Below are 399,689 nucleotides of genomic sequence, written 5' to 3'. Positions count from 1 at the left end.
GCCAAAGCCAAAGCCAAGGCCGCAGCGCCCGCTAACCGATAAACCCACCGCCATTGATGTGGATGAACTGACCGGTGACGTAACTGCTGTCGTCGCAGGCCAGATACACATAGGCCGGCGCGACCTCACTGGGCTGGCCCGGACGCTTCATCGGCGTATCGCGGCCGAACTTCTGCTGCATCTCTTTATCCATGCTCGAAGTGATCAGCGGCGTCCAGATTGGGCCGGGCGCGACGCCATTCACGCGAATGCCGCGGTCGATCAGATTCTGCGCCAGCGAATAAGTGAAGGTCTCGATCGCCCCCTTGGTCGACGCGTAATCGATCAGATGCTTGCTGCCGCGGAACGAAGTCACCGAGCCGGTGTTGATGATGATGCCGCCGTCTTCCAGATGCTCCAGTGCGTGCTTGACCAGGTAGAAGTAGGGATAGAAGTTGTTCTCGAAGGTCAGGCGTAGCTGCTCGCTGCTGATCTCCTCCGGCTTGTCCTTGCTGACCTGGTCGGCGGCGTTGTTGACCAGGATGCGCAGTTGGCCGAGGGTCCGCACGGTTTCATCGATCGCGGACTGACAGAACCCCTCGTCGCGCAAATTGCCGCGGATGAGCAGGCAGCGGCGGCCTTCCTTCTCGATCATGGCCTTCGTCTGCGCGGCGTCCGCGTCCTCGCTCAGATAGATGATCGCGACGTCCGCGCCCTCGCGCGCGAAGTGCACGGCCACCGCGCGGCCGATGCCGCTGTCGCCACCGCTGATCAACGCGACCTTGCCTGCGAGTTTGCCGCTGCCGCGATAGCCCTCGCGGATGGTTTCCGGCTGCGGCCGCATCGGCCCCTGTTTGCCCGGGATGTTGATTTCGCGTGCGGACATGATCGAACTCCGTGCGGGGATCGCATCCATGCTCGCGCAGGCAACGTCGCTGCGGCATGAAGCACTACACTGCGCTCATGCATAACGATCTATTCGGTGCGGCGCCCGCGCGCGAGGCGATTACCCACAATGTCTTCTTCGGTCTCGTGCCCGATGCGGACGCCTGCGCGCGGACAGCACGAGCGGTCGAGCGACTGAAGGCCGTGCACGGCGCACAAGGGCGCTGGCTCAAGCCGGAGCGCTACCACATGACCCTGCATTTCCTCGGCGCGTTTTCCGAACTACCGCAGGAACGCATCGATGCCGCGCGCAGAGCCGCGCAGAACGTCGCGGCCGCGGCGTTCGACCTGACGCTGGATCGTGCCGGTCACTTCCCCAAGGGCATCGGCTGGCTGGGTTGCGAGCAGGTGGCTGCACCGCTGCAGTTGCTCTGGTCGGAACTGCACAAGGCGCTGGCACGGGAACGCGTAGCGACGCAGGGCCACGCCCGCTTCGTCCCGCACGTCACCGTGCTGCGCGATGCGCGCGAGCCATTGCCCGCGCAGCCGATCGCGCCGGTCGCATGGCCGGTGCGCGAATTCGTGCTGATCGACAGCGTGCTGGGCGCGCGCAGCGAATACCGCCCGCTGGGGCGGTGGACTTTGTCCTGAGGCAACGAAGCCCGGGAACTCAGGCGCGAATCTTGATCCTGGGTTGTGCTTCCAGCGAGCCGTCCGGCATCAGCACCGAGAACGACTTGCGGTCGCCGTCGGCCACGATCGGGATTGCCTCCTGGAACAGCGGGCGGCGGATGAAGCGGAGCTCCCAGCCGAAGCGCTCCAGCTCGCCCAGCGCCATTTTCTGATCTTCGTTGAGCTGGGCGCGCAGCGCCGAGATCGAGCCCGGCATGGGGCGGCGGCGTTCGTTATCGCACATGGTCTTTCCCTCCCTGTCTTCCCAGAACGCGAGGCGAGGGCAGAATAGGCCGCGAGCCACCGCCGTCTGCAGAAGGGAACCCATGGTCCAGCGCGACCCCCGCATCGACGCCTATATCGCCAACTCGGCCGAATTCGCCCGACCGATCCTCACGCACCTGCGCGAGGTGGTGCACGCGGCCTGTCCGGACTGCGAGGAAACGCTGAAGTGGAGCGCGCCCAGCTTCACCTACCGCGGCAAGATCCTCTGCGGCATGGCCGCCTTCAAGCAGCATGCGGCCTTCGGCCTGTGGCAGGGCTCGATGATCGTGGGCAGCGACGGCCGCAAGCTCGACGACGCCATGGGGCAGTTCGGCCGCCTCACCCGCGTCGCGGATTTGCCGGGCAAGCGCGAGCTCGGCGGGCACCTCAAGCAGGCGATGAAGCTGATCGACGACGGCGCGAAGCGCGCGCCAGCCAAGACCAGCAAGCCCAAGCCGCCGGTCGAGGCCCCCGAAGACCTGCTGGCCGCCTTGCGCAAGAACGCAAAGGCGCGCGCCACGTTCGAGGCGTTCCCGCAAAGCTGCAGGCGCGAATACGTCGAGTGGATCACCGAGGCCAAGCGCGATCAGACGCGGGCGAAACGGCTGGCGCAGACGGTGGAGTGGCTGGCCGAGGGCAAGCGGCGCAATTGGAAGTACGAGGCCTGCTGATTTGCTGTGGGCGATCAGCCGAAGCGTTCGTCCAACACCCGCTTGATCTCCGACTCGATCGGCCCTTTGAACGCCGACATCAGAAAGCCGAGGTTGGCCGTGACCCGCAGGCTCTTCGGCGCCAGGTCGATCTTGCCGTCCACGCCCGCACGCGCGAAGTTGAGGGTGTCGCCGTCCCAGTCGTAGTCGATGCCGAAACGTTCGGCGAGCTTTTCCGCGACCTCCTGCACTGCCTTGCGCGCCTTCTCGTGCGGCAGGGAATGATCGTGGCGGATGTCGATGCTGGGCATGTTCGGTTTCTCCTGTGTGCGGCGCATTGTGCGGCCGCAACCGGCGGCATCCAAGCCCGCATGCAGTTGGGGGGCATGGCGCGGCATGCAAGGTGTGGCGTGCTAGATTGCGGCCGCGCCACTATCGCCGACACATGACTGCTCTGAGACTGAGGTTTCCCCACCGCCAACAGCCGGACCTGGTCCTTGGACCCGGCGTCCACGCCATTGGCCGCGATGCCACGGACCGGCCGGTCATCGTCGATGATCCCGCGCAGGCGATCGCGCAGTTCTGCGTGGATCGGCGCGGCGTCTGGTTGCAGGTGCATCAGGGTGCGCGCGGCCTGCATGTCAACGGCCGTCCCGTACGGCGCATGGCGCTGCTGCGCGCGGGCGACGCGGTCTTCGTCGACGGCAACGAATGGCTTTTGCTGGGCGATACGCCACCGAGCGCGCCGGTCGAAGCGACGGCGACGGCCGATGCCGATTCGCGCATGGTGTTGCGCGGCCTGGGCGGCCCGCATCACGGACGCAGTTTCACCCTGGATCAGCCGCGCCTGGTCGGCCGCTTGCCCGAATCCGATATCCGCATCGACGACGCGGCCTTCGCCGATCGCCACGCACGGCTCGAGCCGCACGCCGATGGCATCGTGCTGCGCGACCTCGGTTCGCATGAGGGCAGCCTGGTGAACGGTTGGCCGGTACGCAATGCGATGTTGCGGCCGGGGGATCAGGTCGTTTTCGACACGCAGCGCTTCGTCGTCGAAGCCCCCAACCGTTCCGGCAAGCAGGAACCTAAGCAGCCTCCCGCGGCGAAAGCTCCGGTGGAGGAGGCCGTCGCAGCGAACGATGCGCCCAAGCGGTCGTCGTCCGTGCGGCGCGTACCCTGGCTGCTGCTGGCCGCGCTCTTTATTGCGATCGCGCTGAGCTTGCTGTTGCTGTACGGCGCACGTTAGCCCGGCGATCCCGCAGCACTTTCACCGCGCGCCAACCCAACAGCACGGCGAGGATGGCGGCATACAGCGCCGGTTCGCGCACGTCGGATTTCACCAGCCACCAGAAATGCAGCACGGCCAGCACGCCGACGGCGTAGACGAGCCGGTGCAGCCGTGCCCAGTTGCGCCCCAGGCGCCGGATCGCCGCTTGGGTCGAGGTGATCGCCAGCGGCACCAGCAGCAGCCACGCGGTGAAGCCCACGGTGATGTAGGGGCGCTTGGCGATGTCCTCGAAGATCTGCGTCCAGTAGCCGCGCAGGTCGAGGATCAGATACGCGCTGAAGTGCACGGTGGCGTAGAAGAATGCGTACAGCCCGAGCAGGCGCCGGAAGCGGATCAGCACCGGCTGGTGCGTGATCTGCCGCAGCGGCGTGATCGCCAGCGTGATCATCAGCAGCCGCAGCGCCCACAGGCCCAGACGGTGCTCGATCTCCGCCACCGGATCGGCACCAAGGCCGCCGCTACCGGTCAGTGCTTCGGCGCGGATCTGCCAGCCCAGGATCGCGGCGGGCGTCAGCGCGAACAGATGGACGAGGGTCTTGGCTGCGATGACGCCGCGTGAGGTGCGCGCCATCTTTCAGAACCACTTCCGCAGGTTCATGCCCGCATAGAGGCTGGCGACTTGATCCCCATAGCCGTTGAACAGACGCGTGGGGATGCGCTCGGCGAAGAGCTTGCTCTGGGTGCCGGAGATGCGCCGTTCGGTCTTCTGCGACCAGCGCGGGTGGTCCACGGCCGGATTGACGTTGCTGAAGAATCCGTATTCGCTGGACTGCGCATCGTTCCAGCTGGTGAAGGGCATCGTCTCGACGAAGGTGATCGCCACGATCGACTTGATGCCCTTGAAGCCGTACTTCCACGGCACTACCAGCCGCAGCGGCGCGCCGTTCTGCTGCGGCAGCGGCTTGCCGTACAGGCCGGTGACGAGGAAGGCGAGGGGATGCATGGCCTCGTCGATGCGCAGGCCTTCGCGGTACGGCCAGTCCAGCGCGGCGTACTTCAGTCCTGGCATCTGCTTGGGGTCGTTGAGCGTAGTGAACGCCACGTACTTGGCTTTCGATGTCGGCTCGAAGCGCTTGAGCACGTTGGCGAGCGGAACGCCGAGCCAGGGTATGACCATCGACCAGCCTTCCACGCAGCGCAGGCGGTAGATGCGTTCTTCCGGCGTGTTGCCCTTCAGCAGGTCGTCCAGCGACAGCACGCCCGGCTTGGCGCAGTGGCCGCCCACCGCCACGCTCCAAGGCTTGAGCCGCAGGGTGAAGTCGGCATGCGAGGGGTCGCCCTTGCCGGTGCCGAACTCGTAGAAGTTGTTGTAGGTGGTGACGTCTTCGTAGCGGGTGAGCGTTTCGGTGGTCCGGAAGCCCGAACGCGCCTGCTCGGGCGTCACCACGACCTGGGAGGGCGGGGGCGCCGCCTCGCCGCATCCGGCTAGCCCGAGGCCCGGCACCGCCGCGAACGCGGCGAGCAGCCGGCGGCGGTCGCGATAGACCGCTTCGTCGGTGACCTGGGAGGAGGGAATACGCAAAACGTCGCGCAAGGACATGGCCGGCTCCGGCGTGTTGATTCGACTATATGTCTAGAGGCCATAAGGGGGCGAAAAGTTGCGCGTGCAACCCTTGATCCATGCGTGTTGCGCTGCGGCATACTAGCCCGGCTGCACACCGCTACCCGCCTGGCCTGCCATCCCTCGCCTTGTCGACCTTCGGCTTGTACACCAAGCCCCTGTGCCGCAAGAAGATCATTTCCGCCAAGTCGAGGATATCCATGTCGCGCGTATTCAATTTCAGTGCCGGTCCCGCCGCCCTCCCCGAATCCGTCCTGCGCCAGGCGCAGGAGGAAATGCTCGATTGGCACGGCGTGGGCGCCTCCATCGTCGAGCTGAGCCACCGCGGCCCCGAGTTCATCCAGGTCGCCACCGAGGCCGAGGCGGACCTGCGCAAGCTGATGTCGATCCCCGACGACTACGCCGTTTTGTTCCTGGGCGGCGGCGCGACGACGGTGCAGGCCCTGCTGCCGCTGAACTTCGCCACCCCCGGCCAGGCCGCCGACTACGTGCTCAGCGGGCACTGGGGCAAGACCGCGATCAAGCAGGCCAAGCCGTATGTGGACGCCCGCGTCGCGGCGACCAGCGAAGGCGATGGTTTCCGCACGATTCCGGCGCGCGACTCCTGGCAGCTGTCGCAGGACGCCGCTTACGTGCACATCACCGCGAACGAGACCATCCACGGCATCGAGTTCCGCGACACGCCGGACATCGGCAACGTGCCGCTGTTCGCCGACTTCAGTTCGAGCATCGCTTCGGAGCCGGTCGACATCTCCAAGTACGGCGTGATCTACGCCGGCGCGCAGAAGAATCTGGGTCCCGTCGGCATCACCGTCGTCATCATCCGTCGCGATCTGCTCGAACGCGCCGGCCAGCCGCGCGCCGACATCCTCGACTACCGCGCGCACGTGAAGGGCGAGTCGATGCTCAACACGCCGCCGAGCTGGAACTGGTACCTGCTCGGCCTGACCGTGAAGTGGATGCTGGCCGAAGGCGGCGTCGAGGAATTCGCTCGGCGCAGTGCGCGCAAGTCGGCGTTGCTGTACGCCACCATCGACAACTCCGGCGGCTTCTATCGCAACGAAGTCGACAAGGCGGTGCGCTCGCGCATGAACGTGCCGTTCTTCCTGCACGACGAAGCGCTGGACAAGCCGTTCCTGAAGGAAGCCGATGCCGCGGGCCTGATTTCGCTCAAGGGGCACCGCGCGCTCGGCGGCATGCGTGCGTCCATCTACAACGCGATGTCGGAGGCGGGCGTGCAGGCGCTGGCGGACTTCATGCGCGACTTCAAACAAAGGCACGGGTAATGGCTGACGGAAAGTCCAAGGGCAAGGCAGGCACGAAGACAGGCGCGAAGAAGGCGGATGCGAAGCCGGCGGCCAAGCCGTTGGAGCTGGGCGAGCTGCGCGAACGCATCGACGGCATCGACCTCCACATCCAGCAACTGATCGCCGAACGCGCGCAGTTCGCCAATCAGGTCGGCAAGGCCAAGGGCAAGCTCGCCGCCGCCGTGGACTACTACCGCCCCGAGCGCGAGGCGCAGGTCCTGCGGCGCGTGGTCGACCGCAACGACGGCCCGCTCAACGACGAAGTACTGGTGCGGCTGTTCCGCGAAATCATGTCGGCCTGCCTGGCGCAGCAAGAGCCGTTGAAGATCGGCTTCCTCGGGCCGGAAGGCACCCATTCGCAGCAGGCGGTCTACAAGCATTTCGGCCATTCGATCCACGGCCTGCCGCTGGCGAGCATCGAAGAGGTGTTCCAGGAGGTCGAGGCCGGCCATGCCGATTTCGGCGTGGTGCCGGTGGAGAACTCGACCCAGGGCACGATCCAGTCGACCCTCGACATGTTCCTCACCTCGCAGCTGCGGATCTGTGGCGAAGTCGAACTGCGCGTGCACCAGCATCTGCTGTCGCGGGCCGGCCGCCTGGAGGACATCGAGCGCGTCTACTCCCACCCGCAGTCGTTCGCGCAGTGCAAGGCCTGGCTGCGCCAGTACCTGCCCAAGGCGGAGAAGATCGCAGTCAGCAGCAACGCCGACGCCGCCCGCCGCGCCCGCAACGCCGACGACGCCGCGGCCATCGCGGGCATCAGCGCGGCCACGGTCTACGGCCTGAAATCGCTGGCCGGGCCGATCGAGGACCGGCCGGACAACACCACCCGCTTCCTGGTGCTGGGGCGGGAGCTGTTCCCCCCGTCTGGCAACGACCGGACCTCGCTGCTGGTCTTCATCAAGGATCAACCGGGCGCGCTGTATCACGTGCTGGCCCCGTTCGCGAAGCACGGCCTGAGCATGAACCGTATCGAGTCGCGCCCCGGTCACACCGGCCTGTGGCAATACGCCTTCTTCATCGACATCGCAGGCCACGCGCAGGAGGAAGCGATGCATCGCGCCTTGGACGAAGTCGCCGAGTTCGCGCAGGAAGTGAAGGTCCTGGGGTCCTACCCGGTGGCGATTTCCTGATGAGCACGGTCGAAGCCCCCGTGGTCCGGGACGAAGCCTGGTTCGCGTCGCGCGCCTCGCGTGGCATCCAGGGCTTGCGTGCATACGACCCAGGGCATGACCTGGTCGCGTTCCGGCGCAAGTTCGGCGTCGACAACCTGGTCGAACTGGGCTCCAACGAAAATCCCTACGGCCCGTCGCCGGCCGCGCGCATGGCGGTCCTGGACCAACTGCATTCGCTGCACCGCTATCCGGATCCGCTGGGGCTGGATTTGAAGCGTGCGCTGGCGGCAAAGCATGGCGTCGGCGTCGATCAGCTCCTGCTCGGAAACGGTTCGCATGAACTGTTAATGCAGCTGGCGCAGGTCTTCGCGGGCGAGGGCGAGGACGTGGTGTACTCGCGCTATGGCTTTGCCGTCTTCGCGCTCGCGACGCAATGTGCAGGTGCTCGTGCGCGAGTGGTTGACGCCTTTCCGCGCGACCACGCGACAATGCCGCTGGGCCACGATCTGGACGCCATCGCCGCGGCGATCACGCCGGCGACCAAACTGGTGTACGTCGCCAATCCCAACAATCCCACGGGGTCCTGGTTCGGGCGCGATGCCTTGGAGGCGTTCGTCGAACGCATTCCCGACGACGTCATCGTCGTATTCGACGAAGCCTACGCGGAGATGGCGGACGCGCCCGATTACGCCAGCGCTTTACCGCTGCTGTCGCGACACCCGAACCTGGTTGTCACCCGCACCTTCAGTAAGGCCTACGGGCTCGCGGGCCTGCGCGTCGGTTACCTGCTGGGCGCACCGGGACTGGTCGCGGTGATGGAGCGCGTGCGCGAGAGCTTCAACGTCAACGGCCCGGCGCTCGCCGCCTGCGAGGCGGTGCTGGACGACACCGTGCATCTGCAGTGGTCGCTGGACGGCAATCGCGCCGAGCGCGCGTGGCTGAGCGAGGCGCTGCAGCAACGCGGCCTGAAGGTATTCCCGTCGCAGACCAATTTCGTCCTGGTCGAGTTCGGCCCCAACACGCCGCTCATCGAAGCCGCGTTGATCGCGCAAGGCGTGGTGCTGCGTCCGATGGGCGGCTATGGGCTCGGCGACTGTTTGCGTATCACCGTCGGTACCCACGACGAGAACCTGCGCCTGGTCGCGGCGCTGGACAAGGTGCTCGCATGAACTTCGAAGCCCACTCCAAATGGATCGCCGCGCCAGGGACGTCGCTGTACGGGACGATCCGGGTGCCGGGCGACAAGTCGGTGTCGCACCGTGCGGTGATGCTCGGTGCGATCGCTGAGGGCACGACGCGCATTCGCGGTTTTCTCGAAGGCGAGGACACGCGCGCCACCGCGCGCGTGTTCGCGCAGCTGGGCGTGCGCATCGAAACCCCTTCGGCGGGCGAGCGCATCGTGTATGGCGTCGGGCTGCACGGCCTGCGTGCCAGCGACGCCGCGCTCGACTGCGGCAACGCCGGCACCGGCATGCGGCTGCTCGCCGGGTTGCTGGCAGGGCAGGCGTTCGACAGCACGCTCATCGGCGACGAATCGCTGTCCAAGCGTCCGATGCGGCGGGTGATCGACCCGCTCGCGGCGATGGGCGCGCACATCGACAGCGAACCCGGCGGCCTGCCGCCGTTGCGCATCCACGGCGGCGCGCGCCTGCGCGGTACGGACATCGCCACGCCGGTGGCGAGCGCGCAGGTCAAGTCGGCGTTGCTGCTGGCGGGGCTTTACGCCGAGGGCGAAACGCTTGTGCGTGAAGCGCATCCCACCCGCGACTACACCGAGCGCATGCTCACCGCCTTCGGCTGGCCGATCGAGTTCGCGCCGGGTGTTGCGCGCTTGCGCGGCGGCCATCGACTCACGGCGATCGATGTGGACGTGCCGGCGGATTTCTCTTCGGCGGCCTTCTTCATTGTCGCGGCGACCCTGATCCCGGAATCGGAACTGCGCATCGAAGCGGTGGGCATGAACCCGCGCCGCACCGGTTTGCTGCAGGCACTGCGCGCGATGGGCGCCGACATCCGCGAGGAAAATCCGCGCGTGCAGGGCGGCGAACCCGTGGCCGACCTGGTCGTGGTGCACGCGCCGTTGCACGGCATCGAAGTGCCGGAGGCGTTGGTGCCGGACATGATCGACGAATTCCCGGTGTTGTTCGTCGCGGCCGCCTGCGCGCGCGGCCGCACGCATATCCGCGGTGCGGCGGAGCTACGGGTCAAGGAGTCGGACCGGATCGCGAGCATGGCCAAGGGCCTGCGCCGGCTCGGTATCGTGGTCGAGGAAACGCCCGACGGTGCGGTGATCCACGGCGGACGCCTCAAGGGCGGCGTCGTCGACAGCCATGGCGATCATCGCATCGCCATGAGTTTCGCGGTCGCCGCGCAACTGGCCGAGGGTGAGGTGCGCATCGACGACGTCGTCAATGTCGCGACTTCGTTCCCCGGTTTCACCGCACTGGCTCGCGAAGCCGGAATGAACCTGCGCGGCTGAATTTTCTTCTCCCCGCTTGCGGGGAGAAGATGCCCGAAGGGCAGATGAGGGGAGCGAGCGAAGCGAGCTGCCTTGCGCTTGCTAGTTCTTGAAACTGATCGGCACCTGCACGCGCCCCGGCGTAGCGCGCCCATCGGCCATCGCCGGCCTGAACCGCCAATGCTTCACCGCGTCGACCGCAGCGCGATCGAGATCGCGCGAGCCGCTGCTACGCGCGACTGCGACGGCCGAGGGCATGCCCTCGGCATCGATGTCCGCGCTGACCATCACCGTGCCTTCCTCGCCGTTGCGCAGTGCCCGCGCGGGATATTTCGGCGCCGGCACGGAAATCGGCTGCGGCTGCGAAAGCGCGGTGGCGGGCGCCGTCGGCCGCGGTGCCGGCGCGGCAGCGGTCGGCGGCGGGGGTGGGGCGGTTTCGACCAGCCGGGGTTGTTCTTCCTCGTCGGTGGGCTGCGCGGGGGTGGGCACGTCGCTCACTTGGTCGGCCTGGCCCGCGACAGGCGCGGGCAAAGGCGCGTAGTCCGGCGTCGCGGCGGTAGGTGCCGCGGGACCGGCGCGATAGAAATCGTCGCGGCCGCCGCGCCAGACCAGCAGGAACAGGACCAGGCCCAGGGCGAACGCGCCCAGGATCCACAACAGCGCCCGCCGCGACGGAAGCCAGGCGGAAAAATCGACGGCACGATGGGGCGGTTGCGACACGGTCGGGCTCTGGGTCATGGGGGGAATGCTTCGGGGGATGGGCCGATGGTGACCGGCCGCCCGTTAACAATGCGGCAATCGTGGGACCAAGCCTGCGATAATCGCGAGCTTCGTCATCTTTACCCACCACGCCGACGCCATGCTCGACCCGACCCTGCTGCGCCAGAACCCCGCCGACCTCGCCGCACGCCTGCGCGAAACCCGCGGCTTCGCACTCGACGCCGCCGCGCTGGAATCGCTGGAGAGCGAGCGCAAGCAGATCCAGATCCGTACGCAGGAACTGCAGAATCTGCGCAACACCCGCAGCAAGGCGATCGGCCAGGCCAAGGCCAAGGGCGAGGACGTTTCCGCGCTGATGGCTGAAGTCGCCGGCTTCGGCGAGGAGCTGAAGGCATCCGAGCAGCGCCTGGAAGCCATCCGTGCGCAGATCGAAGCGATCGCCCTGGGCATCCCCAACATCCCGCACGAGTCCGTGCCGCTGGGCCAGGATGAGGCGCACAACGCCGAGCAGCATCGCTGGGGCACGCCGCGCGCGTTCGACTTCGCGGTCAAGGACCACGTCGAGCTGGGCGCGCGCAACGGCTGGCTGGACGGCGACACCGCGGCCAAGCTCAGCGGCGCGCGCTTCACCGTGCTGCGCGGATCGCTGGCGCGCCTGCATCGTGCGCTGGCGCAGTTCATGCTCGATCTGCACACGGGCGAGCACGGCTACCAGGAAACCAACGTGCCGCTGCTGGTCAACGCCGATTCGATGCGTGGCACCGGCCAGTTGCCCAAGTTCGAGGAAGACCTGTTCGCCACGACGGTGGGCGAGGGCGAGCATGCGCACAAGCGCTATCTGATTCCGACTTCGGAAGTGCCGCTGACGAACATCGTGCGCGACGAGATCGTCGAAGCCGACGCGCTGCCGCTGCGCATGACCGCGCATTCGATGTGCTTCCGCGCCGAAGCCGGCAGCCATGGCCGCGACACGCGCGGCATGATCCGCCAGCACCAGTTCGAAAAGGTGGAGCTGGTATCGATCACCGCGCCGGAAGACAGCTACGCCGAGCACGAGCGCATGACTCGTTGTGCGGAAGTGGTGCTGGAGAAGCTCGGCCTGCCGTACCGCCGCGTGCTGCTGTGCACGGGCGACATGGGCTTCGCCGCCACCAAGACCTACGACCTCGAGGTGTGGCTGCCGTCGCAGGACACCTATCGCGAGATTTCCTCGTGCTCCAACTGCGAGGGCTTCCAGGCGCGCCGCATGCAGGCCCGCTGGCGCAACCCGGCGACGGGCAAGCCGGAGCTGGTGCACACGCTCAACGGTTCGGGCGTAGCCGTCGGCCGCGCGCTGATCGCGGTGATGGAGAACTATCAGAACGCGGATGGTTCCATCGGCGTACCCGAGGCGCTGCGCCCGTATATGGGCGGCGTCGACCGCATCGCCTGAGTTAGGTTTTTCATCAGGCTCTTGCCTTTGCTCGTCATCCCCGCGAAGGCGGGGATCCAGCGACGGGACGGGGGTGCTACGCCCCTCCGGACGGCATCCGTGCCTTTAGTCGGGGCCGCGGACCATCCTGGTCCGCTCTCCGCACCCCCATCCCATCGGGCAGCGCTTACCGCGAGCGTGAAGATCGCCACTTCGATCACACGCACTTCTTCTCCCTGCGTGCGGGGAGAAGATGCCCGAAGGGCAGATGAGGGGGAGCGAGCGCAGCGAGTTGCTTTCGCTTTTTTGCCAACGCGCCCGAGATGTTGGGAGGGCAGGCGGTGCCGGTGGGCAGGCGTGACTGTCAGCGGCATGGATGCCGCTGACAAGCCTCCATGGACGGATTCACGGCGTGTCACGACTGCCCACCGGCATCGCCTGCCGGCCCGTACACGCACACACGCACCCGTAAATCAGCAACAGAAAAAGAACGGGCCCGCAAAGCGGGCCCGTGTGCGTTTCCACAGCAGGGGAGAGACGAGGAAACGCAGGGGACAACGTTCGCCTTAAGCCGCTTCGCGCAACGGCTCGCGGATACCGGCCTTGGCGCCTTCCAGCGCATCGCTGCGATGCTGCGGCGAATACGCCACACCTTCAGCACGCACGAACTCGATATCGGTCACGCCAAGGAAGCCGAACACCTGACGCAGATAAGCCTCCTGGAAATCCGCCGGGCTGTTCTCGCCATAGATGCCGCCACGACCACTGGCGATCACCAGACGCTTGCCCTTGGCCAGGCCTTCCGGACCGCTCTCGGTGTAGCGGAAGGTACGACCCGCGACCGCAACGCGATCGATCCAGGCCTTCAACGTGGAGGGCACGCTGAAGTTGTACATCGGCGCACCGATCACGATCACGTCGCTGTCCAGGAACTGCAGCAGCGCCTGTTCGCTGGCCTCGGCGGCGGCCGCATCGGCCTTGGTGAGCACCGGGCCGGTCAGGTGGGGCAGGGGCTCAGCGTCGAAGTCGCGGTAGCTGACCTGCACGCCCGGCACGGCGTCCTTCCAGCGTGCGACTATGGCGGACGTGAGTTCGCGGGTGACAGAACCGGCGCCGGTGGCGGCGGTATCGATATGCAACAGTTTCATGGACCTCTCCCGTTAGAAAGGCGGCCGGAGCCGCGTTGGGCGCCACTTTCCGCTGTTGCGGCAGTAGGATAAAGCTGGTCTAATATCACTGACTGTTCTGATTTCAGGATAATTGTCATGCAAGACCTCAACGACCTCTATTACTTCGCGGCCGTAGTCGACCACCAGGGATTCGCCGCCGCCGAGCGCGCGTTGGGCATCCCGAAGTCGCGCCTGAGCCGTCGCATCAGCCAACTCGAAACCGACCTGGGCGTACGCCTGCTGCAGCGTTCGACGCGCCGCTTTGCCGTGACCGAAGTCGGCCACAGCGTGTACCGCCACGCGCAATCGATGCTCGCCGAAGCGCAAGCCGCACGCGAAGTCGTCGACCGCCTCAGCGTCGAACCGCGCGGCGTCATCCGCGTCAGCGTGCCCGTCGGCATGGCGCAACAGCAGATGCCGAAGCTGCTGCCCGAATTCCTCGCCAAATACCCGCAGGTGCGCGTGCAACTGCACGTCAGCAACCGCCGCGTCGACATCATCAACGAAGGCGTCGACGTCGCCCTGCGCGTGCGCACGCGGCTGGACGACGACGGCAGCCTGGTGATGCGCAACTTCGGCCAGATCCAGGAACTGCTCGTCGCCAGCCCCGGTTACCTCAAGCGCATGGGCCGCCCGACCAATCCCGACGACCTGGCCCAGCACGTCACGCTGAGCATGAACGAAGACGAAGCCCACCAGCGCTGGGAGCTGCATGGTCCCAACGGCGAAGTGCGTCGCGTCGAACTCAAGCCGCGCGTCGCCGGCTTCGACTTCCCCATGCTGATGTCTCTCGCCGTCCAAGGCGTCGGCATCACCATGCTGCCCGAAACCGTCTGCGCCGAAGCCGTGCGCACCGGCGAACTCGAAGTCGTGCTGCCGCAATGGCGCCTGCCGCAAGGCATCTTCCATGCGGTATTCGCGTCACGTCGCGGATTGCTGCCCGCCGTGCGCGTCTTCATCGACTTCCTCGCCGAACGCGTGCCTGCCTTGGTTGAATCCGCACGCTTGCAGTGCGGTGACATCAAGGGCCCGTGCCCTGAAGGCGTCAAGAAGGGCGAGCGGCATGCCGAGCCTGCAGCAGACGCGAAGGCAAAGCCCGCACGGAAGCGCGAGCACAGTATCGAGCCGGCGTGAGAGAATGCGCGGCCCGCTGAGGCGGGCCCCATGCGCACCTAGCGATGGTGTGCATGCAAGCCTGCGCTAATCGCAGCGCGACAAATAAACGGAAGTGTGGCCGAGCGGTTTAAGGCACCGGTCTTGAAAACCGGCGTGGTAGCGATACCACCGTGGGTTCGAATCCCACCGCTTCCGCCAGAATCAATGACTTAGGCACTTGCGAAGCTCGACAATTGGGTGCAGGGTGGTCCCCGTTGGGACACTTTGGGGCAGCAAGTGGCAACCTTCGAGAAGCGAGTCGGGAAGACCGGCAAGGCGACGTGGCGTGTACGCGTGCGTCGTGCGGTTGGGCCGCATCTCACCAAGTCCTTTAAGACGAAGCAGGCGGCCCAGGAATGGGCGCGCAGCGTCGAGAGCAAGTTGGACGTGGGCGAGCATGTCCCGTCGTCTGAGGCCCGTAAGCGCACGCTAGCGGACGCCATCGACCGCTACCTGACGGTCACACTTCCCCAGAGCAAGCACCAGAAGAACGCCAGCGAGCAGACACGCCTGCTGACGTGGTGGAAGAAAGAGCTTGGCAACCGTCCTTTGGTGGGCATCACTGCGGCCACCGTCGCAGAGGTCCGGGATCGCCTAGTAAGCGAGCCGAACAAGCACGGCAAGGTGCCGAGCGGAGCCACGATCAATCGCCGCATTACGGCGCTCTCGGCCGTCCTGACCGTCACGGTCAAGGAATACGGCTGGCTCACCAAGAACCCGATTCCCAACGTCACCCGCATGCCCGACAGCAAGGGCAGGGAGCGATTCCTGAGCGATGCCGAGCGGACCCAGCTGCTAGACGCCTGCAGGGCCTCAGAGCTCGACGCGCTGCACCCGCTGGTAACCCTCGCGCTCGCCACTGGAGCACGTAAGAGCGAGCTTCTGGGTCTACTTTGGAGCCAAGTAGATATGGGGCGGGGCACGGTTCGTTTTTTAGACACCAAGAACGGCGAGAGCCGCACTGTCCCGCTAGCCCCACCGGCCGTGGAGGCTCTCAAGGCATGGGGCAAAGGTCGCCTGAGGACGGGGCCCGTCTTCCCCTACACGAAAGACCAGGTGGACAAGCCCTGGCGCGATGCGCGCGAGGCAGCCGGCCTGCAGGACTTCCGGTTTCACGATCTGAGACACAGTGCGGCTAGTTATCTCGCCATGAGCGGGGCAAGCCTCATGGATATCGCTGCCATCCTCGGCCACAAGACGCTGGCGATGGTGAAGCGCTATTCCCACCTTAGCGAGCAGCACACCAAGGCTGCCGTTGACCGAATGGCCGAGAAATTCCTCGGCTCATAAGCGGCGCGGCCGGGGTGTAGCGGCACCCCGGCAGCGCCTTCCACAAACGTTCAAAAGAGGAACGATCATGGATATGGAAAGCATACAGGGGGCGGAGATCACGGTAGGGGATGAGCCGGACTTCTATCAACAGGCTTGGAGGGGAGCTCAACTTCCGATGCCTGTTTGGTCGCGTCTAGAACAGATCGATCGGCGGACGAACGCGGCAATGGTGTTGTCGGAGATGCTGGGCGCGCACGTTCGCGGGAAGAGCGACGAAGCCGTGAACCAGGGAGTCAAGTATCAATGGCTGACCGATCGACAGGCATATGCACTTTGTGACGCGCTTAGAGACCTCACCGTTGCAGCGGTTGAGGACTTGGAGTGGATCAGGGAAGAGGCAGGGAAGGAGGGAGCAAAGCCATGAGCAGTCGGGCCGGAAATGCTGAGGGATACGATCGCTGCAATGGGCTGCTTGCCAAAGCCGAGTCGATGGCGCTGTGTGCGATGGCTGGCGGTCTGCAAGCCATGAATGATGAGGACCGTTCGAACTACATGTGGGCACTTTCAGACATGCTCACCGAGGCGCGGGCCGCACTAAAGTCCTATGCCGGGGGCCAGTCATGAACGCCGAAGCTACTACCGCGCAGAGGGCAGTTGTCAGCAATCGCACGCACGATCTTTGGTTGGGGGACAGGGTCCTGACGATCACGATTCCGGGTGATAGCAAGGGATTTGGCCCAGACGCTGAAGGGCTGGCTGCGCTGGCGGGGATGATTCGTGATCTTTCGCGAGCTACCAAGGCCGTCGTCTATCGAGTCGAAAACGATGGCGACGGTAGCAACGCAGAGTTTCATACCTATCCGATCGATGGCATTTCAGACGCCATCATCCTGCTGTCGCAGCTGGCAGAAGCTGTGAACGCAGAGCTTCATAGCGAGACTAAGTAACCGACTAACCCGCGCCTAGCTCGACGGAGCGAAAACGCCGTTACCCTGCGGCGCTGGCGCGGGCCCTTTCAGGGGCGCGGAGGGTCGCGCGATGGAAGAACTACTAGATTTCGCATCTAAGGCAAGAGAGCTGGGTATCACGGAAGGCCTTCTGAGGGCCCGGGTTCTCAATCGATCTGTACGGCCATTCGCTTATGTGAGCAGTGAGAACGCTGAGGGGACACACGAAGAGTTTCTGCCCGTATGGTCTAGAGATAGGTTCCCTTGGGTCCGCTGGAGCGACCATGGAAGTGCACTCGAAGGTTCACGTAGTGGCAGGCTCAGCTTGGACCCCGAACATGGTTTGCCTAGATACACCATCTCAGGATGGGTAGTTCTTAGTTCCGGAACGGTCGGGGAATTGCTCGCGGATAAGCGTGAAGTGAATTTGCATGGGCACTGGATCGGAATCTACGACGCAGAGGCCGATGATGTGATTCCGCTCTCCATCCACGGGAAGAGCGTGTGGGTTCAAGAATCGGAAGGTGGCTATTACGACAGCAGAGCAACGCAACTAACGGCGGCCGATATCTATTTCTTGCCTGAGCCCGATGACACGAGAATTGACGAGCAAGGCTTGGACCCAAGACGCGAAAAGAGTCTGCTCAGGGTGATCCGCGCTCTCGACGTTATGGCCCGTTTGCCAGAACGAGGGGCTGCAACTTCCGTTCAATTGCAACTTCAGAAGCTTGGGTTTAAGGGCCCAAACGACGACACCACGCGAAAGATATTGGAAGAGGCTAGGGCGCTCCCGTCCGATAAAACCTAATAGGGAATTTGGTCGTCTTACTAGGCTTATCAGGCGTACGCATGCCTACTATCTGTGACCGCCACGGCCAACCCCGAGCCGTGCGGAGCAATAACGGTGGCACGCGATCTAAAGACGGTTTCACAGTTCGCTAGCGGCTCAGTTTGGAGCGAGGCTAGCTTGAGATGGATGATTTTCCAGGCGGCCCGCAACGGGCTGGCAGATGTTGGCGCGATTGTGCGGTGCGGCCGGCGGGTGTTCATCGACCCTGCGGCGTTCGATCGCTGGCTAGTCGCCCAGAACCCAAACTTGCAGTCCGATGAGCGAAACGCTCAGGTGGGTGCGCGATGAGCCAGGCCCACGATCTTCGCCAAGGTCTGAAACTGCCCCAAAACGGGCCCGTTTCCGGACACACAGAGCTAGGCCGCTACGACCCTACCGGGTCGCCCCCTCAGGCCGGAGAAAATGGCCTTCGCGCAGCCATCGACGCCCACTGCAAGTGGTGCTGCTACGACCCCTGCGACTCCGGCAACTGGCGCCAGCAAGTCGGGCGCTGCACGGTGTCCGAATGCGCGCTCTGGCCATATCGCCCGGTGTCGAAGGGAAGTGCGCGATGAACCCACACGCACACCACATGGCAGCAGCCCTGCCCAGGCTGGCCGACATGCTGTCTGACCAGCTGTACGAACTCTACAAGGACCTGTCGCCCGACAGGTGCGATCGGATGGCCGTGGAATTGGCCGGTGCCCAGGCGCATATCCGCAGACTCTGTAGCGAATTACTACGCGGCGATCCGCCCACGGTCTGAGTAACCGCCGGGGGGCGAATGCAAATCGACACTGCTATGGCAGCGCGGTTTCTGACCGCGCTAACGGGCGACTGCATCCACACGTTTCAGACCTTCGACGACACGGGAAAGAGTCGTCGCGGAATGAACCGCGTGCTGCATGGCTCGTTGGCCAGCCAAGCCCAGCGCTTGGCGACGCTCAACGACAAGGGCGCGGGCGTCTTCGTCATGGTCAACCGTGGCGATGGCAATGGCCGCAAGGCGATCAACGTCACCGCCTGCCGCGCGCTGTTCGTCGATCTCGATGGCGCGCCGATTGAGCCGCTTCTCTCGTGCCAGTTGCCGCCGCGCATCGTCGCGGAGTCGTCGCCTGGCAAGTGGCATGCCTACTGGCCCGTTTCGGACATGCCCCTGGACCAGTTCACGCCCGCTCAGAAGACGCTGGCGGCGCTGTTTGCTGGAGACCCCAAGGTCAATGACCGATCGCGCGTAATGCGCCTGCCGGGCTTCCTGCATCGCAAGGGAGAGCCCTTCCAGACGCGCCTGGATCGCTGCGAGCCGGGCCCGCTCCCGTGGCGCGAGGTATCGGAAGCTTTCGGGCTGGCGCAGCGCATGGTGCTGCCTAACTCGATTCCCGAGGGGGCGCGAAACGACACCCTCTACAAGCTGGCGCGATCTGCGGCGGGGAAGGGCGTTCCCCAGCCGGAGCAGTTCAACCGACTCCTGCAGGTCAACGACAAACGCTGCGTGCCTCCGCTCGATCCGAGGGAGGTCCAGGCCATCGTCGCAAGCGCATACAACGCCCCCCAACGCGGGGTGGTGCCGTTTCCGCTCGCGGTTATGGATTCGGATGCCTACAAGCGACTCAGCGGCGATGGCCAAACACTCGCACTCCTGGCCTACCGCAAGGCAGACAACTTCAACAGCGAGCGTCTGAGTTTGGCTTGGTCCGAATGCGTGGACTGGTTCCCCAACAAGAAGTCCTTCTACCGCGTTCGCCAAGAGCTGCTGGGGTCCGGACTCATTCGCGAGACCGTTGCCGCCAAAAAGCCACGTCCAGGCCAGCCGCCAGAAGCAGCACTCTATGGATTAGCAATAGGGGTCAAATTCGCCCCCTATGTAGCAGAGCCGATAGGGGTCAAAAACGACTCCCTTGAAGCTTTACAGGCTCTTGCTTCTGACGGCTCTAAGGATCTTGATTTAGACGGCGGCGAAATTCGCGCAAGCGAAAGCGAGCGTGCCGCATGAGGGCGCAGACTAAGGACCTGCTCACCGCTCTCCTGGACGCCTGCCGGCGCGGTCTGGTGACCCACCAGGACGCCGCGAAGGTGCTGGGTATTCGCAAGTCGGATCTGTCCGACCTGGTTGCTTGGCGCATGCTGGAGGTGGCCGCCTGGCGGACGTGCGAAGCGGCGTTCTACCACGCGTTTCCCGAGTGCAATCCGCGACTGTGGCGGCTACCTACGGTGGTGCTGAAAGAAGACAACCTGCTGCGCGGCGGGCGCGCCTCCCAATGCCGGCAATACTCGCCAACAGAAGCCGAGACGCTCCAACCGTCGCAACCGCACATCACCACGCCGGAACTGGAAAACGGCGATGCGTGGGAAAATGGTTTCTGTGATGAACGCTCCCCGGCACACCGTCACCGCGAGCCACCCCGCGATATAGGGTGGCTGTCTGATTTTGACTGGGCGGCCTAATAAGCCGATGCGGGTCTACCCATGCCGATTGCCGCGGCATATTGCGTTACCCTCAGAGTCGGGGCCGCCCCTGGGGCGGTTGGCAGGAGTGCCAAGGGGGAAGCATGCACGCGGATTTGCGGCCGTATTTTCAGTTTACGTCTCGTGCTCGCCTGGAGAAGTCAGTCAACTCGCTCTTGGGCTTGATCGAGGGAATAGCCATCGACGGTCGCATCAATGACGTCGAGGTGAGCTTCATGCGGGATTGGCTTGCGGAACATGAGGAGCTGAAGTCGCTTCATCCGTTTAACGAGTTGGTCCCGGTTGTCGCGGAAGCAGTTTCGGACGGGGTGCTCACACAAGACGAGCGGGAAGACATTGTCTGGCTGTGCGAGCGCCTGAGGTCGACCGAGTATTTCGACCGAATTACTGCCGACCTGCAACGTCTGCACGCCATATTGGGCGGTGTTATCGCAGACATGCAGATAACGGAGGAGGAACTACGAGGTCTCTCGGCGTGGCTCGCCGAACATGAACACCTGAGGACCTGTTGGCCCTACGACGAAATCGGAAGCTTGGTTACATCCGTTTTGAAGGACAGGCGTATTGATGAGGAAGAGCACCGGACGCTGCATCGATTTTTCTCAGAGTTCATTGCTTTTTTTGACGGCCGCACGATAACGAGCGCCCCGATTCTTGAGGGCGGCAGCGTGGTTGGTCTGTGCGCCGTGTGCCCAGATATCAAGTTTCAGGGCCAGACGTTCTGCTTTACCGGGCTCTCGATGCGCTATCCCAGAAAGGACTTAGCCGATGTTGTGGTGAAACTCGGTGGGGAGTTTCTCGGAGGAGTGTCCAAGAAGGTCAATTACCTAGTCATCGGCGCTAGCGGCAACCCGTGCTGGGCTTACTCCTGCTACGGCAGGAAGGTCGAGAAGGCAGTAGAGCTCCGAAAGGCTGGGGCGCGAATCGTGCTAGTTCACGAGAATGACTTTCACGACGCTGTGTTGGACCTAAAGGCGTGACTAGCAAGAACCAAAAGGGGGCCGCTCGGAGCGGCCCCCTTGTCCATCAACGGCTCTGTTGAAGCTGTTGCCAAGCGCGCTTTATTCGCCCCTTGGCATCGTCCCACGGTTCGTCCGTCGCTAGCTGCTTCCAGGCATCTGCTGCGCAGTCCTCGATGTCGGACCAAGATTCGCCAATGAAGACCTCGCGCAATACAGCCGCGAACTTCGTGGCGTCGACACGTTCGCCGTTAGTAGGAATCACGCACGGCCCTCCCTAGGGGCTTGGAAGTTGAATCTACTCCTATGGGTGGTTCTGCGCCTCGCCCGAGCAGGGGTGCGACTAGCTGAACCATTTACCGACCCGAAAGGCCGCCCATGTGTGGCCTTTTTAATTTCTAGGACCCCATGAACAACTGCAAATCCTGCGGCCGACTGTGCCGCCTGGGAGAGCTGTGCTCGTCCGTAATTTGCCTCGCGATCGATGCGCCACGCGCTAGACGCGAATGGGCGAACAACTGGGATGAGCCCAGCTATCCGTGGCTGACCCGAAAGGCCAGCAAGAACCAAACCACTTTCCCCCCACGAGGTACACAGAAGTGAAGCAAGAAGCCTTAGCAATCAATTCCGATGCAGAGTTCAGTGCGGCCCAAGACCTTCTGGTCGAGCTGACGGCCAAGAAGGAGCAAGTTGACAGGCAGCTAGATGCTGCCTGGCAGGAGCGGCACGACGGCAATTCGCCTAATCAGGATGCCGAGCGCCGCGGGGTCATTGAGTCCGCCATCCAAATGAAACCCGGCGTGGAGGAGGAAGCGCGCACCGACCACCAAGAGTGGATGCGTCGCCCTTCGATTCTGCAGGCGCAAAGCTACAAGCTGCAGCTCGCGATAACGGCGCAGGCAGCTAAGGTGGAACTGGAGCGACAGCGCGCAAGTTTGCGTCTATTGGCTACGGTGGGTGCCGATTACCAGAAGTGCGCAGCCAATGTGCTTAGCGCTGCGGACGCCTTGATTGAAGCGAACGCGGCTGCTCTCGATGAGTACCGCAACCTGCAGCGAAAGGGCTTGTCGGGCATCCCTGAGGTGCAGTTTCCAGACGGCGGGATGGCTCAGAGCGTCGTCTACTGGCGCGATCAGCTAGCTCAGGTCGTGGCGGGCATCAACCAACTGGCTAAGGCGGGTGAGGCGCCATGAAACCCAGCGAGGCCACCATCCGCCAGCTCCACGGCTCGCACGTGAAGAACAAGCCCTGCTGTGAGTCCTGCGCCAGACGCCGGTCAGTTCGGCCCAGCGCAGGTATGCGACTTCGCGGTTGATGTTGAAGGCGTCTTTCAGAGCTACTGCCGGCGCTGTCACAACGACGCTAAGCCGCGAATCGAACGACGCATGTGGGGCGGCTCACGCCCCACGTTCTACCCCTAGCAGGGGGCGGCATTCTTTGGAGAGGTCGGAGCTACAGACCGGCCCTTCGCGCGCGCGTCCGCAATTGGCGGGATGGGGGTAGGGGGGTGAAAAGTCTGGCGCTTTTGCCCCTATGACCGCGTGTCCAATGTTCCTCCCATAAACCGTAACAATTTTCCACTTCTGCCAACAATTTTCGATGGCCTAAGGAGGCCACAGACATGCTCAAGACAGATCCAAGAGTGCTTGCAGCCAGGGCGCGGGTATTAGGCGCGCTGGGGCGCGTACTGTCCTCCCAAGCGGCAGTTGCCGACCCGGACGGATTCATGCCTCCGGTGTTTGCGCCCGCGTTAGCAGCCGATAGGCGATTCGTTGCGGGGGACGTAACGTGGGAGGACAACGAGGTGCCTGCCGATGACTAACGTAATCGAGGTCAGGCGCCACTGGCAGCGCAGGGGTACTGCCGCAGATTGGATATCTGTCAACCCTGTCTTGGCATCGGGCGAGTTCGGCTACGAGACGGACACGGGTTTCCTAAAGATCGGCGACGGCATCGCGGCATGGAACTCGCTCGCCTACATATTCGCCGGTGGCGGAGGTGGCGGAGGTGGGGGCGGAGCGCTAGAACTAATAACGACATCCACCGTGTCGGGGGCGGCTGCCACCCTCATCACAATCTCGGGGCTCGACCTGGCAACGGACGGGTGCTACTTGGGCCTGCTCTCAGCCAAGAACAACAACGCGTCTGCTCTCACGGTGAACTTGTTCTACAACGGCGACACCACGGCCACTAACTATTGGCGGCAGTACCTAGTGGCGGATGGATCGGCAGTGAGTGCGGCTAGGTCCAATAATGCCAACCTGCTCGACGTGAAAGCATCCGCTGGGTTCACAGCGGAGTTCACCATTCAACAGGATGTAGATGGCAGGCCGCGCGCACGGGCAAGAGACAACCGAGACGCGCCGAGTTCGCTCGTGCTCCAGATAGCGGACCACGTTCGCGATAATACGGCCAACGTGACGAGCTTGACGCTAAGCGCGTCTAGTGCCAACGGCTTTGCCATCGGCACGAAGCTGAGTCTCTATAAGTTAATGCAGTGATCGACGAGACGGCAGTCGCTGTCGGTCACGACTTGAAATGCATTGTTAGGCGTCAACACGGAAGCTGTAGGCCTTTGCCGCGGAATATACGGCAAAGGCTTTAAGAACGATTGCGATGACAATGAACCGATCTCTGGCGGAGAGGTCCCTGAACTGTTTAGCCGCGGCGTCACCTCGATTCACCATTGCAGCATACGAGCCCAGGGTTGCTGCTCTTGCTTGATCCGGGAGCTTGGCAAATAGGTTGTTGACGGCTTGATCGGTCAACTTGGCGTCGAGGTTGTGGCCAAAGCTGTTGCGGATGTCTCCAAGACTTTTGAGGGCCTCAAAGTGATCTTGATCGAGGCCGAGTGCGCAAGCGAGCCGAAGGCGCAACTCATATGTGAGTCGCGGAAGCAAGTCAGGTTGGGGGACTGACCAGCGTATGAACTCGATGAGGCTCGCCTCGACATGGATATGCGCACGAATAACTGCGCCGAGCTCATCCTCAGAAATGAGGTGCTCATAGAAGGATGGATCAATTGGAAGAGGAGTTTGCATTTCCCTATGCCTCAACTAAGCCGAGCCGCGAATATTTTAGTGAGTTATTAGCTGTGCCGGGCTGCTTCCAAGATGCCAAGAATATGCTTGCTGCCATACGCGACTAGGAAGCCCGTGTTGTACGCGACTGTCATGCCGGTATCGTTGCCAGACGAGTCCACGACTTGCTCAAATTCGATCTTGAACTTTGAGACGACTCCGGCTAAATGAACTTTGGTCGGCTGTCCGTGAGGATAGAAAAACAGCGGGCCGCCGGAAAAGCCCTCGTTGTTGATCGCGTCGACGTGCAGGATCTGCGGGTCGCCCCAGCCTAGCGATGAGATCGTGCCCTTTTTTGCATATGCGCAAGGCATGCCGCCCATGAATTCTCCTACATCGCCCCACATCTTGTACGGAAAACCAAGGAAGTAGATATCCTGACCCAGCGCTAGGTGCGCAATGGTTGGAAATACCTCAAGCTCTCCGGCTTTGGTTAGCTGAAAGGGCAGCTTTAAGACCGTTATGTCAATCTCGCCTCTTCCGTGCCCCACAACCTGGACTGGTATGTCATGCCATCTCTCGTGAAGAAATAGCCGCAGGTCAAAACTTCTTTTGGAAGTGTCCACTAGATGACGGGCTGTGATCAGGTACTCAGAGCCATCTATCTCCAAGGTGAATGCAGTCCCGTACTGCTCAGCCTTGATGAAGAATGTCCGGAAAAGGATGTTTGAGAGAACCATTCGCTGCCGACAGTCTCAATTAGTTAGAGCCGCGAGGCCGGCTCGTTCGATCGGTTGCTAGCCGCTCGCTAGGACGGCAACTAAGCCGGTGACCGTGCCAATGATGCCAGTAATGGCCGTCAACCATGGAAGCAAGAGCGCGAGATTCTCATGCCGAGCCTTCTGTTCCTGCCTGATTTCGCGGCGGAGTGAGTTGACTCCAAGAGTCGTTAGGTACCATCCGCCGGTTTGGTTCCCTTGATACCAATGATCTGATTCAGCCCCATCGCTGTTGTGGACGTAGGGAATCGGAACCCTTAGACGCCTAGCGCGCCTAAGTAGGGATGAAGTCAAATGGTCATCTTCAAGTTCGCCCTGGAGTTGCAGCTCCCATCGCTCAGTGTCCTCAAGAAGCGCGACCTCACTCAAGTTCTTAGCGAATCTGGCAGCAGCGATCTTCTTGCCATACCCCCTTTGGATGGCGGATCGCGACCACGCTAGGCGCGTGGAGGTTGGAACAACCATTAGCGCTATGCGACGAATTGGGCTCATCAGTCGGTGGTCACTTGGATCAGATTTGTAACTACCGAAGTTCCGAGCCGCACGTCGTGCATCGCCATGGAGAGCGCGATGTTGACGCAGAAAGAGCGAGCCAAATGATGCCCCATAGGAAGCACGTAAAGATCGTCAGAATGGCATGCAGAACGTGGTTCGGCCTTGAGGTCGCGGACCTGAAAAGGCGGTTCTGCCCGCACGATTTGCAAAAGGCTCCCCACTCGGAATATTCGATCGGCATCTGGCGTTCCCCACCCCTAGAAATCCCTCTATCAAGAGCGTATGCAAGGTAGGCGCGGTTAACAAGGACGCAATGCCGGACTCGACTCTCTGCCGACGCAGCGCCTGAGATTTAGTCGGCCTACCATCCGCCCCATGACCCGTCGCAAGAACCCTCGCTATCGCCCGATGCCACCTGGCTGGGTACCCGACCGAGAAGGGGCCACGGCGGGTCACGTAGCCTCGAAGGCGGGCCCGCCGGTCGTGCTGGAGCGCCCGAGCTACCCCAAGCCCTGGATAGAGCGTCCACTGTCGCGTCCCCAGGCCGACTTGCTCCGAGCAGCAGCCGCAGGGACTGCCTTAGCCCGTGCCGGCCGCGTATCGATAGCTGGGCGCTACGCTTCCATCGTGACGCTGCGGCACCTCAGAGAACGCGGTCTGATAACCGGGGCAGGCGTACACCTCACCGACAGTGGCCGCGAGGCAATCTCTTTCCATCGGCTCCAGGACTGACCCCATGTGCTACTCCGCCCAGGTCGAACAGGAATACAACACATACGTGCGCAAGTACGGGGCGCAGATCAGCATCCATGAGTTCGTGAAGCTGTACGTGGAACGCCGCAATGGGGCGAAGATCCGCACGGCGAAGGCAATGGACGATGCATTCCGCGATCCGCAGACACCGGAAGAGCGGGAGATTCACTCGCTGGTGGTCGCCTACAACGCACAGGAGATCGCAAAGGCAGAACAGGAGCTGTTCAAGCAGGTTAAGCGGCTGAGCGATGCAGAACGCGCCCTGCAGGCCAAGGTGACCAAGAAGGCCCAGGAAGATCAGCGCATCGCGACCAACAAGATCGGCCTCATGAAGGAGCGCATAGCCAACCTCAAGCGGTCCGAGTGGGACCCTGAGGATTCCAGGATCTTCCCCGGCTGGTATGCGCCCGTAATGGTCATGGAGCAGGGCAGGCGAGTGGTGAAGCCCATGCGCTACCAGTGCCGGCCAGAAGGCAAGCCGTCGCTAAATGACGTGAAGTTCCCCGGCACCTACAACGCACGCCGGGATAGCCTGGGCAGCTACTGGAAAGAGCTATTCGGCTATCAGCATGGTCTCGTAGTGGCGCACCGGTTCTATGAGAACGTCGAAGTAGATGGAAAGACCCAGGTGTTGGAGTTCGTGCCAAGGACCGGCGAGCCGATGCTGATTGCCTGTCTCTGGTCGCACTGGACTGACCCGACCGGCAAGGAGCCGGACCTGCTGTCGTTCGCGGCGATCACCGATGACCCGGAGCCCGAGGTAGCAGCCGCCGGCCATGACCGGACCATCATCAATATCAAGCCCGAGCATATCGATGCTTGGTTGAATCCGGACCCCAAGAACCTCCAGGCCCTCTACGCGATCTTCGACGACAAGCGTCATCCGTTCTACGAGCATCGGTTGGCGGCCTGAACGGCGCCGAGAAATCTGAGAGAGTCGTCGCGGTTTTAGTGGGCTTGGACATCTGCCACATTTTGCGGGTATAAAAACGGTTACATAACCAGGGAATTCGGCCCGCAAGAGGCTGGAATGGAAGGGGAAATGATCGGGTGTCTAGGACGCCGCGTGACGGCGTCTTTGCGGCTGTGCGCTGCTTTTATGCTTTTGCTGTCGGTCGCCCCGGTCGTCGCGCAAACCACCCAGCCTCAGGTTTGGACCACGAATGTGGTCACTGGCGAGTTCCCTTCCCAACAGGCGGCAATCACCGCAGTCAGGGCTCAGGGAGGCGTCTATGCCCTTGCGGAGCAAGTCGAGCGGTTCTTCCAGACTGGAACGGGTGATACCAACGTCACCTCGTTCGTCTATGGCGCGAAGAAGGGCCCATCTCTAGGAGCTTGGACTTATGGCATGTCCAGCACTACGTATTCCTCCGAGGATGCTTACGTAGAAGCAATTGAGCAGGACTGGGCAACCAGTTGCCCGCAGCAGCCTGTAGTTACGCCGACCGAAGACTGGTATGCGTGGCTCATATGGTACAGCGGCGACAACTATCGGGAGGCCCGCTACTACAACGTCAAGCATTTCGCTCCACCCGAATGCGTTGCCAGCAATACTCCGGTTCAAGGATGGCGAAATCGCGCCGTCGATTGCCCAGTCAACACGGCGTGGAGCAGTGCAGAAGGCGCGTGCGTCAGGCACGACGTGGCGATCGTCAAGACTAAGCCACCGGGATGCGCGTGCGATCCGCTACATAACCCGGTAAGCGCCAGTACCGGCGACAAGATCCAGACGGAGGCCGATTTCGCACTGCCGTGGCTGACTTTCTCCAGAAGTTACCACTCCGCCTATTCGGTGCCGGAGGCCCGCATGGGGCCGGGTTGGACTCACGATTTCAACGTGCGCATGTACCGCCTGCAGCAAGGCGACGTTGCAGTGCTTCTGCCGACGGGAAAGATTCTGCCATTCAAATGGATAACGGACAGATACGAGGCGATCGACGGTTCGGGATGGCGCGTACTCATCGTCGACTCCTGGAACCAGATCTATAGCCTGGAGAAGCCTGACCAGAGCGTTACGTTCGACGGCTCGGGCAAGCCGACCAAGATCTCCAACCTCGCCGGCGATAGCTTCACGTTGCAGTACGACAACGTGAACCGTCTGGCGACGGTCATCCATTCCAGCGGTCGCCGCCTGACATTCGACTACCAGAGCATCAGTCCGGGCGCTGCGCAGATAACAGGAATCAAACAGGACGGCATTGTTCTCGTGAGCTACGAGTACGACAGCTCCGGCCGGCTTGAGTACGCCCGCTATCCTGACGGCACCGCAAAGCGCTACCACTACGAGAATGCATCGTTCCCCAATCATCTAACCGGCATTTCGGACGAGAACAACGCACGCTTTGCTACCTATGGCTACAACGCCGACGGCTTGGCGACATTGTCGGAACACGCCGGCGGGCTCTACCACGGCACGTTCAATTACCTGGCGGATGGCACCACAAGCTATACGGACGCCAACGGTCGGGTGCAGGTATTCGCGTTCACTGCAGACAACCCCTACCGCAAGATTGCAACGTCGGCTGATAGCGAGGGCGTAGTCACCACGACGTTTGCCACGGCGAGCAATGACTTCCGTCGCCGCCCGCTCAGCCGCATCGACAAGCGCGGCGTGCAGACCACATATGCCTACTCGGATTACACCGATGCCACGCTAGGCGACGTGCGCAAGACCACGACGACGGAAGCGGTCGGAACGCCGCAGTCGCGTGTCACCGAGGAATGGCGCGACCGCGTGGCGGGACGTGTGCTCAAGGCAACCCAGCCTGGGACAGTCGCGCTCTACCAGCGCAACAGCCGCGGCCAGGCTGCGTCCCTGACTACCACGGACACGGCCACGAGCCTGTCGCGCTCCAGCACCTCCACCTACTGCGAACAGGCCGACGTCACGGCCGGCACCTGCCCCTTGGTCGGCCTGGTCACCTCGCTCAACGGTCCGCGCACCGATGTCAGCGACATCACGACCGTCACCTACTACGCCAGCGACGACGCCACTTGCGCCTCGGCACCCGCGACGTGTCCGCACCGCAAGGGCGACCTATGGAAGATGACCGATGCGTTAGGGCATATCACCGAGACACTGAAGTACGACGGCGCTGGCCGCGTGCTCTCGGTCAAGGACGCCAACAACGTCGTCACCGACTTCGAGTACCACGCCCGGGGATGGCTCACCGCCCGCAAGGTCCGCGGCACCGATAACGCAGTCGAGACCGACGACCAAATCACCCGCATCGAGTACTACCCGACGGGCCTGGTGAAGAAGACCACGCTGCCCGATGGCAGCTACACGTCCTACACCTACGACGCCGCGCATCGCCTCACCGACATCACCGACGGCGCCGGTAACACCATCCACTACACGCTGGACAACGCCGGCAACCGCACCAAGGAAGACACCAAGGACAGCGCTAATGCGGTGGTGCGCACGCTCTCGCGGGTCTACAACCAGCTGGGCCAGTTGCAGACGCACAAGGACGCCTACAACCACGCCACCGACTACGTGTACGACGCCAACGGCAACGCCGACACGGTCACCGATGCGCTGAGCCGGGTGAGCGACAACACCTACGATCCGCTCAACCGCCTCACCCAGACCATCCAGGACCTGGGCGGGCTCAACGTCACCACCCAGTTCCAGTACGACGCCCGCGACAACCTGACCGCGGTCGTCGATCCCAAGGGGTTGACCACCGGCTACACCTACAACAGCCTGGGCGATCTGACCCAGCTCAGCAGTCCGGATACCGGCGTCACGGCGTACACCTACGACAGTGCCGGCAATCGCGCGAGCCAGACCGATGCGCGCAACGTCACGGCCAGCTACGGCTACGACGTGCTCAACCGCATCACCTCGGTCAGCTACCCCGACACCAGCCTCAACGTCGGCTACAGCTACGACACCGTAGCCAGCGCCTGCACCAGCGGCGAAACCTTCGCTGTCGGCCGTCTGAGCCAGATCACCGACGGTAGCGGCAGCACGCAGTACTGCTACGACCGCTTCGGCAACATGGTGCGCAAGGTGCAGACGACGGCGGGGCAGAGCCTGACCGTGCGCTATGCCTACACCCAGGCCGGTCAAATCAGCAGCGTTACCTATCCGGACGGCACCGTCGCCGACTACGTGCGCGATGCACAGGGCCGCACCACCGAAATCGGCGTCACCCGGCCCGGTCAGGCCCGCCAAATCCTACTGACCTCGGCGAGCTACCACCCGTTCGGCCCGGTGGCCGAGTGGGTGTTCGGCAATGGTCGCTTGTTCCAGCGCACGCTCAATCAGAACTACCAGCCGGGTGTCGTCCAAGATCAAAGCGCGGGCGGCCTGTCGGTCGGTTATGAGTTCGACGCGGTCGGCAACCTGAGCAAGCTGCGCAATGGTGATCAGAACGATCCGCCGCTGCGGATCTATGGCTACGATGCACTTAACCGTCTGACTTCGGCGCAGGACGGCACGACGCAGGCGTTTACTGAAGGCTATGCGTACGACGCCACCGGTAACCGCACCAGCGCGACGGTCGGTAGTACGACGACGGCGTACACCTATCCGACTACAAGCCATCGACTGACCGATGTCGGCGGCACGGCACGCAGTTACGACAACGTCGGTAACACCACGGCCATCGGCGGCACGGCCCGGGAGTTCGTCTACAACGACGCCAACCGCATGAGTGCGGTCAAGCAGAACGGCGTCACTGCGATGAGCTATGCCTACAACGGTAAGGGCGAGCAGGTGCGGCGTAACGGCGCTAGCACGGACACCGTAACGGTGTATGACGAGGCGGGCCATTGGCTCGGCGAGTACGACAACAGCGGGGCTCCTGAACAACAGGTGATTTGGGTGGATGATCTGCCGGTCGGACTGGTCACCGGAAGTACAGTTACGAACCAGCCGTTGAACTATATCGAGGCCGATGCCTTGGGTACTCCACGTACGATCATCGAATCGCAGCGCAATGTGGTGGTGTGGAGTTGGCCGCTAAATGGGGAGGCATTCGGTGCTGATCTGCCAGTTGAGGATGCAGACGGAGACGGCATGGGTTTGGTATTCAACTTGCGCTTCCCGGGCCAACGTTACGATGCGGTTAGCGGGCTCAATCAGAACTACTTCCGCGATTACGACGTGGGCGGAGGGAGGTACGTGGAGAGTGATCCCATTGGATTGTCGGGCGGGATAAGCGGGTATGCCTATGTTGGCGGGAACCCGCTGAGCTTTGCGGACGAGTATGGATTAGCCAGATTCGGCGGAAAGACTGGTCAGTGGTGGCAATTTTCAAATAGGGATTTCCAGCGTTGGTATCATCTCTGCATAAAGGTGGAAGGTGACCCAGACGCTACTAGAGAGCAACTGACCGAAGCTTATGAGGAGTGGGTGCGAAATGGTAAGCCAGATGGGAAGAATGGTTGTGGCGGACCGCCGCCTCCGCCAGTTGAATGTCCGACTGAGGAGAGTAGTTTCTGGAGAGCTCCCTCGTCAGACGAACAGTCTTCGGCCGTAAAGACGATTGTTATTGGAGCTGGTGTGCTGATTCTCTTTGTATTGGGCGCGTTGACCGGCGTCGGTGCGTAATTCATTCGCAAGAAAATGGCTCTTGGCGTTACCTTTGAATCTGCATTATTCGGTTGACCTCTTCCGCTAGTGTTTTTCAACGATACCGCCCGCAGCAGAGAAAGTTATGACTCAAGGCGAAAAAACAATAGCTCATACATACACGGTGGAGCTGAGATTCTCGGGTGACCTGTTAGAGCCATCTGAAATCTCGGCTCAATTGAATTTGCAGCCCAGCAATATGTTGAGTCTGCAAAATCAAGCGGCCGGAAGGAGGAAGCCATTCTGGGCGTATAACGGGCATGGACAGCTTGGCTTTCAAGCCGAATGGGGAAGTCTAGAAGATGGCCTTGAATTTCTTCTTGGGTGTTTGAATGCAAGGAAGGCGGAGATAAATGCTCTTGCCAGCCAATACAATGGGTTTTGGTGGTGTGGTCACTTTCAGGCTAGCTTTGATGGTGGCCCTACTTTGTCTCCTACATTGCTGGCCGAGATCGGCAGCTATGGCGTTCCGCTTACTATCGACAATTATTTTTCCGAGGCTTGAGCGGCTTGGAATTGAACGCCTGTTGCCGTAGCGCCTCTCTTGGTCTCCCTAGCCCATACGCGCGGGACAAATCTGGGACAGCGTCACCAATAACTGCCAGCAATGGCGGTTGTTGGTGAGTCCGTAAATCCCTGATTCTTCTGCTGTTGATTGTTGGCAGAAGTTGCTGATTATTAAGAGTTCTCGCACTTGAAAACCGGCGTGGTAGCGATACCACCGTGGGTTCGAATCCCACCGCTTCCGCCACGTACACAACGCGTGACGCGCGCCGAACGCGCTCAGGAATGCTTCCGCCGCGCCTCCCAGTCCAGCTCGATCGCCTCATAGTCGGCCGGCGTCACGAAGGTGTGGACGAAGCTGGCTTCTATGACCTCGCCGTCGGCGCTGATGCTCCCCTTGTACGAATAACCCGGCTGTTTGACGTACGACACCACGTCCGCCTCCGTGGCCAGGTCCTCGCGCTTGTCGACGCGGCCGTGCAATGGGCCGCCGATATAGGAAATAAGCATTTTCTGCTCCCGACGGTGACTCTCTCACCTGCCGTTACGGGAAACGGCGCCGGTCTCGGACGGGCCGGCGCCAAAGGCGGCCTCAGGCGACGCTGACGGCGCTCTGCAACAGCTTCACGTAGCCCTGCACATCCTGCGATCCGCTGGCCAGCAGCTTGCCATTCACCAGATAGCTTGGAACCCCACTCAAACCGAGCGATTTGATCCGCTCGTCGAGCGATCGGATTTCGTCATGCAACGCCAGCGACCGCGCCACGGCACCGGGTGCCATTCCCACGTCGTCGGCGATGCGCTCAAGTACCGCATGGTCGCCAATGTCCTGGCCGTCGCGGAAGTACGCGGTAAACAGGGCATCGACGGCACGCTCCTGCAACGCGGCGCCGCCTTCGTTGCGGGCCAGTCGGGCGAGGGCATGCGCGGCCACGCTGTTGGGAGTGCGGCTTTGCTTTGCGTAGTCGAACTCGGCGCCGAAGCGGCGACCGGCTTCGACCGCGCGGGCGTCCATCGCCAGCGAGTTCTCCCAGCCGAAGCGCTGGGTGCGAAATGCCTTGCGGTCCATGCCGGCGGACGGCATCGTCGGATTGAGCTGGTAGGGGAGCCATTCGATGTCGACATCGAGGCCTTGTCCGGCCAGGATCTTCAGCGCCTGATCGAGACTGCGCTTGCCGATGTAGCACCACGGGCAGATCAGGTCGATCACTACCTGCAGGCGCAAGGTTTGGTTTTGCTGCGTGTTCAAGAACGTTTCCTTTGTTGATGCGTTGATGGCGAGGCGGCAGCGCGGTACCGGCATGGCCGGCACCGCGTTCCACGATTACTTCGACGGCTCGCCCAGCGTGCCGGTGTAATGGTTCAAACGTGCTTCCAGATCAGGGTTCTTCTGCAGGCCCAGCTTCATCAGCTTGGTGATCCGTTGCTGCGCGGCCGGGCGCTGCACCGAGGTGAGGAAGGAATCCCACTCTCCGCCGAGTTCCGCATCCGGCGGCAGGCTGGCGACGTCGACGCGCTTCTTGATGTCGGCGAGCGTCTGCTTGTCGAACGTGGCGATGCGGCGGGCCATGGTGTCGACGAACGCATCCAACTCGGCGTCGGGCAGGGCGCGATTGACGTAGCCGTAGCGCTCGGCCAGTTCGCCGTCGAAGGTGTTGCCGGTGAACAGCACTTCCAGTGCACGGCCGCGGCCGATCATGCGCGGCAGACGCGCCATCGGGCCGCCGCCGGGGGTGAAGCCGGCGCCGACTTCGAATTGCGACAGCAACGCCTTCTCGCGGCTGGCGAAGCGCATGTCGCTGGCCAGGGCGAGCTCGCTGCCGACGCCGGTGGCGCGGCCGCGGATCGAGGCGATCGTCACCACCGGCGCCTTGCTGATGCGTACCAGCATGTCGGGCAGTTGCGGCAGGCCGGTCGGGCCGGGCGGCAGCGTGGTCGTGTCGGTGAGCGGCGGGATGAAGTTGTAGTGGGTAAGGAAGAAGCCGGGCACGTCGCTGTCGAACACCACGACCTTGACCTTCGGATCGGTTTCGATCGCGGTCACGATTTCGTTCAACTGCGGCATCGTTTCCGGGCCGTAGATGTTGTACGGCGGGTTGTGGAAGGTGACGCGCCAGTATTCGGGCGTGATGCGCGTCAGCGCGATCTGCTTGGCGGTGTTGGTTGTTTGGGTCTTGCCGGAAGGCGAAGCAACGGACGGCTTGGCCGCGAGCGCGGGAGTCGTGGTGGCGATGCCGGCAACGATCAGCGCAGCGGTGAGAAGATGCATTTTCATGACTGCCTCAAGAGAAGGATGGAATGCCTTGGGGGCGTCGGCTGCTTTCCCTCGAAGCGGCAGTCGAACGTTGGGGATCGCGGATCGAAGCGCCATCCGCGCGTGGCGGATGGCGCTCGCTATTGCGAGTCGCGTCAGTGGCCGGCGCTCTGGCCGCCGTCGACGTGCAGGATCTCGCCGGTCACGTAGCCGGCCGATTCCAGGTACAGCACCGCCTGGGTGATGTCGCTGACTTCACCCATGCGCGCCACCGGGGTCAGCTTGGCCAGGAAGTCGTGCGTCGCCGCCGGATGCATCGGGGTCTTGATGAGGCCGGGCGAGACGACGTTGGCGCGGATGCCGCGCTGGGCGTATTCGATCGCCAGCGACTTGGTCGCCGCGTTGAGGCTGCCCTTGGTGAGCGAGGCCAGCACCGACGGCACGCCTTGCACCGCATGGTCGACCAGGGCGGTGCTGATCGTGACGATGTGGCCGCTACCTTGCTTTTCCATCGCGGCGACGGCGGCCTGGGTGACGTAGAAGAAGCCGTTGACGTTGATGGCCAGCGTGTTGGCGTAGTCCTCGGCGGTGTACTCGGTGAACGGCTTGGCGAGGAAGATGCCGGCGTTGTTCACCAGGGTGTCGATGCGGCCGAACTTTTCCAGCGCGCCATCGACGATGCGCTTGGCGACCGCGGGGTCGGCGATGTCGCCGGCGATGGTCAGGACGTCGGGATCGTTCGAGGGCTTGATCGAACGCGAGTTGGCGACGACGGCGTAACCGCGATCGCGGAAGGCCTGGACCAGGCCGGCGCCGATACCCTGAGATGCGCCGGTGATGGCGACGACTTTGCGTGAGGTGCTCATGATGTTTGACTCCAAATTGAGGGGGAGACGGGACGTCTTGCTTGCGACATTCCGACGCCGCTCAATCTAGGAGTGCCAGGGGTCTGTGCGAATCCACCGGTTCCGGCAGACATTCTTCCGCTGCGCGAACGAATCGCCCTTGAGGCCGGTATCGCTGGCTCGCGCGCCGTCGCGGCGGTTCGACGAAGGCGCGCGGCCTGGGCGCCGCTCAGTCGATCCGCAGCGTCTGTTCCATCGAATAGCACTGATCCCAGATGTAGACGTCGAACGCCGCGAGCTTGTGCTCCCATTTGGGCGTCAGGGTGTTGACGCATTGGAGGGCGACCCGGTCGATGAAATTGTCGAAGCCCGCCCACGGATTGCTCTGGTCGAGTGGATTGAGACCTTCACCCAGCTTGGTGCTGCCTAGCGCATCGCCTGCGGCCTTCTTCAGGTCGTTGTAGAACTCGACCTGGGTATCTACGTCCGCGTGCGTGCCGGTGCGCGCAACGTGCCCGCCGACGAAGGTTTCCCACGGCATCTTCTGGATCTCTTCCACCTGGGCCATGCTCCCGCGCACGTCCTGCGCGACTGCGAAGCGGCGCCATGGCATCCAGCCGGGGAAGACCACGTCGACGACCATCAGCACCTTCTGTGCCGGGGCGCGGATGAAGATATTTCCGGGTTCGTGCCCGTTGCCGTGATAGGAAAGCTCCAGCACTTTGCCGCCGACACGAAGCGTGTACGTGTCATGGAACGTGACGGTCGGGAGCGGACGTTTGGGGTCGGCATCGCGCTTGAGCAGCTTGAGCGTCTCGTCATGCGCAATGATGATCGGCTTCCCGCCTAGGTCGTTCGCTCCGGCGATGTGATCGGTGTGCGAGTGGCTGTAGACCAGATGCGTGATGGGCTTGTCGCTCACCTCGGCGATCGCCTTCGGAATCTTGGAGGAATAGCTCGGCGGCGCATCGATCACGACGACACCCTTGTCGTACACCAGGAACATCGACTGGTACACATTGTCCGTGACCATGTAGAGGCCATCGCCCAGGTCCTGAAGGCGATATCCCTTTGCCGGATCGATCGTCGGGCCCTGTGCCTGCGCGGGCACGTCCAAGTATTTGCCGATTCGCACGCCGATCGGCGCGATCTGCGGCATGTTCGGGTAGGGGTCTCCTGCCGCTCCGGGCGCGTCCGCCGCCCGGGCTGGTGCGCCCAGCAGGGCGGCGGAACAGGCGAATGCCAAGCCAAAGCCGACGGCGCGTGCGTCGGATATTCGAGTGCTGCGATTCATGAGAGGTCTCCTGGTATAGGGCTGCTCGTTCCCCTCTTTTGACTATCGGCGCTCGGCGATTGCGATGACATCACCCGTGAGGGGCGGGGCGCTTCCACGCCTGATTGGAACGAACGCAAGGCGTCATTGCTGCAGTTTTCGGAAGAATGTCTGCCGTGAAATCGGTATTCGCATGGCGGTGTCGCGCGCCTACATTGGTTGGCGTCGAAGTGGCGACCCCGTTCGCCGCTGAAACGAATCCCTGTTTCATTTGCCGCATCCGCGGCGCAACCCCGCGGCGTTGCCGCACCATCCCCCGGAGTAACTGTAATGTCCCGTAACACCATTCGTAACACCGCCGGCATGCTCGCCATCGCCCTTGCCGGTCTCACCCTCGCTGGTTCTGCCTTTGCGGTGCAGCCGCTGTCGCAGGGCTACAAAGTCGCCGAATCGAAGAGCACCCAAGGCAAGGCTCCGGCCAAGGCCGCCGCGGTGAAGAAGACCGCCGAAGGCAAGTGCGGCGAAGGCAAGTGTGGCGATGCTTCGTTCGCCAAGAACGACACCAACCGCGATACTTTCGTGTCCCGTGCGGAGTTCGAAGTTGCCGCGCCGGGCCACGAAGATCTGTTCAAGCAGTTCGATGCCAATGGCGACCGCAAGATCTCGGAAAAGGAAGCCTACGACTACCTGAAGAAGACCTACGCCGCCAACGGCAAGCGTATGCCGACCGGCTTGTTCGCGGTGATTCCGAAGTAAGTAATAAGTAAAAAGCGATGGCGCCTCGCCCTGTAAGCGAGGCGCCAATTCGCATGCGTCTGTTCGCTATTGCGCAACCTTGGGTTGCAAGATTTGTAGCCATAGTCCGCCATCATCCTCCTGTAAGGTCCGATGGCCTCGATATGGGCATTGATGTCGCGCCATTGGTCAGTCGAACGGAGTGCGGGCACTTCCGCCACGCGATGACTCGAAGCGCCGCATCACATGTGTCAGCGAGGTCGTATGACTTTCCACACACATGGGGTGCATCGATGGCAGGTTGGTTCGAACTCAAGAAGACGATAAATGACCAGTTTCATTTCACGCTGAAGGCCGGCAACGGCGAAGTCATTCTCTCCGGCGAGACCTATACGACGCGGGCCGCGGCGAACAACGGCATCGCGTCCGTGCAAGTCAACGCCGGCAACGTGGATCGATATTTCCGGGCGACGGCCAGCAACGGCAAGCGCTACTTCGCGCTGAAGGCCGGGAATGGGCAGATCATCGGCAACGGCCAGATGTATGGGTCCGAAGCCACGCTCGAAGATGGCATTCAGTCGGTGATGGCCAACGGCGCCACGACCGACGTTCGCGACAACAGCTGACGGCTTTTCCGTTTGCCTCAGTCGCGCCTGATCATCGTCAGGTAAACGACATTGCCATCGATGCGCAGCACATCCAGATGGTAGATCCCGTGTGGCGCCGGCACGACCAGCCGGCTGCCCGCGGCGGCCTTGTCGAAGCGATAGATGTCGCCGTTCTTTGCCGACACGATCACTCGGGCGCTGGCTCCGCTTGCTCGCTCTACACGGATCGAGAAGGCGTCGTCGGGTGTGCTCACGGAGGCGCCGGCTCTGACGCCGGTTTCCGGCAAGAGGACTGACGTTCCCGCGGTTGCGATCGCGGGCGACTCCGCGGAATCGGGCGACCAATGCTTCGACGCGGCCCAGGCACCCACAGCCAGGATGAGGCAAATGCCCAGCAGCCTTAGCGGACGGTCGATCATCCTTGTTGGACCCTCGGGTTAATGGCCATGGCTTTGATCGCGGCTTCTTCGGAGTCGTAGATGTGGGGCTTTGTTGGGCCGATGCTAGGGCGGGGCAGGTGAAGCGGCCGTGCGTCGTGTCGGCGATTCCCCGGCTGCCGCCGGCTTCGGGTTGGGCCATACTTGGCCGTAGGTTTCCGCCCCTTATCCGAATGGTCCGCATGGACATCGCCGCCGCTACGCCCGTCGAAGAACTCGCTCCCACACTGCAGCGCCTGCGCCAGGCCTGGCTGAAGCGGCGCCCGGATTACGCGCAGCGGCGCGACGATCTGCGGCGCCTGCGCAAGGCCTTCCATGCGCGGCTGGACGACATGGCGGCGGCGGTGAGTGCGGACTTCGGGCACCGCTCCACGCACGAGAGCCTGTTGGCCGACGGCATGACGGTGCTGACCGAACTCGATCATATGCTGGCGAATCTGCGCCGCTGGATGAAGCCGCAGCGCCGCGGCGTCGGCTGGCGCCTGTGGCCGGCGAGTGCGCAGGTGCGGCACGTGCCGTTGGGTGTGGTGGGTGTGATCGGGCCTTGGAATTATCCGGTCAATATTTCGCTGGTGCCGCTCGCTACGGCCATCGCCGCCGGCAATCACGTCTATCTGAAACCATCCGAGTACAACCCGCGCACCAATCAGTTCCTGCGCGAGTTGCTGGCCGATGTGTTTCCGGACGATCGCGTCGCGGTTGCACTGGGCGGCGCGGATGTCGCGTCGGCGTTCGCGGCCTTGCCGTTCGACCACATCATGTTCACCGGTTCGACGGCGGTGGGTCGCAAGATCATGGCGGCGGCGGCGCCGAATCTGACGCCGGTGACGCTCGAACTGGGCGGCAAGTCGCCGGCCGTGATCGGCAGCGACGCGCCGATGGACACGACGGCGGCGCGACTTGCCACCGGCAAGCTGTTCAACGGCGGCCAGACCTGTATCGCGCCGGACTATGTGCTGGTGCCGGAATCGCGCCGCGACGAGTTGGTGCAGGCGCTGCGCCGCGAAGTGGCGTCACGCTATCCGGATCTGGAAAACAGCGCCGACTACACGACGATCATCAACGAGAACAACTATCGCCGTCTGCGTGGTTATCTCGATGATGCGCGCGGGCGTGGAGTTGACGTTGTGCCGCTCGTAGCTCTGAAGGACGAGCAGGGTGCGCAAGCCAAGCGATTATTGCCGCCGACGCTGGTAATCGAACCAGGCGACGATGCAAAGGTGATGCAGGACGAGATATTCGGTCCGATCCTGCCGATCAAGACGTATCGCCGCTTCGACGAAGTGATCGACTACATCAACGCGCACGACCGCCCACTGGCGCTGTATCACTTCGGCCACGATCAGGCCGAGATCGAACGCCTGCTCGGCAACACCGTGGCCGGCGGCGTATGCATCAACGAGACGCTGCTGCAGTATGCGTGCAGCAATCTGCCCTTCGGCGGCGTCGGTGCCAGCGGCATGGGGCAATACCACGGCCACGATGGCTTCGTGACGTTCAGCAAGGCGATGCCGGTATTGCGGCAATCGCGCTGGACCTTGTCCGACCGGTTGAAGCCGCCTTACAGCGGCTTCCCGGCGAAGATCATCAAGCTGCTCTTGCGCTGACCGATTACTTCGACGCAGTAGCAGGCGCAGCGGTTTCCGCATCCCAGCGACGCAGCGCGGCTTCCACCGCATCCACGCCGCGCACGGCGGCATTGGGATCGATCTGTGCGAGCGTGTCGTGGTTGGTGTGGATCACCTGCATCACCTTCGGCATCGCCGCGGGCGTCTTGCCGGCATAGGCGTCGAGAATGCCGGTGATTTCCTCGCCGCCGATCAGCGAGTACGACACCGCCGGCCAGCCGGACTTGAGGAAGGCGAGGTGATCGGTCGGCGGGTAGTGTTCGCCGGCGGAGAGCTTCAGACCGTTCGCGTTCGTCGCGTCTTGCGTGGCATGCGCCAACGTGCCGTCTGCGTCGGGCGTCATCATCCACACCGTGTCGCCCCAGGCGAAGACGTCGAAATTGACGTACAGCGCCGGCTTACCCGCGCCGGCGGCGACGTAGGCCTTGGAGCCGAGCAGGCCTTTTTCCTCCAGGTCCCAGAACGCCACCGCGACGCGATGATGCGCGAGCGGTTTGGCCTTCAGCCGTTGCGCCAGCGCCAGGACGGTGGCGCTGCCCGATGCGTTGTCGGTCGCGCCTTCGCCCTTGCTCACCTGGTCCGAGTGCGCGCCCAGCAGCAGGAGCGGAGCAGCGTTGTCGCCGCTGACGTCGGCGAGGATGTTGGTGCCGTGTTGTCCTTCCACGTCGAAGCCGCTATGGCGCCAGTGCAGGCCCAGGCCGTCGAGGCGTCGTTCGATCGCGGTGCGACGGCCTTGTTGCGCGTCCGCATTGGCGATGGCAGCGACATCGCCGAGCCACGCTTTGGCGGCGGCGGATTCGGCGGGCACAGCGGTCTCGGCGGCCGGTCGCGCACAGGCGGGCAGGGCGAGCAGGCAGGCGAGGACGGAGAGATGGAGATTCCAGCGCATTGGTAATTCCGTAGTCGGTGGCACCGTGATGGCGCAGTGTGCGGATGTTAGGGGTTCTTGTCTTGTGCCGCTCCTGGGGGAGGACTAGCCTCGGGCGCAGGAGTGTTGCTTGCAAGGAGCTCGAGTTATGGCGATTCGTGTGTTGATCGTCGACGACCATGCGCTGGTGCGTGCCGGTGTGCGCATGACGCTGTCGGAGCAGACCGACATCGAAGTGATCGGCGAGGCCGAAACGGGAGAGGCGGCGCTGCCGCTGATTCGCCGGCTCAAGCCCGATATCGTGCTGTGCGATCTGCATTTGCCGGGGCTGACCGGACTGGATATCACCGAGCGAATCGCGCAGGGCGGAGAGGGCCCGCGCGTGATCGTGGTGTCGGTGCTCGAGGACGGGCCGATGCCGCGGCGTCTGCTCGAAGCCGGTGCCTCCGGCTATGTCGGCAAGGGCGGCGATGCGCGCGAACTGCTCAACGCGATTCGCGAAGTCGCGCAGGGCCGGCGCTATCTGGCCAATTCGATTGCGCAGAGCATGGCGCTGTCGGGAATAGGCGGCAGTCCGACGCCGATCGATGCTTTGACCACGCGCGAGTTGGAAGTCGGACTGTTGCTCGCGCAGGGCATGCGGCAGCACGACATCGCCAAGCGGCTAAGCCTCAGTGCGAAGACGATCAATACCCACAAGTCGCGTCTGTTCGGCAAGCTGGGGATTGTGGATACCGTCGCGCTGGTAAGGACGCTGCGGCAGTACGGGATGGTGGAGGCGACATAACTGCCGCTAGAAGCAGCTCGCTGCGCTCGCCCCCTCATCCGCCCTTCGGGCACCTTCTCCCCGCAAGCGGGGAGAAGGGAATGCAAGCCCAGCCACCTGCAGCCTCAAAAAGAAAACGGCCGCATCAGCGGCCGTTCTCGTTTATCGAAGCGGTGACGCGTCAGACGCGTTGCTCGCCGTTGTCTTCCTGGCCGGCGACCTTGGCCGCGGCATCGGCGGGCGCCGGGGCCATCGGCTGCGGCACGTCGTCGAAGAGTCCCGCGGTGCGCGGCAGTTCTTCGGTCGGAAGCTGAGAGGTAGCCGCGCTGGCGGGCTCCTCGTCGATGCCGACGGCGGCGGTGGAGGCGGGCTCCACTTCCGCGCTGACGACGGCCGAGCCGTGGTGGCTCTCGCCGTGCAGCGTGTTGGTGTCGTCCGGCGATTCGTCGATGTCGATGACGATGTCGTTGAGCGACTCGGGTTCGACCGGTTCCGGCTCGGGGACGAGCGATGCTTCGATCTTCTCTTCGTTCACGACGACCGCGGGTTCGACGTATCCGGTCGGTGTGACCACGCTGTCGGTGGCTTCGCTGGTGGCCGGATTCGGCTGGACATCGCTGATCACTTCCGCAGCGATGTCCGCCGGCGTCTTCTGCGCCGGTGCTGCCGTCATCGCCGGCGACGTTTCGCTGGCATGAGTCGCGGGGACACTGTGCGACGCGGCCGCAACCGCCGGAGCGGAGACGGGCGGGGCGATGTCGTCGAACTCGAACTCAGGCTGCGTGCGCGGCGGAGCGGTGCGTTCGGGCTCGGCCGTTTCCAGCAGGATGTCTTCGCCTTCGTCGGTGTCGAAGTCCTCACCGGCGGTTTCGTCGAATGCGCCTTCCTCGCCGTGTTCGGCGCCGGCCAGCGCAGCGGCTTCGCCCGCTGCACCACCGCGACGGCGGCGACGACCACCGCGGCGACCGCGGCGGCGACGTCCCGTGCCTTCGCCAGCCGCATCATTGCCGGCGGCAGCGCCTTCCGTCGTGGCGGGAGTTGCCTCGGCTTCAACGGTGGGAAGCTGATCGGCGGCCTCGGCGGCTGCACTGGCGATCGCGATCGCGACCGGTGCGGCGATCAACTCGGGCGCGATCACGGCTGTGGGCGTTTCGAGCTTCGCCGGCTCCTGCTTGGCTTCCTGCTTGGGCTGCTGCGGCTTGGCTGGTTGCTGCTCGCGCGGCGGACGCTGCGTCTGCTGCGCGCGCTCTTCGCCCTGCGGACGCTGAGCGTTCTGCTTCTGCTGCTGTTGTTGCTTCTGCTCTTGCTTGTCCTGCTTCTGCGGCTGCTCCTGCTTCTGCTGGGGCTGCTGCTTCTGCTGCTGTTGCTGCTTGGGCTGCTGTTGGCCACGATCGCGACGCTGTTCGTCGCGACGATCGCGGCCCTGCTTGCCGTTGCGGCGTTCCTGCTGTCCTCGTTCTTCGCGACGCTGGCGATCGCCGCGTCCGTCCTGCCCACGACCCTGCTGCGGGCGTTCGGCGGGCGCCGGCGCGATCGTGATCGGCTTACTGCCGCGGAAGAAACCCAGGATGCGATCGACGATGCCGACCGAAGGCGGCGCGACCACGACCGGTGCAGGCGCGGCCACGATCGGGGCGACCTGCGCTTCGCGCGCTTCGCGCGGCTCGCGAATCGGCGCGGGCGAAGCCGGCTTGACGTTGGTGACGGCCGGCAGATCCGGAATGTTGAGGTGGGCCTTGGTCAGCGCATGCGTCGGCAGCTTGCGCGGCGTGCCGCGCTGGTAGCTGGGCTTACTCGACTCTTCGCCCAGTTCGTTTTCGCGGATGCGCGTGACTTCGAAATGCGGCGTGTGCAGCTGGTCGTCGGCGACGATCACGATCGGCGCGTCGTGACGCTTTTCGATCTCGCTGAGCGCGCGGCGCTTTTCGTTGAGCAGGTAGTTGGCGATCTCGGTCGGCGCCTGCACCAGCACCTGGCCGGTGTTTTCCTTCATCGCATGCTCTTCGGCGAGGCGCAGGATCGACAGCGACAGCGATTCGACGCTGCGCATGCGGCCATGGCCTTCGCAACGCGGGCACACGAGCTGGCTGGATTCGCCCAGCGACGGGCGCAGACGCTGGCGCGACATCTCCATCAGGCCGAAGCGTGAGATGCGGCCCAGCTGCACGCGTGCGCGATCGTGGCGCAGGGCGCTCTGCAGTCGGTTCTCGACTTCGCGCTGGTGCTTGTTCGACGCCATGTCGATGAAGTCGATCACCACCAGGCCGCCCAGGTCGCGCAGGCGCAGCTGGCGGGCCGCTTCCTCGGCCGCTTCCAGGTTGGTATGGAACGCGGTTTCCTCGATGTCGCCGCCCTTGGTGGCGCGGGCCGAGTTCACGTCGATCGCGGTGAGGGCTTCGGTCTGGTCGATGACCAGGGCGCCGCCGGAGGGCAGGCGCACTTCACGCTCGTAGGCGCCTTCGATCTGCGATTCGATCTGGAAGCGGTTGAATAGCGGCGTGTCGTCGGTGTAGTGCTTGAGCTTGCGCTGGTTGTGCGGCATCACCTGCTCGACGAACTCGCGCGCTTCCTTGTACATCTCCGGGGTGTCGACGAGGATCTCGCCGATGTCCGGGCGCATGTAGTCGCGCAGGGCGCGGATGATCAGGCGCGACTCGGCGTAGATCAGGAACGGCGAGGGCTTGCTCAGCGCCGCTTCGGCGACCGACTTCCACACCTGCAGCAGGTAGTCCAGGTCCCACTGCAGCTCTTCCGCATCGCGGCCGACGCCGGCGGTGCGGATGATCACGCCCATGTCGTCGGGGATGTTGAGCTTGTCCATCGCCTCCTTGAGGGCGGCGCGGTCGTCGCCTTCGATGCGGCGCGAAACGCCACCCGCGGTCGGCGAGTTGGGCATCAGCACCATGTAGCGGCCGGCCAGCGAGATGAACGTGGTCAGGGCTGCGCCCTTGTTGCCGCGTTCTTCCTTGTCGACCTGGACGACGATTTCCTGGCCTTCGCGCAGCAGTTCCTTCAGGCCGGCCTTGTTGTGGTCGACGCCGGGCTGGAAATAGTCGCGGGAGATTTCCTTCAGCGGCAGGAAGCCGTGCCGTTCCGCGCCGTAGTCGACGAAGGCGGCTTCGAGGGAGGGCTCAAGACGGGTGATCTTGCCCTTGTAGATGTTCGACTTCTTCTGTTCCTTCGACGGCTGTTCGATGTCGATGTCGTACAGGGTCTGGCCGTCGACGATGGCGACGCGGAGTTCTTCCGCCTGCGTCGCGTTGATCAGCATTCGCTTCATTGTTGCGTCCTCGCGCGCTTCTCCCGCTCTAAGGCAGGCCGCGCGGAACGCCGTGGGCGTTTCGCCTCTGGATACCGCAAGCCGACCGGCGCAGGGCGGCATCTCATCGATGCCCGCGGCTGCCGAGGTGGCTGACCGCGCGTGGCACGCGCCGTCGGCTTCAATTTCCAGCGCTACGACACCACGGCAAACCGCGGGAGCGCTCTTCTTTTTTACTTTCGTTCCGTAAGGCCGGCGACCTTGAAGCCGGAACCGAGCGGCAGGCGAGCCGGCCATTGCCGTCGCTCGCTCCTGCGCGCTTGTTCCCGCTCCCGTCGCACGGGGCGTTGTTCATCTCGCGGCGGTATGACCCGCCGGGCGGGAATCGGTTCCGCCGGGCCGTCGCTGCTAACATGGCTGCCCCCAGGGCAGTGGTCAGGCGCGGACCGGAATCTCTGGAGTGGGGCTTTCGGCCCCCGATCTCGGGGTAACTGTCTCAGGGAAGCAGCACAACCGCTCGTCCTGAGTCCGTCGAAGGACTCCAGCGAAATCAAAACCTTATCTCGCGCCGTCAGTGTAGCAGATCACTCATCCGATGACCCGTTCAGACACCCCCGCGCCGGCGACCGGCGCCCGTACCGTTCGCGTGCCCGACGACCGCGACGGCCAGCGGCTCGACAACTTCCTGCTGGGCCAGCTGAAGGGGGCGCCCCGGTCGCTGGTCTACAAGCTGGTGCGCTCGGGGCAGGTCCGCGTGAACGGCGGGCGGGCGAAGGCGGAGCGCAAGCTGGCGGCCGGCGACGAGGTGCGGATCCCGCCGGTTCGCCTGGGCGAACCCAGCGAAAAGGGCGCCCCGCCGACCGGCTTCCTGAAGGCCATGGAGGCGGCGATCGTCTTCGAGGACGCGCGCCTGCTCGCCCTGAACAAGCCCTCCGGCGTCGCGAGCCACGGCGGCAGCGGCATTTCCTTCGGTGCGATCGAAACCATGCGGGCGCTACGGCCCGAGCAGTCGCTGGAGTTGGTGCATCGCCTCGACCGCGATACCTCCGGCCTGCTGATCATGGCCAAGAAGCGTTCGGCGCTGACCGAGCTGCAGGCCTTGATGCGGGAGGAGGGGGGCATCACCAAGCGCTATCTGGCGCTGCTCACCGGGCGCATGCCCGATGGCGTGATGAGTGTGGATGCGCCGCTGCACGTCGGCCTGAGGCAGGGCGGCGAACGCCACGTGCAGGTCAACGCCGCAGGCAAGCCCTCACTCAGTCACTTCAAGGCCCTGGAGCGACGCGGCGGCCAGTCCTACTGCGAAGTGCGGATCGAAACCGGGCGCACCCACCAGATTCGCGTGCACGCACAGCACATCGGTCATCCGATCGCGGGTGACGACAAGTACGGCGATCCCGATGCGAACCGCCGCCTGCGCGAGCAGGTGGGGCTGAAGCGCTTGTTCCTGCACGCCTCGACGCTGGAATTCGCGCTCGACGGCGGCAAGGCGCCGTATCTGCTCAACGCGCCGCTGCTGCCGGAGCTGATCGACGTGCTGGACAGGCTGGCCTGAAGCAAGAGCGCGCTCGCTGCGCTCGCTTCCCCTCACCCGCCCTTCGGGCACCCTCTCCCCGCAAGCGGGGAGAGGGGAAGGTGCCTATAGGTATTGGTTGCACTCATCCGGCGGCGGATTCGGCGGCGAGAACGTCACCGGCACCTGGATCTTGCTCGTCGTCGGCTTGCCGCGCACGGTGGCCGGGCGGAACTTCCAATCGTGCACGGCCTTTACCGCTGAATCGTCGAGGGTCTTGTTGCCGCTGCTGGTCACGATGTCGATCTTGACCGGATAGCCGTTCGCGGCCAGTGCCACGTTGAGCACGGTCGTACCGCCGACCTGCTTGCAGGCGAGTTCGGGCGGGTAGTCGGGCGGCGGTGTGTCCTGCGCCATGGGCTGCGTCGGCGCCGGCGGGGCGGGTTCCTGCGGCTGCGCACTCTGCTCGCACGCGGACGACAGTGCGGCGAAGAGTACGAGCGCCAGCCAGGCGCCGCTGCGAACGAACAGACGAGGCATCGCGGAGTACGCAGACATCGGATGTCTCCTCAGGCCTTCAGCGCTTCGGCCTTGGCGGCACAGATGAAGTCGTTCTCGCTGAGCCCGCCGACGTCATGGGTCGAGAACCGCACCACGCAGCGGTTGTAGTGCACGCCCAGGTCCGGGTGATGGTCTTCGCGATGGGCCGTGTAGGCCAGCGCATTCACGAAGGCCATCGTTTCGTAATAGTTGCCGAAGCTGAATGTCTTGCTGATCGCATGGCCGTCCTCGACCACCTCCCAGCCGGGGATCTGCGGCAGCAGCTCGCGCACGCGCGCTTCGCTGAGCTTGTGTTCGCTGCCACGGCGCGGCAGGCAATGGGCCTGGGCAAGGGGGACGAGGTCGCTCATGGTTACCTTCCTGGGCGGTGACGACGGGACGCGTCGCATCTGAACGAAGCGCCGCCGGAGATGTCTTAGGGTAGGCACGCGGCGGCTTAAGGCCGCGTGGACCCTATTAGAATAGCCCGTCGAAAAGCCCGACGCTCCGGCGTCCTCCAAAGACCGCAATGATCAACATCTCCGAGTCCGCCCAGACCCATTTCCGCAAGCTGATCGAGCGCGAAGCGCTGCCGGGCTTGGGCGTGCGGCTGTCCGCCATCCATCCCGGCACCGCGCGCGCGGATGTGCGGCTCGAATTCGCCGAACCCGCCGACCTGCAGGGCGACGAGTGGGCGATCGATTGCGAGGGCTTCACCCTCTGGCTCGATGCCGCGAGCGTGAGCTATCTGGACGGTGCGGAGATCGATTACGAAACCCACACCACCGGCGGGCAGTTGCAGATCCGCGCGCCGAAGATCAAGGGCCAGGCGCCCGCCGATTCGGCGTCGCTGGTCGAGCGCGTGCACTGGATCGTCGAGAACGAAATCAACCCGCAGCTCGCCGCGCATCGCGGCAACGTCGCGGTGCAGGAAGTCACCGCGCAGGGCGTGGTGGTGCTGCGTTTTGGCGGCGGCTGCCACGGCTGCGGCATGGCCGATGTCACGCTGAAGCAGGGCATCGAGAAGACGCTGTTGGAGAAGGTGCCCGGCGTGACCGCGGTGCGTGACGCGACCGATCACGACACCGGCGCCGCGCCTTACATCCCGCGCGACGCGGCCTGAGAGGAACGCGGCGCTTGTTCACCGCCGCTGACCTGATCCTCGCCCTGCAGCGCAAGCTGCAGCTCGTCAATCCTCATCTGCGGCGTGCGCCCGGCGAGTTTCCGCCGGGATGGAAGCAATGGTTCGAATCCATGCCCGCGCGCGTGGACGCGATCACTGGTGCCACCGCACAGGCCATCGTTGAAATCCTCGCGCAGCGGCCGCTCGCGGAGCGTCCGCGGCGCATGGGCGAACTCACGCGCTGGCAGGCATTCAACACGCTGTGGCGGCAGGAATGGCACGCGCCGGAGCCCGAAGACCGCAAGGTGCGCTGGTTCGCCGGCACGTTCAGTGCGCTGTGGCATATCGTCTTCGGCCTGCTGTTGCTGTGGTTCTGGTACACGCAGTCGCTCTACGTCGAGGAGGCGACCAAGCGTCGCGGCGAAGAGGTGGTGCAGATCGAGTTCATCGGTCGCGGCACGCCGGAAGAAGCAGGCGGTGGGCAGACCCAAGAGCAACCGCAGGAACAGCCGGAGGAAGCTGCAGCCGTTCCCGAACAGGCGGTGGCACAGGCGCAGCCCGAGCCGGCGCCGAGCGTGCCGCAGCCGCCGGCGCCCGCACTCGCGCAGCCGCAAGTCGAAGTGCAGCAGCGCGAAGTGCCGGAGCCGCAGGTGCCGACGCCGCCGCCCGTGCAGCAGAACGTCGCGGTCAGCGCGCCGACGCCGGATACGTCCACCTTCGTGCTGACAGCACCGACGCCGCATATCGCGCAGCCGCAGATCCAAATGCCTCGGGTCGAAGCGCCGACGGCGCCGCTGCAAGCGGTGGAAGTGCCCGAGCCGGTGCAGCCGATTCGTCGCGAAGTGACGCAGCCCAAGGCGATCGCAACGCCGCAGGTGCAGGCGCGCATTCGCGACGTGACGCAGCGCGAAGTCACCGCACCCGTGGCACGGCCGCAATTGCCCACGGTCGCGGTGGCCGCACCCGCGCAGCCCAGCGTCCGCACGCCCGAGGCGACGGTCCGCACGCGTGATATTCCGGCGCGCGCCGCCGCGCCGGCCGCGTCGCCTGCGTCGTCGGCGACGGCCGCCACGTCATCGGCTCCGGCCACTGCGACAAGCAGTGCGAAGTCCACCGCGAGCACTGCGAAGTCCACAGCAAGCAGCACCGCCCCGGCCGCGGCGAAACCCAGCGGAACCAGCCCGGCCACGGCAGCCGCAGGGCAGGGACCGAAACCCATCGCCGCGCCCGGCAGCTTCCCGACACCGGCCAAGGCGGACGACTGGGGCGCCTCAACGCGCAACGTGCCCGGTGGCCAGCGCGGCGAGCCGCAAGGCCTGTACAACTCGGAAGGCGGTCCACGCCTCGCCGAGAAGCCGATCAACACCGGCCAACCGCCCGGCACTCTCGACGATCGCATCGTGGATCTGGACCGCTCTGGCACCTGGCTGAAGCGCAAGCCGAACGACTACGAACCCACCACCTTCGACAAGTACTGGCTGCCGAACGAAACGCTGCTGGCCGAGTGGGTGCGCAAGGGCATCAAGAAGATGGCGATTCCGATCCCGGGCACGACCAAGAAGATCGAGTGCATCGTCTCGCTCCTGCAGCTGGGCGGCGGTTGCGGCATTTCCGATCCCAATCTCAACGACCAGCCGGCCGAAGCGCGACCGCCGCCGGACATTCCGTTCAAGCCGCAACTGCAGGAAGACAACGGCAGCGTGAAGCCGAAGCAGAGCGGCTGATCGCCACGCGTTGAAGCAGCGGATGCTGCGCAGATGCTGCGCAAAAGAAAAAGGCCCGCGATGCGGGCCTTTTTCCAACTTGCGATCCGTTACGCGCTTACTGCACGCCGTGCAGATCGCGCAGGTTGCTGGTGCGCGCGCCGAAGTAGGCGGCGAGGTCGGCGATCTGCTGGTCGGTCAGCTCGGCGGCCTGGCTCGACATCAGCGCGTGTTCGCGCTTGCCGTCGCGGTAGCCCTGCAGCGAGTGGGCGATGTAATCGTCGTACTGGCCGGCGAGCTTCGGGTAGGTCACGTCGATCGGGGCATTGCCTTCGGCGCCGTGGCAGTCGACGCAAGCCTGGCCGGTCTTGGCGTTCTTCGTGCTGGCGAGCTTTTCGCCGGCGGCGAGGTCGCCCGGCGGCAGGCCGGCGGAGGACGACTTGGCTGCGTAGTCGCCTTCTTCGGCGGCGGCGCCTTCACCGGCGGCTTCTTCGGCCTTGCTGCAGCCGACCAGGGCGACGGCGGCGGTGAGCAGGGCGATGGCGAGAATCTTCTTCGTCATGGGGAGGCTGCTCACTTCAGGGTCGACAGGTAGGCGGCGATGTTGGCGATGTCCTGGTCAGAGAAGCTCTGCGCCTGGGCCTGCATCGTGGGGTGCTTGCGGGTGCCCTTCTTGTATTCGGTCAGGGCGTTGAGCAGGTACTGCTCCGACTGCCCGCCGATGCGCGGCACGTGGTAACTCGGATACGCATTCTTGTAGCCGGTGATGCCGTGGCAGCCCTGGCAGGTGTAGGTCAGCGGCTTGCCGGCGGCGGCATCGCCCTTGATCGCGGGAGCGGCGGCCGGAGCGGCAGCGGCAGGAGCTGCCGCGGTGGGAGCGGGCGCAGCCGCGGTGGTGGGGGCCGACGCCTGCTTCGGTTCGTCGGCAAAGGCGACGGCCGTGGTCAGGGCGAGGCAAGCGGCGATCATCAGCGGTCGCATCATGTAGTCCGCACTCTCGGAAGCTGTTGTTGATGTTGTGAAATCGGGTCGTGCGGCCGCGCAGTGGTTGCGGGGGCGCACAAGTCGGCAAGTATAGCGGGGCGCGCCGATCCGACGAAACGTCGCGTCAGTTCGCAGCGACGAAGCTGCAACCCGGCGCCGCCATTCTGCATCCGATATCGATGTCGCCACCCGCAAGGCGGAGGCCCTCGCGCGTCCGACCGGCGGACACGCGCAATCCGTGGCGGCAGTCACCATGACCTTCGGCGGATGCTGCTGGAGGGGCGGGTGATATACCTTCATACAACACCGGCATACGGCCAGGCACACGGCCGGTCATGCCGTTACAAGAAGTCTTTCAGACACGCCTTTCAGAACACCCTTCAACCGTTGCTCCAGGGACCGACCCCCATGCGCCAGACCCCCCATCGCTCGACCTTTTCCAAGGTGCCCGTCGTACTGACCAGCCTGCTGGTGACCGGGGTGCTGGCCCTGAGTGCCTGTGGCAAGGGCGGTGGCGACGCCGCCGCCGACGCCAAGGACCCGAAGAAGAAGGGCCCCGAAGCGATCCCCGTGGAAGTCGCCCAGGCCTCGCGCCGGGCCGTGGCCGCCAGCTACAGCGGTACCGCCCCGCTGGAAGCCCGCGCCGAGGCGCAGGTGATCGCCAAGGTGTCCGGCGTCGCCCTGCAGGTGCTGGTCGAGGAAGGCCAGTACGTCCACGCCGGCCAGACCCTGGTCCGCCTGGATTCGGCCCGCACCGCCCTGATCGCCGCCCAGAGCGCCGCCCAGCTGCGCAAGCTCGAAGCCAACTACGCCCGTTCCAAGCAGCTGGGCGACCAGAAGCTGATGAGCGCCAACGACATCGACCTGCTGCGCTACGACCTCGAGAATGCCCGCGCGGCCAACAACGCCGCCAATCTCGAACTGGCCTACGCCAACGTGACCGCGCCGATGTCGGGCGTGATCGCCTCGCGCTCGATCAAGACCGGCAACTTCGTGCAGATCAACACGCCGATCATGCGCATCGTCGACGTGTCGCGACTGGAAGCCGTGCTCAACGTGCCCGAGCGCGAACTGGCCACGCTGAAGGCCGGCCTGCCGGTGCAGCTCGCCGTCGATGCGTTGCCGGGCAAGAGCTTCACCGGCAAGGTCGATCGCGTTGCGCCGGTAGTGGATTCCGGTAGCGGCACGTTCCGCGTGGTCTGTGCCTTCACCGACGGCAGCGCGCTGCGCCCGGGCATGTTCGGGCGCATCAAGATCGACTACGACCAGCGCGCCGATGCGCTGGTCGTGCCGCGCGCCGCGCTGCTGGAAGATGAAGCCGATCCGGCCGTGTTCGTCGTGCGCAACAAGAAGAGCACGCGCGTGCCGGTCAAGCTGGGCTACATGGACGGCGAATGGGCCGAAGTCCGCAGCGGCATCAAGCAGGGCGAGCAGGTCGTGATCGCCGGCAAGGCCGCATTGCGCGACGGCACCGAAGTCCAGGTGATCGGCCAGCCCGGCGCCAAAGCCGAAGCGGCTGCTCCGGCCACCGCGACCGCACAGCGCTGATCGGAGGCGTCCCTCGTGAGCCATACCTCGCAAGCTTCATCGGGGTTGATCGAGTTCGCCACCCGCCGCCGCGTCACGGTGGCGATGGTGACTCTCACCTTCGTGATCTTCGGCTTCATTGCCCTGTTCAATCTCAAGGTCAACCTGCTACCTGACCTGAGCTATCCCACCTTGACCGTGCGCACCGAATACACCGGTGCCGCGCCGACCGAAATCGAAACCCTGATCACCGAGCCGGTGGAAGAAGCCGTCGGCGTGGTGAAGGGCCTGCGCAAGCTCAAGTCGGTGTCGCGCACCGGCCAGAGCGATGTCGTGCTCGAGTTCGCCTGGGGCACCGACATGGACCAGGCCAGCCTGGAAGTGCGCGACAAGATGGAAGTCGTGCAACTGCCGCTGGAAGCGAAGAAGCCGGTGCTGCTGCGCTTCAATCCTTCGACCGAGCCGATTCTTCGCCTCGCTCTGACTTCGAAGACGGATGGCGATTCCGTGCGTGCGCTCGGCGGGCTGCGCCGCTACGCCGAAGAAGACCTGAAGAAGAAGCTGGAGCCGGTCGACGGCGTCGCCGCGGTCAAGGTCGGCGGCGGTCTCGAAGACGAGATCCAGGTCGACATCGACCAGCAGAAACTCGCCCTGCTGAACCTGCCCATCGATACCGTCATCCAGCGCCTGCAGCAGGAGAACATCAACATCTCCGGCGGACGCCTGGAAGAAGGTTCGCAGCGTTATCTCGTGCGCACCGTCAACCAGTTCGCGACGGTGGAGGAGATCCGCGAGATGCTCGTCACCACGCAGGCGGCGGGTGGCGGCGCGGCGGCCAATGCGGCGGCGGAAATGGCGCGCGTGGCGGCGGCGACCGGCAATGCGGCGGCGATGGCCGCGGCACAGTCGGTGCAGAGCGCCAGTTCCGGCGGTTCCTCGACGGTGGCCGGCGGCATGCCCGTGCGCCTGAAGGACATCGCTGAAGTGCGCCGGGGCTACAAGGAGCGTGAGGCCATCATCCGCCTGGGCGGCAAGGAAGCGGTCGAGCTGGCGATCTACAAGGAAGGCGACGCCAATACCGTCGCCACCGCCGATGCCATCCAGAAGCGGCTGCAGGAGCTCAAGGAGCAGATTCCTCCCGACGTCGAGCTCACCACCATCGACGACCAGTCGCAGTTCATCCGTCACGCCATCAGCGACGTGAAGCTCGATGCGGTCATCGGCGGCGCGCTCGCGATCCTGATCATCTTCCTGTTCCTGCGCGATGGATGGAGCACGTTCGTCATCGGCCTCTCGTTGCCGGTGTCGATCATCGCGACATTCTTCTTCATGGATCAGCTCGGCCTGAGCCTCAACGTGATGTCGTTGGGCGGCCTCGCATTGGCGACGGGCCTGGTGGTCGACGATTCGATCGTGGTGCTCGAGTCCATCGCCAAGGCGCGAGAACGTGGCTTGGGCATCCTCGACGCGGCCATCCAGGGCACGCGCGAAGTGAGCATGGCCGTGGTGGCCTCGACGCTGACGACGATCGCGGTGTTCCTGCCGCTGGTGTTCGTCCAGGGCATCGCCGGGCAGTTGTTCCGTGACCAGGCATTGACCGTCGCTCTGGCGATCGCGATCTCCCTGATCGTGGCGATGACGCTGATCCCGATGCTGAGCGCGCTCAAGGGGCGCGCGCCGATGGCGTTCCCGGAGGAAGAACCGCATCCGAAGTGGCAGCCGGCCTCGCGCGTGCTCAAGCCCGTCGCGGCCGTCGAGCACGGCATCGGCGCCGCCTCGCGCGGCGGCTTCTTCGGCTTCGCCTGGGTGATCGTGCGGATCTGGCGCGGCATCGGCCACATCGTCGGCCCGGTCATGCGCAAGGCCAGCGATCTGTCGATGGCGCCGTATCACCGCGCGGAGAAGGGGTATCTGAAGCTGCTGCCCGCCGCGCTGGGCAAGCCGTGGCTCGTGCTGGGTGCGGCCGCCGTCGCGTTCGCACTGACGCTCGCCGCGGTGCCGATGCTGGGCGCGGATCTGATTCCGCAGCTGGCCCAGGACCGTTTCGAAATGACGGTGAAGCTGCCGCCCGGCACGCCGCTGCGCGAAACCGACGAACTGGTACGCGAACTGCAGCGCCAGCACGTCAAGGACGAGGGCATCTCCGTGCTCTACGGCGTCAGCGGCACCGGCACGCGTCTGGATGCCAACCCGACCGAGAGCGGCGAAAACATCGGCAAGCTCACGGTCGTGATGGCCGATGGCGGCAGCAAGGAAATCGAAGCCGCGGAGACCGAACGCCTGCGCGAAACCATGGCCGGCCATACCAATGCCCAGGTCAACTTCGCTCGTCCGGCGCTCTTCAGCTTCTCCACGCCGCTGGAAATCGAACTGCAAGGCAACGATCTGGGCACGATCGAACGTGCCGGCCAGCAGATGGCGGCGATGCTGCGCAAGAACGCGCACTACGCCGACGTGAAGTCGACCGTGGAGCAGGGCTTCCCGGAGATCCAGATCCGCTTCGATCAGGATCGCGCCGCGGCGCTGGGCCTGACCACGCGCCAGATCGCCGACGTGGTGGTGAAGAAAGTGCGCGGCGACGTCGCCACGCGCTACAGCTTCCGCGATCGCAAGATCGACGTGCTGGTGCGCGCGCAGGAATCCGATCGCGCCTCGGTGGAAAACATCCGTCGCCTGATCGTGAACCCCGGCAGCACCCGTCCGGTCACGCTCGACTCCGTCGCCGACGTGGTTGCCACGACCGGCCCAAGCGAGATCCATCGCGCCGATCAGGTACGGGTGGCGATCGTGTCCGCCAACCTGCGCGATATCGACCTGGGCGGTGCGGTGCAGGAAGTGCAGAAGATGGTCGACGATCAGCCGCTCGGCGCCGACGTGCGCATGCACATCGGCGGGCAGGGCGAGGAACTGGCCGAGTCGGTGAAGTCGCTGCTGTTCGCCTTCGGCCTGGCGGTGTTCTTGGTCTACCTGGTGATGGCGTCGCAGTTCGAATCGCTGCTGCATCCGTTCGTCATCCTCTTCACCATCCCGCTGGCCCTGGTCGGCGCCGTGCTGGCGCTGCTGGTGACGCGCTCGCCGGTGTCGGTGGTGGTGTTCATCGGCCTGATCCTGCTGGTGGGCCTGGTGGTGAAGAACGCGATCATCCTGATCGACAAGGTCAACCAGTTGCGCGAAGACGGTATCGCCAAGCGCGATGCACTGGTCGAAGGCGCACGCTCGCGACTGCGCCCGATCATCATGACCACTACCTGCACGCTGTTCGGCTTCCTGCCGCTGGCGCTCGCCTTTGGCGAAGGCGCGGAAGTGCGTTCGCCCATGGCGATCACCGTGATCGGCGGCCTGCTGGTGTCGACCATGCTGACCCTGGTGGTGATCCCGGTGGTGTACGACCTACTGGATCGCCGTGCGGATGCCTTCTACCGCGAACGCGGACTGCGCATCCGGCGCGAGAAGGCCGAGACCGCGGCGGCCATCGATGCGGATCCGGAGGCGGCAGGATGAGCGCCTCCTTCCACGCCAACCCATCGCAAGCGTTCAACCGGAGACCATCCGCATGAGCGTCGCCGAGCTGAGCATCAAGCGTCCCGTCACGGCGATCATGTTCTTCGTGTCGCTGTTCGTGGTCGGCCTCATCGCGGCGGTGCGCCTGCCGCTGGAGGCCTTCCCGGAAGTGTCGCCGCCCTTCATCTTCGTCCAGCTCCCGTACGCGGGGTCGACGCCGGAGGAGGTCGAGCGCACCGTGCTGCGTCCGGTCGAGGAAGCGCTGTCGACCATGAGCGGCATCAAGCGCATGGACTCGGAAGCGAAGGCGGACAACGCCCAGGTCTTCCTGCAGTTCAAGGACTGGAACCGCGATGTCGCCATCGCGGCTTCCGAGGCGCGCGAGCGCATCGACGCGATCCGCGAAGATCTGCCGGACGATCTGCAGCGCTACTTCGTCTTCAAGTTCTCCACGACCGACCAGCCCGTGCTTCGCGTACGCCTGGCCAGCCAGTCGCAGAACCTGGTCAACGGCTACGATCTGATCGATCGCGAGTTCAAGCGCCGCCTGGAGCGTATCCCCGGCGTGGCCCGCGTGGAGATCTCCGGCGCGCCGCCGAACGAGGTCGAAGTCGCGATCGAGCCGGACCGTCTTACCGCGCACAACATCGGTCTGAACGATCTCACCAAGAGCCTGCAGGCATTGAACTTCTCGGTGTCCGCCGGCGAGATCGAGGACGGCGGACGTCGCCTGCGCGTGCAGCCGGTGGGCGAGCTCACCGACCTGCAACAGCTGCGCGACCTGCCGATCGCCAACGGCGTACGCCTGGGCGACGTCGCCGACGTGCATCTGAAGCCGTCGCGCATGGACATGGGCCGTCGCCTCGACGGGCATCCGGCCGTGGGCCTGGACATCTTCAAGGAGCGCAACGCCAACCTCGTCGAGGTGTCGAAGAACGCGCTCAATGAAGTCAAGGCGATCCAGAACGAGCCGGAACTGCAGGGCGTCCAGGTCAAGATCATCGAAGACCAGGGCGAGAACGTCACCAAGTCGCTGCTGGAACTGGCCGAGGCCGGCGGCATCGGCCTGCTGCTGTCGATCGCGGTGCTGTTCTTCTTCCTGCGCCACTGGCCGTCGACGCTGATGGTGACCCTGGCGATTCCGATCTGCTTCGTGATGACCCTGGGCTTCATGTACTTCGCCGGCGTCACCCTCAACATCCTGTCGATGATGGGGCTGCTGCTCGCGGTGGGCATGCTGGTCGACAACGCGGTCGTGGTGGTGGAAAGCATCTACCAGGAACGCGAGAAGATGCCGGACCAGCCGCGCCTGGCCTCGATCCTGGGCACGCGCCACGTCGCCATCGCGCTGTCGGCGGGCACGTTGTGCCACTGCATCGTGTTCGTGCCGAACCTGTTCGGCGAGCGCAACTTCATCAGCATCTACATGTCGCAGATCGCGATCACCATTTCGGTGTCGCTGCTGGCGTCGTGGCTGGTGGCGGTGAGCCTGATCCCGATGATCTCGGCGCGGCTGAAGACGCCGCCGGCCGTGAACAACGAGCGTGGGTTGATCCCGCGCATGCAGCGCCGCTACGCCGGCCTGCTGCGCTGGACGCTGGAGCACCGCGGCAAGAGCATCCTCGGCATCCTACTGATCATCTTCGTCAGCTTCATACCGATGAAGATGACCAAGGTGAACATGTTCGGCGGCGAGGAAGGCAAGGAAACCGAGTTCTACTACCAGTGGAACGGCAGCTATACCAAGGAGCAGATGTCGGATGAGGTGGCGCGCGTCGAGGGGTTCTTCGACGCCAACCGCAAGCGCTTCCACATCAAGCAGATCTACTCGTGGTACAGCGAGCAGGGTTTCGCCGGCACGCGCGTGACCTTCGACGACGACGTCGGTGCGGTCAAACCGCTGGTCGACACGATCAGCAAGGAACTGCCCAAGTCCGCGCGCGCCACGGTAGGCGCGGGCGACCAGGGCGGACCGGGCGGCGGTGGCGGCCCTGGGCAGAAGGCACAGGTCTTCCTGGTCGGCGACTCGACCCAGACGCTGGCCGACCTGGGCCGTGACATCGTGCCGATCCTGTCCAAGCGCAAGGAACTGCGCGACGTCCGCGTCGACATCGGCGACACTAACAGCGAGCTCAACGTGCGCGTCGATCGCGAGCGTGCCGCGGCCTTCGGCTTCAGCGCGCAGCAGGTGTCGCAGTTCGTCGGTCTGGCCCTGCGCGGCGCGCCGCTGCGCGAGTTCCGCAAGGACGACAGCGAGGTGCCGGTGTGGGTGCGTTTCGCCGGCGCCGACAAGTACGGCACCGAGGACATCGCTTCGTTCACGGTGCGCGCGCCGGATGGCCGCACCGTGCCGTTGCTGGCCATGGTGGACGTCCAGGTCCGCCCGGCGGCGACGTCGATCAAGCGCGCCAATCGCCAGACCACGCTGACGATCACCGCCGGCCTGCCGGACAAGGTGACCATGCCGGATGCGCGCAAGGCGATCGAGGAGACCTTGAAGTCGGTGTCGTTCCCGGCCGGCTACAGCTACACCTTCGAGGGCGGCGGCTTCGGCGACGACGACGAGGCGATGGGGCAGATGTTCTTCAACCTCGCCCTCGCGCTGGTGTTCATCTACATGGTGATGGCGGCGGTGTTTGAATCGCTGCTGTTCCCCTCGGCGATCATGAGCGGCGTGCTGTTCTCGGTGTTCGGCGTGTTCTGGCTGTTCTGGCTCACCGGTACCGAGTTCAACATCATGGCCTTCATCGGCATCCTGGTGCTGATGGGCGTGGTGGTGAACAACGGCATCGTGATGCTCGAGCACATCAACAACCTGCGGCGCCGCGGGATGACGCGGACCGAGGCCTTGGTGGAAGGCAGCAAGGAACGCCTGCGCCCGATCCTGATGACGATGGGCACGGCCATCCTGGCGATGGTGCCGATCGCGATCGGCGGCACGCAGATGGGCGGCAACGGTCCGGCCTACTTCCCGATGGCCCGCGCCATCGCCGGCGGCCTGGCGTTCTCCACGATCGTCAGCCTGCTGTTCCTGCCGACGATCTACGCGATCCTGGACGACCTGCGTGCCGGCACGGCACGCATCGTCAAGCGTGCGCGCGGCAAGCGTGATGTGGCTGTGCCGGGTGCTTCGGTGACGGCGATCCTGCCGGAGTAAGCGACGCAAACAAAACGGGCCCGCGAGGGCCCGGATGAAATGATGAATCGGCCTCACTCCTGCAAGAGTGAGGCCGATTTGGTTTTAGCTGACGAACTTACCGACAATACGTGCCAAGCCGATCCACTCGCCCGCGATCGTGCCGAAGCAGGTCAGCATGAAATTGAGCAAGACGCGCGAGACGCGATTGCGATACCAGCCGCGCAACGTCTGTGCATCTGCGCGCAGCGCCAGAAAGTCGGCGTAGGTCGGCTTGCGCAGGCGCGCTTCGACCAGCGCACTGAATGCGCCCGACGGCATCGCCGGTCGGAACGGCTTGAACGGCGCGGCGGCCGCGCCGGCGAGGATGCTCAAGGGATGGCCGCCCGCAATGGCACAACCGATAGCCGTCAGACCGGCGGTGATCGCGATCCACTGCAGCAATACATCCGTGCCGACCTTCAGACCGCCATGACTGAAACCCCATCCCAGGCCCGCCACCAGGATCGCCGATAGCACCAGCGTGAACCAAGGCACCTTGCTCTTCTGATGCACGACTTCCAGTTCTTCGCGGATAGCCACCGGATCGCGGGTTTCTTCACGCAAATGCTTGGCCAGTCCCTGCAGGTGGCCTGCGCCGACCACCGCCAGGACTTCACGCGCTTCGCCGTGCGTTTCGCGCAGGCGCGCCGCCATGTAGCGGTCGCGTTCGGCGATCACGCCTTCGTACAGTTCGGGACTGCTGCTGGCGAACTCGCTGAAGCTCGACTCGAGCATGTCGCCTTGCTTGAGCTTTTCGATGTCGTCCGCACCGACTTCGTCGTTGGCGAACAAACCCGCCACCAAGCCGCTGCCAAGTTTCATTCGCCCCCAGAAACCGAGCTTGGCCGCAGCGCGCTTGAAGGTGAGGCCGACTTCGCGGTCGATCAGATGCACGGGGATATTGCGTTCGCGTGCGTCGAGGACCGCCTGCTTCAGCTCGGCACCGGGTTCGATGCCCAATTGCTCGGCGAGGCGGCGTTGATACGCGGAGAGCGCCAGATTGGCGGCGAACATCGCCACGCGTCCGGTGCGGATCACCTGGATCAGGTCGAGCTTCGCCAGCGCATCGGGATCGGTCAGCGCCTGCAGGCGCGGCGGGTCGAGTTCCACCGCCACCGCGTCGAAGCGGCCGGTGCCGACGGCTTCCTTCACCGCCTCGATGCTCGCGCGCGACACGTGCGCGGTGCCCAGCAGGGTGTAGCGGACGCCGTCGCGTTCGACGATGGCGTGCGGTTGCGTGGCGAGGAAGTGGTCGGGCGTTGCGGCGGTTTCGGCGGTCATCGAGAAAAAGGCATCGGGCGGAACGCCGGGAATTGTCCCGGCGGCCGCGCAGCATAGTCGTTCCTACCTCACGTTGGGGACGGCGCGGGGCTCAAGCAAGCGCCTGGGTTCACGTATCGCGGTCACGCGAAGCCGTAGGGCAGGTTGGGGCTGGAAACGACGCGTTCGCCCACGGTTTCTCCGCGCAGGAAGCGCAGGGCCGCGGCGATCACCGCCGGATCGTCGGCGATGCGGTTATGGCCGAGGCCGCGGGTGCTGAGCAGGCGGGAGTCGTGCCAGAAACGGGCATAGCGTTCGCCTTCCGACCACGGCACTTCCCGGTCTTCCACGTCGTGCACGATCAGCGCGGGGCGGCCGATCTTCGGCGCGTTGACGTGCGCCTGCAGTTCGGTGGCGTCGAAGCGCATCGCCTGTTCGAAGCTGGCGAACATGCGCCGGCCCAGATAACCGGCCAGCCACAGGAAGCGCGAGAAACGTTCGACCGCGGCCAGCGGATCGGCGGCCGGGGCGATGAGGATGGCCCGTTGCGCATCCAGCCCACGCGCCAGGGCAATGGCGCTCGCGGCGCCGCCGAGCGAATGCCCGATCACGGCCGCGGCCGGGCCGAAGTGGCAGCCGACGCCCATCAGATGGCGGGTGAAGTCCGGCAGGGTCGTATGGGTCCCGCTGCTGCGGCCATGCGCGGCCTGGTCGAAGGCGACGACGGCGTAGCCGGCATCCCGCAGCGGCTTCAGCCACGAGCTAACGCGGGTCCCGTAGCTGGACCAGCCATGAGCGAACAACACGTACGGCTGCCGATGCGGATCACCCCAGACATAGGTCTGGATGCGGGTTCCGTTGATGTCCAATTCCAGTTCCGCCGCGCCCAGCGTTGGCGCAGCGAGGGCGCGACGGCGCGCCGAGGCGAAGGGTTGGGTGAACAGGCTCGCGGCCTTGTGCACGACGGCCTGCGGCGCCAGCCATGCGCCCAGGGCGAATTCGAGGCGCGTCGCATACAAAGGCAAAACATTACGAACGATCGTGCTAATCGGCGGCGAGCGGCGGGAAGTGACGGCGGCCATGGCAGGACCTCGTGGTTTGGATCAGGGGGAGGGGGCGTTCGCGGCGAACCAGCGCTCTACCGCGCGTTCGCCCAGGGTGCGGGCATGGTCGTAACCGAACAGGCCCGACTGGTGGTGCACGGTGAGCGGGATCGCATACAGCTCGAAGGCGTACTGCTCGCTATCGCCAGGGCGCAGCTGTCCGCATTCGATCGCCAGGTCGATGGCCCGGCGCAGCACGTCGCGCCAGCGCAGTTCGTTGCGCGCGACCTGATCGTGGAGGACGCCGGGTCGGTCGTCGTATTCGGTGACCGAACTCATCAGCACGCAGCCGCCACGGTTGGTCGAGCGGACCCATTCGAACCAGTTGTGCATGATCGCCCGCAAACGCGGTAGCCCACGCGGCTGCGACAGGGCGGGGACCAGTACGGCCTCGCCGAAGCGCGTCGCGGCGGCTTCGATCACGGCGAGCTGCAGGTCTTCGCGGGAGCCGAAATGGGCGAACACACCGCTCTTGGACATGCCGACCGCCTGCGCCAGGGGCCCGATGGACAGGCCTTCGACACCGGAAACCCGGGCGATCTCGTAGGCCCGGTCGATGATGGCTTCGCGGGTCGCGGCGCCTTTGCTGGTGGCGGTCAGTGCGTTCACGGCCGGCACAATAGCACGATCGTTCGATTTATTTTGACCGCCCGTCGGTTGCCAGGCCAACGGCCCGACGATCAGTCGCGGTAGCGCTTCAGCAGGTCGCCATAGGCGTCGATGCGGCGATCACGCAGGAACGGCCAGATCCGGCGGACGTGCTCGCTGCGCTCCATGTCGACTTCGCACATGAGGATTTCTGGCTCGTTCTGATTGGCTTCGGCGAGGAATTCGCCTTGCGGTCCGAGCACGTGGCTGGAGCCCCAGAACTGGATGCCGGAAGTGCCCAGCGGCGAGGCCTCATGGCCGACACGGTTGCACGACAGCACCGGCAGGCCGTTGGCGACGGCATGGCCGCGATGGCTCAGGATCCAGGCGTTGCGCTGGCGATCCTTCTCGTGCTGCTCGTCGTCCGGATCCCAGCCGATCGCGGTCGGGTACAGCAGCAGTTCCGCACCGGCCAGCGCCATCAGGCGCGCGCCTTCCGGATACCACTGATCCCAGCAGACCATGACGCCCAGACGTCCCACCGAGGTGTCGATCGGCTCGAAGCCGATGTCGCCCGGGGTGAAGTAGAACTTCTCGTAGAAGCCCGGGTCGTCGGGGATGTGCATCTTGCGGTACTTGCCAGCGGTCGAGCCGTCCCTTTCGAAGACCACGGCGGTGTTGTGATACAGGCCGGTGGCGCGCTTCTCGAACAGCGAGCTGACCAGCACCACGCCGTGCTGTTTGGCCAGGCGGCCAAGCCGCTCGGTGCTCGGACCGGGGATGGTTTCGGCCAGGTCGAACTCACCCACGCTCTCGTGCTGGCAGAAGTAGGGACCGTTGTGCAGTTCCTGCAGGAGTACCAGCCGCGCGCCACGCTTGGCGGCCTCGGCGACGCGAGCCTCGATCACCGTGAGATTGGCATCGGCATCGCCATGGTTGCGCTCCTGGATCAGGGCGACGGGCAGGGTGGTCTTCTTCATGGCCGATGCGGCTCCGTAAGGGCTGGGGCGATTCTAGTTATGGCGATGCTGGAGTCAGCTCACCAGGCCCGCCGGCAATTGCATGGTGATGCAGTGCAGGCTGCCGTTCTGCCAGATCAGCGAGCGGCAGGGAACCGCGATGATTTCCCGATCCGGGAACGCTTGCGCGAGCACGGCCTGCGCCTTCGTATCGGCCTCGTCGCCGTAGGCGGGCATGAGCACGGCGCCGTTGATGATCAGGAAATTCGCGTAGCTCGCGGCGAGGCGACGGCCCTCGTCCATGACGGGCTTGGCCCACGGCAGAGGAAACAGCCGATACGGCGCGCCGTCGCGGGTGCGCAGCGCGGCGATGTCGTCGGCCATGGCCTTCAGTGCGGGGTAGTGCGAATCGCTGCGGTCATCGCAGGCCTGGAACACGATTGCATCAAGTGCGGCGAAGCGGGCGAGGGTGTCGATGTGGGCGTCGGTGTCATCGCCTTCCAGGTAGCCATGGTCCAGCCACAGGACGCGGTCCTGGTGCAGCCAGCCGGCCAGCTTGCGGGTGGTGTCCTCGCGGCTCGCGGCGGGGTGGCGCTCGTGCAGGCATTGCCAGGTGCTGAGCAGCGTGCCCTCGCCGTCGGTCTCGATCGCGCCACCTTCCAGTGCAAAATCAATGGATTGGCGGTTACTGTTAATGAAGGTTCCGAGCTGCTCGAGGTGCTCGACCAGCTGATCGTCGCGACTGGCCTCGAACTTCCCGCCCCAGCCGGTGAAGCGGAAATCCAACAGGCGGAAGCCGCCGCCGTCGCGCAGCGAAATCGGGCCGGTGTCGCGCAGCCAGGTGTCGTCGTACTCGGCCGGCAGGAAGCGCACACGCGCCAGATCCACCCGCGCCGAACGCAGGCGTGCCTCGGCGTAGGTCTGCAGGTCGTCGTCGGCCACGCAGATCAGTACCGGCTGGAAGCGGGTGATCGCCGCGACCAGCGCGATATAGGTCTCCTCGACATCGCCCAGGCGATCGGCCCAGTCGGTTTCGGCGTGAGGCCAGGCGATCAGGACGGCGGACTGAGGTTCCCATTCCGCGGGAAAGCGGGGCGGTGCTGGATTCATGGGTATGGGGAAAAGAAAAACGGCGGGAATGATACCCGCCGTTTAGTGCTTCATTGCGATTTTAAGGCTGGATCCCCGCCTTCGCGGGGATGACGCTCTGACAAAGCCGTGCGCGGCGCGCACGGGTCAGAGCGTCACTTGATCGGTGGCTTCGGTCCTACTTCGTTCGCGTCGGCCTTGTTGGCGACGACGTCGATCACGCGGCTCTTCTCGAAGTAGACGGTGAAAGCGGGATAGACCCAACGGTTGATCGTCGGCCACTGGCGCTTCTGCCCGCCGCGCGGGTCGAGCTTGTCGCCAGGAGCGCCGTACTTCGCTTCGACCTGGGCCATGGTCTGGCCACGCACCGGCATGGTGGCCTTGTTCTCTTCCTGCACGCGCTCGATCAACAGCGTGCTGGTCTGGGTTTCGGTCTCGGTCTCGGTCGTGGCGGGCTGCATCTCGGCCGGGGCCGGCTGCGTCTCGGTCTGGGCCGAAGCGGCGCCGGCGAGGGCCAGCAGGGCGAACATCGGAATGGCGGCGATACGTGCATTCATGGCGTGGCACTCCCCAGTGGACGGGCGATTGTACGCATAAGGCAGCGAAAGCCGGCAGCAAGACGCCGTCACGCTTTTGCCAAGCCGGGCGCATTCTCGTGGCGCTGCTTGTTCCGGTTGAGTACCGCGGAAACGCAAAAAGGCCGCCTTTCGGCGGCCTTTTTGTCGAACTTCGCCGGGCAGGCCCGGCGAACAGCGGATCAGCGCTGGCGCGCCTTGAAACGCGGGTTCGACTTGCAGATCACGAAGACCTTGCCACGGCGGCGAACGACCTTGCAGTCGCGGTGACGGGCCTTCGCCGACTTCAGGGAGGACAGGACCTTCATGACAGACCTCGGACGAAATGTTGGAAAAGACGGTTGAAAGGACGGATGAACCGAACGAAGCCCGCGATTCTAACGGACAAATTGTCGGAGGATCAAGTGGTTGCGTGATCGAGTCTCGCGGCCCCGCCTGGGCCGGCTCTTGACGCGCCCGCATAATGGGCCAATGACCGACATCATTCCCGTACTCACCATCGACGGCCCGTCCGGCTCCGGCAAGGGCACCATCAGCCGTCTCATCGCCCAGCGCCTGGGCTGGCATTACCTGGATTCCGGCGCCCTGTACCGGGCGGTTGGCGTCGCCGCGGGTTGGGAAGGCATCGATCTGGACGACCATGCCGCCCTGGTCCGCTGCACCTTCGACACGCGGATCGAGTTTCGGGAAACGGAGAGCGAACTCCGGGTCCTGGTCAACGGCATGGATGCGACCGACGAACTGCGTACCGAGACCGCCGGTGCCGCCGCCTCCGCCATCGCCGCCATTCCCGAGGTCCGGGCTGCGCTGAAGGACCGCCAGCGAGTGTTCCGCCAGGCTCCCGGCCTGGTCGCCGATGGGCGCGACATGGGGACGGTCATCTTCCCCGACGCCGCCTACAAGGTATTTCTGACCGCCAGTGCCGAGGAAAGGGCAGAAAGACGCTATAAGCAGTTGATGGAAAAAGGAGTTTCCGTTACATTGAGCGGTCTGCTGCGGGAGATCCTTGCCCGTGACGCCCGTGACGCCCAGCGTGCCGTGGCGCCGTTGCGACCGGCCGATGACGCCGTCCGCATCGACACCACCGGGCTGGGGATCGAAACGGTCGTCGAACAGGTGCTGGCCTTGCTGCCGAAGCACTGAGCGAATCGTCTTTCGCGGCAGATACAACTCCCATCGCAATGGTGCGGTGGGTTTCCATCCACTGGTACGAATCCTCGTACCGCACAACGGGTGGGTCGCCGGATCAGTGTCATGTCCCCCGTCTGCGACCCGTGTGTTCAACCGAGTAATTTTCAATGACCGAATCATTTGCCGAACTGTTTGAACAGAGCCAGACCAATCTGGCCAAGCTGAAGCCGGGCTCGATCGTCATCGGCACCGTCGTGGAAGTCCGCGGCGACGTCGTGGTGATCAACGCCGGCCTCAAGTCCGAAGGCATCGTGCCGATCGAACAGTTCCGTAACGATGCAGGCGAAATCGACGTTGCCGAAGGCGACGAGGTCAAGGTCGCCCTCGACTCGATCGAGAACGGCTTCGGCGAGACCATCCTGTCGCGCGAGAAGGCCAAGCGCTCGATGGTGTGGGACGAGCTGGAAGAGGCCCTGCAGGCCAACGCCACCATCACCGGCCGCATCAGCGGCAAGGTCAAGGGCGGCTTCACCGTCGACATCAAGGACGTCCGTGGCTTCCTGCCCGGTTCGCTGGTCGACGTGCGCCCGGTGCGCGACTCGTCCTACCTGGAAGGCAAGGAACTCGAGTTCAAGCTCATCAAGCTGGACCGCAAGCGCAACAATATCGTCGTCTCCCGCCGTGCGGTGGTCGAGAGCGAACATTCGGAAGAGCGCGAGCAGCTGCTTGAGAAGCTGGTCGAGGGCGCCGTGCTGAAGGGTGTGGTGAAGAACCTCACCGACTACGGCGCGTTCGTCGACCTCGGCGGCATCGACGGCCTGCTGCACATCACCGACATGGCGTGGAAGCGCGTGCGTCATCCGTCCGAAGTCGTGGAAGTCGGCGCCGAGCTCGACGTCCGCGTGCTCAAGTACGACCGCGAGCGCAACCGTGTTTCGCTGGGCCTCAAGCAGCTGGGCGAGGATCCGTGGGACAACATCGCGCGCCGCTACCCGGCCAACACCCGCGTGTTCGGCAAGGTCTCCAACGTCACCGATTACGGCGCGTTCGTCGAGATCGAGCCGGGCGTCGAAGGCCTGGTGCACGTCTCCGAAATGGATTGGACCAACAAGAACGTCAACCCGGGCAAGATCGTCCAGGTCGGCGACGAAGTGCAGGTCATGGTCCTCGACGTGGATGAAGAGCGCCGCCGCATCTCGCTGGGCATGAAGCAGGTCACCTCGAATCCGTGGGAAACCTTCTCCGTGCTGCACAAGAAGGGCGACAAGGTGTCCGGCCAGATCAAATCGATCACCGACTTCGGCATCTTCATCGGCCTGGATGGCGGCATCGATGGCCTGGTCCACCTGTCCGACATCAGCTGGAACACCACCGGCGAAGACATCGTGCGCAACTTCAAGAAGGGCGACACGCTGGAAGCCGTTGTGCTGGCCGTTGATCCGGAGCGCGAGCGCATCTCGCTGGGCGTCAAGCAGCTGGAACAGGACCCGATGGGTACGTTCGTGGCGACCAACGCCAAGGGCTCGATCGTCAAGGGCATCGTGAAGGAAGTCGACGCCAAGGGCGCGACCGTGGAACTGGAAGGCGGCATCGAGGGTTACGTCTCGGCCCGCGACATCTCCCACGACCGCGTGGACGACGCCAGCAAGGTGCTGAAGGTCGGCGACGAGATCGAAGCCAAGATCGTTGGCACGGACCGCAAGGGCCGCAGCATGCAGCTGTCGATCAAGGCGAAGGACCAGGCCGAACAGGCCGAAGCCCTGGCCGACTACAACCGTGCAGCGGCGGAAGCCTCGAGCGGTACCACCAAGCTGGGTGCGCTGCTGCGCGAACAGCTGGGCAACAAGGGCGAGTAATCGCGCCTGTTGATATAAGTTGTTGAAACAACGAGGGCGGCCCGGCATGCCGGGTCGCCTTCGGTCTGTAAGCGATCCGCTACATGGATCGAGCAGGAGGGCGCAGGGGTGCGTCCGCCGGTAAGTCAGGGGAGCGAAGCCACATCATGACCAAGTCCGAACTGATCGAGATCCTGTCGCAGCGTCAGGGGCACCTGAAGGGCGACGACGTGGACCTGGCAGTGAAGGCCCTGCTCGAGATGATGGGCAGCGCGCTCTCGTCCGGAGAGCGGATCGAGATCCGCGGCTTCGGCAGCTTTTCCCTCCATTTCCGTCCGCCGCGGCTGGGCCGCAATCCGAAGACCGGCGAGTCGGTGGCGCTTCCGGGCAAGCACGTCCCGCACTTCAAGCCCGGCAAGGAATTGCGCGAACGCGTCAGCGGCGTGACTCCGGTCGAAGAAAACGACTGAGCCACAGCGCGCTGTCGAGTCGATGCTGCATGCGACGCGCAGTCGCCTGATCACAGTGACATTAGTCGCGTCGCGCCAAAGCGTCGCGTCCGTTAAGCTAAGTCGACGACGAATGGGCCGTATGGAGGCCGTATGCGCGTGTTTCGTCTGCTGATCGCGTTCGCCTGCATAGCACTGGGCGCGATCGTCGGCGCACTCAACCGCCAGGCGACCCTCGTCGATCTGGGCCCTGCGCAAATTCCAACCACCTTGGGCGTGGCCTTGCTCGTTGCGCTGCTGCTGGGCGTGCTGCTCGGCGGTCTGGCCATCGCGGCGAGCGTCGTCCTGCCGCTGCGGCGCCGTATCGCCCGTATCGAGCGCCAGTCGATGGCGTCCACTACCTCCGGGACCTGAGCGATGGAATTCATCAACGAGTGGTTCTGGTTCTTCCTGTTGCTGCCCATTGCCGCGGTGAGCGGTTGGGTGATCGGGCGTCGGGGCGGCGAACGCCATAGCGATAGCCAGGTCAGCAAGCTGTCGATGACCTACTTCCGCGGCCTGAATTACCTGCTCAACGAGCAGCCCGACAAGGCCATCGAGTTATTCCTGCACATCGCCGAACTCGACAAGGAAACGTTCGAGACGCAAGTGGCGCTGGGCCATCTGTTCCGCCGCCGCGGCGAAGTCGACCGCGCCATCCGCTTGCACCAGGCGCTGGTGCAGCGGCCCGGGCTCAGCGATCAGCAGAAGGTCCAGGCCTTGCTGGCCTTGGGCGAGGACTACATGCGTTCGGGCCTGTTGGATCGCGCCGAAACCGTGTTTAGCGATCTGGTGGCTTTGGACATGGCGCCGCTCGCGCTGAAGCACCTGATCGGCATCTACCAGTCCGAGCGCGACTGGGACAAGGCGATCGAAAACGCACGCCGCTACGAAGCGGCGACTGGCGAGCCCATGGGCAAGCTGATCGCGCAATTCGAATGCGAAGTCGCGGACAGGCAGCGCGCCGCCGGCGACGTCGAATCCTCGCGTGCCGCCGTCGCCCGCGCGTACGAAGCCGACACCAATTCCGTCCGCGCCGGCATGATCGAAGGCCGTATCGAAATCGACGCCGGCAACGATGCGGGCGCCATCCGCTCCTTCGAGCGCGTGGCCCGCGCCGATCCGGACTACCTGCCAGAGATCCTGCCGCTGCTGCTGTCCGCTTACGAGCGCGTCGGCGACCATCCGGGCGCGCGCGCCTTCCTCGCGGAAATGTGCGAACACTACCGCGGCATCGCACCGGTACTGGCGCTGACCCAGATGGTCGAAGCCGACGAAGGCGTGCCGGCCGCGCGTGCCTATCTGGCGCGCCAGCTCAAGGATCGCCCTTCGGTACGCGGCGAGGCCGCTCTGATCGATCTGACCCTGGCCGAGCAGGCCGATCCGCTCGCGACCCTGCACGATCTCAAGCACATCACCGATCAGCTGCTGGTGCGCAACCCGAGCTATCGCTGCACGCGCTGCGGTTTCGGTGCGCGCAGCCACCATTGGCAATGCCCGAGCTGCAAAGAGTGGGGCACCGTCAAACCGCTGTTGAATTACGCCGTGGTCTGAGTCGAATGGTTTTCTGGCTGCTTCTGCATTTCGCCATCGGCTTGGCGGGTACCTGGATCGCACGCATGTACGCGGTGCGGCGCGAACTGATCGATCATCCCGGCGAGCGCCGCAGCCATCAGGTGCCGACCCCGCGCGGAGGCGGCATCGCCATCGTCATCGCGATCCTGGTCGCGGCCTGCGTACTGGGCTGGCAGCAGCCGCGGCAGATCGTACTGGTCGCCGGCTTCGTCGTGGGCCTCCTGCTGATCGCAGGCATCGGGCTGGTCGACGACCATCGGCCGCTTTCGCCCTGGCTGCGATTGGGCGTGCAGGCGATCGCCGGCGCCGTGTTCGGGCTGGCCGTGGCGGCGACCTGGGGCAGTCTGCCGCTCGCCCTGTTCGCCCTGGTCGCGACGCTGGCCCTGACCAATGTCTGGAACTTCATGGACGGCATCAACGGCCTGGCGGCCAGCCAGGCCGCGCTGGTCGCCATCGGCCTGGCGTTCTTTATCGGGGGAAGCTGGGCCTGGATCGCCCTCGCGGTGGCGGCGGCCTGCCTGGGCTTTCTGCCGTTCAATTTCCCCAAGTCGCGCATCTTTCTGGGCGACGTGGGAAGCGGCGCCTTGGGCTTCGTCCTGGCGGCGCTGCTGGTCGTGGCGGTCGCGGAGAGAGGCCGCAGCAGCGTGCTGCTTGTGTTGCCCCTGTCCGCCTTCCTGATCGACAGCGGACTCACCCTGGCCAGGCGCGTGGTCCGGGGCGAACGCTGGTGGACATCCCACGTTCAGCACGCATATCAACGATGGGCAGCTGGCGTAGAAACTCACACGCCGGTGACAATGATGTATGCAGCCTGGACCGTCTGCGGATGGCTGCTCGCCTGGGTGCTGGCCGCCGGCAGCCAAGCGCAGATGCGGACGGGGGCGTTACTGTGGATTGCCGCATCGGTGGCGATCTGGAGTGGGTTGCAACGCAGGTTTTCCAGAGCGGACGGCCCGTAGTCGAGAAGCAAAAGGGACAAGGAATGAGTGCTTGGTTTGAACGATGGAAGAGCCTTTTGCCGAGGCTGGCCGTGGTCGCGCACGACCTGGCCATGGTCTGGCTGGTGTGGCAGAGCCTGCATCGCCTGCGCTGGGGGATGGAAGCCCATCCGCCGGAAACCGCGCTGTGGAGCACCGAGATCGCCCTGGTGCTGGCCGCGCAGGGGCTAGTGTTCTGGCAGATCGGCCTGTATCGCGGGCTGTGGCGCTTCGCCAGCGTCCCGGACCTTTGGAACATCGTCAAAGCCAGCGTGCTGGGCCTGTTCGCCATCCTGCTGGGCCTATTCCTTTACAACCGCCTCGACATGGTGCCGCGCACCGTGCTGGTGCTTTATCCGCTCGCGCTCATCGCCTTGCTCGGCGCGCCGCGCCTGCTGTACCGCGCATGGAAGGACAGCCGTGCCGAAGGCAGGAACAAGCAGGGCAATGTCCGCACCCTCATCCTCGGTGCGGGACGCGCCGGCGAGGCGCTCGTACGCGATCTGCGCCGCGTAGGCACCTATCAGCCGGTCGGTTTCCTGGATGACGCCAGCATCCTGCGCGGCAGCAAGGTGCAGGGCGTGCCGGTGCTGGGCACCGTGCAGGAAGTCGCGGAAATCGCGCGCGAAACCGCGGCCAAGCTACTGGTGATCGCGATGCCCTCCGCCGACGCCGCGGCGATGCAGCGGGTCCTGGCGGCGTGCGAGCGCACCGGATTGCCATTCCGCATGGTGCCGCGCCTGCAGGATGTGCTGGAAGGACGCTCGCTGCCCGGCGAATTGAAGGAAGTCGCGATCGAAGACCTGCTCGGCCGCAAGCCCGTCCTGCCCGACTGGAAATCGATCCGCGGCTGGCTGGGCGCACGCACGGTCCTGGTGACGGGCGCGGGCGGTTCGATCGGTTCCGAACTGTGCCGGCAATGCGCGCGGCACGGTGCACGCCGGATCGTGCTGATCGAGATGGACGAAATCGCCCTGACGACCACCGAAGCCACGCTGCGTCGCGATTTCCCCGACATCGAATGCGTTCCGCTGCTCGGCGACTGCGGCGACCCCGCGCTCATCCAGCACGCACTGGCGACGACCGAGCCGGACGCGGTCTTCCACGCCGCGGCCTACAAGCAGGTGCCGTTGCTCGAGGCCCAGTTGCGCGAAGCGATCCGCAACAACGTGTTGACCACCAGCACCGTCGCGCATGCGTGCCGCGAGCACGGCGTCGGCACGTTCGTGCTCATCTCGACGGACAAGGCCGTCGATCCGGTCAACGTGCTGGGCGCCACCAAGCGCCTGGCCGAAATGACCTGCCAGTCGCTGGCCGACCATCGCTCGACGCGCTTCGTGACCGTGCGCTTCGGCAACGTGCTCGATTCGGCCGGCAGCGTCGTTCCTCTGTTCCGCGAACAGATCCGCAAGGGCGGTCCGGTGACCGTGACCGACCCGGAGGTCACCCGTTTCTTCATGACGATTCCGGAAGCGTGCCAGCTGATCCTGCAGGCGTCCGCGATCGGCACGCACGAAGCGATCTATACGCTGGACATGGGCGAGCCCGTGCCGATCCGCCTGCTGGCCGAACAGATGATCCGTCTCGCCGGCAAGCAGCCGGGCCGGGATATCGCCGTCGTGTACACCGGGCTACGGCCGGGCGAGAAGCTGCACGAGACGCTGTTCCACGCGGACGAGCGCTATCGCGCCACGGCCCATCCCAAGATTCTCCAGGCCGAGCCGCGGCAGGTTTCCGCGCAGACGATCGAGCACGCGCTGCTGCAGTTGCGCGAGGCGTGCGCGCGCTACGACGTCGAGGCCTTGAAGACGCAGTTGCGTGCCGCCGTGCCGGAGTTCGTGCCGGTCGGATCACATGGCATGCAACCGAACTCGTCTACCGTCGTTGCATTCCCCACTCGTAGCATCAGGAAAATTTGATGTCTTCTGCTCCAAGCTCGTCACGGATTCGCACCGCCGTATTCCCCGTCGCGGGACTCGGTACCCGATTCCTGCCTGCCACCAAGACCGTGCCCAAGGAGATGCTGCCGATCGTCGACAAGCCGCTGATCCAGTACGCGGTCGATGAAGCGGTGGAGGCGGGCTGCGACACCCTGGTGTTCATCACCAACCGCTACAAGCACGCCGTCGCCGATTATTTCGACAAGGCCTACGAGCTGGAACAGAAGCTCGAGCGCTCGGGCAAATCCGAGCAGCTGGACCTGATCCGCAACGTGTTGCCGCCGCACGTACGCGCGGTGTTCGTCACCCAGGCCGAAGCGCTGGGGCTCGGGCATGCGGTGCTGTGCGCGAAGGCCATCGTCGGCGATCAGCCGTTCGCCGTGCTGCTGCCGGACGATCTGATCTGGAATCGCGGCGGCCTTGGCGCGCTGAAGCAGATGGCCGACGCCGCCCAAGAAACCGGTGCGAGCATGATCGCCGTGCAGGATGTGCCCCGCGAACAGACCGGCAGTTACGGCATCGTGGCCACCGAGTCTTTTGCCGATCGGCAGGGTCGTATCACCGCCATTGTCGAGAAGCCCAAGCCGGAGGTTGCCCCGAGCAACCTGGCGGTGGTCGGACGTTACGTGCTCAGCCCGCGCATTTTCGAACTGCTCGAATCCACGCGTCCGGGCGCGGGTGGCGAGATCCAGCTGACCGACGCCATCGCGGCACTGCTCACTGAAGAGCCCGTCAACGCCTACCGCTTCAAGGGCACGCGCTTCGATTGCGGTACGCATATCGGCCTGATCGAAGCGACCATCCGCTACGCGCTGGATCACGAGAAGCTGAGCGAATCGGCCAGCAAGATGATGCAGAACGCGCTCGACGAACTCGGCGTCGAGGACCTGCAGTAGGCCTCAGCGTGGCACCTCGGGCCGTCAGCCCTGATAGTGCCACCACGCCCAGAGAGCCCATCCGATCAGCAGCCCGGCCAGCACCAGCATGGCCGTGCTGGCGATTTCCACGCGCCGCGCCCAGTGCAGGGCGTCGGCGTCGCGCAGGATCCTGACGTCGCGCAGCGTCCGCCAACGCGCGGGCGGGAAACGGCCTTCCACGCGCGACGCGCTTGCCATCTGCCGCAACGTCAAGCCGAGACCGACCGCAGGCGTCGCCAGGGCAAGGCCCAAGCCGGCCAGCAACCAGCGCAGCCAGGTGCGGACGGTTTGCGGATTGCTGCTGCCCAATTCGTAGGTGACGTGGTTGAGCCAGACCTGCAGTTGCCAGAGCAGCGCGCCGCATAGCACGAGCATGGCGGCGAGCACCCACACGGCTCGCTTGCGATAGGCTTTGTCGGCGACGTGGATTTCCATGGGCCCTCCTCGATGCCGACATCTCAACCGCAGCGACCCCGTATGTCCAGACCACCCGTCAGCGTGCGCTTGGCGGTCGTCACAGATTTGTGCGTGTCTGCAGGTTGGGCGCCTCATCGTCGGCCGCATGCGAATCGGAATCCGCTGTCATGAATGCCCTGGAGAATGTGCCGCCGATCGAGTGGAAGGACTTCGAAAAGGTCCTGCTGTGCGCCGGCACCGTGCTGAAGGTCGAAGCGTTTCCCGAAGCGCGCAAGCCCGCATGGAAACTGTGGGTGGATTTCGGACCGTACGGCGTGCGCAAGACCAGCGCGCAGGTGAAGGCGCTCTACGAAGCGGAGGATCTGGTCGGAAGACAGATCGTCGGCGTGATCAATTTCCCGCCGAAGCAGGTGGGGCCGTTTGTTTCGGAGTTCCTGCTGACCGGGTTTCCCACCGAGCAGGGCGTGGTGATCACCACGATCGAGCGCGTGGTGCCCAACGGGACGCGATTGGCCTGATCGCATCGATGGCGCTTCACATCGATGGCGTTCGCCACTTGGACGCTTGGCCTCCACCGCGCGGGTAGGCAAGAATGCGTATAGGCCGTCGGGGGACGGCCGGAGAAGCCTGCGGGCCGATCCTTAGCACCAGCGCCAACCAGGGGAGTCCAATGCAATCGATCTATCCTGCCGGACCAGCGGCGGTACCCGAGCGTCTGACCGAACCCAGCAGCCGATACCGGCGCCACGCGTGGCTGGCGATGACGGGCTTGCTGCTGTTCATCGCGGCCTATTTTGGTTTGCTGGGCTGGTTCGCATGGAAAGCGTATCGCCTCATGCAGAAGGCGGCCGACGGAGTGGGTGGCGACGGCTTCTGGTGTTTCGTCGGCGCGGTTTGCGCGGCCTTCCTGGCGATCTTCATGGTGAAGGCGCTGGTGTTCGTGAAACGGCGCAAGGCGGAGAAGCAGGATCTGGAGCTCAAGGCTGCCGATCAACCCGAATTGTTCGCTTTCCTGTACCGGCTCGCCGACGACGCAGGCGCGCCGCGTCCTCACCGGGTGTATCTCTCTCCCCGCGTCAACGCCGCGGTCTTCTACGACCTGTCGATCGTCAATCTGATCCTGCCTTCGCGGAAGAACCTCGAGATCGGCCTCGGGTTGATGAACGTTCTGAACCTGGGCGAATTCAAGGCCGTGCTCGCCCACGAGTTCGGGCATTTCGCGCAGCGAAGCATGGCCGTCGGGCGCTGGGTCTACATCGCTCAGCAGATCGCGGCTCACATCGTCGGCCGGCGCGATGCGCTCGACAGCTTCCTGCAGGCGGTTTCCCGCTTCGACCTGCGCATTGCCTGGGTAGGTTGGTTGCTGCAATTGGTGATCTGGTCGATCCGTTCGCTGGTCGAACTGCTGTTCCGCGTCGTTGTGCTGGCGCAACGTGCCTTGTCGCGGGAAATGGAATACCAGGCCGATCTCGTCGCAGCGTCCCTGGCCGGCAGCGATGCGATCGTGCACTCGCTGCACCGCCTGGGCGGTGCGGACGACGCCTGGGATCGCGCGATTGGCTTCGCGAGCAACGAGGCGAACAATGGGCGGCCGGTGAAGGACCTCTTCGCCGTGCAGACGCGCATCCTGGAACACATGCGGACGGTGCTGGCCGATGCGGCCTACGGCGAGTCGCCGATCGTTCCGGAAGGCCAGGCCGAACAGCACCGCGTCTTCGGCAAAGAGCTCGCGCGTCCGCCGCAGATGTGGTCCACCCATCCGGCGAATGCCGATCGCGAGGAGAACGTAAAGCGACGCTATGTGGCCGCCTCGATCGATCCGCGCCCGGCCTTGCTTCTGCTTCGGAATGCCGAGGAACTCAGGCAGCGCCTCTCGCGGGATTTGTTCCAGGGCGAACTCTCGCCCGCCGTGCCGATCGAGGAATCGCTGGAACGTCTTGATCAGGACTTCGCCGGCCTTTCGCTGGATCGGCGCTACCGCGGCACCTATCTCGGTCGCGCGCCATTTCGCGAACACGAAAATGTCGACGACATCTATGCGGCCCCCGGTATCGTGGCGGATCTGCATACCGAACTGGCGGCGCTGTATTCGCAGGAGCATGGCGAGCGCCTGGACCAACTGCGCGATCTCGAACAACAACGCACGACGCTCGAAGCTGTGCGCGATGGATACCTAGCGGCATCGGGCGGCGTCGTCCATTGGCGCGGGAGCGATGTGTCCAAGAGCGAGCTGCCGAGGCTCATCGCCGAATTGAACGACGAAATCGCGGCGTTGAAGCGGACCGTGCTTGAGCACGACTGCCGTTGCCGCTACCTGCATACGCTTGCCGCCGGACGCGTGGATGCGGGCTGGGAGGCTTATCTGCGCGGATTGGCCGCGCTGCTGCACTACGCCGAACACGCGCAGGCCAATCTCCGCGATGCCCATGGCTTGCTAATCAACACCTATGAAGTGGTAACGGCGGACCGGAACGTCAGCGCCAAGGAGCTGCGTCGCCTGATCAGCGCAGCGGACGAGGTGAGCACGGCGCTCGCTTCGATCTACACGCTCAGCGGCGGAATCACCTACGACGAGCGCGTGGCGAAACGGCTGGGCGCGGCGCGGTGGACGGAATTGCTCGGCGACTACCGGCTTCCTCATCCGACGCAGGCGAACATCGGCGAGTGGCTCGGTGCCGTGGATAGCTGGGTGAGGGCCGCCGGGGCGGCGCTGTCGAACTTGCGCAGCAGCGCCCTCGAAGCGCTGCTGGAGAGCGAGGACGAAGTGGCCCGCGCGTTGCGCGATCCGTCCGCTGCACTCGGTCCGGCGCCGGAAGCAGCGCAAGTGCCCACGCACTACCCGCGCCTGCGTCCGGGAACGGAACGCAAACGGCAGAACAAGCTGGGCTGGTGGGATCGGTTCCAGACCGCGGAGGGTATCGGTCCTACGCTCGCGCGCGTCGCGGCGGCAGGCGGCGTCGTCGGCGCCGTTCTGTTGGGCGGCGCCGCGATCGGTACGACCGAGCTGTCCATTTATAACGGGCTGGCGACGCCCGTTCGGGTATCGGTCGACGGCGATTCCGTCGAGGTAGGCCCGGACAACTACGCCAGCCTGCAGCTGAGCGATGACGGGCAGCATCAGGTCGAAACGCACTCCTTGCAGGGCGGGCTGATCGAACGCTTCCAGAGCGAGAGCGCGTCCGGCGCGCGCCAGATCTACAACGTGGCGGGCGCGGCCGCTCTGGCGGAATGGACCGCCGTTTACGGCCATGTCGAAGGTCGCTCGGAAAAGGTGCTGGGCACTCCGCGCTGGAGCGGCACGAGCGCGGAGTTTGTCTTCACCGAACCGCCGCAACAAATCCAGAGCTCGGGGCAGGGCGGTACGCGTACGGTCCTCAGTGCCTTCAGCAATCCGCAGCAGTTGCTGGGCATGCTCGGCTCGGATGCCGAGCGCGCCACGGCCATCGCAGCGCATGCGCGTTGGGATGCCGAAGACTCCCGCTTTGCCGCCGTCTGGTTGTGGCACGCAGGCGCAATGCCGGACTTCGCGGCGATCACCGCCGATCGGCTGAAGCGGCGTCCAAACGAGACGCTGACGCTGCGAACGCAGCAGGACCGTTCCGAAGGCGAGGCGCACAAGACTGTCTGCGCGCAGCAGACGGCGCTTGCGGACGCCGCGCCGCAGGCCGTGGATCTGCAGTACCTGGCGATTCGCTGCATGGAGGAGGGCGTTGCCCAGGACGAGCGCTTCATGGCCGCCCATGAAAAATGGCCGGAGAACGGCTGGCTGCAGATGGCGGCCGGCTACGTGCAGGCGCAGCGGATGAACTGGTCGCAGGCGACCGCGTTGATGGAATCCGCGGCGACGAAACTGCCGGTGACCGAGGAGTGGACTGCGCTGGATACGGCCCGCATCAGGCGCATGATGCAAGGCGAAGAAGCTTCGCTCGCCGATCTGGGCGGACGGTCCTCGTTCCTGCAACAGTTGCTCGCATTGCAGGGCGGTGTCGGCACCGAAGGAACGCCGTACGCTGCATATGCCTCTCTCGCCAAAGGTGAGCTTGCGGCCGGTCTTTCACAGGCTTCGCACACCGATATCGAGAACGAGATCCTGCAACTGGCCGCTGCTTCGGACGGTGCCTCTACGCAGATCGTCCAGCAGGCGCTGCGAACGCCGGTGAACGAGAAGGCGGACGATGCGCTGGCTTGGTTCATGCTGGCGCTCGCGTCACGGGAGCATGCCGATCTGACCCGGCTCACGTCGCGCCTGGGCAAGGCCGAAGTCAGGGACAAGGCCGCGCTGACGCGATTCTTCGAGCAGGTGCGCAATGGCGCCGATGTCGCCGCGGCCGAGTCGGCATTGGGCAGCGTCGACCCGCGCAATCGAGGCATCGCCTACGCAATGGCGGTCGTGATGCGAGGCGATCGCGCACCCGCCGCGTGGCGTGACGGCGCGAAGCGACTGCTGTTCGCGGCAGAACGGCCGTACTTCCGTTAGCGAGCTTCTGTTAGGGGCGTCCTGGATGAAACGGATTTAATCTTCGTGTCATCGTCGCGAAAGTCCGGCGCCCCTAGCCTCGAAGCTCCACAAGAGGAGGGTTCGCCGATGCGCCGTTTTCTACTCTCAGCCGCGGCGGTACTGGCGTTTTTCAGCCTGAATGTCATGGCGGCCACTGCCACGCCCGCCGCCAAGGCCGCTCCGGCGGCCGCTGCCGCCCCCGCGGCGAAGACCGTGGCATCGGTCCGATGCCGGGATGCGAAGGGCCACTTCATCGCCTGTGCGAAGAAGGCCGCGCCACAGCAGTGTCGTGATGCCAAGGGCAAGTTCGTGGCTTGCCCGAAGTAGGTTTCCAGCGGGTGCGGTAAAGACGAAGGGCGGCCATGAGCCGCCCTTCGTCTTGCTGCCTTCGGTAGCCGCCTGCTTACAGGGCTTCGAAGATACCTGCGGCACCCATGCCCGTGCCGATGCACATCGTCACCATGCCGTACTTCTGCTGGCGACGGCGCAGGCCGTGCACGATCGTCGCGGTGCGGATCGCACCCGTCGCGCCGAGCGGATGACCCAGCGCGATCGCGCCGCCGAGCGGATTGACCTTGGCCGGATCCAATTCCGAATCGCGGATGACGGCCAGTGCCTGGGCAGCGAAGGCTTCGTTGAGTTCGATCCAGTCGAGCTGGTCCTTGGTCAGTCCCGCCTGCTTGAGCGCCTTGGGAATCGCCGCGATCGGGCCGATGCCCATCACTTCCGGGCGCACGCCGGCGACCGAGAAGCTGACGAAGCGGGCCAGCGGGGTCAGCCCGTAGTCCTTGATCGCCTGTTCCGAAGCGACCAACACCGCGGCTGCGCCGTCGGACATCTGCGAGCTGTTGCCGGCCGTGACCGTGCCGCCGAATTGGGCGTTGCGGAAGACCGGCTTGAGCTTGGCGAGGCCGTCGAGCGAGGTGTCCAGACGCGGACCTTCGTCGGTTTCGACCAGGGTCTTCTTCAGGCGGATCGTGTTGCCGGCCAGGTCGGGCAGGTGGGCGACGACTTCATAGGGCGTGATTTCGCTCTTGAACTCGCCGGCCTGGATGGCGGCGATGGCCTTCTGGTGCGAGGCGAGGGCGAACGCGTCCTGGTCTTCGCGCGAAACCTTCCACTCCTCGGCGACCTTCTCGGCGGTGATGCCCATGCCGTAGGCGATGGCGACGTTCTCGTTGTTGGCGAACACGCTCGGGCTGAGCGCGACCTTGTTGCCCATCATCGGCACCATCGACATCGATTCGGTGCCGCCGGCGAGCATCAGGTCGGCATGGCCCAGGCGGATCTGGTCCGCGGCCAGCGCCACGGCCTGCAGGCCGGAGGAGCAGAAACGATTGATGGTCTGCGCGGCAATGGTATTGGGCAGGCCGGCCAGCAGCGCGCCGATGCGCGCCACGTTCATGCCTTGCTCGCCCTCGGGCATGGCGCAGCCGATGATTGCGTCGTCGATGCGATTGAGGTCGATGCCCGGCGCCTGTGCGACCACGCTGCGCAGCACGTGCGCGAGCATGTCGTCGGGGCGGGTGTTGCGGAACACGCCACGCGGGGCCTTGCCGACCGGAGTGCGGGTGGCGGCGACGATGTAGGCGTCTTGTACTTGCTTGATCATGTCAGTGTGTCCTGTGTCGTCGTCGCTTAGTTGCGCAGCGGCTTGCCGGTCTTGAGCATGTGCGCGATGCGTTCCTGCGTCTTGGGCATCTGCGCCAGGGCGACGAAGTGTTCGCGTTCGAGCTTGATCAGCCATTCCTCGTCGACCAGCGTGCCGCGGTCGACTTCGCCGCCGCACATGACGGTCGCTATGCGGGTCGCGATCTCGTAGTCGTGCGGTGAGATGAAGCGGCCTTCCAGCATGTTCACCAGCATCATCTTGAAGGTGGCGATGCCGACGTTGCCGGCCACCGGGATACGGCGGGCGGGCAGGGGCGGGCGATAGCCGGACTCGGCCAACGCACGCGCCTGCTGCCTGGCGACGTGCAGCAGTTCGAAGGCGTTGAACACGACCGCGTCGGTGTCGCGCGCGACCTTCAGTGCCTTGGCTTCGAAGGCCGACGTCGACACCTTGCCCATCGCCACGCTTTCGAACGCCGTCTTGAGCTGGGCGAACACGTCGCCGCCCGGGCCGGCGGCCTCGGAAGCGCGCACGGCGAATTCCTTCAGGCCACCACCGGCCGGCAACAGGCCGACACCGGCTTCGACCAGTCCGACATAGCTCTCGAGCGCGAACACGGTCTTGGCCGCATGCATCTGGAATTCGCAGCCGCCGCCCAGGGCGAGACCGCGCACGGCGGCAACGACCGGCACCTGTGCGTACTTGATGCGCTGGCTGGTGGCCTGGAAGTTGGCGACCATGGCTTCGAAGCCCTTGAGGTCGCCGGCCTGCAGCAGGCCCAGCGCGCCTTGTAGGTCGGCACCGGCCGAGAAGGGCTCCTTAGGCTGCCAGATCACCAGGCCGCTGAAGTCGCGTTCGGCAATCGCGATGGCTTCCTGCAGGCCGTTGAGCACATGGTCGTTGACCGTGTGCAGCTTGGTCTTGAAGCCGACCACGGCGATGTCGTCGCCCTCGTCGACCCACATGCGCACGCCTTCGTTCTCATAGACGGTACGGCCCTGCGAGAACTTCTCGCCGATAAGCGCATCCGGGAAGCGCTGGCGCGCGTACACCGGGTGGGTCGAGCGCGGCACCATCGCGTTGCGGCCCGGGCTGTAGCTGCCCGCGGTGCCGTGCACGCCGTCGCGGCCGTCGAAGACCCAGTCGGGCAGCGGCGCATTGCTCATCGCCAGGCCCTTCACGATGTCGTCGGCGATCCACTCGGCGACCTGTTTCCAGCCCGCGGCCTGCCAGGTTTCGAACGGACCCAGCGACCAGCCGTAGCCCCAGCGGATCGCGAAGTCGACGTCGCGTGCGGTGTCGGCGATCGATTCCAGGTGATACGCGGTGTAGTGGAAGGTGTCGCGGAAGCAGGCCCACAGGAACTTCGCCTGCGGGTTGTCGCTGGCGCGCAGGGCGGCGAACTTCTTCGCGGGATCCTTTTCCTTCAGCAATGCGGCGACGTCGGCGTCGAGCTCGCCGGCCGAGACGCGGAAGTCCTGCGCCTTCAGGTCGAGAACGAGGATGTCCTTGCCCTTCTTGGTGTAGAAGCCGGCACCGGTCTTCTGGCCCAGCGCCCCCTTTTCGATCAGCGCCGTGAGCCACTTGGGCGCCTGGAAGTACTGGTGCCAGGGATCGTCGGGCAGGGTGTCGGCCATCGTCTTGATGACGTGGGCCATGGTGTCCAGGCCGACCACGTCCGCGGTGCGATACGTCGCCGACTTCGGGCGGCCGATCGCCGGGCCGGTCAGCGCATCGACGGTGTCGAAGCCGAGGCCCGACTGCTCGGTGTGATGCATCGCGGCCAGCATCGAGAACACGCCGATGCGGTTGCCGATGAAGTTCGGAGTGTCCTTGGCGTAGATCACGCCCTTGCCGAGCGTGGTGGTCAGGAAGGCTTCCAGGCCCTCGAGCACCGAGGCATCGGTGGTGCGCGCCGGGATCAGTTCGGCCAGGTGCATGTAGCGCGGCGGATTGAAGAAGTGCACGCCGCAGAAGCGGTGGCGCAGCTCTTCCGGCAGGACTTCGGACAGCTTGTTGATGCCCAGGCCCGAGGTGTTGGAGGCCAGCACCGTGTGCGCGGGCACGAACGGGGCGATCTTCTTGTACAGGTCCTGCTTCCAGTCCATCCGCTCGGCGATGGCCTCGATGATCAGGTCGCAGCCCTTCAGCAATTCCAGGCCAGTTTCGTAGTTGGCGGCGACGATGCGCTCGGCCAGGGCCTTGTCCGCCAGAGGAGCAGGGCTGAGCTTGACGAGGTTGGCGATCGCCTTGGTCACGACGCCGTTAGGGTCGCCTTCCTTTGCGGGCAGGTCGAACAGCACCGTGTCGACGCCGGCATTGGTGAGGTGGGCGGCGATCTGCGCGCCCATCACGCCCGCGCCGAGTACCGCCGCACGCCGGACGAGTAGTTTCTTAGACATGTTTTGCAAGTCCTTGATGTAACGCGGGTCTAAGCCCGCGGTAGGGGGTTGAACTCAGAGACGAAAGAGGGCGATCAGGCGCTGCGAAAACCGGCAGCGGCGAACGTGATCAGCTCGCGCGCCGCGCGCTCACGGTGCGCCGCTTCGGTGACACCGGCGGGTCGCTTGATCAGGCCGAAGTCGGCCATGGCGTAGGTCAGCGCGCCAACGACGATGTCCAGGCGCCAGTACAGGGATTCCTTGCTCAGGCCGGGCAGGCAATCGGCGATGGCCTTGGCGAATTCGCGCAGCACATGGCCGTAGTGCTCGGACAGGAACTTGCGCAGCGCATCGTTCTTTTCGGCGTAGGCGCGGGCGATCATGCGGGCGAACGCGCCGTTGTGGCGGTCCTGGGCCATCGCCAGGGCCGGTCCCACGAATGCGGCGAGGATCGGCTCGAGCTCGCCCGGATGATCCTTCTGGGCCGTCTTCAGCGCAGTCAGGCGCTGCTGGCTCATCTCGTCCATGCGGCGGCGGAAGACCTCGTTGACCAGGTTTTCCTTGCTGCCGAAGTGGTAGTTGACCGCGGCGATGTTGACGTCGGCACGGCTGGTGACCTGCCGCAGCGAGGTGCCGGCGAATCCGAACTGGGCAAACAGCTCCTCGGCGGCGCCGAGGATGCGGTCCTTGGTGGAAAACGGGTGAGGTGTGGCCATGGCAAGCGGTCGCTTTCAACGGACGATTCAAACGATTGTTTCAGGCTAGAACCATACGGCACCGCACGTCAACCGTCCCAAGGCTGAAGCGGTGGCGAAAAAGTCTCCAAACCGTTCCGTACTTCGGCTAGAATTTGCCCCAGCCATATCGGCTAAACCCGCGATTCGACGCGGGTTTTTCTGTTATTCTCGGGCGCGAACATGGACTGTCACGCGGCCCGCCTATCCGGAGATCTGTCCCATGGCGCTGGAGCGCACCCTTTCGATCATCAAGCCCGACGCCGTCGCCAAGAACGTCATCGGCGAAATCTATGCGCGCTTCGAAAAGAACGGCCTGAAGGTCGTCGCCTCGAAGATGACGCAGCTCTCGCGCGCCGAAGCCGAAGGCTTCTACGCCGTGCATCGCGAGCGTCCGTTCTTCAACGCGCTGGTGGAATTCATGATCAGCGGTCCGGTGATGATCCAGGTGCTGCAGGGCGAAGGCGCCGTGCTGAAGAACCGCGATCTGATGGGCGCGACCAATCCGAAGGACGCAGCGCCGGGCACCATCCGCGCCGACTTCGCCGACAGCATCGACGCCAATGCCGTGCACGGCTCGGACTCGCTGGAGAACGCCGCGATCGAAGTCTCGTACTTCTTCCCGGCAACCGACGTGTTCGCTCGTTGATTTGAAGAAGTAGAGCAATGAACCAGACCCGCGACATCGCTATCGACCTCGTTCCCGCCGGCGCGGCTGCCGACGAGGCGACGCAGGCTGCTTTGCGCGAGTCTGTGAGCAAGACCGCGCCGTCGGAGTCGAGGACCAACATCTTCGACTTCGACCGCGCTTCGCTTGAGCGCTTCTTCGAAGAAGAACTCGGCGAGAAGAAGTTCCGCGCGCACCAGGTGATGAAGTGGATCCATCACCGCTACGTCACCGACTTTGCCGGGATGACCGATCTGGGCAAGGTGCTGCGCGCCAAGCTCGAGGAGCGTGCCGTCGTGCACGCTCCTGAGCTCATCTTCGACAAGGAATCCAGCGACGGCACCCACAAGTGGCTGCTCGGCATGGATCCCAAGAACGCAATCGAGACCGTCTACATCCCGGACAAGGGCCGCGGCACGCTGTGCGTGTCCTCGCAGGTGGGCTGCGCGCTCAACTGCCAGTTCTGCTCGACCGCGACCCAGGGCTTCAACCGCAATCTGTCGACCGCCGAGATCATTGGCCAGGTCTGGATCGCGGCGCGCCATCTGGGCAACGTCCCGCACCAGCAGCGCAAGCTCACCAACGTGGTGATGATGGGCATGGGCGAACCGCTGGCGAATTTCGACAACGTCGTGCGCGCTATGAGCATCATGCGCGACGACCTGGGCTACGGCCTGGCCAACAAGCGCGTCACGCTGTCGACCGCCGGCATGGTGCCGATGATCGACCGGCTCGCGGCCGAGAGCGACGTGTCGCTGGCCGTGTCGCTGCATGCGCCCAACGACGCGCTGCGCAGCGAGCTGGTCCCGCTCAACAAGAAGTACCCGATCGCCGAGCTCATGGATTCCTGCGTGCGCTACGCGCTGCGCAAGAAGGGCGAGTCGGTGACGTTCGAATACACCCTGATGAAGGGCGTCAACGACCAGCCGCAGCATGCGCGCGAACTCATCCGCCTGCTGCGCGAGTTCGACCGCCGCGTGCAGATGAAGGACGCGGCCAAGGTCAACCTGATTCCGTTCAACCCGTTCCCGGGCACGCGCTTCGAGCGCCCGGACGACGAAGCCATCCGCGGCTTCCAGAAACTGCTCAACAACGCCGGCATGATCGCGCCGGTGCGGCGTACGCGCGGCGACGACATCGACGCCGCCTGCGGCCAGTTGAAGGGGCAGGTGATGGACCGCACCCGCCGCCAGGCCGAGTTCCGCAAGCGGCTCGCGCAGGGAGCAGGTGATGCTGCCGCGTAAGGCCCTCGCTGCCGCTGTCGTGACCCTTGCCGTCGCGATCGGCGGCTGCGGTGCCGACGGCCCTTACGTGCGCACCAGCCTGGGCAAAGCGCATCACGTCGAACCGGCGGTCAATCGCATCAGCGAGCCCAAGGACCACAAGTCCAAAGGCGGCGACGCCGAAATGCAGCGCGATCTGGCCGAGATGCAGCGCTTCGTCGCGGAAGGCAATTTCGGCGCGGTCAAACAGGTCGCTTCGGCTGCGTTGAAGCGGGCGCCGGCTTCGGTCGAGGCACACACCTATCTGGCGGTTGCGCTGGACCACAGCGGCGACAGCCCCGATGCGGGAAGCCATTACCAGCGCGCGGCCGAGCTCGCGCCCGGCAACGGCGCCGTGGTCGGCAATTACGGCATCTGGTTGTGCGAGCAAGGGCGTGCGGCCGAAGGACTGGGCTGGCTCGATCGTGCCGTCGGGCTGCCCGGTGGCGGCGACTCGGCTCTGATCCTGGCGAATGCGGGCACCTGCGCCGGCAAGGCCGGACAGACCCAGCGGGCCGAACGTGATCTGCGTCGCGCCATCCAGCTCGATCCGGAAAGCCCGATCGCGCTGGGCGCGTTGGCGGAGCAGGAGTTCGCGGCCGGAAATGCGCTCGAGGCCCGCGCATTTTCGGAACGGCGTCTCGCTACTGCACCAGCAGACGCCAAGGCGTTGTTGCTTGCGTCACAAATTGAACAAAAACTCGGCGACAGCTCTGCGGCTGCGCGCTACGTTTCACGACTGAGAGCGGAGTTCCCCGATGCACCGGAAGCACGGAGCTCCGCTATGGGGGATGGTGGCAGGCAATGATGCATTCCGAGACTACGGGCATTGGCGCCGGATGCGGCGCCGTCCTGAAACAGGCGCGCGAAGCGGCGGGCATGTCCATCGAACAGGTGGCGTCCCAGCTGCGCATGACTATTCGCGCAGTCGCCAATCTTGAAGCCGACGAGTGGAGCTCGCTGGGTGCGCCGGTGTTCGCGCGCGGCCAGCTGAGAAGCTATGCACGTCTGCTGGGCGTGGATATCGAGCCGTATATCGAACAGGCGCCGGTCGCCTCGACGGCGCCGTCCACGCTGGTCAGCCATACGCATACCCCGGCTTATCAGCGTTTCGCCGAACAGATCGGTCGACGCGCCATCTACGTCGCCATTACCGCGGCGATTGCCGTGCCGGTGTGGCTGGGCACGCGCTCGCATTTCGGCAACAGCGAGCTTGCCGTGCAGTCGCTGGACGTGCCGGCAACGACCCAGGCCGAGCAGAGCGCGCCCGCGCAGCCGGGCGCGCAACGCACCCCGCTGGTGGCATCGATCGCATCGCTGCCGGCCGCACCGCAATCCGCTGCCGCGCTGACGATCACCTTCAACGGCGACAGCTGGGTCGAAATCCTCGGACCCGACAATCAGCAGGTGCTCGAACGCGGCCTGCTCACCGCAGGCCAGCAGCGCAGCTACAAGGTCGGTGAAGTCGGAAGCATCAAGCTCGGCAACGTCAACGCCGTGGAAGTGAAGCGCGCGGGCGTCGCGGTCGACCTGGAACCGTTCAGCCGCGCGAACGTGGCGCGCTTTACGCTATCCTCTGACGGTTCCCTCGCGCCGGTCGCTAACTGACCCGCGTCGCGGGTCGACCTCTTCTGCCGGCTGATGCCGGCTTTTGCCGGCTGGCGCCGGCTTTTCCTGATGAACCCCGCCTGCGAAGGCGGGGCGAGACTCCATGGCGATCGACGAACTTCTAGACGAACACGAACAAAGCGAACGCGTGCGCGAATGGCTGCGCCGCAACGGCAGCGCCCTTGTCTTCGGTGTTGCCCTGGGCCTCGCCGCCATCGGCGGCTGGCAGTGGTGGCAGCGCCATCAAGACGGCAAGCAGGCCCAGGCCGCGACCGACTACCAGGCCGCCATCGACGCCGTCCAGGCGAACGACAAGGCGGCGGCCGGCAAGATCCAGACGGTGCCTGAAGGGACGTTCCGCGCCCTGGCACAGCTCGAACTGGCCAAGTCGCAGGTGCAGGGCGGTCAGGTCGAAGCCGCGATTGCCACCTTGCGCGCGATCAAGGCCGCTGACCCGGCGATCGCCGCGATCGTCAACCAGCGTCTGGCCCGTCTGCTGATCGATCACAAGCAGGCCGATGCCGCGCTCAAGCTCGTCGCCACTGCCGATTCGCTGACCGCGCTGGAAATCCGCGGCGACGCGCAACTGGCCCTGGGCCAGCGCGACCAAGCCCGCGACAGCTACGGCAAGGCCCTGCTCAAGGCCGAAGTCGGTACGCCGCAACGGCGCGTGCTCGAACTGAAATTGACCGAAGCCGGCGGTACGCCCCCCAAGACCGAGAGCCAGTCCTGATGACGTCCAACACGAGTTCGACCTTTCGTACGTCGGTTTCGCCGACGCTGCTGCGTTCTTCCGCGCTGCTGATGTGCGCGATCGCCCTGGGCGGGTGCTCGACGGTCAAGGGCTGGTTCACCAGCAAGAAGGAAAAGCCGAACGAACCCGCTGAACTGACCAAGTTCACTCCCTCGGTCCAGGTCACCAAGCTCTGGTCGGAACACGCAGGCAAGGGCGAAGGCCGTGTCGGCGTGCGCCAGGGGCCCGTCGTCGCCGACGGCCGCGTCTACGCTGCCGCCGTCGAAGGCGGCGTGCGCGCGATCGACCTGCAGACCGGCAAGGAAGTGTGGCATTACGAAAGCAAGCTGCGCCTGTCCGGCGGTCCCGGCGTGGGCGAAGGGCTGGTGGTCGTCGGTAGCCTCGATGGCGAAGTCATCGCGCTCGATGCCGCGACCGGCGCCGAGAAGTGGCAGGCCAAGCTCAATGCGGAAGTGATCGCCGCACCCGCGATCGGCCTGGGCAGCGTCTTCGTCCGCTCCGACGACGGCCATGTCACCGCGTTCGATGCCGCCACCGGCGAGCGTCGCTGGTTCTGGGTGCACGATGTGCCGGCGCTGAGCCTGCGCGGCAACGACGCCGTAGTGCTGGGCCCGGGATTCGTTTTCTCCGGCAACGACGACGGTAGCGTCAGCGCGCTGTCGGCGACCGATGGCCGCACGCTGTGGAATCTGCCGGTCGGTCAGCAGGACGGCCGTAGCGAACTGGACCGCCTCGCCGATGTCGACGGCACGCCGGTGCTGGAAGCCAGCGTCCTGTACGCCACCAGCTTCAAGAAGCAGACCGTCGCGATCGATGCACCCAGCGGCCGCGCGATCTGGGCCAGTCAGTTCGGTGGCGCCGGCCGCCTGGGCATCGCCAGCGACCGCGTGGTCGTTGCCGATCCCGCCGGCAGCGTCTACGCGCTGGACAAGAGCAGCGGCGCCTCGCTGTGGCAGCAGCCCGCGCTGGCGCGCCGCCTGCTGACCTCGGCGGTGGTGCAGGGCGACTACGCCGTGGTCGGCGACTACGAGGGTTACCTGCATTGGATGAAGCTGGACACCGGCGAGCTGGCGGCACGTGCCCGCGTCAGCCACGATGCCCTGCGCGGTTCGCCGGTCGTGGCCGACGGCATCCTCGTGGCCCAGGACGTCGACGGCGAACTGGCCGCGTTCCGTCTCGGCCAGTAAGCGGCCTTTTGGGCCACCCCATGACCCCGGCCCGTGGCCGGGGTTATTGTTTGCGCGGTTCGCGGGTCTTCTGGACCGGCGAACCGCCTCGATTCGAATGATCGGCAGGTTCGCATGCTTCCCCTCGTCGCCCTGGTGGGCCGCCCCAACGTCGGCAAGTCGACGCTGTTCAACGCACTGACGCGTACTCGTGACGCGCTGGTGCACGATCAGCCTGGCGTGACCCGCGATCGCAACTACGGCGTGTGCCGGCCGGAAGGGCAGCGTCCCTTTGCCGTGGTCGATACCGGCGGCATCGCCGGTGTGGATGAAGGCCTCGCCGGCGCCACTGCGCGCCAGGCCCGGGCGGCAGCGGAAGAAGCCGATCTCGTCCTGTTCGTGGTCGATGGCCGCGAAGGCGCGTCGTCGTTGGACGACGACATCCTGCAATGGCTGCGCAAGGCCGCACGGCCGACGGTGCTCGTGGTCAACAAGACAGATGGCCTCGATGCGCGCGCCGCGATGGCCGAATTCGCCCGCTACGGCTTCAGCGATGTCATTGCGATTTCGTCCGCGCACCGGGTCGGACTGGACGAGTTGCTGGCCGACATCCACAAGCGCCTGCCGGAAGCGGGCAGCGCAGTCGAACTGGACAACGACCCCAACCGCATCCGCGTCGCCTTCATCGGCCGCCCCAATGTCGGCAAGTCGACGCTGGTGAACCGCCTGCTCGGCGAGGAGCGCATGATCGCGTCCGAGGTCCCGGGCACGACGCGCGATTCGGTCTCGATCGACATGGAGCGCGACGGCCGCCTGTATCGCCTGATCGACACCGCCGGCCTGCGCCGCAAGTCGAAGGTGGAGGAGGTGGTCGAGAAGTTCTCGATCGTGAAGACGCTCGCCGCGATCGAGGAATGCCAGGTCGCCGTGGTCATGCTCGATGCGGGCGAAGGCGTGACCGATCAGGATGCCAGCGTGCTCGGCTACGCGCTCGACGCGGGCCGCGCGCTGGTCGTTGCGGTCAACAAGTGGGATGGCCAGACCGACTACCAGCGCCAGCAGACCGAAAACCTGCTGGTACGCAAGCTCGCGTTCGTCGAATGGGCCGAAGCGGTGCGCATCAGCGCCAAGCACGGGTCGGGCCTGCGTGAGCTGTTCAACGCCATCCATCGCGCGCACAAGTCCGCGACCACCGAGCTGGGTACCAGCGAAGTGACCAAGGCGATGGAAATCGCCTACGAAACCAATCCGCCGCCGGTGGTGCGCGGACACGTGGCGAAGATGCGCTTCGCGCACCCGGGCGGCGTCAATCCGCCGACCTTCATCATCCATGGCACGCGCCTGCGCACGCTGGCCGACAGCTACAAGCGCTACCTGGAAAACTTCTTCCGCAAGCGCTTCAAGTTGGTCGGCACGCCGGTGCGCTTCGTGTTCAAGGAAGGCACCAATCCTTACGAGGGCAAGAAGAACGTCCTCACCGAGCGTCAGGTCGCGAAGAAGCGCCGCATGATCCGCCATGTGAAGCGAGGCAAGTGAGGTTTGGACCAGTCACCCTAGGCATCCTCGCCGGCGGCCGCGCCACGCGGCTCGGCGGCCTGGACAAGGCGTGGCTGGAGCGCGATGGCGTCGCGCAGGTGCTGCGCTGGCAGCGTCGCTTCGCTGCGGAAACCACGACGGTGATCGTGAGCGCCAATCGCGGGCTGGAACGCTACGCCGCCGCGGGTCTGCGTACCGTGTGCGATCGGGTCATGGGCGACATCGGTCCGCTCGCGGGGCTGGAGGCTTTGTTCGCGCACTGCGACACGCCCTGGTTGCTGACGCTTCCCGTCGATCTGGTCGGCGTCAACGACTGTCTGCTGCCCAGCCTCGTGGCGGGGTGTGCGCAGAACGGTGCGTTCGCGATCGACGACGACGGCCCGCAACCGCTGGTGGCCTTATGGCGCGTCGCGGCGGCCGCGGTTTGCGCCCACGACATGCTCGAACGCGGCCAAACCGCCGTGCACGCGCTGGAAACACAATTGGGCCTGCCGGGCGTTCGCTTCGCTGGCGTGCGTTTCGGCAACCTCAACACTCCCGACGACCTGCGCGCAGCCGGTATCCGCCATGACTGATTTTCCAACGGGGCTGCTGTTCGACGAAGCCATGACCGTGCTGGGCCAGGTGGCCGCGCGACGCCGGCTCGAGACCGAGACCTTGGCGCTTTCGCGCTGCCACGGTCGCGTGCTGGCGCAGGACATCGATGCTCCCATCGCCTTGCCTCCGTTCGACAACAGCGCGATGGACGGGTTTGCATTTCGCCACGCGGACCTGCAAGGCGACGAGACCTCGCTGCATCTTGCCGGGGAGCAATTCGCCGGACTGGCCCAGGACGTAGCGCTGGCCCATGGCGAATGCGTGCGCATCACAACCGGCGCGCCGATCCCGCCGGGTGCCGACACGGTGGCGATCAAAGAGAACTGCCGCGTCGACGGCGACGCCGTCGTCGTCCCGGGCGCGACGGTGAAAGGCGCCAACGTGCGCTACGCCGGCGAAGATGTGCGCGAAGGCGATCGCGTCCTCCAGGCGGGACAGGTGCTGACGCCTGCGCGCGTGTCCCTGGCGGCTTCGTTGGGCATCGCCTCCCTGCAGGTCTCGCGCAAACCGACCGTTGCGGTCTTCAGCACCGGCGACGAACTGGTGGAGCCCGGCATGCCGCTGCGCCCCGGCCAGATCTACGACAGCAATCGCGAGCTGCTGATGGGACTGCTGCGCGCGGAGGGCCTGGAACCCACGGCCTGGCCCCGTCTGCCGGACGATCCCAAACAAGTGGAGATCGCGCTGCGCGACGCCGGCTGCGCCTTCGACCTGATCATCACCGCGGGCGGCGTTTCGGCCGGCGAGAAGGATTATCTGCCGGGTGTGCTCGCGCAGTTCGGACAGACCCATTTCTGGAAGGTGAAGATGAAGCCGGGCATGCCCCTGCTGCTCGGCACGCTTGACCAGGCGCAGGTGCTCGGGTTGCCCGGCAACCCGGTGTCCGTGCTCGCGACCTACCTCACCTTCGGCCGCGCCCTGATCGACGCTTTGCAGGGCCGCAGCGAACCGCGTGCCACCTGGCGGGCGCAATTGGTTGCGCCCCTGGACAAGCCGCACCCGCGCCGCGAATTCCTCCGTGCCTGGCTGCAGGCGGGCGACAACGGCGTCTTGCACGTCGAGCCGAACCCCGCGACCGGATCGCATCGGCTGCATGCGGCGGCCCACGCGAACGCGCTCATCGTGGTTCCCGAAGGCCCGCAGCGCTATGCCGCCGGAGCCGTAGTGGAGGTCATTCCGCTGTAATCGGCGGAGTCGGTGGCGTTGCGCGTGAGCGACGCCGATAATCTGCCCATGGCCATTGCAGTGATTACGCCGGCAGACGCACTCGACCGCCAACGCAGCGGCGCAGTGCTGGTGGATGTGCGGGAGGCGCATGAACGCGCGACCGGTTTCGCGGCGGGCGCACTGGGCATCGCACGCGCCGAACTGGAGGCGGATCCGGCCGCAGTGCTGCCCGAAATCGGCGCCGAGATCCTGTTGATCTGCCAGTCCGGTGCGCGCTCGCTGAAAGCCGCGCAAGCCCTGCAGGACGCCGGTTACCGCTGTCTCGCCTCGGTGGAGGGCGGCACGACGCGCTGGATCGCCGAAGGGCTGCCGGTTACGCGTCCGCAGGTCGACACCGATTTCTACGATCGCTATTCGCGCCATCTGCGCCTGCCCGAAGTGGGTGAAGCCGGGCAGCGCAAGCTGGAAGCGGCACGCGTCGCGATGGTCGGCGCCGGCGGGCTGGGTTCGCCGGCGGCCTATTACCTCGCCGCCGCGGGCGTCGGCACGATCGTGTTGGCCGACGACGATGTGGTCGATCGCAGCAACCTGCAGCGGCAGATCCTGCACACCGAGGACCGCATCGGCCTCGCCAAGGTCGAATCGGCGCGCATTGCGCTGTCTGCCTTGAATCCGCGTCTGAAGGTCGAAGCATTCCCCGAACGCATCACCTCCGACAATGTCGAACGTCTGATCGCGGACGCCGACGTGGTCGTCGATGGCGCCGACAACTTTCCCGTGCGCTATCTGCTCAACGATGCCTGCGTGAAGCTGCGCAAGCCGCTGGTGTACGCCGCGGTGCATCGCTTCGAAGGGCAGGTGAGCGTGTTCGACGCCGGCCGCCATCGCGGGCAGGCGCCGTGCTACCGCTGCCTGTTTCCCGAGCCGCCGCCGCCCGAGGCCGCGCCCAACTGCGCCGAGGCCGGCGTACTCGGCGTCCTGCCAGGCGTGATGGGTCTGCTGCAGGCCACCGAAGCGGTGAAGCTGATCCTCGGCATCGGCGAGCCGCTCACCGGTCGCCTGCTGAACTTCGATGCATTGGCCATGCGTTTTCGCGAGACCCGCTTGCGCCCGGATCGTGACTGCCCCGTGTGTGCGGCGGAACGTGAATTCCCCGGCTACATCGACTATGCGAGGTTTTGCGCGGGACAGTAGAGGAACCAAGCCGATGGACAGCGTTCGCGTCGTGGCCAACCGGTTCGTTCGCTTCGCCGTCGTGCTCGTCTTGCTGGCGTTCGGCCCACTCTGCGCCGCGCAGGACACTGCGCCCGCCGTGGCGTCGCCCTCGTTGTGCAGCCGCATTCCGCAATCGCCGCCGTCCTACGGCGCGCGCATCGCCTTGATCGCCTGTGCCGAGAACGCGTTGTGGTTCGGGCCCTTCATCGATGCGCAGGGACGACTGGCCAGCCTGACGGTCTCGGAAGGCGAGCGCCTGCGTCTGCAGGACGGCACCACACCGGCATGGCAACGCGTCGCCGATTATTGGAAAGGCAGCGGCTTGCTGACGCAGATGGCGAATTTCCCTGGTGCGCTGGATTGCGGTCTGGCCGGCGACAGTCATCTGCAGACGTCGTCGTGCCGCGCGTTTCTGAGCGACACGCCGTGGTCGGCCGTGTTCGTTTCCTACGTCATGAACCGCGCGGGCGTGCCGGGATTCAATCCGTCCGCGAGCCACATCGATTACATCCGCGATGCCTATCGCTATCCGCAGGCTTCGCCTTATGTGCTGGCCGATCCGGATACCACCAGTCCCGCCGCCGGCGATCTGCTCTGCTTCTCGCGCGGTCGCAACGACGTCGGCGCACAGGGCTTCCGCGCCTTCCTCGCCAGCGGTTCGGGCGACGGCATGAACATGCATTGCGACATCGTCGTCGCCGCCAATCCCGACGGCGACGGCAAGCTTTATCTCGTCGGCGGCAACGTGCTGCAGGGCGTCACGCTGCGGGTGCTCGCGCTCAACCGCAGCAACGCCATCTGGGGGTTGCCGCGACGCATCGGCGATCCGGCCGCGTGCCAGCCCGGTAGCGAGGGCACGTGCAGTTTCAACCGACAGGACTGGGTCGCGCTGATGAAGCTCAAACCCTTGCCCGTGCCCAGTGGATTGGCGCCCGTGCCGAGCGCGCCACCGCGCTGCTGTACGCAGTGTCCACTGCCGATACCGGCCGAACTGAAGCGCTGCCCGCCCTTGCAGCGTCCGGTGGACGCGCAGCAGGGCGGGCAGGGAGGTTAGGGACTGTTCGCTTTGGACGACGCCGTTGGCGGGACGCGCTCAGACGACGCGTTCGACGACTGCACCGGCGCTGGCCGACCGGCGCCGCGGTTTGGCGCGCGGATCCAATTGCACGTTGAGCACCATGTTGCAGTGAATGCAGCTGTAGCTCAGGCAGCGGATGTCGTCATTGCCATTGTTCTGGCCGAAAACGCTCTCGATGCGCACATGCAGCAAACGCTTGCCGCATTTGGGGCATTCGCCTTGGTTGATCATGTCGACGTTCTCCGGAACGGATACGGATTCGGGTGAGCCGGACTCGAGTGAGCCAAGTTCGGGCGGCGCAGGTCGGAGTGGCGCCCCTTACGAGTATTGGGCGTGTAGGTGAGAGTCTGCGCCGTGAAGAAGACCCTGAGCGCCTTGGAAAAGCCGCGCGCGCTGGCCACGTTGCCGTGCTCGGCCGCCGGTAGTTCGAGCACGTGCGGTGGCCGCGGCAGCGAGTCGATCAGCCGTTGCGTATTCGCGGCCGGGATCACCGCATCGCGTCCGGCACGGACCACCAGGATCGGACCGCGGTGGCGCGCCAGGTTCGACACCGAGTCGTAGCGCTCGCGCGCCAGCAGGCGTACGGGCAGCCACCGGTAATGGAACTGGCCGATGTCGGTGAGCGTGTCATAGGGGGTGATCAGTGCCAGGCGCCGCACCCGGCGCCGCGCCGCCACGTGGGCGGCGACACCCGAGCCCAGGCTGTAACCGATCACGTCAACGCCGGTCCGCGGGTGCTGCCGGCGTACGTGATCGAACAATGCCAGGGCATCGCCGGCCAGCGATTCCTCGCTGGGTTCGCCTTCGCTGGCACCGAACCCGCGATAGGCGACCAGGTAGCACGTGTGGTGCGGGAACCAGCGGGCGAAGTTGACCCGGTGCTGCTGGATCGGTTCCGAGTTCCCGCCGAAGTAGACCAGCGCGCGTTTCTGTCCCGGGTTGACGATCCAGCCACGCAGCGTGATGTCGCCGTTCACCAGCGCGAAATTGGTCTGCTCCACTTCGACCCGCGTAGGCGCCGGGCAATACACCAGGTCGCGCTGGCGCACGTACATGAGGCCACATAAGCCCACGTACGCCATCGTCAATGGCAGTGCGATCCAGAACATGGCCCTGTGCCGTGTGGCGTTCGACCCTTTCGCTAGGAACCTGAGAGAAGCCTAGGGTTCACGACGTGATCCGGATGCATGCGCGGTTTCGTCGTACTTCATTCGGTATTGACGAACCCGTACCGTTCCCCTACGTCGCGGCCGGAGGCTTGCTCTTATGCAAACGCTGCGCAGCCTCGAACGCGGCCAGTTGCTCCGGCGTCGCCTCGCGCTGGTGCTTGGCCTTCCACTGCGGGAAGGCTTCGCCGTAGACCGTTTCGCGCGCCTCGTCCTTGGTCATGGTGATGCCGCGGTGCTCGGCGGCCTCCCGGTACCAGTCGGCCAGGCAGTTGCGGCAGAAGCCGGCCAGGATCATCAGGTCGATGTTCTGGACGTCGGGCCGTTCCTGCAGCAGATGGTCGCGCAGGCGACGGAACACGGCGGCTTCGATCTGGGTGGTTTCGAAATCGGTGTCGGACATGGCGAGAGGCCTGTGAAAGCAGACCGGAGCAGGGGAGGGATGGGCGATAATGTGCGCCTTCATCCCCCAACACCACCCAAGTCGGCCCGCCTACGCATGACCGCCCGCATCCTTGACGGCAAACGCATCGCCGAAGACCTGCTCGACAACCTCAAGGCGCGGGTCGATGCGCGGGTCAAGGCGGGCCAGGCCGCCCCGGGCCTGGCCGTGGTGCTGGTGGGCAACGATCCGGCCTCGGCGGTCTACGTCAAGAACAAGCGCCGCGCGGCGCAGAAGGTCGGCATCCGGGCGATCGACTACGACCTGCCCGCCGACACCAGCGACGAGCAACTGCTGGCCCTGGTCGACCAGCTCAATGCCGATCCGCAGGTGCACGGCATCCTCGTGCAACTGCCGCTGCCGGGCCATCGCGATGCCACCCATCTGATCCATCGCATCGACCCGCGCAAAGACGTGGACGGTTTCCATCCGGAAAACGTGGGCCATCTGGCGTTGCGCCAGTTCGGCCTACGTCCCTGCACGCCGCGCGGGATCACCACGCTGCTGGCCTATACCGACCGGCCGGTGCGCGGGCAGAGTGCAACGATCGTTGGCGTTTCCAACCATGTCGGCCGGCCGATGGCGCTGGAACTGCTGATCGCCGGCTGCACGGTGACCAGCTGCCACAAGTTCACCCCGCCGGACGTGCTCGAACGCGCCGTGCGCGACGCCGACATCCTGGTGGTGGCCGTGGGCAGGCCGCAGCTGATTCCGGGCGAATGGGTCAAGCCCGGCGCCGTGGTGATCGATGTGGGCATCAATCGCCTGGACGACGGCCGCCTGGTCGGCGACGTGGGGTTCGCGGCCGCCTCGCAGCGCGCCAGCTGGATCACGCCGGTGCCGGGCGGCGTCGGGCCGATGACCGTGGCGACCCTGATGCAGAACACGCTGGAAGCCGCCGAGGCCGCGGACGCCTGAGCGGGGATTAAGCACAGTCCGTGACCACAGTTTCCCACGCGCTGCGGCGCGTTTTGGCCCAAACGCATGCCAATTGGGGCCGCGGCGCGTTACAATGACTCGCTTCATCCACCCGGGACCGCCCATGCTGCGTATCCAGGCTGAAGCGCTGACCTACGACGACGTTTCCCTCGTCCCCGCGCATTCGATCGTCCTGCCTAAGGACGTCTCGCTCGCCACGCGACTGACCCGCGACCTGACCATTCGCCTGCCGATCCTGTCGGCGGCCATGGACACGGTCAGCGAAGCCCGCCTCGCCATCGCGATGGCGCAACTGGGCGGCATCAGCATCGTCCACAAGAACATGAGCCTCGAGGCGCAGGCGGCGCAGGTCGCCCACGTCAAGAAGTTCGAAGCGGGCGTGATCAAGGAGCCGTTTACCGTCGGCCCCGAAACCACGATCGCCGAAGTGCTCAAGCTCACCCGCGCCCGCAACATCTCGGGCGTGCCGGTGGTGGAGAGCGGGCAACTGGTCGGCATCGTCACCAGCCGCGACATGCGCTTCGAGAAGAAGCTCGACGATCCGGTCCGCCACATCATGACCAAGAAGGATCGCCTGATAACGGTGCGCGAAGGCGCATCGGACGAGGAAGTCCTGCAGCTCCTGCACAAGCACCGCATCGAGAAGGTGCTGGTGGTCAACGACGGCTTCGAGCTGCGCGGCCTGATCACGGTGAAGGACATCCAGAAGAAGTCCGACAACCCCAACGCCGCCTACGACAGCAGCGAACGCCTGCTGGTCGGCGCCGCAGTGGGCGTCGGTGGCGATACCGAGGCGCGCATCGAAGCACTCGCTGCCGCCGGCGTGGACGTCGTGGTGGTCGACACCGCGCACGGCCACTCGCAAGGCGTGCTGGACCGCGTGAAGTGGGTCAAGAAGCGCTTCCCGCAGCTGCAGGTCATCGGCGGCAACATCGTTACCGGCGATGCCGCGCTCGCGTTGATGGATCACGGCGCGGACGCGGTGAAGGTCGGCGTCGGCCCCGGTTCGATCTGCACCACGCGCATCGTGGCCGGTGTGGGCGTGCCCCAGGTCACCGCGATCGACATGGTCGCCGAGGCGCTGCAGGACCGCATTCCGCTGATCGCCGACGGCGGCATCCGTTACTCCGGCGACATCGGCAAGGCGCTGGTCGCCGGCGCTTCCTCGGTGATGATCGGCGGCCTGTTCGCCGGTACCGAAGAAGCCCCGGGCGAAGTCGAACTCTTCCAGGGCCGCAGCTACAAGAGCTACCGCGGCATGGGTTCGCTGGGCGCGATGGAGCAGGGCTCCAAGGACCGCTATTTCCAGGACGCGAGCGACGCCGACAAGCTGGTGCCCGAAGGCATCGAAGGCCGCGTGCCGTACCGCGGCCCGCTGCGCGGCGTGGTGCATCAGCTCGCCGGTGGCCTGCGCGCGACGATGGGTTATGTCGGCTGCTCGACGATAGAAGAAATGCGCAAGAAGCCGTCGTTCGTGAAGGTCACCAGCGCGGGTACGCGCGAGAGTCACGTGCACGACGTGCAAATCACCAAAGAACCGCCGAACTATCGCGCTGGATGAGTTTGATCGCAGAAGGGAGACGGCAGTTTCCCTTCTTCGTTTTTGAGTCCGGTTTTTTCAATTCGTACTTCGCACCGCCGACCCCATGACGACGAATATCCATAGCGACAAGATCCTCATCCTCGATTTCGGTGCGCAGTACACGCAGCTGATCGCACGCCGCATCCGCGAGATCGGCGTCTACTGCGAAGTCTGGGCCTGGGACCACGATCCGGCCGAGATCGCGAAGTTCGGCGCCAAGGGCATCATCCTGTCAGGCGGCCCGGAGTCGACCACGCAGCACGGCGCGCCCAAGGCGCCGCAGGAAGTCTTCGACAGCGGCCTGCCGATCCTCGGCATCTGCTACGGCATGCAGACCCTGGCCGCGCAGCTGGGTGGCGCGACGGAAGCCGCGGATGCGCGCGAATTCGGCCATGCCGAAGTCGAACTGGTCGCCAAGGACGCCTTGCTCGGCGGCCTGAGCGATCACGACGGCGAATCGCGCATCGACGTGTGGATGAGCCACGGCGATCACGTCGCCAAGGCGCCGCCGGGCTGGACGATCACCGCCGTCACCGACCGCATCCCGGTCGCCGCGATGGCATTGGAAGCCAAGCGCTGGTACGGCGTGCAGTTCCATCCGGAAGTCACGCACACCAAGCAGGGCCAGACCTTGCTGCGCCGCTTCGTCGCCGACATCTGCGGCTGCCAGACGCTGTGGACCGCCGCCAACATCATCGAAGACCAGATCGCGCGCGTACGCGAGCAGGTCGGCGACGACGAGGTGATCCTCGGCCTGTCGGGCGGCGTGGACTCCTCGGTCGTCGCGGCGCTGCTGCACAAGGCGATCGGCAAGCAGCTGACCTGCGTGTTCGTCGACACCGGCCTGCTGCGCTGGAACGAGGGCGACCAGGTGATGGCGATGTTCGCCGAGCACATGGGCGTCAAGGTGGTCCGCGTCAACGCGGCCGACCGCTATTTCGAGAAGCTCAAGGGCGTCGACGATCCGGAAGCCAAGCGCAAGATCATCGGCAACCTCTTCATCGAGATCTTCGACGAAGAATCCGCCAAGCTCAGCAACGCGAAGTGGCTGGCGCAGGGCACGATCTATCCGGACGTGATCGAGTCCGCCGGCAGCAAGACCGGCAAGGCGCACGTCATCAAGAGCCACCACAACGTCGGCGGCCTGCCCGAGGACATGAAGCTCAAGCTGGTGGAGCCGCTCCGCGAGCTGTTCAAGGACGAAGTGCGTCGCCTCGGCGTCGAACTCGGCCTGCCGCGCGCGATGGTCTATCGCCATCCGTTCCCGGGCCCGGGCCTGGGCGTGCGCATCCTCGGCGAGGTCAAGCGCGAGCATGCCGAACTGCTGGCCAAGGCCGACCACATCTTCATCGACGAGCTGCGCAAGTCCGGCTGGTACGACAAGGTCAGCCAGGCCTTCGCGGTGTTCCTGCCGGTGAAGTCGGTCGGCGTGGTCGGCGACGCGCGCGCCTACGAGTGGGTGATCGCGCTGCGTGCGGTGGAGACCATCGACTTCATGACCGCGCACTGGGCGCACCTGCCGTACGAGCTGCTGGGCACGGTGTCCAACCGCATCATCAACGAACTGCGTGGCGTGTCGCGCGTCGTCTACGACATCAGCGGCAAGCCGCCGGCGACGATCGAGTGGGAGTAAGGTTGGGATGTATGGCGGGTTTTGCTGACAGCCAACCATCCCGCTCATCCTGAGCTTGTCGAAGGATGCCCCGAGATCTAACCGTGACATTCTGGACCTACATCCTCAAGTGTGCGGACGGCTCGTATTACACGGGCCACACGGACGATCTCGAGTTTCGGTTGGCGCAGCACGATCAAGGCGCGATTCCCTCGTGCCACACCTTTTCGCGTAGGCCGGTTGAGCTTGTTTATTCACAGGCCTTCGAGGATCGGGACGATGCTTTTCGCGCAGAGCGCCAGATCAAGGGGTGGCGGCGGGAGAAGAAGGAGGCGCTGATTGCGGGGCGCTTCGATCTTTTGCCGTCACTTGCTAGAACAGCACGAGTGGGTAGCGGACACGATGCGAGCGTCCTTCGACAGGCTCAGGACGAGCGGGTATCCGGGATGGCTCAGGTGCTTCGACATGCTGCGGACACGCAGATAAGTGAGTCGGATATGCACTGGATGCATCACGCGCTCGCCTTGGCCGAGCGCGCGCAGCACGAGGACGACGAGATTCCGGTAGGCGCCGTGCTCGTTTCCGCGGAAGGCGAAATCCTCGGCGAGGGCTGGAACCGCAACATCACCGAGAGCGACCCCACCGCGCATGCGGAAGTCGTCGCGATGCGTGCCGCGGGGGCCAAGCTCGCCAATCACCGCCTGCTGGGCACGACGCTCTACGTGACGCTGGAGCCTTGTGCCATGTGCGCGATGGCGATGATCCATGCCCGCGTCGGACGGGTGGTGTTCGGCGCGAGCGATCCCAAGACCGGCGCCGCCGGCAGCGTCTTCGACCTGCTCGCCGATCCACGACACAATCATCGCATCGACGTGCAGGGCGGCGTGCTGGCGGAAGAAGCCAGCCGGCGGCTCACCAATTACTTCCGCGCCAAGCGCGGCAAGACGCCGTTGTAGATTCGAGTCGCGGGCTTCAGCGGCTCTTGCGGCCGAGTTCGTGGTCCAGTTCGAGGTCGAAGCTCTGCACGGCCAGGCTGACCTCCCGCCACAGGAAGAAACTGGCCACGAGCAGGAACGACACGCCGAACACCGCCAGCACTGTCGGCAGCGCGCCCATGCGGAATCCCAATACCGCATCCACCGCCAGCGTCAGGCTGGTGCCAACGAAGCTGGCCAGCGCCGCATAGAGCATCTGGCACGCGCGCAGGACCAGGTGCGCGCGCTGGCGATGGCGAGTGATCTGCATGTCGCGTTCGGCGCGGTCGGGCGCTTCGGCTTCCCACGCCACGATCAGCGACCTCAAACGATCGACCACGCGCGCCAGCCGCGTATTCGCGGCCGTGAGCAGCGCGGCCGTGGCGGTCAGGAAGAACGCCGGTGCCAGCATCGCGGTGAGGATGGCGTAATGGACGTACGTCGGGTTGGAGAACATGGGGTTCGATTCGACGGAGGCTGAGCTATGATGCGACGTCCCGGACGGCAGTGCGAGCGAATGGTGAACCCGCAGAAGGAACAGCGACTGATCTGGATCGACCTGGAAATGACCGGGCTCGATACCGACAACGATTCGATCCTGGAGATCGCCACCGTCGTCACCGATGCACAGTTGCAGGTGCTCGCGGAAGGTCCCGAACTCGCCATCGCGCATCCGCTGGAACGGCTCCAGGCGATGGACGAGTGGAACCGCAATCAGCACGGCAAATCCGGTTTATGGCAGCGCGTTCTGGAGCAGGGCGTGTCGATGGCGGAAGCCGAAAAGCGCACGCTGGATTTTCTCGCCCAGTGGGTGCCGGCCAATTGTTCGCCCATGAGCGGCAATTCAATCTGCCAGGACCGCCGCTTCCTGCACCGCTGCATGCCGCAGCTGGAAAAGTACTTCCATTACCGCAACCTCGACGTCAGCACGATCAAGGAACTAGCGCGGCGCTGGGCCCCAAGCGTGCTCAATGGCGTGCGCAAGGAATCCAAGCACACGGCGCTGAGCGACATCCACGATTCGATCGCCGAACTCGCGCACTACCGCGTGGTGATGGGCAAGCTGGGCGGCCTCGACTGAGGCGTCAGCCTCTGGGCTGATTCGATCCCGGCGCGTCGGTCGCCGGAGCGTTCAAGACCGCACTGCTCAGCGCGTCCGTCAGCGCACGGCCGTCGGCACCGTGATGGAAGACGCGAACATCGCGCACCGTCGCCGGCAGGCCGATGCCCATCTCGATCAGCGCATTGCGGACGGCTTCGGTCAGATCGCTGCGCAACTGCATGACATCGCCGGTGCGTGCCCAGACCCGCAATTCGATGCTGAGGCGATTGTCGGCCGCCAGGCCGGTGGCGAGTACGGCCGGCTCGGGTTCCTGCATGACGCGCGCGTCCTGCTTTGCGATCTCGATCAGGCGTGCCCGCGCGGCCTGCAGATCGTCGCCGTGCGCGAGGCTGGAAGCGATATCGATCCGGCGCTTCATCGTCGCGGTGAAGTTGGTGATCGCCGCCGCGGTGATCAGGCCGTTGGGCACGATCACGACGCGGTTGTCGGGCGTGCGCAGACGCGTCTGGAAAACACGCACCTGCTCGACCGTTCCTTCGAGACTCGCGACGTTGACGTAGTCGCCCGCACGGAAGGGCCGTTGCACGATCAGCTGGAAGCCGGCGACGAGATTCGACAGCGAGTCCTTCAAGGCCAGGCCGATACCCAGGCCGGCCGCACCGAGCACCGCAAACAGCGAAGCGGGCGCGAAGCCCATGTATTGCAGCGCCGCCAGGATGACTATTACGACCATCGCCGCATACGCGATGTTGCGCAGGAAGCCACGCAGCGTGGCTTCCGTGTGCGTGCGTTCCAGGACGCGGTCGAGCGTGCGCGAGAGCCGCTTCGCCAGCCACAACCCGATCAGCAGGATGAGTGCCGCACCCAGCAGGCGCAGGCCGTAAACCTCGGCCAGCGCCCGCCAGTGTTCCAGCGAGTGCAGTTCCTTCAGCGTGGTCCCGGCGACGACTTCTTCCATGGCGCGGCGATCAGGCGGCGGCCGCGGCGGCCTTCACCTTGGCCAGACGCAGCCAGGTGTCGACGACGGTGTCGGGATTGAGCGACACCGACTCGATGCCTTGCTCCATCAGCCACACGGCAAGATCCGGATGATCGCTCGGGCCCTGACCGCAGATGCCGACGTACTTGCCCTTGGCGCGTGCGGCCTGGATGGCCATCGACAGCATCTTCTTGACCGCCGGATTGCGTTCGTCGAACAGGCTGGCGACGATCGCGGAGTCGCGGTCCAGGCCCAGCGTCAGCTGGGTTAGGTCGTTCGAGCCGATCGAGAAGCCGTCGAAGATGTCGAGGAATTCATCGGCGAGCAGTGCGTTCGACGGCACTTCGCACATCATGATGACCTTCAAACCGTCCTTGCCCTGTTCCAGACCGTTGGCCTTGAGCACTTCGATGACCTTGCGGCCTTCTTCCAGCGTGCGCACGAACGGGATCATGACCCAGCAATTGGTCAGACCCATCTGTTCGCGCACCTTCTTCACCGCGCGGCATTCAAGCGCGAAGCAGTCGGCGAAGCTCGGATCGACATAGCGGCTCGCGCCGCGGAAGCCGATCATCGGGTTTTCTTCGTGCGGCTCGTAACGCGCGCCGCCGATCAGGTTGGCGTATTCGTTCGACTTGAAGTCGGACAGGCGCACGATCACCGGATGCGGCGCGACCGACGCGGTGATGGTGGCGATGCCTTCGGCCAGACGATCCACGTAGAAATCGACCGGATGGCCGTAGCCGGCGATCTTGGCGTCGATCTTCTTCTTGGTTTCCGCGTCCTGCGAGGAATACTCGAGCAGCGCCTTCGGATGGATGCCGATGTGGCTGGCGATGATCATTTCCAGGCGCGCCAGGCCGATGCCGGCATTGGGCAGCATGGCGAAATCGAAGGCGCGCTCCGGGTTGGCGACGTTCATCATCACCTTGAGCGGCGCTTCCGGCATCTTGTCGAGGTCGGCGACGTTGCGCTCGAAGGGCAGGGCGCCCGCGTAGATGTAGCCGGTGTCGCCTTCGGCGCAGGAGATGGTGACTTCCTGGCCGTCCTGGATCGTGTCCAGCGCATTGCCGGTACCGACGACAGCCGGCACGCCCAGTTCGCGCGCGATGATCGCCGCGTGGCAGGTACGGCCGCCGCGGTTGGTGACGATCGCCGCCGAACGCTTCATCACCGGTTCCCAATCCGGGTCGGTCATGTCGGCGACGAGCACGTCGCCCGGCTGCACGCGGCTCATGTCGTCGAGCGAACGCACCACACGGGCGACGCCACTGCCGATCTTGTTGCCGATGGCGCGTCCTTCCGCGATCACTTCACCGCGCTTGATGAGCGCATAGCGTTCGATCTGCGTGGCGTGCGCACGCGACTTCACCGTTTCCGGACGCGCCTGGACGATGAAGAGCTTGCCGCTGATACCGTCCTTCGCCCATTCGATATCCATCGGGCGGCCGTAGTGCTTTTCGATCACCAGCGCCTGCTTGGCCAGTTCGTGCACGTCGGCGTCGTTGATGGAGAAGGTGTTGCGCAGGTCGGCAGGGGTTTCTTCGATCCTGACGCGCTCGCCCGGCTGGTCCGAATACACCATGCGCTGCTGCTTGGCGCCGATCGAACGACGCAGGATCGCCGGCTTGCCCTGTTGCAACGTGGGCTTGTAGACGTAGAACTCGTCGGGGTTCACCGCGCCCTGCACGACCATCTCGCCCAGGCCGAAGCTGGAAGTGATGAAGACCACCTCGCGGAAGCCGGATTCGGTGTCCAGCGTGAACAGCACGCCCGAAGCGCCGACGTTCGAGCGCACCATCAGCTGCACGCCGGCGGACAGGAACACGTCCTCGTGCTTGAAGCCATGGTGCACGCGATAGGCGATGGCGCGGTCGTTATAAAGCGAAGCGAAGACTTCCTTGACCTTGTGCACCACGTCGTCGGCACCGGTCACGTTGAGGAAGGTTTCCTGCTGGCCGGCGAACGAAGCGTCGGGCAGGTCTTCAGCGGTAGCCGACGAACGCACGGCGACGGCCACGTCCGAACCACCGTTCTCATCGCACAATTGCTTATACGCCTTGCGGATGTCGGCATCGAGGTCCGCCTGCAGCGGCGCGTCGATCACCCAGCCGCGGATTTCCTTGCCGGCCGCGGTGAGGGCGGGGACGTCTTCCACGTCCAGCGTCGCCAGCTTGTCGTAGATGCGCTGATGCAGATCGTTGTGGGCGATGAAGGCCTTGAAGGCTTCCGCCGTGGTCGCGAAACCGCCGGGAACGGAAACGCCGAGGTTCGCCAGATTGCCGATCATCTCGCCGAGCGAGGAGTTCTTGCCGCCCACGCGGGCCAGGTCGGACAGGCGAAGCGCGTGCAGCCAGAGGATGTTCTCGTTCAAGACGGGGCTCCGTAAGGGGGGAGGGGCCGGAGGGCCTGGATGGCGAAACCGCTATTATCGCCGCTGCTCCGGGCCCAGACAAACGCGGCTCGCAGCGGTTTTTCGATAACTCAGACGCTTGCGAGGTGGGTGATGCCCGGAATTCGGCCGGTCTTCTACGTTTCCGACGGTACCGGCATCACCGCCGAGACGATCGGGCACAGTCTGCTCACGCAGTTCACCCAGACGCGCTTCGTCACCGACCGCTATTCCTTCGTCGACAGCGTGGAGCGGGCGGCGGAGATCGCCGCGAAGGTCCGGGCGGCCGCCGAGCAATACAGCGCCCGTCCGATCGTGGTGAATTCCTGCGTCGACGGCACCGTAAGCGCCGCCCTGGCCGAGAGCGGGGCGCTGATGCTGGATATCTTCGCGCCGTTCATCGAGCCGCTGGAACGCGAGCTGGGCGAGGCCCGCGAGCGCCGCATCGGCCAGGCCCACGGCCTGGTCGACTTCGACACCTATCACCGTCGCATCAACGCGATGAATTTCGCGTTGACCCACGACGACGGCGCGGCGACCGACTACGCGGGCGCGGACGTGATCCTGGTGGCGGTGTCGCGCGCCGGCAAGACGCCTACCTGCGTCTATCTGGCGCTGCACTACGGGATTCGCGCGGCCAATTACCCGCTGACCGAAGAGGATCTGGAGCACGATCGTCTGCCGGCGCGGCTGCGGCCTTATCGCAACAAGCTGTTCGGGCTGACCATCGACCCGGTACGTCTACAGCAGATCCGGCAGGAACGCCGGCCTAATTCGCGCTACGCGCAGTACGAGACGTGCAGGCGGGAGGTCGCGGCGGCGGAGGCGATGTTCCGCGGAGAGCGGATTTCGACGCTGAGCACCACGCACACCTCGATCGAGGAAATCGCCAGCAAGGTGCTGAGCACGCTGGGCATCCATCGCGAAATGTTCTGAGCTGATGTCCGGCCGCTGAAGCGGCTGCGGAACGCCACAAAACGCGAGGGAAGAACTGTGACATTAGGCGCGTTCATCCGGCGCGTCAACGCTGCGCCTTGCTGTCCGCACGTGTAGGATCGGGCCCATGCAGCAGCTAGTTCACCGCAACGCGCACGCCGATCTGCTGGGCCGTCTCCGGCTCGGCAAGTTCGGCTGGCTGATGGGGCTGTACGCGGAAAATCACGTCCGCCTGCAGCGATTGTTCGAACCCGCCGATCTGGCGCCGGGACGCTACCGATCCGATATCGGCGACGGCGTGCCGCTGCTCCTGGATGTCATCGAGCAGCATCGCTACACCACCGAATTGCGCCTGACCTACGACATGCTCGATCCGGTGACCGGCGAGCCCGATCCGTCGGCGTATCTGCGCGTCTACCACGACGCGCGCCAGGTCGAAGCCACGCATTGCTACGTCGGACGGCGCTGGCAGGACGTCATCGGCATGTATCCGCCGCCCGCCGCCGTCATCGGCCATCGCCTGCGCATGAACACGTTTCTCGGCAAGTGGGTGCAGTACCTGGCGGAGAGTGGCCACGGTGTCGCGACGCTGCGTCGTCTTGGCGACACCGACGTGAAAAAAATCGAAAAGGTGGCTTGACGCTCCTGAATCAGCCCCCTAAGATAGCGGTCTTTCCAGCGCCGTGGGGCCATAGCTCAGCTGGGAGAGCGCCTGCATGGCATGCAGGAGGTCGCCGGTTCGATCCCGGCTGGCTCCACCACTGGTTACAAAAAACAGGCCGGCTTTCAACGAAGAACATCTCGATGAAAGCAAAAGTTTTACAGCGTCCCCATCGTCTAGAGGCCTAGGACATTACCCTTTCACGGTAGCGACCGGGGTTCGAATCCCCGTGGGGACGCCAACTAAGCAAACACTCAGGGCTCGGGAAACCGGGCCCTGAGTGTTTTTGGCATTCGTTCGGTAATTCCTGCGAGCGCGTGTGTCAGATCGATGCTGACCTTCGAGATTCAGGCTGATCGCTCAGCTTTGAGCTCGAACGCTTGCAGGCGCTCAGGCTCTTGCCGAGGTCGCTCGTCGACTGACCCGCATCGGGTACGAATGCCGCAACATAGACTAGCGCAGCGACTTGTCGTTCGTCCCTGTCTGCGTAATGACCATCCCGCCCCTCGAATTACTAGACGACGGTGGGATCCTGAGTCTTCCGCTATTGGCTGGGGCAGCGTATTTCAAGCTTGCGCGGGCCCGAACGGCGGTGCAGCATGCCAAGACTAGGGGCGTTGGGGGACGGCCATGGGATCGGTTGAGCTGGTACTAGATGGACTTTTTTCGGCAGATGCAGTTGCGCGCACCGCACAGCGATACACAAACGAGTTCTATGTAGAGATCGCGACAGTACCTTCGGGACATCAGGTTCGTCTGACCCCGATTCATGACGGGGCGTTGCTGGATCACCTTACCCAACGTTTCAGAAATGATGCCCTGGATGAGCGGTTGCGCGAACGGGTGCGCGCAGAGACAGCTGAGCTGCAAATCGCCCTGATAGAGGCGGCCCTGCAAGGGGCGCAAGGCATCGGGCGAGCCCGGTGACACGTTTCGTTGGCCAACAGGCTTTCGAAGGTGCTCCGGGCTACCGGTTGCTACCTCTAAGGTTTCGACGTTTACCCTGGGACCAGAAGCGCGTTTTTGTGAGCTCCATGGCGGGGGATTGGTTGCTCATGGCGCGAACCGATCTGGATCGGGTCATTGACGGCACTTTGGACGCGCACGAGCCACTATTTGCCGACTTGCAGGCGCGGCATCTGATCGCGGCCGATCCGGAGCGGATTACGCTCGCTCCATTACTGTCTCAGTATCGAACGCGCAAGAGCTATCTGCAGGACGGCCCGGCCCTGCATATTTTTGTCGTTTCCCTGCGCTGCCATCATACGTGCGCTTACTGTCAGGTCTCGCGTCAACCGACTTCGGAATCCCTTTTCGATATGTCTGGCGATGCCGCGCGCCATGCGATTGATCGCCTATTCGAGTGGCCGGCGAAGACGTTGACGGTAGAGTTCCAGGGAGGAGAACCCCTGCTGCACTTCGATCGCGTACGGTCGATCACGGAGATGATCGAACATCGAAATCGCAGCGAGGGCCGAACACTACGCTTTGTTATTGCCTCGACCCTTCATGATCTCACTGATGATCAGCTGGCGTTCCTGAAGGATCACCAGTTTCAACTCTCAACCTCATTGGATGGGCCGGAATGGTTGCATAACGAGAATCGGCCGCGGCCCGGACGCGATAGCTATCGACGGACCGTGGATGGGATCGAACGCGGAAGACGCGCGTTGGGTGATGACGCGGTCTCCGCACTTACGACGCTCACCAACCGGAGCTTGGCGGTACCCCGGGAGATCATTGACGAGTACCGGAAACTAGGTTTCCACTCGATATTTCTGCGCCCGCTGAGTCCATATGGCTTTGCCAGAAGGACCCAGGCGCGCCATGGCTACCAAATTACGGATTTCCTTCGGTTCTACGCCGTTGCGCTGGAGCACATCCTCGCGATCAATCGAGAGGGCTATGCCTTGGAGGAGGCGTACGCCAGCCTCCTGCTGTCTCAATTGATGACGCCCTTTGCACACGGTTACGTGGATCTGCGCTCCCCAACTGGCGCTGGGTTCGGGGCCGTGGTTTACGACTACGACGGCCGCGTATATCCCTCCGATGAAGCTCGCATGCTAGCCGCGATGGGCGACCACACCTTTTGCATGGGGCGCGTCGACGAAACCATTCCCACTTGGCTGGCCTCGTCCGCGATGGCACGTGTAATACAGGCAGGCGTCGCCGAAGCGCTGCCAACTTGCGCCGATTGCGCGTATGTCCCGTTGTGCGGCGCTGACCCCATCGATCATTACGCACGCCAAGGTGACCCGATAGGACATCGACCTACCAGCGACTTCTGTCGCAAGCAAATGGGCATGTTCGATCTTCTATTGGAGCGGTGGGAAAACGCTCCATCTGTGGAGCGCTCCATTCTCGAAAGCTGGACCCAGCGATCCGCGGTGGCGTCGATGCCGCAAGAGGTAGCTGCCTAATGTTGGCGCTCGACTCCAAGGTGCAGCTAACAGGGTGGGGCGGCCCTGCGTTGCTGAAGGTGGCAGGGCTGGCCGAGTTTGCACGTGGTGAGTTTCCGATTGAGCGGATGATCTTGGATCTGCGAGACAGTCAGATAGGGTTGGAATCCGAGCAACTGCTGTCGTTGCCATGGGCGGGCTTCTTGGCCGGCCCGACCGGCTCGTTGCCAACGGGGCGTCCGGCGGTGACCTTGCTGGAGACCCCTGAGATCGTGCGTCCAGGCGATGTGATTGAGCTCAGGCCCACGCAATCCAAGCTAGCAGTTCGCTATCGACGCGGGGATAACGGCAACGTCCTGTTCGCTACAGAGCGCTGCAACAGCTTCTGCCTTATGTGCTCGCAGCCTCCGCGTCAAATCGAAGACGATTGGCGCGTCGAGCAGTTGTGTGCGCTAGTGGATCTGATCGACAAGGACGAACCTTCAGTTGCCATCAGCGGCGGTGAGCCCACGCTACTGAAGGCTGGCCTCCCTCGAATTATCGAACGCTGCGCGAAGGCATTACCGCGGACGCATGTGCACGTTTTGTCGAATGGCCGTCTCTTCGGTGAGGGCGCCTATGCCCAGTCATTCGCTGGGTTGCACCCATCTTTGACCTGGGGCATCCCGTTGTACGGCGATCACTACCAGCTGCACGACTATGTGGTGCAAAGCCCCGGGGCGTTTGCCCAGACCATGCGCGGCCTGTACGCCCTGCAGGCGGCCGGGCAACGCATTGAAGTCCGTGTGGTGCTGGTGAGGCCCACAGTTTCTCGGTTACAGGAGCTGGTTCGCTACCTCTACCGCAACCTGCCTTTCGTCGAGCACGTTGCGTTGATGGGGATCGAGCCAATTGGATTTGCAAAGGCGAATCATGATGCCTTATGGATCGACCCGGCCGATATGGCGGAGGTTCTTTCGGAGACTGTTGAGTATTTGACGCAGAGAGGGATGCCTATCTCTCTGTATAACTTGCCCTTGTGCACGTTGCCATCCTCTCTTTGGCCGTTCGCAAGGCGCAGTATTTCAAACTGGAAGCAAGATTATCTGGCGGAATGCGAAGCATGTGACGTAAGAAGTCAGTGTGGCGGGTTTTTTGGCTGGGTGACACCTGAGTGGACGAGCCGCACCATCGGACCTATTCGAAGGGGAAGCTGAGATGCGTAAGACGTTGACCATTGCTGGCGGTGCACTGTCAGCCCTACAGGGTTCAATCCACGATCCGGAGATGCATGGCCGGAACGCGAGCCTAGTGTCGCTTGCAGCACAGGACGCCGATTACACCGTAACCCTTACCGCGCCGTTGAATGTTGGCGTGCAGAATATGTATGCAGGGCACCGCTCGCACAGCAGCCATAGTTCTCATAGCTCCCACAGCTCCCACTATTCAGGTAGCGGTGGCACTTATCGCGCACCAATAACACCCGCGCCTTACTCGGCGCCGCAGCCAGGCCCGACCCCTAGTCCCTATCAACCGTCGACGTCACCCAGTACATATCAGCCCCGAACGTCGCCTTCATCTGGTGCCCATGCAGCGCCTGTGCAGCCTCTTTCGCCCTCGCGTCCTACTGCAGATCAGCTTCAGTTGATGATCATGCGCGTGCAAGCGGCGCTCTACGCCAAGGGCTACGACCCAGGTGCCATCGATGGGACGTTGAGCGATGCCACAAAAATAGCATTGCGTCGCTTCCAAGCAACGCATGGCCTGTCAGTGACAGGAACATTGACCACCGATACCTTGAACGCTCTCGGAGTGGCTCTCACTCCATAGATTGAGTAGATCGCACAAAAGACTCGGAGAGGCGACTGGGTTTTGAAAGGGGGTGGGGCGAATGAGGATTCGCTGGCTGAGTACAGTGCTTGTCACGCTACTTGTGGGCTGCGGCGGCGGTGAACGCTACGACGAATATGACTATTCCGCCGGTGCTGCTGATGCTGCCGAGGAAGCAAGGCAAGCGACATACGAAGAACGCGGTGCCGATAGCGATGGCACAGGCGCCGACGTGAGCAACGTGAATTCCTACGACGTAGAGAACAGAGGGAGCTACGTCTGCACGGACGACTGCTCAGGCCACGAAGCGGGCTTCGAATGGGCGCAGGAAAACGACATTGGTGATGCTTCTGACTGTGGAGGCAACTCGCAGTCCTTCATCGAAGGCTGTGAGGCCTTCGCCGAGGAGCGCCAGGAGCAGGCCGATCGCGAAGCGCAAGATGCGGCAGAAGAAGCTGCGGCCGAAGCGGAAGCAGACGCCGAATACGAAAGAGGCGCCGAGGAGTACTAGTCGCGCAGCACAATTTGCCAATGGCACTAGCGGCATTTTGCAGCGCGCCCGTATTCCTGCTGCTTAGGGCGGTGCGCCCTCAAGCTGTTGCTGCGATAGGACATCCGCTATGCGAGCCCCGATCGGCAGCGTGCCGATTCGCCTAACTCTCGGCGTTGTGACGCGCTACAGCTGTGTCGCCATTTCCCTTGCAGCTTTGATGTCATTCGCCTGCGCAGATTTGTTGCCGCTGCAGAGCAAGATGATCAGCCTCGCCCCTTTCCAGGTGAAATGCGCGACCAGCACCGCTATAAGCGCTGAGGCCGGCGGGCGGCGCTGGCGTGCCGCCCGCCGTGCGCGCACATCACCTGCCGGCGCGTGCATCCAGACTATAGCGACCGGCGCCATTAGCGGCGAGCATCAAGAACGCACCCGCGATGGAGATGTTCTTCAAGAACATGATCATCTGGATCTGATCAGCGAAGTTGTTGTGGAACAGCACGGCGCTCAGGATCGAAAAACCAGCGAGCAGGAGCGCCACGATGCGCGTCCTCCAACCGGCGATGATGGCGATGGCGCCACCCGCCTCAGTGAGAATGACCAACGGCAGGAGGAAGCCTGGGACACCTTGGGATTCCATGTAGCCAGCCGTGCCGGCATACGCCGTGATCTTGCCGATACCGGACATCAGAAACAGGCTCGAAAGCAGGAAGCGGCCGAGCAGTTCGGTGGTGTTGCGAAGGGTGGTCGCTTTGTTGGCGGCGGCCAGGGTTTGGGAGCTTGCGGACATGTCAGTACTCCTTAGTTAGGGATTAGTGGGTGTTCAAGACAACTTGTCGAAGAAGAGATAGATGGCCGCGATGCGGCCTTCCCGGGCAATGATGAAATCCGTTCCTGCGTAAGCAGGGGCTTGCCCAGGGGCACCCGATACCCACTGGATTCGCCCGCCATCGCCCGAAACATCCGGCTCGGCGATGGGGTGGTACTTGAAGTCGGGATGCGTGGCTTTTATCGCGTCCGCGATTCGATCTATCGCATCACGGCCGCGGTGCACCCCTGCGTTGGGGTCATAGAACACGCAATCCTCCGCATAGAATTCGTCTATGAGCGCGCGACGGCGCGCGGGATCGTTCTCGGCGAAGACGTCGAGATTGACCCGGAGCAGGTCCTGAATGCTGTGAGTCACTGGATGCCTCCTGGTTCGGATGCCATCACTGGTTGAGGCCGAGTATTACGCGGCCACCGGGATCGCGAAACTCGTTTCCGCCCAGGAAGCGAAGCTTGTGGGCTGGCGCCCGGCGACCTTGTTGGCCAGCGCGATCGCGTCACGCGAATCGGTGCCGAGGTAGGTGTGGGCTTCGAAGTAGGACAGCATCGCTGCGACGCTGTCGGCGCCCGGGAACCAGCCAGCAAACACATCACGCGGGACCCGTGCGAATGAGATGTTGTGACCCTGTTGCTTCAGGGTGGCGAGAATCTCGTTGAAGCTCAGGAAGTCGCCAACCAGCGGCAAATGTTCACCGTTCCCGGCGAGTTCGGGCTGGGCGAAAGCACCCGCAACGAGCCGACCGATTTCAGTGATGTCGCCCATGTGGATGACACGCCGTTCGGGATCGAGCGGCAGCGCCCAGCCCGAGGAACCATCCGCCTGCGCCTGCGGCGCCATCGCGCCGAGCAGGTTCTGGTAATAGAACGGGGCGATCACGAACGTGTGGTAGGCGAATCCGGCGCCTTTGACGACGCGTTCGACTCTCGCCTTGTCGGTGAAATGCGGCACATCGATCGCGCCGCCGCTGATCGTCTCCACGTTCGGAAGCGTCGACCAGATCAAATGCTGGACGCCGGCTTCCTTCGCGGCGTTGACCGCGGCAACGGCCTGCTTGAACTCGTTGTGGTGGGCCTCCCAGGCGTTGGTAACCAGGAATACACCGTGGGCGCCGGCAAACGCGGCTTTCAGTGTTTCGGGGCGATCGAGATCGGCCGCAATGACTTCATCGGCCAGCGTCGAATGCTTGGCCGGATCGCGCGTCAGCGCGCGCACCTTGAATTGACCGCTCGCCTGCAGTGCGCGCACGACGGCGCCGCCCTGCTGACCGGTTGCGCCAACGACGGCGATAAGTTTTTGGGGGTTTGACATGGGGGTGCTCTCAAGTGACTGGGTTTGTCGGTGAGCGCAACATAGGTTCCCATGACCTATCTTTTAAGCCTATATTATTCGATACGATCCATCGTCTACGGAGATAGGTCATGCTGGACGGTGTAACCCTGGATCAGCTTCGCACTTTCATCGCTGCCGCCGAACAGGGCAGTTTCTCGGCCGCCGGCCGCAAACTCCGGCGCGCCCAGTCCGTGGTCAGCCAGACATTGGCCAACCTCGAAGGGCAGCTCGGCGTGACGCTGTTTGATCGCAGCGCACGCTATCCGACGCTCACCGAGGACGGGCGTGCGTTGCTGGAGAACGCTCGCGCCGTCGCCGATCAGATGGACGGATTCAAGGCCCGGGCCAAGACCCTGCGCGAGGGGCTCGAGCCGGAGCTCTCGCTCTCGATCGATGTGATGTATCCCATGAGCGAGCTGACCGAAGCCGTGGCCGACTTCAGAGAGACGTTTCCGCACACGCCGCTGCGGCTCGTTGTTGAAGTACTCGGAGCGGTCGTCGAGCCAGTGCTGCAGGGAAGCTGCCAGATCGGCATCGTCGGCTCGCTGCCGGTACTGCCCGAAGCGATGCGCGGCGAGTTCCTGCTCGACGTTCCGCTAGTCACCGTGGTTGCACCCTCGCATCCGCTGGCTTCGTACAAGGGCATCATTCCCCAGTCGGAACTCCAGCGGCACGTGCAGCTGCTGTTGACCGACCGGTCGACGTTGTCCAAGGGCCAGAACTACGGTGTGTTTTCCAAGAACCTCTGGCGGCTCGCGGACATGGGGGCACGGCACGCCTTTCTTCGCGCAGGCTTCGGTTTCGGCAACATGCCGCACTTCATGGTCGAGGACGACATCGTCAGCGGGAAGTTGTGCGCCATCCGGATCGAACTTCCCAGCATGGTGAAGCCGGTGATGCCGATGCGGGCGGTCTATCGCACGGAGGCGCCGCCAGGACCGGCGGGCCGCTGGTTCATTGACCGCCTCAAACGCAAGCGGTCAAGCACGCACGAGTCGGCGATACACGCTCACCATGTTTCGTCAGCCCGCTCGGCTGCCCGAAAGAAGCCCCGAGGCCGTTGAAGTCGCCAACTCCGTCCGGCCCAGGTTCATCCTAGGGCGGAGATGCACCCTTGAACCTCCAATGTCATCCGAAATACTCGATCAGCAATTCGGTGAGGACCCGGATCTTCCGCGGAGGGTGCTGCTGCCCTGGCGGCCGGACGACGTAGACGCCGGCTTCGGGAATCGGATAACGCGTCATCACGGAGACCAGGGCGCCCGAGGCCAGATGGTCCGCAACAAGAAAATCCGGAAGCGATGCGATGCCCAGTCCCGCTATTGCAGCAGGCACCAGGGCGCTGCCGTTGTCGGCCTTGAACCGGCCCTGCGGATGGACATTGATCGTCCTGTCGCCGTCGATGAACCGCCAGGTTTCCGTTCCTTGCATCAGTGCTTGGTGAGTGAGCAGCTCGTCGGGTGTCTCGGGTGCCCCATGCTCGCGGATGTAGTCCGGGCTCGCCACGAGCAGCCCATGGAATGGAACGATGCGGCGCGCTATCAGGTTTGAATCGGTGAGATGGCCGACACGTACCGCGCAGTCGAATCCCTCTCCCACGATGTCGACGAAACGATCGCTGTAGTACGCGTGGACATGAAGGAGCGGATGCCGGCGCGCCAGCTCCGCGAACACGGGCGCCAGATGCGTTGGGCCGAACGACAGCGGCGCAGCGATCCGCAGCAGGCCGCGTAGATCGCCAGCGGGCAGGATCGTCTCCCGCGCTAGATCCATCTCGGCACAGACGCGCGCGGCGTGCTCGCGGAAGGTGACGCCTGCTTCGGTGAGCGCAGCGCCACGGGTGGTCCTCGCCAACAGTTGGATGCCGAGCTCCGTTTCCAGCCGGAACAGTCGCCGACTGACGATGGACTTCGATACACCCAGGCGGCGAGCGGCCGGCGATACGCCACCGGCATTGGCCACTTCGACAAAGGTCTGGAGGTCCTCGAGTTCCATCGTTGGCGTTCCACTTTCTGCGACACAGATGGTCGCAATGCGCGGCTACCTTACCGCAAGGAGAACGGCAATCTTCTGTCAGGAGACGCCACCCACCCTCTGGAGTGCCAAACATGAAGTCGAATTACACCGGTCTGGACGCGTTGCTTTCCCCGGACAACTGCGTGGTGGTGCTGATCGACCATCAGCCCTTCCAGTTCGCCAACCTGCACAGCCATGAACCCACCATGGTGGTGAACAACGTCGTCGGGCTGGCCAAGGCCGCCAAGGTGTTCTCGGTCCCGACCATCCTGACCACCGTGCTGGAGGAGCGCGGCGGGTTGTTGATCAAGGCACTGCAGGACGTGTTCCCGGAGCAGAAGCCGATCAACCGCACCTTCATCAACACCTGGGAAGACCAGCGTGTAGTCGACGCGGTCAAGGCGACGGGACGCAAGAAGGTGGTGATGGCCGCGCTATGGACCGAGATTTGCCTTGCCATGCCGGCGATACAGGCGCTGGGCGAAGGCTGGGAGGTCTATATCGTCACCGATGCCTCGGGCGGCGTATCAGCCGAAGCCCACGACATGGCCGTACGACGCATGGTGCAGGCCGGCGCCATACCGATCACCTGGATGGCCGTCATGGCCGAGCTCCAACGCGATTGGGCGCGCGAAGCCACCGCGGCTGCGCTTGCCGAAGTGCTGGGTCCGCATGGCGGAGGCACAGGCGTGGCGTTCGCATGGGAAATGCAGCTACTCGCTAGCCATCCCGGCGCAGGCGCCTGAGGTGGATTTCTTATGAGCACGACCATCCGCTTCCACCAATACGGTTCTCCCGATGTGCTGACCCCCGAGGAGGAAGAGGTCGGCGCGCCTGGCCCGGCGCAGGTTCGCCTGCGGCAGGAAGCCATCGGTGTGAACTTCATCGACACCGCATTCCGACAAGGCGTTTTCCCGATGCCGCTTCCCGGGGTCACCGGCGTCGAGGGCGCCGGCATCGTGGAGGCGGTCGGCTCCGATGTTCAAGGAATCCGTGCAGGCGATCGCATGGCCTACTTTCTCGCACCGGGTAGCTACGCCGAGGTGCGCTTGATCAATGCCGCCGACCTGATCCGGTCGCCGGGTGATCTGTCGTCGGCGGAAGTCGCCACGGTACTGACCAAGGGATTGACCGCGTGGGCTGCACTGAACGGTTTCTATCCACTCAAGGCCGGCGAGACGGTGCTGGTGCAAGGCGCTTCCAGCAATGTCGGATGGCTGGTTTCGCGCTGGGCCAAGGCGCGCGGAGCGCGGGTCATCGGAACCGCCGGCTCAGCCGCCAAGCAGGCGGCCATCGCGGGCTCCGTCGACTATGTGCTTGCGTCCGGCAGCGACGACCTCGCCGAGCAGGTTCGTGCGATCGCGCCGGCGGGAGTGGATGTCGTGTACGAATTCGTCGGTAAAGCCACGTTCGCCGCTTCGGCGGCGGCGGTTCGCGACGGCGGAACAATCGTCACGATCGGCGCTGCGTCGGGCTCACCCGAGATCGACCAGGCGACTTTGACCCGCCGTAACGTTCGAGTGGAGGGCGGCCCCATGGCGCAACACCTGCAAGGCAGAGTGGCCCAGGCCAGCGACGAGGTGTTCGATGCGTATCGCCAAGGCGTCTTCGGCGACTTCAAGGCCACCGTCTATCCGCTGGTGAAAGCCGCCGCGGCTCACGAAGACATCGCGGCACGCCGCAAATCCGGCCCGATGATCCTGGTCCCTTAAGTCTTGAGCATCGGTAAGCGGGCGGTACTGATGTGCCGCCCGCCCATCTCGGTTCTGCTGCAACTTATTTGTTGAGGAACGCCACAAGCGCCGGAATAGTCTGCTCAGGCGCTTCTTCCATCAGCCAATGCCCCGAGCCCTTGACGATGAGGCCTTCGACATTGGTGTCCACCAGCTTGCCCTGGTCGATCAGGAACTGGCCCGAAGCCTTCTCGCCGGCGATCACCAGCATCGGCATCGTCAGCTTGGTCTTGGCGAAGCCTTCGAAATCCTTCGCGTCCTGCTCGAAGTTGCGGAAGTACTCGAAGCCGGCGCGCATGCCGCCGGGCCTGGCGTATTCGGACGCATAGAACTGGCGATCCGCCTCCGGGATGGAGTGGTTGCGGTCGGCGGCGAAGTCGTTCCAGAAGTGCTCGAAGTAGATGCGCTCGCGGCCATCGACCAGCTTCAACGGCACTTCGCCGTAGAAGTGGAAATGCCACAGATCGCGCAGCAGCCACACCTTGGTCCAGTCGCCCACGCCCGGTAGGAAAGCATCCATCAGCACGATGCTCTCCACTTCGTTCGGGTATTGCGCGGCATACGCGTAAGCGACCATCAGGCCGATGTCGTGGCCGACGATCTTGACCTTGCGATAGCCGAGCTTCTGCACCAGCGCGTGGATGTCCTGGGCCAGGGTCTTCTTGTCGTAGCCGCCATCGGGTTTGGACGACGAGCCGGCGCCGCGAAGATCCGGCGCGATCACCACGTGCCGATCGCTCAGCTTCGGCATCAGCGGAATCCACATGTGGCTGGTCTCGGCGTAGCCGTGCACCAGCACGATCGGCGTTTCCTTGCCTTTGCCCGCTTGCAGGTAGTGCAGGGTGACGCCGTTGACGTCGGCAGTGTGGCTTTGGATGGAATCGGTGCCCGCCGCGTGGGCGGGCGACTGCATCGCCAAGGCCATCAGCAGGGCGGCTCCAGCAAGCTGGAAAGGTCGCAACAGGGTGTTCATGACGTTCTCCTGGGGGAAGGTGCCGCACAGCCGAGGGCCCAACTGAAGGAATTACGCGATCAGGGGCGAACCTCGGCCGGCGGCTGGGTTGGGAAGCGCCGTTAGAGCTGGCTCATGCCGCCGTCGGCGATGATTTCGGTGCCGACGATGTAGGCGGACTCGGCCGCGGACAGGTGCAGCACCGTGGCCGCGATCTCTTCCGACGTGCCGAAGCGGCCCAGCGGGATCTGGCTCTGGATCTGCGCCGCGGTGGATTCGAGCGTGGCGGCATCCAGCCCGAGCTTGCCGTAGATCGGTGTCGCCACCGGGCCCGGGCTCAGCACGTTGACGCGGACGCCGCGCGGCAGCAGTTCCGCCGACAGCGTCTTCGCCAGCGAAATGATCGCGGCCTTGCTGGCGGCGTAGACCGACGTGTTGGGCATGCCGATGCGGGCGTTGATGGAGCCGTTGATGACGATCGACGCGCCGCTATTGAGCAGCGGCAATAAAGCCTGGATCTGGAAATACGGGCCCTTGATGTTGGTGTCGAAGATCTGGTCCCACAGCGCCTCGTCGACGTCGGGGAAGGGTGCGAACTTCGCGGCGCCGGCGTTGATGAAGAGAGCATCCAGGCGCAGGTTCTGGGCGGCCAGGCTGGCCGCGAGCGCCTTGGCGTCGGCGAGGTTGCCGGCGTCGCTGCGCAGGGCGACGACGTTGCTGCCGAGAACGGTCTTGGCCTGCTCCAGTGCGGCGGCGTCGCGGCCGGTAATGACGACGCGCGCGCCTTCGTCGGCAAAGGCCTTGGCGGCGGCCAGGCCGATGCCGCTGCTGCCGCCGGTGACGAGAACGGTCTTGTTGGTGAAGCGGTACATGGTGAATTCCTTCGATGCCAGCGGATCGCTGTGAGTGCATGCTGGCGCGCCCCCTGGGATTTGCCGTGCCATAATTCCGGCGAACTCGTTCGAGAGCATCGAACATGTTGTCCGAGGACGAACTGGCCCTACTGGAAGCCATTCGCGAGGCAGGCAGCCTCTCGCGCGCCGCCGCGCGCCTGGGCAAGGCACCGTCCACGATCTCGCACGCGGCGCGGCAGTTGGAGGCGCGTTTCGATGCGCTGTTGTTCGACCGGCGCCGGTATCGATTGCAACTCACGCCGGCCGGGCATCTGCTCGCGCAGGAAGCCGCGCGCCTGGCGCAGGACGTATCGCGCCTGACCCAGCGGGTGAAGCAGGTGGCCGGCGGCTGGGAAGACCGGTTGTGGATCGTCACCGACGAGGTTCTCGAATTCGAGACGTTGCTGCCGGTGGTGCGCGCCTTCGACGCGCTGCAGTCTGGCGTCGCGCTGCGCATCACGCATGAAGTGCTCGGCGGCACCTGGGAAGCGCTGCGCGACGGCCGCGCGGACCTGGTGATCGGCGCGACCAACGAGCCGCCGGTCATTCCGAAACTGCGCTGGCACGAGCTCGGCGTGATGGAGTGGGTATTCGCCGTGTCGCCGCGGCATCCGCTTGCCAAGGCGAAGGAGCCGCTGGAGCGCGAGACGATCACGCAGCACCGCGCCATCGTCGTCGCCGACACGTCACGGCGGCCCGACGTGCGCGGTTACGGCGTCCAGGGCGGGCAGCCCATCCTCGCGGTGCCGAGCATGCGCGCCAAGATCCAGGCGCAACGCGAAGGGTTGGGCGTCGGCTGGCTGCCGCGCGAACGCGTAGCGTCGCTGCTCAAAAAGCGTGAACTCATAGAAAAGCGCACGGCCGATCCGCGCGAACCCAACACGCTTTACATCGCCTGGCGCGGCGACCACCAAGGGCGCGCGCTCGCCTGGTGGCTCGATCAACTCCAGCAGACGCGCTTGGCGGCGTTGCTGACCAAGGGCCTGGATACCGTCTAGCGCCCCGCTCGGGACGAAACGTGCAATGCTTTTAGGCCGACACTCCGTTTCCGGCGCCGATGCCTGAGCTTGTGGTCAACGAACTGCTCAAGACCTCACTAATCGAGGTCCTGGACGTCGTCCATTCGGGATCAGGTGAGGGCGAGTGGGAGTGTGCGCCACGAACGCAACTGGTCTTCCTCTACCGCGGGAGCTTCCTGCGCCATGTCGACGGCGAGGAAGTGGTCGCCGACGCGAGCCAGGTGCTGTTCTTCAATGCCGGCGAGCCGTATCGGATCAGTCGTCCTCATCCCGGTGGCGATGCCAGTCTGGTGCTCATCGTGGATGAAGCCATGCTGCGCGAAATCGCGCCGCCGGAAGCGCTCCAAGAGGGCGATCCGTTGCGGTTTCGCGCGCAACGCCTGCGCATCGATCCGCGAGCGCAGGTGCTGGTCGCGCTGCTGCGCCACAGCTTGCGCGAAGGCGTAGCCGACCCACTTGAAGGCGAAAGCCTGGCACTGACTCTGGTGCAGCGTTCGATGGGGCCACGCACGGCGCACGCCGCCGGCGCCAGCCACGGCCGCCAGCGCCTCGTCGATCGCGCGAAGCTCGTGCTCTCGCGGGACCTAGCCCGCCGCTGGACCTTGGCCGAGGTCGCGGCTGAAGTCGGCGTATCGGCCGTCTATCTCACCCAGAGCTTTCGCGATGTCGAAGGCGTTCCGTTGTATCGCTACCAGTTGCGCCTGCGCCTCGCACGGGCGCTCGACCTGCTGGGCGAATACGAGGACCTGAGCGCCCTCAGCCAGGAACTGGGCTTCTCCAGCCACAGCCACTTCAGCGCCGCGTTCCAGCAGGCCTACGGGCGTACGCCCACGGAATTCCGCCAGCTCGTGCTGCAACGGCGCTTGCCCTCAGGTCGCTAAAGATTTCGACAGCGGGCAGGGGCGCGGGCGTTGTCTACTTCGCTCACGGGCAATCCTGCCCCATCGGAGAGACGACATGAGCGAGAAGACCTGCGCTGCCTGCGACTGCGTGCTGGACGAGAACGCGATCCAGGTGAAGATCGGCGGCAAGACCGTGGAAGTGTGCTGCGACGAATGCGCCGCCAAGCTCAAGGAATCGTACGCGTCCGCGTCGAATCCCTGAGCTGACGCCGGCCTGATCGAGGCCGCGGTGCAAACCTGAAACCGACCGGCGTCTTCGGCACGTCCGGCGGTCCATGCCGAGGCACGCGGTGCCTTGGCGTTTCGACTCAATCGTTATGAGGCTGTTGCTTCACGCAACGGCATGGACGAGTACTGCCTCGGGAATACGGGGCCACAGCCTTTGAGGGACATCATGGTCAGTCGCAGACAATTTCTTGCAGGAGCCGCCTGTTTCGGTGGCGCGTTGATGCTCCCCGGCGGAGTGTTTGGTGCAGCCCAGGCGGGAACAGGTGAGCCGCTGGATGCAGCCGCTTTTCATCGTCTGCGGCGCTTCGCCAATACCCCGTTCGGCGAGATCGCGTATGTAGAACGCGGCACGGGCGATGCGGCACTGTTCCTGCATGGCTTCCCGCTCAACAGCTTCCAGTGGCGAGGTGCGCTGGAACGCCTGTCCCCCTATCGACGTTGCATTGCGCCCGACTTTCTCGGCATGGGCTTTACCCGCGTCGCCGAAGGCCAGAGCGTCGGACCCGACGATCAGGTGGCCATGCTCGTCGCCTTGTTGGACAAGCTGGGCGTCGCGACCGTGGATGTCGTCGCCAACGACAGCGGCGGCGCGGTGGCGCAGTTGTTGATGCTGCGGCACCCGCAGCGCGTGCGCTCCGTGCTTCTCAGCAATTGCGATACCGAGATCGAAAGCCCGCCGCCGGCGATGCTGCCGGTAATCGCACTGGCGAAGCAGGGCAAGTACGTGAACGCATGGCTCGCGCCGTGGCTGAAGGACAAGGCGCTCGCGCGTTCGGCCGAAGGTATCGGGGCGATGTGTTTCGCCGATCCGCAGCATCCGACCAACGAGGCCATCGACATGTATTTCGCTCCGCTGTTGTCCAGCGATCGACGCATCGCGCTGGCCAATGCGTATGCGGTCGCGCTCGAACGCAACGCATTGAGCGGCACCGAAGAGGGGCTGCAGCGCAGCCGCACGCCGGTGCGCGTGGTGTGGGGCAGGGCGGACACGATCTTCGCGTCCAAGAACGCCGATTACCTCGACTACGCCTGCGGCGGATCGCGCGGTATCCGCTGGCTGGAAGGCAGCAAGTTGTTCTGGCCCGAAGAGCGGCCGGACGTCATCGCCGAAGAAGCGCTTGCCTTGTGGAAAGCCTGAACGCCTGGATCGGAGTCACGCCATGAACAAACACAGTTGCCTGCTTGCGATCGCTGTTGCGGCGACATGCCTTTCTCCGTCGGCGCACGCCTCGGACCATCTCGACACGCCCACCGTGATCGCCGATCCCGCGGCCGACATCGGCGATCTCTATGCCTGGATGTCGCCCGACGGCCGGCGCCTGAATCTGGTCATGGATGTCGTCGGCAAACGCTTTTCCGACCAGATCGCCTATGTCTTCCACATCGACAGCGGCCGCCGCTTCGGCCACCCCCGGGCGACGGCGACGATCGATTGCCGTTTCGACATCCAGGGACTCGCGCACTGCGAAGCGGCCGGCGACCACGCTGCCGGTAACGCCGACCAGCCGACAGGACTCGAAAGCGACGGACACGCGTTTCGTGTATTCGCAGGTCTGCGTGACGACCCCTTCGCCAATAACGTCCGCGGCACACGGCAGGCGTACGAGGTGGTTCAGCGGGCGCTGAAGGCGGGAGTGGTCAAGGACCCCGCCGGCTGCCCGGCGTTCGATGCCGCCGTATCCAGCGAGATGTTGGACCACTGGCGCCACACCGACGGCGGTCCCGCGAAGAATTTCCTGGCGGGCTGGAAGACTGGCGCGCTGGTGGTGTCGATCGATGTCGCGGCGGTCAACCGCGGCGGCGCTTTGTTGGCGGTGTGGGCAGGCACCTACGCGCTCGACGCGTCATCCGGTTGGGGACCGCGCCTGGATCGAATGGGCCGGACGCTGACGGGCAACGCGTTGCTCGGCCTGTTCGATGCCGAAGAGTATGCCGATCGACGCAAGGAGGAGTACAACCGCGCCGCGCAGAAAGACTGGGAAAGCTTCGTCCCCGATATCCAAAAGTCCCTGGCCATGTACGACGCCTTCGACGGCGTCTGCGGTAACCAATGGCTCGCATCACGTCGGGCGACACCGGATCGCTATCTCGCCCTGGCTCGTCTGCTGGCCGACGATCGACTGTGGGTCGATACGCGTCGCAAGGCGTGCACGCGCTACATGGCCGTGGAGCAAAGTCAGGGCGCGCGAACTACCGATTGCGGTGGCCGGACGCCTGTCGGCGATGCGGTCGACGTGTATCGCTCCTTGTTGGTCAACGGCGCCGAGACGGGAGTGGAAGACGGCGTCGTGCAGGACGACAAGGTGCATTCGACCGTCGACTTCCCGTTCCTGGCGGCGCCGTGATCACCGGCATTCGTATGTGGCGTGGCGTTCTAATGGTGCTTGCGGGCATCTGTGCCACGCTCGCCGCCGAAGCGCGCCCGGCCACGACGTCCGGCGCGATCGCCATGGCGAACCTGGATTACCAGCTCAGCCAACCGAATGATGCGGCGCGACGGATCGAATTGCTGCTCGCCAAGTCCCGCTTCGTAGGCGACTACGATGCGCTCGACGAGGCGGCCACGCTGGCCGAGGCGTTGCCGACGGATGCAATGGGCCTGTTGCTGCGGGCACGTGCGCGCGCAGCAGCGCATCGCTTCGAAGAGGCGCTGGCGGATTTGCACGCGGCCGCGCAGTCGGGAGCCGATGAGCACCAGATCGATAGCCAACGCGCTGTGATCCTGATCGCGACCGGACATGCTAACCAGGCCGTCGCCGCGCTGGATTCGGATGTCGCAGCCCATCCTGGCTATGCCTCCCATAGCGCATTGGCGAGCGCCTATGCCGAGCTCGGTCGCTACGAGGATGCAGATCGCGAGTATCGCCTCGCGCTTGCGCGTCTGACGACGACGTCGCCGTTTCCGTATGCCTGGATTCATTTCGCGCTAGGCCTGATGTGGTCGGAGCAAGCTGGCGACACTGGTCGCGGCGAGATCGAATATGAGCAGGCACTGGCCTATCTGCCGCAATTCGCCGCGGCCAATATTCACCAGGCAGAAATCGAATTCCGTCGTGGTGATTTTCAGTCGGCACAGACCCGGCTGATGGCCGTCATAGAAGCGAGACAGGAGCCCGAAGCGCTTGCCCTGCTCGGCGACATTCGGCGACGAATCGGTCAGGAAGCGCAGGCGCAGCGGGATATCGCGAAGGCGGAGCAGCGCTATCTGTCGCTGCTCGAACGTCAGCCGCTCGCCTTCGTCGACCATGCCGCCGAGTTCTATCTGGGGCCCGGAGCTAACGCCGAACGCGCGAGCGCCTTGGCAATGCGCAATTTGGACAACCGCGAAACCCCACGCGCCTTCGCCATCGCATTCCGTGCCTTCGCCGCCAGCGATCGCGACGCGTGCGAGCTGATCGAGCGTATGAGAACGGCATTCGATGCCGCGGATCTGCCTGCGGTTACACGAGCCGAATGGGAGAGACGAGCGGTTGGTGGCACGCTAATCGCATGCACGACGGCGCGTCACTAGTGCATAACGTTTGCTTCGCAACAATTTCGATCCCACTGGATCCAGTTTCCGCGAGAGCCAACATGAAAAAGATTCTGATGGTCCTGACGTCGCACGATAAGTTGGGCGACACCGGCGAGAAGACGGGCTTCTGGCTGGAGGAGTTCGCCTCCCCGTACTACGTCTTCACGGATGCAGGCGCCGATGTGACCGTGGCTTCGCCCAAAGGCGGGCAGCCGCCGATCGATCCGAAGAGCAACGACCCCAGCAACCAGACAGCGGCCCAGAACCGGTTCAAGGCCGACAAGCAGGCCCAGGAAATCCTGGCCAACACGCGCCGCCTGGATTCGGTATCGGCGGCGGATTACGACACCGTGTTCTACCCGGGCGGGCATGGTCCGATGTGGGACCTTGCCGATGATCCGGCATCGATCAAGTTGATCGAGACGTTCTACGACAGCGGCAAACCCGTCGCCGCCGTCTGTCATGCCCCCGCTGTGCTGCATCGCGTGCAGTTCAACGGCGAGCCGATCGTGAAAGGAAAGCGCGTGACCGGTTTCACCAACACGGAGGAACAGGCAGTCGGCTTGACCAAGGTCGTTCCATTCCTGGTTGAAGACGAACTGAAACGCCAGGGCGGTCGTTACGAGAAGGCCGACGATTGGCAGAGCTTCGCAATAGTGGATGGCAGGCTGATCACCGGCCAGAACCCCGCTTCTTCGGAAGCCACTGCGAAGGCATTGCTGGGCATCCTGAATTAATGGGTTCAGTGGAAATCGCGGGAAGTCGTATTCAGCCCCGACAGCAGCGGCGTCAGGTTCTGCAGGCGTGTGGCGATCAGATGCTGCACGCCGTCGGCGTGTTCGATGCGGCCTTCGATGGCCATCAATTGGGATTCGAGGAATTCGCGACGTTGCCGTTCGGCGACGTGTTGCCAGATCACGGCGTTGACCAGACCGTCTTCGTCTTCGAGGGTGACGAAGGTGACGCCGCTCGCGGTCTGCGGCCGTTGGCGCATGGTGACCAGGCCGGCGAAGCTGACGCGCTGTCCGTGTTTCATCTCGCGAAACTCCGAGGATCGCTTGAAGCGCCGTGCGCGCAGCTGTGCACGCAGCAAGCTCAGGGGATGCCGCCCCAGGGTGAGGCCGACCATGGCGTAATCGGCACGCATGTCTTCGGCCGCGTTCGGTAGCGGCAGGGAAATCGCGGTCTCGGCCGTGGCCCCGATCGGATCGAACAGCGGCCTTTGCGCCTCGACGCCGGCGGCGGCCCAGCGCGCTTTGTGCCGATGGCCGGCCAGTCCGCGTAGTGCAGCCGCATCGGCGAGGATGCCGCGCAGACGCTGGTCGAGATCTGCGCGCAGGCACAGATCGCTCACGTCGTGGAAAGGCTGGCGGGCACGCGCGACCTCGATGCGCTGTGCGGCGTCTTCGCGGAAGCCGTTCACCATGCGCAATCCCAGACGTAGGGCAGGCTGCGCGTCGTCGGACAAACGCGATTCTCGAGAGCGCGGCTCCAACGTGCAGTCCCAATCGCTGTAGCGCACGTCGACCGGCCGCACTTCGATGCCGTGGCGCCGCGCGTCCTGCACGATCTGGCTGGGCGAGTAGAACCCCATCGGTTGCGAATTGATCAGCGCCGCCGCGAACGCCGTCGGCTCGTGCCGCTTGAGCCAACTGCTGGCATAGGCGAGCAGGGCGAAGCTGGCGGCGTGCGATTCGGGAAAGCCGTAGCTGCCGAAGCCCTTGATCTGCTCGAAGATGCGCTCGGCGAACTCCAGCGCATAGCCGTTCTTCAGCATGCCGCCGATGATCCGTTCGCGATGGCCCTGCATGTCGCCGTAGCGTTTCCATGCGGCCATCGAACGCCGCAGCTGATCGGCTTCGCCCGGCGTGTAACCAGCGGCGTCGACCGCCAGCTGCATCACCTGTTCCTGGAACAGCGGCACGCCCAGGGTGCGCTCGAAGATGTGCCGCAGTTTTTCCGAAGGGTAGGTCACCGGTTCCTCGCCGTTGCGGCGGCGCAGGTAGGGATGGACCATGTCGCCCTGGATCGGCCCGGGGCGCACGATCGCCACCTGGATCACCAAGTCGTAGAACCGTTTCGGCTTCAGCCGCGGCAGCATCGCCATCTGCGCACGCGATTCGATCTGGAACACGCCGACGGTGTCGGCGGCGCGGATCATCGCGTAAGTCTGCTCGTCTTCGCGCGGGATGCGGTCCAGATCCAGATCGCGGCGCCCGCTGTCGCGCAGCAGATCGAAAGTCTTGCGGATGCAGGTCAGCATGCCCAGGGCCAGGCAATCGACCTTGAGCAACTTCAGGATGTCCAGATCGTCCTTGTCCCATTGCAGCACCGTGCGGTTGTCCATCGCCGCGTTCTCGATCGGGCCGATGGCCGACAACGGCTGCTCGGAAATCACGAAGCCGCCCGGATGCTGCGAAAGATGCCGCGGGAATCCCAGCAATTGCCCGGTCAACGCGAGGACCCGCTGCATCACCGGGGTCTCCGGATCGAAGCCGTGTTCGCGCAGGAATTCCGCCGGCGGCACGGACTCGCCCCAGTGGTCCATGGTCTTGGCCAGTTCCTCGATCTGGTCGGCCGGCAGCCCCAGCGCCTTGGCCACGTCGCGCACCGCGCTGCGTCCGCGGTAGCGGGTCGCGATCGCGGTCAGAGCGGCGCGCTCGCGTCCGTAGCGGTTGAAGACGTACTGCATGACTTCTTCGCGGCGCTCGTGCTCGAAGTCGACGTCGATGTCAGGCGGTTCGTCGCGTTCCTCGGAGACGAAGCGCTCGAACAGCAGCTCCATTTCGCCCGGCTGCAGTTCGGTGATGCCCAGTGCATAGCAGACCGCGGAATTGGCGGCCGAACCGCGGCCCTGGCACAGGATCTCCTGGCTGCGCGCGAAGCGCACGATGTCGTGCACGGTGAGGAAATAGGATTCGTATTGTTTCCTGGCGATGATCCGCAGCTCCTTGCGGATCAGTTCGATGGCTTTCACCTTCTGCTCACCGGTGGACCCATTCTTGCGCCAGCGTTCGCGGATGCCCTGCATGGAGAGGCGGCGCAGCCAGCTGCGCGCGGTATGCCCGGCGGGCACCAGTTCGTGCGGATACTGGTACTTCAAATCGCGTAGCTTGAAGTGGCAGCGGCTCGCGATGCGTACCGATTCCGCCAGCAATTCCTCGGGATAGATCGCGGCTAATGCCTGTCTCGTACGCAAATGGCGTTCGCCATTGGGGAACAGCGCGTGGCCCGCTTCGGCCAAGGTCGTGTGCTGGCGGATGGCCGTCATCGTGTCCTGCAGGGCACGGCGGCCGCGCACATGCATGTGCACGTCGCCGCAGGCGACCGCGGGGATCTGCAGTTGCCTGGCCAACTGCTGCAGAGCATGGAGGCGATGAGTGTCGTCGGGGCCGCGGTGCAACTCGATGGCGAGCCAGGTGCGTTGCGGGAATCGCGCTTGCAGCCAAGCGGCGTCATCGGCTTGCGGATCTTCTGCGGGAAGCCACAGCGCCAGCAGCCCTTCGTGCTCGCCTTCGAAATCCTCGCGCAACGATCGATAGCGGCCTTTCTCGGCACGCCTGCGCGCACGCGTGATCAGCTGGCACAGCCGCTGATAGCCCGCCAGCGTTTCGGCCAGCAGTACCAGCTTGGGGCCGGCCTCGATCTGGAATTCGCTGCCCACGATCAGCTTCAGGTCGGATTCCTCGGACGCTTCCAGTGCGCGCACGATCCCGGCCAGGCTGCATTCGTCGGTGATGGCGAGCGCGGTGTAACCCTGTTGTTTGGCGCGCTCGAACAATTCGCGGGCGTTGGAGGCGCCGCGCTGGAAACTGAAGTTCGACAGGCAGTGCAATTCGGCGTAGGCGGGCAGCGGCTTCATGCGAACCATCCGTGCAGCATGAAGGGGCCGGCCTGTTCGCCCGCGATGCGGAAGACCCAGGCGCGCTGGCCTTGCGTGGTTTCGACCAGGTAGTAGTCGCGTCTCACATCCTCGTCGTCCCACCAGCCCGACTCGATGCGCTCGGGACCGGCGAGCACGTGTTGCACGCGTTCACGGAAGGGCAGGGGTTGGTGCAGCAACCACCCGGGCCGAGGCAGCGTGGGGAGTTCGGCGGTCTTGCGTGGCATCGCTTCGCCGGTCACGACGCGTTCGGGGCGATGATCCTGCGACCAGCCGACGCTGCGCACGGCCTCATCGCCCAATCGTGCGCGCAGTCGCTCGCGCAACTGCGGCCAGGGCACCGCCTGCTGCGGGCGGGGGTCGAACAGATCGCGCTCGGCCGGCACGAAAGGCGGCAGTTCGCGCGCCAGCAGGCGCATGGCGCGCACCGGCGCCGGCACCTGCGTCTGCTCGATGCGGCCGCGGGCGAGGTCGAACAACATCGCCGCCTCGCGTTCCGCCGCGAGCAATCCGACTTCGACGGTGCTGTGCTCGGAGGCTTCGTGGTCGCCGGCGGCGATGCGGTCGTGTTCGAGCACCACGGTGAAGCGCTGCACGCCGCCGTCGCGTCCGGCCAGGAAGGCCGCCAGGTCCGCGGTCAGCCGGCGCAGCGGGAACAGCAGGGCCTGGCTGGATTCGACTTCGTGTTCGAATTCGATGCGGCCTTCGAAAACATCCGGCGGCCGGTACCAGGTCAGCGGCGCATCCGCGCCGCGGATGATGTCCAGGTGCTGCAGGACCTGGTGCGGAAAGCGTCGGTTGAGGGCATCGCGCGGCAGCGCGAACACCTGCCGCAACTTGCGCAGCCCCATCCGCGACAAGGCATGCGCCACGTCCTGCGGCAGGCCGGAACGCTCGATCGGCAATTGCCCCAAGGCATTGGCCAGCGTGTTGTCGCCCACGGCCAGCCCGTCGTGCACGTTGGCGAGCACGCGCGCCGCATGCGGATTGGGCGCGACCACCAGGCGATGGCGGAATCCCAGCGCCAGCAGCTCTTCACGCATCCGCGCTTCCAGGCGTGGCCAGGGACCGAACAACTGCAGGCTGTGGCCAATCTCGAGCACGAGCGCATGCGCAAGATCGGTGCTGACCTGCGAGCTGAAACGATAGGCCCAGGCGGCGAGCAGTTGCCGCCAGCGTTCTTCGTCGCGCGGATCGTGCTCGGCCGTGGCGAAGCGGCCGCCCAATGCCTGCGCGGCCGCGAGCGGCATGCCGGGACGCAGGCCCAGAGCGCGCGCCGACGGATTTACCGCGTGCAGCACGCGGCGTTGCGCCGGACCGCTGATCAGCGCCAGGGGCGCGTCGGGATCCGGATGGCGTCGCAGCACGCCATCGATCGCGATCTGTGGCAGGAACAGGCAGGCCCATTGCATGGTTCACGCCTCGATGCAGGGGGCCGGCTGCTCGTCCTTGCGGGTCTCATCCTTGCGAAGCGGGATAAACGAAATAACCGGTGCGCTTCGTGTTGCCGATTCCGCTGCTGCATGCGCTGCTGGCTCCGGATATCTGTTTCGCACAGCGTGCGGAAACGGAATCGCGCGAGCAGGCGGATTGCCGCCGCGACACTTGAGGACGCGCAGCTGTCGGGGCGAGGCCTCGATGGCGATGCGCAAGGCCGCCGGCGAAGGATTCAGCGCCGCCTTCAGCGGACGGAAGGCGAAGCCCAGGGCCTGTCCGGTTTCCGCGGCCACCTGCAATCGCCGCAAGGCGCGATCGTCCGCCTGTTGCGGCCAGCACAGCACGGCTTCGCAGGCGCCCGACCGCAGACATTGTTCGGCGGCCCACAGCGCATCGCGTGGCGTTTTCGTGCGGATCACCTGCAGTGCGCCGAGTCGCACGCCGGCGATGTGCCAAGCCTGCGGGTAGGGCAGGTAAGGCGGAGCGATCAGCGCGATGGCGGCGTCCTTCGCAAGACTGAGCCGGGCGAGGGTGGGCCAGAGCAATTGCAGCTCGCCCACGCCATCGGCGGGCAACAGCAACTCGCTCAAGGCCGCGTTGGGCCAGCCGCCCGCAGGTAGGGCCGCATCGAGTGCCGGCCAGCCCGTGGGTTGTTCGAAGACGCCGGTTGCCGGCATCGGCTGCCCGCGCCAGACCCGGCGCTGGGAAATCAGGCCATCGAGCGAGGGCGGAGGGAGCGACTGCATGTTAGTAATAATACTAACTTTGCAGTCTCAAAAACTAAGACTGATAGCTCAATAAGTTACAGCGCATAGTTGATGCCACTTCGCCGCCAGGCGCAGGAATTTGTCCGCTCCTCCGCGAGCGCCTCGTTACTTCCGAGACAGCTGACGAAGCGCCCGCGTGGCGTGCCATGAGCGGGGCACATGCTGCAGATCGACGTCAATCCGGGAGGTGCAGGTCCGCAATGGCCTCGCATTCCCTTGCGCGATGCATTCGAGGACGCGTTGCCGGCGCTGTGGCATAAGGCGCCGCTGCAAAGCGTGCGCATCGGACTGTTCGATCTTCACGAGTGGTGGCCCTGGCTCGCCGAGGCCTACGGCATGCTGGATGCGGCCGAGCTCAGGCGTGTGCAGAGCCGGCGCGTGCCGACGGACCGGCACCAGTTGGCGCTGAGTTATTCGCTGCATCGCCTGCTGCTGGGCGCGGCGATGGACTGCGATCCCTTCGATGTGCCGATCGGCCGCGATGCCAAGGGCTGCCCGTGCCTGGCGCACACGGACCTGACCACCAGTCTCAGTCACGCCGATCACAGCGTTGCCGTGGCCATAGCCGCCCACGGCCCGGTGGGCGTGGACATCGAGCTGGCAGCGCGTGCCCCCGTGGTGCCGGAGATCGCCGAACGCGTGTGCCATCCCGCCGATATCGTCGATCTCGATGCGGGCATGGCGGGATTGCCGGGCTTGTCGCGAAGCGAGGCCCTGTTGGCGCTGTGGGTGCGCAAGGAAGCCTTCCTGAAGGCGGCTGGGATCGGCCTGCAACGGGAAATGCAGACCTTCGCTGCTCCCGACGGCGCCTTGCTTGCCTTGCCCGAAGGCAGCGCCGCGCTGGCGGTGCGGCTACGGATGCTCGATGCCGGCCCGCACTGGATGGCGGCCGTCGCGCACGCGCCGGAGTTGACGGTGACGAGCGCGCAACTGTGCCCGCGCATCGCGGAAAGCGACTGAGCCCAGACCGCAGCAAGGCCGGGATTGCAGGCTCAGCGCGTTATCTCGTAAGAGCCGGTTCGCGCGGGCATGGATGCCTCGTCCCTTGCGGCAGCGGATTAGCGACTTCGAGAGAGAGCACATGCCTGGCAGTCCGTGTATTGCGTGGGATGCGACACCCCGATCGCCCGTAGCCCTGGCCGCCCGACGAATCCGGGGGCGCCGATGAGCATCGCACTGGCCAGTCGCAAGAGCCGTGCGTTGTTTCTGCTCTGGCTGGGCGAGCTGGCCATGTTGATGCTGGCTGTGCTGGCGGCGGCATGGCTGCGCTTCTTCCGCGATCCGGAAGGCTTCTCCGTCTTCTTCGAGTCGGCGCCGTCGCGCGCGTTCGTCTTCGCGGCCTTCATCACCGTGGCGATGGTCGCGTTCGGTCTCTATCAGGTGCACGTGCGGCATAACCGGCAGGAGTTCCTGATCCGCCTGTTGCTGTCCTTCGCTCTGGCCGGTGTGGCGCTGCTGGTGCTGTATTACCTGATCCCGTTGACGTACATCGGCCGCGGTGTGCTGGCGCTGGCGCTCGCCTTCGGACTGCTCGGCGTGGGCTTGCTGCGCCTGATCATCGATCGGGTGTTCAAGACCGACGTGTTCCGGCGCCGCGTGCTGGTGCTGGGTGCGGGCAGGAACGCCGATCTCATCAACAGTCGCCTGCGCAGGCGCGCCGACCGGCAGTCCTTCGTCGTGGTCGGATTCCTCGCCATTCCCGGGCAGGCGAAGCAGGTGCCGGAAAAGCTGCTGCTCAACACCGACTTCTCTTTGTCCGAAATCGCCGAGTGGCTGCAGGTCTACGAAATAGTGGTGGCCCCCGACGAGCGCCGCGGTGCATTGCCGATGGAGGAGATGCTCAAGTGCGCGCAGCGCGGCATCACCATCACCGACTTGTCGACGTTCTTCGAGCGCGAGGCCGGGATGGTCAAGCTCAATGTGGCCGATCCGTCGTGGCTGGCGTTCTCCGGCGGCTTCGACCATTCGATTCCGCGCCGGCTCAACAAGCGTTTCTTCGATCTGGTGGCGGCGGGCGCGCTGTTGTTGGCGGCCTGGCCGTTCATGCTGGTGGTGGCGATATGCGTCGCGCTGGAGTCGCGTGGACCGATCTTCTATCGGCAGACGCGCATCGGTGAGAACGGGGGCACGTTCGAGCTGATCAAGTTCCGCAGCATGCGGGTGGATGCCGAAGCCGATGGCGTGGCGCGCTGGGCGAGCCAGAACGACGACCGCACGACCCGTATCGGACGCATCATTCGTCTCTCGCGGCTGGATGAGTTGCCGCAGTTGTTCAACATCCTGCGCGGCGACATGAGTTTCGTCGGCCCGCGCCCGGAGCGCCCGCAGTTCGTCGAGATGCTCAGCAAGGAAGTGCGCTACTACAACGTCCGCCACTGCGTGAAGCCGGGTCTGACCGGCTGGGCGCAATTGCGCTATCCGTACGGGGCGTCGGTACAGGATGCCGAGGAGAAGCTGACGTTCGACCTGTTCTACGTGAAGAATCACGGCCTCGTGTTCGATCTGCTCATCCTGCTGCAGACGGTGGAGGTCGTGCTCTTCCATCGCGGTTCTCGCTGATACCGCGCTTGCTCGTCATCCCCGCGTAGGCGGGGATCCAGCGACTTTGCTTCGCTCTTGCTCGTCATCCCCGCGAAGGCGGGGATCCAGGGACTTTGGCTTTTGTTGGTGCTGGTGCGTAAAGCGTCGGCTTCGGTGGGACGCGCTACCCGACGGGACGGGGGTGCTCCGCCCCTCCGGACGGCATCCCTGCCTTTAGTCGGGGCCGCGGACCATCCTGGTCCGCTCTCCGCACCCCCATCCCGCCGGGCCGCGCTTACCGCGAGCGTTGTGATCGCCGCTTCGGTCGCGCGCGCTACTTGCTCCTTCTTCTCCCCGCTTGCGGGGAGAAGATGCCCGAAGGGCAGATGAGGGGGAGCGAGCGCAGCGAGTTGCCTTTAGCTCTTAATCAAAGCGCCCGCGATGTGTGGAGGGCAGGCGGTGCCGGTAGGCAGGCGCGACTGTCAGCGGCATGGATGCCGCTGACAAGCCTCCATGGACGGATTCACGGCGTGTCGCGACTGCCTACCGGCGCCGCCTGCCTGCCCGCACTGCCACATGCTTTGCAATGCAAAGGCAAAGCAACAGCTGGATCCCGGCTTTCGCCGGGATGACGAGCAAGGGCAAGGGCAAGGCCCAAGAGTAAGCGCAATAGCTCGAGCTAAGGCGCGCTCGGAGTGGGTTGCCCCACCGTTACAGGACGCGGCGTCGAACTCTGCAATTCTGCCGTCACAGCGACACCCTCGAACCCAATCCGCAGCTCGCCGAAGCGCTGAGCGATATAGCCCAGCAGGGCCTGGATGAAGAAGATGACGCCGACCATTTCCATGCCTTCTTCCAGACTGACCAACAGGTGATACACGATCGACCGATACGTATGGTCCTCGCGCCACCAACCCTCGATCAGCTCCACGCCTACCGCACCGCCCAGATAGATCGCCGCACACGCCACGAACGCCAGCATCGACCGCCGCGGCAGCCGCAGCAGGAACGGCAGGAAATACAGCCCCAGCGCCGCGACCAGCACCAGCGCCGGCACCAGCCAGGCGTAGTAGAAGATGCCCAGATGCCCTCCGCCGAGCAGATGCCGCATCGGTTCGATTAGCCGCTCGTGCAGCGCCAGATTCTCGTCGAACCCCATCACGGTGAACCCGAAGGCGAGCAGAAACCATTTGCCCGCGTCGCGACCCTCGTGCAGGCGTTCAAGCGCTGCGATCGCTAGCAGCACAGCGGCAGCGCCCAGCAACAGGAACGTCGAAAACAGCGCCGGCACGTTGGATTCGCCGTCGAGGTTCATCAACGCCAGCCCCGTGGCGTACTGGCCCGTGTAGATGCGGTAGAGCTGCATGGCCAGGTTTATGGCGATCAGCAGCAGGACCACGAGAAGAAGAGGACGCGTGAGGAAGCTCGTAGAGAGCCTGATGGTGCGGTTGTGCATTGCCCGTTCGCTCCAGCGGCTGTTCGGCAGCCTGTCTAGTCACAGAAACGTCAATGACAGGCAAATGACGGTCATCCGGAGCGCATGACCGTTGGGTGACACCCGAAGGCAGAGCGAGGAGCTTGCGGCGCGCCTACCTCAACCATTCGCCCGAGGCGAGCGCGATCAGCACGAACAGCAGCACCAGCAGGATCACCGCCGCCCAGAACGCAAGGCGTGGCGAGGCCGTATCGGCGGTCTCCACGGGGCGCGAAGGGCGCTGGACCCCGAGCGGCATGGGCGTACGCACGGACGCACTCAGCTTGCCGGACCGATGCGGCGCCGCCCCCGGCAGCCGCCCATAGCGGCGATGGAAACGCGTGGCCGTCGTATACAGCCCGATCAGATCCCGCAGGACAGCGTTCGATTCAGGCGACTGCACGCCCCCGGTCCGATTGGGCTGCAACTCGGAGATCCGACGGCGATACGCGAGCTGCAGCTCTGCGAGGCTGCAGTTCGGTTCCAGGTCGAGTTCCGAATAGAGCAGGGTGAGATCGGGCTTCATGGTCCTCCCTTCGCTGCGCCTATCGTATCGCGCGATTGGGCCGTGAAAACCGCGTTTACGCAGCGCGCTTACAAGGCCGCTGATGGCCGCATGGCCCGGCCCACGACGTTTGAGACGACATCAGCGCGATCTTCATGGCGGCCGCCTGGACACGCCGGGAGACGCGATTCGGTGCATCGCGAAAGGCCTTGGGATGCCTGGGGGGTGCAAGCGCAGGGGATGGAGTGGCATGAATCAGCGATCCGACAGTCCGTCACCGCGTCGCCTCTCCTCCGAACAGGCGTGCATCACGCAGCAGATCGAACAGCAAGCCGCCGCGCGGCCGGACGCGATCGCCGTCACCTGCGACGGTGCAAGCCTCAGTTACCGCGAACTCAACCAGCGCGCCAACCAGCTCGCCCATCGCCTGCGTGCGCTCGGCGTCGGGCCGGAAGTCCTGGTCGCCATCGGCCTGGATCGGTCGCTGGAGATGGTGGTCGGCCTGCTGGGCATCCTCAAAGCCGGCGGCGCCTATCTGCCCGTCGATCTGGCGTATCCGCGCGACCGCGTCCAGTTCATGTTCGACGACGCCCGCCCGGCCGTGCTGTTGACCTCGTCGTCGCAGCAGGACGCATGGCCCGACGTCGGTCTGCCGATACTGCTCCTCGACGAGTGGTCGCCGCTTGCCGGCGAACCCACGCACGATCCCGAGCCGCTGGCCGATCTGCAGAATCTCGCCTACGTCATCTACACCTCGGGCTCGACCGGCAAACCCAAAGGCTGCCAGGTCACGCACTTCAACGTGTCGCGGTTGTTTACTTCGACCCAGCCCTGGTACGGCTTCGGCGCCGATGACGTCTGGACGTTCTTCCATTCCCACGCCTTCGATTTCTCGGTGTGGGAGATCTGGGGCGCGCTGATCTACGGCGGGCGTGTCGTGGTCGTGCCGTACCTGGTGAGCCGCTCGCCTGAGGCCTTCCATGCGCTGCTGGTGCGAGAAGGCGTCACCGTGCTCAACCAGACGCCCTCGGCCTTCCGCAATCTCATCCATGCCGATCTTGCTTCGGGCACCCCAACGTCCGCGCTATCGCTGCGTTACGTGATCTTCGGCGGGGAAGCGCTCGAACTGCAGATGCTTCGCCCCTGGTTCGAACGCCACGGCGACCGCTCGCCGCGCCTGATCAACATGTACGGCATCACCGAAACCACGGTGCATGTCACTTATCGGCCGGTCGGCATGACCGAGGTCGATCGCAATGCCGGTAGCGTGATCGGCGAACCCATTCCGGACCTGCGCCTGTTCGTGCTGGATGAGCAGCTCGTGCCGGTCGCGGTCGGCGAGGTCGGCGAAATCTACGTCGCCGGCGCGGGCGTGTCGCGCGGCTATCTTAATCGCCCCGAACTCACCGCCGAACGCTTCTTCGACTGGCACTCGCCCGAAGGCGAAAGCGTGCGCCTCTACAAGACCGGCGATCTTGCGCGTCCGCTCGTCGACGGCGATCTGGAATATCTCGGCCGCAGCGACCACCAGGTCAAGATCCGCGGCTTCCGCATCGAAACCGGCGAGATCGAAAGCGTGCTCGCCCGCCATGACGCCGTGCGCGCCTGTGCGGTGATCGCGCGCAACGATCGCGCCGACGGCGAGGCGTACCTGGTCGCCTATGTGGTGCCGGTGCAGCGCGGCGTGCACACCTCGCAGGCCGAGCTGCGCGCGCATCTGGCGGGATCGCTGCCGGATTACATGATTCCCAGCGCCTTCGTGGACCTCGACGCGCTGCCGCTGACCGAGAACGGCAAGCTCGACCGCCGCGCACTGCCGGCACCCGCGCGCCAGCGCCCCGATCTGGCGTCTGCCTACGAGCCTGCGGCAGGCGCGCTGGAAAGCATCCTGTGCGAAGCCTTCGGCGACCTGCTAGCCATCGACAGCGTCGGGCGCCACGACAATTTCTTCGAGTTGGGCGGCGATTCGATGTCGGCGACCCGCCTGTTGCAGCGGATCGCCAAGGCGCGAGGCGATGGTGGCGTGATTCCTACGGCCACGCTGTTCCACAACCCGACCCCCGCCGCGTTGGCGGCAGCGTTGGAAGGGCGCAGCCAAACGGGTATCGACGCGAGCCGGTTTGCCGCCGCGCATCGCAAGGGCACCGATGCTTCCGAGCCGATCGCGATCGTTGCGATGGCCGGACGCTTCCCCGGCGCAAGCGATGTCGAAGCGTTCTGGCGCAACCTGTGCGACGGACGCGACACGATCACCTTCTTCGGTGCCGAGGATCTGGATCCTGCCGTCAGTGCACAGGAGCGCGGCGATCCGTCCTACGTGCCCGCCCGCGGCGTGATCGACGGCGTCGAACAGTTCGATGCGGCGTTCTTCGGGATCAGCCCGAAGGAAGCGGAGCTGATGGACCCGCAGCAGCGCATCTTCCTCGAGCTGTGCTGGGAGTGCCTGGAACGTGGCGGCCATGTGCCCGATGCCTCGGGCTCCGTCGGCGTGTTCGCTGGCATGTTCAACGCCAGCTACCACCAGCGCCACGTCGCCGCGCACCCGGAACTGGTCGAGCGCGTCGGCGCCTTCCAGGTGATGCTCGACAACGAGAAGGACTTCATCGCGACCCGCGTCGCGCACAAGCTCAACCTGACCGGTCCGGCGATCAGCGTGCACACCGCCTGTTCGACCTCGCTGGTCGCCATCTGCCAGGCGATGGACAGCCTGCGCCTGGGTCATTGCGACATGGCGCTGGCCGGCGGCATCACCGTGACCTGTCCGCCGCGCAGCGGTTATTTCCACCAGGAAGGCGCGATGCTGTCGCCCGACGGCCACACCCGTACCTTCGACGTGGAGGCGGGCGGCACGGTGTTCAGCGACGGCGGTGCCGTGCTGTTGCTCAAGCGCTTGTCCGACGCGATCGCCGACGGCAACCGTGTCTTCGCGGTGATCCGCGGCGGCGCGGTCAACAACGACGGCAGCGGCAAGGCCAGCTTCACCGCGCCCAGCAGCGAAGGCCAGGCCGCCGTGATCGCCATGGCCCACGCGCGCGCGCAAGTCGACGCGCGCACGATCGGTTACGTGGAAGCGCACGGCACCGCGACGCCGGTGGGCGACCCCATCGAGATCGAAGGCCTGACGCGTGCATTCCGGTGCAGTACGCAAGAGGTGGGCTTCTGCCGGATCGGTTCGGTGAAGAGCAACATCGGGCACCTGGTGATCGCCGCGGGCGCCACCGGCGTGATCAAGACCGCGCTGGCGCTGGATGAAGGACGCATCCCGGCGACCGCACATTTCAAGGCGCCCAATCCCGCCATCGATTTCGCGGGCTCGCCCTTCGTGGTCAATGCGACGCTGGCCGACTGGCCTGCCACCGATGCGCCGCGTCGCGCCGGCGTGAGTTCCTTCGGCGTAGGCGGCACCAACGCGCACGTCGTTTTGGAGGAAGCCCCCGAGCTTCCCGTTTCGGAGCCGGCGCACGGCCCGCAGTTGCTTGTGCTCTCCGCACGCACGCCGGCCGCGTTGTCGCAGGCGGCTTCGCGCCTGGCCGACCATCTCGATGCCGCAGCGGACATCAACCTGGCCGACGTCGCCTGGACGCTGACGGTCGGTCGCAAAGCCTTCGCACACCGCATCGCGCTCGCGGCCGACGACGTAGCCGGCGCAATCGCACAATTGCGCAGTCCCGAAACCGCAGCGGCGATCGCGCGCACGCGTCCGGCGCGGCAGAGCGACGTGGTCTTCCTGTTCCCGGGGCAGGGCGCGACGTATCCCGGTATGGGCCGTGCGCTGTACGCCGCCGAGCCCGCTTTCCGCATCGCCTTCGACGACTGCGTGGATGCCTTGGGCGACGAGGCGGGCTTCGACCTGCGCGAGCGCGTGCTCTCCGACGATCCCGAGGCGCTGCTGCCGACGGCGATCATGCAACCGGCGACCTTCGCGATCGAATACTCGCTGGCACGGTTCTGGATGAGCCATGGCCTGGTGCCTGCGGCAATGATCGGGCATAGCGTCGGCGAATTCGTCGCCGCCACGCTCGCCGGTGTCTTCAGCCTGGCGGATGCGATGAAGCTGGTCGCCCGCCGCGGCGCGCTGATGCAGGCGCAACCCGCGGGCGGCATGTTGTCGGTGCGGATGCCGTTGGACACGCTGCTGGCTCGCATGCCCGACGATCTGTCGCTGGCGGCGGAAAACGCACCGGGCAGCTGCGTCGTTTCCGGCACGCTCGAGGCGATCGCGCGATTCCAGGCGCAGCTGGAAGCCGAGGGGGTCGCCTGTCGTGCGCTGCGCACCTCGCATGCCTTCCACTCGCAGATGATGGAACCGGTGGTGACGCCATTCCGTGCAGAAGTGGCGACACTGTCGCTGGCTGCACCGCGCATTCCGATCGTCTCCACGGCCAGCGGCGATTGGCTCGATGCGGCCAACGCGACTTCGCCCGACTACTGGGCTGCGCATCTACGCGAGCCGGTACGATTCGCCGCCGCGCTCGGCCGTGTGCTGGACACGCCGGCGCGCGTGCTCCTCGAAGTCGGGCCGCGCGCCACGCTGGCCGCGCTCTCGCGCCAGCATCCGGGCCTGCAGCAGCATCATCTCGCCGCGGTCGCCACGCTCGCGGACACCCCGGTCGCGGAGCCTGCGAGCCTGCGCTCGGCGGCCGGCCAACTATGGGCGAGGGGCGTGACGATCGATCCGGCGCTGTTCGATCGCCGCGTTGTGCGTGGCCGCGTGCGGCTTCCGACTTATCCGTTCGAACGCCAGCGCTATTGGGTGGAAGCGTCGGTCGCGAGCTCCAACGTCGTTCCTCATCCGGCCATGGCCGCGGTGGCGACGGAAACGGAGGTCGTAGCGTTGCCGCAGGCAGGAGAGACAGCGGGTGAGGCGGGCGGCGTATCGGCGGCCGTCACCAGGTTGAAGGAGCTCTTTTACGAGACGACCGGCTTCGATATGTCCGACGCGGACACGGACGCCAACTTCATGGAACTGGGCCTCGACAGCCTGATGCTCACCCAGGTCTCGCTGCAGTTGCAGAAGGCGTTCGGCGTGAAGATCACCTTCCGCCAGTTGATGGGCGAGGGCAACAGCATCGATCGGCTGGCCGGCATGCTCGAAGCGCAGATGCCCGAAGCCAGTGCGCCGCCTGCGCGCGAGACGCGGGCCCTGGCGCGGGTCATTCCGATCGGCCCGCAAGCCGTGCCCACGGCGGCGGGCGACGAAAACGCGCCCGCGCGCTACGACGTGAAGAAGGCCTTCGGCGCCATCGCCCGCATCGACACCGGCGGCGGCATCGACCTGAGCCCGCACCAGCGCAGCCGGCTGGAGGATTACATCCAGCGCTATGTCGCGCGTACCCGCAAATCGAAGGCCTACACCGCCGCGCATCGCGCGCATCTGGCCGATCCGCGCGTGGTCAACGGCTTCCGTCCCCTGACCAAGGAAATCACCTATCCGATCGTCGTCGATCGCTCGAAGGGCTCGCGGTTGTGGGATCTCGACGGCAACGACTACGTGGACGCCATCAACGGCTTCGGCATGAGCCTGTTCGGCTGGCAGCCCGATTTCGTGCTGAAGGCGGTGAAGCAGCAACTGGATATGGGCTACGAGATCGGCCCGCAGCATCCCCTGGCGGGTGAAGTCGCCAACCTGATCTGCGAGTTGACCGGACACGAGCGTGTGGCGCTGTGCAACACCGGATCGGAAGCCGTGCTCGGTGCGTTGCGGATCGCGCGGACCGTCACCGGCCGCGAGACGGTGGTGCTGTTCACCGGCTCGTATCACGGCATCAATGACGAAGTGATCGTGCGTGCCACCCGCGCGCTCAAGGCGATGCCGGCGGCGCCAGGCATCCTGCGCAATACCGCCGAGCACGTGCTGGTGCTCGACTACGGCACGCCCGAATCGATGCGGATCATCCGCGAACGCGCGCACGAGATCGCGGCCGTGCTGGTGGAACCGGTGCAGAGCCGCCGCCCGGATTTCCAGCCGGTCGATTTCCTGCGCGAGCTGCGCGAGGTCACCCGCGACGCGGGTGCGTTGCTGATCTTGGACGAGGTCGTCACCGGTTTCCGCTCGCATCCGGGCGGCGTGCAGGCACTTTTCGATATCCGTGCCGACCTATGCACCTACGGCAAGGTGATGGGCGGGGGCTATCCGATCGGCGTCATCGCCGGCAGCCGCGCGTGCATGGACGCGCTTGACGGCGGCGACTGGCGCTTCGGCGACGACTCCGTTCCGAGCGTCGGCGTGACGTACTTCGCCGGCACCTTCGTGCGCCATCCGCTGGCGCTGGCGGCGGCCAAGGCCGTGCTCGAGCATCTGCGCGCGGAAGGATCGCCTCTGCAGGAGCGGCTCAGCGCCAACGTCGCCGCGATGTGCGCGCAGATGAACGATTTCTGCGCGCAGGCCGCTGCGCCGATCCAGGTCAGGCATTTCGCGTCCGTCTGGAAGATCTTCTTCCTCGAAGAGCATCCGTTGCAGGACTTGCTGTTCGGCATGATGCGCAGCCGCGGCGTGCACATCCTCGAAAACTTCCCCTGCTTCCTGACCACGGCGCATAGCGCGGCCGACATCCGCATGATCGTCGATGCGTTCCGCGATTCGGTGCACGAACTGCAGGATGCTGGGCTCCTCCCGGGCGGTGTCCTCGCAGAACCCGCTCCGGAGATGCTGCAGGTCGTCGTCGCAACGGCTCCCATCGTGGCGACGATGGACGCGCGTTGCCCGCTGGTGCCCGGTGCACGCCTGGGCCGTGCGCCGGATGGCCGGCCGGCCTGGTTCGTTCCCGACCCGGATCGTGCGGGCAAATTCCTCAAGGTGGGCACATGAACACCGCAGCGCCCCTGCCGTCGCTGGCGTTCGAGCCGGTCGATTACGATCCTTTCGAGGCCGGCGAACTCGCGCTGGTCGTACCGACCACCGAATCGCAACGCGAGATCTGGCTGGCCGACCAGCTCAGTCCCGAGGCTTCGCTGGCGTTCAATCTGTCGGTGTCGCTGCGGTTCTCGGGCGGGCTCGACGTGGATGCGCTGAGCCGTGCGCTGCAGGCGCTGATCGACCGTCATGATGCGCTGCGCGCCTGTGTCGGTCCCGACGGCCAGACCTTGGCGATCTTGCAGGACCATGCGTTGCCGCTCCCGATTACGGACCTGCGTGGCAGCGATACCTCGCTGCGCGATCATACCGTCAGCCAGCGCCTGCGCGCCTCGGTGGAAACGCCTTTCTCGCTCGCAGAGCCGATGTTCCGCGCTGAACTGCTGCGATTAGGCGGCAGCGAAGACCTGTTGCTGCTTTCCACCCATCACGTCGTGTGCGATGGCTGGTCGTGGTGGGTGCTGGTGCGCGAACTGGGTGCGCTGTACGCGCAACATGCGGGCGTGTCGACGGATGCCGAGGCCCACAGCCTGCCGGCGGTTGCTGCCTCGTTCGCCGAGTACGCAATGAACGAAGCGGCGGCCCAAGAGGACCCCGCGCACGAAGCCGACGGCGCCTACTGGCTGTCGCGCTTCGCCGGCGAGGCGCCGGTGCTGGAACTTCCGACCGATCGCCCGCGTCCGGCGCTGCGCACTTTTTCTTCGGCGCGCGAAGACTATGTGCTGGACGAAGAATTGTTCGCGGGCTTGCGTCGTCTCGGCGGGCGGCACGGTGTCAGCTTGTTCGCCACACTGCTCGCCGGTTTTTCGGGCCTCCTATCGCGCATCACTGGACAAGCCGATGTCGTCGTCGGAATTCCCGCTGCCGGCCAGCCAGTGGCCGGCGCCGACGACCTGGTCGGACATTGCGTCAATACGCTGCCGCTGCGCTTCGCGATCGAACCCGGCACGCCGTTCACGGCGATGCTCGATACCGCCCAGGCCATCTTGCTGGACGCGTTGGAGCATCAGCGCCACACCTTCGGTACGCTGCTGAAGAAGCTGCGCATCCGCCGCGATCCGGCGCGCATGCCGCTGGTCGGCGTGCTGTTCAATCTCGATCAGGCGCTGGAGCACGAAAGCACCGCGTTCCCGGGCGTGGCGATGGACTTCGACAGCAATCCGCGCAGCTTCGAAACCTTCGAGCTGTTCGTGAACGCCGTGCAGAGCAAGGGCCGGTTGCGGCTGGAGTGCCAGTACAACACCGAGCTGTTCGATGCGGCGACGATCCGTCGCTGGCTGCTGGCCTACGAGACTTTGCTACGGGCCGCGGTGGAACGCGAGTCCACACCGTTCGCCCAGTTGCCGCTGGTCGATGCGGCGGCGCGGGCCGAACTGGATGCGTTGCAGCCGCAGCCGATCGCCTTCGACCGCGAATGCAGGATGCACCAGTTCTTCGAGCGGCAATGCGACCGCACGCCCGCACGCATCGCGCTGCGCGCCGGCCGTGCCGCGGTGAGTTATACGGACCTGGAGGCGCAGGCCAATCGCATCGCGCATGTCCTGCGTGGCCACGGCATCCGCCGTGGCGCATTGGTCGGACTGGCGCTGGATCGCGGCGTGGACATGCTGGCGGCGCTGCTGGGCATTCTCAAGGCCGGAGCGGGATACGTGCCGCTGGATCCGCAATTCCCCGCGGAGCGGCTCGCCTACATGGCCGCCGATGCCGGCCTGGCGATGCTGGTGACCACGAGCGAGTACGCGCCGCGCTTCGACCTGCGCGGCCGGCCGATGCTGCTCGTCGACGAACACGCGACACAGCTGTCCGATGCTGCTGCGCAGCGCCTGTCCGACGATGCCGAAGCCGCACGCCCCGACGATCCGGCCTACGTCATCTATACCTCCGGCTCCACCGGGCGGCCGAAGGGTGTGATCGTGCCGCATCGTGCGGTGTCCAACTTCATCACCAGCATGCAGCGCGAGCCGGGCTTGAGCGAGCGCGACCGTCTGCTCGCGATCACCACGCTGTCGTTCGACATCGCCGTGCTGGAGTTGCTGTTGCCGCTGTCGGTCGGCGCGCAGATCGTCATGGCCGATCGCGAGACGGCCGGCGACGGAGCGGCGCTGCGCTCGCTGCTGGAGAACAGCGAGGCGACGATCATGCAGGGCACGCCGTCGAGCTGGCGACTGCTGATCGACGCGGGCTGGAACGGTCAGGCAGGCTTCAAGGCGCTGTGCGGTGGCGAGGCGATGTCGCCGGATCTCGCGTCCGCGCTGCTGGAGCGTTGCGGGTCGGTGTGGAACGTTTACGGTCCCACCGAAACCACCGTGTGGTCCACCTGCGCGCGCATCGATGCGCCGGATGCAGGCATGGCGCCCGATGTGCACATCGGCCGTCCGATCGCCAACACCACGGTGTGGGTACTCGATGCGCAGGGCGAACTGTGTCCGTTGGGCGTGCCGGGCGAGATTTGCATCGGCGGCGACGGCGTCACCAAGGGGTATCTCGATCGTCCGGAGCTGACTTCGGAGCGCTTCGTCCCCGATCGCTACTCCCGAGTCGCTTCGGCATCGGCTGAACAACATCCGCTCCTGTACCGCACCGGCGACCGCGGACGCTGGCGCGCGGATGGAAATATCGAGCATCAGGGACGCCTCGATCACCAGGTCAAGGTGCGCGGCTATCGCATCGAGCTTGGCGAGATCGAGGCGAATCTGGCCGCCCGTGCCGAAATCGCCCGTGCCCTGGTCATCGTGCGCGAAGACCGCGCCAACGATCAGCGCCTGGTCGCCTACCTGGTGGCCACGCCGGGCATGACGATCGACGAGACCGCGCTGCGCGCCCATCTGCGCGATCTGCTGCCGGCCTACATGCTGCCGCAGCACTTCCTGGTGCTCGACGAACTGCCTCTGCTGCCCAATGGCAAGATCGACCGGCATGCGCTGCCATCGCCTACGCATGAAGAGAGCCACGCGGCGACGGCGGTGGCGCAGGACGACGCGAGCATCGACCCGCGTATCCGCTATCTGGCGCAGGTGTGGTCCGAACTGCTCGGCCTGCCTGCCGGAATGGACGACAACTTCTTCGAACTTGGCGGCCATTCGATGTTGGCGGTGCAGATGGCCAGCCGCGTGGAACGCGACACGGGCCATCGCATCAAGCTGATCCGGCTGGGCGCGGAAACCCTGGCGCAGGTCGCCGCCGGCTTGCCGGCTCCTGCCGAAGCGGAAGCGCCAGCCGTGCGTGAGAACCGTGGGCGCATCAGCAGCGGATTAAGGCGTTTGTTCGGATTGGCTGGAGCCGATTCGCACAACTCCGACTCGGGAGCATTGCGATCATGAGCGTAGCGAGGAGCCAGGCGGCATGAGTATCGGAGCGTGGGAACCCTTCTGGCTTGGCGCTGCGCCACGTCAGCTGTATGCGGCATTGCACGGCGCGCCTGGCGCGACCGGCGTGCTGTTGGTTCCCCCGTTGCTGCATGAATTGCCGCGAAGCCGGCGTTTCCTGGTGGAAGTGGCGAACGAGTTCGCCGCCATGGGTTTCCCGTGCCTGCGCTTCGATTTCCATGGCACCGGCGATTCGAGCGGGGATGGCGAGGCGCTCGACTTCGCCTCGATGCAACACGATCTGGACCTGGCGAGCGAAGCACTGCGCGCGCGCACCGGCGTCGCCCGCGTCGCCGTCGTGGCCTGGCGCGGCAGCGCGCTGGCCGTGCAGGAGTGGATGGAGCGGGGTGGCGACGCGCAGGCGGTCGTGCTGTGGGAGCCGATCTGGAACGGCGAGGACTGGTTGCGCGAGCTGGTCGAAGCCGACGCCGGCGAGCGCGCGCAGCGCCCACCGCCGCGCGCGGGCATTGCGCGCATCACCGATCCCGCCGATGGGCAACTCATGGGCTTTCCCGCTTCGCCGCGCTTGCGCAGCGATCTGCAACGCACGCGCCTGTCGATGACGCGCCTGACGACAGATGCGGCAGCGACGCTACCGGTGTGGGCCATCGTGCGTGCCGACCTGCAGCAGCTGCCGGTCGAAGTCGCGCGGGTCATGCGGCTGCCTGCCAACGCGCCGAGTTTCAATGCCGGTGCGGCGATGGATGCCACCTTCTTCCTCACGCCCGCCGTGCGCGATCTGATCGTCGAACTCGGTCAGGCGTTGCGCCGCGAGGCGGTCGCATGAGCGCGGTGATGGACACCGAGCGTCCCGTCAGCACCGCGGCAGCCGAAACGTTCGTGCGCTTCGGGCCAGGCGGACAACTCGTAGGCGTGCTTAGCGGACCGCGCGAGTCGAGTCGCGTGTTGCTGCTGCCCAGCGCAGGACTGCAGCCGCGCAGCGGCCCGTTCCGCCTGCATTGGGCGTTGGCGCAGCGTCTGGCGGAGCAGGGCATCCGCAGCTTCCGCTACGACATCCCGGGCGTCGGCGAGGCAGCGCGGATGCCCGATTGCGACGGCACGCGGGCGACGCTCGCGGCCATCGACCGGCTCGAGTCCCAGCACGGTGGCCGCACGTTCGCCATCGGCGGCATCTGCAGCGCGGCCGACATCGGTTGGGACGTGGCCCATGTCGATCCGCGGGTCACGGCCTTGCTGTTGCTCGATGGAATCTGTTTCCGTGGTCCCTGGCATCGCTACGCGCGCCTCGCCGGGCTGCTGCAACGGCTGCCGAGCGAATGGCGCCACTTCCTGCGCAAGCTGCCGCGGAAAGTACGCGGCAACGGCGGGCTGGACTCGAACGACTTCCGCACCTGGCCCAGCCACGCGCAGGCGCGCGAGCAGTTCGCGAGCATGGTGGCGCGCGATCTGCGCTTGCTGTGCATCTTCAGTGGCGGCTATGCCGATCGCTTCCTGCATCCGCGCCAGTTCGAATGGTCGTTCGGCGCACCCGCGCGCGACCCGCGAGTACTGATGCACTACTGGCCCGATTGCGACCATACCTATTTCGGCCGGGCGCAGCGCGAGCGCTTGCTGGCGGCCGTGGTGCAGTGGATGCGTGATCTTCCGGAGCGCGCCCCGACATGACGGCCGGCCGCTCGCCCGCGACGCCGCTGTATCCCGCGCCGGAGGGACTGGAGCGTCCGCTGCGTGTGGCCCTGGTGGCCCCCGCGGCCGTGCCCGGATGGCTGGATGCATTCACCCGCATGGTGGCCGGTTACGACTGGATCGATCTGCGTACCGTTGCGGTAGCGGGCGCGGCTTCGCCGAAGGTCGATCGCGTACGGGCGGATCTGCGCGCCCTGATCGCTATCGAACGACGGCTGCTCGGCGCCACCGCCAGCCTCAAAGACGTTCCTCTGCAGGCGAGCGAAACCGTCGCACAAGCAAGCGCACTCGCCGATCGCGTAGCGGCGCTACAGCCGGATCTGGTGATTCTGCTGGGCCCGCGCGCGTTGGCCGATGAACTCGCGACGCTGGCGCCACTGGGTAGCTGGCATATCGACCCGAGTCTCGCCGACGCGGACTACGCGGGACTCTCGCTGTTGTCGCCGCTGTTGCACGGAGAAACCGCCACGCAGATGGCGCTGATCCTGCGCGATGCGAGCGGGCGCCAGACCGATCTGGCCGCGAGCTGGGGCAGAACGCATTCGACCTGGTTCCACAAGCAGCGCGAGGAGGCCTTCCGCAAATTGCCGGGCCTGCTGCTGCGCGGACTGCGGCGCCTGGCCGCGGGCTATCTCCCAGCGTCGACGCATGCGGTGGCGACGCTGCAGTTGCAGGCGCAGCCGCCTGTCGGCAGGGAAGCGGGTCTGCGCGCACTGCAGCTGATCGCGCGCTCCTCGCTGCGTTGGCTCACCGGGCAGCGCCGAAATCGCCGCGTCGGCTGGACGCTGGTGTTGCGCCTGGGCGGAACGGCGCTCGACCCGGGCGCGCCTGCCTTCGGTTCGCACGTTTTGTTGAGCGCCGCGCGCGGATGGTGGGCGGATCCCTTCGTCGTCGCGGCGCAGGGGCGCAAATTCCTGTTCCTGGAAGAGATGCTCGAGCCCAAGCGCAACAATGCCAACATCGCCTGCGTCGAACTCATCCCCGGCGGCGCGAGCCGGCTCGGCATCGCCCTGGATGAGCCAGGGCACTTGTCGTTCCCGCAGGTCTTCGAGTGGGAAGGGCAGTGGTACCTCACCGTTGAGTCGAGTTACGACCGCCGCGTTAGTCTCTACCGCGCCGAGGACTTTCCGCTGCGATGGACGCGGGTAGTCGACTTGGTGACGGGACGGGTCTGCGTCGATCCCACGCTGCTGCATCACGAAGGCCGCTGGTACCTGTTCGCGAATGTCGCCGAGAACGGCAACAGCACCAGCGACGAACTGTTCCTGTTCGTGGCGGACGATCTGCACGGCCCGTTCGCGCCACACCCGGCGTCGCCGATCGTATGCGACGTGCGTCGCGCGCGGATGGCGGGTCGCCTGTTCCGCCACAACGGCCGCCTTATCCGGCCGGCGCAGGACTGCGGTCCGGGTTACGGCAATGCCGTCGTCTTCAACGAAGTGCTGGAACTGGGGCCGTCGGTCTATCGCGAGCGGCAGCTTTCGCGGCTCGCGCCCTTCCTCAAGCGCCGCGTCGCCGGATGCCATACCTACAACGCCGACGGCGGCGTCGAAGTGCTCGACGTGCTTGGACGCCAACCAGGCCGCGCCGCCCGCCTGCAGGTGTTCGAAGGCGGGGAGGGTGCCGATGCGGAGAGCATCGAAGCGGATAAGCGTGACAGCAAAGTGGTGCCGGAGGAGATCGGCGCCTTGGACCCAACCCGCCGGGCGTACCCCGGCCTTCCGCAGCAGCGACCCCACGGATGAATAGTCAGGCCGACATCGCCTCAAGCCGCGACCGCGACGCCAGCGAGGTACAACGACCGCAAACGGACATCGGGACGCACTACCTGCGCTACTCGATATCCAACGGCGCGGTGATGCTGCTGGGCTTCATATCGTTCCCGATCCTCACCCGCTTCCTCGACAACACCCAGTTCGGCATCCTGCGGTACTACGACACGCTGATGCTGCTCGGGGTGGCGTTGTGCAAGTTCGGCACGCCGCACGCGATCGTGCGCTTCTATCCCTACGACGGGGATCCGCAGCGGATGCGCGATTTCGGCACCAATCAGGTGCTGCTGCCGCTGTTGCTGTCGCTGAGCATGTGGGCGCTGTGTGGGACCGGACTGGTGTTGTGGTCCTGGCTGGACCATGCCCCGCTGTCGCCGCTGTTCTGGTGCGCGGCGGTGATGGTGCCCATGCTCGCGTCGACCAACATCGTGCAGATGGTGATCCGGGCCAGCGAGCGCTCCGACATCCTCATGGCGACGCGCGTCATCGCGCGCATGCTCGAACTGATGCTGGTCCTGGGTGCGGTGATCCTGGTGCAGCACAGTGCTCTGGCCGTGTACGGGGGCAAGCTGATCGCCGCCGCGTTGCTGGTGGGGTGGCTGGTGCACTGGATGTACCGCAACGTGCATGTGTCGCGCGATTCCGTCGATTGGGATGCCTTCCGCAGCGGCATGCTCTACGGCTTCCCGTTGATGGCGAACGAACTGTCCTACAGCGTCCTCGCCAACCTGGACCGCGTTCTGCTCAAGCACATCACCGGCGACTTCGCCGTGGTCGGCATCTATTCCATCGGCTACTCGCTGGCCATACAGCTGAACGTCTTCATCACCGCGACGCTCTCCGAAGCCTTCACCCCGGTGGTCATGCGCGCCTACGAGACCGGCGGCAGCGAAGCGGTGCGCGCTTTGAAGGACCGCGTGCTGATGCCGATGACGTACGCCGTGGTGGCGCTAGTCGCCATGTTGCTGATCGCCGGCGAAGACCTGCTGGTGGCGTTGAGCGGGCCGGACAAGGCCGCGTCGGGCGAGGTCTTCATCGTCGTCGGCATCACCATGTCGACCTTCGCGCTGTTCGCCATCGCCAACTACGGCCTGCAACTTAAGAAGCGGACGATGCAGGTGCTGGGCATCACCCTGGTGGCGGCGCTGATGAACGTGACCATGAACTTCCTGCTGATTCCGCGCATGGGCTACATGGGCGCGGCCTGGGCCACGGCGATCGCGTATGCGGCGCTGAGCGCGGCGCAGTTCCTGATCTGCCCGAAGGGCCTGGCGCGGCTGCCAGATGCGCGTGCTTCGATCATCTCGCTCGGCAGTGCGGCCTTGCTGGTCGCGGTGGCCATGGGCACCGACCTGTTCGGTTTGCATGGCACCTGGGCCCGGCTGCTGGCCGCCGGCGGGCTGTTCGTGCTGCTTTACGCCGTGCCGGTGCTGGCGCTCGATTCCAGGCTGCGCGCCATCGTGATGGTGCTGGTGAAGCGGTTCACGTAAGGGCATGAGCTGGCTGCTATCGCCGCTCGCGTGGCTGTTGCTATCGGGCTTGCTGATGCCGTGGGCGTGGCTGCGTCGGCGGCGCTTGCTTTTGGCGCTGTGCGGCATCGTGGCCACGCTGGCGCTCGCGATGATGACCGCCTTGGGGGCGAATCTGCTGGCGTGGCCGTTGGAGCGTCCTTTCCTGCATTCCGATGGCTGCGCGGATGCCGCGCGTGCGGATGCGCCGGCAACCGCAATCGTGCTCGGCGGCGGTCTCGATGGCTGGCCGCGTGACGCCGGCGATTTCGCCGTGCTCAACCTCGCCAGCCGTCGTCGCGTCGATCGCGCCGTCGTCTGGTGGCAGGAACGCCCCGGACGCACGCTGGTGCTGCAGGGAGGGGCGCCGTATCCGGGCACCCCTGCACTGGCGGAATTGATGGCGTCCTATGCGCGGATACAGGGCGTGCCGTCTACCGCGTTACGGCTGGAGATGGGCTCCGGCGATACCTGGGAGAACGCAGCGCATGCCGCGGCCATCGTCCCGGCGTTGCCGCGACGCGTGGTGTTGGTGACCTCGTTCGTGCATATGCGCCGCGCGAAGGAAGCCTTCGAGAAGAACAGTTTCGAGATCTGTCCGCTCGGCACCGATCGCCGCCGCCTGCCTTCGCGGATTCCCTGGGCGCTGATCCCGCGTACCCGCGCGTTGGCGAACACGGAAGTGACGCTGCACGAGTGGTTTGGGTTGGCCTACTACCGTTGGCGCGCCCGCAGCGAGACGAAGGAATGACGACTCGCGTCGCATGAAACGAAAAAGCCCCGGAAGTCCGGGGCTTTTCCTGTCGCGATACGATCTGCAGGTGCTTACTTGTAGACCGAGAAGCCACCCGTCGCCTTGGCGGTGAGGCTGCCGCTCGTCGCGGTGGCCGTCAGTGCGTACGTACCGGGGGCATTGCGAGTGGTCTTGTAGGAAGCGCTCGCGTAGCCGTTGCTGTCGGTGGTCGCGGTCACGGCGGTCTGGCCATTGTTCGGCTTGACCACGGTGAAGGTCACGCTGGCGCCCGACACGGCCACGCCGTTGACCAGCACACGCGCCGTCATGGCAACCGACTCACCGGCCTTGTAGGACGACTTGTCGGTGACGACGGTTTCCGACAGCACCGGTGCCGGCGCAGCCACGGAGTAGGTCGCCGAAGCGCTGCCCGTATGCGTGCTACCCACGCTGCTGCTGGTGCCCACGCCGATGCCATAGCTGCCAGCCGCGGCGGTGGTGGCCGAGGTGACCGTCAGCGTGGCGCTGGACGATGCACCCGGAGCCAGAGCGATGCTCGTGCTCGACAGCGCACCGGTCCAACCGCTCGGAACCGTGCCGGCCAGAGCGAAGGTGGTGGTGGTGCACTCGACGCTGTCGTTGTTCTTCAGGCTGATCGCATAGCTCTTAGCAGTACCTGCATTCACGGCACCGGCTGCGGTCGAGACGCTCAGCGTCGGTGCCGCATGCGTGCAAACCGGAGTCGGCGGAGCCGGCGCCGGCGGCGGCGGAACCGGAGCGGGTTCCGGCGGCAGCGGCGAGGACACCGGCGGCGCGGCGGCAGCGCCGTACTCGTAGGCACCCACGTCGTTGGCAGCGCCGGTCGGGCGGTTGCCCATCACGAAGTCGGTCGTCACCGCGCTGATCAGCGGCGCCTTGTCGATCACCGGGCTGCCCGACAGCGGTTCGGCGTCGAACGAAGCCAGCGTCATGTTCTTCAGCTGCGGATTCTGCGTGCAGGTGCTGCCGGAGGGGCAGCTGCGTGCGTTCCAGCCCATGTTGCCGGAGAAGCTCTTCACGGCCGGCGCGCTGCCGCCCGCGAACAGGGTGTTGCTGGCCGTATTCGCGTAGTACGGGAAGCCGACCACCAGGTTGTTCTGCACGTAGACCTTGTCGGTCGAAGCGCCTTCGCCATAGGCGATCTGCGCGTCGCCTTCACCGGCGATGGTGTTGTGACGCACGGTAGCGACGTCGTTGCCGGTCAGGATCAGCAGCAGCGAGCTGCCGTAGGCGCGGCACAGATCGCCTTCGGTCATGTAGTACTTGCCGCGGAAGTAGGTGCACTGGCCGACGAGGACGGAGTTCTCGATCAGCGAGTTGCCCTTGATCTTGACCTGGTTGCCGGCGTTGGCGACCGAGTAGACGCGGCGCATGGTGACGGTCGTGGTGTCGGCGCCGTCCATGTAACGGAAGTCGAGGCCGTCGGAGGTGTTGTGATGCACGAAGGCGTCTTCGACCAGCCACTGGCCGCCGGTGTCGACCGTGCCGAAGCCGTCGCCATAGCCGCCGGTCTGCTGCGCCCAGCATGCCCACGGCTCGCCCGTGGCGACGCGCTCACCGCAGCCGTTCCAGGCGATTTCGATGTCGCGCATGACCATCGCGCCCGAGTTGGAAGCGCCGGTGCCGATATTGCCGTCCCAGCCTGCCGCGCCGTTCTTGTTGATCTTGACGCGCTCCATGGTCCAGTTGCTCAGGCCGCCGGCGTTGAAGCCGTTCTTGGCCATGCCATGGATGTTGAGGTCGTGCAGCCACACGTTGTTCGAAGCGCGGGCGTAGACGCCGACGCGCGCCCACGGCATTGCGCTGGTGCACAGCGCATCGGCCTGCGAGTGGTTGTAGACGCAGTCGCTGTTGTCGGTGACTTCGAGGTTGCCGACTTCGACGTTGGAGCTGCCATCGAGATTGAGCACGCGATGGATGCCGCCGATGCCGACCAGCTTCGGCGCGGTGCTGCCGTTGCCGAGGATGCGGGTCTTCGCGCTCGTGGTGCCGCTCGGGATCGGCTGCATGTAGCCGCCGCTGCCGATCTGATAGGTACCGGCGCCGATCAGCAGGGTGTCGCCACCCGCGATGCGCGCGGTGCCGGAATTGGGCAGGGCGATGTTGGGATTCTTCCAGGCGCAGTTCTGAGCGCTGCCGCTGCCCGGGTACGCCGCATCGGCGCGGCCGTTGCACTGCGCAGCGTCGCCACCGTCGGCACGCACGTAATACGTTGCCGCTTGCGCGGAACCGATCGCGGCCAAGCCGAGGGAAAGCGAAACAAAGAGCTTGGACAGTGCACGGCTCTGAGTGAGGGACGCGGACATCGGAAACGCTCCATAGAAATCGATGGGGGATGGCCAACGACTCCCTCAAACCGTTGACCGCGGCGGACTCTACGGAGGGGGTTTCAGGGGGTTTGTGCGAACGGCCACACTTCGATTTCGCGTGGGTCGCAAGGCGCGTATGAAGCGGTTAAGAACCTGACGCGCGTCTTTCTGTTCAGCGACGGTTATGGAACGTCAAAATCGCACCCGAAAATTTCCCAATTCAGATTTTTTCGCCTCGATCGATGCGCAGAGGCGCGGCGCTTAATCCGCCAAAATCGCGGCTCGCCGGAATGAGGCGTGGGTCACAGATCGAAAATCGATGGCGGAAACCGTGCCAACTTTTTCCGGCATTTCGTGCTGCCGGAACGCCGGAAAAGAGGAGCCCGGGATCGCTCCCGGGCTCCTCGACTTGCCGCTGCGGTGACGCTTGCGTCAGCGAGCGCCGTACTCGTATGCGCCTACGTCGTTCGCCGCACCCGTGGGGCGCTTGCCCATCAGGAAGTCGGTCGTGACCGCACTGATCATCGGCGCCTTGTCGATCACCGGGCTGCCCGAGAGCGGTTCGGCATCGAAACCCGAGAGCGTCATGTTGGTCAGCTTCGGGTTCAACGTGCACTTCGTACCGCTCGGGCACTTGCTCACGTTCCAGGCCATGTTGCCGGAGAACGACTTCACCGCCGGTGCGCTGCCGCCCGCCATCGCCGTCTTGTTGGACGTGTTGGCGTAGTACGGGAAGCCGACCACCACGTTGTTCTGCACGTACACCTTGTCGGTCGACGTACCTTCGCCGTAGGCGATCTGCGCGTCGCCTTCGCCGGCGATGGTGTTGTGGCGCACCGTCGCGGTGTCGCCACCGGTCAGGATCAGCAGCAGCGAACTGCCGTAGGCACGGCACAGATCGCCCTCGGTCATGTAGTACTTGCCGCGGAAATACGTGCAGCGACCGACCAGCACCGAGTTCTCGATCAGCGAGTTGCCGCGGATCTTGACCTGGTTGCCGGCATTGGCGACCGAGTACACGCGACGCATCGTCACCTTGGTGCCGCTGGCGCCGTCCATGTAGCGGAAGTCGAGGCCATCGGAGGTGTTGTGATGCACGAAGGCATCTTCGACCAGCCACTGGCCGCCGGTATCGGTGGTGCCGAAGCCGTCACCGTAGCCGCCGGTCTTCTGCGCCCAGCAGGCCCAGACTTCGCCGGTCGAACGCTCGCCGCAACCGTTCCAGGCGATTTCGATATCGCTCAACACCATCTTGCCGGAGTTGGAACCGTTGTCGCCGACGTTGCCGTCCCAGCCGGCGACCCCGTTCTTGTTGATCTTGACGCGCTGCAGGGTCCAGTTGCTCAGATCGCCGGCGTTGATGCCGTTCTTGGCCATGCCGTGGATGTTCACGTCATGCATCCATACGTTGTTCGAAGCGCGGGCGTACACGCCCACACGCGCCCAGGGCTTGCTGCTGGTGCAGGTCGCGACGGACTGCGAGTGGTTGTAGACGCAATCGCTGCCGTCGGTGATCTCGAGATTGCCGATCTCGATGTAGGAGCTGCCTTCCAGATTGAGCACGCGGTGGATGCCACCGATGCCCACCAGCTTGGGCTTGGTGCCCGACTTGCCGATGATCCGCGTCTTCGCGGTGGAGGTGCCGGTGGGAACCGATTGCATGTAGCCGCTGCTGCCGATCTTGTAGGTGCCGGCGCCGATCACCAGCGTGTCGCTGCCCTTGAGGAGGCGCGTGCCGGAGTGGGGCAGGGCGACTTCGGGATTCTTCCAGGCGCATGCGCGGGCGGTGCCGCTGCCGGGATAGGCCGCATCAGAGCGACCGGTGCATTGAGAGGCGGAGCCGCCGTCCGTACGGACGTAATAGGTCGTGGCGTGAGCGGAGCCGATTGCGGCGAAACCAAGGGAAAGGGCGAGAAGAAGCTTGGATGCAGTCATCAGTACTCGTTGGTAGCGAAGGGGGATAAAGCCATGAGTTCCCTCCCAAGGCCGGCGCGGACTCTACGAATGCGATTCCGTGCGATATGTGCGATGCGACACACTTCGGTCCCGCACGACGTCGCGATGAATTTCGAATGCGCGTCTCGTACGCTTGCGCGCACTGCGCATGGCAAAAAATTCAGCAGCGATTTGGAATTGCGTTGGGAATGAACGCGATCGGATGCGTTGGACGCGCGTGACCGATGTCACAGTTCAGTTGCGGTGGCGAGCGCGCCTTTGCTTTTCTTCACCGCACCCGAGATGTCTGGAGGGCAGGCGGTGCCGGTGGGTAGGCGTGACTGTCGGCGGCATGGATGCCGCCGAGAAGCCTCCATGGACGGATTCACGGCGTGTCACGACTGCCCACCGGTGCCGACTGCCCGTGCCGAGATTGCGCTATCGCCGACAAACACGTCCCCTCACCCTGCGTCGCTGCGCGACGCTGTCCCTCTCCCCGCAAGCGGGGCGAGGGAAAAAAGCAAAGAGAAAAAAGAAAGAGCCCCGGATCCCCGGGGCTCTTTGCTGGTACAGCTTTGCGCTGGATTACTGCGCGACCGAGAACGTCATCTTCGCCTGCGTGCTGAGACTGCCGCTGCTCGCGGCCGAGGTCAGCTCATAGGTGCCGATGGAGCTGGAACCGGTGCCCGACACGAAGGACACACGAGCGTAGCCGTTGGCGTCGGTGGTGCCGTGCAGCTCGATGGTGTTGATCTTGTTCGGCTTGAGGGCCGTGAAGTTCACCGTCGCACCCGAGACCGCCACACCGCCCTTGGTCACGCGAGCCGTGATCGAGACCGTTTCACCGGCCGTGTAGGTCGCCTTGCTGGTGCTCAGCGCTTCGACCAGACCCGCCGGAGCGGCCACCGAGTAAGTAGCGGACGCGCTCTTGGTGTGCGTGCTGCCAACGCTGCTGCTGGCGCCGACGCCGAGGCCGTAGCTGCCCGCGGCGGCCGAAGCAGGCGAGGTCACCGCAAGGGTGGCATTGCCCGTGGCACCCGGAGCCAGCGCGACCGAAGCGGCCGACAGCGTGCCCGTCCAACCCGTGGGAACCGTGCGGGCCAGAGCGAACGAGGTGGTGGTGCAACCGGCGCTGTCGTTGTTCTTCAGGCTGATCGCGTAGCTGTTGGTCGCACCGGCGGCCACAGCGGCAGTCGGACCCGACATCGTCAGGGTCGGTGCAGCGTGCGTGCAGGTCGGCGTCGGGGTGGGAGTCGGCGTCGGAGTCGGCGTGGAAGCGCCCGCACCGAATTCGTAAGCACCCACGTCATTGGCAGCGCCGGTCGGACGCTTGCCCATCACGAAGTCGGTTGTCACCGCGCTGATCATCGGCGCCTTGTCGATCACCGGGCTGCCGGAGTTGGGCTCGGCGTCGAACGAGGCCAGGGTCATGTTCTTCAGCTGCGGATTCTGCGTGCAGGTGCTGCCCGAGGCGCAGCTGCGAACGTTCCAGCCCATGTTGCCCGAGAACGACTTCACGGCCGGCGCACTGCCAGCGGCCATCGAAGTGTTGCTGGACGTGTTGGCGTAGTACGGGAAGCCGACCACGAGGTTGTTCTGCACGTAGACCTTGTCGGTCGAAGCGCCTTCGCCGTAGGCGATCTGCGCGTCGCCTTCACCGGCGATGGTGTTGTGGCGCACGGTGGCGACGTCGTTGCCGGTCAGGATCAACAGCAGCGAGCTGCCGTAGGCGCGGCACAGATCGCCTTCGGTCATGTAGTACTTGCCGCGGAAGTAGGTGCACTGGCCGACCAGCACCGAGTTCTCGATCAGCGAGTTGCCCTTGATCTTGACCTGGTTGCCGGCGTTGGCGACCGAGTAGATGCGACGCAGGGTCACCTTGGTGGTGTCCGCGCCGTCCATGTAGCGCAGGTCGAGGCCGTCGGAGGTGTTGTGGTGGATGAAGGCGTCTTCGATCAGCCAGTCGCCGGCGGTGTCGGTGGTGCCGAAGCCGTCGCCGTAGCCGCCGGTCTGCTGCGCCCAGCATGCCCACGGCTCGCCGGTCGACACGCGCTCACCGCAGCCGTTCCAAGCGATTTCGATGTCGCGCATGACCATCTTGCCGGAGTTGGAAGCGCCGGTGCCGATGTTGCCATCCCAGCCCGCGGCGCCGTTCTTGTTGATCTTGACGCGCTCCATGGTCCAGTTGCTCAGGCCGCCGGCGTTGAAGCCGTTCTTGGCCATGCCATGGACGTTGATGTCGTGCAGCCACACGTTGTTCGAAGCACGCGCATAGATACCCACGCGGGCCCACGGCATGCTGCTGGTGCACGCGGCCGAAGCCTGCGAGTGGTTGTAGACGCAGTCGCTGTTGTCGGTGATTTCGAGGTTGCCGACTTCGACGTTGGAGCTGCCGTCGAGGTTGAGCACGCGGTGGATGCCGCCGATGCCGACCAGCTTGGTGCCGGTCTTGCCGATGATGCGGGTCTTCGCGGTCGTGGTGCCGCTGGGCACCTTCTGCATGTAGCCGCCGCTGCCGATCTGGTAGGTGCCGGCGCCGATCATCAGCGTGTCGCCGCCGACGATGCGCGCAGAGCCAGAATTGGGCAGCGCGATATTGGGATTCTTCCACGCGCAGTTCTGCGCGGTACCGCTGCCCGGGTACGCCGCATCGGCGCGACCATTGCATTGCGAAGCGTCACCACCGTCGGCGCGCACGTAGTACGTCGCGGCCTGAGCGGAACCGATGGCGGCCAGGCCGAAAGAAAGCGAAACGAAAAGCTTGGACAGCTTGCGGCTGTGGGCGAGAGACAAAGACATCGGCGAACTGCTCCGTAGGACCAAATGGGGGATGGCCAAGAGCTCCCTCCCATGGCCGGGGGCGGACTCTACGGAGGGGGGTAAGGGGCAGATGTGCGACCGGCCACAGTTCGGTCCCGGTCCGCTCGCGATGTGCGAATGCGGCGCTTCAGCCGCTTGCGAATACCGTTTTATTCAGCGTGCTTTTGGCTACGTGAATATGATGAATAGGGAAAGCCCCATTCATGTGTCCTCGTGCGCGTGCGGGCGCGCGGGATGCTAGCGCTGAACCGCGCGAATCGAGGCTCGAGAAAGTGCGGCCCGCGTCACATAACGAATTTCGCGACTAAAACCATGCCAACGCTTATGGCATGCGGTTTGCCGTAGTGCGCCGTTGTTGGCTATCGCGACCGGTGGCAGGCGGGCGCTCCGGCCTTGCCCGTGCTTGCTTTGCCGGGCCGTGCATCGAAGGCCGCCAGCGTCAAGTTAGCGAGCTGCGGATTGGCATCGCAACGCGTATCCGCAGGACACTTCGCCACACGCCAGGCGGCATTGCCGGCGAAGCGCTTCGACGCGGGACTCTTGCCGCCGTTAAAGGCGGACTGCAATGCGGGATCGCGAAATCGTGGAAAGCCGATCACCAGGTTGTCCAGCATCACCACCTGGTCCGATTCGTCGCCTTCGCTGTGGCCGATCTGCACGGCGCCTTCGCCGGCGATGGTGTTGCGACGCACCGTCACGACATCGTGTCCGGTTAGCACCAACTGCAAGGTGCTGCCGTCGGCGCGGCACAGATCCTTGTCGGTCATGAAGAAGCGGTTCTTGAAGAAGCTGCAGTAGCCCACCAGCACCGAATCCTCGATCAGCGCATTGCCTTTGACCTTCACCTGATTGCCGGCGTTGGCCTCGGCGCGAATACGCCGCAGGGTGACGCTCGTGCTGTCGGCGCCATCCATGTAGCGCAGATCGAGGCCGTCCGAGGTGTTGTGATGGAAGTGGCCGTCCTCGATCAGCCATTGGCCACCGGTATCTGCGGTGCCGAAGCCGTCGCCGTAGCCGCCGGTCTTCTGCGCCCAGCAGGCCCAGGGCTCGCGCGTCGCCACGCGTTCGCCGCAACCGTTCCATGCCACTTCGATGTTGCGGATCACGATGCGGCCGGAGTTCGAATTCCCCGGACCGTCGTGATCGACATTGCCATCCCAGCCGGCGGTGCCGTTGCGGTTGAGCTTGATGCGTTCCATCGTCCAGTTGCGCAGGCCGCCGGCATTGATGCCGCGCGCCGCCATGCCATGGATGTCGAGGTCGTGCAGCCACACATCGCGCGACGCCCGCGCATACAACCCGATGCGCGCCCACGCCATCGCATTGGTGCAGGCGACCTGCGGGCTGGTGTGCTTGTACACGCAGTCGCTGTTGTCGGTGATTTCGAGATTGCCCAGTTCGACGTTGTCGCTTCCTTCCAGGCTGAGCACGCTGTAGATGCCATCGATGCCGACGAGCTTCGGCGGCTTGCCCGGCTTGCCGATGACACGCGTCGGAAACGCGGGACTAAGCCCGCTCGGAACGGGCGATAGCTGCTTTGCGATCGGATAGGTGCCGGCGGCGATCAGCAGTACGTCGCCAGCGGCGATCCGCGGTGCGTCCTGGGGCAGGGCGATGGCGGGACTCTTCCAGGCGCAGGCACGCGCCGAGCCTTTGCCGGGATACGCAGCATCGGCGCGGCCGGTGCATTCCTTTGCATCGCCGCCGTCGGTGCGGACGTAATAGACGACCGCCTTCGCAGAGGCCTGGGTAGCGATGGGGATGGAAGCGGTCGGCAGCCGGCCGCCAGGACACGCGTCGGCATCAGGTGCGGCATCGGCACCGGCGGCACAACTGGCGAGCACGCAGGCGATGGCTATGGCGTGGCGCATGCTGGCTCAATGGCGCGCATCCGTGAACCTCGCCAGGCCCGGCAATGCGCGTGCCGCGAGCGGGAAGCGCAGTCCCAGCGAAGGCGTGCGGCGCTGCTTGTCCTGCGCCACGACGTTGGCGGCGTGCGCGCGCATGTTGCCGTAGCGCTCCATCAGGCCGCACAGGATCCAGAAGTTCGCCATGATGACGCTGTCGAAGAACGGGCTGCCGTACAGATTGCCGAGCGCCATCGCGACGATGGCCAAAGTGAATCCGCGCTCGAGAGCGAGGTCGCCCGGCATGGCAATGGCGGCAGAGCGCCGCAGCCAGCGCGCAAGCCGCCACAGCCGCCAGAACACCCACAGCAGCGCCAGCAGTCCCAGCGGTCCGCATTCGGCGAGCGTCAGCAGGAAGCCGTTGTGCGCATCCTTGCCGGCGTAGGTCGTGTAGTTGCCGATGTAGTCGTTGAATCGCCCCAGGCCGACGCCGGCCGGATGATCGCGCAGCATGTCCAGCGTGCCGCCCCAGATGGTGAAACGGCTCGCCGTGCTGTCGTCCACGCTGAGTCCGCCGCCGGCGTCGACCTGTTCGGTCTGTTGCACGCGTTCCACCACGCTGCGCGGAATGAAGGCGATCGCCACCACCGCCAACAGCACGCCGGCGAGCACGGCGGCGGGAATGCTGCGCCACACCAGCAGGATCATGATGACGAACAGCCCGATCAGGTACGACTGCCGCGAATAGGTGAACAGGATCGCCGCCGCGAGGATGAAGCTTCCGCCGATCGCGGCCCAGCGTATTAACTGTCCCTGGCGCGGCTGCATCACCACCGCCGCCAGCATGGGCAGGAACATCGCGAAGAACACGCCGGCGCGATTGGCCATCTTCAATTCGCCGAAGGGGCCGGTCGCCCGCTGCGTCTCCGAGAACGCGCCCAGATCGAAGCTCAGCCCCTGCAATACCGCTTCGAATCCCGCCAGCACCGCGACCAGCAACACCACCACGATCAGTTGGCGGGTGCGCTTCAAATCCAGGCCGCAGTGCAGATAGGCGAGATAGAGGAAGGGGAAGAGCACCGCGCCCTTGGCCTCGCGAAGATCCCTGGCCGCACGCGATACGTCGTGCCACTGCGCGGCGATGAAGCCGATCAGCATCGCCAGGAACAGCGCCGCCAACGGCAGGAAAAGATAGCCCTGGCGCGCCAGGTGCGACGGCTCCCGCCGCCCCATCAACATCGCCAACGCCAGCAGCGCGAACGATGCCCCGACGCTGACGTTGGTCGGCAGGTGCGCCGTATACGGCAGCAGGAGGATCGGGAGGGCGTAGATCAGGCGCATCGGATCGCTCACTTCGGCGTGCTGGCGGCAACGGATGCGCTCGCCGCATGCGGCGGGTGCATCGGAACTGCGCGCAAGCAACGTTCATAGACAAGTGCGGTAGCGGCGGCGAGTGCCGCCTGACTGTGGTTCTGCTCGACATGGCGGCGTGCCGCCTGCGCCAGAGCGGTGCGGAATTCGGTGTCGAACAGGCGCTTGATCGCCGCTGCGAACGCCTGCGCGTCGTCGCTGGGAAACAGCAGGCCCGTGTATCCGTGGTCGATCAGTTCGGCGCTACCGCCCACGGCAGACGCGACTACCGGGCACCCGCCGGCCATGGCCTCCAGCAGCGCGTTGGACGTGCCTTCGAACAGCGACGGCAACACCAGGAAATCCGCCGCCTGCATCAGCCGCGTGGCGTCGCGTCGTTCGCCGAGGAAGTGGATGTCCGCCGAGACGCCGAGCTCATGCGCCAGTTCCGCGAGCGATGCACGCAGTGGACCGTCGCCCACCAGCGCGATCCAGGGACGTTGCGCGGGTTCGAGCAGGGCCAGCGCACGGACCAGGCAGGCCAGGTTCTTGACCGGTACGAGCCTGCCGACGAACAGCCCGAACAACCGTCCCTGCGGCACGTCGAGATCCTTGCGGATGCGTGCGCGCGTGTCGGCATCGATCGGGTCGGGCAAGCCCACATCGTTGGCGATCGTCGTGAACAAGGCTCCGGGCGTGCGGGTTCGCCGCGCGGTGGCCTGCGCACCGGCACGCGAGTTGGCGATCACGGCGGCGCTGCGCGCCAGTACGAAGCGCTTGAGCCACCAGTACCAGGTCGGGCGATCGTCGCGCTGCGCGCTGCGTTCGGAGGCGATGAGCGCGGGGCGCCGCCGTGACAGCAGGCGGGCAGGGAGCGTCCACAGCTCCGCCGTCAGGGAGTAGGCGTGGATCAGCGCGTAGTTCCGGTCGCGCAACAGCCGCGCGTAGTCGCGCAGGAAGCGCAGGTCCACACGAGCGCGCTTCTCGATGAAATGCACGGGAATGCCGTCGTGGCGAATCGCATCGACCAGGAAGGAATCCGTGCGGAAAAAAAGCAGCTCGGGTTCCCAGCGCTGCCGGTCCAGGCCCGCGAGCAAGTGCTGGATCTGGCGCTGGCTACCGCCGACTTCCATGCTGTCGATCACGACGAGCACGCGCTGGCGGCCTTGCGTGGCGAGCGCTGCATCACGCATGTGCCTAGCGGTTACATTGCCGAAGAGGTCGAACAATCGCCTGGCTTCGATGCGGACATCGAACTCGCGCTCGACCTTGCGTCGCCCGGCCTGTGCATAGGACTCGCGTCGGTCCGGATCGTGCAACAGGGTCTCGATCGCCTCGGCCAGGCCCGCGGCGTCGCCCGCTTCGACCAGACTGCCGCTTACGCCGTCCTCGATCAGCTCGGGAATCCCGGAGATGCGCGTACTCACGACCGGCAATCCCGTGGCCATCGACTCCATGAGCACGTTCGGAATGCCATCCGACTGTCCGTTCTTCGCGACCACGCACGGCAGCACCATCAGCGTGGCATCGGTCATATGCCGGACGACGTCGCCCTGCGGCATCGCGCCGGGTAGAGCGACGACCGATTCCAGGCCCAGCGTCGAGCGCAAGTGCTCCAATCGCCCGCGTTCCGGTCCCTCGCCAATGATCGTGCAGCTGACTTCGATGCCGCGCTCGCGCAGTTGCGCAAGCGCCGTAATGAGAATGTCGAAGCCCTTCATGGGCACGAGCCGGCCGACCGAAAGCAGCTTCAGCGGCTGGCGCCCGGTGCGAACGAAGGGCAGGTCGGGCAGGTTGAGCGCGGAGTGGATCACGTGCACCGGAACGGAACCCGGCGCGCGCATCCAACGTGCCATGAAACGCTGGTTGAATTGCGTGATGGTGACGGCCAGCGCGGCGCTTTCGAGCTTGCGCGCCATCATGTGATCTTCGATGAAGATGTCGTGCGCGCGGCTGGTGAAGCTGAAAGGCAGGTCGAGCTGACGCGACAGCAGCCAGGCGACGGTGGCCGGATACGTGGCCCAGGGCGCATGGATCAGCTGCGGTGCGAAACCTCGAATCTCGTCGAGGCGGCCGAGCGCGCGGAAGACCGCGACCAGGCTCTTGCCCAGCGCCACCGGACGCCGCCACAGCTCCAGCAGCATGGTGAGCACGAACGAAGCCGTGACCACTGGCCTGCGCAGGAACGCCAGCAGCGCGGCGAAAGTGGTACGTGCGCGTCCAGCCGGATACATCACGCGATGGGCGAGTGCGGCGGCCTGCGGCTGAGTGAGTTTCTCGCGATGGAACTTCAGCGACAGGATGCGCACATCCACGCCGAGGTCGACCAGCGCCTGGATCTCGCGCGCGATGAAGGTCTCGGACAGGCTGGGGAACTGCGAAACCACATACAGCACACGTTGCGGCCCCGTGGCGGCCGCCTGCGCGGCGAGACGATCGGCACTCGCCGAGAGCGCGCCGGCTTCGAGGCTTGCCACGGTCGCATCGCCCGGCCGCAGCGTCCGGGTTTCGGACACGGCATTGGGCGAAGGCGAAAGGGTGGCGTGGGCAGCCATCGGAGCTCCTAGCGCAACGGCGTCCAGGTCATGATCCGTTCCCCGCGCAGGAACCGGAACAGACTGACCGCGGACGCGAGATTGGTGAGCAGGAAGTAGTACGGCTGTGCCAGCCACCGCGAGTTGCCGCGCGCATGCAGCGGCGTGAACCCGATCGCGCCCAGCACTAGCAGCGCCAGCTGCGGCGCCAGCAACCATACATAGCGTCCCTGCAGGGCCAGCGCGGTGTTGGCGATCAGCGCCGCCAACCAGAACACCGGGGACAGATATCGCAGCAGCTTGTGCGACCACAGCTGCCAGGCGAAGGCGCCGTAGCGGAATACGTTGAGGAACCGCTTCTGGCTGGCGAGCGCCGCCAGGCTGCGCATGCCCACGCGCACCCGCATCGACAGTTCGCGGTCGGGCCGGTCGAGGGTTTCCTCGTAGCAGATGGCGTCGGCTTCTAGCACCGTGCGCATTCCTTGCGCACGCACGACCATGGCGATGACGAAGTCGCTGATGAGCTCCGGCGCGATCGGACGGTAGGCTTCGCGACGCACCGCGTAGAGGCAGCCGGAAACGCCGATCAGCGAACCCAATGCGCTCTCCGCCATGCGCAGCATGATTTCGTAGTTCCAGTACGAGGTGCCGCCGTGCCCGGTAGCATCCTTGCGCTGCGCGACGTACGACAGGCGGCCGGCGACGCAGCCCACGCCAGGATCGTGGAAATTGCTCGCCATCGCCCGCAGAGCGCCAATATCTATCTGCGTCGTGGCGTCGGTGAACGCGATCAGTTCGCCCGTCGCGGCTTCGGCGGCGAAATTCTGGCAGGCCGTCTTGCCTAGGCGTCCTTCGATACGCAGCAGCCGGACGTTGGGCGCCTTGAAGTCGTGCACCAACCGATCCGTCGCATCGCTGGAGGCGTCCGACGCCACGAGGACGTCGATCCGGTCCCGCGGATAATCCAGCTCAAGAACGTTCCGGATCTTCTGCTCGATGTGCTTTTCTTCGTTGTACGCCGTGATGATCACGGTGATCGCGGGCGTGATCGCCTGCTTGTCGACGCCGCGCGGCATCAGCCGCGCGAGGGCGATCGCGAGGAGCGGATAGCCGACATACACATAGGCGAGCAGGACCAGCGTACTCCAGAGCAATACCTCCCACATGCGCAGGTTCCCTCAACGTTTCCACCAGACAGTTACCTGGACTGCCTTCTCCTGATACACCGGATCGGGCTGATTGGAATCGCGGTTGTTGTGGTAGATCTGGGCGCTCCAGCCCCAATGCCGCGTGCGTTGCTGTTCGACGCCCAGCGTATACACGTGATCGCGGTCTTCCCGGTCGGTGTTCTGGAAGTCGCGCTTGCGGAAAGACGCGTTGAGGTAGACGCGGGTAAGCGGCGTCAGCCGATAGCTGACCTGGGAGACGACGCCGCTCTCGTTGCGGTCGTCGAGCAGGCCTTCGATGTAGCGCAGCCGGCGATAGTACGGCCGCACGCGGAATCCGAATCGATCCCCCGTGTGCCGGAAGTCCGCCTCGCCATCGCGCTGGCGGTAGACGCCGGCGGTCACGCGCGAAGAAGACGGATCCACCAGGTCGGGTACCAGCGTTTCGTCCGGATCGCTCAAGCGCACGACCAGATCCTGGACGTCGTCGGCGAACTGTTTCCGTATCCGGAGCCCAAGCCGGTTCTGCTGGTTGATTCGCCACATCGCGGTGGCCCGAACCAGTGGGCTCGTCACGTCGTCCGCGCCGTTGCGGTTCAGGCGCGAATGCCCCAGGTCGATCTCGTATTCGATATTGCGCAGGTTGCCGTCGTAACGGAAATAGCCGTCCTGCCGCGTGTAGTCGACCGTTTCGGTGTTGTCGTCCAGATCGATGCGGGTCGACGCGACATGCACGGAGACCTGTGCCGTCGGACTCAGGTCGTGTTCCAGTGCCGCCGCGACGCTATAGCGCCGGCTGTCGAACCCGCGCGAGACTTCCGCGTAGGTGTCGGCGCCACGCAGGTCCACCTGCAGGCGCGTGGCGTCGCTGAAGCGGGCGAAGAAACTCGGGCCGACCAGGAATACGTTGACGCGTTGCAGGTTGCCCGGATAGCGGCCGTCGCGGAAATTGATCGGCTCGTCGCTGAGGTAGTCCTCGGCGACCAGGTTCATGCGTTGCGGAAAGATCGACCAGTTGAGCTGGCCGGCGAACGCGGCACGCGTCTCGTCGTCGTATCGGTTGCCGGTGTAATGGCGCCGCTCCATGTCGCCGCGGGCCTGCACTTCCACCGTGGAGCCTTCCTCCTTGAAATCGAAGATCAGGCGCGGGTAGAAGACCGACTCCTTGGCCTGGTTGTCTTCGCTCAGGTTGAGGTTGTCGCTGTGCAGCGCCGACAGCTCGACCCGGTAGTTCAGGCGCGCCGCCGACGCATGCTGGACCGGAAGCGCAGCCAACAGGCCGATCGCGAGGGCAGCGGGCCGCATCAGGCGCACGCGGGCGGGATGACGTCCAGGTTCACGCGTTTTCATTGAAGACGACGCCGGCGAACTTCCGGGGGTCGAAATTGCCCGCGGCCGCCGCGATGTCGGCGGCCGTGTTGCGGCCGTAGCCGGCGACCAGCACGACCACGTCGGCGAGCTCCGACAACATGCGCGCATCGGGAGCGCCCAGCACAGGCGGGCTGTCCAGGAAGATGTAGCGGTCGGAGTAGCTGCTGCGCAGCGAATCCAGCAGCAGGCGCATGCGGAACGAGGAAAAATGCTCGGCCTCGATGTCGCCGTAATTGGAGCGGCCGGCGGGAATGAGCTTGAGCCGTGGAATACCCGTGGCGTACAGCATCGACTCCACTTCGGCTTCCGGATCTTCGAGATAATTGATCAGGCCGCCGTGCGCACTCACGTCGACCTTCATGGCGACGTGCTGCGACGGGCGACTCAGGTTGCAGTCGATCAGCAGGGCGGTCTTGGACTGGTCGAAGGTGACCGAGAGGGCGAGGTTACGCGCGACGAATCCGCCACCGCAGCCTTCGCTCACGGGCGCGATCAGGGTGATGAAGTTCTCGTTGGCGATCGACAGCAGCCGGGTGCGCAGATCGCGGAAGGAATCCACCAGCGGGCGATTGGCGCCGTCCAGATAGGGAATGATCGAGCGCTCGGCCAACTGCGCCGGCGTCAGCGCGGTCGCTTCGCTACGGCGGACCACGCTGCGATGCTCCATCGCGGCCATCTTGGCCAGCGCCTCGGCCGCGGTTTGGTTGAAGTCGTTCATAGGACATCCACCATTTTCAGCACGAGGACCAAGCCATAGATCAGCATCACACCGCAGAGCAGGGCGGTGCCGAGTCGGAATTGCCGCGCCCGCTGTTCCGCTTGTCCGCGGCTCATGTGCATGGGGATCGTCCCCAGCACCGGCAGTCCGGCTTCGCGTTCGATCTGCAGTGGCATGCGGACCCGCGGATCGTGCTTGACCAGCAGCGAGAGCAACAGCAGCGGGACGAAGACGGCCACGGCCAGCCCGGTCGCGGCGAAGTGCATGAGGCGCAGGCCGACCGGCAGTATCGGCAGCGAGGCGGGTTCCTGGATCTGGAAGCCGAGGCTGCGGCCATCCGCATCGAGGTTCATCGACACACGGGCGTTCTCGCGACGCTTCAACAGGTCTTCGTACATTTCCTTGTTGACGTCGTGCGCGCGGGTGAGTGCCGAGACCTCGCCACCGGACTCCGTGATCTTGCGGCTGCGTTCGTATTCCTCTCGCAGCAGGGCCTGTGCGGTCGCCACGCGCGAGGCCGCGGCGGCGCCTTGGCGCCGTACTTCGGCGAGTTGGGTGCGCAGTTGCTCGTAGACGGGATTCATCGTCGGCGTCGAACCGGGCAGCACCGAACCACCGGTGGCGCGACCGCTGCGCACCTGGCCTTGCAGTTCGCGGATCTGGTTGCGCACGCGGACCACGTCCGGATGCTGATCCGTGTAGCTCAGCAGCAGGCGGTCGTACTCCGACTGCAACCCGGCGAGCTGGGCATTGGTCTGGCTCGAACGCGAGATCGTGGTGATCTGGCTTTCGTGCGATAGCGCGCCCATCAGCTGGTGTTCCTGCGCGCCCACATCGGCCAGGTCCATGCTGGCGTTGTCGGCCGCACGGCGTAGTTCGCCGATGCGCGAGGCGACGTCGCCGTCGACGCCGGGCACGGCGTCGGGATTGGCGACGCGGTACTGCTCCAGCTTGCTGTCCGCTTCGGAGAGCGCCTTCTGGTACTGGTCCACCTGCGCATCGATGAACTGGTAGGCGGATTTGCTGGCGCGCGCACGCGACTGCAGCACCTGTTCGATCAACGCTTCCGAATAGCGCCGGGCGACGGCGTAGGCACGCTTCGGATCGGAATCGGTATAGGTGATCTTCACCAGGCTCAGCTTCGGATCCGAGGAGCGGACCGGGGTGCGTTCGGTCACCGTCACTTCGGTGCGATCGATGATGTTGTTTTCCAGCTTTACCTTTTCGGTCGGGCTCAGCGTGTCGCGCTCCCAGCCGCCGGCGCGCAGCACTTCGTCCATCACGCTGTGGCCGAACAGCACGTCGCGCGAAATGACGGCGCGCGAGGCGTCGTTGGGCGCGGCCGTGCGGCCTTCCATCAGTGGCGTGATGACCGCGTTGTCCTGCACGAGCACGGTCGCCGAAGACTGGTAGGTCGGCGGATTGAGCAGTCCCCAGGCCAGGAACAACAGTGCAATGCCCGCGAAGATGGTGGCGAGCGGCAACAGGTAACGCAGGAATTCCTTGCGCGCGAGCGACAGCAGAGCGATAGTCGGCAAGCGCTCGGACGAGGGTCCGGGCAGGGTCAGTTGCCTGTAGCTGGTATTCACAGGATCCGCTCCGGCACCGTGATCACGTCGCCGGGGGCGACCTTGTAGTTGGTGCTGAGATCGCCGCTCTTGAGGATGTGATCGAGCTGGACTTCGAACGCCTGCGCGCTGCTGCCGTTCACGCGATGCAGGCTGGAGCGGTCCGGCGCGGCGAACTCGGTGACGCCGCCCGCGGCGAGCACCGCGTCGAGCACCGTCATGCCCTGCCGATAGGGAATCGAAACCGGCGTACGCACCGCACCGGTCACGCGGACGCGCGACAGATATTCGTGGCTGCGCAGCTCGGTGAGGATGACCGTCACCTGGGGTTCACGCACGTACGTCGCGAGCTTGTCCTGCACGTCCTTGGCGACGGCGTCGGGCGTGCGGCCGCCGGCCACCACGTCGCCGACCAGCGGCACGGAAATCTTTCCGTCCGGACGCACGGGCGCGGTGATGCTGAGTTCGGGATTACGCCAGACCGATACCTGGACCATGTCGTCGACGCCGATCTGATAGTCGTCGGCGGGCGCCGGCGCGGGGGGCGCACCGGACGTGAGATTCGCGGTGCTGGCGCATCCGGCGAGCAGCAAAGACAGGCCGATGGCCCGAAGGGCAGACACGACGCGCATGACGGTTCTCCTAATGACCCCTCTTGAACAACGCCGAGTGCAAAAACACCCGGCCAAATACCCCTGGAATCACCCGGCGAAACCGGCCATCGGGCCGGGTTTTCCGCCTCAGACCCGGTGGTACTCCCGGTACCAGTCGACGAATCGCGCCACACCGGTTTCGACCGGTGTGGTCGGCGAGTAGCCGACATCGCGTCGCAGTGCGTCCACGTCCGCCCAGGTGTCGGGCACATCGCCCGGCTGCATGGGCAGGAGTCGCCGTTCAGCCTTGCGGCCCAGGCACTCCTCCAGCACTTCGATGTAGCGCAGCAGCTCCACCGGCTGGTGGTTGCCGATGTTGTAGAGGCGGTAGGGCGCGTTCGAACGGCCGGGCGAAGCGCCGGCGTCGACGCTCGGATCCGCCTGTGGAACACGGTCGAGCGCGCGCACCACGCCCTCGACGATGTCGTCGATATAGGTGAAGTCGCGGCTATGGCGGCCGTGATTGAAGACATCGATCGGCTCGCCGGCCAGGATCTTCCGCGTGAAGAGGAACAGCGCCATGTCCGGCCGGCCCCAGGGCCCGTATACGGTGAAGAACCGCAGCCCGGTGGTCGGCAGACCGAACAGGTGGCTGTAGGTATGCGCCATCAGCTCGTTGGCCTTCTTCGTCGCGGCGTACATGCTCACCGGATGGTCGACGTTGTCGTCGACGGAGAAGGGCAGCTTGCGGTTCGCGCCGTAGACCGAACTGGACGAGGCGTAGACCAGGTGCTCGACGCCGCGGTGGCGGCAGGCTTCCAGTACGTTCAGGAAACCGACGATGTTGCTGTCGACGTAGGAGCGAGGGTTCTCCAGCGAATAGCGCACGCCGGCTTGCGCGGCGAGATTGACCACGCGCTGCGGCGCGAAGTCGGCGAAGGCTTCGCCGATCGCCACGCTGTCCTCGAGCGCGCCGCGCATGAAGCGGAAGTTCGGATGCGGCAGCAGCCGATCCAGGCGCGCCTGTTTCAGGCGGGGATCGTAATAAGCATTGAGATTGTCGAATCCGAGCACTTCATCGCCGCGCGCGAGCAGCACTTCGCTCAGCTTCGCACCGATGAAACCCGCCGCGCCGGTGACCAGGACGCGCATCGCGGTCACAGACAACCGTCGACCGCGGTGCGCGGCAGCGCCCGCTTGACGTCGAATACGATGGCACCGGGCGTGCCGAACGCACGAATGCGCTCAGGGCCCATCGCGACGAATTCGCCGTGCGCGACCGCCAGGACCACGGCGCTATAGCGGCCCATCTGCGGTTCGGGAATCAGGTGCACGCCGTACTCGGCGTGCGCGTGTTCGGCATTCACCCACGGATCGTGGACATCGACCTCGGCGTTGTAGCAGCGCAGTTCGCGGACGATGTCGATGACCTTGGTATTGCGCAGATCCGGGCAGTTTTCCTTGAAAGCCAGGCCCAGGATCAGTACGCGCGCCTGGGTCATGTCCTGGTTGCGTTGGCGCATGAGCTTCACCACGCGACGCGCGACATGGCTGCCCATGCTGTCGTTGATCCGGCGTCCGGCCAGGATCATGTCGGCGTGGTAGCCGATCTGCTGCGCCTTGTGGGTCAGGTAATACGGATCGACGCCGATGCAATGGCCGCCGACCAGGCCGGGGCGGAACGGCAGGAAGTTCCACTTCGTTCCCGCGGCTTCCAGCACTTCATGCGTGTCGATCTCCAGGCGGTGGAAGATCAGCGCGAGTTCGTTGATCAACGCGATGTTCACATCGCGCTGGATGTTTTCGATGACCTTGGCGGCCTCCGCCACGCGGATGCTCGACGCCTTGTGCGTGCCGGCCGAAATGATCCGGCCATAGAGGCCGTCCACGAAATCGGCCACTTCCGGCGTGGAACCGGAGGTGACCTTCTTGATCGTTTCCAGGCGGTGCTGCGGGTCGCCGGGATTGATGCGCTCCGGGCTGTAGCCGGCGTAGAAGTCCTGGTTGAACGCCAGGCCGGACTCGCGCTCGACGATCGGGATGCAGATTTCCTCGGTCGCGCCCGGGTAGACGGTGGACTCGTACACGACGACGCCACCGGGCTGGATGGCACGACCCACGGTGCGGCTCGCCGACTCGAGCGGACGCAGGTCCGGCCGCTTGTACTCGTCGATCGGCGTCGGAACGGTGACGATGAAGACGTCGCAGCCCGCCAGCGCGGCGGGATCGCTGCTGAATTCAAGCCGCTGCGCGTCGCGCAGTTCGTCGCTGCTGACTTCGCGCGTGTGGTCGTGATGGTTCCTCAGTTCCGCGACGCGAGCGGCATCGATGTCGAAACCGACGGTCGAAAACTTCCGGCCGAACGCAACGGCAAGCGGAAGACCGACATAGCCAAGGCCGATGATGGCGATGCGCACCTTGTCGAGCGCGGCCAAGGATGCAGTGGTTGCCAAGCAGGACCTCCCCAAGGTCGACGTCCGGGTCGGATGCGCGCGTTGGCGGCATCGGTTCCCTGGGTAACGCCAATTGCGTGCCAACGCGGACAGGGAGAGCAGGGCGGGCGTGTGAAGGAAATGTGTCGCCGGCCGGGTGGACGCTAGCGCGGCCGTTACGCGTTGTCCTAAGAATCCGGGACAGCAATGGCAGGCTGGGCATGGTGGGCAAGGGACCGATCAGCATCCTCGTTTGCGGCGGGGCCGGCTACATCGGCAGCCACACCTGCGTCGCCCTGGCGGAGCAGGGATTCCGCATCGTCATCGCGGACAACTTCGCCAACAGCTCGCCGCGCGTGCTGCTGCGCCTGCAGCGCATCATCGGCGCGCCGGTGGAATGCGAACGCGTGGATCTGCGCAGCAAGGCGGCGCTGAAGCGGCTCTTCACGCGCCATCGTTTCGATGCGGTCATGCACTTCGCCGCACTCAAGGCGGTGGGCGAATCCTGCGCGGATCCGCTGTCCTACTTCGACAACAACATCAGCGGCACGGTGAATCTGCTGCAGACGATGCGCGACGCAGGTGTGGACCGCCTGGTGTTCAGTTCCTCCGCGACGGTCTACGGCGATCCCGAACACGTCCCGGTTACCGAGAGCGCACGGCTGGACGTCACCAATCCCTATGGCCGCACCAAGCTCGTCATGGAGCAATTGATCGGCGACCTGTGCCAGGCCCATGGACATTTCCGCGCGGCCAATCTGCGCTACTTCAATCCGGTGGGGGCGCATCCGTCCGGCCTGATCGGCGAACATCCTTCGGGAACTCCCAACAACCTGATGCCTTACATCTGCCAGGTGGCCGCGGGGCGGCGCAGCAAGTTGAACGTCTTCGGCGGCGATTACCCGACGCCGGACGGCACCGGTATCCGCGATTACATCCACGTCACCGATCTGGCCGAGGCGCATGTCGATGCGCTGAACTACCTCATGCGCGAGGACCAGAACATCACCCTCAATCTTGGTACGGGGCAGGGCGTGAGCGTGCTGGAACTGGTGCGCAGCTTCGAGAAAGCATCCGGCTGCACGATCCCCTACGAGATCGTCGCTCGGCGCCCGGGCGACGTCGCCCAGGTCTACGCCGATCCTTCACTGGCCCGCAGCCTGCTGGGTTGGCGCGCCCGGCTCGATGTCGACGCCATGTGCCGCGACGCCTGGCGTTGGCAGTCGATGAACCCCGGCGGTTACGACCGCGGCCTGGAGGCAGAGCCGCGCGTACGGGTCAGCCGGGGGCAACGGCCTCGTACGTCGGGTGAACCGGATGGGGCTGGCGCCTTCACCTGAGGGGAGGTTCTAAGCCGCTCTGGGGCGCTTCTTGAACATGTTGTAGTTCCACTGATACTGGGTGATGCAGTGGCAGGCACAGCTTTCGATGGCTTGGTTTAACGCCGCGCAATCGCTGTCCGTGTCACTCGATGACAGGGTGATCGGAGCGATGTGTATCCGGAAGCCCTTGCCGTTCGGCAATCGCTGCGCGAAGACCGACAGAACCCGGCAATTGAAGCGCTCTGCGAGCCTGGGCAGGAGTGTTCCCGTCTCCTTCGGCACACCAAAGAAATCGACGGTCGTGGCGCCCATATTCAGTTCGGGCACGTGATCGGGCGTCAGCCACAGCACCCCGCCAGCCTTGAGATGCTTGGATGCCGCGAGAATTCCGCGCGTTCCGATCGGGATGTGGATAGCACCTGCGTCCGCGCGCGACCTGCAATAAGCGAGAATCCGCGCTCCGAACTTCGGAGACCGGTAAAGGATCGCCAATCGCCTGCGCCGCGAGAATGAGGCGAGCCAAGAGGCCATGACTTCCAGGCTGCCCAAGTGCGGGGCGCAGCAAATCACCGCCGATTGCGAATCCAATGCGTCTACAAGACAACTCAGTCCTCGCACCTCGACAACTTTGCCCAGCACTCGTCGTGGCGAGCACCAAACCACGAACACTTCGAGCTGGAGCTTGAATGTCTCCTTGATGGAGGCAATGGCGATGCTGGTTCTGCTTTGCGTGGGAAGTTCCGGCAGTACGAGCGCAAGATTGCTTTCTATGCGGTGCCGCTTCCTCGACCGCGTCATCCAAGAAAGGCAACCGAGGATGCTTCCGGCTTTGTGCAAGGCGCTAAGCGGCAGTCGGCCGATCGCTTGCACAAGAAGCCAAGCGGGAATCTTCTGCCACAAAGGAACTTTCGCCATGCTGGGAAGCGTTAGCCGAACGTCTTCGCAGCTTTGTCGGGATGATCCCGCGCAGATTGATCGCTACTCGCAACCGCGTGTTGCTTCATTAGCAACAGCTTTGGATCCGCAGCGGGTAAATGCTCTCCTAGGCGCTAAGGAGAGTCAGCGATGAGGAAGATGATGGTGATGGTGATGCTGCTGTTGATCAGTGGCGTAGCGCATGCGGACACGATGTACCGCTGCGTCGATAAAAGCGGCGGGGTTGCCTATCAGGATCACCCATGCGGGTCCGAGGCCACGCAGACAAGGACCGTAGAATTCACTCCTGAGCGCGTTCCTGTTTATCGGCCGCCCAAGCAGTCCGCATCCACAAGGGTTTCGCACCGCGGTGCGGCCAGCGGTGCGCATGTTCCGATCGAGCCAAGCAGTACCGCATGCGAGTCGGCGAAGGCTCGTCGGGAGAAGGCGTTGCGCAAAGCTGGACTGAAGCGCACGTACCGGCTTCTGCAGCAGTTGGATGAGGATGTGCGATCGGCATGCAGGTAGGACGGCCGAGGTCCGGGGCTAGGACCTCGTCGCTTTAGTCCTCATGCCTTCTGTTTAAGTGCCGCCAATACCGCCTCCGGTCGTATCGGCAGGTGGCGCAGGCGCACACCCACCGCATTGAAGATGGCATTGCCAATGGCTGGACCGACCACGGTGGTAGCGGGCTCGCCCAGACCGACAGCGGCTTGGGTGCTGGGCATGAACTCGATCTGCGTTTCCACGGCATCGCTCATGCGCAGGGGGGTGTAGGTGTTGAGGTTGGTGTCGCGGACCTGGCCCTTTTCGAACTGCGTGCCCTCGTGCAGCGCCAGGCTCAGCCCCCATAGTGCGGCACCTTCCATCTGTGCCATGGCGCCACTGGGGTGCACGATAGTGCCGGCATCGGCGACGAGGTAGAGCTTTTCCACATGCACCTGCCCGGTGCTGCGGTCGACCTTCACGCGTGCCGCGCAGGCCATCCAGCTGGGCATGTCGCGTTCCTGCCCGAAACTCGTGGCCAAGCCAATACCGGTGTCGGCAGGTAGTTTTGCGCCCCAGCCCGCCAGTTGCGCAACGCGTTGCAGCACTGCGGCCTGGCGTTTGGCGCCACCAACCGAATTGGGCTCTGTGCCTGCGTTCCCGCCGCTGGCGTCGAACAGTCGCAGCCGGAACTGCAATGGATCCATACGCAGGTGGTGCGCGGCTTCGTCCATGAAGCTCTCCACTGCCCAATTGGTCCAGCCCGGGCCGACCGAGCGCAGCCAACCCGGCCGGAACGCGCGGTTGGCGAGGTCGTTGGACAATGCACGCACGCGATGCGCACCGACGTTGTACCAATGATCGGCACCCGCGATCGCGAACGGATCGTAGGGCTTGCCGTTCTTACCTTTGGGCATGAAGACCGGAACCATCACCTCGGTGGGCCATCCGGCCGCGGCATCGTGCTGCATCGCCAGCACCTTGCCCGTCTTGTCGAAGGCCATGCGCAAGCGCTGCACCGATGGCGAGCGGAACGAGTCGAAGCGCACGTCGTCCTCGCGTGTGCAGATCATCTTCACGGGACGACCCAAGGCTTTCGATGCGAGCGCCGCGGGCACGGCGTAGTCGCCGTTGAGGCGTCGGCCGAAGCCGCCACCAATCAGGTAGGTGCGCATCACCACTTTGGTTTCCGGTACGCCCAGCGCTTTTGCCAGCGTCGGGAGGATCAGGGACTGCCACTGGTTCCCGGTGTGGATTTCCCAGACGCCGTCCTTTTCGAAGGCGAGTGCGTTGATAGGCTCCAGTTGGAAATGCAGCGCGCTGGCCGTGGTATAGGTCTGTTCGAGGGTCGTGGCGGCCTGGGCGAAGGCCTGCTCGACGCCGGGATCATCGACCACGAAGGCGCCGGCCTTGGGGTCGGCAATAAGCGCATTGGCGCGGTCCTGCACGTCCTGTTCGGACACGCCAGCGGTGTCGTCGTTCTGCCAGGTCACCTGCACTTTGTCGGCCGCACGCATCGCGGCATGCGTGGAGTCGGCGATCACCATCACCCAGCCAGGCACGGTGTTGGAGGGATCGTTCAGGACGGCGCTGCGCTGATAGCCCTTGATCGATTTCGCGGCAGAATCGTCCACGGACACCACCTTGGAGCCGTTGCGCGTCGGCGGGATCTTCGGCCGCGCATGCAGCATCCCGGGCACCTGTGCGTCGATGCCGTAGATGGCCTTGCCATTGGTCTTGTCGGGAATGTCCATCGCCGACGTGTCCACGCCGACCAGACGGCGCTCGGCCGGCGCCTTGATCGGCATCGCCTTGAGTTCGTCGGCGGAGTAGGTGCGGGAGAGGTCGCCACGCTGCACGATCTGCGCATAAGTGAGCGAACCGCCACCACCACTGACCACACCGTTGCGCGCAGTGCAGGCGTCGGGAGAAACACCGAGCAGCTTGGCGCCTTCCTCGATCAACGCCATGCGTCCGGCGGCGCCGGCCTGGCTCAGCAGTGGGAAGCTTTGCCACACGGACCAGCTGCCGCCAGTGACCATCAGGCCCCACTTGGGATCGGTATCGACGTGCTCGATGCGCACGTTGGCCCAGTCGACCTCCAACTCGTCGGCGAGGATGCGCGCCAGCGCAGTGCCGACATGCTGGCCCATCTCGGCGCGTATGACATGCACGGTCACGATGCCGTCGTTGTCGATGCGAAACCACAGGTTGGGCTCGAACATGCGCGAGGCAACGACCTGTTTCGGCGCGGCGCCCGAAAGGATCAACGAAGCGTTGGCGAAGGCCATCACGAATCCGGTGCCGGCGGCGCCGATGAGGAAGGCGCGGCGCCCGGGCGACGCAGGGGCATCGTCGCCGTGTCCGGCGGCCAGCTTGGCGGTGAGCTGATCGACGAGCTTATTCATGGCCAACCTCCGCCGGTGCGGCGGGCTGCGGCGGCGCGCCCTGCATTTCGGCAGCGGCGAGCCGGATTGCCTTGCGGATGCGTGTGTACGTCATGCAGCGGCACAGGTTGCCGCCCATCACGGCGTCGATGTCGGCATCGCTGGGGTCGGGGAAGTCCTGCAGCAGCGTGGCCGCCTGCATGATCTGGCCGGATTGGCAGTAACCGCACTGTGGCGTCTGCGTGGCAATCCAGGCCTTCTGCAACGGGTGCTGGCCATCGGGCGAAAGACCCTCGATGGTGGTGATGCGCTGTCCGGCGATCGCGCCTACCGGCGTGATGCACGAGCGAATCGCGCGACCGTTGAGGTGCACGGTACACGCCCCGCACATGCCGATGCCGCAGCCGAACTTGGTGCCGGTAAGTTGCAGTTGTTCGCGGATCGCCCAGAGCAGGGGCATCTCATCGTCATCGACGGTGACGGGGCGATCATTGAGTTGGAATTGGCTCATGAAACGGGCTCCACACTGGGATGACGCTTTTCAGGCCTGGGCTGGGCGCCGTCAGGGCGAGGGGAGGGCGGTTTCGCCGGCGGTTTTCTTGCGCAACGCGGCCACCTGCGATTGCAGATCCGGCCACGGCGGCTGATCGGTGCGGGTGCTGCGCAGCCAGGTCGCCAAGGCCACGACATCGGCGTCGCTGAACGAATGAGCGAAGCCCGGCATCATCGTGTCGGGCAAGCCGTCCGGGACGCTGACGCCATGCAGGATCACCTGGATGAGCGTGGAGGGATCGGACGCCGTCAGCGCGCTGTTGAGCCCCAGTTCCGGCCTTGCCATCAATGGCATCGTCCCGCGGTTGTAGTGGCACGAGGCGCAGGCGGCGGCGTACAGCTGCGCACCGTGGTCGACCTGCCGGTTCGCGAGTGGGGAAGTGGCCATCACGCGGGCGAGGGTGGCTTCGGTGTTCGCCATGCGCGGCCCGGCAGCGCCGAAGCGGTCTGCAAAGTAGGTCGCGATCGCACGCAGGTCGCTATCGGGCAGCTTCGCGAGTCCGTCATGCACCACGTGCGACATCGAACCGGCCGCTACGCCATGCAGAGGCGTGGCGCCGGTGCGCAGATAGGCATATAGCTCTTCGGCACTCCATGGCACCGGCGCCTTGTTGTCGGGTCCCAGCGGTGGCGCATACCAATGGTCGATCACCGCGCCGGTGTAGCGTTGCGCGCCGGTCTTCTCCGCTCCCAAGCCGTTGCGTGGACTGTGGCAGGCCGAGCAATGGCCCAGCCCTTCGGCGAGATAGGCGCCGCGGTTCCATTCGGGCGTCTTGCCGGTGATCGGTTTGTAGTCATCCGCATCCACGAACAGCAGCTTCCAGCCGGCCTGCAGGGCTCGCACGTTGAGTGGGAAGGGCAGGTCCGGCTTGCGCGCGGGAGCCTTCACCGGAGGCCGGGTTATCAAGTACGCATACAGCGCATGGAGATCCTCGTCGGTGACGAGGTTGAAATGCTGATAGGGAAACGCCGGGAACAGGTGCGAGCCGTCGCGCGCCACGCCTTCGCGCATGGCGCGGCGAAACGCCTGTTCCGACCAGCGACCGATACCGGTGTCCGGGTCGGAGGTGATGTTGGTGGAGTAGATGGTGCCGAAGTCCGTTTCCATGGCATAGCCGCCGGCAAACGGAGCACCGCCCTTGGCGGTGTGGCAGGTCGAACAGTAGCCGGCCCCCGCAAGCACTTCCCCCTTGGCAACAAGGTCTTTAGGGAACGTACCGGCAGCAACAGGTGCGATCGGATCGATGGCCGGCCGATAAGCGAGCACCCACAGCACAACCAACGCCAACACGAGGAACGCCACCAAACCCAGCAGGATGCGCTTGAACACATCGACCTCCGCCTGGCTGCAACTCCACAGGCCGCCAAGTTCCAGTGGGCTCGCCCACGTCTTGATCTGCGGCTGGCGGCAGCTCCCGCAGCAAGCGTTTCGATATCGCAGTCAGATAATACGGCGTTGTGGCTTGCGGATATTCGTGAGCGGCGTAAAGCCCCCGAGCGGGGGCCTTAGGTCAGAAGCGAGTGCGGGTGTTGCGGGGCTGAATCCCAGTCGGGCCAGTCACTTCCGTATATTTACATAATATACATTATGCGAAGTTGCTTAGGCACAAAGAGACGCCTCCCTCTCGGGCTGAGTGTGATCGACAGAATCCCCGGCTGGCAAATCTTGCCTTCCAGGGCCAGAAAAAGCCGGGTCCGCGTGAGCGGTCTGCGGAGCGACGGCAGAGACTTCGAGCGCGGATCCAACCGCTGATAAAGGAGCGGCGCATCCATGCGCCATAGACGGGCGCACCGCGCCTCGCGTGCCGCGCCTCGCGTGCCGCGACAACCACCGATGCGCGACCAAGATCGCGTCCTCTACCTCCTGGCACAGACACGCCATGATCAGGCGGTCGCGCAACGGCTCGCCTTCGGCGAGCATCCGCGCACGTAGATCACGCCCCACATCACGCAAGCGATAGAACGCGTCCAGCGAATCGCGCACCTCGAACGGCGACGACTTTGAGGAAAACGCCACAAGGGAGCCGCGCTCACCACCATCGGCCCGCAAATCCGCAAGGAACTGAGCGAGCTGCCGAACCGACCCAGGCACAACGGCGGCCGCGCTCATGACGACACCCCCGCGTCACGCAGCGCGACCGACAGCATTTCGCGCAGACCGATTACCCGCTCTGTAAGCAGATCGCAACGGCTACGCGCACGGACGTCCCCGTTCTCTTGCGCTCGACCGCCCTGAGAACTGGCGGCCTCGACCAGGCGCGACAGAGCCCCAACCGCGTCTTTCGCGGCATCGCTAAGCGCGCTCATGCGACACCGCCGCGAATCATCCCCGTATTACTGCACGGGGCGCTGTTCCACAGGTGCGCATGCCGAGCAAGCACCAAGGAGTAATCATCCCCTACAGGGAGGGGGGGATATTGGCGATGGACTGTCACATTAGGCGGTTTGATGTTCCAAGAATGGAACGACGCCTGGGAACCGAGCGGCAACACTTCACGCTCTGCAACCGATGCTGCCACGGCAACCGATGCAGCCGCAACAGGCCGGACGCCCGAACGCGCCTCACGCGCGTTCTCGGGCTTACCGGCCTCACGCTCCCGCAGCAGATGCCCGAACGCCTCCGCTCGACGCACGAGAAGCGACAGCCAGCTCATATCCCACGGCGCGAAGCTATGCCCCTCGGGTGTGACAAGCCGGCCACGAATCAACGCATAGCCCGACCACGCGGGATCGATCAGATCGCCATGGCGAAGAACACGCAGCAATTTGAAAGCCGCGAACGACGGACGCGCCCTACCCGTCTCCCAATGACCGATCGTGCGACGACTCACGCCGAGCATGTCGGCAGCATCCTCACGAGTCAGCCCGGCAAAGACCCGAGCATCGCGAAACTGCTCCGCGGTGACCCGAACATAATCTCGCCGACGACGCAAAACTGAGCGTTTTGCCCCGCTATACATTATGCGAAGTTAAAGAGTGCCCAGTCACTGACCGCTTCGGTTGAATTTGACGTTTGTTATTGGGTAACGCCTGGAAGCAAGGTGCCAGGCACAGGGACGTCCTGACCACCACTGCCCCCCCCCAGGAGAATTTGCCATGGCCGCTTCCGTCTCGAAGTCCAACGCGGCCGTGTCGATCACCGCCTATCGCGGGGACGCCAAGGTGCTGCTGGCGTTCAACTTGCCCAGCAAGCGGGCTGCCAAGGGCTTCGCCGGCTTCACCGTTGAGGTCAAGCCCAAGGGCAAGCCGTCCTATTTCCTCTACAACACGTTGCAGTTCGAAGACCCGAGCCGGCATGCGCAAGATGCCAAGGAATCGGTCAACTCTAGCCTCAACGCGCCATTGCACAAATTCCGCTGGGTTCACGTGCCGGGGTCGATTCATCAGGGCATCGAGCCTTACTACGGCGAGTACCAATACACGGTCACGCCGCGGTACTTCGATGCTGATGCTTCGCTCCTTCCCATGGATTCGGATACGAGCCTGACCATCACCGTGGATGTGGCGCCGTTCAAGCGCCCAGGGGTCGAACTGGGCTTCTCCCGCGGCTTTGTCCAATCGCAGGCGTTCTCGCAGCGGTTCGGCCCGAAGGCGCTGATTCGGCCAAAAGGCAAGGAATTGCGCTTCGACACCTCACAAGTGTCGGGAAGCGACGCCCAAGGCAACGAATATACCTACGAGCAGCAATACCAATGGCTCGGATTAACGGCCCGGGCGCGCATCTTCGATGTGCTGAATGAAGTGTTGGCCGACCGGTCATTGCGATTGGACGTGTTTGCCTACGACCTCAACGAGCCGGACATCGTCGAAGCGTTCCTCACCCTGGCCAAGCAAGGCCGTATCCGAGTAATCCTGGACAACGCCTCCTTGCACCACTCCACGTCCGAAACAAAACCAGAGGACGAGTTCGAAGAGCTTTTCGTCAAAGCCGCCAAAGGCGATGCACAGATCCTGCGCGGCAAATTCAAGCGCTATTCGCATGACAAGGTGCTGCTTGTTTCAAAGGGAACGCGTGCGCTCAAGGTGCTGACGGGTTCGACGAACTTCTCGGTGACCGGGCTCTACGTCAATTCCAACCACGTCCTGGTCTTCACCGACAAGAAAGTCGTCGACAAGTATGCGGAACTGTTCGAGGCCTGCTGGGACGGCGACGCCAAGGCCCCCGCGTATCTCAAGCTACCGATCGCAAGCGAGACCTTCTCGGCGTCATCGAGCAAGATGCCCGACACCGAGATCACCTTCGCGCCCCATTCTGAAGAGTTTGCGACTGAGATCCTCGAGGGCATCGTGGATCGAATCGGCAAGGAATCGCGGCGTGGCAAGCGGACCGGCAGCCTGCTTTTTGCCGTGATGGCGATCGACAACGGCGTGAGTCCGGTCTATCAGGCGCTGACGTCCGCTCATGCGGATGAATCCATCTTCAGCTACGGGATTTCCGATTCGCGGGCGGGTATCGCGCTATACAAACCCGGGCGAAAATCCGGCGTGCTGGTCACTGGCAAACCAGGTAAGGCCCAGCTGCCCTGGCCCTTTAGCGAAGTGGCCAGCGTTGCGGGGCACCAAGTGCACCACAAGTTTGTCGTCTGCGGGTTCAACACGCCAGACGCGGTCGTCTACTGCGGCTCATCCAATTTGGCGGTCGGCGGAGAGATCTCCAACGGCGACAACCTGCTTGCCATTCACGACACCGAGATCGCGACGGTGTTCGCGATCGAGGCCCTGGCGATGGTTGACCACTTCCATTATCTCAACAAGCTTGAATCGAAGACGCCCGGCAAAAGCAAGAAAACGCCCGCCTCGAAAAGGCAGGCGGCGGTGGAAGCCAAGTGGTTCTTGTCGACCAGCGATCACTGGGTGCAACCCTACTTCGATCCGAAGGATTTGCACTGCGTGGATCGCCTGCTGTTTGCCTAAGCTGATGGACTTGAGTCCTTTAGCCCCCTGCCCTGGCCCGCTACGCCATCCTGGCTTGGTGGTAGTTGATCGGCGCTATGCCGCGCATGCGCTTGAACGCGCGGCTAAAAGCGAACTCGGACTGGCGACCAACTGCCCCAGCCGCTGCGACTGCGACCTGCAGCTACAGCGCCGCAGCAATCAACTCGCGCGCATGCACCAGCGAATCCACGATGCGGTGCCCCAGTGCACGCGACGCAGCATCGGGCGCGACCAGGTCCGGGATCTGGATCGGGGTCATGCCCGCTGCCAGGGCGGCGCGCACGCCGGGCACGGAGTCCTCCAGCACCACGCAGTGCGCCGGCGCCACGTCCAACCGCTGCGCCGCGAGGAGATAGATGTCCGGCGCCGGCTTGGCATGCACCACATCGCTGCCGGTCACCACGGCATCGAAATGAGCCAGCAACCCGCATCGCGTGAGCTTCTGCAGCGCACGCTCGCGCCGGGTCGAGGTCACGACCGCGCGCGGAACGCGACGGCTTTCGAGGAGCGCGAGCAACTCCAGCACGCCGGCCTTGAGCGGTAATCCCGCTTCCACGTGGGCGTCGTAGCGCACCTGCAGTTCCTGCAGCAGCGCCTGCACCTGCGAATCGTCCAGGCGCTCGCGCAACAGGTCGTGGCAGACGCGATCGGACAAGCCGACGAACGACAGCCATAACGCATCATCCAACTGCCGCAACCCGAGCGTGTGCGATGCCTCCCGCCAGCATTGCAGCAATGCGCGTTCGCTTTCGATCAGCAGGCCGTCCATGTCGAACAGGACGGCGGCGGGAGTGAAATGGACGTGGGACATCGGCAACCCTGGAGTGACGCCAAGCTGGAGCACTACTTCGCGAAATGTACCCTGCCCTGCGCCCTGACGCCTCGCCTGGCACGCATTGCTGCCAGGCGCCCACGCAGCAGCCTGAGGTGCAGTATCGGGTACACGTTGAACAGCACCTGGATCAACAGAAAGAACGCGGCGACGCCTCCCCGCCCCTGTGTCCACACGAACGCGATGTAGGGCATGAACAGCAACGCGGCCCAGAAATGCGTGGCTTCCGACGACGCCGCGTGCCGGTAAAGCGAGGATAGGTCCCGCTGTCCGTTTGCCAGATGTACCGAGGCATTGAGGAAGCGGAGCGGAGGCAACCGCAGCACCCAGCCGAATCGCTCGACGCCCCACCGTCGATACACGGTCCCGGTCGCCTCCCAGGCACGAACCTCGCGGAGGAACTGCGGCATCCGCAGAACGAAGAGCGGTTCGCCCACCTTCGCCAGCCCCATGAAATAGAACATCAGCAGCAGCCCGAGCCACGGCGAATCGCCGCCAATCACGCTCCCAAGCATCAGGAAGCAGATGGCGAACACGATGGCCGTTACGCAAAAGACCACGGCGCTACGCAGGATTGGAGGGGGAGGAATCATGCGATGGCTTCATGCGATCGCCGGTTGCGCCTGGCGTTCGTATTCATTTGCTTGCCGCTACCGTGGAAGCTGCGCTAGGCACTTTCTCCAGCAGATCAACGCCGAGCGGCTCCAGGCGCAACGTGCCCGTCCAGCGCTTTCCGGAAAGCATGCCGCGCATGACGCCATCGATCGCCACGTCCCTACCCTCCTCCGCGGTGTTGACGTAAAGCACCCTGCCATCGACCTCGCGCGCGTACACGCCGGCGGGCGTCGTCGGTCCCGGCTTGATGCCCAGGCTTGCGTACAGCCGCCGATATAGCGGCCGCATGATCTGCGGCTGCGCTGGAGCGGCGACGTAGATCGCGCTCCCCTTGCCGAACCGGTTCACCGAGATCGCCGGCGGTGCGCCGTCCACGTTCGAAAAGCGCGCCATCGTTTCCGCCGTGGACGGTTCCAGTACTTCGTAGTATGCGACCTTGCTCTCTATGTCCTTCGTATCCAGCCCGGACACTATCGTGGGGGTCCGGTAGAACTCGCTGGTGCGCAGCCCGAAGACGTCGGAGAGACGCCCCGGCAACGGCGTGTCGTACCACTGGTTGTGCTCATTCACCTTGGCGGAAAATGCTGTCATGACCACCGTGCCGCCCTCGGCGACGAACTTGCGCAGCGCGTCTGCACCGCTTTCGTCCAGCAGGTAAAGCCCCGGCACGACGACAAGGCGATAGCGCGAGAGATCTTCGTGGGCGATGTTGACGACAGCGACGTCGATGTTGTCCTTGAGCAGCGGTTCGAAGGCGTTGTGCGCCTGCTCAAGAAAGGGCGTGGTGACATATAGACGCACGCCATCCCCGGGTGGATTCGATGCGATGCGGTTGTCGAAGGAGTACGCGATCGCGATCTTCGGCCGCGTCTCGCGCGGAAAGCCCAATGTCTGCAGTCGGGCGAACTCCCGACCGATGGTCGCCCACTCGGCCAGCTTCCAGGAAGGCCGGTCGTCGTGGTCGATGAGGCCGAAGAGCGTCTGCTCCTCGCCGCCGAGGTGGGTGTTGAAGGTCCACGCCAGCGCCGACTGTGCACCAAGCAGCAGTCCGAAATGCGCCCACATCCGTGACCGCCCCTTGGTCCCGTAGACGCCAGGGCTGCCAGTGGTGAATTCGTTGAACCAGATCGGCGTAGGCAGGCCGCCCTTGATCATCAGCGCGTCGAAGGCGGTGCCCACCGGCGGATCCGCGTAGTACTCCGGGTAGAAGCCCATCGCGCCGTAGCTCGCATACTCGCGCTGGGTGGCCAGGTAATCGAAGCCCTTGCGACCCGCGCCGTCGAACAGGTTCGAAATTGCCGGCTTGTCCGGAACGTTCTTCTTCCTGATCGCCTCCAGTTCCCGGAGTACGTCGATGGTCGTGTCGGACCAGTAGCGTCGCAGATCGAGATAGCGTTCGAACGGGCCGGGGCCTTCGGCATACGGCAGTTGCACTGCGTCCCAATCGTTGAGGCGCCGCGACCAGCGTTGCGTGGCCCACGCCTTGTTCAGCGCGCCGATGCTGCCGTACTTCTTCTTCAGCCATTCGACGAAGCGATCGCGGTCGGCCGGTGAGTACGAGAGATAACTGTTGCCGATCTCGTTGTTGTAGCCGATCGCGAACAGGGCCGGATGCCTTGCGTAGCGTCGGGTCAGCGTGTCGGCCATGCGCGCGAGCAGGCGCCGGTAATCTGGGTCGCCGATGTTGTCCATGTAGCGTTCCGCCGCATGCAGGCGCGCACCCTGCGGGTTCACGATGTCCACACCCGGATATCGGTGATGCAGCCAGATCGGCGCCGGCTGCCCCGGAATGTCGAGGATCACTTTGATGCCGGCGGCGTGCATCCGATCCATGATCCAGTCGAAGGTCGCGAAATCGAACCGACCCTCGGCGGGCTCGAAGTAGTCCCATGACAGGTCGCCCATGCGGACGACCTTGAAACCTGCCTGGCTCATCAACGCGATGTCGCGCTGGATCTGTTCACGGCTGCGGTCCACCGGCTGATAGCAGGTGCCAACGAACAGCTGGCCGGGGCCGGGCCAGTCGGGATGGCCCTCTGCGCTCTGTGCGAGAACCGCGCCGCTACAGAACGGCGCGAGGGCCAGCATCGCGGCGGCGATCGCCTTGCGGATCGTCGCGTTCATCGGTCCGAAGGCTCGAGGACCACGGCAGCACCGCCGGCTGGCGACAGGCGCAGCACGAGCACGTCGCGCTTGCTCACGATGCGCTCGCTGCGCCGCACGCGATCGGGTGCTTCACCGTCTTCCCAAACGGTCGCGCGGTAGCGGCCCGCAGACAGGAACTCCAGGGGCACCCGGGCGGTGCGTCCCTCGTCGGCGGTCATCGCGCCGATGTACCAGTCCGCACCGGAGCGACGCGCCAGCACGATGTCGCGCCCGGGTTCGCCGGAAAGGAAACGCGTTTCGTCCCAGGCGGTGGGCACACGGCGGATGAACTCGAGGCCATCGGCACTCCGATACGTTTCGGGGCTATCGGACACCATCTGCAAGGGACTGTCGTAGACGACGTACATCGCCAGCGCTTGGCCGCGCGTGGTCTGGGTCAGCGGCATCTCGCCGCGCACCTCGAACGCAGCCGGCGTGACGTTGCGAAAGCCGCCCGGGGTGTAGTCCATCGGTCCGGCCAGCATGCGCGTGTACGGCAGCATCAGGTTGTGCTGCGGTGTGACGCGCTTGTCCATCTTGTTCCATTCGGCGCCCAGCACGCCTTCCTGGGTGATGTAGTTGGGGTAAGTGCGCTGCAGGCCGGCGGGCACGTAGGCGCCGTGCATGTCTAGCAGAAGGTGATGGCTGGCGGTCGCGGCCGCCAGGCGCTGGTAGAACGCGACCATGTCCTGGTCGTCGCGGTTCATGAAATCGACCTTGACGCCCCTGATGCCCCACCGCGCGTAGGTGTCGAGCACCTCGTCCATGCGCGGCGCCAGATGCTCCCAATGGACCCACAACAACAGACCGACGGCCTTGTCGGCGGCGTAGCGCACCAGCGCGGGCATGTCGATGCCCTCGGCGGCGCGAGTGATGTCGGTAGTGGGCCGCGCCTCGCAACAGGGACCGGCTCCCCAGGACCAGCCGGCGTCAATCAGGTAGTAGGGAAACCCCGACTCCGCGGCGAAGTCGATGAAGCGGCGGTACGTCGCCATGTCCGGCTTCACCCCTGCCAGCGGACCGGACCACCAGTCCCACGCCGTCTTGCCCGGCACGACCCAGGCGAAGTCGCCAGCCGGTGGCGGATTGAGGTTGCCGATCAACGACGACGCGATCATGTCGCCGGGCCGGTCGCCCAGCATCACGACGCGCCATGCGGTGCGCAGGCCGCTCCCGGAAACATAGGCCGGCCCTGCCCTGCCCGGCACTGCTGACAGCTGTACCTGCAGTGCATGGCCTTCGCGCCGCAGTGATGCGCCGGCGTAGCCCTCCAGATGCGACTGTGTGATCGCGAGGGCCGCGTGGCCCGAGCGGCTCATGCAGACCAGCGGCACGTCGTAGCGCACGCCTTCGGGCAGTTCCGAGAACTTCAGGCGCTCGAACGGCATCTCGTGCGCCGGCTCGGCCTTGCTCACCAGGCACTCGGAATCACCAGGCAATACGAAGGCCGTTTTCTCACCACCCAGGCGCACCGGGGCCGCATCGTCGATGCGGTAGCGGAATGCGACGCCGTCATCGTAGGCGCGCACGTCGAGGACGAGCCTGCGCGTGCCCGTATCTGTTTCGCGGAAGGTCAATGTCGCGCCGCGATAGCGGTCGTGCGCCACCGATGCCTTGGTTGCGACCAGCGGAATGTCGCGATCCACGTCGGCATCCTCGCGGCTTTCGAGCGTCAGCGCGCCCAACGCGGGTGTGCCGTCCAATTCCAGTCCCAGCGGGGAAGCGGCGACGACGGTTTTCCCGCGCCACCGCACCGAGAACCGGCTGGCATCGTCCTCGATGCGGATCTCCGCTTGGCCGGCCGGCGACGGGATCGCCACCTCACCAGCGAAGGCCGAACCTGCCGCTACCGCCCAGGCCGCGGCGGCGATTGTCGCGAATGCTTTCATCAGCGCTCCCTCTTATGAAGGTTGGGCAGGCCGCGCGACCACAGCCGCTGCGATGCGCTGCTGGGCCCTGTCTGCACGCGCACCGTGGCGGGCTCCCGCGACATCTGCGGCGCGGTCACGTACCGCGCCAGCAGCCGGATATAAGCGGTCTGGTAGCCGTTGGAGTTCTCGGTGATCGGCCATGAATTCAGCGGCCAGCCGTCGTTGAAATCCTTGTACGCCTTCTGCCCCGGTTGGCCATACGGCGGCGAGGGTCGGGCCGCGCCGCACCTCACCGATATAGCGGGACAGCGCTCGTCCCAGTCGTATTGCGTACTGTTGGGGCCACCCACCAGGAAGCCGGGCGCGGGGCCGTACTGCGAGTCGCGCACGCTGTCCCACGGGGTGCCGTCGAAGAACCACGAGTGGAAAAATTGATCCACCGAGTTCTCGGCGCCGTAAGCCCCCATGTTCGACAGGTACGCCTTGCCCAGCGGGTTGACGCCGTGCAGGTAGTGCAAATAGGCCGCGCCGGCGTCGGCGATCTCCGCGGAGCTGTGCTGGCTCAGACCGTACAGCCCTTCGTCGGCGAACATGCCGCCCATGAGCGCCTTTATTCCGTTGCTGCCCCAATGGTAGGAGTCGATGTGGGCGCGGTAGGGATCGCGTTGATCGGCGACAGCGCCCCAGCCGGCATAGTCCGGGCGCTCCCACAGCTCCGTGTAGCGGCTGCGGATACTTTGCGCCACGCCGGCCGTCGCACTAGGTAGCGATGCGTAATACAACAGCGGACGGTTCACGCCGGCATCGTAGGGCGACAGCCACCACGACTTCATCATAGGCACTTCGGTGTAGTTGTTATCGACGTAGTTGCGGTAGGTCGTGTCGCCGGTCAATGCGTACAGATAGATCGCCGCCGCCAGACGCAAGTGGGCGCGACCCTCGTCGTTGGTTTCCTGTTGACCTGCACCCAGCCCCTGGGTGCCGCGGGAAGCATCGTTGTTGTAGAAGAGCACGTTGGGGTTGGCGATGGCCCAATCCCAGGCCCGCTTTGCGCGCTGCCCGAGATCGGCGGCGTAGGCATCGTAAGTGGGCTTGTTCAGTGATGCGTACACCTGGGCGCCATAGGCGTAGGCCATCGCGGACGCCAATGTCGCCGAGGTGCTCGCATCGCCGTACAGGCTCTGCCCAATGGCGGCAGAAGGTCGGCCGCCGCCGTCGACCGACGCGAGCCCCACGATGGATAGCACGGACCCATCGTCCTTCTGCATTCGCACCAGCCAGTCCAGGCCCCACTTCACTTCGTCCAGGATATCGGGTGTGCCGTTGCCGGATTCGGGAAGGTTGAAGTCGTCGGTCCACACCGACTTGTTCTCGGTGTAGGCATGCAGCAAGTCGACGACGTAGGCCGCCCCCCAACTGGTGTATTTGTTGAAGTCGCCGGCGTCGTACCAGCCGCCATGCAAATCGCGCTGGGTCGATGCATCGCCGGGCGCGTTGTAGCGGCGCGCCTGGGTGTCCTGCAAAGGACCCATGTGGCTCGCGTTGTCGGCCCAGTTGGTGCCTGCGTACTGCGCAAGCTTGGCGTGGCCGGCGCGCTGGTAGAAGAAAGTGCGCATCGCCTGCACCAGCACCGGCCGGTACACGTCGGCGCTGATCTTGAACCGCGCTGAGTGCACGTTGCGCACCTGGTCGACCACCTCGTAGGTGCCGGGCGTGGTGACGGCGCTGAAGTCGAAATGCCAGGCGCGGTCGCCGGACGAGGCATCGACGGCGCCGTTCTTCCAGGGCGTGGGCGAACCGCTGAACACCACGGCATTGGTCGCCGTATCGACCACCTGCAACGTCGCACCCGGCACGTACTGATCCGAGCCGTCGAAGCCGTTGGCCGGGTCGCGCAGCACCGCCACCTTCTTCAGGCCGGGCAGATAGCCGAACTGGTCGACGACGATGAACGGGCCGTTGCCGACAACGCCGGCCAGCTCCGCCGGAAGGGGGCCTCCCGTTCGAGGCTGCGTGGAGGCGGGTTCCATAGCGGGTGCGGCAACGGCCAGTGCTACGGGTACCGGTGCGGATGCGGCTGCGGTCGGTGACGAGGTTCTGCCGCCACCTCCGCAGGCCGTCAGCCCGGCCGCCATGCCGAACAGAACGGACAGGGCCACCATGCCCCGCTGTTTTCTTCCGCACTCTCTTCTCATGTCAGGCCATTGCCACGAATCTTCAGGACGATGGCGCTCGCGCCGGCGAGCCCTTCGGGCAAGCGCACTTCGAGTCCCCTGCGGCTGCGCTCGAACGGCAGACTTTCGGCCGAGCCCAGTGTCTCGATGCGGTCGATGGAGCCTGGTGCCAGCGCAGAGTCCTCGGCCAGCGTCTGGATGCGCAGCACGCCGTCCCTGGGCCAGCCAAGCGCGATGGCATAGAGGGCGCCACCTTTGGTCGTGAAGCGGATGTCCTCGGCGGTGAGAGGCTTGGACGTGCCCTCGCTGAACATGCCGGCGCCCACCCGCGTCGGCCCTTCGCCGAAAGTGCGCCATGGGCGGGTGCCATAGATGGCCTCGCCGTTGCGCGCCATCCACGCGGCGATGTCCTCCAGGATCTTGCGCTCGTCGGCGTCGATGGTGCCGTCGCCGCGCATCGGAACCGACAGCAGCAGGTTGCCGTTCTTGGAAACGATGTCGCACAAGCGATGGATCACCATGCTCGCCGGTTTGTACTGGTGGTTGTCGAAGAGGGAGCGGGCGTAGTGCCAGTCGCCCAGGCAGGTGTCGGTCTGCCAGGGCAGCGGCTCGATGCCTTCGCGGAAGCCCCGCTCCACGTCCTCGACGACGCCGGCGCGCCATTCCGTCGGCAGCACCTTGGCATTGACGACGGCCTCCAGCTTGCCGCCATTCCAGGCCATGTTGGCGTTGTAGTAGTGAGCGGTCATGTCCAGCCCGGCCTGGCCGAGCGGCAGGCCGTGGTTGTCGAAATAGACGAGGTCGGGGCGGTAGCTGTCGATCAGGTCGCGGCAGCGCAGGAACCATTGGCGCGTGAATGCAGGGTTATGCATCGGCGGCTTCTCGTCCCAGTAGTACGTGTTCTCCTCGTGCCAGGCTTCGACGGAACGGATGGTCTTGAAGCCGTCGGGCATGACGATGTTGCGGCCGGTGTAGAGCTCCTGCGGATCCAGGCCTTCCCACCACTTGCCTTTGCCGTCGGCCTTGGTCAGGCGGAAGGCGTCGTAGCGCTGGCCGGCGTAGGGGCCTTCGGGGTCGTAGCCGTAGGCAGGCTGGTACCAGTGCCAGGCGTGTGCGCCATGGTTGCTGACGCCGAAGCGCAGCCCGCGCGCGCGCGCCGCCTTGGCCCAGATGCCGATGATGTCCTTCTTGGGACCCACGCGCAGGGTGTTCCAGCCGTGGTACTTGGAGTTGAACGTGTCCTGGTTATCGTGGTGGTTGGCCAAGGCCACGAAGTACTTGGCGCCGGCCCTCACGTACAGATCCAGCAGTGCGTCGGGATCCCAATTCTCGGCCTTCCAGCGGTTCTGGATTTCCATGAACCCGACCTTGGTCGGATGGCCATAGGTCTTGACGTGGTGGTCGTACTGCCAGTTCCCCTGGATATACATGCGCCGCGCGTACCAGTCGCCCATCTCGGGCACGCATTGCGCGCTCCAGTGCGCCCAGATGCCGAACTTGGCATCGCGGAACCAGTCGGGCGTGCGGTAGCCATCCACCAGCGAATCCCAGGTCGGCGAGAAGGTGGGCGCAAGCGCCTGGGCACTTGCCCCCAACAAGGGAAGCGCGGCCGCCGCAGCCGTGGATTGGATAAATGTTCGACGAGATAGTTTCACGGGCATGCATCCGCCCCGCCGGAGGCAGCAACGCGCCTGATTCTGCGGACTGCATGCATACGCCACAAATATCTAAAACATCATCATCGATATACGAATCGATATAGAAAACACGACGACGCTCACAGCGCCGGGAGCACTAAACAGCCGCAGTCGGAGGACTCCAAGACGCTCAAAGGAATCCATATCCGAATGGATATAGGAATTAGAGATATCGCTATTTTTCGAAGCATCAAACTGCCCTGTAGCATCTCGGCGTAAAGCCATGAGAACGATTATTCCGGCCACAAAACGACGCCTCGCGGCAACACTGCTTATGGCGCTCGCCGCATCCCCTGTGTGGGCGGAAGTCCGTAGCCTGTCGCAGGAGTGGCTCTTCCACGCCGGAGCGGCCGCAGGCGCAGAGCGGACCGCGTTCGACGACCGGTCCTGGCATCGGGTGGTCGTGCCGCACGACTTCTCGATCATGGACAGACCTGATGGGAGCAGGCCCGACGGAAGCCCGCCGTTCGACCCAGCTACCGTCAGCGGCCAGGATTCGGGCTATCTGCCGGGCGGCAACGGCTGGTATCGCCGGCATCTGGTCCTCACGCCTACCGAGGCTTCCCGCATCGTCCGGCTGAACTTCGAAGCCGTGTACATGGACGCCGACATCTGGGTGAATGGCGAACACCTGAGGAAGCACCGCTACGGCTACACCGCCTTTTCCGTCGATCTGACCGGCAAGGTCCGCGCCGGCGAGAACGTCATCGCCGTGCGCATCAATCATGCCGACCCATCTTCGCGCTGGTATGCCGGCTCGGGGCTGATCAGGCCGGTCGCCCTGGAGCTGCTCGATCCGGTCCACATCGAGCCTGAGAGCGTCTTCGTCACCACGCCGGTGGCGAACGAGGAGCGAGGCGTGGTTTCGGTGAGCGCCGCCATCGTCAACCGATCAGGCAAGGCGCAGACCGCCGAGTGGGTGACCAAGGTGGTTTCGGCAAATGGCGAGACCGTTGCCAACGCGGAACAGACGCATGCGATACCCGCTGGCGCAAGCATCGAACAGTCGCAGGAACTCGCCGTGCCCAGGCCGCGCCTGTGGTCTCCGGATTCCCCAAATCTCTACACGCTGGTCCAGGAAATCCGCATCGGCGGCGCGACCGTCGACGAGAGGCGGACCCGTTTCGGCATACGCACGATTTCCCTCGATGCTACGAACGGCCTGCGCGTCAACGGCCGGCGCGTGTTACTGCGCGGCGGCAACATCCACCACGACAACTACATGCTCGGCGCCGCCGGCGCGGACGCCCGCAAGGTCGCCTTGATGAAGGCCGCCGGATACAACGCCATCCGCAACGCACACAATCCGGCCAGCCAGGCCACGCTCGACGCGGCAGACGAACTGGGCATGCTCGTCATCGACGAAGCGTTCGACAGCTGGAACAAGAGCAAGAGGCCGCAGGACTATTCGCGGTTCTTCGCCGAAGACTGGCCGCAGGACATCGACAGTCTGGTCGTCAGTGGTCGCAACCATCCCAGCGTGCTGTTCTGGAGCATCGGCAACGAGATCCCCGAAGACGGCACGCCCGAGGGCATCGAGACCGGCCGCAAGCTCGCCGAGCGCGTGCGCAAGCTCGACCCGACGCGGCCCGTCACCCAGGGCATCAACGCCGACCCACCGAAGAGCACGAACCAGGCAGCGGTACTCGACGTGGTCGGCTACAACTATCACGCCCACATCTTCGCCGAGGAGCACGAGCGGCTTCCCGGGCTGACGATGTACACCTCCGAATCCACGCCGAAGGATCTGTTTTCCTACTGGCGCGCCGTCGAAAGCATGCCGTGGGTGATCGGCGACTTCGTGTGGACCGCGATGGACTACCTGGGTGAATCCAGCATCGGCTGGATGGGATACAGCCAGGACTGGCAGAAGCTCGGCCCCTACCCTTGGCATCTGGCGTACTGCGGCGAGATCGACGCGACCGGGCGCATGCGCCCGGCGGCCTATTACCGCCAGGTCGTCTGGAAGACAGGCGCGGCGCCCATCTCCGCGTTCGTCAGGCAGCCCAAGGGCACCGAGGACCTACCCGACCGTCACCTGTACCCGATCGTGCCGCCCCACCTCGACTGGTCGCTGGACGACGTGCATCCCAGTTGGACCTGGCCGGGACAGGAAGGCCGGCGCCAGGAAGTGCTGGTCTATTCCGAATTGCCGGAAGTGGAACTGTTCCTCAACGGAAAGAGCCTCGGCCGCAGATCGGTGGGCGTGGACAGCCAATACACGGCTGTCTACCAAGTGTCCTACGCGCCGGGCCGCCTGCTCGCCGTGGGCTATCGCGATGGGCGTGAGGCCGGACGCTGGGAACTGCGCACGGCAGGCACGCCAGCCGTTGTCGGAGTGTCGGTGGACCGGCTGCAGCTCAGGGCCAATGGTGAGGACCTGGCCTATGTCGCCGTGGAACTGCACGACGCCGACGGCACCCCCGTCTATTCTCGCAACGACGACAGGCAGATACGCGTGCGCGTACGCGGCGCAGGAACCCTGGCCGGCATCGGCAACGGCAATCCAATAGACGTTTCCAGCTTCCAGTCCGGCGAACGCAAGACGTTCCACGGGAGGGTGGTCGCCATCGTTCGCGCCGGCACTCACGCCGGCCCCATCGTCGTCGATATCGATGCGGACGGTCTGCCCTCCCGCCAAGTGCAGCTGCACACGGTCGCGCCCCGGCTGCTCTGAAAGTCAGCGACTCCTGCCCTGGCGGTTCGTCTGGACAGCGCTAGGGTCGCGCGCCAACCGTTTGCCGATCTCCGCGACGAATTCATCAAGGTCGGTCGTGCCGGTGTTGGACAGGAGGATGACGGTCATGTCCTCGCCCAGGAAATGATAGAGCTGCGTTTGGGCGCCCATGATCTGGCCCGGCCGCTTCACTATCCGGTGCTTGCGACCATCGATGTTGGCGTCGTAAATCCACGCGCCGTAGCCGTAGTCGTCCAGGCCCGGTTCGAGCATGAGTGCGAGCGTTTTCTGATCTATCAGTTTCGCCCCGAACAAGGCATCGGAAAACGCCATGAGGTCCGTCACGGTCGAATACATCGCTCCGGCGGCGTACCAGTTTTCCGGATAGGCCGGCAGATCGTTCACGAGTGACTTGAGGTCGTCTCGATAGAAGTAGGTGCTCGCCAGTCCGGGAACGATATCGCTCTGTTTCAGCATGCCCGTATCGGCCATGCCCAGCGGCTTGAGGATCCTGGCCTGGAGCACCTCGTCGAACGGTTGGCCATACATGCGCTCGATGATCTTTCCAAGAATGATGTAGTCCCCGTTGTTGTAATCGAAGACCGTCCCTGGCGGGTGCTCCAGGGGCCCGCTGCAGAACCGCGCCAACAGTTGGTCCGACGTGTACGGCGACTGGTAGGTCGGAAGCCCGTTCGCCAGAGCGTCCTCCATGCTCTTGACCTGGTCGAAGTTCCTGATTCCGGAGGTGTGATTCAACAGTTGGCGGATCGAGACGCTTCTGGCGCCTTCGCCGGCATAGTTCGGCAGGTAATCCGCGATCTTCGCGTTCAAGTCGATTCTGCCCTGCTCGCGCAGCTGCAGGATCAGGACCGAAGTGAACAGCTTCGTGATCGAGGCAATGCGGTATTTCGTGCGTGAGGTGTTGGGAACACCCCACGAAACGTTCGCCAACCCGAAGCTGTGTTGATAGGCCACCTTGCCTTGCTTGCGGACCAGCACCGTGCCGTTGAAATCGTGCTGCTTCGCATAGGCCTCGATGAAGGGCCCGACTTCGGTCGACTGCGCGCGGGACTGTTGGGGCAATAGCGCAATAACCAGGGCCAAGATGACGGCCAGGCGGAATGGACTGGAACGGGTTTTCATGACGGGCTCCCGGTGCGTTTCGGGGAGTATCCAGACGGCAACGCGCCTGTGGTGCGCGATTCCGACGAAACCCGGGGAATCGGGAGCAAGCCCTAGCCAGGAGCGACGAGGCGTTCCAGGAGCGCCTCTCCCCCACCCTCCGCCCACCTATTCGGGGCACCCGGCCGGTGTCCCCTGCCTGTTGTCCGCGCCGTTTCATTCCACGAGGGAACAGCTGTTACTCAACATGATGGAGCATTTGCCATGTGGATCGGCGCAATCAAACTGACGGTAAAGACCAAGGACGCAAAGGACGCGGGAACTGACAGCCTCGTCAGGGCTGGGGTGCTCAGGGACGGCAATGAAATCGCCCGACTGAATCTCGACTATGCGGACGAGAACGATCTGGAGCGGGGCGCGCTCAGAAACTACTTCTACTCAAATCTTCCACGTAAAAACGACCACACCCCGGAGCTGCCTGATGGGATTGGCCAAATTCCGATGCCCTACCCCGACCACGGCTTCGAGTTCTCGGACGGGGTGAATGGCCACATGAAACTGCGCCTGAGAATTCACGGCGATGACATGTGGATCAAGGACAACGTTGATCTCTACGTCAAAGAAATCCGCAATGTCGCGACGAGCTTCGACACTCTGGCCTGGCAGGAAGATCCGAACTGGACCTACTTGGGAAGCTGGCCCATGGACGTGGCGATGAGCACGGATTCTGACGAAGGCAAGGCCACGTGGACGCTCAACCTGCAGTAGTAAGAAATACCTGAGGCAGATGCTCCGGCCAGCGGCCGGAGCATCACCACAAGCTCACCAAAACACGGCATAGAGCGCGACAAGAATCAGCATCACGCCAATGCTGCCCGCTCGGAAACTCATGGGTGTGTGGTAGTCCACGCCTGCGGTCGTAATCGGTTCGCTCGTCGTCTTGGCAGGCGTGATCAGGGAAACCAGCACGGCCAACGCCAGCGACATCAGGAACACCATCCCGACGCGGTCCATGAACGGCAGATCGGGCCACGTCAGCTTGAAGACGACCGACAGCAGGAAAGAGCCGACGGCGGCGACGAGCGCCCCGGCCTCGTTGGCGCGCGGCCAGAACAATCCAAGCAGGAAGATCACCACGATGCCCGGGGTGAAGAAGCCGGTGTATTCCTGGATGTACTGGAAGGCCTGGTCGAAGCTGCCCAGCAGCGGTTTTGCGGTGAGGATCGCCAGCACGATCGCCACGGCCGCGGCGATCCGCCCCACGCGCACGAGGTGCTTCTGGTGCGCATGCTCGTCGTCGCGGGAATCACGCCTGCCGTGCCGCTCCCACTTCGCATAGAAATCCATGGTGAAGATCGTGGCGACCGAATTGATCTTGGAGGCCAGCGACGCGACGATCGCCGCGACCAGCGCCGCGAACACGAGTCCCAGTATTCCGGAAGGCAACAGCCGCATCATCGCGGGATAAGCGCCGTCGGGTGTCTGCAAGCCGGGCGTGAGCATCACCGCGGCGATGCCGGGCAACACGACCACGACCGGCATCAGCAACTTGAGGAAGGCGGCGAACAGTACGCCCTTCTGCGCTTCGCCGATGTTCTTCGCCGCCAAGGCGCGCTGGATGATGTACTGGTTGAAGCCCCAGTAGCTCAGATTCATGATCCACATGCCGCCCAGCAGCACGCTCAGGCCAGGCAGGTCCTTGTAGAACGGATTGTCGGGCTGCAGGATCATCTGGAAGTGTTCCGGATGCGTTTCCCAGAGACGTTTGAAGCCGACGACTATCCCGGCGCCCTCGCCTATCTGGCCAAGCGTCAGCACCACCACCAGTAATCCGCCGAGCACCAATAGCGATACCTGGACGATGTCGGTCAGCGCGACGGCCTTCAATCCGCCGTAAAGCTGGTAGGCCAGTGCGAACATGCCGAGCAGCGACAGCGCCAGCATGCGGTCCATGCCCGTCACGCCGCTGACCGCGATGGCGCCGAGCCACAGGATCGAGGTCAGGTTCACGAACACGTACAGGCCCAGCCAGAACACCGCCATCAGCGTGCGGATGCGATGGCCGTACCGGCGTTCGAGGTACTGCGGCATCGTGTAGATGTTGTTCTTCAGGAAAATCGGCAGGAAGAACTTGCCGACGATGAGCAGTGTCAGCCCACCCATCCATTCGTACGATGCGATCGCCAGGCCGATCGCATAGCCGGAACCGGACATGCCGATGATCTGCTCGGCCGAAATGTTGGCGGCGATCAGCGATGCGCCGATCGCCCACCATGGCAGCGCCTTGCTGGCCAGGAAGTAATCGCTGGCCGATTTGCGGTGCCCGTCCTTTTCGCGGGAAACGAGTTGCGCCAGTACGAAGATGCCGACCAGGTAAGCCAGCACGATCACGATATCTAACGTCGACAAACCCACTGCGCTCTCCCCTGCCGCACTCGCTCATCATGCCGCATGCATCCGATCCGGAAATGCATGCGGCGCCACATTCTGCAGGCTTGGCCTGCCCTGCCCCTGGGTTCAGCCTTCCATCTGCTCGAGTTCCTTGCCCTTGGTTTCGTGGACGTACTTGAGCACGAAGAACACCGAGATCAGTGCGGCCACGGTGTACAGGCCATAGGCGCCCGCCAGACCGATGCTACCGAGCAGGATCGGGAAAGTAACCGTGATGCCGAAGTTGGACGTCCACTGGGCAGCGCCAGCGACGGCCAGGCCCGAGCCGCGGATCTGGTTGGGGAACATCTCGCCCAGCATCACCCACATCACCGGACCCCACGACATGTTGAAGAAGATGACGTAGACGTTGGCGGCCACCAGGGCGAGCACGCCCATCGAATCGGACAGGGCCAGCTTGCCCGCCGCATCCAGCGACGCACTGGCGAAGGCCCAGGTCACCAGCGCCAGCGATACGGCCATGCCCGCCGAGCCGATCCAAAGCAGCGGCTTGCGACCGATGCGATCGATCAGCACCACGGTCACCAGGCATGCGCCGATGCTGAGTGCACCCGACAGCACGTTGATGAGCAGCGCGTCGTTCTCGGAGAAGCCCACCGCCTGCCACAGCACCGCACCGTAGTAGAAGACGACGTTGATGCCGACGAGCTGCTGGAACGTCGCCAGGCCGATGCCCACCCAGACGATGGGACGCAGCTTGCCCGTGGTCTTGTTGATGAGGTCCGACAGGCGCGGACGATGGTGATCCTGCGACAGCGATGCATCGATCTCGCCGAGCTTCGCCTTCGCCTCGTCGGCGCCATAGAGCCGGGTCAGCACGGTCAACGCGTCGTGCTTGCGGCCCTTGACCACCAGGTAGCGCGGGCTTTCGGGAATGAACAGCAGCAGCAACAGGAATGCGGCAGATGGAATGGACATCATCCAGAACATCCAGCGCCATGCGGCGTGGCCTAGCCACAGCGTTTCGGTCGAAGCACCGGCTGCCTTGGCCAGCAGAAAGTTGCTCAGAAACGCGCAGAACAAGCCGCTGATGATCGCGATCTGCTGCACCGTTGCCAGACGTCCACGGTAACGGGCAGACGCGACTTCGGCGATGTAGGCCGGCGACATCACACTCGCCGCGCCGACCGCGAAGCCACCCAGTACGCGCGCGATGATGAAAGTCAACGACGTACCCGCCGCACCGGCGCCCAGCGCAGACAGAAGGAACAGCACTGCCGAAATGATCAGCACGGCACGGCGCCCCCAGCGATCGGCCAGGCGACCGGCGAAGAACGCACCGAAGGCGCAGCCCAGCAGCATCGAGGCGACCTCGAACCCGGTGCCCGCGGAACTGGAGTGGAACGTCTGCTTCAACCCGTCGACGGTGCCGTTGATGACACCGCTATCGAACCCGAACAGGAATCCGCCGATGGTGGCGACGCAGCTGATCAGGATGATGAGGCGGGTGTTCTCGCCCTTGGCCGCGAAGTCTTGCGGGATGGATACGGTCGTCATGGTCACACCTTGGTCATGAGAGTGGGCGGATCGAGCGCTGGGCGACCGGACCGCATTAGCGGATCAGATATTGGTTGAAGAGGTTTTCGTACATTTCCAAATGGCCGCTGATGTTCGCCGCCTCACCGGCGTTCGCAGCCAGGTCGCGTAGGCTGGACAGGCTGGCCTTGCCCAGCGCGAATTCGCGTCCGGCGCCCTCGTCGAAGCTGGCGTAACGCTCCTTGCGCAAGGCTTCGATCGGCGATTCGTGCAGCAGTGCGTGCGCCACCTCCAGCCCGCGCGCGAATGCGTCCATGCCGCCGATGTGTCCAAGGAAAAGATCGGTATGGGCGGTGGACTCGCGCCGCACCTTGGCGTCGAAGTTCAGGCCACCCGGCTGCAGGCCGCCCTGGCGCAGTACCACCAGCATCGCGCCGACGGTGTCGTACAGATCGAGCGGGAACTGGTCGGTGTCCCAGCCGTTCTGCGGATCGCCGCGGTTAGCGTCGATGCTGCCCAACAGGCCCGCGTCGGACGCCACCTGCAGGTCGTGGGCGAAGCTGTGGCCGGCGAGCGTGGCGTGGTTGGCCTCGATGTTGAGCTTGAAGTCGCCATCCAGACCGTGCTGGCGCAGGAAGCCGACCACCGTCGCCGCATCGAAGTCGTACTGATGCTTCATCGGCTCCATCGGCTTGGGTTCGATCAGGAAATTGCCTTTGAAGCCGATGCTGCGGCCGTAGTCGCGTGCCAGGGTGAGGAAACGCGCGAGATGCTCCTGCTCGCGCTTCATGTCGGTGTTGAGCAGCGAGGAATAGCCTTCGCGCCCGCCCCAGAACACGTAGTTTTCGCCGCCCAGTTCGACGGTGGCATCGAGCGCAGCCTTGACCTGCGCCGCGGCGCGCGCGACGACGGCGAAGTCCGGATTGGTCGCCGCACCGTTCATATAGCGCGGATGGCTGAAGAGATTGGCCGTGCCCCACAGCAGCTTGACGCCGGTGGCCTGTTGGCGCTCCTTGGCCAATGCCACCATGTGCTGCAGATTGCTCTCGGACTCGGCCACGTTGCTGCCTTCAGGCGCCAGGTCGAAGTCGTGGAAGCAGTAGTACGGCACGCCGAGCTTGCTGAAGAACTCGAACGAGGCATCGACGCGGGCTTCGGCTTTGGCCATGGCCGTGCCCGGCGCGTCCCAGCCGTGCACGCGCGTGCCGGGGCCGAACGGGTCGCTGCCCACGCCGCAGAAGCTGTGCCAGTAGCACACCGCGAAACGCAGGTGTTCGCGCATGGTCTTGCCGCCGATCTTGCGGTTCTCGTCGTAGACCTTGAACGCGAAGGGACTGTTCGAATCCTTGCCTTCGAAGGGAATTCGGCCGATGCCCGGGAAGTATTCCTTCGCGCCGATGAAGATCGTCTGGCTCATGTCTTTCTCTTTCGGTATGTGCTGCGAGTGAAGTGCTGCCGGTCAGTTCGCGTAGAGCGGACCGACGGCCTGGAGGTGTTGCAGGAAGCGCTCGTAATGCGCGCGGTATGCGTCGACGTGATGAGCGCTGGGTTCGGCCGCATGCGCGTCCTGCATGTGCACGTGCTCCAGGACGAGATCGGCGAGACTGCCCTCGCCGCCCAGGTCGTGCCGGTACGACCACAGGGCCTGCAGCGCGGCACCGAACGCAGCGCCTTCGGCCTGCTCCGGCACGCTGACCGGCAACGCGAACACGTCCGCGACCATCTGCCGCCACGCGGCGCTCTTGCTACCGCCACCGGTGAGGCAGATTCGGTCGAACCGCAGGCCGGCACCCACGAACGCGTCGTAGCCATTGCGCAGGCTGTAGGTGGCGCCTTCCATCGCTGCGCGATAGGCGTTGGCTGGCGTGGTGTTGAGCAGGTCCATGCCGAGCAGGCAGCCGCGACCGTTGGGCAGGTTCGGCGTGCGCTCGCCGTTGAAGAACGGCAACAGCGTCAGTCCGCTGGCGCCTGGCTGAGTCGACGCCATCAGGCTGTCGCCTTCGCCCGGCTGCAGCTTGAACAATCGCGCCATCGATTCGGTGGCGACGGTGCAGTTCATGGTGCAGATCAGCGGTAGCCAGCCGCCGGACGAAGCGCAGAACGCCGCCCAGCCGGCGTTGTCGTCCACCACCGGATGGTCGGCGAACGCGAACAGCGTGCCCGACGTGCCCAGACTCATGGTCAGGCGGCCGGGAACCACATTGCCGGTGCCGATCGCCGCCATCATGTTGTCGCCGCCACCGACCGAGATCCGCACGTCGTATGGCAGATCGAGTTCGTCCGCGATAGCGGCGGAGATCGCGAACGTCGTACCCAGCTCGGCGAGGGGCGGCAGGCACTCGCTCAAATCGCGCTGCGGGTCGATGGCCGCCAGCAGTTCCGGCGACCACTGGCGACGGCGCACATCCAGCCAGCCGGTTCCGGATGCGTCGCCGTACTCGGTGTAGCGCTCGCCGGTCAGATAGAAGTTGATGTAGTCGTGCGGCAGCAGCACCGTCGCCAGGCGGCGGTACGCGTCGCCGCGGTGCTTGCGCGTCCACGGCAGTTTGGATGCGGTGTAGCCGGCAAGCACCGGATTGCCGGCCAGCGCGATGCAGCGCTGCGCGCCGCCAACGGCGTCCATGATCTCGTCGCACTCCAGGCTGGTGCTGGTGTCGCACCACAGCTTCACCGGCGCCAGCACCTGCCCTGCCCGATCGAGCGGAACGAAGCCGTGCTGTTGGCCGGAAACGCCGATCGCACTGACCCGCGCGCGCACGGCCGGGCCGAGTTGCGCAAAGCAGTCGCGCACGCCGTCGATCCACCAGCTGGCCAGTTGCTCGCGCGTGCCGTCTTCGGCGCTGATGATGTCCAACGGGGCGCTGGCGGTGGCCGCGATGTGGCGGCGTTCCGCATCGTAGGCAACCAGCTTGACGCTCTGGGTGCCGATATCGAGGCCGAGGAAGAGACTCATAGCTGCACCAACTTCCCGCCACGCAGTCCGAATTCGGCCGCTTGTCCTGCTCCCAACGTCGCCTCCACTGTGTGTTTCCCATAGGCCAGCGAATAGGTGCCGCCCCGATCGCTGATCAGGTGCGCCCGCGTCAGCTGGCCGTGTTGCCAATGCAGATCGATGCCCGCCGCGCCGCGCACGCGCAGGCCGCTCACGGAGCCGTCCGGCCACTGCTCCGGCGGCGCCGGGAGCAGGAAGATCGAACCGCCCCAGCTTTGCAGCAGCATCTCGGTGATGCCGGAGGTGCCGCCGAAGTTGCCGTCGATCTGGAACGGCGGGTGCGCATCGAACAGGTTCGGATACGTGCGCTCGGGAGCGAGCAGCATGCGCAGGATCTTGTGCGCGTGTTCGCCCTCGCCCAGCCGCGCCCACAGGTTCAAACGCCAGCCCAGGCCCCAGCCGGTGGCGTCGTCGCCGCGGATCTGCAGCGAGCGTTTGGCCGCGGCTGCCAATTCCGTTGTGTCGCGCACGTTGATTTGGCTGCTGGGATGCAGCGCATACAGATGCGACACATGGCGATGGTGGATCTCCGGTGCCTGCATGTCCCAATCGGAGCGCCACTCCTGCAACTGGCCGGCCTGGCCGATGCGATCGGCCGGCAGCTGTGCGCGCAGCGTCTGCAGCGTGCGGGCGAATTCCGCGTCGACATCCAGGAGCGCGGACGCTTCGATGCACTGGCGGAACAAGTCGCGCAGCAGCTGCGAATCCATCGCCGGCCCGGCGCAGAGCGCGGCACCATGCGGATGCACGTTCTCGGGCGACATCGACGGATTGGTGACCATCTCGCCGGTTGCGGGATCGCGCGCCAGCACCGCGGCATAGAACTCAGCCGCGCCCTTGAACAACGGATAGATCTTCCGCAGATACGCCTGATCGCGGCCGTAGTCCCAGCGGTCCCACAACTGCTGCAGCAACCAGGCGCCGCCCATCGGCCACAATCCCCACTGCGCGCCATCGACCGGGCTGGTCTGCCGCCACAGGTCGGTGTTGTGGTGCAGCACCCAACCCGGCGCGCCGTACATCGTCTTCGCGGTGCGCGCGCCGGTCTGCGCGAGGTCGAACAGCATGCGTTCGAGCGGCTCCACGCACTCGGACAAGGCGTTGGCCTCGCTCGGCCAGTAGTTCATCTCGGTGTTGATGTTGACCGTGTACTTGCTCTCCCACGGCGGGTCCATCAGGTCGTTCCAGATGCCCTGCAGGTTCGCGGGTTGGGTGCCGGGACGCGAACTGGAGATCAGCAGGTAGCGACCGAACTGGTGGTACAGCGCCGCCAGCGCGGGATCGTTGCCGCTGGCGAAATGTTCGATGCGTTCATCGGTGGGCAGCCGCTCGGCCTCGCTGTGGCCCAGGTCGATCGCGACGCGATGGAACAGGCGCCGGTGCTCGTCGACATGCGCCGTACGCAAGGCCTCGAAGGTGCGCTTCGAAGCCGCGGAAAGCTGCTGGTGCGTGATCGCTTCAGGATCGCCGCCCACGTCGTCGTAGCGACGGTAGCTGGTGGCGGCGGTCAGCAGCAGCACGACTTCGTCCGCAGCTTCGATCTCGATGCGGCCGGCCCCGGTGCGCGTGGAACCGCCACGGGCGATCGCGCGTACACGAGCTGCGAAACTCAGACGGCCTTCGATGCCATGCCGCGATGGATTGCGACCACGCAGCAACAGCGTGTCTCGCTCGGCTGAAACCTCACTCTGCTGGTCGCTGTCCAGCCAGACGCGCAGGTCGATGGCGCCAGGGCGGTCCGCAGCCACCCGCACCACGACGCACTGGTCGACCGGCGATACGAAGACTTCCCGGGTATGCCGTGTCTGCCAGGTTTCGAATTGCGTAAGCGCGATGCCCGTGTCGAGATCGAGTTCGCGGCGGTAAGCGGTGACATCGGGGATATCGCGGAAGTCCAGTACCAGATCCGCCAGCGGCTGGTAAGGCATCTGCTTGATCGGCTTGGCCATCAGCCGCGCGTTCGCGAGCGCTTCGGCCTGCGCGTACTCGCCGGCGAAGATCAGCCGGCGCACTTCCGCCAGCGCAGCGTGCGCATCCGGATTGTCGGCGTCGTAGGGCCCGCCCGCGTACAGCGTGTCTTCGTTGAGCTGCAGGCGCTCGTGGCCGATGCCGCCCCAGACCATCGCACCGAGGCGGCCATTGCCCAGCGGCAAGGCCTCCACCCAGCGCGTGGCCGGGCGGCGATACCACAACTTGAGCGCCTCACTGACGGCGGCGCCGCCAGCACCAGAGACGTTCGATCCCGCATGCGCGGACAACGGCAGGCCGGCAAGCGCAAGTCCTGCGCCCGCCGCCTTGAACAATGCCCGCCGTGCCGTATCGATGCTCATGCGCTATCGCTCAGCGCCCTGCTGCTTGCGCACCGGGCCGGCGCACGGTGAGCGCCTTGCCCGCGTAGTTCACTTCGGCATCGCTGGACGGCTCCAGCGTTCCCGCATCGGGGCGCGGACCGGACACCCAGCGCACCTTGATCGTTCGCGTTGCCGGCATCCCCGCGTACTGGCCTTTGCGCGCGCCAATTCGCAGCTCGCCCTTCGCCTCATCCCAGACCATGGGAATGCGACTGAACTCGCCACGCTCGTAGCCGTAGCTGCGACCGTCGTCCTCGTACAGCGAGAACGCGCCGTCTGCACCGGTGTAGACGACGACCGTCAGCGGCGCGTCGGGCTGCTCGTCGACGTACTGCAGCACCGGACCGGTCGGCACGATCGAACCCGCGCGCACGAACAGCGGCATGCGCGCGAGCGGCGCATCGGCTACGACGGTCTGACCACCGTCGTAGCGCTTGCCGGTATTGAAGTCGATCCAGGACGTGCCGGCCGGCAGGTAGACGTCACGGCGGGTGGCCTTGTACTGCGTCACCGGCGCGACCAGGAAGGCCGTACCGAACAGGTACTCGTCGTCGATGTCGCAGACCTTGGCATCAGCCGGGAAGTCCATCGCCAGGCCGCGCATCATGATCCCGTCGCGATGATAGACATCGCCGGCCAGCGTGTAGATGTACGGCAGCAGCGTGTAGCGCAGCTTGTCGTAGTAGACGAGGCTGTCGTAGACCGGCGTGCCTTCCGGCGAGATGTTCCAGATCTCGCGGTACGGGAACTGCCCGTGCGAGCGGAAGATCGGAACGAAGGCGCCGAACTGGAACCAGCGCAGGTTGAGTTCGCGCCATTCGTCCAGGTGCGCCGGATCCTGGCTCTCGTAGCGCCTTTCGAGCGCGAAGCCGCCGATGTCGAAGGTCCAGTTCGCCAGGCCCGACATCGACAGGTTCACCCCGGCCGAGACCTGCGCGTGCAGGTCGGCCCAACGCGAAGCGACGTCGCCGCTCCACACCGCGACCGCATTGCGCTGGGTGCCGGCATAGCCCTTGCGCGACAGGATGAACACGCGCTTGTCCGGAGCGATCTTGCGCGAGCCTTCGTACACGCTCTGCGTGTGCGGCAGTGGATACGAGTTGAAGAACTCGGCCGAGGGACCCAGCGCGGTGGGCGTGGTGCGCGCCTTGCGTTCATCGATGTCGAGGTTGGAATGCAGGTCCGGCTCGTCCGAATCCATCCACCACGCATCCATGCCGAGCACGTTCAACTTTTCGTTGATCTGGCGCCAATAGATGTCGCGCGCTTCCTTCGCATACGGATCGTAGAAGGACGAGGTGTAGCCCGGGCCGATCCAATCCCTCTCACCGACCTCGATGTTGCGCTTGTACATGTAGCCCTTGGCATCGAGCTCCTTGAAGTTGGCCGTGCTCGGGTAGAACTTCGGCCACACCGAAATCATCATCTGCGCGTGGTTGGCATGGATGTGGTCGACCATGCCCTTCGGATCGGGGAAACGGGCCTTGTCGAAATCGTGCGAGCCCCAGGCGTTTTCGGGCCAGTACGACCAGTCCATAACGACGTTGTCGAGCGGCAGCTTGCGCTTGCGGTATTCGTCCAGCGCACCGGTGATCTCGGCCTGGGTCTTGTAGCGCTCGCGGCTCTGCCAGAAGCCGTAGGCCCACTTCGGCAGCAGCACCGACTTGCCGGTCAGCTGGCGGTAGCCGGCCACGACCTGGTCGGAGGTATCCCCGGCGACGAAGTAGTAGTCGACCATCTGGCCGGCTTCCGACCACAGCGACAGATCCTTCGCCTCGCCTGCGGGCAGCGGGTCGCGATGCAGCAACGCGAGGTAGCTGGGATCGATCAGGTCCCATTCGATGCGCAGCTTGTGGCGCTCGCCGGCCTTCATGTCCAGCGCGAACTCGTGGTGCCACGGATTCCAGTTCTGGCGCCAGCGGTCCTGCATCAGCTTGCCGTCGATCCACAGCTTGGCGTACTCGCTCGAATACAGCGAGAAGGTGTGGTGGCCGCTGGTGCGCGCGGCGATGTCGCCTTCCCAGGTCACCTGCATGCGCTGGGTCGGTTGTCCTGGTTTCGGCGGCGGCATCTTGGCTGCGGCCGGCCAGTTCTTCAGGTCCTTGATGTACTGGTAGTTGATCTCGGACTCGCGACGCTCGACCTTCTGCTCGCCGCCGATCGCGTAACGCGCGGTCAGCGCGCCAGGCTTGCCGCTGGCATCAAACAAGTCGAGCGACTGCGGCAACGGCTGCAGGCCGCGCGGGTCGCCCATGCGCGTGATCGAATTGTTGTCCCACAGCAGGCCGTAATTGCGGCTGGACACGAGGAAAGGCACTGCCATGTCGATGTTGTGCTGGAGCAGCTCGACGTCGTGGCCCTTCTGGTTCATCCAGCCCTGCTGGTGCTGGCCGAAGCCGTAGATCGCCTCGCCATCCGGCGATTCGAAGCGTTGCCGGACGCTGAGGTACGGCTTGCCCTCGACCTGCAGCGGCTTGAACGTGCGGCCGCCGGCGACCTCCGCCAGGATCGGTTTGCCAGCTTTGTCGAAGAAGCTGACGCGGCCACTATCCAGCGCGACCTTGGCGGTGACGCGCGTCGTGGACAGACGCACGGCATTTCCATCCGCGGCGACGTCGAACGACGGCGCCGGTGCGCTCTCGGGCGTCCGCATCAGGCTGGGCGTGCGGGCGAAGTCGCCATCCGGATCGGCACTGACGCGGATGATGGCGTCGCTGACCGCTTCCAGTCGCACGTCTGCAGCACCCGCATCCGCCGGATGCACGACGACGCCGCGATCGGTCTTGTTCCATTGGCCCGTCGCCGAGTCGGCGGTCGCCGCAGAGCATGCCGCCAGGGTCATGGTCAGAGCAGCGGTCCAGCATTTACCAAGATGCATCAGTCGTGTCCCTCTCAGTACGTCGCCAGCTTCACGCGCAGCAGTTGCGCGGCACTGGAAAAATTGAGTCCGTAGTCGGTCTGGTCGCCGTTCCAGATGCGCAGGAACTTCCATTGCCCGTTCTGGTAGGTGCCTTCCTCGACGCGGTCGTAGATCATTCGTGTGTCGTCGCGCGCCGGATGCAGGGTCACCCGCGCGTGGTAGCCGGTGACGAGGAACTCATCGGGCCCGAGTTCGACGATCAGCGCCGCGCCGCTCGGTTCCGGATTGCCCGGCGGCGGCCCCTGGAACCAGAACTGCGGCACGCCGTAAGTGACCGTGGCGTTCCAGCGCTCGTTCAACTGCAGGTGCTGTTCGGGTTCGCCTGCCCGCTCCGCCGTGCCATGCACCTTGCCGGCGAAGCTCTGCTTCGCGATCACGCGTGCCGCCGGCTTCACCAGCCTGTAGTTCAGGGCGAACGGCGCCAGCGTTTCGGCGTCCATGCGCTTGGCGCCCAGCGGCCAGTTGGAGTAGCCGGTGTAGTCGATGCCGAACGGCGACCAGCCGATCGCCTGATGGCCAAGTGCCGAGAAGAAGTAGCGTGCGAATGGCGTGTCGTTGCCGGTCTCGGCGACGAACAACGCGTTGTCCGCGCGCGAGTAGCGATCCACCACGGTGGTGTGCTTCTCGTAATCACGGATGTAGATGTCGGGCGCCAGCAGATCGATGTGCGGCGCGGCCAGCTTGTAGACGTCCAGCACGTTATCGGTCGCGCCGCCGCTTTCGTACTCCCCGGCGAGCGCCGGAGTGAAGGGGTCGCGCAATGCCGCGTTGACGTACATCGGCAGCGGGTAAACCGTTTTGCCCGCGGCGGCTACCTGATCGATGAACGTCGCGACATGCCAGGCGTGGAAGTATTCGTCCGCATCCTGGGCGAAGACCTGTTTCCAGGTGCCAGGCTGCTTGTTCATTCCTTTCACCAGGGCTTCGGGAACCGCGCTGTCGAACGCCTGTTGCGCCAGCGGCGAGAAATCGCGTGGCGGCCCGTAGGTGCCCGGCTCGTTCTCCACCTGCACCATGATCACGGTGCGTTGCGGATCGGCTTGCTTCAGGTGCTGCATCAGCTGCACGAAGGCTTTCGTGTCGGCCTCGAGCGTCGACTTCGCCAGCGGCGACAGCGAGTTCAGCGCCTTGCCGTCGGCGGTGACGACGCGCGGGAAACGCTTGTTGTCCAGTTTGACCCATGCCGGCGCGTAGTTGGGGCTGTTGTTCTTCCAAGTGGCAAACCACAGCAGCACCAGGCGCTTGTCGTGCTCGCGGGCCTGCGCCAGCAGCGTGTCGAGGAACGAGAAATCGAAGGCGCCCTCCTTCGGCTCGATCTGTTCCCAGGCGATCGGCACCATCACCGTGTTGGGATCGATGGCCTCGATCGCCGGCCAGACCTGCGGCAGTGTCGCCGGCCAGGCGCTGGAGTTGTTGATCTGCGCGCCGAGGATCAGGAAGGGTTCGCCATCGACCAGCAGGGCATGGCGCCCTTCACGGGTGACGAGCTGGGGGATCGGCGCTTGCGCCGTGCGCTTGGCTTGCGATGGCGGACCGGTATCGTCGCCCTGCCCCGCCGAAGGCAGGCGACCGCAGGCAGCGGCGACGAAGAACAGGATCAGCAGGCCGGCGTTGCGCAGCAACATGCCTGACGCTCGCCAGATCCGCCCTGCGCGAAGTGGGGTCTCAGTGTGCATTGACGATGCTCCCGGAATCATGCGCGTTACTGCCCCTCATCCGAACGGAACGGCGATGCCGGCAACCCGTCACGATTGATCAGGTTGGCCTGCTCGGGATTCTCGCTCCATGCATAGCGCACGGAGCGCGGTTGTTTGACCGCATCGCTGGTCACGATCACGGAATCGCCTTCGATCGTCGCCTGCGCTGGATGGAAGCGGTGGTCGTCGCCCGCCAGTTCGAAGCCCTGGATCGCGCGACCGCCGCCGCGCACTGCCAGTCCGCTGCCCTGCAGGTCGAACGCGATGCGCGCCCGGCCACTTTCCATCTTCATCTCGCGGAAAACCGGGCCCGAAAACACCAGCGACTCGCCGTAAGCCACATGACGCGCGGCCAATGCCAGGCGGCGCCCCACTTCCTGCTTGTTGGTCGGATGGATGTCGGCAGGGTTGCCGATGTCGATGGTCACGACCTGTGCCGTGGCGGGTAGCTGCAAGGTGTGCGATTGCGATTCGCGCAACACGGCCCAGGGGCTTTGCATTGCGGTATCGCCACCGGCGCGGAAATTGGCCAGCTGCACCCACAGGAACGGCAGCTCCGGCTGTGCCCAGTCCTTGCGCCAGAGATGGATGAGCGCGGCGAACTGGTCGCGATAGCGATAGGCCAGCTCGTTGCTGGCGTTCGCTTCACCCTGGTACCAGAGGACTCCGCGCAGCGGATACGGCTGCAATGGACGGATCATCTGGTTGAACAGCAGGGTTTCGACCTGGTTCTTGTCGTCCTGCATGGAGACAGTGACCTTGGCCGGACGAAACTTCCACGTGCCGCCGAAGGGGCGCGCTTCGGCGCCCTGCGGCTGGACATAGACCAGGGCCGCAGCGCCATGGATGCCGCCACCGCCGCCCGTATCGGTGACACGGATCGCGACCTGGTTGCTGCCTGCCTTCAACGCCTGCGCGGCGACGCTGTACTGACGCGGCGCATTCCAGCGGTTGACGAGACCACCGACACGCTGGCCGTTGACCCAGACCTCGTCCGAGTCGTCGATCATGCCCAGGCCCAGCGTCACTCCGGCCGCCGCTTCCTTCGCGCTCAGCTCGAAGGTGGTGCGATACCAGGCTACGCCGTCCATGCCGGGGTAACCGGCGTCTTCCCACAGCGACGGTACCGGGATCGTGTTCCAGGTGCGGTCGTCGAGATCGGCGCCATTCCAAGATGCATCGTCGATATCGCCCGCCAGGCGCTGCCGCGTCTGTGCCAGGGCACGCTCATCGCGCTCGCGCACTTCACGCATCCGGTCGGCCATGGCGGCGGCGTCGACGCCGAGCGAAGGCGCATCCATCCAGGCTTCGATGCGGCTGCCGCCCCAGGTGCTGTCGATGATGCCGATCGGCACATCGTTGTGGGCGCGCAATTCGCGCGCGAAGTAGTACGCGACCGCGGAGAACTGGCCGACGTTCTGCGGTGATGCCGCCTTCCATTGCCCACCCGTCAGCCGTGCTTCCGGCTGTCCCGACCAGGACTTGGGCACTTTGAAATGGCGGATGCGCGAATCGTTGGCGCGCGCGATTTCCATCGCCGCGTCCTTGGCCTGGGCGACGGGCCATTCCATGTTCGACTGCCCGGAGGCCAGCCACACGTCGCCGACCAGCACGTCTTTGACGGCAACGGTGTCGCTGTTTCCTTCGCGGACGTTCAACACATAAGGCCCGCCCGCCGCGTGCGCAGGCAGCTCGACGCGCCAAGCACCATCGGCCGCAGCCGTCGTCGTAGCGCGCCGGCCATCGAACACGACCTCGACCTTGGCCCCTGGCTTCGCCCAGCCCCATACGGGCAATGCACGATCGCGTTGCAGGACTGCGCCATCGGAAAACATCAGCGGCAGCTGCAGTTTCGCCTGTGCCGCCGGCACGGACAGCAGCAGCGCAACCAAGAGCAGGACACGAGTCAAAGTGCAGTCTCCACGTAGTAATCGCGAATCGTCAGTGCGGATCGCCATACAAGATCCCTCGCCCGCTACCGGCGAAATACACACGGCCGTAGCGACGCGGGTCGCCGGTCACGTGCCAGATGCGACCGAACCGGTGCGCGTCGTCGTCGATGCGCTGCCAGCTGCGCCCGTCGTCGTCGGAACGGAACAGTCCTTCGCCGCCATCGACCTGTCCATACACGAACAGCGTCGGCGCGCCGCCGTCCTCCTTCGGCTTGCCCAGGCCGAGCGAATACGCGTTCTGCACGCCCGGCAGGCGTTCGATCTTGCCTGGCGACCAGCGCAACAGACCGCGCGACAAGGCAGTGAAATAGACCACCGCGCTGCGCTGCGGATCGGGGCGCAGCTCCGGCTGGAACCAGTCGCCGATGTCGCCCACGCCGGCCGCGACTTCCTTGAAATCCACCCCGCCATTGCCACTGACGTAGAGCTTCCCGTCGACGGCATCGAAGGCGTAGTACAGCCCTTCGTCGACCTGGTCGGCCGCGATCACCGCGCGCGCCGGCACGCCGCGAACCTTCTGCCAGCGCTTGCCGAAATCGGCGCTGATCCACGCGTCCGCGGCCTTGCGCGGCGTCCAGATCACACGCTTGCCGTCGGCCGCAATAACTATCCGGCCGGCGCCCTCGCCCTGCGGCGGTTCGCTGGCGAACGCATTCCAGCTTCTGCCGCCATCCAGCGAATACGCCGCGCGCACTTCGTTGTTGCGGCGGTCGCGGACCGTGCCGCTGCGCACGATGATCTGCGGTGCCTGTCCCGCGTACGCCATGCTTTCGGTGTTGGTGAGACGCGGGCCGGCGTATTGCAGCGTCGGCGCGTCCGGGTCGTCGTGGCGGAAGCCGTCGATATCGCCCAGGCCACTCAGAAGTGGCGCGCCCTGCGGCGGGCTGAGCAGGGCCAGCGGCACGGTTTCTTCGAGTCCCGCGTTCTGGAACCACCAGTCCACGTCTTGGCCGCGCTCGAAGGCGCTCAGGTTGCGCGACGCCCACAGCCCATAGCCGGTGACGAAGATCGCGTGATCGGCGTCGAACGGATCGATCTCGACGTCCGCCATCCAGTGCGGAAACGCGTCGCGTGTCCATTCCGCGGCGGAATGGTCGAAGCGCGATCGCGCGAACACAGGCGCCCAATGCCGGCCGCCATCGGAGCTGCGATAAATGTCGTCGTGCGGCCCGTAGCGGCAGAACGTCGTCGCGAGCAGCACCTGCGGATTGCGCGGATCGACCGTCACCGCACCCCAACCGAAGCCATCGCCCTGGGTGTCGGTGGATTGCGGAGCGGGCGTGATGTCTTCCCATTGGCCCGACGCCGGTGCGTATTTCCAAACCGCGCCGTTGTTCATCGTGTTCGGGCCCGGCTCGTCGCCGTAGCTCAGGTAGAACTTGTCGTCGCTTGCCCGCACCATGTGGTTGGGGCGCAGGCCTTTGGGCTGTCCCTTCACCGCGGTCCAGGTGACGCCGCCATCGGCGGATTCGTACAGGCTGGTATCGCGCGTCGACACGCCGGCGTAGAGCTTCGGCGTCGGTGCTCCCGGCTTGCCGCTGGCCGGATCGAACACGACGAAGACGATGCCGACCGGCTGCAGTCCCGCCCATGATGTCTGCACGGCCGCCGATTCGGACGTGGCGATGGCAGGGAAGGACTTCACGTTGTTCCAGCTCGCGCCGCCATCTCCACTGCGCCACAGGCCCGCGCCGCGCGAACCGAAGAACAGCACGCGTCCATCATTCGGGTCGACGGCGAGGCGTTCGCCATTGCCGCGCCCCATTTCGTTGCCACCGAGCTTGAACGGCAGGTCGACGCGCTGGAAGCTGCGGCCGCGATCCGCCGAGCGCAGGATGGCGCCATTGCCGACTTTCGCGTTGAGATAGGTGCCCGCCGCGAGATAGACGCGCTCAGGATCGGACGGATCGATCGCGAGACTCTCGATGCCCATCAGGTTGTTGTCCTGCGAGCCGAGCCAGTCGGTCAGCGCAATCCAGCGCTGCGCCGCATGGTCCCAGCGATAGGCGCCGCCGACATCGGTACGTGCATAGGCCAGGCCCTTCTCGCGCGGATGGAACGTCACGCCGGTGACGAAGCCGCCGCCGCCGATGGCGACGCTCTTCCAGGCGTAAGGTCCGTCGGTGTCGCGTGCATGCGCCGGCCCGATGAGCAAGCCCAGCAACAGGACCAGCCAGCCGGCGCGCGCGAAATTCATGGAGCCGGACACACCGCGCCGGTGGGATCGGCGACTAGACGCACTTCGGCAATCGACAACGTCAACGGCGAGGCCGTCGTCAGCACGAAGGGTTCGACCACATGACCGACCTTCGCACCGGCCTTGCGGAAGCAATCGAGGCGGATGCGCATCGTGGTCCACTGCCCCGCCGATGCCTTCGCCAGCAGCGAGGTGACGTCGATGGCGCCCTGGCAACCTGCGCCGCAGCCCAGGGCGAGTTTCACCGGTCCTTTCGGTGCGCTGTCGGCGCGGTACTGCAGCTGCAGCACCATCTCGGCGTTGGTCTGGCGTTCGAGATCGAGCGGCTCTACCCCGGCGTTGCCGAGAATCGCGAACGCCGCTTCGCTGCCGCCCTTCCATTGCAGGCGGCGTCCGCCTTCCTGGAGTCCGGCGGCATCGGTGGCGCGCAGCTGCAATGCGCCACTATCGGCATCCGCACTGTTGCCGGTGACCGGCGTGGCCTTGCCGTTCGCACGCAGCTCGAATCGCCATGGCGGCGGCACGCGTCCGTTGCTGAAGTAGTTGCCGACATTGCTGGCCGCGGCACTGACGCCGGATTCCTCGGACAGCGCCGGAACGTCGCGGGACGCGGCGTAACCCAGGCCATAGCCGAGCGGGAACAGCGGATCGTAGTTCGCCTGGCCCTTGTTCAATTCGAGTTGCGCGGCGGTGCGCGGCCACGAGAATGCCAATCGCCCCTGGAAATCGTGACGCGGCTTGCCATCCGCGGCGGCGACCAGTACATCGGCGATGCCGCCGCCTTCGGTGCCCGGCAACCACGCGGCGACGAAGGCATCGGATGCATTGAGTTCCGGGTTCACCCACAGCGGCCGGCCCGACAGGAACACCGACACCACCGGAATGCCCTGCGCCTTGAGCTTCTTCAACAGCGCCAGATCGCGTTTGTCGCCGGCCTGGTATTCGAGGGTCTGCACGTCGCCCGCCATCTCGGCGTACGGCATCTCGCCGTACACCACGATGGCCACGTCGGGACGTTGCGAGAACGCGCCATCGACGTTCAATTCCGCATGTCCGCCGCCCGCCTCGATGGCCTCGCGCAGGCCTTGGTAGATGCTTTGCGCATTGGGGAAATCGCTGCGCTGGTTGCCGTTGCCCTGCCACGACAGGCTCCAGCCGCCCGACTGCCGACCGACATCGTCAGCACCCGAACCCGCCACCAGCACCTTCGCCGACGGCTTCAAGGGCAGCACGCCACCGTTGTTCTTCAGCAGCACCAGCGACTTGCGCACGGCCTCGCGCGCCAACGCACGGTGCTCGTCCGCGCCGATCACGCCGGCCTTGCCTTCCCACGGACGCGCCGTGTCGAACAAGCCCAGCCGGTACTTCACGCGCAAGATGCGGCGCACCGCGTCGTCGATGCGTGCCGCCGGGATCTCGCCCGAGCGTGCCTGAGCGAGGGTGTTTTCGTACAACCCTTTCCAGCTGTCGGGCGCCATCGCCATGTCGAGACCGGCGTTGAACGCGGCGGCGCAGCTCTCGTTGCTGCAGCCCGGTACCTGTCCGTGCCCGTTCCAGTCGCCGACGATGAAACCGTCGAAGCCCATGCGCTGCTTCAGCACATCGGTGAGCAGGCTGCGGTTGCCGTGCATCTTGGCGCCCTGCCAGCTGGAGAACGAAGCCATCACCGTCATCGCACCCGCTTCGATCGCGGGCGGATAACCCGCTGCGTGGATGCGGATCAAATCGGCTTCGCTGGAGCGGTTGTCGCCCTGGTCGATGCCGTTGTGGGTGCCGCCGTCGCCGAGGAAATGCTTGGGCGAGGAAGCGACATGCCCATGCTGCAAGGGAAGCGCAGAACCTTGCTCGCCTTGCAGGCCGCGGACCATTTCGCCGGCGTAGCGGCGGACCAGGTCGGGGCTCTCCGAATAGCCTTCGTAGGTGCGACCCCAGCCATCGTTCTGTGGTACGGCAAGCGTGGGACCGAAAGCCCAGTCGATGCCGGCTGCGGCGGTTTCCGCAGCAGTGGCCGCGCCGATGCGGCGGATGAGCGCGGGATCGTTCGCCGCACCCAATGCGATGTTGTGCGGATAGATCACCGCACCGACGACGTTGTTGTTGCCGTGCACCGCATCGATGCCGAACATCACCGGAATCGGCAGGTGCCCTGCGCGTTTTTCGAGCGAGACGACGCGGTAGGCACGCGCGGTTTCAATCCACGGCCCCGCCGGCGAGCGATCGGGCGCTCCAAGCGGCGGCGAATTGCCGCCGGCCAGGATCGAACCGAGCGGATACTTGCGCAGATCCTCGGGCCGGACACTGGAAATGTCACCCTGGATCATCTGCCCGACTTTTTCTTCCAGACTCATCTTCGCCAGCAGTGCGTCGACGAACGTTTCGGCCTGCGGGTCTTTCAATCCGGCGCTGGCGGCTTGCGGCCAGCCTTCGGCATGCGCCACTCCCGCCGGTGCGGCTTGCGAATCCTGCTTCGTCTGGGCACCTTGCGACGAACCTGGATTGCAGGCGCTGAGCACGATGGCCGCCAGGCCCACGGCGATAGTGGTGGCGAGGAACCTGGCTTGCGGAGTGGCTGAGGCGGCTCGAAGGGAAAGCGTCATGTGCATGCGGTCGTTCAAATCCGGTTCGTCGTTCGGTACGTACGCCATAAGCTCCATCTTCAGCACGACGACGTCGTGCGGCGCTTGCGCGGAAGCGCAGCGTGAACGCCGCTCACGAGCGGCCTGCAGCGAGACACCGACCAACCGGTGAGGAGAGAAACCCCTCCCCTCACCGGCCGCATCGCGCTTAGAAGCTCACGCGGAGGGTGGCGGCGTAACGCGTGTCGTTCACGTACCAGGAGGTGACGCGCTTGCCGGCTTCGTTCTGATCCATGATCGTGCGCTGTTCGGCGTTGTTGAGATTGTTCATCTCCAGGCCGAGCTGGATGTGGTCGTTGAACTTGTAGAAGATCGAACCATCCAGCTGACCATACGCGTCGCTGTAGACCGGAAGTTTCCAGGCCACGGCTTCGCCGGCGAGGTTGTTGTTGGTGCCGTTGTAGCCATTGGCTCCGACCGACAACAGATACTCGCTACGCCAGTTGTAGGCCAGACGGATCTGCCAGGGCCCTTTCTCGTAGAAGGCGGCCACGTTGTAGGAGTTCTTGGACAGACCGTCGGCCGGCACGTCGCCGTACGTCGAGCCGTCGGTATCGACCGGCTGTGCATCCACTTCGTTCGGTATTTCGGTGGAGCTGTCGATGTACGTGTAGTTCGCCGAGATGCCCAGACCGTCGAAAGGCGCCGGCAGGAAGTCGAAGAACTGGGTCCAGCCGAGCTCCGCACCCTGGATGCGCGCCTTGCCCGTGTTGATGGTGCGGGTAACCAGGTAGTCGTAGTCGTTGCCGTCGGTACCCGGATAGGCCACAAGTTGCGACTGATTGCGGAAATAGTCCTTGATGTCCTTGTGGAAGAAGTTGATCCAGGCCATGCCACCCTTGTCCGGATCGAAGTACCACTCCAGCGACAGATCGAGCTGGTTGGCCTTCATCGGCTTCAGGTAGGGGTTGTCGGTGGACCCGCCCGTGAGATTCAGATCCTCGATCGGCACGACCTGATTGGGATTGTTCGGATCCAGCGTGATGCCATCCTTGAGGCTGGCGCTCAGGACCTGGTAGGCCTGCATGTCGCTGAAAGCCGGTCGCGCGATGGCCTTGGAAGCGGCGAAACGCACGATCACATTGTCGATGGGTTCCCAGCGGACGTTCAGGCTGGGCAGCACGTCGGTGTAGGAATTCTTGGCGGTGATCGGCTCCGATTGGCCCGCGCCCAGATACGGCGCATAGGGGACGTCCGGGTAGACCAGGTACCCGTGAGCGGAATTCTCCGTGCGCACCGCGCGCACCCCTACGTTGCCGTCAAGACGTGCGTTGTCCAGCGAGAAATCCAGCATCGCGTAGGCGCCGGTGGTGTGTTCGCTCTGCGCGTTGTTCCACTGCGGATCCTCAAGGTTCCGCGGTGTGATCTGTCCATAACAGCAGCTGTAGTATGGGGTGGCGGCCCCGTGGATCGCCTGATAGCTGCCCGGAAAACCGAGTGCAGTTCCCCGTACCGGCGCAAGGAAGGTGCCTGGCGTACCGGCATCGCCGCGGAAGAAGTTGTTGAAGGTGTTTTGGTGCACCAGGCTGGAGTTCACCATGTCGTTCAGATCCAGTCCCGGCAGCGGCTGGCCGCCCGGCAGAGCCCACCCTTGCATCCAGGTCTGGAATACCGGTTGCCAGTCGTACCCCGAATCGATGGTGGTGGCGCTGCGATCGGTCAGACGCACGCCGGCCTTGAATGCCCTGACGAAGCCGCTCTCGAAGCTGTGCCTGAGGTCCGCGCGCCAGGCCACCTGCTTGGCCTCGTTGTCGTCCCGATGGTCCATGGTGAAGCCCCAGTAGTAATTGGCGGGGTTTCCCGTGAACTGCTCATCGATACCGATGGACGGACGGCTACCGGTGAGGTCGACGTCGATATAGGGCACATTGATGCCCAATGCCACGGTGGAATCCAGGCCATTGGTGGTGGCCTTGATGTATTGGAAATCGGTTGTAAGTTCGGTGCTCTCGCTGAGCGTCCACTTCAGTCCGTAGGAGAAGTCGGTGGTCTTGGACTCACGGTGGGAAGCACGGATGTCCGTGCCCATGGGGATATCGCCAGGCTGGACGAGCCGTCCCGAGCGGAATACGTTGCCGTCCAGCTCGTAAGGCTGGCTGGTGTCCAGCGAAACCGCAGTGGGATCATTCCCGACAAAGATGGCATCCTCGGACCAAAGCTCGTCGTATTTGCTCTGGAAAGCGGTTGCGTAAAGTTCGAGCGCGTCGCTGGGGCGCCACTGCAGGGCGAGATAGGCGCCATCGCGCTTGCGTTCGTACTCCAGCGTGCGCCAGTCGGCGCCGCGCGGCAGCCACAGTTCCTCGTTGGTGCCGTCACCGTTCACATCGGTGTTGTCGTTCTTAAAGAACGGACGGACGAACATGCCGTCAGTACGCGTGGACAGTTCCGAATGGGCAACGTCGACCAGGATGCCGAATTCGCCGTCGCTGGTATCCCAGGTGTTGCTGTACAGCGCGGAGCCGGAAGGCTTGTATTTATCGACGAAGTCGCCGTAGTTCTCGCTCAGAGTGAAGCCGATCTTCTGGCCGTCGAAGTCGAATGGCCTGAAGGTGCGCAGATCCACGGTGCCGCCAAGGCCGCCCTCGATCATGTCGGCCTTCTGGTTCTTATATACGTCTACGCCGGCCATCAATTCGGAAGGCACGTCCTGGAAACTCAGGCTGCGGCCGCCGGATGCGGAAAAGCTGTCACGGCCGTTGAGTTCGGAACGCACCTGGGTCAAGCCACGGACCTGCACGCCGCTGCCTTCGGCCGAGAAGTGTTCCGGATCGCCTACCGACAGGAAGTGGTCGATGGTTACGCCGGGAATACGCGACAAGGTTTCGGTGACGCTGCGGTCGGGTAGCGCGCCGATATCCAGCGCGGTAACCGAGTCGACGAAGGTGTCTGCGCTACGCTTGATGTCCTGGGCTCTGTAGACCGAACCGCGGATGCCGGTGACGACGACGGTGTCGAGATTGGTCGCGTCTTCCTTCTTGGTTTCCTTTGCATCCTGCGCGTCGGTCGTGGACGCCGCTTCCTGTGCGTAGACGTTGGCGCTTAGAAGCGCGGTAGCGATGCTGAGGGCGATGGCGGAGCGCTGCAGTGCACAGATGGACGAGCGACCCACCATCCGTACGGACGGATGACGGCGTTGACGCGTTGACATGAATCGATCCCTCCCAGGACACATCACAAACAATTGGGTTGTGTTTTTCAGGTCCGCACGCGTCGTCGCGCGTTTGTGGCCTGTCTCTGCCGTTCCGAAGGCGGGCACTGGGTCCGATTGGCGGTCCCGCCGGCGCTGGTTTGCTGGGCCCCCGAAGCAGTCGGTTCCGGCATCCCCTCCGATTCCGCCACGCCGTCGCCGGCGTTCCAGGGCTTTGTTGTCGGCTGCTCCTGACTTGTCATCAATTGGTCAGAAGCAACTTCGGGGCGAGCATAGGCAGGCACGACATGCCATACCAATGAAATGTTTTGCGCGAGCTATATCGTTTTTGAATGCGGCAGTGCATCAAAAACGAATACCGGAACCGAGTTATCCGGCTGGACCGTTCGCGCCGTGCGGCGCCCCATTGGACCCGGGCATGTCGGGCGCTGGATAAATGCGACGTGCGGTTTCGCGCAGGGCTTCCAGCACGCGTTCGGCGCCGGGAGAAAGCAGTTGGTCGCGGCGGCGCACGATGCCGAAGAATTCCATGCGCACGCCCAGCTCGATCGGCAACACGGTGAGCTGGTTGGATTCGAGGTACGGCGCGACCGATTCCACCGGCAATGCGGTCAGCAGATCGCTGTCGCGCAGCAGATTGGTGATCACCGGCAGGGCCGAAGTCTCGATGATGTTCTGCGGCGGTTGCAGGCCGCGCTCGAGAAACACCGCATCCAGCCGGGCGCGCAGCACGCTGGCCGCCGGCGGCAAGACCCAGCCGTAGTCGGTCAGGTCGGCGTGTTCCAGCCGGTCGCGCTGCGCCAGGGCATGTCCGGCCCGGGCGATGACGGAATGCGGCTCGTCCGCCAAGGGTTCGAATTCCAGATCGCCCGCGCCTTCGGGCCCCATGATCCGGCCGATCACGATGTCCAACTGCCCATCCAGCAGCTTGGCCACCAGCGGCCGGCTGTAATCCATCTCCACGCGGATGAGGATGTCCGGGAAGTCGCGTTTCACCGCGGCGATAGCCAAGGGCACCAGGTTGGTACCGGGATTGACCACCGTGCCGATGGACGCCTGCCCCATCCGCCCGCTGCGCAGGGCTTCGATCTCGTCGTGGGCACGGCCGATCTCCGACAACGCCGAGCGGGCACGCCGGATCAGCACCTGGCCGTACCAGGTGGGGTCGACGCCGCGGGCATGCCGTTCGAACAGCGGCACGCCGAGCATGCTCTCCATTTCGGCCAGCAGCTTGGACGCCGCCGGCTGGGTCATGTTGGCGGCCTCCGCGGCCCGCAGCACGGATCGCTGCTCGTGCAGATGCAGCAAAAGCAGCAGCTGACGGGTCTTCAGCCGTGAGGCGTTGAACCAGCTTGGTTGGACCATGACGGAAATCCGTGGGACGGGCAGTCGCACCTATTCAATCACGGAATAGAAGCCGGGAAAAATTTCATTTGTCGTACATACGTACGGCAAGCAAGGCTATGCCCCACGCCCGACTGCGATCCGCCGCGATCAGGGCCTGAGAAAGGGTTCCACTGTTGGAACCGCCGCCGCGCACGACGCTGGACTGCCCCATAAGAAAGCAGCCAGAACGCGCCGGAAACGTCGCTGCGAGCCGGGAGGAGGTCCATGGCGCAATCTGACGACCGCAGCGCAAGCTGCCATCCGTCGCTTCGGCTTGGTCATCCATGGAACTCCATATGAGTGCTCGTCTTCAGAACAAGATCGCCATCGTCACCGGCGCCGCCAGCGGCATCGGCGCGGCAACCGCCCGGCTGTTTGCCGAACACGGCGCGAAGGTGATCGGCCTGGATCGCAATCCATCGACGGTCGCCGGCACGCAACACCTGCTCGTGGACGTCACCGATGCGGACGGCATCGCCGCCGCCGCGCGGCAGGTGCTGGACGAACACGGGCGCATCGACGTGCTGGTCAACAATGCCGGCGCCGACGTCTTTTCCGAACCGCTGGCGCTGAGCGATGCCGATTGGGAGCGCTGCCTCGCACTGAACCTCAAGGGCGCATGGAATACGGCGCGCGCAGTGCTGCCGGCCATGCTGGCGCAAGGCGCGGGCTCCATCGTCAACATCGCCTCGGTGCACGGGCACAAGATCATCCCCGGCGCCTTCCCCTACCCGGTCGCCAAGCACGGCCTGATCGGGCTGACGCGTTCGCTAGGCATCGAATACGCCGCGCGCGGCATCCGCGTGAATTCCATTTCGCCGGGCCTGATTCTGGTGCCGCGCATCGAAGCCTGGTTCGCCGCGCAGCCCGATCCGGAAGCCAAGCGTCGCCAGCAGACCGAGCTGCTGCCGTGCAAGCGCATCGGCACGCCTGAAGAAGTCGCCTATACCGCGCTATTCCTCGCCAGCGACGAAGCGCGATTCATCAACGCCGCCGACATCCTGATCGATGGCGGACGCTCGCAGCTGTATCACGAATGAAAGGCGGGCGAATGACATCGGCGAGCGATCCACGCATGAGTCCTGCCGCGATCGCTCACGCCTCGCCGTTCCGCCTGCCGTTGATCGCGATCCTGCGCGGCATCCGCCCGGATGAAGCATCCACGCATGTGCAGGCCCTGGTCGAAGAAGGCTTCGACGCCATCGAAATCCCACTCAATTCCCCGGACTGGGCGACCAGCATCGGTTCGGTGGCACGCGAGTTCGGCGATCGCGCCTGGATCGGCGGCGGCACCGTGCTGCGCGAGCAGGACGTGGACACGCTGCGGGATCTTGGCGCGCGTTTCATCGTCACGCCCAACACCAATCCGGATCTGATCCGCCATGCCGTCGCGCGCGGGCTGCTGGTCGCGGCGGGCTTCGCCACGGCCAGCGAAGCCTTCGCTGCCATCGATGCAGGCGCGCAGATGCTCAAGCTGTTTCCCGCATCGGTGTACGGCCCCACGTTCGTACGCGCGCTGCGCACCGTCCTGCCTCCCCTCCCCCTCTTCGCCGTCGGCGGCATCACCGCACCGCTGCTGTCCGCCTACCTCTCCGCGGGCAGCAGCGGCGCCGCCGTCGGCGGAGAACTTTACAAACCGGGCCAGCCCGTGGATACCACGCGCCACCACGCGCGCGTATTCCGGCTGGCCTATCTGGAGCACAACACCGCATGAAGATCGTGCGCTTGAGCACCTACCACGCCGCGCCACGCTGGTTGTTCCTGAAGATGGAAACCGACGAAGGCATCGTCGGCTGGGGCGAACCGGTCGTCGAAGGCCGCGCGCACACCGTGGAAGCGGCGGTGCATGAGCTCTCCGACTACCTGATCGGCAAAGATCCTTCCCGGATCAACGACCTGTGGCAAACGCTCTATCGCGGCGGCTTCTATCGCGGCGGGCCGATTCTGATGAGCGCGATCGCCGGCATCGACCAGGCTCTGTGGGACATCAAGGGCAAGGCGCTGGGCGTTCCTGTTTACGAACTTCTCGGCGGCCGCGTGCGCGACCGCATGAAGACCTATCGCTGGGTGGGCGGCGATCGTCCCGCGGATATCATCGCGCAGATACGCCAGTACCAGGCAGCGGGCTTCGATACCTTCAAGTTCAACGGCACCGAGGAACTCGGCCTCATCGACAACGCGGCAGCCATAGACGCCGCGGTCGCCAAGGTCGCCGAAATCCGTGCCGCGTTCGGCCACACCATCAGCTTCGGCATCGACTTCCATGGTCGGGTCAGCGTACCGATGGCGCGCGTCCTGTTGCGCGAACTGGAGCCGTATCGCCCGCTGTTCGTCGAAGAGCCCGTGCTTGCGGAGCAGTGCGAGCACTACCGCTCGCTCGCCGAATCGACGTCGATCCCCTTGGCGGCCGGCGAACGCATGTACTCGCGCTTCGACTTCAAGCGCGTCTTCGAACGCGGCGGCCTGGCCATCGCACAGCCGGACTTGTCGCACGCCGGCGGCATCACCGAATGCGTCAGAATCGCGGCCATGGCCGAGGCCCACGACATCGCGCTCGCCCCTCACTGCCCACTCGGGCCGGTGGCGTTGGCGGCCTGCCTGCAGGTGGACTTCGTCTCGTGGAACGCCGTCCTGCAGGAACAGAGCATCGGGATCCACTACAACCACGGTACGGCGGACCTGCTCGACTACGTCGTCAACAAGCAGGATTTCGCCTGCGTCAACGGGGATATCGCTGCGTTGCCGCGCCCTGGCCTCGGCGTTGAAATCGACGAGGAACGACTGTTCGCGGCGGCCGCACAACCGCCTCGCTGGCGCAACCCGGTGTGGCGTCACGCCGACGGCAGCGTGGCCGAATGGTGATGCCGTGACGGTGCACGCAACGGCGCATATCGAACCGGCGCTCGTCGTCGACAGCCGTTGCGAGCTGGGCGAATGCGTATTGTGGTGCGACCGGCGTGAAGCACTGTTTTGGACCGACATCACTACGGCACGGCTTTGGATGTACGTGCCGGACAGCGGCGTCACTCGGCATTGGGATCTGTCCGAGCGGCTGGGCTGCTTCGCTCTCTGCGACGACGGCCGTTTGCTGCTCGGCATGGCGAAGGGCCTCTACCTGGCCGATCCGGGCCTTGCCCAGGACGCGCTGTTGGTAGTGCGGCATGTGGTCGATGTGGAATGGGAACGCCCCGACACCCGCCTCAACGACGGCCGTTGCGACCGTCACGGCAACTTCGTGTTCGGGACGAAGCTGGAGGGCGCCGGCCGAGTTCCTGGCAGCTTCTATCAGTTCTCGTTCCGGCGCGGCCTGCGCCGGCTGGCATTGCCTGGCGCGGCGATTCCCAACTCCCTCTGCTTCAGTCTCGACGGCCGCACGCTGTATTTCTGCGATTCGCGTTATCCCGAAATCCATTGCTGCGACTATGAGCCCGAGTCGGCTACGGTGTCGCGCATTCGCCGGTTCACGGCGATCGCGGCCACTGGCGCCTCGCCGGACGGCTCGATCATCGACGCCGAAGGCCACCTGTGGAACGCGCAATGGGGCGCCGCACGCGTCGTGCGTTACCGCCCCGATGGCAGCATCGACAGGATCGTGCAGATGCCAGTCCCCAATCCATCTTGCTGCACGCTTGGCGGCCCGGACTTCAATCGGCTTTACGTGAGCACGGCACGCGAAGACATGGAGGCGGAGGCATTGATCCGCATGCCGCACGCAGGCGGCATCTATTCCGTGTTGCAGGATGTACGCGGCCTTCCCGAAAGTCGCGTGGTGACGAGGTCATGATTGCCGTCGATTGGGGCAGCAGCCGCCTGCGCGCGTACCGTCTGGACGATCATGGGCACATAATCGATCAGCGCCGAAGCGATCGCGGTGTGTTGTCCAGCGATGGGCGGTTCGCGGATGAACTCGCCAGACAGATCGAAGGCTGGGACGATGAGCTCATCCTTCTGTGCGGCATGATCGGCAGCCGCAGCGGCTGGCTGGAAGCGCCTTACGTCGAATGCCCGGGCGACGAGCGGGAAATCGCAAAGGCTATTGTCAGGCTCAAGTGCGACCAGCCCGGCCTTGCGGGGCGCGATCTGCGCATCGTCCCCGGCATGATCGATCGCAACTCCTCCGCGGTGAGCGACGTGATGCGGGGAGAGGAAACCCAGGTGCTTGGCCTGCTCGGCATGCTCGGCCCAGGTACCCACACCCTTTGCCTGCCGGGTACGCACAGCAAATGGGTACAGGTAAGCGATGACGCCATCGCTTCGATCCACACCATGATGACGGGTGAGACATACGCCCTTTTCCGCACCCACAGCGTGCTTGCCCGGTTGATGGCGGCGGACGATGTGCCACTGGATACCGAATCGTTCGATGCGGGCCTTGCCCGCAGCAGCCATTCCGGCGGGTTGCTGCATCACCTGTTCGGCGTGCGCACATTGGGGCTACTCGGCAACTTGTCGGATACGCAATCCCCTTCCTATCTGTCCGGCCTACTCATCGGACATGAAGTCCGCGAGCAGGCCGCCCGCGCATCGCAGGTCCATCTGATCGGCAACGACCGCCTGCAGCTTGCGTATGCGCGTGCTTTGAAAGCATTGGGTGTCCATGTCCACTGCCATTCCGAAGAGCTCGCGGCAGCAGGCCTGCATCGGCTGTCGCGTGCGCTCAGCTGAACCTCCGCGAATACAAATGCGGATCCAGCCATGTGTTTCCTGAAATCGTCGGCTACCGCCTGAATCGGCGAGCCACCAAGCGCTCTCCAAGGAGAAGAATTTGAAGCGACTTTATTTGATCTTTGCGCTGGCAATTCAGACGGCTCACGCCGGCAGCGCCGTCGTCACGAAGATCGACTACAGCGGCGATGATGGTGGCCCCGCCCCGACGGAGTCGCAGTACCGCAATCCCGTGATCGCTGGCTTCTACCCCGATCCTTCGGCCATCCGCGTCGGCGACGACTTCTATCTGGTCAACTCGTCGTTCGGCTATTTCCCCGGCCTGCCCGTGTTCCATAGCCGCGATCTGGTGCAGTGGACCCAGATCGGCAATGCGATCGACCGCCCCAGCCAGATCGACTACGGCCGTAACGAACTGACGCGCGGGCTGTTTGCCGCCAGCATCAGCCACCACGACGGCACCTTCTACATCACCAACACGTGCTTCTACTGCGATGGCGGCAACTTCGTCATCACTGCTCGGAACCCGGCCGGTCCGTGGTCGGATCCTGTCTGGCTGGGCTTCGAAGGCATCGATCCGTCCCTGTTCTTCGACGAGAATGGAACCGCTTGGCTGGTAAACAACGGTCTGCCCGAAGGCAAGCTGCGCTACGACGGACATCGTGCGATCTGGATCCAACAGTTCGACACGACTGCGATGAAGCTCGTGGGTCCGCGCAAGGTGATCGTCGACGGAGGGGTGGATCCTGCGGCCAAGCCCGAACACGTCGAAGGCCCGCATCTTTTCCGTCGCGGCAAGTACTACCACCTCACCGCAGCCGAGGGCGGCACCGGCGAGCAGCATGCGCAGATGATCTACCGCAGCACGAAGGTCACGGGCCCGTACCAGGCCTGGTCCGGCAATCCGGTGCTTACGCAGCGCGATCTCGATCCAGCTCGGCCGGCGCCGATCACTTCGGCTGGACACGCTCAGTTCGTAGAACTGAAGGATGGGTCGTGGTGGGCCGTGTTTCTTGCCACCAGGCCCTATCACGGCAACCAGTACAACCTGGGGCGTGAAACGTTTCTGCTGCCGATGCGCTGGCATAACGGCTGGCCAACGGTGCTCTCGCACGGTGAGCGTGTGCCCGTCGTGGCCTCGCGGCCTGCCCTGCCACGCGATCGCCACGCGGCGCCTACCACTGGGCCATTTGACTGGAGCGAACGCTTCAACGCATCGACGCTGCCGCTGCAATGGATGACGATAAACGTACCGACGCAGGCGTGGTACGCGACCGGCGAACATGGACTGCGCATCACACCCTCGCCAACGCCGCTGGGCGACTACGCCAGCGGTCAGCCGGCCTACGTCGCTCATCGATTGCAGCATCACAAAGCCACCATTGATGCCACGGTCGACGGGCGTGACCTCGCCGTCGGCGAGCAAACCGGACTGGCGCTATTCCAGAACGAAACGCACTTCTACGCGACGATGCTGGCGCGCGATGCGAAGGACGCCGCCGTGGTGCTGTATCGCCGCGCGGGCAAGGCCGATCCGGCCATGGGCGTGCCGCTGGCGCGCATAGCGCTCCCCGATACGTCGCATCCGCTCAGGCTGCGATTCCAGCTCGATGGACCGCGAATGCAAGCGCTGTACGCTGCAGGCGACGAGGACTGGCAACCGCTATCGACAGACCTCGATGCGAGCGTGCTCAGCACGGACACGGCCGGTGGCTTCACCGGCGTGACGTTTGGTCCCTACGCCTATGCGCTGGGAGTGAGCCCTTAACTCTACTTCCAGCAGCAGGATCATCGGTCGAGCGCGCGGTATTGGACATCGCGCAGCACCACGTGGCCGTTCTCGGCGCTGTAAATCCCGACCTTTAGGCTCAGGAAGCCGCCAAAGACGTTGTGGTTCAGGCCCGACACCTCCATGCGTGTCGGGTGCAGCCTCCATGAGCGGCCATCGTCGTGGGAGTATTCGTAAGTGACGATGTGTTTGTCATTGGTGAGTCGCACGCGCACTTGCCGAGTCGCGATCGGAACCCGCGCCCAGCCCTGTTCTTCTGCGTACTGGAAGGTCTTGACCGCTTCGCGTGTGAACCCCACCCCCACGAAAGCCTTGTGGCTGTAGAACAACAGCAAGCCACCTTCGGCGTCGCCGGCCAGCTCGAGCGCTGCCTCTACCTGATAGGCGCGATCCGGCACGATAAACGTCAATGGCGAGCTATCGGCCGGCGAGGTGCCGGCCCCGGCCAGCTTTAGCGCCTTGCCCGCGCGCTCGACACGCTTCATCTCCTGCGGACTGGGATCGTGGAACGCCCACTGCAGACCGAACCGATCGGTGGAAAAGTCATCGGATAGCGCGAATCCAGCGGGGCCGGACTTGCCCTTCGCCGGTTTGCGGATCGGCTTGGACAGATCTCCACCTTTGGCTCGGAACCAGCCGTCAGCGGTCCACTCAATCGGCTCAATCAAGGTCTGGCGGCCCAAGGTCCTGAAGCCGTTCTCGTACCCGTGGTAGACCATCCACCAATCACCCGCGGGCCCTTCCACGAGCGTGGCGTGTCCTCTCGACCACCAAGGCTCCGACGCCGACGTGGTGCGAACCAACGGATTGTGCGGGCAATGCTCCCAAGGCCCGTGCACGGATCTGGAACGCGCGGCGATAACCATGTGGCCGGTGGGCGGCCCAGCCGTGCCGCCCACCGCGGTGATCAAGTAGAACCAACCACCATGGCGGAGCAGTTTCGGCCCCTCGGGTGCGAAGTTCTCGACGATCCAGTCGTCGGGATAGCGCCACGGACTGTAGGCGGGTTCGACCGCGCCATCAGTCGCGAGCCCGTCGTCGGTGAGCCGGATCTTGCGGATGCCGTTGACGAACAGATAGCGCTTGCCGTCTTCGCCGACGACGTGTCCTGGGTCGATGCATCCGGAGATCCCCAGATCGATGGGGTCGCTCCAGGGCCCGCGGATGTCGTCGGCCCAGATCGCAAAGATCGACCAGCCTTTGTCGTCAGGATTGGCCGGGAGGTAGATGTAGTAGCGGTCGCCGTGCTTGCACAGATCCACCGCCCAGATCGTCCCGAGTTGCTTGCGCAATGCGGCGGCGACGGGCGTCCAGTTGACCAGGTCGGTCGAATGCCAGATCACGAGGCCCGGGTAGGAATAGAACGACGAGAACGTCATGTAGTAGTCGTCGCCATCCTTGAGGATGGTCGGATCCGGATGATCGCCGGCGACGATCGGATTGAGGTAAGTACCGTCTCCGAGGTCCGCCTTGCGTTGTCCCTCTATTCCCTTCTGCCATTTTGGTGAGATCGGGCTACACGCCGCCGCTGGCGGCCGCGCCTCCGACCGTCCGGCCAATGGCGAGGCGATGGCTCCCGCCGCCAAGGTCTTGACGAGATCTCTCCGGGTGATCTTCGGCATGATGGGCTCGCTGCTCCCTATTCTGTTGTCGATTCCACTGTCGCAATGCTCGCGCTGACGCACCAGCGCGTCCTTCACTTTCCGTTTGAGCTATTCGCGGGCTTCGCGTGCCCGTTGGATCAGATCGTTCTCATTGTGCCGAAAGTTCTGCGCATTGCGCGGAATTTGGAAAAGTCCTAGTCGCTCCAAGGATCGCGGCCGGTGCATGCCCCCGAGTGATGAGCTCACCGATCCTTGTATAGTTGCGAACAGGCAAGCTGTCGCAAGGAACGCAATGCAGCACTTCCGGCATCACATTCCGCTCCGGCCGTTGGGTGCGCTCGTGCTCGCCGGGCTGCTGTCGGCCAGCGGCGGGGTCGCCGGATCGACTTGTCCGCTGGCGGCCGCTGCTCGGCCAAGCGCGACGGCAACGGCGCCCCAGATCAACGAGGATCGCACCTGTTTGGTGGACGCCCGGTCGGTGGGAGATAGCCAGGACGTGTTCGATCTGCGCTCGCGCGGGGAATATCTCGACTATCACCTGCCCCAAGCCAAGCACGCGAGCGTGTCGGCCCTATCCGCGTTGCGCCGCGGCAACGACGCTGCCTTCGTGGCTTACGACAACGGAAAATCTCGATCGGCGACATTCCTGCTGTGTGAGCAATTGCGCCGTGCCGGGCTGAATCAGGTCAAGCTGATCGACGGCGGCATCGCGAGTTGGACGCAAGCTCACGACAGGCCCGAGCGATTGGCCACCAGCCGCCTGGCCGACAACGAAGTCATGGCGGCTTTGGCGGATCGACATACGGCCATCGTCGCGTTGACGGCGCCATTGAAGGCCGCGCTCACCGAACATCGATTAGGGGCCGGCAGCGGAACGCGCTTGACGGTCCTCGCCGACCCCTCGACTCCCATGACGGACATCGAGGCCCAGCTGAAGGGCAAAGGGATCGCTTTCTACTGGGTCGGAACCGCGCCGCAACTGCGCGACCTGATTCATGCCCATCTGCTGCAGGACCGGAAGCGCCTTGCCGGTCCGGCGCAATCGGCGACTTGCAGCGCGCTATAACCTGCGGTCGGTGTCGCGCTTGCCAGGCGATGCGCGGAACACCCACTCGGCGTAGCTCTGCGCGCCTTCGAAATCGGCGTTCTCGGGATCGAAACCGGCGATCTTGAGCGGCATGCGCTGCGACATCGAATGCACGCCGACAATGCGTCCGTCTTCGATCACCAGTCCCCATTCCTGGGTATTCGTGAACGGATCGAAGTACAGCTTGCGCAAGTGCCGCCGAACGGCGCCGTTGCGGCGATCGAGCAGCAACTCGTCGATCGACATGGGATAGGCGCGTGCGGCGTTGGCATCGCGATAGCTGGCCAGGGCGCGGCGGAATTCGGAGCCGATCCGGAGCAGTTCAGCCTCGTTCGAGCGTACGCGTTCGTAGTATTGCAGGCTGCCTAAAGCCAAGGCGGAAATCGCCAGCACGGCGAGCGCGAACAGCAGGAACAGGTAGGCGAAACCGGATTGCCTTTTCATGGCTAGAGATCCGAATAGGCTACGCCCTGCGGCGTCAGGCCACGCGCTCCGCTGGCGATATCCGCGACGCCTTCCAACTTTCCTTCCGGATCGCCCTTCAGCATCCAGGTCTGCGCACTGTCGGTCAGAGGATCGACGGGCACGTTCTTGATGTACTTCGCCTCCACCAGCTCCTGCAACGATTCAGGCAACCTGCCCTTGTCTTCGTAAAAATGGTCGATGCCTTCGCGCATGACCCGCAGACTGCTGGTGAGCGCGGTCAGCTTCGCGTTCTGCACCGAGCCCTGGTAGCGCGGCAGCGCGATCATGATCAGCGCCGCGATGATGGCCATGACGACCATCAACTCGATGAGGCTGAACCCGCATACGCGGCGTCTATGCATCGTCATCGCTACCAGTCCCGGTAAGGCACGCCATTGAGGCCGGTGTCGGACGAAAGGCTGTACACATCGAACACATCGTCGCCTTCTGCCGGCGCATCGGGTGGGCTGGCATAACTGCGTAAGCCCCATGTCGCTTCGGCGGGAATCGCCTGATCCGAGTGGAACGGATCGCGCGGCAGACGGCGCAGGAAATACATGCGATCGCGATCGGGCGATGTCGCGTCTTCCACGCCCTCGACTAGGACAGCTAGGTTGGGGGGATAGCCGCTGTCGCCGCTGCGGACGGGAATCTTGCCCTGCTCGGTGGCCTTCTTGTAGCGATCGATCGCCGTGCGGATCTGTGCCAAGCCTGTGCGCAACTCGGCTTCGCGGTGGCGTTGCACCGCCAGCCGCGCGGTGGGCACCGCGATCGACAGCAGCACCGCCATGATCGCCAGCGAGGCCATCAGTTCGATGAAGCTGAAGCCGCTGGCTTTTGCGGTTCTCATCGGATGCGGATGCTCGCGTCGGCCAATCGTGCCGGTGACTTCACCTCGGGACCGGGTGTCGCCGACAGCAAGCGGACCTGGGTCTTGTCCGTGGCCACCAAAGCCTTGAAGGTGATCTGCAGCAGCGATCCCTGCCCGGATACCGCGGTCCCCTGCCGGACGACGGTGGCGGAAATCTTGCCGTCGCTGAGATTGATCTGTTTGGCGAGCGTCGATTGCCCACCGCCCTGCGACATGAAGGTCCCCTCCTCCACGCTCACGACCTGCAGCACCTGCGGGTCGAAGCCGAGCATCATGGGAATCTGGTCCACGGCCTGCAATGCGCTGACGTTCAAGACCGCAGTGAACTGTTCGCCGACCTTGACCTCGTTCGGCGCGGACCAATCGAACAGCACGTTACTCGCGGGAGCGATCGGCTGCGCTTGCGCCGGTTCGGACGCGGGCACCGCGACCGGCGTCGCCGCCGAAGACGGCTCCGCCACAGATGCGGCGGCTTCGGCCTGAGTCGTAGCCGGAATTGACCGGCTACCGCCCAGATGCGTCGCCGTGCCGCTTTCGAACTCGAGCTCATCCAGATCGGCATTTCGAACACCGCGCACCAGGCGAGGCCGAATCGACAAAACGATCTCGGTATCCTGGCGATCGCTCTTCTGCGAGCCGAAGATGCGGCTGAGGATGGGGAATCGCGATATTCCAGGCCATCCGTTGGCTACGCGGCGGTCTTCCTTGTTGATCAGGCCGGCGAGGATCTGGGTCTCGCCATCCTTCAGCCGCAGGATCGTCTGCGCATTGCGGGTACCGATCTGGTACGAGAGCGTCCCCGAACGAGTCACGATCTCGCGGACCAGATTGCTGACCTCCAGATTGATCTTGATCGACACTTCGTCGCCGACGAATACCGCCGGTTCCACTTCAAGCTTGAGACCAACATCGACGTAGTTCACCGTCTCGGAAACGAAGCCGGTCGATGTCGACGTCGACGTGATCACCGGCACGCGGTCGCCAATGAGCACGCTCGCCTTCTCGCGGCTCTTCACCCGGATCTTGGGGTTGGCCAGGATGCGCGCATCGGAACGCTCGTCGTGCAGCTTGATCGTGGCGTTTGGAATGCTCGCGTAGATGTTGTTCGAATTTAGGCCGCGAAGGTTCGAGAGCGGAATGGAATTGCTCGTCTGTCCCGGCGCGTTCAAGGAAACGCCGATCTCGTTGGGGAGGCTGACGCCGAGGTCGAGCAGCTTGGATCGCTTGATCTCCAGCACCTCCACGTCGAGCATGACTTCGGGCTCGCCGATGTCCTGCAGCGCCACGATCTTTTCGGCCAGGCGGATGGCTTCCGGGCTGTCGCGCATCACCAGCAGGTTGAGCTTCTCGTCGACCACTATGCTTTCTGTCTTCAGCAGGGTCTTGAGTGTCTCGGCCACCTTCCTCGCGTCGGCGTTGGCCAGATAGAAGCTGCGCACATTGAGCTGACGGTAATCGTTGATCTTCTGCGGCGTGCTGGGGAACACGAGTACGGAATTGGCATTCAGTACGCGCGTTTCCAATTGCGTGGACAGACCGATCAGGCGGATCGCCTCATCGAGCGGGGTCTTGCGCAGGAAGACAGTGACCTTGAGGTCGGGACGGATGTCCTGGTCGTAGACGAAATTGATTCCGGACGCCTGCGACAGCACTTCGAAAGCGGCCTTGACCGGTACGTCGCGGAACTCGAGGGTCACCGGCTTCTTGAAGCGATCGTCCAGGCTGCCGCCTTCCTGGCGTTGCTGCGCCGTGCTGGCGCTGCGGATGCGGTCAAGGCTGTTCTGTGCACGCAGATTGTCGGGCGCTTCGGCGAGGACATTGCGCACCAGCCGTTCGGCGGCTGCGAGATCGCCGGCGCCGATTAGCTCGTCGATCTTCACCAGTTCTTCGTTCTGGCGCCGCATGTCGGCGATACGCCGCAGCCATTCCAAGGCGGCCGCATTGCCGGGCTCCACCTGCAATGCCTGCTGATACAAACCCTCGGCGCGACTCAGGTCGTTGTCGGCGCGCGCACGCGCCGCGTCCTTGAAGATCGCTTCCATTGCGGCCTGCTTCTTCAGCAGGTATTGCTGACGGTAGCGGACGTCCTTCGGCCGCTTCGCCAGCGCCTGCTCGTACTCCTGCAGGGCCTCGACGTAGTGGCCATCCGCAAACAGGTCGTTCGCATCGCGGTAGTGGCCGGCAGATCCGCAGGCGCAAAGCTGCGCCAGCAGCAGCGATGCCACCAGTGCGCGGACTACGTTGCGAAACGAACGAGAGACAGACATTTCAACCTCGGGTCATTCAATCAAGGCGGGGTCGCGGACCGGATAGCGGCGCGAATCGCCCGTCGGTACATAGGTGAAGTAGGCAAAACCGGCTTCGACGCGGTCCAGGCGGTACGCGTTGTCCAGCGATTCGGCAGGCTTGAGCGAATAGTTCTCGCCGTTGAATTCGACGAAGACCGAGGGCCCCGTCTCCGACTGCATCCATCCCAACACCTTGATCTCGGGCACGGGCGGCGCAACCGGGGCCGTGGCCTGTGCAGGCGGTGGCAAGGACACCGTAGGCGCGGGTGTCGCGAAAAGCTCGGCGGAAAGGTGCTGATGACGCCGCTCGCGGAGCGCGGCCTGCTGCGTTGCCGGCGCTTGCGTGTGGCGAGCGCTGGAGCGCGGCCGGACCGCTTCGACCAGCGTCGCGTCCGCCGGCGCCTTGCCACCGAAGATCGCCAGCAGCGCGAGCACCGCGATGCAGGAATACGCCAGCGGCCGGAACCAGCGCTTCATCGCCCGCCTCCCGCCGCCACGCTATCGTCGACCATCGCCACCGCGAGCTGCACTTCGGCGGACACCAGTTCGGCGCTCGGAGCGTCCCGCGACACGCGCAGGCGCGATAGATACAGCGAACGATCGGCGGCTTGCAGGCGTTCGAGCGCCGACGCGATCTCAGCCCAACGTGCCTTCAAGGTGAATACCGCGACCTGGCGCGTCAGGCCTGCATCCTGGACGGGCTCGAACTTGAAACGGATCCGCTCCGGTTCCAGCCCGGCCGTCTTGAGCGCCGCAATGATCCGGCGGTTCAGTTCGAACCGCTCGGCGATGGCCGGAAGCGGCAGCGCCGCCACTTTTTCCCGGTGGGCCTGCGGGCGCGAGAGCGCGTGAAGCGTATCCATGCGCGCGGACAACTCGCGCTCCGCGCGGGTCAGGCGCAGGTGCGACCATGCGGTGGCCGCCGACAGCGCCACGAGCAATGCGAAGCCCGTGGCCGCGACGATCGAGGCCATGCCGTATCGCAAGTAGTGGCGCTGCGCCCACCACGCGAGGCGCCGGACGGTCATTCGTTCCATTGCGCGGTGACCTCGAACTTGATGGTCCCTGCTTCCCGCTCAAGCAGGAGCAGACGGACGTTCGTCAATTGCCGTGAGCGCTTCTGCAAGGATTCGGCATAGGCGTTGGCCCCTGCGGCACTGTCGGCACTGCCGTCGACGCGTATCGCCCCCGTCGTGGGGTTGACGTCGGTGGCGAGCAGTCTCACGCGATCGTTCTTGGGCGCGAGCATCTGCAGCAGTTGCGCCCAATCGCGGTTGAGCAGGGCGATCTGCGCATTGATCTGGCGCATGCCGGCGGCACTCAGCGACGTCGTCGGCTCGATCGGTCGCCCCGCGCTTCGCGAGGCGAGCCTGGCCGCCCGTTCTGCGCGAAGTTCCTGATCTATCCGACGCGCATCCAGATCCTGTTTCCAGTCCAGCAAGGCCAGCACGCCGGCGGCCAGCAACGCCGCGATGACCAGTGCGCGCACACCACCGCGCGACCTCCGCGGCTGCCATTCCAGTTCCTGCAGATGCTTCACCGACATGCCGCCACCACTGCGTGCGCGGCCGACACCGGCTTGTCGGTTCCCTGCAGCGCCAGGCCGACGAAGGCTCCGGGCGGCGGGGACGTCGCCAGCCAATGCAGCGAGCCGTCATTGGCGAACGCCATCCGTTTGCGCGAGGCCCAGACCGTCAGGTCGTCCAAGCCATGGCCATCCGGTGCCAGCGTCTCCACGTACGCGACACGTCCCTCCTCGAGCGTGATCGCGGTGAAGCCGTCGTCCTCGGCATAGGCGAGCAGTCGTGGACCTTGGCCCAATGTGCTCGCGTATCGGGCCAGGATGGGCATGGCGCTGGTCGCGATGCCACTCAACTTATATCCGGCTGCGGACAATGCGGACTGCAAGGTTTCTCCGAGCGCGCGTGGATACGCAATCGCAAAAATCGGAGCGCCGTAATCGGGCCAAAGAATCTGGACCTGATGGCTATCCGGCGAAACGCCCTGCCCCACGGCAAACGCGTCGGCGACGTAGCGCCGGATCGCCGCGCCGCTATCGCACTGCGGTGTCCAGGGCAGTACGACGAAATGGCAAAGCCGCGCGGAGAGGATGATCGAGACCGCGTTGACCTTGCCCAACTGCTTGCCGATTTGCTGAAGCACGACGTCCCACTTCTGCTGGAGGGGATCGGCATGCGCGCCGTGCAACGGCGTCAGCGGGGATTTCCCCAGCGCGAGCCAGGTGGAACCGGAGACATAGAGACGAAGCGACTGACTGCCCACGCGCTACTCCGCGAAAGTGACGCGGTTGACTTCGGCGAGCGTGGTTTCGCCGCGATAGAACAGTTCCAATGCTGCCAGGCGCAGGCTCTTGCTGCCCTGTTGTGCCGCGTTCGCCCGCAACGCGCTTATCGGTGCCTTGGTGGCGACCAGTTCGCGCAGCGTGTCGTTCATGACCAGGTATTCGGCGACGGCGCGCCGGCCCCGGTAGCCGGTACCGCGGCAGTGCCCGCAACCGCGGCCGCAGCGCAGATCGCGCCCAGCGAGCTCCTCCGGCCGCAGTCCGGAAAGCGCGACTGTGTCCGGGTCGGGCTGATAAGGCTGCGAACATTGCGGGCAGTTCACCCGCATCAGGCGCTGCGCCCATACCCCCACCAGCGCCGACGCCAGGCTGTACGCATCGACGCCCATGTGCAGCAAGCGTCCGACCACGTCGAATACGTTGTTCGCGTGCACGGTGGTCAGCACCAGGTGGCCGGTGAGAGCCGCCTGCACGGCGATCTGCGCGGTTTCCTCGTCGCGGATCTCGCCGACCATGATCTTGTCGGGGTCGTGGCGGAGTATGGAGCGCAGACCTCGCGCGAAGGTCAGCCCCTTCTTCTCGTTGACGGGAATCTGCAGCACGCCCGGCAGCTGGTACTCGACCGGATCTTCGATGGTGATGATGTTTTCCTGGCCGCTGTTTATCTCGTCGATGGCGGCGTATAGCGTCGTGGTCTTGCCCGAACCGGTCGGGCCGGTGACCAGCACCATGCCGTATGGCTGCGCTATGAGCTTGCGTAACGCGTTCAACGCCGCCAGATCCATGGCGAGATCCGCCAACTGCAACCGGTGATCGTGATTGCCTGTCAGTGCACTGCGGTCGAGCAGGCGCAGCACCGCGTCCTCGCCGTGAATGCTGGGCATGATGGAGACGCGGAAATCGACGTGCCCGCCGCGTGCGTGCACACGGAAGCGGCCGTCCTGCGGAATGCGTCGCTCGGCGATGTCCAGGTCCGACATCACCTTGATGCGCGAGATGATGCGCTGCGCCGTATCGGCGCCGGCGACCTCTGAAACCGGCATCAGCACGCCGTCGACACGGAACTTGACCGTCATGCCGCCGGGCACGGATTTCAGGTGGATGTCCGATGCTTCCTGTTTCAGGGCGTCGTAGAGGATGGAGCTGACGACGCGCACGACCGGACTGGCGTCGGCTTCGATCTTTTCCAGCGACAGGATTTCGCCATCGCCGGCCGTGGAGACGTCCTGCGCGAGCGCATCGACGTTCTGTTCCGTGGCGCGAACCGCCTGTTCCGCCTGCGCGAGCAAGGTGCGGATGTCGTCGGCATGGGCCAGCCGCACCGCATGCGGTTGCGCGATGGTCGCCTGCGCCCACTGCGCCAGTTCGTCCGCGAACGGATCGGCCAGCACCAGCGTAAGAGCATCGTCCGCGCCGCGCAGGAGGATGCAGTCGCGCCGCGCGAACTCGGTGTACGGCGCCAGGCTGAAATCCGGGGTCGACGCGTACAGTTCCAGCGAGGGTATCGGTTCGACATGCGCCAGGACCGCAAGCGCGGCGAGGAAGGAGGCGCCATCCAGGCCCAGCTCCTCCTGCAGCACTCGTAGCCACGAACTGCCTTGCAGCACCGCGCGTGCGCGGATCGCCCGCACGTGTGCAACATCCAGGGCCGGCACCGCCGCGACTTCCAGGTTCATTGGCCGATGCTCCCGACCAGGTCGAATATCGGGGAATACATCATCAGCACGATCGCACCGATCACGAGGCCTATCGCGGACATCAGCAGCGGCTCGAATAGGCGGGAGAAGGTATCGACCTTGCGGTCGAGGGCGATGTCCAGGAACTCGGCGAGCTTGTCGCACATCTCCGCCAATGCACCGCTGCGCTCGCCTACGCGCAACAGGCTCTCCGCGATCGGGGGAATCAGGCTGGTTCCGGATAGCGCTTCGCTCAGCATCTGGCCCGAGCGCAGGCGATCGGTCGCTTGCAGCAGTTCGCCGGACTGCGTGGGAGTGACGATGCCTCGTGCCATCTCCAGCGATTGCACCAGTGGAATGCCGCTATCGAGCAGCAGTGCCAGGGTCCGATACAGACGCGACAAGCCGAGTGTCTGGAAGATTCCCGACAGCACCGGGAGTCGCGTCGCCCGCTCCAACAGCATGCGTCGGCCCGTGGCACTGGTGCAGATCCAGGCAATGGCGCTCACCGCGCCGGCCAGCAGCATCGCGAACCCCAACCAGTGCGACTGAATCCACTGCCCGCATGCGAGCAGCAAAGCGGTCGCACCGCCAACCCCTCGTCCGCTGCCGTCGAGGATGACACTGAATTTGGGCAACACGTACGAGATCAGGAACAGGATCACCGCGCCGCCTACCACCATCAGCAGCATCGGGTAGATGGTGCTGGCGGCGACCTTGCGTCGTATCTGGTTGATCTTCGCGTCGTAGGCCAAATAGCGTTCGAGCGTGTTGGCCAGGCCGCCGGAAGTTTCGCTGGCGGCGACGCCGGCGATGAGCACCGGCGGGAACAAATCGGTTTCGTGCGCCAACGCCTGCGAGAACGACGCGCCTTCGCGAAGACGGACGAGCACGCGCGCCAGCACCTGCCGGAAGCCGGCGTTCGCCTCCTTGCGGTCGAGCGCCTCGATCACCTCCACGATCGTGAGGCCCGCACGCAGGAGGGTCAGCGCTTCCTGGAGAAAGACCGTTTGCGAATAGGCGACCCGCGCCGGCCGGCTGGGCGGGTTCTCGATCTCCACGCGCAACACGCGCACGCCCGAACGCTGCGCCTTCGCCGTGGCCGCCGCGACCGAATCCGCTTCGATGTCCATCCATTGGGATTGGCCACCGAGCGACACCAACAACCGATGCTTCACCTGCCGGCCCCTACTCCCAGATCGGCGTCCTCTCCTTCGCCACCTGTCTTGCCGTCCTTGCCGTACGAAAACAAGTCGTAGTCGCCGGCGGCGCCGGGGACCCGGTACACATACGCATTGCCCCAGGGGTCGTGCGGCGCCTGGCTTTGCAGGTAGGGGCCGTTCCACTTCGACTCGCCATCGGGACGCACTGTCAGCGCGTCGAGCCCCTGCTCCGTAGGCGGGAAGTGACCGGTGTCGAGCCAGTACGCGTCGAGCGCCTTGCGCAACGAATCGATCTGCCCCAGTGCCGCGGTCCGCTCCGACTTGCCGATCTGCTGGAAGTAGCGCGGCGCCACGTAGGCGACCAGCACCCCGATGATCACGACTACTACCAGCAGTTCCAGCAGGGTGAAACCACCCTGCTCCCCACGTGCCTGCTTCATCACTGCGCCCTTAGCTGCCAATAGATGACCGGCGATTCCGTACCGATATCGTTGGCGCGCGTCAGGACGATGTCCTTGTCGCTGATCACCGATTCGTCCTGATCGACCGTTCCGTACCGCAAACGCCCCTGCACGACCTGGAAGCCTGGCGCGTCGACGATGTCCGCCAACACGCCCTTCACCCGCGCGCCATTGTTGGTCAGCACGGCCTTGTAGCGATACTCCCAAAGTCCCGTTTTGCGATCCAGTTGCTTGCTGGTGAGCACATAGCTGGCGATGGTCAGCCCGGCGTTGGCGTCGAGGTTCTGGTCGAGGCTGGTGCCCGCCAACGGCGTTGCCGATAGCCCGATGTAGTGCGGATCGCGGCTGACTACCTCGCCCACCGATACGGTGAACGGTTGATCGCCGTCGCGGACGCCATCGGCGACGGCGATGACCGTCGCGGCCTGCGGCGTAGACCAGTTGGCCGGCGTGAAGACCAGTTGCGTGGGCTGCACGTTGGCTTCGGTCGGATCGCTGGAGGTCAGCGGCACCACCACATCCTGCTGCGGGGCGCGCGTCAGGCTCACGTTGATCCGGCCGGAGTCGCGTCCCTCGCGCAGTTGGAGGCCGGTGACCGCCGTCGCCTGAACGCCACCCAGTTGCGGCGCATACGGAACCACCACGGTGCCCGGAGCATAGGCGCGACCCATGCCGCGGTCGTCGTAGATCAGGCCGTACACGTAGTAGGCACCCGGTGCCAGCCCGGCGGTGTTCCAGACGTACGAACCGCTGTGGTCGCCCGCGTCCTGGCGCAAGCCATCGACGATCTTCGTACCGGCGAAACCGCTGCCGCTTTGATCGTAGTAAAGGGCGATGGTGGGCTCGATATTGGGATCCGTGCCCGACCAGGCGATGTCCGGCAGGCCATCGCGCACATCCATGATCGTGGAAGGCGCGCTCAGTGCGATGCTCGGGGCCACGTAGGAGCCGGTGCTGACGAACAACGTCGTCAGCGGCGACCACGCGCTGACCGCACCCGCATTGTCTTCGGCACGGACGCGCCAGTAGTGCGTGGCCTTGTCCGCGAGCGCACTGCCGACCTGCCAGAGCACCGTATCGGCCGAGCCGCTGGCGATCAGGTTCTGCATCGGGAGGTCGCGGTACACCTCGAAGCGGTAACGCAGCGGATCGTTTTCCGGATCCACGGCGGGATGCGCTTCCAGCGTGGGATGCAGCGTGGCCACCCACGCGCGATCGCCCGGATTGGCGACCACCGGTACGGACGGCGCTTCGTTCTGCGCATCCATGAGGAACTCGCCGTTGCTCCACTCGCTTTCGGCACGTCCGTCGTTGGCCTTCACGCGCCAGTAGTAGCGCTGGTTCTCGACCAGTTGGTCGACCGCCCAGCTCGTGGTGCCGCTGCCGGCCGGGATCGGATCGGAAACACGCCGGTTGGACGAGTCGAACGTGTTGACCGTGTCGATTTCGAACAGGTAAGTCAGCGTGTCGTGATCGGCGTCGCTCGCATTCTGGGCGATCAACGTCGCCTGACCGGCGCTGGTCACATCCACGCCGTTGATCGGACTGGAGGCCACAGGCGCTGTCGGCGCGGCATTGCCCGTAAACGCCGTGAACCAGCGTGCCGGCGTGGCGGTACGGGCGCCGTGTTCGTCGGTCGCCACCGCACGCCAGTAGTACGTGGCGTGGTTGGTCAGCGATACCGTCATCGTCCAGCTGGTCGTACCGCTGGCATCCGGCGCGATGCCGCTCACCGAGTCATGGAGCTGCGACAAGGTGGCGTCCGGATACACCTCGAAGCTGTAGGTGACGGCATCGCCGTCGCGATCCTGTGCATTGGTCAGCGACAGCGTCGGTGTGAGCGTATCGACTTCCGTACCGGTGCTCGGCGAGGTCAGATTGAAGCTGTCGGGTGCGTCGTTGAACAGGTTGGTGAAGAACGAACCATCGACCCAGGCGCTCTGGATGTCGTCCGCGGCCAACGCACGCGCACGCCAGTAGTAACGATGGTTGTCGTTGAGGTCGTCGGCCGGACGCCACACGGTCAGTTGGCCGGCCGTGGGATTCTTCGGCACCGTGGCCTCGCCGAGTTTCTGCGTCAGGCCTTCGTCGTCATAGAGTTCGAACAGAACCGAGCGAGTCGGATCGTTGCTCGCCTGGCCGGTAAGCACCTGCAGTTCCGGGCGCAGACTGGGCACTTCGGCGCCGACGAGCGGACCGACCAGTTGCGGAATCGACGGGCCCGGCGGCGGTTCGGCAGACTCGACGAGAATCCGCGCCGAACGTGTGGCCGACAGGCTGCCATCGGTCGCCAGGTAATTGATGACGTATTCACCCGCCTGGCCCATAGCCGGCACCCAGTCGAAGATACCGGTGCCATCGCCTTGATCGATGAAGGTCGCGCCGGTCGGCAACGGTTCGGCCGACAAGGTGACGTGCCGCCCCATCGGGCTGGAGGCCTCGACCAGGAAGCCGAGCTGCTGCTTCTCCTTGATCACGCGATCCGGAACGAACTGAAGCACCGGCGGACGTGGTTCCGTGGACAGATCACGGAACGCGACGTTGTACTCACCTGGCGAGTTCACGTCGAAGACGTTGAACCAGTATTCCCACTGCTTGGTGTCCGGATTCTTGGTCTTGGACAACCAGACGTTTTCGGTAGCCATCGACTTAGCGTCCGCGCGCAGGACCGGACCCAGCAGCTTCTGGCCCTGGTACGGATCGGGCTTGCGCACGTAGAGGAAGCCGATGGACGGAGGCAGCGTCAAGCGATAGCCGCCGTTGGCGGCGGCCAGCGTGGCTTCCGCCGAACGATCGGTGACGTCGTTGTCCGGACCGGCGGACTCGTAGACCTTCAGCAACGTGCCGTCGATGGCCAGGAAGTCGCGCACCATGTCGCGTCCCGGCAGGTCCACTCGGACGTCGCGCAGCAACAGATGCGCGTTCGTCGCCTGCAGGAGCGACGTCAGCGCGCCGCCGAGCTCGTCGGCATGGGTGAAGGTGGCCGTGAAGTCGACGAAACGTCCCGCCAGATTGCTCTCCATCAGCCAGCGGCCCATCTTGCTGGAGCTGGACGGGATGTCGCCGAAGTTGACCAGCAGCGAGTTGCCGGCGGGCAGATCCTGCACGTAGCTGCCCGTAATGACGAAGCTGATGGGCAGGCCCTGTGCGTTCTCGACGATCTTCGGCTGCGCCGATTCGATCTTCAGCGACTTGGCCGCGGCCATGCCGGTGTTCTTGACGCGAACACCCAGGGTGTAGGGCTCCGGCGCTTCGATCTCCGCGGTGAAGGGATCGTCCGCGATCACGTCGCGGGTGAGGAAGTAATCGAGCGTCAGCTGCGGCAGCGGCTTGACCGTGATCGCATCCGGATTGAGCTCCATCACGTGCGTCTCGCTGCCGAAGCGATAGCGCAGCGTCGCACCGACCAGATAGCGCTTGCCGAGCGGTGAGTTCTGGGCAGCGCCGGGCGCGGGGATCAACAGCCAGTTGATCGTGGCGGTCGAACCGCCCGCGACCTGGCCGGCGCCATCGACGTCGTCGATGCCCTGCTTGCTGCTGACGCGGATGAAGAACTTCGCGTTGAGATTATTGGGGTCGGTGGTGATCTCGACCGGCGTGCCGATCTCGTCGGTCACCTTCACGTCGACATCTACTTCGGTCAACGCCGTGGTGGGCAACGAGTTGGTGATGCGCATTTCCGCATCGAACGCCTGGCGCTCGAGCGTGAGCTCCTGCTTGATCTCGATCTTGACGCGCGCGCAGACGGATTCCTGGGCGTGGGCCGGAGCCGCGATTGCGCTCAGTGCCAACGCTGTAGCCAGTCCGGCCCGAAGCCAGCTCTCAATACCCCATTTCATCCTTTAGCCCCCAAAACGCGCTCCATACATCGACGAGTAACGCAGCCATCCACTGCTAGATCCCCTGCAACCTATATCGGCCACTTCTGAAGCAGACTTTGCGTTACCAGTTCGCGCTCATCGAATTGACTCAAGTAGTTTTTCAAATGCGCCAGGACCTTCCGGTCTTCTTTTATTCCTCTGACTTTTTCCCGAAGCTCGCCAACCGTTATTTTTTGCGGCGGACTTACGCGGTACTCGCTTAAGGTGAATCTCCAAAGAAAACTGAGCGGACGTGCCCAGGCGCGCCGCTTTCCTGTCGGCACGAACTCCCGGAAGGATCCATTCAGTTCGACGATCCATCCGGGAATCTCGGAACGGAAATACTCTTTGCACACCATGATTTCCTCGGAGAGGAAATTAAGGCCGGCTGCCCTGAGTCCCACTTCTTGATCGGCACTGAAGTAGCCGTTGAGACAGACCAGCGCAGGCAGGTCGAGGCTCACCGCACCAAAACTAGTTGCAGTCACAGCTGCCCTCCTCGCCATCGCCTTCGTCATCCCCGCCCTTGGGCTGGGGAAGCAGACCCAACAGGTACGATCCGATGCCGGCTATCGCAGCCTTACGCCACGACTCCATATAGCCCATGCGTTCGAGCAACCCCATGCGCTCGAACTGGTTGTTCAGGCGCCCGGTCACCGGGTACTGCAGGTTCAACGGGAAATTGGTGATCCAATGCGGCCAGTCCCAGGCCTGCTTGACGAAAATATGATCGGTCGTAAGCCACTGGGAGGTTGATACCGCTCGCGAGTTTCTTGCGACTTCGCCCATCTTTTGCAGCATATTCCGCATGTTGTTCCAGTTGCTGGTCTTGGAAAATGCCTTGAAGAAATTCTTGGCAGTCTTGAAACCGCCCTTGGCGAGCGCCTTCACGCCATAGCCGATGCCGGTGGCGTCGGTAATGGCAAGCACGGTATTGATGGTGCCCCAGATGTAGCGCCCGCACTGGAAGTCATTGACCGCTTCGCGTGCGGAACCCCACACAGGGATAAAGCTTTCGAAGAAACCGGGCGCTCCGACGTTGAGGCCGTAGATGTCTATGAAGTTGGTGGGTGAAGCATCCGCATAAGCGTACCGATTCAGGCCGCCGCTCAGTCCTAAGGGATCTTCCGACGTATAGCGACCGACGACCGGGTCGTAATACCGATGCACGTTGTAGTGCAGACCGGTTTCGGCATCGAAATATTGCCCAGGGAATCGCCACGGCTGTTCTACGCTGGATCCGGCGGCCAACGAAGCGAAGCCGAATGCGCCGACCTCGCTGGCCGCCCAAACCACGTTCCCCGCCTTGTCCGTCAACATCCGCGGCATACCCAGCGGATCGTTGTGGTAGTAGAAGTAGTCCGCGCCGCGGTGCAGGAACAAGGGGTCGGTGCTGTACGTGTTGCCCGGCTGCCAACCGTAGCTCTGCAGCACGGTGCCGTCGGCCGCTACTTCTGCCAGCAGACCTTCTTCGCCCTGCAGGAACACGCGCTTGCCGGCCGTAGCACCGCTATTGGCCGCACCGATGCTCGTGACTTCCTTGCTCAGGCGATAGCCGAAGGGATCGTAGGCGTAGCGTGCGACAACCTCGCCAGCACCATCGCGCACTTCCACCAATCGGTTGTAGCCGTCGTAGGCGTAGTGCGTGGTGCGCAGCGGTTCGGCCCGGCCAGCGTCGATCTTCTGGATCAGGTTGCCTGCCGGGTCGTAGCGATACTCGACAGAGCCGCGCCTGATCAGTCGGTTGGCGTCGTCATATTCCCATTGGCTGGATACGACGCTATCGCTCAGTCGATTATTGGCGTGATCGAGTTCGAAGGTTTCGGTGCCGCCCCAGCCGGACGGATTCGCCTCCTTGAGGCGCATCGCGTCGTCGTAGACATAGTCGATACGCTTGGCCTGCGTCGTGCGGCTAGTCACTTCGCCCAGCTTGCCGTAGACGCTGGACTGTTCGAACAGCGGCGACTGCGAGGGACCGCTGACGCGCAGGCGTGTCGGCGTCAGGTAGCCGTTACGCTCGATCTCCTGGGTGGTGCCACCTGGCAACGTGATCTTGCTGGGCTCGGTCCATTGCCGCTCGGCGACGGCGATCGATCCCTCGTTAGGGAGATCCACGCGCTCCAAGTTCCCATTGCCGTCGTAGGCGTAGGTGATCGCTGTGCCGTCGGGGCCCGTGTAAGTGTGAACCTGTCCGTTGGGATAGTAGGTGTACGTGCGGGTCAGCGTCGTCCCGTCGATGGTGACCGACTCGCTCAGACGTCGGTTGGCATCGTCATAGGTCGACGTGCTGCTCGCATTTCCGGAATTCCATCCGGTCAAGCGATTGCCATTGTCCCAGGTGAAGCTGTCCGCCAGCTCCAGGCTGCCATCAGGTCGATACGACTTGCGCTCGCGCAGGCGGCCACCGGCATCGTAGTCGAAGGTCAGCTTGAAACCGTTGGGCCGCTGGACCTCCGACGGACGTCCGGCATCGTCGTAGACGTAGACAGTGGCCTGGTTCTCGGCATTGATCTCGCGGACCACCTGGTTACGGCGGTCGTATTCGAGTCGCGTCGTGTGGCCCAACTGGTCGGTAATGCTGATCAGGTTGCTGCGGTGGTCGTACCCGAGCGTCACTACGCGGCCGAGCTCGTCCTTCCCCACCTTCGGCCGCTCCAGGGCATCGTATTCGGTGGAGACGACCTTGCTGTAGGCATTGACGACGGACTTGGGCTCCCCGCGGAACTCGTAGTCCACGGCGGCGGTACGCGTTTCCCCGTCCGAGATCTCCGCGACCTGGGTCAACTGCTGTTTGGCGTTGTAGCGCAGCAGATTCTGCAGCGCAGGGTAGTTCACCTTGGATACCAAGTCGCTGCCGCGGTCGAGGCCGTCGACATCGCTGTAATCGAAGGTCGTGACGGTGCCTTCTCCATCGGTTCTGGAGACGACGCGATCCTGACTGTCGTACGCGAGCGAAATGCGTTGATTCAACGAATCGGAGCCCGCCGTCACCCGGCCTGCCTTGTCGTACTCCAAGGTCACCGTCGCGCCGGTCGGATCCTCCGACTGCCGAGGACGCCCCGCCTCGTCATAGCGGAGCTGATACTGCTTGGACCTGGGGTCCGTCAGCGAAACCAGGCGATCGGCCTTGTCGTAGCTGAAATGCGTGGTCAGCTGATTCGGATCGGTCGCGGTGAGGCGATTTCCATGCGCGTCGTACGTGTATACCCATTCGTGCGCGAGCGGATCGATCTCCTTGAGCATATTGCCCATGGCGTCGTATTCGTACTTCCAGGTCTTGCCCTCGCCGTCCACCATTTCACGGACATTGCCGCTGGCGTCGTAGCGAAGACTGATCTCCACGTCCGGATCGCTCGTGCCACCGGCATTGATACCGCCCTTTCTACGGATCAGCTGGGGCAGTCCCTGAGCATCAGGCTGGTATTCGGTGATCTGTTCTTCTGGTTTCCCGGCAGCCGCCGTCAGCTTCAGAAGATTGCCCTTGCCGTCGTAGGCCAGGCGCGATGCCACGCCCGCCTCATCGACCACTTCGCGCGGGTCGGCTGAAGCGTTGTCGTAGGTGATGTTGACCGACGTGCCATCTTCGGCGATGCGGCGTGTCACCTGATCGAAGTTGTTGCGCTCGACCTGGACGACGCCGCTCCGTTCATCGGTGTAACGCATCGACTGACGGCTGCCCTGCGCCGTCATCAACGTCTTGCCATTGACCTCGCGGTAAACGACGCGGCCTTCCTGGTCGTAATGGCGCGTCTCGATCTTCCGGCCACTGGTCGTCTGCGGATACTTGATGGTGGTGCTGAATTCCTTCTTCAGCTTGTCGTAGCCGTACTCGAACTCGGTGACACCCTGGTCCGGCGCGGTGATGCGGGTGACGCGGGCAGTGACGCCATAGTCGATCGCGGTCGCTCGGCCCTCGGCGTCGATGACCTTGGTGATCTTGACCGTCGTGTTGACGGTGAACGCGAGGCTGGCCGAGCCGGAGCTGCCTCCGGTGCTCGCTCCGAATCCTCCGGGCCCATCGTAGGACGTGGTATTGACCGCGCCGTATTCGAAGGAGGTCGTATTGTTGCGCGCGTCCACGACGTGGCGCAGCCGGCCCTTGTCGTCGTACTGATATTGGACGCGACGGATGGAGCCGTCGATCGGCGTGTGGTCGCGGATCTCGCGGATGAAGTTGGCGCTGCCATCGGTATAGAGCAGCGTGAATACGGTGCGGCCGTTATCGTCCAGCACGCGTTCGATCTGGCCGTGCGAGCCGTACTGGAACCACACGCGCAGGTCGTTGCGATCGCCGTAGCTGCTGATGCGGCCCAGGTTGTCGTACTCGATCCATTGACCGGTGCGATCGGTCCAGCGGAAGCCGCTCACTTGCGTGACCGCTACGCCACCCTGCCCCGGCTTGCCTGCCGCCGGATGGGCATCGGGCCCGGCGCTCACCGGCAATACCGGCACCGGCTGCGGCCGCACGACGAACCGCGGGAACTTGCTGCTGACGTACGACGTGCCGTCGGTACTGCGCGAGAACCCGACGCCCTTGCGGGCGAGGAACTGCATCGTGCTCAGGTCCTGCAACGGATGGCCTTCGGCGTCGCGGCCGAAGTACGGGTCGTTGGGAACGCGTGCCTGTTCGACGTTGCTGGCCGGCGGCTCATACATCAGCGCCTGCGTGCCGCTGCTGGCCGTCGTGTCGCAGCTGTTGACGCCATCGATGATAGTGCAGCTGAAGAACGCACCGATCGAGGCGTAGTGCGCCTTGTTGTACGCCGGCGTACCCAGTCCGGACCACTGCCGGTTGAACACCCAGCGCGTGCCGTCGTAGTCGCGGTTGATGCGAACATAGCCGCCGGGAACCTTGACCTGCAGATCGTCCTGGGCAACGGTGAAGTCGCCATTGGCGCTACCCAGGCCCATGGTGCCGTTGCCGTTCAGCGGATAGGTCACCTGCGCATTGGCCGCCAGCGCCATCAGGGACAGGCCGAACGCCGCGACGGCGCGAACCCAGTACCGGACGGCTCGGGGACGGTCGAAGACGATCGATGCGACGCGAATCATGCTGCTCCTTGCGTTCATTTATTGACCGCCCTCGTTGCCGCTGCTGGACTGCTTGTTCTTCGGTTCGAAGCAATCACCGCTGCCCTTGGTGCACAGCGGTAGGCCCGGCATCGGCGAGTAGCCGCCGCCGCTTCCGCCACCCCAGCCACCGCCGCCCGCGCCACCCGATCCGCCTATCGGCGTGCCGCCCACCGGGCAGCCCCAGCTCTCGACGTAGAACCAGTTCGCGCTGGAGCCGCAGTTCGTACTCTCCTGGCCATTGGCGCAGGTGTACTGGCAGGTCTGGCGCAGCCGATTGCTGTAGGTGAAGCAGCCGGGCGTGCCGCCGCTGGATGCCGTGGCGTTGGCCGTGGCGGGCGCGGACACGTCACTGGAAGCCTTTTGCATCGACGGGCCGCTCGCGCTCGTTTCTTCCGCGGCTGCGGCGGATGCCGACATCGCCAGTGTTTGTGGCGCCGTCTCGGCCGAGCCGAACGAGCGCAGCGCGATCACCCGGTACGGCAGGCGAACACGCTGCTTGGCCTGCAGACTCGTCGGCGGCTGCGCGAGGAACTCGAACTTGAAGAATTCGTCGCTGGTCGGGAACTGCGTCTGCAGGTTGTCGGCGCGCAACAGGCCGTAGTTGGTGAGGATCAACTCGCCTTGGAAGACCTGGCCGGCGGTCATTTTCGGCAGGTTGATGCTGGTTGGTTGCAGGACCACCACCGGCGCGGGCACGTCGGTCTCGAAGGTCGCATTGAGGGTGATCTCGTAGCGGTCTTCGATCGTGATCTCGCGCACCGACCACTCCACCGAGATCAGCGTGTACTCGAGGAACACCGATTGATGGCCGACCACACCGGGCTTGATCGACAGACGACCGGTGGCCTCCTGGTGCGTCTGCGCGCTGGCCTTGAAGCGGTAGGTACCTGCCGGGATGTTGAGGAACAGGGCCTGGCCCAACTCGTCCGTGACGAACTCGTAGGTCTGGCTGATGACTGCTTCGTTCTGCAGGTAGATCCGCGCGCCCTTCAGACCGGGGATCGGGTTGGAGTTGGCATCGAACGTGCCGGTGTAGATGTCGGACACGTGGAACTCGACGCTGCCCTGCCCGGATTCGGTGACCGAGACGGCGATACCCAGATCGGCGGCCGGAACGTTGCTGCCGGCGAAGCGCAGGTTGAGCTGGTAGATGCCTTCCGCCGTGCCGGCCGGCGGCGCGATGTTGAGATCGATCGTGCGCTTTTCGCCGATGCCGATGGCGCCGATTGCCGGATTCGAGGCGATGGTCACCCAGCTCGGCAGCGGACTGCCATCCTTCGCGACCAGTTGCACCGCCACATCGGACGCCGCAGTGAAGCCCTTGTTTTCCAGGACCACCTGCTCGATCACCGTGTTGCCGCGCGCCAGGCCGGTCTCCACGAAGTCGCGGCTCGGATAGAGCGCCGGCTTGGCTTCGGTCAATTCGTAGTTGACCTGCAACAAGGCCAATGGCGTTGCCCCCGAACCGTCGGCGACCACCGCCAGCACCAGCTGGCCGAACCGCGCCGCGGAGTTGTCGCCGGAAATGCTGACCGGCAACGCCAGGTTCTGTCGCGGCGCAATGTTGATCGGCGCGCCGGGTTCGACCTTGATGCCGGGAAGCAGCGAACCGCTGGGCTGGTATTCGGGCAGATACGCAACACGGACATTGTTCAGTTGCGAGCCCGTACCGGTCGTAGCGCGGTAGTCGATGCGGTACGGATAGTTGCGCGGCACCGTCAACTTGAACGTGGCCGGGCTGAGGTTGACGCGGTTGACCGTGAAGCGGCCCTGGTCCGGGCGATCGGTCATGTCCGGATGGACGGCGCCCACGCGGTACTGGCCGGAGTCGGTCACCGTGGGTTTGAAGACGTAGCGGAAGCTGCCGTCCGCGTTGGTCGTGACGTCCGCCAGGCGTTCGAAGCCTTCCTGATTGAACGCGATCTTCAAGGGCGCATTGGCGACGCCGCCGCCGCTGGAGCGGTCGACCGCGCGGCCGAGAATCACCACGTCGCTGGTGCCGTACGACACCACCGGATCGATGCTCGCGATCTCACCGTAGTACGGCGTTTCGATCAGCGCGACGGCACGCTCGCTGCCCATGCCGGGAATGGCGATTTCCTCCGGCTGGCCGGTGCTGTAGCGCAACTTGTCGGCTTCGAGCTTGAGTTTGACCTGGTCCGGCGCACCGACCGGCACGGGCATCCGGAATACGTCGGAGACATAACGCTGGCCAGGCGCGATGCGCGCCACGGTCTGGCCATTGGCCAGCGTGATCACGCCGGCACCCGTCGCCTGCAGATAAGGCGTCGCGCTCAGCAGATTGCCGTCGTTGTCGAGCAGCTTCAGACGCAGCTCGTTGGAAGCCTCGCGACCGAAGTTGCGGGCCGTCAGCAGTTCGACTTCGACGTCGGAGGTGTTCTCCACCGTCAGGCGCACGTTACCGCTGGCGCCGCGAGTGAAATTCTCTGCCTCCATGCCGACGACCAGCGCGCTGTCGACGACTTCGACGTCCTGCGCCCAGCCGAGGCGAGCCAGCTCGCCCTCGCTGGCCGAGTTCTCCAGCATGACCGTCAGTCGCGCCGGGTTGGGAATGTCGGGATAGCCACCGATCACGACCGGCACCAGGCGCGTACCGTTAGCGCCCAGCTCGAAGCTCTCGGAGCGGAACTCGCGATCGGCGATCCGCACGACCACTTGCGCCGCGCTCAGCGGGTCCGCGGACGGGTTGGACACCTGTACGTTCAAGCGATTCATGACATTGCGCTTGAGCGGCGTGCCGCTGACCAGCTGCATCGATGCGTTGGGAAGCACGATGCTGCGTGGCATGCGCACGTCGTTGGCGTCGACGGTCTCCACCGTGTAGCGGCGCTCGCCGCCGGTGAAGCCGGTGTCGGTCAGCGTCTTCGCGGTGGTCGGGGACGGGGTCAGCTTGACTCGGTTGTCGCCGCTGCCGACGAACACGTCGTAACCCACGGTGCCGGTGCCGTTCGGCGCCCAGGTCAGTACCGGCAGGGCTTCGCCGATCTGCTCGACCTGCAGCACCTTCACCGGCAGCAGGCTGAAGTTGAGGTACGCGGAGTTCGAGATAGCCGACTCGTTGCCCGCCGTGTCGAGCGCGGTTACCACGTACGCGTGCTCGGACTGCGACGGAACGGCGTCCATGGCCTGCGCCAGCTTGATGTTTTGCTTGAGCGGCGTGAGCCCTTCCACCGTGGTGATGGATCCGGCCGCGGAACGATAGAGGCGATAGCTGGCCGGTGCCGCACCCACCGGCGGCTGCCAGCGCGCGAGCACGCCTTGCGGCGTAAGTTCCAGTGAGAGGTTTTGCGGCGCGCCCGGTGCAACGCGGCTGGCACGGACCTCGGCGACCGGAGACTGACCGCTCACCGACTCCTGGCCGTTGAACGCGCGCACGGAGGCGACGCTGTAGCGGTAGATGCCATCCACCGGCGTGCTGTCGGTGACATTCGCTTCGGTGCTGCGCGTCAGTGCGACCAGCGCCGTCTCACCGGGGGCTTGGCGATAGATCTGATAGGCCGAGACATCCGGGACGCCCTGCCACTCCAGCAACACCTTGCCACCCGGGAGTGCCGTGCCCTTGATGCCCATCGGCACCTCCAGCGCAGGCAGTTCGCCCTGATAGACCTGGAAGGTATTCCCGGCGGCGATACGCGTGGACACGTTGCCAAGCGCGTCGCGCGTCGCATGGATGAAGACCAGCTGTTCGGGCGATGTCAGCCCGGCGTCCGCGGGAAGGTCAAAACGTGCCTGCCAGGTGCGATCGTCGATACGGCTGACGTCGGCGATCGGCACCGCCATGCGGCCGCTGCCGGACAGCTGATAACTCAACGCGGGCGCAATGCCTGTTGCGCTGGGCTCGTCATAGCCGAGCGTCGCAGTTACCTGTCGGTTCGCATCCACCTTGATCGGCGCCTGCGGGGCCACGGCGAGGGTCTTCACCACCGGGCCCTGCGTGTCGATGCGCAAGGTGGCGCCGTCGCGGACTTCAGTGCCGCGGTTGTTGATCAGGTCGCGTGCGGAGAAGAGCGTAGTGACCAGGCCCGCGCCTGCATCGGCTCCCAGGTTGACCGAGCCCTCGTAGTGCAAGTCATCGCGCTTGATCAGGTCGACCGGAATGGGCATGCCGCCCTCCGGGACCAGACTTAGATAGGGCGCTCCCATCAGCGCTTCGCTGACGGTGACGCTGATGTCCATTCGGCCCTGGCCGAACGTACCGGTATCGGCATCGAACGCGCCCTGCGGGGTGTACGCGATGCGTTCGGCGACGGGCAGCGTGCGGTCGGACACCGCCATGACCTGATTGCTCGGCACGCTGGTGGTGCCCAGTGCGTTCACGGTGACGAGGCGATAGAACGTTTGGCCTTCGGCCGGCGGCACTTCTTCGTAGGTGCGCGTCGACAACGGCAGTCGAGCCACCTTCCGCGCCTGGCTGATCGCAGTGAATTCCGTCGTTGCGCTGTACAACTCGAACGCCGTCGCCGCCGGATCGCTGGCGACGCCCCACGACAGGCGGATCTTGCCGGCGGGAAGCGCGGTGGCAGCCAATGCTTGCGGGGCGGCGGGTTTCGACGTGTCCAGCGTCACCTGCCTGGCTGCGCTGGCCTGGCTGGATCCGCGCACATTGCGCACCACCGCGGCGATGGTGTTCGCGCCCTCGACCAGCGCAGCCGGCGCGGTGAAGTGCTTGTTGAGCACGGCAACCCATTCGCCCTGCGGCACGCCGTTGACCAGCAACTGCACCTCTTTGCCCAGCTCGGTGGTGCCGGTCACATCGATCGATGTCTGGTTGGTCTTGAACCCGGCCGCGGGCGCGGTGATCGTCGGCGGCACCGGCGGCGGCAGTTCGATCTTCAGCGCCTGTTGCCGGGAGGACTCGTTGCCGAAGATGTCCTTGGCCAGAATCGCCAGCGTGTAATCCCCGTTGGGATAGGCCAAAGGATCCAACGCGATGCGGAAGTGACCGCCGCCCAGGTCGAGCAGCGCGATCGCTTCTCCGGCCAGGGTGGCAACGATGGATTCCAAGCCGCTGGCGTCCCCGACGTTGACGTCGAACTGCTTCTCGCCAGGCACGTTGTAGGAGTCGATCAGCTCGATGCCATCGACGCTGAAGGACGAAATCGCCGGAAGCGTGATGTCGGGCGTGACGGTGACCACGGTGGAGGCATCGGTCGCGCCGCCGATACCGGAGGTGCGAAGCGCAATCGTGTACGTGCCCGGCTGGGTGTAGCGCGCCGTGGGAGTCGCGGCATTGCTCGTCTGGCCGTTGCCGAACTCCCACAAATAGCCGCTGATGTTGCCGGTGGACGTGTTGTTCAGCGCAACGTTCAACGGCGCCTCACCGCTCGTCGGGCTGGCTTCGAAGGCGGCAGTCGGCGCCGGGAAGACCTCAACGTCCGCGACTGCGGTGTAATCGGAGAGGTTGCTCGCGCGATCGGTGACCTGCATGCGCGCATACAAGTGCTGGCCGGGCGCAGCCTGTGTGTAGCGGTAGCTGGTGGAGGTTCCCGCGATGGTCGTGTCCAGGACCGGGGTAGCGAAATCCGGATCGTTCGCCAGTACCACGCGGATCGTGTTCGGCCCGCTCGTCGCGTCGGTTGCGCGGAAGCTGTAATCGACGGTCTGCGGCCCCGATTGCCGGGAGCTCAACAGCTCCATCGTCGGGCGGATCTGGTCGATCGTGACCGGGTCGCTGAGACCGGACCACAGCTCCCAAGTGGCGCCGCCGTTGATGCTGCCCCGCACTCTCAACAAGTAGGTTTCCGCTTCGGCAAATCCGCTGTCCAAACGGAAGCTCGAGACATTGCCGAGCGTCTGGGTGTGGACGACCTGACCAGCCAGCGTCTGCACTTCGACCTGGTAGGCATTCAGATCCTGGATCGGGTACCACGACCACGTCGGCGCCTGATTCATGTAACGCGCCGTAGGCCGCGGCGGTTCGGGCGTCAATCCCGATATGTCGATGAAGTTGTAGTTGGCTGCGGGATCGACGGCGTAGGTGCTGCGCGTCGCATCGGGCACGAAAGTGATCGCCTGCCCTTCATGCAATACCGTCTGGTTGCAGCCGACCGGGGCGGTCGTGCTGGCGCCCTGCAGGCCGATCGTTGCCGAGTTGCCCAGGCTGCGCGCGCCGATGAGGTTGCGGTATTGGTATTTGATCTCGTCGGAACCTTCGGACAGGATCGCCTCGAACGTTCCCATCGGCAGGTTTTCGCCGTAGAAATACTGGTTGGTCCACTGGACGATCAGCTTTCTGTTCGGCGCTTCGCCGATCGTCTGATACTTGATCGTGCCTGTCGGTTGGCCGGCGACGTCGGTACGCAGATCGTCCCAGAAGACGTACAGCGTGTTGCCGTAGGCGGGAAGACAGGAATTCGAGTACGCCGTCGTAGGCCCGGAAAACTGCACCAGGCCGTTGGTCGTCACGTAGAACTGCGTAAACGTCTGGCCGTAGTAGTTGAATGAAAACCCCACCGGGAACGGACCCGCGGCGCGGTCGTCGCCGAACAATCCCGTATCGATACCTGCGTGCGAGATCGCGGGTGTCACGAGCAGCAACAAGAACACCATGAGACCCATGGCGCGTCGCGCGAGCGAGTGCCACAGCGACGGCTTCGGCACAGCGTTTTCATTTCGCTCCGCGCCCGGATCGGCAAGTGGCCCAGCGTGCGGTGCAAGCGCGGAGGCGCGGTAGGAAGTCGCAGAACGAAGCAGCATGGATACAGTTCCTGGCATGTGTTGCCCGCATGCCCGGACTGCCTCGCGGCGAGGTCTCGAGCCAAACGGATACGACCGACCGGAATCCCGGCCGGCGTCAGGGATGCAGATGTCTCAGGGTTGGATCACGCGCAGTCGTAGCGCGCGACAAGCTGGCTGCATCGATGGGCGCGGATGGCCCTGCCAAGCCCGCTGGTCCTTCTGAAAGGTGCGGGTACTGCGACTCGCGGGCGCGCTGCGCGCCCGAATCCCTAAACGATCCATGCTTTCCCCTAGTAAATCCCTGTGTTCCATGAGCGTGAGGGAAGCCCCCTTCCCACACGCCAAATTCAGCATAGCCAAGATTTGTGACGGATCGCAACTACGGGGCAGATCTTCAGCCGCGGGAGCACCGCGCGGACCGAAGCATTCACGTGGCGGTGCACCGTCGTACCCTATCGGCGCGAGCGGTTACCCTGCATGGCAATGAACACGCTTTACGACCAGCACAGCGGCATTCCCGTCGATCCGACGACCTCGCTCTACCGGCTGGGTGCCGGTGGACCGAGCCTGCCGGCCGGCCTGGCCGCGGCCGGCGCCACCGGGCGGCGAGTGGCGTTGCTGCACATCGACATCGATCGCTTCGGCGCGATCAACGACAGCATGGGGCAGATGATGGGCGACCAGGTGCTCGCCGCCATCGCCCGGCGCTTGAGCAAGGCGATGCCCGCGGGCGGTTGGCTGTGGCGCCTGGGCAGCGACGAGTTTCTGGCGGGCGTCGGCTATCGCCCCGACGAGCCCGACGGCGTCTCCCTGGCCGAGCGGCTGCGGGACGCTTTCGATGCGCCGTTGTCGATTCCGCCGTATGCGCTGCGGGTGAATTTCGCCATCGGTATCGCGGTCTATCCCGACGATGCGCAGGACGCCGCCGGCCTGCTCGCCCAGGCTGAACACGCGGTGCGGCTGGCCAAGCGCGAAGGCAAAAACGGCCAGGGCTTGTCGCTGCTGGCCGACAGCGCCGTGCAGAACCAGGAGAACCTGTCGCGCACCATCGTCGATGCGATGACGAACAACGAGTTCCAGTTGTTCTACCAGCCGACCGCCAATGCGCAGGACGGCAGCATCGACTCGGTGAGCGTATTGCTGCGCTGGCAGACGCCGATGCATGGACTGCTGCGGCCGGGCAGCTTCCTCGATTTGATCGACCGCAGCGGCCTGTCGGCGCGCGTCGGCTACTGGGTCGTCAACCGTGCGATGGCGCAGCTCGCGCGATGGCGCGCGGAAGGCGTCGACTACCTCAACATCGCCGTGCACCTGGCCAACCCAATGCTGCTGCGGCCCGATTGCGCGGATCTGATCGGGCAGATGTTGCACAAGTTCGGCATTCCGCCGCAGAACGTCGAGTTCGAGATCTCCGAAAGCGTGCTCGCGATGGATTCGCTGAACGTCGCCGACACGCTGGCGAACCTGCGCAGGCTCGGCGCGACGCTGACGGTGCAGGATTTCGGCATGGGCGGCCTGGGCATGGCGGCGCTGGCGCAGTACCCGCTGGATCGCCTCAAGATCGACCGCAGCCTGATCCACGGCGTCGCGAGCGACCCACGCGCGGCTGCGATCGTGCGAGGGATCATCGCGCTCGGCCATCGTCTGGACATGAAGGTGACGGCCAAGGGCGTGGAGACCGAGGCCGAGCTCAACTTCCTGCGCCGCAACCACTGCGACTTCTTCCTCGGTCACCTGTTCAGCCCGCCCCGTCCCGCCGAGGACCTGGGCGAACTGATCCGCCGCCGCTTCCTGTTGCCGCAGGCGTTCGCCGCGACGCGGCCCGAGCGCACGCTGCTGCTGCTCGACGACGAAAGCAATGTCCTCAATTCGCTCGTGCGCCTGTTCCGCCGCGACGGCTACCGCCTGCTCACCGCGGGCAGCGTGCGCGAGGCCTTCGACCTGCTCGCCAGCAATCCGGTGCAGGTCATCGTGTCGGACCAGCGCATGCCGGACATGAACGGCACCGAGTTCCTGGAGCGGGTCCGCGATCTGTATCCCGACACCATCCGCATGGTGCTGTCCGGCTACACCGACCTGGCCACGATCACGGATGCGATCAACCGCGGCGCGATCTATCGCTTCCTGACCAAACCCTGGAACGACGAAGAACTGCGCGCGCACATCCACGATGCGTTTCGCGCGCACGAGCGGGCATCCACCTACGAAGAAAACTTCTGAGCCGCAACCGTCTCCGCTTATGCGCGGATGCGGCATTTGTCCGCTAGGACGTCAACCCGGAGCGGAGGTCTCCGATGTCGGCTGCCGGATCGGCAATACCAGGCGGAATACGCTGCCACTGCCGACTGTGCTGCTGACTTCGATGCGGCCGTGATGCTTGGCGACGATGTTGTACGCGACCGCCAGGCCCAGGCCGGTGCCGCGCCCGATCGGCTTGGTGGTGAAGAACGGTTCGAAGATGCGCGGCAATACGTCCGCCGGGATGCCGCAGCCGGTATCGGCCACGCTGATCCAGGCCTCACCGTTCTCTGCGCCGGTCGTGATGGCGATGCTGCCGCGGTTCTCGATCGACTGGCCGGCGTTGATGAGCAGCGTCATCAGCACCTGGTTGATTTCGGAGCCGTGGCATTCGACCAGAGGCATCTTGCCGTAGTGCTTCTCCAGGTGAACCTTGTACTTGAGCTCGTTCCAGACGATGTTGATCGTGGATTCCAGGCCCTTGTGCAGATCCACGGGGCGCATCGGCTCGCTGCTGCTGCGCGAGAAATCCTTGAGGTCCTGCACGATCTTGGTGACGCGCTCGATGCCTTCGCGCGATTCCTCGAGCAGTTTGGGTAGATCGCCGGTGATGAAATCGATGTCGAGGCGATCGCGCTTGGCCTGTACTTCGTGACGGCGGGCGGCGGGATCGTCGGATTGCAGTGCGTAGTCGTAGCACTCGACCAGCGCGAGCAAGGCGCTGACGTATTCCTGCAGCGTGCCCAGGTTCGAATGCACGTAGCCGATCGGATTGTTGATCTCGTGCGCGACGCCGGCGGCGAGCTGGCCGATCGAGGCCATCTTCTCCGACTGCAGCAGTTGTTCCTGCGTGCCGGCCAGGCGCCTGTAGGTGTGCTCCAGTTCGCTACGCTGCGCCTTCAATGCGCTGAGCTGCAGGTCGGCGATCAGGCTCGCCTCGCCGATGGTGAGCAGGCTGCGCGCCACTCCGCCCTGCATGCCGGTGTACAGGCGCAGGCCCAGCACCGTGCCTTCGACGCTCAGCTCTCCACACCAGCGGCCCTTGGCCCATGCCTCCGCCCATTCGCGCGACGACAGCAGGCCAAGCAGAAACTCCGGACCTGCACCGGGGCACAACTTGTCCGCGAGCATCTGGCTCGACGGATTGGCGTGAAGGATCCGGCCGTTCGCATCGACCAGCATGACGGCTGTGCCGGCGACATCGACGGCCCAGCGCAGGTCGTCGCCCGTGGATTCGGGCGACGGATTCGTTTCGTGTTCGCTCATCCCACTCCGAGGCAGCGCGCCGTAGGACTGGCGCCGGGCTGCCCGGTGGAATCGTACACGCCGGTGGATTCGACGCGGCCAAGATGACGCAGGGCCCAGCTCACTTCGCGGCGCCGCCGCGCCAGCAGGATGCCGTTGGCCTGGTTGAAGTCGCGCAGCTCCCGCAGGCGGTCGGCGTCGGCCGGCTGCGTGGGCAGGCTCTCGGCCTGGCGCAGCGCCGCCAGCTTGGCGGCGGTCGAGCTCAACAGTGCGTCCGCGTCGTGTTCGAGCAGCGCCCGGCGCTCTGCCGTGAGCGCGCGTTCCAGCGCTTCGAGCGGATGTAGCACGGGCGCGGCGTCGACGGTTGAAGACATCACTCTGGGAATGCCGGTGACGTGGCGGGCTTTACTTCGTCAGTGCGCGGTCGAGATCGAGCATGCGGCTGGCGATCTGCTCGGCATCGACACGGTAGCTGCCATCCGCGATCGCGGCCCGCAGCGCATTGACGCGCGCCATGTCGAGGCCGGCGGGTGCGGCGCCCAGTTCGCGTTCCAGGGCCTGCAGGCTTTCGGCTTCGCCGGTGAAGCGCACGCTCTCGGCCGCGCCGGTGGCGGCGACCGGTTGGGCTCGTTCGTTGCCTGCACGTTGGGCAGCCGAGGTCGTGGCGGTCTCGGCCGGGCGGACAGCGGGCAGCGATCCTTCGATCTTGTGGGTCATGACACGCTCCTGATAGCTCGGTCGAACACTGTAACGGCACCCCCGCCGGTAACTTGAGGGCCGCAGAATCGATGGCGGATGCAGCGGCTCACGGGAGTATCTCCACTTCCCCGTCCCCGATGATCCGGCCGCGAAGGATACGGCCGGACGAGGCGTTTTCCACCGCGATCCGCCCGCCCGGCTGGGCCGCCCCCAGGGCTCGCCCCTGCATGCGTACTTCCACGCCGCCGGAGCGCGCCACCAGGGTCACAGGGTCGCCGCGGCGCAGATTGGCGATCGCCCCGAAATCGGCTTCGGTCGGCACGCTGCCCGCCGCCAGCAGGCGGCTCGGGATACGGCCGATCAGAACGGCGGGATCGTTGAAGGGCGTGCCGGCCAACGCAGCCACTTCGCGGTGCTGCACGACCAGATGGCCCGCCGTGATCGGCACGCCGGGCGATGCCGGCATGGCCAGGACGACGACGTCCGCTTCGCGATGCGCCTGCACCTGTACATAGACGCGCCAGCCGGGAGCATCAGGGCAGCGGACCAGCGCCGTACGCGGTCCGGAAGCCACGGCCTGCAACGGCTGCACACAGCGGGTAAGGCGCAGGGCGGGATCGAGCGTCGTCTCCGCATCGGCGGGAGCACCCAATGCCGTGATCGCCGCGTTGCGCACGTCCTGCAACGGATGCACCTCAGCACCGGCCAGCGCCCTGCCCGCGCATGCGAGCATGGCGGCCAGGATGAGCGGCGACACGGCGGCGGAACGTCGAAGGAATGGCATGCCCGCCCTCGTGCAAGCCGCGTGCCCGGCGCCCGAGTCGGCCATCGCGAGAGGGCTCGCTCAAGAAACGCCCATCGCGGCCGTCAAAGCGCCCATGAGCCAGGACCTGCTTGACCGCATCGACCAACGCACCCGGCTGGCCGGCCACAACCGGCTGGCGTTGCTGCTGTTCCGGCTCGCCTCGCGTCAGCTTTTTGGCGTGAACGTCTTCAAGGTGCAGGAAGTGCTCCCGCGCCCGGCCTTGTTCACCCTGCCCTCGCTGCCCGCGGCGTTCGCCGGCGCCGCCGACGTGCGCGGACGCAGCGTGCCGGTGCTCGATCTGGCGCGTGCCATCGGCCATCCGAGCGAGCCGGGCTTCGAACCCAAGTACCTGGTCGTCACCGAATTCAACCGTTCCGTGCAGGGCTTCCTGGTCGGCGGCGTGGACCGCATCGTCAACATCGCGGTCGAGCAGATCCAGCCGCCGCCGGAACTGGGCGGCGACTGCCACTACCTCACCGGCGTGACGCGCCACCAGGGCGAGCTGATCCAGCTGATCGACGTGGAAAGCGTGCTCGCCGAATCCGCGCCGCGCAGCAGCGATGCCAGCCAGATCACGCAGCTGGCGGCCTCCACCGGTCCGCGCGAAGTGCTGGTCGTCGACGATTCACGCGTGGCGCGCAACCAGATCCGCGCCGTGCTGCATCAGCTGGGCCTGGAGGCGACGCTGCTCTCGGACGGCCGCCAGGCCCTCGACCATCTGCGCCAGCTGGCCCAGTCCGGCCAGTCGCCGCACGAGCGCTACGCCATGGTCATCTCCGACATCGAGATGCCGGCGATGGACGGCTACACGCTCACGACGGAAATCCGTCACGACCCGGCGCTGCGCGGCCTGTTCGTGCTGCTGCACACCTCGCTGTCGGGCGTGTTCAACCAAGCGATGGTGGAGCGCGTGGGCGCCGATGATTTCGTGCCGAAGTACTCCGAGAAGGACCTCGCGGACCGGATCGCGGCGCGCATCCGCTCTCTCTAGAGCCGCGTTGACCCGCCATCGGGTTCCAAAACGCGGCGGGCCTTGACCCGCCGCGCGCGTCTCTGGCACGCCGCTTGCCTCGCCCGGGAAGACGCAGCACCGGCTGCATCGCTCCCGGAGGGGCCCATGTCCGACTTCCTTGGTATTCACGGCACCGCGCTGGCGTTGCGTGAGCAGCGCTTGCAGCTGCTCGCCGCCAACATCGCCAACGCCGACACGCCGCACTACCAGGCGCAGGACCTGGACTTCACCGCTGCCCTGCGCGGCGCCCTGCAACCGGGCGCGCAAGTAACTGCCGCAGGCGGCGACGCGATCCAGCAGGCCGTCGCGGGCGCGCGTTACCTGCGCCCTGCCAGCCAGCCGAGTCTGGACGGCAACACCGTCGATGGCGATCGCGAAAACGCCGCCTATGCGCAGGCCGCGGTCGAGTACCGCGCCTCGCTCTCCTTCATCGAATCGAAGGTCCGCTCGATGCTGACCGCGATCACCGGCCAATAAGCAAGGAGCGTGCGATGAGCAACCTGCCCATTTTCGACGTAGCCGGCTCGGCGATGAATGCGCAGTCGGTGCGGCTGAGCACCGTCGCGTCGAATCTCGCCAATGCCGATTCGGTCTCCGGCGATCCCAACACGGTCTTCCGCGCCAAGCAGCCGGTGTTCTCGGCCGAACCGGTCGCGGGCAATCCCGCGCTGGCGGGCGTGCAGGTCACCCAGGTCACCGAAAGCGCCGCTGCGCCACTCAAACGCTATGAACCCGGCCATCCACTCGCGGATGCGCAGGGCTACGTATATGCGCCCGACGTCGACCCGGTCGCGCAGATGGTCGATCTGATCTCGGCCTCGCGCAGCTACCAGGCCAACGTCGAAGTCTTCAACAGCGCGAAAGAACTCGCGATGGCCACGCTGAACATGGGCCGCTGACCTTAATCGGCGATCGCAGAGACTACGGGAACCTTCATGACCACGGTCAGCAACAGCACCACCGACAGCAGCCTCGCCTCGCTGGGCCTTTCGGTACAGCAGAACCAGCGGAGCACTTCGCTCGGCCAGGCCGATTTCCTGCGCCTGATGACCGAGCAGCTCAAGAACCAGGACCCGCTCAAACCGCTCGACAACGCGCAGTTCCTGGGCCAGCTCGCGCAGTTCTCCACCGTGCAGGGCATCGACAAGATGCAGAGCGCGATGCAGGCCGTGGCGAGTGTCATGGAGTCCGATCAGACCTTGCGCGCAGCCGCACTGGTCGGCCGCGACGCCTTGGTCGAAACCGACACGCTAGACGTACAGGCCGGGACCACGGTGCGCGGCGAAATCGCCGCGACGTCCGCCGGCCCGGTCACCGTCGAAATCGTCGACTCAGCGGGCACCCGCGTGCGCACGATGACCGTGCAGGCCAACGCCGCAGGCAGCGTGCCTTTCGAATGGGACGGCAAGAACGACGCCGGCCAGGCGATGGCGGGCGGCCGCTACACCATCCGCGCGGCTTCCGGCGCCGGCAAGGATTCCGAAGCTCTCGCGGTCGGCGTCGCCGCGCACATCGACAGCGTTTCCATCGAGCCCAGCGGGCTCGTCCTCAACCTCAAAGGCCTCGGCAGTCATCCGCTGTCGGCCATACGTCGCATCGGCTGATCGGGCGACGCCACCGCTACGGCACAGGAGCATCTAATGGGTTTCCGCATCTCGCTCAGTGGCATGAACGCGGCTTCGGCCGATCTCAACGTCACCTCGCACAACATCGCCAACGCCAACACCACCGGCTTCAAGCAGTCGCGCGCCGAATTCGCCGACGTGTTCCCGGTGTCGGCCTCGGGCCTGTCGCGCAACGCCATCGGCGCGGGCGTCCGGCTGGAGAAAGTGGCCCAACAGTTCGCCCAGGGCAACGTCGATTTCACCGGGCGCTCGCTCGATCTGGCGCTGTCCGGCCAAGGCTTTTTCACCCTCTCCGCCAATGGCTCCATGGTGTATTCGCGCGCCGGCAACTTCGGCACCGATCGCGACGGCTATGTGGTCAATCCGGCGGGCCAGCGCCTGCAGGTGTTTGCGCCCAATGCCAGCGGCAACGGCTTCGACACCGGCCGCATGAACGATCTGCGCCTGGCCACCGGCGACTCGCCGCCGCAGGCCACCGCATCGGTCGAAGTGGGCACCAATCTGCCCGGCAACGCGACGCCGCCGCTGATCTCACCGTTCGACGCCAACGATCCGACGACGTACAACCACACCACCTCGGTAACCGTGTACGACTCGCTCGGCGCCACGCACACGCAGTCGATGTACTTCATCAAGACCGCCAATCCGAACGAGTGGCAGGTGCAGACGCAGATCGACGGCACCAATGTGGGCGCGCCGCAGACGCTGCAGTACTCGGCCACCGGCCAGCTGACCACCCCGGCGACCGGCCGCATCGCCCTGCCCGCCTTCGCGCCCACCACCGGTGCGGCGCCGATGCCGATCACGCTGGACGTGGGCGGATCCACGCAGTACGGCAGCGCCTTCGGCGTGTCGTCGCTGAACCAGGACGGTTACCCGACCGGCCGCCTCATCAATATCGAAGTCTCGAGCGAAGGCATCGTCAATGCGCGCTACACCAACGGCGTATCCACGCCGCTGGGCCAAGTGGCGCTGACGACTTTCACCAATCCGCAGGGCCTGCAGCCGCTGGGCGACAACGGCTGGGCGGAGACCTTCGAGTCCGGCCAGGCGCGTCGCGGCGCGGCCGGCACCTCCGAATTCGGCCTGGTCCAGGGCGGTGCGCTCGAAGCCTCCAACGTCGATCTCACCGAGCAGTTGGTGAACATGATCACCGCGCAGCGCAACTTCCAGGCGAACGCGCAAATGATCTCGACGCAGGACCAGATCACGCAGACGGTGATCAACATCCGCTGATCCTGATGTCATCCCCGCCTGTGCGGGGATGACTGGAAAAGAGGCACTTCGAGACATCCCATGACCGACCGCTCGCTCTACATCGCCATGACCGGCGCCAGCGCCAATCTGCGCGCACAGGCGTCGGTCGCGCACAACCTGGCCAACACCGACACCGTCGGTTTCCAGGCGACGCTGGACGGAACCCTCGCCGCACCGGTGGCGGGCGCGGGCCTGCCTTCGCGCGTGGCCACCATTTCGCAGACGGTGGGCGTGAGCGCGGCAGCCGGTTCGCTGACGACGACTGGCAATGCCCTGGACGTCGCACTGCAACCGGAACACTGGCTCGCCGTGCAGGATCGCATCGGTGGCGTCGCCTACACGCGTGCCGGCGATCTGCGTATCAACGCGAACGGCCTGCTCACCACGGCCAGCGGCCTGTCGGTCCTCGACCAGGGCGGCGCACCGATGACGGTGCCGCCCAACGATTCACTCCACATCGGCGGCGACGGCACGATTTCGATCGTGCCGCAGGGCCAGCCGGCATCGACGATGTCGAATGTCGGTCGCCTGCAGGTCGTCGCCGCGAACACACGCGACCTGGTGCGCGGCGAAGACGGCCTGATGCGCATGCCGCCCGGCAAGGAAGCACCGCCGCCGGCCGCCGGCAATGTCCTTGCCGCCGGCGTGCTGGAGAACAGCAACGTCGACGGCACCGCGATGCTGGTGTCGATGATCCAGCTCGCGCGGCAGTTCGAGACCCAGGTACGGGTCTTGCACAGTGCCGATGAGAGCGCGCGTGCAGCCAATTCCCTGCTGTCCTCGCGCTGAGTTCGCCCTTCCCTATTTCCGAGAGTAGTCCGCCATGACCCAGGCTCTGTGGATCGCCAAGACCGGCCTCGACGCGCAACAGACGCGCATGGCGGTCATCTCCAACAATCTCGCCAATACCAACACCACCGGCTTCAAGCGCGATCGCGCCAGCTTCGAGGATCTGCTGTATCAAACCGTGCGCCAGCCCGGCGGCGCGTCCTCCGAGCAGACGCAATTGCCCACCGGCCTGTCGACCGGCACCGGTGTGCGCGTGGCCGCCACGGCCAAGCAGTTCGCGCAGGGCAATCTCTCGCAAACCGGCAACGCGCTCGATGTCGCGATAAATGGCCGCGGCTTCTTCGAGGTGCTGATGCCCGACGGCAGCACCGCCTACACGCGCGACGGCAGCTTCCAGCTCAATTCGCAGGGCGAACTGGTGACCAATTCCGGCTACCCGGTGCAGCCTGGCCTGCAGTTCCCCGAAGGCACGCAGAGCGTGACCGTCGGCAGCGATGGCACCGTCAGCGCGCAGATCGCCGGTCAGGCCGCATCCGTGCAGGTCGGCCAGCTGACACTGGCGGACTTCGTCAATCCCGCCGGCCTGCAGGCCAAGGGCGAGAACCTCTTCGTCGAAACCAGCGCGAGCGGTCCCGCGCAGAGCGGCGCGCCTGGACAGGGCGGCGTCGGCGTGCTGGTCCAGGGGGCACTGGAAGGTTCCAACGTGAACGTGGTCGAGGAGCTGGTGTCGATGATCGAAACCCAGCGCGCGTACGAGACCAACGCCAAGGCGATCTCGACCACCGACCAGATGCTGGGCTACCTCAACAACAACCTGTGATCACGGCGATGAAAGCACTGCTCGCCTGCACCGCCCTGCTCGCCCTGTCCGGCTGCGCCACCGTCGTCGGCGACGTGAAACCGTTCGCGGCCGAGACCGGTTCGCAAGCCGGACGCCCCGCGCCGGTTCAGACCTACGCGTCCGCCGCTCCGACGACGGGCGATGGCGGCGGCTCGATCTACGCTGGCGCCGGCAACGGCAATGGCCACAACGGCCCGCGCATGCGCCTGTTCGAAGACAACAAGGCGCGCGACGTCGGCGACCTGCTGACCCTTGTCCTGGTCGAGAACACCAGCGCCAAGACCAACGCCAAGACCGCGGTGAAGAAGGACTCGGGTGTCGACATTTCGGCGCCGACGATCTTCGGCCAGGAAGTCACCTACAAGGGCAAGCCGCTGCTGCAGGCCGGGATCGAGGGCTCGCGCGACTTCTCCGGTACCGGCGACAGCGCGCAAAGCAACCGGCTGGACGGGAACATCACCGTCTCCGTGGTCGAGAACCTCGGCAACGGCAACCTGCGCATCGCCGGCGAGAAGCGCCTGCGCCTGAACCAGGGCGATGAGCTGGTGCAGATTCAAGGAATCGTCCGCATCGCCGATATCGGCCCCGACAACCGGATCTCTTCGGATCGCGTCGGCGACGCGCGGATCGTCTACGGCGGCCGCGGCACCCTCGCACGATCCAACGCGATGGGTTGGCTCGGACGCTTCTTCAATTCCGCGGCGTTCCCGTACTGAGGTCGACATGCGACTGCTGAAAAACATCGTCGATTCACGCTTTTTCCCCGGCGCCGCGCTGGCGGCGCTCTCTTTGCTTTGCATCGCGCCGGCCCATGCCGAACGCATCAAGGATCTCGCCCAGGTCGCCGGCGTGCGCGGCAATCCGCTGGTGGGTTACGGCCTGGTCGTCGGCCTGGACGGCAGCGGCGACCGCACCAGCCAGACGCCTTTCACCGTGCAGAGCCTCAAGACGATGCTCGACCAGCTCGGCGTGACGATCCCGCCGGGTGTGAATCCGCAGCTGAAGAACGTGGCCGCGGTTGCGATCCAGGCCGAGCTGCCCGCCTTCGCCAAACCCGGACAGACCATCGACATCACCGTGTCCTCGATCGGCAACGCTGGTTCGTTGCGCGGCGGCACGCTGCTGATGGCGCCGCTGCGTGGCGCCGATGGACAGATCTACGCGATCGCGCAAGGCGCTCTGATCGTCAGCGGGTTCGGTGCGGCCGGCAAGGACGGCTCGAAGATTTCGGTCAACGCGCCCAACGGCGGCAGCATTCCCAATGGCGCCATCGTCGAGCGCTCCGTACCCAATGCAGCACGCGGCAGCAGCGTGGTGACGCTGAATCTCAACGACGCCGACTTCACCACCGCTTCGCGAGTCGTGTCGGCGATCGATGCGAGCTTCGGTGCAGGCCGCGCCCAGGCGCTGGACGGCGTGACGATCGAAGTGACGCCCCCAGCCGGCGACCGCATCGCCTTCCTCGCCCAACTCGAATCCCTGGAAATCAATCCCGGCGCCGCCGCAGCCAAAGTGATCGTGAGCGCACGCACCGGCACCGTGGTCATGGGCGGCCAGGTGACCGTGCTGCCCGCCGCCGTGTCGCACGGCTCGCTCACGGTGTCGATCACGGAGAGCCTCGACGTCAGCCAGCCCGAGGCCCTGGGCCGCGGCAACACCGTCGTCACGCCGCAGTCGAACGTCGAGGTGCGCCAGGACGGCGGCCGCATGTTCCTGTTCGCCGGCGGCACTTCGCTGGAATCGATCGTGCGCGCCGTGAACGCCGTGGGCGCCGCCCCGGGCGACATCGTCGCGATCCTGGAAGCGCTCAAGCGCGCCGGCGCGCTGCGGGCGGAACTCGAGGTGATCTGACGCAGCAGGCACGCCGCTTGCAAGCCCATGACATGCGCCTGACACCCGCCACCGGCATCACCCTGGAGCCCGCATCGACGGGCTCTTCGCATGCGCGCATCGAGGAAGCGGCACACAGCCTGGAAACTCAGTTCGCGCACATGCTGATCAAGTCGATGCGCAGCGCGTCGATGGGCGATCCGATGCTGGGCAACGACACCACCTATCGCGACATGTACGACCAGCAGCTCGCGAAGGAATTGAGCAAGGGCCGCGGCCTGGGTCTGGCGCCGATGATCGTGCGGCAACTGGAACGCAACCAGCCGCAGGCGCCCACCGGCGTCGCGCCGTTCTCGCAACCGGGAAATCAGCAGGCGCCTCTCCCGCTGTCCGCCCCCACCGCGCCGATGGCCTTGCCGACGGCAAGCGGCATGCTGCCGCTGACGCCTACTAGCGCCGGCATATCCATGCAGGCAGTCGACTTGCCGCCGGTCATGGCGACCGTTCCCGATATGGCTACCTGCGAATCCTCGGCGACGAAGCTGGACTGCAGCAGTCCTGAAGCCTTCGTGCGTTCGATCTGGCCGATGGCGCAGAAGACCGCGTCCGAATTGGGCGTGCCCGCGCGCGCACTCGTCGCCCAGGCCGCACTGGAAACCGGCTGGGGCCGGCGGCTGGTGCAGAACAACGGCGGGACCTCGCACAACCTGTTCGGGATCAAGGCCGGCGGCCGCTGGAGCGGCGCACGCATGAGCGCCACCACACACGAATATGCCAATGGCCAGCGCCACGGCGAACGCGCCGATTTCCGCGCCTACGGCTCGGTCGCCGACAGCTTCGCCGACTACGCCCGCCTGCTCGGCAAGGACCGTTACGCCGCCGCACGCGGTGCCGGCGAAGACGTGCATCGCTTCGCCAGCGCGCTGCAGCAAGCCGGCTACGCGACGGACCCGTCGTATGCCAAGAAAATTTCCGCGATTGCCAACGGCGCAACGCTCAACCGTGCCCTGGCGATGCTGCCGGGCCAGAACGTCGGTGTCGATCAGCGCTGGGTCGCGAGCGCCGACGTTGCTGCAACGCCAAAGGGTTAATTCATGAGCGGCATTCTTTCCACCGGCACCTCCGCCCTGCTCGCCTTCCAGCGCGCATTGGGCACCGTCGGCCACAACGTCGCCAATGCGGCGACGCCGGGTTACAGCCGCCAGCGTGTGGAACTCACTGCGCGTCCCGGTCAGGGCAGCAGCGCGACCTACATCGGCCAGGGTGTGGATGTGGGCAGCCTGCGCCGCCTCGCCGACGGACTGGTGTTCGCGCGCCAGATCGACAGCAGCAGCGAACTGGGCCGCCTGGAACAGGTGTCCTCGCTGTCCACGCGCGTGGATGCGCTCTTGTCGGGCGAATCCACGAGCCTGTCGCAGCCGTGGTCGGCGTTCTTCGGCGCGGCGCGGGGCGTGGTGTCGGATCCGACCTCGCAAGTCGCGCGTAGTCAGCTGATCACTTCGGGCCAGCAGCTCGCCACGCGCTGGCGTTCGCTCGATAGCCAGCTGGCCACGGTCGAAAAGGATACTGACCAGAAGATCGTCACCTCCGTCGCCGACGCCAATCGCCTCGCCAGCGAAATCGCTTCGCTCAATCGCGATATCGCCGGCGCCGGCAGCAACGCATCGCCGGATTTGCTCGACGCGCGCGCCCTGCGCATCGATCAGCTTTCCAAACTCGTCGGCGCCGAAACCGTCCAACAGGACGATGGCGCGCTCAACGTCTTCACCACCGGCGGACAGGCGTTGGTCTTGGGCGGCCGCGCCATGCAGCTGACGACCGTCGCCGACCCGTATCGCCCCGATCGTCTGCAGATCGCGCTCGAAGGCGCTAACGGACCGATGCGCCTGCCGACCTCGGCGATCGGCGGCGAGATCGCCGGCCAACTGGAGTTCCGCGGCCGCGTGCTCGATCCGGCGCGCGCCGAACTCGGTCGCGCCGCTACCGCCTTCGCCCTCGCCTTCAACGACGCGCAGCGCGCCGGCGTCGATTACAACGGCGCGGCAGGCACTGATTTCTTCTCGATTGCACCGCCGCGCGTCGATGCGCATGGATCGAACACTGGCACGGCCAGCGTCACCGCAAGCGTCAGCGACGTGGGCGCGCTCACCGGCCAGGATTTCGTCCTGCGCTATGACACCGGCGCCTGGAGTGCGACGCGCGCCGATAGCGGCGAACCGATCGCGCTAACCGGCACCGGCACCGCGGCCGATCCATTGCGCATCGGCGGACTGTCGCTGGTCGTGGGCGGTGCACCGGCGAATGGCGATCGCTTCGCCGTATCGCCGACGGCGGGCGCTTCGGCCAGCGTCAAGGTGGTGTTGCAGGATCCTGCCGCTATCGCGGTCGCGTCGCCGCTGCAGGGGGCGGCCGATACCGGCAACCTCGGCACCGCGCGCGTCGGCGCGACGCAGATCACCGATCCGGCGACGTTCGCCGGTTTCGCCGGCGCCACCGTCGACTTCATCGACGCCGATCAATACACGATCGATGGCGCCGGCCCATACCCCTATAACGCTGGCGCGCCCATCGCCGGCAGCGGTTGGTCGCTGACGTTGGAAGGCGCGCCTGCCGCAGGCGATCGCTTCACGCTGTCGCGCACGCCGCCGCGCTCGGCCGACAATGGCAATGCGCGCGCGTTCGCCAACCTCGACAGTAAGGCACTGCTCGACGGCGGCACTACCAGTCTCACCAATGGCCTGAGCCAGCTCACCGCACGTGTGGGCAGCGCCGCGCGCCATGCCGATCTGACCCTGGAGGCACAGCAGGCCATCCACGCGCAGGTCGAAGCCGAGCGCGAATCGGTGTCCGGCGTGAATCTCGATGAAGAGGCCGCCGACATGCTGCGCTTCCAGCAGGCCTACCAGGCCGCCGCGCAGGTGATCGCCACGGCCGACAACGTATTCCAGTCGCTGCTCGGAGCCATCCGCCGATGACCTTGCGAATTTCCACCGCCGGCCTGCACGCCCAGGGTTTGGCGGCGCTGTTGCGCCACCAGAGCGAAATCGCGCGCACCCAGCAGCAGATCACGACCGGCACCCGCATCACCCAGGCCAAGGACGATCCGGTCGCCGCGTCGAATGCGCAGCGGCTCGATCACGTGCTGGCGATGCTGGGCGAATACAAGCGCGGCGCCGAACAGGTCGACAACCGCCTGCGCCTGCAAGAGGAAGCACTGGCCGATGCCGGCAGCATGCTCTCACGAGCGCGCGAACTCGCCATCCAGGGCAACAACGCGCCGCTGTCGGACAACGACCGCAAGGCGATCGCCGCGGAAGTACGCCAATTGCGTTCCGCGTTGGTATCCGTCGCCAATCGCGATGACGGCAATGGCCGTCGCCTGTTCGCGGGAACGCGCGATGGCGTCGTGCCTTTCGTCGACAACGCCGGCAGCGTCGCCTACCTGGGCGATGACGGCCAGAACGACGTCGACATCGCGCCTGAAATCGCAGTGGCCGATACCGATCCGGGCAGCGCGGTGTTCCTGCGCGTGCGCACCGGCGATGGCTATTCGCGCGCCACCGCCGCGACTACGAACACCGGTACCGGTGTTGTGGATGCGGCGAACGTCAGCGACCCGGCCGCATGGAACGGTCGAGCGCTGTCGCTGCGCTTCACCTCCGCGACCAACTACGAAGTCCTCGATGGCACAGGGACTGCGCTGGTGCCACCGGTGACGGGCACGTGGGCGCCGGGTCAGGCGATCCCAGATCCCGCCGCCGGTCTGGGCGTGCAGTTCCGCATTTCCGGAACACCGGCGGCCGGCGATTCGTTCTCGATCGAACCTGCGCCGACACGCGACATCTTCGCCACGCTGGAAACACTCGCGGACACGCTGGAAGCGCCCACCGCCACCCCGGCGGACGCGGCGCGGCGCGCCAACGCGATGGCGTCCGCGATCGGCGACATCGCCACCGCGGAAGACCACATGCTCACGGTGCGCGCGAGTACGGGCATGCGCCTGCAGGAACTGGATCGCACCGCGGAGCGGCGCAGCAGCGAGGAAGTCACGCTGAGCGGAACGCTATCGGAACTGCGCGACACCGATCTGGCCGAAGCAGTCAGCCGGCTCAGCACGGAGATGACCGCATTGGAGGCCGCACAGAAGTCGATGCTGCGGATCCAGGGGCTGTCGCTGTTCGACAAGTTGTAAGCGGGGACGAGGGGAACGGGCTTCCAGCCCGACTTCCACGACGAAGGTCACAAAAACGGCACATTTCAGGCTAAAGACGATCCGGACGGTGCCGTTACCTACACCAGCAGAGGACAGGGCCGGTGGAAACGGCAAGCCCCTGCGAGACCACCACCCTACATCGTCGCTTCGTCGGCACCGTTACCCCGGAGACAACCCATGTCCATCATCAATACCAACGTGATGTCGCTGAACTCGCAGCGCAACCTCGCGACCAACAGCGCCAGCCTCGCCACCACCATTCAGCGCCTGTCGTCGGGCCTGCGCATCAACAGCGCGAAGGACGACGCCGCCGGCCTGGCGATTTCCGAACGCTTCTCCACCCAGATCCGCGGCATGAACCAGGCCGCCCGCAATGCCAACGACGGCATCTCGCTGGCGCAGACCGCTGAAGGCGCGCTGGGCGAAATCGGCAACAACCTGCAGCGCATCCGCGAACTGGCCGTGCAGTCGCGCAACGCCACCAACTCGGCCGACGATCGCGCCGCCCTGCAGAAGGAAGTCTCGCAGCTGAAGTCGGAAATCGACCGCGTCGCCGACCAGACCAGCTTCAACGGCACCAAGCTGCTCGATGGCTCGTTCACCGCGCAGACCTTCCAGGTTGGCGCCAACCAGGGCCAGACCATCTCCGTCGACTCCATCGCCGACGCCAACATCGCCGCGCTGGGTTCGTGGAACGAACCGTCCACGACCACCTACACGCAGACCACCGCTGCCGCCACCGCCACCGCTTTCGCCACCGGCGTCTCGATGGACATCAATGGCGTGACGATCTCGACGGCCGCCGGCGCCGCCGACGCCGCCGCCGCCACTGCCGCGATCAAGTCCGCGTTCGACACCGCGAAGGCCAACCCGGCCAACACCGCGCTGGCCAACGTGAGCATGGACGCCGCCGGTGCCATCACCTCGACCGACGCGTCGCTGACCATCGCCAACCTGACCAACGTCAGCGGCGTCACCGCCGGCACCACGGCCGGTACGGCTTCGCAGGTGACGGGTGCCGCTCACACCGGTTTCGCCGGCCTCGACATCTCCACCGCCGCCGGCGCCGACAACGCGATCCTGGCGATGGATGCCGCGCTGACCGCCGTCAACAGCGCCCGCGCCGACCTGGGCGCCGTGCAGAACCGCTTCACCTCGGTGATCGCGAACCTCAACACGACCTCCGAAAACCTGACCGCGTCGCGCAGCCGCATCCGCGACACCGACTTCGCGAAGGAAACGGCGGAACTGACCCGTACGCAGATCCTGAACCAGGCCGGCACCGCGATGCTGGCCCAGGCCAATCAGGCGCCGCAGGGCGTGCTGAGCCTGCTGCGCTGATGAACGACGCGGGACGCGGCTCCGGCCGCGTCCCGCTGCTTCCTGATACTTCGCTTCACCGCTTTATTCGCTTCAGAACTTTCGCTTCACCTTCTCTCCCGCGAGGCGTTCCATGGCCACCGACCGACTCCATACGACAAGCAGGTCCGTGGTCCGGCGGAGCGCCTCGCGCTACTTTCCGCGGTGGGCGCGATGAGCATCTCGTCCACCGGCATCGGCAGCGGTCTGGACGTCGCCACCCTGGTGCAACAGCTGGTGGCCGCCGATCGCACGCCCACGGCCAACCGCATCGACGCCAGCGAGCGTAAGACCAAGGCGGAGATTTCCGCTTTCGGCACCCTGCGCAGCGCGTTCGACAGCCTGCGTAACGCGATCGGCAAACTGAGCTCCGGCGATACGGTGGCGGCCCGCAAGGCCAGCGTGGAAGCCGAAGCCGGCTTCACCGCCAGCGCCACCGCCAAGGCGGCGATCGGCAGCTACGACGTCGAAGTCCTTGCGCGCGCCAGCGCGCACAAACTCGCGTCGAAGGCCTATGCCACTGCCGGCACGACCGTCGGCACCGGCCATCTCACCCTCACCAGCGGCGACACCACGCTCGAAGTCGACATCGACGCCGAGCACGCCACGCTCCAGGGCGTGCGCGACGCCATCAACAAGGCAGCACAGGGCAAGGGCGTTACCGCAACGATCGTCACCGCGGACGACGGCGCTCGCCTTGTGCTGAGCGCGACCGCGACCGGCGCGAGCAACGCGCTGCACATCACCGCCAGCGGCGGCGACGGCGGCCTGTCCGCCCTCGCCTACGCTCCGCCGGCGGCGAGCCAAATGCAGCAACTGCAAGCCGCGACCGACGCCAAGGTCAAAATCGACGGCTTCGTGCGCAGCAGCGCCAGCGACACCATCACGGACATGATCGAAGGCGTCACCCTGACGTTGACCTCGGCCGCCCCCGGCACGATCAAACGCCTCACCGTCGCGGCCGATCCCTCGGTCCTGCGCGGCGCGGCCAAGAGCTTCGTCACGTCCTGGAATGCCGCCATCAACGCCATGGCGACCACGACCAAGTACGACGCCGCGACCAAGGTCGCCGCTGCGCTCAACGGCGATGCACTGGTGCGCGGCGTCAACCGCGACCTGCGCGGGCAGTTGGGCGATGCCGTGACCGATCTGAAGGCACTGGGCATCACCATCGATACCAACGGCACCTTGAAGCTGGACGAGGCCGCTTTCGATGCGGGCATGGCCAAGGATCCGACCGCGGCGAAGCGCCTGTTCAGCGACGACGACGGCCTGGCCGCCGGACTCGACAAGAGCCTGGACCGCCTGCTCGACGCAAATGGCCTGCTCAAGGGCCGCGACGAAGATCTGGCCAAGCGCACCAAATCCATCGCCGATCAGCGCACCGCGCTGGACGAGCGCATGAGCCAGCTGGAAGCGCGTTACCGCGCGCAGTTCGTCGCTCTCGACGAACTCATGACGCGCATGCAGTCCACCAGCAGCTACCTCACCCAGCAGCTCCAGAACCTCTGACAGCCCCCGCCTTTCACGAGTCTCAGCCATGTACAGCGCCCGCAACTACGCCAACCAGTACCGGCAGACCGGCGTCTCCAGCGCCGTGCTGGAAGCGTCCCCGCATGAACTCGTCGCGCTGATGCTGGCCGGTGCCCGCGAGCGCGCGCGCCTGGCAATCGCCTGTCTCGAACGCGGCGATCTGCCGCGCAAGGCGCAGGCGATCAGCGAAGCCGGCGCGATTATTGCGGGCCTGGACGGTGCGCTGAACCTCGAAGCCGGCGGCGAAATCGCCGACGGCCTGCAAGCCCTATACGACTACGCGCAGCGCCGCCTGCTCGTCGCCAACGCGCACAACGATCCCGAACCCTTGCGCGAAGTCGACAAGCTGCTCGGCGAGATCGAATCGGCCTGGCGCGCGATCACACCCGCGGCCGCGAAATGAGCGTTCCGCAGCTGCCCGCCGAACACATCCGCGACGCCATCGCGACGGGCGACTGGACGCTCGCCAACGAGTTGCTCTCCCTGCATCAACGCGAACTGGCCAACGCGCTGGAAACCAGCGATCGCTCCGCCGCGGCGCGCGAATCCTGGACCGCACTCCAGCTTGCACATCAGTCGTTTCTGGCCGAGTTGCGGATCGCCCGCGATCAGGCGGCCGACGCGCTGGCGCGCGTGGCCGAGGACCAGCGCCGCGCCCGCGCCTGGCTGCGCGAATTGGCCTAACGTTCCTGGCCGTCCTCATGGAAGCCGCCTTCATGAAAGCCCCCTTCGCGAGTGCCGCCATGACGCCTGCCGTGGCCGCCGCCCACGAACAATTGTTCGGCGACGTGCTGGCCTGTGACGAAGTCCTTCCCGCCGCCTTTCTCCCGGGACCGACCGAAGCTCAAGTGCAACGCCTGCACCTCGCCCAGGCCGAAGGGCTGCTGCGCGCGCTCGCGGTGGTCGAAGACAGCGGGCGCAACGAGGAGGCGGATCCGCACATCGACGCCGCGTTCCGCCGGCTCGAAGCCAAGATCGACCTGCTTACCGCCCTGGTAGCCGGGTTCGCGGCGAGCCACAGCGTGGACGCGGTGCGCAGCCTGCATTGGTCCGCGCGCGGCGCCCGGCTCGTCACCGACGCCGCCCACCCGCCGGGCACACGCGGTCTGTTTCGCGTGCAGCCCGCCGAATGGCTGCCGTCCCCGCTGGTCCTGCCCGCGAGCGTGGCCGCCGTGGAATCTGCGGCCGGCGGCACCGTCCCGCAGGCCCTGTGGCTGCGCTTCGACGCCCTCGGCCCGGCCCTGGAGGCCGCGCTCGAACGCCATCTTTTTCGCGTCCACCGACGCGCCGTGGCAGAAAGCCGACGCAGCGGGTAAACAAACTGACCAACGCGGTGATTTCGCGAACACGCCGCCGCCCGTAAGCTGTGCCCGTCACGGATGCGGCGAGGGGAACAGGTGTGGTTCGAGTCCTGATTTGCGACGACCACACCCTGGTGCGTGCCGGCCTGCGTCGGCTCGTGGACGCGTTCGACGGCGTCGAAGTCGTCGGCGAAGCCAGCAGTGCCGACGAGGTCGTGCAACGGGCGAAGCAGATGCTCCCCGACGTGATCCTGCTCGATGTGTCGATGCCCGGCCGCAGCGGTTTCGAGGCGCTCGACGAACTGCGCCGCACCCAACCCGAGACCGCGGTTGTCATCATGTCGATGCACGACGACTCGCTGCACGTGCGCGAAGCGATGCAGCGCGGCGCCAGCGGCTTCGTGGTCAAGGAAGCGGCTCCGGCCGAACTCGAAGTCGCGATTCGCGCCGCCGCCGCCGGCCGCACCTTCCTCAGTCCGCAGGTATTCGCCTCGCAGCTGCAGCCGCCGGGCATGCGCAAGCCGCAGGGCGATATCGACAAACTATCGCGCCGGCAGCGGGAAATCCTCGATGCACTGGGCGCTGGCCGCACCACCAAACAGATCGCGGCGGATTTGGGCCTGAGCGTCAAGACGGTGGAAACGCACCGCTCGCGCCTGATGGAAACCCTCGGCTGCCGCAACGCGGTCGAACTGCTGCGCGTGGCGATGCGCCTGCACGACAAGCGCTGAGCTGTCGAAAAATCGGCTGCAGGCCGCGATGGAAATCCGCCGCGCCTTTCGCCCCGCTGCGTCCCCCTGCGACAGCTCGCGTCAGTAATGCGACGCAATGTAGGGGATTCCCTTACAAGCACAGGGGATTTCCCCTAGTGCCACCCGGGTTTGCCCCGATTCGAAGACCGTCACGCTCCCTTCACTCTCTGTTCCGGGGATCAGCGACTTGCTGAATTTTGGGGACAAGGGATGAAAGCGGGCATCCGCGCGAATCTGGTGCAGGGCGTCAACCTGACACCGCAACTGCTGCAGTCGATCCGGCTGCTGCAACTGACTTCGCAGCAGCTGGAACAGGAGCTGCAGCAGGCGCTGGAACGCAATCCGCTGCTCGAGCAGGAGGATCCTGCCGACGAAGCCGATACCGTCTCCGACGCCGAGGCCGCCGCGCTCGAAGCCGCCGCCTGGGACGAACTGCCCGAACCCTCGTTCCTCGCCGGCATCGCCGCCGGCGGCAGCGCGGACGACGATGGCATGGCCCGCATCGCCGACTCCGCTTCCAGCGACCCGCGCCTGTGCCTGCTGCAGGAACTGGCGCTGCACTGGAAGGCCAGCGATCTCGAACTCGCCGCCTGGTGGCTGGATCGCTGCAACGATCACGGCTATCTCGAACAGCCCCTGGCCGATCTCCTGGCCGAGGGCCGCGCCGCCTTTCCGCAGCGTGCGCACGAACTCGAATTCATCCGCCAGCGCCTGCTGCACGGCGACTGGCCGGGCATGGCCGCCTGCGACGCCGGCGAATGCCTGCAGGCCCAGCTCGCCGTGCAGGCGGAGAGCCCCGTACGCGATCTGGCCGTGCGCATTCTCGGCGAGCACATGGCGTTGCTCGCGGCGCATGACGAAGCGGGCCTGGTGCAAACCCTCGGTGCCGATCCGACCAGCGTGCGCGCCGCGATCGCACTGATCCTGACGCTGCGCCCGCATCCGGTCGAAACGGCCACGGCCGAGGATTCGCACCTCGTGCCCGAAGTCGTCGCCTGGTTCGCCGGCGGCGCCTGGCGGGTCGCGCTCAACCCGCGTACTACGCCGCGCGTGCGCGTCGCACCGCACTGCGAGCGCGCCCTGGCCGGCGGCAGCAGTGCCGACCATGCGGTGCTCAAGGGATTGCTCGACGAGGCGCGCTGGCTGGTGCGCGGACTGGGCATGCGCAACGACACGCTGCTGCGCACCGCGCAGGTGCTGGTAGAGCGCCAGCGCGGCTTCCTCGAACACGGCGACGAAGCCCTCGCCCCGCTCACCCTGCGCGAAGTGGCCGACGCTATCGGCATGCACGAATCCACCGTCTCGCGGATCGTGGCAGGCAAGTACATCCAGACCCCGCGCGGCACGCTGGAACTCAAGCGCCTGTTCGCGGTGCGCCTGGAAGGCGCGGAAATCGGCGGCACTGCGGTGCGCGCGATGGTCAAGCGCCTGATCGACGCCGAGCCGGCCAACGCACCGCTCGCCGACGACGTGATCGCCGGCCTGCTCGCCCGCCAGGGCGTGCGCATCGCCCGTCGTACGGTCGCCAAGTACCGCGACCAGTTGTCCATCGGTCCCGTCCGTGCGCGTCAGCGCCTCCTCGCCCGCGCCTGAGAAACGTCATGCCCCCCCTCAAAGTTCTTCTGGTCGACGACCACCCCGGCTTCATCAACGCGGCCGTACGCCATCTGCGTCGCCTGGAGTGGATCGAAGTCGTCGGCTCCGCCGGCAACGGCATCGAAGCGATCGCGCAGTGCGAAGTCCTGCGTCCCGACGTGGTGCTGATGGATCTGGCCATGCCGGAAATGGGCGGGCTGCAGGCCACGCGCCTGATCAAGGCCCAGGACGCGCCGCCCTACATCGTCATCGCCAGCCATTTCGACGACAGCGAGCACCGCTCGCACGCGTTGCGCGCCGGCGCGGACGCCTTCGTCAGCAAGTTGAGCTATCTCCACGACGTCATGCCGCTGCTGGAAAAGCTGGCCGCGGATCGAGGCAACAACGTATGAGCGAGTCGCGCATCCTCATCATCGACCAGGACATGAAGCGTGCCGAGCACGTGGCCAACCTGCTCGAATTCATGGACTTCACCCCGCGCATCGCGGCCGAGGCCGACGACCTCGACCTGGCCCGCGCACGCGGCAGCGACTGGGTTGCGGTGATCGTGGGCGACATCGGCGACGGCCGCGGCTTCGAAGCGTTCGCGCGCTGGCTGGCTCGCGAATCGCTGCATCCGCCGGTGCTCGAACTGCCCGGCCAGGCCGAAGACGCCGCCTGGCGCACGTATCTGCATCCGCAAACGGTCTGGCCGCTGGCCTACCCGATCCGCCGCGCGCAACTGCAGGAAGCCCTGCGTCGCGCCAGCCTCAAGCGCCTCGACGACGACGCCCGCCGCGAACTGCCGCGGATCGGCCCCACCGGGCGCAGCCCGGCGGTGCTGCAGCTCAACCGCATGATCGACCAGGTCGCGCCGCACGACACCACCGTGCTGGTACTGGGCGAATCGGGCACCGGCAAGGAAGTCGTCGCGCGTGCGATCCACGATCGTTCCACCCGTCGCGACAAGCCTTTCGTCGCGATCAACTGCGGCGCCATTCCGCCGGACCTGCTGGAAAGCGAACTGTTCGGCCACGAAAAGGGCGCCTTCACCGGCGCACTCACCCAGCGCAAGGGCCGCTTCGAAATGGCCGAAGGCGGCACCCTGCTGCTGGACGAAATCGGCGACATGAGCCTGCCGATGCAGGTCAAACTGCTGCGCGTCCTGCAGGAACGCTGCTTCGAGCGCGTCGGCGGCAACCAGACGATGAAGTGCGACGTGCGCGTCATCGCCGCCACGCACCGCAACCTCGAGGCGCGCATCGCCGACGGGCACTTCCGCGAAGACCTGTTCTACCGCCTCAACGTCTTCCCGATCGACATGCCGGCGCTGCGCGAGCGCAGCGACGACCTCCCCGACCTGATTGCCTCCATCACCCGGCAATTGTCGGATGGCGGCCGCGGCCAGGTGTCGCTCGCTACCGACGCGGTCCGCGCCCTGCAGCACTACGCCTGGCCGGGCAACGTGCGCGAGCTGAGCAATCTGCTGGAACGCCTGGCGGTGCTGCACCCGGGCAGCACCGTGCGCGCAGTGGATCTGCCCGCCCGCTATCGTGCGGCGCTGCCGGCTGCCGACACCCAGGTCGCCGTTGCGTCTGCTGTCGAGGCTTCCACCGATGTCCCGCCCATCGCGGGTTCCGCTGGCCTATCGGGTAATCGCTTTCATCCGGCCCCGGAACCCGCGCAAATCGCCCTGCCGCAGACCCATGCCGGAGCGGCTCCGCTCACGGCCGACGCAAAGGCAACCGCCGCCACCTTCGATCCGTCCAAGTACTCGCCCAACGCCACGCTGCCGCCCCAGGGCATCGATCTGCGCGGCCACATGGCCGGCATCGAGCTGGAGCTGATCCGCGCCGCGCTCAACCAGTCCGGCGGCGTCGTCGCTCACGCCGCACCGCTGCTGGGGCTGCGCCGCACCACGCTGGTGGAGAAGCTGCGCAAGTACGGGATCTTCCGTGAGCAGGCCGACGAGGCGCAGTCGGACGACGCCGCATGACGCATGGGGCCGTGACGGAGAACCGTCGCGGCTCTGGCACAGGCCTTGCCTAGTCGCTGCTAGTCCGTTTCAGAACGACGACCGCAATGACCGACGCCATCTCTTCCATCCTGTCGCAGATCCGCGCCCACGAGATGCGCACGCGCGGCGCGATGGCCGATGCGCCCGCCAGCAATGCGATCGGACCGCTGGGCACCGGGACGGCCGCCGGCGGCGTCAATGGAACGGCATCGGCTCCCGGCTTCCAGCAATCGCTAAGCAACGCTCTCGACCAGGTCAACCAGACCCAGGCCAATGCCAGCAGCTTGCAACAGGCGTTCGAAATGGGCGATCCGCGCGCCGACCTCGCCCGCGTGATGGTGGCGATGCAGCAGTCGCAGGTCGCCTTCCGCGCCACGGTCGAGGTGCGCAATCGCGTCGTCCAGGCGTACCAGGACGTGATGAACATGCCGGTGTAACCGTAGTTCCGCGCTCTTACGAACCACTAATCACGAATCACGAACCCCGGTCCTTCCATGAGCGTCGTCGCCCTTCCCAAATCCGCTTCCGGTCTGAAGGACCTCGGATACCTGCAGGACATTCCGGCGGTGCGCCAGCTCGGTTTGCTGGTGGTGGTCGCCGGCGCCATCGCGCTCGGACTATGGTTGTTCTTCTGGACGCAGAAGCCCGATTACGTGCCGTTCGGCGCCGGCATGGACGCCAAGTCGGTCGACGAAGCCTCCGAGTTGCTGCGCGGCGCGCAGATCCCGTTCCGCATCGAACCCGGCAGCGGCATGTTGTCGGTGCCCACCGATCAGGTCGGCGCCGCGCGCATGGCGCTGGCGTCGGCCGGCCTGCCCTCGAGCGACGGGCGTGGCTTCGAATCCATCGAAGGCGACCAGGGCTTCGGCACCAGCCAGTTCATCGAGAACGCGCGCTATCAGCAGGCGCTGCAGACCGAACTGGCACGCACCATCGCCAACCTGCGTCCCGTACGCGAAGCACGCGTGCATCTCGCGCTGCCCAAGCCCAGCGCCTTCACCCGCCAGGCCGAACCGGCCAGCGCCTCGGTCGTCCTTGAATTGCGCAGCGGCAGCACGCTGGAACAGGGCCAGGTCAACGCGATCGTGCATCTCGTCGCGTCGAGCATTCCCGGCCTGGCGCCGGAGCACGTGACCGTCGTCGACCAGTTCGGCCGCATGCTCACCAATAGCGATCCCGACGGCGAAGAAGCGATCGGCGCGCGCCAGTTCGACCAGCAGCGCCGGCAGGAAGCGGTCTACGTGCAGCGCATCCAGGAGCTGCTCGAACCCATGACCGGCCGTGGCCGTGTTAGCGCACAGGTCAGCGTCGACATGGACTTCGCACAGACCGAAGAAGCCAGCGAGCGCTACGGGCCGCAGACCGCGCTGGTGCGCAGCGAGCAATTGTCCGAATCCGGCAACCTCGGTCCCGCCGCCGCGCCGGCGCAGGGCATTCCCGGCAGCGCCAGCAACACGCCGACCGCAGCGAATACGACTGCGGCGGCAGCGCCTGCTCCCGCCGCCGCTGCGCAGGCCAACGCTAGCGAATCGTCGGTCTCCGGCCCCGGCAGCCGCACCGCCGTGCGCAACTACGAACTCGACCGCACCCTCACCCACACCCGTCAGGCGCCGGGCCGCATCCGCCGCGTCACCGCCGCCGTGCTCGTGGACAACGTGCCGCAGGGCGCGTCGGAAACCGGCAAGGCGCCGAAGGAACGCCCGCTCACCGCAGCCGAACTGCAACGCATCGAAACGCTGGTGCAGCAGGCCATCGGTTTCGATTCGCAGCGCGGCGACGTGGTGTCGGTGGTCAATGCGCCCTTCGCCCGCGGCACCTCCGAAACGCCGGAGGAAGCCGCGCCGATGTGGCAGAACCCGCGCGCGCGCGATCTGCTGCGCACGGTGCTGGGCGGACTGGCGGTGCTGGTGCTGATCTTCGCCGTGCTGCGCCCGGCCTTCCGCCAACTCATCGCGCCGAAGGCGCGCCAGGCGTCGCCCGTGCTGGTCGAAGCCGACGATGAGATTCCAGTGACCCTGTCATCGCCCAGCCCGAAGGCAAGTCACGCGTCGGCGGCGCTGATGAACTTCGACGAGAAGCTCGAAGTCGCCCGTTCGGCGGTCAACACCGACGCCAAGAAGGTCGCCCAAGTCGTGCGCAACTGGGTGGAAACCGATGGCTGATCAAGCGGCTCTCTCCGGCGTACAGCGCGCCGCGATCGTCCTGCTCTCGCTGGGCGAGCAGCAGGCAGCGGAAGTGCTCAAGCACATGGGCGCCAAGGAAGTGCAGAAGCTCGGCCTGGCCATGACCTCCGTCGGCGGCGTGTCGCGCGAAACCGTCGCGCACGTGTTCGACGACTTCGTCGATACGCTGGCGCAGCCGGGCGTGCTCGGCTCGGCCGCCGACGAATACGTGCGCGCGGTGCTCACCCAGGCACTGGGCGAGGAACGCGCGGGCAGCCTGATCGACCGCATCCTGATGGGCCGCAACACTTCCGGCCTGGATTCGCTCAAGTGGATGGAGCCGCGCGCGATCGCCGAGCTCATCCGCAACGAACATCCGCAGATCATCGCGATAGTGATGGCGCACCTGGACAGCGACCAGGCCGCCGAAGTGCTCAAGTGCCTGCCCGACCGCGTGCGCGTGGACGTGCTGCTGCGCCTGGCCACGCTCGACGGCATTCCGCCGCATGCTCTGAACGAGCTCAACGACGTGATGCAGCGGCAGTTCGCCGGCAGCCAGAACCTGAAGTCGTCCTCGGTAGGCGGCATCAAGGTCGCCGCCAACATCCTCAACTTCATGGATTCGGGCCAGGACGAGACGATCCTCGGCGCGATCGGCGAGGTCGACGAAGAGCTGGGCGGCAGGATCCGCGACCTGATGTTCGTGTTCGACAACCTGGCCGAGCTCGACGACCGCGCGATCCAGACGGTCCTGCGCGAGGTCGCCAGCGAACGCCTCGCGATCGCCCTGCGCGGCGCCGACAGCAAGGTGCGCGAAAAGATCACCGCCAACATGTCGCAACGCGCCGCCGAGATCCTGGTGGAGGACATGGAGGCGCGCGGTCCCGTGCGCCTGGCCGAGGTAGAAGCCGCGCAGAAGGAAATTCTCGCCATCGTGCGCAAGATGGCGGACAGCGGTGAGATCCAGCTGTCGGCCAAGACGGAGGCCTTCGTATGAGCGTCGCCGCCCTGTCCGATGCCGTGCGCTGGAATGCGCCTGGCCTGTCGCTGGGAAAGACCCGCGAACCCGCCCTGCCCGCGCCGCCCTCCGTGGAGGAACTGCAGGCGCTGGAACAGGCCGCGCACGCCGAAGGCTATGCCCGCGGCCACGCCGAAGGCCTGGCCGCCGGCCAGGGCGAAGTGCGGCGCATGGTCGCGCAGATCGAAGGCATCCTCGACAGCTTCACCCGTCCGCTCGCCCGCCTCGACGGCGAAGTGACGGATGCACTCGCCGATCTCGCCGTGCGCATCGCCGGTTCGTTGCTTGCGCGCGAATACATCGCCGATCCGACCCTGCTCGCCGACCTGGTGCGCGAAGCCCTCGACGCCGTCGGCAGCGGCAGCCGCGAAATGGAACTGCGCCTGCATCCGGACGACTTCGGCGTGCTCGCCCCGCACCTGGCCGGCCTGGACGGCGTGCGTCTGACCATCGACGCCAGCCTCGGCCGCGGCGAGCTGCGCCTGCACAGCGAAAGCGTGCGTATCGACGGCACCATCGCCGCACGCCTGCACTCGGTGCTGGAATCGGTGCTGTCCGGCAAGGCGGGCGAACGATGATCGACCTCCACGGAGTCCGCGCATGAGCGTCCCCGCCTCGCACTGGCGCGATGCACGCAACCTGCGCCTGGCCACGCAGCTGCAGGGCTGCGATCCGCACACGCCGCTGCTCGGCCTGGCCCGTGAAGGCGTGCTGCGCCGTGCGGTAGGCCTGACCCTCGAAGCTTCCGGTTGCAGCGCGCCGCTGGGTTCGCGCTGCCGTGTGGAAACCGCGGGCGGCCGCTGGGTGGATGCGGAAGTCGTCGGCTTTTCCGGCGACCGCACCTTCCTCATGCCCTCCTCCGACCTGGTCGGCCTGCTGCCGAATGCGCGCGTGGTGCCGACCCGCCGCCGCGGCGAAGTCGCGGTGGGCGAAGGCCTGCTCGGCCGCGTGATCGACAGCGACGGCGTACCGCTCGACGGCCGCGGCCCGATCCGCGAGGAACACTGGGTCGGCCTCACCGGCGCCGCGATCAATCCGCTGACCCGCGAACCGATCACCCGTTCGCTCGACGTGGGCGTGCGTGCGATCAATGCGCTGCTGCCGATCGGCCGCGGCCAGCGCGTCGGCCTGTTCGCCGGTTCGGGCGTAGGTAAATCGACGCTGCTGGGCATGATGACCCGCTTCACCGCCGCCGACGTGATCGTGGTGGGACTGATCGGCGAACGCGGCCGCGAAGTACGCGACTTCGTCGAAGCCACGCTCGGCGAGGAAGGCCTGCGCCGTTCCGTCGTCGTCGCCGCGCCGGCGGATCGTCCGCCGCTGGCCCGCCTGCATGGCGCGCTGCGCGCCACCGCGATCGCCGAGTGGTATCGCGATCAGGGCCTGCACGTGCTGCTGCTGATGGATTCGCTGACCCGCTACGCGCAGGCGCAGCGCGAGATCGGCCTGTCGGTGGGCGAGCCGCCGACCACGCGCGGCTATCCGCCGTCGGTGTTCGCCAAGTTGCCGGCCCTGGTCGAGCGTGCCGGCAACGGCGCCGAGGGCCGTGGTTCGATCACCGCCTTCTACACCGTGCTGACCGAAGGCGACGACCAGCAGGAGCCCATCGCCGACGCCGCCCGCGCGATCCTCGACGGCCACATCGTGCTCACCCGCCGCATCGCCGACGCGGGCCAGTACCCGGCCATCGACGTCGAAGTGTCGGTGAGCCGCGTAATGCAGGACATCACCGACGCGCCCTGGCGCGAGCGCATCCGCAAGCTGAAGCGGCTGATGTCCGCTTACAGCGCGCAGCGCGACCTGATCGCCATCGGCGCCTACCAGCGCGGCAGCGATCCGGCCGTCGACGAGGCCATGGCGCGCTGGCCCGCGATCCTCCAGTTCCTCGGACAGGACGTTTCCGAGGCCGCCGATGTCGAAGCCAGCCGCGCGGCGCTCGCGCGGCTGCTCGATGAAACATCTGTCTGACGAACGTCCCTTCGACGTCTTGCGGAGATCTGAAACCCCATGCGTTCGCACCGTCTCGATCCGCTGCTCAAGGTCATGCAGCAACGCCAGGACAACGCCGCCCGCGACGTCGCCGAGCGCGACCGCGCGCTGGCCGAACAAGAGGAGCGCCTGGAGGCCTTGCGCCGCTACGCCGAGGAATATGCGACTCCGCCCGCCGACGCCAGCATGGCCCCCGCGCTGTTGGTGAACCGCATGGCGTTCCGCGAGCGCCTCAACGCCGCCGTGGTGCAACAGGCCGGCATCGTCGATCACAACCGCCAGCTCAGCGACGTGGAACGCGCGCGCCTGCTGCTGGCCAGCCGCGAGAACAAGGTGCTGGAGAAACTCGCCGACAGCTACCGAGCACAGGAAACCCGCGTCGCCGAGCAACGCGTGCAGCGCGAACTCGATGACCTGGGCGGGCGCCGTGCGCTGGCGGCCAAGGCCGAAAACGCGGGCAACGGCGAAACGGAGTCCTCGGCGTGATCGGCGCGACAGGCGCAGCGGCGCTACTGCCGTCCGCTTCTTCACCTGCTCCGCCGTCGCCGGTCGGCATGGCGACGGAAACAGGCGTTGCCGAAGCGCCATCTTCATCCGATGCGGCCTCCGCACCAGCGGACACTGCAAGCGCGTCGGGCACCTCGGCCTCTGCCAATCGCCCACAATCCGTCGATGCGAAGCGGGACGGTGCCGCGGTACCGGCGAAAACGGCGGCCAAGCCATCCGATTTCGCCGCATTGCTCGCCAGCACGAGCGAGGTCACGACCGTCACGACAACGACTGCGAGCGCTCCCGCACCATCGGCCGACAAAACCGATGGCGACGCGCCGGCTCCCGTCACTTCGAGCCTGCCCGACCAGTTGTTGGCGCTGCTGGGCGGTGCCTGGGCGATGGCCGCACCCGCGGAATCCACCGCTGTGCCGCCAGCACCGCAAAGTGCGGCGGGAATGCAGGCCGCCTGTGCGACACCGACCACCGGTGGAGGCAGGGCGGGCATGGCAGGCCCGGTGCAACTTCCGGCCATCGCCGCGGCGCCGACGAACGCCATGGCCTCGCAGCCCGACGCGCCGGGCGCGGTTATCGCCATCGATTCCAACGCAAAGGCCGGCACGTCCGCCGATACGGCGGTAGCGGCGGCAGCGCCGGATACGAATGCGGCGATTCCCGCATTCCCGAGCCTCGCGCCAACGGCGGCGAGCGCAACCGAAACGCGCAGCGCCGTCGCCGCGCCGCCCATCAGCGTTCCGACCGATCCGCAGCAGGGCTTCGACGACGGCTTCGGCGCGCGCCTGGTGTGGATGGCCGAACAACGTTTGGGCCACGCCGAGATCCGCCTGAATCCCGAACACCTGGGCCCGATCGACGTGCGCGTGCAGGTCGACGGCACCCAGGTCAACGCCGAATTCCACAGCGCGCACGCGGCCGTGCGCCAGACGATCGAAGCCAGCCTGCCGCGGCTGCGCGAACTGCTGGGGCAGCAGGGACTGCAGCTCAATCAGGCGGATGTGGGACAGCGCCATGCGGGCTCCGGACAACAGCCGCGCGGGAGTGCGGACAGCGCGCCGGCTACCGATGCGCCGGCTAGCGACGCGGCCGTCATACGGCCGTTGCGGAGCCGCGGACTGGTGGACGAGTACGCGTAAGCGCTGACGGCGGTACGTCAAACCCCCGTCGCCCCCGCATTCAGTCTTCCGCCAAAACCCCGACGCCGCTCAGGCACAGCGCTTGCAGCGTTACGGCATCACCGACTTCGGAGTGCCGTTCGTGCCAGCCCCCGCCGATTCCAGCACCAACCCCAACCGCAAGGCCAAGTCCCCGGGCAAGTCGCGCGGCAAGTGGCTGTGGATCGTTGTGTCGGTCGTCGTGCTCGGCTCGGGCTGCGGCGGATTCTGGTGGTGGCAGGGCCAGCAGGCCGCGGCCCACGCCGCCGTCAAGGCCCCGCGTCCGCAGCGTGCGCCGGCGCAGTACTTCGCGCTGGAGCCAGCCTTCGTAGTCAATCTCGTCGACGCCGAAGCCGTGCGCTACCTGCAGGCCGATGTGCAGTTGGTCACGCGTGACGCCGACACGCGCCTCGCCGTGGAGACCCACGCGCCCGCGATCCGTAACCGCTTGTTGCTGCTGTTCGGGCAGCAGTCCTCGGCGCAGCTGTCCCAGCGCAGCGGCAAGGAACGCCTGCAGGCCGCCGCCCTCGCCGAAGTGCGGCAGGTGCTCAAGCAGGAGGGCGCCGCGGACAAGGTCGAAGCGGTCATCTTCACCAGCCTGGTGACGCAATGATGAGCGCCGACCTGCTTTCGCAAGACGAGATCGATGCCCTGCTCCACGGCGTCGACAGTGGCGTGGTCGAAACCGAAACGCCGCCCGCCGCACCGGGCGAGGCGCGCTCGTACGATTTCGCCAGCCAGGACCGCATCGTTCGCGGCAAGCTGCCGACGCTGGAGATGATCAACGAGCGCTTTGCGCGCACCTGGCGCATCGGCCTGTTCAACCTGCTGCGCCGTTCGGCCGACCTGTCCGTGCGCGGCATCGAGCTGATCCGCTTCGGCGAATACATGCACTCGCTGCAGGTGCCTACCAACCTCAACCTGGTGAAGATGAAGCCGCTGCGCGGCACCGGCCTGGTCGTCTACGAACCACGCCTGGTCTACACCGTCGTCGACAACTTCTTCGGCGGCAACGGCAAGTTCCACACCCGCATCGAAGGCCGCGAATTCACGCCCACCGAGATGCGCGTGATCCAGCTGCTGCTGAAGCAGACCTTCGCCGACCTGGTCGACGCCTGGGCGCCGGTGATGCCGGTGGAGTTCGAGTACCTCAACTCCGAGGTCAACCCGCATTTCGCCAACATCATCAGCCCGCGCGACTACATCGTGGTCAGCCGTTTCCATTGCGAACTGGAAGGCGGCGGCGGCGAAGTGCATGTGGCCCTGCCCTATTCGATGCTCGAGCCGATCCGCGAGCAGCTCGATGCCGGCGTGCAGAGCGACCGCATCGAGAAGGACGAGGGCTGGACGCGCGCCATGCGCGCGCAGTTGCAGGAAGCCCTGGTCGAGCTGAGCTCCACGGTCGCGCGCCGGCAGATCAGCCTGCGCGAACTGTCGCGCATGAAAGTGGGCGACATCATTCCGATCGACATGCTGCCGGTGGTGCCGCTGCACGTCGAGCAGATGCCCTTGTTCTCCGGCGAATTCGGCGTCCACAACGGCCGCAACGCCATCAAGGTCACGCAGGTGCAAGCCGCGCGGACCACTTCTTCCTTCGATTCCAAGACGGCCATGCCATGAACAATTCCGATTCCGCCGCTGCCCGCGCCGCCTTCGATCCGCTGACCGCCGATGCCGGTGCCGGCGGTACCGACCTGAATCTCGACGTCATCCTCGACGTGCCGGTTTCGCTGTCGCTGGAAGTCGGCCGCACGCGCATCCCGATCCGCAACCTGCTGCAGCTCAACCAAGGCTCGGTGGTGGAACTTGACCGTGCCGCGGGCGAGCCGCTGGACGTTTACGTCAACGGCACGCTGATCGCACAGGGCGAGGTCGTGGTCGTCAACGATCGCTTCGGCGTGCGCCTGACCGACGTGGTCAGCCCGGCCGAGCGCATCAAGAGGCTGCGATGAGCCCGACCGCGACTGTCGCGCAGATCGGCAAGCCCGCCGCGGTGCCGCATGCGCCCAGCGCCGCCGGCAGCATCGGCAGCACGTTCTTCGCCTTGATCATGGTGATCGGGCTGATCCTCGCGCTGGCGTGGCTGGCCAAGCGCATGCCCGGCTTCCGCGGCGGCGCAGGCAATTCCGCGCTGCGTGTCGTCGGCTCGCTGGCGTTGAGCCCGCGCGAGCGGCTCGTGGTGGTGGCCGTCGGCGATACCCAGCTCGTGCTCGGCGTCGGCGCGGGCGGCACTCGCACCCTGCATACCTTGAGCGAACCGCTGCCCGTCGCCGAACCGGCCGGCATGCCGGTGTTCGCGCAGGTGCTCTCGCAACACTTTGGAAAGAAAGCATGACCCGCGTGACGCGTTTCTCTCAGCGGCTTCTCCCGCTGTATTCGGCAATGCGCAGCATGGCGCTGGTGATGCTCGTACTGGGCATGCTGCTGATGAGCGGCACCGCGGTGGCGCAAGCGCGTGCGGCGGCTCCGGCCGCGCAAACGGCGACTGCGGCTCCTGCTCCTGCAGCAACTGCCGCGCCTGCAGCCTCCAAGCCGCTGCCGTCGGTCACTGTCGGCCAGATCGGCAACCAGCCGGTGAGCATGCCGCTGCAAGTGTTGGCATTGATGACCGGCATCACCCTGCTGCCGGCGGCGTTGATGGGGCTGACCGCGTTCACCCGCATCATCATCGTGCTGGGCCTGCTGCGGCAGGCGCTGGGCACGGGGCAGACGCCGGGCAACCAGGTGCTGCTCGCGTTGGCCTTGTTCCTCACCGCGATGGTGATGACGCCGGTGTTCGACCAGGCATGGGCGAACGGCATCTCGCCGTATCTCGATCATCAGATCGATTTCAAGACCGCGTGGACCGCGTCCTCCGAACCCTTCCGCGCCTTCATGCTGGCGCAGGTGCGGCAGAACGATCTGATGACGTTCGCCGGCCTGTCCCATAGCGGGCCCTACGCGACGCCGCAGGACGTACCGTTCGGCGTGCTCGCCGCATCGTTCCTGACCAGCGAGCTCAAGACGGCGTTCGAGATCGCGTTTCTGATCTACATCCCCTTCGTGATCATCGACCTGGTCGTCGCCAGCGTGCTGATGTCGATGGGCATGATGATGCTCTCGCCGATGCTCATCTCCACGCCGTTCAAGATCCTGCTGTTCGTGCTGGTCGACGGCTGGGTCCTGGTCGTGGGTTCGCTCGCCTCCAGCTTCAACCCGATCTAGGGAGCGCGAATCAATGAGCCCCGAAACCGCATTGGACGAAATCGCCCGTGGCCTGCAGCTGGCGCTGATGCTGGGCGCGCCGCCGCTGCTGGCGGTGCTGGCGATCGGCGTGCTGGTCGGCATCGTCCAAGCCGCCACGCAGATCAATGAGCCCACTATCGCGTTCGTCTTCAAGGCCCTCACCCTGGTGGCGACGCTGGGCCTGACCGGGCATTTCCTGATGGGCCGGCTCGTGTCGTTCACCACCGATCTGTTCCAGCGGATTCCGCAGCTGATCGGCTGACGGGCTAGCGGTCGAGATGGACTCCGTCACCCTTGCCAGCGCCACCGGCGTCGACCTGCTCGCCCTGCTCGGCACGGTGCTCTGGTACGCGCTGCGCATCGGCGCGGCGGTGCAGGTGCTGCCGGTGCTCGGCGGACGCGGCATGCCGGTGCGCGCGCGGCTGCTGGTGACGCTAGCGATGGCCGGCGCGATCTCCACCGTGCTGCCGACACCGCCGCCGATGGGCGTCGATGCGGCGACGGTGCTGGGCGTATTCCGCGAGGTCACCGTGGGCCTCGTCATCGGCCTGTTGTTGCGGCTGGCATTCGAAGCCGGACAGCTGGCGGGCGAATTCGTCTCGCAAGGCATGGGCCTGTCGTTCGCGACGATGGCCGACCCGCTCAGCGGCGCGTCTTCGCCGGTGCTGTCGCAGTGGTTCTATCTGGTGTTCGCGCTGCTGTTCTTCACCCTCGACGGGCATCTCGCGCTGGTGCGCCTGCTGGCCGGCAGCTACGAAGGCCTGCCGATCGGCGCCGTCCTGCCCGATCGCCAGGCGCTGCTCGCCGCGGTGCCGATGTTCTTCTCCACCACCCTGCGTGCCGGCGTGCTGCTCGCGCTGCCGGTGACCATGGCGCTGCTGGCGGTGAACATCGCCTTCGGCGTGCTGGCGCGCGCGGCTTCGCAGCTCAATCCGATGGCGATCGGCCTGCCGGTGTCGCTGCTGGTGGGCCTGGCGCTGCTGATGCTGCTGTCGCGGGAATTGCAGGCGCCGGTACAGCAACTGTTCGACAATGCTTTCGCCGTTGCCCGCGGTCTCACCTAGGAGACCGTGATGAGCGAAGCCGCCGACCACGAAGACCGCACCGAACAGCCAACAGAAAAACGGCTGCGCGAGGCCCGCGAACGCGGCGACGTTCCGCGCTCGCGCGAACTGGCCAACGTCGCCGTGCTCGGCTGCGCGGTACTCGCCTTGAAGGTGACGGCTGGAAGCCTGGGCAGCGCCTCGCGCGACTGGATGCGCGATGCGCTCAGCCTCGACCCGGCCCTGATCGACGCGCCCGACCGCCTGCTGCCGCACGCCGCCTCCCTGCTGGTCGGGCTGGTGGTGCCGATGCTGCCGCTGTTCGCCGCCGCGCTCGTCGCCTGCCTGGCCGCGCCGGCGATCATGGGCAATCTGCGCTTTGCCGGCGCCGCGCTGCAGCCGGACATCAACCGGCTCAATCCCTTGAATGGCTTGAAGCGCATGTATGGGCGCGACAGCGTCGCCGAAGTGGTCCGCTCGCTGTTGCGGGTGCTGCTGATCGGCGGCATTGGCGGCTGGATGGTGTATCGCGCCTTCGACACCCTGATCGCCCTGCCGCAGGCTTCGCTCGAAGTGGCGGTTTCCGAAGGCGTCGGACTGGCCTCGTCTGCCTTGCTGGCGATGGTGGGGGCACTCGGCGTGCTCGCCGCCATCGACGTGCCCTGGCAGCACTTCCAACATCGCAGCCGCTTGAAGATGACCAAGCAGGAGCTGCGCGACGAGCTGAAGGAATCGGAAGGCAATCCGGAAGTGAAGGCGCGCGTGCGCCAGGTCGCCCGCGAGATGTCGCGCCGCCGGATGATGGAAGCGGTGCCCACCGCCGACGTGATCATCACCAACCCGACCCACTACGCGGTCGCGCTCAAGTACACCGCCGGCGCCATGCGCGCGCCCAAGGTCATCGCCAAGGGTGTCGACGAAATGGCGCTGGCGATCCGCGACGTCGCCGGCAAGCACCGCATCGCCATAGTCGAAGCGCCGCCGCTGGCACGCGCCTTGTATCGCCTGGCCAAGGTCGACCAGGAGATCCCGGTGAAGCTCTACGCCGCCGTCGCACAAGTCCTGTCTTACGTGTACCAGCTGCGGGCCTGGGTGCCGGGCCGTGGCCCGATGCCGACGCTGACCGAGTTCGACGTCGGCGCCGACGGGGCCGCCGACCCTGACGTCAAGGATTCGACACCGTGAGCGCGGCGCCCGTGAACGCCGGCGGCCTGTCCGCCGGCCTGCGCAATGGCGTGGCCGCGCCGCTGGTGGTGCTGGCCATGCTGGCGATGGTGGTGGTGCCGCTGCCACCGATGCTGCTGGACGCCCTGTTCACCATCAACATCGCGCTGTCGCTGGTGGTGATGCTGGCGGTGGTCTATGTGAAGCGGCCACTGGAATTCTCGATCTTCCCCAGCGTGCTGCTGCTGGTCACGCTGCTGCGGCTGGCGCTCAACGTCGCCTCCACCCGCGTGGTGCTGCTGCACGGCCACGAGGGTGCGGGCGCCGCGGGCCACGTCATCGAATCCTTCGGCCAGTTCGTCATCGGCGGCAGTTACGCGGTGGGCATCGTGGTGTTCGCGATCCTCACCATCGTCAACTTCGTCGTGGTCACCAAGGGCGCCGGCCGCATATCCGAAGTGTCGGCGCGCTTCATCCTCGACGCCCTGCCCGGCAAGCAGATGGCGATCGACGCCGACCTCAACGCCGGCCTGCTCACCCGCGAAGACGCCAAGCTGCGTCGCCAGGAAGTCCGCGACGAAGCGGACTTCTACGGTTCGATGGACGGTGCCAGCAAGTTCGTTCGCGGCGACGCGATCGCCGGCATCCTGATCCTCGCGATCAATCTCGTCGGCGGCCTGCTGATCGGCATGCTGCAGCACGGCCTGGGCTTCGGCGCGGCCGCGCAGACCTACACCACGCTGGCGATCGGCGACGGCCTGGTCGCGCAGCTGCCGGCGCTCCTGATCGCCACCGCGACCGCGATGCTGGTCACGCGTTCCACCGGCGAGCAGGAAATGGGCTCGGCGGTGTCGCACCAGCTGTTCGGCCACCAACGCGCAATGACGGTCGCCGCCGCCCTACTAGGGCTGATCGGCGTAGTGCCGGGCATGCCGAACATTCCGTTCCTGCTGCTTGCCGGCGTGCTCGGCTTCGCCGCGTGGAAGCTGCGTCAGCGCTCGTTGCGCGAGGCGCAGGCGCCGGAAGCCGACGCCGCCGCACAGCCCAGCGACCCGGGTGCCACGGAGTTGAGCTGGGACGAAATCCGTCCGGTCGAACCCCTCGCCCTGGAAGTCGGTTACCGCTTGATCGCATTGGTCGACAAGGCGCAGGGCGGACAACTGCTCGCGCGGCTCAAGGGCGTGCGCCGCAAGCTCACGCAGGACGTCGGTTTTCTGATCCCGGCTGTGCACGTGCGCGACAACCTGGAACTGGCGCCCAACCAATACCGCGTTCTGGTGCACGGCGTGCCCATCGCCAGCGGCGACCTGCATCCCGACCGGGAACTCGCGCTGGATCCCGGCCGCGTCTTCGGGCCGATCGAAGGGATTCCGGGCAAGGACCCCGCGTTCGGACTGGAAGCCGTCTGGATCAACCCGAACCAGCGCGCTCATGCCGAGTCGCTGGGCTACACCGTCGTCGATGCGGCGACCGTGGTCGCCACCCATCTGTCGCACCTGGTGCGCGAGCGCGCGGCTGAACTGCTCGGCCACGAGGAAGTCCAGCACCTGCTGACGGCTCTCGGACGCGGCGCGCCCAAGCTCGTCGAGGATTTGACGCCCAAGCTGCTGCCGCTGTCGGTGGTGGTGAAGGTGCTGCAATCGCTGCTGGCCGAACGCGTGCCGGTGAGGCAATTGCGGCAGATTGTCGAAGCGTTGCTGGAACACGGCGCGCACACGCAGGATCCGGCCCTGCTCACCGCCGCGGTACGTACCGCGCTGGGCCGATTCATCGTCCAGGAACTCAACGGCCTGGCGGCGGAACTGCCCGTCTACACCTTGGCGCCGGCGCTGGAACGGGTGTTGCAGGAGTCGGTCAGCGGCCAGGGCGCCGCGTTGGAACCCGGACTCGCCGAGCGGCTGCACCAGAACCTCAGCGATTGCGTGACCCGGCAGGAGAGCCGCGGCGAACCCGCGGTGCTGCTGGTCCCCGGCGGGATCCGCGCGGCGATCGCCCGGCTGGTACGCCACAGCATCCCGTCGCTGTCGGTGCTGGCCTACGGCGAGGTGCCGGAGGACAAGCGGCTGCGGTTGGTGGGAGCGATCGGTTGAAACAAGAAGCACGAACTAGACATCACGGCCCGTAACCATGCGAATCAAACGCTTCACCGCTCCTGACATGCGCACCGCGTTGCGCATGGTGCGCGACGAACAGGGCCCGGATGCGGTCATCCTGTCCAATCGCGCCACGGCCGACGGCATCGAGGTCGTCGCCGCCACCGACTACGACGAGGCGCTGGTAGCGCAGGCGCTGCGCGCCGCGGCACCGGCATTGGAAACCGCTGCGCCTGCTGCGGTGGTGAAGCTGAGCCCGCAGGCGGCGGCAATGGCCACGGGCGCGGCCGCCGATGCACCGGTGGCAGACGCCGTCATTGCGCCCAAGGCGGCAGCGGCCGCTGCGGTGTTCAAGCCCGAATGCATCGCCACCACCGCAACCACACCGGTGTTCGCTTCCGCGACGCCATCGCTGATGTCGCGCGCTCGCGCGATGTTTCGCATCGGTGATGCAGCGGATGCGGACGAAGGCCCGACCTTGGCTGAACTCACCGCGGGCTCCGCTCCGGCGCCGAGCGCGCCCGCCGAAGCCGCACCGAAGCCGAGCGACCCGGCGACGCGCTTCGAAGAGATGATGGCGGCCTTCAATCCGCCTGCACCCGCGCAACCCGCTGAACTGGCCGCACCGCAGGCTGCAACCCTCGTCGCTGCGGATACCGCCGCGTCCGACGTCATCGAGACGCCCCAGGTATCGGACAGCGTGAGTGCCCGCGCCGAGCCCAAGGAAAGCGACGCCGACTATCTGATTTCGCTCGCGACCGGCCAGGCGCCCGTCGCGGCCTGCGATGCCGGCGAAGCCATCGCGCCGACGGCCTCCCTCGTTTCCGCGCCGCGCCTGCTGCACGCCGTCGCGGTGGACAGCAACGAAGCCGATCCCGCCATCTTCGCCATGCGTCGCGAACTGGCGACCATGCGCCAGTTGATGGAACGGCAGATGGAACAGCTCTCGCTGGAACGTCTGCGCGGTTCGCCGGCGCGTGCGGAGGCGTTCGAAACCCTGCTCGGCCTGGGCTGCGATACCGCGATCGCACAGGCGGTGGCCGCCGATCTGGATCCGCGCATCGCCCCGGCCGATGTGCACGAGCCGATGCTCGCCGGGCTGGTACGCACGCTGCGCCTGACTCACAGCGAACCGATCGACGAGGGCGGCGTGATCGCCCTGGTCGGTCCGACCGGCGCGGGCAAGACCACCACCGCGGCCAAGCTGGCCGCGCGCTTCGCCGCCCGCCATCGCGCCCGCGACGTGGCGCTGGTGAGCATCGATGGCGAACGCACCGGTGCGCGCGAACAACTGCATGCGCTCGGCCGTCGCCTGGGCGTGACCGTGTGCGACGCGGACAGCAGCGACACGCTCGGCCGCGCGCTCGATCAACTGGCCGACTACCCGCTCGTGCTGGTCGACACCGCCGGCTACGGCGTGCGCGACCGTGCCCTGCTGCGGCAGATCCTGTGGCTGCGTTCGTCCAGCCGCCTGCGCAGCCTGTTGGTGCTACCGGCCAACGCCCATCCGCACGACCTGGCGGAAATCGTCCGCCGTTACCGCCCCGCCGCTCCCGACGGCGCCGTGCTCACCAAGCTGGACGAATCCGGCCGCCTGGGTTCCGCGCTCTCGGTGCTGGTACAGAACGAGCTCCCGCTCGCCTACCTGTGCAGCGGCCAGCAGGTGCCCGACGACCTGGACGCCGCCAGCGCCGACGCGCTCACCGACGCGCTGCGGCGGCAGGTGCAGGAGCGGCACGCCAACCAGCGCTCCAGCGAAGAGCGCGCCCCAAAACTGGCACTGGAGAAATCCCCGGGTGCTGCCGATAACCCTTTGGCCATAGAGGATCGCCATGCATTTGCCTGACTCCCAACCGACCAACGCGCAGACCGCCGCACCCCGTGTGATCGCGGTCGCCAGCGGCAAGGGCGGCGTGGGCAAGACGTCGGTGTCGATCAATCTCGCGGCGGCCCTGGTCAACGCCGGCCAGCGCACCTTGCTGTTGGATACCGACCTGGGCCTGGCCAACGTCGATGTCATGCTCGGGCTGTCGCCGCGCTTCACCCTTGCCGACGTCATCGCCGGCCGCTGCGAGCTGCGCGACACCGTGCTCGAAGGCCCCAACGGCCTGATGATCGTCCCGGCCGCCTCGGGCAAGCGCCATATGACCGAGCTGACGCCGCAACAGCACGTCGGCCTGGTCCATGCCTTCTGCGAACTCGACGTGGCGATCGACACCATGGTGGTCGACAACGCGGCGGGAATCGCCGACGGCGTGCTGACGTTCTGCCAGGCCGCGCAGGATGTGGTCGTCGTGGTCTGCGACGAGCCGGCCTCGGTCACCGATGCCTACGCGCTGATCAAAGTGCTCAGTCGCGAACGCGGCGTCTCCCGCGTGCAGGTGCTGGCCAACCAGGTGCAGCATCCGATCGAAGGCCGCCAGCTGTTCGAGAAACTGGAACGCGTCACCTCACGCTTCCTCGATGTGACCCTCAGCTATCTCGGTGCGATTCCGCGCGATGAGTGGCTGCGCCGCGCCGTGCAGCGCCAGGAATCCGTCGTCGACGCCTTCCCGTCCAGCCCGTCCGCGCTCGCCTTCCGCGACATCGCACGCCGCTCGCGGCAGTGGCAGTCGCCGCTTGCGCCGCGCGGCCACGTCGAATTCTTCCTCGAGCGCCTGCTCGGCCAGACCCCGGCGAACAGCGCCACCCGGAGCGCCGCCGCATGAACGCCAGCGCCGCCGCCCAGTACCGCGCCAACCAACAAGGCTCCGTACACGACATCGTCGAGCGGCACAGCGAGCTGGTGCGCCGCATCGCGCATCACCTCGCCGCGCGCCTGCCGGCCAGCGTGGAAATCGATGATCTGGTCCAGGCCGGCATGCTCGGCCTGATCGACGCCGCGCGCAATTTCCAGTCCGACCAGGGCGCCACCTTCGAGACCTACGCGTCCATCCGCATCCGCGGCGCGATGATCGACGAGATCCGCCGCGGCGACTGGGTGCCGCGTTCCGTGCATCGCCGCTATCGCGATCTGGTGGCAGCGACCCGCGACATCGAGCAGCGCACCGGCAACGCGGCCTCCGCGCAGCAGGTCGCCGATGCGCTGGGCGTGAGCCTGGACGAATACCACCACATGGTCGAGGACGCCGCACGCGGCCAGCTGGTGAGCCTGGATGCGCACATGGAAGAGCACGACGGCGAGCCGCGCCTGTCCGTGGCGTCCACCGCGACTCCGGCCCGCGCATTCGAGAACGACGCCTTCCGCCAGGCGCTTTCCGACGCCATCGGCAAGCTGCCCGAGCGCGAACGCCTGGTGCTGTCGCTGTACTACGAACAGGAACTCAACCTGCGCGAGATCGGCGCGGTGCTGTCGGTCAGCGAATCGCGCGTGTGCCAGATCCACGGCCAGGCCATGGTGCGCCTGCGCGCACGCCTGGGCGATTGGCACGGCAGCCATGACGAGGACGACGGCCTTCCGGTCTGAGCTCTCGCTTCCATCCACATTCCCACCCAGTTTCAGCCGCTACACGAGACCCCGCATGGACAAGAACATCCGCATCCTGATCGTCGACGACTTCTCGACCATGCGGCGCATCGTCAAGAACCTGCTCAACGACCTGGGCTTCTTCAATACCGCCGAAGCGGACGACGGCAACACCGCGCTGGTCGAGCTGCGCAAGGGACCGTTCGATCTGGTGATCACCGACTGGAACATGCCCGGCATGGCCGGCATCGACCTGCTCAAGGCGATCCGCTCCGACTCGCAACTGTCGAAGATCCCCGTGCTGATGGTCACCGCCGAAGCCAAGCGCGAACAGATCATCGAAGCCGCGCAGTCCGGCGTGAATGGCTACGTCATCAAACCGTTCACCGCGGCGACGCTCGGCGACAAGCTCGGCAAGATCTTCGAGCGCCTGGGAGCCGCGGCGTGAATGCGGTGCCGGCACTGGATGGACGCCAGGAAGATCGCATAGGCGACCGCCAGGCCGTGATCGCGTGCCTGCACGCGGCGCTCGACGCGTTGGAAGCCGACGACAGCACTGGCTGGCGCGCGCATGTCGACGAACTCATCCAGTGGCGCACGCAGCCGCTGGTGCAGGGACTGGCGCGGCTCGCGCGCGAACTCGACCAGGCGCTCGGCGGCCAGGGTGTCGGCACGGCCGAGGGCGGTGCCCTACCGGAAGCCTGCGCGCGCCTGGAGCACGTCGTGCAGATGAGCGAAGTGGCCAGCCACCAGACCCTCGATCTCATCCAGGAATGCGGCGTGCTGCTCGGCACCGTGCCCGCCACGTCGATCGACGAGGACGTGGAGGCCACCATCGCCGGCATCCGCGCCCGCTTCTCGGAAATGACCGCGGCGCAGGGCTATCAGGATCTCACCGGCCAGATCATCCGCCGCGTCGTGCAGCTTGTGCGCACGGTGCACGCAGGCCTGGGCGAAGCCGCGTCCGCGAGCATCGCGGCCGAGCCGCTGCATTTGTCCTCGCACGGATTCGGTCCGTCGCAATCCGGCATCGATGCGCCGGCGACGACGCAGGACGACGCCAACCAGTTGCTCTCCTCGCTGGGGTTGTGATCAGGTGTCCGCTCTGGCTTCCGACATCTGCGCCGATTTCCTGATCGAGGCGCGCGAAATTCTCGACCAGCTCGGCGAGCAGATGGTCGTGCTCGAACAGGTACCGACCGATCGCGACTGTCTCAACGCGGTGTTCCGCGGCTTCCACACGATCAAGGGCGGCGCAGGCTTCCTCGACCTGGTGCCGATGGTGCAGATCTGCCATGCGGCCGAGGATCGTTTGGACGCGGCGCGCAGCGGCGTGGTGCCGCTTGATGCGCCGGCCTTCGACGGCGCGCAACAGGCTCTGGACCTGCTGAGCGACATGTTGCAGGCGGTGGCCTCGGGCGCTCCGCTGGATCTGGCGCCGCCGGAATTGATCGCGGCGTTGCGCTCCGGCATGCGTCCTTCGTCTGTGCCGGCGATGCCGACTGCAAACATGAATGCCGCCGCGGAAGACGCCATCGCCAGGTTCGCCGCAGGCGGCGAAACCATCGACGACCTCGAATTCGAAGCATTGCTCGATGGTTTGCAAGCCGCAGCGGCACCCGCCCCCGCAGCTGCGACGGCAATGCCCGTGCAAGCGCCCCACAGCGACCACCCCGCCACACCAAAAGCCGCGCCTGCCGCCACGCCGCACGACGCGGACGCCACCGTGCGCGTCGACGTGCGCCGCCTGGATGCGATGGTGAATCTCGTGGGCGAACTCGTCCTCGCCCGCAATCGCCTCAAGACGATCCGCCCGCGGCTGCGCGACGACGATCTGGATCGTGCCGTCGCCGCGCTGGACGTGGCGACTTCACGCTTGCAATCGGCGGTGATGACCGCACGCATGCAACCGGTCGGCCGCGTGTTCGCGCGTTTCCCCAAGCTCGCGCGCGATGTCGCCCGGCAACTGAAGAAGAATGTCGAACTGGAAGTCGTCGGCGCCGACACCGAGCTCGACCGCAACCTGGTCGAAGCCCTGGCCGATCCGCTGGTGCACCTGGTGCGCAATGCGATCGATCACGGCATCGAAATGCCCGACGTGCGCCGCCGCGCCTGCAAGCCCGAACAGGGCCGCGTGCGCCTGAGCGCGCAGCAGGAAGGCGACCACGTCAACATCGAAGTGCGCGACGACGGCGCCGGCATCGATCCGGACAAGATCCGCCGCAGCGCCGTCGACAAGGGCCTGATCACCGTCGAGGCCGCCGCGCGCCTGACCGGCGAGGAGTGCCTGCAGCTCATCTTCCTGCCCGGCTTCTCGACCCGCAACGAAGTCAGCGACTTGTCCGGACGCGGCGTCGGCATGGACGTCGTGCAATCCAAGATCCGCGAACTCAGCGGCCAGGTGCAAATCCATTCCGAAGTTGGCGCAGGCAGTCGCTTCTGCATCCGCGTGCCGCTGACGCTCGCGATCCTGCCGACCTTGCTGGTGGAGATCGAAGGCGACGTCTACGCCCTGCCGCTGGTGCGGGTGGTGGAAGTGCTCACGCACGATCCGGCTGCCGCGCTATCGATCGACGGCCAGCCGATGCTCGACCTGCGCCAGGAGCCGACGCCCCTGCTCGGCCTGCGCGAGTGGCTGGGCCTGCCGCCTGCCGCCCTGCCGCTGGTTACGGCCGTGGTGTTGCAATCGGGCGAGCAACGCTATTGCCTCGCCGTCGATCGCGTGCGTGGCCGCGAGGAAGTCGTGATCAAGGCGCTGCCGCCGACCTTGCGCGGATTGCCCGGCTACGCCGGCGCGAGCCTGGTCGGCGACGGCCGCATGGCACTGATCCTCGACGTCGACGCGCTGCTGCGCACGGGATTGCGCGAGAACACACAGTCTTCTCGCCGTGCCGCCTGGGCATCCGGCCCAGACGCATCAAGTTCACCACTGACGGGCCGATAACGCGCTCATATGGACAGACTCAGTGTAATCGGACTCGTGCTCGCGATTGCCGCACTTTGCGGCGGCAGCGTACTGAAGGGCGCAGGATTGTCGGGCCTGTGGTCGCCGGCCGCGTTCGTCATCGTCATCCTGGGCACCACCGCATCGATCCTGCTGCAGACCCCGATCCACACCTTCAAGCGCGCGATGGCGATGTTCCGCTGGGTGTTCCGGCCGCCGGCGCACGATCGCCGCGCGATGATCGCGCAACTGGTGGAATGGTCGACGACCGCGCGCAAGCAGGGCCTGCTCGGCCTGGAAGCGCAGGTGCAGGCGCAACAGGATCCGTTCCTGCGCAAGGGCCTGCAGATGGTGGTCGATGGCCTGGAGCCCGAATCCATCCGGCAGATGCTGGAGATCGAGTTGCACGGCCAGAGTTCGCGCGATCTCGCCGCGGCCAAGGTCTTCGAAGGCATGGGCATTTATGCACCGACGCTCGGCATCATCGGCGCGGTGCTGGGCCTGATGGCGGTGATGAAGAACCTCGCCGACCCCAGCAAGCTCGGCCACGGCATCGCCGCCGCGTTCACGGCGACCATCTACGGCATCGGTTCGGCCAATCTGGCCCTGCTCCCGATCGCCAGCAAGCTCAAGGGCTTGGTCAACGCGCAGACCGAAGAACGCGAGATGATCGTGGAAGGTCTCATCGCCATTGCCCAGGGCGAAAACCCGCGCAATATCGAAGCGCGCCTCAGCGGTTACCTCTAGGTCCACCGCCATGGCGCGCAAGCATCACCACGAAGAACACGCGAACCACGAAGCCTGGGCCATTCCCTATGGCGACCTGGTCACGCTGCTGCTCGCCTTCTTCGTGGTGATGTACGCGATCTCGTCGGTCAACGAGGGCAAGTACCGCGTGCTGGCCGATGCGCTGTCGTCCGCTTTCGGCGGGCCGCCGCATACGATTTCGCCGATCCAATTGGGGGAGACGCAGCTGCGCGGCTCCTCCTTCGACCGGCCTTCGATGCAGACCGCCGCGGCCAAGAACGGGCCGGCTTCGGCGAGTCCGGTCAACTTCGTGCGCATCAAGCAGTCGCTTGAAATGCCGACCTTCGGCCAGTCGCAGCAGCAAGCCGCAGCGCGGGCGAAGGAGAAGGAAGTGGCGATGGCGCGCGAACACCAGCTCAACTCGCTCGGCCGCCAGATCCACGATGCGCTGTCCGAGTTGGTCCGGCAGAACCTGGTCACCGTGCGTCGCGGCAACAACTACCTGGAAGTCGAGATCCAAAGCGACATCCTCTTCGCCAGCGGCGCGGCCGAACCCAGTCCGGTCGCGATGGCGACACTGCGCAAGCTCTCCGGCGTACTGCGCAGCGAACCCAACGCCCTGCGCGTGGAGGGCTACACCGACGACCAGCCGATCAGCACGCCGCTGTTCCGCTCCAACTGGGAACTGTCGTCCGCGCGCGCCTCCAGCGTGGTGCACGCGATGATCGACGAAGGCATCCAGCCGCGGCGGCTCGCCGTCGTGGGCTATGGCGAATACCAGCCGATCGCCGACAACGCCACCGAGTCGGGCCGCAACGCCAATCGCCGCGTGCTGCTGGTGATCCTGGCGGCACCGGCCGGACCGGATGCGATCACCGACTCCGGCCCGACCATCGCCTTCGAGGCGCCCGCGCCGCAGCCCGCTGCACCGACCGGCGCAGCCGACATCTCAGGCACACAGGCGCGCGCACCTTATGGCGCCCACACCACGACTTCCACGTCCACCGTCATCGCCTTGCCGGCGCAGCGCGGTGCACTTCACAACGTGCGCGCAGCGGTTGCGACCGACGCCACGACGCAACCCGGAGCCGGCTGACATGCAGGTTTGGGCGATCGCCAATCAGAAGGGCGGCGTGGGCAAGACCACGACCACCCTGTTTCTCGGCCGCGGCCTGGCGCAGGCCGGCCATCGCGTGTTGCTGATCGATCTGGATCCGCATGCGTCGCTGACGCGTGCCTTCGACGTGCCGGCCAATCCGCCGCCCGCGGGCACGCACGACCTGTTCGGCAACAGCGGTGCGACGCTGGCTTCGCTGGCGCGCAGTACCGACATCGAAGGACTCAAGCTGGTCGCCGCGCAACCCGCGCTGGCGACCTTGGAACGGCGCGGCGCCACGCAGCCAGGACTCGGTCTGGCGCTCGGCCGTGCCCTGCATGGCGTCCACAGTCTCTTCGACTACGCGTTGCTCGACTGTCCGCCGACGCTGGGGTTGCTGATGATCAACGCGCTGGCCGCGGCCGATCGCCTGGTCGTGCCCACGCAGACCGACCAGCTCGCACTGCACGGATTGGCCGACATGCTGCGCACGGCCGAGATGGTCGAGCGTTCGCGCCGCCGCCCCCTGCCCGGATTCGTGATACCGACGCTGTACGACCGACGCACCCGCGCGGGCATCCACAACCTGGATCTGCTGCACGACCGTTACGAAGGCCGCGTCTGGCCGCACGCGGTGCCGGTGGACACGCGCCTGCGTGATGTCCATGCGCTGACCGCCGCCACGCCACCCGCCGGACGCGGCGCCGATGCCTACCGTCGTGCCCTTACCTGGCTGCTGGCGCAGTCTGACGCATCGCAAAGGCAGGCGGCATGAGTACGCAAGCGGTACTCGACGAGGTTCACGACTATGTCGACGCCCTGCTGGGAAGCGCGATCGAACCCGTCGCCGTCGTCGCGCCGCCTGCCGCCCCGTCGGTGACAGCGGAAGTCAAACCGCCCGCAGCGCCTGCGGCCAGAGTTACCGCTGCGCCTACCGAAGTAGCCGCTTCGCCGCGGGCGAGCACTATCCCGCAGACCACGCATCGCTGGCTGCGCGTTGCCATCGGCAGCGACAGCTACGCGCTGGAATTGCTATGCGTGCAGGAAGTGGTCCGCGTCGCACCGATCGTCGCCATGCGCGGCGCCAACCACGCCGTACTCGGCGTGATGAATCTGCGCGGCCGCATCGTGCCGGTGTTCGACCTCGGCCTGTGGCTGGGCACGGCCTGCGTGCAGCCGGACGAGCGCAGCCGGATCGTGGTCGTGGAACGCGAAGACGAATTGATCGGCGTGCTGGTCACGCTGGTCGAAGACGTGGTGACGCTCGCCCAGCACCGTATCGAACCGCCGCTGCCCGGTAGCGCCCGCGGCCCCATCGTCGGCGTGGCGCGCGTCGGCGCGACGCCGACGGTGCTGCTGGATGCGGGGGCGTTGTTTGGCGGGTGAGGTTCCTCAAGTCCCTCCCGTCACTGCCGTTAACCCATACGACTCCTCCCGCTGCACCTTCGCCATGACCCAGCTCACGCTGCAAACCGACCTAGGCATCGAGTGCGTCGCCGACCTGCAGGCCGCATTGCAGCCGCATCTGGGAGACGAAGAACCGCTCGCGCTCGACGGCGAATACGTTCAGCGCGTGCATGCGGCCGGCCTGCAGCTGTTGCACGCCTTCGTTCGCGATCGTGCGGCCCGCGGCCACCAGACCACCATCACCCTGCCCTCGCCGACCCTCGCGGCGGCTGCGCGCCAACTCGGACTCGCGGTCAGCCTCGGCGTCGATGCACCCACCGGAGAGCCCGCTTGAGCGCGCAACTGCTGATCGTCGATGACTCCACCTCCATGCGGCAGATGGTCGCTTTCGCGCTGACATCGGGCGGTTATTCCGTCCAGGAAGCCGAAGACGGCCAGGCCGCGCTGGACCTGGCCCGCACGCGGAAATTCGATGCCGTCGTCACCGACGTCAACATGCCCCGCATGGACGGCATCACCCTCATCCGCGAACTGCGCCAGCTGCCGGCCTACAAGTTCACGCCCCTGCTTATGCTCACCACCGAATCGGGCGGCGACAAGAAGCAGGAAGGCAAAGCGGCCGGCGCGACCGGTTGGCTGGTCAAGCCGTTCGACCCCGAACAGCTGGTCGCCACCTTGCGCAAAGTGCTCGGCTGAGTCGCAGCCGCCTTTCCCGCTCCTAACTCCTTAGCCATTCCGCATCCATGGATATCACCCGCTTTCATGCCGCGTTCTTCGAAGAAAGCCGTGAAGGCCTGGACGCCATGGAGAGCGGCCTGCTGGCGATGGAATCCGGACGCAGCGACGCGGAAACCATCAACGTCATCTTCCGCGCGGCGCATTCGATCAAAGGGGGCGCAGCGACGTTCGGCTTCACCGCTGTCACCGACCTGACCCATCTGCTGGAAACGCTGCTCGATGAAGCGCGCAGCGGCCGCCGCGTACTGGACGGCGACGCGACCGGTGCGCTGCTGCAGTCGGTCGACGTGCTGCGTGGGCTGCTCGCCGGTTGCGAACACGGCGACGCGATCGACCAGGCCGCGCTCGCCCGCGTCCGCAGCGACCTGGAACGCCTGCTCTCCGGCGAAGCCAAGCCCGTCGCAGCAAAGTCGGAAATCATTGCCGCGCCGGCAACGGGCGACTGGCGCATCAGCTTCGCGCCCGCGCCTTCGCTCTTCATGAGCGGCAACGATCCGCTGCGCATCCTGCGCGAACTGTCCAGCCATGGCGAATTGGGCGTCACCTGTCTCGATCAGCGTCTGCCGAACTTCGAGCAGATGGATCCGTACGAGGCCTACCTGGCCTGGGATCTCACCCTGCCCGGCAGCGTGCCGCGCAGTGCGATCGACGAGACCTTCGCCTGGGTCGAGGACGAGTGCGAACTGTCGATCCAGACTTCGAGCGTCGCGGCCGTCGCCACCGCTCCGACACCGGAGATGCTGCCGGAGACACCATCAGGCGCCGCCGCTGAAGCCGACTCGGCGGCGCTCCGCCGCACCTCCGATCACGACAACTCGATCCGCGTCGCCGTCGGCAAGGTCGATGCGCTGATCAACCTGGTCGGCGAGTTGGTCATCACGCAGGCGATGCTGCGCCAGCGTTCCGAGCATCTGGACCCGGTCGCCAACGAGGCGCTGCTGTCGGGCCTTGTGCAGTTGGAGCGCAACACCCGCGACCTGCAGGAGTCGGTCATGGGCGTGCGCATGCTGCCGGTCGAATTCGCCTTCAGCCGCTTCCCACGGATGGTCCGCGATCTCGCCGGGCGTCTGGGCAAGAAAGTGCATCTGCGCACGTCGGGCGAAGCGACCGAACTGGACAAGGGCGTCATCGAAAAGATCGTCGATCCGCTGGTGCATCTGGTGCGCAACGCGATCGACCACGGCCTGGAACTGCCGGAAGAACGCCACGCCACCGGCAAGGACGAAACCGGAACCATCACGCTGACGGCCGCGCATCAGGGCGGCCATATCATCATCGAAATCGGCGACGACGGCCGCGGCCTGGATCGCGAACGCATCCTGCGCAAGGCCGCCGAGCGCAACCTGTTCGTGCCGGAGAATCCGTCCGACGCGCAGGTGTGGGACCTGGTTTTCGCGCCGGGCTTCTCCACCGCCGAAAAGCTGACCGACCTGTCCGGCCGCGGCGTCGGCATGGACGTGGTCCGCAAGAACATCACCGCACTGGGCGGCCAGGTCGAGATCCGCAGCCAGCAGGGCGCGGGTTCCACCATCTCGATCCGCCTGCCGCTGACCCTCGCCATCGTCGACGGCATGTCCGTCGCGGTAGGCGACGAGGTGTTCATCGTGCCGCTCAACGTTGTGGTCGAATCGCTCCAGCCCGTGGCATCCGACGTGCGCACCATCGCCGGCGAAGCCCGTGTGCTGCGCGTGCGCGAGGATTACCTGCCCTTGATCAACCTGGCCGAACAGTACGGCCTGTCTACCGCACGTCGCGAGGGCGAGAACGGGCATCCAATCGCCGTCGTGGTAGAGAGCGACGGCCGCCGCTTGGCGCTGGAAGTCGACGAGCTGCTCGGTCAGCACCAGGTCGTGGTGAAGAACCTCGAATCGAACTATCGACGGGTCCGTGGCGTGTCCGGTGCGACCATTCTCGGCGACGGCCGCGTCGCCCTGATCGTCGACGCGGCAGGGCTCGCGCAGATCCCGCGCCTGGCGGCCGCCGCCTGACGCCCACCCTCATTTCAACCATCACGCACCGCACGTCCGAGGAACCACCCATGTCCCACCCGCACTCCAGTTCACGCGGCTCTGCAGCAGAGGAAAGCAACAACGAGTTCCTCACCTTCGCCCTGGGTAGCGAGGAATACGGCGTCGACATCCTCAAGGTGAAGGAAATCCGCGGCTACGACGCGGTGACCCGCCTGCCCGACGCCCCCGACTACATCAAGGGCGTGATCAATCTGCGCGGCACCATCGTGCCGGTGATCGACATGCGCCTGAAGTTCCGCCTCGAGCGCGCCGAATACACCACGCTGACGGTGATGATCGTGCTCAACGTCGCCGACCGCGTCGTGGGCATGGTGGTCGACAGTGTCTCCGATGTGGTCCGTCTGCCCGACGAACAGATCCGCGCGGTGCCGGAAATCGGTGCGACCATCGATCGCCAGTTTCTCACCGGTATTGGCACGCTGGACGAACGTATGTTGATCCTGCTCGATATCGAGCGGTTGATGAGCAGCACCGAGATGGGGCTGGTGGTGGCGGAAGCGGCTTAGTCGGAAGCAAAGGCAGCTCGCTGCGCTCGCTCCCCCTCATCTGCCCTTCGGGCATCTTCTCCCCGCACGCGGGGAGAAGAAGGAGAAAAACACTTAATCGGCCGCCCAACGCGGCCGATTGCATTTTTTGTTGCAACGACCTGTTCAGAATCGCTGTCGGCCGCCGATCTACTAGACGCTCGGCACCTTGCAGGACGCAGTTGGTGTGCCATCCCCACTGATTCCGGAGCAAGTAATGCTGCAGAACCTCACCATCGGCCGGCGGCTCACGCTGGGCTTCGCCGCGCTCGCCGTACTCATCCTCGTCATGGGCGCCTTCGCGGCGCAGCGCATGGGCACCGCCCAGAACACCGTACGAACGCTGACGCAGGTGTCGGTGCCCTCGATTCGCGACCTCGGTCGATTGGCGACGCTGTTGGCGGAATACCGTGTGAGCGAACGTGGCCTGGTCGCCAGCTACCAGGACCCGGAGAAGGCCGCCGAGTACACCGGCGAACTCAAGGCCGGTGCGGAAGAGTTCGAGACGCTCGCCAGCAAGTACGCGGCCGAGATCGTCGATGCGCACGAGCGTGAGCTGTACACCGACGTGGAAGCCAAGGCCGCTCGCTATTTCGACAACAGCCGCCGCCTCGTCGAAGGATTGAAGGCCGGCGACATGGCACCGGCGAAACAGGCGGGCGATCTGCGCCAGGCGACCGCCGATGCCGTCGCGAAACTGCTGGACTACAACATCGTCCTGCTTAACCGCGGAGTGGCGGCGCAGGAGGCGGGCTATCGCTTCAACCTCTGGGCGATCGGCGCGATGCTGGCGATCGCCCTGGCCCTGGCGATCGCGTCGGCCGTCGTCATCACCCGCTCGATCGTGCGGCCGCTCGCCCAGGTCGTCGCCGTTGCGCAATCGGTCGCCCAAGGCCAGTTGGAGGTACGTATTCCGACTTCGGACCATAGCGAAATCGGGCATTTGGCCGGTGCCATGCGCGGGATGGTCGGCGTACTGCGCGACTACGCGGACGCGCAACGCGAGATGTTCGAGCAGCATGAGCTGGGCGAGATCGACCAGTGCATTCCGGTCGATCGCTTCCCCGGCGCCTATGCGCGCATGGCCGAGCAGACCAACGCGCTGGTGAGGTCGCACATCGATGCCATTCTGCACATCCTCGATGTGGTCGCCTCCTACGGACGCGGCGACCTGTCGCGCGACGTTGACCGCATGCCAGGCCGTAAGGCCGAGGCCACGGCGGCGGTGGACGCGGTCAAGGCCGGCATGCAGTCGATCAATGCCGAGATCAAGCATCTGGTCGACGCCGCCGTCGCCGGCGACTTCTCCCTGCGCGGCGATGCGACGCGGTTCGATTTCTTCTATCGCGAGCTGATCGAAAGCCTCAACACGCTCATGGCGACCGCGGACGAGGGTGTGACGGAAGTCGGCTCGCTGCTGTCGGCGCTGGCGGCGGGCGATCTGTCGCAGCGGATCGACACTGCCCTGCCCGGCCGCTTCGGCCAGTTGGCCGGCGACGCGAACCGGACAGTGGCGCAGCTCACCGGCATCGTGGAACGCATCCGCACCGGCAGCGATGCGATCAGCACCGCTGCGGGCGAGATCGCGTCGGGCAACAATGACCTGTCGCAGCGCACCGAGCAGCAGGCGGCCTCGCTGGAGGAAACCGCCAGCTCCATGGAGGAACTCACCTCCACCGTGAAGCAGAACGCCGACAACGCGCGCCAGGCCAGCCAGCTGGCAAGCGGCGCGGCCGACGTCGCGCGCCAGGGCGGCGCTGTGGTCGGCCAGGTCGTGACCACGATGACTGCGATCCGCGAGTCTTCGCACAAGGTCGCCGACATCATCGGCGTGATCGACGGGATCGCCTTCCAAACCAACATTCTGGCGCTGAATGCCGCCGTGGAAGCCGCGCGCGCCGGGGAACAGGGCCGCGGCTTCGCCGTGGTCGCCGCCGAAGTGCGTTCGCTGGCGCAGCGTTCGGCCGGTGCCGCGAAGGAGATCAAACAGCTCATCACCGATTCGGTGAATCAGATCGGCGAAGGCTCCGCCTTGGCGGAGCGTGCAGGCCAGACCATGCACCAGGTCGTGACCGGTGTGCAGCGGATGACCGACATCATCGCCGACATTTCCGCGGCGTCGCAGGAGCAAAGCGCGGGAATCGAGCAGATCAACCACGCCATCACGCAGATGGACGAGGGCACGCAACAGAACGCCGCACTGGTGGAGGAAGCCTCGGCCGCGGCACGCAGCCTGGAACAACAGGCGACTCAGCTAGTGGCGACAGTCGCGGCCTTCTCGCTGCGCCAGGATGCTGCTACGGCTCGTCGTCCCCGCTTCGCATCGGCTGTCGCAGCGCGGGCGGCCAACGATTGAGAGTTCACTCGGTTTTCGTAGCCCCTTCACCTGCTCTTATCCGTCGGCCTCCTAAGTTCGGACCGCCTTCGATCGGATGAGCAGGTGCAACATGAACACGACAAGACATACGGTCATCGCCGCGGCATTCGCGATCTCGATGTGCGCGCTGCCGGCTTATGCGCAGGGACAGGAACGCGAAGAACGGGATACGCCCGTCGAAAAGACGACCGCTGACGCGGCTGAACACGTCGGCGACGCCTGGATCACCACCAAGGTGAAGGCCGACCTGATGGCCACCAAAGGCGTTTCGGGTACCGCGATCGACGTCGACACGAAGGATGGCGTCGTAACCTTGAACGGCACGGTCGCTTCGCGCGCCGAGGCGGACAAGGCGGTCGCCGTGGCCAAGAGCATCCACGGCGTGACCACGGTGAAGTCCAAGCTGAAGATTGCGCCTTAGCCGAAAATGGCCAGGCGGATGCGATGAAGGCGACGCAGTTGCGTCGCCTTCTGCGTTCACGATATGGCTGGCGTCACAGCTTGAAGTCGAGCCGCACCTTGCCGCGGCTCTCGCCGCCGGGCGCGAACTGCCACTGCTTGAGCGCCTTGACCGCGGCGCCTTCGAACGTACGCGCCGGCCTCGCATTCACGACGGAGACCGAAGCGACCTTGCCGGCAGGATCGACGGTGAATTCGAGTTCGACGAAGCCGACCGTGCCGGCCCTAACCGCCTCAGGCGGATACGTGGGATCGACGCGCTTGATCGGATTGAGCTCGGCGTGGGCCGGTGCGGCAAGCACCAGCGCCAGTGCCGCAGCAGCGGCGAGAAGCGGATGACGCATGGCTGAGGTCTCCTGGGCAAAGGGACGCGCGATTAGCGCGCGTCATTACCGGCATCGGCCTCTTGCGCAGAATCTTTAACTGGCGCCCAAAACGAAACAGGCGCGCCGTCGCCGGCGCGCCTGTCTGGTTCAGCGGACCCGTGGACTAAGGATTACAGCGCGAAGTCCAGACGCACCTTGCCACGGCCATCGGCGCCGGCGGCGAATTCCCACTGCTTCACGGCCTTCACGGCCGCGCTTTCGAACGTACGCGCCGGCTTGGCGTTGACCACCGAGACGCTGGAAACCTTGCCAGCGGCGTCGACGGTGTACTCGACTTCGACGAAGCCGGTGGTTCCGGCACGCGCGGCTTCAGGCGGGTAGACCGGATTCACGCGCTTGACCGGCTTGAGTTCGGCATGGGCCGACATCGGCAGGATCAGGGCGATCGCGGTGGCGAGGACAAGAGATACGGGGCGACGCATCGTTGCAGACTCCAGGGTGGGTGCAGGGTTGGAGCCCCTGGGATCGGCCGGCGACGGCAATTCTTTAGGGGCGGCCCTATCTAAAGTTTCGCGGCCTCGCGCCGATTCCTGGGGTGTCGACCCATTCCGGGTCCGTTCGTCGCCCCGAGGTCATCATGTCCGTTCGCTCCACGTCCTCCCTACTCGATCGCTTGCTCGCGCCGTCCATCGCGCTGATGGCGCGATTGCGTTTCGGACAGAAGGCCTTGCTGATCGGCGCCAGCTTCACCCTGACCTGCGCGGTTCTTACGGGCATGATCCTGGTGCGCGCGAACGACGAGCTCGACAGCGTCCACCAGCAGTTCGCTGCCACCGGTGGCCTCGCGAAACTGCACAGCGCCGTGCTCGCCATGCAGGAGCACGAACAACTGGTGGTCCGCCAGATCGCCAAGGACAGCGTCGATGCCTCGGCGCTGAGCCATTCGGCCACCGCCGCTTCACAGGCGCTGGATGCATTGGATGCCTGGCACAAACAGGCGCTGCCCGACGCGCCGCTGCAGGCGCCGTTGCAGGCCGCGCGCGCCGCATGGGAGAAGGCCACGGCCGACCACACCGATGCGGCGGTCGCCGTCGCCGATCATTCGGCGGCGATCGACAAGGTCAACGAACTGATGGCAATGGTCTATCAGCGCAGCGGTCTCGACCTCGCATCCGACCCCAGCGTCTACTACACCGGCCGCGCCGCGGCCGAATGGGTTCCCACGCTGAGCGAATCGGTGGCGCAGCAGAGCCTCGTCGGCATCCGCGTGCTGGGCGAAGGCGCGATCTGGGTGGACGATCGCACCGGCCTGGCGGTTTCCAAGAGCATGCAGCAGTTCGTCGGTGGCCGCATCCAGGCCGATCTGAAAAAGGCTGAAATCGGCATGCCCGCGCTGGAGCGCAGCTTCGGCCAGCCGATGCGCGCCGCGCTCGCTTCGATGGACAAGCAGAACGCCCTGATCCAGAAGCACATCCTCGACGCGGACACACCCTCGCTGCCGGTGAAGGTGATGGCCGCGCGCGCCGAGGCTTCGCGCCTCGCGTTCGGCGCGGCGCTGAGCGCCTCGAACCGCTCGCTCACGAAAGCGGCGCAGGCCGAAATCGGCCGCCTGAAGCGCCGTTCGTTGTTTACCTCGCTGGCTGCCGGTCTGGCCCTGCTACTGTCCGGTTACCTGTTCGTCGGCTTCACCCGCGGCACGCGCAGCGCGCTGCAGACGATCGAAGCCAGCGCGGCCCGGGTCGGCCGCGGCGAATTCCCCGACACCATCCGCGTCGACACCCAGGATGAGCTGCACGAGATCGCGCGCAGCCTGGAACGCGCCGTCGGCACGTTGCGCGACTTCGCGCGAGCGCAGAGCGAAGTGTTCGAAGCGCACCAGAACGGCGAGATCGACGATCGCCTGGACGCCAGCGCCTTCCCCGGCTCCTTCGGCGTGATGGCCAACGATATCAACACGCTCGTCGCCTCGCACATCGCGGTGAAGATGCGTGTGATCGAAATCGTCAGCGGGTACGCACGCGGCGATCTTTCCGCCGACATCGAACGCATGCCCGGCAAGAAGGCGCAGATCACCGCCGCCGTGGATTCGGTCAAGGCCGGCATGCAGGCGGTCAATGCCGAGATCAAGGGTTTGGTGGATGCGGCCTGCGCGGGCGACTTCAGCCATCGCGGCGATGCGCAGCGCTTCGAGTTCGTCTATCGCGAGATGGTCGAAGGCCTGAACACGCTGATGGCCAGCGCCGACCGCGGCTTGAATGAGGTCGGCACGCTGCTGGCGGCCGTGTCGCAGGGCGACCTGACGCGCGAAGCCGACGCCAACCTGCCGGGCCGTTTCGGCAACCTGGCGGAAGACGCCAATGGCACCGTGCGCCACCTGGCGCAGGTGGTCGGCCAGATCCGCCTGGGCAGCGATGCGATCAGCACCGCCGCCGGCGAGATCGCTTCCGGCAACAACGATCTGTCGCAGCGCACCGAGCAGCAGGCGGCCTCGCTGGAGGAAACCGCCAGCTCGATGGAAGAACTCACCTCCACCGTGAAGCAGAACGCCGACAACGCGCGCCAGGCCAACCAGCTCGCGATCGGTGCCGTCGACGTAGCCGCGCAGGGCGGCGAAGTGGTCGGCAAGGTAGTGCAAACGATGACCGCCATCCACGAGTCCTCGCGCAAGGTCGCCGACATCATCAGCGTGATCGACGGCATCGCCTTCCAGACCAACATCCTCGCGCTGAATGCCGCGGTGGAAGCTGCGCGTGCCGGCGAACAGGGCCGCGGCTTCGCCGTGGTCGCCGCCGAAGTGCGCTCGCTGGCGCAGCGCTCGGCCGGTGCGGCCAAGGAGATCAAGCAGCTCATCACCGATTCGGTCGACAAGGTCGAACAGGGTAATGTGCTGGTCGATCAGGCCGGCCGCACCATGGGCGAGATCGTCACCAGCATCAAGCGCGTGACAGACATCATCGCGGACATCTCCGCGGCGTCGCAGGAACAGAGCGCCGGCATCGAGCAGATCAACGTCGCCATCACCCAGATGGACGAAGGCACGCAGCAGAACGCCGCGCTGGTGGAAGAAGCCTCGGCCGCCGCGCGCAGTCTGGAACAGCAGTCCGAGCAGCTGGTGGAGACGGTGGCGGTGTTCCGCCTCGGCGACGAAGCACCTACCGCAAAAGTCCGCGCCGTCGAACAGCCCGTCGCTGCGCAGGCCGCCGCGCCCGCCGCGCTGCGTAAGCCTGCGGCCGTGCGGACTCGCCAGACGCGGAGCGCCCGCCCGGCTGCGGTCGCAGTGGCCGGCGGCGACTCGCATTGGCAGGAGTTCTGATCTTCCGCCATGGCTGAGGCGCTTTCCAACGCTGCAACGAACGCGCCCGAGCGCGCGTTCGTTTTCGAAGACCGCGACTTCCGCCGCGTCTGCAAGCTGATCCATGCCCATGCGGGCATCACCCTGCAGCCGCACAAGCGCGACATGGTCTACGGCCGCCTGGTGCGTCGCGTGCGGGCACTGGAACTGGAACGCTTCAGCGACTACCTCGACATCGTCGAGGACGATCCCGAAGCCGAAGTCCAGGCCTTCGTCAACGCGCTGACCACCAATCTCACCTCGTTCTTCCGCGAGGAGTACCACTTCACCGTACTCGCCGAGCAGTTGCGTCAGGCGCAATCCCGGCGCGAACGCGCCGGCGGCGCGCCCATGCTCATCTGGTGCTGCGCCGCCTCCACCGGCGAGGAGCCCTACTCCCTGGCGATCACCGCCTGCGAAGCCTTCGACACGCTCGCCCCGCCCGTGCGCATTCTCGCCACGGACATCGACACCAACGTGCTGCAGACCGCGGCGCGCGGCGTGTATCCGCTGGAACGCATCGATGGCCTCGATGCGCAGCGCAAGCGCCGGTTCTTCCAGCGCGGCACCGGGCCCAACGCCGGGCACTGCCGCGTGCGTCCGGAGTTGCAGGCATTGATCGAATTCCGGCCGCTCAACCTGTTGGCCACGGACTACGGTCTGCACAGCCGCTACACGGCGGTGTTCTGCCGCAACGTGATGATCTATTTCGACAAGCCGACGCAGTACAAGGTGCTGCAGCGGATCGTGCCCGTACTGGAGCCGGAAGGACGGTTGTACGCCGGCCATTCCGAGAGCTTCCACCACGCGGGGGATCTGGTGAGCCCGTGCGGCCGCACCGTCTATCGCAGCGCCATGCAGCTGAAGGAAACCGCCTCCCATGCTCCAGGTTAGGCAACCGCCCGCAGCTGCTCATCGACAGATAGAGGGCAGTTACTACGACTCGGCCTTGCAGACCGAAGCGATCCGCCTGTTGCCGGCCGACTACGTCGCGACCGATCAGCCGGTCGCGCTGGTGACATTGCTCGGCTCATGCGTCGCTGCCTGTCTTTACGACTCCATGCTCGCGATCGGCGGCATGAACCACTTCATGCTGCCGGGCAACAGCAGCGACTCCACTTGCGCGCGCTACGGCATGAACGCGATGGAGCTGCTGATCAACGACCTGCTCAAGCGCGGCGCACGCCGCAACCGGCTGCAGGCCAAGGTCTTCGGCGGCGGCAATGTACTCAGCGGCTTCTACAGCGACCCCATCGGCACGCGCAATGCGCGCTTCGTCCTCGAATACCTGAGCGCGGAGAACATCCCGGTACGCGCGCAGGACCTGGGCGACATCCATGCACGCAAGGTCGGCTTCTTCCCGCAAACCGGACGCACCCTGGTAAAGCGCCTTCCGTCGACGCGCGACGACGGCATCGTCGATGTCGAGCGCGCGCTGTACGGCCGCCTTACCAAGGCCCCCGCCAGCGGCGGCGTGGAACTGTTCTGACATGTCCGGCAGGCCTGTCCGTGTGCTGGTGGTCGACGATTCGGCGCTGATCCGCAAGCTGATGACCGAGATCCTCGATGCCGATCCGGGCATCGAGGTCGTGGGCACCGCCTCGGATCCGTTCATCGCACGCGAGCGCATCAAGCAGTTGCTGCCAGACGTGCTCACGCTGGACGTGGAAATGCCGCGCATGGACGGCCTGACCTTCCTCGGCAACCTGATGCGCCTGCGCCCCATGCCGGTGGTGATGGTGTCGACGCTGACCGTCGCCGGAGCGCAGGTCACACTGGACGCGCTCGCATTGGGCGCCGTGGACTTCGTGGCCAAACCGCAACTCGACGTCGCGCGTGGACTCGGCGACTACGCCGCGCAGCTGATCGCCAAGGTCAAGCAGGCCGCGCACGCGCGCGTGACCAGCCAGCGGCCGTCGCGCCCGCCGGCGCCAAGCGAATACAACGGCCCCGTGGGCTACCGGACGACCGATCGCCTGATCGCGATCGGCGCGTCGGCCGGCGGTACCGAGGCAATCCGCGAGGTGCTCGAACGTATGCCGGCGGACGCACCCGCGACGGTGATCGCACAACACATCCCGGGCGCGTTCAGTGGCGCCTTCGCCGAGCGCTTGAACAAGCACAGCCGCATGACCGTGCTCGAGGTCCGCGAGGATCAACCCCTGCTGGTCGGTCACGCCTACGTCGCCACCGGCGGGCGCCATCTGCGCGTGGTGCGCAGCGGCGCACGCTGGCATGCGCAGCTGAGCGACGATGACCCGGTACGCGGCCATCGCCCCAGCGTGGACGTACTGTTCGAATCGGTGGCCCGCCACGCCGGCCCCAACGCCAGCGCGGCCCTGCTGACCGGCATGGGCGACGACGGTGCACGCGGCCTGCTCGGCCTGCGCCATGCCGGCGCGTTCACACTCGCGCAGGACAAGGCCACCAGCGTCGTGTGGGGCATGCCCGGCGCCGCCGTCGCGCTCGGCGCGGCGGAAGAAGTGCTGCCGCTGGAAGAAGTCGCAAATCGCCTGCTTTCCACGAGCATTCGTGGCTAAAGCGCGCGCCGCACCGGCCGTTATCGAGGGCGAACCGCTCACCTCGAGATAGACGATGGATTCGCGTGTACTGATCCGCATCGCTGCACCGCTGGCACTGACCCTGACCCTGGTCTGCGCCGAGGCCTTCGCGCTGCCCGCGCCCGTGCGCTGGGGCAGCCTGGTGGCCATGACGCTGGCCTGGCTCGGCTTCGGCTGGTACGCCATGCGCCCTTCCAACCCGGCGGCGCTCAAGGAGCAGACCCGGGTACTCGGCGAACTGCGCTCGTTCATCAACGCCGAAGTACAAGGCTCGCGCGTCGAGATCGAACGCACCCGCGAACTGATCCGCGAATCGGTCGGCAAGCTCGGCGGCAGCTTCGAAGCGGTCAACCGCCAGTCGCGCGTGCAGAACGACGTCATCTCGCGGATCGTCGACCGTCGCGCCGGCGACCACAGTGCCGGCGCCGACGTGCACCAGTTTGCCGTGCAGGCCAGCCAGAAGATGGAGCAACTGGTCGAAGCACTGGAAGCCGTCAGCGGCCAGAGCGGCACCACGGTCACCCATATCGACGCGATGGCCGAGCATCTGGACGGCATCTTCGCCTTGCTCGAAGACGTCAAGTCCATCGCTGATCAGACCAACCTGCTTGCGCTGAACGCGGCGATCGAAGCTGCGCGTGCCGGCGAAGCCGGTCGCGGCTTCGCGGTGGTCGCCGACGAGGTGCGCAACCTCTCCGAACGCTCCACCGCCTTCAACGAGCAGATCCGCAAGCTGGCGCACAGCTCCAAGGACGCGATTTCGCGCGTCCGCGACACGGTCAGCCAGATGGCCTCGCGCGATCTCGACCGCTCCCGCGGCGCTCGCGCCGAAGCCGCGGCCATGCTCGAACGCGTCGACGGCATCAACCGCGGCCTGGGCAACGGCATGCGCGAAATCGCCGAGTGCGGCCGCGCGATCGATTCGTCCGTGGCCGACGCGGTGCGCTCGCTTCAGTTCGAGGACATCGCCACCCAGGCACTGGGCGCGGCCAATGTGCACCTGGACCGTCTGAGTGCGATCAACCGCGAAGCTTCGTCGCTGCAGGATCTGCTGCACCGCACCGGTGGACGGGCCGGCAACGAACTGCAGAGCGCCCTGGTGCAACTGGGCCAGCGCATCGCGCAGATGCGCGCCGAATGGGAGCGTCCGCCGCACAAGCCGGTGATGCAGCAATCGATGGATGCAGGCAGCGTCGAATTGTTCTGAGCCTTCGCAGCGGTATCACGAAACTAAAGGCCGGCGCCAAAGTGCCGGCCTTTTCGCTTGGTGCGGCAGGTGGATGGCTCATCATGCCCGTCGAGGCCGTTGACCATCGACGGGTTGCGACTCGAAACGCGCGCGGTTAGCGTTGCGCGATGGCGCAGGATCCAGTCAAGGAAGTGGGACCGTCCGGTAGCCGTCGCGATCGGCGCCGGGCGCTGTTCCGGGATTTTTCCCAGCTGCTGGCCATCGCGGTCGCGCTTCCCGTATTGGCTATCGCTGCCCTGCACCTGTGGCAAAGCGGCGACGCCGCGCGCGAGCAGTACGGAACCCGCCTGGCCGACATCGCCCGCGCCCGTGCCCGCGAGATCGACGCCTTCGTCCAGATGCATACGGCGGTGCTGCAGTTCCTCGCGGATCGCCGCACCGCGGCCGGCGATGTCCGCAACGAAACGCTCTGGGCGCAAGACCTGCAGCGCGTGCACCGCTACTACCCGGATTTCCAGACCGTGGCGCTGATCGACGCGAACGGTGCGCTGGTACTGACGGATCCGGCGGCGCCGCGGGCGCGCGGCGCCTCGGTGGCGGATCGTTCCTACTACCGCGAGCCCCGACGCACCGGACTGCCGCAGGTGTCCGATGCCTATCGCGGCCGCGTCACCAGCGAGATTCCATCGATCGCGGTGTCGGTCCCCTACTTCTCCGAGCGAAAGTTTGCCGGTGTTCTCGCTGGCGCGATCCGCATCGATGCCTTCCCTGCCCTGCGCAGCCATGCAGGCCAGCCGGGCGATTTCGAGATGCTGCTGGTGGACCGCAACCACACCGTCATCGCCGGCACCCAGGGCCTGCCCTATAGCTCGCTCGACGTGCTGCGCGCGGATGGACTGGGCGCGTCCTTGTATCGACTCGAATCCCTGGGTAACAGCACCCGCATGCAGCACGTTCCCAAGGTGCTGCGCGGCGGCGGCGATGCCTACGCGGTCGTCACGGCCCTGCGCAACGGCTGGCACCTGATGGTGCTCGTCCCGCAGAGCACGGTCGTCGCCGATGTGCGCCGCCACGCTGCGGTGACCGTGGGACTGCTCGCACTCGTCCTGGCCGGCGCGCTGGCGGTGACCGGGTTGCATCTGAAATGGCTGGGCGTCTATGTCCGCGATCTGCTCGATCGCATGCAGCGCTTCGCCCTGGACAGCGAGGCGCTGCCCGCATCGCCCGAGAGCCTGCCGGTGGAACTGGCCCCCGTCGCCGAAGCCCTCAACCGGCTGGCGGCCCGTGCGCATCATGCTTACGAAGAGGTCAATTCGAGCCTGGCCGAACAGCGGCGCCTGCGCGAGGAGCTGCAGGACATGGCGCGCAACCTCATCACCATCCAGGAAAACGAACGCCGCACGCTGTCGCGCGAACTGCACGACGATATCGGCCAGGCCATCACCGCGATCAAGCTGGGCGCCATGGCGGTGCGGGACGAATCCGAGCCGGAGCGCCAGCGCGAAATCCTCGACGAGATCGTGGCGATCACCGACCAGACGGTGGCCAAGCTGCGCAATCTGTCGATGCTTCTGCGGCCGCCGCAACTAGATACGCTGGGCCTGGAAACCGCGTTGCGCTGGCAGGCCGGCACACTGTTCCGCTCGAGCACTCCGCAGTTGGAAATGCAACTCGACGCCCTGCCGGAACGCCCCGACCCCGCCGTGGAACTCGCCTGCTTCCGCATCGCCCAGGAAGCATTGACGAACATCCTGCGCCATTCCAAGGCGACGCATGTACGCCTGACCCTGGCAGCGGATGCGGCTGCAGAAAATCTGCTGCTGGCCGTTACCGACGATGGACTCGGCTTCAGGCCCGATCAGGTTCGTGGTCTGGGCCTGGTGACCATGCGCGAACGCGCGCAACAGCTCGGCGGTTCGCTGCACATCGACACGCTACCGGGCCAGGGCACCCGCGTCAGTCTGGTCCTGCCCCTACGCAAAGCCGGCTAACCCGAGAGCAACGCTGCACCAAACGTGCGCTGGTTGGCAGTTCTGCAACTTCGGCTATTAAGAATCCGGCGCTTGTTGCCGCTATCCCTCCTGTACACCTCATCTGGCACAGGAAGGAGAGCCCGTGTTCATCCTGGTGGTAAGCACCGACGGCGAAAGCGCCGAAGCAGTCCGACGAGAACTGGCCGACCAAGGGCTGGATTGGAAACTGGAATGGACGAACGACGCTTCGGTCGCGTTGTCCAGCCCTGAAGCTCCTGACGTTCTGGTGTGCGCAGAACAAGTCGGCGACTTCAGCGGCCTTGGCGTGTTGGCCCAGTTGCGCGTGCGCTATCCCGAGACCATGCGCATTCTGCTGACTGCGCCCACCGACCAGGGCGGTTCCACGCATGCATTGGAAGTCGCGCAGCGCGTGTTGCCCGATCCCTTGGATGCGCTGGAACTGATCGATGCCGTCGAGAGCGCGGTCGAGCTGCGCGCGCTGCTGGATGATCCGGCGCTGAAACAGGCCATCGGCCGCGTGGGTTCGCTGCCCACGGCTCCCAATCGCTACCTCGCGCTGACCCGGCTCTTGCGGGATCCGGAAGTCAGCGCCGTCCGCATCGCCGGGCTCATCGGCGAAGACCCGGCGCTGACCGCGCAGGTGCTGCGCATGACCAACTCCGCCTATTACTCCGCCGGCCGCGAGATCACGGATTTGCGCACGGCGGTCACGCGCCTGGGCCAGAGTGCGTTGCGCCAGTTGGTGCTGGCGAGCGAAGTGTTCTTCGTGGGTTCGCATTCCGCCGCGGCGAAGGGCATGCGCGAGCGTGCGCTGCAGATTTCGCGCCTGGCATCGGAGGTGCTGGCCGGGCCGAGTGCCGATCTGGCTGCAACGGCGGGCCTGCTTGCCGAAGTCGGTCTGCTCTTGCCGCAGTCGGCGCATGTCGACGCGGCGGGCAATTCGATTCCACACAACGCAGCCGGTGCTTATCTGCTGGGTCTGTGGGGCTTGCCGCCGCCGATCGTCGAGGCCGTCGCGTTCTATACGGCGCCATCGCGCATTCGCGGTTTCTGGGTCACCGGCGCGGTGCACGTCGCCACGGCGTTGGTGAACGGCACGGAGGTGGATGAGGGTTATCTGCGCCGCGTCGGCCAGTTCGAGCAACTCGCACGCTGGCGTGCTCTCGCCAGCGAACGCGCCGAAGCGGCATAAGCCTATGTCGAAGCTCACCGGCATCATCGCGGGGCTGCTTCTGGCCGTGGCATGCGGCTATGCGTTCGCGCAGAGCGCAAGCTTCGGGCTGTCGCTGCGCGTGCTGCCCAAACACACCGGTCCCGTAGGCGATCCGCCTGCGGAGTTGCCGATCCCACCGCAGGCACGGCGCCTGCCGCCCGCCCGCGATGCCACGCGTTTGCTTTACGCGGGAAGCGCTGGCGATGCACGGCGCTTCTACGAAACCACGTTGCCGGATCTGGGCTTCTATCTGACGGCGCAGAAGATCGATAGCGTGGTGTGGGAGCGGGACGATGTTCGTGCGGAGCTGTTGTTCTATCCGGTCGTGGGTGCGCAGGACGCGACCGGCATCATCGTCACGATGCGGCCGCGGTTAGCTGCAGAAAGCGCGGCACGCTGATTCCCCTCGCCCCGCTTGCGGGGAGAGGGACAGCGTCGCGCTAGCGACGCAGGGTGAGGGGACGTGGCGTCACGATCCCGGCGCGGGCAGGCGATGCCGGTGGGCACATCTCGGGCGCGTTGGCAAAAAGCGAAAGCAACTCGCTGCGCTCGCCCCCTCATCTGCCCTTCGGGCATCTTCTCCCCGCATGCGGGGAGAAGAAGAGCGTTGACGCCGAAGCGGCGATCACAACGCTCGCGGTCAGCGCTGCCCGATGGGATGGGGGTGCGGAGAGCGGACCAGGATGGTCCGCGGCCCCGACTAAAGACAGGGATGCCGTCCGGAGGGGCGGAGCACCCCCATCCCGTCGGGTAGCGCGTCCTACCGAAGCCGACGCTTTTGCCAAGCCAATGCCACAAGGGTCACAACAACCCGCTGCACGACAGCGAAAACAGTCGATCGAGCGTACCGCGCTCGCGCACCCGTTCGATCCACCATTTCAGTGCCTGCCCCATCTCTTCCGAACGCCAGGCTAGATAGAAGGTCTCGTCCGGCTTCGGCTCCTCCACTTGCTTGATCACCAGCTCGCCGCGCGCCACTGCGTAGCGAACATACGGTTCGGGGAGAAAACCGAAACCGATGCCCAGGCGCTGCAGCTCGTATTTGCTGCGTATGTCCGGGACCGTGATCGCGTCCTGTCCGAACAATAGGCCCACGGTACGCGGGGAGAGCTTGCGCGCCGAATCGGCGCCGACCACGGCGCGGTGCGCCTGCAATTGCGCGCGACTGAGCGGCTTGCGCGATTTCGCCAACGGGTGCTGCGGTGCCACTGCGAAGACGAAGGACACCGCCCCCATCGGCTCGGCGATGTACCCACCGCCGGAAGGTCCCTCGCCCGCCGCGCCAATCAGCAAGTCCACGCGCCGGTCCAGCAACGACTCCCACGTCCCGGTCAGCGTGTCCTGTGCGATGCGCAGGCGCGTGCGATCGGCGACGGCATAGAACGCCTCGATGTCGGCATGCAAGGCCGCCGGCGAGAACATTGAATCCAGGCCGATCGCGAATTCGGTTTCCCATCCCGAGGCCACGCGGCGCACGCGGTGTTCCAGATCCTGCGCGGCCTTGAGCAGGTAGCGGCCTTCCTTCAGCAGTTCCTGTCCGGCCGCGGTGAGCGCGACCTTGGGGCCGAGGCGATCGAACACCAGCACGCCCAGATCCTCTTCGAGCTTGGCGACGGTGTAGGAAATCGTCGAAGGCACCTTGTGCAGTTCCTTGCCCGCCGCTGCGAACGAGCCGCGGCGGTCGATGGCGTCCAGGATCTGCAGGGCGTCCAGGCTGAGGCGGAGCATTCGGCTCTCCATGTTCGAAATTATCGATGATATGACGGGAAACTATCCGCTTTTTGTTGCCGGATCGGGCCCGCATACTTTGCCCAAGCCGGAATTGACTGGATTCCATCTAGCCAAATATCCCGCCGGCGACATTCGACATATTCGCACATAGCTGCGATTGGAGCTTAAAATGATCCAGATCCGTAAGAGCGAAGAGCGGGGCCGCGCCGAACACGGCTGGCTGAGCTCCCGCCACACATTCTCGTTCGCCGAATACCGCGATCCCCGCCACATGGGCTTCGGCCCGCTGCGGGTGATCAACGAAGACAAGGTCCGCGGCGGGCAGGGTTTCGGCACGCACGGCCATCAGGACATGGAGATCATCTCCTACGTCCTGTCCGGTGCGCTGGAGCACAAGGACAGCATGGGCAACGGCTCGGTGCTGCGGCCGGGCGACGTGCAGCGCATGAGCGCCGGTACCGGCGTGCGCCACAGCGAGTTCAACCACTCGCCCGACGAATCGGTGCACTTCCTGCAGATCTGGATCTTCCCGGACCAGGCCGGCCATGCGCCGGGCTACGAGGAAAAGCACTTCGATGCGGCCTCCAAGCGCGGACAACTGCGCCTGGTGGTCTCGCCCGACGGACGCGACGGCTCGCTGCGCATGAACCAGGACGCGTTCCTCTACGCCGCCCTGCTGGATGGCGAAGAACGCGTCGAACACGCGCTCGCGGAAGGCCGCCAGGGCTACGTGCACGTCGCCCGCGGTACGGTCACCGTCAATGGCATCGAGCTGAAGGCCGGTGATGCGTTGCAGATCCAACAGCAGCCGCTGATCACGCTCGAGCGCGGTACCGACGCCGAAATCCTGCTCTTCGACCTGCCGTAAGCAGGCCACCACTACTCATCTGGAGAAACAGTCATGAACGCTTTGAACAAACTCCGCTATCCCCTCGCCCGCGCATCGCTAGGCGCGATCTTCTTCATCATGGGCCTGACCAAGATCCTCGGCTTCGCCGGCGTCGCGGGCTGGATGGCCAGCTCCGGCGTGCCGTTCGCGAAATTGCTGCTGGTCGTCACCATCGTCATCGAAGTCGGCGGCGGGCTGCTGCTCATCATCGGCAAGCAGACGCGCTGGGCCGCCCTGACACTTGCCGCCTTCGTGGTGCCGGTGACGCTGGTGTTCCACGCGTTCTGGAACGCGGATGCAGCCGGCTTTCAGGACCAGCTGACGCACTTCCTCAAGAACCTGGCGATCTTCGGCGGCCTGCTGCTGCTCGCCGGACCGGCACGCGAAGCCGCGAAAGCGTGATGTTCCCTCGCGGATTGCGCCTCTACAGGCGCAATCCGCAGTGCCTCGTCAGTGCGGCGACGCCATCTGCCCACGCGACCATGACATCCGCAGCGGCACACTAAGCTCTCGTCGCACTCGAGCACACGTAATGGATCAAGCAAGCACCGGTAATCACCTTCCCGGCAATCTGCTCATCGTCGAAGACGAAAAACTGCTGGCTCTGATGCTGGAAGATCTCCTGCTGGACGCCGGCCATCACGTGGTGCATGCCGGCTCCGTAACGGATGCGCTCGCGCTGGTCGAACACCAGCAATTCGATGCTGCCATCCTCGACATCAACATCGGCGGCCAGGAAGTATTCCCCGTGGCCGTCCGCCTGCGCGAATTGCAGACACCCTTCGTGTTCGCCTCGGCCAGCGATGCCGATCGGATGGGGCCGGAGTTCCGCGAGGAGCAGCTGATCGCCAAGCCCTACACCATTGTCCAGCTGCAGCAGTCGCTGGAACGCATGCTCTCCACGCGAGAACACTAAGCTCAACCGGAACACCACCCTGTTCATCTCGTCGAATCAATCGTACTGATTCGACGAGATCGCGTTGTCCTGCGAATCATACCCCAGCTGGACATGCACGCGAGCGGCTCGGCGGGCCTGCGGCGACAAGCGCAGGTCGCTGTTGTTGCCGGAGAAGCGGTTGGCTTCGACCCGGAAGCCGTGGGTCTTTCCGCGCAGGGCCACGCCCGCGTGACGATTGTTGCGGACCGTGTTGCCGGCGATCACACCCTCCTCCGCCGCGACCGTATAGATGCCGTAGCCGTTGGCTTCGATCGTGCAGTCACGGACCTCGACGTTACCGGCCCGATTGTAGATTTGGATGCCGCCGCCGCGATTGCCGGAGATCCGGCAGCGCTCGATGACGACATCGTCGGCGCGACCCGGGCGGTCCGGTTCGATGTCGATGCCGTATTCGGGCTTGGTCCCTTGGGTATCGCTGAATTCGGAATCGAACACCCGCACGCGCCGCGAGCGGCCGATGGTCAGGCCTTGCCTGCGGTTGCCACGGCAGCGCACGTTGTCGATAAGAACGTCGGTGGAGGGACGCCCCTCTTCGCCCGTCTTGGCCAGGCCGCCGATCGATATGCCATCGCCCCAGCAGCGGGAAATCGTGATGTTGCGGACGGTGACATGCGACGAGCCGCGGATCATCAGGCCGTGGCCCCACTCGCCAGCGCTGCCCAGGTGCGCGTCGCGTTCGCCTTGGATTTGGCCGCCGGAGACGTCCACGTCGACGGCGCCTTCCACCAGCAGCACATAGGCACGCGCCGCCGCGTTCGGCTTGGCGACCAGCACCGCGTCGGGCGCCATGCGCAAGGCGGTGTGGCTGCGCAAACGCACGCTGCGCTCCGGATCGATCAGGTAGCGCCCCCGCGGCACCTCGACCGTGCCCTGCGCCTTCGCCGCCTGATCGATGGCCGCCTGGAAAGCGTCCGTATCGTCATGAACGCCGTCGCCGCGCGCACCGGCTTCGAGCACGCTGATGCTGCTGGACGCCGAGGCCAACGTCTCCATCAATGGCTGCGTGAGCAACATGCCCCCGAGCGACAGCCGCAACAGCGCCCGCCTGCCCGTATTCGCTTGCGTCATCCCTCAGCCTCCTCCGCCATGCTGCTCGATCCAGGGCATGACGACGGCCAGCAGGTAGAACTTCGACGCGTGATACTTGTTGTCGAGGCGATGGCGATTGTGCTCCAGCCACTCCACCGCGCCAGGCAGGATGCCGCGCACGCGTCCGGCCAGGTCGTGAACGAGCTCGAAGCGCGACTGCGCCAGGCCGCACAGATCGAAACGGAAGCTGCCCTTGCGCGCGACGTACGGCAATTGCTCGAAGCGGGTCGCGATATGGTCGCGCACCAGCACCTTGTTGGCGCGGGTGATCGGATCCACCAGCAGTTCGCTCGGCACTTCCCGATAGACCCAGTCGCGCAGGTCGTTGTCGCAGAACGGATACGCCGGCCGCATACCCAACGCACTGCTGCTCAGCAAGCCTTTGGCGAAGCCGCCCGCCGAGCCGGCGACCGACATCGCGATCGCGAACCACTCGTCCACCGTGTGCGCGGAAGCCAGCTCGTCCTGGTACAGCTCGAGCCGCTCGCGCGAATGCTCGGCAATGGGTCGCCCGAACAGCTCGTCGACTTCCTGGTCGGTGAAGCGCGAGCCCGGGAATGCGCGCTCGATGCGCTCCATCTGCAAGGTCGACAGTACATAACACAAGGCGAAGTTGCCCTCGACGAACGGCAGCGTCGCCAGGAAGCTCGGCAGGCGCCAGCCGCGCGCCAGGCTCGACAGCAGGCGATGCGTCCGATCGACCGTAAGGCCGAAATAGGAGTCCGAACCCATGCCGTCGATGACGCCATCGCCGCCGGACTGGGCAATCTCGGTCACCAGGTCGACATAGGACAGCAGCGCGAAGTCGGCCGTAAGCAAGGGCATGCGCGGCACGATCGCCAGGTAGCGGTCGTAGGCGCGCGCCGGATCGCAGATGAGGGTCTCGTGGCGCAGCCCGAGCTTGCGCGCGACGTAACTGGCCGAGGCGACCTCGTCCTCCTCCGGCCCGCCCAGATAGGTGATGCACGTCGTCTCGGGGCGCACCTCGGAGGCGGCGATCGCCAGCGGCGTGGAATCCTTGCCGCCGCTTTGCAGCAGCCACGGTGCGCGGATGTCGCCGCACGAGCGCGCCAGCGCGCCGCACAGCAGACGATGGTACTCGCCCACCCAGTCCTGATCGTCGCGGCGCGACACGCGGTTCTTGTTGACGTCGCGGAAGCGGTAGCGGAACTCCGGCTGGTTGTGCATGTCCTGCAGCGGGCTGAAGCCGAACGTCACCACCTTGACGTCTTCGTACACCGAGTGCGGCGGATAGACGAAGCCATTGCGCAGCAAGTCCGCGACCGACACGCGATCGATGCGCCGCCGCGGGCCGTACTCCAGGGTCGAGAAATCCGGCCGCCCGTAATACGGCGACATCGTGATCTGCAGCCGCGGCCGCGAGGAGCGCGGCGGATCATCCATGCTTGCCGGCGGCGCGGCGGACGCCTCGCCGGAAAAGCCGATCGCAGGATCATGGAAATTGGCGTGCATCGTTCCCTCGTGCGATAACCCACGGCAGGATCACTGCCAGCAGATAGAACTTTGATGCGTGGTACTTGTTGTCCAAACGGTGGCGGTTGCGTTCGAGCCAGCGTGCGGCCCCGGGCAACAGTGCACTCGCCTGCTCCGCGAGCGCATGCACCTGCTCGAAGCGCGCCTTCGCCAATCCGCGCAGGTCGAAACGGAAACTGCCCTTGCGCGACACGTACGGCAGATCGTTGAAGCGCGTGGCGATGTGCTGGCGCACCAGCACCTTGTTGTCGTTCGTGGTCGGGTCCAGCAGCAGTTCGCGCGGCACTTCGCGGTGCACCCATTCACGCAGGCGGGTGTTGCAGAACGGATACGCCGCCCGCAAGCCCATCGCGTCCAGGGTGTAGAGACCTTTCGCGAACGCCGCCGCGCCGCCGGAGATGGACGCCACCATCGCGCGCCATTCGTTCGGTGTCTCGGCCGATTCCAGCTCGGTCTGGAAGGTCGCGAGCCGGCCGCGCGACAGATGCGACACCTCGCGGCCCAGCAGTTCGTCGACCTCCGCATCGCTGAAGCGCGACCCCGGGAACAGCCGCTCCACCCGCGTCATCTCCAGGCTCGACAAGACGAAGCACGCCAGGAAGCTGCGATCGACCAGGGGCAGCTCGGTCAGCGCGAACGGCAGCCGCAGGCCGCGCGCCAGCGCCGCCAGCACGCGCTGCTGATGCTGCAACGCCATGCCGAAGTACCAGTCGGAGCCAAGGCCGTCGATGACGCCGTCGCCGCCGCCGGCCGCGATCTCGGTGGCCAGGTCGACATAGGAGAGCAACGCGAAGTCGGCGGTCAGCAGCGGCATCTGCGGCGCGATCGCGACGTAACGGTCGTAGGCGCGGCCCGGGTCGCACACCAGTGACTCGTGGCGCAGGCCCAGCGTCTGCGCGATGAGGCGCGCGGAAGCGACTTCGTCCTCTTCGCGCCCACCCAGATACGTGATGCAGACGGTGTCGGGACGCGCTTCCGCCGCCGCGATGGCCAGGGTCGTCGAGTCCTTGCCGCCGCTCTGCAGCAGCCAGGGCGCACGCATGTCGACACAGGACTCGGTGACGGCGTCGCACAGCAGGCGGTGGTAGGTGCCCACCCAATCCTGTGCATCGCCGTCTTGGTGCCGGTTGCGGTCGCGATCGCGGAACAGGAAGCGGAAATTCGGCGCGGCCCGCATGTCGGTCTTCGCATCGAAGCCCGGCGTTACCAGCTTGACCTCCTCCAGGATGGAGTGCGGCGGGTACACGAAACTGTTGCGCAGCAGATCCGCGACCGACACCACGTCGATGCGCCCTGCCCGCCTGCTGGCGAGCGAGGAAAGATCGGGAGTGCCGGCGTACGGAGACGTTTCGATCTGTTCGTGTCGGGCGTCGTCGCGGCGTGCGCCCGCGAACGAGTCCGACGCCGTGGCGACTGCGTCGTCACGTCCGTCGTCGGCAATCCTGGCGATCGGTCTTGGCATTCCATCCTCCATGGATGCGCTGCGCGGTCAGGCGGCGCGCAGCGGTTCTTCGTAGCTGTACACGTAGTGGCCGGCGCTGCGTGCGCTTCCCTTCTGCACGCCGTTGACGATCGCGCCCTTGACCTCCACGCCGTTTTGTTCGAGGCGTTGCTTGGCCATCGCGATCTCGCGCGACTGGTTCACGCCGTAGCGCACCACCAGCAGACTCGTGCCTGCGTGCTGGCCGATGACGGCCGCATCGGTGACCGCCAATACCGGCGGGGTGTCGATGATGACCAGGTCATAGCGCGATTCCAGCTGACGCAGCAGCGAACCGAAATTGGCATGCATCAGCAGCTCGGACGGATTCGGCGGAATGCGACCGCGCGAGACGAACGACAGGTTGTCGGTGCCGCCGACGCGGCGGATCGCGTCCTCGATGGAGATCTGCCCGGAAATCAGCTCGGACAGGCCATCCTCGGCGCGAACGCCGAGCACGCGATGCAAGGTGCCGCGGCGCATGTCGGCGTCGATCAGCAGCACGCGCTGGCCGGCCTGCGCGATGGTCACTGCCAGGTTCGAGCAGACGAACGACTTGCCGACGCCCGGGCTCGGACCGGCGATCATCAGCAGGTTGTTGCGGGTCTCCATGCGCGCGAAGTGCAGGCTGGTGCGCAGGCTGCGCAGCGCCTCCATCGCCATGTCGGACGGCGCGCGCAGGGCCAGCAAGCGCGGCCGTGTGCCGGGGCGAGCGGACTGGATACGCGGCGATTCGACGCGTTCCTTCTGGCTGAGCATGATCGAGGCGTAGACCGGCAGGCCGAGGCGTTCGATTTCGGCCGGATCCTGCACGCCGCGGTTGAACATCTGGCGTACGAATACCCAGGCGATCATCAGCAAGGCGCCCAGCGCGGTCGCACCGAGCACCAGCGGCACCTTCTTCGGCCACACCGGGTTGAGGCGGTCCACCGCCGGAGCGTCGATCACGAAGGCATTACCGATCGCGCTGGCCCGGGCGATGTCGAGTTGCTGCGCTTCGTTCAACAGATTGGTGTAGGTCTGGTTGCTGACCTCCACGTCGCGAGTGAGGCGGAACAGACCGCGCTGGATGTCCGGCATCGCACCCAGTTGGCCGCGCAGCCGCGCCTTCTCATGTTCGAGCTCGCCGAGCTGCTGCATGATCGCCCGCGCGGCCGGATGCGCCGAAGTGAACTTGCTGTTGATGTCGGCCTGCTGGATCTTGAGCTGGGCGATGCTGTTGGACAGCGCCGTGGTCTGGGCGAGAATCGCGCCCGTCTGCTGGCTCACGTCGACGGCCTGGTTGCGACTCTGGAACTCCTGCAGCGCGGCCTGCGCACGCTCCAGCTCCGTGCGCACCTTCGGCAGCTGTTCGTTGACGAACTGCAGCCGGTTCTTCGCTTCCGCGGAGGTGCGATCGACGTTCTGTTGCACGTAGGCCTGGGTGATCTTCTCCAGTACCCGTTCGGCCACCGTCGGGTCGGTGCTGTTGAAGCTCAGGCCGATGATGCCCGAGTCCTTGCCGCGCTCCACCGCCTCCAGCTGGCTGTAGAGATTCGTGATCGCGGTGAGCGGACTGCTCTTCTGCACGTCGAAGTACGTGCCCGGATTGGCGACCAGTTGATCCAGCCGCATGGTGATGCCGTTGCCCGCGGCGACCTCGCCGACGCGGCCTTCCAGCAACCGGCGTCCGCCGCCGTCGAACAAGGCATAGCGCTGCTCATCGCCGGCGACGAGCAGCAGCGGAACGTCCAGCAGCGGCTGCGGCAGATCCAGGCGCGCGATCTTCAACTGTTCGCCGCCCCAGCCATAGCGCGACAAGCCGAACCACGGGGAAGCGGCGCCGTTGCCGCGGTAGCTTCCGGCGAATATCTCGCCGAGCACCGGCAGCCGGCGCGGCTGCGCCTGGATGTCGAGCTGCAGGTCCTGCACCGCTTCGCCGATCACCCGGCGCGAGGTCATCAGCGGGACTTCGGTCGCCGCGTGCGGCGAGCCGGCCACCGGCTGCTGCATGCTCTGATCCTGGCCGGGCACGCTGGGACTGGAGCCCTCGATCTGGATCACCGCCGTCGCCTGGTAGACTGGCGTGGTGAACAGCACATAGATGACGCTCGCCAGCGCGAACAATGCGGTGCCGATCAGAATGGCCCACTTGTGATCGGACAGCAGGCCGAACAATGCCGGCATGTCCACGTCGTCCCCGCCACGCGTCTGCAGCGGTATCTGCGTGGTGGAATTGGAAAGCATGATGTCGTTCACGTACTACCTCCGGTTCTCCTGCTCGGATCCGCACGCGGATCCAAAAAATCAAACTCGGACCCGTATCCGGGGTCCGGTAAAAATGCTTCGGTCACGCCGCCAGCGCCGAACTCCTCGACGGCACGGCCGCCAGGGCATCGACGATGCGATAACTGGGCGCGTCCGCCTGGACGCCGCCATAGGTCGTGCGCAGCGCTTCGTAGACACCGACATCGCTCAACAGGGTCATGACGCCATTGGTGATCGCCACCTCGTCCGCGACCATCTGGCGCGGATCGCTGGCGTCGCCGGAGAAGCCCGCGTCGCGCAGCACCACGATCGGCTTGCTCAGCAGGCCGGCCTCGCTGGCGACTTCCGCCGAACCGGTGAGCACCACGTGCGCGCGCTGCATCAGCCAGGCGAACGCCAGGTAGTCCAGCGGTTCGACCAGGTGCACGTTGGCGGGACGCCAGCCCAGGCGTTGGGTATCGCGCTGCGCTTCCGGCGTGAGTGCGATCGGATAGACGATGTCCACGTCCGGGCGCATCCGCGCCACCTTGCGCAATGCGCGCCCGAGTTGCGCGAAGCCTTCGATCTGCTCGCGATGCGTCACCAGCAGCAAGGGGCTGTCGGGTCGCAGGAAAGCAAAACGCGTGCGCAACTCGGCCTGCGTCTCCCCATCGCCCTGGATGCGCGCGATCGCGGTACGCAGCGTCTCCACCGCGGTGTCGCCGGTAAGGCGGATGCGATCGCGGGGAATGCCGGCGGCGGCCAGTTCGTCGCCGATGGATTCGCTGGCGGTGAAGTGCAGCGTCGCCAGCGCACTGGCCACGCGCCGATTGACCTGTTCGCCCGGCGTGCGATGCGATACCTGCATGGCTTCGGCCGCCGACTCCAGTCGCGCGACCGGAATCTGCCGGTAGCACGCGGCCAGCGTGGCCGCCAATGTCGCCGGCGTATCGCCATGCACGAGGACCACGTCGGGCTGCAGCTCCTCGAGCACGCGGGTGATGCCATCCAGCGTGGCGGAGGTGACATCGCTCGGGTCGGCGTCCACCGACGAGATGCCCAGGTCGAAGTCGGCCTTGAGGTCGAACAGTTCAAGAATGTGCTGCTGCTTCTCCGAGGCCAGATCGGTGACGCAGACATGCGTGGAGAAGCGATCGTCGTGGCACAGCTGGCTGGCGACCGGCGCGATGCGTATCGCGTCCTGGGATTCGCCCAGCACACACAGCGCATGCACGCGACCATGGCGATGCGCCGCATGCCCGGCGTCGGCCGAAGCCGGACGCGATTCCATGGCACCGAGCGCAAGGCTGGACTCCGCTGCGAGCGCCGCCGTGACGGCCTCGCCCATCGCCGGCGCCTGAGGCCGCACATTCGTCAGCCAGCGCAGCGCCAGCGGCAGCTTCGCCACATACAGTGCGAGCACCGCGACGAACAGCAGCATGCTCACTAGCTCAGGCAGTCCGCGCAGCGCGTAACCGCACATCGCCAGCAGCGCCGCGGAACCCAGGATCAGCACCAGTGCGGCCCGCGGCGAGTAACCGGCATCGAGCAACAGATGATGCAGATGCTGGCGATCCGGTTTGAACGGCGAGCGGCCCGCGCGCAGACGCCGTGCCATGACGCCGAAGGTATCCATCACCGGGATCGCGACGCACCACAACACGTCCGCCGGTGCCAGCCGGCCGACATGGGCCTGGCTGAGATACACCAGGCTCCACGCGATCAGAAAGCCGACGACGGTGCTGCCCGCATCGCCCATGAAGATCTTGCGCCCGTCGGGCCAGCCCATGTTCACCCCGAGGTAGGGAACAAGCGCGACCAGCAACACCTGCAACAGCAGCAGCACGCCGAGGCTCTGCCAACCGCTGCTCGCGGCGAAGGCCAGCACCGCCAGGATGCTGACCATCGCCAACCCTCCCGCAAGGCCGTCGATGCCATCGAGCATGTTGAATGCGTTCATCAGCCCGACGACGGCGAGCACCGTCAATGGAATTCCCACGGCGTACAAGCGGAAGGGCTGCTCGCCGAACAGTTGCCCCAGACTGTCCATGTACACGCCGGTCACGGCCAGGACGCCGGTGGCCGCGCCGATCTGGATCGCCAGCCGCGTACTCACGCTGAGGTCAAAAAGATCGTCGAGCAGTCCGGTCAGCATGATGACCGCACCGGTCACCAGCAGCGACAGCGAGAAGCGATCCAGCGCGCCCAGATAACTCAGGCCGGCAACCAGTCCGAGGAAGAAGCACAGCCCACCGATCAAGGGCACGCGACCCTTGTGCCGCTTGCGGGCATCGGGGCGATCGACCAGCCCCACGCGCGGCGCGAGCGGCCGCAGCGAGAAGATCGCCACCAACGTAACTGTCAAAGCGACCGAAGCCGCGGCCACCAGTCTTGCGTCCGGCATGAATGCTCCAGGCCTTTGTTATGTAGAAATCAGCGTCGGCATCCGTACCGAGTCAGCGTCTGCACGTTTTTGAATACGAACGAATACGCGGCCTAGCGTAGGGAGATCGTGTTGACGACAAAATGAAAACGGCGGAGGCACATACATCTCCGATACAAAGAGTTGATGGATTCAAAACATGAATCCGGCAAAAACCCGGATTCATTGACGCAGCGTTTACGAATGACGCGCGCGGCATCATTCCTGCTTGGCTTCATGCGATCAGATGAGTTCGCACCACCGCGTTACGCCTAGCTCGACCGTTGCATAGACCTGCTCGAAGGCCTGGATCGGCTGGCCGAACGGATCGGGCACATCCTCCCCGTCGTGCCATTTGCGCAGCAGAAAGGCCTTACCCGCGGCCGACGGGACGCGTGATCGCACATAGGCGAGATGCGCATGCTCCATGAGCAGGACCAGATCCGCGCGCTCGAGCATCGCCCGATCCAGCCGCCGCGCGACGTGGCGACTGGCATCGATGCCATGACGGCTCAGCACCTGCAGCGCGAAGGGATCGATCGGCGCCCCCTCCTCGGCGCCGATCCCGGCCGACTCGACGGTGATGTCGCGGGCCGCGAGCCGCTCGCGCAGCACGTATTCCGCTATGGGACTGCGGCATACGTTGCCCAGGCAGACCACCAGTATCCGCCGTATCGCGAAGTCGATCCGCGGAGCGCCGCTGCTCGACATGGAAGGATGGGCACGGCCGACAGCCGCGACGGCGCGTGCCACCTCGTCAATCGGTGATGTTGCTCTGAGCACGGGCGGCATTGTTCACGATCGCAGACAACGGCAGCAGCTGGCTCAGGAAGCGATTCCAGCGCGTGATACCGGCAGGCCCGACGAACACGACATCGCCTGCACGCAGCGAGAACGAACTCGCCACCGCGAACGCCGCCGGCGACTTCGCCTGCAGGTGGTACACGGTCGCCGTACTCGGCGGCGTCTGCGGCGTCAGGTTGGCCGCGTCCACACCCCGAATCACATAGACCGCATCGCCATTGGAGGTGATCTGATCGAGACCACCGGCCCGGCCGAGCGCCTGCGTCAGCGACATGTCGCTGGTCTTGAACGTCAGGGCCTGCGGACGCGTGACTTCGCCCAGCACGTACACCTGCTTGCGATCGTTGAACGGCAGATACAGACGATCGCCCGGCTTCAGATAGATGTCGGCGGAATTGCCGCGCCGATGCATCGCATCCATGTCGATGTTGTAGCGCTGGCCATCGCGGATTAGGGTCAGGCCGGACAGATCCGCCTGCTCCACATTGATGCCCGCTGCGCCGACCGCCTTGGAAACGGTCAGCGGCACGGTGTTGAGCCCCTGCGGTGCCGTGTTGGTGAAGGCGCCTTCGAGCACGAGCTGACCACCGTTGCCGGCGACGGCCACATCGAGCTGGGGATTGCGCAGATACTTGGAGAGCCGCGTCGTGAGCGTGCTGCGCAGCTCCTCGATGGTCATACCGGCGACCTTGATCGTGCCCACATACGGATAGAACATCGTGCCGTCGGGGTACACCAAGCGCTGATTGTTGGCGACCTGCTGCTGCGAACCGGCCGGCGTGGTGAGCTCCGGGTGATCCCAGACGGTAACGAGCAATGCGTCGCCGGGCTGGATCTCGTAACTCTGCGGACGGTACTGCGTCACTTCCGCCGGCAGCTCCGCCATCGTGGTGAGGTTCTCGGGGCTGCGCACCATATCCGGCGTGATCTCGACCATGTGCACGTCGTCGCCACCGCGCGAAGACATGTACTGGCCCGTCAGGCAGCCGCTCAGCAGCAGACTCATTGCCAGCGCAAGCCCGGCGGCCCGGAATGAATTCTTGTACGTCCGAAGGGAATTGCTGTTTCGCGAACCTTGCATTGGTTCGACGATGTCATGGATGCGCTGCATCGTCCGCTCCTATGGTGATAGCCCGGCCAGCCTAAGCGGCGGTTTGACGAGGCGACGTGAAGCTTGCTTGGGAAAAAACGCGATCAAGCACAGTCAAGATTGTGTAGAGACGCGTTCATGTCCAAGTGCAAGCGCAAACAGCGCGACGTACTCCTTCAACGCGCGACCACTGCGCCACAGTGCACTGGGCGATGGCAGCCAGCGCTTGCTCCAGCTGTCGCGCGCGGCGCGTTCTGGCACCGGCACGGGCACGACTTCGAGGCCCGTGCGTTGGAACAACTCCAGCGCACGCGGCATGTGGATTGCGGAAGTCATCAGCAGAATCCTGTTCCCGCCGTGCGCACGGATGAGCTTCGCGCTGTTGACCGCATTGTCCTCGGTGTTGCGGCTCTGCGTTTCCAGCACGATCGCCCGATCGGGTACGCCGAGACGGCGGATGGCCTGGCTCATCCGTGCCGCCTCGCTGCCGCCCTTGCCGCCGCGTCCGCCCGACAGGATCACGATGGGCGCGCGATGCAAGAGCCAGGCACGCGCTCCCGCGGCCAGCCGGCTGCTGCTCAGCTCCCAAGGGTCGACGACATCGCGGCGCGTCCATCCGTACCAGGTCGCACCGCCAAGGACCACGATCGCGTCGGCCTGTGGAAGTTCGCTTTCGTCGACGACGGGGTACCGCGCCTCCAGCGTGCCGCGCAGCCAGTCCGATGCGGCCGGTATCGACCAGACGAAAGACCAGGCCAGGGCGAGCACGACGACGCCGCGCCCCGTTCGTCGCCAGCCCGCAGCCCAGACCATGGCGCCGCACGCCGTCAGCAACAGCGACGCGTACAAGGGATAGCTGAGCAGCGACGCAAAGGCCGCAAGCTTCTGAAGCATAGGCAGCTAGACGAAGCGAACGATGTCGTCCGTGCGCCGCCGCGGCGAGGCGGCCACGACCAGATGGTCCGGCACGTAGCCCGCGCCCATCATGGTGATGATGGCGTAGTGGTCGCCGATGCCCAGGCTGCGCCGCAATGCGCGGTCGCGCCCCGGCTCCACGCTCCAGTTCAACATGCATGCGCCGATGTGCAGCGAATGCAGCGCCAGCGCCATCGACATGGCGAAGATGCCGCCGTCGACCCAACATTGGTTGCGTTCGCCCATCGAGGTGAACGCGCGCATGTCGGACGCGACGACGATCACCGCGCCGAGGCGGTCGCCGAAGCCGCGATTGCCGTTCTGCAGCTTGAGCAATTCGTCCATCTTCTCCCGCCGATTGCTCGCGAAGATGCGCGCGCTCTGGCGATTGCACACGGACGGCGCCTGCTGGGCGATCCGGGCCGCCTCCTGCAGCACCGCTTCCGGAATCGGCCGGCCGTCGAACTGCCTGGCGCTGCGGCGACTGCGCATGAACTGCTGCGCCAGCTCGCTATCGAACGGGAACAGCGTTTCCGTGGTCAAAGCGTCTGTGCCGCCCCGGCGCTCGCCCTGCTCCACCGGCGTCGTTAGGAACTGCGCAATGGCAGAGTCGACTTCGGGTGCGAGCTTGCCTTCGTTGAAACGGCGATAGCCGGCCAGCGCACTGCGGGCGAAGTCGGTCACTTCGGCGCTGCCGTAGCGGCTTTCATAGCGGCCCACGCTGCGCATCAGGCGCACCACCACGTCGCGGCCGAAACCGTGGCGCGGCGACGGCAGCGCCATGCCTTTCTCCAGGCGGTGATAGTCCATCGAGATGTGCGCGCCGAGGCGCTCGGCATCGTCGGCCGATCGCCCCGCCGTCGAAGCCTTCAGATAGCGGCGTGCGTCATAGCTGTAGTTCGACAGCACCTTGACCCGCGCCAGCAGGCGGCGGATCGCCACCCGCCTTTCGGCCGGCACCATGGCCTTGATCCGGTCCTTCATCACGGCCATGAAATGCCCTCTTTCGTGGTGGTCATACGACGATTCCATTGCTCACGTAGTAATAGAGCGCAACGCAGGCGCCCAGCAGTCCGCACTGGATCAGCAACGGGTTGCGCAGCAGAGAGACGCGGCTGTACGCCAGTACCGCCGCAACGATCAACGAAGCCGACAGCCAGGCGGGCAGCAGGAAGCGGTTCGAGTACGAGCCCCAGCCCACGGCGAAGAACGGCAGCACCATGACCAGGTAGATGGCCGTACTGTCGACGATCGCCTCGCGCCGCGACTCGCGGATCATCGGCGCCAGCATCTGCGGCAGCACGTACCAGAAGATCGAGAACACCGCGAAGTCCACGCGCACGCCCGAGCGGTAATCCGGATTCGCCGCGTACTCCTGCACGAAGACGTACAGCGATGGCACCAGCGACTGCACGAGCGTCATCGATAGCCCGGATACGTACAGGAAGAACGCGATCGCGGCCAGCCAGCGCAGATTGCGCGTGCTCATGAACAGCGCCGGCGCACACGCCAGGTACATCAGCGAAGAAGTATGGAAGCTCGCGGCGACACCGCCGAAGAGCACGAACTGCCACCATTGCCGGCGATGGAAGGAAATCAGCGCGCTGAAGACCAGCAAGGCCGCCAGGCCTTGCCGGACCGCATTGATCGCCCCCTGCATGAACATCGGCGAGACGAACAGCAGCATCACCGCCGCGGTCAGAAACACCATGAAACCGCGACCACCGCCGATGTAGTTGAAATACTTGACGCAGGCCACGAAGGCGACCAGCAACAGCAATGCGAACAACGACACCTGATAGCCGATCACGCCGAGCCCCAGCTGCCGGATCAGCCAACTGAAGAACACGAAGCCCGGCTCCATGCGCGTGTGGATCGCGGTGTGGCCGATGGTCTGGTAGAAACCGGCGTAGACGCTGGTGTCGGTGCCGATATCCAGGGGGCGCGTTCCGACCACCCAGCAACCGAACACGCCGGCCAGGACGACCAGGATGAAGCTCAGCCCCGACGCGGCGACGTCGGCGCGATTGGGCTGCGGCAATGGCATGGTCGCGTATGCACTGCGCATATCAACCTCCGGTCTGCGCGCCGTCGCGGTGCACGGCCGGGCGGAGGCGCGCAATCGCTTCCCGGATCAGCATCAGCAGGTTGCGGCGGCCACGCCGGACCATGCCGATCGCGCGCGCGATCCAATGCTCGGTCGGCGTCACCAATCCCTGCCGCAGCAGCTCCTTGCGCACTTCCTTGCCCGCGCGGTGCATCGCCGCGAGGTCGCCGCTCAGCCCGCCCGCGCCGTAATTGGCCTTGTGCCACGAAGCCAGCGTCTGATTGATCTTCGCGCAGCGATAGCCGGAGAACGCGATCTGCGCCCACAGCAGGAAGTCTTCTACGCGGCGGAAGTTCTCGTTGAATCGGAACGGCAGATCGCGGCGGAGGACCACGGACGCGGTGGGGAACGGATTGTTCAACAGCAGCCGCCGCCGGCCGAGAATGCGCACGCGCACCGGCGGCCGCAGCGGCGGCACGCCGACATCGCGCTCGCGCACGTCCATACGGTGGGCGATCAGGGCGATCTGCGGATCCTCGCGCAAGGCGGCGACCTGCAATTCCAGCTTGGCGGGCGCCCAGGTGTCGTCGGCATCGAGGAAGGCGATGTATTCCTGGCTCGCGTTGGCCCAGCCGATGTTGCGTGCCTGCGAGGGCCCGCCGTTGCGCGCCGACTCCAACACTTTCACCCATCCGCCCGGATAGGCCGCCGCCACCTCGCGCAAGGCTTGCACGGTGCCGTCGCCGCTGCAGTCGTCCACCAGCAGCACTTCCTGCGGCGGCAGGGTTTGCGCGGCGATCGATGCCACCGACGCGGCGATCGTGTCCGCACAGCGATAGCAAGGCACGACTACGCTTACCGGCGCGCGCTCCTTGCCTTCGAGGGACGCGAGGGTGTTCGCTGGCGCGGATGCCTGCATCGTCCCTCCTCAGGCCAGTGCGTTCGAAACGCGCGCCGCGGCGGTCTTGGCCTGTTCCTGCAGCTCGGGAATGCGCCGCGCCAGCGTTTCCTGCAACCGGCGCTCTTCCTGGATCAGCCAATCCAGGCTGCGCTGCAGGCGGTCGGCCGACAGCTCGGTCGTGGGCAGCACCGCGTCCTCGTTGCCGAACAGATCGCGGTTGATGCCGCGGGCCTTGACACTGTAGGCGATCGACACCGTCGGCACGCCGCTGGACAGCGCCGCGATCGTCGAGTGTGTGCGCGCACCGACGAAGAAGCGAAACTGGCTGATCACGTACTTGGTCTGCGCCGCATTGAGCTCGTGCGGCATCATCGTCACGCTGTCGCCCAGGTCCTGCAGCCGTTCCAGCAGATCGGCCATGTACGTCGCGTCGCCACCGCTGTGTTCGCCCTGCAGCGGGTTGACGTGCGGCACCAGCAGCACGCCCAGCCCGTAGTCGCGCACGGCGCGGCGGATGAACTCCGCGACTTCCGCGCGCAGGTCCTGTTCGGGGCGCTTGTAGCGCTCGATCAGCGAGCTGATGTTGACGCCCAATACGCCATTGGGACAGCGCGGCCAGAAGCGCGCGTAGTCGATGGTTTCTCGGCCAAGCATGAAGGCGGGATCGGCCATCAGCACGACGTTCGCCAATCCGAGCTTTTCGGTGAGGTAGCGGTAGCTAGCCGATTCGCGCACTGCAATGAAGTTCATGCGCGCCAGGTGCCGCTTCACCGCCGGCACGAAACCAGGCTCGCGGTCGAACGGTCCCACCGACGCGCCCCACAGGATCACCGGCTTGCCCAGGTCCATCGCATAGCGATCCAGGCCCATGACGGGCGACGGAATCCGATAGTCGAGCGAGTAGTTGTCGCCGCCCACGGCCAGCACCGCATCTACATCCGCCAGTTGTTGGCGCAGCCAGGACGGCATTGGGAACGGCCAGCGTGCGCGCTTCAGGAACGGCACCGGCAGACGTTGCAGATGGACCCAGTAGCCGGCCACGCGCGGCAGGTAGGCACGCACGAAGCGCACACCGTGATCGGCCGCATCGGGCCATTGCGCGCGATCGCGCTCGATGTCGAGCGACGGCACCAGCACTTCGACGTCGCCGCACTGGGCGCGCAGCAGCGCGACCGTGCTGCGCACGATCGCCTCGCAACCGCGATTGCCGAAGGTACGCTGGCCGGAGAGATAAAAGGTCTTCACGCGACGGCGCGGCTCCTGTGGGTTCGTGTCTTGTGGCGGGGTGCGCGCATTCATCGGCGCAAATTCATGGCGAGGCGACTCGACGAGACATGATCGGTTTCCGTGGTGATGCAGTCGTGAACTGGAGCCTTCCGTCGCATGAACACGGCCATCAGCGGAACTCGGCACCGTACTTGCGCGCCCCGATCCAGGTGGTGACGAGCAGCACCGCTTCGCCCGTCACGATCGCCCAGGCCGCGCCCATTTCGCGGTACGACGGGATCAGCAACAAATCCATGACGATCGTGACTGCGGCCGCGAGGCCCATCATCAGCACGCGGTAATACATATGCGTGCCGGTGAGCAGGACCGAGCCGATGGCGGTCGAAAGAAAGCGGATCGGCGGGCAAAGCGCGAGCACCGTCAGAATCGGAATGACGCCGAGGTAAGCCGGGCCGAACGCGAACGGAACGATTTTCGGCATCACCAGCCACAGCACCGCGCCGATGGCCAGGCCCAGACCGAGCATCGAGACGATGCCGCGCCGATACACCAGCCAGAAGCGCGGGCGGTCGTGCGTCGCCCAGCGATGCAGTTTGGATAACAGGAACTTCTGGTAGATCGTCGTGGGGATGAGGTAGATGGCCGACATCACCGCCATCGAAATGCCGAAGCGGCCGGCGTGCTCATCGCCTCCCAAGTATTTGAGCATCACCGTGCTCACCTGGAAGAAGATCGGATAGAGCGCGGCCGCGACACCGTAGGGCCAGGCCTGCGACCACAGGTACGCCGCGGTGGGCACCTCCAACGTCGTGAGTTGCGCGGGACGCGGCCCATGCCCGTGCAGTTCCATCGTCCCGTCGAGCATGGCGCGCACCTGCGGTGCGGCCAGGAGGGCGACGGCCGCCGCTACCAGGCCATAACCCAGTGCGATCGGCACGGCGTGGCGGAGCGTCAGCAGGACCGCCAGCAGCGCGACCAGCAATCGCCCGGCCGGGATCAGCAGTTGCCACCCGGCGAGCGTGCGATAGCGTTCCTCCAGCCGCAGCTTGCAACTCACCAGTTCGACGGCCAGCAACGCCGGCACCACGGGAAGCAGCAGCAACAGGACATCGCGCGTTGCCGCCGGTGCCAAGACCGCCCACACCAATACGATGACGCAGGCGATCGCGCCGGTGATCAGGCTCAACCGTAGCGAGGGACGAATCCATCGATCGGCGCTCCAGCCTTCGGCGCCGTAGACCCGCAGGCGGAACTGCGACAGACCGAAGCCGGCCAGGGGCGCGATCATGCTCACCGTCGCCAGCGAAGAGGCGAACAGGCCGTAGATCGACGGCCCCAGCAATCGCGCCAGCAGCGACTGCGTGAGCAGGACGAGCACGGCGCCGACCGCCGTCGCGACCGACAATAGCGACAGCGCGGCGACCGCCCGTTTCAGGCCGGCAAGGCGCGTCGCCGCCATGCTTGCATGCGAGCTGGACACTTACGCTGCCCGCCGGGCCGGTTCGGCGCTGAGGCCACCCAGCTCCCAGCCGGAGTCCGCAAGCAGTTCCTGGTAGACCTCGAGCGTGCGGCTGATCACCAGACGCTCGTCGAAGTCGGCGAGCGCGCGTCGGCGTGCGGCGTCGCCCAGGCGCCTCAACAGTTCGCGATCGTCGTCCAGCCGAATCAGCAGCTCAGCCAGTGATGCCGCATCGCGTGGCTCCGCATGCAAGCCGTCGAAGCCGTGGCAGCTGACGACCTCGCGGCAACCCGGAAGATTGGTGGTGACCAGGGCGAGGCCGCAGGCCGCACCTTCGATCAGGCTCTTCGGCACGCCTTCGCGGTAGTAGCTCGGCAGTGCCATCACGTCCACCGAGCGCAGCAGCGCCGGCATGTCCTCGACGTGACCCAGCCACTTCACCAATCCCTGCCGCACCCAGCCTTCGACGTGGTGTTGATCCACCGAGCGCGGATTGCCGGGGTCGGGGGTACCGGCCAACAGGAATTCCATCGAGCGGCCGCGGCCGTTCACCAGCGAGGCGGCGTCGACGAATTCCTGCACGCCCTTTTCCCAAAGCAGGCGCGCGGCGAGCAATACGCGCAGCGGCCGCTGCTGATTCTCGTGTCGCGATGGCGTGAAGCGGTTGGTATCGACGCCGGAGCTGCGGATGAGGCGGATGTGGTGCTCGGGCACCAGCTTGGAATCCACAAACGTACTGGCGTCATCGGGATTCTGCAGCACCAGCCTCGAGTTGTGGCCGCCGAGCGTTCCGCGCATCAGCACCTTGACCACCGGACGCAGGCTGCGTGCCATCAGCGCGTCGCTGGTGAAGACGTAGCCCAGCCCCGCGACGGCATTCACCACCGCCGGTATCCGCGCGAGCTTGGCCGCGAGCGCGCCATACACCGCGCATTTCACGGTGAAGTTGTGCAGGAGGTCCGGGCGTTCGTCGCTGAGTACGCGAACGATCTCGCGCAGCGTCATCGCTTCCCGCGCGGGATTGAGACTGGCCCGCTGCATCGGCAGCGTGATCCAGCGGATGCCGTGCTCGGCGAAGCGGTCGCCGAATGGACCAGGCGGCGACAGCATCACTACGTCGGCCCCGCGCTGCTTCAGATGCAAGGCCGTGGAGAGCCGGAAGTTGTAGAGGTACCAATCCGTGTTGGCGAAGAACATGAACTTCATGTCGTTTCCGCGTCATCCTTTCGTATCGCTGGATGACGCATTATCCGAAGCACGAGTGAAGGCGATCTCACGCCCGGCCTTCATCGGATGGACACAAAGAGACCGAGCGCGCCGTTCAAGCCACGCTCAGTCTCGTCACGAAGTTACTGCGGCGATCGCCTGTTACAAGGCGTAATAGTTGGTTCCGATCTTCATCCCATAGCAGCCGGTTTGCACTTCCAGCTGCCACGACGACTTGTGCCCGTCGGAACTGCCGGTGCCGGTGATGGTGGTCAGCGATCCCGTGGACGAGGTGACGCCGAAGTACAGGGTCTTGTTGTTGCGGAACGTATTCGAAGCCACCTGGTAGTAGCACGTGGCGTCGCGTGCCGAGACGCCGTACAGGCGGTTATGCGCGATCTTGCAGTCGAGCACGTAGCCGGTATTGGCGCGGATCATCAACACGCCGTAACCCTGGTTGTATTCGAGCTGGCAGGCCTTGACCACGACGTTCTTGACCGTCTTGTAGACTTGGACGCCGTTGCCGGCGTTGTGGTGGATCCAGCAGTTCTCGATGCGCACGGTATCGGTAAGCGAGGTACCGAACGGATCGGGCTCGATATCGATGCCGCAGCCGGGCTTGATGCCCGAGGTATAGCTGAACTCCGAGTCGTAGACCTTGACGTTGCGGCAGCGGCCGATGGTCATGCCCTGGCGGCGATTGCCGGTGGCGACGATATTCGCCACCGCGATGTCGTCGCTGAGGATGGTGGTGGAACCGTTGGACGCACCCACGGAAAGACCGTCGCCCCAGCCCTTCGACAGACGGATGTCGCGAACGGTCACGCGCTGGCAACCGCGCACGCCGATGCAGTGGCCCCACTCGCCGCTCGTGCCGATGTGGCGGTCGCGCTCGCCGACGATCTGGCCGCCGGAGATTTCCACGTCATGCACGTTGTAAGCATTGACGACGTAGTAGCGGCTGGCCGAATTGGCCTTCGCCAGCAGCTTCGCGCCCGAGTCCAGCTTTAGGTGCATCAGGCTGCGCAGACGCACGGTGCGGGTGGCGTCGATCAGATAGGTGCCGGCCGGAACATAGACGGTGCCGCCGGTGGACGGCAGGGAATCGATCGCGCGCTGGATGCCCGTGGTGTCGTCGTGCGCGCCATCGCCGAGCGCGCCGTAATTGCGAACGTTGCGCACGGTGCTGCCGCGTTGGCGGGTCGGCGGCACATAGACGGCCGCGAAGGCCGGCATGGCCATGCCGGAGAGCGCCAGCGTCGCCGCCAGCGCAGAAGACTTCTTCAGAAACTCACGACGCGCCGGTTCAGGATGAACAGCGGACACAGCCGCATCCAGCGCGTGCACTTCGTGCACGTGTTCTGCATCGAACATCGGGGTTGCCCTCTCGCCGGCCACCGTCGGCAGTTTGTTGTTATCCCTGGCGGCGTTTCGTCGGATCGCGCGGTCCTGATTGCGACCGGGAAGGGAATGTAGAGAGCTAGTGAAAAAATGCAGATCGGAATTCGCGTTCTGTGAGCCCGATCAACAACGAGGGATTTTGAATAGGCCCAGCGCACGGTTGCGCTGTCGTATCGAAATGCAAAGATATCGTTATCTGCGCAACCTGCTCAGCGTCGCCATCGCCGCTTGAAACTCAGAATGCAAAAAAAAGATGGCCAGATGAGGTTCGCTCATCCGGCCATCGCCCCCACTTCGTCCTTGAATCACGACTCACATTTGGATCACAGCGCGTAGTAGTTGGTGCCCACGTTCATGCTGTAGCAATCCGAGGTGACTTCGAGCTGCCACGAACTCTTCATGGTGCCCGAGGTGCCGGTGCCGACGATGCTCGTCAGAGCGCCGAGGGATTCCTTCACCCCGTAATAGAGCGTCTTGTTGTTGCGGAAGGTGTTCGAGCTGACCTGGAAGCCATGCGTCGCGGTGCGCGCCGACACGCCATACAGGCGGTTGTGCATGATCTTGTTGTTGACCACGTAGCCGGTGTCGGCATTCAGCAACAGGACGCCGTAGCCCTCGTTGTATTCGATCGTGCAGGCCTTGACCGTCACGTTCTTCACGGTCTTGTAGACCTGGATGCCGTTGCCGGCGTTGTGGTGGATCCAGCAGTTCTCGACACGCACGCCGCTGGTACTGGCCGAGCTGTCCGGATCGGGCTCGATGTCGATACCGCAGCCGGGCTTGATGCCGCTGGTGTAGCTGAGCTCGGAGTCGTAGATCTTCACGCCCTGCGAGCGGCCGATGGTGACGGCCTGGCGGCGGTTGCCGGTGGACACGATGTTGCTCACCGCCACGTCCATGCTCGGGATCGTGCCGGTAGTCGCCGCGGCGCCGCCGATGGAGAGGCCATCGCCCCAGCAGTCGGCCAGACGGATGTCGCGCACCGTGATCCGGTTGGAACCGCGGATCATGATCGCATGGCCCCATTCGCCGGTCGTGCCCATGTGCTGGGCACGCTCACCGATGATCTGGCCGCCGGAGATCTCGACGTCGTTCACCTTGTAGACGTTGAGCACGTAGGAGCGCTCGGCGGCATTGGGGATCGCGACCAGCTTCGCCGCCGGATCCAGTTGCAGGTGCATGCTGCTGCGCAGGCGCAGATTCTTCACCGCATCGATCATGTAGGTGCCGGCGGGCACGAAGACGGTGCCGCCATCGACCGGAAGCGCATTGATGGCGGCCTGCACGGCAGCCGTGTCGTCATGCACGCCGTCGCCGACCGCGCCATAGGTCCGCACGTCCAGCATCGCGGCGCCGCGGGCGCGCGTCGGCGCGATATACGCGGCCAGCGCCGGCAGCGCGGTCGTGCCCAGCGCTACCGATGCGGCGAGGATGGAGGACTTCTTCAGGAATTCGCGGCGTGCTACTCCCCGCGCGTGCGCTCCGCGCACGTGTGCTTGAACGGACATTGCATTCCCCTTTGCGCCGGCCGTCGCGGCATCGGTTTACGATGACGGCTTGGTGCCCATTCCGGCCCAACCGCGCCGGATGCACAGGGAATGTATAGATGCCGTGAAAAAAGTCAGCGGCGCCTTTTTCGATCTGTGAAGCGATTCAATCAACGCCCATGAATCGTTCATCGTTGAAAAAGTTGAACGGGAAAAATCCCGTCTCGCGCTGCGCAAGATCGAGCGCGGATGTTGTGTTGCCGTGAAGTTTGCGCGAACGAACCATCATTCCGCAATCCGCGCATGCAGATGAATACGCGCCTGTTCGGCCCCCTTTCCCCTCTCTCCCGACCAGCCTAAGTGTGTCGGGAGAGAGGCTGCGACACCGGCTCTTGCGAGTGGTGTCATCCGCGTGGAGTCAGGATGACTCCCGTCGCGTCCAAATCGCGTCAATGCGGCGTCGTACCACCCGCAGTACCCGTGCTACCGGTCGCCGACGACGGCGAGGCGCCGCTCTGCGACGCCTGCGTTGCGCGCGAGGAACCGCTGCGCAGGTCGCTGCCCTGCCCCAGCGAGCTGCTGGTGCTGGATACCTGGATGCGGTTGTCGACTTCCTTCACGCCGATGCAGGCATCGGCGATGTCTTCGGCGCGGTGCTTCATCCAGCGATGATCGACGGTGCCGTCGAGCGTGACCTTGCCGTCGGCGACGCGGACGCTGATGTCGGTCGCGTCCAGATCGTCGTCATCGGTCAGGCGTTCGTTGATGTCTTCGGCCAGGCGCTCGTCGGAACGGCGGTAGTTTTTCGGTCCGACGCCGCGATAGCCCGCGGTGCCATAACCGCCATAGCCGTATTGGCCGGGCGCGGTGCCGTAACGGCCGGAGCTGCTACTTCCGTATTGCTGCGAGCTCAGTTCACGACCGCCGTAACCGGACATTTCGCCTTCGTCCAGATAGTCCTGGCTGCCATAGAGCGAGCCGCGCCCGCCGGCGCTTTCGCCACCGTAGCGCGCGCCACCGCGGCGACCGAATTGGCTCTCGCCGCCCAACTGGCTGCCGCGCGGTGCCTGGCGGGTGTAGGCGGAGCCTTCGCCGTAGCCTTCGTTGCGGCCGTAGGCGTTGTACTCGTTGCCATGCGATCCGCGCGCACCGTATCCCTGGCGGCCGCGGTAGTAATCGCCGCTCGCCGAGGTTTCGCGCTGCCCGCCGGATTGCGAGCCGTATTGCCGCCGCGGCCCACCCTGGCTGTATTCCTGCTCGCCGTAACCGGTAGCGCTGAAGCGCTCGGGGCCGCCTTCGTAATCCCAGCTACCGCGATCTTCCTCCCATCCGGCGCTGCGCATGCGATCGTCGGACTGCCCGCCGGCGTAGTACTCGCCGCGACTGCGATTGGATGGCCCGTAGCTCGGTTGCTGCATGCGACTGCGGTCGTACTGACTGCGGTCGCGATCGGATTGTTCGCCCAGCCCGTACTGACCGCGGGTCTGGTTCTGGCGCGGTGACCCGCGCAGGGTGTTGCCGCCGTCCTGGCCAAATTCGCGTCCGGCGCCATATTCGCCGCGGCCCGATGGATGGTCGTGGCGGCCGCCTTCGTTGCGATGGTTCATATCCTCTCTCCTCTCGTTAAGCCAATCGCGACCCGCTTGCACGCATCGCTCACCAAAGCGCACGACTTCCTGCGCCATGTCTTTCAGTTCATGACCGATATTGGAGTCACGCATTCGGACCCTCCTCTGGCTGCAATGGATGACGACCGTCGACGGAAAAGCCAGCAAAGAACAGGCCAGCCGATTCCGCGCGCAGCATGGAGCGCGCGCCGTTATGCGCGCGTGCTGTACGTGCGAATGACTGCGAAAAATCCGCTGTATTTTCAGCTCCGAACATCTCAGGCCGATAGCGCGAACAGGCAACCGCCGGGGACAGTCATCACTGCGCCTATGCGGCGGTTTTTCTACGCTCCGCCCTTGCATGGGAGAGGCAGGCCGTGGCACACCCCGGGCGCCGCAACACCGGGCAACGGGACATCGACGATGCCCTCGATCAAGACGACGTTTGCCGATCGCGACGACGTTCGTGAATGCGGCAACGAGCGGATCCGTCTTCACCTTTACGACAGGAGAACCGATCATGGCTACCAGCGAGCAAACCCGCCGTGGCCGCGGCTTCGCTTCCATGGATAGCGACCGCCAGCGCGCCATCGCCAGCGCGGGCGGACGTGCGGCGCACCGGAGCGGAAACGCCCACGAGTTCAATTCGCAGGAGGCGCGTGAAGCAGGACGCCGCGGCGGCCTGGCGCGCTCGGCCAGCCGGCATGCCGAGTTGACCCTGCAATTGGCCGACGGCCAGGGTCTGATGCAGATGCCCGCGCCGACACCGGGTTCTTCCGCGCCCGATGCCGACGCGCACCTGCGTCACTGACCGCGCGAAGTACGGCGAGCGCGCGAACCGGGCAACGGTGGCGCGCTCGCGATGAGTGCTGCCGTCTCCGCCGGAAACTCGCGCGCAGCGGCATCGGCGATGGAATAGCGATCCGGGCGGCGGATCCGGGCCAGTTCATCCCAGCTCAGCAGCATCGCCGCCGGCGCTCCGGCGCGTGCGCGCAAGGACCAGGCCGCGATGCTGGTCGCCCCGCGAGTGTTGCGCAACCAATCGATGAAGATCCGGCCGCTCCGTTTGGCCTTGCTCATGGTCGCGACGTAGCGCTCGGGTTGCTCGCTCGCTAACGCAGCCGCGAATTCCTCACAGAACCGGCGCACTTCGTCCCAATCGGCGCGTGCCTGCAGCGGCGCCACCACGTGCACGCCCTTGCCGCCGGAGAGTCGCGGGAACGAAGGCAGTCCCCTCGCCGCCAGACGATCGCGCAGCTCGATTGCCGCGCGCCTGACGTCCTTCCAGGCAATCGTGGGATCCGGATCGAGGTCGAACACCATGCGATCCGGACGCTCCAGTTCCGCGATGCGTGAACCCCAGGGATGGAACTCGATGGCATTCATCTGCACGAGCTGCATGAGCCCTGCGATGTCGTCGATGTAGAAGTACTCGGCGAGATCGCCGTCGGCTTCGCGGATCTGGACGCGCTTGACCGCGTTGCCGAAGCCGCGGCCCGCATGCTTCTGGAAGAAGCGTTGCCCGGCGATGCCGTCGGGACAGCGCACGATGGACAGCAGGCGGCCACCGATCTCCGCGAGCAGGCGCTCGCCGACTTCCCGGTAGTAGTCGTAGACCTGCCTCTTGGTCGCCTTGATGTCCGGATAGACGATGCGGTCCGGACTGGTGAGCGTCGGCAGAGGCTCGGACTCGCCTTCGCGCGTATCGAGCTTGCCGGCGCGGCGCGCGCGGGGTAGCGAATGCGCGCCGTCGATGAGACGCTGGTGCATGGCGGTGTCTCGAAATTAATCCACAAGGGCGAGGGCCCACCTTCCCCCACTCGCCGTACTGCGACGGTGAAATCGCCGTTGAAGCTCAGCGCGCCGCGCCGCGCAGCCAGAACGCCATCAGTAATGCGGCCAGCAAGGCGCAGCCTGCGCCGAAGCTGAAGGCGAGGAAGGCGGACGCCGATTCCCACAACCAACCGAACACCAGCGAGGCGGGCAACAGCGCGGCGCCGAGCGTGAGGTGATACCAGCCGAAGGCCGTGCCCAACTGCTCGCGCGGTACCAGGTCGGCGACGAGCGCCTTTTCCGCGCCCTCCGTCGCCGCGATAAACAATCCGTAGGCCACGAACAGTGCCCATACGCCCCAAGGCTTCAGGCCGCTCCAGCCCAGCAGCAGATAGATCGCCGCGTACGCGATCCAACCGGCGATGATCAGGTGCCGGCGGCCCACACGATCGGACAAGGCCGACAGCGGCGTCAGGAACACCGCGGCCACGCCCGACATCGTCGCCCACAACAGCGGGATCTGCGCCTGCGGCACGCCCAGCTCGCGCACGCGCAGCAGCAGGAACAGATTCGACGAGTTGCCCAGCATGAAAAGCGCGAGCACGACGAGATAGCGGCGGAACACCGGCGGGAACTCGCGCAAATGCCAGTTGAAGCGTTGCGCGGGCGCGATCGCTTGCGCTGCTTCCGGTTCGCGCAATCGCAAGGTCGCGAAGAACACGATCACCGCGGGAATGGCCGCGCACCAGAAGACCGTGCGCAACTCCATGCCCAGCGCGAGCAACCCCGCCGCCACCAGCGGACCGATCACCGCACCGGCATTGTCCATCGCGCGGTGGAAACCGAAGGCGAGGCCGCGTTGCGCCGGTTCGACGCTGCGCCCGAGCATGGCGTCGCGCGGCGAACTGCGCAGGCCCTTGCCGATGCGATCGGCGAGCCGGCACACCAGCACGAACCACCAGCCTGTCGCCGCGGCGATCAGGGTGCGCGCCAGACCGGCGATGCCATAGCCGCCGACGACGAAGGGTTTGGCGCGCCGCGTACGGTCGGACCAGATGCCCGAGACGAGTTTCAACAGGCTGCTTGCGGCCTCGGCGACGCCTTCGATCAAACCCAGCGCGCGCGGCCCGGCGCCCAGCATGCCGACCAGGAACAACGGCAACAGCGGATACACCATTTCGCTGGCCGCGTCGTTCATCAGACTGATGAATCCCAGCAGCCACACGCTGCGGGGCAAGACTTTCAGCCTGGCGAACATCTCCCTCAAATCATGTCCTTCGATTCACGCCTTCATGCGCTCAAAGGGGCCGCCACAGATGGGCCAGACGCGCGCCACCCCAGACCAGCAACAAGCCCAGCAGCAGCGTCGTCAGCAGGTACAGGAAGGCCAGCTCGGTGCGCGACGACCGCGAATACAGCAGACATTCGATCATCAGCGCGGAATACGTGGTGAAGCCGCCCAGCAGGCCGACGACGAGAAAGCAGCGCCAGTACAAGGCCGAGGTTCCGCGCCCTTCCAACCACACGGCCAGGAAACCGCCGGCAAAGGCACCCAGCAGGTTGGCCGCCAAGGTGCCCCAGGGCAATCCGTCGCCGATGCGGCGCAGCAGCAGTCCGCCCAGCCAGAAGCGCCCGGCCGCGCCCAGTGCGCCGCCGATCATCACCAGCCACAGTTGCTGAAACCAGAGATTCATCCGTTCTTGCCTCGCACTCTTTAGGCGTCGTTGTTGCGTGCCGCCTCGCGCGCGGCACGCAAGGCGTCGAGCTTTTCCTTCAGCTTGATTTCCAATCCGCGTGCGACCGGCTCGTAGTAGACGCGTTCGCCCATCGCATCGGGAAACCCGGTCTGATCCAGGGCGATGCCGCCTTCGGCATCGTGGTCGTACTGGTAGCCCTTGCCATAGCCGAGCTGTTTCATCAGGCGCGTAGGGGCGTTGCGGATATGCAGGGGGACTTCCTGCGTGCCGTATTCGCGGACATCGCTGCGTGCGGCGTTGAAGGCCATGTAGGCCGCATTCGACTTCGCTGTGGTCGCCAGGTAGATCGTCAGCTGCGCCAGCGCCAGTTCGCCCTCAGGGCTGCCGAGCCGATCGAAGGTCTCCCAGGCATCGATCGCCATCTGCAAGGCCCTGGGATCGGCCAGGCCGATGTCTTCGACCGCCATGCGCGTCAGCCGGCGCGCCAGGTAACTGGGATCGGCGCCGCCATCGAACATGCGCGCCAACCAATACAGTGCCGCATCCGGGTTGGAACTGCGCACGCATTTGTGCAGCGCCGAGATCTGGTCGTAGAACTGCTCGCCGCCCTTGTCGAAGCGGCGCGTGCGGTCGGCGAGCACCTGTTCGAGCGTCGCTTCGGTGATCGTGCCGCCCTCGCCCGCCAGGTCGGCGGCGATCTCGAGGAAGGTCAGGCCGCGACGCACGTCGCCGTCCGCGGCGGTGGCGATCAGGTGCAGCAGCTCGTCGCCGATGTGCAGGTGGCGGTCGCCCAGCCCGCGCTCCGCGTCGAGCAGCGCGCGCTTGAGCGCAATCGCAATGTCGTCGGCCGACACGGCTTCCATGACATGGACGCGGCAGCGCGACAGCAAAGCCGAGTTGAGTTCGAACGAAGGATTCTCGGTGGTCGCGCCGACCAGAACGATCGTGCCGCGTTCGATATGCGGCAGGAAGGCGTCCTGCTGCACCTTGTTGAAGCGATGTACCTCGTCGACGAACAGCACGGTGCGGCGTCCGCCCGCGAAACGCTGCGCGGCTTCGGCCAATACTTCGCGTACCTGCGGCAGGCCGGAGAGCACGGCGGAAATCGCCTGGAACTCGGCCTGGGCGTATTGCGCCAGCAACAGCGCCAAGGTGGTCTTGCCGCATCCAGGCGGTCCCCACAGCACCATCGAGTGCACATGGCCCGACTCGATGCCTTTGCGCAACGCGGACTTCGGCGCGAGCAGCCGGCGTTGGCCGACCATTTCATCGAGCGTGCGTGGACGCATGCGCTCGGCCAACGGACGCAGGTGATCCTGGTTGGTATCGAGCAGATCGGGCGCGTTGTCGTCCTTGGGGCTGCGGCGTGGCATGGCGGCATTGTAGGGCGCGGCCGGGCCGCGACCTATACGCGACCTTCGCCTGCGGCTCAGGCTAGCGGGATCTCCCGCTCAGCCCGAAGGACTCACTCACTCTCCGCCAATGACATCGACGCCTTTCGGCGGCGTGTAGCGGAACGTGCCCGCGGGGAACGCCGGATTGCGCTTCCAGCCGCTGAAGTCGATCTCGGTGCGCTGGCCCAGCGTGTCCACCACCTGCATCTTCACCAGGCCGGACTTGCCGAAGCCCAGCCGCGCGGAACGGAAGTTGGCATCGGCCGCATTGCCCTTGGGCGTGAGCACCAGCCATTCGAGTCCCGCGGACGCGCCGTCTTCCTTCACCGCGAACTGCGCGTCCAGCTTGCCCGGATCGATCAGCGCGGAGAGCGGACTGTTCTGTTCTTCCGCGCCCTGCGGGCGCTTGCTCACCTGCTGCAGGTCGGGGTCGTAGATCCACACGGTCTTGCCATCGGCGACGATCAGCTGCGGATACGGCTTCACGTATTCCCAGCGGAACAGCCGCGGCGCGGACAACGCGACCTTGCCGCTGGAGCTTTCCTTCAACTTACCCTTGCCGTCGAACACCTGCTGCGCGAACTGGCCGTCCAATCCCTTCAGGCCCTTGGTGAAGGCGGCGAGCTGATCGCGCGCGCCGGCGAAGGCGACACTCGGCAGCAGCACAGCGGCCACGGCCGTGGCGAGGGCGAACTTGAAGAATCGATGCATGGACGGCTCGCTCATGGAGAACTCCGGGAAAACTTTGGGGAAGAGTCTGGCGGCGGAACGCTGAACAGGATGGGACAAGCCGGGGCATCGGCCGCGCGAAGACGTGTTCGGTTCAGCCACCGGCCGTCGCCGCGGCCGTTCGCGTTCACTTGCGGCTACTTCGGTGGTGGCGGCGCCAGCACGCTGCGATCGCCGTTGTGCTCCGGCGGCGTCACCACGCCTGCCGCTTCCATGGCTTCGATCAGGCGCGCGGCGCGGTTGTAGCCGATCTTCAAGCGGCGCTGCACGCCGGAGATGGACGCGCGGCGCGTCTCGGTCACGATGCGGACCGCTTCGTCGTAGAGCGGGTCGGACTCGTCCCCTGCTCCGCCACCGCTTTCGGGCAGGCCCGTAGCGCCCACGACGACGCCGTCGCCGAGCGTCTGCACTTCGTCGAGGACGCCTTCGACGTAATCCGGGCCGCCACCGATCTGCTTGAGGTGCTCGACGACGCGATGCACTTCTTCGTCCGACACGAACGCGCCATGCACGCGTTCTGGCAACGCGGTGCCCGGCGGCAGGTAAAGCATGTCGCCATGGCCCAACAGCGTTTCCGCGCCGGACTGGTCCAGGATCGTGCGCGAATCGATCTTGCTCGACACCTGGAACGCAATGCGGGTCGGGATATTGGCCTTGATCAGGCCAGTGATGACGTCCACCGATGGCCGTTGCGTGGCGAGAATCAGATGGATGCCGGCAGCACGCGACTTCTGCGCCAATCGCGCGATCAGCTCTTCAACCTTCTTGCCGACGATCATCATCATGTCGGCGAATTCGTCGATGAAGATGACGATGAACGGCAGTGGCTCCAACGGCCGCGGTGCTTCGCTCAGTTCCGCGTTCGGCTTGAACAGCGGGTCCATCATCGGCTGGCCCGCGTCGATCGCGTCCTTCACCTTCTTGTTGAAGCCGGCCAGGTTGCGCACGCCGACCGCCGACATGAGCTTGTAGCGCCGTTCCATCTCGGCCACGCACCAGCGCAGGCCGTTGGCGGCTTCCTTCATGTCGGTGACGACCGGCGCCAGCAGGTGCGGGATGCCCTGGTAGACCGAGAGCTCCAGCATCTTCGGGTCGATCATCAGCATCCGCACGTCCTTGGCGGAGGCCTTGTACAGCAGCGACAGCACCATTGCGTTGACCGCGACCGACTTGCCCGAGCCGGTGGTACCGGCGACCAGCAAGTGCGGCATGCGCGCCAGATCGGCGACGGTCGGCCGGCCGGCGATGTCCTTGCCCAGCGCCAGGGTGAGCGGACTGGTGGACTTGTCGTATTCCTTCGAACGCAGCAGTTCGGAGAGGAAGATCATCTCGCGCGTGGTGTTCGGCGTTTCCAGGCCGACCACCGATTTGCCCGGGATCACGTCGACCACGCGCACCGATTTCACCGACAGGCCGCGAGCGATGTCCTTGTCGAGCGAGCTGATCTGGCTGACTTTCACGCCGGGCGCGGGCTCGAGCTCGAACCGCGTAATCACCGGGCCCGGGTAGGCGCCGACGACCTGCGCGTCGATGCGGAAGTCCTTGAGCTTGAATTCGATCTGGCGCGACAGCGTTTCCAGCGTCTGCTCGTCGTAGCCCTTGGGCTGCGGCTTGGGATCGTCGAGCAACGCCAGCGGTGGGATGCCGGTGCCGTCGCCGGTATGGAACAGCGGGATCTGGGTCTCGCGCTTGGCGCGGTCGCTCTTTTCGACGACCGGCGCCGGTGGCGGTTCGATCTTCACCGGGGTGCGCTTGGCGCGCAGTTCGGTGTCGACCTTGCGTGCTTCTTCGCGCTCTTCGCGATAGGCGCGGGTCTGCTGCCACTCGGTGGCCTGCTGACTGCCGCGGCGGAACAATTTGCTCATCAAGGGCGGAACGGCCAGCGTCCATTCGCCCAGCTTGTCCATCACCGTGAGCCAGGACAGTCCGGTCGCCAAGGTGACCGAAATCAGCAGCAGCGCGAAAGTAAAGAGGTTCGCGCCCATCGGCCCGAAGCCTTTGTGCAGCGAATTGCCGACCAGCCGCCCAAGGATGCCGCCCGAGCCCGCCGGGAAATAGTCAGGCGCGCCGGCGCGCAGATAAAGCAGACCGGTCGCCGAAACGAGGAAGCCGACGATGCCGACCAGGCGCAGCGCCGGTCCGAGGTCGGCGTCGCCGTCGCCATCCGCATCCATGCCGAACAACGCGATCCAGGCGATGAAGCCGAGCATGATCGGCAACAGGAAGGCGACATAGCCGGTCAGCAGCAGCAGGCCGTCCGCGATCATGGCGCCGACACGGCCGCCGACGTTGTGCAGCGGTGCAGTGATGTTGCCGGAGTGGGTGAAACCCGGATCGGTGGACGAGTAGGTAAACAGGCTCGCCATCAGGTACAGCAACAGCGGCGCGATCAGGATGAGGGCGATGTCGCGCATCAGCCTCTGGCGGCGCGGCGATGGCGGTGCGCGCTCTTTGCCAGAGTGTTCCGCCTTGGCCTTCTTGCGGGTTGCTGCCGGGGCTTGCGCCACTGTGAGGATCTGCCTGAGCTAGACTCTGTTAGTTGTTGAAGATACGGGAAAAAGCCGCTTCGTGGAAGTTCAGGCGGCCTTTTTCGACCCGGTTGCGAGCCGACTGCCTGGCCGCCGCCAGGTGGGCGATCCCGTTGTCCTGTACCTCGTCCGCTTCCCGCTGACGCCAGACCCTGGAGACTGGCCACTTGCTGTGCGCGCAACGCTGCGGTCCGGCGCGCTCGCCTTGTAATGGTCCGACCCGATCGCCACTCTATTGCGCGATCCGAACAGTGGCGCCTGCGCCCCTGACCTTCCCATCCCGCGCCGATGCGCGTCCGAATCTCGACACCATGACCCCTTCCAAGCACTCGCGTCTGATCATCCTCGGTTCCGGTCCTGCCGGCTGGACGGCCGCCGTCTATGCCGCCCGCGCGAACCTCAAGCCCCTGATGATCACCGGCCTGCAGATGGGCGGCCAGCTGATGACGACCACCGAGGTCGACAACTGGCCGGGCGATGCCCATGGTCTGATGGGCCCGGATCTGATGGCGCGCATGCAGGCGCACGCTGAGCGCTTCGATACCGAAGTCGTCTTCGACCACATCCACACCGCCGATCTGTCGCGCCGTCCGTTCCGGCTCAAGGGGGACAGCGGGGAATACACCTGCGATGCGTTGATCATCGCCACGGGCGCCACGGCCAAGTATCTGGGCCTGCCGTCGGAGGAGTTGTTCAAGGGACGCGGCGTTTCCGCTTGTGCGACCTGCGATGGCTTCTTCTACAAGGAGCAGGACGTCGCGGTGATTGGCGGCGGCAACACGGCGGTCGAGGAAGCGTTGTACCTGTCCAACATCGCGCGCAAGGTCTATCTGGTGCACCGCCGCGACACGCTGCGCGCGGAGAAGATCATGCAGGACAAGCTGCAGGCCAAGATCCAGGCCGGCAAGATCGAGCCGGTGTGGCATCACGTCGTCGATGAAGTGCTGGGCAACGATGCCGGAGTGACTGGCTTGCGCGTCACGTCGGTGCAGGACGGCTCTTCGCGCGAATTGTCGATCCACGGCCTGTTCGTGGCCATCGGGCATACGCCGAACACGACGCTGTTCGAAGGCCAGCTCGAGATGAAGAACGGCTACATCACCATTCGCACCGGGCTCCAGGGTGAGGCGACGGCGACCAACATTCCCGGTGTGTTCGCCGCCGGCGACGTCGCCGACCAGGTCTATCGCCAGGCCATCACCTCGGCCGGTTTCGGCTGCATGGCGGCGTTGGATGCTGAGAAGTTCCTGGATAAAGGCGAGTAATCGCGGCCCAAGTTTTCGCGTTGAAAGCCCTTGCTGCTTCCGCAACACCGGTGGGAGGGCGGCGCCGGTGGGCTATGCGTGGTCCACACATCTCAGTCGCGTTAGCACAAAGCGAAGCCAACGCCCTTCGCCGAAGCGGCGCGCTGCACGCTCGCGATAAGCGCTGCCCGATGGGATGGGGGTGCGGAGAGCGGACCAGGATGGTCCGCGGCCCCGACTAAAGGCAGGGATGCCGTCCGGAGGGGCGGAGCACCCCCGTCCCGTCGGGTAGCGCGTCCCACCGAAGCCGGAAGCTCTTAAACCAGCAGAAACAAAAGCAAAAGTCCCTGGATCCCCGCCTACACGGGGATGACGAGCAAAGAGAAGCCGCGCACGTCGGACGATTGCTACCCTGCCCTTATGCCGACCGCACGCATCTTCGATTCACTGCAGAAGATCCCAGCCGCAGCCTGGGACGCCTTGCACGACGGCACGCATCCCTTCGTTTCGCACGCTTTCCTCTCAGGCCTGGAAACGCATGACTGCCTGCGCGAAGAATGGGGCTGGACGCCGCGTCATCTGACGTTGTGGGACGGCGATCGCCTGGTGGCCGCCGCGCCCGGTTATTTGAAGACCAACTCCCACGGCGAGTTCGTCTTCGATCATGCCTGGGCGCATGCCTACGCCCGCTACGGGCACGATTACTTCCCCAAGTGGCTGTGCGCCGTGCCCTACTCGCCCGTGACCGGGCCAAGGCTGCTCGGCGCAAGCGAACATCGCGGCGCATTGCTCGCCGCGATGGCGGCGCTGTGCGAAAGCGAGGACTACTCGTCCGCGCACATCAACTTCCATTCCGAAGAGGAAGCCGCTTTCGGCGCGGACTGGCTCGCCCGCACCGACGTGCAGTACCACTGGAGCAACCGCGCCGGCTGGCGCGATTTCGATGAATTCCTTTCCGCGTTCGATCACAAGCACCGTAAGAACATCCGCCAGGAACGCGCGAAAGTCGCGCGCGCCGGCATCGGGTTCCGCTGGGTGCACGGCGATGAAGCGTGCGAGGCCGACCTGGCGACGATGCACGGTCTCTACCGGCAGACCTTCGCCGAATACGGCAACCATCCGGCGCTGACGCTGGATTTCTTTCGGCATCTGGCTCGGACCCTGCCCCGCTCCCTGCTGCTGATCCTGGCCGAGTACGAGGGCAAGCTGGTGGCGGGCGCGTTGTGCCTGCGCGGAGGCGACACGCTCTACGGCCGCTATTGGGGCGGCGTCGGACAACGGCCGGGACTGCACTTCGAAACCTGTTATTACCAAGGGATCGAATACTGCCTGCGCGAAGGCCTCACCCGCTTCGAACCCGGTGCGCAGGGCGAGCACAAACTCGCCCGCGGCTTCCTGCCGTCGCGGGTGCACAGCCATCATTGGATCGCCGACGAAGCCTTCCGCGCCGCGCTGCGCGACTGGTGCGCCGAAGAGACGGTCGCGGTCCGGCGCTATGCGACGCAGCTCTCCGCGCACTCTCCGTTCAAGCATCTCGCCTAGCCATTGATCGAACGGGGCTGGCGCGGCTCCCACGGCCGCACGCAGTTCGGCGATGATCTTCCGGTGTCGCTCCGATTGCCCGCGCTGTCCGCCGATCCCGGCTCACCGTTTCCGCCGGGGGAATCGGCCTTGCGTCATCCCGACGGGCTCCTCGCCATGGGTGGCGATCTGTCCCCGCAGCGGCTGCTCAATGCGTATCGCAACGGCATCTTTCCCTGGTACGGCGAGGATCAGCCGATCCTGTGGTGGTGCCCCGATCCACGCGCGGTCTTCCGCAGCGACGGCGTGCGGCTCTCGGCCCGCTTCCGACGCTGGCTGCGCCGCAGCGACTGGACCGTGCGCGCCGATACCGCCTTCGACGCGGTCATCACCGCCTGCGCGATGACGCCCCGCCACGGGCAGCTAGGCACCTGGATCACCGACGACATGATCCGGGCCTACCGGCAATTGCACGCACTGGGTCACGCCCACTCCATCGAGGTCTATGCCCACGAGCGGCTGGTCGGCGGGCTCTACGGCGTGGCGGTGGGACGGATGTTCTTCGGCGAAAGCATGTACAGCGCCGAATCCGGCGGTTCCAAGGTGGCCCTGGCGGCACTGGCCCAGCGCATGCGGGAATGGGACTGGCCGCTGCTGGACGCGCAGGTCGAAAACGACCACCTGCTGTCCATGGGCGCCGAACTGTGGCCGCGCAGCCGCTTCCTGGCCGCGGTCGCCGAACTGACCGCGGCTCCGGAGGCGGCCATGGGCTGGAGCGAGCGATTCGGGACCTTGGCGGCGACTGAACTGGCACCGGCCGCCCGTTCCTGAAGGGGCGCACAGGACCCGCGACCGCCATTGGCCTGCCTTTTGTGGCAGAATGCGCGGCTTCGCGGGCGCGCTGCGCCCGTTCTACTAGAGTTCAACCGGAAACTTCATGGCAAAAGACGATGTGATCGAATTCGAGGGCACGGTGGCGGAAACCCTTCCGAACACCATGTTCCGCGTGCGCCTCGAGAACGGCCACGAGATCATTGCCCATATCTCCGGCCGCATGCGCAAGAACTACATCCGCATCCTGACCGGCGACAAGGTGAAGGTCGAAATGACCCCATACGACCTGACCAAGGGTCGCATCACCTACCGCATGAAGTAAGACGCATCGGTTTGATTGGAAGAAGGCGGCCGATGGCCGCCTTCTGCGTTTCTGCGATCGCCCGGCGGCAATCGCCGCGTGACGATCTGCACGGTGACGACCTTCATGGTGTCGCTCGTCAGGCTGACCTCTTCCAGATTCCGGCGCGCGCGACTCGTCCTAATTTGCTGCGGACCCGATCCGGGCCGATACCAGGGACGTCCATGAAGCGAATACTTTTTGCGGCGCTCGCCGCTGCCACCGTGTGTGCAGGAACCGCACAGGCCGCCCCGAGCGCGCCCTTGAAAGAATGCGTCAGCCTGAGCGGCAGCCAGCAAGCCACGCGCTTCGGCAGCCAGTTCGTGCTGATCCACGATGGCGACACGTACTACCGGCTGCATGCGGACCGTTGCGACAAGCTGTCGCTGGCGACACGGGTGACGGTGCGTGCAGATTCGCAGCCCGACCGGATCTGTCCGAGCGATACGCGGATCGAGACCAACACCGGGAACTGCATCGCCTCCAAGGTCGAAACCATCGACGAGACGACGTACCGCCGCTATCAACACCGGCGCTGATCGCGGGCCTGGCACTGCAGCAAAAAGAAGGCGGCCATCAGGCCGCCTTCTGTTCTTCCGATTGACGATTCTTCCGATTGACGATCCGGCTTACACCGTGACCGGCAGCAGCTTCTCCGGCTCGGGCTGCGCCTCGACCACCAGTTCCTCGTCCTTGACGTCGATGCTGACCCGCCCACCGCCCACGAGCTTGCCGAACAGCAGTTCGTCCGCCAGCGGCCGCTTGATCTTGTCCTGGATCACGCGCGCCATCGGGCGAGCGCCCATCAACGGATCGAAGCCGTGCTGCGCCAGCCAGTCGCGTGCGCTCGGCGTCGCCGACAGTGTCACGTTCTTCTCGTGCAGCTGGGTTTCCAGTTCGATCAGGAACTTGTCCACCACACGCAGGATGTGTTCGAAGCCCAGCGCCTGGAACTGCACCACCGCATCCAGGCGGTTGCGGAATTCCGGACTGAAGGCGCGGCGGATGATCTCCATCGCGTCGGTCGAATGATCCTGCCTGGTGAAACCGATCGAGCGCCGCGAAGCCTGCGCCGCGCCGGCATTGGTCGTCATCACCAGCACCACGTTCTTGAAGTTGGCTTCGCGACCGTTGGTGTCGGTGAGGATGCCGCGGTCCATGACCTGCAACAGGATGTTGAAGATGTCCGGATGCGCCTTCTCGACCTCGTCGAGCAGCAGCACGCAGTGCGGCGTCTTGACGATCTTCTCGGTCAGCAGGCCGCCCTGGTCGAAACCGACATAGCCCGGAGGCGCGCCGATCAGGCGCGATACCGAATGCGGTTCCATGTACTCGGACATGTCGAAGCGGACCAGCTCGATGCCCAACTGCAGCGCGAGCTGCTTGGTCACCTCGGTCTTGCCCACGCCGGTCGGGCCGGCGAACAGGAAGTTGCCGATCGGCTTGTCCGGATTGCCCAGGCCCGAGCGCGCCAGCTTGATCGCGGCGGTCAGCGTCTCGATCGCCGGATCCTGGCCGAAGATGACCATCTTCAGGTTGCGCTCGAGGTTGCGGAGCACGTCCTTGTCGGACGCCGAGACCTGCTTGGTCGGGATGCGCGCCATCTTGGCGACGATCGTCTCGATCTCTTCGGTGTCGATCAGGGTCTTGCGCTGGTCGTCCGGCAGCAGGCGCTGGCGTGCGCCGGCTTCGTCGATGACGTCGATGGCCTTGTCCGGCAGCAGGCGGTCGCCCAGATGCTTGACCGACAGGTCGACCGCCGCCTGCAGCGCCTCGTCGGCGTAGGTGACGCCGTGGTGCTGCTCGTACCTGGGCTTGAGGCCCTGCAGGATCTCCACGGTCTCGCCCACCGTCGGCTCGACGATGTCGATCTTCTGGAAGCGGCGCGCCAGGGCACGGTCCTTCTCGAAGATGCCGCGGTATTCCTGGAACGTGGTCGAGCCGATGCAGCGCAGCTCGCCCGACGCGAGCGCCGGCTTGATCAGGTTGCTGGCGTCCATGGTGCCGCCCGAGGCGGAACCGGCGCCGATGATCGTGTGGATCTCGTCGATGAAGAGAATGGTGTCGGGCAGCTTCTTCAGTTGCGCGAGCACGGCCTTGAGGCGCTTCTCGAAGTCGCCGCGGTACTTGGTGCCGGCCACCAGCGCGCCCAGGTCGAGCGAATAGATGGTGGCGTCGGCCAGCACTTCGGGGACGTCGCCGTCGACGATGCGCTTGGCCAGGCCTTCGGCGATCGCGGTCTTGCCCACGCCGGCCTCGCCCACGTAGAGCGGGTTGTTCTTGCGGCGGCGGCACAGCACCTGGATGGTGCGCTCGACTTCGTTCACTCGTCCCACCAGCGGGTCGATCCGGCCTTCGCGCGCGAGCTGGTTGAGGTTGACCGCGAACTCGGCAAGCGCGTCGCCCTTGACGTCGCCGTCGCCGCCTTCGCCCTGGCGCGAGTCGCTATCGTCCTGGTGCTGGGACGATTCCTCGCCACCGTGCTTGGCGATGCCGTGCGACAGGTAGTTCACGACGTCCAGGCGCGCAATGTCCTGCTGGTTCAGGAAATAGACGGCGTGCGAGTCCTTCTCGCCAAAGATCGCCACCAGCACGTTGGCGCCGGTGACTTCCTTTTTGCCCGAGGACTGCACGTGATAGACCGCACGTTGCAGGACGCGCTGGAAGCCCAGCGTCGGCTGGGTGTCGCGGCCATCGTCGTCGGCGAGCTTGGCCACCGACGTGGAAATGGCCTGTTCCAGATCGTTGCGCAGGCGGGCGAAATCCGCGTGGCAGGCTTTTAGGACGGCCTCGGCCGAGGGATTATCGAGCAACGCAAGCAGCAGATGCTCGACCGTCATGAACTCATGGCGCGCCTCGCGAGCGCGCTTGTAGCACTGGCCGATGCTGTATTCGAGATCCTTGCTGAACATGGGGCGATAGCCTCCAGAATTACTGCAACCCTATCTGGGGATAGCATCCGGCCTTTTCCATGCCAGCCCCCTCAGGCGTTCGGAACGCTGCGTGGCACTCGTCAGCACAATCGATACAACGTCCTTCGCTTCGCTTTTAGGCCTTTTCCATCGTGCAGAGCAAGGGGTGCTGGTTGAGCCTTGAATATTCGTTCACTTGCGCCACCTTGGATTCGGCAACTTCGCGGGTGAAGACACCGCATACGCCGCGGCCGCGGGTATGCACGTGCAGCATGATTTGGGTGGCTTTTTCCGCATTGAAGGAGAAAAAACGCATCAAAACCTCCACCACGAAATCCATCGGGGTGTAGTCGTCGTTCAGCAGCAGCACGGAATACAGTGGTGGCCGGGCGACTTCCGGTTTGCCCGTTTCCACCATTACGCCATGGCTGTGTTCCTGGTCAGTCCTCTTAGTCATGGAGGAATTATAGGAAATGGCGCCAGCCCGCGGTTCGATGGACGCCCCGGGTGCCCGCCCGCACAATGGCGGCACTCATCCATCCAGGGGGTCTGATGCGTGCGTTCGCTATAGCCATGGTGCTTTGCCTTGCGGCTTCATCCGTCGTCAACGCGGCCGAGCCGGCTACTCCGGCCAAGTCGGGCAAGGCGGGTGATCCCGCCGTGAAGCGGCTCCTGGACGAATTGAAGTACAAGTACGACGTCGACGAGGAAGGCGACTTCCGCCTGACCTTCGGCCTGGACGAGAAGGACGAGGGCCGCAGCCAGCTGGTGTTCGTGCGCTCGCCGGTGGAAACATACGGTTCCCACCGCATCCGCGAAATCTGGTCCCCCGCCTACCAGGCGAGCGGCGACGAATTCCCGGTCAAGGTCGCCAACCGCCTGCTGGAAGCCACGCAGGAAAGCAAGCTGGGCGCCTGGGCCAAGCAGGGCCGGTACGCCGTGTTCGTGGTCAAGCTCTCGGCCGACGCCAAGGCGTCCGAGCTCGACGACGCAGTCGACGCGGCCCTGCGCTCGGCCGACGCGATGGAGCAGGAGCTGACGCCGGGCAAGGACGATTTCTGAGGTAACCAGTTGCAGCAACCCGATGAGTTCAATCCGATGAGTCCACAGCGATGAGTTACCGCGAGGGCCGGTTCTGGCAACCCGACGTGACCGTGGCGACGGTCGTGGTCGACGACGGCCGCCTGCTGATGGTCGAGGAATCGGTGTCCGGCCGCCTGGTGTTGAATCAGCCGGCCGGTCATCTCGAGCCGGAGGAGACGCTGGTCTCGGCCGCGCTGCGCGAAACGCTGGAGGAGACAGGCTGGGAAGTGCGGCTCACCGCCTTCGTCGGCGCTTACCAGTGGACGGCACCGCCGCGCCCCGGCGAAGCCAATGGCCGCCACTACCTGCGGTTCGCTTTCGCCGCCGAACCGGTCCGACACTTCCCGGAGCGTCCGCTGGATGACGGCATCGCCCGCGCGCTGTGGCTGACGCCGGCGGAGTTGAAGGCGCAGGCGCTGCGCCATCGCAGCCCGCTGGTCTGGCGCACGGCCGCGGACTTCCTCGCGGGTCGCCGCCAGCCCCTGGAACTGTTGCAGCATCTGGAATGAGCAAGGCACGCACCATCGTAGGCATGTCGGGCGGGGTCGATTCGTCGGTCGCCGCGCTACGCCTGCGCGATGCCGGCGAACCGATCGCCGGTCTCTTCATGCAGAACTGGGCGGATGATGGCAGCGGCGATTGCCGCGCCGAGGACGATCGCCGAGACGCCGTGGCGGTCTGCGGCCGGCTCGGGCTGCCGATCCACTTTCGCGATTTCTCCAACGAGTATTGGGACGGGGTGTTTGCGCACTTCCTGGCCGAATACGCCGCGGGCCGCACGCCCAATCCGGACGTGCTGTGCAACCGCGAGATCAAGTTCAAGTACTTTCTCGATGCCGCGCACGAACTCGGCGCGGAGTTCATCGCGACCGGCCATTACGCCCGCGTCGCCGAAGCCGGCGGCCGTTGGCAGCTGTTGAAGGCGGCGGATCGCAGCAAGGACCAGAGCTATTTCCTGCATCAGCTCGGGCAGAAGCAGTTGTCGGCAACCAAGTTTCCTCTCGGCGAGCTGCTGAAGTCGCAGGTGCGCGAGATCGCCCGCGACGCCGGCTTGCAGACGCATGCTAAGAAGGATTCGACCGGCATCTGCTTCATTGGCGAGCGCGATTTCCGCGAATTCCTTGCGCGCTATCTGCCCGCTCGCGCCGGCGAGATGCGCACGCCCGATGGCCGCCGCCTGGGCGAGCACGCCGGGGTCTTCTATTTCACGTTGGGCCAGCGCGAAGGCCTGAACATCGGCGGTGTGCGCGGGTTCGAGCCGGCGCCGTGGTACGTCGTGGGCAAGGATGTGGCGAGCAACGTGCTCTACGTCGACCAGGGCGTGGACAGTCCGTATCTGTATTCGCGCACGCTGTGGTCGGAAGCGGCGCACTGGATTGCCGGTGCGCCGCCCGCCACCCGCTTCCACTGCCAGGCGCAGACGCGCTACCGGCAGCCGGATCAGGCTTGCGAGGTCAACGTTCGCAATGACGGAACGCTCGAAGTCGTTTTTGCCGAACCGCAGCGCGCTGTGACGCCCGGCCAATCGCTGGTGCTTTATGACGGCGATGTCTGCCTGGGTGGCGCGGTAATCGCCGCGACCGATGCGGCGCTGGAGCTGCGCCTGAGAGAGCACGCTGCATGAAAGCGCGCGGTATGAAAGCACGTTGCATGAGAGAGCTGACTGCATGACCGACACCGTGTCCGACCCGATGTCCAACCGCGTGCTCGCGCTCGCCGGCCTGGTGCAGGCCTTGGCGCAGGTTCGGCGCATCGCCGATACGGGACAGGCGCATGCGGACGTGCTGGCGACGGCACTGGACTCGGTGTTCCGGATCGATGCCAACAGCACCGCCGAGATCTACGGCGGCGCACGCTCGCTGCGCACCGGCCTGATGTTGCTGCGCGACTATTTCACCGGGGCGATGCCGGACGATCAGCTGCCGCGGTTGGCATTGGCGGTGATCCAGTTGGAGCGGCGTTTCGTGCGCGACGAGGACATGGTGTCGCGCGTATTGACCGGCATCCGTGCGCTGGAGGAAGCGTCGCAGCGATTGGGGAGCTCGCATCCCGACGTGCTCAATGCGCTGGGGTCGCTGTATGCGGATACGCTGAGCCATTTGCGGCCGCGCGTGCTGGTGCAGGGTAATCCGCACTATCTCGGCCAGGCAGCGGTGGTCGCCGAAGTTCGCGCGGTGCTGTTGTCGGCCGTGCGCTCCGCAGTGCTGTGGCGGCAGTTGGGCGGCAGTCTGTGGGACTTCCTGTTGCGCAAGCGCGCTATGGGAGAAGTTGTCCAGGAATTGTTGGCGTAAAGCACTCCTCCCTCGCCCCGCTTGCGGGGAGAGGGACAGCATCGCGCAGCGATGCAGGGTGAGGGGACGTGGCGGCGGTAGCTATCCCGGCACGGGCAGGCGGCGCCGGTAGGCAGTCGCGACACGCCGTGAATCCGTCCATGGAGGCTTGTCAGCGGCATCCATGCCGCTGACAGTCGCGCCTGCCTACCGGCACCGCCTGCCCTCTCACACATCTGGGACGCGGCAGCAAAAAGCACAGGCAACTCGCTGCGCTCGCTCCCCTCATCTGCCCTTCGGGCATCTTCTCCCCGCGCGCGGGGAGAAGAAGAGCATTGATGCCGAAGTGGCGATCGTCACGCTCGCGATAAGCGCTGCCCGATGGGATGGGGGTGCGGAGAGCGGACCAGGATGGTCCGCGGCCCCGACTAAAGGCAGGGATGCCGTCCGGAGGGGCGGAGCACCCCCGTCCCGTCGGGTAGCGCGTCCTGCCGAAGCCGGCCGCTCCTAAACCACCGGAGATAAAGCCAAAGTCCCTGGATCCCCGCCTTCGCGGGGATGACGAGCAAAAGCAAAGGCTTTCGGACTTCCGCCTCAAAGAAAAAGCCCCGGGCATGCCGGGGCTTTTTTCAGCGTGCAGCAAAATTGGAATCAGGCCGCGGCGACCTTATCCGCCACTTCGCGGTACTCCTCGATCTGATCGAAGTTCATGTAGCGGTAGATCTCGGCGCCCTTGCTGTTGATCACGCCGATGTCCGCCATGTACTCCTCGCGCGTCGGGATGCGGCCCAGGCGCGAGCAGATCGCGGCCAGTTCCGCCGAACCCAGGTACACGTTGGTGTTGCGGCCCAGACGGTTCGGGAAGTTGCGCGTGGAAGTAGAGAACACCGTCGCGCCTTCGCGCGCCTGCGCCTGGTTGCCCATGCACAGCGAGCAACCCGGCATTTCCATGCGCGCACCGGCGGTGCCGAAGGTGCCGTAGTGGCCTTCCTTCGTGAGCTCCGACGCATCCATCTTGGTCGGCGGCGCGACCCACAGACGAGTCGGGATGTCGCGCTTGCCTTCCAGCAACTTCGCAGCGGCGCGGAAGTGGCCGATGTTGGTCATGCACGAACCGATGAACACTTCGTCGATCTTGGCGCCTGCAACGTCGGACAGCGTCTTCACGTCGTCCGGGTCGTTCGGGCAGGCCACGATCGGCTCGACGATTTCGTTGAGGTCGATCTCGATGACCGCGGCGTACTCGGCATCCGCATCGCCTTCCAGCAACTGCGGGTTGGCCAGCCAGGCTTCCATCGCCTTGATGCGGCGCGCCAGCGAACGCGGATCGGCATAACCTTCGGCGATCATCCACTTCAGCAGCGTGATGTTGCTGTTGATGTACTCGATGATCGGCGCCTTGTCCAAATGCACCGTGCAGCCGGCCGCCGAACGTTCGGCCGAAGCGTCGGACAACTCGAACGCCTGCTCCACCTTCAGCTGCGGCAGGCCTTCGATCTCCAGGATGCGACCCGAGAAGATGTTCTTCTTGCCCTGCTTGGCGACGGTCAGCAGGCCCTGCTTGATCGCGGCCAGCGGGATCGCGTTGACGAGATCACGCAGGGTCACGCCCGGCTGCATCTCGCCCTTGAAGCGGACCAGCACCGACTCCGGCATGTCCAGCGGCATCACGCCGGTGGCCGCGGCGAACGCGACCAGGCCCGACCCGGCCGGGAACGAGATGCCCACCGGGAAACGCGTGTGCGAGTCGCCACCGGTGCCGACGGTGTCGGGCAGCAGCATGCGATTGAGCCAGCTGTGGATCACGCCGTCGCCCGGACGCAGCGCGATGCCGCCGCGGTTGCTGATAAAGGCCGGCAGTTCGTGGTGCGTCTTGACGTCGACCGGCTTCGGATACGCCGCGGTGTGGCAGAACGACTGCATGACCAGATCGGCGGAGAAGCCCAGGCAGGCCAGGTCCTTGAGCTCGTCGCGGGTCATCGGACCGGTGGTGTCCTGCGAGCCCACCGAGGTCATCTTCGGTTCGCAGTACGTGCCCGGACGGATGCCCTGCCCTTCAGGCAGACCGCAGGCGCGGCCGACCATCTTCTGCGCAAGCGAGTAACCCTTGCCGGTATCGGCCGGGTTCTGCGGCAGGCGGAACAGCGTCGACGGCGCCAGGCCCAGCGCTTCGCGCGCCTTGGCGGTGAGGCCGCGGCCGACGATCAGCGGGATGCGGCCACCGGCGCGCACTTCGTCCAGCAGCACGTCGGACTTCAGCGCGAACTCGGCGATCACCTGGCCGTTCTTCAACGCCTTGCCTTCGTACGGACGCAGCTCGACCACGTCGCCCATGTCCATCTGCGACACGTCGAGTTCGATCGGCAGCGCGCCGGCGTCTTCCATGGTGTTGTAGAAGATCGGCGCGATCTTCGAACCCAGGCACACGCCGCCGAAGCGCTTGTTCGGAATGAAGGGAATGTCTTCGCCGGTGAACCACAGCACCGAGTTGGTGGCGGATTTGCGGCTCGAACCGGTACCGACGACATCGCCGACGTAAGCGACCAGATGGCCCTTGTCCTTCAGCGATTCGATGAAGGCGACCGGACCGCGCTTGCCGTCTTCCTCGGGCGTGATGCCGTCGCGCGCGTTCTTGAGCATCGCCAGTGCGTGCAGCGGGATGTCCGGACGGGTGGTGGCGTCGGGGGCCGGCGACAGGTCATCGGTATTGGTTTCGCCGGTCACCTTGAAGACGGTGATGGTCATGCTCTGCGGCACTTCCGGACGGCTGGTGAACCATTCGGCGTCGGCCCAGCTCTGCAACACGGACTTGGCGTTGGCGTTGCCCTTTTGCGCCTTCTCCTGCACGTCGTGGAAGGCATCGAACATCAGCAGCGTGTGCTTGAGCGCATCGGCGGCGACGGTGCCGACCTGGGTGTCGTCGAGCAGTTCCACCAGCGGATGGATGTTGTAGCCGCCGAGCATGGTGCCCAGCAGTTGCGTGGCGCGTTCGCGCGAGATCAGTGCGCTCTTCTCGGTGCCGAAGGCGACGGCGGCGAGGTAGGACGCCTTGACCTTGGCGGCATCGTCGACGCCGGCCGGCACGCGGTGGGTGATCAGGTCGAGCAGGAAGGTTTCTTCACCTGCCGGGGGATTCTTCAGGAGTTCGATGACGTCGGCGGTCTGCTGCGCGGTCAGCGGCAGGGGCGGAATGCCCAGCGCAGCGCGTTCGGCGACATGTTGGCGGTAAGCAGCGAGCATCAAGAACTCCATGTGTGGCGTGTTGAAAGAAGCGGCATCAAGCAGAAGGAACGATCAGCTTGAGACCTTTGAAATACTGGCGATAGAAAGTGTCGTCGCGGGTGATCAGGCCATCGCACTGCAGCAGTGCGTGCGCGCCGACCAGGAAATCGGGCAGCGCCCGCGTCTGTGCCCCGCCCCGCTGGCGGTGGCGGCGCTGCATCTCGCCGGCGCGCAGGGCCGACTTGGATTCGATCGGGCTGAAACGGATGCTCATTTCCTCGAGCACCGCCAGCGCTTCGGCGCCGTCGTGCAGTGCGCTGCAGACTTCGGCCAGGGCGACGTCGCTGATGACCACGGGGCCGTTACTCAGGCACTGGCGCAGGCAGGCTTCGGCGGCGTCGGCCTGCGGGCCGTCGGCCAGCAGGTCGATTAGGACCGAAGCATCGATCGCGATGGTTGCGGCGCTCACGCCTCACCCTGCGGTTCGCCGGGCGCTTCGGGGGCGGCTTCGCCCGCCTCGCCGGCCGCTGCCTCGCTGGCGGCACGGATCGCGCGCATCGCCTGGTCGGTGGATTCGAACCCGTCCAGCTTGAAGCGGCCGCGGGCGCGGGACACGGCATCGTCCACGCTCTTGCGCAGGACGATGCGATTGCCTTCCAGTTCGACCTTGAGCAGGGTGCCCTTGGTCAGCCCCAGGGCGTCGCGCACGGCCTTGGGCAGTGTGATCTGGCCTCGCTCGGCGACGGTGGCTTCCATGGGGTGGCTCCCAGTCGGTATGTATGAATTTTACATACCTGGGGCGCCATACTCAAAGCGCCGGGAGGCCTTTTCCATCGGTACTGCGTCCCAGTGTTCATAATCGGCGGGTCAGCCGCGTGGCGCCGAGCCGCCGGCAGGCGTGCCAGCCCCCTGAGGCGCCCCACCTCGCCAGCCGCATCATCAAGGAGCCCCACATGTCGTTCGACTCCTTCGCCACCCGCGCCCAGCTCGCGGTCAATGGCAAGTCCTACACCTACTTCAGCCTGCCCGAGCTTGGTAAGCGCTTCGACCTGTCGAAGCTGCCCTACTCGATGAAGATCCTGCTCGAGAATCTGTTGCGCCACGAAGACGGCGGCATGACCGTCGGCAAGGATCACATCGAAGCCGTCGCGCAATGGGACGCGAAGCAGGAGCCCGACACCGAAATCGCCTTCATGCCCGCACGCGTGGTCCTGCAGGACTTCACCGGCGTGCCCTGCGTCGTCGATCTGGCGGCGATGCGCGATGCGGTGAGCAAGCTCGGCGGCAGTCCGAAGCAGATCAATCCGCTGATTCCCTCCGAGCTGGTGATCGATCACTCGGTGCAGGTCGACGTGTTCGGCCGCTCCGATGCGCTGGATCTCAACGGCAAGATCGAATTCGAACGCAACAAAGAGCGCTACAGCTTCCTGCGCTGGGGTCAGAAGGCGTTCGGCAACTTCAAGGTGGTGCCGCCCAACACCGGCATCGTCCACCAGGTGAACCTGGAGAACCTCGCGCGCGTGGTGATGGAGCGCGAAGTGGACGGCGTGTTGCAGGCGTTCCCCGACACGGTGTTCGGCACCGACTCGCACACCACGATGATCAACGGCATCGGCGTGCTCGGCTGGGGCGTCGGCGGTATCGAGGCGGAGGCGGCGATGTTGGGCCAGCCCTCGTCGATGCTGATTCCGCAGGTGGTCGGCTTCAAGCTGACGGGCAAGCTGCCCGAAGGCACCACCGCGACCGACCTGGTGCTGACGGTGACGCAGATGCTTCGCGCGCTCGGTGTGGTCGGCAAGTTCGTCGAATTCTACGGCGATGGCCTGCAGCACCTGCCGCTCGCGGATCGCGCCACGATCGCCAACATGGCGCCCGAATACGGCGCGACCTGCGGCATCTTTCCGATCGATGCGGAGGCGTTGAACTACCTGCGCCTGTCCGGTCGCAGCGAGGAACAGATCGCGCTGGTCGAGGCCTACGCCAAGGCGCAGGGCCTATGGCACGAACCAAGCTCGCCACACGCCAGCTACTCCGCCACGCTCCAACTCGACCTGGGCGATGTGAGGCCCTCGCTCGCCGGCCCGAAGCGCCCGCAGGATCGCGTGCTGCTGGAAGCAGTGAAGGACAACTTCCTCAAGAACCTCGAAGGCTTGACCGCCAACCGCAAGCCCAAGCCCAAGGAAGATCTGGAGCGTCTGGCCGGCGAAGGCGGTGCGCAGCAGCAGGCCGATCATCTAGCCGCCAAGCCAAAATCGAAGATCCGCATCCAGGACCAAGACGCGGAACTGCACGACGGCTCGGTGGTGATCGCCGCGATCACTTCGTGCACCAACACGTCGAATCCCGCAGTGATGCTCGGCGCGGGCCTGCTCGCGCGCAACGCGGTGAAGCTCGGGCTGAAGTCGAAGCCGTGGGTGAAGACGTCGCTCGGCCCAGGTTCGCTGGTCGTCACCGACTATCTGAAGAAGGCGGGTGTGCTCGCCGATCTGGAGAAGCTGGGCTTCTACGTCGTCGGCTACGGCTGCACGACCTGCATCGGCAATTCCGGCCCGCTGCCGGACGAGGTGTCGAAGGGCATCGCCGAGAACGAGTTGGCGGTGGCGTCGGTGCTTTCGGGCAACCGCAACTTCGAAGGCCGCGTGCATCCCGAAGTGAAGATGAACTATCTGGCTTCGCCGCCGCTGGTGGTGGCGTATGCGCTCGCGGGCACGGTCGACATCGATCTGACCCGCGATCCGCTCGGCCACACGCCGGACGGCCGCGAGGTGCATCTGCGCGATATCTGGCCGTCGAACAAGGAAATCGGCGACATGATTGCGGCGACGGTCGGTCCGGAGCTGTTCGCGCAGAACTATGCCGACGTGTTCAAGGGCGATTCGCGCTGGAACCAGATCGCTTCGCCCGAGGGTGAGAGTTTCCGCTGGGAAGCGTCGTCCACCTACATCAAGAACCCGCCCTACTTCGACGGCATGACCATGCAGGTCGGCACGATCGACGACGTGCACGGTGCGCGGGTGATGGGCATCTTTGGCGATTCGATCACCACCGACCACATCTCGCCGGCAGGCAACATCAAGAAGGATTCGCCGGCGGGCCGCTTCCTGATCGAGCGCGGGGTGCAGCCGGTGGACTTCAACAGCTACGGTTCGCGCCGCGGCAACGACGATGTGATGGTGCGCGGCACGTTCGCCAATATCCGCATCAAGAATCTGATGCTGGGCGGTGAGGAAGGCGGCAACACGATCTATCACGGTGCGCACGGGGCGACGGAGAAGATGTCGATCTACGATGCGGCCATGCGTTACAAGGGCGACGGTGTGCCGTTGGTGGTGTTCGCGGGCAAGGAGTACGGCACGGGTTCTTCGCGCGACTGGGCGGCGAAGGGCACCAATCTGCTTGGGGTGAAGGCGGTGATCGCGGAGACTTTCGAGCGTATCCACCGTTCCAATCTCGTGGGCATGGGTGTGCTGCCTCTGGCGTTCGGCGAAGGACAGAATGCGCAGAAGCTCGGCCTCGATGGGTCTGAAGTGGTCGAAATCAGCGGCCTCAACGACGGCGCTTCGAAGACGGCCACGGTGATCGCGCGTAAGCCGGATGGGCGCGAGATCAAGTTCGAAGTGAAGGTATTGCTGCTGACACCGAAGGAAGTCGAGTACTTCCGGCATGGCGGGATTTTGCATTACGTGCTCCGCCAGCTTGCCGCCAAGAAAGCGGCGTAGTTTTTTGCTCGTCATCCCGGCGAAAGCCGGGATCCAGCTGTTGCTTTTGCATTGCAAAGCACGTGGCTGTACGGGCGGGCAGGCGGCGCCGGTGGGCAGTCGCGACACGCCGTGAATCCGTCCATGGAGGCTTGGTCAGCGGCATCCATGCCGCTGACAGTCGCGCCTGCCCACCGGCACCGCCTGCCCTCCCATACATCTGGACGCGGCGGCAAAAAAGCGCAGGCAACTCGCTGCGCTCGCCTCCCCTCATCTGCCCTTCGGGCATCTTCTCCCCGCACGCGGGGAGAAGAAGAGCTCCGACGCCGAAGTGGCGATCTGCACGCTCGCGGTAGCGCTGCCCGATGGGATGGGGGTGCGGAGAGCGGACCAGGATGGTCCGCGGCCCCGACTAAAGGCAGGGATGCCGTCCGGAGGGGCGGAGCACCCCCGTCCCGTCGGGCAGCGCGTCCCACCGAAGCCAGCCGCTCTTCAAAACCAGCAGAAACAAAAGCAAAGTCGCTGGATCCCCGCCTACGCGGGGATGACGAGCAAAAGCAGGTCAAAGCCTCGGCTTCCAGCTGGCATTCACCAGCCGCCACTCCCCGTCCTCCAACCGCCACGCCGTTTCCACGTCGTAGACCTGCCCGCTGCTCGGCAAGGCGCCCGAGCCGCCGGTCAATGCCGCGGTAAAGCGCACCGTCGCATCGTCGGGTCGCAGGGCGATGTCCAATGGGCCCGTCGTGACCCCGACATCCCGGTAGCGCAGGAACGCGCCCTGCGCCATCCGCCGCGCCGCCTTGCGGTCCAACCCGTCCGGTCCGATGAAATCCTCCGCCAACACATCGTCCACCTCCGCGGCGTCGTGGTGCTCGATCGCCGTCTGCAGGCCTGCGAGCGTCTCCCGCAGCTTCTGCTCCGGCGGCGTGCGTGCGCAGGCCGACAAAACCAGCAGCAGCGCGAAAAGAACCGTTCCGCGCCCGAGTAGATTCATGAAGTTCATGCGGCCTCCGTCGCATTTGCGCGCACGAGCGTAAGCCGCCGTGCATCAGCTCGGCCACCCCTGCCTTGCCTGCCTATGGGCCCTATGCTCCAATCGGCCGGAACTACCGTACGGCCCCGCATTCCAAGCGGGCCCAGATCGGAACAGACAAAATCGCCGCGCAACAGAGGGGATCGCGATGAGCAATGCACGTCCGTGGCTGGCCGAGTACCCGGAAGGCGTACCGGCGGAAATCGACATGAACGAATTTCCGTCCGTGGTCTCCGTACTCGAAAAGGCCATCGACACGTATCGCGACCGCCCGGCTTTCGCCAATCTCGGCAAGGTCCTGACCTATGCCGAGATCGACCGCCTCAGCAAGCAGTTCGCGGCCTACCTGCTGGGCGAACTCGGACTCAAGAAGGGCGATCGCGTCGCGATCATGATGCCCAACTGCCTGCAGTACCCCATCGCGATCTTCGGCACGCTGCGCGCCGGCCTGACCGTGGTCAACGTCAATCCGATGTACACCGCGCGCGAGCTCAAGCACCAGCTCGTGGATTCGGCGGCCACCGTGCTGGTGGTGCTCGACAACTTCGGCCACACCGTGGAAGAAGTGGTGGCGGACACGCCGGTCAAGCAGGTGATCGCCACCGGCTTGGGCGACATGCTCGGCTTCCCCAAGGGCGCGATCGTCAACTTCGTGCTGCGGCACGTGAAGAAGATGATCCCCGATTACACCATCGCCGGCGCCGTGCGCTTCCGCGACGCGCTGGTCATCGGCCAGCTCAAGCCGCTGCCGGCCGTGCAGATCTCGCCCGACGATATCGCCTTCCTGCAATACACCGGCGGCACCACCGGCGTATCCAAGGGCGCGATGCTCACCCACCGCAATCTCGTCGCGAACATGCAGCAGGCCGCGGCCTGGGTCGGCACCAACGTGCGCCACGGCGAGGAAATTATCATCACCGCGCTGCCGCTGTACCACATCTTCGCGTTGACGGCGAACTGCCTGGTCTTCATGAAGTTCGGCGGTCTCAACTACATGATCACCAACCCGCGCGACATGCCCGGGTTCGTCAAGGAACTGAAGAAGGTTCCGTTCACCGCGATCACCGGCGTCAACACGCTCTTCAATGGCCTGCTCAACACGCCTGGTTTCGATCAGGTCGACTTCTCCCGCCTGCACCTCACCCTGGGCGGCGGCATGGCGGTGCAGCGCGCGGTCGCCGATCGCTGGAAGCAGGTCACCGGCGTCACCCTGATCGAGGCCTATGGCCTTACCGAAACCTCGCCCGCGGCGTGCATCAATCCGATGGATCTGAAGGACTACAACGGCGCGATCGGTTTGCCGATCCCGTCGACCGACGCCTGCGTGAAGGACGAAGAAAGCCGCCAGCTCCCGGTCGGCGAAGTCGGCGAACTGTGCATCAAGGGACCGCAGGTGATGCGCGGCTACTGGAACCGCGCCGAAGAGACCGCGAAGGTCATCGACGCCGACGGCTGGCTGCACACCGGCGACATGGCGAAGATGGACGCGCAGGGCTACTTCTTCATCGTCGACCGCAAGAAAGACATGATCCTGGTGTCCGGCTTCAACGTGTATCCGAACGAAGTCGAGGACGTGATCGCGATGATGCCCGGCGTGCTGGAAGTCGCCGCGGTCGGCGTCCCGGACGACAAGTCGGGCGAAGCGGTGAAGGTCGTGATCGTCAAGAAGGACCCTACCCTCACGGCGGAAGCGGTCAAGGCGCATGCGCGCGAAAACCTGACCGGCTACAAGCAACCCAAATACGTGGAATTCCGGAAGGAACTGCCGAAGACCAATGTCGGCAAAATCCTGCGCCGCGAGCTGCGGGAGACGCCTTCGGCGGCCTGAAGCCTCGAATCCTCCATCCTCGGCGCCCGCACGGCGAAGGCCTTGCGGGCGCTTCGTTTTAGGGGCATAGAATCGCGCGTCGGACGCAATTCACCTGACCCCATTGCCGTCCAAACAACGCGACCGGCCGGACGGCACCCCTTCGGAGGATTCGCTATGTCAGCCGTTCACCCGTTCCCACGTCCCGACACCGGTCACACCCTACGCGTGATCGAAGAGCCTGGACGCGACGTCTACTGGTGCCACATGCACGCCGACGCTGTCCCGGGACAGCGCGCCTGCTTCTCCCGTCCGCTGGTCGACGACATCCTCGACTACCAGCGCAGTCTGGGTGGCCGGCTCCGCGCCCGCAGCCCCTCGCCCGACAGCGTGCCGCACGTGGTGCTGGCGTCGGACGGTGATGCGTTCAACCTGGGCGGAGACCTGGAGTTGTTCTGCCGGCTGATCCGCGCGGGCGATCGCCAGGGCCTGCTCGACTACGCCCGTCAGTGCGTGCGCGGCGTGCATGCCTTCCACGACGGTCTGGGCATTGGCGCGCACAGCATCGCTCTGGTCCAGGGCGACGCCTTAGGCGGTGGCTTCGAGGCCGCGCTGAGCTGCCACACCATCGTGGCGGAAGAAGGCGCGCTGATGGGCCTGCCGGAAGTGCTGTTCGACCTTTTCCCGGGCATGGGCGCGTACTCGTTCCTGTGCAAGCGCATTCCGCCGCACCAGGCCGAGAAGCTGATGCTCGAAGGCAATGTCTACAGCAGCGAAGACATGCATCGAATGGGTCTCGTCGACGTAGTGGTACCGCGCGGCGAAGGCCCGCAGGCCGTCGAGGACGTAATCCGTGCCCACCGCCGCATTCCGCACGCGCGCGCGGCGATGCACCAGGTGCGTTCATTCGCGCAGTCGGTGGCGCTGGACGAGATGATGCGCATCACCGAAATCTGGGTCGATACGGCCCTGCAACTTGGAGAGAAGTCGCTCAGGACGATGGACCGGCTGGTGCGCGCGCAGACGCGTCGCAGCCATGCCGTGATGGCCTGATCGGTCACGAAGACCGAAGGGGATCGGGCCCGGCCAACGACGCGCCGGGCTTGGGCCTGCCCTCGGCAGGCCTCGCAGAGGATGGGCGGTATTCCGCCTGTTCGCAGGGAATGCGCTGCTGGTCTGTAGGACTCGGAACGGCTAGTCCGCCTGACCGCTGTCCGCCTGACCACTGTCCGCTTGCCGGCGCTCGCGCTGGCGGGCCTCCAGTGCCGCACGTCCCTGCTGGAGCAGACCTTCGATGTCGTCGCGTCGGCGACGCCATTCGTTATTCAACTGCCAATCCGGCAGACGCATCATTTCGCCGCCCACGGCAGCAAGTTTGATCAGCCCCAGATTGCTGGCCACGCCCTTCAGGGCATGGGCCTGTTCGCGCTGGCGCTCCCAATCCTTGGCCTCGCCCGCGCCGGTCAGTGCCGACAGGCAGCCGTCCGCGTCGCGCAGGCACTGGGCGATGAATTCGCGCTCGAAGCCCTCGCCCATGCCCAGGGCGCTGAGCTCGTCCAGGACCGAGCTGTCGAAGATGGCGTCGATAGAGGCCGCAGACGGATCTTCCTCGCGGACCGCGATGAGGGGACCGGCCAGTCGGCCGTTGACGGCGATCTCCGCCAGCGCATCGAGCAGGCGCGCCGTGGCGACCGGCTTGGACAGGAACGCGCGCGCACCGGCCTGCTGGCAGGCCTGGATCGACTCCGGGGTGACGTCCGCGCTGAGGATCAGCACCGGCGTCCGGTTCGGACTGCCGGCCTGCATCACGCGCAGTTGCCGCAGCAGGTCGAGGCCGCTGACGTCGGGCATATGCAGGTCGGCGATGACCGCGTCGTAGTCGAACGCGGCCACGGCATCCAATACGGCTTCGCCGCCATCGACGCTGGTGACCCGATGCCCTGCCTTCTCCAGCAGGCGCTGCAGGACCGTGCGGTTCGCGGCATGGTCGTCGGCGATGAGGATCGCCAGGCTGCGCACGCGCGCACGGTGGCGCAGGAACGGATCGCCGAAGGCAATGATGTTCTTGGGCGCGCCCGCTGGCTGCGCAGCCCCACCGGCCGGTGCCTCGGCCGCCGGCGCCTGCTTCGCCGCCGGGGCGAATGGCAGTTCCACCCAGAAGCGGCTGCCGCGTTGTTCGACGCTCTCGAAGCCGATGCTGCCGCCCATGGCTTCGGTCAGGCCTTTGGCAATCGTGGTGCCCAGCCCGGTGCCACCGTAGCGGCGCGAAAGGCCGACGTCGGCCTGCTCGAAGGCTTCGAACAGGCGCTGCTTCATCGCTTCGGGAATGCCGATGCCGGTATCGCTGACGGTGAAGCGCAAGCGCAGCTGCTCCGCGGTTTTCGCTATGACGCTGACTTCGAGCTTGACCAAGCCCTGGTCGGTGAACTTGACCGCATTGCCGACCAGGTTGATCAGGACCTGGCGCAGATGCCCGACGTCGCCGAGCACCAGCTCGGGCACGTCCTCGGCCACTTCCGCCTGGTAGTTCAGCTGCTTGACGCGCGCCTGCGGCAGCAGGATGAGGCCGATGTTCGCGATCAGATCGCGCAGCGAGAACTCGGTGATGTCGAGCTTGAGCTTGCCGGCTTCGATCGCGGAGATGTCCAGCACGTCTTCGACCAGCGCCAGCAGGCTGCGGGTCGAGGCCTGGATGGTGTTGACCGCTTCACGCTGCTCGGTATCCAGGCGCGTGGCGGCCAGCACTTCGGACATGCCCGCCAGGCCATTGAGCGGCGTGCGGAACTCGTGGCTCATGTTGGCGAGGAAGCGGCTCTTCGCCTCGTTCGCCCGCTTCGCGTCGTCCACCGCACTGGTCAGTGCGCGCAGCAGGGAATCGAAGTACAGCGGCACCGCCGCCAGCCCCAGCAGCAGTCCCCACGACAGATAGGGATTGGCGTGCCAATAAGGCGAGATCTCGATGACGGCGAAAAACGATACCGACGCCAGCGCCGTCGCGGCGCGCAGGTAGCGGTGCCCGTAGCGCATGCCCTGCCCGATCGTGACCCACAGGTACACGGCGTAGAGCGGCGACGCCGTCTCCCCCTGGATGCACATGATCCAGCCCATCGCCGTGTAGTCGGTGAGCATGCCGATCCAGCGGCGCACCGGCGAGCTGCCCGGCTGCATCAGGATGGCGATCAGCAGGCCGACGGCGACGGTCAGTTCGCCGAGCAGGATCAACCAGGTCCGCAGCAGGGTGTCGCCGCTGTCCAGGAACAGGTAGCGCCATCCCAGATAGGTGATGAACAGCGCAGTGATGACGATGCGGATGATGTCCTGCGCATGTTCGCTGTCCGGGCGGCTGGACAGGCGGGCCTTCAGCGAATGCAGCAGATTGGACATCGGCTTACTCCGTGCCGGGGCGCCTGGTGATGCGGGAATAACGTTGGCAGATGTCTTCCAAACGCTCGCGGCTGCGCAACAGGGCATCCACGCAACGCGGATCGAACAGCCGCCCGCGTTGCGAATACAGATAGCCTAGCGCCGCGTCCATTTCCCAGGCGTGTTTGTAGGGGCGAGGTGAGACCAGCGCGTCGAAGACGTCGGCCACCGCAACGATGCGCGCCTCGAGCGGAATCTCCTCTCCGATCAGGCCGTCAGGATAGCCGCTGCCGTCGTAGCGCTCGTGATGGCGCAGCGCGATGATCGCGCCGGTCTGGATGAAGCGGTTCTGGCTGCCGCTGAGCAGCTCGTGGCCGATACGCGGATGCTGGCGCATCACCACCAGCTCTTCCTCGGTCAACGGGCCGGGCTTGAGCAGCACCGAATCGGGAATCGCGATCTTGCCGACGTCGTGCAGCGGCGCCGCCATCTCGACCAGGCGCGCCTCCTCTTCCGACATGCCCATCTGCTCGGCGATGAGCCCGGCCACGTGCGACATGCGTTCGAGCCAGGCGCTGGTGCCGGCGTCGCGATATTCGATGGCACGAGCAAGCCGATGCAGCGTTTCGCGCTCGCGCTCCTCGACCTCGTGCATGCTGGCGAGCAGGCGCTGTTCCAGCGACAACGCGCGTTGCTTGACGTTCTCCGACTGTTGCCGCAGCTGCAGCAGGTTGCGGCAACGGGCGCGCAGCTCGCGCGGACGCACCGGCTTGACCAGGAAATCTATGACCCCGGCGTCCAGTGCGGCCTGCCGCACCGGTTCGTCGCCCACGACGGTGACCAGGATGATCGGGATGTCGCGATGGAGCGGCGCGCGGCGGAAACGGCGCGCGAATTCCAAACCGTCGATGCCGGGCATGCGGTAGTCGAGCAGCAGCAGGTCGGGCTGGTTGGACTCGCACCAATCCAAGGCCGCTGCCGGCTCACCGAAATCGTGCACCCTCAGCTCGGACGCAATGTCTTCGATGATGTGGCGCAGCATGGTCCGCGCCGATGTCTGGTCATCGACTATTACGACATCCACGCATCTTCCCCCTTGTGGCAGGCGCCGCTATTCCGTGGCAACGCACGGAGCATAGCGCGGCCCTGCGGGCTGTGCGCAATCTCCCGCAGATGGCCGGATTTACGCCGGATTACGTGTAGGACCTTTCTGGCCTCAGGCTTCGGGGCGCATATAGGGGAACAGCAGCACATCCCGGATCGACGCCGAACCGGTCATCAGCATGACCAGGCGGTCGATACCGATGCCGAGCCCACCGGTAGGGGGCAGACCGACTTCGAGGGCGCGGATGTAGTCCGCATCGAAATGCATCGCCTCATCGTCCCCGCCCTCCTTGGCCGCGACCTGCGCCTGGAAACGCGCGGCCTGGTCTTCCGGATCGTTAAGCTCGGAGAAGCCGTTGGCGAGCTCCTTGCCGTTGACGAACAGCTCGAAGCGGTCGGTGATGCCCTTCTCGGTATCGCTCTCGCGCGCCAGCGGCGAAACCTCGACCGGATAGTGGGTGATGAAGGTCGGCTGCTCCAGCTTGCCTTCGACCGTCTTCTCGAAGATCTCCAGCAGCAACTTGCCCCAGCCGTAGCCATCCTTGACCGGGATGCGCAGGCGTTCGCAATGCTTGGCCAGCGCGGCGCGGTCGCGGCAATCGGCGACGGTGATGTCCGGATTCTTCTCGCGCACCGCCTCTTCGAGGCGCCAGCGGCGGAACGCCGGGCCTACGTCGATGCTCGCGCCGTCCCATTCCATGACCGTGGTGCCCAGCACTTCGCGGGCGACGTCGCGGATCAGGTTTTCGGTGAGATCCATGACTTCGTTGTACGTGGCGTAGGCCTCATACAGTTCGAGCATGGTGAATTCCGGATTGTGGCGCGTGGACACGCCTTCGTTGCGGAAGTTGCGGTTGATCTCGTAGACGCGCTCCAGGCCGCCGACGGTCAGGCGCTTGAGGTACAGCTCCGGCGCCACGCGCAGGTACAGATCCAGGCCCAGCGCGTTGTGGTGGGTCTCGAACGGCTTGGCCGCGGCGCCGCCCGGGATGTAATGCATCATCGGCGTCTCGACTTCGAGGAAGCGGCGCCCATCCAGCCACGCGCGGATGGCGCGGATGATGCGCGAGCGCTTGACGAAGACCTCGCGCGATTCGGGCGAGACGATCAGATCGACGTAACGCTGGCGATAACGCTGCTCGACGTCGGCCAGACCGTGGAACTTGTCCGGCAAGGGACGCAGCGACTTGGTCAGCAGGCGCAGGCGATCGGCCCTGACCGACAGCTCACCGGTCTTGGTGCGGGTCAACACGCCTTCGGCGCCGACGATGTCGCCCGCGTCCCAGCCCTTGAACGCCTCGTAGGTGTCGCCCAGGTTGTTGGACTGCAGGAACAATTGGATGCGACCGGACTCGTCCTGGATCTGCACGAAGCTGGCCTTGCCCATCACCCGCTTGAGCAGGATGCGACCGGCAACGACGACGCGCGGCGCGCCCGCTTCCAGCGACTCGGCGCTCCACTGCTCGGCATCCGCGTACCGCGTCTGCAGGTCGCCCGCATAGTCGGCACGGCGGAAGTCGTTCGGAAAGGCCACGCCCTGCCCGCGCAGCGCGGCGAGTTTCGCGCGACGCTCGGCGATCAGGTGGTTCTCGTCGGGCGGCAGGGTCGTGTCGTCGGTCATCGTCGTGATTGTGTGGTTCGCAGGGATTACAGGGGGCGTGCTGATTTCAGCACACTGATGGCGCTCAGGCGGCGTCGGTGCGTTTGGCGCCGACTTCGAGGCCCGCCTTCAGGCTGGCCTCGACGAACTCGTCGAGATCGCCATCGAGCACCTTCTGCGTGTCGCTGCGCTCGATGCCGGTACGCAGGTCCTTGATGCGGCTCTGGTCCAGCACGTAATTGCGGATCTGGCTGCCCCAGCCGATGTCGGACTTGGTCGCTTCGACCGCGTCGCGCTCGGCGTTGCGCTTCTGGATTTCCAACTCATACAGCTTGGCCGCCAGCATCTTCATCGCGTTGTCGCGGTTCTGGTGCTGGCTGCGGCCGGTCTGGCAGGCCACCACTATTCCGCTCGGGACGTGGGTGATGCGCACCGCCGATTCGGTCTTGTTCACGTGCTGGCCGCCGGCGCCCGAGGAACGATAGACGTCGGTTCTCAGGTCCGCGGGATTGATCTCGATGTCGATGTTGTCGTCGACTTCCGGCGACACGAACACCGAGGTGAAACTGGTGTGGCGGCGGTTGTCGGAGTCGAACGGCGACTTGCGCACCAGGCGGTGCACGCCGGTTTCGGTCTTGAGCCAACCGTAGGCGAAGTCGCCCTCGACGCGCAGCGTGGCCGACTTGATGCCCGCGACGTCGCCGCCGCTGGCTTCCATCAACTCGGTCTTCCAGCCGCGCGACTCGCACCAGCGCAGGTACATGCGCAGCAGGATCTCGGCCCAGTCCTGGGCCTCGGTGCCGCCGGCGCCGGCCTGGATATCGACGAAGGCGTTGGACGCATCCATCTTGCCGGAGAACATGCGCCGGAACTCCAGCTTCTCCACGTCCTTCGCGTAGCGCTCGACGTCGTCGACGACGGCGAGCGCGGTGCTCTCGTCGTCTTCCATTTCGGCCAGTTCCAGCAGCTCGCCCGCGCCCACCAGCCCGTCGGTAAGGATGCGGATGCCGTCGACCACCTTCTCGAGCTGCGAGCGCTCGCGGCCCAGGGTCTGGGCGTACTCGGTGTTGTTCCAGATATCGGGGCTTTCCAGCTCCCGATTCACTTCTTCGAGACGTTCGACCTTCTGGTCGTAGTCAAAGATACCCCCTCAGCGCATCCAGCCGGCCACGGAGGTCGGCGATGCGCTGGCGGACGGGATTCAGCTCGATCATTGGAAAGATACGTTTGCAGCGAAAGACCGCGAATTGTAGGGCGGCCGTGGACTTGCCGCCATGGCTGGCGCCGAATGGGTGCGCCCTGGCCTTCTACGCCGGGCCTTCTACGCCGGCTCGCGGTGGATGACCACCAGCTGCACCGCCTCGCCGCCGCGGTAATCGTCGGGCTCCAGCCGGTAGGCGATGCGCACGCGCCCCATCGGCGCCTGGCCTTCCCAGCCGCCGAAATGGATCGCGTTGAGACGCAAGCGGCCGTGGCCGAGCTCGAGCTTCAGATGGCGCTCGCCGACGACGCGCGCGCCCAGGATGTCGAATTCGCCGTCGAACTGCGGCTCGGGGAATCCCTGCCCCCATGGCCCGGCATCGCGCAGCAGTTCGGCGTGGCGACGGTCGAACTCGTCCGCTTCCAGTTCACCGTCGCTGACGATTTCCGCCTGCAGCAGTTCCGGCGTCAGCCAGCGGGCCGCGCATTCACCGAAGGCCTGCTCGAAGGCGGGAAGCGCCGCCGCCGGCAGCGACAGTCCGGCCGCCATCGCATGGCCGCCGAAACGCTCGATCAGGCCGGGGTAGCGCGCGGAGACTTCCGCCAGGGCGTCACGCACATGGAAGCCGGCGATCGAGCGCGCGGAACCGCGCAGCTGCTCGCTGCCCGGCTCGGCCGGTGCGAAGGCGATCACTGGCCGATGCAGGCGCTCCTTCATCTTCGAAGCGACCAGCCCAACCACGCCCGGATGCCATTGCGCATCGAAGAAGCAGAACGCGGCGCGTGTGCTGGCCGTGTCGCCCAGCGCGACCGCGGACAGGGCGCGCTCGGCCTCGTCCGTCATCTGCTGTTGCACGGCGCGCCGCTCGCCGTTGATGTCGTTGAGCGTCGCGGCGATATCGCGCGCCTGCGCGAGGTCGTCGCTCAACAGGCATTCGATGCCCAGCGACATGTCCTCCAGGCGGCCGGCCGCATTGATGCGCGGCCCGATTGCATAGCCGATGTCGGCGGCGGTCAGACGTGAGGCATCGCGTTGCGAGACCTCGATAAGTGCGCGCAAGCCCGCACCACCCTGCCCCGCGCGCAGCCTGCGCAGTCCCGCGCTGACCAGGGCGCGGTTGTTGGCGTCCAGCGGCACCAGGTCGGCCACGGTGCCGACGGCCACCAGATCCAGCAACACCGACAGATCCGGTTCGCCCGCCGCGAAGGCACCCGCGGCACGCAGATGCCGCCGCAGCGCGAGCAGCACGTAGAACATCACGCCGACGCCGGCGAGCGCCTTGCTCGGGAAGCCGTCGCCGCGCTGGTTGGGATCGACGATCGCGTCGGCCGGCGGCAAGGTCTCGCCGGGCAGATGATGATCGGTGACGAGCACCTTCCAGCCGCGCTGCTTCGCCGCGACGATACCCGCGTGGCAGGCGATGCCGTGATCGACGGTCACCAGCAGATCCGGCTTTAGCGCAGCCAACTCCTCCACCAGCGACGGCGACAAGCCATAGCCGTGCACGATGCGATTGGGCACCGCGTACGACACGCGCCTGGCGCCCAGCATGCGCAGGCCGCGCACGCCGACCGCGCAGGCGGTGGCACCGTCGCAGTCGAAATCGCCGACGACGACGATGTGCTGATCCGCGGCCATCGCTGCGGACAGCAGTTCAACCGCTTCGGGCATGCCGTGGAGCAGATCCGGCGCCAACAGATTCGCGAGCCGCGGCTGCGCCTGCTCGATGCCGGTTGCGCCGCGTGCGGCGTACAGGCGTGCGAGCAAGGGCGGCAGGCTCGAAGGCCAAGCCGATATGTCCGCCGTCGCGCGGCGAATCAGGCGGGGCGTCGCCTTCATACGGCGATCGAATGCAGCGGACGACGCCAGAAGCGCCAGCGCTGGCCACGCTGCAGGCCGAAGCGCACGCCGTCGGCGAAATCCAGCCAGGCGGTATCGACGGCGCCGCTGCGCACATCGTGCAGCAGCGGCTCGATCCATTGCGACTGCAGCAGCGCGAGATCGCGCATGTGCCGCAGGTCGAACAGACGCTCGCCGCCGGCGGTGCCCCAGCGCGCCGGCAACGGCAGCGTGCCGGCTTTCGCCAGGACGGCAAAGGCATTCAACGCGTCGTCGTCGCTGAAGATCGTGCCGTGAGCGGTGGTCACATGATCCGGCAGCACACCCGCGCCCCAGAACCACAGCGAATTCACCGGCGGCTTGCCCGCCGCGGCACGTTGCGCGTTGACTGGATGGTTGTGCAGCACGACCTGCGCTTCACTTAGCAGCGCGCGCCAGCGCCGGCCTTCCGGACCTTCGGGAAGATGCTCGAAGAGATCGGCACCAAGCGCTTCGTCCGGCGCATTGAACGTCGGCAGCCGTGCCTCGCGCGGCAGGCGCAGGTACCAGCGCGACGGCGTGGGCGCATCGATCGGGAAGCCCGCGTCGCCGAACAGCGGACGCAAAGGACGCAGCAACTCGCCCGTTTCCTCGCGCGTCAACGCCAGCGCTTCGCCATAGGCGAGCAGCCGCGCACCGTTGATGTCGGGCTGCACGTAAGCCGGATCGGCGCGCAGCCATGCGGCGATCGTCGCATCGCCGGCGTCGCGCTGCCGCGTCACGGCGGCGACGGGCCAGCCGCGCGGGAGAATGTCGAACGCGCGAGCACGCTGCTCGCCGCTCACGGCGTGGCGATCGGCGCGACCCAGCGCCTTGGCCACGTCGGCCGTCAGGCGCTGCGCGCCGAAGCGCGCGCGTGCAGGCAACAGCAGGGTCGCCGAAGGCATCGGTCGCGTGCCTTCAGCCCTGGTAACGGACGCCGACGATTTCGTACTCGCGGGTACCGCCCGGCGCCTCGATGGTGACCGTGTCGCCTTCGTGCTTGCCGATGAGCGCGCGCGCGACGGGCGAGGAAATCGCGATCAGGCCCATCTTGATGTCGGCTTCGAGGTCGCCCACGATCTGGTAGGTACGTTCCTCGTCGCTATCGGCGTCGGCCAGTTCGACCGTCGCGCCGAACACGACGCGCGAGCCGGCGTTGAGCGAGGACACATCGATCACTTGCGCGTGCGACAGCTCGGCTTCCAGCTGCTTGATGCGGCCTTCGATGAAGCCCTGCTGTTCGCGGGCGGCGTGGTATTCGGCGTTTTCCTTGAGGTCGCCGTGCGCGCGGGCTTCGGCGATCGCATTGATCACGGCCGGGCGCTTGACCGACTTCAATTCTTCGAGTTCGGCGCGCAGACGCTGCGCACCTTGGAGGGTGATGGGAGCTCGCATTTCTTCGTTCCGTTGTCGGCCGCGGTCCAGCGGCCTAGCTGACGCCGATTCTGGCTCAGATCGCCTGCCCCGTCATCCCGGCGCAGAGGCCGGGGATGACGAGCGCGAGCGTCAGGCGGCGCCGTTCACTTCCGCGTGAAGCTCCTGCAGCGACCACACCGGCCCCGTGCCGCGGTAGTCCAGCGAATTCACCAGCGCGCGCGCACCCGACACGGTGGTCGAGTAGGTCACGCGCTGCTGCAGGGCTTCGCGGCGGATCGAGAACGAGTCGTTGATCGCCTGGCGGCCTTCGGTGGTGTTGATGATGTAGACGATCTCGCCGTTCTTGATCAGGTCGACGACGTGCGGGCGGCCTTCGAGCACCTTGTTGATGCGCTCGCAGACCAGGCCGTTGGCGGTGAGGAAGTCGTGCGTACCCGAGGTAGCCACCAGCGCATAGCCGCGCTTTACCAGGTCCTGCGCGACGGACAGCACGCGCTGCTTGTCAGGATCGCGGACCGAGACGAAGACCTTGCCCGTGGCCGGCAGCGCCCTGATGCCGCCGGCTTCCTGCGCACGCGCCATCGCGGCACCGAAGTTGCGGCCCACGCCCATGACTTCGCCGGTCGAGCGCATTTCCGGACCGAGGATCGGATCCACGCCCTGGAACTTGGCGAAGGGGAAGATCGCTTCCTTGACCGAGTAGTAGTCCGGAATGATTTCCTTGGTCGCGCCCTGCTCCGCCAGCGTCTGGCCGACCATGCAGCGGGCAGCGATCTTCGCCAGCGGCATGCCGGTGGCCTTGGAGACGAAGGGCACGGTGCGCGAGGCGCGCGGGTTCACTTCGATCAGATAGACCGTGTCGCGGCCCTGCTCGTCGAACGTAACGGCGAACTGGGTGTTCATCAGGCCGACGACCTTGAGCGCCTTGGCCAGTGCGATCACCTGCTCACGCAGCTTCTCCTGCACGTCCTTCGACAGCGAGTACGGCGGCAGCGAGCACGAGGAGTCGCCCGAGTGCACGCCGGCTTCTTCGATGTGCTCCATCACGCCACCGATCAGGACGTTGCCGTCCTTGTCGGCGATGACGTCGACGTCGCACTCGACTGCATTGTCGAGGAAGCGGTCCAGCAACACCGGCGAATCGTTCGACACCTTCACCGCGTCGCGGATGTAGCGCGTGAGGTCGGCGTCGGTGTGCACGATCTCCATCGCGCGGCCGCCGAGCACGTAGCTGGGGCGCACGACCAGCGGATAGCCGATCTGCGAGGCCAACAGCAGCGCCTCTTCCGGATTGCGTGCGGTGCGGTTGAGCGGCTGCGCCAGGCCCAGGTCCTGCACCAGCTTCTGGAAGCGCTCGCGGTCCTCGGCCAGGTCGATCGAATCCGGCGAGGTGCCGATGATCGGCACGCCGTTGGCCTCCAGCGCGCGCGCCAGCTTCAGCGGCGTCTGCCCACCGTACTGGACGATCACGCCCTGCGGCTTCTCCAGGTCGCAGATCTCCAGCACGTCTTCCAGCGTCAGCGGCTCGAAGTACAGGCGGTCGGAGGTGTCGTAGTCGGTCGACACGGTCTCCGGGTTGCAGTTGACCATGATGGTTTCATAGCCGTCCTCGCGCAGGGCGAGCGCGGCGTGCACGCAGCAGTAGTCGAACTCGATGCCTTGGCCGATGCGGTTGGGGCCGCCGCCGAGCACGACGATCTTCTTGCGGTCGGTCGGCTGCGCTTCGCACTCGTCCTCGTAGGTCGAGTACAGGTAGGCGGTGCTGGTGGCGAATTCGGCCGCGCACGAGTCCACGCGCTTGTAGACCGGCCGCACCTTGAGCGCGCGGCGCAGGGTGCGCACGGCGGTTTCATCGGTGCCGGTGAGCTGGGCCAGACGCGCGTCGGAGAAGCCCATGCGCTTGAGGACGCGCATGCGCTTGGCGTCGAGGGAGGCCAGGCCGTTCGTCGCGACTTCCTTTTCGGTCGCGATGATTTCCTCGATCTGGTCGAGGAACCACGGATCGACAAAGGACAGCGCGTGCACGTCCTCCACGCTCATACCGGCGCGGAAGGCGTCGCCGATATGGAACATGCGTTCCGGGCCCGGCTCCTTGAGTTCGCGGCGCAGCGTGGACAGACCTTCGTCGCTGCTGAGGTCCAGGCCGGTCGGATCGAGGCCGACCTTGCCGGTTTCCAGGCCACGCAGCGCCTTCTGCAACGACTCCTGGAAGGTGCGGCCCATCGCCATCACCTCGCCCACCGACTTCATCTGCGTGGTCAGGCGCGCGTCGGCCTGCGGGAACTTCTCGAAGGCGAAGCGCGGAATCTTGGTGACGACGTAGTCGATGGTCGGTTCGAACGAGGCCGGGGTCTTGCCGCCGGTGATCTCGTTGCGCAGTTCATCCAGCGTGTAACCCACGGCGAGCTTCGCGGCGACCTTGGCGATCGGGAAGCCGGTGGCCTTCGACGCCAGCGCCGAGGAACGCGACACGCGCGGGTTCATCTCGATCACGACGACGCGGCCGTTCGTGGCGTTGATGCCGAACTGCACGTTGGAGCCGCCGGTGTCGACGCCGATCTTGCGCAGCACCGCGATCGAGGCATCGCGCAGGCGCTGGTATTCCTTATCGGTCAGGGTCTGCGCCGGGGCGACGGTGATCGAGTCGCCGGTGTGCACGCCCATCGCGTCGAAGTTCTCGATCGAGCAGACGATGATGCAGTTGTCCGCCTTGTCGCGGACCACTTCCATTTCGAACTCCTTCCAGCCCAGGACCGATTCCTCGACCAGCACTTCGGTGGTCGGCGACAGCTCAAGGCCGCGCTTGACGATTTCGATCAGTTCTTCGCGGTTGTAGGCGATGCCACCGCCGCTGCCGCCGAGGGTGAACGACGGGCGGATGATCGTCGGGTAACCCACGCGGGTCTGGATATCCAGCGCTTCATCCAGCGTGTGCGCGACTTCGGCCTTCGGGCATTCCAGGCCGATTTCCTTCATCGCGACGCGGAACAGCTCGCGGTCTTCGGCCATGCGGATGGCGTCGCGCGAGGCGCCGATCAGTTCGACGCCATACTTCTCCAGCACGCCGTTGTCGGCGAGGTCGAGTGCACAGTTGAGAGCGGTCTGGCCGCCCATGGTCGGCAGCAATGCGTCGGGCTTTTCCTTCGCGATGATCTTTTCGACGGTCTGCCAGTTGATCGGCTCGATGTACACGGCGTCGGCCATGTTCGGGTCGGTCATGATCGTGGCGGGGTTGCTGTTGACCAGCACCACGCGGTAGCCCTCGTCGCGCAGGGCCTTGCATGCCTGGGCGCCGGAGTAGTCGAACTCGCAGGCCTGGCCGATCACGATCGGACCGGCGCCGATGATCATTACGGTCTTGATGTCGGTGCGCTTGGGCATGGCTTCCTCAGTAAAGTCGGTCCTGCCATGCGCTGGGCGCACGCCAGGTAATCTGGTCGGGCGATCGGGTATCGACCGCGCCGTTCTTCACCGCAGCAAGCACCGCTTGCTGCATCGCGTCCCAGCTTTGGGCATTCGCGCCGATGCGCGCGCCGAGCCGGTTGTTGTGCGCATCCATTGCGCGGGCCGGATTCCCTTCGCCGCCCCGCTCCATCACCGCCGTCACCCAGTCGACGCAGCGCGGCGACAGCGTGTAGGCGACGATCGCGCTGACGAGCGTGTGGCGGTAAGCGTCGGCCGGGCCGTTGCGACCGCCCGGCAGGTCGGCCTTGAACCACTGTGTGTAGGTCGCGCCCAGCACGAAGGCCGGATACGCGCCAAGCAGCACCGCGACAACGAACAACCGGCGCCACAGGCGCTTGCGGGTCGGCTTGGCGGCGACGGCCTTCACTTCGCCTGCTGCATCGAGGCGACGAAGCGATCGAACAGCGGCCCCACGTCGTGCGGCCCGGGGCTCGCTTCGGGATGGCCCTGGAAGCTGAAGGCCGGCGCGTCGGTGAGTTCGATGCCCTGGTTGCTGCCGTCGAACAGCGAGCGATGGGTGACGCGCACGTTCGCCGGCAGCGTGCCTTCGTCGACCGCGAAGCCGTGGTTCTGCGAGGTGATCATCACGCGGCCGCCGGCCAGGTCCTGCACCGGATGATTGGCGCCGTGGTGGCCGAACTTCATCTTCATGGTCTTGGCGCCGCTGGCCAGGCCGAGCAGCTGATGGCCCAGGCAGATGCCGAAGGTCGGAACCTTGCGATCGATGAACTGCTTGATCGCGTCGATGGCGTAGTCGCACGGTTCCGGGTCGCCGGGGCCATTGGACAGGAACACGCCATCGGGATTCATCGCCAGCACTTGCTCGGCCGACGTCTGCGCGGGCACGACGCTGACGCGGCAGCCGCGCTCGGCGAGCATGCGCAGGATGTTGTGCTTCACGCCGAAGTCGTAGGCGACGACGTGGAACTTGGGATCGGCGTGGACGAAGACGTTGTTGTCCAGGTCGAGCTGGCCGTCCGTCCATTCGTAGGCGGTCGGCGTGGTCACGACCTTCGCCAGGTCCATGCCCTTGAGGCCGGGGAACTTGCGTGCGGCTTCGAGCGCGGCATCGACGTTGATGTCGCCGGCCATGAGCGCGCCGTTCTGTGCGCCGGTATCGCGCAGCAAGCGGGTCAGCTTGCGCGTATCGATATCGGCGATGGCGACGATGCCGCGCTTGACCAGCCATTCGGGCATCGATATCTGGCTGCGCCAGTTGCTCGGGCGGCGCGGCACGTTGCGCACGATCAGGCCGGAGGCCCAGACCTGGCTGGCTTCGTCGTCCTGGTCGGTCATGCCGGTGTTGCCGACATGGGGATAGGTCAGGGTGACGATCTGGCGGGCGTAGGAGGGATCCGTGAGGATTTCCTGGTAGCCGGTGATGGCGGTGTTGAACACCACTTCGCCGACCGAAAGGCCGGGCGCGCCTGCGGAAATGCCCTCGAAGATCGTTCCGTCTTCGAGTGCAAGGATTGCGGGTTGGGTCACGGGGATCGCCTTGGCAGCTGGGGGGACTGACCCCGCCGTGCCGGCAGCCCTGATTTGGCGGTTTGGCCAAACGCAGGTTGCAGCAAGCCGCGGACTCGGGTCAGTACCGGTCCGACGGGCGGGGTTCAGGCGAGCGGGAATTGTAGCGGCGCGGTCGCCATTACGCCAGCGCAAATGATGTCCGGCGATTTACTGCCTTCACGCGCGACGCAGAGCAAAGGCGTGGGCATCGCGGGCGGGCAGGCGGCGCCGGTGGGGTAGTCGTGACACGCCGTGAATCCGTCCATGGAGGCTTGTCAGCGGCATCCATGCCGCTGACAGTCACGCCTACCCCACCGGCACCGCCTGCCCCTCACACATCTCAGGCGCTTTGGCAAAAAAGCGAAGCAAAGAAGGAAGCGGAAATTGCTGTCTTTCGCCGAAGCGGCGATCTGCACGCTCGCGGTAAGCGCTGCCCGATGGGATGGGGGTGCGGAGAGCGGACCAGGATGGTCCGCGGCCCCGACTAAAGGCAGGGATGCCGTCCGGAGGGGCGGAGCACCCCCGTCCCGTCGGGTAGCGCGTCCTGCCGAAGCCGGCGGCTCTTCAACCAACACAGACAAAAGCCAAAGTCGCTGGATCCCCGCCTACGCGGGGATGACGTGCAAAAGCCTAGGCCGTCGCGCTCTTGGGCCCGTCGGACTGGACGTCGCTGTCCGCGAGAGGAGCCGTCGCCTTCAGCTTGCCCATCACCTGATGCATGGCGTCGTCGAACGCCGAGCCGGTCTCGCGCAACTGCACGCGGCCCAGTTTCGCCATCGCCGCCAGTTCTTCGGCGGAGGCCACCAGCACGCGGATGCCGCGCCGGTTCACGAATAGCAGGCGCGAGGAGATCGGACTGACCCACGAGACCTTGGCGGGTTCGACCCGGCCGCTCTCGCTGGTGAGCTGAATCCAGGTGCCGACTTCGAGCGCGCGCATGCGCTCGGCCATGGCCGGTTCGAAATCGAAACCTTCGCTACCCGGGACCAACTGGACTTCGGCAGGATCCGGCGCCGCCGGCTGGCTCGCGGTCGGCAACGGAGAGACCGGCAACTGCTCGGCGATCGCCGTGACGTTCTCGCCTGCCGATACGCGCTGCAGCGTCCGCTGCAAGGCCGTGACCATCTCGTCCGCGGCCTGCCCCAGCACGCCGGAACTCTGCAGGATCGAAAGCAGCACATCGCGCGGCAGTTCGGGCAGGCGATCGTAAGGGACGCCCAGCTCGGCATGGTCGAAGCTGACCATCAGCGCGGTGACCGCATTGATCGCCTCGCCGTAACGCGGCGAGTCCTTGCCCTCGCGCAGCACGACCTGGGCCAGGTGGTGCGCGGTGAACTGGTTGATGAAGGTATCGAACGCCGGCGGCAGTTCGCGCGTATCGCGGCTTACCGCCAGATCTACGGATACGCCCTCGCGCGCCTGCTCCAGGCGCTCCTTGCCGCGCTGCGTTTCGGCGGCGCGGCGTTCGGTGACTTCGATGCGCTTGCGGTGCTGCTCCATGAAGGAGCGCAGTTCCTGCTCCAGCGTCTCGAAGATGGCGATGTCTTCGTTGAACTCGGCCACCAGACGATCGATGGTCGAGTCCACGCGCGCCATCAGCTCGCGTTCCTGCGGGCTCTCGCCGCGGTTGCCTTCGCTGGCCTCGGCGACGACATTGAGCAGGCGGCGCGCCGGATGCGCCTTGTACAGGAACAGGCGGCGGTCCTTGACCGCGACTTTGATGTAGGGAACCAGCAGCCGGTTGATCTTGCCGCGCACGTCGGCTTCGAAATGGCGCTCGTCCAGCAATACGTCGAACAGCATGCCGACCAGATCGACGGCGTCCTCGTCCACGTTCGAAAGCGTGAGGTTCTCGCCGCCCATGCCCATGCGGCGGGCGCTGGACAGCAGGTCGCGGCGCAGTTGTTCGGCCGTCGGCACGCGCGAATCGGACGCACCGAATTCGCTGGCCCGCGGCGGCTCGTGCTGCAGCAGCGACAGCACCTGCATCACGTCCGCGGTGCTCATGCTGGGCGCCGTGCCGGCCTCGGCCACGCGCCCCGGATGCATCGCCTGACGCCAGGACTGCAACAGGCCGAGCAGACTCGAGAACATCGCCTGGTCGCCGGGGCCGGTCATGCCGAATTGCGTCGCCACGGCATTGGCGACGGCGACCGTTTGCGCATCGGCGGACTGCACCGCCTCGGCGGGCTGGGCCGGATGCGGCAGCGGTTCGGCGCGCTTGGTCGGCTTGATGTGCGGCAGGATGCCGGCCGCTACCAGGCCGGCGTTCAAGCGGTCATAGAGCGGCGCCAGCGCCGTCGACAGTTCGCGCTCGAAGAACTTGTACACGACGATGCGGACGCCGGTGCTGACGTCCAGCGCCTTCAAGGAATTCCCCATCGCTTCGGCGAGGAACTTGGGGCCGACCGGATTGTCGCCGGCGGCCAGCATCGGCCGTTCGGTCAGCGCGGCCAGGCGCTTGTCGAGCAATTCGAGCGCTGGTGCGTGATAGCGCCCCAGGCCATCGATGACCTGCTCGGTGGCGAGCTGCTCTTCCAGCAACTCGTCGGTCACCAGGCTCAGCGAAGAGACATCGACCCCGCGCACCGCCATGGGCGCGTCCTGCAGCTTGCGGAAGCCGCCGGCGATGGATTGATCGAATCGTTGCGCGATCTGGGTGCGCGCACGGCGCAGATCGCGCAGCGCGGTGAGTTCGGCGCCCGCGCCGTTGCTGCTGCTGTCGAACAGATAATCGTCCGCGCGGCGCAGGATGCGCTCGAGCGCGAGGCCCAGTTGCTCCTGGCCGATCCGCTGCATGGCAGCCAAAAGCAGTTGCGGATCTCGGCTTCCTGCCGGGAATGAATCTCCCTGCATTGTCATGCATTGTCCCCCGGTTCAGACGACATCCTATCCGGCCCGTTGGACAGCATGGTGACGTAGTTCATGAAGCTGGCCGGCTCCGCTCGTCGGCCGAGGGGCCCGACTGCCGGAACGTGCGCTCGGTCACATTCCATCGGCTCAGTCGAGCAGGTCGCGGAGGCGATATTCGCCGGCAGGCCGCCCCGCCAGTCGCGCCGCTGCATGCAGGGCGCCACGGGCGAAGATGTCGCGGTTCGTCGCCCGGTGGACCAGCTCGATGCGCTCCCCCAACGTGGTGAACTGGACCAGGTGCTCGCCGACGATGTCCCCCGCGCGCAGCGAGGCATACCGCGGCTGCGCCCCACCCCGCTCCGCCGACGCACCCAGCGCCAGCGCCGTGCCCGAGGGCGCGTCCTTCTTGTGGACGTGGTGCGATTCCACGATGTCGCAATCCCAGCCGGACAAGGCCTTCGCCGCGCGCTCGACCAGTTCGTTGAGTACGGCCACGCCCAGGCTGTAGTTCGCGGACCACAACACCGGTATCGCAGTGGCCGCCCCACGCAGCGCCTCTTGTTGAGCTGCGTCAAGTCCGGTCGTGCCGGACACCAGCGCCGCGCCGCGCGTCCGGCATGCCGCGAGGATGCCGTCGAAACCTTCGGGCAGGCTGAAGTCGATGGCGACATCGAAATCGGGGACGCCGCCCAGCTCACCGGCAGCGAATTGCGCAATCCCATCGATGGCGCGTGATTCGACCTTGCGCGAAACGGCGGCGACGACGCTGAGATCCGGACGTTCGCTCGCCAGTCGCAGCAGGGCCTGGCCCATGCGACCGGAAGCGCCGTGGATGAGGATGCGGACGGTGTCGTTCATACGTGAAGGCTAACGCGTTGCGCGCGAACTGCCCAGTCAGCATCGCCTCGTGATGGCGGGTTCACAACGGTGAAACCTTGATGTACGCGCTGCTGCGCGTTGCCCGGGCAATCACGCTCGGGACGTTGTACTCGGCGGGCGGTTTCGCCGGCTCCATCGTGCCGGCGCTTCCGTTCTTGCTCATCCATTCCCCCGAGTTCATCCGCCCCCTGGAGCAACGCCCCGTGATATCCCTGTCCCGTCGCAAGTTCGTAAGCGGCCTGGCCGTGTCGCCGCTGTTGATGTGGGCGCCGCGCGGCGCCTTTGCCATCGAGCCGCTGGTGCGCTACGACGCCGCCAGTCCGCAGGGAATCGCGATGTTGCAGGTCTTCGCCCAGGCGGTGACGGCCATGAAGGGCATGGCCGAAGACGACACGTCCAGCTGGCTATGGCAGTGGTACACGCACTTCGTCGATGGCGCGACCACCAAAGCGGACGAGATCAGCCGCATCTTCGGCACCGACACCACGACGCGCAGCACCTTGGCCAACGAAGTGTGGAACACCTGCCAGTCGCATGCCGGGCAGAACGCCAACCACTTCCTGCCCTGGCACCGCATGTTCGTCTACTTCTTCGAGCGCATCGTGCGTCAGGTCAGCCAGCGGCCCGACTTCACCCTGCCCTACTGGGACTACACCTCCTACGACGCGAGCAAGCGCGGCATCCTGCCCGCGCAGTTCCGCATGGCAGGCGATGCCGTGTTCGGATCGCTGTATCGCCCCGATCGAACCACGCTCGCCAATACCGGCCAGCCCATCCACAAGAACCAGGCGGGCGACGCGATGGACATCAGCGCGGCGATGGGCAAGCCCAACTACAGCTCGGTCGACGCCGTGCAGGGCTTCTGCCGCGCGATCGACTCGGGCATCCACAGCAAGATCCACGTGCTGGTCGGCAACGCCAAGAACATGGGTGCGGTGCCGTACGCGGGCCGCGATCCGCTGTTCTGGGTGCACCATTCGAGCATCGATCGCATGTGGGCGAGCTGGAACCGCAACGGCGGCGCCAACCCGGACACCGCCTCGTGGGCGTCGAAGGCCTTCGCCTTCGCCGACGAACACGGCGTGCGCACGACCGGCCGATTGAAGGACTACTTCGACACGCTGCCGCTGGGCTACACCTACGACTGCTTCATCGCGCCCGACGGCACGGAACTGACGGCTGCGACTACCTCCGCCAAGACGATGATGTCGCCGGCGTCGATCGGGGCGCATTCCGAACGCATGGCGCTATCGGATCGCGCGGCAGAATTGGGCGATCGCGCCGTCAGCGTGTCGCTGCTGCCCGCGGTCGGCACAGCGGATACGCAAGTGCTCGGCCTCGATCCGGCCGCCAGCGGCAAGCGCCTGTACCTGGTGCTGAAGAACCTGCACGTGTGGAAGCAGCCCGAGGTGCTCTATCACGTCTACCTGCGGCCCGGACGCGGCGCGAGCACGCCGGCGGCGTCGAACTACGTGGGCACGATCAACTTCTTCGACGCCGAATTCCACGACCACGGCAACGGCGCGATGGGCGATGCGCTGGGCGAAAACTTCTACAGCTTCGACGTGACCGACTTGCTGAAGAACCTCGCCCACAGCGGCACGCAGAATGCGCGCAAGTCGCTGCTGGTCACCTTCGTTCCGGGCGGCAAACCCACCGCCGGCGCCGAACCGCTGGTGGCGACGATCGAACTGCGGCGCCAGTAGCGGCGGATCTTCGGCAGGGGAACGGCGTTCACGCCGTGCCCCTGCCCGACGCTCATTGCGCGGCGAACATGACCTGGGCCTTGAGATTGGCCAGGACCTTCTTCATCGCTTCGCTGTATTTGGCGTTGAACGCCGGCGTGCAGATGGGACCGGGCGTGCGGTCGTCCAGTACGCGCCGCACGGTCAGCACGTTGTCTTTGAGCTCGTAGTGGGCGTTGTAGCTCACGGCCTCATCGGAGAAGGACACGTCTGGCGGTACCGCGAGCACCTTCAGCTCCTTGGCGAACTCGTAGCGGTACTCCTCGTCGGTGTAGCCGCTGGTACAGGCCGTGTCGAACTTGTCGTCGATCTCCAAGTTGGCCTGCGATGCAAACCGCTCGACCCCAGCGATGCTGAAGAACGGGGCGCGCACGGAGAAGGCACCCGGCACCGGCAGGACATCCTTGACGTCGAAATGGGCGCGATAGCCATGGCTGGGCAGCAGCGGCTTGGCATCGTCCCACTCGACGCTGCCCGAGGCCTCGCGGCCGAACCCCTGGAAGTAGTTTTTCACCATGTCCTTGCGCTGCTCGTCGGTCACGTCGCGCAGCGCCGCCCGCGACAGCGCGGCATACGTGCCTTCGACCGCCACGTCCATGTCGCCCGAGATCGAGCCGTCGGCATGGACCTTGAGCGTGGCACGCATGCGCTGGCGGTCGCCCCCGACCGGCTTGGACGGCGTGCGCGCGCCCTCGCGTTGCCCACCCACGAGCAGCACCGGCTTGCCTACGTCAACCGGCGGCAACATGCCGAACGGCGTATCGGACGAGGTCGAATCCAGGTACAGGTCCAAGGAAGGAATGTAGGTGATGACGTGATTCACCATGGACACGACGGGAACCTTGGACAGCGAGTACGAATTTCCGGCATTGATCAACGCCTGCTGGCTGGCGATGCCCTTCGCGCTGAGCAGCGCCTGCAGCAGCGTTGCATGGTCCTTGCAGTCGCCCATGCGGTTGTCGAGCACGAAATCCGTGTCGCGTGGAACGACGGCGCCCAGACCGATGCAGTTGCCGCCATAGCTGATGTTGGTGGCGACCCAGTCGTACAGCGCTCGCGCGGTGTCGCGTTCGCCCTTGCGCCCCGCCGCGATCTCGTCCGCCAGCTTGCGGATGCGCGGCGTCACGGCCGCCTTGGGGGTCGCCCGCAGGCCATAGGCTTCGGCGATGCTTCCGTAATCGCGAAAAGTCGAATAGGCGAAGCCCGGCATCTGCTCTGCCTCGAATACCGACCAGTTCTTGCGCTCGCTCTTGGTCGGGTTGCGGTTCTGCCAGGTCCACTCGACGATGCGGCGGTCGCCCTTCTGCTCGTTGCGAACCTCCTTGAGCCCCCAGGAGCGCTGCTGCGTCCACAACGACACCGGCGCGTCGATGCGGACGCGGGCATTCTCGTAGTACGCCGTGGGATCGAAGTAGTCGATGACCGAGAAATGCCCGTCGAACATCGGCTCGCCACCAGTTAGACGGTACTGGAAGACCACCGTGTCGCCGACAGCGAGCTCCGGAAACAACACGGTCATCGAAGTAATATCGGAGAACGCCGGGGCATCATCGCCCTTGCCGCCGTTGGTCTGCACCTGGAATCCCGACTTGGGGACGTCGATGCGTCGGCCGTCCGCCTTCAGGGTATAGGCGGCAAGCACATCCGCCTTCTGGATGCTGGTGCTGTAGCTGATCGACGTCGACTTCAGATAGTCGACCGCCTGTTCTTTCAGAACTTTTATCGCCCATTCGCGGGTTTCGACGTACGAACCATCGGCGTTGACGGTGTAGTCGATGTTGTAGCGCTCTGTCTTGAGAAACAGCTCAGGCGCTTCGGCCTTATCTGCCGCCACCGCGACACCGACAGCTAGCCACAGCATGGCCGCTAGCCATCGAAACGATCCTCCGCTTCATGCATCTATCCCCGAGTGAGTTGGAACCCGGGGGATGCTAGCAGGCCGTCAGGAAGTGACGCGATCCCAGAAGCCCTTCAACCCGTCAATGAAAGTGGACGTGCGCGGCGAATGCTTGCGCGCTCCGTCGCCGACGAAGGTGCCTTCGAACTTCTCCAACAGCTCGCGCTGCTCGGGGGTCAGGTTCACCGGCGTCTCGACTACCACGCGGCAATACAGATCGCCCGGCGCGCGGCTGCGCACCGACTTCACGCCACGGTCGCGCAGGCGGAACTGCCGGCCGGTCTGGGTTTCGGCGGGAATGCGCAGTTCGACCTCGCCATCGAGGGTCGGCACGCGAACGACGTCGCCGAGCGCTGCCTGGGAAATACGGATCGGTACTTCGCAATGCAGGTCGTCGCCATCGCGCTCGAAGATCTCATGCGGACGTACGCGCACTTCGACGTAGAGATCGCCGGGCGGCGCGCCGGCCGGTCCGGCTTCGCCTTCGCCCGCCAGGCGGATGCGGTCGCCGTTGTCGACGCCCGCGGGGATCTTCACCTGCAGGTGCTTGGTGCGCTCCACGCGGCCCTGGCCATGGCAGTCGCCGCAGGGGCTGCTGATGATCTTGCCGCGCCCGCCGCAGTGCGGGCAGGTCTGCTGCATCGAGAAGATGCCGCGCTGGAAGCGCACCTGACCGCGTCCGTGGCAGGTGCCGCAGTTCTCCAGCTTGCCGTCGGAGGAACCGGTGCCCTTGCAGGTCTCGCATTCGTCGAGGGTGGGAATCTCGATCGGCTTGTCGACGCCGCCGACCGCCTCTTCCAGGGTCAGCTCCATCACGTAGCCGATGTCGGCGCCGCGTCGCGGTCCGCGCGCACCGGCGCCGCCGCCGAAGATGTTGCCGAAGATGTCGCCGAAGATATCGCCCATGTCGGCGTAGGCGCCGGCACCCGCGCCGCCGCCCATGCCGTGTTCGAACGCGGCATGGCCATGCTGGTCGTACATGCGGCGCTTGGCCGTATCCGACAGCATTTCGTAAGCCTCTTTGCACTCCTTGAACGAAGCCTCGGCGGCGTGATCGCCGGGATTGCGGTCCGGGTGGTACTTCATCGCGCAGCGGCGGTAGGCCTTCTTCAGGTCTTCCTCGCTGGCGTCGCGGGCCACGCCCAGGACTTCGTAGTAGTCGCGCTTGCTCATCGCCCTTGCCGTAATTCCTCAGTGCTTCCAAATACCGACGGGCAGACCTTGGCCTGCCCGTCGTCTTTTCTATCGCCTAGTCGCGCAGGGCCTCAGGACTTCTTGTCGTCCTTGACTTCGGTGAACTCGGCGTCGACCACGTCGTCCTGCGACGTACCGCCCGCGGCACCGGCGGCGCCCATGTCGGGGCCCGGCTGACCGGCGGACGCCGCGGCGAACAGCGACTGCGCGGCTTCCTCC

General features: G+C 65.5%; 332 protein-coding genes, 3 tRNA genes and 4 pseudogenes (1 of these 339 only partly in view). 182 read left to right on the top strand and 157 right to left on the bottom strand.

Features of this window, described 5'->3' with window-relative positions; all coding sequences use genetic code 11:
• Positions 1-31 precede the first annotated feature (31 nt).
• Entirely contained in the window at positions 32-865 is an 834-nt protein-coding gene (locus tag ACYVJ8_RS06320; protein WP_460710365.1) for an SDR family oxidoreductase, read from the bottom strand.
• A gap of 56 nt (positions 866-921) precedes the next feature.
• On the opposite strand from ACYVJ8_RS06320, the gene thpR reads away from it, so the two are divergent.
• Complete coding sequence (gene thpR, locus ACYVJ8_RS06315; RefSeq protein ID WP_460710363.1) at positions 922-1,515, top strand: RNA 2',3'-cyclic phosphodiesterase; 594 nt, start codon at positions 922-924, stop codon at positions 1,513-1,515.
• Positions 1,516-1,534: 19 nt separating this feature from the next.
• Here the strand turns inward: thpR and ACYVJ8_RS06310 are convergent, their stop codons facing one another.
• Positions 1,535-1,864, bottom strand: a complete 330-nt coding sequence (locus ACYVJ8_RS06310; RefSeq protein ID WP_460710361.1) for a hypothetical protein — start codon at positions 1,862-1,864, stop codon at positions 1,535-1,537.
• Between ACYVJ8_RS06310 and ACYVJ8_RS06305 the strand changes: the two genes are divergently transcribed.
• Positions 1,863-2,471: a YdeI/OmpD-associated family protein gene (locus ACYVJ8_RS06305; protein WP_460710359.1), complete on the top strand. Its 609-nt coding sequence runs from the start codon at positions 1,863-1,865 to the stop codon at positions 2,469-2,471. The genes ACYVJ8_RS06310 and ACYVJ8_RS06305 overlap by 2 nt on opposite strands.
• 14 nt (positions 2,472-2,485) lie before the next feature.
• On the opposite strand, the gene ACYVJ8_RS06300 is transcribed toward ACYVJ8_RS06305, so the two are convergent.
• Positions 2,486-2,761 (bottom strand): polyhydroxyalkanoic acid system family protein, encoded by a 276-nt coding sequence (locus tag ACYVJ8_RS06300; protein ID WP_460710357.1) that lies wholly within the window; start codon positions 2,759-2,761, stop codon positions 2,486-2,488.
• Between the two features lie 134 nt (positions 2,762-2,895).
• On the opposite strand from ACYVJ8_RS06300, the gene ACYVJ8_RS06295 reads away from it, so the two are divergent.
• Positions 2,896-3,696 carry an FHA domain-containing protein gene (locus ACYVJ8_RS06295; RefSeq protein ID WP_460710355.1) on the top strand — a complete coding sequence of 267 codons (801 nt, stop codon included), beginning with the start codon at positions 2,896-2,898 and terminating at the stop codon, positions 3,694-3,696.
• Here ACYVJ8_RS06295 and msrQ read toward each other — a convergent pair.
• Together msrQ and msrP are read right to left on the bottom strand one after the other, a co-directional pair.
• Positions 3,650-4,309 (bottom strand): protein-methionine-sulfoxide reductase heme-binding subunit MsrQ, encoded by a 660-nt coding sequence (msrQ, locus tag ACYVJ8_RS06290; protein ID WP_460710353.1) that lies wholly within the window; start codon positions 4,307-4,309, stop codon positions 3,650-3,652. The two genes, ACYVJ8_RS06295 and msrQ, sit on opposite strands and share 47 nt — an antisense overlap.
• 3 nt (positions 4,310-4,312) lie before the next feature.
• The gene (gene msrP / locus ACYVJ8_RS06285; RefSeq protein WP_460710351.1) at positions 4,313-5,278 is read right to left on the bottom strand and encodes a protein-methionine-sulfoxide reductase catalytic subunit MsrP; all 966 of its coding nucleotides are present in this window, start codon (positions 5,276-5,278) and stop codon (positions 4,313-4,315) included.
• A 221-nt stretch (positions 5,279-5,499) separates the two neighbouring features.
• Between msrP and serC the strand changes: the two genes are divergently transcribed.
• Genes serC through aroA form a run of 4 tightly spaced genes read left to right on the top strand, consistent with a single transcriptional unit; the run spans position 5,500 to position 10,200 of the window.
• Positions 5,500-6,585 carry a 3-phosphoserine/phosphohydroxythreonine transaminase gene (gene serC / locus ACYVJ8_RS06280; protein ID WP_460710350.1) on the top strand — a complete coding sequence of 362 codons (1,086 nt, stop codon included), beginning with the start codon at positions 5,500-5,502 and terminating at the stop codon, positions 6,583-6,585.
• Positions 6,585-7,739: a prephenate dehydratase gene (gene pheA / locus ACYVJ8_RS06275; protein WP_460710348.1), complete on the top strand. Its 1,155-nt coding sequence runs from the start codon at positions 6,585-6,587 to the stop codon at positions 7,737-7,739. The genes serC and pheA overlap by 1 nt, the downstream gene beginning before the upstream one ends.
• Positions 7,739-8,890 (top strand): histidinol-phosphate transaminase, encoded by a 1,152-nt coding sequence (hisC, locus tag ACYVJ8_RS06270; protein ID WP_460710346.1) that lies wholly within the window; start codon positions 7,739-7,741, stop codon positions 8,888-8,890. The genes pheA and hisC overlap by 1 nt, the downstream gene beginning before the upstream one ends.
• Complete coding sequence (aroA, locus tag ACYVJ8_RS06265) at positions 8,887-10,200, top strand: 3-phosphoshikimate 1-carboxyvinyltransferase (RefSeq protein WP_460710344.1); 1,314 nt, start codon at positions 8,887-8,889, stop codon at positions 10,198-10,200. The genes hisC and aroA overlap by 4 nt, the downstream gene beginning before the upstream one ends.
• 81 nt (positions 10,201-10,281) lie before the next feature.
• On the opposite strand, the gene ACYVJ8_RS06260 is transcribed toward aroA, so the two are convergent.
• Positions 10,282-10,917 carry an energy transducer TonB gene (locus ACYVJ8_RS06260; RefSeq protein WP_460710343.1) on the bottom strand — a complete coding sequence of 212 codons (636 nt, stop codon included), beginning with the start codon at positions 10,915-10,917 and terminating at the stop codon, positions 10,282-10,284.
• Between the two features lie 121 nt (positions 10,918-11,038).
• On the opposite strand from ACYVJ8_RS06260, the gene serS reads away from it, so the two are divergent.
• Positions 11,039-12,331 carry a serine--tRNA ligase gene (serS, locus tag ACYVJ8_RS06255; protein WP_460710341.1) on the top strand — a complete coding sequence of 431 codons (1,293 nt, stop codon included), beginning with the start codon at positions 11,039-11,041 and terminating at the stop codon, positions 12,329-12,331.
• A gap of 545 nt (positions 12,332-12,876) precedes the next feature.
• On the opposite strand, the gene ACYVJ8_RS06250 is transcribed toward serS, so the two are convergent.
• Positions 12,877-13,458 (bottom strand): FMN-dependent NADH-azoreductase, encoded by a 582-nt coding sequence (locus tag ACYVJ8_RS06250; protein ID WP_460710339.1) that lies wholly within the window; start codon positions 13,456-13,458, stop codon positions 12,877-12,879.
• 117 nt (positions 13,459-13,575) lie between these two features.
• Here ACYVJ8_RS06250 and ACYVJ8_RS06245 point away from each other — a divergent pair, with 117 nt between their 5' ends.
• The 11 genes from ACYVJ8_RS06245 (at position 13,576) to ACYVJ8_RS06195 (ending at position 21,128) form a co-directional block, all read left to right on the top strand.
• Positions 13,576-14,613 (top strand): LysR family transcriptional regulator, encoded by a 1,038-nt coding sequence (locus tag ACYVJ8_RS06245; RefSeq protein ID WP_460710337.1) that lies wholly within the window; start codon positions 13,576-13,578, stop codon positions 14,611-14,613.
• A 90-nt stretch (positions 14,614-14,703) separates the two neighbouring features.
• Positions 14,704-14,793: transfer RNA gene (locus ACYVJ8_RS06240), tRNA-Ser, on the top strand.
• Positions 14,794-14,871: 78 nt separating this feature from the next.
• Positions 14,872-15,924, top strand: coding sequence for a tyrosine-type recombinase/integrase (locus tag ACYVJ8_RS06235; RefSeq protein ID WP_460710335.1), 1,053 nt, complete (start codon positions 14,872-14,874; stop codon positions 15,922-15,924).
• Between the two features lie 67 nt (positions 15,925-15,991).
• The gene (locus ACYVJ8_RS06230; protein ID WP_460710333.1) at positions 15,992-16,330 is read left to right on the top strand and encodes a hypothetical protein; all 339 of its coding nucleotides are present in this window, start codon (positions 15,992-15,994) and stop codon (positions 16,328-16,330) included.
• On the top strand, positions 16,327-16,530 hold the full coding sequence (locus tag ACYVJ8_RS06225) for a hypothetical protein (RefSeq protein WP_460710331.1): 204 nt from the start codon (positions 16,327-16,329) through the stop codon (positions 16,528-16,530). Before ACYVJ8_RS06230 ends, ACYVJ8_RS06225 begins: the two co-directional genes overlap by 4 nt.
• The gene (locus ACYVJ8_RS06220; protein ID WP_460710329.1) at positions 16,527-16,853 is read left to right on the top strand and encodes a hypothetical protein; all 327 of its coding nucleotides are present in this window, start codon (positions 16,527-16,529) and stop codon (positions 16,851-16,853) included. The genes ACYVJ8_RS06225 and ACYVJ8_RS06220 overlap by 4 nt, the downstream gene beginning before the upstream one ends.
• A gap of 325 nt (positions 16,854-17,178) precedes the next feature.
• Complete coding sequence (locus ACYVJ8_RS06215; RefSeq protein WP_460710328.1) at positions 17,179-17,661, top strand: hypothetical protein; 483 nt, start codon at positions 17,179-17,181, stop codon at positions 17,659-17,661.
• 592 nt (positions 17,662-18,253) lie between these two features.
• On the top strand, positions 18,254-18,448 hold the full coding sequence (locus tag ACYVJ8_RS06210) for a hypothetical protein (protein ID WP_460710326.1): 195 nt from the start codon (positions 18,254-18,256) through the stop codon (positions 18,446-18,448).
• Between the two features lie 18 nt (positions 18,449-18,466).
• On the top strand, positions 18,467-19,675 hold the full coding sequence (locus ACYVJ8_RS06205) for a primase alpha helix C-terminal domain-containing protein (protein ID WP_460710324.1): 1,209 nt from the start codon (positions 18,467-18,469) through the stop codon (positions 19,673-19,675).
• On the top strand, positions 19,672-20,127 hold the full coding sequence (locus ACYVJ8_RS06200) for a hypothetical protein (protein ID WP_460710322.1): 456 nt from the start codon (positions 19,672-19,674) through the stop codon (positions 20,125-20,127). Before ACYVJ8_RS06205 ends, ACYVJ8_RS06200 begins: the two co-directional genes overlap by 4 nt.
• A 104-nt stretch (positions 20,128-20,231) precedes the next feature.
• The gene (locus tag ACYVJ8_RS06195; protein ID WP_460710320.1) at positions 20,232-21,128 is read left to right on the top strand and encodes a BRCT domain-containing protein; all 897 of its coding nucleotides are present in this window, start codon (positions 20,232-20,234) and stop codon (positions 21,126-21,128) included.
• Between the two features lie 46 nt (positions 21,129-21,174).
• Here the strand turns inward: ACYVJ8_RS06195 and ACYVJ8_RS06190 are convergent, their stop codons facing one another.
• A complete protein-coding gene (locus tag ACYVJ8_RS06190; protein ID WP_460710318.1) occupies positions 21,175-21,372 on the bottom strand; it encodes a hypothetical protein in 198 nt (65 codons plus the stop codon).
• A 334-nt stretch (positions 21,373-21,706) separates the two neighbouring features.
• Here ACYVJ8_RS06190 and ACYVJ8_RS06185 point away from each other — a divergent pair, with 334 nt between their 5' ends.
• Together ACYVJ8_RS06185 and ACYVJ8_RS06180 are read left to right on the top strand one after the other, a co-directional pair.
• Positions 21,707-22,300, top strand: a complete 594-nt coding sequence (locus ACYVJ8_RS06185; RefSeq protein ID WP_460710316.1) for a hypothetical protein — start codon at positions 21,707-21,709, stop codon at positions 22,298-22,300.
• A 621-nt stretch (positions 22,301-22,921) separates the two neighbouring features.
• Complete coding sequence (locus ACYVJ8_RS06180) at positions 22,922-23,608, top strand: hyaluronate lyase N-terminal domain-containing protein (protein ID WP_460710314.1); 687 nt, start codon at positions 22,922-22,924, stop codon at positions 23,606-23,608.
• A gap of 45 nt (positions 23,609-23,653) precedes the next feature.
• On the opposite strand, the gene ACYVJ8_RS06175 is transcribed toward ACYVJ8_RS06180, so the two are convergent.
• Both ACYVJ8_RS06175 and ACYVJ8_RS06170 read right to left on the bottom strand, forming a co-directional pair.
• Positions 23,654-24,148, bottom strand: a complete 495-nt coding sequence (locus tag ACYVJ8_RS06175; RefSeq protein ID WP_460710312.1) for a hypothetical protein — start codon at positions 24,146-24,148, stop codon at positions 23,654-23,656.
• 47 nt (positions 24,149-24,195) lie between these two features.
• Positions 24,196-24,867 carry a S1 family peptidase gene (locus tag ACYVJ8_RS06170; RefSeq protein WP_460710310.1) on the bottom strand — a complete coding sequence of 224 codons (672 nt, stop codon included), beginning with the start codon at positions 24,865-24,867 and terminating at the stop codon, positions 24,196-24,198.
• 1,270 nt (positions 24,868-26,137) lie between these two features.
• On the opposite strand from ACYVJ8_RS06170, the gene ACYVJ8_RS06165 reads away from it, so the two are divergent.
• From ACYVJ8_RS06165 to ACYVJ8_RS06155, 3 genes are all read left to right on the top strand, one after another.
• Positions 26,138-27,067, top strand: a complete 930-nt coding sequence (locus ACYVJ8_RS06165; RefSeq protein ID WP_460710308.1) for an SOS response-associated peptidase family protein — start codon at positions 26,138-26,140, stop codon at positions 27,065-27,067.
• A gap of 153 nt (positions 27,068-27,220) precedes the next feature.
• The gene (locus ACYVJ8_RS06160; RefSeq protein WP_460710306.1) at positions 27,221-31,717 is read left to right on the top strand and encodes an RHS repeat-associated core domain-containing protein; all 4,497 of its coding nucleotides are present in this window, start codon (positions 27,221-27,223) and stop codon (positions 31,715-31,717) included.
• A 106-nt stretch (positions 31,718-31,823) separates the two neighbouring features.
• The gene (locus ACYVJ8_RS06155) at positions 31,824-32,243 is read left to right on the top strand and encodes a DUF4279 domain-containing protein (RefSeq protein ID WP_460710304.1); all 420 of its coding nucleotides are present in this window, start codon (positions 31,824-31,826) and stop codon (positions 32,241-32,243) included.
• A 278-nt stretch (positions 32,244-32,521) separates the two neighbouring features.
• Here ACYVJ8_RS06155 and ACYVJ8_RS06150 read toward each other — a convergent pair whose 3' ends face one another.
• The 5 genes from ACYVJ8_RS06150 to ACYVJ8_RS06130 all read right to left on the bottom strand — a co-directional run bounded on the left by ACYVJ8_RS06150 (position 32,522) and on the right by ACYVJ8_RS06130 (position 36,635).
• On the bottom strand, positions 32,522-32,752 hold the full coding sequence (locus ACYVJ8_RS06150; protein WP_460710302.1) for a hypothetical protein: 231 nt from the start codon (positions 32,750-32,752) through the stop codon (positions 32,522-32,524).
• 82 nt (positions 32,753-32,834) lie between these two features.
• Positions 32,835-33,545 (bottom strand): DsbA family oxidoreductase, encoded by a 711-nt coding sequence (locus ACYVJ8_RS06145; protein ID WP_460710300.1) that lies wholly within the window; start codon positions 33,543-33,545, stop codon positions 32,835-32,837.
• 21 nt (positions 33,546-33,566) lie between these two features.
• A complete protein-coding gene (locus ACYVJ8_RS06140) occupies positions 33,567-34,517 on the bottom strand; it encodes an enoyl-CoA hydratase/isomerase family protein (protein WP_460710298.1) in 951 nt (316 codons plus the stop codon).
• Between the two features lie 134 nt (positions 34,518-34,651).
• On the bottom strand, positions 34,652-35,362 hold the full coding sequence (locus ACYVJ8_RS06135) for an SDR family NAD(P)-dependent oxidoreductase (protein WP_460710296.1): 711 nt from the start codon (positions 35,360-35,362) through the stop codon (positions 34,652-34,654).
• 208 nt (positions 35,363-35,570) lie between these two features.
• Positions 35,571-36,635, bottom strand: coding sequence for an MBL fold metallo-hydrolase (locus ACYVJ8_RS06130; RefSeq protein ID WP_460710294.1), 1,065 nt, complete (start codon positions 36,633-36,635; stop codon positions 35,571-35,573).
• A gap of 309 nt (positions 36,636-36,944) precedes the next feature.
• Here ACYVJ8_RS06130 and ACYVJ8_RS06125 point away from each other — a divergent pair, with 309 nt between their 5' ends.
• A complete protein-coding gene (locus tag ACYVJ8_RS06125; protein WP_460710292.1) occupies positions 36,945-37,370 on the top strand; it encodes an HvfA family oxazolone/thioamide-modified RiPP metallophore in 426 nt (141 codons plus the stop codon).
• 272 nt (positions 37,371-37,642) lie between these two features.
• Entirely contained in the window at positions 37,643-37,975 is a 333-nt protein-coding gene (locus tag ACYVJ8_RS06120; RefSeq protein ID WP_460710290.1) for a YegP family protein, read from the top strand.
• A gap of 17 nt (positions 37,976-37,992) precedes the next feature.
• Here the strand turns inward: ACYVJ8_RS06120 and ACYVJ8_RS06115 are convergent, their stop codons facing one another.
• Positions 37,993-38,376: a hypothetical protein gene (locus ACYVJ8_RS06115; protein ID WP_460710288.1), complete on the bottom strand. Its 384-nt coding sequence runs from the start codon at positions 38,374-38,376 to the stop codon at positions 37,993-37,995.
• A 200-nt stretch (positions 38,377-38,576) separates the two neighbouring features.
• On the opposite strand from ACYVJ8_RS06115, the gene ACYVJ8_RS06110 reads away from it, so the two are divergent.
• Complete coding sequence (locus ACYVJ8_RS06110) at positions 38,577-40,001, top strand: coniferyl aldehyde dehydrogenase (protein ID WP_460710286.1); 1,425 nt, start codon at positions 38,577-38,579, stop codon at positions 39,999-40,001.
• Between the two features lie 4 nt (positions 40,002-40,005).
• Here the strand turns inward: ACYVJ8_RS06110 and ACYVJ8_RS06105 are convergent, their stop codons facing one another.
• Complete coding sequence (locus ACYVJ8_RS06105; RefSeq protein WP_460710284.1) at positions 40,006-40,911, bottom strand: M28 family metallopeptidase; 906 nt, start codon at positions 40,909-40,911, stop codon at positions 40,006-40,008.
• A gap of 127 nt (positions 40,912-41,038) precedes the next feature.
• On the opposite strand from ACYVJ8_RS06105, the gene ACYVJ8_RS06100 reads away from it, so the two are divergent.
• On the top strand, positions 41,039-41,677 hold the full coding sequence (locus ACYVJ8_RS06100; protein ID WP_460710282.1) for a response regulator: 639 nt from the start codon (positions 41,039-41,041) through the stop codon (positions 41,675-41,677).
• Between the two features lie 160 nt (positions 41,678-41,837).
• Here the strand turns inward: ACYVJ8_RS06100 and rne are convergent, their stop codons facing one another.
• Positions 41,838-44,936 carry a ribonuclease E gene (gene rne, locus ACYVJ8_RS06095; RefSeq protein ID WP_460710280.1) on the bottom strand — a complete coding sequence of 1,033 codons (3,099 nt, stop codon included), beginning with the start codon at positions 44,934-44,936 and terminating at the stop codon, positions 41,838-41,840.
• A 574-nt stretch (positions 44,937-45,510) separates the two neighbouring features.
• Here rne and ACYVJ8_RS06090 point away from each other — a divergent pair.
• Entirely contained in the window at positions 45,511-46,470 is a 960-nt protein-coding gene (locus ACYVJ8_RS06090; RefSeq protein WP_460710278.1) for an RluA family pseudouridine synthase, read from the top strand.
• 84 nt (positions 46,471-46,554) lie between these two features.
• On the opposite strand, the gene ACYVJ8_RS06085 is transcribed toward ACYVJ8_RS06090, so the two are convergent.
• Both ACYVJ8_RS06085 and ACYVJ8_RS06080 read right to left on the bottom strand, forming a co-directional pair.
• The gene (locus ACYVJ8_RS06085; protein WP_460710276.1) at positions 46,555-46,986 is read right to left on the bottom strand and encodes an energy transducer TonB; all 432 of its coding nucleotides are present in this window, start codon (positions 46,984-46,986) and stop codon (positions 46,555-46,557) included.
• Between the two features lie 11 nt (positions 46,987-46,997).
• Entirely contained in the window at positions 46,998-47,339 is a 342-nt protein-coding gene (locus tag ACYVJ8_RS06080; protein ID WP_460710274.1) for a 4a-hydroxytetrahydrobiopterin dehydratase, read from the bottom strand.
• Between the two features lie 158 nt (positions 47,340-47,497).
• Here ACYVJ8_RS06080 and ACYVJ8_RS06075 point away from each other — a divergent pair, with 158 nt between their 5' ends.
• Positions 47,498-48,091, top strand: a complete 594-nt coding sequence (locus ACYVJ8_RS06075) for an NfuA family Fe-S biogenesis protein (RefSeq protein ID WP_460710272.1) — start codon at positions 47,498-47,500, stop codon at positions 48,089-48,091.
• 14 nt (positions 48,092-48,105) lie between these two features.
• Positions 48,106-49,815, top strand: a complete 1,710-nt coding sequence (locus ACYVJ8_RS06070) for a hypothetical protein (RefSeq protein WP_460710271.1) — start codon at positions 48,106-48,108, stop codon at positions 49,813-49,815.
• A 97-nt stretch (positions 49,816-49,912) separates the two neighbouring features.
• Here ACYVJ8_RS06070 and ACYVJ8_RS06065 read toward each other — a convergent pair whose 3' ends face one another.
• Both ACYVJ8_RS06065 and ACYVJ8_RS06060 read right to left on the bottom strand, forming a co-directional pair.
• Positions 49,913-50,356, bottom strand: a complete 444-nt coding sequence (locus tag ACYVJ8_RS06065) for a c-type cytochrome (RefSeq protein ID WP_460710269.1) — start codon at positions 50,354-50,356, stop codon at positions 49,913-49,915.
• Between the two features lie 11 nt (positions 50,357-50,367).
• Entirely contained in the window at positions 50,368-50,775 is a 408-nt protein-coding gene (locus ACYVJ8_RS06060; RefSeq protein ID WP_460711077.1) for a c-type cytochrome, read from the bottom strand.
• Between the two features lie 411 nt (positions 50,776-51,186).
• Here ACYVJ8_RS06060 and ACYVJ8_RS06055 point away from each other — a divergent pair, with 411 nt between their 5' ends.
• From ACYVJ8_RS06055 to ACYVJ8_RS06045, 3 genes are read left to right on the top strand one after another with little or no spacing between them, the layout of a single operon-like run.
• Positions 51,187-52,326 (top strand): efflux RND transporter periplasmic adaptor subunit, encoded by a 1,140-nt coding sequence (locus ACYVJ8_RS06055; RefSeq protein WP_460710267.1) that lies wholly within the window; start codon positions 51,187-51,189, stop codon positions 52,324-52,326.
• A 15-nt stretch (positions 52,327-52,341) separates the two neighbouring features.
• A complete protein-coding gene (locus ACYVJ8_RS06050; protein WP_460710265.1) occupies positions 52,342-55,806 on the top strand; it encodes an efflux RND transporter permease subunit in 3,465 nt (1,154 codons plus the stop codon).
• A gap of 52 nt (positions 55,807-55,858) precedes the next feature.
• Entirely contained in the window at positions 55,859-58,963 is a 3,105-nt protein-coding gene (locus ACYVJ8_RS06045) for an efflux RND transporter permease subunit (RefSeq protein ID WP_460710263.1), read from the top strand.
• 84 nt (positions 58,964-59,047) lie between these two features.
• On the opposite strand, the gene ACYVJ8_RS06040 is transcribed toward ACYVJ8_RS06045, so the two are convergent.
• From ACYVJ8_RS06040 to ykgO, 7 genes are all read right to left on the bottom strand, one after another.
• Positions 59,048-60,265: a TraB/GumN family protein gene (locus ACYVJ8_RS06040; protein WP_460710261.1), complete on the bottom strand. Its 1,218-nt coding sequence runs from the start codon at positions 60,263-60,265 to the stop codon at positions 59,048-59,050.
• Between the two features lie 122 nt (positions 60,266-60,387).
• Positions 60,388-61,326 (bottom strand): alpha/beta hydrolase, encoded by a 939-nt coding sequence (locus tag ACYVJ8_RS06035; protein ID WP_460710259.1) that lies wholly within the window; start codon positions 61,324-61,326, stop codon positions 60,388-60,390.
• 21 nt (positions 61,327-61,347) lie between these two features.
• A complete protein-coding gene (locus tag ACYVJ8_RS06030; protein WP_460710257.1) occupies positions 61,348-61,956 on the bottom strand; it encodes a TetR/AcrR family transcriptional regulator in 609 nt (202 codons plus the stop codon).
• A 71-nt stretch (positions 61,957-62,027) separates the two neighbouring features.
• Complete coding sequence (locus tag ACYVJ8_RS06025) at positions 62,028-62,915, bottom strand: carbon-nitrogen hydrolase (protein WP_460710256.1); 888 nt, start codon at positions 62,913-62,915, stop codon at positions 62,028-62,030.
• 54 nt (positions 62,916-62,969) lie between these two features.
• A complete protein-coding gene (locus ACYVJ8_RS06020; RefSeq protein WP_460710254.1) occupies positions 62,970-64,004 on the bottom strand; it encodes an agmatine deiminase family protein in 1,035 nt (344 codons plus the stop codon).
• 134 nt (positions 64,005-64,138) lie between these two features.
• Positions 64,139-64,444: a hypothetical protein gene (locus ACYVJ8_RS06015; RefSeq protein ID WP_460711075.1), complete on the bottom strand. Its 306-nt coding sequence runs from the start codon at positions 64,442-64,444 to the stop codon at positions 64,139-64,141.
• Between the two features lie 296 nt (positions 64,445-64,740).
• A complete protein-coding gene (gene ykgO / locus ACYVJ8_RS06010) occupies positions 64,741-64,866 on the bottom strand; it encodes a type B 50S ribosomal protein L36 (protein ID WP_010342887.1) in 126 nt (41 codons plus the stop codon).
• 163 nt (positions 64,867-65,029) lie between these two features.
• On the opposite strand from ykgO, the gene cmk reads away from it, so the two are divergent.
• The 8 genes from cmk to galU all read left to right on the top strand — a co-directional run bounded on the left by cmk (position 65,030) and on the right by galU (position 73,400).
• Positions 65,030-65,701, top strand: a complete 672-nt coding sequence (gene cmk, locus ACYVJ8_RS06005) for a (d)CMP kinase (RefSeq protein ID WP_460710251.1) — start codon at positions 65,030-65,032, stop codon at positions 65,699-65,701.
• Between the two features lie 155 nt (positions 65,702-65,856).
• The gene (rpsA, locus tag ACYVJ8_RS06000; protein WP_460710249.1) at positions 65,857-67,545 is read left to right on the top strand and encodes a 30S ribosomal protein S1; all 1,689 of its coding nucleotides are present in this window, start codon (positions 65,857-65,859) and stop codon (positions 67,543-67,545) included.
• A gap of 146 nt (positions 67,546-67,691) precedes the next feature.
• The gene (locus tag ACYVJ8_RS05995; RefSeq protein ID WP_460710247.1) at positions 67,692-67,994 is read left to right on the top strand and encodes an integration host factor subunit beta; all 303 of its coding nucleotides are present in this window, start codon (positions 67,692-67,694) and stop codon (positions 67,992-67,994) included.
• A 132-nt stretch (positions 67,995-68,126) separates the two neighbouring features.
• A complete protein-coding gene (locus ACYVJ8_RS05990) occupies positions 68,127-68,387 on the top strand; it encodes a lipopolysaccharide assembly protein LapA domain-containing protein (protein WP_460710245.1) in 261 nt (86 codons plus the stop codon).
• A 3-nt stretch (positions 68,388-68,390) separates the two neighbouring features.
• Positions 68,391-69,566, top strand: a complete 1,176-nt coding sequence (lapB, locus tag ACYVJ8_RS05985; RefSeq protein WP_460710243.1) for a lipopolysaccharide assembly protein LapB — start codon at positions 68,391-68,393, stop codon at positions 69,564-69,566.
• Between the two features lie 5 nt (positions 69,567-69,571).
• Positions 69,572-70,546: an MraY family glycosyltransferase gene (locus tag ACYVJ8_RS05980; RefSeq protein ID WP_460711073.1), complete on the top strand. Its 975-nt coding sequence runs from the start codon at positions 69,572-69,574 to the stop codon at positions 70,544-70,546.
• A gap of 23 nt (positions 70,547-70,569) precedes the next feature.
• Positions 70,570-72,483 carry a polysaccharide biosynthesis protein gene (locus tag ACYVJ8_RS05975; protein ID WP_460710241.1) on the top strand — a complete coding sequence of 638 codons (1,914 nt, stop codon included), beginning with the start codon at positions 70,570-70,572 and terminating at the stop codon, positions 72,481-72,483.
• Complete coding sequence (galU, locus tag ACYVJ8_RS05970; RefSeq protein ID WP_460710240.1) at positions 72,483-73,400, top strand: UTP--glucose-1-phosphate uridylyltransferase GalU; 918 nt, start codon at positions 72,483-72,485, stop codon at positions 73,398-73,400. The genes ACYVJ8_RS05975 and galU overlap by 1 nt, the downstream gene beginning before the upstream one ends.
• A gap of 24 nt (positions 73,401-73,424) precedes the next feature.
• On the opposite strand, the gene ACYVJ8_RS05965 is transcribed toward galU, so the two are convergent.
• The gene (locus ACYVJ8_RS05965; RefSeq protein WP_460710238.1) at positions 73,425-73,856 is read right to left on the bottom strand and encodes a hypothetical protein; all 432 of its coding nucleotides are present in this window, start codon (positions 73,854-73,856) and stop codon (positions 73,425-73,427) included.
• A 149-nt stretch (positions 73,857-74,005) separates the two neighbouring features.
• Between ACYVJ8_RS05965 and ACYVJ8_RS05960 the strand changes: the two genes are divergently transcribed.
• The 3 genes from ACYVJ8_RS05960 (at position 74,006) to ACYVJ8_RS05950 (ending at position 78,663) form a co-directional block, all read left to right on the top strand.
• Entirely contained in the window at positions 74,006-74,356 is a 351-nt protein-coding gene (locus ACYVJ8_RS05960) for a tRNA-binding protein (RefSeq protein WP_460710236.1), read from the top strand.
• Positions 74,357-74,598: 242 nt separating this feature from the next.
• Positions 74,599-78,315 (top strand): M48 family metalloprotease, encoded by a 3,717-nt coding sequence (locus ACYVJ8_RS05955; RefSeq protein ID WP_460711071.1) that lies wholly within the window; start codon positions 74,599-74,601, stop codon positions 78,313-78,315.
• Between the two features lie 108 nt (positions 78,316-78,423).
• Positions 78,424-78,663, top strand: a complete 240-nt coding sequence (locus ACYVJ8_RS05950; protein ID WP_460710235.1) for a hypothetical protein — start codon at positions 78,424-78,426, stop codon at positions 78,661-78,663.
• 76 nt (positions 78,664-78,739) lie between these two features.
• Here the strand turns inward: ACYVJ8_RS05950 and ACYVJ8_RS05945 are convergent, their stop codons facing one another.
• The 3 genes from ACYVJ8_RS05945 to ACYVJ8_RS05935 form a co-directional block, all read right to left on the bottom strand.
• Positions 78,740-79,948 (bottom strand): acetyl-CoA C-acyltransferase, encoded by a 1,209-nt coding sequence (locus ACYVJ8_RS05945; protein ID WP_460710233.1) that lies wholly within the window; start codon positions 79,946-79,948, stop codon positions 78,740-78,742.
• Between the two features lie 26 nt (positions 79,949-79,974).
• Positions 79,975-82,350 (bottom strand): 3-hydroxyacyl-CoA dehydrogenase/enoyl-CoA hydratase family protein, encoded by a 2,376-nt coding sequence (locus ACYVJ8_RS05940; RefSeq protein ID WP_460710231.1) that lies wholly within the window; start codon positions 82,348-82,350, stop codon positions 79,975-79,977.
• Between the two features lie 74 nt (positions 82,351-82,424).
• Positions 82,425-83,045 (bottom strand): TetR/AcrR family transcriptional regulator, encoded by a 621-nt coding sequence (locus ACYVJ8_RS05935; protein ID WP_460710229.1) that lies wholly within the window; start codon positions 83,043-83,045, stop codon positions 82,425-82,427.
• A 241-nt stretch (positions 83,046-83,286) separates the two neighbouring features.
• Between ACYVJ8_RS05935 and ndk the strand changes: the two genes are divergently transcribed.
• The 11 genes from ndk (at position 83,287) to ACYVJ8_RS05880 (ending at position 94,089) form a co-directional block, all read left to right on the top strand.
• A complete protein-coding gene (gene ndk, locus ACYVJ8_RS05930; RefSeq protein ID WP_460710227.1) occupies positions 83,287-83,712 on the top strand; it encodes a nucleoside-diphosphate kinase in 426 nt (141 codons plus the stop codon).
• 17 nt (positions 83,713-83,729) lie between these two features.
• Positions 83,730-84,974 (top strand): dual-specificity RNA methyltransferase RlmN, encoded by a 1,245-nt coding sequence (gene rlmN, locus ACYVJ8_RS05925; RefSeq protein ID WP_460710225.1) that lies wholly within the window; start codon positions 83,730-83,732, stop codon positions 84,972-84,974.
• Positions 84,961-85,800 carry a tetratricopeptide repeat protein gene (locus ACYVJ8_RS05920; RefSeq protein ID WP_460710223.1) on the top strand — a complete coding sequence of 280 codons (840 nt, stop codon included), beginning with the start codon at positions 84,961-84,963 and terminating at the stop codon, positions 85,798-85,800. The genes rlmN and ACYVJ8_RS05920 overlap by 14 nt, the downstream gene beginning before the upstream one ends.
• Entirely contained in the window at positions 85,797-86,600 is an 804-nt protein-coding gene (locus ACYVJ8_RS05915; protein ID WP_460710221.1) for a helix-turn-helix domain-containing protein, read from the top strand. The genes ACYVJ8_RS05920 and ACYVJ8_RS05915 overlap by 4 nt, the downstream gene beginning before the upstream one ends.
• Before the next feature lie 103 nt (positions 86,601-86,703).
• Positions 86,704-87,333, top strand: coding sequence for a YfgM family protein (locus ACYVJ8_RS05910; protein WP_460710219.1), 630 nt, complete (start codon positions 86,704-86,706; stop codon positions 87,331-87,333).
• Positions 87,333-88,541, top strand: coding sequence for an outer membrane protein assembly factor BamB (gene bamB / locus ACYVJ8_RS05905; protein ID WP_460710217.1), 1,209 nt, complete (start codon positions 87,333-87,335; stop codon positions 88,539-88,541). Before ACYVJ8_RS05910 ends, bamB begins: the two co-directional genes overlap by 1 nt.
• Positions 88,542-88,655: 114 nt before the next feature.
• Positions 88,656-90,056: a ribosome biogenesis GTPase Der gene (gene der / locus ACYVJ8_RS05900; RefSeq protein ID WP_460710215.1), complete on the top strand. Its 1,401-nt coding sequence runs from the start codon at positions 88,656-88,658 to the stop codon at positions 90,054-90,056.
• Positions 90,053-90,631, top strand: coding sequence for a molybdenum cofactor guanylyltransferase (gene mobA / locus ACYVJ8_RS05895; protein ID WP_460710213.1), 579 nt, complete (start codon positions 90,053-90,055; stop codon positions 90,629-90,631). Before der ends, mobA begins: the two co-directional genes overlap by 4 nt.
• Positions 90,624-91,838 carry a molybdopterin molybdotransferase MoeA gene (locus tag ACYVJ8_RS05890; protein ID WP_460710211.1) on the top strand — a complete coding sequence of 405 codons (1,215 nt, stop codon included), beginning with the start codon at positions 90,624-90,626 and terminating at the stop codon, positions 91,836-91,838. Before mobA ends, ACYVJ8_RS05890 begins: the two co-directional genes overlap by 8 nt.
• Positions 91,839-91,886: 48 nt before the next feature.
• The gene (moeB, locus tag ACYVJ8_RS05885; RefSeq protein WP_460710209.1) at positions 91,887-93,014 is read left to right on the top strand and encodes a molybdopterin-synthase adenylyltransferase MoeB; all 1,128 of its coding nucleotides are present in this window, start codon (positions 91,887-91,889) and stop codon (positions 93,012-93,014) included.
• Positions 93,015-93,027: 13 nt separating this feature from the next.
• Positions 93,028-94,089, top strand: coding sequence for a DUF2272 domain-containing protein (locus tag ACYVJ8_RS05880; protein WP_460710207.1), 1,062 nt, complete (start codon positions 93,028-93,030; stop codon positions 94,087-94,089).
• Between the two features lie 39 nt (positions 94,090-94,128).
• On the opposite strand, the gene ACYVJ8_RS05875 is transcribed toward ACYVJ8_RS05880, so the two are convergent.
• The 3 genes from ACYVJ8_RS05875 to ACYVJ8_RS05865 form a co-directional block, all read right to left on the bottom strand.
• On the bottom strand, positions 94,129-94,344 hold the full coding sequence (locus ACYVJ8_RS05875) for a hypothetical protein (RefSeq protein ID WP_460710205.1): 216 nt from the start codon (positions 94,342-94,344) through the stop codon (positions 94,129-94,131).
• The gene (locus tag ACYVJ8_RS05870; RefSeq protein WP_460710203.1) at positions 94,341-95,222 is read right to left on the bottom strand and encodes an alpha/beta hydrolase; all 882 of its coding nucleotides are present in this window, start codon (positions 95,220-95,222) and stop codon (positions 94,341-94,343) included. The genes ACYVJ8_RS05875 and ACYVJ8_RS05870 overlap by 4 nt, the downstream gene beginning before the upstream one ends.
• A gap of 130 nt (positions 95,223-95,352) precedes the next feature.
• The gene (locus tag ACYVJ8_RS05865) at positions 95,353-95,682 is read right to left on the bottom strand and encodes a DUF1244 domain-containing protein (protein WP_460710201.1); all 330 of its coding nucleotides are present in this window, start codon (positions 95,680-95,682) and stop codon (positions 95,353-95,355) included.
• Between the two features lie 96 nt (positions 95,683-95,778).
• Here ACYVJ8_RS05865 and folD point away from each other — a divergent pair, with 96 nt between their 5' ends.
• The 5 genes and pseudogenes from folD (at position 95,779) to tadA (ending at position 100,810) form a co-directional block, all read left to right on the top strand.
• The gene (folD, locus tag ACYVJ8_RS05860; RefSeq protein WP_460710199.1) at positions 95,779-96,639 is read left to right on the top strand and encodes a bifunctional methylenetetrahydrofolate dehydrogenase/methenyltetrahydrofolate cyclohydrolase FolD; all 861 of its coding nucleotides are present in this window, start codon (positions 95,779-95,781) and stop codon (positions 96,637-96,639) included.
• 124 nt (positions 96,640-96,763) lie between these two features.
• Positions 96,764-98,221: an IMP dehydrogenase gene (gene guaB / locus ACYVJ8_RS05855; protein ID WP_460711069.1), complete on the top strand. Its 1,458-nt coding sequence runs from the start codon at positions 96,764-96,766 to the stop codon at positions 98,219-98,221.
• 85 nt (positions 98,222-98,306) lie between these two features.
• Positions 98,307-99,875, top strand: a complete 1,569-nt coding sequence (gene guaA / locus ACYVJ8_RS05850) for a glutamine-hydrolyzing GMP synthase (protein ID WP_460710197.1) — start codon at positions 98,307-98,309, stop codon at positions 99,873-99,875.
• A 65-nt stretch (positions 99,876-99,940) separates the two neighbouring features.
• Positions 99,941-100,171 (top strand): annotated as a pseudogene (locus ACYVJ8_RS05845) (GIY-YIG nuclease family protein); the annotation flags it as partial.
• Positions 100,172-100,300: 129 nt separating this feature from the next.
• Positions 100,301-100,810, top strand: a complete 510-nt coding sequence (gene tadA, locus ACYVJ8_RS05840) for a tRNA adenosine(34) deaminase TadA (RefSeq protein ID WP_460711067.1) — start codon at positions 100,301-100,303, stop codon at positions 100,808-100,810.
• A gap of 16 nt (positions 100,811-100,826) precedes the next feature.
• On the opposite strand, the gene ACYVJ8_RS05835 is transcribed toward tadA, so the two are convergent.
• On the bottom strand, positions 100,827-101,285 hold the full coding sequence (locus ACYVJ8_RS05835; RefSeq protein ID WP_460710195.1) for a DUF2721 domain-containing protein: 459 nt from the start codon (positions 101,283-101,285) through the stop codon (positions 100,827-100,829).
• 60 nt (positions 101,286-101,345) lie between these two features.
• On the opposite strand from ACYVJ8_RS05835, the gene orn reads away from it, so the two are divergent.
• Positions 101,346-101,909: an oligoribonuclease gene (orn, locus tag ACYVJ8_RS05830; protein ID WP_460711065.1), complete on the top strand. Its 564-nt coding sequence runs from the start codon at positions 101,346-101,348 to the stop codon at positions 101,907-101,909.
• Between the two features lie 4 nt (positions 101,910-101,913).
• Here orn and ACYVJ8_RS05825 read toward each other — a convergent pair whose 3' ends face one another.
• The gene (locus tag ACYVJ8_RS05825) at positions 101,914-102,849 is read right to left on the bottom strand and encodes a mechanosensitive ion channel family protein (RefSeq protein WP_460710193.1); all 936 of its coding nucleotides are present in this window, start codon (positions 102,847-102,849) and stop codon (positions 101,914-101,916) included.
• 10 nt (positions 102,850-102,859) lie between these two features.
• A complete protein-coding gene (gene ppsA, locus ACYVJ8_RS05820; protein WP_460710191.1) occupies positions 102,860-105,244 on the bottom strand; it encodes a phosphoenolpyruvate synthase in 2,385 nt (794 codons plus the stop codon).
• A 132-nt stretch (positions 105,245-105,376) separates the two neighbouring features.
• Between ppsA and ppsR the strand changes: the two genes are divergently transcribed.
• The 9 genes from ppsR to ACYVJ8_RS05775 all read left to right on the top strand — a co-directional run bounded on the left by ppsR (position 105,377) and on the right by ACYVJ8_RS05775 (position 111,578).
• Positions 105,377-106,198 carry a posphoenolpyruvate synthetase regulatory kinase/phosphorylase PpsR gene (gene ppsR, locus ACYVJ8_RS05815; protein ID WP_460710189.1) on the top strand — a complete coding sequence of 274 codons (822 nt, stop codon included), beginning with the start codon at positions 105,377-105,379 and terminating at the stop codon, positions 106,196-106,198.
• A gap of 127 nt (positions 106,199-106,325) precedes the next feature.
• Positions 106,326-106,838, top strand: a complete 513-nt coding sequence (locus ACYVJ8_RS05810; RefSeq protein ID WP_460710187.1) for a DUF1249 domain-containing protein — start codon at positions 106,326-106,328, stop codon at positions 106,836-106,838.
• A 45-nt stretch (positions 106,839-106,883) separates the two neighbouring features.
• A tRNA-Ala gene (locus tag ACYVJ8_RS05805) sits at positions 106,884-106,959 on the top strand.
• A gap of 65 nt (positions 106,960-107,024) precedes the next feature.
• Positions 107,025-107,100, top strand: a tRNA-Glu gene (locus ACYVJ8_RS05800).
• Between the two features lie 389 nt (positions 107,101-107,489).
• Positions 107,490-107,786, top strand: coding sequence for a hypothetical protein (locus tag ACYVJ8_RS05795; RefSeq protein ID WP_460710186.1), 297 nt, complete (start codon positions 107,490-107,492; stop codon positions 107,784-107,786).
• On the top strand, positions 107,783-109,279 hold the full coding sequence (gene hxsB, locus ACYVJ8_RS05790) for a His-Xaa-Ser system radical SAM maturase HxsB (RefSeq protein WP_460710184.1): 1,497 nt from the start codon (positions 107,783-107,785) through the stop codon (positions 109,277-109,279). The genes ACYVJ8_RS05795 and hxsB overlap by 4 nt, the downstream gene beginning before the upstream one ends.
• On the top strand, positions 109,279-110,454 hold the full coding sequence (gene hxsC / locus ACYVJ8_RS05785; protein WP_460710182.1) for a His-Xaa-Ser system radical SAM maturase HxsC: 1,176 nt from the start codon (positions 109,279-109,281) through the stop codon (positions 110,452-110,454). The genes hxsB and hxsC overlap by 1 nt, the downstream gene beginning before the upstream one ends.
• Position 110,455: 1 nt before the next feature.
• A complete protein-coding gene (gene hxsA / locus ACYVJ8_RS05780) occupies positions 110,456-111,067 on the top strand; it encodes a His-Xaa-Ser repeat protein HxsA (protein WP_460710180.1) in 612 nt (203 codons plus the stop codon).
• Positions 111,068-111,128: 61 nt separating this feature from the next.
• Positions 111,129-111,578: a hypothetical protein gene (locus tag ACYVJ8_RS05775; RefSeq protein WP_460710178.1), complete on the top strand. Its 450-nt coding sequence runs from the start codon at positions 111,129-111,131 to the stop codon at positions 111,576-111,578.
• 343 nt (positions 111,579-111,921) lie between these two features.
• Here the strand turns inward: ACYVJ8_RS05775 and ACYVJ8_RS05770 are convergent, their stop codons facing one another.
• The 3 genes from ACYVJ8_RS05770 to ACYVJ8_RS05760 are packed head-to-tail and all read right to left on the bottom strand — an operon-like array spanning position 111,922 to position 113,694.
• Positions 111,922-112,347, bottom strand: coding sequence for a DoxX family protein (locus ACYVJ8_RS05770; protein ID WP_460710177.1), 426 nt, complete (start codon positions 112,345-112,347; stop codon positions 111,922-111,924).
• A 33-nt stretch (positions 112,348-112,380) separates the two neighbouring features.
• Entirely contained in the window at positions 112,381-112,743 is a 363-nt protein-coding gene (locus ACYVJ8_RS05765; RefSeq protein ID WP_460710175.1) for a nuclear transport factor 2 family protein, read from the bottom strand.
• 45 nt (positions 112,744-112,788) lie between these two features.
• The gene (locus ACYVJ8_RS05760) at positions 112,789-113,694 is read right to left on the bottom strand and encodes an NmrA/HSCARG family protein (RefSeq protein WP_460710173.1); all 906 of its coding nucleotides are present in this window, start codon (positions 113,692-113,694) and stop codon (positions 112,789-112,791) included.
• Between the two features lie 110 nt (positions 113,695-113,804).
• Here ACYVJ8_RS05760 and ACYVJ8_RS05755 point away from each other — a divergent pair, with 110 nt between their 5' ends.
• Entirely contained in the window at positions 113,805-114,779 is a 975-nt protein-coding gene (locus ACYVJ8_RS05755) for a LysR family transcriptional regulator (RefSeq protein ID WP_460710172.1), read from the top strand.
• Positions 114,780-114,843: 64 nt separating this feature from the next.
• Here ACYVJ8_RS05755 and ACYVJ8_RS05750 read toward each other — a convergent pair whose 3' ends face one another.
• Positions 114,844-115,710 carry a LysR family transcriptional regulator gene (locus ACYVJ8_RS05750; RefSeq protein ID WP_460710170.1) on the bottom strand — a complete coding sequence of 289 codons (867 nt, stop codon included), beginning with the start codon at positions 115,708-115,710 and terminating at the stop codon, positions 114,844-114,846.
• A gap of 113 nt (positions 115,711-115,823) precedes the next feature.
• Between ACYVJ8_RS05750 and ACYVJ8_RS05745 the strand changes: the two genes are divergently transcribed.
• Positions 115,824-116,477, top strand: a complete 654-nt coding sequence (locus tag ACYVJ8_RS05745) for a hydrolase (protein WP_460710168.1) — start codon at positions 115,824-115,826, stop codon at positions 116,475-116,477.
• Positions 116,478-116,489: 12 nt separating this feature from the next.
• Entirely contained in the window at positions 116,490-117,443 is a 954-nt protein-coding gene (locus ACYVJ8_RS05740; RefSeq protein WP_460710166.1) for a zinc-binding dehydrogenase, read from the top strand.
• A gap of 64 nt (positions 117,444-117,507) precedes the next feature.
• On the opposite strand, the gene ACYVJ8_RS05735 is transcribed toward ACYVJ8_RS05740, so the two are convergent.
• Both ACYVJ8_RS05735 and ACYVJ8_RS05730 read right to left on the bottom strand, forming a co-directional pair.
• Positions 117,508-118,437: an alpha/beta fold hydrolase gene (locus ACYVJ8_RS05735; RefSeq protein ID WP_460710164.1), complete on the bottom strand. Its 930-nt coding sequence runs from the start codon at positions 118,435-118,437 to the stop codon at positions 117,508-117,510.
• 101 nt (positions 118,438-118,538) lie between these two features.
• On the bottom strand, positions 118,539-119,288 hold the full coding sequence (locus tag ACYVJ8_RS05730; protein WP_460710162.1) for an SDR family oxidoreductase: 750 nt from the start codon (positions 119,286-119,288) through the stop codon (positions 118,539-118,541).
• A 104-nt stretch (positions 119,289-119,392) separates the two neighbouring features.
• Here ACYVJ8_RS05730 and ACYVJ8_RS05725 point away from each other — a divergent pair, with 104 nt between their 5' ends.
• The 7 genes from ACYVJ8_RS05725 to ACYVJ8_RS05695 all read left to right on the top strand — a co-directional run bounded on the left by ACYVJ8_RS05725 (position 119,393) and on the right by ACYVJ8_RS05695 (position 125,709).
• Positions 119,393-120,307 (top strand): LysR family transcriptional regulator, encoded by a 915-nt coding sequence (locus tag ACYVJ8_RS05725; RefSeq protein ID WP_460710160.1) that lies wholly within the window; start codon positions 119,393-119,395, stop codon positions 120,305-120,307.
• 59 nt (positions 120,308-120,366) lie between these two features.
• Entirely contained in the window at positions 120,367-121,209 is an 843-nt protein-coding gene (locus ACYVJ8_RS05720) for a helix-turn-helix transcriptional regulator (RefSeq protein ID WP_460710157.1), read from the top strand.
• A gap of 76 nt (positions 121,210-121,285) precedes the next feature.
• Complete coding sequence (locus tag ACYVJ8_RS05715) at positions 121,286-121,432, top strand: hypothetical protein (RefSeq protein WP_460710156.1); 147 nt, start codon at positions 121,286-121,288, stop codon at positions 121,430-121,432.
• Positions 121,433-121,624: 192 nt separating this feature from the next.
• Entirely contained in the window at positions 121,625-122,596 is a 972-nt protein-coding gene (locus tag ACYVJ8_RS05710; protein ID WP_460710154.1) for an alpha/beta fold hydrolase, read from the top strand.
• Positions 122,597-122,711: 115 nt separating this feature from the next.
• Positions 122,712-123,803 (top strand): hypothetical protein, encoded by a 1,092-nt coding sequence (locus ACYVJ8_RS05705; protein ID WP_460710152.1) that lies wholly within the window; start codon positions 122,712-122,714, stop codon positions 123,801-123,803.
• A complete protein-coding gene (locus tag ACYVJ8_RS05700) occupies positions 123,800-124,969 on the top strand; it encodes a tetratricopeptide repeat protein (RefSeq protein WP_460710150.1) in 1,170 nt (389 codons plus the stop codon). Before ACYVJ8_RS05705 ends, ACYVJ8_RS05700 begins: the two co-directional genes overlap by 4 nt.
• Before the next feature lie 62 nt (positions 124,970-125,031).
• Positions 125,032-125,709, top strand: a complete 678-nt coding sequence (locus ACYVJ8_RS05695; RefSeq protein WP_460711063.1) for a type 1 glutamine amidotransferase domain-containing protein — start codon at positions 125,032-125,034, stop codon at positions 125,707-125,709.
• A 5-nt stretch (positions 125,710-125,714) separates the two neighbouring features.
• Here ACYVJ8_RS05695 and ACYVJ8_RS05690 read toward each other — a convergent pair whose 3' ends face one another.
• The 3 genes and pseudogenes from ACYVJ8_RS05690 to imuA form a co-directional block, all read right to left on the bottom strand.
• Positions 125,715-128,834 carry an error-prone DNA polymerase gene (locus ACYVJ8_RS05690; RefSeq protein ID WP_460710148.1) on the bottom strand — a complete coding sequence of 1,040 codons (3,120 nt, stop codon included), beginning with the start codon at positions 128,832-128,834 and terminating at the stop codon, positions 125,715-125,717.
• A complete protein-coding gene (locus ACYVJ8_RS05685; RefSeq protein ID WP_460710146.1) occupies positions 128,831-130,267 on the bottom strand; it encodes a Y-family DNA polymerase in 1,437 nt (478 codons plus the stop codon). The genes ACYVJ8_RS05690 and ACYVJ8_RS05685 overlap by 4 nt, the downstream gene beginning before the upstream one ends.
• Before the next feature lie 156 nt (positions 130,268-130,423).
• Positions 130,424-131,038: pseudogene (gene imuA, locus ACYVJ8_RS05680) on the bottom strand (translesion DNA synthesis-associated protein ImuA); the annotation flags it as partial.
• Between the two features lie 180 nt (positions 131,039-131,218).
• Here imuA and ACYVJ8_RS05675 point away from each other — a divergent pair.
• Positions 131,219-132,019, top strand: a complete 801-nt coding sequence (locus tag ACYVJ8_RS05675) for a 4'-phosphopantetheinyl transferase family protein (protein ID WP_460710144.1) — start codon at positions 131,219-131,221, stop codon at positions 132,017-132,019.
• A gap of 204 nt (positions 132,020-132,223) precedes the next feature.
• Complete coding sequence (locus ACYVJ8_RS05670) at positions 132,224-133,618, top strand: TIGR03013 family XrtA/PEP-CTERM system glycosyltransferase (RefSeq protein WP_460710142.1); 1,395 nt, start codon at positions 132,224-132,226, stop codon at positions 133,616-133,618.
• Between the two features lie 640 nt (positions 133,619-134,258).
• Here the strand turns inward: ACYVJ8_RS05670 and ACYVJ8_RS05665 are convergent.
• Together ACYVJ8_RS05665 and ACYVJ8_RS05660 are read right to left on the bottom strand one after the other, a co-directional pair.
• Positions 134,259-135,035: a hypothetical protein gene (locus ACYVJ8_RS05665; protein WP_460710140.1), complete on the bottom strand. Its 777-nt coding sequence runs from the start codon at positions 135,033-135,035 to the stop codon at positions 134,259-134,261.
• Positions 135,036-135,168: 133 nt separating this feature from the next.
• Entirely contained in the window at positions 135,169-135,579 is a 411-nt protein-coding gene (locus ACYVJ8_RS05660; RefSeq protein ID WP_460710138.1) for a hypothetical protein, read from the bottom strand.
• A 229-nt stretch (positions 135,580-135,808) separates the two neighbouring features.
• Between ACYVJ8_RS05660 and ACYVJ8_RS05655 the strand changes: the two genes are divergently transcribed.
• From ACYVJ8_RS05655 to ACYVJ8_RS05625, 7 genes are read left to right on the top strand one after another with little or no spacing between them, the layout of a single operon-like run.
• On the top strand, positions 135,809-142,366 hold the full coding sequence (locus ACYVJ8_RS05655) for an amino acid adenylation domain-containing protein (protein ID WP_460710136.1): 6,558 nt from the start codon (positions 135,809-135,811) through the stop codon (positions 142,364-142,366).
• On the top strand, positions 142,363-145,731 hold the full coding sequence (locus tag ACYVJ8_RS05650) for a non-ribosomal peptide synthetase (protein ID WP_460710134.1): 3,369 nt from the start codon (positions 142,363-142,365) through the stop codon (positions 145,729-145,731). The genes ACYVJ8_RS05655 and ACYVJ8_RS05650 overlap by 4 nt, the downstream gene beginning before the upstream one ends.
• A gap of 22 nt (positions 145,732-145,753) precedes the next feature.
• Positions 145,754-146,563, top strand: a complete 810-nt coding sequence (locus ACYVJ8_RS05645; RefSeq protein ID WP_460710132.1) for an alpha/beta hydrolase family protein — start codon at positions 145,754-145,756, stop codon at positions 146,561-146,563.
• Positions 146,560-147,402 carry an alpha/beta fold hydrolase gene (locus ACYVJ8_RS05640; RefSeq protein ID WP_460710130.1) on the top strand — a complete coding sequence of 281 codons (843 nt, stop codon included), beginning with the start codon at positions 146,560-146,562 and terminating at the stop codon, positions 147,400-147,402. Before ACYVJ8_RS05645 ends, ACYVJ8_RS05640 begins: the two co-directional genes overlap by 4 nt.
• Positions 147,399-149,168 carry a glucosamine inositolphosphorylceramide transferase family protein gene (locus tag ACYVJ8_RS05635; RefSeq protein ID WP_460710128.1) on the top strand — a complete coding sequence of 590 codons (1,770 nt, stop codon included), beginning with the start codon at positions 147,399-147,401 and terminating at the stop codon, positions 149,166-149,168. Before ACYVJ8_RS05640 ends, ACYVJ8_RS05635 begins: the two co-directional genes overlap by 4 nt.
• On the top strand, positions 149,165-150,685 hold the full coding sequence (locus ACYVJ8_RS05630) for a lipopolysaccharide biosynthesis protein (protein ID WP_460710126.1): 1,521 nt from the start codon (positions 149,165-149,167) through the stop codon (positions 150,683-150,685). Before ACYVJ8_RS05635 ends, ACYVJ8_RS05630 begins: the two co-directional genes overlap by 4 nt.
• Positions 150,686-150,689: 4 nt before the next feature.
• Complete coding sequence (locus ACYVJ8_RS05625; RefSeq protein ID WP_460710124.1) at positions 150,690-151,454, top strand: YdcF family protein; 765 nt, start codon at positions 150,690-150,692, stop codon at positions 151,452-151,454.
• Between the two features lie 74 nt (positions 151,455-151,528).
• Here the strand turns inward: ACYVJ8_RS05625 and ACYVJ8_RS05620 are convergent, their stop codons facing one another.
• The 13 genes from ACYVJ8_RS05620 to ACYVJ8_RS05560 form a co-directional block, all read right to left on the bottom strand.
• A complete protein-coding gene (locus tag ACYVJ8_RS05620; protein ID WP_460710122.1) occupies positions 151,529-153,781 on the bottom strand; it encodes a choice-of-anchor Q domain-containing protein in 2,253 nt (750 codons plus the stop codon).
• Between the two features lie 435 nt (positions 153,782-154,216).
• Positions 154,217-155,719 carry a choice-of-anchor Q domain-containing protein gene (locus ACYVJ8_RS05615; RefSeq protein WP_460710120.1) on the bottom strand — a complete coding sequence of 501 codons (1,503 nt, stop codon included), beginning with the start codon at positions 155,717-155,719 and terminating at the stop codon, positions 154,217-154,219.
• Positions 155,720-156,304: 585 nt separating this feature from the next.
• Positions 156,305-158,518, bottom strand: a complete 2,214-nt coding sequence (locus ACYVJ8_RS05610) for a choice-of-anchor Q domain-containing protein (protein ID WP_460710118.1) — start codon at positions 158,516-158,518, stop codon at positions 156,305-156,307.
• 380 nt (positions 158,519-158,898) lie between these two features.
• Positions 158,899-160,410, bottom strand: coding sequence for a hypothetical protein (locus tag ACYVJ8_RS05605; RefSeq protein WP_460710116.1), 1,512 nt, complete (start codon positions 160,408-160,410; stop codon positions 158,899-158,901).
• Between the two features lie 6 nt (positions 160,411-160,416).
• The gene (locus ACYVJ8_RS05600; RefSeq protein ID WP_460710114.1) at positions 160,417-161,739 is read right to left on the bottom strand and encodes an O-antigen ligase family protein; all 1,323 of its coding nucleotides are present in this window, start codon (positions 161,737-161,739) and stop codon (positions 160,417-160,419) included.
• Positions 161,736-164,291: a glycosyltransferase gene (locus ACYVJ8_RS05595; RefSeq protein ID WP_460710112.1), complete on the bottom strand. Its 2,556-nt coding sequence runs from the start codon at positions 164,289-164,291 to the stop codon at positions 161,736-161,738. Before ACYVJ8_RS05595 ends, ACYVJ8_RS05600 begins: the two co-directional genes overlap by 4 nt.
• An 8-nt stretch (positions 164,292-164,299) precedes the next feature.
• The gene (locus ACYVJ8_RS05590; RefSeq protein ID WP_460710110.1) at positions 164,300-165,436 is read right to left on the bottom strand and encodes a glycosyltransferase family 2 protein; all 1,137 of its coding nucleotides are present in this window, start codon (positions 165,434-165,436) and stop codon (positions 164,300-164,302) included.
• A 12-nt stretch (positions 165,437-165,448) separates the two neighbouring features.
• Positions 165,449-166,786: a hypothetical protein gene (locus tag ACYVJ8_RS05585; RefSeq protein ID WP_460710108.1), complete on the bottom strand. Its 1,338-nt coding sequence runs from the start codon at positions 166,784-166,786 to the stop codon at positions 165,449-165,451.
• Positions 166,773-167,525: a P-loop NTPase family protein gene (locus ACYVJ8_RS05580; RefSeq protein WP_460710106.1), complete on the bottom strand. Its 753-nt coding sequence runs from the start codon at positions 167,523-167,525 to the stop codon at positions 166,773-166,775. The genes ACYVJ8_RS05585 and ACYVJ8_RS05580 overlap by 14 nt, the downstream gene beginning before the upstream one ends.
• Entirely contained in the window at positions 167,522-169,114 is a 1,593-nt protein-coding gene (locus tag ACYVJ8_RS05575; protein WP_460710104.1) for an XrtA system polysaccharide chain length determinant, read from the bottom strand. The genes ACYVJ8_RS05580 and ACYVJ8_RS05575 overlap by 4 nt, the downstream gene beginning before the upstream one ends.
• Positions 169,111-169,725: an XrtA/PEP-CTERM system exopolysaccharide export protein gene (locus tag ACYVJ8_RS05570; RefSeq protein WP_460710102.1), complete on the bottom strand. Its 615-nt coding sequence runs from the start codon at positions 169,723-169,725 to the stop codon at positions 169,111-169,113. Before ACYVJ8_RS05570 ends, ACYVJ8_RS05575 begins: the two co-directional genes overlap by 4 nt.
• A 108-nt stretch (positions 169,726-169,833) precedes the next feature.
• Complete coding sequence (locus tag ACYVJ8_RS05565; protein ID WP_460711061.1) at positions 169,834-170,838, bottom strand: NAD-dependent epimerase; 1,005 nt, start codon at positions 170,836-170,838, stop codon at positions 169,834-169,836.
• 5 nt (positions 170,839-170,843) lie between these two features.
• A complete protein-coding gene (locus ACYVJ8_RS05560; RefSeq protein ID WP_460711059.1) occupies positions 170,844-172,121 on the bottom strand; it encodes a nucleotide sugar dehydrogenase in 1,278 nt (425 codons plus the stop codon).
• A gap of 218 nt (positions 172,122-172,339) precedes the next feature.
• On the opposite strand from ACYVJ8_RS05560, the gene galE reads away from it, so the two are divergent.
• The gene (gene galE / locus ACYVJ8_RS05555) at positions 172,340-173,458 is read left to right on the top strand and encodes a UDP-glucose 4-epimerase GalE (RefSeq protein WP_460710100.1); all 1,119 of its coding nucleotides are present in this window, start codon (positions 172,340-172,342) and stop codon (positions 173,456-173,458) included.
• A gap of 9 nt (positions 173,459-173,467) precedes the next feature.
• Here the strand turns inward: galE and ACYVJ8_RS05550 are convergent, their stop codons facing one another.
• Complete coding sequence (locus ACYVJ8_RS05550; RefSeq protein WP_460710098.1) at positions 173,468-174,355, bottom strand: lysophospholipid acyltransferase family protein; 888 nt, start codon at positions 174,353-174,355, stop codon at positions 173,468-173,470.
• Positions 174,356-174,505: 150 nt separating this feature from the next.
• Here ACYVJ8_RS05550 and ACYVJ8_RS05545 point away from each other — a divergent pair, with 150 nt between their 5' ends.
• Entirely contained in the window at positions 174,506-174,883 is a 378-nt protein-coding gene (locus ACYVJ8_RS05545; RefSeq protein ID WP_460710096.1) for a DUF4124 domain-containing protein, read from the top strand.
• A gap of 41 nt (positions 174,884-174,924) precedes the next feature.
• Here the strand turns inward: ACYVJ8_RS05545 and ACYVJ8_RS05540 are convergent, their stop codons facing one another.
• From ACYVJ8_RS05540 to ACYVJ8_RS05525, 4 genes are all read right to left on the bottom strand, one after another.
• A complete protein-coding gene (locus ACYVJ8_RS05540; RefSeq protein ID WP_460710094.1) occupies positions 174,925-177,249 on the bottom strand; it encodes a xanthine dehydrogenase family protein molybdopterin-binding subunit in 2,325 nt (774 codons plus the stop codon).
• Positions 177,242-177,739 carry a (2Fe-2S)-binding protein gene (locus ACYVJ8_RS05535; protein WP_460710092.1) on the bottom strand — a complete coding sequence of 166 codons (498 nt, stop codon included), beginning with the start codon at positions 177,737-177,739 and terminating at the stop codon, positions 177,242-177,244. The genes ACYVJ8_RS05540 and ACYVJ8_RS05535 overlap by 8 nt, the downstream gene beginning before the upstream one ends.
• Positions 177,740-177,790: 51 nt before the next feature.
• A complete protein-coding gene (locus tag ACYVJ8_RS05530; RefSeq protein ID WP_460710090.1) occupies positions 177,791-179,110 on the bottom strand; it encodes a c-type cytochrome in 1,320 nt (439 codons plus the stop codon).
• Between the two features lie 973 nt (positions 179,111-180,083).
• The gene (locus tag ACYVJ8_RS05525) at positions 180,084-180,740 is read right to left on the bottom strand and encodes a VC1465 family Xer recombination activation factor (protein ID WP_460710088.1); all 657 of its coding nucleotides are present in this window, start codon (positions 180,738-180,740) and stop codon (positions 180,084-180,086) included.
• Between the two features lie 136 nt (positions 180,741-180,876).
• On the opposite strand from ACYVJ8_RS05525, the gene ACYVJ8_RS05520 reads away from it, so the two are divergent.
• Positions 180,877-182,694, top strand: a complete 1,818-nt coding sequence (locus ACYVJ8_RS05520) for a phospholipase D-like domain-containing protein (RefSeq protein WP_460710086.1) — start codon at positions 180,877-180,879, stop codon at positions 182,692-182,694.
• A gap of 163 nt (positions 182,695-182,857) precedes the next feature.
• Here ACYVJ8_RS05520 and ACYVJ8_RS05515 read toward each other — a convergent pair whose 3' ends face one another.
• The 6 genes from ACYVJ8_RS05515 to ACYVJ8_RS05490 are packed head-to-tail and all read right to left on the bottom strand — an operon-like array spanning position 182,858 to position 191,947.
• Positions 182,858-183,526, bottom strand: a complete 669-nt coding sequence (locus tag ACYVJ8_RS05515) for an HAD family hydrolase (RefSeq protein WP_460710084.1) — start codon at positions 183,524-183,526, stop codon at positions 182,858-182,860.
• A 32-nt stretch (positions 183,527-183,558) separates the two neighbouring features.
• Positions 183,559-184,140: a glycosyl-4,4'-diaponeurosporenoate acyltransferase CrtO family protein gene (locus ACYVJ8_RS05510; RefSeq protein WP_460710082.1), complete on the bottom strand. Its 582-nt coding sequence runs from the start codon at positions 184,138-184,140 to the stop codon at positions 183,559-183,561.
• A 43-nt stretch (positions 184,141-184,183) separates the two neighbouring features.
• Positions 184,184-186,286, bottom strand: a complete 2,103-nt coding sequence (locus ACYVJ8_RS05505; protein ID WP_460710080.1) for a beta-galactosidase — start codon at positions 186,284-186,286, stop codon at positions 184,184-184,186.
• Positions 186,283-188,196, bottom strand: coding sequence for a glycoside hydrolase family 97 protein (locus ACYVJ8_RS05500; protein ID WP_460710078.1), 1,914 nt, complete (start codon positions 188,194-188,196; stop codon positions 186,283-186,285). The genes ACYVJ8_RS05505 and ACYVJ8_RS05500 overlap by 4 nt, the downstream gene beginning before the upstream one ends.
• Positions 188,196-190,340, bottom strand: a complete 2,145-nt coding sequence (locus ACYVJ8_RS05495) for a glycoside hydrolase family 9 protein (RefSeq protein ID WP_460710076.1) — start codon at positions 190,338-190,340, stop codon at positions 188,196-188,198. Before ACYVJ8_RS05495 ends, ACYVJ8_RS05500 begins: the two co-directional genes overlap by 1 nt.
• A 29-nt stretch (positions 190,341-190,369) precedes the next feature.
• Positions 190,370-191,947 carry an alpha-L-fucosidase gene (locus ACYVJ8_RS05490; RefSeq protein WP_460710075.1) on the bottom strand — a complete coding sequence of 526 codons (1,578 nt, stop codon included), beginning with the start codon at positions 191,945-191,947 and terminating at the stop codon, positions 190,370-190,372.
• Positions 191,948-192,323: 376 nt separating this feature from the next.
• On the opposite strand from ACYVJ8_RS05490, the gene ACYVJ8_RS05485 reads away from it, so the two are divergent.
• Entirely contained in the window at positions 192,324-194,726 is a 2,403-nt protein-coding gene (locus ACYVJ8_RS05485; RefSeq protein ID WP_460710073.1) for a glycoside hydrolase family 2 protein, read from the top strand.
• Between the two features lie 3 nt (positions 194,727-194,729).
• Here the strand turns inward: ACYVJ8_RS05485 and ACYVJ8_RS05480 are convergent, their stop codons facing one another.
• Positions 194,730-195,869 (bottom strand): serine hydrolase domain-containing protein, encoded by a 1,140-nt coding sequence (locus ACYVJ8_RS05480; RefSeq protein ID WP_460710071.1) that lies wholly within the window; start codon positions 195,867-195,869, stop codon positions 194,730-194,732.
• Between the two features lie 243 nt (positions 195,870-196,112).
• On the opposite strand from ACYVJ8_RS05480, the gene ACYVJ8_RS05475 reads away from it, so the two are divergent.
• Complete coding sequence (locus tag ACYVJ8_RS05475) at positions 196,113-196,616, top strand: hypothetical protein (protein ID WP_460710069.1); 504 nt, start codon at positions 196,113-196,115, stop codon at positions 196,614-196,616.
• Positions 196,617-196,670: 54 nt separating this feature from the next.
• On the opposite strand, the gene ACYVJ8_RS05470 is transcribed toward ACYVJ8_RS05475, so the two are convergent.
• The 13 genes from ACYVJ8_RS05470 to ACYVJ8_RS05410 all read right to left on the bottom strand — a co-directional run bounded on the left by ACYVJ8_RS05470 (position 196,671) and on the right by ACYVJ8_RS05410 (position 221,340).
• On the bottom strand, positions 196,671-198,263 hold the full coding sequence (locus tag ACYVJ8_RS05470; protein WP_460710067.1) for a sodium/sugar symporter: 1,593 nt from the start codon (positions 198,261-198,263) through the stop codon (positions 196,671-196,673).
• Positions 198,264-198,365: 102 nt separating this feature from the next.
• A complete protein-coding gene (locus ACYVJ8_RS05465; RefSeq protein ID WP_460710065.1) occupies positions 198,366-199,796 on the bottom strand; it encodes a sugar porter family MFS transporter in 1,431 nt (476 codons plus the stop codon).
• 55 nt (positions 199,797-199,851) lie between these two features.
• Positions 199,852-201,192, bottom strand: coding sequence for a xylose isomerase (gene xylA, locus ACYVJ8_RS05460; RefSeq protein WP_460710063.1), 1,341 nt, complete (start codon positions 201,190-201,192; stop codon positions 199,852-199,854).
• Positions 201,193-201,234: 42 nt separating this feature from the next.
• Positions 201,235-202,728 (bottom strand): xylulokinase, encoded by a 1,494-nt coding sequence (xylB, locus tag ACYVJ8_RS05455; RefSeq protein ID WP_460710061.1) that lies wholly within the window; start codon positions 202,726-202,728, stop codon positions 201,235-201,237.
• Complete coding sequence (locus ACYVJ8_RS05450; protein WP_460710059.1) at positions 202,725-205,097, bottom strand: glycoside hydrolase family 95 protein; 2,373 nt, start codon at positions 205,095-205,097, stop codon at positions 202,725-202,727. The genes xylB and ACYVJ8_RS05450 overlap by 4 nt, the downstream gene beginning before the upstream one ends.
• 10 nt (positions 205,098-205,107) lie before the next feature.
• Positions 205,108-207,996: a TIM-barrel domain-containing protein gene (locus tag ACYVJ8_RS05445; protein ID WP_460710057.1), complete on the bottom strand. Its 2,889-nt coding sequence runs from the start codon at positions 207,994-207,996 to the stop codon at positions 205,108-205,110.
• 14 nt (positions 207,997-208,010) lie between these two features.
• Positions 208,011-209,663, bottom strand: a complete 1,653-nt coding sequence (locus ACYVJ8_RS05440; protein ID WP_460710055.1) for a GH35 family beta-galactosidase — start codon at positions 209,661-209,663, stop codon at positions 208,011-208,013.
• Positions 209,664-209,740: 77 nt separating this feature from the next.
• On the bottom strand, positions 209,741-211,570 hold the full coding sequence (locus ACYVJ8_RS05435; RefSeq protein ID WP_460711057.1) for a sialate O-acetylesterase: 1,830 nt from the start codon (positions 211,568-211,570) through the stop codon (positions 209,741-209,743).
• A gap of 106 nt (positions 211,571-211,676) precedes the next feature.
• Positions 211,677-213,884: a cellulase gene (locus tag ACYVJ8_RS05430; protein ID WP_460710053.1), complete on the bottom strand. Its 2,208-nt coding sequence runs from the start codon at positions 213,882-213,884 to the stop codon at positions 211,677-211,679.
• Positions 213,881-216,481 (bottom strand): glycoside hydrolase family 3 protein, encoded by a 2,601-nt coding sequence (locus ACYVJ8_RS05425; RefSeq protein WP_460711055.1) that lies wholly within the window; start codon positions 216,479-216,481, stop codon positions 213,881-213,883. The genes ACYVJ8_RS05430 and ACYVJ8_RS05425 overlap by 4 nt, the downstream gene beginning before the upstream one ends.
• Positions 216,482-216,668: 187 nt before the next feature.
• A complete protein-coding gene (locus ACYVJ8_RS05420) occupies positions 216,669-219,668 on the bottom strand; it encodes a TonB-dependent receptor (protein ID WP_460710051.1) in 3,000 nt (999 codons plus the stop codon).
• A gap of 369 nt (positions 219,669-220,037) precedes the next feature.
• On the bottom strand, positions 220,038-221,033 hold the full coding sequence (locus ACYVJ8_RS05415) for a LysR family transcriptional regulator (RefSeq protein ID WP_460710049.1): 996 nt from the start codon (positions 221,031-221,033) through the stop codon (positions 220,038-220,040).
• 64 nt (positions 221,034-221,097) lie between these two features.
• On the bottom strand, positions 221,098-221,340 hold the full coding sequence (locus tag ACYVJ8_RS05410; RefSeq protein ID WP_460710047.1) for a hypothetical protein: 243 nt from the start codon (positions 221,338-221,340) through the stop codon (positions 221,098-221,100).
• A gap of 10 nt (positions 221,341-221,350) precedes the next feature.
• Here ACYVJ8_RS05410 and ACYVJ8_RS05405 point away from each other — a divergent pair, with 10 nt between their 5' ends.
• From ACYVJ8_RS05405 to ACYVJ8_RS05380, 6 genes are all read left to right on the top strand, one after another.
• On the top strand, positions 221,351-222,094 hold the full coding sequence (locus ACYVJ8_RS05405; RefSeq protein WP_460710045.1) for an SDR family oxidoreductase: 744 nt from the start codon (positions 221,351-221,353) through the stop codon (positions 222,092-222,094).
• 35 nt (positions 222,095-222,129) lie between these two features.
• Positions 222,130-222,768, top strand: coding sequence for a 2-dehydro-3-deoxy-6-phosphogalactonate aldolase (locus ACYVJ8_RS05400; protein ID WP_460710043.1), 639 nt, complete (start codon positions 222,130-222,132; stop codon positions 222,766-222,768).
• Complete coding sequence (gene dgoD, locus ACYVJ8_RS05395; RefSeq protein WP_460710041.1) at positions 222,765-223,916, top strand: galactonate dehydratase; 1,152 nt, start codon at positions 222,765-222,767, stop codon at positions 223,914-223,916. Before ACYVJ8_RS05400 ends, dgoD begins: the two co-directional genes overlap by 4 nt.
• A 10-nt stretch (positions 223,917-223,926) precedes the next feature.
• Positions 223,927-224,838: an SMP-30/gluconolactonase/LRE family protein gene (locus tag ACYVJ8_RS05390; protein WP_460711053.1), complete on the top strand. Its 912-nt coding sequence runs from the start codon at positions 223,927-223,929 to the stop codon at positions 224,836-224,838.
• A complete protein-coding gene (locus ACYVJ8_RS05385; RefSeq protein WP_460710039.1) occupies positions 224,835-225,719 on the top strand; it encodes a 2-dehydro-3-deoxygalactonokinase in 885 nt (294 codons plus the stop codon). The genes ACYVJ8_RS05390 and ACYVJ8_RS05385 overlap by 4 nt, the downstream gene beginning before the upstream one ends.
• A gap of 100 nt (positions 225,720-225,819) precedes the next feature.
• Entirely contained in the window at positions 225,820-227,487 is a 1,668-nt protein-coding gene (locus ACYVJ8_RS05380; protein ID WP_460710037.1) for a glycoside hydrolase family 43 protein, read from the top strand.
• A gap of 20 nt (positions 227,488-227,507) precedes the next feature.
• Here the strand turns inward: ACYVJ8_RS05380 and ACYVJ8_RS05375 are convergent, their stop codons facing one another.
• Positions 227,508-229,130 (bottom strand): family 43 glycosylhydrolase, encoded by a 1,623-nt coding sequence (locus tag ACYVJ8_RS05375; protein WP_460710035.1) that lies wholly within the window; start codon positions 229,128-229,130, stop codon positions 227,508-227,510.
• A 274-nt stretch (positions 229,131-229,404) separates the two neighbouring features.
• On the opposite strand from ACYVJ8_RS05375, the gene ACYVJ8_RS05370 reads away from it, so the two are divergent.
• Positions 229,405-230,178, top strand: a complete 774-nt coding sequence (locus ACYVJ8_RS05370; protein WP_460710033.1) for a rhodanese-like domain-containing protein — start codon at positions 229,405-229,407, stop codon at positions 230,176-230,178.
• On the opposite strand, the gene ACYVJ8_RS05365 is transcribed toward ACYVJ8_RS05370, so the two are convergent.
• From ACYVJ8_RS05365 to ACYVJ8_RS05295, 15 genes are all read right to left on the bottom strand, one after another.
• Positions 230,173-230,643, bottom strand: coding sequence for a hypothetical protein (locus ACYVJ8_RS05365; RefSeq protein WP_460710031.1), 471 nt, complete (start codon positions 230,641-230,643; stop codon positions 230,173-230,175). The two genes, ACYVJ8_RS05370 and ACYVJ8_RS05365, sit on opposite strands and share 6 nt — an antisense overlap.
• Before the next feature lie 2 nt (positions 230,644-230,645).
• A complete protein-coding gene (locus ACYVJ8_RS05360) occupies positions 230,646-231,026 on the bottom strand; it encodes a type II secretion system protein (RefSeq protein ID WP_460711051.1) in 381 nt (126 codons plus the stop codon).
• Positions 231,027-231,034: 8 nt separating this feature from the next.
• Entirely contained in the window at positions 231,035-231,514 is a 480-nt protein-coding gene (locus ACYVJ8_RS05355) for a prepilin-type N-terminal cleavage/methylation domain-containing protein (RefSeq protein WP_460710029.1), read from the bottom strand.
• A complete protein-coding gene (locus ACYVJ8_RS05350; protein ID WP_460710027.1) occupies positions 231,511-233,802 on the bottom strand; it encodes a secretin N-terminal domain-containing protein in 2,292 nt (763 codons plus the stop codon). The genes ACYVJ8_RS05355 and ACYVJ8_RS05350 overlap by 4 nt, the downstream gene beginning before the upstream one ends.
• Positions 233,803-233,814: 12 nt before the next feature.
• The gene (locus ACYVJ8_RS05345) at positions 233,815-234,300 is read right to left on the bottom strand and encodes a hypothetical protein (RefSeq protein WP_460710025.1); all 486 of its coding nucleotides are present in this window, start codon (positions 234,298-234,300) and stop codon (positions 233,815-233,817) included.
• Positions 234,297-234,860, bottom strand: a complete 564-nt coding sequence (locus tag ACYVJ8_RS05340) for a hypothetical protein (protein ID WP_460710023.1) — start codon at positions 234,858-234,860, stop codon at positions 234,297-234,299. Before ACYVJ8_RS05340 ends, ACYVJ8_RS05345 begins: the two co-directional genes overlap by 4 nt.
• The gene (locus ACYVJ8_RS05335) at positions 234,848-235,369 is read right to left on the bottom strand and encodes a hypothetical protein (protein ID WP_460710022.1); all 522 of its coding nucleotides are present in this window, start codon (positions 235,367-235,369) and stop codon (positions 234,848-234,850) included. The genes ACYVJ8_RS05340 and ACYVJ8_RS05335 overlap by 13 nt, the downstream gene beginning before the upstream one ends.
• Entirely contained in the window at positions 235,360-236,106 is a 747-nt protein-coding gene (locus ACYVJ8_RS05330) for a hypothetical protein (protein WP_460710020.1), read from the bottom strand. The genes ACYVJ8_RS05335 and ACYVJ8_RS05330 overlap by 10 nt, the downstream gene beginning before the upstream one ends.
• A gap of 3 nt (positions 236,107-236,109) precedes the next feature.
• The gene (locus ACYVJ8_RS05325) at positions 236,110-237,801 is read right to left on the bottom strand and encodes a GspE/PulE family protein (protein WP_460710018.1); all 1,692 of its coding nucleotides are present in this window, start codon (positions 237,799-237,801) and stop codon (positions 236,110-236,112) included.
• Entirely contained in the window at positions 237,798-238,979 is a 1,182-nt protein-coding gene (locus tag ACYVJ8_RS05320) for a type II secretion system F family protein (RefSeq protein ID WP_460710016.1), read from the bottom strand. Before ACYVJ8_RS05320 ends, ACYVJ8_RS05325 begins: the two co-directional genes overlap by 4 nt.
• On the bottom strand, positions 238,976-239,404 hold the full coding sequence (gene gspG / locus ACYVJ8_RS05315) for a type II secretion system major pseudopilin GspG (protein ID WP_460710014.1): 429 nt from the start codon (positions 239,402-239,404) through the stop codon (positions 238,976-238,978). Before gspG ends, ACYVJ8_RS05320 begins: the two co-directional genes overlap by 4 nt.
• Positions 239,404-243,216 (bottom strand): hypothetical protein, encoded by a 3,813-nt coding sequence (locus ACYVJ8_RS05310; protein WP_460710012.1) that lies wholly within the window; start codon positions 243,214-243,216, stop codon positions 239,404-239,406. The genes gspG and ACYVJ8_RS05310 overlap by 1 nt, the downstream gene beginning before the upstream one ends.
• 119 nt (positions 243,217-243,335) lie before the next feature.
• Entirely contained in the window at positions 243,336-243,773 is a 438-nt protein-coding gene (locus ACYVJ8_RS05305) for a hypothetical protein (RefSeq protein ID WP_460710010.1), read from the bottom strand.
• Positions 243,760-248,337 (bottom strand): RHS repeat-associated core domain-containing protein, encoded by a 4,578-nt coding sequence (locus ACYVJ8_RS05300; RefSeq protein ID WP_460710008.1) that lies wholly within the window; start codon positions 248,335-248,337, stop codon positions 243,760-243,762. The genes ACYVJ8_RS05305 and ACYVJ8_RS05300 overlap by 14 nt, the downstream gene beginning before the upstream one ends.
• Before the next feature lie 18 nt (positions 248,338-248,355).
• Positions 248,356-255,075: a PKD domain-containing protein gene (locus ACYVJ8_RS05295; RefSeq protein ID WP_460710006.1), complete on the bottom strand. Its 6,720-nt coding sequence runs from the start codon at positions 255,073-255,075 to the stop codon at positions 248,356-248,358.
• A 465-nt stretch (positions 255,076-255,540) separates the two neighbouring features.
• Here ACYVJ8_RS05295 and ACYVJ8_RS05290 point away from each other — a divergent pair, with 465 nt between their 5' ends.
• Positions 255,541-257,277 (top strand): EAL domain-containing protein, encoded by a 1,737-nt coding sequence (locus ACYVJ8_RS05290; protein WP_460710004.1) that lies wholly within the window; start codon positions 255,541-255,543, stop codon positions 257,275-257,277.
• Positions 257,278-257,328: 51 nt separating this feature from the next.
• On the opposite strand, the gene ACYVJ8_RS05285 is transcribed toward ACYVJ8_RS05290, so the two are convergent.
• The 4 genes from ACYVJ8_RS05285 to flgA all read right to left on the bottom strand — a co-directional run bounded on the left by ACYVJ8_RS05285 (position 257,329) and on the right by flgA (position 260,023).
• Positions 257,329-258,561: an ATP-binding protein gene (locus ACYVJ8_RS05285; protein WP_460710002.1), complete on the bottom strand. Its 1,233-nt coding sequence runs from the start codon at positions 258,559-258,561 to the stop codon at positions 257,329-257,331.
• Positions 258,558-258,914, bottom strand: a complete 357-nt coding sequence (locus ACYVJ8_RS05280; protein WP_460710000.1) for a flagellar protein FlgN — start codon at positions 258,912-258,914, stop codon at positions 258,558-258,560. The genes ACYVJ8_RS05285 and ACYVJ8_RS05280 overlap by 4 nt, the downstream gene beginning before the upstream one ends.
• Positions 258,915-258,945: 31 nt before the next feature.
• Positions 258,946-259,257, bottom strand: coding sequence for a flagellar biosynthesis anti-sigma factor FlgM (gene flgM / locus ACYVJ8_RS05275; RefSeq protein ID WP_460709998.1), 312 nt, complete (start codon positions 259,255-259,257; stop codon positions 258,946-258,948).
• A gap of 88 nt (positions 259,258-259,345) precedes the next feature.
• The gene (flgA, locus tag ACYVJ8_RS05270) at positions 259,346-260,023 is read right to left on the bottom strand and encodes a flagellar basal body P-ring formation chaperone FlgA (RefSeq protein WP_460709996.1); all 678 of its coding nucleotides are present in this window, start codon (positions 260,021-260,023) and stop codon (positions 259,346-259,348) included.
• A gap of 94 nt (positions 260,024-260,117) precedes the next feature.
• On the opposite strand from flgA, the gene ACYVJ8_RS05265 reads away from it, so the two are divergent.
• From ACYVJ8_RS05265 to ACYVJ8_RS05000, 54 genes and pseudogenes are all read left to right on the top strand, one after another.
• The gene (locus ACYVJ8_RS05265) at positions 260,118-261,035 is read left to right on the top strand and encodes a chemotaxis protein CheV (protein WP_460709994.1); all 918 of its coding nucleotides are present in this window, start codon (positions 260,118-260,120) and stop codon (positions 261,033-261,035) included.
• Between the two features lie 126 nt (positions 261,036-261,161).
• A complete protein-coding gene (gene flgB / locus ACYVJ8_RS05260) occupies positions 261,162-261,533 on the top strand; it encodes a flagellar basal body rod protein FlgB (protein WP_460709992.1) in 372 nt (123 codons plus the stop codon).
• Between the two features lie 14 nt (positions 261,534-261,547).
• A complete protein-coding gene (flgC, locus tag ACYVJ8_RS05255) occupies positions 261,548-261,955 on the top strand; it encodes a flagellar basal body rod protein FlgC (RefSeq protein ID WP_460709990.1) in 408 nt (135 codons plus the stop codon).
• A gap of 36 nt (positions 261,956-261,991) precedes the next feature.
• The gene (locus tag ACYVJ8_RS05250) at positions 261,992-262,660 is read left to right on the top strand and encodes a flagellar hook assembly protein FlgD (protein WP_460709988.1); all 669 of its coding nucleotides are present in this window, start codon (positions 261,992-261,994) and stop codon (positions 262,658-262,660) included.
• Between the two features lie 36 nt (positions 262,661-262,696).
• Entirely contained in the window at positions 262,697-263,917 is a 1,221-nt protein-coding gene (flgE, locus tag ACYVJ8_RS05245) for a flagellar hook protein FlgE (RefSeq protein WP_460709986.1), read from the top strand.
• Positions 263,918-263,977: 60 nt separating this feature from the next.
• Positions 263,978-264,727 carry a flagellar basal body rod protein FlgF gene (locus tag ACYVJ8_RS05240; RefSeq protein ID WP_460709984.1) on the top strand — a complete coding sequence of 250 codons (750 nt, stop codon included), beginning with the start codon at positions 263,978-263,980 and terminating at the stop codon, positions 264,725-264,727.
• Between the two features lie 34 nt (positions 264,728-264,761).
• Complete coding sequence (flgG, locus tag ACYVJ8_RS05235) at positions 264,762-265,547, top strand: flagellar basal-body rod protein FlgG (protein ID WP_460709982.1); 786 nt, start codon at positions 264,762-264,764, stop codon at positions 265,545-265,547.
• Between the two features lie 8 nt (positions 265,548-265,555).
• Entirely contained in the window at positions 265,556-266,284 is a 729-nt protein-coding gene (flgH, locus tag ACYVJ8_RS05230) for a flagellar basal body L-ring protein FlgH (protein WP_460709980.1), read from the top strand.
• Between the two features lie 7 nt (positions 266,285-266,291).
• The gene (locus ACYVJ8_RS05225) at positions 266,292-267,419 is read left to right on the top strand and encodes a flagellar basal body P-ring protein FlgI (protein ID WP_460709978.1); all 1,128 of its coding nucleotides are present in this window, start codon (positions 266,292-266,294) and stop codon (positions 267,417-267,419) included.
• 32 nt (positions 267,420-267,451) lie between these two features.
• Positions 267,452-268,489: a flagellar assembly peptidoglycan hydrolase FlgJ gene (flgJ, locus tag ACYVJ8_RS05220; RefSeq protein WP_460709976.1), complete on the top strand. Its 1,038-nt coding sequence runs from the start codon at positions 267,452-267,454 to the stop codon at positions 268,487-268,489.
• Between the two features lie 3 nt (positions 268,490-268,492).
• Positions 268,493-270,373: a flagellar hook-associated protein FlgK gene (gene flgK, locus ACYVJ8_RS05215; protein WP_460709974.1), complete on the top strand. Its 1,881-nt coding sequence runs from the start codon at positions 268,493-268,495 to the stop codon at positions 270,371-270,373.
• Entirely contained in the window at positions 270,370-271,590 is a 1,221-nt protein-coding gene (gene flgL, locus ACYVJ8_RS05210) for a flagellar hook-associated protein FlgL (RefSeq protein ID WP_460709972.1), read from the top strand. The genes flgK and flgL overlap by 4 nt, the downstream gene beginning before the upstream one ends.
• A gap of 198 nt (positions 271,591-271,788) precedes the next feature.
• On the top strand, positions 271,789-272,952 hold the full coding sequence (locus ACYVJ8_RS05205; RefSeq protein WP_460709970.1) for a flagellin: 1,164 nt from the start codon (positions 271,789-271,791) through the stop codon (positions 272,950-272,952).
• Positions 272,953-273,144: 192 nt separating this feature from the next.
• Positions 273,145-274,482: a flagellar filament capping protein FliD gene (fliD, locus tag ACYVJ8_RS05200; protein ID WP_460709968.1), complete on the top strand. Its 1,338-nt coding sequence runs from the start codon at positions 273,145-273,147 to the stop codon at positions 274,480-274,482.
• A 28-nt stretch (positions 274,483-274,510) separates the two neighbouring features.
• Entirely contained in the window at positions 274,511-274,906 is a 396-nt protein-coding gene (fliS, locus tag ACYVJ8_RS05195) for a flagellar export chaperone FliS (RefSeq protein WP_460709966.1), read from the top strand.
• Entirely contained in the window at positions 274,903-275,187 is a 285-nt protein-coding gene (locus ACYVJ8_RS05190) for a hypothetical protein (RefSeq protein WP_460709964.1), read from the top strand. The genes fliS and ACYVJ8_RS05190 overlap by 4 nt, the downstream gene beginning before the upstream one ends.
• A 32-nt stretch (positions 275,188-275,219) precedes the next feature.
• On the top strand, positions 275,220-275,819 hold the full coding sequence (locus tag ACYVJ8_RS05185) for a PilZ domain-containing protein (RefSeq protein WP_460709962.1): 600 nt from the start codon (positions 275,220-275,222) through the stop codon (positions 275,817-275,819).
• Positions 275,820-275,902: 83 nt separating this feature from the next.
• Positions 275,903-276,535 carry a response regulator gene (locus ACYVJ8_RS05180; protein WP_460709960.1) on the top strand — a complete coding sequence of 211 codons (633 nt, stop codon included), beginning with the start codon at positions 275,903-275,905 and terminating at the stop codon, positions 276,533-276,535.
• Between the two features lie 231 nt (positions 276,536-276,766).
• Positions 276,767-278,149 carry an RNA polymerase factor sigma-54 gene (rpoN, locus tag ACYVJ8_RS05175; RefSeq protein ID WP_460709958.1) on the top strand — a complete coding sequence of 461 codons (1,383 nt, stop codon included), beginning with the start codon at positions 276,767-276,769 and terminating at the stop codon, positions 278,147-278,149.
• A gap of 8 nt (positions 278,150-278,157) precedes the next feature.
• Entirely contained in the window at positions 278,158-278,544 is a 387-nt protein-coding gene (locus ACYVJ8_RS05170; RefSeq protein ID WP_460709956.1) for a response regulator, read from the top strand.
• Positions 278,541-280,127: a sigma-54 dependent transcriptional regulator gene (locus ACYVJ8_RS05165; protein WP_460709954.1), complete on the top strand. Its 1,587-nt coding sequence runs from the start codon at positions 278,541-278,543 to the stop codon at positions 280,125-280,127. The genes ACYVJ8_RS05170 and ACYVJ8_RS05165 overlap by 4 nt, the downstream gene beginning before the upstream one ends.
• An 86-nt stretch (positions 280,128-280,213) precedes the next feature.
• Positions 280,214-280,585, top strand: a complete 372-nt coding sequence (gene fliE / locus ACYVJ8_RS05160) for a flagellar hook-basal body complex protein FliE (protein WP_460709952.1) — start codon at positions 280,214-280,216, stop codon at positions 280,583-280,585.
• Between the two features lie 57 nt (positions 280,586-280,642).
• Positions 280,643-282,310 carry a flagellar basal-body MS-ring/collar protein FliF gene (gene fliF, locus ACYVJ8_RS05155; protein ID WP_460709950.1) on the top strand — a complete coding sequence of 556 codons (1,668 nt, stop codon included), beginning with the start codon at positions 280,643-280,645 and terminating at the stop codon, positions 282,308-282,310.
• Positions 282,303-283,307: a flagellar motor switch protein FliG gene (fliG, locus tag ACYVJ8_RS05150; RefSeq protein WP_460709948.1), complete on the top strand. Its 1,005-nt coding sequence runs from the start codon at positions 282,303-282,305 to the stop codon at positions 283,305-283,307. The genes fliF and fliG overlap by 8 nt, the downstream gene beginning before the upstream one ends.
• On the top strand, positions 283,304-283,906 hold the full coding sequence (locus ACYVJ8_RS05145) for a FliH/SctL family protein (RefSeq protein ID WP_460709946.1): 603 nt from the start codon (positions 283,304-283,306) through the stop codon (positions 283,904-283,906). The genes fliG and ACYVJ8_RS05145 overlap by 4 nt, the downstream gene beginning before the upstream one ends.
• Before the next feature lie 22 nt (positions 283,907-283,928).
• Entirely contained in the window at positions 283,929-285,296 is a 1,368-nt protein-coding gene (gene fliI, locus ACYVJ8_RS05140) for a flagellar protein export ATPase FliI (RefSeq protein WP_460709944.1), read from the top strand.
• A gap of 39 nt (positions 285,297-285,335) precedes the next feature.
• Positions 285,336-285,803 (top strand): flagellar export protein FliJ, encoded by a 468-nt coding sequence (fliJ, locus tag ACYVJ8_RS05135; protein ID WP_460709942.1) that lies wholly within the window; start codon positions 285,336-285,338, stop codon positions 285,801-285,803.
• A gap of 251 nt (positions 285,804-286,054) precedes the next feature.
• Positions 286,055-286,960, top strand: coding sequence for a flagellar hook-length control protein FliK (locus tag ACYVJ8_RS05130; protein WP_460709940.1), 906 nt, complete (start codon positions 286,055-286,057; stop codon positions 286,958-286,960).
• 121 nt (positions 286,961-287,081) lie between these two features.
• Entirely contained in the window at positions 287,082-287,591 is a 510-nt protein-coding gene (locus ACYVJ8_RS05125) for a flagellar basal body-associated FliL family protein (protein ID WP_460709938.1), read from the top strand.
• Positions 287,588-288,598, top strand: a complete 1,011-nt coding sequence (gene fliM / locus ACYVJ8_RS05120; protein ID WP_460709936.1) for a flagellar motor switch protein FliM — start codon at positions 287,588-287,590, stop codon at positions 288,596-288,598. The genes ACYVJ8_RS05125 and fliM overlap by 4 nt, the downstream gene beginning before the upstream one ends.
• Positions 288,595-288,930 carry a flagellar motor switch protein FliN gene (gene fliN, locus ACYVJ8_RS05115; protein WP_460709934.1) on the top strand — a complete coding sequence of 112 codons (336 nt, stop codon included), beginning with the start codon at positions 288,595-288,597 and terminating at the stop codon, positions 288,928-288,930. The genes fliM and fliN overlap by 4 nt, the downstream gene beginning before the upstream one ends.
• The gene (fliO, locus tag ACYVJ8_RS05110; RefSeq protein WP_460709932.1) at positions 288,927-289,313 is read left to right on the top strand and encodes a flagellar biosynthetic protein FliO; all 387 of its coding nucleotides are present in this window, start codon (positions 288,927-288,929) and stop codon (positions 289,311-289,313) included. The genes fliN and fliO overlap by 4 nt, the downstream gene beginning before the upstream one ends.
• 47 nt (positions 289,314-289,360) lie before the next feature.
• Complete coding sequence (gene fliP / locus ACYVJ8_RS05105) at positions 289,361-290,182, top strand: flagellar type III secretion system pore protein FliP (protein WP_460711049.1); 822 nt, start codon at positions 289,361-289,363, stop codon at positions 290,180-290,182.
• A gap of 13 nt (positions 290,183-290,195) precedes the next feature.
• On the top strand, positions 290,196-290,465 hold the full coding sequence (locus tag ACYVJ8_RS05100; RefSeq protein ID WP_460709930.1) for a flagellar biosynthetic protein FliQ: 270 nt from the start codon (positions 290,196-290,198) through the stop codon (positions 290,463-290,465).
• Between the two features lie 16 nt (positions 290,466-290,481).
• Positions 290,482-291,267: a flagellar biosynthetic protein FliR gene (gene fliR, locus ACYVJ8_RS05095; protein WP_460709928.1), complete on the top strand. Its 786-nt coding sequence runs from the start codon at positions 290,482-290,484 to the stop codon at positions 291,265-291,267.
• Positions 291,268-291,276: 9 nt separating this feature from the next.
• A complete protein-coding gene (gene flhB / locus ACYVJ8_RS05090) occupies positions 291,277-292,431 on the top strand; it encodes a flagellar biosynthesis protein FlhB (RefSeq protein WP_460709926.1) in 1,155 nt (384 codons plus the stop codon).
• An 11-nt stretch (positions 292,432-292,442) separates the two neighbouring features.
• Entirely contained in the window at positions 292,443-294,500 is a 2,058-nt protein-coding gene (gene flhA, locus ACYVJ8_RS05085; RefSeq protein ID WP_460711047.1) for a flagellar biosynthesis protein FlhA, read from the top strand.
• A gap of 37 nt (positions 294,501-294,537) precedes the next feature.
• Positions 294,538-296,349: an AAA family ATPase gene (locus tag ACYVJ8_RS05080; RefSeq protein WP_460709924.1), complete on the top strand. Its 1,812-nt coding sequence runs from the start codon at positions 294,538-294,540 to the stop codon at positions 296,347-296,349.
• Complete coding sequence (locus ACYVJ8_RS05075; RefSeq protein ID WP_460709922.1) at positions 296,336-297,211, top strand: MinD/ParA family protein; 876 nt, start codon at positions 296,336-296,338, stop codon at positions 297,209-297,211. The genes ACYVJ8_RS05080 and ACYVJ8_RS05075 overlap by 14 nt, the downstream gene beginning before the upstream one ends.
• Complete coding sequence (locus ACYVJ8_RS05070) at positions 297,208-297,969, top strand: RNA polymerase sigma factor FliA (RefSeq protein WP_460709920.1); 762 nt, start codon at positions 297,208-297,210, stop codon at positions 297,967-297,969. Before ACYVJ8_RS05075 ends, ACYVJ8_RS05070 begins: the two co-directional genes overlap by 4 nt.
• Positions 297,970-298,024: 55 nt before the next feature.
• Complete coding sequence (cheY, locus tag ACYVJ8_RS05065) at positions 298,025-298,417, top strand: chemotaxis response regulator CheY (protein ID WP_460709918.1); 393 nt, start codon at positions 298,025-298,027, stop codon at positions 298,415-298,417.
• Entirely contained in the window at positions 298,414-299,061 is a 648-nt protein-coding gene (locus tag ACYVJ8_RS05060; protein WP_460709916.1) for a protein phosphatase CheZ, read from the top strand. Before cheY ends, ACYVJ8_RS05060 begins: the two co-directional genes overlap by 4 nt.
• A gap of 4 nt (positions 299,062-299,065) precedes the next feature.
• A complete protein-coding gene (locus ACYVJ8_RS05055; RefSeq protein ID WP_460709914.1) occupies positions 299,066-300,913 on the top strand; it encodes a chemotaxis protein CheA in 1,848 nt (615 codons plus the stop codon).
• Positions 300,914-300,922: 9 nt separating this feature from the next.
• Positions 300,923-301,660 (top strand): flagellar motor protein, encoded by a 738-nt coding sequence (locus ACYVJ8_RS05050; protein ID WP_460709913.1) that lies wholly within the window; start codon positions 300,923-300,925, stop codon positions 301,658-301,660.
• A gap of 10 nt (positions 301,661-301,670) precedes the next feature.
• Positions 301,671-302,756: a flagellar motor protein MotD gene (gene motD / locus ACYVJ8_RS05045; protein ID WP_460709911.1), complete on the top strand. Its 1,086-nt coding sequence runs from the start codon at positions 301,671-301,673 to the stop codon at positions 302,754-302,756.
• Between the two features lies 1 nt (position 302,757).
• A complete protein-coding gene (locus ACYVJ8_RS05040; RefSeq protein ID WP_460709909.1) occupies positions 302,758-303,531 on the top strand; it encodes a ParA family protein in 774 nt (257 codons plus the stop codon).
• Positions 303,528-304,142 carry a chemotaxis protein CheW gene (locus ACYVJ8_RS05035; protein WP_460709907.1) on the top strand — a complete coding sequence of 205 codons (615 nt, stop codon included), beginning with the start codon at positions 303,528-303,530 and terminating at the stop codon, positions 304,140-304,142. Before ACYVJ8_RS05040 ends, ACYVJ8_RS05035 begins: the two co-directional genes overlap by 4 nt.
• 64 nt (positions 304,143-304,206) lie before the next feature.
• Positions 304,207-304,497 (top strand): STAS domain-containing protein, encoded by a 291-nt coding sequence (locus ACYVJ8_RS05030; protein ID WP_460709905.1) that lies wholly within the window; start codon positions 304,207-304,209, stop codon positions 304,495-304,497.
• A complete protein-coding gene (locus ACYVJ8_RS05025) occupies positions 304,494-304,859 on the top strand; it encodes a response regulator (protein WP_460709903.1) in 366 nt (121 codons plus the stop codon). The genes ACYVJ8_RS05030 and ACYVJ8_RS05025 overlap by 4 nt, the downstream gene beginning before the upstream one ends.
• Positions 304,860-304,906: 47 nt before the next feature.
• Positions 304,907-306,889 carry a chemotaxis protein CheW gene (locus tag ACYVJ8_RS05020; protein WP_460709901.1) on the top strand — a complete coding sequence of 661 codons (1,983 nt, stop codon included), beginning with the start codon at positions 304,907-304,909 and terminating at the stop codon, positions 306,887-306,889.
• Between the two features lie 50 nt (positions 306,890-306,939).
• Entirely contained in the window at positions 306,940-307,437 is a 498-nt protein-coding gene (locus ACYVJ8_RS05015; protein WP_460709899.1) for a chemotaxis protein CheW, read from the top strand.
• Between the two features lie 235 nt (positions 307,438-307,672).
• A pseudogene (locus ACYVJ8_RS05010) lies at positions 307,673-308,551 on the top strand (MCP four helix bundle domain-containing protein); the annotation flags it as partial.
• Positions 308,552-309,766, top strand: a pseudogene (locus ACYVJ8_RS05005) (methyl-accepting chemotaxis protein); the annotation flags it as partial. It lies immediately after the preceding pseudogene.
• Between the two features lie 121 nt (positions 309,767-309,887).
• Positions 309,888-310,253, top strand: a complete 366-nt coding sequence (locus ACYVJ8_RS05000) for a BON domain-containing protein (RefSeq protein WP_460709897.1) — start codon at positions 309,888-309,890, stop codon at positions 310,251-310,253.
• Between the two features lie 73 nt (positions 310,254-310,326).
• Here the strand turns inward: ACYVJ8_RS05000 and ACYVJ8_RS04995 are convergent, their stop codons facing one another.
• Both ACYVJ8_RS04995 and ACYVJ8_RS04990 read right to left on the bottom strand, forming a co-directional pair.
• Complete coding sequence (locus tag ACYVJ8_RS04995; protein ID WP_460709895.1) at positions 310,327-310,635, bottom strand: energy transducer TonB; 309 nt, start codon at positions 310,633-310,635, stop codon at positions 310,327-310,329.
• A 152-nt stretch (positions 310,636-310,787) separates the two neighbouring features.
• On the bottom strand, positions 310,788-311,099 hold the full coding sequence (locus tag ACYVJ8_RS04990) for an energy transducer TonB (RefSeq protein WP_460709893.1): 312 nt from the start codon (positions 311,097-311,099) through the stop codon (positions 310,788-310,790).
• A 155-nt stretch (positions 311,100-311,254) separates the two neighbouring features.
• On the opposite strand from ACYVJ8_RS04990, the gene ACYVJ8_RS04985 reads away from it, so the two are divergent.
• The 8 genes from ACYVJ8_RS04985 (at position 311,255) to ACYVJ8_RS04950 (ending at position 321,305) form a co-directional block, all read left to right on the top strand.
• A complete protein-coding gene (locus tag ACYVJ8_RS04985; protein WP_460709891.1) occupies positions 311,255-313,930 on the top strand; it encodes a methyl-accepting chemotaxis protein in 2,676 nt (891 codons plus the stop codon).
• A gap of 9 nt (positions 313,931-313,939) precedes the next feature.
• Complete coding sequence (locus ACYVJ8_RS04980; RefSeq protein WP_460709889.1) at positions 313,940-314,842, top strand: CheR family methyltransferase; 903 nt, start codon at positions 313,940-313,942, stop codon at positions 314,840-314,842.
• Positions 314,829-315,437 (top strand): chemoreceptor glutamine deamidase CheD, encoded by a 609-nt coding sequence (gene cheD / locus ACYVJ8_RS04975; RefSeq protein WP_460709887.1) that lies wholly within the window; start codon positions 314,829-314,831, stop codon positions 315,435-315,437. The genes ACYVJ8_RS04980 and cheD overlap by 14 nt, the downstream gene beginning before the upstream one ends.
• A gap of 1 nt (position 315,438) precedes the next feature.
• Positions 315,439-316,488: a protein-glutamate methylesterase/protein-glutamine glutaminase gene (locus ACYVJ8_RS04970; RefSeq protein WP_460709885.1), complete on the top strand. Its 1,050-nt coding sequence runs from the start codon at positions 315,439-315,441 to the stop codon at positions 316,486-316,488.
• Between the two features lie 55 nt (positions 316,489-316,543).
• Positions 316,544-317,716, top strand: coding sequence for a methyl-accepting chemotaxis protein (locus ACYVJ8_RS04965; protein ID WP_460709883.1), 1,173 nt, complete (start codon positions 316,544-316,546; stop codon positions 317,714-317,716).
• A 149-nt stretch (positions 317,717-317,865) separates the two neighbouring features.
• Complete coding sequence (locus ACYVJ8_RS04960; protein WP_460709881.1) at positions 317,866-319,689, top strand: sensor histidine kinase; 1,824 nt, start codon at positions 317,866-317,868, stop codon at positions 319,687-319,689.
• 124 nt (positions 319,690-319,813) lie between these two features.
• Entirely contained in the window at positions 319,814-320,884 is a 1,071-nt protein-coding gene (locus tag ACYVJ8_RS04955) for an HDOD domain-containing protein (protein ID WP_460709879.1), read from the top strand.
• A gap of 4 nt (positions 320,885-320,888) precedes the next feature.
• The gene (locus ACYVJ8_RS04950; RefSeq protein ID WP_460709877.1) at positions 320,889-321,305 is read left to right on the top strand and encodes a hypothetical protein; all 417 of its coding nucleotides are present in this window, start codon (positions 320,889-320,891) and stop codon (positions 321,303-321,305) included.
• A 401-nt stretch (positions 321,306-321,706) separates the two neighbouring features.
• Here the strand turns inward: ACYVJ8_RS04950 and ACYVJ8_RS04945 are convergent, their stop codons facing one another.
• Entirely contained in the window at positions 321,707-322,633 is a 927-nt protein-coding gene (locus ACYVJ8_RS04945) for a LysR substrate-binding domain-containing protein (protein ID WP_460709875.1), read from the bottom strand.
• Between the two features lie 172 nt (positions 322,634-322,805).
• Here ACYVJ8_RS04945 and ACYVJ8_RS04940 point away from each other — a divergent pair, with 172 nt between their 5' ends.
• From ACYVJ8_RS04940 to ACYVJ8_RS04930, 3 genes are all read left to right on the top strand, one after another.
• Complete coding sequence (locus ACYVJ8_RS04940) at positions 322,806-323,504, top strand: pirin family protein (RefSeq protein ID WP_460709873.1); 699 nt, start codon at positions 322,806-322,808, stop codon at positions 323,502-323,504.
• 33 nt (positions 323,505-323,537) lie between these two features.
• Positions 323,538-323,927 (top strand): DoxX family protein, encoded by a 390-nt coding sequence (locus ACYVJ8_RS04935; RefSeq protein WP_460709871.1) that lies wholly within the window; start codon positions 323,538-323,540, stop codon positions 323,925-323,927.
• 130 nt (positions 323,928-324,057) lie between these two features.
• A complete protein-coding gene (locus ACYVJ8_RS04930) occupies positions 324,058-324,441 on the top strand; it encodes a response regulator (protein ID WP_460709869.1) in 384 nt (127 codons plus the stop codon).
• 36 nt (positions 324,442-324,477) lie between these two features.
• On the opposite strand, the gene ACYVJ8_RS04925 is transcribed toward ACYVJ8_RS04930, so the two are convergent.
• The 18 genes from ACYVJ8_RS04925 to ACYVJ8_RS04840 form a co-directional block, all read right to left on the bottom strand.
• Positions 324,478-325,551 (bottom strand): right-handed parallel beta-helix repeat-containing protein, encoded by a 1,074-nt coding sequence (locus ACYVJ8_RS04925; protein WP_460709867.1) that lies wholly within the window; start codon positions 325,549-325,551, stop codon positions 324,478-324,480.
• A gap of 3 nt (positions 325,552-325,554) precedes the next feature.
• Positions 325,555-327,045: an asparagine synthase-related protein gene (locus ACYVJ8_RS04920; RefSeq protein WP_460709865.1), complete on the bottom strand. Its 1,491-nt coding sequence runs from the start codon at positions 327,043-327,045 to the stop codon at positions 325,555-325,557.
• Positions 327,026-328,528: an asparagine synthase-related protein gene (locus ACYVJ8_RS04915; RefSeq protein WP_460709863.1), complete on the bottom strand. Its 1,503-nt coding sequence runs from the start codon at positions 328,526-328,528 to the stop codon at positions 327,026-327,028. Before ACYVJ8_RS04915 ends, ACYVJ8_RS04920 begins: the two co-directional genes overlap by 20 nt.
• Before the next feature lie 27 nt (positions 328,529-328,555).
• Entirely contained in the window at positions 328,556-330,784 is a 2,229-nt protein-coding gene (locus tag ACYVJ8_RS04910) for a polysaccharide biosynthesis tyrosine autokinase (RefSeq protein ID WP_460709861.1), read from the bottom strand.
• A gap of 91 nt (positions 330,785-330,875) precedes the next feature.
• On the bottom strand, positions 330,876-333,176 hold the full coding sequence (locus ACYVJ8_RS04905) for a UDP-N-acetylglucosamine 2-epimerase (RefSeq protein WP_460709859.1): 2,301 nt from the start codon (positions 333,174-333,176) through the stop codon (positions 330,876-330,878).
• Positions 333,177-333,437: 261 nt separating this feature from the next.
• Positions 333,438-333,905, bottom strand: coding sequence for a low molecular weight protein-tyrosine-phosphatase (locus ACYVJ8_RS04900; protein WP_460709857.1), 468 nt, complete (start codon positions 333,903-333,905; stop codon positions 333,438-333,440).
• A gap of 46 nt (positions 333,906-333,951) precedes the next feature.
• Positions 333,952-335,004, bottom strand: coding sequence for a polysaccharide biosynthesis/export family protein (locus tag ACYVJ8_RS04895; protein ID WP_460709855.1), 1,053 nt, complete (start codon positions 335,002-335,004; stop codon positions 333,952-333,954).
• A gap of 198 nt (positions 335,005-335,202) precedes the next feature.
• The gene (locus ACYVJ8_RS04890) at positions 335,203-335,982 is read right to left on the bottom strand and encodes a YdcF family protein (protein WP_460709853.1); all 780 of its coding nucleotides are present in this window, start codon (positions 335,980-335,982) and stop codon (positions 335,203-335,205) included.
• A gap of 6 nt (positions 335,983-335,988) precedes the next feature.
• A complete protein-coding gene (locus ACYVJ8_RS04885) occupies positions 335,989-336,996 on the bottom strand; it encodes a nitroreductase family protein (protein ID WP_460709851.1) in 1,008 nt (335 codons plus the stop codon).
• A 22-nt stretch (positions 336,997-337,018) separates the two neighbouring features.
• The gene (locus tag ACYVJ8_RS04880; protein WP_460709849.1) at positions 337,019-338,071 is read right to left on the bottom strand and encodes an EpsG family protein; all 1,053 of its coding nucleotides are present in this window, start codon (positions 338,069-338,071) and stop codon (positions 337,019-337,021) included.
• 1 nt (position 338,072) lies between these two features.
• Positions 338,073-338,969, bottom strand: a complete 897-nt coding sequence (locus ACYVJ8_RS04875; protein WP_460709847.1) for a glycosyltransferase family 2 protein — start codon at positions 338,967-338,969, stop codon at positions 338,073-338,075.
• A 9-nt stretch (positions 338,970-338,978) separates the two neighbouring features.
• Entirely contained in the window at positions 338,979-340,196 is a 1,218-nt protein-coding gene (locus tag ACYVJ8_RS04870; protein ID WP_460709845.1) for a polysaccharide pyruvyl transferase family protein, read from the bottom strand.
• 151 nt (positions 340,197-340,347) lie between these two features.
• A complete protein-coding gene (locus ACYVJ8_RS04865) occupies positions 340,348-341,637 on the bottom strand; it encodes a lipopolysaccharide biosynthesis protein (RefSeq protein ID WP_460709843.1) in 1,290 nt (429 codons plus the stop codon).
• 21 nt (positions 341,638-341,658) lie between these two features.
• Positions 341,659-342,843, bottom strand: a complete 1,185-nt coding sequence (locus ACYVJ8_RS04860) for a glycosyltransferase family 4 protein (protein ID WP_460709841.1) — start codon at positions 342,841-342,843, stop codon at positions 341,659-341,661.
• 162 nt (positions 342,844-343,005) lie between these two features.
• On the bottom strand, positions 343,006-344,217 hold the full coding sequence (locus tag ACYVJ8_RS04855; RefSeq protein ID WP_460709839.1) for a right-handed parallel beta-helix repeat-containing protein: 1,212 nt from the start codon (positions 344,215-344,217) through the stop codon (positions 343,006-343,008).
• A gap of 350 nt (positions 344,218-344,567) precedes the next feature.
• Positions 344,568-345,752: a right-handed parallel beta-helix repeat-containing protein gene (locus ACYVJ8_RS04850; protein WP_460709837.1), complete on the bottom strand. Its 1,185-nt coding sequence runs from the start codon at positions 345,750-345,752 to the stop codon at positions 344,568-344,570.
• Between the two features lie 145 nt (positions 345,753-345,897).
• Positions 345,898-346,020: a hypothetical protein gene (locus tag ACYVJ8_RS04845; RefSeq protein WP_460709835.1), complete on the bottom strand. Its 123-nt coding sequence runs from the start codon at positions 346,018-346,020 to the stop codon at positions 345,898-345,900.
• 160 nt (positions 346,021-346,180) lie between these two features.
• The gene (locus ACYVJ8_RS04840) at positions 346,181-347,338 is read right to left on the bottom strand and encodes a BON domain-containing protein (protein ID WP_460709833.1); all 1,158 of its coding nucleotides are present in this window, start codon (positions 347,336-347,338) and stop codon (positions 346,181-346,183) included.
• A 520-nt stretch (positions 347,339-347,858) separates the two neighbouring features.
• Between ACYVJ8_RS04840 and ACYVJ8_RS04835 the strand changes: the two genes are divergently transcribed.
• On the top strand, positions 347,859-348,149 hold the full coding sequence (locus tag ACYVJ8_RS04835; RefSeq protein ID WP_460709831.1) for a KGG domain-containing protein: 291 nt from the start codon (positions 347,859-347,861) through the stop codon (positions 348,147-348,149).
• Here ACYVJ8_RS04835 and ligD read toward each other — a convergent pair.
• The 6 genes from ligD to ACYVJ8_RS04805 form a co-directional block, all read right to left on the bottom strand.
• On the bottom strand, positions 348,143-349,108 hold the full coding sequence (gene ligD, locus ACYVJ8_RS04830) for a non-homologous end-joining DNA ligase (protein ID WP_460709829.1): 966 nt from the start codon (positions 349,106-349,108) through the stop codon (positions 348,143-348,145). The genes ACYVJ8_RS04835 and ligD overlap by 7 nt on opposite strands.
• Positions 349,109-349,193: 85 nt before the next feature.
• Entirely contained in the window at positions 349,194-350,369 is a 1,176-nt protein-coding gene (locus ACYVJ8_RS04825) for an MFS transporter (protein ID WP_460709827.1), read from the bottom strand.
• A gap of 40 nt (positions 350,370-350,409) precedes the next feature.
• The gene (crcB, locus tag ACYVJ8_RS04820) at positions 350,410-350,805 is read right to left on the bottom strand and encodes a fluoride efflux transporter CrcB (protein ID WP_460709825.1); all 396 of its coding nucleotides are present in this window, start codon (positions 350,803-350,805) and stop codon (positions 350,410-350,412) included.
• A gap of 20 nt (positions 350,806-350,825) precedes the next feature.
• The gene (locus ACYVJ8_RS04815) at positions 350,826-352,181 is read right to left on the bottom strand and encodes a replication-associated recombination protein A (RefSeq protein ID WP_460709823.1); all 1,356 of its coding nucleotides are present in this window, start codon (positions 352,179-352,181) and stop codon (positions 350,826-350,828) included.
• Between the two features lie 96 nt (positions 352,182-352,277).
• On the bottom strand, positions 352,278-352,913 hold the full coding sequence (gene lolA, locus ACYVJ8_RS04810) for an outer membrane lipoprotein chaperone LolA (RefSeq protein ID WP_460711045.1): 636 nt from the start codon (positions 352,911-352,913) through the stop codon (positions 352,278-352,280).
• Positions 352,914-353,068: 155 nt separating this feature from the next.
• The gene (locus ACYVJ8_RS04805; protein ID WP_460709821.1) at positions 353,069-355,438 is read right to left on the bottom strand and encodes a DNA translocase FtsK; all 2,370 of its coding nucleotides are present in this window, start codon (positions 355,436-355,438) and stop codon (positions 353,069-353,071) included.
• 332 nt (positions 355,439-355,770) lie between these two features.
• Here ACYVJ8_RS04805 and trxB point away from each other — a divergent pair, with 332 nt between their 5' ends.
• The 5 genes from trxB (at position 355,771) to ACYVJ8_RS04780 (ending at position 359,937) form a co-directional block, all read left to right on the top strand.
• On the top strand, positions 355,771-356,724 hold the full coding sequence (gene trxB / locus ACYVJ8_RS04800; RefSeq protein ID WP_460709819.1) for a thioredoxin-disulfide reductase: 954 nt from the start codon (positions 355,771-355,773) through the stop codon (positions 356,722-356,724).
• 399 nt (positions 356,725-357,123) lie between these two features.
• Entirely contained in the window at positions 357,124-358,245 is a 1,122-nt protein-coding gene (locus tag ACYVJ8_RS04795) for a GNAT family N-acetyltransferase (RefSeq protein WP_460709817.1), read from the top strand.
• 63 nt (positions 358,246-358,308) lie between these two features.
• A complete protein-coding gene (gene aat / locus ACYVJ8_RS04790) occupies positions 358,309-359,055 on the top strand; it encodes a leucyl/phenylalanyl-tRNA--protein transferase (RefSeq protein WP_460711043.1) in 747 nt (248 codons plus the stop codon).
• Positions 359,056-359,161: 106 nt separating this feature from the next.
• Positions 359,162-359,380 (top strand): translation initiation factor IF-1, encoded by a 219-nt coding sequence (gene infA, locus ACYVJ8_RS04785; RefSeq protein WP_031372296.1) that lies wholly within the window; start codon positions 359,162-359,164, stop codon positions 359,378-359,380.
• Between the two features lie 32 nt (positions 359,381-359,412).
• The gene (locus ACYVJ8_RS04780; protein ID WP_460709814.1) at positions 359,413-359,937 is read left to right on the top strand and encodes a hypothetical protein; all 525 of its coding nucleotides are present in this window, start codon (positions 359,413-359,415) and stop codon (positions 359,935-359,937) included.
• A 90-nt stretch (positions 359,938-360,027) separates the two neighbouring features.
• Here ACYVJ8_RS04780 and clpA read toward each other — a convergent pair whose 3' ends face one another.
• Both clpA and clpS read right to left on the bottom strand, forming a co-directional pair.
• The gene (gene clpA, locus ACYVJ8_RS04775; RefSeq protein ID WP_460709812.1) at positions 360,028-362,310 is read right to left on the bottom strand and encodes an ATP-dependent Clp protease ATP-binding subunit ClpA; all 2,283 of its coding nucleotides are present in this window, start codon (positions 362,308-362,310) and stop codon (positions 360,028-360,030) included.
• 136 nt (positions 362,311-362,446) lie between these two features.
• Positions 362,447-362,767 carry an ATP-dependent Clp protease adapter ClpS gene (gene clpS / locus ACYVJ8_RS04770; RefSeq protein ID WP_056131263.1) on the bottom strand — a complete coding sequence of 107 codons (321 nt, stop codon included), beginning with the start codon at positions 362,765-362,767 and terminating at the stop codon, positions 362,447-362,449.
• A gap of 92 nt (positions 362,768-362,859) precedes the next feature.
• Between clpS and ACYVJ8_RS04765 the strand changes: the two genes are divergently transcribed.
• The 4 genes from ACYVJ8_RS04765 to hflD are packed head-to-tail and all read left to right on the top strand — an operon-like array spanning position 362,860 to position 365,684.
• Positions 362,860-363,372 (top strand): hypothetical protein, encoded by a 513-nt coding sequence (locus tag ACYVJ8_RS04765; RefSeq protein ID WP_460711041.1) that lies wholly within the window; start codon positions 362,860-362,862, stop codon positions 363,370-363,372.
• A gap of 50 nt (positions 363,373-363,422) precedes the next feature.
• The gene (locus tag ACYVJ8_RS04760) at positions 363,423-363,902 is read left to right on the top strand and encodes an NUDIX hydrolase (RefSeq protein WP_460709810.1); all 480 of its coding nucleotides are present in this window, start codon (positions 363,423-363,425) and stop codon (positions 363,900-363,902) included.
• Complete coding sequence (gene mnmA, locus ACYVJ8_RS04755; protein WP_460709808.1) at positions 363,899-365,017, top strand: tRNA 2-thiouridine(34) synthase MnmA; 1,119 nt, start codon at positions 363,899-363,901, stop codon at positions 365,015-365,017. The genes ACYVJ8_RS04760 and mnmA overlap by 4 nt, the downstream gene beginning before the upstream one ends.
• 55 nt (positions 365,018-365,072) lie before the next feature.
• Positions 365,073-365,684, top strand: a complete 612-nt coding sequence (gene hflD / locus ACYVJ8_RS04750; protein WP_460711039.1) for a high frequency lysogenization protein HflD — start codon at positions 365,073-365,075, stop codon at positions 365,682-365,684.
• Positions 365,685-366,314: 630 nt separating this feature from the next.
• Here the strand turns inward: hflD and acnB are convergent.
• From acnB to ACYVJ8_RS04735, 3 genes are read right to left on the bottom strand one after another with little or no spacing between them, the layout of a single operon-like run.
• Entirely contained in the window at positions 366,315-368,903 is a 2,589-nt protein-coding gene (gene acnB, locus ACYVJ8_RS04745) for a bifunctional aconitate hydratase 2/2-methylisocitrate dehydratase (RefSeq protein ID WP_460709806.1), read from the bottom strand.
• Between the two features lie 37 nt (positions 368,904-368,940).
• Positions 368,941-369,354 carry a type II toxin-antitoxin system VapC family toxin gene (locus ACYVJ8_RS04740; RefSeq protein WP_460709804.1) on the bottom strand — a complete coding sequence of 138 codons (414 nt, stop codon included), beginning with the start codon at positions 369,352-369,354 and terminating at the stop codon, positions 368,941-368,943.
• Positions 369,351-369,641: an AbrB/MazE/SpoVT family DNA-binding domain-containing protein gene (locus ACYVJ8_RS04735; protein WP_460709802.1), complete on the bottom strand. Its 291-nt coding sequence runs from the start codon at positions 369,639-369,641 to the stop codon at positions 369,351-369,353. Before ACYVJ8_RS04735 ends, ACYVJ8_RS04740 begins: the two co-directional genes overlap by 4 nt.
• Positions 369,642-369,664: 23 nt before the next feature.
• Here ACYVJ8_RS04735 and acnA point away from each other — a divergent pair, with 23 nt between their 5' ends.
• Complete coding sequence (acnA, locus tag ACYVJ8_RS04730) at positions 369,665-372,604, top strand: aconitate hydratase AcnA (protein WP_460709800.1); 2,940 nt, start codon at positions 369,665-369,667, stop codon at positions 372,602-372,604.
• A 541-nt stretch (positions 372,605-373,145) separates the two neighbouring features.
• On the opposite strand, the gene ACYVJ8_RS04725 is transcribed toward acnA, so the two are convergent.
• A complete protein-coding gene (locus ACYVJ8_RS04725; RefSeq protein ID WP_460709798.1) occupies positions 373,146-373,586 on the bottom strand; it encodes a nuclear transport factor 2 family protein in 441 nt (146 codons plus the stop codon).
• A 178-nt stretch (positions 373,587-373,764) separates the two neighbouring features.
• On the opposite strand from ACYVJ8_RS04725, the gene ACYVJ8_RS04720 reads away from it, so the two are divergent.
• Positions 373,765-375,444, top strand: a complete 1,680-nt coding sequence (locus tag ACYVJ8_RS04720) for a long-chain fatty acid--CoA ligase (RefSeq protein WP_460709796.1) — start codon at positions 373,765-373,767, stop codon at positions 375,442-375,444.
• A gap of 156 nt (positions 375,445-375,600) precedes the next feature.
• Entirely contained in the window at positions 375,601-376,476 is an 876-nt protein-coding gene (locus ACYVJ8_RS04715; protein WP_460709794.1) for a crotonase/enoyl-CoA hydratase family protein, read from the top strand.
• A 141-nt stretch (positions 376,477-376,617) separates the two neighbouring features.
• Here ACYVJ8_RS04715 and ACYVJ8_RS04710 read toward each other — a convergent pair whose 3' ends face one another.
• From ACYVJ8_RS04710 to ACYVJ8_RS04650, 13 genes are all read right to left on the bottom strand, one after another.
• Positions 376,618-378,807 carry an ATP-binding protein gene (locus ACYVJ8_RS04710; protein WP_460709792.1) on the bottom strand — a complete coding sequence of 730 codons (2,190 nt, stop codon included), beginning with the start codon at positions 378,805-378,807 and terminating at the stop codon, positions 376,618-376,620.
• Positions 378,808-378,811: 4 nt separating this feature from the next.
• Complete coding sequence (gene rpfG, locus ACYVJ8_RS04705; RefSeq protein ID WP_460711037.1) at positions 378,812-379,891, bottom strand: cyclic di-GMP phosphodiesterase response regulator RpfG; 1,080 nt, start codon at positions 379,889-379,891, stop codon at positions 378,812-378,814.
• 111 nt (positions 379,892-380,002) lie between these two features.
• Positions 380,003-381,511 (bottom strand): lysine--tRNA ligase, encoded by a 1,509-nt coding sequence (gene lysS / locus ACYVJ8_RS04700; protein WP_460709790.1) that lies wholly within the window; start codon positions 381,509-381,511, stop codon positions 380,003-380,005.
• A 64-nt stretch (positions 381,512-381,575) separates the two neighbouring features.
• Positions 381,576-382,704 (bottom strand): peptide chain release factor 2 gene (prfB, locus tag ACYVJ8_RS04695; protein ID WP_460709788.1). Its coding sequence is split into 2 segments (ribosomal slippage): positions 381,576-382,628 and positions 382,630-382,704, totalling 1,128 coding nucleotides; the frame shifts between segments, so codons are not numbered across the junction.
• 107 nt (positions 382,705-382,811) lie between these two features.
• Positions 382,812-384,530: a single-stranded-DNA-specific exonuclease RecJ gene (gene recJ, locus ACYVJ8_RS04690; RefSeq protein ID WP_460709786.1), complete on the bottom strand. Its 1,719-nt coding sequence runs from the start codon at positions 384,528-384,530 to the stop codon at positions 382,812-382,814.
• Entirely contained in the window at positions 384,527-385,456 is a 930-nt protein-coding gene (locus ACYVJ8_RS04685; RefSeq protein WP_460709784.1) for a phosphoglycerate mutase, read from the bottom strand. The genes recJ and ACYVJ8_RS04685 overlap by 4 nt, the downstream gene beginning before the upstream one ends.
• Before the next feature lie 13 nt (positions 385,457-385,469).
• Positions 385,470-385,946: a transcription elongation factor GreA gene (gene greA, locus ACYVJ8_RS04680; protein WP_460709782.1), complete on the bottom strand. Its 477-nt coding sequence runs from the start codon at positions 385,944-385,946 to the stop codon at positions 385,470-385,472.
• Between the two features lie 111 nt (positions 385,947-386,057).
• Positions 386,058-389,309: a carbamoyl-phosphate synthase large subunit gene (gene carB / locus ACYVJ8_RS04675; RefSeq protein ID WP_460709780.1), complete on the bottom strand. Its 3,252-nt coding sequence runs from the start codon at positions 389,307-389,309 to the stop codon at positions 386,058-386,060.
• A 7-nt stretch (positions 389,310-389,316) separates the two neighbouring features.
• Entirely contained in the window at positions 389,317-389,760 is a 444-nt protein-coding gene (locus ACYVJ8_RS04670; RefSeq protein ID WP_460709778.1) for a DUF6973 domain-containing protein, read from the bottom strand.
• The gene (gene carA / locus ACYVJ8_RS04665) at positions 389,757-390,881 is read right to left on the bottom strand and encodes a glutamine-hydrolyzing carbamoyl-phosphate synthase small subunit (RefSeq protein ID WP_460709776.1); all 1,125 of its coding nucleotides are present in this window, start codon (positions 390,879-390,881) and stop codon (positions 389,757-389,759) included. The genes ACYVJ8_RS04670 and carA overlap by 4 nt, the downstream gene beginning before the upstream one ends.
• Positions 390,882-391,532: 651 nt before the next feature.
• Entirely contained in the window at positions 391,533-393,758 is a 2,226-nt protein-coding gene (locus tag ACYVJ8_RS04660; RefSeq protein ID WP_460711035.1) for a DUF1631 family protein, read from the bottom strand.
• 144 nt (positions 393,759-393,902) lie between these two features.
• The gene (gene dapB / locus ACYVJ8_RS04655; RefSeq protein WP_460709774.1) at positions 393,903-394,613 is read right to left on the bottom strand and encodes a 4-hydroxy-tetrahydrodipicolinate reductase; all 711 of its coding nucleotides are present in this window, start codon (positions 394,611-394,613) and stop codon (positions 393,903-393,905) included.
• A gap of 61 nt (positions 394,614-394,674) precedes the next feature.
• Positions 394,675-394,797, bottom strand: coding sequence for a hypothetical protein (locus ACYVJ8_RS04650; protein WP_460709772.1), 123 nt, complete (start codon positions 394,795-394,797; stop codon positions 394,675-394,677).
• Positions 394,798-394,837: 40 nt separating this feature from the next.
• Between ACYVJ8_RS04650 and ACYVJ8_RS04645 the strand changes: the two genes are divergently transcribed.
• Positions 394,838-396,340 carry a tyrosinase family protein gene (locus tag ACYVJ8_RS04645; protein ID WP_460709770.1) on the top strand — a complete coding sequence of 501 codons (1,503 nt, stop codon included), beginning with the start codon at positions 394,838-394,840 and terminating at the stop codon, positions 396,338-396,340.
• A 52-nt stretch (positions 396,341-396,392) separates the two neighbouring features.
• Here the strand turns inward: ACYVJ8_RS04645 and ACYVJ8_RS04640 are convergent, their stop codons facing one another.
• The 3 genes from ACYVJ8_RS04640 to dnaK form a co-directional block, all read right to left on the bottom strand.
• Positions 396,393-398,240 (bottom strand): DUF3857 domain-containing transglutaminase family protein, encoded by a 1,848-nt coding sequence (locus tag ACYVJ8_RS04640; protein ID WP_460709768.1) that lies wholly within the window; start codon positions 398,238-398,240, stop codon positions 396,393-396,395.
• Positions 398,241-398,321: 81 nt separating this feature from the next.
• The gene (dnaJ, locus tag ACYVJ8_RS04635) at positions 398,322-399,449 is read right to left on the bottom strand and encodes a molecular chaperone DnaJ (RefSeq protein ID WP_460709766.1); all 1,128 of its coding nucleotides are present in this window, start codon (positions 399,447-399,449) and stop codon (positions 398,322-398,324) included.
• A gap of 92 nt (positions 399,450-399,541) precedes the next feature.
• A protein-coding gene (gene dnaK, locus ACYVJ8_RS04630; protein ID WP_460709765.1) for a molecular chaperone DnaK crosses the window boundary here: on the bottom strand, positions 399,542-399,689 show its 3' portion. 1,775 nt of this gene lie beyond the right edge of the window; the window shows 148 of its 1,923 coding nt (coding positions 1,776-1,923); its start codon lies beyond the right edge, outside the window; it ends in the stop codon at positions 399,542-399,544.

It is taken from the genome of Lysobacter terrae (assembly GCF_054782215.1).
The sequence above is the reverse complement of the archived record's forward strand: the minus strand, read 5'-3'. Positions and strand labels throughout refer to the sequence as shown.

Excerpts from the sequence above, each read along its gene's own strand:
- ACYVJ8_RS06320 (WP_460710365.1), bottom strand. The coding sequence starts at position 865 with ATGTCCGCACGCGAAATCAACATCCCGGGCAAACAGGGGCCGATGCGG.
- thpR (WP_460710363.1), top strand. The coding sequence starts at position 922 with ATGAAGCACTACACTGCGCTCATGCATAACGATCTATTCGGTGCGGCG.
- ACYVJ8_RS06305 (WP_460710359.1), top strand. The coding sequence starts at position 1,863 with ATGGTCCAGCGCGACCCCCGCATCGACGCCTATATCGCCAACTCGGCC.
- ACYVJ8_RS06310 (WP_460710361.1), bottom strand. The coding sequence starts at position 1,864 with ATGGGTTCCCTTCTGCAGACGGCGGTGGCTCGCGGCCTATTCTGCCCT.
- ACYVJ8_RS06300 (WP_460710357.1), bottom strand. The coding sequence starts at position 2,761 with ATGCCCAGCATCGACATCCGCCACGATCATTCCCTGCCGCACGAGAAG.
- ACYVJ8_RS06295 (WP_460710355.1), top strand. The coding sequence starts at position 2,896 with ATGACTGCTCTGAGACTGAGGTTTCCCCACCGCCAACAGCCGGACCTG.
- msrQ (WP_460710353.1), bottom strand. The coding sequence starts at position 4,309 with ATGGCGCGCACCTCACGCGGCGTCATCGCAGCCAAGACCCTCGTCCAT.
- msrP (WP_460710351.1), bottom strand. The coding sequence starts at position 5,278 with ATGTCCTTGCGCGACGTTTTGCGTATTCCCTCCTCCCAGGTCACCGAC.
- serC (WP_460710350.1), top strand. The coding sequence starts at position 5,500 with ATGTCGCGCGTATTCAATTTCAGTGCCGGTCCCGCCGCCCTCCCCGAA.
- pheA (WP_460710348.1), top strand. The coding sequence starts at position 6,585 with ATGGCTGACGGAAAGTCCAAGGGCAAGGCAGGCACGAAGACAGGCGCG.
- hisC (WP_460710346.1), top strand. The coding sequence starts at position 7,739 with ATGAGCACGGTCGAAGCCCCCGTGGTCCGGGACGAAGCCTGGTTCGCG.
- aroA (WP_460710344.1), top strand. The coding sequence starts at position 8,887 with ATGAACTTCGAAGCCCACTCCAAATGGATCGCCGCGCCAGGGACGTCG.
- ACYVJ8_RS06260 (WP_460710343.1), bottom strand. The coding sequence starts at position 10,917 with ATGACCCAGAGCCCGACCGTGTCGCAACCGCCCCATCGTGCCGTCGAT.
- serS (WP_460710341.1), top strand. The coding sequence starts at position 11,039 with ATGCTCGACCCGACCCTGCTGCGCCAGAACCCCGCCGACCTCGCCGCA.
- ACYVJ8_RS06250 (WP_460710339.1), bottom strand. The coding sequence starts at position 13,458 with ATGAAACTGTTGCATATCGATACCGCCGCCACCGGCGCCGGTTCTGTC.
- ACYVJ8_RS06245 (WP_460710337.1), top strand. The coding sequence starts at position 13,576 with ATGCAAGACCTCAACGACCTCTATTACTTCGCGGCCGTAGTCGACCAC.
- ACYVJ8_RS06230 (WP_460710333.1), top strand. The coding sequence starts at position 15,992 with ATGGATATGGAAAGCATACAGGGGGCGGAGATCACGGTAGGGGATGAG.
- ACYVJ8_RS06225 (WP_460710331.1), top strand. The coding sequence starts at position 16,327 with ATGAGCAGTCGGGCCGGAAATGCTGAGGGATACGATCGCTGCAATGGG.
- ACYVJ8_RS06220 (WP_460710329.1), top strand. The coding sequence starts at position 16,527 with ATGAACGCCGAAGCTACTACCGCGCAGAGGGCAGTTGTCAGCAATCGC.
- ACYVJ8_RS06210 (WP_460710326.1), top strand. The coding sequence starts at position 18,254 with ATGAACCCACACGCACACCACATGGCAGCAGCCCTGCCCAGGCTGGCC.
- ACYVJ8_RS06205 (WP_460710324.1), top strand. The coding sequence starts at position 18,467 with ATGCAAATCGACACTGCTATGGCAGCGCGGTTTCTGACCGCGCTAACG.
- ACYVJ8_RS06200 (WP_460710322.1), top strand. The coding sequence starts at position 19,672 with ATGAGGGCGCAGACTAAGGACCTGCTCACCGCTCTCCTGGACGCCTGC.
- ACYVJ8_RS06195 (WP_460710320.1), top strand. The coding sequence starts at position 20,232 with ATGCACGCGGATTTGCGGCCGTATTTTCAGTTTACGTCTCGTGCTCGC.
- ACYVJ8_RS06180 (WP_460710314.1), top strand. The coding sequence starts at position 22,922 with ATGACTAACGTAATCGAGGTCAGGCGCCACTGGCAGCGCAGGGGTACT.
- ACYVJ8_RS06175 (WP_460710312.1), bottom strand. The coding sequence starts at position 24,148 with ATGCAAACTCCTCTTCCAATTGATCCATCCTTCTATGAGCACCTCATT.
- ACYVJ8_RS06170 (WP_460710310.1), bottom strand. The coding sequence starts at position 24,867 with ATGGTTCTCTCAAACATCCTTTTCCGGACATTCTTCATCAAGGCTGAG.
- ACYVJ8_RS06165 (WP_460710308.1), top strand. The coding sequence starts at position 26,138 with ATGTGCTACTCCGCCCAGGTCGAACAGGAATACAACACATACGTGCGC.
- ACYVJ8_RS06155 (WP_460710304.1), top strand. The coding sequence starts at position 31,824 with ATGACTCAAGGCGAAAAAACAATAGCTCATACATACACGGTGGAGCTG.
- ACYVJ8_RS06150 (WP_460710302.1), bottom strand. The coding sequence starts at position 32,752 with ATGCTTATTTCCTATATCGGCGGCCCATTGCACGGCCGCGTCGACAAG.
- ACYVJ8_RS06145 (WP_460710300.1), bottom strand. The coding sequence starts at position 33,545 with ATGCCGGTACCGCGCTGCCGCCTCGCCATCAACGCATCAACAAAGGAA.
- ACYVJ8_RS06140 (WP_460710298.1), bottom strand. The coding sequence starts at position 34,517 with ATGAAAATGCATCTTCTCACCGCTGCGCTGATCGTTGCCGGCATCGCC.
- ACYVJ8_RS06135 (WP_460710296.1), bottom strand. The coding sequence starts at position 35,362 with ATGAGCACCTCACGCAAAGTCGTCGCCATCACCGGCGCATCTCAGGGT.
- ACYVJ8_RS06130 (WP_460710294.1), bottom strand. The coding sequence starts at position 36,635 with ATGAATCGCAGCACTCGAATATCCGACGCACGCGCCGTCGGCTTTGGC.
- ACYVJ8_RS06125 (WP_460710292.1), top strand. The coding sequence starts at position 36,945 with ATGTCCCGTAACACCATTCGTAACACCGCCGGCATGCTCGCCATCGCC.
- ACYVJ8_RS06120 (WP_460710290.1), top strand. The coding sequence starts at position 37,643 with ATGGCAGGTTGGTTCGAACTCAAGAAGACGATAAATGACCAGTTTCAT.
- ACYVJ8_RS06115 (WP_460710288.1), bottom strand. The coding sequence starts at position 38,376 with ATGATCGACCGTCCGCTAAGGCTGCTGGGCATTTGCCTCATCCTGGCT.
- ACYVJ8_RS06110 (WP_460710286.1), top strand. The coding sequence starts at position 38,577 with ATGGACATCGCCGCCGCTACGCCCGTCGAAGAACTCGCTCCCACACTG.
- ACYVJ8_RS06105 (WP_460710284.1), bottom strand. The coding sequence starts at position 40,911 with ATGCGCTGGAATCTCCATCTCTCCGTCCTCGCCTGCCTGCTCGCCCTG.
- ACYVJ8_RS06100 (WP_460710282.1), top strand. The coding sequence starts at position 41,039 with ATGGCGATTCGTGTGTTGATCGTCGACGACCATGCGCTGGTGCGTGCC.
- rne (WP_460710280.1), bottom strand. The coding sequence starts at position 44,936 with ATGAAGCGAATGCTGATCAACGCGACGCAGGCGGAAGAACTCCGCGTC.
- ACYVJ8_RS06090 (WP_460710278.1), top strand. The coding sequence starts at position 45,511 with ATGACCCGTTCAGACACCCCCGCGCCGGCGACCGGCGCCCGTACCGTT.
- ACYVJ8_RS06085 (WP_460710276.1), bottom strand. The coding sequence starts at position 46,986 with ATGTCTGCGTACTCCGCGATGCCTCGTCTGTTCGTTCGCAGCGGCGCC.
- ACYVJ8_RS06080 (WP_460710274.1), bottom strand. The coding sequence starts at position 47,339 with ATGAGCGACCTCGTCCCCCTTGCCCAGGCCCATTGCCTGCCGCGCCGT.
- ACYVJ8_RS06075 (WP_460710272.1), top strand. The coding sequence starts at position 47,498 with ATGATCAACATCTCCGAGTCCGCCCAGACCCATTTCCGCAAGCTGATC.
- ACYVJ8_RS06065 (WP_460710269.1), bottom strand. The coding sequence starts at position 50,356 with ATGACGAAGAAGATTCTCGCCATCGCCCTGCTCACCGCCGCCGTCGCC.
- ACYVJ8_RS06060 (WP_460711077.1), bottom strand. The coding sequence starts at position 50,775 with ATGCGACCGCTGATGATCGCCGCTTGCCTCGCCCTGACCACGGCCGTC.
- ACYVJ8_RS06055 (WP_460710267.1), top strand. The coding sequence starts at position 51,187 with ATGCGCCAGACCCCCCATCGCTCGACCTTTTCCAAGGTGCCCGTCGTA.
- ACYVJ8_RS06045 (WP_460710263.1), top strand. The coding sequence starts at position 55,859 with ATGAGCGTCGCCGAGCTGAGCATCAAGCGTCCCGTCACGGCGATCATG.
- ACYVJ8_RS06040 (WP_460710261.1), bottom strand. The coding sequence starts at position 60,265 with ATGACCGCCGAAACCGCCGCAACGCCCGACCACTTCCTCGCCACGCAA.
- ACYVJ8_RS06035 (WP_460710259.1), bottom strand. The coding sequence starts at position 61,326 with ATGGCCGCCGTCACTTCCCGCCGCTCGCCGCCGATTAGCACGATCGTT.
- ACYVJ8_RS06025 (WP_460710256.1), bottom strand. The coding sequence starts at position 62,915 with ATGAAGAAGACCACCCTGCCCGTCGCCCTGATCCAGGAGCGCAACCAT.
- ACYVJ8_RS06020 (WP_460710254.1), bottom strand. The coding sequence starts at position 64,004 with ATGAATCCAGCACCGCCCCGCTTTCCCGCGGAATGGGAACCTCAGTCC.
- ACYVJ8_RS06015 (WP_460711075.1), bottom strand. The coding sequence starts at position 64,444 with ATGCAGCCCGCCACGACCGAGACCGAGACCGAAACCCAGACCAGCACG.
- ykgO (WP_010342887.1), bottom strand. The coding sequence starts at position 64,866 with ATGAAGGTCCTGTCCTCCCTGAAGTCGGCGAAGGCCCGTCACCGCGAC.
- cmk (WP_460710251.1), top strand. The coding sequence starts at position 65,030 with ATGACCGACATCATTCCCGTACTCACCATCGACGGCCCGTCCGGCTCC.
- rpsA (WP_460710249.1), top strand. The coding sequence starts at position 65,857 with ATGACCGAATCATTTGCCGAACTGTTTGAACAGAGCCAGACCAATCTG.
- ACYVJ8_RS05995 (WP_460710247.1), top strand. The coding sequence starts at position 67,692 with ATGACCAAGTCCGAACTGATCGAGATCCTGTCGCAGCGTCAGGGGCAC.
- ACYVJ8_RS05990 (WP_460710245.1), top strand. The coding sequence starts at position 68,127 with ATGCGCGTGTTTCGTCTGCTGATCGCGTTCGCCTGCATAGCACTGGGC.
- lapB (WP_460710243.1), top strand. The coding sequence starts at position 68,391 with ATGGAATTCATCAACGAGTGGTTCTGGTTCTTCCTGTTGCTGCCCATT.
- ACYVJ8_RS05980 (WP_460711073.1), top strand. The coding sequence starts at position 69,572 with ATGGTTTTCTGGCTGCTTCTGCATTTCGCCATCGGCTTGGCGGGTACC.
- ACYVJ8_RS05975 (WP_460710241.1), top strand. The coding sequence starts at position 70,570 with ATGAGTGCTTGGTTTGAACGATGGAAGAGCCTTTTGCCGAGGCTGGCC.
- galU (WP_460710240.1), top strand. The coding sequence starts at position 72,483 with ATGTCTTCTGCTCCAAGCTCGTCACGGATTCGCACCGCCGTATTCCCC.
- ACYVJ8_RS05965 (WP_460710238.1), bottom strand. The coding sequence starts at position 73,856 with ATGGAAATCCACGTCGCCGACAAAGCCTATCGCAAGCGAGCCGTGTGG.
- ACYVJ8_RS05960 (WP_460710236.1), top strand. The coding sequence starts at position 74,006 with ATGAATGCCCTGGAGAATGTGCCGCCGATCGAGTGGAAGGACTTCGAA.
- ACYVJ8_RS05955 (WP_460711071.1), top strand. The coding sequence starts at position 74,599 with ATGACGGGCTTGCTGCTGTTCATCGCGGCCTATTTTGGTTTGCTGGGC.
- ACYVJ8_RS05950 (WP_460710235.1), top strand. The coding sequence starts at position 78,424 with ATGCGCCGTTTTCTACTCTCAGCCGCGGCGGTACTGGCGTTTTTCAGC.
- ACYVJ8_RS05945 (WP_460710233.1), bottom strand. The coding sequence starts at position 79,948 with ATGATCAAGCAAGTACAAGACGCCTACATCGTCGCCGCCACCCGCACT.
- ACYVJ8_RS05940 (WP_460710231.1), bottom strand. The coding sequence starts at position 82,350 with ATGTCTAAGAAACTACTCGTCCGGCGTGCGGCGGTACTCGGCGCGGGC.
- ACYVJ8_RS05935 (WP_460710229.1), bottom strand. The coding sequence starts at position 83,045 with ATGGCCACACCTCACCCGTTTTCCACCAAGGACCGCATCCTCGGCGCC.
- ndk (WP_460710227.1), top strand. The coding sequence starts at position 83,287 with ATGGCGCTGGAGCGCACCCTTTCGATCATCAAGCCCGACGCCGTCGCC.
- rlmN (WP_460710225.1), top strand. The coding sequence starts at position 83,730 with ATGAACCAGACCCGCGACATCGCTATCGACCTCGTTCCCGCCGGCGCG.
- ACYVJ8_RS05920 (WP_460710223.1), top strand. The coding sequence starts at position 84,961 with ATGCTGCCGCGTAAGGCCCTCGCTGCCGCTGTCGTGACCCTTGCCGTC.
- ACYVJ8_RS05915 (WP_460710221.1), top strand. The coding sequence starts at position 85,797 with ATGATGCATTCCGAGACTACGGGCATTGGCGCCGGATGCGGCGCCGTC.
- ACYVJ8_RS05910 (WP_460710219.1), top strand. The coding sequence starts at position 86,704 with ATGGCGATCGACGAACTTCTAGACGAACACGAACAAAGCGAACGCGTG.
- bamB (WP_460710217.1), top strand. The coding sequence starts at position 87,333 with ATGACGTCCAACACGAGTTCGACCTTTCGTACGTCGGTTTCGCCGACG.
- der (WP_460710215.1), top strand. The coding sequence starts at position 88,656 with ATGCTTCCCCTCGTCGCCCTGGTGGGCCGCCCCAACGTCGGCAAGTCG.
- ACYVJ8_RS05890 (WP_460710211.1), top strand. The coding sequence starts at position 90,624 with ATGACTGATTTTCCAACGGGGCTGCTGTTCGACGAAGCCATGACCGTG.
- moeB (WP_460710209.1), top strand. The coding sequence starts at position 91,887 with ATGGCCATTGCAGTGATTACGCCGGCAGACGCACTCGACCGCCAACGC.
- ACYVJ8_RS05880 (WP_460710207.1), top strand. The coding sequence starts at position 93,028 with ATGGACAGCGTTCGCGTCGTGGCCAACCGGTTCGTTCGCTTCGCCGTC.
- ACYVJ8_RS05875 (WP_460710205.1), bottom strand. The coding sequence starts at position 94,344 with ATGATCAACCAAGGCGAATGCCCCAAATGCGGCAAGCGTTTGCTGCAT.
- ACYVJ8_RS05870 (WP_460710203.1), bottom strand. The coding sequence starts at position 95,222 with ATGTTCTGGATCGCACTGCCATTGACGATGGCGTACGTGGGCTTATGT.
- ACYVJ8_RS05865 (WP_460710201.1), bottom strand. The coding sequence starts at position 95,682 with ATGTCCGACACCGATTTCGAAACCACCCAGATCGAAGCCGCCGTGTTC.
- folD (WP_460710199.1), top strand. The coding sequence starts at position 95,779 with ATGACCGCCCGCATCCTTGACGGCAAACGCATCGCCGAAGACCTGCTC.
- guaB (WP_460711069.1), top strand. The coding sequence starts at position 96,764 with ATGCTGCGTATCCAGGCTGAAGCGCTGACCTACGACGACGTTTCCCTC.
- guaA (WP_460710197.1), top strand. The coding sequence starts at position 98,307 with ATGACGACGAATATCCATAGCGACAAGATCCTCATCCTCGATTTCGGT.
- tadA (WP_460711067.1), top strand. The coding sequence starts at position 100,301 with ATGGCTCAGGTGCTTCGACATGCTGCGGACACGCAGATAAGTGAGTCG.
- ACYVJ8_RS05835 (WP_460710195.1), bottom strand. The coding sequence starts at position 101,285 with ATGTTCTCCAACCCGACGTACGTCCATTACGCCATCCTCACCGCGATG.
- orn (WP_460711065.1), top strand. The coding sequence starts at position 101,346 with ATGGTGAACCCGCAGAAGGAACAGCGACTGATCTGGATCGACCTGGAA.
- ACYVJ8_RS05825 (WP_460710193.1), bottom strand. The coding sequence starts at position 102,849 with ATGGAAGAAGTCGTCGCCGGGACCACGCTGAAGGAACTGCACTCGCTG.
- ppsR (WP_460710189.1), top strand. The coding sequence starts at position 105,377 with ATGCCCGGAATTCGGCCGGTCTTCTACGTTTCCGACGGTACCGGCATC.
- ACYVJ8_RS05810 (WP_460710187.1), top strand. The coding sequence starts at position 106,326 with ATGCAGCAGCTAGTTCACCGCAACGCGCACGCCGATCTGCTGGGCCGT.
- ACYVJ8_RS05795 (WP_460710186.1), top strand. The coding sequence starts at position 107,490 with ATGGGATCGGTTGAGCTGGTACTAGATGGACTTTTTTCGGCAGATGCA.
- hxsC (WP_460710182.1), top strand. The coding sequence starts at position 109,279 with ATGTTGGCGCTCGACTCCAAGGTGCAGCTAACAGGGTGGGGCGGCCCT.
- hxsA (WP_460710180.1), top strand. The coding sequence starts at position 110,456 with ATGCGTAAGACGTTGACCATTGCTGGCGGTGCACTGTCAGCCCTACAG.
- ACYVJ8_RS05775 (WP_460710178.1), top strand. The coding sequence starts at position 111,129 with ATGAGGATTCGCTGGCTGAGTACAGTGCTTGTCACGCTACTTGTGGGC.
- ACYVJ8_RS05770 (WP_460710177.1), bottom strand. The coding sequence starts at position 112,347 with ATGTCCGCAAGCTCCCAAACCCTGGCCGCCGCCAACAAAGCGACCACC.
- ACYVJ8_RS05760 (WP_460710173.1), bottom strand. The coding sequence starts at position 113,694 with ATGTCAAACCCCCAAAAACTTATCGCCGTCGTTGGCGCAACCGGTCAG.
- ACYVJ8_RS05755 (WP_460710172.1), top strand. The coding sequence starts at position 113,805 with ATGCTGGACGGTGTAACCCTGGATCAGCTTCGCACTTTCATCGCTGCC.
- ACYVJ8_RS05750 (WP_460710170.1), bottom strand. The coding sequence starts at position 115,710 with ATGGAACTCGAGGACCTCCAGACCTTTGTCGAAGTGGCCAATGCCGGT.
- ACYVJ8_RS05745 (WP_460710168.1), top strand. The coding sequence starts at position 115,824 with ATGAAGTCGAATTACACCGGTCTGGACGCGTTGCTTTCCCCGGACAAC.
- ACYVJ8_RS05740 (WP_460710166.1), top strand. The coding sequence starts at position 116,490 with ATGAGCACGACCATCCGCTTCCACCAATACGGTTCTCCCGATGTGCTG.
- ACYVJ8_RS05735 (WP_460710164.1), bottom strand. The coding sequence starts at position 118,437 with ATGAACACCCTGTTGCGACCTTTCCAGCTTGCTGGAGCCGCCCTGCTG.
- ACYVJ8_RS05730 (WP_460710162.1), bottom strand. The coding sequence starts at position 119,288 with ATGTACCGCTTCACCAACAAGACCGTTCTCGTCACCGGCGGCAGCAGC.
- ACYVJ8_RS05725 (WP_460710160.1), top strand. The coding sequence starts at position 119,393 with ATGTTGTCCGAGGACGAACTGGCCCTACTGGAAGCCATTCGCGAGGCA.
- ACYVJ8_RS05720 (WP_460710157.1), top strand. The coding sequence starts at position 120,367 with ATGCCTGAGCTTGTGGTCAACGAACTGCTCAAGACCTCACTAATCGAG.
- ACYVJ8_RS05715 (WP_460710156.1), top strand. The coding sequence starts at position 121,286 with ATGAGCGAGAAGACCTGCGCTGCCTGCGACTGCGTGCTGGACGAGAAC.
- ACYVJ8_RS05710 (WP_460710154.1), top strand. The coding sequence starts at position 121,625 with ATGGTCAGTCGCAGACAATTTCTTGCAGGAGCCGCCTGTTTCGGTGGC.
- ACYVJ8_RS05695 (WP_460711063.1), top strand. The coding sequence starts at position 125,032 with ATGAAAAAGATTCTGATGGTCCTGACGTCGCACGATAAGTTGGGCGAC.
- ACYVJ8_RS05690 (WP_460710148.1), bottom strand. The coding sequence starts at position 128,834 with ATGAAGCCGCTGCCCGCCTACGCCGAATTGCACTGCCTGTCGAACTTC.
- ACYVJ8_RS05685 (WP_460710146.1), bottom strand. The coding sequence starts at position 130,267 with ATGCAATGGGCCTGCCTGTTCCTGCCACAGATCGCGATCGATGGCGTG.
- ACYVJ8_RS05675 (WP_460710144.1), top strand. The coding sequence starts at position 131,219 with ATGCTGCAGATCGACGTCAATCCGGGAGGTGCAGGTCCGCAATGGCCT.
- ACYVJ8_RS05670 (WP_460710142.1), top strand. The coding sequence starts at position 132,224 with ATGAGCATCGCACTGGCCAGTCGCAAGAGCCGTGCGTTGTTTCTGCTC.
- ACYVJ8_RS05665 (WP_460710140.1), bottom strand. The coding sequence starts at position 135,035 with ATGCACAACCGCACCATCAGGCTCTCTACGAGCTTCCTCACGCGTCCT.
- ACYVJ8_RS05660 (WP_460710138.1), bottom strand. The coding sequence starts at position 135,579 with ATGAAGCCCGATCTCACCCTGCTCTATTCGGAACTCGACCTGGAACCG.
- ACYVJ8_RS05655 (WP_460710136.1), top strand. The coding sequence starts at position 135,809 with ATGAATCAGCGATCCGACAGTCCGTCACCGCGTCGCCTCTCCTCCGAA.
- ACYVJ8_RS05650 (WP_460710134.1), top strand. The coding sequence starts at position 142,363 with ATGAACACCGCAGCGCCCCTGCCGTCGCTGGCGTTCGAGCCGGTCGAT.
- ACYVJ8_RS05645 (WP_460710132.1), top strand. The coding sequence starts at position 145,754 with ATGAGTATCGGAGCGTGGGAACCCTTCTGGCTTGGCGCTGCGCCACGT.
- ACYVJ8_RS05640 (WP_460710130.1), top strand. The coding sequence starts at position 146,560 with ATGAGCGCGGTGATGGACACCGAGCGTCCCGTCAGCACCGCGGCAGCC.
- ACYVJ8_RS05635 (WP_460710128.1), top strand. The coding sequence starts at position 147,399 with ATGACGGCCGGCCGCTCGCCCGCGACGCCGCTGTATCCCGCGCCGGAG.
- ACYVJ8_RS05630 (WP_460710126.1), top strand. The coding sequence starts at position 149,165 with ATGAATAGTCAGGCCGACATCGCCTCAAGCCGCGACCGCGACGCCAGC.
- ACYVJ8_RS05625 (WP_460710124.1), top strand. The coding sequence starts at position 150,690 with ATGAGCTGGCTGCTATCGCCGCTCGCGTGGCTGTTGCTATCGGGCTTG.
- ACYVJ8_RS05620 (WP_460710122.1), bottom strand. The coding sequence starts at position 153,781 with ATGTCCGCGTCCCTCACTCAGAGCCGTGCACTGTCCAAGCTCTTTGTT.
- ACYVJ8_RS05615 (WP_460710120.1), bottom strand. The coding sequence starts at position 155,719 with ATGACTGCATCCAAGCTTCTTCTCGCCCTTTCCCTTGGTTTCGCCGCA.
- ACYVJ8_RS05610 (WP_460710118.1), bottom strand. The coding sequence starts at position 158,518 with ATGTCTTTGTCTCTCGCCCACAGCCGCAAGCTGTCCAAGCTTTTCGTT.
- ACYVJ8_RS05605 (WP_460710116.1), bottom strand. The coding sequence starts at position 160,410 with ATGCGCCACGCCATAGCCATCGCCTGCGTGCTCGCCAGTTGTGCCGCC.
- ACYVJ8_RS05595 (WP_460710112.1), bottom strand. The coding sequence starts at position 164,291 with ATGGCTGCCCACGCCACCCTTTCGCCTTCGCCCAATGCCGTGTCCGAA.
- ACYVJ8_RS05590 (WP_460710110.1), bottom strand. The coding sequence starts at position 165,436 with ATGTGGGAGGTATTGCTCTGGAGTACGCTGGTCCTGCTCGCCTATGTG.
- ACYVJ8_RS05585 (WP_460710108.1), bottom strand. The coding sequence starts at position 166,786 with ATGAAAACGCGTGAACCTGGACGTCATCCCGCCCGCGTGCGCCTGATG.
- ACYVJ8_RS05580 (WP_460710106.1), bottom strand. The coding sequence starts at position 167,525 with ATGAACGACTTCAACCAAACCGCGGCCGAGGCGCTGGCCAAGATGGCC.
- ACYVJ8_RS05570 (WP_460710102.1), bottom strand. The coding sequence starts at position 169,725 with ATGCGCGTCGTGTCTGCCCTTCGGGCCATCGGCCTGTCTTTGCTGCTC.
- ACYVJ8_RS05565 (WP_460711061.1), bottom strand. The coding sequence starts at position 170,838 with ATGCGCGTCCTGGTCACCGGCGCGGCGGGTTTCATCGGTGCGAAGCTG.
- galE (WP_460710100.1), top strand. The coding sequence starts at position 172,340 with ATGGTGGGCAAGGGACCGATCAGCATCCTCGTTTGCGGCGGGGCCGGC.
- ACYVJ8_RS05550 (WP_460710098.1), bottom strand. The coding sequence starts at position 174,355 with ATGGCGAAAGTTCCTTTGTGGCAGAAGATTCCCGCTTGGCTTCTTGTG.
- ACYVJ8_RS05545 (WP_460710096.1), top strand. The coding sequence starts at position 174,506 with ATGAGGAAGATGATGGTGATGGTGATGCTGCTGTTGATCAGTGGCGTA.
- ACYVJ8_RS05540 (WP_460710094.1), bottom strand. The coding sequence starts at position 177,249 with ATGAATAAGCTCGTCGATCAGCTCACCGCCAAGCTGGCCGCCGGACAC.
- ACYVJ8_RS05535 (WP_460710092.1), bottom strand. The coding sequence starts at position 177,739 with ATGAGCCAATTCCAACTCAATGATCGCCCCGTCACCGTCGATGACGAT.
- ACYVJ8_RS05525 (WP_460710088.1), bottom strand. The coding sequence starts at position 180,740 with ATGTATAGCGGGGCAAAACGCTCAGTTTTGCGTCGTCGGCGAGATTAT.
- ACYVJ8_RS05520 (WP_460710086.1), top strand. The coding sequence starts at position 180,877 with ATGGCCGCTTCCGTCTCGAAGTCCAACGCGGCCGTGTCGATCACCGCC.
- ACYVJ8_RS05515 (WP_460710084.1), bottom strand. The coding sequence starts at position 183,526 with ATGTCCCACGTCCATTTCACTCCCGCCGCCGTCCTGTTCGACATGGAC.
- ACYVJ8_RS05510 (WP_460710082.1), bottom strand. The coding sequence starts at position 184,140 with ATGATTCCTCCCCCTCCAATCCTGCGTAGCGCCGTGGTCTTTTGCGTA.
- ACYVJ8_RS05505 (WP_460710080.1), bottom strand. The coding sequence starts at position 186,286 with ATGAACGCGACGATCCGCAAGGCGATCGCCGCCGCGATGCTGGCCCTC.
- ACYVJ8_RS05500 (WP_460710078.1), bottom strand. The coding sequence starts at position 188,196 with ATGAAAGCATTCGCGACAATCGCCGCCGCGGCCTGGGCGGTAGCGGCA.
- ACYVJ8_RS05495 (WP_460710076.1), bottom strand. The coding sequence starts at position 190,340 with ATGGTGGCCCTGTCCGTTCTGTTCGGCATGGCGGCCGGGCTGACGGCC.
- ACYVJ8_RS05485 (WP_460710073.1), top strand. The coding sequence starts at position 192,324 with ATGGCGCTCGCCGCATCCCCTGTGTGGGCGGAAGTCCGTAGCCTGTCG.
- ACYVJ8_RS05480 (WP_460710071.1), bottom strand. The coding sequence starts at position 195,869 with ATGAAAACCCGTTCCAGTCCATTCCGCCTGGCCGTCATCTTGGCCCTG.
- ACYVJ8_RS05475 (WP_460710069.1), top strand. The coding sequence starts at position 196,113 with ATGTGGATCGGCGCAATCAAACTGACGGTAAAGACCAAGGACGCAAAG.
- ACYVJ8_RS05465 (WP_460710065.1), bottom strand. The coding sequence starts at position 199,796 with ATGACGACCGTATCCATCCCGCAAGACTTCGCGGCCAAGGGCGAGAAC.
- xylA (WP_460710063.1), bottom strand. The coding sequence starts at position 201,192 with ATGAGCCAGACGATCTTCATCGGCGCGAAGGAATACTTCCCGGGCATC.
- xylB (WP_460710061.1), bottom strand. The coding sequence starts at position 202,728 with ATGAGTCTCTTCCTCGGCCTCGATATCGGCACCCAGAGCGTCAAGCTG.
- ACYVJ8_RS05450 (WP_460710059.1), bottom strand. The coding sequence starts at position 205,097 with ATGAGCATCGATACGGCACGGCGGGCATTGTTCAAGGCGGCGGGCGCA.
- ACYVJ8_RS05445 (WP_460710057.1), bottom strand. The coding sequence starts at position 207,996 with ATGCATCTTGGTAAATGCTGGACCGCTGCTCTGACCATGACCCTGGCG.
- ACYVJ8_RS05440 (WP_460710055.1), bottom strand. The coding sequence starts at position 209,663 with ATGTTGCTGCGCAACGCCGGCCTGCTGATCCTGTTCTTCGTCGCCGCT.
- ACYVJ8_RS05435 (WP_460711057.1), bottom strand. The coding sequence starts at position 211,570 with ATGTTTTCCGATGGCGCAGTCCTGCAACGCGATCGTGCATTGCCCGTA.
- ACYVJ8_RS05430 (WP_460710053.1), bottom strand. The coding sequence starts at position 213,884 with ATGAATTTCGCGCGCGCCGGCTGGCTGGTCCTGTTGCTGGGCTTGCTC.
- ACYVJ8_RS05425 (WP_460711055.1), bottom strand. The coding sequence starts at position 216,481 with ATGACGCTTTCCCTTCGAGCCGCCTCAGCCACTCCGCAAGCCAGGTTC.
- ACYVJ8_RS05420 (WP_460710051.1), bottom strand. The coding sequence starts at position 219,668 with ATGTCAACGCGTCAACGCCGTCATCCGTCCGTACGGATGGTGGGTCGC.
- ACYVJ8_RS05415 (WP_460710049.1), bottom strand. The coding sequence starts at position 221,033 with ATGGTCCAACCAAGCTGGTTCAACGCCTCACGGCTGAAGACCCGTCAG.
- ACYVJ8_RS05410 (WP_460710047.1), bottom strand. The coding sequence starts at position 221,340 with ATGGATGACCAAGCCGAAGCGACGGATGGCAGCTTGCGCTGCGGTCGT.
- ACYVJ8_RS05405 (WP_460710045.1), top strand. The coding sequence starts at position 221,351 with ATGAGTGCTCGTCTTCAGAACAAGATCGCCATCGTCACCGGCGCCGCC.
- ACYVJ8_RS05400 (WP_460710043.1), top strand. The coding sequence starts at position 222,130 with ATGAGTCCTGCCGCGATCGCTCACGCCTCGCCGTTCCGCCTGCCGTTG.
- dgoD (WP_460710041.1), top strand. The coding sequence starts at position 222,765 with ATGAAGATCGTGCGCTTGAGCACCTACCACGCCGCGCCACGCTGGTTG.
- ACYVJ8_RS05385 (WP_460710039.1), top strand. The coding sequence starts at position 224,835 with ATGATTGCCGTCGATTGGGGCAGCAGCCGCCTGCGCGCGTACCGTCTG.
- ACYVJ8_RS05375 (WP_460710035.1), bottom strand. The coding sequence starts at position 229,130 with ATGCCGAAGATCACCCGGAGAGATCTCGTCAAGACCTTGGCGGCGGGA.
- ACYVJ8_RS05370 (WP_460710033.1), top strand. The coding sequence starts at position 229,405 with ATGCAGCACTTCCGGCATCACATTCCGCTCCGGCCGTTGGGTGCGCTC.
- ACYVJ8_RS05365 (WP_460710031.1), bottom strand. The coding sequence starts at position 230,643 with ATGAAAAGGCAATCCGGTTTCGCCTACCTGTTCCTGCTGTTCGCGCTC.
- ACYVJ8_RS05360 (WP_460711051.1), bottom strand. The coding sequence starts at position 231,026 with ATGCATAGACGCCGCGTATGCGGGTTCAGCCTCATCGAGTTGATGGTC.
- ACYVJ8_RS05355 (WP_460710029.1), bottom strand. The coding sequence starts at position 231,514 with ATGAGAACCGCAAAAGCCAGCGGCTTCAGCTTCATCGAACTGATGGCC.
- ACYVJ8_RS05350 (WP_460710027.1), bottom strand. The coding sequence starts at position 233,802 with ATGTCTGTCTCTCGTTCGTTTCGCAACGTAGTCCGCGCACTGGTGGCA.
- ACYVJ8_RS05345 (WP_460710025.1), bottom strand. The coding sequence starts at position 234,300 with ATGAAGCGCTGGTTCCGGCCGCTGGCGTATTCCTGCATCGCGGTGCTC.
- ACYVJ8_RS05340 (WP_460710023.1), bottom strand. The coding sequence starts at position 234,860 with ATGGAACGAATGACCGTCCGGCGCCTCGCGTGGTGGGCGCAGCGCCAC.
- ACYVJ8_RS05335 (WP_460710022.1), bottom strand. The coding sequence starts at position 235,369 with ATGTCGGTGAAGCATCTGCAGGAACTGGAATGGCAGCCGCGGAGGTCG.
- ACYVJ8_RS05325 (WP_460710018.1), bottom strand. The coding sequence starts at position 237,801 with ATGAACCTGGAAGTCGCGGCGGTGCCGGCCCTGGATGTTGCACACGTG.
- gspG (WP_460710014.1), bottom strand. The coding sequence starts at position 239,404 with ATGAAGCAGGCACGTGGGGAGCAGGGTGGTTTCACCCTGCTGGAACTG.
- ACYVJ8_RS05300 (WP_460710008.1), bottom strand. The coding sequence starts at position 248,337 with ATGATTCGCGTCGCATCGATCGTCTTCGACCGTCCCCGAGCCGTCCGG.
- ACYVJ8_RS05295 (WP_460710006.1), bottom strand. The coding sequence starts at position 255,075 with ATGCTGCTTCGTTCTGCGACTTCCTACCGCGCCTCCGCGCTTGCACCG.
- ACYVJ8_RS05290 (WP_460710004.1), top strand. The coding sequence starts at position 255,541 with ATGAACACGCTTTACGACCAGCACAGCGGCATTCCCGTCGATCCGACG.
- ACYVJ8_RS05285 (WP_460710002.1), bottom strand. The coding sequence starts at position 258,561 with ATGAGCGAACACGAAACGAATCCGTCGCCCGAATCCACGGGCGACGAC.
- ACYVJ8_RS05280 (WP_460710000.1), bottom strand. The coding sequence starts at position 258,914 with ATGTCTTCAACCGTCGACGCCGCGCCCGTGCTACATCCGCTCGAAGCG.
- flgM (WP_460709998.1), bottom strand. The coding sequence starts at position 259,257 with ATGACCCACAAGATCGAAGGATCGCTGCCCGCTGTCCGCCCGGCCGAG.
- flgA (WP_460709996.1), bottom strand. The coding sequence starts at position 260,023 with ATGCCATTCCTTCGACGTTCCGCCGCCGTGTCGCCGCTCATCCTGGCC.
- ACYVJ8_RS05265 (WP_460709994.1), top strand. The coding sequence starts at position 260,118 with ATGAGCCAGGACCTGCTTGACCGCATCGACCAACGCACCCGGCTGGCC.
- flgB (WP_460709992.1), top strand. The coding sequence starts at position 261,162 with ATGTCCGACTTCCTTGGTATTCACGGCACCGCGCTGGCGTTGCGTGAG.
- flgC (WP_460709990.1), top strand. The coding sequence starts at position 261,548 with ATGAGCAACCTGCCCATTTTCGACGTAGCCGGCTCGGCGATGAATGCG.
- ACYVJ8_RS05250 (WP_460709988.1), top strand. The coding sequence starts at position 261,992 with ATGACCACGGTCAGCAACAGCACCACCGACAGCAGCCTCGCCTCGCTG.
- flgE (WP_460709986.1), top strand. The coding sequence starts at position 262,697 with ATGGGTTTCCGCATCTCGCTCAGTGGCATGAACGCGGCTTCGGCCGAT.
- ACYVJ8_RS05240 (WP_460709984.1), top strand. The coding sequence starts at position 263,978 with ATGACCGACCGCTCGCTCTACATCGCCATGACCGGCGCCAGCGCCAAT.
- flgG (WP_460709982.1), top strand. The coding sequence starts at position 264,762 with ATGACCCAGGCTCTGTGGATCGCCAAGACCGGCCTCGACGCGCAACAG.
- flgH (WP_460709980.1), top strand. The coding sequence starts at position 265,556 with ATGAAAGCACTGCTCGCCTGCACCGCCCTGCTCGCCCTGTCCGGCTGC.
- ACYVJ8_RS05225 (WP_460709978.1), top strand. The coding sequence starts at position 266,292 with ATGCGACTGCTGAAAAACATCGTCGATTCACGCTTTTTCCCCGGCGCC.
- flgJ (WP_460709976.1), top strand. The coding sequence starts at position 267,452 with ATGCGCCTGACACCCGCCACCGGCATCACCCTGGAGCCCGCATCGACG.
- flgK (WP_460709974.1), top strand. The coding sequence starts at position 268,493 with ATGAGCGGCATTCTTTCCACCGGCACCTCCGCCCTGCTCGCCTTCCAG.
- flgL (WP_460709972.1), top strand. The coding sequence starts at position 270,370 with ATGACCTTGCGAATTTCCACCGCCGGCCTGCACGCCCAGGGTTTGGCG.
- ACYVJ8_RS05205 (WP_460709970.1), top strand. The coding sequence starts at position 271,789 with ATGTCCATCATCAATACCAACGTGATGTCGCTGAACTCGCAGCGCAAC.
- fliD (WP_460709968.1), top strand. The coding sequence starts at position 273,145 with ATGAGCATCTCGTCCACCGGCATCGGCAGCGGTCTGGACGTCGCCACC.
- fliS (WP_460709966.1), top strand. The coding sequence starts at position 274,511 with ATGTACAGCGCCCGCAACTACGCCAACCAGTACCGGCAGACCGGCGTC.
- ACYVJ8_RS05190 (WP_460709964.1), top strand. The coding sequence starts at position 274,903 with ATGAGCGTTCCGCAGCTGCCCGCCGAACACATCCGCGACGCCATCGCG.
- ACYVJ8_RS05185 (WP_460709962.1), top strand. The coding sequence starts at position 275,220 with ATGAAAGCCCCCTTCGCGAGTGCCGCCATGACGCCTGCCGTGGCCGCC.
- rpoN (WP_460709958.1), top strand. The coding sequence starts at position 276,767 with ATGAAAGCGGGCATCCGCGCGAATCTGGTGCAGGGCGTCAACCTGACA.
- ACYVJ8_RS05170 (WP_460709956.1), top strand. The coding sequence starts at position 278,158 with ATGCCCCCCCTCAAAGTTCTTCTGGTCGACGACCACCCCGGCTTCATC.
- ACYVJ8_RS05165 (WP_460709954.1), top strand. The coding sequence starts at position 278,541 with ATGAGCGAGTCGCGCATCCTCATCATCGACCAGGACATGAAGCGTGCC.
- fliE (WP_460709952.1), top strand. The coding sequence starts at position 280,214 with ATGACCGACGCCATCTCTTCCATCCTGTCGCAGATCCGCGCCCACGAG.
- fliF (WP_460709950.1), top strand. The coding sequence starts at position 280,643 with ATGAGCGTCGTCGCCCTTCCCAAATCCGCTTCCGGTCTGAAGGACCTC.
- fliG (WP_460709948.1), top strand. The coding sequence starts at position 282,303 with ATGGCTGATCAAGCGGCTCTCTCCGGCGTACAGCGCGCCGCGATCGTC.
- ACYVJ8_RS05145 (WP_460709946.1), top strand. The coding sequence starts at position 283,304 with ATGAGCGTCGCCGCCCTGTCCGATGCCGTGCGCTGGAATGCGCCTGGC.
- fliI (WP_460709944.1), top strand. The coding sequence starts at position 283,929 with ATGAGCGTCCCCGCCTCGCACTGGCGCGATGCACGCAACCTGCGCCTG.
- fliJ (WP_460709942.1), top strand. The coding sequence starts at position 285,336 with ATGCGTTCGCACCGTCTCGATCCGCTGCTCAAGGTCATGCAGCAACGC.
- fliM (WP_460709936.1), top strand. The coding sequence starts at position 287,588 with ATGATGAGCGCCGACCTGCTTTCGCAAGACGAGATCGATGCCCTGCTC.
- fliN (WP_460709934.1), top strand. The coding sequence starts at position 288,595 with ATGAACAATTCCGATTCCGCCGCTGCCCGCGCCGCCTTCGATCCGCTG.
- fliO (WP_460709932.1), top strand. The coding sequence starts at position 288,927 with ATGAGCCCGACCGCGACTGTCGCGCAGATCGGCAAGCCCGCCGCGGTG.
- fliP (WP_460711049.1), top strand. The coding sequence starts at position 289,361 with ATGCGCAGCATGGCGCTGGTGATGCTCGTACTGGGCATGCTGCTGATG.
- ACYVJ8_RS05100 (WP_460709930.1), top strand. The coding sequence starts at position 290,196 with ATGAGCCCCGAAACCGCATTGGACGAAATCGCCCGTGGCCTGCAGCTG.
- fliR (WP_460709928.1), top strand. The coding sequence starts at position 290,482 with ATGGACTCCGTCACCCTTGCCAGCGCCACCGGCGTCGACCTGCTCGCC.
- flhB (WP_460709926.1), top strand. The coding sequence starts at position 291,277 with ATGAGCGAAGCCGCCGACCACGAAGACCGCACCGAACAGCCAACAGAA.
- ACYVJ8_RS05080 (WP_460709924.1), top strand. The coding sequence starts at position 294,538 with ATGCGAATCAAACGCTTCACCGCTCCTGACATGCGCACCGCGTTGCGC.
- ACYVJ8_RS05075 (WP_460709922.1), top strand. The coding sequence starts at position 296,336 with ATGCATTTGCCTGACTCCCAACCGACCAACGCGCAGACCGCCGCACCC.
- ACYVJ8_RS05070 (WP_460709920.1), top strand. The coding sequence starts at position 297,208 with ATGAACGCCAGCGCCGCCGCCCAGTACCGCGCCAACCAACAAGGCTCC.
- cheY (WP_460709918.1), top strand. The coding sequence starts at position 298,025 with ATGGACAAGAACATCCGCATCCTGATCGTCGACGACTTCTCGACCATG.
- ACYVJ8_RS05050 (WP_460709913.1), top strand. The coding sequence starts at position 300,923 with ATGGACAGACTCAGTGTAATCGGACTCGTGCTCGCGATTGCCGCACTT.
- motD (WP_460709911.1), top strand. The coding sequence starts at position 301,671 with ATGGCGCGCAAGCATCACCACGAAGAACACGCGAACCACGAAGCCTGG.
- ACYVJ8_RS05040 (WP_460709909.1), top strand. The coding sequence starts at position 302,758 with ATGCAGGTTTGGGCGATCGCCAATCAGAAGGGCGGCGTGGGCAAGACC.
- ACYVJ8_RS05035 (WP_460709907.1), top strand. The coding sequence starts at position 303,528 with ATGAGTACGCAAGCGGTACTCGACGAGGTTCACGACTATGTCGACGCC.
- ACYVJ8_RS05030 (WP_460709905.1), top strand. The coding sequence starts at position 304,207 with ATGACCCAGCTCACGCTGCAAACCGACCTAGGCATCGAGTGCGTCGCC.
- ACYVJ8_RS05020 (WP_460709901.1), top strand. The coding sequence starts at position 304,907 with ATGGATATCACCCGCTTTCATGCCGCGTTCTTCGAAGAAAGCCGTGAA.
- ACYVJ8_RS05015 (WP_460709899.1), top strand. The coding sequence starts at position 306,940 with ATGTCCCACCCGCACTCCAGTTCACGCGGCTCTGCAGCAGAGGAAAGC.
- ACYVJ8_RS05000 (WP_460709897.1), top strand. The coding sequence starts at position 309,888 with ATGAGCAGGTGCAACATGAACACGACAAGACATACGGTCATCGCCGCG.
- ACYVJ8_RS04995 (WP_460709895.1), bottom strand. The coding sequence starts at position 310,635 with ATGCGTCATCCGCTTCTCGCCGCTGCTGCGGCACTGGCGCTGGTGCTT.
- ACYVJ8_RS04990 (WP_460709893.1), bottom strand. The coding sequence starts at position 311,099 with ATGCGTCGCCCCGTATCTCTTGTCCTCGCCACCGCGATCGCCCTGATC.
- ACYVJ8_RS04985 (WP_460709891.1), top strand. The coding sequence starts at position 311,255 with ATGTCCGTTCGCTCCACGTCCTCCCTACTCGATCGCTTGCTCGCGCCG.
- ACYVJ8_RS04980 (WP_460709889.1), top strand. The coding sequence starts at position 313,940 with ATGGCTGAGGCGCTTTCCAACGCTGCAACGAACGCGCCCGAGCGCGCG.
- cheD (WP_460709887.1), top strand. The coding sequence starts at position 314,829 with ATGCTCCAGGTTAGGCAACCGCCCGCAGCTGCTCATCGACAGATAGAG.
- ACYVJ8_RS04970 (WP_460709885.1), top strand. The coding sequence starts at position 315,439 with ATGTCCGGCAGGCCTGTCCGTGTGCTGGTGGTCGACGATTCGGCGCTG.
- ACYVJ8_RS04965 (WP_460709883.1), top strand. The coding sequence starts at position 316,544 with ATGGATTCGCGTGTACTGATCCGCATCGCTGCACCGCTGGCACTGACC.
- ACYVJ8_RS04960 (WP_460709881.1), top strand. The coding sequence starts at position 317,866 with ATGGCGCAGGATCCAGTCAAGGAAGTGGGACCGTCCGGTAGCCGTCGC.
- ACYVJ8_RS04950 (WP_460709877.1), top strand. The coding sequence starts at position 320,889 with ATGTCGAAGCTCACCGGCATCATCGCGGGGCTGCTTCTGGCCGTGGCA.
- ACYVJ8_RS04945 (WP_460709875.1), bottom strand. The coding sequence starts at position 322,633 with ATGCTCCGCCTCAGCCTGGACGCCCTGCAGATCCTGGACGCCATCGAC.
- ACYVJ8_RS04940 (WP_460709873.1), top strand. The coding sequence starts at position 322,806 with ATGATCCAGATCCGTAAGAGCGAAGAGCGGGGCCGCGCCGAACACGGC.
- ACYVJ8_RS04935 (WP_460709871.1), top strand. The coding sequence starts at position 323,538 with ATGAACGCTTTGAACAAACTCCGCTATCCCCTCGCCCGCGCATCGCTA.
- ACYVJ8_RS04930 (WP_460709869.1), top strand. The coding sequence starts at position 324,058 with ATGGATCAAGCAAGCACCGGTAATCACCTTCCCGGCAATCTGCTCATC.
- ACYVJ8_RS04925 (WP_460709867.1), bottom strand. The coding sequence starts at position 325,551 with ATGACGCAAGCGAATACGGGCAGGCGGGCGCTGTTGCGGCTGTCGCTC.
- ACYVJ8_RS04920 (WP_460709865.1), bottom strand. The coding sequence starts at position 327,045 with ATGCACGCCAATTTCCATGATCCTGCGATCGGCTTTTCCGGCGAGGCG.
- ACYVJ8_RS04915 (WP_460709863.1), bottom strand. The coding sequence starts at position 328,528 with ATGCCAAGACCGATCGCCAGGATTGCCGACGACGGACGTGACGACGCA.
- ACYVJ8_RS04905 (WP_460709859.1), bottom strand. The coding sequence starts at position 333,176 with ATGCCGGACGCAAGACTGGTGGCCGCGGCTTCGGTCGCTTTGACAGTT.
- ACYVJ8_RS04900 (WP_460709857.1), bottom strand. The coding sequence starts at position 333,905 with ATGTCGAGCAGCGGCGCTCCGCGGATCGACTTCGCGATACGGCGGATA.
- ACYVJ8_RS04895 (WP_460709855.1), bottom strand. The coding sequence starts at position 335,004 with ATGAGTCTGCTGCTGAGCGGCTGCCTGACGGGCCAGTACATGTCTTCG.
- ACYVJ8_RS04890 (WP_460709853.1), bottom strand. The coding sequence starts at position 335,982 with ATGCTTCAGAAGCTTGCGGCCTTTGCGTCGCTGCTCAGCTATCCCTTG.
- ACYVJ8_RS04885 (WP_460709851.1), bottom strand. The coding sequence starts at position 336,996 with ATGGCCGTGATGAAGGACCGGATCAAGGCCATGGTGCCGGCCGAAAGG.
- ACYVJ8_RS04880 (WP_460709849.1), bottom strand. The coding sequence starts at position 338,071 with ATGCGCAGTGCATACGCGACCATGCCATTGCCGCAGCCCAATCGCGCC.
- ACYVJ8_RS04875 (WP_460709847.1), bottom strand. The coding sequence starts at position 338,969 with ATGCAGGCATCCGCGCCAGCGAACACCCTCGCGTCCCTCGAAGGCAAG.
- ACYVJ8_RS04865 (WP_460709843.1), bottom strand. The coding sequence starts at position 341,637 with ATGGCGGCGACGCGCCTTGCCGGCCTGAAACGGGCGGTCGCCGCGCTG.
- ACYVJ8_RS04860 (WP_460709841.1), bottom strand. The coding sequence starts at position 342,843 with ATGAAGTTCATGTTCTTCGCCAACACGGATTGGTACCTCTACAACTTC.
- ACYVJ8_RS04855 (WP_460709839.1), bottom strand. The coding sequence starts at position 344,217 with ATGTTCGATGCAGAACACGTGCACGAAGTGCACGCGCTGGATGCGGCT.
- ACYVJ8_RS04850 (WP_460709837.1), bottom strand. The coding sequence starts at position 345,752 with ATGTCCGTTCAAGCACACGTGCGCGGAGCGCACGCGCGGGGAGTAGCA.
- ACYVJ8_RS04845 (WP_460709835.1), bottom strand. The coding sequence starts at position 346,020 with ATGATGGTTCGTTCGCGCAAACTTCACGGCAACACAACATCCGCGCTC.
- ACYVJ8_RS04840 (WP_460709833.1), bottom strand. The coding sequence starts at position 347,338 with ATGAACCATCGCAACGAAGGCGGCCGCCACGACCATCCATCGGGCCGC.
- ACYVJ8_RS04835 (WP_460709831.1), top strand. The coding sequence starts at position 347,859 with ATGGCTACCAGCGAGCAAACCCGCCGTGGCCGCGGCTTCGCTTCCATG.
- ligD (WP_460709829.1), bottom strand. The coding sequence starts at position 349,108 with ATGCACCAGCGTCTCATCGACGGCGCGCATTCGCTACCCCGCGCGCGC.
- ACYVJ8_RS04825 (WP_460709827.1), bottom strand. The coding sequence starts at position 350,369 with ATGTTCGCCAGGCTGAAAGTCTTGCCCCGCAGCGTGTGGCTGCTGGGA.
- crcB (WP_460709825.1), bottom strand. The coding sequence starts at position 350,805 with ATGAATCTCTGGTTTCAGCAACTGTGGCTGGTGATGATCGGCGGCGCA.
- ACYVJ8_RS04815 (WP_460709823.1), bottom strand. The coding sequence starts at position 352,181 with ATGCCACGCCGCAGCCCCAAGGACGACAACGCGCCCGATCTGCTCGAT.
- lolA (WP_460711045.1), bottom strand. The coding sequence starts at position 352,913 with ATGCATCGATTCTTCAAGTTCGCCCTCGCCACGGCCGTGGCCGCTGTG.
- trxB (WP_460709819.1), top strand. The coding sequence starts at position 355,771 with ATGACCCCTTCCAAGCACTCGCGTCTGATCATCCTCGGTTCCGGTCCT.
- ACYVJ8_RS04795 (WP_460709817.1), top strand. The coding sequence starts at position 357,124 with ATGCCGACCGCACGCATCTTCGATTCACTGCAGAAGATCCCAGCCGCA.
- infA (WP_031372296.1), top strand. The coding sequence starts at position 359,162 with ATGGCAAAAGACGATGTGATCGAATTCGAGGGCACGGTGGCGGAAACC.
- ACYVJ8_RS04780 (WP_460709814.1), top strand. The coding sequence starts at position 359,413 with ATGGCCGCCTTCTGCGTTTCTGCGATCGCCCGGCGGCAATCGCCGCGT.
- clpA (WP_460709812.1), bottom strand. The coding sequence starts at position 362,310 with ATGTTCAGCAAGGATCTCGAATACAGCATCGGCCAGTGCTACAAGCGC.
- clpS (WP_056131263.1), bottom strand. The coding sequence starts at position 362,767 with ATGACTAAGAGGACTGACCAGGAACACAGCCATGGCGTAATGGTGGAA.
- ACYVJ8_RS04760 (WP_460709810.1), top strand. The coding sequence starts at position 363,423 with ATGAGTTACCGCGAGGGCCGGTTCTGGCAACCCGACGTGACCGTGGCG.
- mnmA (WP_460709808.1), top strand. The coding sequence starts at position 363,899 with ATGAGCAAGGCACGCACCATCGTAGGCATGTCGGGCGGGGTCGATTCG.
- acnB (WP_460709806.1), bottom strand. The coding sequence starts at position 368,903 with ATGCTCGCTGCTTACCGCCAACATGTCGCCGAACGCGCTGCGCTGGGC.
- ACYVJ8_RS04735 (WP_460709802.1), bottom strand. The coding sequence starts at position 369,641 with ATGGAAGCCACCGTCGCCGAGCGAGGCCAGATCACACTGCCCAAGGCC.
- acnA (WP_460709800.1), top strand. The coding sequence starts at position 369,665 with ATGAATTTTACATACCTGGGGCGCCATACTCAAAGCGCCGGGAGGCCT.
- ACYVJ8_RS04725 (WP_460709798.1), bottom strand. The coding sequence starts at position 373,586 with ATGAACTTCATGAATCTACTCGGGCGCGGAACGGTTCTTTTCGCGCTG.
- ACYVJ8_RS04720 (WP_460709796.1), top strand. The coding sequence starts at position 373,765 with ATGAGCAATGCACGTCCGTGGCTGGCCGAGTACCCGGAAGGCGTACCG.
- ACYVJ8_RS04715 (WP_460709794.1), top strand. The coding sequence starts at position 375,601 with ATGTCAGCCGTTCACCCGTTCCCACGTCCCGACACCGGTCACACCCTA.
- ACYVJ8_RS04710 (WP_460709792.1), bottom strand. The coding sequence starts at position 378,807 with ATGTCCAATCTGCTGCATTCGCTGAAGGCCCGCCTGTCCAGCCGCCCG.
- lysS (WP_460709790.1), bottom strand. The coding sequence starts at position 381,511 with ATGACCGACGACACGACCCTGCCGCCCGACGAGAACCACCTGATCGCC.
- recJ (WP_460709786.1), bottom strand. The coding sequence starts at position 384,530 with ATGAAGGCGACGCCCCGCCTGATTCGCCGCGCGACGGCGGACATATCG.
- ACYVJ8_RS04685 (WP_460709784.1), bottom strand. The coding sequence starts at position 385,456 with ATGCCTTCGGCGACCCTGCTGTTGCCTGCACGCGCGCGCTTCGGCGCG.
- greA (WP_460709782.1), bottom strand. The coding sequence starts at position 385,946 with ATGCGAGCTCCCATCACCCTCCAAGGTGCGCAGCGTCTGCGCGCCGAA.
- carB (WP_460709780.1), bottom strand. The coding sequence starts at position 389,309 with ATGCCCAAGCGCACCGACATCAAGACCGTAATGATCATCGGCGCCGGT.
- ACYVJ8_RS04660 (WP_460711035.1), bottom strand. The coding sequence starts at position 393,758 with ATGCAGGGAGATTCATTCCCGGCAGGAAGCCGAGATCCGCAACTGCTT.
- dapB (WP_460709774.1), bottom strand. The coding sequence starts at position 394,613 with ATGAACGACACCGTCCGCATCCTCATCCACGGCGCTTCCGGTCGCATG.
- ACYVJ8_RS04650 (WP_460709772.1), bottom strand. The coding sequence starts at position 394,797 with ATGAGCAAGAACGGAAGCGCCGGCACGATGGAGCCGGCGAAACCGCCC.
- ACYVJ8_RS04640 (WP_460709768.1), bottom strand. The coding sequence starts at position 398,240 with ATGCTGTGGCTAGCTGTCGGTGTCGCGGTGGCGGCAGATAAGGCCGAA.
- dnaJ (WP_460709766.1), bottom strand. The coding sequence starts at position 399,449 with ATGAGCAAGCGCGACTACTACGAAGTCCTGGGCGTGGCCCGCGACGCC.